General features: G+C 70.4%; 365 protein-coding genes, 4 tRNA genes, 3 rRNA genes and 13 pseudogenes (2 of these 385 running past the window's edge). 135 read left to right on the plus strand and 250 right to left on the minus strand.

The window, feature by feature from the left end:
• Nucleotides 1-782: the 5' portion of an IS5 family transposase gene (locus FRANCCI3_RS17050; protein WP_023842153.1), read on the minus strand. The gene continues 64 nt to the left of window position 1, outside the view; only the first 782 of its 846 coding nucleotides appear in the window; its start codon is at nt 780-782; its stop codon lies off the left edge, out of view.
• A gap of 270 nt (nt 783-1052) precedes the next feature.
• Here FRANCCI3_RS17050 and FRANCCI3_RS17055 point away from each other — a divergent pair.
• Together FRANCCI3_RS17055 and xerC are read left to right on the plus strand one after the other, a co-directional pair.
• Nucleotides 1053-1376, plus strand: a pseudogene (locus FRANCCI3_RS17055) (transposase); the annotation flags it as partial.
• Nucleotides 1377-2428: 1052 nt separating this feature from the next.
• Nucleotides 2429-3862: a site-specific integrase gene (gene xerC, locus FRANCCI3_RS17060; RefSeq protein WP_235186949.1), complete on the plus strand. Its 1434-nt coding sequence runs from the start codon at nt 2429-2431 to the stop codon at nt 3860-3862.
• 33 nt (nt 3863-3895) lie between these two features.
• Here the strand turns inward: xerC and FRANCCI3_RS27140 are convergent, their stop codons facing one another.
• Nucleotides 3896-4054, minus strand: coding sequence for a hypothetical protein (locus FRANCCI3_RS27140; RefSeq protein ID WP_160172373.1), 159 nt, complete (start codon nt 4052-4054; stop codon nt 3896-3898).
• A 383-nt stretch (nt 4055-4437) separates the two neighbouring features.
• Between FRANCCI3_RS27140 and FRANCCI3_RS17070 the strand changes: the two genes are divergently transcribed.
• Both FRANCCI3_RS17070 and FRANCCI3_RS17075 read left to right on the plus strand, forming a co-directional pair.
• Nucleotides 4438-5580 (plus strand): tyrosine-type recombinase/integrase, encoded by a 1143-nt coding sequence (locus tag FRANCCI3_RS17070; RefSeq protein ID WP_011437769.1) that lies wholly within the window; start codon nt 4438-4440, stop codon nt 5578-5580.
• A gap of 241 nt (nt 5581-5821) precedes the next feature.
• Nucleotides 5822-6532 (plus strand): hypothetical protein, encoded by a 711-nt coding sequence (locus FRANCCI3_RS17075; RefSeq protein WP_011437770.1) that lies wholly within the window; start codon nt 5822-5824, stop codon nt 6530-6532.
• A gap of 478 nt (nt 6533-7010) precedes the next feature.
• Here FRANCCI3_RS17075 and FRANCCI3_RS17080 read toward each other — a convergent pair whose 3' ends face one another.
• Nucleotides 7011-8450, minus strand: a complete 1440-nt coding sequence (locus FRANCCI3_RS17080) for a helix-turn-helix domain-containing protein (protein ID WP_011437771.1) — start codon at nt 8448-8450, stop codon at nt 7011-7013.
• 397 nt (nt 8451-8847) lie between these two features.
• Here FRANCCI3_RS17080 and FRANCCI3_RS17085 point away from each other — a divergent pair, with 397 nt between their 5' ends.
• From FRANCCI3_RS17085 to FRANCCI3_RS17105, 5 genes are read left to right on the plus strand one after another with little or no spacing between them, the layout of a single operon-like run.
• Entirely contained in the window at nt 8848-9174 is a 327-nt protein-coding gene (locus FRANCCI3_RS17085) for a DUF397 domain-containing protein (protein ID WP_023841973.1), read from the plus strand.
• On the plus strand, nt 9167-9439 hold the full coding sequence (locus FRANCCI3_RS17090) for a hypothetical protein (protein WP_041257976.1): 273 nt from the start codon (nt 9167-9169) through the stop codon (nt 9437-9439). The genes FRANCCI3_RS17085 and FRANCCI3_RS17090 overlap by 8 nt, the downstream gene beginning before the upstream one ends.
• Nucleotides 9436-9720: a hypothetical protein gene (locus FRANCCI3_RS28275; RefSeq protein ID WP_041257978.1), complete on the plus strand. Its 285-nt coding sequence runs from the start codon at nt 9436-9438 to the stop codon at nt 9718-9720. The genes FRANCCI3_RS17090 and FRANCCI3_RS28275 overlap by 4 nt, the downstream gene beginning before the upstream one ends.
• Entirely contained in the window at nt 9717-10190 is a 474-nt protein-coding gene (locus tag FRANCCI3_RS17100) for a hypothetical protein (protein ID WP_041257980.1), read from the plus strand. Before FRANCCI3_RS28275 ends, FRANCCI3_RS17100 begins: the two co-directional genes overlap by 4 nt.
• Nucleotides 10187-10615, plus strand: coding sequence for a hypothetical protein (locus FRANCCI3_RS17105; protein WP_023841509.1), 429 nt, complete (start codon nt 10187-10189; stop codon nt 10613-10615). The genes FRANCCI3_RS17100 and FRANCCI3_RS17105 overlap by 4 nt, the downstream gene beginning before the upstream one ends.
• A 308-nt stretch (nt 10616-10923) precedes the next feature.
• On the opposite strand, the gene FRANCCI3_RS17110 is transcribed toward FRANCCI3_RS17105, so the two are convergent.
• Together FRANCCI3_RS17110 and FRANCCI3_RS17115 are read right to left on the minus strand one after the other, a co-directional pair.
• Nucleotides 10924-13113 carry a WD40 repeat domain-containing serine/threonine protein kinase gene (locus FRANCCI3_RS17110; protein WP_011437774.1) on the minus strand — a complete coding sequence of 730 codons (2190 nt, stop codon included), beginning with the start codon at nt 13111-13113 and terminating at the stop codon, nt 10924-10926.
• Nucleotides 13114-13115: 2 nt separating this feature from the next.
• Nucleotides 13116-13646: a hypothetical protein gene (locus FRANCCI3_RS17115; RefSeq protein WP_011437775.1), complete on the minus strand. Its 531-nt coding sequence runs from the start codon at nt 13644-13646 to the stop codon at nt 13116-13118.
• Between the two features lie 401 nt (nt 13647-14047).
• Between FRANCCI3_RS17115 and FRANCCI3_RS27145 the strand changes: the two genes are divergently transcribed.
• The 6 genes from FRANCCI3_RS27145 to FRANCCI3_RS17140 all read left to right on the plus strand — a co-directional run bounded on the left by FRANCCI3_RS27145 (nt 14048) and on the right by FRANCCI3_RS17140 (nt 18311).
• Entirely contained in the window at nt 14048-14221 is a 174-nt protein-coding gene (locus tag FRANCCI3_RS27145; RefSeq protein ID WP_023841510.1) for a hypothetical protein, read from the plus strand.
• Complete coding sequence (locus FRANCCI3_RS17120) at nt 14221-14478, plus strand: hypothetical protein (protein WP_023841511.1); 258 nt, start codon at nt 14221-14223, stop codon at nt 14476-14478. The genes FRANCCI3_RS27145 and FRANCCI3_RS17120 overlap by 1 nt, the downstream gene beginning before the upstream one ends.
• On the plus strand, nt 14460-14795 hold the full coding sequence (locus FRANCCI3_RS17125) for a hypothetical protein (RefSeq protein ID WP_011437776.1): 336 nt from the start codon (nt 14460-14462) through the stop codon (nt 14793-14795). Before FRANCCI3_RS17120 ends, FRANCCI3_RS17125 begins: the two co-directional genes overlap by 19 nt.
• Before the next feature lie 84 nt (nt 14796-14879).
• On the plus strand, nt 14880-16562 hold the full coding sequence (locus tag FRANCCI3_RS17130; protein ID WP_011437777.1) for an FtsK/SpoIIIE domain-containing protein: 1683 nt from the start codon (nt 14880-14882) through the stop codon (nt 16560-16562).
• A 143-nt stretch (nt 16563-16705) separates the two neighbouring features.
• The gene (locus FRANCCI3_RS17135; RefSeq protein WP_237704544.1) at nt 16706-18115 is read left to right on the plus strand and encodes a replication initiator; all 1410 of its coding nucleotides are present in this window, start codon (nt 16706-16708) and stop codon (nt 18113-18115) included.
• The gene (locus FRANCCI3_RS17140; protein WP_011437779.1) at nt 18108-18311 is read left to right on the plus strand and encodes a helix-turn-helix transcriptional regulator; all 204 of its coding nucleotides are present in this window, start codon (nt 18108-18110) and stop codon (nt 18309-18311) included. The genes FRANCCI3_RS17135 and FRANCCI3_RS17140 overlap by 8 nt, the downstream gene beginning before the upstream one ends.
• A 254-nt stretch (nt 18312-18565) precedes the next feature.
• On the opposite strand, the gene FRANCCI3_RS17145 is transcribed toward FRANCCI3_RS17140, so the two are convergent.
• A tRNA-Ile gene (locus FRANCCI3_RS17145) sits at nt 18566-18642 on the minus strand.
• Between the two features lie 393 nt (nt 18643-19035).
• Here FRANCCI3_RS17145 and FRANCCI3_RS17150 point away from each other — a divergent pair.
• From FRANCCI3_RS17150 to efeB, 4 genes are all read left to right on the plus strand, one after another.
• Nucleotides 19036-19398, plus strand: coding sequence for a hypothetical protein (locus FRANCCI3_RS17150; protein ID WP_011437780.1), 363 nt, complete (start codon nt 19036-19038; stop codon nt 19396-19398).
• Between the two features lie 665 nt (nt 19399-20063).
• Nucleotides 20064-20552 carry a YbaK/prolyl-tRNA synthetase associated domain-containing protein gene (locus FRANCCI3_RS17155; protein WP_011437781.1) on the plus strand — a complete coding sequence of 163 codons (489 nt, stop codon included), beginning with the start codon at nt 20064-20066 and terminating at the stop codon, nt 20550-20552.
• 468 nt (nt 20553-21020) lie between these two features.
• A complete protein-coding gene (gene efeU, locus FRANCCI3_RS17160) occupies nt 21021-23129 on the plus strand; it encodes an iron uptake transporter permease EfeU (protein ID WP_011437782.1) in 2109 nt (702 codons plus the stop codon).
• Nucleotides 23126-24394, plus strand: a complete 1269-nt coding sequence (efeB, locus tag FRANCCI3_RS17165; protein ID WP_011437783.1) for an iron uptake transporter deferrochelatase/peroxidase subunit — start codon at nt 23126-23128, stop codon at nt 24392-24394. Before efeU ends, efeB begins: the two co-directional genes overlap by 4 nt.
• A gap of 189 nt (nt 24395-24583) precedes the next feature.
• Here the strand turns inward: efeB and FRANCCI3_RS17170 are convergent, their stop codons facing one another.
• The gene (locus FRANCCI3_RS17170) at nt 24584-26098 is read right to left on the minus strand and encodes an alkaline phosphatase PhoX (RefSeq protein ID WP_011437784.1); all 1515 of its coding nucleotides are present in this window, start codon (nt 26096-26098) and stop codon (nt 24584-24586) included.
• A gap of 414 nt (nt 26099-26512) precedes the next feature.
• Here FRANCCI3_RS17170 and FRANCCI3_RS17175 point away from each other — a divergent pair, with 414 nt between their 5' ends.
• Together FRANCCI3_RS17175 and FRANCCI3_RS24880 are read left to right on the plus strand one after the other, a co-directional pair.
• A complete protein-coding gene (locus FRANCCI3_RS17175) occupies nt 26513-27850 on the plus strand; it encodes an ATP-binding protein (protein ID WP_011437785.1) in 1338 nt (445 codons plus the stop codon).
• A 189-nt stretch (nt 27851-28039) separates the two neighbouring features.
• Nucleotides 28040-28216, plus strand: a complete 177-nt coding sequence (locus tag FRANCCI3_RS24880; RefSeq protein ID WP_235186951.1) for a hypothetical protein — start codon at nt 28040-28042, stop codon at nt 28214-28216.
• Here FRANCCI3_RS24880 and FRANCCI3_RS17180 read toward each other — a convergent pair.
• The 7 genes from FRANCCI3_RS17180 to FRANCCI3_RS17210 all read right to left on the minus strand — a co-directional run bounded on the left by FRANCCI3_RS17180 (nt 28201) and on the right by FRANCCI3_RS17210 (nt 43030).
• On the minus strand, nt 28201-29307 hold the full coding sequence (locus FRANCCI3_RS17180; RefSeq protein ID WP_011437786.1) for a Vms1/Ankzf1 family peptidyl-tRNA hydrolase: 1107 nt from the start codon (nt 29305-29307) through the stop codon (nt 28201-28203). The two genes, FRANCCI3_RS24880 and FRANCCI3_RS17180, sit on opposite strands and share 16 nt — an antisense overlap.
• Nucleotides 29308-29582: 275 nt before the next feature.
• On the minus strand, nt 29583-30923 hold the full coding sequence (gene thrS, locus FRANCCI3_RS17185; RefSeq protein ID WP_082456771.1) for a threonine--tRNA ligase: 1341 nt from the start codon (nt 30921-30923) through the stop codon (nt 29583-29585).
• A 246-nt stretch (nt 30924-31169) separates the two neighbouring features.
• Nucleotides 31170-36431 (minus strand): hypothetical protein, encoded by a 5262-nt coding sequence (locus FRANCCI3_RS17190; RefSeq protein ID WP_011437788.1) that lies wholly within the window; start codon nt 36429-36431, stop codon nt 31170-31172.
• Nucleotides 36428-37552, minus strand: coding sequence for a protein kinase domain-containing protein (locus tag FRANCCI3_RS17195; protein WP_011437789.1), 1125 nt, complete (start codon nt 37550-37552; stop codon nt 36428-36430). The genes FRANCCI3_RS17190 and FRANCCI3_RS17195 overlap by 4 nt, the downstream gene beginning before the upstream one ends.
• Complete coding sequence (locus FRANCCI3_RS17200) at nt 37549-39438, minus strand: FHA domain-containing protein (RefSeq protein ID WP_011437790.1); 1890 nt, start codon at nt 39436-39438, stop codon at nt 37549-37551. Before FRANCCI3_RS17200 ends, FRANCCI3_RS17195 begins: the two co-directional genes overlap by 4 nt.
• A gap of 17 nt (nt 39439-39455) precedes the next feature.
• Nucleotides 39456-40826, minus strand: coding sequence for a vWA domain-containing protein (locus tag FRANCCI3_RS17205; protein WP_011437791.1), 1371 nt, complete (start codon nt 40824-40826; stop codon nt 39456-39458).
• Entirely contained in the window at nt 40826-43030 is a 2205-nt protein-coding gene (locus FRANCCI3_RS17210) for a PP2C family protein-serine/threonine phosphatase (RefSeq protein WP_131728931.1), read from the minus strand. Before FRANCCI3_RS17210 ends, FRANCCI3_RS17205 begins: the two co-directional genes overlap by 1 nt.
• A gap of 344 nt (nt 43031-43374) precedes the next feature.
• Here FRANCCI3_RS17210 and FRANCCI3_RS17220 point away from each other — a divergent pair, with 344 nt between their 5' ends.
• The 5 genes from FRANCCI3_RS17220 (at nt 43375) to FRANCCI3_RS28285 (ending at nt 48008) form a co-directional block, all read left to right on the plus strand.
• Nucleotides 43375-43962 carry a hypothetical protein gene (locus FRANCCI3_RS17220; RefSeq protein ID WP_023841517.1) on the plus strand — a complete coding sequence of 196 codons (588 nt, stop codon included), beginning with the start codon at nt 43375-43377 and terminating at the stop codon, nt 43960-43962.
• A gap of 98 nt (nt 43963-44060) precedes the next feature.
• Nucleotides 44061-44768, plus strand: a complete 708-nt coding sequence (locus tag FRANCCI3_RS17225) for a hypothetical protein (RefSeq protein WP_023841518.1) — start codon at nt 44061-44063, stop codon at nt 44766-44768.
• 389 nt (nt 44769-45157) lie between these two features.
• Complete coding sequence (locus FRANCCI3_RS17230; RefSeq protein ID WP_082456772.1) at nt 45158-46171, plus strand: alpha/beta fold hydrolase; 1014 nt, start codon at nt 45158-45160, stop codon at nt 46169-46171.
• 307 nt (nt 46172-46478) lie between these two features.
• Complete coding sequence (locus tag FRANCCI3_RS17235) at nt 46479-47525, plus strand: aldo/keto reductase (protein ID WP_011437795.1); 1047 nt, start codon at nt 46479-46481, stop codon at nt 47523-47525.
• 177 nt (nt 47526-47702) lie between these two features.
• The gene (locus tag FRANCCI3_RS28285; RefSeq protein ID WP_011437796.1) at nt 47703-48008 is read left to right on the plus strand and encodes a hypothetical protein; all 306 of its coding nucleotides are present in this window, start codon (nt 47703-47705) and stop codon (nt 48006-48008) included.
• 131 nt (nt 48009-48139) lie between these two features.
• Here the strand turns inward: FRANCCI3_RS28285 and FRANCCI3_RS17245 are convergent, their stop codons facing one another.
• From FRANCCI3_RS17245 to FRANCCI3_RS28290, 3 genes are all read right to left on the minus strand, one after another.
• Complete coding sequence (locus FRANCCI3_RS17245) at nt 48140-48577, minus strand: SsgA family sporulation/cell division regulator (protein WP_011437797.1); 438 nt, start codon at nt 48575-48577, stop codon at nt 48140-48142.
• Between the two features lie 374 nt (nt 48578-48951).
• On the minus strand, nt 48952-51648 hold the full coding sequence (locus FRANCCI3_RS17250; RefSeq protein WP_011437798.1) for a WD40 repeat domain-containing serine/threonine protein kinase: 2697 nt from the start codon (nt 51646-51648) through the stop codon (nt 48952-48954).
• 112 nt (nt 51649-51760) lie between these two features.
• Nucleotides 51761-52702, minus strand: a complete 942-nt coding sequence (locus FRANCCI3_RS28290; protein WP_023841520.1) for a hypothetical protein — start codon at nt 52700-52702, stop codon at nt 51761-51763.
• A gap of 109 nt (nt 52703-52811) precedes the next feature.
• Between FRANCCI3_RS28290 and FRANCCI3_RS26385 the strand changes: the two genes are divergently transcribed.
• From FRANCCI3_RS26385 to FRANCCI3_RS17280, 5 genes are all read left to right on the plus strand, one after another.
• Entirely contained in the window at nt 52812-53423 is a 612-nt protein-coding gene (locus FRANCCI3_RS26385) for a hypothetical protein (protein ID WP_139140041.1), read from the plus strand.
• Between the two features lie 177 nt (nt 53424-53600).
• Entirely contained in the window at nt 53601-54287 is a 687-nt protein-coding gene (locus FRANCCI3_RS17265) for a hypothetical protein (RefSeq protein ID WP_235186952.1), read from the plus strand.
• Between the two features lie 144 nt (nt 54288-54431).
• Complete coding sequence (locus FRANCCI3_RS17270) at nt 54432-54962, plus strand: hypothetical protein (RefSeq protein WP_011437800.1); 531 nt, start codon at nt 54432-54434, stop codon at nt 54960-54962.
• 351 nt (nt 54963-55313) lie between these two features.
• The gene (locus tag FRANCCI3_RS17275) at nt 55314-56441 is read left to right on the plus strand and encodes a twin-arginine translocation pathway signal protein (RefSeq protein ID WP_085949878.1); all 1128 of its coding nucleotides are present in this window, start codon (nt 55314-55316) and stop codon (nt 56439-56441) included.
• Between the two features lie 296 nt (nt 56442-56737).
• Entirely contained in the window at nt 56738-57520 is a 783-nt protein-coding gene (locus FRANCCI3_RS17280; RefSeq protein ID WP_011437802.1) for an enoyl-CoA hydratase/isomerase family protein, read from the plus strand.
• Between the two features lie 80 nt (nt 57521-57600).
• Here FRANCCI3_RS17280 and FRANCCI3_RS17285 read toward each other — a convergent pair whose 3' ends face one another.
• Nucleotides 57601-58728, minus strand: a complete 1128-nt coding sequence (locus FRANCCI3_RS17285) for a phosphotransferase enzyme family protein (protein WP_011437803.1) — start codon at nt 58726-58728, stop codon at nt 57601-57603.
• Nucleotides 58729-58836: 108 nt separating this feature from the next.
• On the opposite strand from FRANCCI3_RS17285, the gene FRANCCI3_RS28295 reads away from it, so the two are divergent.
• Nucleotides 58837-59154: an NAD(P)H-dependent oxidoreductase gene (locus FRANCCI3_RS28295; RefSeq protein WP_235186954.1), complete on the plus strand. Its 318-nt coding sequence runs from the start codon at nt 58837-58839 to the stop codon at nt 59152-59154.
• Between the two features lie 19 nt (nt 59155-59173).
• Entirely contained in the window at nt 59174-59434 is a 261-nt protein-coding gene (locus FRANCCI3_RS28300) for a hypothetical protein (RefSeq protein ID WP_023841523.1), read from the plus strand.
• Between the two features lie 134 nt (nt 59435-59568).
• Here the strand turns inward: FRANCCI3_RS28300 and FRANCCI3_RS28615 are convergent, their stop codons facing one another.
• Nucleotides 59569-59694 carry a hypothetical protein gene (locus FRANCCI3_RS28615; RefSeq protein ID WP_258165189.1) on the minus strand — a complete coding sequence of 42 codons (126 nt, stop codon included), beginning with the start codon at nt 59692-59694 and terminating at the stop codon, nt 59569-59571.
• Between the two features lie 880 nt (nt 59695-60574).
• Between FRANCCI3_RS28615 and FRANCCI3_RS17295 the strand changes: the two genes are divergently transcribed.
• Together FRANCCI3_RS17295 and FRANCCI3_RS17300 are read left to right on the plus strand one after the other, a co-directional pair.
• Nucleotides 60575-60859 carry a hypothetical protein gene (locus FRANCCI3_RS17295; protein ID WP_131728932.1) on the plus strand — a complete coding sequence of 95 codons (285 nt, stop codon included), beginning with the start codon at nt 60575-60577 and terminating at the stop codon, nt 60857-60859.
• A gap of 207 nt (nt 60860-61066) precedes the next feature.
• Nucleotides 61067-63529, plus strand: coding sequence for a helicase-associated domain-containing protein (locus tag FRANCCI3_RS17300; RefSeq protein ID WP_167534320.1), 2463 nt, complete (start codon nt 61067-61069; stop codon nt 63527-63529).
• A gap of 140 nt (nt 63530-63669) precedes the next feature.
• Here FRANCCI3_RS17300 and FRANCCI3_RS17305 read toward each other — a convergent pair whose 3' ends face one another.
• The 5 genes and pseudogenes from FRANCCI3_RS17305 to FRANCCI3_RS17325 all read right to left on the minus strand — a co-directional run.
• The gene (locus tag FRANCCI3_RS17305) at nt 63670-64089 is read right to left on the minus strand and encodes an ester cyclase (protein ID WP_011437807.1); all 420 of its coding nucleotides are present in this window, start codon (nt 64087-64089) and stop codon (nt 63670-63672) included.
• Between the two features lie 100 nt (nt 64090-64189).
• Nucleotides 64190-64486, minus strand: a complete 297-nt coding sequence (locus tag FRANCCI3_RS17310; protein WP_131728933.1) for a hypothetical protein — start codon at nt 64484-64486, stop codon at nt 64190-64192.
• A 63-nt stretch (nt 64487-64549) separates the two neighbouring features.
• Nucleotides 64550-65878, minus strand: coding sequence for an IS607 family element RNA-guided endonuclease TnpB (tnpB, locus tag FRANCCI3_RS17315; RefSeq protein WP_011437809.1), 1329 nt, complete (start codon nt 65876-65878; stop codon nt 64550-64552).
• Nucleotides 65875-66447 carry an IS607 family transposase gene (locus FRANCCI3_RS17320; protein WP_035959263.1) on the minus strand — a complete coding sequence of 191 codons (573 nt, stop codon included), beginning with the start codon at nt 66445-66447 and terminating at the stop codon, nt 65875-65877. Before FRANCCI3_RS17320 ends, tnpB begins: the two co-directional genes overlap by 4 nt.
• Nucleotides 66448-66517: 70 nt before the next feature.
• Nucleotides 66518-66745: pseudogene (locus FRANCCI3_RS17325) on the minus strand (protease); the annotation flags it as partial.
• 344 nt (nt 66746-67089) lie between these two features.
• Here FRANCCI3_RS17325 and FRANCCI3_RS17330 point away from each other — a divergent pair.
• Complete coding sequence (locus FRANCCI3_RS17330) at nt 67090-67992, plus strand: TerB family tellurite resistance protein (RefSeq protein ID WP_011437812.1); 903 nt, start codon at nt 67090-67092, stop codon at nt 67990-67992.
• Between the two features lie 203 nt (nt 67993-68195).
• On the opposite strand, the gene FRANCCI3_RS17335 is transcribed toward FRANCCI3_RS17330, so the two are convergent.
• A complete protein-coding gene (locus FRANCCI3_RS17335) occupies nt 68196-68669 on the minus strand; it encodes an SCP2 sterol-binding domain-containing protein (RefSeq protein ID WP_011437813.1) in 474 nt (157 codons plus the stop codon).
• A gap of 185 nt (nt 68670-68854) precedes the next feature.
• Between FRANCCI3_RS17335 and FRANCCI3_RS17340 the strand changes: the two genes are divergently transcribed.
• From FRANCCI3_RS17340 to FRANCCI3_RS17355, 4 genes are all read left to right on the plus strand, one after another.
• A complete protein-coding gene (locus FRANCCI3_RS17340; RefSeq protein WP_011437814.1) occupies nt 68855-69700 on the plus strand; it encodes an aminotransferase class IV family protein in 846 nt (281 codons plus the stop codon).
• Between the two features lie 451 nt (nt 69701-70151).
• Nucleotides 70152-71390, plus strand: a complete 1239-nt coding sequence (locus tag FRANCCI3_RS17345) for an IS110 family transposase (RefSeq protein ID WP_011437815.1) — start codon at nt 70152-70154, stop codon at nt 71388-71390.
• Nucleotides 71391-71830: 440 nt separating this feature from the next.
• The gene (locus FRANCCI3_RS17350) at nt 71831-73069 is read left to right on the plus strand and encodes an IS110 family transposase (RefSeq protein WP_011437816.1); all 1239 of its coding nucleotides are present in this window, start codon (nt 71831-71833) and stop codon (nt 73067-73069) included.
• A gap of 337 nt (nt 73070-73406) precedes the next feature.
• Entirely contained in the window at nt 73407-74891 is a 1485-nt protein-coding gene (locus tag FRANCCI3_RS17355) for a hypothetical protein (RefSeq protein WP_011437817.1), read from the plus strand.
• Here FRANCCI3_RS17355 and FRANCCI3_RS17360 read toward each other — a convergent pair.
• From FRANCCI3_RS17360 to FRANCCI3_RS17390, 7 genes are all read right to left on the minus strand, one after another.
• Entirely contained in the window at nt 74812-76206 is a 1395-nt protein-coding gene (locus FRANCCI3_RS17360; RefSeq protein ID WP_011437818.1) for a toll/interleukin-1 receptor domain-containing protein, read from the minus strand. The genes FRANCCI3_RS17355 and FRANCCI3_RS17360 overlap by 80 nt on opposite strands.
• A 55-nt stretch (nt 76207-76261) precedes the next feature.
• Nucleotides 76262-77776 (minus strand): cation:proton antiporter, encoded by a 1515-nt coding sequence (locus tag FRANCCI3_RS17365; protein ID WP_023840335.1) that lies wholly within the window; start codon nt 77774-77776, stop codon nt 76262-76264.
• 416 nt (nt 77777-78192) lie between these two features.
• On the minus strand, nt 78193-79182 hold the full coding sequence (locus FRANCCI3_RS17370; RefSeq protein WP_011437820.1) for a malate dehydrogenase: 990 nt from the start codon (nt 79180-79182) through the stop codon (nt 78193-78195).
• 209 nt (nt 79183-79391) lie between these two features.
• Nucleotides 79392-80669, minus strand: a complete 1278-nt coding sequence (locus tag FRANCCI3_RS17375) for an ABC transporter substrate-binding protein (protein WP_011437821.1) — start codon at nt 80667-80669, stop codon at nt 79392-79394.
• Between the two features lie 188 nt (nt 80670-80857).
• Nucleotides 80858-81328 carry a GlcG/HbpS family heme-binding protein gene (locus FRANCCI3_RS17380; RefSeq protein ID WP_011437822.1) on the minus strand — a complete coding sequence of 157 codons (471 nt, stop codon included), beginning with the start codon at nt 81326-81328 and terminating at the stop codon, nt 80858-80860.
• Between the two features lie 189 nt (nt 81329-81517).
• Complete coding sequence (locus FRANCCI3_RS17385) at nt 81518-82291, minus strand: hypothetical protein (protein ID WP_011437823.1); 774 nt, start codon at nt 82289-82291, stop codon at nt 81518-81520.
• Between the two features lie 185 nt (nt 82292-82476).
• Nucleotides 82477-82713, minus strand: a complete 237-nt coding sequence (locus FRANCCI3_RS17390) for a DUF397 domain-containing protein (RefSeq protein ID WP_011437824.1) — start codon at nt 82711-82713, stop codon at nt 82477-82479.
• A 1261-nt stretch (nt 82714-83974) separates the two neighbouring features.
• On the opposite strand from FRANCCI3_RS17390, the gene FRANCCI3_RS17395 reads away from it, so the two are divergent.
• On the plus strand, nt 83975-84841 hold the full coding sequence (locus tag FRANCCI3_RS17395) for a helix-turn-helix domain-containing protein (RefSeq protein ID WP_011437825.1): 867 nt from the start codon (nt 83975-83977) through the stop codon (nt 84839-84841).
• Nucleotides 84842-84975: 134 nt separating this feature from the next.
• Here the strand turns inward: FRANCCI3_RS17395 and FRANCCI3_RS17400 are convergent, their stop codons facing one another.
• Nucleotides 84976-87573 carry an ATP-binding protein gene (locus FRANCCI3_RS17400; RefSeq protein ID WP_108913833.1) on the minus strand — a complete coding sequence of 866 codons (2598 nt, stop codon included), beginning with the start codon at nt 87571-87573 and terminating at the stop codon, nt 84976-84978.
• 570 nt (nt 87574-88143) lie between these two features.
• Between FRANCCI3_RS17400 and hrpA the strand changes: the two genes are divergently transcribed.
• Both hrpA and FRANCCI3_RS17410 read left to right on the plus strand, forming a co-directional pair.
• Nucleotides 88144-92265: an ATP-dependent RNA helicase HrpA gene (gene hrpA, locus FRANCCI3_RS17405; protein ID WP_035958893.1), complete on the plus strand. Its 4122-nt coding sequence runs from the start codon at nt 88144-88146 to the stop codon at nt 92263-92265.
• A 31-nt stretch (nt 92266-92296) separates the two neighbouring features.
• Complete coding sequence (locus FRANCCI3_RS17410; RefSeq protein WP_011437828.1) at nt 92297-95467, plus strand: tetratricopeptide repeat protein; 3171 nt, start codon at nt 92297-92299, stop codon at nt 95465-95467.
• Between the two features lie 18 nt (nt 95468-95485).
• Here FRANCCI3_RS17410 and FRANCCI3_RS28795 read toward each other — a convergent pair whose 3' ends face one another.
• The 3 genes from FRANCCI3_RS28795 to FRANCCI3_RS17425 all read right to left on the minus strand — a co-directional run bounded on the left by FRANCCI3_RS28795 (nt 95486) and on the right by FRANCCI3_RS17425 (nt 99185).
• Nucleotides 95486-96001 carry a hypothetical protein gene (locus FRANCCI3_RS28795; protein WP_011437829.1) on the minus strand — a complete coding sequence of 172 codons (516 nt, stop codon included), beginning with the start codon at nt 95999-96001 and terminating at the stop codon, nt 95486-95488.
• A 595-nt stretch (nt 96002-96596) separates the two neighbouring features.
• Complete coding sequence (gene galK / locus FRANCCI3_RS17420; RefSeq protein ID WP_011437830.1) at nt 96597-97919, minus strand: galactokinase; 1323 nt, start codon at nt 97917-97919, stop codon at nt 96597-96599.
• 66 nt (nt 97920-97985) lie between these two features.
• Nucleotides 97986-99185 carry a UDP-glucose--hexose-1-phosphate uridylyltransferase gene (locus FRANCCI3_RS17425; RefSeq protein ID WP_235462926.1) on the minus strand — a complete coding sequence of 400 codons (1200 nt, stop codon included), beginning with the start codon at nt 99183-99185 and terminating at the stop codon, nt 97986-97988.
• 252 nt (nt 99186-99437) lie between these two features.
• Between FRANCCI3_RS17425 and soxR the strand changes: the two genes are divergently transcribed.
• The 3 genes from soxR to FRANCCI3_RS17440 all read left to right on the plus strand — a co-directional run bounded on the left by soxR (nt 99438) and on the right by FRANCCI3_RS17440 (nt 102274).
• On the plus strand, nt 99438-99929 hold the full coding sequence (gene soxR / locus FRANCCI3_RS17430) for a redox-sensitive transcriptional activator SoxR (RefSeq protein ID WP_011437832.1): 492 nt from the start codon (nt 99438-99440) through the stop codon (nt 99927-99929).
• Nucleotides 99930-100042: 113 nt separating this feature from the next.
• Nucleotides 100043-100807, plus strand: coding sequence for an NADPH-dependent FMN reductase (locus FRANCCI3_RS17435; protein WP_011437833.1), 765 nt, complete (start codon nt 100043-100045; stop codon nt 100805-100807).
• A gap of 210 nt (nt 100808-101017) precedes the next feature.
• On the plus strand, nt 101018-102274 hold the full coding sequence (locus FRANCCI3_RS17440; RefSeq protein ID WP_011437834.1) for an ABC transporter substrate-binding protein: 1257 nt from the start codon (nt 101018-101020) through the stop codon (nt 102272-102274).
• Between the two features lie 24 nt (nt 102275-102298).
• Here the strand turns inward: FRANCCI3_RS17440 and FRANCCI3_RS17445 are convergent, their stop codons facing one another.
• Nucleotides 102299-106207, minus strand: a complete 3909-nt coding sequence (locus tag FRANCCI3_RS17445; protein WP_011437835.1) for an ATP-binding cassette domain-containing protein — start codon at nt 106205-106207, stop codon at nt 102299-102301.
• A gap of 402 nt (nt 106208-106609) precedes the next feature.
• Here FRANCCI3_RS17445 and FRANCCI3_RS17450 point away from each other — a divergent pair, with 402 nt between their 5' ends.
• Both FRANCCI3_RS17450 and FRANCCI3_RS17455 read left to right on the plus strand, forming a co-directional pair.
• A complete protein-coding gene (locus FRANCCI3_RS17450; protein ID WP_237704545.1) occupies nt 106610-107614 on the plus strand; it encodes a CAP domain-containing protein in 1005 nt (334 codons plus the stop codon).
• Between the two features lie 399 nt (nt 107615-108013).
• Complete coding sequence (locus FRANCCI3_RS17455; RefSeq protein ID WP_011437837.1) at nt 108014-109963, plus strand: glycosyl hydrolase; 1950 nt, start codon at nt 108014-108016, stop codon at nt 109961-109963.
• A 74-nt stretch (nt 109964-110037) separates the two neighbouring features.
• Here the strand turns inward: FRANCCI3_RS17455 and FRANCCI3_RS17460 are convergent, their stop codons facing one another.
• Both FRANCCI3_RS17460 and mshB read right to left on the minus strand, forming a co-directional pair.
• Entirely contained in the window at nt 110038-110262 is a 225-nt protein-coding gene (locus FRANCCI3_RS17460) for a DUF1918 domain-containing protein (RefSeq protein ID WP_232235012.1), read from the minus strand.
• 41 nt (nt 110263-110303) lie between these two features.
• Entirely contained in the window at nt 110304-111227 is a 924-nt protein-coding gene (mshB, locus tag FRANCCI3_RS17465; protein ID WP_011437838.1) for an N-acetyl-1-D-myo-inositol-2-amino-2-deoxy-alpha-D-glucopyranoside deacetylase, read from the minus strand.
• Between the two features lie 188 nt (nt 111228-111415).
• Between mshB and FRANCCI3_RS17470 the strand changes: the two genes are divergently transcribed.
• Together FRANCCI3_RS17470 and FRANCCI3_RS17475 are read left to right on the plus strand one after the other, a co-directional pair.
• Nucleotides 111416-112501, plus strand: coding sequence for a PLP-dependent cysteine synthase family protein (locus tag FRANCCI3_RS17470; protein ID WP_011437839.1), 1086 nt, complete (start codon nt 111416-111418; stop codon nt 112499-112501).
• A gap of 97 nt (nt 112502-112598) precedes the next feature.
• Nucleotides 112599-113033 (plus strand): response regulator, encoded by a 435-nt coding sequence (locus FRANCCI3_RS17475; RefSeq protein ID WP_011437840.1) that lies wholly within the window; start codon nt 112599-112601, stop codon nt 113031-113033.
• A 31-nt stretch (nt 113034-113064) separates the two neighbouring features.
• Here FRANCCI3_RS17475 and FRANCCI3_RS17480 read toward each other — a convergent pair whose 3' ends face one another.
• The 3 genes from FRANCCI3_RS17480 to FRANCCI3_RS17490 all read right to left on the minus strand — a co-directional run bounded on the left by FRANCCI3_RS17480 (nt 113065) and on the right by FRANCCI3_RS17490 (nt 115926).
• Nucleotides 113065-114162: an amidohydrolase family protein gene (locus tag FRANCCI3_RS17480; RefSeq protein ID WP_011437841.1), complete on the minus strand. Its 1098-nt coding sequence runs from the start codon at nt 114160-114162 to the stop codon at nt 113065-113067.
• Between the two features lie 96 nt (nt 114163-114258).
• Entirely contained in the window at nt 114259-114630 is a 372-nt protein-coding gene (locus FRANCCI3_RS17485) for a hypothetical protein (RefSeq protein WP_011437842.1), read from the minus strand.
• 345 nt (nt 114631-114975) lie between these two features.
• Nucleotides 114976-115926, minus strand: coding sequence for a LysR family transcriptional regulator (locus tag FRANCCI3_RS17490; protein ID WP_011437843.1), 951 nt, complete (start codon nt 115924-115926; stop codon nt 114976-114978).
• Between the two features lie 92 nt (nt 115927-116018).
• Here FRANCCI3_RS17490 and FRANCCI3_RS17495 point away from each other — a divergent pair, with 92 nt between their 5' ends.
• From FRANCCI3_RS17495 to FRANCCI3_RS17520, 9 genes and pseudogenes are all read left to right on the plus strand, one after another.
• Nucleotides 116019-116759, plus strand: a complete 741-nt coding sequence (locus tag FRANCCI3_RS17495; protein ID WP_011437844.1) for a succinate dehydrogenase cytochrome b subunit — start codon at nt 116019-116021, stop codon at nt 116757-116759.
• 122 nt (nt 116760-116881) lie between these two features.
• The gene (locus FRANCCI3_RS17500; protein ID WP_011437845.1) at nt 116882-118819 is read left to right on the plus strand and encodes a fumarate reductase/succinate dehydrogenase flavoprotein subunit; all 1938 of its coding nucleotides are present in this window, start codon (nt 116882-116884) and stop codon (nt 118817-118819) included.
• Nucleotides 118820-118862: 43 nt separating this feature from the next.
• Nucleotides 118863-119609, plus strand: coding sequence for a succinate dehydrogenase/fumarate reductase iron-sulfur subunit (locus FRANCCI3_RS17505; RefSeq protein WP_011437846.1), 747 nt, complete (start codon nt 118863-118865; stop codon nt 119607-119609).
• Nucleotides 119610-119780: 171 nt separating this feature from the next.
• Nucleotides 119781-120513: pseudogene (locus FRANCCI3_RS27555) on the plus strand (transposase).
• Nucleotides 120514-120520: 7 nt separating this feature from the next.
• Nucleotides 120521-120619, plus strand: a pseudogene (locus FRANCCI3_RS24900) (transposase); the annotation flags it as partial.
• 22 nt (nt 120620-120641) lie between these two features.
• Nucleotides 120642-121001: an isocitrate lyase/phosphoenolpyruvate mutase family protein gene (locus FRANCCI3_RS29150; RefSeq protein ID WP_023840350.1), complete on the plus strand. Its 360-nt coding sequence runs from the start codon at nt 120642-120644 to the stop codon at nt 120999-121001.
• Nucleotides 120907-121176, plus strand: a pseudogene (locus tag FRANCCI3_RS28620) (isocitrate lyase/phosphoenolpyruvate mutase family protein); the annotation flags it as partial. The gene FRANCCI3_RS29150 and the pseudogene FRANCCI3_RS28620, both read left to right, overlap by 95 nt.
• Nucleotides 121177-121203: 27 nt before the next feature.
• Nucleotides 121204-121405, plus strand: a pseudogene (locus FRANCCI3_RS25715) (transposase family protein); the annotation flags it as partial.
• Nucleotides 121406-121652: 247 nt separating this feature from the next.
• A complete protein-coding gene (locus FRANCCI3_RS17520) occupies nt 121653-123029 on the plus strand; it encodes an NAD(P)/FAD-dependent oxidoreductase (protein ID WP_011437848.1) in 1377 nt (458 codons plus the stop codon).
• A 75-nt stretch (nt 123030-123104) separates the two neighbouring features.
• Here the strand turns inward: FRANCCI3_RS17520 and FRANCCI3_RS17525 are convergent, their stop codons facing one another.
• Nucleotides 123105-125162, minus strand: coding sequence for a DUF4012 domain-containing protein (locus tag FRANCCI3_RS17525; RefSeq protein WP_148214917.1), 2058 nt, complete (start codon nt 125160-125162; stop codon nt 123105-123107).
• A complete protein-coding gene (locus FRANCCI3_RS17530; RefSeq protein ID WP_011437850.1) occupies nt 125159-127006 on the minus strand; it encodes a polysaccharide biosynthesis tyrosine autokinase in 1848 nt (615 codons plus the stop codon). Before FRANCCI3_RS17530 ends, FRANCCI3_RS17525 begins: the two co-directional genes overlap by 4 nt.
• A 117-nt stretch (nt 127007-127123) precedes the next feature.
• On the opposite strand from FRANCCI3_RS17530, the gene FRANCCI3_RS17535 reads away from it, so the two are divergent.
• The gene (locus FRANCCI3_RS17535) at nt 127124-129124 is read left to right on the plus strand and encodes a nucleoside-diphosphate sugar epimerase/dehydratase (protein WP_011437851.1); all 2001 of its coding nucleotides are present in this window, start codon (nt 127124-127126) and stop codon (nt 129122-129124) included.
• Between the two features lie 159 nt (nt 129125-129283).
• Here FRANCCI3_RS17535 and FRANCCI3_RS27150 read toward each other — a convergent pair whose 3' ends face one another.
• Nucleotides 129284-129451, minus strand: a complete 168-nt coding sequence (locus FRANCCI3_RS27150) for a hypothetical protein (RefSeq protein ID WP_023840357.1) — start codon at nt 129449-129451, stop codon at nt 129284-129286.
• A gap of 124 nt (nt 129452-129575) precedes the next feature.
• Here FRANCCI3_RS27150 and FRANCCI3_RS25415 point away from each other — a divergent pair, with 124 nt between their 5' ends.
• A complete protein-coding gene (locus tag FRANCCI3_RS25415) occupies nt 129576-129827 on the plus strand; it encodes a hypothetical protein (protein WP_011437852.1) in 252 nt (83 codons plus the stop codon).
• A gap of 347 nt (nt 129828-130174) precedes the next feature.
• Here FRANCCI3_RS25415 and FRANCCI3_RS17540 read toward each other — a convergent pair whose 3' ends face one another.
• Nucleotides 130175-131218 (minus strand): NAD-dependent epimerase/dehydratase family protein, encoded by a 1044-nt coding sequence (locus tag FRANCCI3_RS17540; RefSeq protein WP_011437853.1) that lies wholly within the window; start codon nt 131216-131218, stop codon nt 130175-130177.
• Between the two features lie 161 nt (nt 131219-131379).
• Here FRANCCI3_RS17540 and FRANCCI3_RS17545 point away from each other — a divergent pair, with 161 nt between their 5' ends.
• The 3 genes from FRANCCI3_RS17545 (at nt 131380) to FRANCCI3_RS17555 (ending at nt 133629) form a co-directional block, all read left to right on the plus strand.
• Nucleotides 131380-132189, plus strand: coding sequence for a NeuD/PglB/VioB family sugar acetyltransferase (locus tag FRANCCI3_RS17545; protein ID WP_011437854.1), 810 nt, complete (start codon nt 131380-131382; stop codon nt 132187-132189).
• A gap of 71 nt (nt 132190-132260) precedes the next feature.
• The gene (locus FRANCCI3_RS17550; protein WP_035731496.1) at nt 132261-133016 is read left to right on the plus strand and encodes a tyrosine-protein phosphatase; all 756 of its coding nucleotides are present in this window, start codon (nt 132261-132263) and stop codon (nt 133014-133016) included.
• Between the two features lie 85 nt (nt 133017-133101).
• Nucleotides 133102-133629: a lytic transglycosylase domain-containing protein gene (locus tag FRANCCI3_RS17555; protein ID WP_011437856.1), complete on the plus strand. Its 528-nt coding sequence runs from the start codon at nt 133102-133104 to the stop codon at nt 133627-133629.
• 50 nt (nt 133630-133679) lie between these two features.
• On the opposite strand, the gene FRANCCI3_RS17560 is transcribed toward FRANCCI3_RS17555, so the two are convergent.
• Entirely contained in the window at nt 133680-133886 is a 207-nt protein-coding gene (locus FRANCCI3_RS17560) for an RNA-binding S4 domain-containing protein (protein WP_173645788.1), read from the minus strand.
• 279 nt (nt 133887-134165) lie between these two features.
• Here FRANCCI3_RS17560 and FRANCCI3_RS17565 point away from each other — a divergent pair, with 279 nt between their 5' ends.
• From FRANCCI3_RS17565 to FRANCCI3_RS17595, 7 genes are all read left to right on the plus strand, one after another.
• A complete protein-coding gene (locus FRANCCI3_RS17565; protein WP_011437858.1) occupies nt 134166-135785 on the plus strand; it encodes a PucR family transcriptional regulator in 1620 nt (539 codons plus the stop codon).
• A gap of 216 nt (nt 135786-136001) precedes the next feature.
• Nucleotides 136002-137033, plus strand: a complete 1032-nt coding sequence (locus FRANCCI3_RS17570) for an ACP S-malonyltransferase (RefSeq protein ID WP_011437859.1) — start codon at nt 136002-136004, stop codon at nt 137031-137033.
• Nucleotides 137030-137977 carry a beta-ketoacyl-ACP synthase III gene (locus tag FRANCCI3_RS17575; RefSeq protein ID WP_011437860.1) on the plus strand — a complete coding sequence of 316 codons (948 nt, stop codon included), beginning with the start codon at nt 137030-137032 and terminating at the stop codon, nt 137975-137977. Before FRANCCI3_RS17570 ends, FRANCCI3_RS17575 begins: the two co-directional genes overlap by 4 nt.
• Before the next feature lie 192 nt (nt 137978-138169).
• Nucleotides 138170-138418: an acyl carrier protein gene (locus FRANCCI3_RS17580; RefSeq protein ID WP_011437861.1), complete on the plus strand. Its 249-nt coding sequence runs from the start codon at nt 138170-138172 to the stop codon at nt 138416-138418.
• Complete coding sequence (gene fabF, locus FRANCCI3_RS17585; protein WP_011437862.1) at nt 138415-139641, plus strand: beta-ketoacyl-ACP synthase II; 1227 nt, start codon at nt 138415-138417, stop codon at nt 139639-139641. The genes FRANCCI3_RS17580 and fabF overlap by 4 nt, the downstream gene beginning before the upstream one ends.
• A gap of 238 nt (nt 139642-139879) precedes the next feature.
• Complete coding sequence (locus tag FRANCCI3_RS17590; RefSeq protein WP_011437863.1) at nt 139880-141289, plus strand: acyl-CoA carboxylase subunit beta; 1410 nt, start codon at nt 139880-139882, stop codon at nt 141287-141289.
• A 118-nt stretch (nt 141290-141407) separates the two neighbouring features.
• A complete protein-coding gene (locus tag FRANCCI3_RS17595) occupies nt 141408-142760 on the plus strand; it encodes an MFS transporter (RefSeq protein ID WP_011437864.1) in 1353 nt (450 codons plus the stop codon).
• On the opposite strand, the gene FRANCCI3_RS17600 is transcribed toward FRANCCI3_RS17595, so the two are convergent.
• Entirely contained in the window at nt 142720-145203 is a 2484-nt protein-coding gene (locus tag FRANCCI3_RS17600; protein WP_011437865.1) for an AAA family ATPase, read from the minus strand. The genes FRANCCI3_RS17595 and FRANCCI3_RS17600 overlap by 41 nt on opposite strands.
• A 2-nt stretch (nt 145204-145205) precedes the next feature.
• Nucleotides 145206-145925, minus strand: a complete 720-nt coding sequence (locus FRANCCI3_RS17605) for a hypothetical protein (RefSeq protein WP_011437866.1) — start codon at nt 145923-145925, stop codon at nt 145206-145208.
• A 506-nt stretch (nt 145926-146431) separates the two neighbouring features.
• On the opposite strand from FRANCCI3_RS17605, the gene FRANCCI3_RS17610 reads away from it, so the two are divergent.
• Nucleotides 146432-146854, plus strand: a complete 423-nt coding sequence (locus tag FRANCCI3_RS17610; protein ID WP_011437867.1) for a hypothetical protein — start codon at nt 146432-146434, stop codon at nt 146852-146854.
• Here FRANCCI3_RS17610 and FRANCCI3_RS28310 read toward each other — a convergent pair.
• Nucleotides 146818-148014 carry an NTP transferase domain-containing protein gene (locus tag FRANCCI3_RS28310; protein WP_023840360.1) on the minus strand — a complete coding sequence of 399 codons (1197 nt, stop codon included), beginning with the start codon at nt 148012-148014 and terminating at the stop codon, nt 146818-146820. The genes FRANCCI3_RS17610 and FRANCCI3_RS28310 overlap by 37 nt on opposite strands.
• Nucleotides 148011-148997, minus strand: a complete 987-nt coding sequence (moaA, locus tag FRANCCI3_RS17620; protein WP_011437869.1) for a GTP 3',8-cyclase MoaA — start codon at nt 148995-148997, stop codon at nt 148011-148013. Before moaA ends, FRANCCI3_RS28310 begins: the two co-directional genes overlap by 4 nt.
• A 272-nt stretch (nt 148998-149269) precedes the next feature.
• On the opposite strand from moaA, the gene ppgK reads away from it, so the two are divergent.
• From ppgK to FRANCCI3_RS17640, 4 genes are all read left to right on the plus strand, one after another.
• On the plus strand, nt 149270-150106 hold the full coding sequence (ppgK, locus tag FRANCCI3_RS17625) for a polyphosphate--glucose phosphotransferase (RefSeq protein ID WP_011437870.1): 837 nt from the start codon (nt 149270-149272) through the stop codon (nt 150104-150106).
• Nucleotides 150107-150370: 264 nt separating this feature from the next.
• Complete coding sequence (gene sepH / locus FRANCCI3_RS17630) at nt 150371-152152, plus strand: septation protein SepH (protein WP_011437871.1); 1782 nt, start codon at nt 150371-150373, stop codon at nt 152150-152152.
• Nucleotides 152153-152310: 158 nt separating this feature from the next.
• Nucleotides 152311-152511: a DUF7455 domain-containing protein gene (locus FRANCCI3_RS17635; protein ID WP_011437872.1), complete on the plus strand. Its 201-nt coding sequence runs from the start codon at nt 152311-152313 to the stop codon at nt 152509-152511.
• A 233-nt stretch (nt 152512-152744) separates the two neighbouring features.
• Nucleotides 152745-153803: a YihY/virulence factor BrkB family protein gene (locus FRANCCI3_RS17640; protein ID WP_235462931.1), complete on the plus strand. Its 1059-nt coding sequence runs from the start codon at nt 152745-152747 to the stop codon at nt 153801-153803.
• On the opposite strand, the gene FRANCCI3_RS17645 is transcribed toward FRANCCI3_RS17640, so the two are convergent.
• On the minus strand, nt 153797-155257 hold the full coding sequence (locus FRANCCI3_RS17645; RefSeq protein WP_011437874.1) for an LCP family protein: 1461 nt from the start codon (nt 155255-155257) through the stop codon (nt 153797-153799). The two genes, FRANCCI3_RS17640 and FRANCCI3_RS17645, sit on opposite strands and share 7 nt — an antisense overlap.
• Before the next feature lie 1126 nt (nt 155258-156383).
• Here FRANCCI3_RS17645 and FRANCCI3_RS17650 point away from each other — a divergent pair.
• Nucleotides 156384-157790, plus strand: coding sequence for an aminopeptidase P family protein (locus tag FRANCCI3_RS17650; RefSeq protein WP_035731599.1), 1407 nt, complete (start codon nt 156384-156386; stop codon nt 157788-157790).
• Nucleotides 157791-158011: 221 nt separating this feature from the next.
• On the opposite strand, the gene FRANCCI3_RS17655 is transcribed toward FRANCCI3_RS17650, so the two are convergent.
• Nucleotides 158012-158353, minus strand: a complete 342-nt coding sequence (locus FRANCCI3_RS17655; protein WP_011437876.1) for a histone-like nucleoid-structuring protein Lsr2 — start codon at nt 158351-158353, stop codon at nt 158012-158014.
• 664 nt (nt 158354-159017) lie between these two features.
• Here FRANCCI3_RS17655 and FRANCCI3_RS28315 point away from each other — a divergent pair.
• The gene (locus tag FRANCCI3_RS28315; RefSeq protein ID WP_049760977.1) at nt 159018-159344 is read left to right on the plus strand and encodes a hypothetical protein; all 327 of its coding nucleotides are present in this window, start codon (nt 159018-159020) and stop codon (nt 159342-159344) included.
• A 403-nt stretch (nt 159345-159747) separates the two neighbouring features.
• Here the strand turns inward: FRANCCI3_RS28315 and FRANCCI3_RS17665 are convergent, their stop codons facing one another.
• The 4 genes from FRANCCI3_RS17665 to FRANCCI3_RS17680 form a co-directional block, all read right to left on the minus strand.
• Nucleotides 159748-160572: an ABC transporter ATP-binding protein gene (locus FRANCCI3_RS17665; RefSeq protein ID WP_011437878.1), complete on the minus strand. Its 825-nt coding sequence runs from the start codon at nt 160570-160572 to the stop codon at nt 159748-159750.
• Nucleotides 160573-160775: 203 nt separating this feature from the next.
• A complete protein-coding gene (locus FRANCCI3_RS17670) occupies nt 160776-164180 on the minus strand; it encodes a SpoIIE family protein phosphatase (RefSeq protein ID WP_236701452.1) in 3405 nt (1134 codons plus the stop codon).
• Nucleotides 164181-164710: 530 nt separating this feature from the next.
• On the minus strand, nt 164711-167329 hold the full coding sequence (locus FRANCCI3_RS17675) for a bifunctional GNAT family N-acetyltransferase/acetate--CoA ligase family protein (RefSeq protein WP_011437880.1): 2619 nt from the start codon (nt 167327-167329) through the stop codon (nt 164711-164713).
• 47 nt (nt 167330-167376) lie between these two features.
• Nucleotides 167377-168657 (minus strand): acetoin utilization protein AcuC, encoded by a 1281-nt coding sequence (locus FRANCCI3_RS17680; protein WP_011437881.1) that lies wholly within the window; start codon nt 168655-168657, stop codon nt 167377-167379.
• Between the two features lie 150 nt (nt 168658-168807).
• On the opposite strand from FRANCCI3_RS17680, the gene FRANCCI3_RS17685 reads away from it, so the two are divergent.
• A complete protein-coding gene (locus tag FRANCCI3_RS17685; RefSeq protein WP_083494761.1) occupies nt 168808-170901 on the plus strand; it encodes an acetoacetate--CoA ligase in 2094 nt (697 codons plus the stop codon).
• Nucleotides 170902-171090: 189 nt separating this feature from the next.
• Here FRANCCI3_RS17685 and FRANCCI3_RS17690 read toward each other — a convergent pair whose 3' ends face one another.
• A complete protein-coding gene (locus FRANCCI3_RS17690; protein ID WP_011437883.1) occupies nt 171091-172359 on the minus strand; it encodes an RNA polymerase sigma factor in 1269 nt (422 codons plus the stop codon).
• A gap of 575 nt (nt 172360-172934) precedes the next feature.
• Between FRANCCI3_RS17690 and FRANCCI3_RS17695 the strand changes: the two genes are divergently transcribed.
• Nucleotides 172935-174272 carry an amylo-alpha-1,6-glucosidase gene (locus FRANCCI3_RS17695; RefSeq protein WP_011437884.1) on the plus strand — a complete coding sequence of 446 codons (1338 nt, stop codon included), beginning with the start codon at nt 172935-172937 and terminating at the stop codon, nt 174270-174272.
• Nucleotides 174273-174385: 113 nt separating this feature from the next.
• Here FRANCCI3_RS17695 and FRANCCI3_RS17700 read toward each other — a convergent pair whose 3' ends face one another.
• The 3 genes from FRANCCI3_RS17700 to FRANCCI3_RS17710 form a co-directional block, all read right to left on the minus strand.
• Nucleotides 174386-178231, minus strand: a complete 3846-nt coding sequence (locus FRANCCI3_RS17700; RefSeq protein WP_011437885.1) for a vitamin B12-dependent ribonucleotide reductase — start codon at nt 178229-178231, stop codon at nt 174386-174388.
• 324 nt (nt 178232-178555) lie between these two features.
• Nucleotides 178556-179101 carry a transcriptional regulator NrdR gene (gene nrdR, locus FRANCCI3_RS17705; protein WP_011437886.1) on the minus strand — a complete coding sequence of 182 codons (546 nt, stop codon included), beginning with the start codon at nt 179099-179101 and terminating at the stop codon, nt 178556-178558.
• 329 nt (nt 179102-179430) lie between these two features.
• Nucleotides 179431-179805, minus strand: coding sequence for a LysM peptidoglycan-binding domain-containing protein (locus FRANCCI3_RS17710; RefSeq protein ID WP_011437887.1), 375 nt, complete (start codon nt 179803-179805; stop codon nt 179431-179433).
• Nucleotides 179806-180109: 304 nt separating this feature from the next.
• On the opposite strand from FRANCCI3_RS17710, the gene lexA reads away from it, so the two are divergent.
• A complete protein-coding gene (gene lexA / locus FRANCCI3_RS17715; RefSeq protein ID WP_011437888.1) occupies nt 180110-180880 on the plus strand; it encodes a transcriptional repressor LexA in 771 nt (256 codons plus the stop codon).
• A 65-nt stretch (nt 180881-180945) separates the two neighbouring features.
• Here the strand turns inward: lexA and hflX are convergent, their stop codons facing one another.
• A complete protein-coding gene (gene hflX / locus FRANCCI3_RS17720) occupies nt 180946-182406 on the minus strand; it encodes a GTPase HflX (protein ID WP_011437889.1) in 1461 nt (486 codons plus the stop codon).
• A 448-nt stretch (nt 182407-182854) separates the two neighbouring features.
• On the opposite strand from hflX, the gene FRANCCI3_RS28320 reads away from it, so the two are divergent.
• On the plus strand, nt 182855-183523 hold the full coding sequence (locus tag FRANCCI3_RS28320; RefSeq protein WP_023840372.1) for a helix-turn-helix domain-containing protein: 669 nt from the start codon (nt 182855-182857) through the stop codon (nt 183521-183523).
• On the opposite strand, the gene FRANCCI3_RS17730 is transcribed toward FRANCCI3_RS28320, so the two are convergent.
• The 6 genes from FRANCCI3_RS17730 to miaB form a co-directional block, all read right to left on the minus strand.
• The gene (locus FRANCCI3_RS17730) at nt 183454-183897 is read right to left on the minus strand and encodes a VOC family protein (RefSeq protein ID WP_049761117.1); all 444 of its coding nucleotides are present in this window, start codon (nt 183895-183897) and stop codon (nt 183454-183456) included. The two genes, FRANCCI3_RS28320 and FRANCCI3_RS17730, sit on opposite strands and share 70 nt — an antisense overlap.
• Nucleotides 183898-183949: 52 nt before the next feature.
• A complete protein-coding gene (gene dapF / locus FRANCCI3_RS17735) occupies nt 183950-184825 on the minus strand; it encodes a diaminopimelate epimerase (protein ID WP_035941213.1) in 876 nt (291 codons plus the stop codon).
• A gap of 59 nt (nt 184826-184884) precedes the next feature.
• Nucleotides 184885-185793: an EAL domain-containing protein gene (locus tag FRANCCI3_RS17740; protein WP_011437893.1), complete on the minus strand. Its 909-nt coding sequence runs from the start codon at nt 185791-185793 to the stop codon at nt 184885-184887.
• A 109-nt stretch (nt 185794-185902) separates the two neighbouring features.
• Nucleotides 185903-186814, minus strand: a complete 912-nt coding sequence (gene miaA / locus FRANCCI3_RS17745; RefSeq protein WP_023840375.1) for a tRNA (adenosine(37)-N6)-dimethylallyltransferase MiaA — start codon at nt 186812-186814, stop codon at nt 185903-185905.
• A complete protein-coding gene (locus FRANCCI3_RS17750) occupies nt 186811-187611 on the minus strand; it encodes a class III extradiol dioxygenase subunit B-like domain-containing protein (protein WP_011437895.1) in 801 nt (266 codons plus the stop codon). The genes miaA and FRANCCI3_RS17750 overlap by 4 nt, the downstream gene beginning before the upstream one ends.
• Nucleotides 187608-189230 carry a tRNA (N6-isopentenyl adenosine(37)-C2)-methylthiotransferase MiaB gene (gene miaB, locus FRANCCI3_RS17755; RefSeq protein WP_011437896.1) on the minus strand — a complete coding sequence of 541 codons (1623 nt, stop codon included), beginning with the start codon at nt 189228-189230 and terminating at the stop codon, nt 187608-187610. The genes FRANCCI3_RS17750 and miaB overlap by 4 nt, the downstream gene beginning before the upstream one ends.
• A gap of 443 nt (nt 189231-189673) precedes the next feature.
• Between miaB and FRANCCI3_RS17760 the strand changes: the two genes are divergently transcribed.
• From FRANCCI3_RS17760 to FRANCCI3_RS17775, 4 genes are all read left to right on the plus strand, one after another.
• A complete protein-coding gene (locus FRANCCI3_RS17760; RefSeq protein ID WP_011437897.1) occupies nt 189674-190408 on the plus strand; it encodes an amino acid ABC transporter ATP-binding protein in 735 nt (244 codons plus the stop codon).
• Between the two features lie 209 nt (nt 190409-190617).
• On the plus strand, nt 190618-191574 hold the full coding sequence (locus tag FRANCCI3_RS17765) for a glutamate ABC transporter substrate-binding protein (RefSeq protein WP_082456635.1): 957 nt from the start codon (nt 190618-190620) through the stop codon (nt 191572-191574).
• A gap of 176 nt (nt 191575-191750) precedes the next feature.
• Nucleotides 191751-192398 carry an amino acid ABC transporter permease gene (locus FRANCCI3_RS17770; protein WP_049760978.1) on the plus strand — a complete coding sequence of 216 codons (648 nt, stop codon included), beginning with the start codon at nt 191751-191753 and terminating at the stop codon, nt 192396-192398.
• On the plus strand, nt 192395-193276 hold the full coding sequence (locus FRANCCI3_RS17775; protein WP_011437900.1) for an amino acid ABC transporter permease: 882 nt from the start codon (nt 192395-192397) through the stop codon (nt 193274-193276). The genes FRANCCI3_RS17770 and FRANCCI3_RS17775 overlap by 4 nt, the downstream gene beginning before the upstream one ends.
• Here the strand turns inward: FRANCCI3_RS17775 and rny are convergent.
• The 4 genes from rny to FRANCCI3_RS17795 all read right to left on the minus strand — a co-directional run bounded on the left by rny (nt 193222) and on the right by FRANCCI3_RS17795 (nt 197516).
• Nucleotides 193222-195162 (minus strand): ribonuclease Y, encoded by a 1941-nt coding sequence (rny, locus tag FRANCCI3_RS17780; protein ID WP_011437901.1) that lies wholly within the window; start codon nt 195160-195162, stop codon nt 193222-193224. The two genes, FRANCCI3_RS17775 and rny, sit on opposite strands and share 55 nt — an antisense overlap.
• Nucleotides 195163-195505: 343 nt before the next feature.
• Entirely contained in the window at nt 195506-196114 is a 609-nt protein-coding gene (gene recX / locus FRANCCI3_RS17785) for a recombination regulator RecX (RefSeq protein ID WP_011437902.1), read from the minus strand.
• A gap of 3 nt (nt 196115-196117) precedes the next feature.
• A complete protein-coding gene (gene recA, locus FRANCCI3_RS17790; protein WP_011437903.1) occupies nt 196118-197155 on the minus strand; it encodes a recombinase RecA in 1038 nt (345 codons plus the stop codon).
• A gap of 166 nt (nt 197156-197321) precedes the next feature.
• Nucleotides 197322-197516, minus strand: a complete 195-nt coding sequence (locus FRANCCI3_RS17795) for a DUF3046 domain-containing protein (RefSeq protein WP_011437904.1) — start codon at nt 197514-197516, stop codon at nt 197322-197324.
• A 157-nt stretch (nt 197517-197673) separates the two neighbouring features.
• On the opposite strand from FRANCCI3_RS17795, the gene FRANCCI3_RS17800 reads away from it, so the two are divergent.
• Complete coding sequence (locus tag FRANCCI3_RS17800; protein ID WP_011437905.1) at nt 197674-202377, plus strand: ATP-dependent helicase; 4704 nt, start codon at nt 197674-197676, stop codon at nt 202375-202377.
• Here FRANCCI3_RS17800 and FRANCCI3_RS17805 read toward each other — a convergent pair.
• Entirely contained in the window at nt 202355-202906 is a 552-nt protein-coding gene (locus FRANCCI3_RS17805) for an RNA polymerase sigma factor (protein WP_011437906.1), read from the minus strand. The genes FRANCCI3_RS17800 and FRANCCI3_RS17805 overlap by 23 nt on opposite strands.
• A 646-nt stretch (nt 202907-203552) precedes the next feature.
• On the opposite strand from FRANCCI3_RS17805, the pseudogene FRANCCI3_RS24915 reads away from it, so the two are divergent.
• The 5 genes and pseudogenes from FRANCCI3_RS24915 to FRANCCI3_RS17820 form a co-directional block, all read left to right on the plus strand.
• Nucleotides 203553-204397: pseudogene (locus FRANCCI3_RS24915) on the plus strand (lantibiotic dehydratase); the annotation flags it as partial.
• Between the two features lie 216 nt (nt 204398-204613).
• Nucleotides 204614-205447 carry a thiopeptide-type bacteriocin biosynthesis protein gene (locus tag FRANCCI3_RS23645; protein WP_157858549.1) on the plus strand — a complete coding sequence of 278 codons (834 nt, stop codon included), beginning with the start codon at nt 204614-204616 and terminating at the stop codon, nt 205445-205447.
• Nucleotides 205444-206214, plus strand: a pseudogene (locus FRANCCI3_RS29155) (lanthionine synthetase LanC family protein); the annotation flags it as partial. The gene FRANCCI3_RS23645 and the pseudogene FRANCCI3_RS29155, both read left to right, overlap by 4 nt.
• A gap of 163 nt (nt 206215-206377) precedes the next feature.
• Nucleotides 206378-206727 (plus strand): annotated as a pseudogene (locus FRANCCI3_RS29160) (protein-L-isoaspartate O-methyltransferase).
• A 76-nt stretch (nt 206728-206803) separates the two neighbouring features.
• Nucleotides 206804-208039 (plus strand): tyrosine-type recombinase/integrase, encoded by a 1236-nt coding sequence (locus FRANCCI3_RS17820; RefSeq protein ID WP_011436566.1) that lies wholly within the window; start codon nt 206804-206806, stop codon nt 208037-208039.
• 406 nt (nt 208040-208445) lie between these two features.
• Here FRANCCI3_RS17820 and FRANCCI3_RS29165 read toward each other — a convergent pair whose 3' ends face one another.
• Complete coding sequence (locus FRANCCI3_RS29165) at nt 208446-208625, minus strand: hypothetical protein (RefSeq protein WP_035731370.1); 180 nt, start codon at nt 208623-208625, stop codon at nt 208446-208448.
• A 128-nt stretch (nt 208626-208753) separates the two neighbouring features.
• Between FRANCCI3_RS29165 and FRANCCI3_RS29170 the strand changes: the two genes are divergently transcribed.
• On the plus strand, nt 208754-209044 hold the full coding sequence (locus FRANCCI3_RS29170; protein WP_035731366.1) for a hypothetical protein: 291 nt from the start codon (nt 208754-208756) through the stop codon (nt 209042-209044).
• Nucleotides 209045-209128: 84 nt separating this feature from the next.
• On the opposite strand, the gene FRANCCI3_RS17830 is transcribed toward FRANCCI3_RS29170, so the two are convergent.
• From FRANCCI3_RS17830 to rimP, 35 genes are all read right to left on the minus strand, one after another.
• Nucleotides 209129-209887: a phage shock envelope stress response protein PspM gene (locus FRANCCI3_RS17830; RefSeq protein ID WP_011437910.1), complete on the minus strand. Its 759-nt coding sequence runs from the start codon at nt 209885-209887 to the stop codon at nt 209129-209131.
• Between the two features lie 19 nt (nt 209888-209906).
• Complete coding sequence (locus FRANCCI3_RS17835; RefSeq protein ID WP_011437911.1) at nt 209907-210746, minus strand: PspA/IM30 family protein; 840 nt, start codon at nt 210744-210746, stop codon at nt 209907-209909.
• A gap of 48 nt (nt 210747-210794) precedes the next feature.
• Nucleotides 210795-210989 (minus strand): hypothetical protein, encoded by a 195-nt coding sequence (locus FRANCCI3_RS17840; RefSeq protein ID WP_023840200.1) that lies wholly within the window; start codon nt 210987-210989, stop codon nt 210795-210797.
• Between the two features lie 185 nt (nt 210990-211174).
• Nucleotides 211175-211642 (minus strand): Dps family protein, encoded by a 468-nt coding sequence (locus tag FRANCCI3_RS17845; RefSeq protein ID WP_011437912.1) that lies wholly within the window; start codon nt 211640-211642, stop codon nt 211175-211177.
• Nucleotides 211643-211915: 273 nt separating this feature from the next.
• A complete protein-coding gene (locus FRANCCI3_RS17850) occupies nt 211916-212227 on the minus strand; it encodes a helix-turn-helix domain-containing protein (RefSeq protein WP_011437913.1) in 312 nt (103 codons plus the stop codon).
• 121 nt (nt 212228-212348) lie between these two features.
• Nucleotides 212349-213650, minus strand: coding sequence for a competence/damage-inducible protein A (locus FRANCCI3_RS17855; RefSeq protein WP_011437914.1), 1302 nt, complete (start codon nt 213648-213650; stop codon nt 212349-212351).
• On the minus strand, nt 213640-214449 hold the full coding sequence (locus FRANCCI3_RS17860) for a CDP-alcohol phosphatidyltransferase family protein (RefSeq protein WP_011437915.1): 810 nt from the start codon (nt 214447-214449) through the stop codon (nt 213640-213642). Before FRANCCI3_RS17860 ends, FRANCCI3_RS17855 begins: the two co-directional genes overlap by 11 nt.
• A complete protein-coding gene (locus FRANCCI3_RS17865; protein WP_011437916.1) occupies nt 214439-216010 on the minus strand; it encodes a 30S ribosomal protein S12 methylthiotransferase RimO in 1572 nt (523 codons plus the stop codon). Before FRANCCI3_RS17865 ends, FRANCCI3_RS17860 begins: the two co-directional genes overlap by 11 nt.
• Nucleotides 216011-216014: 4 nt before the next feature.
• Complete coding sequence (locus FRANCCI3_RS17870) at nt 216015-216884, minus strand: helix-turn-helix domain-containing protein (RefSeq protein ID WP_011437917.1); 870 nt, start codon at nt 216882-216884, stop codon at nt 216015-216017.
• Between the two features lie 106 nt (nt 216885-216990).
• Nucleotides 216991-219534, minus strand: coding sequence for an FtsK/SpoIIIE family DNA translocase (locus tag FRANCCI3_RS17875; protein WP_023840203.1), 2544 nt, complete (start codon nt 219532-219534; stop codon nt 216991-216993).
• Nucleotides 219535-219906: 372 nt separating this feature from the next.
• Nucleotides 219907-221592 (minus strand): ribonuclease J, encoded by a 1686-nt coding sequence (locus FRANCCI3_RS17880; protein WP_011437919.1) that lies wholly within the window; start codon nt 221590-221592, stop codon nt 219907-219909.
• Nucleotides 221589-222647, minus strand: a complete 1059-nt coding sequence (dapA, locus tag FRANCCI3_RS17885) for a 4-hydroxy-tetrahydrodipicolinate synthase (RefSeq protein WP_011437920.1) — start codon at nt 222645-222647, stop codon at nt 221589-221591. The genes FRANCCI3_RS17880 and dapA overlap by 4 nt, the downstream gene beginning before the upstream one ends.
• 522 nt (nt 222648-223169) lie before the next feature.
• A complete protein-coding gene (locus tag FRANCCI3_RS17890) occupies nt 223170-224426 on the minus strand; it encodes an acetate/propionate family kinase (RefSeq protein ID WP_049760980.1) in 1257 nt (418 codons plus the stop codon).
• Nucleotides 224427-224458: 32 nt separating this feature from the next.
• On the minus strand, nt 224459-226867 hold the full coding sequence (locus tag FRANCCI3_RS17895; protein WP_011437922.1) for a phosphoketolase family protein: 2409 nt from the start codon (nt 226865-226867) through the stop codon (nt 224459-224461).
• A gap of 65 nt (nt 226868-226932) precedes the next feature.
• Nucleotides 226933-227730, minus strand: a complete 798-nt coding sequence (thyX, locus tag FRANCCI3_RS17900; protein ID WP_011437923.1) for an FAD-dependent thymidylate synthase — start codon at nt 227728-227730, stop codon at nt 226933-226935.
• A 445-nt stretch (nt 227731-228175) separates the two neighbouring features.
• Nucleotides 228176-229498: a histidine--tRNA ligase gene (gene hisS / locus FRANCCI3_RS17905; RefSeq protein ID WP_011437924.1), complete on the minus strand. Its 1323-nt coding sequence runs from the start codon at nt 229496-229498 to the stop codon at nt 228176-228178.
• 204 nt (nt 229499-229702) lie between these two features.
• Complete coding sequence (locus FRANCCI3_RS17910; RefSeq protein WP_023840209.1) at nt 229703-231331, minus strand: UDP-glucose dehydrogenase family protein; 1629 nt, start codon at nt 231329-231331, stop codon at nt 229703-229705.
• Nucleotides 231309-232376 carry a UDP-glucose 4-epimerase GalE gene (galE, locus tag FRANCCI3_RS17915; RefSeq protein ID WP_011437926.1) on the minus strand — a complete coding sequence of 356 codons (1068 nt, stop codon included), beginning with the start codon at nt 232374-232376 and terminating at the stop codon, nt 231309-231311. Before galE ends, FRANCCI3_RS17910 begins: the two co-directional genes overlap by 23 nt.
• Nucleotides 232377-232402: 26 nt before the next feature.
• Nucleotides 232403-232741, minus strand: a complete 339-nt coding sequence (locus tag FRANCCI3_RS27360; protein WP_035958171.1) for a hypothetical protein — start codon at nt 232739-232741, stop codon at nt 232403-232405.
• 409 nt (nt 232742-233150) lie between these two features.
• Nucleotides 233151-234101, minus strand: a complete 951-nt coding sequence (locus tag FRANCCI3_RS17925; protein WP_011437927.1) for a UDP-glucuronic acid decarboxylase family protein — start codon at nt 234099-234101, stop codon at nt 233151-233153.
• Between the two features lie 498 nt (nt 234102-234599).
• Nucleotides 234600-235100, minus strand: coding sequence for a hypothetical protein (locus FRANCCI3_RS17930; protein WP_011437928.1), 501 nt, complete (start codon nt 235098-235100; stop codon nt 234600-234602).
• Nucleotides 235097-235321 carry a hypothetical protein gene (locus tag FRANCCI3_RS17935; protein WP_023840213.1) on the minus strand — a complete coding sequence of 75 codons (225 nt, stop codon included), beginning with the start codon at nt 235319-235321 and terminating at the stop codon, nt 235097-235099. The genes FRANCCI3_RS17930 and FRANCCI3_RS17935 overlap by 4 nt, the downstream gene beginning before the upstream one ends.
• A gap of 65 nt (nt 235322-235386) precedes the next feature.
• Nucleotides 235387-236121, minus strand: coding sequence for a 4-hydroxy-tetrahydrodipicolinate reductase (gene dapB, locus FRANCCI3_RS17940; protein WP_011437929.1), 735 nt, complete (start codon nt 236119-236121; stop codon nt 235387-235389).
• 119 nt (nt 236122-236240) lie between these two features.
• The gene (locus tag FRANCCI3_RS17945; RefSeq protein ID WP_011437930.1) at nt 236241-237644 is read right to left on the minus strand and encodes a M16 family metallopeptidase; all 1404 of its coding nucleotides are present in this window, start codon (nt 237642-237644) and stop codon (nt 236241-236243) included.
• A 9-nt stretch (nt 237645-237653) separates the two neighbouring features.
• A complete protein-coding gene (locus FRANCCI3_RS17950; protein WP_011437931.1) occupies nt 237654-239843 on the minus strand; it encodes a polyribonucleotide nucleotidyltransferase in 2190 nt (729 codons plus the stop codon).
• A gap of 285 nt (nt 239844-240128) precedes the next feature.
• A complete protein-coding gene (gene rpsO / locus FRANCCI3_RS17955) occupies nt 240129-240398 on the minus strand; it encodes a 30S ribosomal protein S15 (RefSeq protein WP_011437932.1) in 270 nt (89 codons plus the stop codon).
• 184 nt (nt 240399-240582) lie between these two features.
• Complete coding sequence (locus tag FRANCCI3_RS17960; protein WP_011437933.1) at nt 240583-241512, minus strand: bifunctional riboflavin kinase/FAD synthetase; 930 nt, start codon at nt 241510-241512, stop codon at nt 240583-240585.
• Between the two features lie 66 nt (nt 241513-241578).
• Nucleotides 241579-242562: a tRNA pseudouridine(55) synthase TruB gene (gene truB, locus FRANCCI3_RS17965; protein WP_011437934.1), complete on the minus strand. Its 984-nt coding sequence runs from the start codon at nt 242560-242562 to the stop codon at nt 241579-241581.
• Nucleotides 242559-243683, minus strand: coding sequence for a DHH family phosphoesterase (locus tag FRANCCI3_RS17970; protein ID WP_049760984.1), 1125 nt, complete (start codon nt 243681-243683; stop codon nt 242559-242561). The genes truB and FRANCCI3_RS17970 overlap by 4 nt, the downstream gene beginning before the upstream one ends.
• 61 nt (nt 243684-243744) lie before the next feature.
• Nucleotides 243745-244251 (minus strand): 30S ribosome-binding factor RbfA, encoded by a 507-nt coding sequence (gene rbfA / locus FRANCCI3_RS17975; RefSeq protein ID WP_011437936.1) that lies wholly within the window; start codon nt 244249-244251, stop codon nt 243745-243747.
• On the minus strand, nt 244244-244642 hold the full coding sequence (locus tag FRANCCI3_RS17980; RefSeq protein WP_011437937.1) for a DUF503 domain-containing protein: 399 nt from the start codon (nt 244640-244642) through the stop codon (nt 244244-244246). The genes rbfA and FRANCCI3_RS17980 overlap by 8 nt, the downstream gene beginning before the upstream one ends.
• 78 nt (nt 244643-244720) lie before the next feature.
• Entirely contained in the window at nt 244721-247909 is a 3189-nt protein-coding gene (gene infB, locus FRANCCI3_RS17985) for a translation initiation factor IF-2 (protein ID WP_011437938.1), read from the minus strand.
• A gap of 282 nt (nt 247910-248191) precedes the next feature.
• Nucleotides 248192-248461, minus strand: a complete 270-nt coding sequence (locus tag FRANCCI3_RS24920; RefSeq protein WP_011437939.1) for a YlxR family protein — start codon at nt 248459-248461, stop codon at nt 248192-248194.
• A gap of 7 nt (nt 248462-248468) precedes the next feature.
• The gene (gene nusA / locus FRANCCI3_RS17990) at nt 248469-249566 is read right to left on the minus strand and encodes a transcription termination factor NusA (protein ID WP_011437940.1); all 1098 of its coding nucleotides are present in this window, start codon (nt 249564-249566) and stop codon (nt 248469-248471) included.
• Nucleotides 249563-250339, minus strand: a complete 777-nt coding sequence (gene rimP, locus FRANCCI3_RS17995) for a ribosome maturation factor RimP (protein WP_023840219.1) — start codon at nt 250337-250339, stop codon at nt 249563-249565. Before rimP ends, nusA begins: the two co-directional genes overlap by 4 nt.
• 319 nt (nt 250340-250658) lie before the next feature.
• On the opposite strand from rimP, the gene FRANCCI3_RS18000 reads away from it, so the two are divergent.
• Together FRANCCI3_RS18000 and FRANCCI3_RS18005 are read left to right on the plus strand one after the other, a co-directional pair.
• On the plus strand, nt 250659-251372 hold the full coding sequence (locus FRANCCI3_RS18000) for a hypothetical protein (protein ID WP_011437942.1): 714 nt from the start codon (nt 250659-250661) through the stop codon (nt 251370-251372).
• Complete coding sequence (locus FRANCCI3_RS18005) at nt 251369-251893, plus strand: DUF4439 domain-containing protein (RefSeq protein WP_011437943.1); 525 nt, start codon at nt 251369-251371, stop codon at nt 251891-251893. The genes FRANCCI3_RS18000 and FRANCCI3_RS18005 overlap by 4 nt, the downstream gene beginning before the upstream one ends.
• Before the next feature lie 31 nt (nt 251894-251924).
• Here FRANCCI3_RS18005 and FRANCCI3_RS18010 read toward each other — a convergent pair whose 3' ends face one another.
• The 14 genes from FRANCCI3_RS18010 to rpsB form a co-directional block, all read right to left on the minus strand.
• A complete protein-coding gene (locus FRANCCI3_RS18010) occupies nt 251925-252380 on the minus strand; it encodes an RrF2 family transcriptional regulator (protein ID WP_011437944.1) in 456 nt (151 codons plus the stop codon).
• Between the two features lie 153 nt (nt 252381-252533).
• Nucleotides 252534-253571, minus strand: coding sequence for an ABC transporter permease (locus FRANCCI3_RS18015; RefSeq protein WP_011437945.1), 1038 nt, complete (start codon nt 253569-253571; stop codon nt 252534-252536).
• Nucleotides 253561-254358, minus strand: coding sequence for an ABC transporter ATP-binding protein (locus FRANCCI3_RS18020; RefSeq protein ID WP_011437946.1), 798 nt, complete (start codon nt 254356-254358; stop codon nt 253561-253563). Before FRANCCI3_RS18020 ends, FRANCCI3_RS18015 begins: the two co-directional genes overlap by 11 nt.
• A 157-nt stretch (nt 254359-254515) precedes the next feature.
• Nucleotides 254516-255589 (minus strand): ABC transporter substrate-binding protein, encoded by a 1074-nt coding sequence (locus tag FRANCCI3_RS18025; protein WP_011437947.1) that lies wholly within the window; start codon nt 255587-255589, stop codon nt 254516-254518.
• Between the two features lie 275 nt (nt 255590-255864).
• Nucleotides 255865-256716 carry a GNAT family N-acetyltransferase gene (locus tag FRANCCI3_RS18030; RefSeq protein WP_011437948.1) on the minus strand — a complete coding sequence of 284 codons (852 nt, stop codon included), beginning with the start codon at nt 256714-256716 and terminating at the stop codon, nt 255865-255867.
• Between the two features lie 13 nt (nt 256717-256729).
• Nucleotides 256730-257884 (minus strand): flavodoxin-dependent (E)-4-hydroxy-3-methylbut-2-enyl-diphosphate synthase, encoded by a 1155-nt coding sequence (gene ispG / locus FRANCCI3_RS18035; RefSeq protein ID WP_011437949.1) that lies wholly within the window; start codon nt 257882-257884, stop codon nt 256730-256732.
• A 109-nt stretch (nt 257885-257993) separates the two neighbouring features.
• On the minus strand, nt 257994-259178 hold the full coding sequence (locus tag FRANCCI3_RS18040) for a M50 family metallopeptidase (RefSeq protein ID WP_011437950.1): 1185 nt from the start codon (nt 259176-259178) through the stop codon (nt 257994-257996).
• Between the two features lie 31 nt (nt 259179-259209).
• Nucleotides 259210-260490 (minus strand): 1-deoxy-D-xylulose-5-phosphate reductoisomerase, encoded by a 1281-nt coding sequence (dxr, locus tag FRANCCI3_RS18045; RefSeq protein WP_011437951.1) that lies wholly within the window; start codon nt 260488-260490, stop codon nt 259210-259212.
• Between the two features lie 161 nt (nt 260491-260651).
• Nucleotides 260652-261980, minus strand: a complete 1329-nt coding sequence (locus FRANCCI3_RS18050) for an alpha/beta hydrolase family esterase (protein WP_236701432.1) — start codon at nt 261978-261980, stop codon at nt 260652-260654.
• Nucleotides 261961-263226: a 23S rRNA (adenine(2503)-C(2))-methyltransferase RlmN gene (gene rlmN, locus FRANCCI3_RS18055; protein ID WP_011437953.1), complete on the minus strand. Its 1266-nt coding sequence runs from the start codon at nt 263224-263226 to the stop codon at nt 261961-261963. The genes FRANCCI3_RS18050 and rlmN overlap by 20 nt, the downstream gene beginning before the upstream one ends.
• 101 nt (nt 263227-263327) lie before the next feature.
• Complete coding sequence (locus FRANCCI3_RS18060; RefSeq protein WP_011437954.1) at nt 263328-264269, minus strand: phosphatidate cytidylyltransferase; 942 nt, start codon at nt 264267-264269, stop codon at nt 263328-263330.
• A 138-nt stretch (nt 264270-264407) separates the two neighbouring features.
• On the minus strand, nt 264408-264965 hold the full coding sequence (frr, locus tag FRANCCI3_RS18065; protein WP_011437955.1) for a ribosome recycling factor: 558 nt from the start codon (nt 264963-264965) through the stop codon (nt 264408-264410).
• Between the two features lie 276 nt (nt 264966-265241).
• A complete protein-coding gene (gene tsf / locus FRANCCI3_RS18070; protein ID WP_011437956.1) occupies nt 265242-265856 on the minus strand; it encodes a translation elongation factor Ts in 615 nt (204 codons plus the stop codon).
• Between the two features lie 265 nt (nt 265857-266121).
• Nucleotides 266122-266991 carry a 30S ribosomal protein S2 gene (gene rpsB / locus FRANCCI3_RS18075; RefSeq protein ID WP_011437957.1) on the minus strand — a complete coding sequence of 290 codons (870 nt, stop codon included), beginning with the start codon at nt 266989-266991 and terminating at the stop codon, nt 266122-266124.
• A 553-nt stretch (nt 266992-267544) separates the two neighbouring features.
• On the opposite strand from rpsB, the pseudogene FRANCCI3_RS27570 reads away from it, so the two are divergent.
• A pseudogene (locus tag FRANCCI3_RS27570) lies at nt 267545-268483 on the plus strand (M23 family metallopeptidase); the annotation flags it as partial.
• 93 nt (nt 268484-268576) lie between these two features.
• Here FRANCCI3_RS27570 and FRANCCI3_RS18085 read toward each other — a convergent pair.
• The 26 genes from FRANCCI3_RS18085 to recG form a co-directional block, all read right to left on the minus strand.
• Nucleotides 268577-269662: a tyrosine-type recombinase/integrase gene (locus FRANCCI3_RS18085; RefSeq protein WP_023840225.1), complete on the minus strand. Its 1086-nt coding sequence runs from the start codon at nt 269660-269662 to the stop codon at nt 268577-268579.
• Between the two features lie 87 nt (nt 269663-269749).
• The gene (gene dprA, locus FRANCCI3_RS18090; protein ID WP_011437960.1) at nt 269750-271090 is read right to left on the minus strand and encodes a DNA-processing protein DprA; all 1341 of its coding nucleotides are present in this window, start codon (nt 271088-271090) and stop codon (nt 269750-269752) included.
• Between the two features lie 110 nt (nt 271091-271200).
• Complete coding sequence (locus FRANCCI3_RS18095; RefSeq protein ID WP_011437961.1) at nt 271201-272736, minus strand: YifB family Mg chelatase-like AAA ATPase; 1536 nt, start codon at nt 272734-272736, stop codon at nt 271201-271203.
• Entirely contained in the window at nt 272736-273092 is a 357-nt protein-coding gene (locus tag FRANCCI3_RS18100; protein ID WP_011437962.1) for a YraN family protein, read from the minus strand. Before FRANCCI3_RS18100 ends, FRANCCI3_RS18095 begins: the two co-directional genes overlap by 1 nt.
• A gap of 300 nt (nt 273093-273392) precedes the next feature.
• Nucleotides 273393-273689 (minus strand): DUF2469 domain-containing protein, encoded by a 297-nt coding sequence (locus FRANCCI3_RS18105; protein WP_011437963.1) that lies wholly within the window; start codon nt 273687-273689, stop codon nt 273393-273395.
• Nucleotides 273686-274408 carry a ribonuclease HII gene (locus FRANCCI3_RS18110; protein ID WP_011437964.1) on the minus strand — a complete coding sequence of 241 codons (723 nt, stop codon included), beginning with the start codon at nt 274406-274408 and terminating at the stop codon, nt 273686-273688. The genes FRANCCI3_RS18105 and FRANCCI3_RS18110 overlap by 4 nt, the downstream gene beginning before the upstream one ends.
• The gene (gene lepB, locus FRANCCI3_RS18115) at nt 274405-275463 is read right to left on the minus strand and encodes a signal peptidase I (RefSeq protein WP_011437965.1); all 1059 of its coding nucleotides are present in this window, start codon (nt 275461-275463) and stop codon (nt 274405-274407) included. The genes FRANCCI3_RS18110 and lepB overlap by 4 nt, the downstream gene beginning before the upstream one ends.
• A 184-nt stretch (nt 275464-275647) precedes the next feature.
• A complete protein-coding gene (gene rplS, locus FRANCCI3_RS18120) occupies nt 275648-276004 on the minus strand; it encodes a 50S ribosomal protein L19 (RefSeq protein ID WP_011437966.1) in 357 nt (118 codons plus the stop codon).
• Between the two features lie 220 nt (nt 276005-276224).
• Entirely contained in the window at nt 276225-277037 is an 813-nt protein-coding gene (gene trmD, locus FRANCCI3_RS18125) for a tRNA (guanosine(37)-N1)-methyltransferase TrmD (protein WP_011437967.1), read from the minus strand.
• A 122-nt stretch (nt 277038-277159) separates the two neighbouring features.
• Nucleotides 277160-277699: a ribosome maturation factor RimM gene (gene rimM / locus FRANCCI3_RS18130; RefSeq protein ID WP_011437968.1), complete on the minus strand. Its 540-nt coding sequence runs from the start codon at nt 277697-277699 to the stop codon at nt 277160-277162.
• Nucleotides 277700-277746: 47 nt separating this feature from the next.
• Nucleotides 277747-277980 carry an RNA-binding protein gene (locus FRANCCI3_RS18135; protein WP_011437969.1) on the minus strand — a complete coding sequence of 78 codons (234 nt, stop codon included), beginning with the start codon at nt 277978-277980 and terminating at the stop codon, nt 277747-277749.
• Nucleotides 277981-278427 (minus strand): 30S ribosomal protein S16, encoded by a 447-nt coding sequence (rpsP, locus tag FRANCCI3_RS18140; protein ID WP_011437970.1) that lies wholly within the window; start codon nt 278425-278427, stop codon nt 277981-277983.
• Between the two features lie 248 nt (nt 278428-278675).
• Nucleotides 278676-280229, minus strand: coding sequence for a signal recognition particle protein (gene ffh, locus FRANCCI3_RS18145; RefSeq protein ID WP_011437971.1), 1554 nt, complete (start codon nt 280227-280229; stop codon nt 278676-278678).
• Nucleotides 280230-280618: 389 nt separating this feature from the next.
• The gene (gene ftsY / locus FRANCCI3_RS18150) at nt 280619-281863 is read right to left on the minus strand and encodes a signal recognition particle-docking protein FtsY (RefSeq protein ID WP_011437972.1); all 1245 of its coding nucleotides are present in this window, start codon (nt 281861-281863) and stop codon (nt 280619-280621) included.
• A 63-nt stretch (nt 281864-281926) separates the two neighbouring features.
• The gene (gene smc / locus FRANCCI3_RS18155; protein WP_011437973.1) at nt 281927-285595 is read right to left on the minus strand and encodes a chromosome segregation protein SMC; all 3669 of its coding nucleotides are present in this window, start codon (nt 285593-285595) and stop codon (nt 281927-281929) included.
• Between the two features lie 347 nt (nt 285596-285942).
• Entirely contained in the window at nt 285943-286140 is a 198-nt protein-coding gene (locus FRANCCI3_RS18160) for a hypothetical protein (protein ID WP_023840227.1), read from the minus strand.
• A gap of 213 nt (nt 286141-286353) precedes the next feature.
• Nucleotides 286354-286665, minus strand: coding sequence for an acylphosphatase (locus FRANCCI3_RS18165; protein WP_035731396.1), 312 nt, complete (start codon nt 286663-286665; stop codon nt 286354-286356).
• Between the two features lie 407 nt (nt 286666-287072).
• Nucleotides 287073-287843, minus strand: a complete 771-nt coding sequence (locus FRANCCI3_RS18170; RefSeq protein ID WP_011437975.1) for a DUF2786 domain-containing protein — start codon at nt 287841-287843, stop codon at nt 287073-287075.
• A gap of 206 nt (nt 287844-288049) precedes the next feature.
• A complete protein-coding gene (mutM, locus tag FRANCCI3_RS18175) occupies nt 288050-289021 on the minus strand; it encodes a bifunctional DNA-formamidopyrimidine glycosylase/DNA-(apurinic or apyrimidinic site) lyase (RefSeq protein ID WP_011437976.1) in 972 nt (323 codons plus the stop codon).
• 168 nt (nt 289022-289189) lie between these two features.
• The gene (gene rnc, locus FRANCCI3_RS18180; RefSeq protein WP_011437977.1) at nt 289190-290002 is read right to left on the minus strand and encodes a ribonuclease III; all 813 of its coding nucleotides are present in this window, start codon (nt 290000-290002) and stop codon (nt 289190-289192) included.
• A complete protein-coding gene (locus FRANCCI3_RS18185) occupies nt 289999-291060 on the minus strand; it encodes a phosphate starvation protein PhoH (RefSeq protein WP_011437978.1) in 1062 nt (353 codons plus the stop codon). The genes rnc and FRANCCI3_RS18185 overlap by 4 nt, the downstream gene beginning before the upstream one ends.
• A gap of 6 nt (nt 291061-291066) precedes the next feature.
• The gene (rpmF, locus tag FRANCCI3_RS18190) at nt 291067-291237 is read right to left on the minus strand and encodes a 50S ribosomal protein L32 (RefSeq protein ID WP_011437979.1); all 171 of its coding nucleotides are present in this window, start codon (nt 291235-291237) and stop codon (nt 291067-291069) included.
• Nucleotides 291237-291848 carry a YceD family protein gene (locus FRANCCI3_RS18195; RefSeq protein WP_011437980.1) on the minus strand — a complete coding sequence of 204 codons (612 nt, stop codon included), beginning with the start codon at nt 291846-291848 and terminating at the stop codon, nt 291237-291239. The genes rpmF and FRANCCI3_RS18195 overlap by 1 nt, the downstream gene beginning before the upstream one ends.
• Nucleotides 291849-292298: 450 nt before the next feature.
• Nucleotides 292299-292787 carry a pantetheine-phosphate adenylyltransferase gene (gene coaD / locus FRANCCI3_RS18200; RefSeq protein ID WP_011437981.1) on the minus strand — a complete coding sequence of 163 codons (489 nt, stop codon included), beginning with the start codon at nt 292785-292787 and terminating at the stop codon, nt 292299-292301.
• Nucleotides 292784-293341, minus strand: coding sequence for a 16S rRNA (guanine(966)-N(2))-methyltransferase RsmD (rsmD, locus tag FRANCCI3_RS18205; protein WP_011437982.1), 558 nt, complete (start codon nt 293339-293341; stop codon nt 292784-292786). The genes coaD and rsmD overlap by 4 nt, the downstream gene beginning before the upstream one ends.
• Nucleotides 293342-293353: 12 nt before the next feature.
• Nucleotides 293354-295549: an ATP-dependent DNA helicase RecG gene (gene recG, locus FRANCCI3_RS18210; RefSeq protein ID WP_035958175.1), complete on the minus strand. Its 2196-nt coding sequence runs from the start codon at nt 295547-295549 to the stop codon at nt 293354-293356.
• 252 nt (nt 295550-295801) lie between these two features.
• Here recG and rpmB point away from each other — a divergent pair, with 252 nt between their 5' ends.
• Together rpmB and FRANCCI3_RS18215 are read left to right on the plus strand one after the other, a co-directional pair.
• The gene (gene rpmB / locus FRANCCI3_RS24935; protein WP_011437984.1) at nt 295802-295990 is read left to right on the plus strand and encodes a 50S ribosomal protein L28; all 189 of its coding nucleotides are present in this window, start codon (nt 295802-295804) and stop codon (nt 295988-295990) included.
• A gap of 138 nt (nt 295991-296128) precedes the next feature.
• Entirely contained in the window at nt 296129-297280 is a 1152-nt protein-coding gene (locus FRANCCI3_RS18215) for a D-alanine--D-alanine ligase family protein (protein ID WP_011437985.1), read from the plus strand.
• Nucleotides 297281-297357: 77 nt separating this feature from the next.
• Here the strand turns inward: FRANCCI3_RS18215 and FRANCCI3_RS18220 are convergent, their stop codons facing one another.
• Entirely contained in the window at nt 297358-297972 is a 615-nt protein-coding gene (locus tag FRANCCI3_RS18220; protein WP_011437986.1) for a DUF3515 family protein, read from the minus strand.
• Between the two features lie 66 nt (nt 297973-298038).
• Entirely contained in the window at nt 298039-298272 is a 234-nt protein-coding gene (locus tag FRANCCI3_RS18225; RefSeq protein ID WP_011437987.1) for an Lrp/AsnC family transcriptional regulator, read from the minus strand.
• A gap of 247 nt (nt 298273-298519) precedes the next feature.
• On the opposite strand from FRANCCI3_RS18225, the gene thiD reads away from it, so the two are divergent.
• Complete coding sequence (gene thiD / locus FRANCCI3_RS18230) at nt 298520-299353, plus strand: bifunctional hydroxymethylpyrimidine kinase/phosphomethylpyrimidine kinase (RefSeq protein ID WP_011437988.1); 834 nt, start codon at nt 298520-298522, stop codon at nt 299351-299353.
• A gap of 109 nt (nt 299354-299462) precedes the next feature.
• On the plus strand, nt 299463-300884 hold the full coding sequence (murA, locus tag FRANCCI3_RS18235; RefSeq protein WP_011437989.1) for a UDP-N-acetylglucosamine 1-carboxyvinyltransferase: 1422 nt from the start codon (nt 299463-299465) through the stop codon (nt 300882-300884).
• A gap of 42 nt (nt 300885-300926) precedes the next feature.
• Here the strand turns inward: murA (FRANCCI3_RS18235) and FRANCCI3_RS18240 are convergent, their stop codons facing one another.
• Nucleotides 300927-301937, minus strand: coding sequence for an NAD(P)H-dependent glycerol-3-phosphate dehydrogenase (locus FRANCCI3_RS18240; RefSeq protein ID WP_011437990.1), 1011 nt, complete (start codon nt 301935-301937; stop codon nt 300927-300929).
• Nucleotides 301934-302191, minus strand: a complete 258-nt coding sequence (locus FRANCCI3_RS18245; protein ID WP_011437991.1) for a hypothetical protein — start codon at nt 302189-302191, stop codon at nt 301934-301936. Before FRANCCI3_RS18245 ends, FRANCCI3_RS18240 begins: the two co-directional genes overlap by 4 nt.
• Nucleotides 302192-302266: 75 nt before the next feature.
• On the opposite strand from FRANCCI3_RS18245, the gene cofC reads away from it, so the two are divergent.
• Nucleotides 302267-303145 carry a 2-phospho-L-lactate guanylyltransferase gene (gene cofC, locus FRANCCI3_RS18250; RefSeq protein WP_011437992.1) on the plus strand — a complete coding sequence of 293 codons (879 nt, stop codon included), beginning with the start codon at nt 302267-302269 and terminating at the stop codon, nt 303143-303145.
• A gap of 35 nt (nt 303146-303180) precedes the next feature.
• On the opposite strand, the pseudogene FRANCCI3_RS18255 reads toward cofC, so the two are convergent.
• Nucleotides 303181-305445: pseudogene (locus FRANCCI3_RS18255) on the minus strand (putative bifunctional diguanylate cyclase/phosphodiesterase); the annotation flags it as partial.
• 314 nt (nt 305446-305759) lie between these two features.
• Between FRANCCI3_RS18255 and FRANCCI3_RS18260 the strand changes: the two are divergent.
• Entirely contained in the window at nt 305760-307961 is a 2202-nt protein-coding gene (locus FRANCCI3_RS18260; protein WP_035731292.1) for an RNA degradosome polyphosphate kinase, read from the plus strand.
• Nucleotides 307962-307982: 21 nt separating this feature from the next.
• Here FRANCCI3_RS18260 and FRANCCI3_RS18265 read toward each other — a convergent pair whose 3' ends face one another.
• From FRANCCI3_RS18265 to leuC, 3 genes are all read right to left on the minus strand, one after another.
• A complete protein-coding gene (locus tag FRANCCI3_RS18265; protein WP_011437995.1) occupies nt 307983-308267 on the minus strand; it encodes an HU family DNA-binding protein in 285 nt (94 codons plus the stop codon).
• A 517-nt stretch (nt 308268-308784) separates the two neighbouring features.
• Nucleotides 308785-309372, minus strand: a complete 588-nt coding sequence (gene leuD / locus FRANCCI3_RS18270; RefSeq protein ID WP_011437996.1) for a 3-isopropylmalate dehydratase small subunit — start codon at nt 309370-309372, stop codon at nt 308785-308787.
• An 83-nt stretch (nt 309373-309455) separates the two neighbouring features.
• Entirely contained in the window at nt 309456-310853 is a 1398-nt protein-coding gene (gene leuC / locus FRANCCI3_RS18275; protein ID WP_011437997.1) for a 3-isopropylmalate dehydratase large subunit, read from the minus strand.
• 91 nt (nt 310854-310944) lie between these two features.
• On the opposite strand from leuC, the gene FRANCCI3_RS18280 reads away from it, so the two are divergent.
• Nucleotides 310945-311652, plus strand: coding sequence for an IclR family transcriptional regulator (locus FRANCCI3_RS18280; RefSeq protein ID WP_011437998.1), 708 nt, complete (start codon nt 310945-310947; stop codon nt 311650-311652).
• Nucleotides 311653-312141: 489 nt separating this feature from the next.
• Entirely contained in the window at nt 312142-314289 is a 2148-nt protein-coding gene (locus FRANCCI3_RS18285) for a serine/threonine-protein kinase (protein WP_011437999.1), read from the plus strand.
• Between the two features lie 109 nt (nt 314290-314398).
• Here FRANCCI3_RS18285 and FRANCCI3_RS18290 read toward each other — a convergent pair whose 3' ends face one another.
• On the minus strand, nt 314399-315973 hold the full coding sequence (locus FRANCCI3_RS18290; RefSeq protein WP_011438000.1) for a sensor histidine kinase: 1575 nt from the start codon (nt 315971-315973) through the stop codon (nt 314399-314401).
• A gap of 201 nt (nt 315974-316174) precedes the next feature.
• On the opposite strand from FRANCCI3_RS18290, the gene FRANCCI3_RS18295 reads away from it, so the two are divergent.
• On the plus strand, nt 316175-316450 hold the full coding sequence (locus FRANCCI3_RS18295; protein WP_023840241.1) for a hypothetical protein: 276 nt from the start codon (nt 316175-316177) through the stop codon (nt 316448-316450).
• A gap of 119 nt (nt 316451-316569) precedes the next feature.
• Here the strand turns inward: FRANCCI3_RS18295 and FRANCCI3_RS18300 are convergent.
• The 3 genes from FRANCCI3_RS18300 to FRANCCI3_RS18310 form a co-directional block, all read right to left on the minus strand.
• Nucleotides 316570-316642, minus strand: a tRNA-Glu gene (locus tag FRANCCI3_RS18300).
• Between the two features lie 107 nt (nt 316643-316749).
• A tRNA-Gln gene (locus FRANCCI3_RS18305) sits at nt 316750-316821 on the minus strand.
• 168 nt (nt 316822-316989) lie between these two features.
• A complete protein-coding gene (locus FRANCCI3_RS18310) occupies nt 316990-317769 on the minus strand; it encodes a fumarylacetoacetate hydrolase family protein (protein ID WP_035941105.1) in 780 nt (259 codons plus the stop codon).
• Between the two features lie 314 nt (nt 317770-318083).
• Between FRANCCI3_RS18310 and FRANCCI3_RS18315 the strand changes: the two genes are divergently transcribed.
• The gene (locus FRANCCI3_RS18315; RefSeq protein WP_011438003.1) at nt 318084-318347 is read left to right on the plus strand and encodes a hypothetical protein; all 264 of its coding nucleotides are present in this window, start codon (nt 318084-318086) and stop codon (nt 318345-318347) included.
• Between the two features lie 102 nt (nt 318348-318449).
• Here the strand turns inward: FRANCCI3_RS18315 and cimA are convergent, their stop codons facing one another.
• From cimA to FRANCCI3_RS18340, 5 genes are all read right to left on the minus strand, one after another.
• Nucleotides 318450-320054: a citramalate synthase gene (cimA, locus tag FRANCCI3_RS18320; RefSeq protein WP_023840242.1), complete on the minus strand. Its 1605-nt coding sequence runs from the start codon at nt 320052-320054 to the stop codon at nt 318450-318452.
• 235 nt (nt 320055-320289) lie between these two features.
• Nucleotides 320290-320967, minus strand: coding sequence for a Crp/Fnr family transcriptional regulator (locus FRANCCI3_RS18325; protein ID WP_035731281.1), 678 nt, complete (start codon nt 320965-320967; stop codon nt 320290-320292).
• A gap of 110 nt (nt 320968-321077) precedes the next feature.
• Nucleotides 321078-321464 carry a CBS domain-containing protein gene (locus FRANCCI3_RS18330; RefSeq protein WP_023840243.1) on the minus strand — a complete coding sequence of 129 codons (387 nt, stop codon included), beginning with the start codon at nt 321462-321464 and terminating at the stop codon, nt 321078-321080.
• 191 nt (nt 321465-321655) lie between these two features.
• Complete coding sequence (gene ilvE, locus FRANCCI3_RS18335) at nt 321656-322582, minus strand: branched-chain-amino-acid transaminase (protein ID WP_011438007.1); 927 nt, start codon at nt 322580-322582, stop codon at nt 321656-321658.
• 267 nt (nt 322583-322849) lie between these two features.
• Nucleotides 322850-323878 (minus strand): 3-isopropylmalate dehydrogenase, encoded by a 1029-nt coding sequence (locus FRANCCI3_RS18340; RefSeq protein WP_011438008.1) that lies wholly within the window; start codon nt 323876-323878, stop codon nt 322850-322852.
• 621 nt (nt 323879-324499) lie between these two features.
• On the opposite strand from FRANCCI3_RS18340, the gene FRANCCI3_RS18345 reads away from it, so the two are divergent.
• Both FRANCCI3_RS18345 and FRANCCI3_RS18350 read left to right on the plus strand, forming a co-directional pair.
• Entirely contained in the window at nt 324500-325861 is a 1362-nt protein-coding gene (locus FRANCCI3_RS18345) for an EAL domain-containing protein (protein ID WP_011438009.1), read from the plus strand.
• Entirely contained in the window at nt 325858-326154 is a 297-nt protein-coding gene (locus FRANCCI3_RS18350; protein WP_011438010.1) for a DUF1059 domain-containing protein, read from the plus strand. Before FRANCCI3_RS18345 ends, FRANCCI3_RS18350 begins: the two co-directional genes overlap by 4 nt.
• Here the strand turns inward: FRANCCI3_RS18350 and leuA are convergent.
• The 11 genes from leuA to gatC all read right to left on the minus strand — a co-directional run bounded on the left by leuA (nt 326151) and on the right by gatC (nt 340563).
• Nucleotides 326151-327884, minus strand: coding sequence for a 2-isopropylmalate synthase (gene leuA, locus FRANCCI3_RS18355; RefSeq protein WP_011438011.1), 1734 nt, complete (start codon nt 327882-327884; stop codon nt 326151-326153). The two genes, FRANCCI3_RS18350 and leuA, sit on opposite strands and share 4 nt — an antisense overlap.
• 249 nt (nt 327885-328133) lie before the next feature.
• Nucleotides 328134-328751 carry a septum formation family protein gene (locus FRANCCI3_RS18360; protein ID WP_232235001.1) on the minus strand — a complete coding sequence of 206 codons (618 nt, stop codon included), beginning with the start codon at nt 328749-328751 and terminating at the stop codon, nt 328134-328136.
• A gap of 517 nt (nt 328752-329268) precedes the next feature.
• The gene (serA, locus tag FRANCCI3_RS18365; RefSeq protein ID WP_011438013.1) at nt 329269-330858 is read right to left on the minus strand and encodes a phosphoglycerate dehydrogenase; all 1590 of its coding nucleotides are present in this window, start codon (nt 330856-330858) and stop codon (nt 329269-329271) included.
• A 300-nt stretch (nt 330859-331158) separates the two neighbouring features.
• Nucleotides 331159-332148, minus strand: a complete 990-nt coding sequence (ilvC, locus tag FRANCCI3_RS18370; RefSeq protein WP_011438014.1) for a ketol-acid reductoisomerase — start codon at nt 332146-332148, stop codon at nt 331159-331161.
• Nucleotides 332149-332201: 53 nt separating this feature from the next.
• A complete protein-coding gene (ilvN, locus tag FRANCCI3_RS18375; protein WP_011438015.1) occupies nt 332202-332726 on the minus strand; it encodes an acetolactate synthase small subunit in 525 nt (174 codons plus the stop codon).
• A complete protein-coding gene (locus FRANCCI3_RS18380) occupies nt 332726-334552 on the minus strand; it encodes an acetolactate synthase large subunit (protein WP_011438016.1) in 1827 nt (608 codons plus the stop codon). Before FRANCCI3_RS18380 ends, ilvN begins: the two co-directional genes overlap by 1 nt.
• A gap of 357 nt (nt 334553-334909) precedes the next feature.
• Nucleotides 334910-336601 carry a penicillin-binding transpeptidase domain-containing protein gene (locus FRANCCI3_RS18385; protein WP_011438017.1) on the minus strand — a complete coding sequence of 564 codons (1692 nt, stop codon included), beginning with the start codon at nt 336599-336601 and terminating at the stop codon, nt 334910-334912.
• A 306-nt stretch (nt 336602-336907) separates the two neighbouring features.
• Complete coding sequence (gene gatB / locus FRANCCI3_RS18390; RefSeq protein WP_011438018.1) at nt 336908-338425, minus strand: Asp-tRNA(Asn)/Glu-tRNA(Gln) amidotransferase subunit GatB; 1518 nt, start codon at nt 338423-338425, stop codon at nt 336908-336910.
• A 12-nt stretch (nt 338426-338437) separates the two neighbouring features.
• On the minus strand, nt 338438-338632 hold the full coding sequence (locus tag FRANCCI3_RS18395; RefSeq protein WP_011438019.1) for a hypothetical protein: 195 nt from the start codon (nt 338630-338632) through the stop codon (nt 338438-338440).
• A gap of 94 nt (nt 338633-338726) precedes the next feature.
• Nucleotides 338727-340253: an Asp-tRNA(Asn)/Glu-tRNA(Gln) amidotransferase subunit GatA gene (gene gatA, locus FRANCCI3_RS18400; protein WP_011438020.1), complete on the minus strand. Its 1527-nt coding sequence runs from the start codon at nt 340251-340253 to the stop codon at nt 338727-338729.
• Between the two features lie 13 nt (nt 340254-340266).
• Complete coding sequence (gene gatC, locus FRANCCI3_RS18405; protein WP_011438021.1) at nt 340267-340563, minus strand: Asp-tRNA(Asn)/Glu-tRNA(Gln) amidotransferase subunit GatC; 297 nt, start codon at nt 340561-340563, stop codon at nt 340267-340269.
• 353 nt (nt 340564-340916) lie between these two features.
• Here gatC and FRANCCI3_RS18410 point away from each other — a divergent pair, with 353 nt between their 5' ends.
• The gene (locus FRANCCI3_RS18410) at nt 340917-341627 is read left to right on the plus strand and encodes an ACT domain-containing protein (protein WP_011438022.1); all 711 of its coding nucleotides are present in this window, start codon (nt 340917-340919) and stop codon (nt 341625-341627) included.
• A gap of 20 nt (nt 341628-341647) precedes the next feature.
• Here the strand turns inward: FRANCCI3_RS18410 and ligA are convergent, their stop codons facing one another.
• The 10 genes from ligA to FRANCCI3_RS18460 all read right to left on the minus strand — a co-directional run bounded on the left by ligA (nt 341648) and on the right by FRANCCI3_RS18460 (nt 358957).
• A complete protein-coding gene (gene ligA / locus FRANCCI3_RS18415) occupies nt 341648-343768 on the minus strand; it encodes an NAD-dependent DNA ligase LigA (protein ID WP_011438023.1) in 2121 nt (706 codons plus the stop codon).
• On the minus strand, nt 343765-344895 hold the full coding sequence (locus FRANCCI3_RS18420; protein WP_011438024.1) for a methionine synthase: 1131 nt from the start codon (nt 344893-344895) through the stop codon (nt 343765-343767). Before FRANCCI3_RS18420 ends, ligA begins: the two co-directional genes overlap by 4 nt.
• Nucleotides 344896-344985: 90 nt before the next feature.
• Nucleotides 344986-346044: a tRNA 2-thiouridine(34) synthase MnmA gene (mnmA, locus tag FRANCCI3_RS18425; protein ID WP_011438025.1), complete on the minus strand. Its 1059-nt coding sequence runs from the start codon at nt 346042-346044 to the stop codon at nt 344986-344988.
• Between the two features lie 79 nt (nt 346045-346123).
• Nucleotides 346124-347374 carry a cysteine desulfurase family protein gene (locus tag FRANCCI3_RS18430; RefSeq protein WP_011438026.1) on the minus strand — a complete coding sequence of 417 codons (1251 nt, stop codon included), beginning with the start codon at nt 347372-347374 and terminating at the stop codon, nt 346124-346126.
• Between the two features lie 41 nt (nt 347375-347415).
• Complete coding sequence (locus FRANCCI3_RS18435; RefSeq protein WP_023840249.1) at nt 347416-347922, minus strand: MarR family winged helix-turn-helix transcriptional regulator; 507 nt, start codon at nt 347920-347922, stop codon at nt 347416-347418.
• A gap of 202 nt (nt 347923-348124) precedes the next feature.
• Nucleotides 348125-351442 (minus strand): fused isobutyryl-CoA mutase/GTPase IcmF, encoded by a 3318-nt coding sequence (icmF, locus tag FRANCCI3_RS18440; RefSeq protein WP_011438028.1) that lies wholly within the window; start codon nt 351440-351442, stop codon nt 348125-348127.
• Nucleotides 351443-351635: 193 nt separating this feature from the next.
• A 5S ribosomal RNA gene (gene rrf, locus FRANCCI3_RS18445) occupies nt 351636-351752 on the minus strand.
• Nucleotides 351753-351822: 70 nt separating this feature from the next.
• Nucleotides 351823-354927, minus strand: a 23S ribosomal RNA gene (locus FRANCCI3_RS18450).
• Between the two features lie 414 nt (nt 354928-355341).
• Nucleotides 355342-356851: ribosomal RNA gene (locus tag FRANCCI3_RS18455) — 16S ribosomal RNA — on the minus strand.
• Together the 16S, 23S and 5S rRNA genes form the textbook arrangement of a ribosomal RNA operon.
• 981 nt (nt 356852-357832) lie before the next feature.
• Entirely contained in the window at nt 357833-358957 is a 1125-nt protein-coding gene (locus FRANCCI3_RS18460) for an ROK family protein (RefSeq protein WP_011438029.1), read from the minus strand.
• Between the two features lie 565 nt (nt 358958-359522).
• On the opposite strand from FRANCCI3_RS18460, the gene FRANCCI3_RS23650 reads away from it, so the two are divergent.
• The 4 genes from FRANCCI3_RS23650 to FRANCCI3_RS18480 are packed head-to-tail and all read left to right on the plus strand — an operon-like array spanning nt 359523 to nt 363844.
• A complete protein-coding gene (locus FRANCCI3_RS23650) occupies nt 359523-360938 on the plus strand; it encodes a phosphotransferase (RefSeq protein WP_049760986.1) in 1416 nt (471 codons plus the stop codon).
• Between the two features lie 51 nt (nt 360939-360989).
• Entirely contained in the window at nt 360990-362129 is a 1140-nt protein-coding gene (locus FRANCCI3_RS18470) for a hypothetical protein (protein WP_011438031.1), read from the plus strand.
• A gap of 47 nt (nt 362130-362176) precedes the next feature.
• Nucleotides 362177-362995, plus strand: a complete 819-nt coding sequence (locus FRANCCI3_RS18475) for a vWA domain-containing protein (RefSeq protein WP_011438032.1) — start codon at nt 362177-362179, stop codon at nt 362993-362995.
• Nucleotides 362996-363049: 54 nt separating this feature from the next.
• On the plus strand, nt 363050-363844 hold the full coding sequence (locus FRANCCI3_RS18480) for a hypothetical protein (protein ID WP_011438033.1): 795 nt from the start codon (nt 363050-363052) through the stop codon (nt 363842-363844).
• An 87-nt stretch (nt 363845-363931) separates the two neighbouring features.
• On the opposite strand, the gene FRANCCI3_RS18485 is transcribed toward FRANCCI3_RS18480, so the two are convergent.
• The gene (locus FRANCCI3_RS18485; protein ID WP_011438034.1) at nt 363932-364894 is read right to left on the minus strand and encodes an electron transfer flavoprotein subunit alpha/FixB family protein; all 963 of its coding nucleotides are present in this window, start codon (nt 364892-364894) and stop codon (nt 363932-363934) included.
• A gap of 13 nt (nt 364895-364907) precedes the next feature.
• Entirely contained in the window at nt 364908-365693 is a 786-nt protein-coding gene (locus FRANCCI3_RS18490; RefSeq protein WP_011438035.1) for an electron transfer flavoprotein subunit beta/FixA family protein, read from the minus strand.
• 465 nt (nt 365694-366158) lie between these two features.
• Between FRANCCI3_RS18490 and FRANCCI3_RS18495 the strand changes: the two genes are divergently transcribed.
• A complete protein-coding gene (locus FRANCCI3_RS18495; RefSeq protein ID WP_011438036.1) occupies nt 366159-367550 on the plus strand; it encodes a hypothetical protein in 1392 nt (463 codons plus the stop codon).
• A gap of 154 nt (nt 367551-367704) precedes the next feature.
• Nucleotides 367705-368775, plus strand: a complete 1071-nt coding sequence (locus FRANCCI3_RS18500) for an endonuclease/exonuclease/phosphatase family protein (protein WP_011438037.1) — start codon at nt 367705-367707, stop codon at nt 368773-368775.
• 157 nt (nt 368776-368932) lie between these two features.
• Here the strand turns inward: FRANCCI3_RS18500 and FRANCCI3_RS18505 are convergent, their stop codons facing one another.
• Together FRANCCI3_RS18505 and FRANCCI3_RS27155 are read right to left on the minus strand one after the other, a co-directional pair.
• On the minus strand, nt 368933-369709 hold the full coding sequence (locus FRANCCI3_RS18505; RefSeq protein WP_011438038.1) for an enoyl-CoA hydratase/isomerase family protein: 777 nt from the start codon (nt 369707-369709) through the stop codon (nt 368933-368935).
• A complete protein-coding gene (locus FRANCCI3_RS27155) occupies nt 369706-369852 on the minus strand; it encodes a hypothetical protein (RefSeq protein WP_157858550.1) in 147 nt (48 codons plus the stop codon). Before FRANCCI3_RS27155 ends, FRANCCI3_RS18505 begins: the two co-directional genes overlap by 4 nt.
• A 262-nt stretch (nt 369853-370114) precedes the next feature.
• On the opposite strand from FRANCCI3_RS27155, the gene acs reads away from it, so the two are divergent.
• Complete coding sequence (gene acs, locus FRANCCI3_RS18510) at nt 370115-372118, plus strand: acetate--CoA ligase (protein WP_011438039.1); 2004 nt, start codon at nt 370115-370117, stop codon at nt 372116-372118.
• 133 nt (nt 372119-372251) lie between these two features.
• Complete coding sequence (gene glgP, locus FRANCCI3_RS18515) at nt 372252-374810, plus strand: alpha-glucan family phosphorylase (RefSeq protein WP_011438040.1); 2559 nt, start codon at nt 372252-372254, stop codon at nt 374808-374810.
• Here the strand turns inward: glgP and glgX are convergent.
• Entirely contained in the window at nt 374807-377311 is a 2505-nt protein-coding gene (gene glgX / locus FRANCCI3_RS18520; protein WP_049760987.1) for a glycogen debranching protein GlgX, read from the minus strand. The two genes, glgP and glgX, sit on opposite strands and share 4 nt — an antisense overlap.
• A 1066-nt stretch (nt 377312-378377) precedes the next feature.
• Here glgX and FRANCCI3_RS18525 point away from each other — a divergent pair.
• The gene (locus FRANCCI3_RS18525) at nt 378378-378653 is read left to right on the plus strand and encodes a hypothetical protein (protein ID WP_023841106.1); all 276 of its coding nucleotides are present in this window, start codon (nt 378378-378380) and stop codon (nt 378651-378653) included.
• Nucleotides 378654-378680: 27 nt separating this feature from the next.
• Here the strand turns inward: FRANCCI3_RS18525 and FRANCCI3_RS18530 are convergent, their stop codons facing one another.
• The 11 genes from FRANCCI3_RS18530 to FRANCCI3_RS18580 form a co-directional block, all read right to left on the minus strand.
• Entirely contained in the window at nt 378681-379550 is an 870-nt protein-coding gene (locus tag FRANCCI3_RS18530; RefSeq protein ID WP_011438043.1) for a hypothetical protein, read from the minus strand.
• Nucleotides 379547-380695 (minus strand): cysteine protease StiP family protein, encoded by a 1149-nt coding sequence (locus FRANCCI3_RS18535; protein WP_035732866.1) that lies wholly within the window; start codon nt 380693-380695, stop codon nt 379547-379549. The genes FRANCCI3_RS18530 and FRANCCI3_RS18535 overlap by 4 nt, the downstream gene beginning before the upstream one ends.
• A 5-nt stretch (nt 380696-380700) precedes the next feature.
• Entirely contained in the window at nt 380701-382251 is a 1551-nt protein-coding gene (locus FRANCCI3_RS18540) for a phosphoribosyltransferase family protein (protein WP_011438045.1), read from the minus strand.
• Nucleotides 382248-383456, minus strand: coding sequence for an HpcH/HpaI aldolase/citrate lyase family protein (locus tag FRANCCI3_RS18545; protein ID WP_035912044.1), 1209 nt, complete (start codon nt 383454-383456; stop codon nt 382248-382250). The genes FRANCCI3_RS18540 and FRANCCI3_RS18545 overlap by 4 nt, the downstream gene beginning before the upstream one ends.
• Nucleotides 383457-383846: 390 nt before the next feature.
• Complete coding sequence (locus FRANCCI3_RS18550; protein WP_108913735.1) at nt 383847-385616, minus strand: glycoside hydrolase family 26 protein; 1770 nt, start codon at nt 385614-385616, stop codon at nt 383847-383849.
• Between the two features lie 489 nt (nt 385617-386105).
• Complete coding sequence (locus tag FRANCCI3_RS18555; protein WP_011438048.1) at nt 386106-389669, minus strand: hypothetical protein; 3564 nt, start codon at nt 389667-389669, stop codon at nt 386106-386108.
• A gap of 407 nt (nt 389670-390076) precedes the next feature.
• A complete protein-coding gene (locus tag FRANCCI3_RS18560; protein ID WP_011438049.1) occupies nt 390077-391747 on the minus strand; it encodes an Hsp70 family protein in 1671 nt (556 codons plus the stop codon).
• Nucleotides 391748-391787: 40 nt separating this feature from the next.
• Nucleotides 391788-392999 carry a co-chaperone GrpE gene (locus FRANCCI3_RS28335; protein WP_035958447.1) on the minus strand — a complete coding sequence of 404 codons (1212 nt, stop codon included), beginning with the start codon at nt 392997-392999 and terminating at the stop codon, nt 391788-391790.
• A 231-nt stretch (nt 393000-393230) separates the two neighbouring features.
• Nucleotides 393231-393908 carry a TerD family protein gene (locus FRANCCI3_RS18570; RefSeq protein WP_011438051.1) on the minus strand — a complete coding sequence of 226 codons (678 nt, stop codon included), beginning with the start codon at nt 393906-393908 and terminating at the stop codon, nt 393231-393233.
• A 164-nt stretch (nt 393909-394072) separates the two neighbouring features.
• A complete protein-coding gene (locus FRANCCI3_RS18575) occupies nt 394073-395245 on the minus strand; it encodes a DUF475 domain-containing protein (protein ID WP_011438052.1) in 1173 nt (390 codons plus the stop codon).
• A gap of 402 nt (nt 395246-395647) precedes the next feature.
• Nucleotides 395648-396223: a TerD family protein gene (locus FRANCCI3_RS18580; protein WP_011438053.1), complete on the minus strand. Its 576-nt coding sequence runs from the start codon at nt 396221-396223 to the stop codon at nt 395648-395650.
• A gap of 708 nt (nt 396224-396931) precedes the next feature.
• Here FRANCCI3_RS18580 and FRANCCI3_RS18585 point away from each other — a divergent pair.
• From FRANCCI3_RS18585 to glgB, 4 genes are all read left to right on the plus strand, one after another.
• Nucleotides 396932-398950, plus strand: coding sequence for an alpha-1,4-glucan--maltose-1-phosphate maltosyltransferase (locus tag FRANCCI3_RS18585; RefSeq protein ID WP_011438054.1), 2019 nt, complete (start codon nt 396932-396934; stop codon nt 398948-398950).
• The gene (gene treS / locus FRANCCI3_RS18590) at nt 398950-400674 is read left to right on the plus strand and encodes a maltose alpha-D-glucosyltransferase (protein WP_011438055.1); all 1725 of its coding nucleotides are present in this window, start codon (nt 398950-398952) and stop codon (nt 400672-400674) included. Before FRANCCI3_RS18585 ends, treS begins: the two co-directional genes overlap by 1 nt.
• Before the next feature lie 186 nt (nt 400675-400860).
• Complete coding sequence (locus FRANCCI3_RS18595) at nt 400861-402231, plus strand: maltokinase N-terminal cap-like domain-containing protein (protein ID WP_011438056.1); 1371 nt, start codon at nt 400861-400863, stop codon at nt 402229-402231.
• Between the two features lie 123 nt (nt 402232-402354).
• A complete protein-coding gene (glgB, locus tag FRANCCI3_RS18600; protein ID WP_011438057.1) occupies nt 402355-404793 on the plus strand; it encodes a 1,4-alpha-glucan branching protein GlgB in 2439 nt (812 codons plus the stop codon).
• Nucleotides 404794-405168: 375 nt separating this feature from the next.
• On the opposite strand, the gene FRANCCI3_RS18605 is transcribed toward glgB, so the two are convergent.
• Together FRANCCI3_RS18605 and FRANCCI3_RS18610 are read right to left on the minus strand one after the other, a co-directional pair.
• Nucleotides 405169-406158, minus strand: coding sequence for a tetratricopeptide repeat protein (locus tag FRANCCI3_RS18605; RefSeq protein ID WP_011438059.1), 990 nt, complete (start codon nt 406156-406158; stop codon nt 405169-405171).
• A 148-nt stretch (nt 406159-406306) separates the two neighbouring features.
• Nucleotides 406307-406630, minus strand: coding sequence for an MTH1187 family thiamine-binding protein (locus FRANCCI3_RS18610; protein WP_011438060.1), 324 nt, complete (start codon nt 406628-406630; stop codon nt 406307-406309).
• Nucleotides 406631-406857: 227 nt separating this feature from the next.
• Here FRANCCI3_RS18610 and FRANCCI3_RS18615 point away from each other — a divergent pair, with 227 nt between their 5' ends.
• A complete protein-coding gene (locus FRANCCI3_RS18615; RefSeq protein ID WP_011438061.1) occupies nt 406858-408390 on the plus strand; it encodes a sensor histidine kinase in 1533 nt (510 codons plus the stop codon).
• Here the strand turns inward: FRANCCI3_RS18615 and FRANCCI3_RS18620 are convergent.
• The 4 genes from FRANCCI3_RS18620 to FRANCCI3_RS18635 all read right to left on the minus strand — a co-directional run bounded on the left by FRANCCI3_RS18620 (nt 408340) and on the right by FRANCCI3_RS18635 (nt 411872).
• Nucleotides 408340-408870: a cupin domain-containing protein gene (locus FRANCCI3_RS18620; protein ID WP_011438062.1), complete on the minus strand. Its 531-nt coding sequence runs from the start codon at nt 408868-408870 to the stop codon at nt 408340-408342. The genes FRANCCI3_RS18615 and FRANCCI3_RS18620 overlap by 51 nt on opposite strands.
• 26 nt (nt 408871-408896) lie before the next feature.
• A complete protein-coding gene (locus FRANCCI3_RS18625; protein ID WP_011438063.1) occupies nt 408897-410081 on the minus strand; it encodes an acetyl-CoA C-acetyltransferase in 1185 nt (394 codons plus the stop codon).
• A gap of 244 nt (nt 410082-410325) precedes the next feature.
• Nucleotides 410326-411318, minus strand: a complete 993-nt coding sequence (locus FRANCCI3_RS27160; RefSeq protein ID WP_011438064.1) for an FG-GAP repeat domain-containing protein — start codon at nt 411316-411318, stop codon at nt 410326-410328.
• Nucleotides 411315-411872 carry a SigE family RNA polymerase sigma factor gene (locus FRANCCI3_RS18635; protein WP_011438065.1) on the minus strand — a complete coding sequence of 186 codons (558 nt, stop codon included), beginning with the start codon at nt 411870-411872 and terminating at the stop codon, nt 411315-411317. Before FRANCCI3_RS18635 ends, FRANCCI3_RS27160 begins: the two co-directional genes overlap by 4 nt.
• A gap of 172 nt (nt 411873-412044) precedes the next feature.
• Between FRANCCI3_RS18635 and ccrA the strand changes: the two genes are divergently transcribed.
• Together ccrA and FRANCCI3_RS18645 are read left to right on the plus strand one after the other, a co-directional pair.
• Nucleotides 412045-413394: a crotonyl-CoA carboxylase/reductase gene (gene ccrA, locus FRANCCI3_RS18640; protein WP_011438066.1), complete on the plus strand. Its 1350-nt coding sequence runs from the start codon at nt 412045-412047 to the stop codon at nt 413392-413394.
• Between the two features lie 72 nt (nt 413395-413466).
• The gene (locus tag FRANCCI3_RS18645) at nt 413467-414183 is read left to right on the plus strand and encodes a sugar-binding protein (protein WP_011438067.1); all 717 of its coding nucleotides are present in this window, start codon (nt 413467-413469) and stop codon (nt 414181-414183) included.
• A gap of 327 nt (nt 414184-414510) precedes the next feature.
• Here the strand turns inward: FRANCCI3_RS18645 and FRANCCI3_RS18650 are convergent, their stop codons facing one another.
• The 6 genes from FRANCCI3_RS18650 to FRANCCI3_RS18675 form a co-directional block, all read right to left on the minus strand.
• Nucleotides 414511-415146: a YkvA family protein gene (locus FRANCCI3_RS18650; RefSeq protein ID WP_011438069.1), complete on the minus strand. Its 636-nt coding sequence runs from the start codon at nt 415144-415146 to the stop codon at nt 414511-414513.
• A gap of 104 nt (nt 415147-415250) precedes the next feature.
• Nucleotides 415251-417125, minus strand: a complete 1875-nt coding sequence (locus FRANCCI3_RS18655) for a 3-hydroxyacyl-CoA dehydrogenase family protein (protein WP_011438070.1) — start codon at nt 417123-417125, stop codon at nt 415251-415253.
• Between the two features lie 212 nt (nt 417126-417337).
• Nucleotides 417338-418000 carry an endonuclease NucS gene (gene nucS, locus FRANCCI3_RS18660; protein WP_011438071.1) on the minus strand — a complete coding sequence of 221 codons (663 nt, stop codon included), beginning with the start codon at nt 417998-418000 and terminating at the stop codon, nt 417338-417340.
• A gap of 75 nt (nt 418001-418075) precedes the next feature.
• Nucleotides 418076-418624 carry an HD domain-containing protein gene (locus tag FRANCCI3_RS18665; RefSeq protein ID WP_011438072.1) on the minus strand — a complete coding sequence of 183 codons (549 nt, stop codon included), beginning with the start codon at nt 418622-418624 and terminating at the stop codon, nt 418076-418078.
• A gap of 68 nt (nt 418625-418692) precedes the next feature.
• Nucleotides 418693-419343, minus strand: coding sequence for a hypothetical protein (locus FRANCCI3_RS18670; protein WP_011438073.1), 651 nt, complete (start codon nt 419341-419343; stop codon nt 418693-418695).
• A gap of 225 nt (nt 419344-419568) precedes the next feature.
• Entirely contained in the window at nt 419569-419934 is a 366-nt protein-coding gene (locus FRANCCI3_RS18675; RefSeq protein WP_011438074.1) for an STAS domain-containing protein, read from the minus strand.
• Between the two features lie 316 nt (nt 419935-420250).
• On the opposite strand from FRANCCI3_RS18675, the gene FRANCCI3_RS18680 reads away from it, so the two are divergent.
• Nucleotides 420251-420637 (plus strand): hypothetical protein, encoded by a 387-nt coding sequence (locus FRANCCI3_RS18680; protein ID WP_011438075.1) that lies wholly within the window; start codon nt 420251-420253, stop codon nt 420635-420637.
• Between the two features lie 60 nt (nt 420638-420697).
• On the opposite strand, the gene murA (FRANCCI3_RS18685) is transcribed toward FRANCCI3_RS18680, so the two are convergent.
• Both murA (FRANCCI3_RS18685) and FRANCCI3_RS18690 read right to left on the minus strand, forming a co-directional pair.
• Nucleotides 420698-421972 carry a UDP-N-acetylglucosamine 1-carboxyvinyltransferase gene (gene murA / locus FRANCCI3_RS18685; RefSeq protein WP_235463138.1) on the minus strand — a complete coding sequence of 425 codons (1275 nt, stop codon included), beginning with the start codon at nt 421970-421972 and terminating at the stop codon, nt 420698-420700.
• Between the two features lie 79 nt (nt 421973-422051).
• Nucleotides 422052-422486, minus strand: a complete 435-nt coding sequence (locus FRANCCI3_RS18690; protein WP_011438077.1) for an NUDIX hydrolase — start codon at nt 422484-422486, stop codon at nt 422052-422054.
• A 35-nt stretch (nt 422487-422521) separates the two neighbouring features.
• On the opposite strand from FRANCCI3_RS18690, the gene FRANCCI3_RS18695 reads away from it, so the two are divergent.
• The 5 genes from FRANCCI3_RS18695 to FRANCCI3_RS18715 all read left to right on the plus strand — a co-directional run bounded on the left by FRANCCI3_RS18695 (nt 422522) and on the right by FRANCCI3_RS18715 (nt 425428).
• Nucleotides 422522-423508 carry a hypothetical protein gene (locus FRANCCI3_RS18695; RefSeq protein WP_011438078.1) on the plus strand — a complete coding sequence of 329 codons (987 nt, stop codon included), beginning with the start codon at nt 422522-422524 and terminating at the stop codon, nt 423506-423508.
• A gap of 19 nt (nt 423509-423527) precedes the next feature.
• Nucleotides 423528-424352: a protein phosphatase 2C domain-containing protein gene (locus tag FRANCCI3_RS18700; RefSeq protein ID WP_011438079.1), complete on the plus strand. Its 825-nt coding sequence runs from the start codon at nt 423528-423530 to the stop codon at nt 424350-424352.
• A gap of 41 nt (nt 424353-424393) precedes the next feature.
• Nucleotides 424394-424966, plus strand: coding sequence for a cob(I)yrinic acid a,c-diamide adenosyltransferase (locus FRANCCI3_RS18705; protein WP_011438080.1), 573 nt, complete (start codon nt 424394-424396; stop codon nt 424964-424966).
• 76 nt (nt 424967-425042) lie between these two features.
• Nucleotides 425043-425327 carry a hypothetical protein gene (locus tag FRANCCI3_RS18710; RefSeq protein ID WP_235187116.1) on the plus strand — a complete coding sequence of 95 codons (285 nt, stop codon included), beginning with the start codon at nt 425043-425045 and terminating at the stop codon, nt 425325-425327.
• The gene (locus FRANCCI3_RS18715; RefSeq protein WP_232235120.1) at nt 425291-425428 is read left to right on the plus strand and encodes a hypothetical protein; all 138 of its coding nucleotides are present in this window, start codon (nt 425291-425293) and stop codon (nt 425426-425428) included. The genes FRANCCI3_RS18710 and FRANCCI3_RS18715 overlap by 37 nt, the downstream gene beginning before the upstream one ends.
• Before the next feature lie 77 nt (nt 425429-425505).
• Here the strand turns inward: FRANCCI3_RS18715 and FRANCCI3_RS18720 are convergent, their stop codons facing one another.
• From FRANCCI3_RS18720 to FRANCCI3_RS18830, 23 genes are all read right to left on the minus strand, one after another.
• Nucleotides 425506-425763 carry a F0F1 ATP synthase subunit epsilon gene (locus tag FRANCCI3_RS18720; RefSeq protein WP_011438082.1) on the minus strand — a complete coding sequence of 86 codons (258 nt, stop codon included), beginning with the start codon at nt 425761-425763 and terminating at the stop codon, nt 425506-425508.
• Nucleotides 425763-427202: a F0F1 ATP synthase subunit beta gene (gene atpD / locus FRANCCI3_RS18725; RefSeq protein ID WP_011438083.1), complete on the minus strand. Its 1440-nt coding sequence runs from the start codon at nt 427200-427202 to the stop codon at nt 425763-425765. The genes FRANCCI3_RS18720 and atpD overlap by 1 nt, the downstream gene beginning before the upstream one ends.
• Nucleotides 427203-427396: 194 nt before the next feature.
• Nucleotides 427397-428293: a F0F1 ATP synthase subunit gamma gene (locus tag FRANCCI3_RS18730; protein ID WP_011438084.1), complete on the minus strand. Its 897-nt coding sequence runs from the start codon at nt 428291-428293 to the stop codon at nt 427397-427399.
• 3 nt (nt 428294-428296) lie between these two features.
• Nucleotides 428297-429955 (minus strand): F0F1 ATP synthase subunit alpha, encoded by a 1659-nt coding sequence (gene atpA / locus FRANCCI3_RS18735; protein ID WP_011438085.1) that lies wholly within the window; start codon nt 429953-429955, stop codon nt 428297-428299.
• A 116-nt stretch (nt 429956-430071) separates the two neighbouring features.
• Nucleotides 430072-430902, minus strand: coding sequence for a F0F1 ATP synthase subunit delta (locus tag FRANCCI3_RS18740; protein ID WP_011438086.1), 831 nt, complete (start codon nt 430900-430902; stop codon nt 430072-430074).
• 2 nt (nt 430903-430904) lie between these two features.
• The gene (locus tag FRANCCI3_RS18745; RefSeq protein ID WP_011438087.1) at nt 430905-431495 is read right to left on the minus strand and encodes a F0F1 ATP synthase subunit B; all 591 of its coding nucleotides are present in this window, start codon (nt 431493-431495) and stop codon (nt 430905-430907) included.
• A gap of 15 nt (nt 431496-431510) precedes the next feature.
• Complete coding sequence (locus FRANCCI3_RS18750; protein WP_011438088.1) at nt 431511-431747, minus strand: ATP synthase subunit C; 237 nt, start codon at nt 431745-431747, stop codon at nt 431511-431513.
• A gap of 65 nt (nt 431748-431812) precedes the next feature.
• Nucleotides 431813-432682: a F0F1 ATP synthase subunit A gene (atpB, locus tag FRANCCI3_RS18755; protein ID WP_035732856.1), complete on the minus strand. Its 870-nt coding sequence runs from the start codon at nt 432680-432682 to the stop codon at nt 431813-431815.
• Nucleotides 432683-433347: 665 nt separating this feature from the next.
• On the minus strand, nt 433348-433572 hold the full coding sequence (locus FRANCCI3_RS28340) for a hypothetical protein (RefSeq protein WP_011438090.1): 225 nt from the start codon (nt 433570-433572) through the stop codon (nt 433348-433350).
• A complete protein-coding gene (locus tag FRANCCI3_RS18765; RefSeq protein ID WP_011438091.1) occupies nt 433542-433976 on the minus strand; it encodes a hypothetical protein in 435 nt (144 codons plus the stop codon). Before FRANCCI3_RS18765 ends, FRANCCI3_RS28340 begins: the two co-directional genes overlap by 31 nt.
• On the minus strand, nt 433973-435082 hold the full coding sequence (locus FRANCCI3_RS18770; RefSeq protein ID WP_011438092.1) for an MraY family glycosyltransferase: 1110 nt from the start codon (nt 435080-435082) through the stop codon (nt 433973-433975). Before FRANCCI3_RS18770 ends, FRANCCI3_RS18765 begins: the two co-directional genes overlap by 4 nt.
• Nucleotides 435083-435189: 107 nt before the next feature.
• Nucleotides 435190-436446 (minus strand): serine hydroxymethyltransferase, encoded by a 1257-nt coding sequence (gene glyA / locus FRANCCI3_RS18775; protein ID WP_011438093.1) that lies wholly within the window; start codon nt 436444-436446, stop codon nt 435190-435192.
• Nucleotides 436447-436798: 352 nt separating this feature from the next.
• Nucleotides 436799-437449, minus strand: a complete 651-nt coding sequence (locus FRANCCI3_RS18780; RefSeq protein ID WP_011438094.1) for an L-threonylcarbamoyladenylate synthase — start codon at nt 437447-437449, stop codon at nt 436799-436801.
• Between the two features lie 34 nt (nt 437450-437483).
• Nucleotides 437484-438500: a peptide chain release factor N(5)-glutamine methyltransferase gene (gene prmC, locus FRANCCI3_RS18785; RefSeq protein WP_011438095.1), complete on the minus strand. Its 1017-nt coding sequence runs from the start codon at nt 438498-438500 to the stop codon at nt 437484-437486.
• Nucleotides 438497-439570, minus strand: a complete 1074-nt coding sequence (gene prfA / locus FRANCCI3_RS18790) for a peptide chain release factor 1 (RefSeq protein WP_011438096.1) — start codon at nt 439568-439570, stop codon at nt 438497-438499. The genes prmC and prfA overlap by 4 nt, the downstream gene beginning before the upstream one ends.
• A gap of 128 nt (nt 439571-439698) precedes the next feature.
• A complete protein-coding gene (gene rpmE, locus FRANCCI3_RS18795; protein ID WP_011438097.1) occupies nt 439699-439935 on the minus strand; it encodes a 50S ribosomal protein L31 in 237 nt (78 codons plus the stop codon).
• Between the two features lie 433 nt (nt 439936-440368).
• Entirely contained in the window at nt 440369-442693 is a 2325-nt protein-coding gene (gene rho / locus FRANCCI3_RS18800) for a transcription termination factor Rho (RefSeq protein WP_035941632.1), read from the minus strand.
• 434 nt (nt 442694-443127) lie between these two features.
• Nucleotides 443128-444297, minus strand: coding sequence for a homoserine kinase (locus tag FRANCCI3_RS18805; protein WP_011438099.1), 1170 nt, complete (start codon nt 444295-444297; stop codon nt 443128-443130).
• Nucleotides 444294-445427 carry a threonine synthase gene (gene thrC / locus FRANCCI3_RS18810; protein ID WP_011438100.1) on the minus strand — a complete coding sequence of 378 codons (1134 nt, stop codon included), beginning with the start codon at nt 445425-445427 and terminating at the stop codon, nt 444294-444296. The genes FRANCCI3_RS18805 and thrC overlap by 4 nt, the downstream gene beginning before the upstream one ends.
• Complete coding sequence (locus tag FRANCCI3_RS18815) at nt 445424-446707, minus strand: homoserine dehydrogenase (protein WP_011438101.1); 1284 nt, start codon at nt 446705-446707, stop codon at nt 445424-445426. Before FRANCCI3_RS18815 ends, thrC begins: the two co-directional genes overlap by 4 nt.
• Nucleotides 446704-448125: a diaminopimelate decarboxylase gene (lysA, locus tag FRANCCI3_RS18820; RefSeq protein ID WP_049760988.1), complete on the minus strand. Its 1422-nt coding sequence runs from the start codon at nt 448123-448125 to the stop codon at nt 446704-446706. The genes FRANCCI3_RS18815 and lysA overlap by 4 nt, the downstream gene beginning before the upstream one ends.
• 115 nt (nt 448126-448240) lie before the next feature.
• Complete coding sequence (locus FRANCCI3_RS18825; protein ID WP_011438103.1) at nt 448241-449287, minus strand: DALR anticodon-binding domain-containing protein; 1047 nt, start codon at nt 449285-449287, stop codon at nt 448241-448243.
• 24 nt (nt 449288-449311) lie between these two features.
• On the minus strand, nt 449312-449698 hold the full coding sequence (locus tag FRANCCI3_RS18830) for a response regulator transcription factor (protein ID WP_011438104.1): 387 nt from the start codon (nt 449696-449698) through the stop codon (nt 449312-449314).
• 73 nt (nt 449699-449771) lie between these two features.
• On the opposite strand from FRANCCI3_RS18830, the gene FRANCCI3_RS18835 reads away from it, so the two are divergent.
• Nucleotides 449772-449843: transfer RNA gene (locus tag FRANCCI3_RS18835), tRNA-Arg, on the plus strand.
• A 287-nt stretch (nt 449844-450130) separates the two neighbouring features.
• Here the strand turns inward: FRANCCI3_RS18835 and FRANCCI3_RS18840 are convergent.
• The 5 genes and pseudogenes from FRANCCI3_RS18840 to FRANCCI3_RS27575 all read right to left on the minus strand — a co-directional run bounded on the left by FRANCCI3_RS18840 (nt 450131) and on the right by FRANCCI3_RS27575 (nt 455146).
• Nucleotides 450131-450973: a class I SAM-dependent methyltransferase gene (locus FRANCCI3_RS18840; protein ID WP_108913732.1), complete on the minus strand. Its 843-nt coding sequence runs from the start codon at nt 450971-450973 to the stop codon at nt 450131-450133.
• 273 nt (nt 450974-451246) lie between these two features.
• A complete protein-coding gene (ltrA, locus tag FRANCCI3_RS18845) occupies nt 451247-452269 on the minus strand; it encodes a group II intron reverse transcriptase/maturase (protein ID WP_011438106.1) in 1023 nt (340 codons plus the stop codon).
• Nucleotides 452259-453248 (minus strand): helix-turn-helix domain-containing protein, encoded by a 990-nt coding sequence (locus tag FRANCCI3_RS28345; protein WP_049760989.1) that lies wholly within the window; start codon nt 453246-453248, stop codon nt 452259-452261. The genes ltrA and FRANCCI3_RS28345 overlap by 11 nt, the downstream gene beginning before the upstream one ends.
• Nucleotides 453249-453462: 214 nt before the next feature.
• A pseudogene (locus tag FRANCCI3_RS28350) lies at nt 453463-454362 on the minus strand (recombinase family protein); the annotation flags it as partial.
• A gap of 112 nt (nt 454363-454474) precedes the next feature.
• Nucleotides 454475-455146 carry a transposase gene (locus FRANCCI3_RS27575; protein ID WP_235463181.1) on the minus strand — a complete coding sequence of 224 codons (672 nt, stop codon included), beginning with the start codon at nt 455144-455146 and terminating at the stop codon, nt 454475-454477.
• On the opposite strand from FRANCCI3_RS27575, the gene FRANCCI3_RS28355 reads away from it, so the two are divergent.
• Entirely contained in the window at nt 455091-455429 is a 339-nt protein-coding gene (locus FRANCCI3_RS28355; protein WP_035958723.1) for a hypothetical protein, read from the plus strand. The two genes, FRANCCI3_RS27575 and FRANCCI3_RS28355, sit on opposite strands and share 56 nt — an antisense overlap.
• Nucleotides 455430-455513: 84 nt before the next feature.
• On the opposite strand, the pseudogene FRANCCI3_RS29175 reads toward FRANCCI3_RS28355, so the two are convergent.
• The 3 genes and pseudogenes from FRANCCI3_RS29175 to FRANCCI3_RS28800 form a co-directional block, all read right to left on the minus strand.
• A pseudogene (locus tag FRANCCI3_RS29175) lies at nt 455514-455825 on the minus strand (transposase family protein); the annotation flags it as partial.
• A gap of 238 nt (nt 455826-456063) precedes the next feature.
• Nucleotides 456064-457035, minus strand: coding sequence for a tyrosine-type recombinase/integrase (locus FRANCCI3_RS18870; protein WP_011438109.1), 972 nt, complete (start codon nt 457033-457035; stop codon nt 456064-456066).
• On the minus strand, nt 456963-457346 hold the full coding sequence (locus tag FRANCCI3_RS28800) for a hypothetical protein (protein WP_308726829.1): 384 nt from the start codon (nt 457344-457346) through the stop codon (nt 456963-456965). The genes FRANCCI3_RS18870 and FRANCCI3_RS28800 overlap by 73 nt, the downstream gene beginning before the upstream one ends.
• Before the next feature lie 241 nt (nt 457347-457587).
• Between FRANCCI3_RS28800 and FRANCCI3_RS18875 the strand changes: the two genes are divergently transcribed.
• Nucleotides 457588-458406, plus strand: a complete 819-nt coding sequence (locus FRANCCI3_RS18875) for a DUF2127 domain-containing protein (RefSeq protein ID WP_011438110.1) — start codon at nt 457588-457590, stop codon at nt 458404-458406.
• 14 nt (nt 458407-458420) lie between these two features.
• On the opposite strand, the gene FRANCCI3_RS18880 is transcribed toward FRANCCI3_RS18875, so the two are convergent.
• Nucleotides 458421-458954 carry a DUF2231 domain-containing protein gene (locus FRANCCI3_RS18880; protein ID WP_011438111.1) on the minus strand — a complete coding sequence of 178 codons (534 nt, stop codon included), beginning with the start codon at nt 458952-458954 and terminating at the stop codon, nt 458421-458423.
• Nucleotides 458955-459820: 866 nt separating this feature from the next.
• The gene (locus tag FRANCCI3_RS18885) at nt 459821-460705 is read right to left on the minus strand and encodes an LLM class F420-dependent oxidoreductase (protein ID WP_011438113.1); all 885 of its coding nucleotides are present in this window, start codon (nt 460703-460705) and stop codon (nt 459821-459823) included.
• Between the two features lie 618 nt (nt 460706-461323).
• Here FRANCCI3_RS18885 and FRANCCI3_RS18890 point away from each other — a divergent pair.
• A protein-coding gene (locus FRANCCI3_RS18890) for a putative bifunctional diguanylate cyclase/phosphodiesterase (protein WP_011438115.1) crosses the window boundary here: on the plus strand, nt 461324-461373 show its beginning. The gene runs 2332 nt beyond the window's last position; 50 of the gene's 2382 nt are visible here — the first part of the coding sequence; the start codon lies at nt 461324-461326; its stop codon lies off the right edge, out of view.

Raw genomic sequence — 461373 nt, forward strand, 5'->3', positions numbered from 1 at the left:
CGGACCATGGTGGCGATCATGGCCCAGCGGATGAGGGATTCGGCGTGGTCGGGGCGGCGTTCGTAGTCGCGGGCGTGCCGGCGGTAGCCGGTGATCCACGACCACGTTCGTTCGACGACCCAGCGACGTGGCAGGACGGAGAAGCCCTTCTGCCCGGCGGGTTTGCGCACCACCTGCAGGGTGAGGGTCAGGATCCGGGCGGCCCAGTCCATGAAGACACCCGCGAACCCGGCGTCGGCGAATACGAGCCGTAGCCGCCGGCCGGCGAAGAAACTGTCGAGGAGGAGCTGCCGGCCACTGGCGGTGTCATGGGTGCTGGCCGGGACCACGAGCACGGCCAGCAGCAGTCCCATCGTGTCCACAGCGATGAACCGCTTACGACCGTTGACCTTCTTGCCGGCGTCGTAGCCGCGGGAGGAGGCGGGCACGGTGTCGGCGCCCTTCACCGACTGGGAATCGATGATCCCCGCCGACGGTTCGACATCGCGTCCTTCCGCCCGGCGGGCCTGCTCCCGCAGCACGTCGTGAACACGTTCGGTGACACCCAGATCGTGCCAGAGGGCGAAGTAGTAGTACACGGTCTGCCACGGCGGATAGTCCGACGGCAACGCCCGCCACGCACACCCCGAGCGCACCACATACAGGATCGCGTCCACCAGATCACGCCGATCATGCTTCTCCGGCCGGCACACCGCCGCCGGCGGCGGGAGCAACGGCCCGACCAGAGCCCACTGCGAGTCCGACAGATCCGACGGATACCGATGACGGTGAGCATGCGCCATCCGTCCACCGTCAGCCCCCAGCCACCCCCACCCGGCCATGATCCGACGAGTGCACCCCCATCGCGCACCCCGGAAGATCACACACCGTCACCAGCGGGCATTCTCAAACACCTTCTCAGCTTGTCGTTTAACCTTCGGGTGTCACTCTGTGTGATAGTCGCTGGTGGTTTGGGGTGGGCCGGCGTGTCGCCGTGACGTGAAGCGGCCTCCTGTTGATCCTGGTTTCTCACCAAAGACACCGTGATCAGACAGAAGGCCGTGGAGGACAGCTTGGCCCACGATGTCCCCATCGTCGAGCACCTTGGGGTGCTGTGTCGGTTCCGCCAGGAGTTCTATGGCTGTCTGACCCGGCGGGCGGATGCCCTGTTCGAGCTCACCGACGCCGTGCTGTGCGCGGACGGCCCGGTCCGTGACCTGGTCGGCCTGTCGCCGGCAGCGGAGCACCGCCGAGGGCACGGCGCGTTGTACGGCGCGATCAACCACGGCCGGGTCGAGATCAGCCGGCTGCGCCGCGCGCTGGCCGGGCTGCCGCTGCCGCGGGCCGCCGACGGCCGGATCGTGCTGGGTGTGGACGTCAGCCCGTGGCTGCGCCCGGCGAGGTTCCCAACTCCTCACACCAGGTGAGGCCACATGTGAGTCCGCGGGCAGCGCCGGGCGTCCGCGCCCGGCGAGGTTCCCAACTACTCCGGCACCGAGACCGCCGCGAACATCACAGGCAGCGCCGGGCGTCCGCGCCCGGCGAGGTTCCCAACCCCGTGGTGGCGGCATCTGCCGCGATCGCGGCGGCGGGCCGTCGGGGGTCCATTTCCCACCGAGGACGATGCGCAGAAGGCGCTGATGGCCTCGTTAGCGGAGCTTCACGGCGGCGACTGGCTGGAAGAGGCCTGACTCGAACCCACGACCGACGGATTATGAGATCATCGGCAGCCTGTTCGCCGGTCTCCATGGACGTCCGCCGGTCCTGATCACAGGTACACCCGGTCGCCCCGCCGCTTCTTGATGATCGACGCCACAATATGGACAATACATCCTTTGAAGCCATAATCGCACCGATCTGGTCGCGCAACGGTGCAGGTCGACCGGCGTACACCAGATCGTCGATCATAGCCAAAGAGGCATAAGTTATTCGCCAGCTAGGAAACTCAGGCTAGTCCAGAACATCCGCCGCGGCTACGACGAACTCGACGTCGAGGCCGATTCTCACCCGATACTGTCGCCCGTTCTCACCGAGCTCGCCCGCGCCATCTGACCGCCCGGCCGGCCAGAGCCTCGCACGCCCTACCCCTCACAACGCAACAGCCTTGTGTCGAGGCCATGCCAGGGTGACGCGCTCGATGTCAATGTGGATGCCTGCGCCTGCGACGATGTCTCTGCCGAGGGCCGCGACGATGCCGTCTGCGATGGCACCAGCCCGGACCGTCGGTGCGCATGAATCGTATGCCCCGCCCCGTCCCACCAGCCGCGTCCGATGAACTTGGGCGCAGCTGCCCGTCATCCTCGGCCGCGGTAGCCCCCGGGACAGGCTGCCCGGATGGTGTCCAGTGAGGGGATCGGTGTTCAAACGGTGCGGCTGCCGCGATCCCCAGACAGGCAAGGATTACGGCGCCCGGTGTCCGAAACTGCCCCGGTCGGACCACGGTTCCTGGTTGTACATACACGACGTCCCACCCGGTCCCAATGGGCGGCGGCGGCGCACCACCGGCGGACCGTTCGAGACCGAGACGGAGGCCGAGGTCGCGTTGACCGGTTCCCTGGCCGAACTCCATGGCGGTGGGCGGCCCGACGACACCGGGCTCACCGTCGCCCGCTACCTCGACGACTGGCTCGATGGAAAGGCGAGTCTCGCCGCGTCCACCCGCCGCTCGTATGAGGAGCACGTCCGCCTCTATCTCAAACCCGGCCTGGGACACCTCAGACTCGCTGACCTGCGCGACCACCACATCGAACAGCTCTACGCCGCCATGCGGCTCATCGGCCGGGATCTGCACGGCAGGAAACGCTCACCCCTGCTCGTCCGCCTCCTCGAAGTCCGCAAAGACGACCCCAACCACCGCCGGCCCCTCAGCGCCTCCCGGCTACGCCGGGTGCACGCCACCACCATGAGCGCGCTCAACAGCGCCGTGAAACGTAAGAAACTTGGCGTCAATCCGGCCGAACACGTCGAACTACCCAAGGCCCGCAAGCCCCGACCGCTCGTCTGGACCGCACCGCGGATCGCCGCCTGGGAACGCACCGGTAAACGGCCCTCCCCCGTCATGGTCTGGACCCCGCAGCAGGCCGGTGCCTTCCTCGACTTCACCGTCGCCGACCGCCTTTACCCACTGTGGCATCTCATCGCCCACCGCGCCCTACGTCGCGGTGAAGCCGTCGCCCTCGGCTGGACCGAAATCGACATCGACGACGACAGTATCTACATCCTCGACAACCTCCCCGGATCCGTTTCCGGCGCCGACGACAACCTCGACCTGGACGGCGACGAATACACCGAACCCAAAAGCGACGCCGGCTACCGTACTGTCAGCCTGGACCCGGCTACAAAAAACGTCCTCACCACCTGGCAGGCGCGCCAAGACGAGGAACGCGCCGCTTACGGTAAGGCCTGGGTCGACAGCGGACGGATGTTCACTCATCCCGATGGCAGCAGGCTCACCCCCAACGGCGTCTCGCAACGCTTCGAACGGCTCATCACCCGATTCGCCACCATCCGCCATGAGCACGCCGAACACAGCTGGACCGTCGACCAGCTCGCCGCCCGGCATTTCATGCCCGAAGACGCCATTCAGACCGCGCTCGCCTTCGGCCCCCTGCCCCCGATCCGACTGCACGACCTGAGGCACACCGCCGCCAGCCTCACCTACCGGGCCACCAAGGACCTCAAGGTCGTCTCCGAACTCCTCGGACACTCCTCCGTCCACTTCACCGGCGACGTCTACACCTCGGTCTTCGCCGACGCGGATCGCGCCGCGGCCAAAGCCGCCGCCGACATCGTCCCCCGCCGACACCCACCCGGCCAGGTGGAACCCGACAGCTTGGACGACCCCACACCACCCCCCGCCAACGGACCTGGCCTCGACCTGTAGGACACCCCGGGTCAGGTTCGCAGCAAACTCCGGTCACACCGACCGCATCGGCTCTTGATCCACCAGCAGCGCGGGAGACCACACCAACCGCGCACGGTCAAGATCGGTCAAACAGCCGGTAGACCAGGCCATCCCCACGACCGCGGCGGGGCCGCCGAGGGCCACCAAGAGCTCGTCCGCATCGACCGGCACCGAGGCACCCTCACCAGCCACGGCCACTCTCCGCAACCAGCGGAGGAGGCTCGGAAAATGGTTGCGGTCGCAACGTCACCAGCACGTCACCACCAGGGCCCGTTGTTGATCTCCACGGCCACCTGGCCGCTGCAAAAGGCCAGGTCAGGAGGGGTGGGGCGGGTGGGGCTCGAACCCACGACCGACGGATTAGCAATCCCATTGATTCGTTATCCGTCGCTACTCGCGAAAACATGCTGATACCTGCGGATTATGCTTGCAGGCAAGCATCGTCATTTGCCGCCATTCACCCTTATTGATCACTCAAAGTACGGGGTAAGTACGGGACGATCAGGCTAGTATGAGGGCGTTCGTTCCACTCCCGAAGGATGCGGCGGTGTGGCATGGCTCGTCCCAGTCTAGATCTCGGTGTCGGCGGAAAGATCTTCTACAGCGCCACGGCGAAGGGCTCCCGGGCACGCTGCTTCTACCGCGACCATGACGGGGTACGCCGCGAAGTCGAACGCGGCGGCACCTCCAAGGCGGCGGCCACACGGGCACTGAAACTCGCGCTGCGTGACCGGCTGCGGGTCGCGGTCGGCGACGGCGACATCACACCGGAGACGACTATGAAGGTCCTCGGTGAGGCGTGGTTTGCCGAACAGCAGAAGAAAGACCGCTCTCCCAACACCCTCGCGGCCTACCGCACCACCCTCGACCGGCACGTCTACCCCGCACTCGGCGGAGTGAAGGCCCGACAGGTCACGGTCGGAACCGCGGACCGGTTTTTCAGCGCGGTCACGACCAAAAGCGGCCCCGGTGCGGCGCGGATCGCGCGAACAGTGCTGTCCGGCATGTGCGCGATGGCCGCCCGGCTCGACGCAATGGACCGCAACGTGGTCCGCGACGCCGGGCAGATCACCCGACCGGAACCGAAGCCGGTATCCAAGGCGCTCGGCGCAGCCCAACTGCGGCAGTTGCGGGCGCTGCTCACCTACGACGAACGGGCGCGGCGCCGCGACATCCCCGATCTTGTGGACATGCTCATCGCCACCGGCGCGCGCATCGGGGAGGTATGCGGGATCGTCTGGGACGCGGTCGACCTGGACGCGGGCACCGTGGAAATCCGGTCCACCGTGGTGCGGATTACCGGCCAGGGTCTGATCAACAAGCCTCGTCCGAAGTCGAAGGCGGGCCACCGGCTGTTGCTACTCCCGGCCTGGGCCGTGGCCATGCTGCGCACCCGCCACCACGGACAGAACAGTGACGAGGTGGTGTTCCCCGCGCAGATGGGCGGCCTACGCGACCCGAGTAACACTCAGGCCGACATCCGCGACGCCGTGAACGATGCCGGCTTCCCCGGCCTGACGTCCCACCTGTTCGGCCGCAGGTCCGTTGCCACCCTCCTCGATGGGGATGGGCATACCCCCCGCCAGATCGCCGATGTCCTCGGCCACGCCAACCCGTCCATCACCCTGTCCACCTACATGGGCCGGAAGGTCTCGAACCCCGGCGCGGCGGAAACCCTCGCGGTCCTGGCCATATGACCCCAACCGCTAATCTGGAGCCCTTCGGTCTCCGCGGGCCGTCCACCGTCCCGACCGCGTACACCCGCCCGATCCATGCCGTGAAGATGCCAGAGCCCTTTGTGAGGGAATCTTATGTGTTCACAACCTAAAGCGAATTAGCGATGATGTAGGTACACAACAAAGCGGCCCGGAACGGTGCGCCAACACCGCAACCCGGGCCTGAGCCCCGAACCCCTGCGACCACAGGAGTACGTGACCTATGGCCATCATGCCACCACCACATGACGGGTGGACACCCACCATCAACCCGATGATCACAATCGTTCCATCGTACCGTCCGATTGCGGTCGACGTCCACACGTGGGACGGGCACGACGGGATGAAGCTCGAAGCTGTGCTGATGTTGCCGGGCCTCGACCTGCGTCTGATCGACGGTGTGAGCGATGTGAACGCGGCTGCCTACTGGCTGCAAGTGGCTCAAGCCGTGCTACTGGCGGCGGGACGCCTGCTCCGGCGTGCCCAGACCCCGATACCGGACGATGAGCTAGCTGCCCAGACTCACGCGTTGGGTCCGCTGGTGCGTCTACTCGGCCTGTTCCAAACCCCCCGGATGTCACCGGATGACTACGCCCATCTCTACACGCTGCTACGCACGGTAGACGACGCGATGACCGCTCGCCGTGCCGCGCTGCCCACCGAGAACGCCCCGACCGACAATGGAGCGGGGCAGACCTGGGCGACGATCGCCTGTGCGGCGCTCGACGCTGCGATGCGGGCGTACGGGACGACGGAGGATGTATCCGGCGACGAAACCCCGCCCGACCGCGGCCCACGCCGCGACGTGATGCACCTACTGTGGTCTCTGACACACATGGCTAAGGACACAGACACGACCCTCGACGAACTTGACACCATGAATCGTCTACTTCAGACCGTTCAACAAACGGTAATCCTCGGTCAGCAGCCCTAGGCCGCGTCTGTCCTGGGTAGCTGCCACACCCGGCGGCTACCCAGGACCCGGGTCCGTAGTCCTGGCCCCCGGTGAGCTGCGCTGGCTCTCGTCACTCGACCGGTTTCAGTGACCATCCTTGACGCCTGACCCGGGTTGCTCCGTGGGCAAGCCTGCTCGTCCTGCGGGTGCGCTCTGCGCACTCGTGGGGCGAGTGGGCGCGGCAGCACTGCTTCTAACCCACACCCCTCGACCGGTGACATTCCCTGATCTCCTCGACGCTCCGAACGGGTGGCCGGGCCGACGCGCCCGGGTGGGGTGCCGACCGAAGGGAGGCCGGGCCCCGCCCGGCGCGCGGCGGGTCCGGACGGGTCCTGTTCGGCGCGGCGCGTGCGGCACATGTGACACGAACCACCCGGCGCCCCGAAGGGGCGCCCTTGAACCCGTACAGAACATTAGCGACGATCAAACATCGTTGCTGTTTATGCAGGTTATCCGGTTAGACGAGGTCGATGGGCCTGTTGCGGCTGATCCGCCAGGTGTGGGCCTCGTCGGCCAATGATCGAATCGCGGGATAGTCGCGGTCAGTCACGGCGAGGACGACGTTGACCCGGCTTGCGATGTGAGCGGTCTGGAACGGGCCAGCGAGACGCAAACTTTCGCGGGCAAGTGCGGCCACCCTGTCAAGATCCGGTGACTTGCTCCGTGCAACGGCTACTGCCTCATCCGCGCGGAACACGGACGTCCGTGAGCTACTGCCCTGCTCGATGGCGGGTCGGACGTCGGCCGTTACCTCCATGAAGCGGCCTATCTCGCCAAGGCGGGAATACACTCGGCCGACGTCGAGAGAGAAGATCGGCAATCCGATGCTGGTAAGGCTGTCAACGACGGTACGATGATCCTCTCGCGGGCCGCGCTCGTCTGGAGTCAGCCTGCTAACGATGCTTTCGGCCTCGCTGACGGCCGCGTCAACTCCTCGGATGTCGCCATGGGCGGCGCGGGCCCCGGCAAGGCTGCCCACCAGCAAGATAGCCCGTTGTGGTCCGCTGGGTGCGTGGCGCAGGCCGTCGAGCGCGTACTGTTCGGCTCCGGCGGGGTTGCCGGCGTAGTCCTCGATGGTGGCCTGCATGAAGCGCGTCCAGGCGATCAACTGATTGTCTTCGAGGAGTTCGCCTCTGCGGTGGGCTTCCCGCAAGGACAGCCGGGCGTCGGTGGTGTGTCCGGCGTTGTTCTCCAGCCATCCGCGGATGCCGGTGGCGACACCGGATACGCGCCAGACCCGGGCCTGGTCGGCGGGCCGTAGCGGGTATTGGGCGGTGATGGCGTCGGTGAGCTGCTGCAACGCGATGGCCCGGCGCAATGTCTCGGCGGGGGGATGGTGCAGGTAGTCGGCCACCACGGCCTGTAGGGCCCCTTCGGCCGCGGATGCCGCGCCGCTGCCGGCGGTGGCGCGTTCCAGGATGGCCAACCTGTCGGCGGGCGCGATCATCGCTGCGGCTGTGCCGGTGGCGGTGAGTCCTATGGCTGCGGCGGTGAGGCTGAGTAGGTCTCTGCGGTTCGCGGTCTCCACCCCCTCGGTCTGCGGCGTGGGCTGGTGTTGTGAGGGTATCCCGGCTAGCGGTGGTGTAACAGACCCCGCATGATCGTCTTTGTGTTCGTGGGGGTAGGGGTAGCGGAATCCGAGTTCGGGTTCGCTGGCCTGGAAAAAGTGGCAGTAAGCCGCCTGGTAGGACGTGCCGGGGAAGTTGACGCCCCGCTCGTGCTTGCTGATCATCTCGGGGCCGGCGGCCGGTGGGGTGAACCCCGCTTCCTTGGCCACGACAGGGTCAATGTTGGCGATCTTGTCGGCGAGGGCGGCCCGGCTCAGTCCGAGTTGTTCGCGGTGGCGGCGTAGCTGGCCGGGGTTCCATCCCGGGTGTGTGCTGGGCTGAGGGGGCATGACGTCTCGCTTCCCTGGTTACCGGATTTCCCGGGAGAAAGCGTAGCCGGATGCTTACTGCTATCCGGTGATGTCGGTGGGCCTTGTCTGGCGTGTTTCCTGGTGGACCACATGTTTTCTGATCGTTTGCCGGATGAATACCTGATCGTTTGCCGTTCGGCTGCCGGTTCGGGCGCGGGAACGGTCGTCTAGGTGAGCACGGCTGTCCGGCATCGATAACCGTCTGTTTGCTCTCGATGCCTCCGGCTTGACGCGGTGGACTTCTCGGCGGCGGTTCCTGCCGGGTTGGCCTTCGTGTCCTCGGCGGGCGCCGTGAACGGTTCCGGGCGGGCTGTTCCACGCAGGTGGGGCCTGCCCGGGGCCACCTTGTGATCACGAGACGAGGGGGGTCCTGGCCGTGGGCCGGTGGGAGGACGAGCATTTTGCCCGGTTGGAGTGTGAGGTGCCGGTGCGGGGCCGGGATCGTCTGGCCTGGTGGCGGACGGCGCGGGCCGGCCTGGGGGCGGTGGAGGTGGCCGCGGTGCCGGTCGGCGTGCTCGGGCTGCTGGATGCCCCGGGGGTAGCGGTGCGGCACGGCCGGATCCCGGCGGGGGCGGGGTTGCTGTTCGAAGCCGGGGAGTGGGCGGTGTTCCTGGCCGGGGTGGGTCGCGGTGAGTTCGGGTTCGCCCGGTTAGCGGCGTTGCCGGTTCCCCCGGCTGCCGGTGCGGGGGCCGGTGATGGGTGAGCAGGCCTGCGTCGGGGATGGGACGGGGTCGGGCTGGTCGGAGGCATGGTCACGGATCCTGGCCGGCACGGGTGGGCGTGAGGCGGCCACGGTGTGGGTGGTGGCGGTGGTCGACGGGCCGGAGCGGGACGTGGACGGGGTGGTCGGCTACTTCGCCACCCCCCGGGACGCGGACCGGCATGCCTGTGCCCATGGGTATGGGGAGTGGCTGGTGGTGCCGGCGTTGGTGCTGCACCGGCCGGATGATCCGGTGGTGGTCCTGTGACCGGGGGGTGGCCGTTGCTGGTCCTGGACGGCGACGGCGTACTGATCACCAGCTTTCCGCGGGCGGAGTTCGACCGGGCGCACCGGTGGGCGCATGCCCGGGCCGGGGAACCGGTGGTGGAACTGCCCATTCTGGTGGAAGACCTGCTGGTACGGGTGACGTGGACGATCGGGCGGACCTCGTGCACGGCGACCCGCTGGGGGGTGCTGCCGGACGGGCCGGCACCACGGCTGGGTTGCCTGCTCCACGGTGGCGCCCGGCCGGGGCGGGAGACACGGTGACCCGGCTGTGGGAGGTGCAGGCCGGCAACGTTCCAGACGTGGAGCTCCCCGGTGGCGACGGGCTGCTTCTGGCCGGGCCGGTGCTGGAGGTGGACTGTAACCGCGCTGTGCAGGTGAGGGTCCGGCCGGTGGAGGACGGGCCGTTGCTGCCCGCGGCGGTGGCGGCCACGGCACAGGACGGGGTGGCCACGGTGACGGCGCACCCCCGGACCTGCCCGCCGGGCAGTACCCGGCTGGCGTTTCTGCTCGGCCGGTACATCCACGGGGACCGGGTGGCGGCCGGGGTGGACATGCCGGTGGTCACGGTCGGCTGTGCGCTGCGACCCGAAGAGTTCGGGGGGGTCGGCATCATGCCGGTGTCGCATCGGGTTCGCCTGCTGGGCGGCGGTGGCCGGTGGGTGGAACACACGATGTGGGAAGTGATGTCCCTGCCCCGGTACGCGGCCTTGACAGCGGGGGACCGGCTGTGAACGGCACCGACCGGCCTGAGTCCGACAAGGGGTCCGGGCTTGATGAGTCCTTCGTGGCCCGGCTGGAGTTGGCGTTGACCGCCCGTATCCGAGCGGAGCATCCCGGGCGGAACGCGGACCTGATCGGGCTGGTGGTCGGCCGGACGGTGGAACTTCTCGCCGGGTCCGCCGCGCATAACATGCGGCATCCCCTCGCGGACGCCGTAGTGTATCTACTCGCGCACGGTTTGCGGGACGGGCGGTACCATCAGGTGCTGGCGGATACCCGGTTGGACCTGCCGGGTCTCACCCGTGACGTGGATGCTTTCAACCGGGAAGTCGCGCTTCTCGACAGGCTGCATGAACGGCATCGCGCCCCGGGCGGCAGGGGTGACGATGGCTCTGCGGCCACCACCCCAAGGGAGCCAGGCGGCCCGGGCGGGTAGTACCGGCCCGTTGCGGGTTCCCCGCCGGTCTTGATCCTCGTAGGCCTGCTGTGGCTGTCCGCCTGCTTCTCGGCGTGGTCGACCTGCCGCGGGCGTGCTGGTCCCGGTGACCCACAGATCTGTGACGGGTAGAGGTCCGCCTGCCTGTCACTGCGGGGAGGACCCTGCCCTGCCCCCCAACACCGGGCGGGGTCCTCCCATCCTTCGAGCGACCCCGGGCCGCGCGCTGTCGTCCCCGACTGCCGCCGGTCCCGGGGTCTTTCCCTGCCGGGTGGGGTAGGCGGCCTGTTCCGGGCGGGTTGGTGGGGTTAGGGGCAGGGGGGTTGGTAGGGGAAGGTGGGGAGGTAGCGGTGCCATTCGTCTTCGCTGAGTCGGCCGGTGGGGGTGGTGCAGGCGCGGCGGGTGAGGCTGGTGGGGTTGAGATCCCACAGGCGGGCGGTGGTGTCGTCACCGGCGGTGGCGAGCATCGTCCCGTCGAAGGCGAGGGTTTCCACGGGTCCGGTGTGGCCGGTGAGGGTGGCCAGCGGGCGGGGGGTGCGCGGGTTGGTGAGATCCCACAGGTGGGCGGTGCCGTCGGTGCTGGCGGTGGCCAGCGTCGTGCCGTCGGGGGCGAAGACGGCGGTGGTGGTCATGCCGGTTTCGGGGATGGTGGCGGCGGGCTGCGGCTGGGTGGGGGTGGTGAGGGTCCACAGGAGGGTGGTGCCGTCCTGCTGGGCGGTGGCGAGCATCGTGCCGTCGGGGCTGAAGGTGGCGTCGAAGGTGGGGCCGGGGGCGAGGGTGGCCAATGGTCGGGGGGTGCGCGGGTCGGTGACGTCCCATAGGCGGGCGGTGCCGTCAAGGCTGGCCGTCGCAAGGGTGTGGCCGTCGGGGCTGAACGCCACGTTTCCGGCGATGTAGCTGTGGGGGGTGAATGTGGCGAGGGTGGAGGTGGCGCGGGGGTCGGTGATGTCGATTAGGAGCACGGCGCCGGTGGAGGTGCTGATCGCGAGCAGGGTGCCGGCGGGGTTGAACGCGGCGCCGTAGGGGGTTCCGCCCGTGTGCAGGGTGAGGGTGTTGACCTGGTCGGGGTGGTGGGGGTCGGTGATGTTCCACAGGCGGATGGTGGTGTCGTCGCTGGTGGTGGCGAGCAGGGTGCCGGCGGGGTTGAACGCCACGTGGTTCACCCCGTCGTCGTGGCCCAGGGTGGCTACCGGCTGGTCGGGGTGGGTGGGGTTCCACAGGCGTGCGGTGTGGTCGGCGCTGCCGGTGGCGAGGGTGTGCCCGTCCGGGCTGATGGCGACGGACAGGATTTTGCCGCTGTGGCGGAACGTTGCCAGCGGGGGCAGACCTCGGGCGGCGGCGGCCAGCAGGGCGATGCGCGCGGCCGGGTCGGGGTTGAGCCGGTAGGCGGCGACGGCGAGACGGACCGCGAGATCCGGATCATCGGTGGTGGCCTGGTCGGCGAGGATCGCGGCGGCGCCGTGCCGGTCGGGGCGGTTCGCCGTGGTCGGGGTGTGCCGGGGGCGGTCCGTGATGAGCAGGACAGCGGCGGCGAGGACCACGGCGGTCGCGGTGGCGAGGATCGTGATCCGGGTTCGGCGAGCCGGCGGTATGGGCCGGGCGTAGTGCGGGGGGATTGCCGGTGGTGGTGGGGCGGGCTGCGGTCCCTGCCTGCCGTGCCGGGTGGGTGCGGCGGGGGGCGGTGTTGGGGGTTGGGTGCTGGTGAGCATCCGGTATAGCTGCTCGGCGGTCGGCCGCTGCTCGGGGGCTTTGGCCATGGCGGCGGTGACGGTGTCGTGTAGTCGGCCGTGAAGCTGGTTTAGGTGGGTGGGATGGTCGTACCGGATGCGGTGCAGGAGTAGTTCGGATGATCGGTCCCCGAAGGGGGGTTGGCCGGTCGCGGCGTAGAGGACGACACCGCCCCAGGCGAAGATGTCGGCGGCCGGATCGGGTGGGGCGCCGTCGATGTTTTCGGGGGCCGTGTAGGCGGGGGTGCCGATCTGCTCGTCGATGTGGAACATGGTCATGCCGTGGGCGCGGGCGATGCCGAAGTCGATGACGCGAGCGCCCGTGGGCGAGAGTATGACGTTCGACGGTTTGAGGTCGCGGTGGACGACTCCGGCGCCGTGGATGACCGTCAACGCCACTGCGATGTGGACCGCAACCTGTTCCAGCTCGGCGCCGCGTAACGGGCGGCGGGCGGCCTGGGCGAGGGTCGGGCCGGGCACGTAGTCGGTGACCAGGTAGGGCCGTTCGGCGTTGGGGTCGGCGTCGAGGAAGGCGGCGGTGCAGAACCGCGGCACCCGCCGGGCGGCTTCCGCTTCGTGGCGGAACCGGGCGCGAAACTCCGGGTCGGCGGCGAACTCTACGCGGATCACCTTCACGGCGACCGGATGATGGTGCGGGTCCTCGGCGAGGTAGACCACGCCCATCCCCCCGACCCCTAACCGGCCGCGCAGACGGTAGACCCCGATGTGGGTGGGGTCGTCGATACGAAGCGCCGTGGCAGGCTGGGGCATGGTCAGGGCTGGCCGGTCGGGGTCTTCGTCGGTGTCGGGCGAGGCTGGAAGCTGGCGGCGGGTGGGGGTGGGGTCATGGCGCGGCTGCGGCGCTGCGGGTCGGTGCGGGTCGTGCCCTCCTGGCCGCGTAGCTGCTGGTCTAGCTCCATCGCCAGGGCGAGCGTGACGCCTGCTTCGTGGCGGCGTTGGAACCAGTCGGCCGAGATGCCGCCGTAGTGGGCGGCGGCCTCGTCGCGGCGGGCGGTGCGTGTGGCGGCGGTACCGGACCGGCCGGGAACAAGACCGAGTAGGGCGGCGGCGGCGTCACCGCGGGGGCTGCCGAGTGCCTGCACGGCCGTGAGGATCATCCGGTGTGCGGCGAGGGCACGCCGGTGCTCGCTGAGGCCGGGGTGCGGGGGGCTGAGCATGTCCAGCATGGGCCGTGCCTCGGGATAGCTGGCAAGGTCGGCGGGATGGCGGACACCGACCTTGAAGCAGCCATCGAGCAGGGTGCGAAGCAGGTCAACGCGATCCGGTTCGTGGGGGGCCGTCATCGGCGTTCGTTCCTTCCTGTCGATGCCGACTCCGGGTCGGCTCCGCGGATACTCCGGGTTGTGTCCGTGTTTGCTCCGGGCTGAGCCCGTCCCGATGATGGCCCGTGACAGGCCGGTCACGCTGCTGGTTTGCGTGGGTGTTTGGCCGGGCTTGTGATCGCACCTCCGGGGCTGATCCGTGCACAGCGCATCCCGGGCACCGTGGATGATCCGTGTGGACTCCGGTTCCGCTCCGGGCCGGCTCCGTGTCCGCTTCCGGGGATAGTCCGTGCAGATTCCGTGGAAATACCGGGTTCAGTGCCTTTCGCGTGGCCGCTGCGGCGGGCAGAGTGAGGAACACGGAACGCGGTCCGCGTTTCCCGCCCCTCGCCTGATCTTCTCTGTGTGGAGGCTGATTTACTATGCCCCGCTACTACGTCCGCACATCCTACGGGTTTTGGCGGATAGTGGTCTTCTTCTGGGTGCTGTACCTGGGCCTGTTTCTGTTCTCCAACGTGTCTGCCCTGGTGCCTGTCGTCCTGGTCGGGATGATCGTTGCCGCGGTGTTCTGGCTGGCTTCCCGGGTGATCCGCTGATGGCACGTCCTGGCGCGGTCGACCGGCGGCATGGGCGGCTGCTTGTCGCCGCGCTGGTGCTCTGGACGGCGGGACTGTTCTTCCTGTCCCTCGCCACGTCCCTAGCTATCGCATTGATGGACCGGTCCGCGTCTACTCCCACGCCGGTGTTGGTGACCGCGGCTGACCCGTGCACCACGACCATGCAAGCGTCCTATTCCCTGTCCTTCGGCTATTCCCCGTTGCATAAGGAGATGTCATGCGCGCTATCCCGGTGAACGAATCGCTGTTGGAAAACGTCGTCGCGGTCAGCGGCGCGATGCCGGAAACGGATCTGGACGGCAAGCAGAAGGCGAACCGTGACGGCCTGCCGGTCTACGGGGTGCAGGTCGCGGTCACCTACGACGGCACCGCATCTGTGATCAAGGTGAAGGTGGCGGGTGAGGCACCGCGGGTGCAGGTCGGGATGCCGGTCACCCTGGTCGGCCTGATCGGTACGCAGTGGGCGATCGGCGAGCGGCACGGGATCTCCTGGAGCGCACAGGCGATCCGTCCGCTTCCCACCCCGAACCCGGCCCCGGCGTCGAAGAGCTGACGGTCTGCCGGGGGCGGCATCCCTGACCCGGTGCCGCCGTCCCCGGGGCTGCTCCTTGCGCCGGTTCAGTGAGGGACGGTTGTCATGGCAGTGCTGCGGGTCCGGCAGGGCCGAATCAGAAAAGATCAATTTCGGTTGGCGTTACGGCCGTCCGTCCCTGAACTGCTGCTGCGCTACGGGCTGCGCTACGTCGCCTCGTGGTGGCGGGAAGCGCTCGCCGTTGTCCTCGCGCTGCTGATCTACCGGCGGGCGGTCGATGCCCTCGGGCCGGTCGGCGGGCGGGGGCTGCTCGTCGGCCTGGTGCTCGTCGTCGCCGGAGTGCCGCGGCTGCGCGCTGCCGTTCTCGGCTGGCTGCTCGGCGGGCGGCTACGCCGACGGTGGGCGGCGGCCTGCCGGGCCTGCGGCCTGGAAACCACGAGGCACACCGTGCTGCGAACACCACGGATTCGCCGGGCCTGGCGCGGTGCGGCCGGCTGGCATCTGCGGATCACCCTCGCCCCCGGACAGTCCGTGGACGACCTCCAGCAGGCCGCACCCCGGCTGACCGCCACGTTAAAACTCCGGGAACTGCGGATCTCCCCGAACCTTGCCCGCGCCGACCGGGTCGGCGCGGTCCTGGTGCACCGGGAAGTCCTGGGCCGACCGATCCGCGCGGACCTGCTTCCCCCCGGCGATCCTGGTGATCTCGACCGGCTGCCCATCGGCGCCCGGGAAGACGGCACGGCCTGGCTGCTGCCCCTGCGCGGCTCGCATGTCCTCGTCGCCGGTGCGACCGGCGCGGGCAAAGGATCGGTGTTGTGGTCGACGATCCGGGCGTTGGCCCCGGCGATCCGTGGCGGCCTGGTTGAAATCTGGGCCTGTGATCCCAAAGGTGGCATGGAGTTAGCGTTCGGCGAGCCGCTGTTTCACCGCTTCGCGGTCGACACCCCATCGATCGCGGATCTACTCGCGGACGCGGTCCGGGTGATGAACCGGCGCACCGGCCGGCTACGCGGGGTCTCCCGGCTGCACAAACCGTCCACCGATGATCCGCTGATCATCGTCCTGGTCGACGAAATCGCCAGCCTCACCGCATATGTCGCGAACCCGAAGCTGAAAAAGCAGATCGCGGCATCCCTGTCCCTGCTGCTCTCCCAGGGACGCGCCCCCGGGGTCGTCGTGGTCGGCGCGGTCCAAGACCCCCGGAAAGAGGTACTGCCGCTACGAGACCTGTTCCCCGTGCGCATCGCGCTGCGGATGACCGAAGCCGACCAAGCCGACATGGTCCTCGGCAACGGCGCGCATGACCGCGGCGCACGGTGCGAACGCATCCCCCGCGCCCTGCCCGGTGTCGGCTACGTCCTCGTCGACGGCGACCCCACCCCCGTCCGGGTACGGGCCGGCTGGCTGGCTGACGACGACATCCGCACCATGGCCGCGCACCACACCCAACCCGCCGCGCAGCCCCCGACGCACCGCCCGGCAACCCCGCCCGTCCGACCGGCCGCGCTACCGCCCACCACCGCCGGGCAGGGCTGGACCCCCGACCTGACCGCTTTCCCCCCGCCCCCGGTAGGCCGCACCCGACCGGGGGCACCCGGCAGCGTCCAAGGCGGCGGGAAAGCCGGGGAGGAAGACGATCCGACGATCCCGCTCCGCGGCTGGCGGTCACCTCCACCCCCCGCTCTACCCCCCGCACCCCCGTCGATCGACGCGGACGACGGCAGTCCCGAAGCCGAAGCCGCCTGGCGGGCCTGGGAAGCCCACTTCCCCGGCGAACCCGGCTAAATCACCCACCGGCCAGGACCCCGGCCGCCCGGCACCCTTCCCCTTTTTCTCCTTCGTCGTGCCCCCCGGACACCGCTGCCGGCGTCGGGCGGCTCGACCCTGCCCACAAGGAGCCACCCACAGTGACACGCCCTATCGATACCGTGACCAAACCGGGTGAAGGGACGGTGGCCGGGGGCTGCACACACCCCATCCGCCTCGCTGGCCACACCGATCATGTGGACATCACGACCGGGGAGGTACGTCGGGCGTTCTCCTCAGCCGGACAGCCGGGCGGGGTGGTACACGTGCGGTGCAACAACCGGCGCGCTTCCGTCTGCCCCTCCTGCTCCAAGCTCTACCAGCGAGACGCCCGGCGGATCGTGCTGTCCGGGCTGGCCGGTGGCACGAGCGTGCCCGACACGGTCAGCGGTCATCCGGCGCTGTTCGTGACGTTGACCGCCCCGAGTTTCGGCGCGGTGCACTCCCGCCGCAGCAAAGGGAAGCGGGGCGAGGCGCGGGCGTGCCGGCCTCGGCGGGGCGAATGCCCGCATGGACGGCCGGCGGGCTGCCACGCCCGGCACCGGGACGGGGATCGGTTGCTCGGAACACCGCTGTGCCCGGACTGCTTCGACTATCCGGGCGCGGTTACGTGGAACAGTCTCGCGCCGATGCTATGGAAGGTCACCCGGGATCGAATGGAATCGGCGGTCGCGGCGGCGGCGGGGTTGACGGTGGCCGGTCTGCGCCGCGTCATACGGATCACCTGCGTGAAGGCAGCGGAAATGCAGGCCCGCGGCCTGGTCCACCTACACGCCGTCATCCGGATCGACGGGCGCGGCGAGAACCCGAATGACCTCGTGGCACCACCCGCGTGGGCGACAACAAAGCTTGTCGCCCACTGCCTGCGCACAGTCCTCGGGGAAGTGGCCATACCTGCTCCCGACCCGAACCACCCCGGCGGCGTGACCCTCGTGCGCTGGGGTGACCAGCATGACCTACGCCCCATCACCCTGGACGGACCCGCCACAAGCGGGAAGATCGCAAACTACCTCGCCAAGTACCTCACCAAGAGTGTCACCGCCGGCGGCCTGCTCGACCGGCCCGTACGTAGCCTCGGGCATCTCGCCCGCATCCCCCTCAACCCCCACGCCCGGCGGATGGTGGAAACCTGCTGGCAGCTCGGCCAGGACGAGGACTTCACCGCGGCACTCGACGAAGCCACCGGACGGCAACCCGGCCGTCTCCCCGCTCTGATCCGCTGGTCCCACGCGTTCGGCTGGGGCGGACACTGGATTTCCAAGAGCCGCCGGTACTCCACCACCTTCGGCACACTGCGCGCCGCACGCCGCACCTGGGCACGCACCATCGGCGCCGTCCTGGCAGGCCGTCCGGTCGGCGACGCCTTCAGCCGCCCCGACAACGACCCCCGCACCACCATCCTCAGCACCTGGCGCTACGCCGGACGGGGCACAACCCCCGACATCGATGCACACAGCCGGAGCGGACACGGACCCCCATCCCACCGCGCGACCCTAACCCCGACCACCCGCGGCGGAGACGACGATGCCTGAGCAGACACCCGCGCGTGCACCCCTGTGGACCGTGCACGACCTTGCCCGCTACCTCGGTGTCCCCGTCAACACCATCTACAAATGGCGCACCACCGGCGACGGACCGCCGTCCCTCAAGGTCGGGCGGCACGTCCGCTACCGCGAACAGGACGTCACGACCTGGCTGACTACCTGCGGTAACCAGACTCACGAGTAAACCTGTGCGCCCCACGCCGCCCGGCCAGCGTCCCTCGTACCGGGCGACCTGACGGGGAACATGACGTGCATCATGTTCCCCGTCAGGTCGACCCGTCCGGCCGGCGTCCGGAGACCGAGTGGAAGACGGCCGGAAACCAGCAACGACAAAGATCGAAAGACGTCGACTGATCCACTCAAAGTACGGGATAAGTACGGGATGACCTTGCAGGAAAATCGACTGCTGCGCGAGAATCGCCTGTGCTGCAAGGGTTCTGGTGGGGCGGGTGGGGCTCGAACCCACGACCGACGGATTATGAGTCCGCTGCTCTAACCGGCTGAGCTACCGCCCCCTGGATCGATCCCCCCCAGCGTCTCACAGCGTGGAGGACGTCTCACAGCGTGGAGGACATCGACGACGTACAGCCTAACGGCTACCGCCGGGTGGCATGCGTCCGCTCGTCTGGCCGCGGAGAGGAGCCCAAGAACAAGACTCACCGGAAGTGGACGACCACGGAATGCCGAGGCGGCACGGATCGACGGCGGCACGGATCGACGGCGTCCCGGGTCGACGGCATTCCGGCGCCGCCGCCGTCCCGGCGACATGCCCAGGTCAGCGCCTGTCCGGCGCCGCTTGACCGCTCGATCCGGACTTGTGATGCCGAGACGACATCCCCCGGCTATGCTCACCGTGCTGATCCGCTCACGCGGCTTGTCCCGATCTGCCGCCTGCCGAAGAGCGATGAATGACCGCTGATCCCGAATCCGCCTGGCAGCGTTACACCGTCTCCGCCGAGCTTCTGTACCGCGACGACACGGCCGACGCCCTGCGCGGCCGGGACTTCGACGCCGCGTTCCTGCTCATGCGCAAATGGGACCATGTCAGCCAGGACCGCCTAGCCTCCTCCATCGAGGGGTTCAGCCAGTCCCGGATCAGCGGCCGGTCCGCACCCACTACGTCGTCGACAACAGCCGCCACACCCGCAGCAACCCCGCCGACCGGCTACCAGACCGTCGCCATCACCAACGGCTACACCCGCACCCTGCACACAGCAGGGCCCGACCACATCATCGACTCACTCACCGAACTCCTCGACCTCCTCGCCTGACAGCGAGGGCGCGGACCTCAGGCCACCTCCCAGCCGGTCAACCCAGCCGACTGTACTGTAGATGGCACCGAGGACACGAAGGCCGCTCCGGCAGGGACCGCCGGGTGTCACTATTGGTGCCTTCACAAACGGCTCATACCTCATAGTGCCTCTCGGAGAGTACGGCGAGCCGGGCACCGCCCATCACGAGTGGGACTTTCGAGTCGTGTCTCGTCAAGGTTCCCAGGTAAACACCAGGATGTTCGACTGCAGCGGTGGCGCAGTTGAACACGCGTGTTGTCGCCGGAGTCGGGTGTTCGCGCCGCACCGGCCCCGGCGTAAGCTTGAAAACCGCGGATTAGCCCCGGCCAAGCGGTGCTCTGCCTGGCCGGGCTCCCCGGGAATACCCCATCCACTGCTGCTCAACGCCGAGGATTGGCCGGAAGGCGAAGAGTGCGTTCCACCGCACGCCGGCAGCCGGGCGTCCATCAACGAGGTGATCGAGGCAGAACGTTGTGCGTTGAAAGGGCCGTGCGCAATCGTGTACCCGGTCGACCTGGCGCCATGCCATGCGCGCCGTCGGGTAACTGTCGGCTGTCCGTTCACCATCTCTGACCGCGGAGGCGCAATGCTTTGTCGTCCGAGCCACCCCCAACCTGCCGTCACTCGCCCTTGGAGTGGGGCGGATGCGTGACGACCGAGACGTCTTCCGGCGGTTGACCGATCTGTTCGAGTCCGGCTCGGTGTCCTACCGGATGATCCCGCATCCGCCCGAGGGTCACACCGACGTCGCCAGCCGGCTGCGTGGCCACCCCCTCCAGCAGGCCGCCAAGTCCCTCGTGGTGCGGGTGGCAACGGGCAGGCGTTCCCGGCGCTACGTGCTCGCCGTGGTCCCCGGTGACCGTCGGGTCGACCTGAACGCGCTGGCCGACCGGTATGGCGGCCGAGAGGCCTCGTTCGCCGCCCGTGAGGTCGCCGAACGTCTGGCGGGCAGCGTCAGCGGATCCATCACCCCGTTCGTCTTCTCCCCCGAGCTGGACCTCATCGTCGACGAAGGCCTGCTTATCCACGACGAGATCTACTTCAACGCCGGACGGCTCGACCTGTCCGTCGCCCTGTCCGTCTCGGACTACCTGGTGCTGGCCCGGCCGACCGTCGCGCCCATCGCCGCCTGACGCCCTGGGCGGCCAGGAGCCAGCGCCCCGGCCCGTCGCACTCGGCACTCCTTCGTAGACCGCCGGACCTCCGGACCACCGGATCTCCGGACCACCGGACCTCCGGACCACCGGACCTCCGGACCACCGGCGAAGGATGGGTACCGGAGCTGACCGAGATCGATCTCTGCCGCGAAGGGGGCCGAGATCTTGACCATGCCGGTGAACCCCTTTCCAGCTGGGCTCAGCGTGCCCTGGGCTCTCCTGGGCTCTCCGCGCCACGACTGTTTGCGAGGTGCGGACAGAGCCACCCGCAGTGAGCTTCTACCCAGGCGAGCACAACCGATCCCGACGATCATGCCCACCCCGCCGGTTGCCAGTTACTGATCCATAATCCTAAGTAAGGTTCACCTAAAGCAGGTTAGGCTAACCTCCGTCTCTGGTACGTTCCGTGAAGCCGGCTACGCGGCGGACCGAAAGGAATCGGACGTGTGGGGTGATGTGCTCCCGAACCTGCTCATCGGGCTGCGCGAGGGCCTCGAGGCAGGCTTGATCGTCTCGATCCTGGTCGCGACGCTCGTCCGCGCCGACGAACGCTCCCGCCTGCCGCTGGTGTGGACGGGCGTGCTCGCCGCCATCGCCCTGTCGGCGAGCTTCGGCGCCGTGCTGACATTTGCCGCCGCGTCCATGTCCACGGCGGCGCAGGAGGTGTTCAGCGGGAGCCTCAGCCTCGTAGCGGTCGGTTTCGTCACCGTTATGATCTTCTGGATGCGGCGGTCGGCCCGCGCCCTGTCCGGCGAGATCAAGGGCAAGGTCACCGCCGCGCTGGCACTCGGGCCCGGCGTGCTGATCCTGACCGCTTTCCTGGCGGTGGCCCGGGAGGGTGTGGAGACCTCCCTGTTCATCTGGACGACCACCCGCGGCGCCAGCGAGTCGGCCGGTCCGTTGATCGGCGCCGCGGCCGGGCTCCTCATCGCCGCCGGGCTGTGCGTGGGGATGTACTACCGCGCCGTGAAGATCAACCTGACCAAGTTCTTCACGTTCACCGGCATCGGGCTCATCGTCGTCGCGTCGGGTGTCGCCGGGTACGGTCTGCGCGACCTCCAGGAGGCCGGTGCCCTCCCCGGCTTCGACACGGTCCTGTTCGACCTGCGGACCACCTTCGACCCGAGTTCCTGGTACGCCAGGCTCGTCGAGGGCGTCTTCAACATCACTCCGCGGATGACGGCGCTGCAGGTCACCGGCTACCTGGCCTACCTGGTGGTGGTACTGGCCCTGTTCGTCCGCGGCACCCGCGCCCCCCAACCAGCACAGCCAGCACAGCCAGGAGAACCGGCCGCCGTCCCCGCCGCCAAGAGTTCCGATCGCACGCCGGCCCCGACGCCCCTGACGCCCCCGCCGGCCCCGACAGGGGCGTCGGCTGGCCACCGGCTGCCGCGGTGGGCGCTGCCGGCCGCCATCGTCGCGGTGCCGGCCCTCGCCGCCGGCGCCACGATCCTCGCGCTCGGCCCGTCGTCCAGCGGCGGCAGCGGCGGGACGATCGAGGTGACCGGCGGCTCCTGCGCGGCAGGCTGGGCGGCGCCCCGGTCGGGCAGGCAGACGTTCACCGTCCACAACAGCAGCGCCCAAACGGCGGAGGTCCGCCTCATCGACCCGGCGACCGGTGCCATCCATGCGGAGATCGAACTGCTGGCGCCCGGAACCACCCGAACCCTGTCGGCCACCATCGGCGGGGGCACCTATGCCTGGGAATGCCTGCCGGACGGCGGTAAGCGGCTGCTGTCCGCGAGTCAACGGGTGGCGGGCGCGGCCAGCGGGGCCGCCTCCATCCTCCCCGTGACGGCAGAGACCATGAGCGGCCCGCTGCGCGGCTACCGCGCCTTCGTCACCGTCGGCCTGGTGACGTTGCAGGGCAGCGTCGACACGCTGCGCGCGGACGTGGAACACGGCGACCTGGACGCGGCCCGCCGGGACTGGCTGCCCGCCCACCTCGACTACGAGCGCCTGGGCGCCGCCTACGGCACCTTCGGGGACTTCGACTCCAAGATCAACGGACTGCCTGCCGGGCTGCCCGGCGGAGTGCACGACCCAGACTTCACCGGCTTCTACCGGATCGAGTACGGGCTGTGGCACGGTGAGTCGGCCGCCTCGCTGGCCGCGTCGGCGGTCGGGTTGTCCAGCGACGTAGCGGGGCTGCGGGCGGCATTCCCCACCCAGGAATTCGATCCGAACGACCTGGCCCTGCGCACCCACGAAGTGCTGGAGAACACGCTGCAGTTCCAGCTCACCGGCGCCGCCGATCAGGGCAGCGGCACGGCTCTGGCGACCGCGAGCGCAAACGTGGACGGCACCCGGGAACTGCTCACCGTGATCGCGCCGGTGCTGCAGACCCGGTCGCCCGCCGCGCTGACCGCGGCCCGCCAGCAGTTGGGCGCCTTCGGCGCGCTGGTGCGGCGGGTCGGCAACCCACACGGCACCTGGATCCCGCCGGGACGGCTGCCACTCGCCGACCGGCAGAAGCTGAACGGCAGCCTGGGCGCGCTGCTGGAGACCCTCGCGCCGATCCCCGACATCCTCGAGATCAGGAGTACCGGATGAGCCCCGGGTCCGACGGCGGGCGGATGGGACGCCGCTCCTTCCTCGCCGGAGCCTTCGCCGCGGGCGCCGCGGCCGCGGGCAGCGCCACCACCGTCGCGGCCGGAACCGGCGCTGCGGTGCTCACCACCGCCGCGCCGGCCGCCGCGGCCGCCAGCGGAAGCTCCGACGAGGTGGTTCCCTTCCACGGCGTGCATCAGGCCGGGATCCTCACCCCGCAGCCGGCCGCGGCCATGTTCGCGTCCTTCGACGTCATCGCCGACGACCGGGCCGCGCTCACCGACCTGTTCAAGACGATCACCGCCCGGGCCCGGTTCCTCACCGCCGGCGGTGCTCCGGCCGACCTGGGCACCGTCGCCCCACCGTCGGACAGCGGGGTCCTCGGGCCGACCGTGCCCCCGGACGCGCTCACCGTCACGGTCGGGGTCGGCGCCTCCCTGTTCGACGGCCGGTTCGGCCTGGCCGACCGGCGTCCCCGGCGGCTGGCGCCGATGCGTACCTTCCCGAACGACAACCTGAACCCCGCCGACTGCCACGGCGATCTCAGCCTGCAGCTGTGTGCGAACAGCCGGGACACGGTGTTGCACGCGCTGCGCGACATCGCCCGGCACACCCGCGGCGGCATGCAACTGCGGTGGCGGATCGACGGCTTCCACAGCCAGCCCCGGCCAGCCGGCGCGCAGCGAAACCTGCTCGGTTTCAAGGACGGCATCGTCAACCCCGATGTGACCAGCGCCGCCGACATGGACCGGCTGGTCTGGGTGGACGGTGCGGGCGAGCCGCGCTGGACCACCGGCGGCTCCTACCAGGTCGTCCGCATCATCCGGATGCTGGTGGAATTCTGGGACCGGGTTTCCCTCAACGAGCAGGAAACGATGATCGGCCGGCGACGGGACACCGGGGCACCGCTGGACGGCACCGCGGAGACCGACATTCCCAACTACGCCCGCGACCCCAAGGGCACGGCCATCCCGCTCACCGCGCACATCCGGCTCGCCAACCCGCGCACCGCGGCCACCGACAACTCCCGCATCCTGCGCCGCGGCTTCAACTACGACCGGGGAACAGACAGCAACGGCAACCTCGACATGGGCCTGGTCTTCTGCTGCTACCAGCAGGACATCATCCGGCAGTTCGAGGCGACGCAGACCCGGCTCATCGACGAGCCGCTCGTCGACTACATCAGCCCGACCGGTGGCGGCTACTTCTTCGTGCTCCCCGGTGTCCGGGACGCGAGCGACCACCTGGGCCGGTCGCTGCTGGCCTGAGCGCCGTCGCTGCTATGGGCCGCGGCCCGGCGGTGCGTGATCACCTCGATTGGCACCGCCTTGCCCCTTGCCCGGCCCCCGCCTGCCCGGGCCATTGACCGCGAGACCTGGCCGACCGCGAGACCTGGCCGACCGCGCCTGGGGACGGACGGCCGGGCCGCCGCGGGTGAGATCAGGCCTCGGGTGAGATCAGACGGTGTGCCAGGGGCCGGTGACGGCGTAGGCGATGCCCGGGTCCTGGGTGGCGACGAACAGGTAACGGCCGTTGGTGGAGAAGCAGGAGCCGACGAACTCCCGGTAGATCTTGTCGGCACCATCCTGGAACAGGATCTTGTTCTGGGCGAAGGCGAAGGGGCTGCCCTGGCGGTCGAGACCGACGACGTAGTTGAGCCCGTCGCCGTCCTCACACAACAACGCCCCACCATGCGGGGTGATGCACAGGTTGTCGGGCCCGTCGAAGACTCCGGGCGTGTCGTAGTCGTCCGCGGCCTCGTGGGACGGCAGCAGCGCGACGAGAGTCAGGGTTTCGGCGGCGGGCTGGTACTTCCACACCTGGCCATCGTGGACGGTGGGGGGCAGCGCGGGGTAGCTGACGGAGGCGGGCAGGTCGGCCTTCTTGGCATAGCTGGCGTTGATCCAGGCCGCGTCCCGGGCCCAGAAGGCGCCCTCGAACTTCTTCGACCGGGTCACCCGGTCGGGGCTGGCCGCCGCCAGGGTGGCGGGGCGGCCCGGGTAGGCGAACTGCTTGCGGATCGAGGGCGAGGCGTCGGTCCCGTCCGGGTCGGGAGCAAGCACCGGCACCCACTTCACTGTCAGGCTGGTGCCGACCTTGGTGATCTGGGAAAGGTCGTCGATCGGGTTGCCGGCCGCGGTCCAGGCCTGCAGCGCCTCCAGGCAGCCGCCCGCCGCGTAGTCACCGAACTGGCCCGTCGCCCGGGTCGGGCGGAACCGGTAGAGCAGGCCGTTCGGGCCGCTCGCGTCCTCGGTGAGGTAGGCGAAGTTGGTCTTGGGATCGACCGCGACCGCCTCATGCGCGAAGCGGCCCAGCGCCGTCAACGGCGCCCCGGTGGTGCGGCGGCCCAGCGAGTCGACCTCGAAGACATAGCCGTGCCGCTTGCCACCACTGATGATCGACTCTGTTTCCTCGCACGTCAGCCACGCACCCCAGGGGGTGACCCCGCCGGCGCAGTTGCGGATCGTGCCGGCCAGGCTCACGTAGCGACGCTGCACGTTCGCGTTGACGTCCAGCACGATGTTCGTGGTGCCACCGAACGCGTTCGTGGCCGACCCGTCGTACACCGCGGCCCCGGTGGTCTTGGGCACCACCGGCGTGAACTGCGCGCCCGGGTTCACCGCGTCCTGCTCGTGGTTCTGCACCAGAATCGTCCCGCCCTGCGTCCCAGGAAACGAGCCGGTGCCGTCGAACTTGGTCGGGTACGGCGGGCTACCCGGATCGTCGAGCCGGTCAAACGGCTCGTTGTAGGGCGCCTGACCCCAGGTACCGGCCTTCGCGATCACCTTGTAATGGAAGCCGGCGGGAAGATCGAGCTTGCCGGCCGGGTCGGCCACCAGCGGCCCGTAGCCTCCCGTCGCCGCGCCCACCGGGCTCGCCGCCAGCAGGTTGAACGCTTCGGCGGACAGGACCACCACGGCCCCCGCCGCCGTGCCGTGCCGGAACAGATTACGTCGTGTCAACTCGCTCATGACGCGCAACCCTAGGAACGTGATGTTACCGCCCCTTTACGGAGAGGCCAACGTGTCACGGCCGCATCGTGGCCTTGTGATGAGCGAACGGTCCACCGGCCGCGACCGCGCCTCGACCGACACCGCATCGGCCCCTGCCACCCTGTATTCCCGGCGGGGGAACCCGCCTTATGCTCAACCTGATTCTCAGCGCCGGCGATTTCGCGTCACTCGTCGAACAGCTGCCGGCAAGGCTGGAGGAGTAGGGGCTGCCCCGCCCAGGGAGGGCACATACAGGCACGGAGATTGCCTTCGGCCGGGGGTGGCGGTCCCAAGGTCCCGTCAGAAAGCTTCGTCAGTCCCTGCTGATCGGGGCGGAGCAGAAGGGCATTGTCGAGTCGACGATCCGTCGGTGACCGACTTGAAGGAGCCAGCGTGCCCATCTGGCACATCCGTCCCTACGAGACCGTCGACTACGCGGCGACAGTACGCCTGCTGGAGGAAGTGAGGAGCACCCCGGGCGGCCCGCCCATCAACCTCACCGACACCGTGCTGGCGCTGCGGCACGAACTCCCGGAGACCGAGTCCCCCGCGGTGGTCGCCGTCGCGGGCGAGCATCTCGTCGGTGCCGCGGTCGGGCGCAAGGAGGGCGGCCAAGGCCGGGTGCTCACGGTCGCCATCGCGCCCGCCTGGCGTCACCACGGCATTGGTTCCAGCCTGTTGCAGAGCGTGGAAAACCTGCTCCTGCACGCCGGCTGCCGGCGGATCACCACGCTGATCACCCCCGGGCAGCCGGGTGAGGAGGCGTTCCTCAACCGCGGCTTCACCGCTACCGGGCAGGTACTCTATGACAAGCAGATTCCCCTGCGCCCGGCGGACGTCTCCACCGTCGAGCGGTGGGGCGGCGCGCTGCTGAGCGCCTCCGAGTGGTCCAACCTCGCCGGGATGGAGGAGGAGCGCGCGCTCATCGAGAAGCGGCTGCTGCTGCCGGTTCGGGAACGGGAGCTCGCCGAGGCGTACGGAGTCGTCATCCCGACGGCGATGCTGCTGTTCGGGCCGCCCGGCACCGGTAAGACGTCCTTCGCCCGGGCGGTCGCCGCCCGGCTGGAATGGCCGTTCGTCGAGCTGCTGCCCTCACGGCTGGCCTCCGGCGGCAGTGGGCTCGCCGCCGAGCTGCGGTCAGCGATCAACGACCTCATGGGGGTCGAGCGGGTCGTCGTGTTCATCGACGAGGTCGACGAGATCGCCCAGTCGCGGGAGACCCGACCGGAGAACCAGTCCGTCGTCAACGAACTGCTCAAGGCGATCCCGCAGTTCCGCGGGGTGCAGGGCCGGCTGCTGATCTGCGCGACCAACGCGGTCTCGGCGCTGGATCCCGCGTTCATCCGGCCCGGCCGGTTCGATCTCGTCCTCCCCGTCGGACCGCCGGACGCCAAGGGGCGCCGGGTGCTGCTCGATGGGCTGCTCGACCGGGTCGCAAACAAGGAGGACATCGATCTGGACGCCGTCGTCGCGGCCACCGACCTGTTCACGCCGGCCGATCTCTCGGCGGTCGTGCAGCGCTCCGCTGCCGCCGCCTTCCACCGGGCCGCCGACGGGGTGAAGGTCGGCACCGGGGCGGGAGCGGAAAGCGGCGGGGGCGGCCACGGCCCGACGGTGACCCCGTTGAGCACACAGGACCTGCTGGACGCCGCCCGGCTGGCCCGGCCGACGATCAGTCTTACCGAGCTGGACCGCTTCCGTCGTGACGCGGAGGCCTTCACCCGGATCTGACCTGCCCCGCCCCTGCAGGGACGACCCGCACCCGGATCCGCCTCGCACCCGGATCCGGGTGTTGATAACTTTTGATTTTTCGATATAGAAAAGTATTTCCTGCCCCGATGACGAGGCGCGACACGGGAGAGTTCTCGACGAAACGAAAACCGCAGCGATCTTCCAACCCAACCACAATGAGGTTTCGCCATGACCGACGGAAATCGCAATCTCTACGTAGTCGCCTGCGGTGGCGGGTACCCCGCCGGGGACCTTCCCGCCTTCGTCAGGCAGGTGCGGTCCGCCGGCTGGGACGTGCGGGTGGTCGCCACCCCGTCGTCTTTGCAGTTCATCGACGCGCTCGACACAGGTCACGGGGACGGGTAGCGCAGCAGGGCACCAAGACCGTCGGTCGGTGCGCCGGGCAGATCGGCGGGCAGGACCCGCACGGCCGCGCCGGTGCCCCAAGCGGCCCGCACGGCCAGATCCGCCAACCGGCCGGTGGTCGGTGGTGACCCGGCCCGGCGGGCCAGCCGGGCCAGCGCGCCCGGCTCGGTGGCGACGTCCCCGGGCTCCGGCCCGTACCAGGCGGCCCGGTCGTCGCCGGGGTCGTCGACGACGAGCAGCGTGCCCACCTGAGCGCGGACGAGCGCGGCGAGCGTCGCGGGCACCCCGTCGATCGCCCGGCCGTGTGCGCGGTCCTCGGCGAAGCGGTCGAGCACGGCGCGGGTCCGGTCGCGAACCTCGGCCTCGACCAGCTCCCGCACCTCCTGGGAATGGAACCGGTCGCTCCGCCCGGGGTGACGTCCCCCGTGTTCGAGCTGGTGGACCAGCGGGGTCACCCGGGGCGGCAGATGCTTGCGCAGCAGCTGCACGGCCCGGGCGTCTCCCGCGAGAACCACCAGCGCGGCGTCCACCCGCTCGGTCAGCTCGGTCACCGCCTCGGCGACCTGCGCGGCGTTGTGATCCCACGAGTCCTCGGCACGATCCTGGTAGCGGCGCTGCGACCAGCCGCCGGGGGCATTGCGCTCGATCTCGTCGTCGGAGCCGACGACCTCACCGGCGAACCGCAGTCCGTCCCCGGCCACCCGCAGGTCGGCGCCCGTCCGGTCGGTGAGCACGACCACACAGGGCACGCTGCTCTGCCGGTAGGCAAGCATCGGCAACGTGCAGGGCAGCGAGCCCCAGACGGCCCGGTCCGCCACCTGCCGTCGCAGCCGATGACACCAGACCACCCTGCCATCCGCGGCGCACGCCGCGAGAGCGGCGTTCTGCGGGCCGAGGGACGCCACAACCTCGTCCAACGCGCCCAGCGTCGCGCCATCCGCCCCGTCGGCGGCCAGGCTGTCGCGCAGGCGCCGCCACCGGACCGCCCGATCCGCCGCAATCCCGTCCATCTGATCGGACAGGCCCAGGTACAGCGTCGCGCACGGGCTCGGGACGGCGAACAACTCGTTGATCTCCTCATCTGGGATCACGGCACCGCGGCCTCCTGTTCTCCGCTCCCGCCGGTCGGCGAGCCGATCCTCCAGGGTCCAGGATGGGCACCGACCGGCTCTTCGGTCCGGCCTCTTCGGTTGCTCCCAGCCATACCCATCATCGGCGCGACGGACCGTCGGCCACCCGCCAGGACTTCATCCGGGCGCGGCCGGTATATATTGCTGCTGACGGTCCGAATCGGCTCGAGTTCGACTCTTCGCCGGCCTCAATGATCGGCATCGTCGGCAAACATCGTCGGCAAACATCGAATTCCCTACCTGCCCCCGGCCTGTCCCCGGGGATCGGTCCATAGATCAGTGCTGTGCGCGCTTGTCAAGAGGTCGATGCCGGCCAGGACTTCCGCGGCGGGCCGGGCCTCCAGGCGGCGCCCGTCCCGCAACCGCAGGGAGACCCGCTCGTCGGCTGCCTCCCGGGCACCGATGATCGCCTGGTAGGGCACCAGACGAGCGGCCCGGACCCGCGCGCCCAGGGTGCCGCGCTGCGGACCGGCGGCCTCGGCCCGCAGTCCCCGGTCGGCCGCCTGCCGGACCAGCGCGAGGGCGTGGGGTACCTCGGCGTCGGAGATCGGAAGGGCCACCAGCTGCACGGGCGCAAGCCATGGTGGAAACGCACCGCCGTGCGACTCGATGAGGTGGGCCACGGCCCGCTCCACGCTGCCGATAACGCTGCGGTGGACCATGACCGGCCGGCGCATCGCGCCGTCCGGGCCCGCGTAGCGCAGATCGAACCGTTCTGGCTGATGGAAGTCGATCTGCACGGTGGACAGGGTGGCTTCACGGCCGGCACTGTCGACGATCTGAACGTCGATCTTCGGGCCGTAGAAGGCCGCCTCCCCCTCCACGGCCTCGTAGGCCACCCCCGCGGCGTCGAGGACCTCGGTCAGCAGGGCGGCGGACCGCCGCCACATGCCGGGGTCGCCGACGTACTTCCCGCCCGGCCCCGGCAGGGAGAGCCGGTAGCGGGCCGGGCTGACACCCAACGCGCCGTAGGCCTCGCGGATCAGCTCCAGCGCCGCGCGCGCCTCGTCGGCGACCTGCTCCGGAGCGCAGAAGATGTGCGCGTCGTTCAGCTGGATCGCCCGCACCCGGGTCAGCCCGCCCAGTACCCCCGACAGTTCGGAGCGGTACATGCCACCCAGTTCGGCCATCCGGAGTGGGAGATCGCGGTAGCTGTGCGCGCGGGAGCGGTAGATCAACGCGTGGTGCGGGCAGAGGCTCGGCCGCAGCACCATCTGCTCCCCGCCAAGCCGCTCCCCGCCAAGCCGCTCCCCGCCAAGCCGCTCCCCGCCAAGCCGCTCCCCGCCAAGCCGCTCCCCGCTGAGATCCATCGGCGGAAACATGTCGTCCCGGTAATGGGACCAGTGGCCGGAGATCTCGTACAGCTCCCGCTTGCCCAGCACGGGCGAGTACACGTGCCGGTAACCGGCCCGACGCTCCACGCCACGGATGTACTCCTCCAGGGTGTGCCGTACGACGGCACCGGCGGGCAGCCAGTACGGCAGACCCGACCCGATCAGCGGGTCGGTATCGAAAAGTTCCAGCTCGCGACCGAGCTTGCGGTGGTCGTACACCGTGGTCTCCTCACCTCGCGGCAGGTAGGGCGGGTGACCACAAGGCGAAGCCCCGGGGCATCCACCCCGGGGCTTCGACAGAAGAACGGCTGTCAGCGCGCCGGGACACTCTCCGGCGTCGTCGTCAGGCCAGCGCGCTGCATGTCGTCCAGGTTAGCAGTGCCGCCCCCGCCGCGGTGACAATGACGACAGCGGTGACGGCGGCGTGCGTGACGGCGGCATGCGTGACAGCGGGGTGGGCGGGCGGGTAGCGGGCGGGGTGGCCGCGGGTCAGCGCGCGAGGATGCTCAGGATCTCACTGGCCGAACGTCCCCGCGCCGCGAGGGGATAGACGGTGATGGCCAGCCGGATGAGGTTGTCACCCCGGCGGCTGACGCCCGCGGCCGGGACGGGCCAGACCCGGTCCGTCGGGCCGGTCGCCTCCCAGGCGGCCTTGATTGCGGCGAGTGGGCCGGTGACGTCGCCGCGCCGCCAGGCGTCGGCGGCCCGGGCGGCGACGTCGATGACACCGGGACCGGCCGTGGCGACCGCGACCGCCGCCTCGGGACCCGCGGTCAGGATCCACGGCACGAGTCCCGGTGTCGGCTCGATCCGCTGCAGCAGCGAGATCATCGCCTGCGACCGGGGCCCGGTGACAATGGTCGCCGCCGACGCCCCGTGCCGCGCGACCACGTCCACGGCGCCCGGATGTGCCTGTTCGACGTCGGCCAGGGCCCGGCGCACCGCGGGTTCCAGGTCGAGCGAGGCGAGTGTCGCCAGCACGGCCACGGGTATCCGGGCGAGCAGCCCCCCGAGCGGCGCGAGCACCGGCCGGTCGGCCTCGGGTACCCGGCCGAGACACGCGGCCGCGGCAGCGGCCTCGGTCACCGATATGCCGTGCTCCAGAGCCAGGCCGACCACGGCGACCGGGTCGTCCGTGGTGGCGGCGACGGCCAGATCCACCTCGGCCGCGCCCGCGGGCAGCAGGTCGGCGACCGCCAACAACCAGGCCCGGGCGGGCGGGTCCAACGCGCCCAGCGCCGACACCAGGCGCGGCGCCCCGTGCAGCGCGGCGGCCACCCGCACCAGGCGGGCACCGCAGGTCGCGGCGACGGTAGCCGGGTCGAGCGCGACCAGCGACGCGACCTCCGCCGCGAAGGACGCGGACGAACCGGCAACCCGACCGGACGAACCGGATGAACCGGATGAACCCGTGGTGGCCGGCCCCGCCGGACCGGTGGTGAGGGGTCCCGTGGGGTCCGACTCGCCCCGGGCCGCGCGCGCCGCTTCGACGAGCAGCCGGGGCAGCGGCATCGTGCCCCAGTGGGCGGCCAGATAGGGCGCGGAGACACCCTCCAGCGAGGGGGGCGCGGAGGGCGCCCCGCGGCGCAGGACGCCCTCCGCGATCGCGGTGTCGAGCACGTCGGCCACGTCCTGTCCGGACATCCGGGCGAGCCGGACCAGCCAGTCGCGCGCCGCCCCGATCAGGCTGGCCCTGTTCAGGGTCTCGGCGAGCGGATGGATGCCCCAACGCCGGGACAGGTACAGCCCGACGACGTCGTCGTCTAACAGGGCCACCGCCCACGCCGACATGCCCGGCCTGCCGAGCAGGTTCTCCTGGAAGGCGGTCTCAATCACCGTCGACGGGTCCGCCGCGACAAGCTCGGCGAACTGCGTGGTCCAGACGATGTCCTCGACGGCGAGGCATCGGACGATCTTCAGCAGGGTGTCGAGCGGCAGGACGCCCCACCGGGATCGCGCGAACGCGACGACGCGCGGATCGGCCCACCAGACGGGATCGGGCGGCGGGTCGGCCTGGTGCAGGCCCGCCGTGACGGCCTCGTCGACGAGGTCGCCCGGATTCGCGCCGAGCGCGGCGCCGAAGGAGCGCAGCCACTCCAGGTCGCCGTCCACCAGGACCCGGACCGTCGCCATGATGTCCCGCAGCGACCGTTCGTCCCAGCGTGCGGCGACGTAACCGGCGATCAGCGGCGGCAGCGCCGCGTCCGTCGGCGAGGCCTCGCCAAGGACGCCCTCCGCGACGGCCCGGTCGATCGCGCTGGAAACCGGGACCGCGGCGGCGTCGGCTACCGCGCGCAGCCAGCCGACACTCGACCGCGTCAGGTCCCGGGCCACGTCGAGCAACGCCACCAACGGCACCGCGGTCCACCGTTCGGTGAGGTAGGAGGCGACGTCCGCATGGGACCAGTCGGATGGTGACGGTGGCCGCGCCTGGCCGAGCAGGCGCTGGGCGAGTGCCGCGTCGACCACCTCCGACACGGACACCCCGACCGTGACGGCCACCGAGCGGATCCAGAGCAGGTCACCCGCGGCCAGCACCCGCCCGAGCTCGATCAGCTCGGCCAGGCTCGTCGTCTCCCACCGTTCGGCAAGGCACCTGGCGATGTCGGGGTCCCACCGCGACGGCGGCACCGGACCCGGTCCGGCCAGGAGGTTCTCCTCGATCGCCCGGTCCCGCACCTCGTCGGCAGCCAGCCCGCCGGCGGCCGCGAGGGCCGCGCACCAGTCCGGTATCCAGTCCGGGTCACGGGCGACGACCAGGGTGTCGGCGAATGCGGCCCGCGGGTCCGCGACCGGGGCCGACACGTCCTCGGCGGAGGCAGTCGCGCCCTCCTCCACGCCGCCCTCCACGCCGCCGTCCACACCGCCGTCCACACCGCCGTCCACACCGCCGTCGAGCACGAACCGGCGGACCTCGTCCTCGGTGAGTCCGGGCACCGCATCGGCGCCGGCCCGCGCGAGCAGCTCGATCCGGTGGACGATGCCGCTGCCGGGCCGCCCACTCACCGGGCTGGTTCCCCCCCGCAGCACCTCGGGCGTCACCCGGGCACGTTCCGTGAGTTCCCGGATCAGATCGACGGGCAGCAGCGGCGCGCACCGCACCACCGCCGGCGCCGCGCCGGCGACCGCGAGCGAGACGACCGCGTCGCGGTCAAGTCGGGGTGCCCGGGCCAGCACCTGCCCGGTCGCGGCCACCCGTTCGAGGGCCTCGGTCAGCTCGGTCAGGCCGACCGCGGTGATCTGCCAGACGTCACCCCAGCAACCGGTGAGGACACCGATCGCGGGCAGCGTCTCGGCGAGCAGCATCCGGCGGGTCTCCGGCCGGATCCGCTCCCGCCTGACCAGCCGCATCACGTCGATGACGATCCGGCGCTCGGCCGGCAGCGGCCGCAGGACCGCCGCGAGCTCGTCGAGCATCTTCGCGCTGTCCCGGGCCGCCAGGACGCTCTGCTGCTCGGCGAGCTCCGCGGTGACCGTGACAATCAGGTCCGGCCGCCCGGCGAACGCCCGACCGATCTCCTGCAGCATCGTCATGACTGCGCTACGCCCACCGCGTTGCGGGCTGCCGGTGTCGGCCGCGAGGGCACTCTCGTCCGGGTTCACCAGCAGGTGCGCGAAGGCCGCGGCGAACAGCCGCCGGGCCGCGCTCTGCCCCGCCGTCGCTCCGATGCGCCTGCGCAGCCCCTGCAACGAGACGTCATCGACCAGCGGCAGGTCCCGCCAGGCGCGCGGAGCGTGGGCTTGGCCGTCCTCGTCGAGCAGCGGCAGCGCGAACTCCACCGGCTGGCCGGCGCTCGCCAGAACCTTCGGTTCGGTCAGAGCCGCCGGGTCGACACCGAAGGCGATGATCCGGGCCGGATCGGGCACCGCGCCGTCCGGTGCCCGATGCGCGGACCGCAGGCGTCGCAGCGCAACCAGGGTCCGGGCGAGGTCGTCGGGCGGGCAGAGCAGCCAGCCGGAACCGCCGAGCAGGCCGGCCAGCGGGCTGGACAGGTCCGCGGCCTCGAAGGCGGCCACGCCGACCGCCGCCCGCCCGGACTGTAGGCTCGCCGCGAGGCGCACCGGCTCCGGGTTGACCCGGCGCTCGGCTGTCATGACCTCCGTCCCCGTCGGCGCGAACACTCCCCGCAGGCCCTTGGGATCGCCACGCGGGGTGAGCGTCTCGTCGAAACGGCGCACCGTCACCGGGCGCTGCTCACCGGCCTGCAGGACGGTGGTGAGATCGACGTCGAACCCGGTGCCGGAGCGCGGCACGAACACCCGGACGCCGTACCTGAGCTTCATCACGACGAACCGGGGGTCGACCCGGTCGACCGTGCCCAGGTACGTCCCGCCGACCAGGCCCCGCTCGAAGCGGGGGTTGCGGTCGCCGAACCCGCCACGGGCCGCGGTGTCGTGATGGTAGGCGATGATGACGTCGGAGGCGGCGAGATCTTCGGTGATCTTCGCGCGCCGCGCCGCGGCGGCCAGCGTCGTGAGCTCCTCCCGGAGCCGGCCGGGCTGCAGGTCGGCAACCCGGGCGTCGATCCCGCAGCCCCGCAGGTACCGGTCCACCGCCTGCTCGCGCGTCGCCCGCGACCCGCCCGTCACCGCGCCGTAGGCGGTCGGTCGGCGGCCGGTGGACAACCACCCGATCAGCCGGGCCAGCGATCGGGCCTGCGCCGCCCGCCACTCCTCCAGCGGGGCGTCCGGTGCCGGGACGTCGTCGCCGAGCAGTTCCACCGTGTCCTGGCTACGTTCGGACGCGGGCGGGATCACCCCCCGGGCCGGCGCGTACCCGTGGCGGCCATACCCGACCAGCCGCAGCGATCCCCGGCAGTGCACGAGATGATCCGGGCTGAGTTCGACGGGAACGACGCCGAGCTGGGTCGCGGCGTCGTCGAGCAGCGCGCCGAGCGGGGCGAGCATGTCCATGACGTCCGCGGGGGCAACGAACTCGCCGTTCGCGAGCTGCGCGGCCATGCTGTCGTCGCCGCGTTGCCGCTCGAGCGGGTCGGTGAGCGGGCCGGCCGCCCAGCTCGTGATGTAACCCGTGGGCGCCTCGTAGCCCGTGGGCACCCCGTCGGGGCCGTCGACGATGTCGAGCAGCAGGGGGGTCAGCGGGTTGCCGAGCGAGAGCAGCTCCATGCCGACCCGTAGCGTCGACGGGCCGCCCGCGCCGGCCGTACGCAGGGCGCCGAAGCCCAGCCCGGCGAGGCTGACCAGGCGTACCCGGCAGTCGGCCCCGGCGCCGCGGATCCGCCGGGGCATCTCCCGCCAGGTCCGGCCGCTGCGGCCCACGACCGCCGGACGCTGGTCCGCCACTTCCGCCACTTCCGCCACTTCCGCCGGCGGCGCGCCCGGCGCGGACCGCGCGCCTGCGGTCCGCGCCGGGCGGTGTCCCCGCTGCGCCTGCGCGGCACCGTCGGCGGGTCCGGCGGGGAGCGGCTCGGGGTCCGCGAAGTCGTCGAAGTCGTCCGCGCCGGCGGGTCCGGCGGGGAGCGGCTCGGGGTCCGCGAAGTCGTCGAAGTCGTCGAAGTCGTCCGCGCCGGCGGGGCCCGCGGTGCCGCCCGGGTACCCGCCACCACCCGAAGACGCCGCGCTCCCCGAATACCCGCCACCACCCGAAGACGCCGCGCCGGTCGATCCCGTCCGACCGCCCTGGAAGGCCCTGCCGTTCGAGCCCGCTCCGCGGTCCGGGGCCGCCCCCGGGTTCGACTTCGATTCGCCGTCGGGCTGGCTCCCCCACGCGCTCCGGTTCCACCAGCTCACGGTTGCGGCTCCTCATCCGACAGGACCTCGCGGGCGACCAGCGCGGTACGCACCGCGGCGATCTCCGCGCGTAGCACGGTGGCGGTGCCGAGCCGGAAACGCGGATCGGCGGGCAGGCAGTCGGTGATCAAGCGGATCAGCATGGGGTGCACGCGACGGGCCGCGAGCTCACCCCGCAGCTGCCGCAGCTTCTCGTCCCGCGCCTCGGCATCAGCCCGGGAACCGGCGGCGTCCGCGGCCGACCTGGCCTCGGTCGCCCCGCCGAGCCAGTCATCCGGGCGGTCACCGGTCAGCGCGAACAGCAGGGTGGCCGCCAGGCAGTGCAGGTCGTACTGCGGGCTGAGCGGCTCGGCTCCCGGCGGGGCGTAGCCCGGGGTCGCGGTGGTGGGCATGACCTTGGCCGACGGCTCGACGATCGCCGCCGTCGACAGGTCGACGAGCGAGTACCGGGGTGGGTCACCAGCGACGAGGATGTTCTCCGGCTTGACGTCGCCGTGGACCCAGTACCCCCTGATCCGTTCCTCGTGCTGGTAGAGCCGCTGCGGTCGGATCGTGTGCATCGCCTCCAGCGTGGCGCTGATCTGGTCGGCCAGCTCGACGACCTGGCGGGCGCTGAGCGGGCCGGACTCGGTGACCCGGGAGTCAAGCGTGGTGGGCACCATCTGCCCGATGTCACCGATGAACTGCATGACGATGAACGCCTCACGGTTGTACCGCTCGACCTCCCGCTCGTTGCCCCCGGTCACGAGCGCGTTATGGTCGTGCCGGGTCGGCGAGGGCCCGTAGACGACGTCCACCAGGGCCGGCACCCCGTGGGTGATCTCGCCGAGCGCCGCCTGCACGGCGACCGCGTCCTCGACGTCGATCGAGCGCTTCTCGTACTGGGTCCTGGCGTACTCGGGATTGATGTCGTGGTCGCGGCCGCCCCACCATGCGCCCTTGACGACGACCAGGGCGTTGCTCCACTCGTCCCGGGCGAGCTCGACGTAACCTTGGCCGCCCTCGGCGAGATGACGCACGCAGCGGTACCGGCCACGGCCCCAGGTGCGCGGCACCGACGCGAAGGACGCCCCGTAACGCAACCGTTCGACGATCTCCAAATCAGAGGCGACCGTACTCACCGGCCACCTCCGGGTACCCCACCGCCGCCAGGTCCGCCGTTCCCGAGCACCCCGCCGGCCGGCCAGGGTCCCGTCACATGCACTTCCAGACCCACGACGTCGCGGACCAGCCAGACCGGCTCCTCGCCGTCCCACCTCTCGGCGACGCCCGGCGTCAGCCGCCGGGCACCCACCCACGAGCCGTTCGTCGACAGGTCGGTGAGCGTCACCGTCCCGTCGCGCTCGTTGCCCACCATCAGATGGCGCCGCGAGACCCGGCCGGCGGCGTCGATCTGCAGCCGGTCGCAGACGTCGACGACGATCAGGTCGTCCGCCGTCCGCTGCACGGCGTTCGGTTGCCGTCCCAGCACAATGCGTTCACCGGGTCCCACGTTCGGGGTGTCGAACGACGAGCCGTCGCCGCGCCGGACGGTCAGCCGCCAGCCTGTTCCGCCCGGCCGCCCGGCCGCCCTGGTTGCCTCGGCCGCCCTGGTTGCCTCGGCCGCCCCAGCCGTCCCAGCCGCGTTGACCCGGCCGACCCGCACGAGCGACCCGGCCAGGTGGAGCGGGACGTCGAAACGCCACTCCCGGGGCAGGTCACGCACCAGCCGGTCGTCGCCCAGACTGGTGCCGTTGTGGGAGCGGTCGACCACCATCGCCGTGCCGGCAGCCGTGAGGGTGATCTCCACGTGCCGGGTGCTGATGTAGTCGTAACTGCTACCGAGCCCGGCCGTGACGTCGACGAGCTGCTCCGAGCCGAGGTTGTGGTCGGGATGGCGCCCAAGGACGACCGTGGTGCCCACCTCCAACGTCACGAGACGATGGGTGCCGCCACCCTCGATCCTCAGCACGACCGGACCCGCCACCACCCTGGCATCCCACCCGGCGCCGGACGGCACGGGCAGGCCGACGATGGTCGGCGCCCCCACGGTGCCCGAGGGCGGGATGTAGGCGGGAGCATCGAAGATCGTGGCGTCGTCCGCGAGCGCGTCCCCGAGCGCGTCCGCCAGGGTCCTGCGACTTCCCTCCCCGGGTTCGCCATGGCCCGCCTGCCGGTCCGGGGCATCCAGGTCCAGGGGCTCGGTCGCTCCCCGGGGGGCCGGCGCGTCCCGCGGCGCGGGGGGCATGGGCGACGCCGAGGGCACAGGCGACGCCGCGCCCGAGGCGTCCCCGACCGCCTGCCCAGTATCCGTCTCGATCTCCTGGACCGGGCGTCGACACAGCGGACAGACCAGCCGGGCGCCCTGGCCGCGCCCCGCCACGCGCATCGGTGGCGACACGAGCGGCCCCAGCCGGGCGTTCACGCAGTCGGGGGTCACGCAGCGATAGGCGTTGGCGCGGGCAGCGGCGACGACCTCCGGTCGCCCCCGCAGGCCCGACGCCTTCACCTCGTCCTGCCGCGCGGCCCGCTCCCAGGTGACGGTGTCGATCCGGTTCATCGCCCGGCGGACCAGTTTCACGTTCTCGCCCGCCGGGGCGGCGGGTAGCACCTTCCATCCGAAGAAGGTCGAGGCGTCGCCCTGGATCCACGCGTGGGCGTCGATGTTGCGTTTGCCGTAGAAGTTGTCCTTGCTGACGACCTTCCCCCCGACGGCCCTCGCCTCCTCCAGCAGGATGTCGTCGGCCTCGGCCGCCCAGGCCAGAGCGCCGTCACGGTAGTACCGCTGCAGCGGAGCGAGGTCGTCAAGCAGGCCGCGCAGGCTGTTGTCGGCCACATAGCGAAAGGTCGCGTCGGCGCCGAAGGCACGGCGGGCGGCGGCCTCCACGGCGAACAGCCGCGCGGTCACGCCGCACCGGCGCGGGCAGCGTGCGCCGTGCGCGCAGCCGAGACCGATCTGCGCGAAGCTGCCCGGCGAACCGTCCCGGGTGATGTTACTGACGTCGAACAGCACCGTCGTCGAGGACATGGGACTCCTACCGATTGTCAGCTGTTGCCGAGGACGTCGTCGAGACGCCGACGGGACGCCGCCCCGCCGTGTTGCCGGCCGGACACGGGGTCCGCCTCGACGAGATCACGGGTCCGGGTCCTGGTGCGGGTCGCCCGGACCCGGGCTCCCGACACCGCGTCGGCCGGCGCGACACCCTGGCCGAGGGCCCGTAGCGTCGCGTTGTAGTGGTCGGCCAGATCGTCGAATCCGCGGTCCGCCGCCCACAGCGCCGCGTTCCGGAACAGCTCGGTGACGCTCTCCCGGGAATGGGCGAAGCTGGCCCGCTTCGCAATCTCCTCGTCGAACTCCGCGATGCTCTCCTCGTGTTCGAGGGAGGATTCCGCGTCCGGGAAGACATCCGCCTCGACGGTGGCCCGGAAGCGCTGCGCGGCGTGCGGGTCGGCCCGGCTGTCCACAGCCAGCCGCCGTCCACCGGCGACCACCCCGCCGCGGGCCTGAAGAATCGTGTGCGCGCCGAGCGGTGTGTCCGGAGCGCGCAACCGGAGCAGGAAGACCGGACGGTCCTCGCCGGTGCTCACGGCGGGTAGCGGCAGCCGCAGCTCGGTGCCGCGCGAGGTCGGTGGCGGCACCTTCATGAGGTGACGCTGCGGTTTGATCCGCCGCAGCGCCTCCACCGTCCAGCCGGGTCGGATCAGGACCCGCAGCTCACCGCGCCCCGCGGCCGCGCCGACCACCGGTTCGATCAGCGACGAGACGATCGCGTCGATCCGGTCGACGTCCTCGGCCGCCGCCCAGACGTGCTGCGTCTGGCCGCACACCCCGACCATCTCGGCGAGCACCTCGTCCCGGGCGTCGACGCCGATGCCCAGCGCGTCCGTCCCGATGCCCTGGTCGCCGAGCCCGGCGACGATGTGGGCGAGCTGCTCGGGCTGCCAGCGGCCGATGTTGGCCTCACCGTCGGTGATGAGCAGGACCCGGTAGACGTCCGCGTCCGGCGCCTGCGCGAGCAGCTCCCGCCCGGCGACGGCGAGCGCGTCGCCGATGTTGGTGTAGGAGTCCGCGTCGCTGTTCGTGGGGCCGTCAACGGCCGGCAGGCGGTCGGGCCGACGTCCGGCGCTGATCACTCGCGCCTCGCGGGCGAAGCGCACCAGCACGAGCGGGCAGCCGTCGGGCAGCAGGCCGTGCACGCGTTCCAGAACCCGCTGCGCGAGCTCCCACTTGCTGACCGCGTCCGGCGCCGCCGGATGCAGCATCGACAGGGATGCGTCGACCGCGACGGCGACCGCCACCTCCCGCCGGCCCCGCGGCGGATCGGCCACGCTGATCGTCAGCCGGAGCACCCCACCCGGCTTCGTGACACCCCGGTCCATCCGGCCCTCGACGCCGAGCCGGTCCCTGTCGTTCATCAGTTTCCTTTCTCCCCGTGAATGCGCGGCTCCCCGTGAATGCGCGGCTCCCCGTGAATGCGCGGCTCCCCGTGAATGCGCGTGCCGGTGCCGCGGGACTCGCCGACGCCGGTGAGCATCGCCCGCTGGCGCGGTCTGGTCCGGGTGGCGACCACCTTCTCCCGGGCGGAGCGGATCGCGATCACCGCGACGGTGGCGTTGTCGTGCCCACCGAGGTCCTCCGCCCGACGGCAGAGCAACGAGGCCAGTTCGGCGGGGGTGCGGGCGACCGAGGCGAGGTCCTCCAGCACGTCGCAGAACCTCCAGTCGGCCACGCCCGGAATGTCCTCGGCGGTGTCGACGCCCGCCTCGCACGCCCCGTCGGTGGCGAGGATCAGCAGGTCGCCGTCGGCGAGCTGCACCCTTCTGGTCGCCACCGCGGTCGCGCCGCGCTGCGCCGTCCGGACGCTCTCGGTCACGATGCCGCGCTCCTCGGGTGTGGGAGCCTGGCCGGCGACGATCGCCTCGGCGACCACGCTGTGCTCGCTGGACAGCCGGGTGGCCACGAAGCCGTCGCCGCAGCGGCGCAGCAGGTAGGCACGGCAGTCCCCGACGGTCGCGATGTCGGCGCGACCGCGGGAGATCGAGGCGAGCACCGCCACCGCGGCGGCCCGGCGGCTCAGCGGCGCGGGCGGCGGCGGCAGCGCGACGTCCAGCAGCAGCCGCTCCGGTTCGGTCTCGCCGTCCTTCCACCGCCGACGGAATGCCGCGAGCAGCGCCCGCGCCGCCCACCGTCCCGAACCGTCACCGGGACCGGTAATGCCGTCGAGCACCGCGCAGGCGGTGGTCGTGCCGTCCGACGGGTCCTCGACCTTCGCCCAGCCGACCGCGTCCTCGTTGTCGCCTTCCGGGTTGCCGCCCGCCTTGCGCCAGCCCGTCACGCTCTCGCACGCGACGACGGTCGTCAGCCGCTCGTTGCGCGCGGGGAAGACGAAGGGTGCGATCCTCGACGCCAGCGCACCGGCTCCGGTCGCCCGGCGACCATGCTCGGGATGTAGGCAGGCCCGCAGCGCGGCGTCGGCGCCGGGCGGCCACTCGCCGGCGGCAAGCCCGGCCATCGCCAGCATCGAGGCGTCCCGGTTGCTCCACTCGCCGGTCAGCGCCTTGAACAGCACCACGGCGAACAGGCGAAGGTCACGGGCGGGACCACGCTCCCCCGCCGGAGTGACGAACCAGGGGTCGACGGGGTCGTGCCTGCCCGCGTCCAGCAGATCGCAGACGGCCAGAGTGAGGCTCTGCCCGGTCCACCTGAAGCTCCACGGCGCGAGAAGCCCCACGCCCTGCTGATGGAACGGTTCGAGGCTGCGGCCGATCTCGACGAAGGCGCGCAGCAGTGCGGCCGCGGAGATCGCGGGAGCATCGGCGGAATGGCTGTCGAGCAGATCAACCAGCGGCAGTCCCGGAAGTTCCGGCCAGCTCAGCTCGACCCGCACCGGCATGATCAGTCCGGCGCTCGCCGTGGGCAGGGCGACGCGGGGTGGGGCATGGCGTAAGGAGACCGCGCCGGCCCCCGCGTCCGCGGCGGCGTCGAACTCGTCGAAGTCGACCTCGTCGAGACCGGCAGGGTCGTCAAGACCGGCAGGGTCGGGAACGGCGTCTTCAGGACGTGTGTCGTCGAGACCGGCAGGGTCGTCAAGACCGGCAGGGTCGTCGAGACCGACGTCCTCGGGAACCGCGTCGTCAGGAACGGCGTCGTCAGGAACGGCGTCGTCAGGACGTGCGTCGTCGAACGGGAACGGCTGATCCGAGTCACCGGGCTCCACCGACTCGGCGGTCACGTCGAACGGACCCGGGTCCTCCGCCTCGTCCAGCGCGTCCAGCGCGTCTGGCGCGTCTGGCACGTCTGGCACGTCTGGCACGTCCAACTCTTCGGCTTCGCCGAGCAGCTCGGCACCCTCAAGTGCATCCGGACCCGACGACCCGGCCAGACCACCGGATCCGCCCGGGTCGTCGGGTCCGGTGGGGTCTTCCAGCTCGTCGCTGTCGTCCTGCCCGGCCGCCGGCGCGTCCGGGCCTCCGAGCTCGTTCGCCTCCTGCGCTCCGGGTGAACCGGTCACCGCCCCGAAAGGATCGATCCCGGCGACGCCACCATCGCTGGCGCGCGGGCCGTCCAGGACACCGCCCGGGACATCGGAGGAGTCCCCGCCCACGACCCCTGTGATCACCGCCGGAACCGGGTCGCCTGGCGAAACCACAGGTCCGTCCGGGCCGGTCAACGGTGCTTCCCGATCACATCTGCCGGGGCGTGGGATGCGGACATCCCGACGCTACCGTCCGAATCATCCAGATGATCAGCGTCCATGGTCGTGGCAACGGCGACGTGCACGACGGTCCCCCCTTCCTCCCGCAAGATCGCGAAAGATCTGCAGTATGCCTGTCCGCGCGATATGACGGTATCGCTCGGCCTCGTCAGGTAAAGGACAGCCATAACCGACATCTATCGGTCTGGTCGTCATCGGCGGCATCTGCGACGGTCGGTGGCAACGGCCCACTACCTTCCGGAGGCACCGTGTCCGAGTTCAACTCCCGCCGCGCTCAGCGTCAGGTCCCGGCCAGGCGGAGCAACCCACTGCAGAAACTTGCCCGTGACCGGGCCCGGCAGGCCCGCCGACGCACTCGGCGCGATCAGCCGCTGCCGGATTACCTCGCCCGCTACGCGTCCGGACCGGACGGACATCCCCGATCGGCATCGACTACGATGGGCAAGCCGCGACCGAGCGGGAATTCCCTCAAGCACCTGCGGCCGGTTCCGTGGACGTCGCTGGGACCCGCGACGGTCCTCGATGCCCGCGTCGACTTCTCGGACTGTGCCGGCTACAAGCGGCGCCCGGTGGTCGCGGTGCGGGTGGAGAACGGCGTCATCCTGGCCTTCCCGATTACCACTCAGGTACGTCGGCTCAGCTGGGTTTGCGGACGCCTGCTCGCCTTCCCACGGGAGGCCGGTCTGCGCGAAGCCCAATCCGCGATCCTGTGGCGCCCGGTGGCAATCGAACGCTCCGATGTGATCCGGGTTCTCGGTCGTCTCATCGGCTCCGACCTCGAAGAGTTTCAGATTCACGCACGGGCGGTGCGCGGGGTCGACGGCAGCGACGCCTGACCCACGCCGGTATCCGGGCACGGACGAGATCGCCGGGGAAGCAACGACCGGAGGGGCCGGAACGACCCTGCGGAAGGATACCGTTACACTCGCTCGCCATGCGGCTGCGGTTCCTCGTCGACGATCGGGTCGAATTCGACCAGCGGCTGCGCCGTTCCGACCAGCTGTGCGTCGGTGCCGCCCCGGACGACGTCTGCGACGATGCCGCGTCGCACCGGCATCTGTCCGCCAGCCCGCCGGACCGGAAACTCTCCCGCCGGGCCGCCCGCCTGTCCGCCGCGCCGGGCGGCGGCTGGAATGTGGAAATCGCGAACCTGAACCAGGCCGATGTCCGGAACTGGGGACAGCCGACGTATCCCGTCGAGCAGGGCGGGCTGGTGTCGGTGACCGACCGGCCGACCGCGGTCTGGCTGCGCGGCACTCCGCAGCGCAGCTACCTGCTGTTATGCGAGCCGGAGCCGACCGGCGTCCGCCGGATTGCCCGCGATCGTCGAGTGACGGAGAGCAACGAGGTCGATCGCCTCTCCGAGAAGGAGACCGAGGCGATCCGCGTGGTCTTCGAACAGCATCTACGGTGGCCGCCCCTGCGTAACCCGGATCCACGTCCCAAGAAATCCGCCGCCGACCGGCTGGGGATCAAGCAGACCTCGCTCAACGACCGGTTGGCGGGCGCGCTGGAGAAGGCGAGACGGGTCGGCTACCAACCACCGGGCGGGCAGGTCGCCCCGACCCGCGACGCCGACTGGGTGTACTGGCTCGTCGGCATCGGTGCGCTGGACTTCGAGATGCACGCGGGAATCGGCTAACCGTCCCGATCATCGAACGGCGGCTGGCCGATCGAGCGAACCCGAGTCAGACAGACCCGAGCCAGACGGACCCGGGGGCGGCGCCGGACGAACGCGCACCCCGCCGGGTCGTTCCCCCTCGCCCGCGTCCTAACTCTCTACGCCTGCGCCTCTACGCCGGTGTTCTTCCCGTCCGCGCTTTCTCCCGATCCACGTGCTCCGCCGATCGACGCGCCCGTATGACTCGTCACTACCGATCCGGATATTCCTCGTCGGACGCCTCGGCTCCACTCGGCGTTGTCGAGATTTCCCGGGCGCATCGCATGAGCCGAAGATTTGTCTCCTGCTCGGCGAGCCCCCGATCACCCGATCGGGGGCTCGCCGACCCCGCGAGACGCGACCATGGAGATATGGTGATCTCGGTGGAGCGGCGGGTAGCGGTGGCGGCGGGTCCGGAACATCTGGAACTGCACGTCGAAGAGCTACGGCCAGAGGGTTTCCCACTCGACGATCCCCCGCCGGAGATTCCCTGGTCACCGGCTCCCCCGCCCCCGGGCCACCTTCGGGCGGACGGCCGTCCCCCGAACGAGGCACGGGCCCCGAACGAGACGCGGATCGCGGACAGGACACAGATCGCGGACGAGACACGGACCATGACGTCGGACGACAGGCCGGCGACGATCCGCGGCGGGGGTGGCGACATCCCGGTCCTGCTGCTCCACGGGATCGCCGGCAGCACGGCGGACTGGGCCGCGGTGGTTCCGGAGCTCGCCACGTCCCGCCGTGTGATCGCCTACGACCAGCGAGGGCATGGCGCGAGTGGCTGGGCCACGACGGGCCGAGCGGGTTACAGCTTTGATCAGCTGGTGGCGGACCTCGCGACGGTGGTCGACGTGCTCGGGCTGCCCGCCGTCCACCTGATCGGCCACTCGATGGGCGGGGTGGTGGCGCTGCGCTACACGCTCAACCATCCGGGACGGGTGCGGTCCCTGGTTCTCGCTGACACCGCGGCCGCTCCCGCCACGGGCACGGGCGGGATCACGAAGCGGGTCGTGTCCGTCCTGCTGGCAGGGGCGGCGGCGATCGCGACGGCCGTCCACGCCGGCCGGAACCGCGCGGTGGCGGGGCTCGGCCGGATGGATCCGAACGCGATCGTCGCGCTCTGGCGGGACCTGAGCAGCTATCCGTCCCTCACGGACCGGTTGGGCGAGATCTGCGCCCCGACCACCGTCATCGTCGGTGAACGGGACTTCAGTCTTCGTGACGCCGCCGAGACGCTCGCCCGATCCGTGCCGGACGCCCATCTCGCGGTGATCGCCGGTGCCGACCACAATCCACACGCGAGCCGCCCGATCGCCTGGCTGACCGCCGTGGAGGATCACCTCACCCGCGCCGACCAAATAGCCACCGATCTCATCCGCTGATGTCGGGCCATGCCGGCCGACCGGTTGACTTCGAGTGCGCTCCCACCGCTATGGTCGGCGCGAGGCTGGCTTCCTCCCTCGTCCGCAGGTGGGGGATTCCCGGACCTCGCGGGCCGGGTTCCTGCTTCTTTTCCCGACGGGAGGTCCCGACGGATGCGTCACCGACTACCGTCGGTTCGGTCTCCCTCCATCTCCACAGGATCTTCACCGGCGAGTACGGCTCGTCTTCTATCCGGTCTGATGCGAAAGGGGGTGAGCGGCGTTTCCTCCTCCGCGTGGACGCGGAGGTTTCCACGCCGCGCATACCATGAAGTACCGCAAACTCGCCCGGACCGGCGTCGAGGTCAGCACCCAGTGTCTCGGCGCCATGATGTTCGGCGCGTTCGGCAACACCGACCACGACGAATGCGAACGCATCATCCATCGGGCCCTCGACGCCGGCATCAACTTCCTCGACACCGCCGACATCTACTCTCAGGGTGAGAGCGAGGAGATCGTCGGCCGGGCCATCAAGACCCGCCGCGACGACGTTGTCCTTGCCACGAAGTGCTTCAGCCCCATGGGCGACGAGCGCAACTCCCGCGGCGGCTCGCGGCGCTGGATCATCCGCGCCGTCGAGGATAGCCTGCGCCGCCTCGGCACCGACTACATCGACCTCTACCAGGTCCACCGCCACGACTGGGACACCGACCTCGAGGACACCCTCGGCGCCCTGTCCGACCTCGTCCACGCCGGCAAGGTCCGCTACCTCGGCTCCTCCTCCTTCCCCGCCGACTGGATCGTCGAAGCCCAGTGGGCCGCCCGGCGCCGTAACAGCGAACGGTTCGTCTGCGAACAGCCCCAGTACTCCATCTTCGCCCGCTCCATCGAAGAAGCCGTCCTGCCCGCCGCCCAACGCCACACCATCGGCATCATCCCCTGGAGCCCGCTGGCCGGCGGCTGGCTCACCGGCAAGTACCGGCGCGGCGAGCAGGCTCCGGCCGGATCGCGCTACTCGTCACAGGGCTTGCTCGGCCGCCGCCAGGGTCAGGCACTCTCCGAGGACCCGCACGCACCCGCCCGCTTCACCGTGGTGGAGGAGCTGACCACCCTCGCCAAGCAGGCCGGCGTGTCCCTCACCCACCTCGCGCTGGCCTTCGTCGACAGCCACCCCGCCGTCACCTCAACCATCATCGGGCCCAAGACGCTCACTCAGCTCGACGACGTCCTCCTGGCGGCCGAGATCACCCTCGACCAGGCGACACTCGACGCGATCGACGAGATCGTCACCCCCGGCACCGACATCGCCGGCACCAACCACCACAGCGGTAACCCGGCACTGCGGCCGAGTTGCCGGCGTCGGACGGCCCACTGACGGACGAACCACTGACCAGCCTGACCATGCCCACCCCCGACCAGCCACGTTTCTCGACTCACGGCACCGCCAAGCCGGTCGGCGCCGCGGCATCTCCGGAGGCAGACAAGCCGTCTTCCGGATCCTGAGACGATGCGCTACAGTCGCCCGAGTCAGGTAACATAAGGGGGGTTCAACATGAGTGTCATCGTCGCCGTGACCCTGAAAGTCGATCCAGCCGCTCTTCAGCAGCTGTTCGCATCGAAGGCAGACATCTTCACATCCATCGCCGAGCGGGCACAAAAGGTAGGAGCCTTGCACCATCGTTTCCTTGCCGGCCACGGGCAGGTCATCATCCTCGATGAATGGGATTCCACGGAGGCGTTCCAGGAGTTCTTCACCAATCAGCCTGAGATAGCCGCCCTCATGCGGGATGCCGGCGTCGAGGGACCCCCGGAGATTCAGGTCTGGCAGCCGATCGAAGGCGCGCCCGACACCTTCTGAGCGGGCGCGCGGGACACGGGCGGGGGACGGCTACGGCTCCCCGTATCCGCGCCGCGGAACGGACCGGTACCCCCGCCCGGAATCGTCATCACCAGAGTTCATGATGATATCTTTGAGAACACTCGAAGCGGTCAGGTGTTCCGAGTGCGCAGCAGCATGTGAAGTTCGTTGTTCCAGTCGATGCCGTTGCTCTCCCGCCCCGCTGGAACCTGTCCGTGGCAGTCGGCGAGAAAGGCGGTGACCTTCGACTTCGCCAGCTCGAGATCGGCATGCCCCGACGGGCTGGACAGGGACACCGTGATCACCGTCTGCCCCTTGGATCTCGTCGGCCGGATGCGCACGTCGCCGGTCCCGGCGGGAACCTCGATCCCTTCGGCCAGCAGCGCGCGGGCGAAGATCCAGGTGATGGCCTCTTCACCGGGACGTAGGATCAACTCAACGGCGAAGGGATCAGCCGGGTCATAACGGAGTGTGCCGGGGATCGCCTCTCGCTCCCCCTCCTCCGTGACGTAGTCAACGGATAGATCGCGCGCCACGACATGCGCGGGCGTCGAGCTGTGACGGAGCATCGCTGCCTCCCAACACGGTCGGATTCGACACTGTTCAGCATCGCGCCCGGCGACGCCCGGTTTGGCCACCCGACGGGCCTCTCTGGACGGGCGGATCAACCCGGCACGGCTAGGCCGGTCGGCATAGCCGGCGAGTGAACGCAACGTCACGGTTCCATCGCTATTTTGTCGCGGTTTCGGCATGGTTGCGGCGACCCCACGTCGAGAGATTCCGGCCGAGTCCGCCGACGGGTGCGGCGATGACCTCGTCACTGGCCCGACGGGTGTCGACGCTGGCCGTCGTACCGGTGGGAGGGAGTCGGCCCAGACCGTCAGGACCATCCGCCCCCACCGGCCGGCCCGTCGTCAACTCAGCCGCAGGGAGCCCGGTAGCGTCAGCCGCAGGGAGCCCGGTAGCCCATATCCCTGAAGGCAGTGCTCCATTCACCGGCGGTGATCCGGTTCGCCGGATCGGCGCACGCGGTGTCCGCGAGCCGGCCGGGCTCGGCGTCCCACAGCCGCAATGTCCCGTCGTGACCAGCCGAGACGACGACGCCCGTGCCGGAGACGAAGGCGATCGCGCTGATCGGCTGGGTGTGCCCGTGCCACTGGGTCAGCAGGATCGGCGTGTCCAGACGGGAGATGTCGGTCAGCCGGACCGTCTCGTCATCGCCGGCGGAGGCGACGACGTCGGCACCCGGCTCGAAGGCCACGCTCTGGATCCCGCCCAGCGAGCCGGTGGCGACGCCACGGGCGGGATTGTCCGGATACCGCACCTCCCACAGGCGCACCGTGGCGTCGACGCCGCCGGAGACCAGAACGCCTCCGTCGCCGGTGAAGACCACGGACCGCACCCCACGGCTGTGCCCGCGCAGGATTCCACCCGCGGTCGGCCGCGCCGCGTCCCGGATGTTCCACAGATGGACGGTGCCGTCCTCACCAGCGAACGCGAGCAGGGTGCCGTTAGGCGCGAAGGCCATCGAGCGCACTCCCCCGGTCTGACCGTCCGCCCGGACGCGCTGCTTCGGACGCGCCGGGTCCGTGACGTCCCACAGCGCGACGATGCCGTCCGCACTCGCGGACCCGAGAGTGTTGCTGTCCGGGCTGAAGGCCACCGACTGCACCGCGTCGGTGTGGGCCTGGATGGTTGACCATCGGACCATCTGGTCGGGGTCGTGCAGGTTCCACAGTCGGATCGTGCCGTCGGAATGGCCCGCGGCGAGCAGGCCACCGTCCCGGTTGAACGCCAGCGACTCGATCCAGCTGCGGCTCGGCACCGAGACGGAGGTGCGCCGGACCAGCTCGGTCCGACCGACGACTTCCCATAACGTGACCGTTCCGTTGTTGCTCCCCGCCGCGATCCAGTGCCCGTCCGGGCTCACCGCGAGCGCCAGCAGGGCACCGGTCCCGACGGGGATGGTGGTCGGGGTGATCCCGGCACCGAACAGCGCGATCATCGCGCTCCGGGTCCTGGCCGAGTGCGGCTCGGCGCGGTAGGCCGCGAGCGCGAGCCGGCGAGCGAGTCCCGTGTCGCCGTCCTGGAGGAGCAGCGCCCGCTCGGCGACCGCCTCAGGCACGCTCATCTCGGTCCGCGAGCCCCCGCCCCTGGTGGACACGATGGCGACCGTCGTCACGAGCACGGTGACGGCGGCCACCAGGGCAACGATGATCAGCGGACGTCGGTTGCGGGCCCGGTCGCCCGGTGGCGCGGCGGACGAGGACCTCCGCGACGACGAGGACGACCGCTGAGACGAGGACGACCGCTGAGACGAGGACGACGAGGACGACGGGGACGCTCCTCGCCCGGGGTCCTGGCTGTGTTCGTCCTCGGTCCAGACCGTCACCAGAGCATCGGCGAAGTCCCGGGACCGGGACGACGAGCCTGCGCCCGGCAGCCAGCGGGCATCCGGCCCGGACGGTGACGCCTCGCTCCCCGACGAGGACGACCCGAGCCCGGGAGAAGAGGTCGGGCCCGGAACCGACGACGGGCCCGGAACCGACGACGGGCCCGGAACCGACGACGGGCCGGACCGGGCTGGTGCCCCGGGAATGCCCGGCCCCGGGAACGAGATCAGGTTCGCCGGCGGCGGGGGTCCGATCGGCTGATGGCCGGTGACGGGCGTGATCGGACCCGCGAGGTCGGCGTCGCTCGCCGACGTTCCGGAGGCGCCGCCGGGGGACGTGTTCAGCGGCCGGATCAGCGCGGTCACCTCGGACAGGGACAGCCCCTTGACCGCCATCGGGGCTTCGACACGTAGGTCCAGAAGGCGCGCGTAGAGCTTCTCGGCGGTGGGTCGCTCCGCCGCTGCCTTGCGCATCGCATCGGAGACCAGGGGCCGCAGGCTGTCCTCGAAGCCGTCAAGCGTCGGAGGATCGTTGACCGTCCGGTACAGCACGCTGGGAGCGGGGCCGTTACCGAACGGGTAACGACCGGTCCCGGCGAAGATGAGGACACCGCCCCAGGCGAACACGTCCGCCGCCGAGGTGACCTGCTCGCCCAGGGCCTGTTCCGGCGCCATGAACGCCGGCGTCCCGAGCTGGCGATCCCCGCTGAGTACCGTCGCGGAGTCCAGGGCGCGCGCGATACCGAAATCGATCACCTTCGGCCCGAGCCGGGACAGCAGGATGTTGGACGGCTTCAGATCCCGGTGCACGAGTCCGGCCCGGTGGATCGCCATCAGCGCGGTGGTCATGCTCACCGCCAGCTGATGAAGCTCCGCCGGGGTCAACGGGCCGCGCGTGCCAACCGCCTCGGACAGCGTCGGCCCGTCGACGTACTCGGTCACCAGATAAGGCGGATCGGCGGTGATGTCGACGTCGAGGACCGCCGCGGTGCAGAAACGAGCGACCCGCCGGGCGTTGTCGGCCTCCTGCTTGAGCCGGCTGCGGAACTCGGCCAACCGGGCGAGATCCGCCCGGATCAGTTTGACCGCGACCAGACCACCGGCGGCGTTCTCCCCCAGGTAGACGGTCCCCATCCCACCCGCGCCGAGACGCCGCACCAGCCGGTAGGGACCGACCTCGGTCGGTTCGGAGGCAGCACGATCCGCGGGTCCGTCCGCGGGTCCACTCCGGCCGGGTGGGTGGGACATTAGCTGATCACTCCCGCCCGAGGTTGTCGAGGTTGTCGAGGATCCCGAGGTTGTCGGTCAGCAGGCCACCCGCGCCTGGCAACGCCCGGTAATGCCCGGCGGCGCCTGGCACCTAGCGACGCTGCGACCTGGCACGCCGACGTCCACGGGCCGCCATCTGGTAGTGCACGGCCAGGAATGACAGCGCCAGGAAGAGCGGAAGCAGCACCGACGAAGGCGAAGCGCTGGTGTCCGCGGAGACCAGCACCATGTCTATACCGGCGGAGAGGTTAGCTCCGCAGGCGGCGGTGACCGGACGGTAACCCGGCCGGAAGCTGGCGAACTGGACCACGGTCTCGAACGTGCCGTCCTGGTCGGCGACGGTCCGTCCGACCAGCTCGCCGCCCGCGGTGAGCACGGCCTGCGACCCGGGTCTGCAGCCGGCACCCCGGGCGAACAGCGTATCTCCGGCCGTCACGGCGCTCCGGTCGAACAACAGCTCACCGGGACGTGCCTCGCGTGCCACCGGCTCCCCCACATCCGGCTTCCCCACATCCGGCTCGGACACGCCGGGCTCGGACACGGGTGTGCATACGCCCAGCACGCGCACCGTCCCCTTCGGGCAGCGGGACGGGGTGGGTGCCGCGCACTGCTCGTCCAGCGGAACCGCGAGGCCGCCGGGGCAGAGCCGGCGCCCGGCGGGGCAGTCGAGCGTCGCCGCGCGCACGGAACCGTCCCAGCAGACGACCGGGACCGGCGGGGATGGCCGCGGCGGCGGGCAGGCTTCGCCCACGGCGACGCCGACCACCGACCCAGGGCAGGCCTTCTGCGGCAGGGGGCACTGGTCGGCCGATCGGCGCACGGAGCCGTCCGGACAGGTAACCGAGGTCTCCTTCTCCCCCTTGGAGCCCGGCTTGGTGGAGTCGGTGACCGGGGACGAGGTGATGGGAGGTGGCGTGGTCTTCGTGCCCTCCGTGGGGCAGGGCGTCCCATCGACCAGGCCGAGCGGCAACGCGGGGGCGGGCGTCGCGCAGTGCCGGGGATCGCCGTCAGCACATCCCCTGTCTGTCCCCATCCCTGTACCCGTCCCCGGCGTTGACGTCGACGCCGGCCCGGAGGTGCACCGGGGTTGCGGGCAGGCACCGTTCGGCGGTGATGACGCCGCCGCGTCGGCCGATCGAGGCGTGCTCGGTGGGCAGGTCGGACCGTGCTGGTCGCAGGGGCCACCCGCATTGCGCGTGGCTGCGGCCGGGCAGGTCGGCGAACTGGACGTGCAGCGCCCACCAGCGTCCGTCGTCGTCCCCGACGGGCAGCTCGTCGCACTCGGATCGGAGTGGGGAGACGGGGTACCGCTGGGGGTCTCCGGGTTCGGCGCCGGATTCGGGATGGGAGGCCGGGACGGGGAGGTGGACGGCAGCGGAGACGTGGACGGGGGGATGGACCGGGTCGGGGACGGCAGCGGGGACGGGGACGCGGATGGCAGCGGGGACGGGGATGCGGACCGGGTCGGGGCTGGGGACGGGGACGGCAGCGGGGACGGGGGGATGGACCGGGACGGGGAGATGGACTCCGACGACGTGCCGGTCGACGTCCCGGGACTGACCATCGCCGTGGCGACGCCGGCCCCGCTGACCAAGAAAAACACAACGACAAACACCGTCGATACCAGACCGCGCGACGGCCGTGGCACGAATCGACCAGATACTCGCTGGCCAGACACCAGAGCGCCCCCCCGGGTGCGGCTGGCAACACGCCCGTTGCCGGCGGCCTGCCCCGGACCGGCGGAGACAACGTGATGCACGTTAGGCGGAAGTCCCGCCCTACGACGATCGATAGGATAACAGTCGCGTTGCCGGTCATCCGGGCCACGGGGGGAAGCGGTGAATGTCAGATTGCCGACGGAGAAGTCGGCGCGGGAAAGTATTTTCGTCGCCGTTTGCCTGACGGCGTGCCTGAGTTGGCTCATGTTACCCATGGCGTCTCCGGTCCATGCGGCGGACGGCGGCGGGGTGGAACTCGGCGTCACCGTCGACGGTCAGCCCCTCGGTGAGGACAACGTGGTCCTCGAAGCCAGTGCGGTCGCCCGCGTGGTGGTCAGCGTGCAGAACCTGACCCGGTCGAATGTCCCCGTCGACTCGGTACGGCTGAGCGGAACCGTGCTCGGCCTCACCTTCTTCGACTACGACACCCGGGTGCGCACAACCATCCCGGCCCGCGGATCGGCGAACTGGACCGTCGACCTGGATGTGCGCGACCTCGACGGTCGGGCCACCGGATTGATGCCGGTGGAGGTGGCGATCCGGGGCGCGGACCTGCACACAGTGGCCAGGGTAGCGGGAACCGCCGACATCCACGGATCGCTGTTGTCCATCTACGGGCTGTTCGGCCTCGGGCTTGTCGTCCTGATGGGGCTGCTCTGGGCCGTCGCGTTGCTCCCGCTCGGTCGCCATGCGGTGCCGGCCACCTGGTGGCAGCGCGGCCTGCGGTTCGTGCCCGCCGGCTGCGGGGTCGGCCTGTTCGTCATCTTCGCGCTTTCAGCCACCCGGCTGCTGTCGCCCGGCATCCCCAGTGATTTCGGCATCACCATCACGGCGACCGCCGTCTGCTTCGGGCTCGGAGCCCTGCTGCCCCAACTGGTCCCGACGACGAGGCGCGGCTGACCCCACCGGCCGTCCACGGCCTACGCGACCGCCTCGTGGTGCCCTCGGCGTGATGCGACGCGACGCGCCGGAGCCGCTTAGAGGACGACGTCACGACGTCAGGGCACCATCGCAGTCGACCGGCGGACCTTCCGAGGAGACCACGTGACCGATCACCTGCGAACCTCGACCGCGGGCCCCGCCCGCCCCGGCCTTCTCGAGGGTCGACGGGCCGCGCATCGGCGCGGTGGGCGCCGGGCTGCCGCGGTCATGGCGACGGGCACGGTGATCCTCGCCTTCACCGCCGCGTGCGGCGGCACAACCACCCCGACGCCACGGCCCACGCCGACCACGCCCGCTTCGGTGTCGGCCAAGCCGTCCCCGACCGGTCCGTTGACGAGCGCGGGAACCGCGGGCGCGACGAAGGTGACGGTCACCGAGACCGAGTTCGTGATCAAACTTTCCCGGAACACGTTCACCCCGGGCATCTACACCTTCGTCACCCAGAATGCCGGGCACGTGACGCACGCGCTGAGGATCGAGGGGCCCGGCCTGCACGAGGCCACGACGAAAGACCTCGCACCCGGTGAGTCCGAGGACCTCACCGTGACTCTGCAGCCGGGTACCTACGAGCTGGACTGCCCGGTCGACAACCACGAGTCGCTGGGGATGAAACTCGACATCACGGTGTCCTGAGCCGTCCGCACCATCTGGGTGGAGTCGGCTGAGGCCCACGTCAGCGCGCCGCTCACCGGCCCGCGCCCGCGACGTTCCGCGCCTCGCGGCCGCAGGCGGGGCGTGTCATTCATTGACAAGCCGACTACAGATCGACACCATCCGGCTTCAGTTAGTAATCAATTGACGGGGTGCCAGCCGGTCCTCCGTCCAGCCATCCCGACCCGATCCGGCGCCAGGATCCTGGCGACCGAACCCGTGCGACCGAACCCGTGCGACGGCGCCCCGGCGGCCACGACGACGGTCGGGAAGGCCTGACCAGGGAGGTCGGCCGTGCCGAACAACCGGAGAACATTCGTCCACCTAGCGGTCATGGCCGCAGCCGCCGCACCGTTGTCCCTCACCGGGCTTCCCCCGGCCCTGGCGGCGCCGGTTCCAGAACCACGACCTGACCCACGCCAGACGACGCCGGCCGGGGTCGGCATTCCCGGACCGGGCAGTCCCGGCTCGCTGACCAGTGGCAACAGCCGCGGACTCTACGTTGGTCACTGGGACAGCGGCGCGTACAGCACCACGGGCTTCCTTTGGCGCGACGGCACCGTGCATGTCCTCAACGGCAGCACAGAGCCGAAGGCGGTGACCGAGGACGGCTTGGTCATCGGCGATTTCGTCAGCCACTACGACCGGCAGGCGTTCCGGCTGGAACACGGAACCTCCCAGCCCCAGGGTCTGGGCTACCTCGGCGGCACCCACACGGCCGGCGGCTACAGCAGCGCCGCGGTGGCGGTCAACCGCGCCGGGGTCATCGTCGGCACCAGCACCACCAACGCCGGTACGTTCCATGCCTTCCGGTGGGCGGACAACCACCTGCAGGACCTGGGTACGCTCGGCGGCCCGAGCAGCTCCGCCGTCGCGGTCACCAGCGCCGGGGCCATCGCCGGCAGCAGTAACACCGCCGCCGGCCCGTCCCACGCCTTCCGCTGGTGGAGAGGCACCCTGCACGACCTGGGTACCCTCGGCGGCCCGTCAAGCACCGCGGTGGCCGCGAACGACGCCGGGCAGATCGTGGGCTACAGCGACACGGCCGACGGGCACACCCACGCCTTCCTCTGGGAACGCGGTCGTCTGATCGACCTCGGTACGCCGCCCGGCGACACCGAATCCTGGGCGATCGGGATCAACAACGCCGGCCAGGTCCTCGTCCTGAGCCGCGGCTCGTCGAACCATGCATTCGTCTGGTGGCACGGCCAGCGCGCGACCATCAGCGTGCCCAGCGGCGACTTTGGGGTGACCGCCATCAACGACCGGGGAACCGTCGCCGGCACGGCGAACGGGCACGCGTTCCGTTGGCGCGACGGCCGTTTCACCGATCTCGGCACGCTGGGCGGGCCGTACAGCGACGCGAACGCCATCACCCCCGCCGACGTCGTCCTCGGTTCCTCGGACCCGGCCGACTCCCCGATTCCGCTCGCGACCTTCTGGCCGGCCCCCGGCCGCTGACGCGGCGGCTGTCCGGTCAGCACAGCACATTGAACACCGTGAGCATGATCTAGTCGGTAAACAGGAGAGCACCACGTCGAACTCGTCGTCAGGGAACGGGAGGTCAGCCGCGTCCGTCTCCGTTCGCTCCAGGCTCAGTCCGCTCACTCCAGGCCCAGTCCAGGCCCGGTCCAGGCCCAGTCCGTGACGCGACCCGCGAGGCGTTTTCGGTCAGGATGGACGATGTCGGACGGAGGAGACCCCGCCGGCACGGCGGACCGCCGGCACCAGCACGGACGACCCGACGGAGGATCATCATGAGCGAGTCCGGAGACATCGCGGTACAGACCCTGCCCGGCCACGTCGCCGTCGTCGAGGTCTGCCGTCCGCCGCACAACTTCTTCGACGTGCGCCTGATCCAGACCCTCGCCGACATCTACGACAAGCTCGGCGCCGACTCCGACGTCCGTGCCGTCGTGCTGTGCTCCCAGGGCAGGAACTTCTGCGCCGGAGCCGACTTCTCCGGCGCGAGTGCGGCCGAGGCGATCTCGGCGGACGAGGGGGCGCCGGCCCTCTACCGCGAGGCGCTACGGCTGTTCGCCTCCCCGATACCGGTCGTGGCCGCGGTGCAGGGCAGCGCGGTCGGCGGCGGGCTGGGGCTCGCGCTGTCCGCGGACTTCCGGGTCGCAAGCCCGGACAGCCGCTTCGCGGCGAACTTCTCCCGGATCGGGCTGCACCAGGGCTTCGGCATCTCGGTGACCCTGCCGGCGGTCGTCGGCCGGCAGAAGGCGCTCGACCTGCTCTACACCGGTCGCCGGGTTGGTGGGCAGGAGGCGTTCGACATCGGCCTCGCCGACCGGCTCGTGCCGAACGCCGAGCTGCGGGAGGCCGCGGTGGCGCTGGCCGGTGAGGTCACCGCCGCCGCGCCGCTGGCCGTGCGCAGCATCCGGGAGACGATGTGGGCGGATCTCGTCCCCGTCATCCGGGCGGCCACCGAGCGGGAAACCGCCGAGCAGGCCAGACTGCGGGCCACCGAGGACTTCGCCGAGGGGGTGCGCGCCTCGACGGAGCGCCGCGCGCCCCGTTTCACCGGCCGCTGAGTGGTCCGGGCGTGCCGGTCCTCGGGGATTTCGGGCGGGCGGGACGAGCCAGCGGTCAGGCCTGGCCGCGGGCCGCCGCCTCAGCCGGTGAGGAACCGCCCGCCCAGATAGGCCTCGGCCAGCTCGCAACTGTCCCGGGCGTACTCGGAGGCGCTCGGCACCGCGTCCGAGTGCGGATGGGTGCCCAGCCAGGCCACCAGGAGCAGCCGGCGCAACAGGACGAAGGTAGGGATCATCGCTACGTCGTCCGCGGTGAGCGGGCGCTGGCGCTGGTAGGCGGCCAGCCAGGCGGCCACCAGGTCGCCGGCCTCGTCGAGGTGCTCGATGAAGGACAGCGACGCGGCGAGATCCCAGAGGTACCAGCCGAAGCCGCAGTCGTCGAAATCGATCACGCAGACGTCCCCGGTGGACGCATCCCGGGGTACCAGGAGGTTCGCCAGCCGCATGTCGGCGTGGACGAGCCCGAACCGGTCCGGCCCGGTGCCGAAGGCGGCCAGGCGTGCCTCGATGTCGGCCGCGGCCCGGCTCAGCAGGCCCAACGCCGCGCGGCCGTCCCCCCGCGGGCCGTCCCCCGGCGGGCCGGGGCCGTCGGCCAGCGCGGTGACCAAGCCCTCCGACCAGCTCCCCCACCGGCCGGCGTCGCCGAGCATGCTCCGCCAGGTCCACTCGAAGCGGGCGAAGGTAGTCGGGCGGGACCACTCCCGCGCGTGCCGGTGCAGCCGCGCGGTGATGTCCCCGAGCTGCCCGAACGCGCCGCGCAGGGACATGGGGTCCGTCGGTTCCGGTGAACGTCCGTCGACCCATTCGAACAACACGGCGTGCCGCTCGGCACCATCCGGCCCAGCGGGATCCAGCCCAGCGGGATCCGGCGAGGCGGCACTCGGCGGGAGGGTTCCGGTCGCGGCCACGGTCGCCACGGGCCCACCCGCCCTCGTCGGCACGACCGGCGGCGTCACGACCACGCCGTCGGCGCGCAGGGCAGCCACCCACGCCAGCTCCCCGTGAATCTCGACGAGAGTGTGGTACCCGGGCCGGTGCAGCCGCAACGCCCAACGCCGGCCGGTCGCCGGGTCGTCCACGCGGTAAGTGACGTTCTCCGAGACATGCAGCAGGCTCGCCCGCGGCGACGGGCCGAGATCATAGGCGGCGAGGACGTCACCGAGGACGCCATCCAGCCCCACCAGCCCGTCGACGGAGGTCGTGCTCACCGTACGACCACCGGTCCGGGCGAGATGGCGTCCCCGTGGGAGGACGTGACCCCGCGTACCGCTCCGGCCTGCTTGAACCCTTGCCTGAACCCTGTTTCACCAGGGGAAATGGTCCGCATCCATCTTGTTTGCCGGAGTCGGCGGGCCGCCGTCAAGGAACCGGGCCCGGCCGCACCCACCGTCGAAACCCACCATCGAAGAACCACCGCCACGGCAAGAGCACGGCTACGGCAAGAGCACGGCTACGGCAAGAGCGACGACGCGCCCCAGCCTGCCGGGGCCGAACTGCGCGCGCAGCTCACAGCGGCCGACGTCGTGCTGTTCCGCACCCCGCAGTACGCAGGCGCGCTACCTGGAAGCTTCAAGAACTGGAAGCTTCAAGAACCTGATCGACTGGACGATCGGCGGCGGGGAGCTCTACGGTAAGTCCGCTGCCTGGGTCAACGTGGCCGCCCCGAGCCGGGGGAGGGGTGCCCGGGCCGAGCTGGGGACGGTGCTGGACCAGGTGGCTGCCAACGTCAGCGCGTCGGCCTGCGCGTCGTTGCCCGTGGCAAGGGAGGCCATCGGTCCGGACGGCACGGTGAGCGACCCACGGGTGCGTGCCGGACTCGCCGAGGTTCCGCGGGCCGTCGTGCACCACCTCGGCCTGGCAGACACGGCAGACACGGCAGATGTCGCGGACACGGCAGATGTCGCGGCGGGGTGAGCCCATCGCGGCCCACCGGCGACCGACCCGGACGGCCGACCACCGATGGACCCGCGTGTGGGACACCGATCTTCCCTCCCTTGCGCCCTGCGCGGCGTCTCACCCGGACAGGTGACCCGCCGCGGCCGGACACGTCAGTTCGGGATGGGCTGGCAGTTGGGTTGCGGGACGGGTGGGTAGGGAGGGCAGGGTGTGCCGGGCGGCTGGCAGCCCGCGCCGGTGGTGAGCAGACCGAGCGTGACGGCGGCTCCGATGGTCACCAGAATGCGACGGACACCGACAGCTCGCCCGGTTCTTCTCTTAACGGGTCGACGCATATTTGAACCTCTCTCGCGTCTCTCACGTGTTCTCCGATCCGCTATTCCCTACCAGAACTTCCCCACTCAATGACAACGGCGCGCCGAGCCCTTCGATTCCGTTTCACGTTTACGTATTCCCGTCCGGATTATCGGGCCGCGCATCGGGCGGGCAGCCGGGCCGGTGAGAACCCGATGCGGTTGACACCGGAACGCCCCTGCCCGTCCAACCATCGATGACAACATTCACAAGATGGGAGAACCGATACATCTGTGTCGAACCGGCGCAAGTCCGGGCGGCGGTCACGCCTGCCGTTGACCGCTATTGACCGCCGTTGACCGCCGTTGACCGCCGTTGACCGCCGTTGACCGCCGTTGACCGCCATCCGGGAGGACCATTCCAGTTACCGACCATTGCCCGACAGCACGGGCCGGATGACCGACTGCGTCCACATTCACCGGGGGTGCCCGCAAGGGGTATCCGCATACCCCGGATGGGCTCATGCTTCCGGTCCGGTGGAGATGTTCCCGTAGGACCTGACCACTCAGCGTACCGGGCCCCTAGTATCCTCGGGCCGGGATGACAGATTTCTGGAAATACAGCGCGGAGGAAACCATGCTCCCCTCACCGGGCAGGTCGGTGTGCCGCCCGCACCTCGATCTGGTGCCCGTCCTTACCGACGACTCCGGGGCTATGGGGGATGCGGCGCAATCCGTTTCGGCCCGTACCCGGCACCCGTCCCGCCGCGCCGTATCCATCATGGTCACCGCAATACTGCTCATTCTGTTCTCAGCGTTGCCTGCCGGCGCCATGATCCGCCGTTCGACGTATCATCCACTCCCGGTGATCAACGTTTCGTACGAGACCGGCGCGGTGAGCGGCGTCGGGCGGCAGACCGACCTGACAATCACCGACAAAGGACCGGGGATCCTGCACGTCCAGTCAATCTCGGTGGACGGTGAGCGCCTCCTGGATCAGAACTCCCACCTCCGGATCGCGCCGGGGCACAGCTACATGTTCACTTTCGGCTGGGCCGGTGGTCCCGGGGGTGGTCCGGACGGGCCGACGGTCGTCATCGACAGCGATGCGCCTACCAGCCCCACCGTCCTCCACATCGGCTATCAGTGAGGCCGCACCGGCAACGACGGCGAGGCCCGGGGTACCGGCGACCGTCCGCGGTACCGGCGACCGTCCGGAGGGCGCCGATGCCGTTCGCCGGCGCCACCGGTGCGCTCGCAATCCGGACGGATCGGGAACGGGCGACCGTGGTCTCGGATGTCTGCTACCGGCAGACCGGGCGACCGTGCCCGTTCGGCGCGCATAAGAATGGAGGGGATGACACCACGATCGTTCGTTGACCATCTTGCGGATCTGGACTTGCCGGCGCTGGCCGCTCTGCTCCGCTCGCGTCCGGACGTGCTGATCGAGCCGGTACCCCGCGGTTTCGGGCAGCTCGCGCAGCGGCTGGAAAGCCCGGATTCGCTGGCGGCGGCGCTGTGGGAGCTGAACCGCGACACGCTCCGGGTCGGCCAGGCGGCGGCGCTGCTGGGGGAGTCCGCGACGGTGCCCCGGATGGCCGAGCTGTTGGGCGCGTTACCGGACGCGGTGCGCGCCGGGGTGGACGATCTGTGCGCCCGCGGCCTCGCCTGGACCGACACGGTGGTCCGACTCCCGGAGCCGCTGCACAACCACTGGGTCGAGGAGATCAGCTCCGCCCGCCCGGTCGCAAAAATCGCCCGCAACGTCCTGGTCGAGGATCTGCGTAAGGCGGTCACGGCGCTCGGGGCTCCGGCCGAAAACCTGCGCAAGACCGAGCTGGTCGCGCGGCTCACCGAACTCATGTCCGATGCCCGCCGCATCGCGACGATCATCGCTTCCCTGCCCGCCCCGGCGCGGCAGCAACTCGATGACCTGCGCCTGGCCACGGCCGGCGGCTACTTCCCCTACATGTTCCCCTACACGCCCTTCGAGGAGATCCATGACCGCAGGGCAGCCACGCGGTCCATCAGGCAGCTGATCACCGCGGGGCTGGTGCTGGGCGTCGGCAACCGGCCGGAGCTCCCCCGTGAGGTCGCGGTCGCCGCCTGGCTGGCCAGGCAGGACCTGGGGCTCACCGGGCCGCCGGACATTCCCCGGCCGGAGGTGAACGAGGCCGCCGTCCGGTCGAGCTCCCAGGCGGCCGCCCAGGGCGCTATCCGCGCCGTGACCGCCCTGCTCGACGAGGCCGCCGCCGCCCCCGTCGTGGCGCTCAAGCGAGGAGGCGTCGGTGGGCGGGAACGGGCCCGGCTGGCGAAGCGGCTGTCGACACCGTTGGCCGAGCTGCCGCTGTGGATCGACCTGGTCGCGGCCGCCGGCCTGCTGGCCTTCACCGAAGGCGGCTACGCACCGAGCCCGCGGTTCCAGGAGTGGCGGGAGGAGTCGCCAAGCCATCAGTGGGCGACGCTGGCGGCGGCGTGGCACGCTCTGGAGCACGCGCCGACGAGCCGCGAGGGTGCCGACGAGAAGGACGTCCCGCCGCCCCTGCCCATCGGGTCGGGGGCGGGCCAGATTCGCCGGGTGCTGATCCGCGCGGCGGCCGGCGGGCGGTCGGTGCGGCTCACGGCTGAGAACCTCGACTGGTTCTTCCCCCTGCACGGCTACGACGCCGCCACCTGCAAGATCAAGGTGGCGGCGTCGATCCGCGAGGCCGAGCTGCTCGGGGTGTTCGCCCTCGACGTCCTGTCCGAGCCCGGCCAGGCCCTGATCGAGGCCGCGCCGAGCACCACCGACGCGGCGGCTGCCACCGTCGGGCTTATGATCGTCTCGACCGCGGACGAGCTCGCCGCGCAGGTCGCGAGGACGGTGCGGGATCTGGCGGACCGCTGCGCCGAGCTGCTGCCCGCGACGCCGTCCAGCCTGATCCTGCAGTCCGATCTCACCGCGGTCGTGTCCGGCCAGCCCAGCGCGGCGATATCCCAGCTCCTGCGGGCCGCGGCGGTGCCGGAGTCCCGGGGCGCGGCCGGGACCTGGCGGTTCACCTCCGCCAGCGTCCGCGCCGCGATGGACGCCGGATGGTCCGCCACCGAGCTGCTCGAACAGCTACGCGCCATCGCCGACCACGGTCTCCCGCAGCCGCTCGAATACCTCATCGCCGACGTCGCCCGCCGGCACGGACACGTGCGGGTCCGCGGGATGCGCAGCGCCGTCCTCGCCGACGAGCCCACGACCGCCGAGATCCTCCACACCCGGACACTGGCGAAGCTGCACCTCGCCCGGCTCGCCCCCACCGTGCTGGCCAGCCCGGTGGAACTGGACACGGTCCTCGCCGAGCTGCGCCGGACGGGCTTCTACCCCGTCGCCGAGGACGCGACGGGCACCGTCATCGTGACGAGCGGACCGGGGCGGAAGGCGCCGCGGGGGGCCCCGGCACAGCCGTCCCGGGAGTCCCGGGCGTCCCGACCGCACGGAGGGTCCCCCGCCGGTCCGCCGGCGACCCGACGGCGGCTGACGGCCGACGAACTCGCCCAGCGCCTGCGCAGCGGCAATGACGACGGTGTCACCCTGCTGACCGACCTGGCCCAGCGGCTCGGCGAGATGAACGGACGGCTAAACGACGCCGAGCTCGCCGTGCTGGCGGACGCGGTGGAACGCCGCAGCGATGTGGTCATCGCCTACCGGGACAAGCAGGGCACCCGGACGGTCCGCCGCATCCAGCCGAACCAGCTCTTCGGCCGGTGGCTGGACTCCTGGTGCCACCTGCGCAACGCCGAGCGCGAGTTCGCCATCGCCAACATCGAGTCCGTCAGTCCCGTCGGCTGACCGGCACCCCCTTCTCCCCGGGCATGACCGGTCAGCCGGGTTCCGCAGGCAGTAGGTCCATGCCGATCAGCTCTCGAATCTGGACCCGTCGGCTCTCACGCCCGGCCAGCCCGGGGCGGGGCCGCCAGGCCCGGGGCGGCTCAGGCGGGTCGACCGAGCTGGCGAGCGAGCCGCGTCTGGTCGAAGTACAGCCGGTTCTCGGTGATCAGGCCGCGCTCGACCCGGTAGACCTCGACGACACGCAGGTTGATCCGACGCCCGGTGGGCGCGAGCTCCGTACCGTCCGGGTCGCGGTAGACGCCGACGTGCGTCGCGGTCAGCGTGTACTCCTCGACCACGATCTCGCCCTGCTCGGCCAGCACGTGGGTATCGACGTCGATCTCACCGAAGGCCGCCAGGAAGGCGGCGCTGTACTCGGCGCCCGCCGCGCGCCCCTTGATCCGCACCCCGCCCGGTGCCTCGACGACCAGATCCTCGTCAAGTAGCGACAGCACCGAGGCCTCGTCACCGAGGTCGAAGGCGTCCAGCGCGCGCTTCACCGTGTCCAGCGCCTCTCCCACGTGACATCCTCCAGGCTTGCCTGCCGCACACACCGCCCAGAGGGCGATCATCCCACCACCGGGCCGGTTCCCGACGGAAAACCGGATGTCCGGGAGGACGTCAGACGCTCGTGGTCGAGCCGGGGCGGATGATCATCAGAACGGTGACGATGACCCAGAGCAGGCTGAACACACCGGCCGCCATCGCGAGACCGCTCGTGCGGGCGCGCGCCGCGGCCGCGTCCATGGCCACCGCGCCACCATCCATGGCCACCGCGCCACCATCCATGGCCACCGCGCCACCATCCTGCGCACGGTCGGGGACGGCCGGGGATCCGGCGACGATCTCGTCGAGGACGTCACGCTGTCCGGGCAGCACCACGATGAGGAGCACGGCGGCGGCTACGGTCGTCAGCACGATCGCGACGATCAACCAGCTCTGCCCAAGAACCGTTGCATGAAAGCGCTTGATAGCGTCCGCTCATGCCGCCTCGCCTCTCGGCGAGGCACCCCCGGTCTGACCGGCCGTGGCCGTGCCGGGTTCCCGCTTCCCAGCCACCCGCCCGCTTGCGCGGGTCTTACGGTCGGCTCCACGGGCGTTTTCCGTCTCCGGTGTACTGGCGGCGACGAGGTGGTGCAGGTTGATCGCGGCGTTGTGGTCGCGGTCGAGTACCAGCCCGCAGGACTGGCAGGTGAAGGTGCGCTCGGACAGCGTCAGGCTTGGGTTTCGCCAGCCGCAGCCGGAGCAGGTCTTCGAGCTGGGATACCAGCGGTCGGCGACGACGAGCGTCGATCCGTACCAGCGGGTCTTGTAGGCAAGCTGCCGGCGGACCTCGGCCATGCCGGCGTCGGCGACCGCGCGGGCGAGCCGCCGGTTACGGACCATCCCGGCGACGTGCAGATCTTCGACGACGACCGTGTCGTGGGACCGGGCGAGCCGGGTCGTGAGCTTGTGCAGCCCGTTGTGGCGCTGGTTCGCGACCCGGACATGGATCGTCGCGAGCTGGGCGGCGCGCTGCCGCCGCCCAGCGCTGCCCGGCTTCGACCGGGCGTGGGCCCGCGACGCCCGGCGCAGTCGCCGTTCGGCCCGCTGGTAGTGCTTCGGGTTGGGAACGGTCTGCCCGGTCGACAGAACAGCGAGGTGCTTCACGCCGAGGTCGACGCCCACCGGGCCGCCCGCGCGTTGCCGTCGCGACGGCCGCTCGGGAACGTCGCGGTCGACCTCGACGGTGAACGACACGAACCAGCGGTCAGCAGTCCGGGACACGGTCACGCCGAACAGTCGGGCACGTCCGTCGGCCAGCCGGCCGGTCAGGGCGCCCATCGGCTCGTGGACCTTCACCCGCCCGATCCGGGGCAGCTTCACGTAGGTCTCGTCAGCCGGGCCGTAGGCGCCGGTGGTGTACCGGAACGAGTCACGGGCCTTTCCCCGCTTCTTGAACCTGGGAAAGCCGACCCGCCGGCCCTTCCGCTTCCCTTGCCGGGAGTCGGTGAAGTTCTTCAACCCGCGGGCAAGCTGGTCGAGCCCGGCGCGGAACGCCTCCTTCGAGCACTCGTCCCACCATGGGGCGATGTCCCGCTTGACCGCGTTCCACGCGAGGCGCAGCGCGGGGAGCGTCCACGGGACGGGGGTGAGCAGGTCGCCCGTCAGCCCGTAGGACTGCTCGGCGTCACGCTGGGCGTGCGCGGCCTTCACCCGGGCCAGGCCCCAGTTGTAGGCGAACCTCGACGCCCCGGCGTGGCGGCGGATACCGGCGAGCTGGGCCTGGTTCGGGTCGAGGGCGAAGCGGTACGCCTGGAGCGTCGTCACTCGCCAGCCTCGGTGGCGGCGGCGACGGCGCGGGCGGCCCGGTTCGCCGCGGCCCGACGACCGTACAGCCGGGCGCACAGCGACGTCAGGATCTCGGTGACGTCGCCCACCAGGTCGTCGTCGACCTCGCCCGGGTCGACCACCAGCAGCCGCCGGCCCTGCGCCGACAGCGCCGCCTCGACATACTCGGCGCCGAACCGGGCAAACCGGTCCCGGTGCTCGACGACGATCGTCGCCACGGCCGGGTCGCGCAGCAGGCCGAGGAACTTCCGCCGATGACCGTTGAGCGCCGACCCGACCTCGGTCACGACCCTGCCGACAGCCAGGTTCTGGCTGGCCGCCCAGGTGACGATCCTGGCGACCTGCCGGTCAAGGTCCGGCTTCTGGTCAGCGGACGACACCCGGGCGTACACCACCGCGACGGGGCGCCCGGCCGGCACGGTGGATTCGTCGACGAGTACCAGCCCACCGACCTTGCGGGCAGGGACCGGGAGCAGGCCGTCGCGGTACCAGCGCCGCGCCGTGGTGTACCCGACGCCGTTCGCGGCGGCCCACTCCTTAAGGTTCACACGAACATCATACGACGCCATCAGAGGCCATCAGACGCCATCGGACGCTGATTCGGCAGCAGCTTTCATCCCCCAGGCTCTGCGCGGTGAAGAACCCGAAGATCGGTACGACGAGGCCGAGCGCGGAGTAGACGCCACAGATCCGGTGCAGCACGCGGACGATCCCGGCAGCACGCTCGTCGCCCGGGGAGGTCAGCGCCAGGCGCGCAGCCGGGGCGAACATGCTGGCGGCCACGGTGACCGGTCCGATCGCGAGGATCGCGGCCAGGACATGCACGCTGAGCAGAAACTTGGTCACGGTATGCCTCTCAGGATCGGCCTAGGATCGGGCGCGGACGGTCTGGATACGGATCCGGTGGCGCCGCGCCCACGCCTCGGCGCTAAGGTCCGGACGGCTCGACGTCCTAGCCGCCACAGACACCATCATCCTTCCGAGACTGGCCGATCCCACCCCACCACTGGCCGCGGACCTGCGCGACGCCCGGCGGTCTACGGCGGCACGCGGCACCCGGACCGAGCGGTCACGCCGGCAGCGCAGATGAGTAGTTCCGGACCGCCGCGTCCACTCGCTCCGCCATCTGGTGGATGATGGTGCCTGCGCGTAACCCGCCTTGTGCCGTGCGTCTTCAGGAGGCTTTCGGTATGCCTTTGCAGGCTGCTATTCGGCTTGATGTTCGGCTTCTCGTACGGATTGACGACCGCATTCTCCTCGCTCGCCCGCCGGGAGAAGCCTGGCATGTCCTTCCGGGCGGTCCGGTGGCGGCGGGAGAGAGCACGGACGACGCTCTCGAACGGCAGGTAGGCCGCCTCGCCGGCCCTCGGACGATCTCCCGGCAGTTCATCGGGGCGGTCGAGCACGACGGAACCATCACCGGCCACTCACCTGAATCCGCAACCGATCACGTGCTCAGTATCATGTTCGCCGGCTTCTGGCCGTCCGACATCCCGACGCCGTCACGCTGGGGGGAGCACACGCTGGTTCCGGTTAACATCAACGTGCTCCTCGCGACACGCCTGCGCCCGCTATCGATGGCCGAGGTGGTACGTCGCTGGCTCGCCGAAGGCTGGCCGCTCTGGCGCGGCCTCGATCCCGCCGTCGGCAACCGGCGGCTGCCCTCCCTGGCCTCACTGCGCGCGCAGCTGTTCGCCCGTCGGGAGGAGCTGCGCAGCCTCACTTTCCGGGACGCCGCCGTGGCGATCTGTGCCCTCGTCACCGCGGCCGATGGTCGCATCGATCCGGCGGAACGCGAGGGACTACTCGGCTTCATCGCCACGGATCCGGTGATGTCCCAGTTTCCCGAACAGGACGTGGAACGGCTCTTCGATGAACATCTGAGCCGTCTCACCGCAGACTTCGCCGCCGGCAAACAGGCCGCGCTGGCCGACATCGCCAAGGTGCGGGGGCGGGTGACGGAAGCCGCCGCCGTGGTGCGCATCGGGCAGGTGATCGGCCTGGTTGACGGCGAGTTCGTCGCCAGCGAGCGGGCCGTGGTGCGGGAGGCCGCCCTCGCCCTCGGCCTGAACACCGCCGAGTTCGCCCTGTGAGGGGCGGGCCGGCGCCGGTTGAACGACGTCGCCGACCCGTCCGCTCATGGCCTCCTCGGCTGGCCTTCCCAGCTGACCTCCTCGGCGCGACGGCACAGAGCGGCCACGTCGGCCCCGGCGGGCAACTCGTACTCCCGAACGTCCAGCACCGGCCGCACCAGCCGGCACCTCATCGTGGCGGCACCGGTGGGGACCGCCGCCGGTCAGCTCTCCTTCTTGATCTCAAACCAAGACAGGATCCTGCCTCCGAACTTCAGGTCACCATCAATCTTGATCTTTCTGGTGAGGAAGAGCTTGGCCCCGCTGGCCTGACCGGAGACCACCCGAACGAAGCGGACACGATCCGTGATAATGGTCAGCGTCTGCTCCCCCGCGGATTCACTCGGGGTCCCGGTGGCGGGCGGTGTCGCCAGAGTGCAGACACCGTCGGCGACCCGCAGCTCGTAGGTGCGCACGGCGCCGCCCGGTCCACCGTTGAGCACGAATCGGACCAGAGCGTTCTCTTCTTGTGCCTGCTCTGGGCGGAAGGTGTCGCGCATCTGCCGGAAGACCTCGTCCAGCACCGCGTCACCGGCCGGCCCACCCAGCAGGTCGGAGACCTCACGCTCCGACATAGCGGGCAGACCGCTGACGAGTTTCGCCGGGTCGGCCGTGGAATCGACGGCAAGATCGGACATAGCCACACTCCTTTGCGTTCGTGTTGGCGTTCGTGGGCGGCAGCCTGTCGGCAGCACGCACGAGCACGCTAGCGAAGACGACACGGCGGCGGTTCCGTGGGCGACGCAACCGGAACATCGCGCGTGACGGCCCAGCCACGGACGGCCCAGCCCACGGAACCGCCGCCCGCCGGCGGGTCACTATCGTGGCCAAGGTGGTCACTCCCACACTTCGACGCGTCGAAATCGACGGGCACCCCGTTCCCCTCGATGAGCCACACCGCCTAGCCCTGCTCCCCCACGGCCACTTCACAGTGCTGCAGGTGCGAGCCGGTCGGGCCCGGGGCCTGCGGTGGCATCTCGCCCGGCTGAATGAGGCGAACCAGGAGCTCTACGGCGAGCCTCTGGACGGCGAGCTGGTTCGCCACCGCATCCGGCAGGCACTGTACGCCACCGAGACGGCCGCCGCCGGCTCCGAGGCCACGGCGACAGCCGCCACCACGCTGGATGCCACGGTCCGGATTGTCGTCACCGAGCAGCCGGACGGCGCAGGGGTGCGCGTCATTGTCGCGATCGGCGAACCGGCAACCATGCCGACCACCCCACAACGGCTGCGGTCAGTGCCGTACCTGCGCCCGTTCGCCCACCTCAAGCATCTCGGGACGTTCGCGCAGATCCAGCACGGCCGGCTCGTCCGCCGTGACGGCTACGACGACGCCCTGTTGACCGCCCCCGGCGGGCTCGTCGCGGAGGGCGCAATGACCAACATCGGTTTCTTCGATGGCAACATGATCGTCTGGCCGGACGCTCCCGCCCTGCGCGGAGTCACCATGACGCTGTTGGAGCAGGCACCGGCGGACGGCGGCCCGCCCAGCGTACGGGCCCCCGTGCGACTGGCGGATCTGGCGGGCCGAGGCCGCCTTCGTCACCAACTCACGCGGGATCGCGCCCGTCCGGCCATCGACGGCCACCTCTTCGCGGGATCCGAATGGCTCATGACGACGCTTACCCGCCGCTACGACGCGGTGCCATGGGATCCGAATGGCTCATGACGACGCTTACCCGCCGCTACGACGCGGTGCCATGGGATCCGATCTGAGCCAGGTCGACGGCGTCCCACATGCCCGGATGCTCCTGCGGAGGCCTGAGGACCGCGTCCACCCCGACCATACGTCCACCCCGGTCTTCGTATTTCCCGAGAGCAGCCAGGGCGGCGTGGCCGCCACCCTTTCGTATGAGAATTTGAGTCCGGCCGCGGGACGCCTGTGGTCCTGATGTTGGCCGGTGGGCCGTTTCGGCCCGGTATCGCCGAGTCCCGTGCAGCATCTCCGATGCTGTCCGGATCGACGTCGGCGTTCTCTGGTGCTCAGAGCCCGTCCAAGAGTATGGCGGTGGAGGTCCTGGGGTACTCTTTCCTGCTGCTACGAGCGCGTTCCTCAGTTTCCTGTGGTCAGGGCCTCTCCGGACAGCACCTACAGGTTGCTGACCATGGAGGGCTGGCAGATGCAGGTGTTATTCCCACGGTGCGCGGGCCTTGACGTGCACCGGGACACGGTCGCCGCGGCGGTGCGCATCCAAACCGGTTCGGGTAAAGCCGTCACCGAGGTCCGGACGTTCACCACGACCGGGGGCTCGCTCGGACTACTCGCGGACTGGCTCACCGAGTGCCGGGTGACGATCGTCGGGATGGAATCGACAGGCGTCTACTGGAAGCCGGTGTTCCACCTGCTGGAAGACCGGTTCGAGTGCTGGCTCCTCAACGCCACCCACGTCCGCAACGTACCAGGCCGAAAAACAGACGTCGCGGACGCGGCGTGGATCTCGGACCTCGTCGCGCACGGCCTGGTACGCGCCTCGTTCGTGCCGCCGAAACCCCAGCGGGACCTGCGTGACCTGACCCGGGCCCGGCGGATCGTGGTCGAGGAGAAGACCCGGGAGATCCAGCGGCTGGAGAAACTGATGCAGGACGCCGGCGTGAAACTCACCAGCGTCGCCTCCAAGCTACTCGGGGTCTCGGGCCGTGCGATCCTGGAGAAGATGATCGAGGGAGAGCAGTCCCTGGAATATCTCGCTGATCAGGCCCGTGGCCGACTCCGCAGCAAGATCCCACAGTTGCAGGAGGCACTCGCGGGAACGTTCCGCTCCGGGCATCACGGGTTCCTCGCCGCGCAGCTCCTGGCCCGGATCGACCTGTGTGACGAGCAGATCGACGAGCTCGACCACCGGATCGAGGTGATGATCGCCCCTTTTCGGGAGACGGTCGACCGGATCCGCACGATCACCGGGGTCGGTGAGGTCACCGCGACCGTGCTGCTCGCCGAGGTCGGCCTGGACATGAGCCGGTTCCCCACCGCCGGCCATCTCGCGTCCTGGGCGGGTATCTGTCCGGGGAACAACACCTCGGGAGGGAAACGCCTGTCCGGGCGGACCCGACACGGTAACAAGTGGTTACGTACCGCGTTGACCGAGGCCGCGCACGCCGCCGCCCGGAGCAAGGACACCTACCTGGCGTCCCACCACGCCCAGGTCCGTGGCCGCCGCGGTGTCCTGAAAGCGATCGGCGCGACCCGCCACGACATTCTCATCGCCTACTGGCACATCATCGCGAACAAGACCGTCTACCAGGACCTCGGCGGAGACTGGCATGCCCGCCGACGCCGGGACCCTGAACGCCGCCGGAAGAACCTCGTCGGCGAACTGGAGAAACTCGGCTACACCGTCACCATCACACCAGCGGCATAGCCGCTACCCCAGACAGAAAGGAACACCCGCAGCACGCGCACCGAATACCGATAAGACCAGCGTTGGAAGCCCGGCTCCCAGCGCCTTCCCGCATGCCCGGAACCAGCCCCTCCGCGGTCCAGCAATTCACTCCTCAGAGCAGCCAGGGCGGCGTGGCCGCCACCCTTTCGTATGAGAATTTGAGTCCGGCCGCGGGACGCCTGTGGTCCTGATGTTGGCCGGTGGGCCGTTTCGGCCCGGTATCGCCGAGTCCCGTGCAGCATCTCCGATGCTGTCCGGATCGACGTCGGCGTTCTCTGGTGCTCAGAGCCCGTCCAAGAGTATGGCGGTGGAGGTCCTGGGGTACTCTTTCCTGCTGCTACGAGCGCGTTCCTCAGTTTCCTGTGGTCAGGGCCTCTCCGGACAGCACCTACAGGTTGCTGACCATGGAGGGCTGGCAGATGCAGGTGTTATTCCCACGGTGCGCGGGCCTTGACGTGCACCGGGACACGGTCGCCGCGGCGGTGCGCATCCAAACCGGTTCGGGTAAAGCCGTCACCGAGGTCCGGACGTTCACCACGACCGGGGGCTCGCTCGGACTACTCGCGGACTGGCTCACCGAGTGCCGGGTGACGATCGTCGGGATGGAATCGACAGGCGTCTACTGGAAGCCGGTGTTCCACCTGCTGGAAGACCGGTTCGAGTGCTGGCTCCTCAACGCCACCCACGTCCGCAACGTACCAGGCCGAAAAACAGACGTCGCGGACGCGGCGTGGATCTCGGACCTCGTCGCGCACGGCCTGGTACGCGCCTCGTTCGTGCCGCCGAAACCCCAGCGGGACCTGCGTGACCTGACCCGGGCCCGGCGGATCGTGGTCGAGGAGAAGACCCGGGAGATCCAGCGGCTGGAGAAACTGATGCAGGACGCCGGCGTGAAACTCACCAGCGTCGCCTCCAAGCTACTCGGGGTCTCGGGCCGTGCGATCCTGGAGAAGATGATCGAGGGAGAGCAGTCCCTGGAATATCTCGCTGATCAGGCCCGTGGCCGACTCCGCAGCAAGATCCCACAGTTGCAGGAGGCACGCGCGGGAACGTTCCGCTCCGGGCATCACGGGTTCCTCGCCGCGCAGCTCCTGGCCCGGATCGACCTGTGTGACGAGCAGATCGACGAGCTCGACCACCGGATCGAGGTGATGATCGCCCCTTTTCGGGAGACGGTCGACCGGATCCGCACGATCACCGGGGTCGGTGAGGTCACCGCGACCGTGCTGCTCGCCGAGGTCGGCCTGGACATGAGCCGGTTCCCCACCGCCGGCCATCTCGCGTCCTGGGCGGGTATCTGTCCGGGGAACAACACCTCGGGAGGGAAACGCCTGTCCGGGCGGACCCGACACGGTAACAAGTGGTTACGTACCGCGTTGACCGAGGCCGCGCACGCCGCCGCCCGGAGCAAGGACACCTACCTGGCGTCCCACCACGCCCAGGTCCGTGGCCGCCGCGGTGTCCTGAAAGCGATCGGCGCGACCCGCCACGACATTCTCATCGCCTACTGGCACATCATCGCGAACAAGACCGTCTACCAGGACCTCGGCGGAGACTGGCATGCCCGCCGACGCCGGGACCCTGAACGCCGCCGGAAGAACCTCGTCGGCGAACTGGAGAAACTCGGCTACACCGTCACCATCACACCAGCGGCATAGCCGCTACCCCAGACAGAAAGGAACACCCGCAGCACGCGCACCGAATACCGATAAGACCAGCGTTGGAAGCCCGGCTCCCAGCGCCTTCCCGCATGCCCGGAACCAGCCCCTCCGCGGTCCAGCAATTCACTCCTCAGACAATGAATAGCATTTTTCAGAATTATAAAAATATAGCGAGATACCAGAGATACCACGACCTGGCCGCGGCGAGAGCGCCGGAATGGATTTCCGCGCGGCGGGTCGCCGGATACTGTCGGCATGCCCCGCTATTTTTCCTTTCTTCCGATGAAATCTGGCTCCGGACCCATCCCGCTGTCCGTGAAGGAACACCGCAACGATGCCGCTTGCCTCAGCCCGGCTCCTGGTAGCGCTCCTGCTGCACGAACAGCACCGCGTCGAGCCCGCGGGTGTGCCTCTCCGTTACCCCTCCCCGCCTCCCGCGGAACGCCATCTCATCGGCGCGGCGACGGCGCTCGCCGCCGGCCGGGCGAAAGGAGCACTGCGGGAGTTGCGGCAGAGCGAACACGACCCGACCGACCCCGATCACATGGCGGCGCACGAGGCGCTCTACCTCGCCGCGCTGGCTCTCGACCTCAACTGGTCCCCTGATGACGTCGGCGTCGTCCGAGCCTGGGCCACGAGGACGTTCGCTCCGCCTCCGGCCGGCTTGGCCAAACCAGCCGGGCCGTCGCGAACCATGACGGACGCCCCGCTGATCGCCTGGACGACGCAGGTCATCTCCCGTCAACGGCACGCGCTGCTCGAACCGACGACCGCGGTCATCTGCGTGCTCGGCGCCGCGATCATCCCCGGCATTCGGGTGGCGCGGGCACAACTGGCCCTGACCGGTCTCCGCGTCGACCACCGCGAAACCGGCCGGAGGCACGAGCCCGGCCCCCATCACATCCCCCATCGCATGTCCTATCGCCTGCCCCGTCACGTGGTCGTGCACGGTCACGGCGCCGATCCGCCGCGCGCCGCACGGACCGCCGACCCTGCCGGAACACTCGTAATGCAGGCCCTGGCCACGGCTGATCTCTTCGTCACCCATCTCGACGAGCTTCCGGTGCCACAGGCGGCGGCGTACGCGCGGATCCTGCGGGCGGATCTGCTGTTCCGGGCGAACCAGGAGGCCGAGGCCGGCATGGCGTTGGACGCGGTCGAGGCCGGCGCCGGGTCCGACCACGCGACACTGGCCCATGCGGCGCTGGTGCGCGGCGACTGGGCCGGCTTCCCGGACGGCGGGGCGCAGACGCTCGGCCGTCGGCCCGGCGGGAGCCGGGTCATCCGGTCGCGAACGGCCTATCCGGAACGCGCGGAGGAACTGTGGCAGCGGGCCCTGACCGCCTACGGGCGCGCCGGGTCGGAGGGCGGGCGCGCCGCCGGACTGCTCCGGCTGGCCGGGGCGCCGACGGCGGCAGGCCGGCCGATCCTGCGCAGGGCCCGGATCGACGAGGCGGCCCGGCGCGCCCGGACAGCCGGCAACGAGGCGCTGACCTGGCTGGCGAGAGTGCAGAGCCAGGCCGAGCAGGCGGTTGCCGGAGAACCGTCCGCAGCGGGACTGCGGGCCATGATGACGGCGCTGGCCGACTGGTCCAGGCTGGAGGGAAGCACGAGTTACGGCCGCGGGCTCGGCCGACTGCTGATCGACGCCGGCACCGCTGGTGACCCCGATACCGGCACCGCTGGTGACTCCGACGACGTCGAGGCGGCGGACCGCGAGGATCCCGGCCGGCGGCCGGTCAGGATCGCTGCCCGGGGAAGGGTGGCGGAGTCGACGGCCGGGAACCGCGGCCGTTCAGGGACCGGACGATCTGCCTGACCAGTTCAAGCTCCGCCGCCGCACCGTCCTTCTTGTCGACGAGATCGATGTAGCTGATGCCGCGCAACAGCCCGGCCGGGTCACAGGTCTCGACGCGGATCGGAATCAGCGTGCGCTTCACGCCGTTGGGATCCGCCTGCCAGGCCGCCTGCCAGGCCGCCTGCATCTTCTCCGAGGCCAGGTAGCTCTTCGACAGCACGGCGAGGGTACGCCGGGACTGCGAGATCCCTTCATGCAGCAGACCGATCTCGTGCTCACCGGGCAGCGCGTCGAGGGCCGCCAGATGCACCGAATGACCACGGCCTTCCAACACGCGGGCAATCCAGGAGCCCCAGGCCTCATCGGACGGATCCGCGGAGATGAGGAAGTCCCACTTCCCGTCCGCGACCGGCCCCTGATCGGAGCCGTTCGACGGGGTCCGCACCACCGGAAACGGGCGCCCCGGCAGCGTGATCCACGCGAGGCCCTCGTACTTGCCCGCCACCGACACCTCGACTCGGCGGTACTGCGCCGGGTCGAGATCCCGCAGCCGCCCGGCCACCGTACTGTGGTAGAACTCGGACGACAGGACGAGTGCCAGTTCCGCGTCCCTGTCCTGTTCCAGCAACTGCCGGACGGGGTCCGCGTCGACCAGCCGGGCTGCGACCACCGCCGCGTCGCCGACGAAACCACTGCCGCCGATACCCACCTCGCCTTGGTGCAGGGCCAACCGCAACCGGATTCGGCCGGTCTCGTCACGCCCCCGGTTGTAGGTCCGCAGCGCGATCCGCAGTTCCCGGACGAACTCGGTCGCGAGGACAGCCTTGGGAGCGTCGGCGGCCACGGCCGCAAGAAAGCCGTCGCCGCGATCCTGGCGCAGCCGGATCGACCGGGGAGGCAGGCCGGCGCCTCCGACCGCCTCATCGACGATCCGGCGCAGCCCCTCCCGCCAGCTCGCCTGCGTCGCGATGTCCTGACGGCTGTAGTGCCTGGCATCCAGGCAGAAGACGCTGACATGCCGCGGGACGCCGTCCTCCCACGGGGCGCCCTCGCCACGGGAAACACCGTCCTCCCGGACGGCGTCGGCGAAGATCCGGTTGCCCCGATAGTCCCGATGCGCCTCGGTGAGGATGCGCCTCCGGCCGTCCGGCAACAGGCCGTTCTCCAACAGCGACGCGAGTTCGGACCAGAACTCGAACGACGACTCACCCGGGTAGAACTGCGGATGGTGCCGACGCGCCAGCCCGGCACGTTCCAACAGATGAGTCGCCTTCATCTGGTTGGTAAAAGTGGCGGAAAGCGCCTCGATCTCCGCCTCGGTCAGCCGGTCCGTCACGAGTCCCCCGTAGGCATGCCCGCAGAAATCCGGCGACGCGACGGTAGGTGGTCCGTCAGCCGGCGGATTCGTCCTCGAATTCTAACCCGTCCCTACCCGTTGTATTGGATGGGTTCACCGACCTTCGGTATCGTGCGCGGGACCGAGCCGCGGGGAGCGTCCGGGTCTCGCGACGGGTGATGACACCCGCCTCCGCGGCACCGACGCCACCGGCACCGCTCGCATGGTGACCGTCCAGCACAAGGCGACGCTGTTCCTCGGCCGCGGTCTGCTCGACCTGTCGCATGGCGCGGCGCAGGATCGGCGGAGCCATGACCGACGTGACGATCGCGACCAGAACGATGATCGTGTACGTCTCGGTGGAGAGCACCCCCAGCCGCACGCCGACGCTGGCCACCACGATCTCGATGACTCCCCGCGCGTTCATGCCGGCGCCCAGAGCGAGACCCTCCCAGGGGGTCAGCCGACTGGCCCGGGCCCCCGCGTACACACCGGCAAACTTGCCGAAGACCGCGACCGCGAGCACGATCACCGCCGCGAGCAGAACCCGGGTTTCACTCAGAGCAGTGAGATCGACACGCAGGCCCGCCGTCGCGAAGAAGATGGGCGCAAGCACCGCCATCACCACGATTCGCAACGGGGCGACACTGGCATGATCCACCAGGCCGGACGACCCGAGGACGACCCCGCCCAGGAAGGCGCCGAACACCGCCTCCAGCTCCAACGCCTGCGTCCCGGCCGCCGACGCGAGCACCAGCACGGCCACGAAGGCCACGACCGACCCGCTCCTGGCGCCGGGATCGGCGCCAGCCCCGGCCCCGGCACCACTCGTGGCAATGATCCGTCCCAGCACGGCCCGGACGACGACCCGGCCGATCGTCAACGCGAAGATCCCCACCCCGAGGACGTAAAGCACCGACAACGCCGTGTCGCCCGCCCGGACACCGGTGGTCGCCATCGCGGACACGACCGCCAGCATCAGCCAGCCAACGGCGTCATCGATGACCCCGCCGGCCAGCGCGAGCTGCCCGACCTCCCGATGGGTCAGACGCATCTCCATGAGCGTCTTCGCCATCACCGGGATGGCGCTCACGCACATCGCCACCCCGAGGAACAGCGCGAAGACCGTCCGGTCGCCGTCGGGGCCCAGCAGGGAGGACGGCATCAGCACGCCGGTGACGATCCCGAAACCCAACGGCAGGAGCAACCCACCGAGGCTGATCCGGGCGACGGTGAGACTGCGCCGGCGGATGATCCGCGTATCAATCTCGAACCCGCTGAGCGCGACCAGGAAGAGGACACCGAGCTGTCCCACCGCGTCGAGCAGGTGGAACTGCGCGGCGTCACGCGGAAGAAACCAGTCCGAGAAGGTCGGCCACAGCGTTCCGAGCAACGACGGGCCGAGGAGCACGCCGACGCAGAGCTCACCGACGATGGCAGGCATCCGCAGGCGCACGGCGACACGTCCGAGCAGAATTGCCAGACTGAGCAGCATGGCGAGCTGAAGCAGGAACAGCAACAGGGAATGCGGCGGGATCGAGGGGACGGGCCGAGTGGACGTGAGGGACAATGTCTCTCCTCGGACGTCTCGCCACCATTGACGGCGGCGAGGGCTCCAGGCCGACGTCCGACGACCGGCAGGCGCATCGGCGACAGGCCAGCCGAGAGCCGGAATCACGGATACCGGATACCGGATACCGGATTCCTCGTCATCCCCCGTCGCCCCCGTCGCCCGCGCGCCTGCGATTCGGTCGGCTGACGCCGCGGGCACCGGCACTGGTACCGGCGTCCCTCAAGAAGAAACCACAACGGACGCCGGAAAGTCCGCCGTTCGTGTCATCTCCCGCCGCATCCGCCGCCTGACACGGAGCCGTGGAGGGATAATCACGTTTCCGGGCCGGCAACCGTGACCGACCCTCCACACGTCCCTCCGCTCCGCCGGCCTGCGCAGGCTTCACCGGCCTGCGCAGGCGGGGAGAAATCGGCTCAGATGAGGCCGAGCGCGCGGACCGCCTCCCGCTCCTCGGCCAGCTCACGCACCGAGGCGTCGATCTTCTCCCGGGAGAAGGCGTCGAGCTCCAGACCCTGCACGATCTCGAACCGGCCGCCGGACGCGGTGACCGGGAACGAGGAGATGAGCCCCTCGGGCACCCCGTAGGAGCCGTCGGACGGGATCGCCGCCGAGGTCCAGTCGCCCGCCGGGGTGCCGTTGACCCAGGTGAAGATGTGGTCGATGGCCGCGGAGGCGGCCGACGCCGCGGACGAGGCGCCGCGGACCTCAATGATCTCGGCGCCCCGCTTGGCGACCCGCGGGATGAACTCGTCGGCAATCCATGCCTGGTCGCCGACCGCCTCGGCGCCGCTGCGCCCGCCCACCTCGGCGTGGAAGATGTCCGGGTACTGGGTAGCCGAGTGGTTACCCCAGATCGTGATCTTCTTGATCTCGGCGCTGGGCACGCCGAGTTTCTTGGCGAGCTGCGCGATCGCGCGGTTGTGGTCAAGCCGAGTCATCGCGGTGAACCGCTCGGCGGGCACGTCCGGAGCGTGCGTCTGGGCGATGAGCGCATTGGTGTTGGCCGGGTTCCCGACGACGAGGACCCTGATGTCCTCGGCGGCACCACTGTTGATCGCCTCGCCCTGCGGCTTGAAGATCCCGCCGTTGGCGGACAGCAGGTCGCCACGCTCCATGCCCTTGGTCCGCGGGCGTGCGCCGACGAGGAGGGCCACATTAGTGCCCTCGAAGGCCCGCTTGGCGTCGTCGAACACGTCCACCCCCGCCAGTAGCGGGAAGGCGCTGTCCTCGAGCTCCAGCGCCGTGCCCTCCGCCGCCCGCACGGCCTGCGGGATCTCCAACAGACGCAACTTCACCGGCGTGTCCGCACCCAGCAGCTGGCCCGACGCGATGCGGAACAGCAGCGCGTAGCCGATCTGACCGGCAGCGCCGGTTACGGTGACGTTGACGGGCGTTGAGCTCACTGGCTTCTCCTGGTGCAGATCACGGAAGATCGGGGTGCGGCCCGTGTCGTCCTCGTAACGATCCCGAGCCGGCCGGGTAACCGGTCCTGGAGCTGGAACGTCTTCTGCCGCCCCAGCGATGCTAGTCCGAGGCTAGTCCGAAGTTCTTGGTCAGGAGGCACGGGCGGCGCGGACGCGGCTCACATCGCGGCGCCACGATGGGGCACGTGCTACCGGCCGATCTCGGTCCCGCACCGTGGTACGGGCGGGACCAGCGCGAAACGTTTCGCGTCCGCGGTGACCTGAAGGAAGGTGTAGCAACGGTTGATCTGCCCGAAATGGGTGGCGAAGTTGACGGGGACGGGCAGCAACCCGTCCGCGTCATAGCCGCGCACCGCCCGCAGGCCCCTGATGAACGTCTCCCGGCTGGGGCATGGCCCGGCGGCCACCAGACCGCGCAGGAACATGTCCGCCGAGATCCACCCGGACAGGGCCGCCTGCTGGGCCGGCGGGGACACCTGGGGCGCGTACTCCAGCATGGCCTGCAGGAACCGCTGGTGAGCGGGAGTCTCCTGCTCGAACGGCAGGTAGTCGACGAAGCTGTAGACCCCGGCCAGCACTCCGCCGAACAATTGCAGGAGACGCTGGTCGTAGCCGGTGGGCGACAGGATGACCCGCAGATCCGCCCGGGCCGCCCGGGCGCCCAGGACCACCTGGCCGAAGGCGGCGCCGGTGACGGCGCCGACCAGGACGTCCGCGCCGCTGTCGCGCACCTTCCGGCCGATGCCCGGGATGTCGATCGGCCCGGTCGCGTCGATCCGGCCGAGCACCCGCACCCCGGCCGCGGCGAGGCTCAACGCCATCTTGTCGGCGAGGGTCACGGAGGTCGCCGAGAACCCGGACTGGGCGATGATCGCCCGGTGGCCGCCGCGCTCGGCGACGAACTCACCCCAGGTCGTGACGGACGGCCCGTCGAAGATCATATTTGAGTAGCTGAACATGTTGTCGTTATGGGTCCAGGCCGCCTCCAGCGAGGTACCGGTCACCGGTATTCGCCGGCTATTGAGATAACCGGCGGAACCACTGGCCACGGAGGTCGACTCGATGATTCCGAACACCTGGTCGTTCTCCACGAGCCCCCGGGCGGCGGCCTGGTTTCCGGCGGGATTCGAGGCGTCATCCCGCCAGACATAGACCACTTTTCGGCCATACACACCGCCCGCCTTGTCGGCCACCCCGAGCCGGGCGTCCACCCCGGCCCGGAAGGAGCGGAACAGTGACGCCGCGTTTCCGGTGTCCGGATAGAGCAGGCCGAATCTGATCGCGTCCGGAGCGACGCCCGGCGCCGCGCAGGCCGGGGACGCGGTCGGCCCGTCGGTGGAGACCCGGCAGCCGACCGCTCCCAAGCCGATCAGGAGGCTCACGAGCCCGAGCAGCGCGGCCCGGCGGTCCGCACGACGGCGCCGAGGCCGGTGCGGCCCGACTCCCAGAGCCGTGACGCTCCCCACTCCATCAAGCCTGAACCAGAAGAACCACCCTTCGATGCCATTCCGTTGATTTTGTGAGATTCACCGAAGATCGATCGCTCCCGGTTTCAGGATCCGATCCCGCTTCGGGCTCCCCACGCGGTGCCGCGTGGGGAGCGATACCGCGTGGGGGTGGGGCCCGGTCGGCCCGGTCAGTCCGGTCGGCCCGGTCAGAACGCCGCCGCGGCGGCCCGGGCGATGGCCTGGTCAAGGGGGGCGGGACCACCGCTCACCCCGACGGCCCCCACGATCACCCCGTTCCGCCACAGCGGCAGCGCACCGGGCAGACCGGTGACGACCGGTTCCGCCGGCGACGGACGCTCCCGTCCGACGCGGCCGTCACCCGTGGCAGGTGCCTCGCCGCCGGCATGCGCCTCGCCGCCGGCATGCGCCTCGCCGCCAGCGTGTCCCTCGCCACCGGTATGACTGACCAGATGGGCCGGCGGAGCCCAGGCCCGAGCCGCGCACGCCTTGTCGACGGAGATATCCGCGGTCTCGAGCCGGGCATTGTCCATCCGGACGTGGGCAACCAGAATTCCGGCGTGGTCAACGACAGCAATGTTAACCGGTTGACCGAGGTGAACCGCATATTTCTCCCCGGCGGCGATGATCCGACGGGCGTCCTCGAGCGATACGGTCATCCGCGACTCTCCCCATAAAGCGGCGTTCCGGTGCGCTTGACCATAGGCCCTGGCTGACCGTCAGGTGGTGGAAGGCGCGCCGCGTAACCACCGTCGCGCATGGCACTCCCGAGCGGCGAACGGCAGGATAACGGCAGGATACAGGTGGACACCGGGTATCCCCGGGCCCCCGGCCGGGGAACCGGAGGGTCAGGTCGCGGCGACGAGCGGGAGGACGGCCCGGGGGCAGCGGTGGATCAACCTGCTGGAGAGATAGCCGCCGCCCAGCAGGTCCAGCAGAGCACCGGCGCCCGGATGATCCAGCCGGCCGACCCGGTGCAGGCCGCGCAGACGCAACAGACCGGGCAGGTGCGCCTCGATGGCTCGTTGGTCGGGCCGGGGAGCTCCATCGAGCCAGGTGTCGAACCGCGCGCCGGTCATGATTTCCCACACGACCGTGTCCGCGACGGCACCGGTGCCGTCGGTGACGGTCACCAGATGGGGTACCCGGATCAGATCGGCGAAGCCGCTGAGATCCGGCCGCACCCCGGCGGTGACGACGTTGTCACCGACCTCCGGCTCGCTGCCAGACCCGGGGGGGCCGCCGGGGGCGGGCGTACCGCCTGCTCCCGGCCGTCTCAGGGCATTGCGCAGATGAGAGGCGAACGCCAAGGCCAGCGCGCTGCGACCTGGCGGGCTGGCCTGAGCGTGCAGGACGATGGCGTCGACTCCCGGCGCGCGGAGCCGCTCGGCCGCCGCGCGAACCAGCCAGGCCGGCTCGACCAGGACGAAACCGACCTGCGCGCGCCGCCGCTCCTCGATGGCGTCACAGCCGCGGATGGCGTCACAGCCGCGTCCTGACGGGGTCCGCACCCTCATGGACTCGTGAATCCACTGGCAGGTGATGAGCCCGTCGGCACCGGGAAGTGAGAGGAGCGGCAGATCCTCCGAGCTGAAGATCCGTTCAGGGATCGACGTGGGCATACTGTCTCCGTCTCGCCACGCGCCCGCCCGGTCCGGCCGGGCACCGCCCCCCAGGCCACAATCGGCCGCGGTGCCCACACCGTCCACGACCCGGTGTGGGCTCCCTGCATAGGGAGCCCACACGGCGATGGAACGTACCCGCCTCGTCGAGGCTGCCGGAACCGGGAAGGCCATGACGGGCGCGACTACTGGAGCAGGTTGTCGAAGTCGCCGTCTTTGGCCCCGAGTATCAGAGCCTCGATTTCAGCTCGGGTATACACCAGAGCGGGTCCGTTTGGATGCCGAGAGTTACGGACGGCAACTTCGTCACCCGGAAGCTTCGCCATTTCGACGCAGTTTCCCTGCGAGTTGCTCCGACGACTCTTCTGCCATGTCACGCGCTGCAGTGCCGCGGCGGACATACCGCTGTAGATCTTGGTCATGTCGATCTCCTGAAGCCCCGGGAAGCCATGCCGCCACGGCCCCGACCCACGCCGTCCGCTCGCCATACCACCGACGGGCCAACCACCGACCGCCGGCCGACCGCCAGCCAAACCCACGATGGAACACCCCCCCGGAAGACCGTCCCATCATGCCAGCGTGTGCGGCTGCACGAACTTTGGCTCACGATACAGCACGGTCGGGTGCACGTGCATCAAGCGGGTGACAGATGCCCGGCCCGACGCCTCGCGCCGCCGCGGCCTCCACGCCGAACCAGTCCCGGGGCGGCCCCAGGGAAGCCCAAAGAAAGATCAAGAGAAGATCAAGGGAGCATCGACAGCTTCCGACGAAGGCGCCGAGAATGTTGATATAACTACCAAAAGCACTAAAAATCCCATCACAAGAACCATGCAGGCACCACGAATCTGCGCCCAGTCCGCCCGTGAGGCTCCGCAGAAGGACCATGGACGGGCCTCGACCCCACTAGGCGAAACGTCCGAAAAATCCGAAGAGTGACGAATCCGACCCATGCGCCAGGCACCCGTACAAGGCGGCCGCGGACCGAGCCGGGAGAAAAAGATCCCCGGTCTGGGGCGAGACGCGCGCTCACGACGGGGCACTCCGGCTCCCCGGACGACGGGAGGCCGGCCGCGCGCGACCTGACTGTGCACAAGGTCATAGCCTCGGCGTAGCGAAAACCGTGGCCCTTCCGGTCCACTCGTGGTCCCGGGGCCCGCGACATAGCTGTAAAACAACGGGGGACACCTCGACAGCACTCGACGGAGATCGTGCACCAGAACCAGCGCGGCGGCGAAGAGCGCCGGCGTGAACCCGGAGAGATCCGCGGAGGGACCGGACGGCGGAGGGACCGGACGGCGGAGGGACCGGACGGCGGAGGGGAACCCGATGGGGAGAGTGGGGGGAGGAGCGAAGAGGGGTGCAGCCGTGGAGAGTAACACTAGGAAGCACACGATCGCCGTCCGGGGGCCCGAAGTCCTCACGCCCCTGGAATCTGGCACCGTGAGAGTGGAATGTCCGGACATGTCATCGTCCACACCATTGCGCCTGCACCCGACAGCCGGGGGCACCCCTACCCCCCGTTAAACGGAGACCCGTCGTCGGCGCTCCCCGTAAGCGTGTATACAAATAATCCTCACCACGCTAAACACGCGCGTGTCACCCAGACGAGAGAACCAGCCACCCATCCGGAACCAGAAGATCGAGTATCTTACTCTTGCGTTGACCATGGCGAGGGGGCCGACCGTGACGACAGCTCAGCCGGGAAGTGGACCGACCGTACGTCGGATCCTGCTCGGCTCTCAGCTCCGTCGACTTCGCGAGGAGAAGGGCATCAGCCGGGAGACCGCCGGCTACCACATCCGCGCATCAGAGTCGAAGATCAGCCGGATGGAGCTTGGCCGCGTCAGCTTCAAAGAACGCGACGTCGCCGACCTGCTGACCTTCTATCAGGTCACGGACGATGCAGAGCGCGCCCCATTGCTGGCCCTTGTCCGGGAGGCGAACGCCGCTGGCTGGTGGCAGAACTTCAACGACGTTCTCCCGTCCTGGTTCCAGCCGTACATCGGCCTGGAGGAGGCGGCCCAGCTCATCCGGACCTACGAACTCCAGTTCATTCCGGGCCTGTTGCAGACCGAGGACTACGCCCGAGCGATCATCACGCAAGGTAGTGGTGGCCTACCAGTCGACGTCATCGAGCGCCGGGTCAGCGTGCGGCTCAACCGGCAGAAGCTGCTGTGCCGTAAGGACCCGCCACGGCTCTGGATAGTCATCGACGAGGCGGCGCTGCGTCGGCCGATCGGCGGACCGAAGGTGATGCGGGCCCAGCTCGAGCACCTCATCGCCGTGTCCGAGCTGCCGAACCTCACCCTGCAGGTGATGCCGTTCGCCTTTGGCGGCCACGCGGCGGAGGGTGGGGCCTTTACGATCCTCCGCTTCCCCGAAATGGACCTGCCGGACGTGGTCTACCTGGAGCAGCTCACCGGTTCCGCCTACCTCGACAAGCGCGAGGACGTCGACCGGTACATGGAGGTGTATAACCGGCTCAGTGTCGACAGCACGACCCCGGGTGACACTGCCGAGCTGCTACGGCGCATCATCACCGAGCTCTGAACGCGGTTCGCTCCCAGCCCGCCGACCGGCTGCCCCGCCGGCCCGCCGGCCTAACTACTCGGCCAGCCCACCGGCCCGCCGTTCTGCTGGCCTGCCGTCCTACTGCTCCGCCATCCCGCCGTTCCGCCGGCCTACTACTCCGCCAGCCCACCGATCGACTCGACCCGCCCGGTCGGGTCCGTGACCGCGCTCGCCGCCGGCCAGGTCAGCTCCAGGCTGAGACACCGATCGTCCAGCTCCACCGCGACCTCGATCCCGCCCGCGTCCTCTCCCCCGCGGCCGAGCTGCGGGGGCGGCAGGCCCTGCGGCCAGGGCAGCGAGACGAAAACACTGCCGCCGGCCGGCGTCCACAGGACCGTCACAATCGCCCGGCCGCCGGGGACGGCGGCGAGCACCTCCCGCACCTGATCGGCCACCATGGCCCGCACAGGAGCTGGCGCGAGCCGCAGATCGCCGGACAGCTGGATCTGGACGGTCATTCCCGCGGCCTCGGCGTCGGCGACGACCACGTCGAGGTCCGCCAGCGCCGACGACGGACCACCCCCGGTGATCATGCGACGGACAGCGGCCGCCCGCATCGCGCACCTGCTCCGAACGGCGGCTTCCCGCGGGTCCAACCAACCGCCCGCGACCCCGTCGAGTAACGGCAGCACCTCCCACCCCACGGTGCGCAACCACTGCGCCCGCTCCCACCTGATCATGGTGGACGCATCCACCTGGGCGGCGACCTCAGCCTCGGCGGCCAAGGCGCGGGCGGTCGTCTCCGCGGTGCCGCGCAGCAGGGGACCCAGCATCGCGGTCACGATCTGCACCCCGCACGCACCGTAGATCAGTACCCCCAGCCGCGCCAGCACCAGCGATTCGGTGCTACCGCGCAGGAACACCGCAACGATCATCATGGCAATCGCGACCAGCAGCGCACCCACCCATTCCCAGAGTGGCCGGGAGGCGGTGATGAACGCTAGGAGCAGGGGAAGCACGAGCAACGGCCAGTCCGCAATCCGGACGATGTCCGCGCCGACGGTGTTCGCTATGCCGGCGACGGCGACGGCGACGGCCAGGAACAGCAGCACGGCCGCCTCGGGACCGCTGATCGGCCGACTCCGTCCGCGCCGGACGAAGACGACGGTGAGCACGGCCACCAGCAGCCACAGCGCTCCCGCTCCGGCCATCGTCCGCACCCACCCACCCGTGCCGACCAACGGCACGAGCATGATGATCAGCCACAGCCCGGCGATCTGCCCGAGCGCCCGGCGCAGCCCGGCGGCATAGGCGTCGCGTAGCTCGGCGGCGATCGCGGCGACGTCCCGACGATCGGCGACCCGCCCGCCGGCCCTTCCGGCTCCGTGATCATCCCGATCGCCACGATCATCGCGATCATCGCTTGGATGTGGTCGCGTCACGTGCCCCGTCGTCGCGTCCGGGGCGCGCCACTGCAGTTCCACAACGGTGCCCTGCCCCGGGCGCGCGTCGATGCGGGCGGTCCCGGCAACATCCACCAGCCGTCCGACGATGGACTCGCGCAGCCCGAGCCGGGCGGAGTCGACCCGCCGCGGGTCGAAGCCGCACCCGGCGTCGGACACCGTCACGATGAGCAGGCCCGGGCCACCGCCGAGGAGCAGCGAGGCACGCCGGGTGCCGGCGTGCCGTTCCACGTTGACCAGCGCCTCGCCGACCGCTCCGACGAAGGCCTCCACGACCACCGCCGGGGGCTCACCGGGAGGTTCCCCCGCGATGGCTGGGAGACGCTGGTCGTCGAGGCTGACCTGCAGCCCCCGTCGAGTGGCGTCGCGGACGACCTCGGCCAGCCGCTCGCCGATCGGCGGACCGACCTCGTCGTCCCGGTCGAGCAGGCCGCGCACGGCGGTGAGGCTCTGCGCACATCGACGCCGGGTGAGTTCCACGTCCCGTCCCCCGCCCCAGGCGATGCCGGTCAGGGTGTTCAGCACCGTGTCGTGGATGACTCGCTCCCGTTCCCGGCGGTCGCGGGCGACGGCGAGGACGACCGCCTCGCTGCGGTGCCGGGCCGCGACGTTCGCCCAGCGCTGGTCGGCCGTGCGGGCGATCCGGCGCAGTCGACCGATCGCCAGCCCGAGTAGACCGGGAATGATCAGCAGCATGGCGGTCTGAGAGAAGACCTGGGGATTGTGGCCCCAGCCGCCTACGAGAGTGGCGCCGCACAGCGTCAGGAGCAGGACCGACGCGACGGCCGTCGGAAATGTCCAGACCGTCACGATCCCGGCGTTGATGGCGGTCAGGAAGACGAAGTTCCCGCTGTCCCCCACCGAAGCGGGCGGCAACCAGGACGAGGCCGTCAGGGCGAGGACCGCCGACATCGCGACCGTGACGGTGGTCATCGATCGACGGATCCCGCGTCGCAGGCCGACGACGCAGAAGACGAGACCGCCGATGGCCGTCAGCCCCGCGACGGCCATCGCCGCCGGCCTGTGGTCGTACCAGCGCCAGACCGCGACGTAGCACACCGTCAGCAGAACCGCGACCGCCCGCAGGGTGACGAGGACGCGCCCCATGACCTGTTCCAGCGCCTGGTAAGCCCGGCCCAGCTCGACGGAGGCTCGGCCCAGCTCGAGCGCGCCCTCCCCGAAGGCGGTCACCGTGCCCGCGGAGGCGGAGGCGGAGGCGGAGGCGACCGTGGGCACGGTGGCCGGCGCCACGGACGGGACCGCCTCGCGCACCCCGGACGAGGCCGCCTCCCGCCCGTCGGCGGTCACGCCCTGCCCGGCCCGAGGAGGTCGCCCGGACCAGGGTGGGGGCCGACTTCGCACCTCATCATCATGAGGGCTCAGCCCCCTCAACATCGAGGTTCCTGTCGACGACAAGGTTGCGACGGCACAGAGGTTGCGACGGCACAGAGGTTGCGACGGCACAGAGGTTGCGACGGCACAGAGGTTGCGACGGCATAAAGGCCGCGACGGCGTCGAGCGGCGGCCCCCCGCCGACCGGGTGGGCTGTTGGCAGGCTACCGGCCGCACCTCGCCTTGGTCGGCAAAGGACCGCCTCGCCTCTCATCCGTCGAACCTCTCATCCGTCGAAGAGGTAACGGGATGGCCCGACCTCCAGTTCAGGGGAGCAAGACACGGTCCAGGGACCGCAGACCGTGCTCAGGTCCCCAAAATTCGCCGGCCGAAGAGTCGTCGCCGCCGCCCGACGGGCCGGAGGAACGCAACGCCGCCGGGACAGCTGTGCCCTAGGCTTAACGACGTGTGGAAAGGCAGCTCTTGAATCCTCCCGCCACGCCGCCGCCCACGCCGCCGCAGCAGCCGTCACCACCGGCAGGCCCAGTGCCACCGGCAGGCCCAGTGCCACCGGCGGAGCTGTCCGCGCGGCTGACCGGGTTGTCTCCTCGCGACGCCCATCGGCTGGGCCGACGGCTCGCCGAGAGCCGGCGCACCCGCGAGCCCGCCGCGCGCCAGCGGGCCCTACAGGCCATCGCCGCCGAGGTGGACCGGGCATCGCTACGGCTGGAGCGGCGCCGGGCCAGCGTTCCGACGCTCGACTACCCCGACATCCTTCCGGTCACCCAGCGCAAGGACGAGATTCTCGCCGCGATCCGGGATCATCAGGTGGTCGTCGTCGCCGGGGAGACCGGGTCCGGCAAGACCACCCAGCTACCGAAGATCTGCCTGGAGCTCGGCCGCGGGGTCCGGGCGATGATCGGGCACACCCAGCCGCGCCGAATCGCCGCGCGTACCGTCGCCGACCGCATCGCGGAGGAACTGCGCACCCCGGCTCCCCAGATGGGCGGCGTCGTCGGCTACCAGACCCGGTTCACCGACCAGGTGCACGAGAACACGCTGGTCAAGCTCATGACGGACGGCATCCTGCTGGCCGAGATCTCCTCCGATCGCCAGCTGCGCCGCTACGACACGCTCATCATCGACGAGGCGCACGAGCGCAGCCTCAACATCGACTTTATCCTCGGCTACCTGCGGTCGCTGCTCCCCCGCCGGCCGGATCTCAAGATTGTCATCACCTCCGCGACGATCGAGACGGCCCGGTTCTCCGCCCACTTCGCGGGTGCCCCGGTCATCGAGGTGTCCGGGCGCACCTATCCGGTCGAGGTCCGCTACCGCCCGCTCGTCCCGGCGGCCAGCGGCCCAGCCGGCGGACCAGCCAGCGGACCAGCCAGCGGCCCGGCCGACGCGCGGAGGACCGGCAGGGAGAACGGCGAGGCCGAGCGCGACCAGACCCAGGCCATCAGCGAGGCGGTCGACGAGCTGTGCGCGGAGGGCCCGGGCGACATCCTGGTGTTCCTCAGCGGCGAACGGGAGATCCGCGACACCGCCGAGGCACTCACCCGCGAGCAGCGGCCGAACACCGAGATCGTGCCGCTCTACGCCCGCCTGTCCGCCGGCGAGCAGCACCGGGTGTTCCAGCCGCACACCGGACGGCGGGTGGTCCTGGCCACCAACGTCGCCGAGACCTCGCTGACCGTGCCGGGGATCCATTATGTGATCGACCCGGGCACCGCCCGGATCTCCCGCTACAGCCACCGCACCAAGGTGCAGCGGCTGCCCATCGAACCGATCTCGCAGGCCTCCGCCAACCAGCGCAAGGGGCGCTGCGGGCGGACCGCCGACGGCATCTGCATCCGCCTCTACAGCGAGGAGGACTTCGCCGGCCGGCCGGAGTTCACCGATCCGGAGATCCTGCGGACGAACCTGGCCTCGGTCATCCTGCGGATGGCCGACCTTGGCCTCGGCGAGATGGCCACGTTCGGGTTCCTCGATCCACCCGACCCCCGCCAGATCAGCGACGGCGAACTGCTCCTCGCCGAGTTGGGGGCGTTCGACGCCACCGCGTCCGATCCCCGTCACCGGATCACTCCCCTCGGCCGGCGGCTGGCGCAGATCCCGGTGGATCCCCGGCTGGCCCGCATGGTGCTCGCCGCCGACGAGCAGGGCTGCCTGCGCGAGGTGCTCGTCATCGCCGCCGCGCTCGCGATCCAGGATCCCCGGGAGCGCCCGGTCGAGCACCAGCAGGCGGCCGACGCCCGCCACGCCCGGTTCGCGGACCCGACCTCGGACTTCCTGGCGTACCTGAACCTGTGGAACTACCTGCGCGACGCCCGCGGCGAGCTGTCGGCCAACCAGTTCCGGCGGATGTGCCGCACGGAGTTCCTCAACTACCTGCGCATCCGGGAATGGCAGGACGTGCACGGCCAGCTCGCCGCGGTGGTCCGCGGCCTGGGGCTCACCCCCCGGGACGACAGCTCCGGCGCGGCCGATCCACGAACCGTGCACCGGGCCCTGCTGACCGGGCTGCTGTCGCACATCGGTCGTTACGACCCGGAGCGCCGGGAGTACGCCGGCGCCCGCGGCGGCCGCTTCGCGCTCTGGCCGGGCTCCGTCCTGGCCCGGCGGTCGAACCGTGCCGAGCGCACCGGGCCGACAGCCACGTCGGCGAACCCGGCAGCCGCGCTGGCGGACCCGGGGGACCCGGCGGGCGAGGACGCGCCGAAGCGGCCGTCCGGACCACCCGCCTGGGTGATGGCCGCCGAGCTGGTGGAGACCTCCCGGCTGTGGGGCCGCACCGCCGCGCGGATCGACCCGGACTGGATCGAGCCGCTCGCCGCCCACCTGGTGCATCGCACGTACAGCGAACCGCGCTGGTCGCGCCGGCAGGGCGCGGTGCTCGCCGACGAGAAGGTGACTCTGTACGGGGTGACGATCGTCGCCTCCCGGCCGGTCCAGTACAGCCGGATCGACCCGGTCCTGTGCCGGGAGCTGTTTCTCCGGCACGCACTGGTCGAGGGTGACTGGCAGACCCGCCACACTTTCTTCCACGCCAACCGGGAGCTGCTCGCCGACGTCGAGGAGCTGGAGCACCGGGCCCGGCGGCGCGACATCGTCGTCGACGACGAGACGCTGTTCCATTTCTACGACGAGCGCGTCCCCGCGGACATCGTGTCCGCCCGGCACTTCGACGCCTGGTGGCGCAAGGCGCGCCGGACGACCCCGGACCTGCTCGACTTCCCGCGCTCGATGCTCGTCACCGCGGACGCCACGGGAATCACCGAGGCCGACTACCCCGACGTCTGGCAGGCGGGCGACCTCGCGCTGCCGCTGAGCTACCAGTTCGAACCGGGCTCGGCGGCCGACGGGGTCACCGTGCACATCCCGCTGGCCGTGCTGAACCAGGTCGGCGCCGAGGGCTTTGAATGGCAGGTGCCGGGGCTGCGCGAGGAGCTCGTCACCGCCCTCATCCGGGCGCTGCCGAAGGCGGTGCGGCGCAGCTTCGTCCCGGCGCCGAACTACGCCAAGGCGGTCCTGGCGAACATCACGCCACGCCAGGCGCCCCTGCTCACCGCGGTGGAACACGAGCTGCGCCGGATGGGCGGGCCGGAGATCCCGCGCGATTCCTGGTCGCTGGCGGGTGTGCCGGATCACCTGCGGTTCACCTTCCGGGTGGAGGACGCCGGCGGGCGGGTACTGGCCGAGGGCAAGGACCTCGACGCCATCAAGGAGCGGCTGCGCCCGAGGACCCGGGAGGCCGTCGCTGCCGCGGCGGACGGCCTCGAGCGGGCCGGCCTGCGGGCGTGGGGGGACCTCGGCACCCTGCCGAAGGTCGTCGAGCTGCGCCGCGGCGGCAACGTGGCGGGCGGCCACGTGGTGAAGGCGTTCCCGGCGCTGGTCGACGAGGGCGGTTCGGTCGCGGTGCGAGCCGCCGACACCGAGGCCGAACAGCGCCAGCTGATGTGGGCCGGCACCCGGCGCCTGGTGCTGCTGGGCGTCCCCTCCCCGGTGCGCGGCCTCAACGCCCGGCTGTCGAACGCCGCGAAGCTGGCCCTGAGCCACAACCCGCACCGCGACGCCGCCGACCTGCTGGACGACTGTGTGCGGGCCGCCGCCGACCGGTTGATCGCCGCGGCCGGCGGGCCCGCCTGGGACGAAGCGGGCTTCACCGCGCTGCTCGCCGCGGTACGCGCGGGACTGCCCGAGGCCGCCTTCGAGGTGGTCCGCGAGGTTCAGCAGGTGCTCGGCCTCGCCCACGCGGTCGATCTGGCGCTGCGCGAGCTGCGTGCCCCGGCGGTGGCGGCGTCGGTGGCCGACGCGCGTGACCAGCTCATCTCGTTGATCTACCGGGGATTCGTCACCGACACCGGGGCCGACCGGCTGGCGGACCTCGTCCGCTACCTGACCGCGCTGGAACGGCGACTGGAGCGGCTGCCCCGCGATCCCGGGCGGGACAGGCTCAACACCGCGACCGTCGGGCGCGTCCAGGACGCCTATCGGGAGCTGCTCGCCACCGTCCCCGCCGGCCGGGAGCCGGCGCCCGAGATCCGGCGCCTCCGCTGGATGATCGAGGAGCTGCGGGTGAGCCTGTTCGCGCAGAGCCTGCGCACCCCGTACCCGGTTTCCGAGGAACGCGTCTACCGGGCGATCGACGCCATCCTCGGTTAATCCGTTTCGGTGACTATGCCATGCTGGGACGGTGACCGGCGGGGGCGATGGGCACGGCGCTCCCGACTGTTTCGTGTCGTACGCGGACGACGGGCGGGCCTGGGCCGAATGGATCGCCGGGACGTTGGAGGATGCCGGCTACCAGGTCCTGCTTGAGTCCTGGGCGCCGGCGGGGACGCATCGGGTGGGGTGGCTGGACCGGGCGGTGAGCCAGGCCCGGCACACGATCGCGGTGGTCTCCGACGGCTACCTGCGCTCCTCGCCCGCGGTCGCCGAATGGGCGGCGGCGTGGTCGGCCGACCCGACCGGAGGCGAACGCCGGCTGCTGGTGACCAGGGTGGCGGACCGGCCGCTGCCCGGTCTGCTAGGCCAACTCGTCCCGGTCGACCTGTTCGACCGCAGCGAGATCGCCGTCCGGGCCAGCCTGCTCGCGGCCCTGCGCGGCGACCGGCCACAACCGGAACAGCCGCCGGGCTTCCCGGGCCGGCGGGGGATCTTCCCGCCGGAGCTGCCGGCGGTGTGGAACGTGCCGGATCAGCCGGCCCGGTTCGTCGGCCGGACGGCCGCGCTCGCCCGGCTCGACGAGGCGCTGTCCCGCTCGCCGCTGGTCACCGTGACGGGAATCGCGGGGATCGGGAAGACCAGCCTGGTCACCGAGTACGTCCGCCAGCACCGGGCGGATCTCGACGCCGTGTGGTGGGTGCCGGCGGAACGCCCCGAGCTGATCGGCGAGCGGGTGCGCGAGCTCGCCCCGGCGGTGGGCCTGCCCGGCCACGCGGAACCGGCCGCCGTGATCGCGAACCTCGGCCGGGCCGACGGCCGCTGGCTGATCGTCCTCGACGACGCCGCCGACGCCGACACGCTGCCGGACTGGCTGCGGCCCACCGAACCCGGCCGGCTGCTACTGACCTCCCGCAACCCCGGCTGGGACCATCTCGGCCCGGTCGTGCCGGTCGGACCGATGGACCGGGCCGAGTCCGTCACCCTGCTCGCCGGCCGGCTGCCCGCCGTCGAACGGACGGTCGCCGACCGGATCGCCGAGCGGCTCGGGGACCACCCGCTCGCCCTCGACCAGGCCGCCCACCGCATCAGCACCGGCCGCACCCCCGCCGAGACCTACCTTCAGGTGTTAATCGACCGGCCGGAGGTCCTCCTGGCGCAGGGGGAGGTGAGCGGGCGGCCCGGGGCCACCGCCGCCACCCTCTGGGACGAGCCGATCCGCCGGCTCGACGCCGAGGCACCGGCCGCCGGCCACCTGCTGCGGATCGTCGCGCACGGCGACAACGAACCGATCCCGATCCGGCTGTTCACCGCCGAGCCGGACGTGATCCCCGATTCCGGGCTGCGGGCGGCGGCCGGCGACCCGCTCGCCCTCGCCGACACCGTCGGCGTCCTGGAGCGGTACGGCCTGGCCCACCGCGACGCGGACACCGTGACGATGCACCGGCTGGTGCGGGCCGCCGTGCACACCCACACCGGCCCCGACCAGGCCGACGAGATCGTCGCGACCATGGCCCGGATGCTGCGCGCGTCGCTGCCCGACGCCGTCACGGCCAACCCGGAAGCCTGGCCCGCCTGGCGGGAGCTGCTCCCGCACACGCTCGCCGTGCTCGACGCCACCGCCACCGACTCCACCGACGCCGACTCCACCGACGCCGACGGGCCGGAGGCCGACGGGCCGGAGGCCGACGGTCCGGAGGCCGCCTGGCTGGCGGAACGCTCGGCGGCCTACCTGCTCGGGCAGGGCCGAGCCGATCAGGCCCTCCCCCTCGCGGCCCGCGCCCTGGCCGCCCGCGAGCGGCTCGACGGCCCGGTGCACGTCGACACCCTGGCCTGCCGGGAGACCCTCGCGCGGGTCGCCCTCGGCGCCGGACGGATCGACGCCGCCGGCCGCCTGGCCGAACACACCGTCGCCGACCGCGAACGCATCCTCGGCCCCGAGCACCCCGACACCCTGGTCAGCCGGGACACCCTAGCCCAGCTATTCCAGAAGGTCGGCCAGACCGACCGCGCGGTCGAGATGTTCCAGCGCACCCTCGCCACCCGGGAACGCATCCTCGGCCCCGAGCACCCCGACACCCTGGAAGGCCGGCACAGCCTCGGCCGCGCCTACGACGCCGCCGGCCGCGACGACGAGGCGGCCCGGCTGCTGCGGGACACCCTCGCCGACCAGCGGCGGATCCTCGGCCCGGAGCACCCCGCCACCCTCGACACCCGCCACAGCCTCGCCGTCGCCTACCGCCGGATCGGCGCGGTGGGCGACGCCGTGCCGCTGTTCGAGCAGACCCTCGCCGCTCGCGAACGGGTCCTCGGCCCCGAGCATCCCGCCGCCCTCGGCACCCGCCACCAGCTCGCCGTCACCCATCACCAGGCCGGACGGCTCGACGACGCCACGCGCGAGTTCGGCCGCGCGCTGACCGGCCGCGAGCGCACCCTCGGCCCCGACCACCCCGACACCCTCGAAACGGTCGACGGACTCGCCCGCGCCCACCTGTACGCCGGACGGCTCGACGACGCCGCACGCGAGTTCGGCCGCGCGCTGACCGGCCGGGAACGCGCCCTCGGCCCCGACCACCCCGAGACCACCGAGACCCGCGAGAGCCTCGCCACCGCCCACCTCAGGCTGGGCCGGCCCGGCGAGGCCGTCCCCCATCTCGAACGCGCCCTCGACCGCCACGAGCACGTCCTCGGCCGCGCGCACCCTTACACTGTCGAGGCCCGGAACGCCCTCGCGACGACCTACCGGCGCACCGGGCAGCTTGAGGCGGCCGTGCCGCTGCTCGAACGGCTGCTCGCCGACCGGAGCCGGGCGCACGGCGTCGGCGACGCGCGCACCCTGCGCACCGCCGACGGGCTCGCCGAGGTCTACCGGACCACCGGCCGGCTTCCGCAGGCCGTCGGCCTGAACGAACGTGTCCTCGCCGTCCGCGAGCGGCTCCTCGGCCCCGGCCACCCCGACACCCGCGCCACCCGGGGCGCCCTCGCCGACACCTACCGCCAGGCCGGCCGGCCCGCCGACGCCGTCCCCCTCTACCGCGCCGCGCTCACCGACGCGCTGCGCGAGCACGGCCCGTTCCATCCGGACAGCACCCGGGCCCGCCGCACCCTCGCCGACACTGTCGGCGAGACCCGCCACGATCAGCCGCCGCCCCTCGAACGGCCGATCCCGGTGGAGCCGAGATTCCGCCACCGCGACCCCTGACTGGCGCCGGCACGCCGGTCACCGCGGGTCGGCCGGCCCGGCCGGCTCGTCGGGGTCACCGGGGTCGACGGGCGGAAATCGATCAAGCAGCTCCAGCTTGCGGAGCAGCGCCTCGTCCGCCGCCCCCCGCGCCGGCCGCCCGCCCTCCGCCACCGCCCGCTCGCGGTCCTCCGCCCGGCGCCGTGCCGCCTCCCGGGCGGACTCCGCATCCATCCGGTCCAGCAGCTCCTGCCTATACCGCTCGAACCACTTCCGGTTCTCCCGCCGCTCCTGTTCGGCGGCAAGCTCATTCGTCAGCTCCTGGCCATGCCGCGCCCTCCACACCCTGCTGAACGAGCCGTCCCAGTCGACCGGACGGAAGTCGAACCTGCCCGCAAACGTCGCCCCAGCCTCATCCGCCCCCGCGTCGGCGTCCGGCCCCGGCTCGGCATCGGGCGCCGGCTGCCCGGACGGTTCCCGACCGGCTGGCGACCGCGCCCCCGGTTCACGCTCGGCCGCGGGCTCACCTGACGGATCGGCGGTTTCCTCGGACATCACAGTCTTCTCCCGTCCCTGAGGCTCACCGTCATGATCCCACCATCACCGGCCCGCCGTGCCCCCCACCACGGTCCCTCCAGGGATGATCAGCGACATCTTGATGTGCCGGACCGGCCGCGGTGGTACCGGTGTTGCGATCCCTCCAGGGATGATCAGCGACCCGCTGGTAAAGCTGCAGGTCAACGCCATGATCTACGATGGTCCAGGGGCTACTTTTGCAGCGGTCCGGCGGTAGTGCAACAGCCCAGGCCAGAGCCATGATCGACAGCCATGAGCATCGAGCTCCGGCTGCCCATTGCGACGCCGAGCCACTCCGTCTCGACAAAATCCGGGATGCGGCAGACGTGGACGCTGTCAACGGCCTGAGGATCGGGTGGGACTTGGGGATCGGACGGGACTTGGGGATCGGACGGGACGAGTGGCCCGCGGGACATGAGAAGGGCCGCACGAGTGCGACCAGGTGTGACGCGGGCCTGGGCCGTGCGGCCTGCTGTTCCCATCCCGCCCTGACCATGATCTTCCGTGCGCCCCTCGCCGATCTGGCCGCGGAGCTCGCCCCCACCATGGGCCGCCGACTTCCGCCCCCCGGTCACTACCCGAGGTCCAGGACGGACGTGCCGGCGACCGCCGAGCAGACGTGCAGCACGGCCCACCGGCCGGTGAGTGCGGCATACGCCGGTTCGAACGCCTCGGTGAAGGCGGTCAGCCGGGACCGGTCGACGAGGGCCACCGCACAGCCCGCGAAACCACCGCCGGTCATCCGGGCGCCGAAGCACCCCGGAGCCGCCGAAGCCGCCTGGACCGCCGCATCGAGTTCCGGACCCGACACCTCGAAGTCCTCCCGGATCCCGCGATGCCCCGCCAGCAACAGCCGCCCGGCCGTTGGGGCGTCGCCCGCGCGCAGTGCCGCGGCGACGGCGTCGACCCGGGCGTTCTCGGCGACGACGAACCGGGCCCGGCGCAGCGCGACCGGGTCCAGACCGGTCCCGCCGGCCGCTCCGCCCGGCCGGGTTGTCCCATCCGACCGGGCGGACCTGCCGAGCCGGGCCACCGCCTCGTCCATCGACCGGGGCGTGAGGTCCCGCAGCGCGGCGACGCCCAGCGCCCGCGCCGCCCGCTCACACTCCGCCCGTCGGGTGGCGTACTCGCTGGTCACCACCTGTCGGCGCGAGCCGGTGTCGATGACCACCACGGCCAGCCCGCCCGGCAGCGGCACCGGCTCGGTCGTCAGCGTGCGGCAGTCGATCCGCAGCGCGTGGCCGGCCACGCCCGCGGCGCAGGCGAGCTGGTCGAGCAGGCCCGTCGCCGCCCCCACCCAGAGGTTCTCCGCCCGCTGGGCGAGCAGCGCGAGCTCCGTCGGCGCGGGCGTCAACCCGGCGAGATGCGCACCGGCCAGGGCGACGGCTAGCTCCAGCGCGGCCGAGGAGGACAGTCCCGCGCCGACGGGGATGTCGCTGGCCAGCGTGCCACGCCAGGGCACCGGGCCCCCTCCGGCCGGGAAGCCTGACCCGGCGGCGGCACGGGAGCCCCCCGATCCGGCGGCGGCACGGGAGGCCGACTCGGCGGCCAGCATCACCGCGATGCCTTCGACATACCGGACCCATCCGGGTGCCCGGGCGGACACCGGCGTGTCGAAGCCCGGCGGCGGCAGCGGGATCACGGCGGGCACCGCGTCCTGCTCGGACACCAGCCGGAGCTCGGGTGCCTCGTTACGGCGCAGGGCGATGCACAGCTCCCGGTCGATGGCCACCGGAAGACAGAAGCCGTCGTTGTAGTCGGTGTGCTCGCCGATGAGGTTCACCCGGGCGGGCGCGCGGACGAGGTGGGTGGGCCGCTCTCCGTAGGTCTCGACGAACGCGCGCACCGCACGCTCGGTGGCCGGATGCTCGGTGGCCGGATACTCGGCGGCTCTCATGACGCCAGTGTCGGGGAGTCGCGGGCCCTGCGGCACGCGGGATGACCACGGCCGCGCGGGCTCGGCTCAGGTCCGGTTCGCGGCGACGGGAGCCATGACGGCGCGCAGCCGGTCCGCGGCTGCCTCCGGGGTGAGGTCGCGCTGCACGTCGGCGAGCATCTCGTAGCCGACCTGATGCTTGCGAATGGTCGGGGAGCGCAGCAACGGCGGATAGAAGTGGGCGTGCAGCTGCCAGAACGCCGCGGGTGGATCGCCGGGTCCCCAACCAGGATCAAGGTCCGGCCCCAGCCCCGACTCCGGCTCCGGCTCCGACCCCAGCTCCGGCCCCGGCCGGGGTCCGGGCGCGGGATGCGGCCCGGGAGCCCCGTGCCAGCCCATCGAGAACGGGAAAGGATGGTCGAACAGGGCGTCGTAGCCGGTGAGGAGGCGGCCGAGCAGGCGGGACAGCCCGTCCCGCTGGTCGTCGGAGAGCGCGGCGAGGCGGTCGACCGGATGCCGGGGCAGGAGCAGGGTCTCGAACGGCCACAGCGCCCAGAACGGCACGACGACGAGCCAGTGCTCCTCCGCCAGGATCACCCGCTCCCCCGCCGCCGTCTCGATCTCGGCGTAGTCCATCAGCAGGGAGCTGCCAGAGCGGGCGAAGTGCTCCCGCTGCCGCGCGTCCTCGGCGGCTGGCTCGTCGGGCAACGCGTCGCAGGCCCAGATCTGACCGTGGGGGTGCGGGTTCGACGCGCCCATCGCGGTGCCGCGGTTCTCGAAGACCTGCACCCAGCGCCAGGTGCGGGAGAGTTCCTCCTCCTGCGCCGCCCAGGTGTCCACGACCGCCCGGACCTCGGCCGGAGTCATGTCGACGAGCCCGCGATCATGACGAGGGCCGAAGCACACGACCCGGCAGGTCCCCCGGGCCGGTTCGCTGCGCAGCAGGCCCGATCCGGGACCCGCCGGCCACACCGGGGCCGGGTCGGCGGACGGGGCGACAGGCGGGTCGGCGGGCGGGGCGACGAGCAGGGCTGCGGGCCGAACCGGGTCGGGACGCAGCGCCGGGAAGTCGTTGGTGAACACGTAGGTACCGGAGTAGGAGGGGTTACGTTCACCGCCGGCCCGGAGGTTACCCGGGCAGAGGTCGCATAGAGGATCATGGGCGACCGCGGCCGGCACCGGCGGTGGTTCCTGACCGCCGTGCCACGGTCGCCGCGTCCGCCCCGGCGAGACCAGAACCCAACGGCCGGTGAGCGGGTTGAACCGCCGATGCGTGATGTCGTCCATTGCGACGAAGCCTGCCATGGGCGGCGACCGCGGCAAACGCGCTGCCGGGACGGCCCGGGGTGATCCCCGTTACCACGAAGCCGAGGCGTGACGAGGGGCGACGCGGGGCAACGAGGGGCGGCGAAGCATGACGATGCGTGACGGGACATGACGGGACGAGGCGTGACGAGGCGTGACGACCAGCCCGTCGCGGCGCCGCCGGGTTCCGGGAACCTCATGTTGAGTTCAACTTCAACGCCATAGTCTGCGGGCATGCTTCCTACCGATATGATGACTGTGGGTGAGCTCTCGCAGCGAAGTGGCTTCGCCGCGTCGGCGCTGCGCTTCTACGAACAGCAGGGCCTGCTCACCGCCACCCGGACCTCGGGTGGGCAGCGCCGGTACGAGCGCCATGTCCTGCGGCGGCTGGCGTTCATCCGCGCCGCCACCGCGGTCGGGCTCAGTCTCGACGAGGTGCGGGAGACCCTGTCGACGCTGCCCGAGTCGCGCACGCCGACCAAGGCGGACTGGTCCGCGATCTCGCGGCGGTGGCGCGGCCGGCTGGACGACGAGATCGCGGCCCTGGTCGCTCTGCGTGACGGACTCAACTCGTGCATCGGCTGCGGCTGCTTGTCGCTGCGAAGCTGCCGCATCTCGAATCCGCACGACCGGATCGCCGAGCTGGGGCCGGGCGCTCGCGCGCTGCCGGCTGCGCTGCGCCGGACCCGCAACCCCCTCGATCGGTGTGGTCAGCCCGTCCGATAGGACATCGGACAGGACATCCGCGATAGGACAGACGCGACGGTACGCGGGTGGCGGTCCATCGCCGGACCGACATGAGCCAGATCCGGGACGCCGGACCGGGATGCCGGACCGGGATGCCGGATCCGGGACGAGGAGGGGTAGTGGGAGACACATTCGGCATGTTCCAACCGGGTGCCAGCAACGGCGAACCGAGGAGCGGGCGCAGCCAGACGGTCGGTACGGATCCCGTCTCCGGGCTGCCCAGCCGGGTCTCGGCGCACCGTTCGCCCGACATGCCGCCGGACGGTCCCGGTCCGGTGCGGGCCCGTCGCCGCCGCCCGTTAATCGTCGGCATCGGTGGCAGCAGCCGGGCGAACTCCACCACCCACCAGGCCCTGGCGACGGTGCTGGCGATGATGGGGCAGGCCGGCGCGGAGACGATGCTGCTCGGTGCGGCGGACCTGGACCTGCCGATGTACGCGCCGGAACGCCAGGAACGTCCCGCCGCCGCGCTGCGCCTCCTCGCCGCCGTCGAACGGGCCGACGGCCTCGTGATCGCGACTCCCGGCTACCACGGCGGGATATCGGGCCAGGTCAAGAACGCCCTGGACTATCTGGAGGACCTGCGCGGCGCGCCCCGGCCCTACCTGGACGGCCGGGCGGTCGCACTGATCGTCGGCGCCCGGGGCACGCAGGCGGCCGGGACGACGCTGACGGCCCTGCGCTCGACGGTGCACGCCCTGCGCGGCTGGCCGACCCCGCTGGGCGTCACCCTGAACACCGCGGTGCCGCTCTTCGACCCGCACGGGCGAGTGCTCGACCGGACCGTCGCGGCCCGCCTGGACACCCTCGCCGACCAGATCATGGGGTTCACCTACGCCTGGTCCCAGGTGCTCTGAGGTGACCTCAGGTGACCTCAGGTGCTCTGAGGTGCTCTGACGCCGGGACGCGATCCCACGCCGAGGCTCCCGCGGGTCCCAGCCAACCCGGGCGTATCCGTCCTGAGCAGGCAGGTCTACCGTGGCGGGGCCCGGCAGGGGACAGCGGGGCCCGGCAGGGGACCGGAACACGGAACGCGGACGAGGCACGCTCGACGAGGAGGCGGCACGGTGGGACGACGGTACGGGCTCCGGTGGCTCGCCGCGGCGGTTCTGGGCGCCGTGCTGGCGGGAACGCTCGCCGCGTGCGGTGGCGACTCGGACGGCGAAGCCACCGGCACGTCCTCGGCCGGATCAACGGTCAAACTGATGATCATCGCCCCGGTGGGCACGTCCGGAACGAACTACCCGGAGATGGTGGCCGCCGCCCGGGCCGCCGTGCGCGGGGTCAACGCCCGGGGTGGGATCGCCGGCCACCGGGTCGAGCTCGTGCACTGCAACGAGAAGAACGACGCCGCCGTGGCCAGGAAGTGCGCCCAGCAGGCGGTGGATCAGCACGTGCTCGCGGTCGTCGGCGAGGTCAGCGGCTCGGGTGGGATCATGCCCATCCTGGAGAACGCGGGGATCCCGTCCATCGGTTCGGCCGGGATCTCGGCCGACGGATCCGAGCTCAGCTCTCCGATCAGCTACGTCATCAGCCCGCTGGCGCTCTACCCCGCGGTCTGCCCGTCGTTGCTCGCCAAGGCGGGAGCCACCCGCCTCGGGCTGGTCGGCTACGACCTCAGCGCCAGCGACCGGCTCATCATCATGGCCGAGGGCGGCGCGAAGGCGGTGAACCGTCCGATCAATCCGAAGATCCGTATTCCGATCACGACGAGCGACTTCACCCCGGCGATCTCCCAGCTCACCCGGTCCGGTGCCGACGGAGCCGTGCTCGTCGTGTTCGACCAGGCCGCCTACGCGGTGATCTCCCAGGCCGGCCAGCGGGTCCGGACCTGCCACGCGGCCGGAACCCTCTCGCCGAAGTACCTGTCGACGCTCGGTCCGGCCGCGGACAACCTCGTGGTCGCGACCGCGTTCCCCGAGCTGAGCCAGGCCGGCCAGTTCCCCGAGGTGGCCCGGATGATCTCCGAACTGGACGCCGAGCAGGCCGGCGGGGACGCGGACGCGGCCCCCGCGCTACGCACCACGACGACCACCACCGGCGCGTGGCTGTCCGTGCAGATCGCCGAGAAGGTGGGCAACAAGGTGTCCGGCCCGCTCACCGCCCGCACCCTGCTCGACCAGCTCAACCGGACCACCGACCTGGACCTGGGCGGCATCGTCCCGCGGCTGAACCTCACGGCGACGACGCCGATCCCCGGGGCGGAACGGATCTTCAACACCACGCTGCGGGGAGCCCGCTGGGACAGCGCGTCGAAGAGCTTCGTGCCACTCGGCCCGGAGACCTACTCCGGCCTGGACATCCTGCGCCGGGCCGCCTCCTGACTCTGAGGCACGCGCTGACCCGGGTCAGGCACGCGGGCCGCTGAGGGCGCCATTGCCGGATGGGGCGCCATTGCCGGAGTCCGCCGGCCGTCCGGGTGACAGATAGGCGCCGAGCAGGGTCTCCCGGTCGGCACGGGCCTGGGCGGCGGTGCCCGACCAGGCGAGGGCCCCATGCCGCAGGACGTGCACCCGATCGGCGATCGACAGGGCGCTGCGGACGTGCTGCTCGACGAGGATCACGGCGAGCCCATCGTCCGCGGCGGCGCGCACCGCCGCCAGCAGACGGTCCACGACGCGCGGCGCGAGGCCCAGCGAGAGCTCGTCGGCGAGCAGAACCGTGGGCCGGCGCGCCAAGGCGCGCGCGAGGGTCACCATCTGCTGCTGCCCCCCGGAGAGCAGCCCCGCCCGCCGATCGAGGTGCTCGGCAAGCTCGGGGAAGACCGCGAGGGCGAGGTCCGGGTCGCATCGACCGACCCGGAGATTCTCCCGGACGGTGAGGTCCATGATGACCGAGCGTTCCTCGGGAACCAGGCTCAGGCCACGTCGGCACCGTTCGTGCAGCGCGGCGGTCGTCACGGCCCCGGCGAGCAGGACCTCGCCTCCCGCCGACGGGATCGCGCCGGCCAGCGCCAGCAGTGTCGTCGTCTTGCCGGCGCCGTTCGGGCCGAGCAGGGTCACGACCTCGCCGGCGTGAACCTCCAGGTTGAGGTCGCGGACCACCGGGCCGTTGCCGTAGCCGGCGGACAGGCCCCGCGCCGCCAGCACCGCGGGGCCGGCCGCGAACCGGGCCGGGTCCGTCCTGTCGGCGACGCGGTCCCCGGTCCCGCCCGCGGACGGGCCGGCCGGCCGGGTCCAGGAGACGGCCCGCCGGGTCCAGGAGACGGCCCGCCGGGTCCAGGAGACGGCCGGCCGAGTCCAGGAGACGGCCGGCCGGGCCGGGACCGCCGCCTCCCCCAGGCAGGCGACCCGCACCCGGGGGTCGTCGCGCACCCGCTCCGGCGTCCCCTCGGCGATGCGCTCCCCGGCGTCCAGCACGACCACCCGGTCGCAGACCCCCATGACCACGTCCATGTCGTGTTCGTTGAGCAGGATGCCCAGTCCCCAGTCGTCGGCGAGCCGACGCAGCAGGCCCGCGACCTCCGCGCTCTCCGATTCGTCCAGCCCGGCGCACGGCTCGTCGAGCAGCAGCACGGCGGGGCGCGCCGCGACGGCCCGGGCGATGGCCAGCAGCCGACGACGACCGTAGGGAAGCTCCGCCACGGTGCGCAGGAGATCGTCGCGCAGCCCGAAGGCGTCGACCGCGGCGACCGCGGCCGGCTCAAGCGGACGTCCCCGGGGGAACAGCAGGTCGGTGAGATAGGCGCGGGTGTCCCGGCGGTCGCTGGCCGCCTGGATGTTCTCGATGACCGTCAGATCGTCGAACAGCTCCAGGTTCTGGAACGACCGGCTGATGCCGGCGCGGGCCCGCCGGTGCGCCGGCAGACGGTCCAGCCGGACGCCGCCCAACGTCATCGACGTGACCGACGTGACCGAGGACGGGGTGTAACCAGTGATCGCGTCGATGACCGTCGTCTTGCCCGCGCCGTTCGGGCCGATCATCCCGACGATCTGACCGGGTTCCACCCGCAGGTCGACCGAGCGCACCGCGGTGACCGCGCCGAACCGGACCGTCAGACCCCAGACCGACAGGACGGCGGGCACGGCGGGCAGCGCGGCGGGCGGCGCGCCGAGCAGGCGGGCCAGGCGGGCGGCATCGCGGCGACGGCGGCGGGCGGCCGCCGCCGGGACCCGGTCGTGGAGCAGCCTGGCGGTGCGGGCGTTCTCCGGCGCCATGCCCCCACCCGACCGGGACAGCACGACGACGAGGACGATCCCGCCGATCAGCGGCACGTAGCGGTCGAGCTCGGCCAGCCAGTCCCGCACCCAGCCGCCGAAGACCGCTGCGACCAGGGCGGCGACGGCGGCGACGGCCCAGGGGGCGTACCGGGCGGCGGCGCCGAGCCGGCGGCGCGGGCGCGGCGCGCTGACGAGCGAGGCACCGGCGGCGAGGCCGAGCAGCCCGGCGAGGGCCGCCACGACGACCCGCAGCAGCACGCCGAGCCGGGCGAGCAGGTCGCCGACCCAGCCGCCGAGCCGGGTCGCGAGCGCCCCGGCGGCCATCGTCGCCCCGGCGAACGCCCCGCTGACCCAGCCGACCCCGCCGAGCACCGCGTAGGCGATGAGCATGATCGACGAGAACGGCGCGAAGGCGCCACCGCCATAGTCGATGTTCCCGCGCTCCCCGTAGACGTAGAACGCATAGAGCACCCCGCCGAATCCGGCGATGGCCGCCGACAGCGCGAAGGCGTAGAGCTTCGCGCCGACCACGCTGATGCCGAGCGCGGCGGCGGCCCGCTCGTTGGTCCGCACCGCGATCAGTCGCCGGCCCGCGCGCCCGCGCCGCAGGTTGGCGACGGCCAGCGCGACGAGGACGAAGGCGAGGACGGAGACGGTCGCGAACCCGCGGGGGTTGGCAACCTTGTCCAACTCGATGCCGAGGAATGTCTGACGGCCGACGACCGTGCCCTCCGGGGAGGCCAGATCGCCGAACAGCGAACCGATGGAGCCCGCGCTCCTCGGTGCCGGGGAGTGGTAGCCGCGCTGGAACAGCAGAGCGTCGACGGCGGTGCCCAGGCCCAGGGTCACCACCGCGAGCTGCAGGCCCCGGGTCCGCAGCGCCGGCAGGGCGAACAACAGTCCGACCGCGGCCGTGCCGGCGACCCCGACGAGCATGGCCGCCTCCAACGGCCAGCCGCGGGTCGCGACGAGCCGTCCGGCGATCAACGCCGCGATGCCGGAAAAGGCGAGCTGCGCCAGGGACAACTGCCCGGTGAACCCGACGAGCACGACGACGGACAGGATGACCAGCGCCCACAGGGCGTTCGCGTCGATCGCGTCGACCCAGTCAACCGGCAGCAGCCACCAGATCGCCGCCAGGGTGGCCGCCACGGTGACCGCGAGGGCGCGCGGATGCACCCGGCCGCTACCGAGGGCAGGCTGACGTTCGGCGAGGTGGCCGCGTTCGGGTATTCCCTGCCCGCGGATCGCGAGGTAGAAGACGATGACCGCCAGCGGCACAGCCCGGTCGACCCCGCGCCACCAGGGGTGCTCGGCGACCAGCTGGAACTGGGTCTCCACCTCGACGACCCCGAGGGCGAGCCCGCCCGCCAGCACCATCGGGAAGGAGCGAAACCGCGCGACCAGCGCGACCGCCAGCGCCGGGACGATGAGCAGGAGCAGGTTCGCCGAGGACAACGGGTTCTGCAGCGGCGCGAGCAGGACCCCGCCGAGACCGGCCAGCGCGCTGCCGGCGCCCCAGGCAGCGGCGGCGACGGTGTCCGCCGACCAGCCGAAGGTCGCGGCGGCCCTGAGGTTCTCCGCCGCCACCGTCGCGGCGAGGCCCACCGTGGTGAACCGGAACACCGCCCAGAGCCCCGCGACCAGCACGGCGACCACAGCCAGCCGGACGAACACGGACACGCCGACGGGCTCGTCGAACAGCGTTATCCTGCCGGTCGGCAGCACCGTCGGGGAGGTACGCACGGCACCGGCGAACATCAGCGTCAGCAACGACTGCAAGATGATCAGCAGGCCGAGCGTCGCCATCAGCCGCAGCAGCGAGGTCGCCTCGCGCAGTGGCCGCATCACCAGCAGGTGGAACACGACCCCGATGACGGTCGTCGACAGCACGGCCAGCGGCGCCGCGAGGCCGAGCGGCAGCCCCCACCCGGCGTGCAGCCCATGGAAGGCATAGGCCGCCCAGGCCAGCAGCGCGCCCTGGGCCAGGTTGAGCACGCCGGCCCCGCGGGCGATGACCACCACACCCGAGGCCACGAGGGCGTAGAGCGCGCCCGTGCCCAGACTGAGCAGGGCGTAGCCCATGACGTCATTCAACGGCGGTCCACCCTGCTCCGGGCACCGCGGAACGGTGCCTCGATCATCCCTCAGCGGCCCCCCACCAATGGTCGCCGGCTCTCCTCGATCGCGATGAGCGGCGTGAGCCCACCGGAAAATCCGCAGGCCAGACCATTGATCATATGATCACGGCAACCGAGGTGACGGTACGACCGGACAGACCGACAAGGCAATCAAACCAGCCACAACAGCCACCGAACCCCACGAGAGCCACCGAATAGCATAAGAGCCACAGAACCTCGCGAAAGCTACCTAACCCCACGGATTGGTCGGGGGTGACGGAACGTGGGCACACCGCGAAACGTCCGGGATGGCACCATCGGACGAACGCTCGATGGCGGACGACCACGGCTACAGGGGTGGAAACGGATGAGGGACCTGGTGCCTGGCGCGAACGGGCCGTTGCCTGCCGGCCCCGTCTCGGTCCGGCTCGCCGGTCCCTTCGACGTCTGTGCGCTCGTCACCGGCGCGAACGGCAAGGTCGCCGCGGACAGCGACTTCGTGTTCTACAACCAGCCCAGGGCGCCGGGCGTGGCACTCTCGGGCGGCGCGGTGACCGTCGATCCGGGCCGGCTGCGCCTGGGCGCCGAACGTGTCGTGATCGCCGCCAGCCCCGAGGACGGTACGACGCCCTTCGGACGGCTGCCAGCTCTCGCCGTCACCATCCATAATGATCATGATGACCTCATCGCCCGCTTCGCACCACCGCCGTTGTCCCGCGAGACCGTGGTCACGCTGGTGGAGATCTACCGGCGCGGCCCCGCGTGGAAGATCCGGGCGGTGGGGCAGGGCTACGCGGACGGCCTCGCCGGTCTCGCCCGGGACTTCGGAGTCGACATCGACGACGGCGACCAGGGCGACCAGGGCCACCAGGGCCACCAGGGCCACCAGGGCCACCAGGGCCACCAGGGCCACCAGGGCCACCAGGGCCAGGGTCAACGCCGTGACCCTCCCGGGTACCCCGATTCCACGGGTCGGGGTACCCGGGAGGGTGATCTGACCCTCGTGCTCGCGCGGGTCGTCACGCTCACCAATGCCGAGCGCGCCCGGGAGGGTCTCGCGCCGCTGACCGTCGACGACCGCTTGGCCGCCGCCGCGGAGGCGCACAGCGTGGACATGGCGACCCGTGGCTTCTTCGCGCACACCAGCCCGGAGGGACGCACGGTGTCCGACCGGGTGAGCGCTCTGGGCTACCGCTACGCCCAGGTCGCCGAGAACATCGCCGCCGGCCAGAGCAGCGCGGACGAGGTGGTGACGGGATGGATGAACAGCCCCGGCCACCGGGCGAACATCCTCATCCCGCGGCTGCGCCAGATCGGCGTCGGGCAGGCCACCGGCGGCGAGTATGGTCGCTACTGGACGCAGGTCTTCGGCACCCTGCTCTGACCGCTGGCACTCTGACCGCAGGCACTCAGACCGCAGGCGTACCGGAGGTAGGTCGCACCTTCGGCTACAAAGGTATCGGCATTCCCGCGCGGGCGTTGACCGACCGGGCCGAACGGATCACGATTTTCCTGCGCCGACCCCAAGGAACCGCCAGAACCGGTGACACCGCCGCCGCGAGCGGAGAATCTGCGCAATCCGGCTGTGCACGTTCCACCCGAACCGCCGGGAAGGACGACGTCACAAGTCTTCGCCCACGCCTGGAGAAGTGCGCGTCGAATCTCCGGACAACGACGTTCGACCATGCCCGCGAACCATTGATCTAGCTTCCTTCCTGGTTGATGAGTCAGCTTTCATCGACAAGCTCGACACGCGTTCCACAACCCAGGACAGGACTGGAGAATGCGCACAGAGAACAAACGGGACGGGACAGCGTCCCAGCCCAGGAGATATTCGAACGGCCGTCACGCGCGGACTCGAGCACGTCGCCACCGGATCGGCGGGCTGCTACTCACCCTCACCGTGGCCCTGATGACCGGGGCATTGACCGGACCTGCCCGCGCGCAGGCCCCGACGATCATCGAGGACAGCGCCATCGGCACCGGGCTCAACCAGGTCTCCTACACGGGGACGTGGACCCGGTGCACCGGGTGCATAGCCGGGCCCCTCGACGACGGCTTCCGGTACTCGTCGACCTACGGCAGCGTCGCCTCGTTCCAGTTCATCGGCACGCGGGTGACCATCTTCGGGGTCAAGGGGCCGTGGAGCGGCCAGGCCGCGATCAGCATCGACGGCAGCACCCCGCAGCTCGTCGACACCTTCGCTACGGTCGCGGTCGCGAGCTCGATCTTCACCTCGAACACGCTCACCGCGGGCACCCACACAGTGCAGATCACCAACCTGCACCAGCGCAATGCCGCGTCCCGGGGCTACGACGTCGCCTTCGACCGCGCCGAGGCGATCAACGAGGTGGCGCCGCCCCCGCCGACACCGCCGGTGCCCACGGCGCTCACCATCGAGGACACGACGATCGGCACCGGCACCAACCAGGTCTCTTACTCGACCGGGTGGACGAAGTGCACCGGCTGCATTACCTCCCCGAACAACAGCTTCTACTACTCGGCGACCGCCGGCGCGGTCGCCACGATCCGTTTCAGCGGAACGCAGATCAACATCTACGGCGCCAAGGGCCCGATCGGGGGATTCAGCACGATCCGCCTGGACGGCGGCCAGCCGGTCAACGTCGACACCTACGCGCCGACCTCGAGCATCACCCTGTTCTACAGCTCGGACAAGCTCGCCGCCGGCACGCACACCCTGACCCTGACGAATACCGGGCAGCGCAACACCTCCTCGCAGGGCAACAACGTCGGTTTCGACCGGGCGGAGGTCACCACCGGAGCGAACCCGCCGCCGGCCCCGCCGTCCTACGCCGGGCCCCGCTCGGGCAAAGGGTGGCTGACCGGAACCTATCCCGATCCGGTGATGAACCAGCAGAACCTGGAGGCGTTCTGCACCTGGCGCGGGGCGCCCTGTGACTTCACCCTGCTTTACACCACCCGGAACAGCTGGGCGAACGTCAGCCAGCCGGTGGATCTGCTGCGCACCTTCGCCAACTGGCCCGGCCGGTTGATCATCTCCATCCCCCCCTTCCCGGAGCACATCGGTGCCAGCAACGCGACCTGCGCCACCGGGGCCTACGACGAGTACTGGAAGACCTTCGGCCGCGTACTGAACGCCTACGGCCGGCAGAACTCCTACCTGCGAATCGCCTGGGAGGGCAACGGCGACTGGTACGAATGGTCCGCCACCAACCCCAAGGACTACGTCAACTGCTGGCGCCACGTCGCGGACGCCATCAACTCGACCGCGGAGCCGGACCCCACCCTGTGCTGGTGCCTCAACGCTCACTACTCGCAGAACCCGCCGAGCCACAACCCGATGGACATGTATCCGGGCGACGCCTGGGTGGACGGGGTCGGCCTCGACGCGTACGACCACTGGCCGCCGTCCCGGACAAAGGCCGAGTTCGACGCCCAGGCCAACGCCCCCGGTGGGCTGAACTACTGGTTCAACTTCGCCCGCGCGCACAACAAGCTCTTCGGCGTCGGCGAATGGGGGGTGGTGAGTACCAGCGGCAACAACGGTGGCGGTGACAACGCCAATTACATCCAGTGGATGTACGACTGGTTCGTGGCCCATGCCGGCAAGGGGCTGGCCTACGAGTATTACTTCAACAACTGCGACCCGAACAACGTCGGTTCGAACCTGTACCGACCGCTCAGCGCCACGTGTCTCTACCTGAACCGGCAGGCGGGCGCCCGCTATAAACAGCTCTACTCCGGGCAGTAGGCTCCGGAGGTGACGCCGGGTGCCGCCCGCCGGCAATGATTCAGTGGGCGGCACCCCTCCACCCGAGGGGGTCCTCAGCCGGGCCGCCGGTCGCGGCTGGGACGTAGCTCGACCGATTCATAGGCGGCCGGGATGTACCACGATTCGCGGCCGTCGTCCCACCGGACGATGAACGGCGCTCGGCCGCTCTCGCCGCGAATCTTGAGTATCACACCGTGGCGCTCGGTACGACCTGTTGCCGAATTACGCACGACGAGGCGGTCCCCGACCCTGGCGTACATGATGTTCCCGGTGTACATCAGGATTCCCTCCCGCGGTCCGTTCGCGGTCCGTTCCGGCATCAGCGCGTCGCCACTCCGTCGAACAGGTCGGTTTCCACGCCGGAACCCGAGCCCGGGCCCACCGCCCCCCGGGCCAGCACGAAGTTCTCGGTGGCCTTCGCCGACCGGCCGTTCCCGTCGACCAGAGCGAAGAAGAATCCGTCCACGGTCATCTGGCTGCGGTGGGCCCGCATTGCCGCGATCTTCGCGGCGAAGAAGCCCGGCGCCTCGATCGTCGTGGTGACCTTGGTATCGGGAACCGACAGCAGCATGTCCGAGGGCATCGTGATCCCCTCGGGGACCGTCTTCGCCAGGTCGGACCGCCAGATGCGGTCCACCGCGGACTCGACCGCGGAGTGGGACAGCGCCGTCTCGTACAACTTCGAGACCTGCCAGGTCGGACCCGCGTCGGGAGCGAAGTCCGGATCGGCCGCGTCGGCGAAGGCCCGGACGGTGACGTCGTGCGCCCTGATGTGATCGGGATGACCGTAGTCCCCGATCGCGTCGTAGGTCACGATCACCTGCGGCCGGACCTCCCGCACGATCCGCACGAGCGCCTCGGACGCGTCGTCCATGTTCGCCCGCCAGAAGCAGCGCGGGTCGTCGTTCGCGGGGCTGTCCAACATGCCGCTGTCCCGCCAACGACCGGCGCCCCCGAGGAAGCGGTAGTCGGTGACGCCGAGCTCGGTACACGCCTGTTCCAGCTCCCCGATCCGGTATCCGCCGAGCTGGTCCGCGCGGTCCGCCCGCAGGTTGGTCAGCTCGGGGACCAGCACCTCGCCCATCTCGCCCAGCGTGCACGTGACAAGGACCACCTGGGTGTCGGGATCGGCGGCGTAGCAGGCCATCGTCGCCCCGGTCGCGATCGTCTCGTCGTCGGGATGAGCATGGACGAACACGATCCGACGGGCCGGCAGCGCACCGGAACCTTGAGTAACCGGCATAGCTTGACGGTAGGGGCGACCCACGGACGGCGCATCTCGACCATCGAACCGGTAACTTGCGGATACAGAGCCCGCAACCGCATCGATAACCCATAAGAGACAAACAGCTCACAGATCAACGAATCGACGAAGGCGGGCGGAAAGAACAAAGATCTTCATCCAAGCATGATCCGGGGAACGGGAAGGGCATGAGTGATGCACCCACCAGACAGGACGTCCGATGGACTCGGGAGGCCATTCGCCGAGTCGAGGCCGACACCAACAGGTCGGCGGACACCCACCTGTTCCCCCTGCACCTGTGGCCGGCGGAACGGGGCGTGGACATCTATCTGAAGGACGAGTCGACGCATCCCACCGGCTCGTTGAAGCACCGCCTGGCCCGGTCGCTGTTCCTCTACGGGCTGTGCAACGGCTGGATCCGGGAGGGGACGACGATCGTCGAGGCCTCCTCCGGGTCGACGGCGGTCTCGGAGGCCTACTTCGCCCGCATGCTCGGGCTCCCCTTCATCGCCGTCATGCCCGCCTCGACCAGCACGCAGAAGATCGCCCTGATCGAACGTGAGCGGGGTCGCTGCCACCTGGTGGCGGACGCCACCACGGTGTACGCGGAGGCCAGGCGGCTGGCCGAGGCCACGAACGGTCACTACATGGACCAGTTCACCTACGCGGAACGAGCGACGGACTGGCGCGGCAACAACAACATCGCCGAATCGATCTTCAATCAGATGGCGCTGGAGCGCCATCCCATCCCCACCTGGATCGTCGTCGGCGCCGGCACCGGGGGCACCAGCGCCACGATCGGGCGTTATCTGCGGTACCGGCAGCACAACTGCGCGCTGTGCGTCGTCGATCCCGAGGGCTCGGTGTTCCACCGCGCCTGGTCCACCGGCGACCCGCACGTCACCGGCGGGCACTCCCGCATCGAGGGCATCGGCCGCCCACAGGTGGAGCCGAGTTTCCTCCCCGACATCGTCGACCGAATGATCACTGTGCCCGACGCGGCGTCCGTCGCGGCCATGTTGTTCCTGGAGACGCTGACGGGCCGCCGGACGGGTGCCTCCACCGGGACGAACCTCTGGGGCGCGGTACGGCTCGCCTGCGAGCTGGTGTCCTCCGGTCACCGCGGCAGCGTGGTCACTTTGATCTGCGACGGCGGCGAACGGTACGCCGACACGTATTACTCCGGTTCCTGGCTCGACGCGGCCGGCCTCGACCCGCGGCCGTTCACCGAGATCCTGTGCCAGGCCGTGACCTCCGCGGCCTGGCCGGGCTGAAGCGGCCTGGCCGGCGCGGTGGCGACTCACCGAAAGCGATGCTACGGTTCCTCTGGCCACTAAATGCCACCGGTAAATTACCTACTGCGGTGATTTTATGCGGAACCTGTCGCAGGATCCGGCCGGGCAACGACCGGCCGACTCCGAGCCCGCCCGGCACGGCGAGACGGTCCTGATCGCCGAGGACGATGCCGCGTTGCTCGAGGTCGCCCGGCGGATCCTGAGCCGCAACGGCTACGAGGTGCTGGCGGCTTCCACCGCCCTCGACGCGTGCTCGATCGCGATCGAGCACCGGGGCGACATCCACCTGCTGCTCACGGACGTGATCATGCCGCGCATGCAGGGCAGGGAGCTCGCGAACCGCATCCGGGCCCAGCAACCCGGCATCCGGGTGCTCTACATGTCGGGATACGCCGATCCCGTCCTCACCGCGCAGGGGAAGCTGGACCCGGGGGTATCGCTGTTGACCAAACCCTTCTCCGAACGCACCCTGCTGGACAAGGTCCGGCAGGTCCTCGATGCTCCCCGCTGACCAGCCGCATACCCGGGGGACGCGGGGACGTTCAGGCAGAGACCGGCCGTCCGCGCAGAACGATGAGGTCCGGGGCGCCGAGCACCGCGACGTCGGCCCGCGGGTCGCTCGGATACACCACCAGATCGGCCCAGGCGCCCTCGGACAGGCCCGGATAACCGAGCCAGGAGCGGGCCCCCCAGGTCGCCGCGTCGAGCGCGGCCGCCGCCGGCAGCCCGGCCAGGCGAAGCTCGGCCACCTCGGCGGCGACCAGCCCGTGCGGGAGGCTTCCCCCGGCGTCGGTACCGACGAAGATCGGGATGCCGGCGTCGTAGGCCGCCCGCACCGTGTCATGGCGCCGGGCGTACAGGGCACGCATGTGCCGGGCGTAGGCGGGGAACTTCGCCTCGGCGCCCGCGGCGATGTCCTCGAAGGTCGCGATGTTCACCAGGGTTGGCACGATGGCGACCCCCCGCTCGGCGAACAGCGGGATCGTGCGCTCGGTGAGACCGGTGGCGTGCTCGATGCAGTCGATCCCTGCCTCGACCAGATCCGCGAGGGAGTCCTCGGCGAAGCAGTGGGCGGTGACCCGGGCTCCGGCGGCGTGCGCCGCGTCGATCGCGGCCTTCGCCACGTCCGCGGGCCAGCACGGCGCCAGGTCGCCCAGCCCGCGGTCGATCCAGTCGCCGACGAGCTTCACCCACCCGTCGCCCCGGCCGGCCTGCGCGAGGACCTCGGCGACGAGGTCGGCCGGCTCGACCTCCGCCGCGTAGTTGCGGAGGTATCGCCGGGGCCGGGCGATGTGCCGGCCGGCCCGCACCAGCCGGGGCAGGTCGTCACGGGCATCGATCCACCGGGTGTCGGCCGGGGAACCGGCGTCGCGCAGCAGCAGCGCGCCCGCCGCCCGGTCGGTGATGATCTGCTGCTCGGCGGTGGGCCTGTCGACGGCGCCGTGCGCGGCGAGGCCGACATGGCAGTGAGCGTCGACGAGGCCGGGCAACACCCATCCGGAGACCGTCCGTACGTCCCGGGCCGCCGGGCCGGTGGGGGCGGAGAAGGTGATCCGGCCATCGACGACCCAGACCTCGTCACGGACCTCCGTCGGACTGACCAGCACGCCGCCACGGATCCGCAGCGCCGGCACGTTCATATTCACGTCATATCCCTATCACCGTCGTCCGGTCACCGGCGCGCCGGCACCAGGCCCGTGGCGAGGACGCGCCGCCCGATCGGGCCCCGGAAGCACTCAGACGTCGAGCTGCGACTCGACGGCGCGCAGCCGATGACGGGCCAGCGCGAGGTTCGCGCGCGGCTTGTCGAGCACCAGATAGAGGAACAGGCCACGGCCGGAATGGCTCTGCAACAACCGGATCAGATGGTACTGGCGACCCAGCGTAATCAGGATGTCCTCGATGGTGTCCTGAAGCCCGAGACTCTCCATCGTCCGAATCTTCGCCCGGATAACCTCGGTGTTTCCGGCCGCGGCGATCTCAAGGTCGATCACATGCGTGTTACCGGCCGTTCCGAGGGTCATTCCACTGGTGAAGTCGACGAGGGCAACCCCAAGCGCCCCGCTTATCTCGAGCGATTCCTTCAGGGCAATGTCGACGCTGTTCATATCGCCTCCCGTGTGTTCGAGGTCGACGGCAGCTCCGACGCTGCCCCCGTTGTGCACTGGCGCCAGTTCACGCGAACCGCGCGTTGACAGTCGTCCCCGCAGCCAGTCATCCCCGCAGCCAGTCCCCGTAGACCGGAAACCGCCCGATCTACGACCGCTCGCACAACTTTAAGCCCACCCGACCGGATCGCGTGCGGGTGGGCGGAAAAAATGGGCTCGGTGGACAGGCGGACCACACGCCGAACCAGAAAAAGCGATGGCGATTCACGCGAAAAGAACCTGATCGTCACGCCATGAAAAGTCTGCCTCATCGAATACGTTGCACGAGAGCCCGAAGATGACAGATCACGTGCCGGCGGAGGTCGGTCCGGCGAGGAGCCGGGTGCCGTCGGGAAGGTTGCCCGAGGCCGCGGCGTCGCGGAGGTACTCCCACAGGACCCGTTGCAGCTCGACGGCGGCACGGGTCGGCTCGACGTCGCGGCGACGCGCCAGCCCGATGGTGCGTTGCAGCCCCGGGAGCACGAACGGGGTGACCCGCATGCCGAGCCGGTGGGCGACCGTGCTCGGAATCACCGCGCTGCCCAGACCCGCCGCGACGAAACCGAGCACGGCGTCCATCTCCCCGCCCTCGATCGCGAAAATCGGCTCGAATCCGGCCTCCCGGCAGGCCGTCACGGTGGCCTCCCGCAGGTCGTAGCCGCGGCGGAACATCACCATCGGGTGGTTACGCAGATCGGCCACGGTCAGCGGGCGTCCGGCGACGATCGGTGGCTCGTCCAGCGACGAGACGAGGACCAGGCTCTCGCGGATCAGCGGCGAGGTCGCCAGGGCCGGGTCGCTGCTCTGCAGCGGAAGGATGATCAACGCCAGGTCCAGGCTGCCCGCGGCCAGATCGCGGACGAGGTCGCGTGATCCCCCTTCCTCGACCAGCAGGCGGATGCCCGGGTACCGCTGGTGGAACAGTCGCAGCACGTCGGGCAGGAAGCCGGTGCACAGGCTCGGGGTGGCACCGAGGCGCACCGTGCCGTGGCGTAGGTCGAGCAGCTCGGTGACCCGCTGGCGGGCGGTCTCGGTATCGGTGAGGATGCGCCGGGCGAGCGGCAGGAGCGTCTCCCCCGCCGGGGTCAGGCTGATGTTCCCCCGCGCGCGGTTAAACAAAGGTGTGCCCAGCTCCTGTTCCAAGGCGCGGATCTGCTGGGACAGGGACGGCTGGGCGACATGCACCCGCTGGGCGGCCCGGGTGAAGTGCCGGGTCTCCGCGACGGCGACGAAATAGGCGAGCTGGTGGAGCTGCACGCCGCCAGCGTAGACGTCGATAGGACGGCACTATCGAGTCCAGGTTTATCATGTCTTGGACCACTGGAGGGAGTGCGCTCTAGGGTGCGCTCGTGGCTGTGACAACCCCGGCGCGGTCGGCGTCCCCTGCGCCCACCCCGCGGCCCCCGCGATCTTCGTCCGTCCTGCGCAACCTGTGGCGGTCAACCATCGGCAAAAAGACCGTGATGGCCGTCACCGGGCTGCTGATGCTCCTGTTCCTGATCGCTCACATGCTCGGGAACCTGAAGATTTTCTTTGGCCGCGACGACTTCGACCACTACGCCGGCTGGCTCCGGACGATCGGCGAGCCGGTCCTGCACGATACGTGGTACCTATGGATCCAACGCGTCGTGCTGGTGCTGGCCGTGGGCCTGCACACGGTGTCCGCGTACCAGCTCAGCCGGCGTGACCTGCGGGCCCGGCCGACAAAGTACGTCCACCGCCAACGAGCCCGGGCCAGTTATGCCACGCATGTGATGCGCTACGGTGGAATCACCCTCGCGTTGTTCATCGTGTACCACATCCTCGATTTCACGACGCTGACCCTCAACCGACACGGGGTCGAAGGTGCCGCCTACGACAACGTCGTGTCGAGTTTCAGCGTGTGGTGGGTCACGCTCATCTACATCGCCGCCATGATCTCCCTCGGGCTCCACATCCAGCACGGCTTCTGGAGTGCGGCCCAGACCCTCGGTGTCAACAACCCGAAACGGGACCGAGTTTTCAAGGCCACCGCCAATGTCCTCGCGGTTCTCCTCACGGTGGGATTCGTGATCGTCCCGGTGTCGGTTCTCGCCGGCCTGGTGGATTGACGGCACGGCACTGGACCGATGGGTCACTGCACCGATGGGTCACTGCACTGGTGGATTGAACAGCCGACGGCTCCGCGGCCGACCTTGCGTGGCGCGGTGCCGGAAGCATGGGAAGGGCTGACATGTCGTTTTACAACCTCGGTGCCGACATCGCCGACACCGCGGCGCCGGACGTGCCGATCGAGCAACGCTGGGACAAGCGACGCTTCACCGCCAAGCTGGTCAACCCGGCCAACCGGCGCCGCCACACCGTGATCGTCGTCGGCACGGGGCTCGCCGGTGGCGCCGCCGGCGCCACCCTCGCCGAGCAGGGCTACCGGGTCATCCAGTTCTGCTACCAGGACTCGCCGCGCCGGGCGCACTCCATCGCCGCGCAGGGCGGCATCAACGCGGCGAAGAACTACCGCAACGACGGCGACTCGGTCCACCGGCTGTTCTACGACACGGTGAAGGGTGGCGACTTCCGCTCCCGGGAGTCCAACGTCTACCGTCTCGCGCAGACGTCCACCCAGATCATCGACCAGTGCGTGGCGCAGGGTGTGCCCTTCGCCCGGGAGTACGGCGGCCTGCTCGACACCCGCTCGTTCGGCGGCGTGCAGGTCTCGCGGACCTTCTACGCCCGGGGCCAGACGGGTCAGCAGCTGCTGATCGGCGCCTACCAGGCGCTGTCCCGGCAGATCGATGCCGGCGGCGTGGAGATACACCCGCGCACCGAGATGCTCGACCTGATCGTCATCGACGGGCACGCCCGCGGCATCGTCGCCCGCGACCTGGTCACTGGCCAGGTCTCCACCTACCTCGCCGACGCCGTCGTGCTCGCCACCGGCGGGTACGGCAACGTGTTCTACCTGTCGACGAACGCCAAGAACTCCAATGCCAGCGCGATCTGGCGGGCGCACCGGCGCGGGGCGTACTTCGCCAACCCGTGCTACACCCAGATCCACCCGACCTGCATCCCCCGCTCCGGCGACTACCAGGGCAAGCTCACGCTGATGAGCGAGTCGCTGCGCAACGACGGCCGCATCTGGGTGCCGAAGAAGGCGGGCGACACCCGCTCGCCCGACACCATCCCGGAGAACGAGCGCGACTACTACCTCGAGCGGATCTACCCGGGATTCGGCAACCTGGTCCCCCGTGACATCGCGTCGCGGGCGGCGAAGTACCAGTGCGACGCCGGTCGCGGCGTGGGTCCGGGCGGGCTCGGCGTCTACCTCGACTTCGCCGACGCCATCAAGCGGATGGGCGAGGACAAGGTCCGCGAGAAGTACGGCAACCTGTTCGAGATGTACGAGCGGATCACCGCCGAGGACCCCTACAAGGTGCCGATGCGGATCTACCCGGCCGTCCACTACACCATGGGTGGGCTGTGGGTGGGCTACGATCTACAGAGCAGTATTCCGGGGCTCTTCGTGATCGGGGAGGCGAACTTCTCCGACCACGGCGCCAACCGTCTCGGCGCGAGCGCGCTGATGCAGGGTCTCGCCGACGGCTACTTCGTGCTGCCGCCCATGCTGGGTGACTACATCGCCTCGACGAAGCTGGGCGCGGTCGACGCGAGCCATCCCGCGGTCGCGGAGACGGCGGCCGAGGCGACGGGCCGGCTGACCCGCCTGCTCGCCGTGAACGGTGACCGCACCGTCGACTCGTTCCACCGTGAGCTCGGCGAGATCATGTGGGACGAGTGCGGGATGGCGCGCAGCGAGGACGGCCTGCGCAAGGCGCTGGGGCGCCTTCCGGAGCTGCGCGAGGAGTTCTGGCGCCAGGTCAAGGTGCCGGGCGACGCGGGTAGTGTCAACCAGAGCCTGGAGCGGGCGAACCGGGTGTCGGACTTCCTCGAACTCGGCGAGCTGATGTGTGTCGACGCCCTGCACCGCGAGGAGTCCTGCGGAGGGCACTTCCGGGTCGAGAGCCAGACCCCGGACGGCGAGGCCCTTCGCGACGACGACCGGTTCGCCTACGTCGGAGCCTGGGAGTTCGCCGGCACGGAAACCCCGCCGGTGCTGCACCGCGAGGTTCTGGAGTTCGAGCACGTCCACCTCGCCCAGCGTAACTACGCGTGAGGCGGTACCGGTCAATGGATCACGACTGTACGAGGAGCCGACCGTGAAGCTCACCCTTCGGATCTGGCGCCAGGCCGGACCGGACGAACCGGGCCGCATGGTCACCTACGAGGTGCCCGACGCGAACCCGGACATGTCCTTCCTCGAACTGCTCGACGTGCTCAACGAGCGGCTGACCCTGCGGGGCGAGGAGCCGGTCAGCTTCGACCACGACTGCCGCGAGGGCATCTGCGGCGCCTGCGGAGTGGTCATCAACGGCCAGGCCCACGGCCCCCGGGAACGGACCACCACCTGCCAGCTGCATGTGCGGGAGTTCTCCGACGGGGACGTCATCGACGTCGAGCCGTGGCGCTCGGTCGCGTTCGGCGTCGTCCGCGACCTGATGGTGGACCGCTCCGGCCTCGACCGGATCATCCAGGCCGGCGGCTACATCAGCGCCCCGACGGGCAGCGCCCCCGAGGCGCACTCCACCCCGGTGCCCAAGGCCGTCGCGGACACCGCGTTCGACAACGCCACCTGCATCGGCTGCGGCGCCTGTGTCGCGGCCTGCCCCAACGGCTCGGCCATGCTGTTCACCTCGGCGAAGGTCGTGCACCTCAACAGCCTGCCCCAGGGCGCCCCGGAGCGGGCGAGCCGCACGCTCAACCTGGTCGAGGCCATGGACGCCGAGGGCTTCGGCGGGTGCACCAACACCGGGGAGTGCACCGTCGCCTGCCCGAAGGGCATCCCACTGGACAGCATCGCCACGCTCAACCGCGAGGTCCTGCGGGCCTCGATCGGCCTCCGGTAGATCCGGTAGGCATCCCCCGACCTGAAGATCGGCGCTTTCCGTCCATAGGTGTCCACCCGACGTCCGTAGGTTTGACTGGACGAATGGCTGTACGCGCAGCACGGGTGGAAGATCACTGAAAATCTTGCGGGTCCGGGTTCTGGTGTGGTGGTCGACGCCAGTGTTGGGATCATGCAGGGTGAGTGGGTGGGCGAGCCGGTCGGGCCGGATGCGTGGGAGACCTGCCGGGAGTTGATCCCGGCAGGCAGTGTGTTCGCGTTCCTGGCGGAGCACCGGGAGGTGCTGTTCCCGGCGGGGATGTTCACCGACATGTACCCGTCGTCGAACGGGCGGCCGAGTATGCCACCGCAGGTGCTGGCGGCCACGGTGGTGCCGCGGAGCCTGCACGGGTTGTCGGAGTCGAGACGGTGCGGGCGTTGCGCTGTGATCTGCGGTGGAAGGCCGCGGGCGGGCTGGGGCTGCTCGACGCCGCCGCCACGGTCACCTGCCCGGCCGGACACACCACCCCTCTGGGGCGTCCCCAGGCCCACGGTCACCGCCAGGACCAGTTCAGGACCCTGTGCCGCACCTGCCCGCGTGACCGTTGCGCCACCTCCCAAACCGGGCGAACCCTCACCATCCACCCCAAACACGCCCTGCTGGCCGCCGCCCGCCACGAGGCCACCGACCCGGCCTGGCCGGACGAGTACCGCCGCTGGCGCCCCCGGTCGAACGCGGGATCGCCTGGCTGACAGCCCACGGCAACCGCCGGGTGCCCTACCGCGGCGTGGCCCGCAACGACAGCTGGCTCCACCACCGCGCGGCCGCTCCCAACCTCCGCCGGCTGGTCAACCTCGGGCTCACCCGCACCAGCGACAACAGCTGGATCCCGACCACAGCAGCCGCGGAACAAGATTTCCCGTGATCTTCTAGACGAAATCATGCGGGCCGTGTGCGTCGACGTCGAGACCGAACTGGTCGAGTTCAACGGCGAGCGCGACCACGTCCATCTTCTGGTCAACTTCCCGCCGAATCATTTGACAGGGCACTGACATGACACTCGACTGGTTCTCGACCGATACTCCTGTACGTCTCGGGTTGGGGGTGCATGATGGCCTGTCCGCTTGTGTGACTGACAAGCAGAACATCGACTTCGTCTGGGTGAGCAGTTTCTGTGTGTCCGCCGTGCTGGGCCTTCCCGATCTCGGACTAGTGGATTCCTCCGAGATGGCCAGTGTGGTACGGACCGTGGTGAGGGCGACGCGTTATCCGGTGGTTGTGGACATGGATTCCGGGTACGGGGGGCCCGCGCAAGGTAGACCTGGCGGCGCGGACAATCTCCCAGGCCGGCGCGAGCGCGGTGTGCATCGAGGACAACACGCTGGACAAGCGGTCGAGCCTGTACCCCGGTGAGCGGGACCTGGCCAGCGTGGAAGAACAGGAGAAACGCCTCCGCGCCACGCGCCGCGGGCTGGAGCCCAGCTGTTTCTTGATCACCCGAACCGGAGCGTTGGTGGCCGGGCACGGCGTGGCCGAGGCCTTGAACCGCGCGAACCGCTATGTGGATGCCGGCGCGGACGCGGTGTTTGTGCAAGCCACGCGACCCGACGGGGCGCCGAGGGGCGGTGTCCTGACCGGCGAGCACAAGGGGCACAACATGATTCACAATGCGCTGCGCCGTCGGTGAACGAGGGAACGGGCTGCTCAAGGGCACCTTCAGCGTCCTGCGCAACGTCACGATCGACCCCTGGAAGATTGGATCCGTCGTGAAGGCCTGCCTCGTGCTGCTCCACATGGAACACCAGCGCACCACCTAGAGATCAACCCGCTCCCATGGCATTGTCGCTACGGAACGCGACGAAAGGTTGGGTGATGTCCCCGAGCTCGGCGAGGAACACCGCGGCCTGGGTCCGGCCGATTCCGTGCCCGGTGAGCAGGGCCTGGTGGCCCCGGTCGCGGGCGAGGCTGCCGGTGAGGGGACTCGACGACGGACTATAAGTCGGAAGGCCGGTGAGGTGGTGCTGTAGACAGCGGATCCGGCGTCGCGGGAGGATAATGGCGGCGGTGGGAAATCACCCGATTGAGGCGGACGTGACGGAATCGACGGACACGACCCGACTGGCCGGGAACGCCGCGGGGCTGAGCGCGCCGCACGGGTCACGCCCGCGGCCGGGGCACGCCGTTCCCGACCAGGTCGCGGTGATCGGCGGCGGGATGGTCGGGCTGTGCGTGGCGTGGTTCCTCCAGGACCGCGGCAGGCGGGTGACGGTCTTCGACCGCGACCACCTCACCGCCGGACCCACCTGGGCCGGGGCCGGATCCTCCTGGGGCAATGCCGGCTGGCTCACCCCGGGGCTCGCGACGCCCCTGCCGGAGCCCGCGGTCCTGCGCTACGGGCTGCGGGTGCTCCTGCGCCCGGACTCACCGGTGTACGTGCCGCCGGTCGCCGATCTGGGGCTCGCCCGTTTCATCGCCGGATTCGTCCGGCACAGCACGACCGCGCGGTGGCGAACCGCCATGCGCGCGCTGGTGCCGTTGACCCGCGCTGCTCTCGGTGCCTTTGACGAGCTCGCGGCGGGCGGCGTGACTGCGCCGACCCGCGCCGCCGCCCCGTTCCTGGCCGGCTATCGCGACCGGTCCGGCCTCGACGCCCTCCTGACGGAGCTCGCCGAGATCCGGGCGACCGGCCAGCCCGTCGATGCCGAGGTGCTGGACCCGGTGGCCGCCCGCGACCTCGAACCTCTGCTGTCCGAGCAGGTCCGGTACGTCGTATCCGTGCAGGGGCAGCGGTTCTGCGATCCCGGCCGCTTCGTCGCAGCCCTCGCCGACAGCGTCCGGGAACGCGGCGGCCTCGTGCACGAGGCGATGGCCATCGACGAGGTGCGCGAGGCAGGTGGCCGGGTGGAGTTGCTCGGACCAGGGGGGCCCGCTGGGCCTTACGACGCGGCAGTGATCGCCACCGGCGCCTGGCTTCCCCGGCTGGCCCGTCCGTTCGGGGTCCGCCTTCCCGTCCAGGCCGGTCGCGGATACAGCTTCCTGGTCGCGACCGAACAGCCGCCGAGCGGTCCGATCTACTTCCCCGCCTCCCGGGTGGCCTGCACGCCCCTGAGGGACGGCCTGCGGGTCGCCGGCATGATGGAGTTCCGCCATCCGGACGCGGCGGCCGACCCGCGGCGCATCCGGGCGGTGGTCGAGGCGACCCGCGGCCTGCTGCGCGGGGTGGACCTGGACACCCGCGCCGCCGAATGGGTGGGACCACGCCCGTGCACCCCGGACGGTCTGCCGCTGATCGGCCCGACCATCTCGCCGCGGGTCTTCATCGCCGGCGGGCACGGCATGTGGGGCATCACCCTCGGCCCGGTCACCGGCCGCCTCCTCGCCGACGCCATCGCCACCGGTGCGCCCGCGGCCGAGCTGTCCCCGTTCGATCCGCTGCGTTGAGGACGAAGCGGATCAGGCCCCGATGCGGGCGACTCGATGCGGGCGAAGGTCAAGAACTCTCTGTAGTCAGAGTAGTCAGTTCTGGGTTTGGGACGACCCTTGGGATGACCAGGGAGGGACGACCGGTAGCCCCTGCACCTCCAGGCGCTCCGCGACGGGCAACGGCTGTGGACGCACGGTGAGTGCCGGGCCGCCTACCGGCTCCCGGACCTTGATTTCCAGGGTCCGGGTCTGGCCGCGATCGACGGTGAGATAGGTGGAGAGCACGGGATGCCCGGACTCGGAACCGCCGGCGAGGCCGATGGGCACACCGTCGAGCCGGGCAGCGACGAGCCAGCTGCCTCGGCCCGTGTACACCGAGAGCCAGAGATTGTTCTGCGCCCGGAGATTCCCAGCGGCATCCTTGAGATCCTGCCGGTGGCGCACATAGGCCGGCAGCCCGCCGGGGGCGGCGTTGGTGAGCCGGATCGTGATCGTCGCCAGGCCGGCGCCGTTCGGCTGCCGCTGCATGCGGTAGGTGGTCTGCCGCCGTAGCCAGTAGTCCAGCTTGCTCGCCGTCGCGTTCTGGGTGACGACCCCGAGAAACGGCCCAGGCGCGTCCGGCAGCGCACCACCCAGCGCCGTGGACGAAAGAATCCGCTGCTCCTCGGCGTGGTTGCTGGATATTTCCAGCCGACCCTCGCGAGCGGCCCGTCCCAGCGCGGTCACCAGCTTCGTCGTGTCGCCGGCTCCCGACTCCACGGCCGCATAGACGGCCTGACCGACCTGGGCGAAGAAGCGGTCGCGGGCGGCCGCGTCCATGATCTCGCCATAGACGCGCGACTCGACGAGATCGACCAGGTGCCCCGCGGCCACCGACGTGCCGTCGGGGAGCACCGCGGGCCGGCTCGCGGCGAGAAGATACGACAACGTCGTGGGGTCGAGGCTGATCGTGCCGTCGACGTCGAGGCCCGTGCCGGCCCGGTAGAACGCGCTGTAGAGCCTGCCGGCCATCGGATAGTCGGGGGTCAGGTTGATATTCGCCCAGATACGGTCGGGCCAGAAGGCGCCGTAACGGGCCGCGAACGGGACCGGCAGCCCCGTCGCCGGTCGCTGCTGGGTGGGGCCTCCCGGCAGAGCACCGTTGCCCGAGATGCCGTCGATGGACAGCCGCCCGTGCTCCGCGGTCAGCAGGCCGAACCCACCGATGATCCCCCCGTTGGCGCGGGACTCGGCCGGGTTCTGGACGATCAGCAGGTAGCGACGGACACCGCCCCCGCCGAGCATCTCGGGACCGACCCGGGCGGCCAGAACAACGGTGTCCAGCGCACCGGCCAGGCGCCGGCTCCGATCGATCATCTCGGCGCGGGCGTCGGCGATGCCGCTGACCCGCCCGGCCCATCCGCAGTCCGGTACGTTCTCCGCCGCCGCCCGCAACGCGGAGAGGGCGTTGAAGGATCGCTCGGCCGGGCGGCGGACCGCGGCGAGCGCCCGGACATTGATCGTCATACGCTGGCGCAGCACCCGCGGATCGAGGGAGGGACCCAGGTCGGCCACGGCCGGCAGGCTGGTGCCGGCGGCCGCGTCCACCTCTCGGATCAGCGTCGCCGCCGAGCGCATCGGGCAGCCAGCGACGGGCAGCCGCCCGAACGCCGACCACACCGGATCCGAGGTCAGGGCCCGCGCAGCGGTGGCCCGCCGCCGGATCTGCTCGATCTGCGATCGCAGCTCGGCCTCGCGGGGAAAGTCTCCGCTCAGAACCTGCCGCTGCAGGACGGCGATCCGCTGCCTGGCCTCGTCGAGACGGGACTTGGCCAGCACTCCGCGCACGACCACCCAGGCGGTCATCGCCACCAGCACAACGAGGGCCGTCGCGACCCCGGCGGCCAGCCGGCGGTACCGGGCTCGGCGACCACGGTGACGCCGGCGACCACGGCCGACGCGGTGCTGCCCCGCCCTGGCCTCAGCACCTCCACCCACGTCCCGCCCACCCACGTCCCGCCCACCCACGTCCCGCCCACCCACGTCCCGCCCACCCACGGGCGCCCGCGTGAGCAGGTCCGGAACCCGGTCCAGGTCCGGAACCGGATCCAGGACCACCGGATCCAGGCCCGGAGCGGACCCGGTTCTCTCCCCCGGTGGCGAATCCGTCATGGGGAGGACGGCGGCCGGGTCGCGCCGTTGTCATCCGGCGTCGTCCCGCCAGCCGGGTCCGTACCGCGCGGTGTCCTTCCACCGACGGAGATGATCTCCTCGGCCGATCCGCGTGCCGCCGGCACCCTGACGTGCGGTCCGCCGCTCGGGACAGTCGTGGCGCTCGGGACAGTCATGGCGCTCGGGACAGTCGTGGCGCTCGGGACAGTCGTGGCGCTCGGGACAGTCGTGGCGCCGTCGGGCAGCGGGTCCCGCGCCGAGCTCGACTCGTCGCCACCGTCGGCTATCCCGAGACGCGCCGTGGCGGCGGGAACCGGCGTCACGGCCGAAGCCGGAGAAGCAGGAGCCGGAGAAGAAGGAGCCGGTGACGGCAGCGACGGAGGCGAGGTGACCGGCCAAGCAGGCCGGACCCCGGAATCGGGCGCCGGGATCTCCAGGGTTCGGGGCGAGGAGGTCCTGGCGTGCCGGCCGCGTGACACGTAACCGTCGCCCGGGCCGTAGTCGTAGGCGTCGGGTCCCTTGACCGGCACCATGTTCAGCACGGTGCCGATCATCCGGGCGTCGACCGCCCGCAGCGCCTCGACGGCCCGCCGGAGGTGCTCGCGGCGGGTCCGCCCGGCCCGCGTCACCAGCAGAACCCCCTCGACCCGGGTGGCGAGCACGGCCGCGTCAGTCACCGGTAGCAGGGGCGGGGCGTCGACCAGGAGGATGTCGAAGCGGGCGGACAGCAGGTTGATGAGTCCGGCCATGCCCTTGGAGCCGAGCAGCTCGCTGGGATTCGGCGGGATGGGGCCGCTGGCGAGGACCTCTACGCGCCCCTCCCCGACCCGACCCTCCCCCCAGGGCTGCAGGACGTCGTCGAGGTCCGCGGCGCCGATGAGGACCGAGGTGAGCCCGGCGGCGGACTCGACCCCGAGGTACTCGCCGAACGACGGCCGTCGCAGGTCCCCCTCGATCAGGCAGACCCGCGCACCGCCCTGCGCCAGGGTGATCGCGAGGTTGCAGGCCACGGTGGTCTTGCCCTCGCCGGGGACCGCACTGCTCACCAGGATCGATCGAGGTCCGGTGTCCACCTCGACGAACTGCAGGTTGGTCCGCAGCTGGCGGAACGCCTCCGCCCGGGCCGAGCGGGGCTTGGCGTTGATGATGAGGGGATGCCGGTCGGCGGCACCGTCGTAGCCGATGACGGCGAGGTTGGGCAGCTCGGTCGTCTCACGGGCGTCGTCCTCACTGGACACGCTCGTGTCGAGGCGGTATCGGACGATCCCGGCGGCGCTGCCGACGATCAGCCCGAGCAGCGCTCCGAGCGCGAGGTTGCGGATCGGCTGGGGCGAGACGGGCGAGACGGGCAGCTTCGCGTGTTCCCAGACAGTCACCCGCACGGAGGGTGGTTCGTCGGCCGACGGCGTCTCGATCTTCGCAATGGTGGTGGAGAACGTCTCACCGACAGCATCTGCGATGATCATGGCTCGTCTCGGGTCGGAATCGCGCACGACGGCCTGGAGCAGCACGGTGTCCGGGACGGCGTGCGCGCTGATCTGGGCCCGCAGGGCCTCCGGAGTCGCGTGCAGGTGCAGGCGTGCGATCACGGCCGTCGCCACCCGCTCGCTGGCCACCAGGTCGGCATAGGACTTGACGCGTTGCTGGGAGAGCAGGCCTCCCTGGTAGGCCGAGGCGGCTCCGGCGCCCCTGTCCGGCGAGGAGACGACCATCGTCACCGAGGCGGCGTACTCTTTCGTCGTTCGCCAGGTCGCCATGGCGGCCAGCAGCCCGCCGAGGACCACGCCGGCGATCATGATCGTCCAGCTTCGGCGCAGAACACGGACGTAGTCGCGCAGCTCCACCCGTCGACCACCCTCCCAGGACCTAGGTCCCGACCACTCACCGTCATCGAAGACCGACTCAACATACTCGATGAGTAGTCATTCTTTTACTCTTAGACACGCTTACTCTATGGCCTCATGTGGAGACGTAGAGTAGACGGAGTGGGTCATGGTCGGTGGACAGCGCACATCGCACGGCGCGTCTCCCGGCTCAACCTCCGTCAGCGGGTCGGCCTGCAGATCACTCTGGACAGTGCGGCGCTGGTCCTGGGCCTCATCTCGGCCCAGATCGGCCGCCTGGACTTCACGCTCGGCGCGCTGAGCGATCTCGGCTTCTGGGTCATCTGCACGCTCGCCGTCTGCGTGCTCCACTTCCTGGGCACCGCCCTGCACCTCTACCTGGGGCGCTACCGCTTCGGCGGCTTCGAGGAGGTCCTCGGCCTGCTCGTGTCGGTCCTGCTCACGGTCGTCAGCGTGGCCGTCGTCATCGCCGCGTTCGGCTCCCCGAGACCCGTCCCGCTGAGCGTGCCGCCACTGGGCGGCGCGGTGGCCCTGGTCGTGATGTTCGGCATCCGCTACCTCTGGCGGCTGACCGAGGAACACCTCCGTCGGCCGAGCAGGGAGCACGCCGAACCGCTCCTCGTGTTCGGCGCCGGTGACGGGGCTGAACGGGTACTGGCGGCCATGCTGCGCACCCGGAACAGTCCTTACTACCCGGTCGCGCTGCTCGACGACGACCCGAGCACACACAACCTCCAGCTACTCGGGGTCCGGGTACGTGGTGGCCGGGAGCGAATCGGCGCCGTCGCCGAGTCGACCGGGGCCAGGACCCTGCTCGTGGCGATCCCCAGCGCTGACGGCCCACTGCTGCGGGAGATCAGCGCAATCGCCGAGGGCGCCGGGCTGACCGTGAAGGTGCTTCCCCGCGTCGCGGACCTGATCGACGGGCGGGTCGGCGTCGGGGACATCCGCGACCTCGACCTCGCCGACCTCCTCGGCCGGCGGCAGATCCGCACCGACATGTCCGCCGCCGCGAGCTACCTCGCGGGCCGACGGGTGCTCGTGACGGGGGCGGGCGGATCGATCGGTTCGGAGCTGTGCCGTCAGATCTCCGGCTACGGGCCGGCCGAACTGATCATGCTGGACCGGGACGAGTCGGCACTGCGCGCGGTGCAGCTGTCGATCTCCGGCCGGGCGATGCTCGACGACGACGCCATCGTGCTGGGCGACATCCGCGACATCGACCTGATGACCACGCTGTTCACGGAGCGCCGGCCCGAGGTCGTCTTCCACGCCGCCGCGCTCAAACACCTCCCGCTGCTCGAACGCTTCCCCGGCGAGTCGGTGAAGACCAACGTCTGGGGCACTCTGACGATCCTGGAGACGGCCGTGGCCTGCGGCGTCGACCGGCTGGTCAACATCTCCACGGACAAGGCGGCGAACCCGACGAGCGCCCTCGGCTACTCGAAGCGGATCACCGAGCGGCTCACCGCGTGCCTCGCCCGCCGGGCCCGCGGAACGCTGGTCAGCGTCCGGTTCGGCAACGTCCTGGGCAGCAACGGCTCCGTCCTGACCGTCTTCGCCGGCCAGCTGGCCGCCGGCGGGCCGATCACCGTCACCCACCCCGAGGTCACCCGGTACTTCATGACCATCCACGAGGCGGTGCAACTGGTCCTGCAGGCCGGGGCGCTGGGATCACCCGGCGAGGCCCTCGTGCTCGACATGGGCGAGCCGGTGCGCATCGCGGACGTGGCCGCCCGGCTCGTGGCTCGGGAGAACCGGCCGATCGAGATCGTCTACACCGGGCTCGGCCCCGGCGAGAAGCTCCATGAGGAGCTCCTCGGTGCGGGCGAGGACGACCATCGACCACACCACCCGCTGATCTCGCACGTGGACGTGCCCGCCCTGGACCCGACCCACGCCCTCGCCCTCGATCCCTGGGCCCCGCCGGAGGAGGTGCTGGCCGAACTCGCGGCCCTCGCCGGCGCGGACGCCGCGGCGGACGAGGTCCCGGCAGGCGCGGACCGACCCGGGGACGGGGGCGCGACCGCAGGCGGACCCCTGGCCGCCGCGGACGTGACCGGGCGGATTCCCGTCCAGCCCACGGCGTCCAACCATCAACCGCATCCGGCCCGGTGACGTTTGGGATCATCGGGTCCTGGCGGGCGACCACACATCCGGCGCAGCCTTGAGCCGTCGCCAGATCAGCGGCGGCCGGGCAGTCCTCATCATTCCTCCGGTGGAAGCAACTGGGCCAGATCCAGTCCGCGGAGGCCAGACAGATCTGGGCCTGGATTGTCATCGGTCGAGGCCGTCGACCGCACGGGACCGGATCGCGGCGAGGATCTGATCCCAGATCGTGGCGGGCAGGCGGATCTCCCGAAGGCCCAGATAGCCGTAGCGCAGGTCAACGTGACCGTCCGCGTGGCGGACCAGGCCGCCGGCTTTAGCCGGCGGAGGAGTCACGGCCGTCGGAGCCGCTGATGCAGGAACTCGGCCGCCGGGTTGCCGCCGTCTGAGCCCGCGCCGAGTGGTTACAGATCCGGTACGTCTGGTTCCGTCCAGACCGTGCCAAGGCTAGCCTCCCAGCATGGTCTGGAACAAGCGCGGGAACACCGGTGGCGGCGCCTCGTCCGGCAGCGGGGGCACGAAGCGTGGCGGGTCGGGAAGGACTCCGCTCAACGACGGCGAAAGATCAACAACCCTCACCTGCCCCCGCTGCCAGGGCGAGGGGCAGATCGGCAACCCGGCCGCGGAAAAGGATGAAGACGGCACGTTCACCGGCCGTGACCTGATCAAGTGCCCCCGCTGCGGCGGCAGTGGGACGGTGAAATCCAAATGAGTGAGCCGGTGCCGTTCATCCGCATCCGGTGCAACGCGTGCCGCCGACGGGTGAGTCGGGAGATGGAGAACGCGCGTAAGGGTGGTGCGGGCCTGCCGAGGCTGGAGCGTGATCTCGGACCGTGCCCTCACTACCGAACGGTGTGGCGGGAGGGGATGGGTCCGGGGACGGAGCCGCCGCCGGACCCATCGACGCCGGAGGAACGTCGCCAGGGCCCAGTCTGACCCCGGGCACGCCAAACGACGGCCCAGGCACCCGCGAGGGACGGCCAAGACATCTTGGTGGTGCGGGAGTGCCTGGACGGCCGAGAGTTTGTCGGATGCCGGCGGATGATCCGCCATCCAGGCTCAATCCCGGTCACCGTGGACGGCGGACGCGGGCAGCATCGCGTCCGGCGGCCCGGCGGCTGGCGGCCCGGCGCGGTCCGCCCCCAGCCGGTCGGCGTACCAGGTCACGGTTGCCGCCAACGCGGTGGTGAGATCCGCCCCGGTCACGTCCGGGAACAGCGAACGCATCGTCGTCGTGTCCGCCTGGGAGTCCCAGATCTCCCCGGGCCGGGGCGCAGCGTGCTCGACGACCAGCCGCCGGCCGAGAATCTCCTCCAGCCGGGCGATCAGGGTGAGCAGATCGGTACGGGTCCCGGACCCGATGTCGACCGGGTGTGGATGGGTCAGCCGGCGGCACACCGCATCGCACAGCATCCCGGTGACCAGCTCGACAGGGATGAAATCGCGCGTCTGCCGGCCGTCCCCGCGCACCGTCAGCGGCCGGCCGGCCAACGCGGCCTCGATGAAGGTCGGCACCACGGCCGCGTACGCGTGCCCGGCGGACTGGTACGGGCCGAACACGTCGAACAGCCTGACCGTGAGCACCGGCAGACCGAAACTGGCCTGGTAGGACAGCGCATATCCCTCGGCGGCGAGCTTCGAGGCCGCGAAGGGACTGCGCGGAAGGCACGGGGTGCCCGCCGAGGGCGACAGCGGACCCGCGCCAGCGGCGGCCGACCGATCGCCAGCGGCCGACCGGTCACCATAAACCGATGAGGAGGACACGACGACGACGTGCGTCTCGGCCCGGTGGGCGACGCCGAGCACCGTCAGGGTGCCGGTCGCGTTCACCGCGTGGGTGGCCATCGGGTCGAGCAACGACCGTTCGACCGACGGCCGGGCAGCCAGATGCACGATGCTCGACGCCCCGGTGCACGCCTGTTCGACGAGCGTCCGGTCGGTCACGCTGCCGACGACGAGCTCGGCCGGCAGCCCCGCGAGATTCGACAGCGCCCCGGTACTGAGATCGTCGATCACGACGACCTCCGTGCCTGCCGCGAGGAGCGCTCTGGTCAGGTGGGCCCCGATGAAGCCGGCCCCACCCGTCACGACTACCTTCACCATTCATCACCCTTCGAGATCACGATGATACAGATAGTAGTATGATCGGTCGCCTACACCGGCCATCTCTTCACGAAGAGCGACACCACGCCAGCCAGGATGGCTCATCCAACTACTCTGAGTGTCAGATTGAACTCGCCTAGATCGGGGTCTACGGTCGCCGCGTGCCCGCTCACCTGCGCTCGCTGGTCATCGTGGGCGCGGGAGGGCACGGCCGGGAGCTGCTCGATCTGGTGGAGGCGGTCAACGCGGCCACCGAGGGTCCCCGCTACGACATCCTCGGCTTCGTCGATGACGACCGTGTGGACCCGGATCCACTCGCCCGGCGCGGAGCCGTGCTCCTCGGTGGACTCGACCTACTCGATCGACTTGACGCCGACTACCTGATCGGCTTCGCCGACGCGGCCACCCGGTCCCGCGTCGACCGGTACGCCAGCGCCCGCGGCCGACGACCGGCGACCCTCGTCCACCCCCGGGCCAGCGTCGGAGGTGACGTGAAGCTCGGGCCGGGTACCGTCGTCTGTGCTCTCGCCAGCATCACCACCAACGTCGAAACCGGTCGGCACGTAGTGGTGAACATCGGCGCCAGCGTGGCGCACGACTGCCGCCTGGGTGACTACGTCACGGTCGCGCCGGGGGCCCGGCTCTCCGGTGCGGTGGCCGTCGGCGCGCGGGCGTGGATCGGCGCGCAGGCGAGCATCGTCGGCCTGCGCAGCATCGGCGACGGGGCGGTTGTGGGAGCTGGGTCCGTCGTCACCGATGACATCCGGGCCGCGCAGGTCGTCGCCGGGGTGCCCGCCCGGCCGATCCACGTCGCACCCGAGCACGTCGCACCCGAGCACGTCGCACCCGAGCACGTCGCACCCGAGCACGTCGCACCCGACCAGCCGCAACCCGAGTCGGGTGGGGCACGCACGACGGCGAGGCTCGCCAAACCTCCGCCCAGTCAGCGGGGCGCCCCACCGTGCGGCTGATCCGGCTGCGCCCCTGACCCAGCTGCGTCCAACGGGCCCAGCGGCACCGTCTCGGGCTCTACGATCAGCGTGTGGAGCGATGGTTCAACATGTCGGGTTGCGACAACGCGCGAGATCTGGGTGGGCTGCCCACCCTGGACGGTGCAACCACCCGATGGGGGGTATTCCTGCGCACCGACTCCGTCCAGGCCCTGACAGACGGTGACGTGCTCACGCTGCGGGAGACATTCGGGCTACGCATGGTCATCGACCTACGGGCCAAGGAGGAGGCGGAGCGGGAGGGCCGCGGGCCGCTCGCCTACGAACCGGTCACTTACCACAATCTGTCCTTTCTCCCCGGTGAATGGGTGATGCCGGACGATCCGCGCTACCCTGCCATCGTCAAGGACCGCGACTCAGCCGACCGGATCGAGCACTACCTGGACTACCTGCGCCTGGCCGGGGACTCGGTGGCCAGGGCGCTGCGCCTGCTGGCCCAGCCGACGGCGGGCCCGGCCCTGTTCCACTGCGCGGCGGGAAAGGACCGTACCGGCGTGCTCGCGGCCCTGCTCCTCAGTCTCGTCGGCGTGCACCCCGAGGCGATCGTCGCCGACTACGTCCAGACGAACGAGCGCATCGACCGGGTCAACGCCCGCCTGGCCGACCGACCGTCCTATAACCACTCGGTGACCTTGCTCACCTCGGGCCACCTGGCTTGCCGGCCCGAGGTCATGCGGGGCTTCCTGGCCGGTGTCGACGCCGGTTGGGGCGGTCCCGCGGCCTGGGCTCGGCACGCCGGTCTCACCGAGACCGACCTGCGGTCACTGCGCACGGCCCTGGTTGGATAGCTTCGCGTTGACGAAGGCCCCCGGGACATGGCATGACGACGTGGGCAACGAGACATCCCCGATCCCGGGGACGGACAATGTGCGGATGATCAATGGGGTGCCCGCACGTTCTACCCTGGCCGCGTTCATCGTCATCACCCTGATGAGCGGCTGCGGCGTACTGCGGTACCCCCACGTCGACGTGCCCGACGACCTGGTCCCGGTCTTCCGGTCCGCGGCGGCGACCTACGGTGTCCTGACCGCCGCGCAGCTCGCGGCGCAGGCCCGGGTGGAGAGCAAGTTCGACGCGCAGGCGGTCTCGCGCGCCGGCGCCCGGGGCATCATGCAGTTCCTCCCCACCACCTGGGCCGAGTTCGGGATCGACGGTAACCACGACGGGATCACCGACCCACTCGACCCGCTCGACGCCATCCCGTCCGCGGCCTTCTACGAGGCCCGGCTCGCCCAGGAGGTCGGGTATCTACCCGGTGACCGGGTCTCGCTGATCCTCGCCGCTTACAACGCCGGCCCGGCCGCCGTGCGAACCGCCGGGGGCATCCCCGACTTCCAGGAGACCAGGGCCTACGTGACAAAGGTCCACGACTGGGCGGCCACCTACTCCGACCGGCTCTGATGTCCGGCGACCGGCAGACGCCCGGCGACCGGCAGAGTCGTGGCGATGGCTCACAGGACCCGAAGTGCCTCGCCGGCCACGGCAACCTCGTCCCCCGGCGCGAGCTGCCGGCCCCGCCGGGTCTCGACCTCCCCGTTGACCCGCACCATCCCGCCCGCGAGCAGCTCCTTCACCTCGGATCCGGCCTCGACCACATCCGCGAGCTTGAGGAACTGCCCCAGCCGTATCCCGTCTCCACGAATGCTCACCTCGCGCATACCCGCAGCATCCCGCATCGCCTCCGCTCCCGCCCCACTCCCACTCCCACTCCCACGCCCACGCCTACGACTCCTGCTCCTGCTCCTGCTCCTGTGGCCTTTCCCGCCTCGACACCATCCCCCGTTCGGTGAATTCCACGCCCGGGACCAGGCCCGACCGACCGGGGCATCCCGACCGATCAGGATCGGGCCCCCATCCGCACCACCCGTCGGAGCCACATGACAGGACCGGCAATATGACGGGACCGGCAATACACAGGGGTGCGGGACGGCTGAGGCATGCTGACGGACGTGGCAGCCTCTTCCTCGGATTCCTCCTCGGACACAGTGACTGGGACAGCCCGCCTTGAACCGGGGGCGCCCCCCGTCCCGACACCGGCAGGCGAGATCGAGCCGAGCCCCGAAACCGAGCCGAGCCCCGAAACCGAGCCGAGCCCCGAAACCGAGCCGAGCCCCGAAACCGAGCCGAGCCCCGAAACCGGGCCGGTGCCGGAGCAATCCGTCGACTACCCGGAGCCGCGTATCCCCGATCTGGGCAACCCGTGGTCGGCCGGCGGGGCCAGCCCCAGACCCGCCGGCGACCAGGCCCGACCCACATCGACCGGGAGCACATCCGGCGGAGAAAGCACCAGCGAGGTGATCCGCCGGGTGGAACGGTCGAGCGGGATGCTCGCATCCCGGGCGGCGGCCCGGATGGCGGAGGCGCTGCCCTGGTTCCCGGCCATGTCGGCGAGTCACCGCGCCGGAATTCAGCTCGTGGTGCAGGCCGGCATCTCGTCGTTCGTGGAGTGGTGCCGGCGGCCCGAACACGCCCGGGATCTGTCCGAGGACGTCTTCCGGGTCGCCCCGCGGGAACTCGTCCGCGCCGTGACCTTCCGCCGACTCGTCGATCTGGTCCGGGTCGCGGTGGAGGCGATCGAGGCCGAGGTGCCGAACCTGGCCGGCCCGGAGCACGAACAACGGCTGCTCGCCGATGTCCTGCGTTACTCCCGTGACATCGCGTTCGCCGGCGCGGTCGTCTACGCCCGCGCCGCTGAGGAACGCGGTGCCTGGGACGCCCGGCTGGAGGCGCTGGTCGTCGACCACGTGGTCCGGGGCGAGGTCGACCGGGCGCTGCCGTCACGGGCGGCCGCGGTGGGCTGGCGTAACCCGCCGTCCGTCACCGTCATCGTCGGCACGGCCGGGAGCAACTCGCCGGAGGTGGTGGTCGATGAGGTGCACCGGCTCGCCCGCATGGCCCAACTGGAGGTTCTCGCCGGGGTCCACCACGATCGCCTGGTGATGGTGGTCGGCGGGAATTTCACTGCCGGCAGGGACGGCATCGGCCGTCCCGAGATGACCCTCCAGCCGGAGAACAGCGTCGAACCTCCCGCCACCGCGGGTACCCGTCCGGCCGGCGGCACCGCGCCGGTGAACACTGTCCTGGACGCGGCCCGGGCACTGCTTCCCGCCTGCGGGCCGGGCCCGGTGGTGGTCGGCCCGGTGGTCGGTGACCTGACCGGGGCACCGCACGCGGCGCGGGTCGCCCTCGCCGCCACGGACGTGGTCGCCGCCTGGCCAGCCGCACCCCGGCCGGTCATGGCCCGCGCTCTGCTCCCGGAACTCGCCCTCGCGGGGAACGTCGACGCCCGGCGGGCGCTCATCGACGAGGTGTACGCCCCGCTGCGCGACGCCGGTACCCCACTACTGGAGACCACCGGGGCCTATCTCGACTTCGGCTCGTCGCTGGAGGCGACGGCCCGGGCGCTGTATCTCCACACCAACACGGTCCGCTACCGACTCCGTAAGGCCGCCGAGGTGTGCGGGCTGGATCCGGCGGACCACCGCGAACGCTTCATCCTGCATATTGCGCTCGTTCTGGGACGCCTCGACGGTGTGTTACCTACAGGCAAAACATGATCATTCAAGTCGTCCCACGACCCTCTCACCCCCGCGCGAGAATGGTCACATCGAACTACTTTGCAGGTCCGTCATGCCATTCCAGGCCGATGTCGGCGTCGCGCAGTAACGTCCGATCCAAACAGATCGGTTTGTAGGACACCTACAACAGCCGGTCGACACATCGGTGAGTGGCCGCCAGCGACAACCGGTCCTCGTGAGGGGTTAGGTGAACAGGTGCTCGCGATCCTCGCGCCCGGCCAGGGTGCACAGACCCCCGGACAGCTCCGCGCCTGGCGCGGTCTCGAGGGGGCGGAAGAACGGCTGCGCTGGTGGTCCGCCGCAGTCGGGATCGACCTGCTCGAAGCCGGGTGCGAGGCGCCCGCCGAGACGATCCGGGATACGGCGATCGCCCAGCCGTTGATCGTCGCGAGCGGGCTGATCGCGGCCGAACATCTCGGGCTGCCGGTCACCTCCCCGGTCGGACCGGACACCCTGGTGCTGGCCGGTCACAGCGTCGGCGAGATCACCGCCGCGGCCCTCACCGGCACCCTCACTGCCGAGGAGGCCCTCGTCTTGGTGGCCCTGCGGGGACGCGCGATGGCCGAGGCGTCCGCCCGGGTCGAGACCGGCATGACGGCGCTGCTCGGCGGTGATCCCGAGGCGGTGGCCGCCCGGTTGAGTGAACTCGGCCTGACCGCAGCCAACCGCAACGGTGCCGGGCAGATCGTCGCCGCCGGCACCGCCCGCGACCTCGCCCGGCTCGCCGCGGAGCCGCCCGCGGGTGTCCGGCTGCGTCCCCTGTCCGTCGCCGGCGCCTTCCACACCCGGCACATGTCCTGCGCGCGCGACGCGCTGGCCGCGGTCGCGGGTGGCCTCCGGCCCGGGGTACCGCGGGCCGCCGCGCTGTCCAACGCCGACGGGGCGATCGTCACCGACCCGGCCGAGCTGATCAGCCGGCTGGTGGCCCAGGTCGCGGCGCCGGTCCGGTGGGACCTGTGCCTCGCGACGCTGCGCGATCTCGGGGTCGGTGCGGTCATCGAACTCCCCCCGGCCGGCGCTCTCGCCGGGATCGCCCGCCGGGAACTGCCCGGTGTCACGATCCACGCGGTGAAGAGCCCCGACGACCTGCCCGCGGCCCGCGAGCTGGTCGCCGAGTACCTCGGCGCCGAACTCCTGAGCGCGGTCCCGGCAAGCCTGGCGGACCCAACCCCCGGAACTCCACCGGGCTCGACGACGGACGACGCCCTGGTGGGAGCGCAGGCATGACCGAGCTGACCGGTGCCCGCATGCTCGGCCTCGGCGTCTACCGTCCGGCCCGGGTGGTGACCAACGACGAGATCGCCCAACGGGTCGACACCTCCGACGCCTGGATCCAGGCCCGTACCGGCATCGCCAGCCGGCGCATCGCCGACGACGAGGAAACCATCGTCGCGATGGGCGCCGCGGCCGCGGAGAAGGCGCTCGCCGCCGCCGGCCTCACCGCCGACTCGATCGATCTGGTGATCGGGGCGACCTGTACCTCTCCCTCCCAGATCCCGGGTGCCGGTCCGCAGATCGCCCATCGCATCGGGGCCGGCCGGGCCGGGGCGTTCGACATCAACGGCGCCTGCGCCGGTTTCAGCTACGCGGTGTCGACGGCCGCCGACATGGTGCGCGCTGGCACCCTGCGCAACGTGCTCGTGGTGGCCACCGAAAGGCTGTCGGACTACACCGACTGGGACGATCGCAGCACCTGCATCCTGCTCGCCGACGGTGCCGGAGCAGCCGTGATCGGCCCGGCGGAGACCAACGAGATCGGCCCGGCGGTCTGGGGGCACGACGGATCCCGGCCCGAGACGATCCAGGTTCCCGGCTACGGCGACAACTCCTTCCGCATGGAGGGCCAGGCGGTGTTCCGCTGGGCGATCTCCCTGGTCCCGGTCCTCCGCCAGATCTGCGAGCAGGCCGGCGTGGCACCCGAGGACCTCGCGGGTATCGTTCCGCATCAGGCTAACCTGCGGATCGTCGAAGCGTTGGTGACGGGTATCGGCGCCACGAACGCTGCCGTTGCCCGCGATGTGGTCGATGCCGGCAACACCTCCGCCGCAAGCATTCCGCTGGGACTCAGCCGGTTGCTGGAGAGCGGCGAGATCCGCCGGGGAGACCCGGTGCTGCTGTTCGGCTTCGGTGCCGGCCTGACCTACTGCGGGCAGCTCGTGCGCTGCCCCTGACAACCTCGACCAACCCTCGACCAACCCTCGACACCGCACCGCGACCGTCCCGCACCGCACTGCGGCGAGGCGTCCGATGACCATCAGCCCGACCGCGCCCCTGATCCAGGCGCCCACGCTTCCGCGCTGGTACGCGGCAGCCCCGCGCACCACTCGCCACCGACCGACAACATCCCATCAGGAGGAACGATCATGTCCCAAGCTGACATCCTCGCCGGTCTCGCCGTCATCCTCGAAGAGGTCGCCGGTGTCGACCCGGCCGACGTGACGGCCGACAAGACCTTCATCGACGACTTGGACGTGGACTCGCTGTCCATGGTCGAGGTGGTCGTCGCCGCGGAGGAGAAGTTCGGGGTGAAGATCCCGGACGACGACGTGAAGACCCTCAAGACCGTCGGTGACGCGGTCTCCTACATCCAGCGGGCAGGTGTCGCGGCGTGACCACGCCCCCCAGGCAGGTCGTCGTCACCGGCCTCGGGGCTACTACTCCCCTCGGTGGCGATGTCGCCTCGACGTGGGAGGGTCTGCTCTCGGGCCGCTCCGGCGTCCGGCGTCTCACCGAGGGCTGGGTCGAGCAGCTCCCGGTCCATATCGCCGCGCCGCTGGCGGTCGAGCCGCCGCTGGGTCGGGTCGAGGCTCGTACCCTCGACCGCAGCCAGCAGATGGCTCTGACCGCCGCGCGTGAGGCGTGGGCTGACGCGGGCTCACCCGAGGTCGACCAGGAACGCCTCGCCGCGTGTGTGGCCTCGGGGATCGGGGGCGTGCTCACCCTGCTCCACCAGCATGACGTGATCCGGGAGAAGGGCCCCCGGCGGGTATCCCCGCACCTGGTGCCGATGCTCATGCCGAACGGCCCGGCCAGCACCGTGGGCCTGGCGTTCGGCGCGAAGGCGGGGGTGCACGCCCCGGTCAGCGCGTGCGCCTCCGGCTCGGAGGCCATCGCGCTGGCGCTGGACATCATCCGGGCCGGGCGCGCCGACGTCGTGATCGCCGGCGGTACCGAGGCGGCGATCTCGGCGCTGACCATGGCCGGCTTCGCGCAGATGCAGGCGCTGTCCCGCCGCAACGACGCACCCGAGGCCGCCTCCCGTCCGTTCGACAAGGCGCGGGACGGCTTCGTGCTCGGCGAGGGCGCGGCAATCCTCATCCTCGAGGCGGCCGAGCACGCGGCCGCCCGCGGTGCCCGGGTCCACGGCACCCTGGCCGGCGCCGGCATCAGCTCGGACGCCTACCACATCGCCGCGCCGGAGCCGACCGGCGCCGGCGCGGCCCGGGCGATCCGGGCGGCGCTGCGGTCCGGCTCGTTGGAACCCCGTGACGTCGTCCACGTCAACGCCCACGCCACGTCCACCCCCGCCGGTGACGCGGCGGAGGCGCTGGCGTTGCGCAGCGCCTTCGGTGACCACATCGACGAGATCGCGGTGACGTCGACCAAGTCGACCACCGGGCACCTGCTCGGTGCCGCCGGCGCGGTAGAGGCCGTGTTCAGCGTCCTGGCGCTGCGGGAGCACCTGGTTCCCGCGACGCGCAACCTCGACGCTCTCGACGACGAGATCGCGCTCGACGTCGTGCGGATCGACAACCGGACCATCCGCCCGGGCGCCGCGCTGTCGAACTCGTTCGGGTTCGGCGGTCACGACATCTGCCTGGCCTTCACCGCCTGACCGTCGGCAGGCTGGTCGGCTGGTCGGCTGGTCAGACGTCCACCGCCCGCACCACCACCAACCGATGTCACCCGCGGCGGCGCCGGCCACCCCACCGCCGCCGCGGCACCGCCCGCCGTTTCGGCGAGCGTCATGGTCGCCGGACCGAGTGCCCAGCGGAAGCCGGCGCATACCACAGGTGGTCGCGTATCGGCCTCCTGCGAAGCAGTCCGACGCCGCTCAGGCAAGGAGACGCACGGTGAGTCTGTCCACGATCGACCGAGTCGACCCCCGCACACCTCAGGCTCGGCTCGCCCGGTTTTTCGATCCAGACACCCTGTCGCTGTTCGCGGTCGGCGACCCGTCCGGAGTCGTTGCCGGGCAAGGGCTTGTCGGCGGGAACGAGGTTGTCGCCTTCGCGACAGATCCGACGGTACAGGGTGGCGCGATGGGGCGCGACGGCTGTGCCCGCATCGTTCATGCCATCGAGTCCGCCGTCCGGATGAACTGCCCGGTCGTCGGGATTTGGCACTCGGGAGGCGCCCGGCTTCAGGAGGGTGTCGCCTCGCTTGACGGAGTCGGCCGGATCTTCGCCGCCACGGTGCGGGCCTCCGGCCGGATCCCGCAGCTCTCGCTCGTGCTCGGGGCCGCCGCCGGCGGAGCCGCCTACGGGCCGGCCCTGACCGACATCGTCATCATGGGCCCAGGGGCGAAGGTGTTCGTCACCGGCCCGGACGTGGTGCGTTCGGTGACCGGTGAGGAATGCACCGCCGACAGCCTGGGTGGGCCGGACGTGCACTCCAGGCGCAGCGGCGTCGTGCACGTGACCTGCGACTCCGAGGACGAGGCCGTGGAGCGGACCCGGGCGGTCGCGGTGCTGCTGGCCGATCAGCGCGACATCGGCCCCGTCACCGGACGCGAGCTCGGGGAACTGCTGCCCGACAATCCTCGGCGGGCCTACGACGTGCGCCCGCTCGTGAAGGCGGTGCTCGACGACGAGGACGAGGCCGTCGAGCTCCACCCGAGGTGGGCGCCGAACATCGTGACGGTGCTGGGGCGCCTCGGCGGACGTACCATCGGGGTGGTCGCGAACAACCCGCTGCGCCGTGGTGGATGCCTCGACGCGACCTCGGCCGAGAAGGCCTCCCGGTTCGTCCGGATGTGCGACTCCTTCGGTGTTCCGTTGGTCGTGCTCGTTGACGTGCCCGGTTACCTGCCGGGTGTGGGCCAGGAATGGGAAGGCGTGGTCCGGCGGGGAGCGAAGCTGCTCTACGCCTTCTCCGAGTGCACCGTGCCGCGCGTCACCGTCGTGACCCGCAAGGCGTACGGCGGAGCGTACATCGCGATGAACGCCAGCAGCCTGGGCGCGACCGCCGTGTATGCCTGGCCGACCGCCCAGGTCGCCGTCATGGGCGCCGAGGCCGCCGTCGGCATTCTGCACCGCCGCAAGCTCGCCGAGGTCCCGGCCCAGCGCCGCCCCAGCGTCCTGGCGGAGCTGACCGAGGAGCACATCCGCACCGTCGGTGGCATCGACCGCGCCGTGGAACTCGGCGTCGTCGACGCGGTCGTCACCCCCGCCGCCACCCGGGGCGCGGTTGCCTCCGCCCTCGCCGACGCACTGACCCGTTCCCGCCCCGACAAGAACGTGCACGGCAACATCCCCCTGTAACATCCGGATCCCTGTTATCAGAGCCATTCTGTTACGAGAGTCCACCCTGGAGGAAAATGTTTACCTGATGCGAAATAACGATCTGCCGGCCGGCGTTGCCCTCCCTGGAGGTGCACGTATGACCCTGCAGATGGAGAAGGTAGCCGGTTCGGCATCGAAGGCGACAGGTGGCACGTTCGCTGCCCTGCGGGTGCCGAACTTCCGGCTCTTCCTCGGCGGCCAGATCGTTTCACTCTGCGGGACATGGATGCAGACCATCGCCCTCGGCTGGCTGGTCCTCTCGCTCGGCGCCTCCGGCACGGCGCTCGGCCTGGTCACCGCCGCCCAGTTCCTGCCGGTGCTGTTCTTCGGGCCCTACGGCGGTCTGCTCGCCGACCGGACGGACCGGCGCCGCCTGCTGATCTGCACGCAGGTGGGCTCCGGACTCGCCGCGCTGGCACTGGGCATCCTCGACCTCACCGGTACGGCCCAACTCTGGATGGTCGGGGTGGCCGCCGCGCTCATCGGCCTGTGCAACGCCATTGACAACCCGGCCCGGCAGAGCTTCGTCCAGGAGATGGTCGGGCCGGAGCACCTTCCGAACGCGGTCACCCTGAACTCGGTCGCGATAAACGCGGCGCGCATCGTCGGCCCGGCGATCGCCGGCGTCGTCATCGTGCTCGCGGGCACCGCCGGCTGTTTCCTCATCAACGCGGCCTCCTTCGGCGCGGTCCTGTTCGCCCTGCACCGCATGGACATCTCAGCGCTGTATGATCATCCGCCGATACACCGGGCGCCGGGGCAGCTGCGGGCCGGCTTCGCCTACGTGCGCCGCACGCCGGCGCTGCGCGTACCGTTGGTCATGATGGTGATGATCGGCACGCTGTCCTACGAGTTCCAGGTCGTGCTGCCGCTCCTGGCCCGGGAGACCTTCGGGGGCACCGCGGCCACGTACAGCCTGATGACCTCGGCCATGGGGGCGGGCGCGGTCGTCGGCGGCCTGCTGGTCGCCCGCCGCCGCCGGATCGGGCCCCGAGCGCTGAGCCTGACCGCGATGACCTTCGGTGTCATCCTGCTGCTCGCCGCCGCCGCGCCGACGCTGCCACTCGAGATCGCGACGATGGTGCTGCTGGGCGCGACGAGCGTCGCCTTCATCTCGACCGGGAACGCCACGGTCCAGCTCTCGGCCGACCCGGCGATGCGTGGGCGGGTGATGGCGCTGTGGTCGGTCGCGTTCCTCGGCACAACGCCGGTCGGCGGCCCGATCGCCGGCTGGGTCGCCCAGGCCTTCGGCGCGCGCGCCGGGTTGCTCCTGGCCGCGGGTGCGGCCATCGGCGCGGCGTTGTACGCCTTCGGCTCCCTTCGGGCCACGGCCGTGAAAGGCATGGCCGTGAAAGGCATGGCCATGAAGGGCACGGCCATGAAGGGCACGCGCCCGGACCCGGGTCGGCTCAGTCCGATCCGGCCCCGGGTGCCGCCTCGGCGGGGCTGACGGCCGCCCGGCCGAGGTCGGGGAGCGTGTGCAGCTCATGGGTCTGCCCGCGATGAGCCTGGACCGCGTTGGAATGATAGCTCTCGGCGACAGCAAGGAAGTCGGGCTCGTGGTAACGGCGGCCGTCGACGGTGGGGCCCAGGTACCCCTCCATGATGGCCTCCACATCCTCACCAGTGATCGTCTTGTGGGTCTCCAGCGCGTGGGTGAGGGCCAGGATCTCCCGCCGGTTCGCGGCGAGCACCTCCTCGGTACGGGCATAGAGCTCCCGAAGTTTGCCCTCGACCTGCTCGCCGAACGGCCGGTCGGCGTCGATGGAGGCGTTACCCATCTCCTGTTCCAGCATGGACAGGCGCGAGGCCAGGGTCTCCCCCATCGCCGCCGAGGAGATGAAGTTGGCCACGAGCAGGGTCGCGCTGCGCAGGTCGCCGCCGACACCGACGGTGTTGTCCCCCTCGAAGAACATTCGTTCGCCGACGAGCGAGGCGAGGGAGACCATCACCTGCACCTCGATCTCGGACTTCCACATGAACATGCGGTCCTCGACCGCGACGTGCGCCACGAACCCGCCGACGCCACCGCGGCGTTCGATGGTGGCGAGGTCGATCACCCGCCCACGCTGCATCCGGTAGGCGACGACGGCGTGGCACGCCTCGTGCAGGGCGATGCTGTGCCGTTCCCGGTCGATGTGCTCGTGGTCGTCGGCGAGGCCGTATTCCTTGATCACCCTGGCCCGGAGCATGTCCTGCCAGGTGATGACCTCCCGGCCGTCCTTCACCGCCTGGACCAGGGCCTCGTTGACGGTGTCCTTGATGGTCGCCCCGGTGGCCTCCGGGCTCATGATGGCCAGCCGGTCGATCTGATCCGGCGTGAGCTCGTGGCGCACCTTCGACAGATAGCCCTCGAAAGTGCGGATCCGCCCCTCCTTGCTGGGATAGCCCACCTTGTACTGCCGGTCGATGCGGCCGGGGCGCAGCAGTGCCTCGTCAAGCGACTGCGGCATGTTCGTCGCCATCATGACGAGGATGCGGTATTTGGGCGGTGGCTTGGGCCGCATGCCCAACGTCCGGCGCACCACCCGGTTGAGGAAGCCCCGCGGCTTCTTCAGGCCGGACATCTCGGTGAGCAGCGCCTGCAGGGTGCCGTCGAAACCGCCGCCGCCCCCGCCCATCACGAACTGCTCACGGGTGATCTCCGCGCGGGCCGCCTCGCTCAGGTAGGACAGGCCGTTGCACAGGTCCCCCGGACCGCCCTCGCCCACCGATCCGGGCCGGCCGGCGAACCGGCGCCCGGCGCCGGTCGGGAACGCACTCGCCGAGACCCGTCCCGCCGGGGCCGCGCTCACCGGGACGAATGCGGGCGACCCGGAACGGGCAAACCACGACCGGGCACCGGTTCCGGCCCCGCGGCCGAATCCCCCGGCGAGCTGACCCCGGCTCCCCAGCGTGTCGGCCTCGTCAAAGAAGACGATCACCCCGCCATAACGCAGGGAGAGCTTGCGCAGCTTGCGGAACAGCGATTTCACCTTGAGGATGCCGACCCCGATGAACATCGCTTGGAAGGCACCCGGGTCGACGAACACGAAGGGCTTCCCGGTCTCTCCCGCGACCGCCTCGGCGATGAGGGTCTTGCCGGTGCCCGGTGGCCCCCAGAGCAGGATACCGCCGGGAACATGACCACCCCGGCTCTCGATCTCCTCCGGCCGCTCCAGGTAGAAAACGTTCTCCTTCACCCGGCTGACAACGTGGTCCTGCCCCCACACGTCGGCGAAGCGGGTAGTGATGTCCTCGGGGAAGTAGACGTCGACGCCGCCCTTGGACAGGAACCAGAACATCACGACGAACTGGCCGACGACGAGGGCCATGAGCAGGACGATCTGCAGGACCGCCGGGATGGCCTTCCAGACGGCGCCGGGGACGTTCACCATCGCGTCGAAGACCGAGGTATCGGCCAGGCGGGCGTAGACGAACAGGGCGAGCGCGGCCCCGACGATCCACTTCAGCGCACGGCTGACCCGGTACCGGTTCCAGTCGTTGAGCCGCAGCAACCGACGCTCGGCCTGCCCGAAGACCCGATCGGTCCAGAAGACGTAGTAGCCCGACCACCGTTCGCCCAGGAACATGTGGAGCTGGTGCACCAGTTCCACGCCCAGCAGGGCCAGGACCCACCAGCTGTTCCTGGCCTGGATGCGGATCGAGTCGGCCCACGTCATCAACGGGTTGCCGGACACGTCGGCCGCCACGACGAAGACGAAGACCGCCCCGAGCAGGAGCAGGAACTTCACCCGGTCCCAGAAGGCGAGGGGACGGCGGCGTGGCTTGCCGGCGGTCGCGCTCGCCGGCTTCGCATCCGTGCCACCGGGGTCGGGACCAGCCAGACCGGCGGCATTCGGCTTCGGGTCCCCGCCGTCGGCGGTCCCACCTGCCTGGTCTCTCACGCCCATGACTACTGACCTCGGTCCGTCGGCTCGATCGTGAAGGACTTGGCGACATCGCCGATCTGCTGACCATGCGTGGCGTAACACAGCGACGAACACGCGAGGATCAGCTGGTAGAGCACTCGCTGCCCGTTGTCGAGCAGGCTCGTCTGGTCAATGGTGACCAGCCCGGCCTGGGTCTGCACCTGGTAAACGAGGTGCACCCCGTGCACACCATCCTTCTTGTGCACAACCTCGTCCGCGAGTAGCAGGAAGTTCGGCGTCAGCCGCGCACCGTAGGGGTTCTGCCGCACGGCCTGCTCCTGCGCGGCCACCGCGTCGTCGACGGAGAGGACGAAGTTGCGCAGATCGTTGGTGGAGACCGCGTTGGCCTCCTCCGGGAGCAGGTGGCGAACCTGGACGAACCCCTTCGGCTGCGTTGCGTCCGGCACGAGGAGCCGGGTGTTGTCGAACCGCTGGGCCGCGTCGATGCCGACGACCCATTCCCGCGACATGAGACCGCGCAGCATCTCGGGGCTGACATTGCGGGCGTCGATCCCGAAAAGCGCAGGTCCGGGCATCTCCTGGTGATTCCACCCGGTCGGGACACGCACAAACGCGCCGTCCTTCTTGTTGGTTACGTATTCGTAACTCGGCGAGCCGCAGGCAGCGGCGGCGAGGAACACCGAGACGATTACGCTGAGCAGCAGCAGGGTGCCAGGGGCGGACTTTCGGCGCGGACGTGTCATCCGACGTCGAGCCTCCACGGCGAACCTCCAGCTTCGCGAGGTTGAACACATGGTGCGGCGCCGGGCCATGGTCCTTTGCTTTCCTTCGAAAAGTGTGACTCAGGACGGGGTCGACCTACGCAACCTTCGCCAAAAAGAGAGGAAGTACATACCCTCCGCTGTCGGATGCTCCGGGTGCCCGACGCCACTCCGGCACGCCGAACCCCGATTCGGTGACCGCAGGAGTCAAGGAGATCACAATAAGTCATGATCTTCCTGCGGGGCAACACGAACGCCAACCTGGAGGTGGACGCCGCTGCCCGGGCCTCGGATCGGCGTGTGCGGCATACCCCGATCCCCCCGTGGTCGAACCAACGTCCCCGGGCATACCGCACGCCTCCTCCAGATCGGGCGCCGGATCGGGCGCCGGGCCGGGCGAAACGCCATCCCGGGTGAGGCACCGTGGCCGCACTCGGACGGTGCGGCCACGGTCGGGCCGAACGCGGCATCCCAGGCACACTGTCGGTATGGCGCACTATCGGCATGGTCGTAAGGTTCCCGCGCTTCGTCCCGCGCGGCGGCACCTCATCGGCGGACTGACGGTGGTCGCGGTGTTCGTCCTGGTGGGGCTGGCCGCCTGGAACCCGATCGCGGCCCTGCCAGCACTCGCCGCGATCCTCATACTCGGCGTGATCGACTGGGTCGTCGTGACGGCCTCCCCCACCTCCGGCGACCTGCCCTCCGGACCTGCCGCGTTCACCGGGGACGAACCCGGCTGGGAGGGCGGGATGGACACACCGACGCAGGTGCTGCCGCGACTGACCTTCGGATACGCGCGGGCGTCGGCGCGTGGCGAGGAGTACGCGGAGCCGGACCAGGACGCGGTGCGCACCATGGCGATCGACATGCGCGGCTACCTCGACGAGGCGGGTCCGGGCCGGATGGGCTGAGCGGGTCCGGTCCCCGCCCGCGCCCGCGCCAGGAGGCCGAGCACGGCCGACGTCGCCGCGCGCGCAGCCGCGGCCTCCCGCTCACCATCCGTACCCCCCTCGCCTCCGCCCTCCTCACCGTGGGCACCGCCCGCGTTCCGGCCGGCGGCCAGACCAACCAGGAACGCGGTGAGTGGCGCCGCGGGACGCGCGACCCCGTGGGCGACGTCGCGCGCGAGATCGAGGACGGCGCCCACGTCGATCCGTGCCGCGTCGAGGCCGAGCTCGGCGCAGACGTCCGACACCCACTGCGCCAGGACGTCCCGCTCCAGGAGGTTCTTGTCCCGAACGTTCTTGTCCCGAACGTTGCCGGCACCCGAGCCGACGGCCGCGGCGGGCGGCGGGCGATGACGTCCGGCCTCCGGGGGCGGCGGGCGATGACGTCCGGCCTCCGGGGGCGGCGGATCCGCCGAAGCCCGATGATCGGACCACGACTGGTGATCAGGCTGCTGGTCATCGGCGGAGGTCATAGGCCTATCGTGCCGGGCCGGGCCACGCTCGCCCACCGCGGCCCAGCTGCGGGCCCGCGCCACATCCGCCGGTTCGTCGCAGTCGAGGCAGGTCCGGGCGTGCGCCCGGACCGCGGTCACCGGACGGTCTGCGAACAGGCCGCGCACCGGGCGCCCGATCGGATCGGCGGGTAGCGCCGCCCACAGCGAGGCCGTCCGCCACACCGCGGCCAGAAACTGCCGGCGGCCGTCCGGGTCGACCAGCAGCGCGGCCTGCGCCGCGGGGTCCGCGACCCCGCGGCGCAGCAGCGCGATCTCCCGGCCGGTCAGGAACGGCAGGTCGGCGGCGAGGACGGCGACGAACGGTGTGGTGATCTCGACAAGGCCGGCGGCGATCGCCGCGACCGGTCCCCCGCCGGGCGGATCCTCCCGACACCAGCGCACCCGACCAGGCGGAATCGGATCGACGGCCAGGTCGCGCCGGGGACCGACGATGACCACCCGTTCGGCGTCCAACACCGCGGACAGCACCCGCTCGAGCAGGGTGGAACCGCCGACCATCACCGCCGGCTTGTCCCGGCCGCCGAGCCGGCGCGCCCCACCCCCGGCCAGCACCAGGGCACTCCAACCCGCGGGGACACCGGCATACGACCCGGACCGGGCCACCGTCATCCGCCGATCGCGGACATCGGCCGGTCCGGCTGCCGAAAGGTCGGTTCGTCGATGCCGTGCCCCGCCTTCTTGCCCCGCACGGCCGCCCGCCACAGAGCCGCGAGCCGCTCGTCGTCCGCGCCGGCACGCATGGGGGTCCGCAGATCGCTCTCCCGCCGGGCGAACAGACAGTCACGTACCTGGCCGTCGGCGGTCAGCCGGACCCGGTCACAGGCCGCGCAGAACGGCGCCGACACCGAGGCGATCACCCCCACCCGCCCGGGCCCACCGTTCACCTCGAACAACTCGGCGGGCGCACTGCCGCGGCCCGGCAGCGGCGTGAGGGTGAACTCCGCCCGCAGGCAGGCAAGGATCTCGCCGGCCGTCACCATCGTGTCCCGACGCCACGCGTGCTGCGCATCCAGCGGCATCTGCTCGATGAACCGCAGCTCGTAGCCCTCCCGCAGACACCAGCGCAGTAACCGGGGGGCTTCGTCGTCGTTGACGCCCCGAACGAGGACGCTGTTGACCTTGACCGGGGTGAACCCGCTCGCGGCGGCGGCGGACAGTCCTGCCAGCACGTCACCGAGCCGCTCCCGGCGGGTGATCCGGACGAACCGGTCCGCGTCCAGCGTGTCCAGGGAGACGTTGATCCGGTCCAGACCGGCGGCCCGCAGCGGGCCCGCCAGGCGGGCCAGGATCAGACCGTTCGTGGTGACGGACAGTTCGGGCCGCGGCCGCAGGGCCGCAAGCCGCGCCACCAGCTCCACCAGACCCGGACGCAGCATGGGCTCACCGCCGGTGAGGCGAACCTCGGTCACGCCGAGCCGCCCAACCGCGACGCCAACCAGCCGGACTACCTCGTCGTCGGTCAGCATCCGCTCGCCAGGGAGCCACGCGAGTCCCTCGGCCGGCATGCAATAGGTACACCGGAGGTTGCAGCGGTCCGTCAACGACACCCGCAGGTCCGTCGCGATGCGACCATGGGTGTCGGTGAGGCTCATTCCTCCAGGGTAAGAGCCGTTCGTCTGAGTCGCGGCTCGTCCCGAGTCGGGCCACGCGGCGGCGGACTCACCGGCGGGACGCGATCGGGACGGAGAGGCCACGACGTGGGCAGTCGGACCGTGGCCGCCCCGATCGCCTGCGAGACTACAACTCGTGCGGTTGACGGACGTCCGCGGTCACTGGGCGGCGGTTCGGCCCACGGCACCGCGGCAGGGTCGGCGGGGTCGGCGGGGTCGGCAAGGTCAGAACATCGGTAGGGGAGGGCTCGGCGATGCAGGTCTTCGGGGTTGACGTCGGCGGAAGCGGAATCAAGGGCGCTCCGGTCAACGTCGAGGACGGGTCGCTGGCCGCGCCCAGGTTCCGGCTGGCGACTCCGCAGCCGGCCGAGCCCACCGCGGTGGCCGCGACCGTGGCGGAGGTGGTTGGCCGCTTCGGCTGGTCGGGACCGGTGGGAGCCACCCTGCCCGCAGTGGTCAAGAACGGGGTGGCGCTCACGGCGGCGAACATCGCCCCGTCCTGGATCGGCACCGACGTGGTGTCCCTGTTCGCCGAGGCGCTGGGCGGGTCGGCCGCCGCCACGGGCCCGGTGGACATCACCGTGATGAACGACGCGGACGCGGCGGGCATCGCCGAGATGACCTTCGGCGCCGGACGCGACACCACCGGCCTGGTCGTCGTGACGACGTTCGGAACCGGGATCGGTACCGCGCTGTTCCTCCACGGCCAGCTCGTGCCCAACACCGAACTCGGCCACTTGGAGATCTCCGGGCACGACGCGGAGACCAGGGCGTCCGATGCGGCCCGGGAACGCGAGGGCCTCTCCTGGGAGAAGTGGGCCAAACGGGTGACCAGGTACCTCAACACCATCGAGGCGCTGCTCTGGCCCGACCTCATCATCATCGGTGGTGGGGTGAGCAAGAGAGCGGACAAATACCTCGACCAGCTCGAGGTGCGTACCCGAGTGATCCCCGCGCAACTCCAGAACGAGGCAGGCATCGTCGGCGCCGCCATCTCCGGCCTGGTCGACCAGAACCGGCCCCGACCGGCTGCCCGGCCCGCCCGCCGCCGAGGTCCCGCGACCCGCCCCCCGGGCGGCAGGCGACCATAATCCACCGGTCGCGAGTCCACTCGTCCCGGATCCGGACGTTCCGGGACTGCCCGAACAGGCCCAACACGGTCAGACTGTGCGTGTCGCCCGCCGCCACGCCCGCGACCGACGCCATCGATGGCAGGCTGTCAGCTACCGGGACGCACAGGCCGAAGGCGGGTTGACGCATCATGCTGACATCCGCTCCCATGCGCGTCCGGCGCAACGGTCCGCCCGCCGCGGCACGGCGACAAGCGGTACGGCTTCGACGGAGGAGGAGGCGCCATGCGCGAGCTGCGGGCGGTCGCACTCAGCGAGGACGGCGGCTACCTCGTGCTCACCGACGCGAACGGCAGGACGGACGGCGAGCAGTTCCGGGTGCCCGTGGACGACCGGCTGCGCGCGGCCCTGCGCGGTGTGCGTCGCAGCGAGGTGCGTACCGAGAGCGCGCTCACCCCACGGGAGATCCAGGCCAGGCTGCGCGCCGGGGAGACCGCGGCGGAGGTGGCCAGGGCCGCCGGGATCCCGGTGGAACGGGTGGAGCGCTATGAGGGTCCCGTCCTCGCCGAACGTGCCAGGGTCGTGCAGGAGGCGCGGGCCGCGCTGCTCCCCAAGGATCCGGGGGGCGTGCCGGGACGGCCGTTGGGCGAGGTCGTCGACGCGCGGCTGATGGGAGCCCAGGACAATCCGGCCGCGGCGCAGTGGGACGCGTGGCGCCGCGTCGACGGCATCTGGCTCGTCCAGCTCACCTCGGAAAGCCGCTGCGCCCGCTGGACGTGGGATCCGGTGGTGCGCCGGGTGCGCCCACATGACGACGCGGCCCGCACTCTTGTGGCGCCGGAGACGGCAGAGCAGCCGGCGCCGGTGCCCGCACCGTCATCCGTACCATCATCGTCGGCGGCGCTGCGGGCGGCGGGGCCAGCGCTCACCCTTGTGCACGACCAGGGCATCCCCGCCACCCCGGCCACCCCGGTCCAGCCGATGGTCGCTGCGATGGCGGAATCGGGCCTGCCGCCGGGAACACCGGCCCCGCAGCACGGCCTCCCCGAGCGACAGTACCCTCCGCCCGCGGCCCTGCCCTCCCACCCGGCCGCGTCGTATCCCGGGGATAACGCATATCCCGGGGATAACGCGTATCCCGGGGACACCGCGGGCGGTGGGATCGCGCCCGGGTCGCCCGGGTCGCCCGGGTCGCCCACCCGTCCGGAGACGATCCAGGCGGCCGAACCGCAACCCGTGGTCGCGGACACCCGATCCGCGGACACCCGAGCCGTGACCCCCTGGTCCGTACCTGCCCGGTCCGCAGACCCAGCGGCCCCGGGAGACCCGCGCGCGGTGGAGCGGAAGGCCGCCCGGGCCGAGGAAGCCGAGTCCCTGGATCGTCCCGTCCGGCCCGAACCGATCCGCGGCGAGGTCGCTCGCCGGACGGCCGCGACGGGGCGAGGCGTTCCCGGCAGCCGCCCCAGGGTGGGGTCCGCGTCCGGGACCGGACGATCAGGAGTGCATTCCCGACCGGCCGTCGCGCCGGCCGGTCCGCAGCCCGTGACATCCGCCACGTCTCCCACCGGGGCAGCCGCCAAGCTGCCGGTCCCGGGCTCGGCGCAGGTGCCTCCCGTCGCCGGCGGGGAGCGGGGCGGGACAGCCGCCGCGGCCCCGGCCGGACCGGAGCCGTCGGCCCCAGACGTCGGTACGGCAGCGCGATCCGCTCCCGCCGAACCGGCCGCGCTAGCGGGCACCGATGCCGCCGCAGCCGCCGCGGCCGCCGTGACCTCGGCACCAGCCGCCCGAGCCGCCGGATCCGGCACAGATTCCACGCCCGGGGCGCGCCGCACGGCAGCCCGGCGGGAAGCCCGGCGGGAAGCCCCCGCCAAGGCTCCCTCCGCGCAGACGGAGGATGCGCCGGACGGGACCGACGAGATGACCGTAGACACATCGAGCGCCTCCGCTGCGTCACGGGCACGCCCGAGTAACACCGCCCGTGGGAACGAACGTCCGGCAGGCGGTCGACGCGGACGCAAGTCAGTGCCAGCATGGGACGACATCGTCTTCGGTGCCCGACGTCCCTGATCAGACGACCGGGCGTCCGAGACGGGTACCCGTTCGTGGTATGGAGGACCACGGACACCACGCCGCTCTGGATGCAACGACGCCACGAGAGCCGGCTGTGAGTAAACCGTCACATGGTCAGTTGGAACGTCTGACCGCCTAACACAGTTGGAGTAGATGTGACAGGGACTATCACGAAGCCGACGCTGACCAATCTTGATCGTTGCGACCGGTGCGGTGCCCAGGCCTACGTGCGGGTCGTGCTGCCCGGGGGCGGCGATCTCCTGTTCTGCCGGCACCACGCGAAGTCGCACGACTCGAAGCTGCGTGAGATGGCTGTTGAGTATCACGACGAGACCGACAAACTCAGCGTGTCCTGAACTCGGCCGCCCAGGCACCCTGAAGGGGCACATCACGATCTAGCGATGTGTCCCTTTTGGCGTATCCAGGATCCCTGACCACTTCCCTCGCCGCTGGCCGGCGGCCCATCCGTTACTCCGGGCGGCCTCCGCCGCGATCATCCACTCCGTTCCCGGGTGCCCTTCGGCACCCGGGAACGCCAGGCCATACGGTGGGGGCCGTGTCCGCCGCGGGAAACAAAACACCGGCTCCCGTGGCATCGTCCCCGGTGAGCGGCCGCTGGATGGTGTTGCTGCGCAGGGTGGTCGTCGAGGTGAATCCCGGGCTGCTAACGCGGGCCAGAAACCGTCACGCCGCGACCTGGACCGCCATCCGGCGCAGCACGCTGTTCCACCGGCTGGATCGCCAGCGCCGCCGGCTGCCCCGAGGACCCCTGCGACTGGCCCATCGGACCATCACCAATGCCTGGCGGCACCGGGTCCTGGGGCTTGCGGCCGAGGCGGGATTCTGGCAGCTGCTGTCCCTGCCCCCACTCCTGCTGTCGTTGTTGGGAACGCTCGGCTACGTCGGTGACGCCATCGGAGCCGACGCCCTCGACAGCGCCCGGCAGAGCATCCTTCACGGCGCCGGCGGCCTGCTGACCGAATCGGTGGTCGACGACGCGGTGCGCCCGACCATCGACCAGATCCTCTCCCGTGGCCGACCGGATGTGATCTCCATCGGTTTCGTGCTGTCCCTGTGGACCGGGTCGACCGCGATGGCGACCTTCGTCAACACCATCACCATCGCCTACGGCCAGCGCGAGCTGCGCTCGGCGGTACGCAGCCGGCTCCTGGCGCTGTGGCTGTTTCTCGCCCAAGTGGCCAGCGGGGTCATCCTCCTGCCGGCGCTGGTCCTGGGGCCCGAACTGATCTCGCGGATCTTCGACGCCAGTCGCCATCCCCTCGTCAGTACCCTGATCACACTGCTTTACTGGCCGGTCGTGGGACTCGTGGCCCTGGCGATGCTGACCTCGCTGTACCACCTCTCGCTGCCGGTACGCCGACCCTGGTGGCGGGCGCTGCCCGGAGCGATCCTCGCGCTCGTCTGCTGGCTCGTGGGCAGCGGCGTGCTGCGGTACTACCTGGAGATCGTGTTCAGTCACGAACTGGTCTACGGCTCGCTCGGATCACCGGTGGCGGCGCTGCTGTTCTTCTACATCACCGCGCTGGCCGTGTTGTTGGGCGCGGAGCTCAACGCGGCGCTGGACGAGCAGCCACCGCGCCGCCGGGGCAGCCACTCGGCGCTGAACGCCTTGAGGCCGCCTCAATAGGTGCAGGACACCCCGCCCGCGTCACCCGGGACGGACCTTCCCGCCGCGCTGGTCGGGGACCAGACCACCGGTACCGCGGCGGACACCGGTACCGCGGCGAAGGAGCCACCCCCCGCGCCGGCCGGGAGTGCGCCGGTGGAGCTCCCGTCGGCGACACGACCGCCGAAGGGCTTGAGGAAGGTGCCCAGCTGGGCTGGATCAGGAACTAGGACGCTCTGCCCCCCGCGGGTGCCAGCTGCCGCCGGCACCGTCGTGAACGCGACGCCGCCCGATCCGATCGACTGCATCCGCACCGCGAGAAACCGGAGGTCGGCGAGGGAGGTGGCCTCGTCGAGCGTCAGCGCCGAGGTGGCGGAGTCGACCACCCCGAGCAGCTTCGCCGGGTTGAGCAGGGTGTCCGTCGACGCGATCCGCTGGAAGACGGCACCGAGGAACTGCTGCTGGCGGCGGATGCGGTCGATGTCGCTCTCGGGTAGGCCATACCGCTGCCGGACGAAGGAGAGGGCCTGCGCCCCGTTCAGCGTGTTCTCGCCGACCTGACCGGAAAACCCGGAGTAATGGTCGTGCAGGTTGTCGAAACCCCGTGCCTTCAGCTCGGGGGGAAGCTCCTTGATGCAGACGGTGACCCCGCCGAGGGCGTCCGTCATCCCCTGGAAGCCGATGAAGTCGATCTGAACGTAGTGGTCGACCCGGATCCCGGTGAGGTTCTCGATCGTGGCCACGAGCAGGGACGGCCCGCCGTAGGAGAAGGCGGCGTTCAGCTTGGACCGCTGCGCCGCGTGCTGCGTGCCCGCCGCGTCGGTGTACGCGGGAATCCGCACCCACAGATCCCGGGGGAAGGAGATGAGAGTCGTCGAACCGTCGCCGTCGAGGTGGGCGAGGATGGTCGTGTCCGACCGCTGCCCCTCGACCTGGCCGAACTCGCCGTTGGTCCCCGTCCGAGTGTCCGACCCCACGAGCAGGATGTTCTGCGTTCCGCCCGATGCGGACGCCGGCCGGTCCGCGCTGGCGGAGAAGGCCAGCGGGATGTGATGCACCCTACCGTCGTAGTGCTTCAGCACGGCCCAGCCACCGGTCGCCAGGATCAGGACGAGGGTCGCCAACACCGCGGCCATGGCGGTGAGACCGCGCCGTAAGCCGCCCTGCCCGGGTGCCACGGGACCCTCCGGGGCCGGCCGGTCATACCGGGGCTCGGCCGCCGGGTGATCGATGGGGTACCGGCCGTAGGGATCGGGGTAGGCGCCGGGGGGTACGCGCGGCTCGTCATCATCGTGACCCCGCGGAGCGGGCCGGTGCTCCCGGCGCGGCCACTGCCCGACGGGCCAGTCCTCCTCAGGGGCCCGGCGTGGGTCCCGCGGGTCACGGACGGACCGGCCAGGCCGCTCGCCGTCCCGGCGTCCCGCCGTCGGCCCGTACCGTTCCGGACGATCCGGACGATCCGGAGGCCAGGTCATGGCCGCGTCCTCCTCCCTCATCCACCGGGATGAGATCATCCGCGCCAGTGGCGCCGCCCGGGGTCGGCACCGTCCACCACCGGCGCGAACCCGCCGGACCACCTTGGCACGACGTGGGCGCGGACGGACCGGAACCCTCCCGGACAGTCTTTTCGATGGTGACGGGTGACGGGCGTCATGGCATTCCCGAGGGGTTGTCGGATGTACGACCTCGCAGGCCCCCGGCCGGCCCGCGGACCGTGCGGACTCCGACGGTGCCGCCCGGACCGTCCCGGCCGAGCCGAGCGGCGGCGGACCCCGGCTGACGCCGAGCATCGAGACCGGTCGCGGGCCCGATCCCGATCCTGCGATCCCGACGACAGCCACCGGTATCGGGATGCGCAACAATGATGCCGGTACCCGATGGTGTTCGCGACACGCAGTGCAGTACCCGAATCGAGTGCAGTACCCGAATCGAGCACAGCACCCGAATCGAGCACAGCACCCGAATCGCACGATGCCGGTGGCTATCGGACCGGCATTACGGCACACCGAGGACGTCCGCCCCCGGACCGACTCGATCCGTGCAACGTGGACCCGCCTTCCCCGCCGACCGGCAGATGAGTTAACAGTCCACGACGGAAGGTCACAACCGATCGGATCCCCCAGATCTCCCACAACCGATTGCGTGCCCTCGTTAACTCACCCGAGGTGGGAGGAACAGTCTTCATGGAAGGGTCCGAAGGCGGCGAAGTGGGTAGCGGCGTTCGGGCCCAGGTCGCGACGCGACCGCCCACATCGGCCCGGCATCACCGCGGCGGCGCGATGCACCAAATGCCCGGCGGACCAACGACGAGAAGTCCGGCCAACGCGCCGGGCATGGCGGTGCGCCTCGCGCTACCCGCCGTCCGCAACGGGGCCTACCGTTAACGGTATGAGTGCCCAGTCCCACCAAAGCTCACCTCCACCGACCGGCACGGGGGTGCCCGAGAGCGCGCCGGCCGGGCGTGATCCGAACCTCATCACGACCGACGAGCCGGGCGTTGTCCCCACCGGGGCCAGTGAACCTCCGGCATCGGATGATTCCGTGCGCGAACCCGGACAGGCCAACCACGACGAGGAACCACACGCGGCGTTCCGGCGATTTATGTCGACCGGGTGGGCGCCGATTGACGACGCTGTGCCATCCCGCGATGACTGCGCACCCTACACCACGAAACGTCGCGCCTTGTTGGGTTCGCGGTTCCCGGCGGACGCGCTTGTGGTGCCGAGCGGCGGTCTGCGGGTACGGGCAAACGACACAGATTTTCCGTTCCGTCCCGGAAGTGACTTCTTCTGGCTGACCGGCTGCCATGAACCCGATGCCGTGTTGGTTCTGCTACCCAACGCGGCCGGTGAGCATGATGCGGTGCTCTATGTCGCCGGGCGGTCCGACCGGTCGAGCTCCGCCTTCTACACCGACCGGCGATACGGGGAACTGTGGGTCGGTCCCAGACCGGGGGTTCGGGAGACCACGGCACAGCTGGAGATCGAATGCCGGCCGCTCACGGAGCTCGCGGACGCGCTCGCGCGGTTGGCACCGGGAAACACCCGGGTACTACGCGGAGTCGATCCGGTCGTGGACGGTTCGGTGCTGCGCTGGTCCGGCCGGGGTGGACCAGGAACCGACCGCGATCTGGCCCTCGCACAGGCCCTTTCCGAGCTGCGGCTGCTCAAGGACGACTTCGAGATCGCCCGATTGGACGAGGCGATCGCCGCGACCGTGCGTGGCTTCACCGAGTGCGTGGGAGAAATCGGTCGGGCGATGGACCTGCCCAACGGAGAACGATGGTTGGAGGGGACGTTCTGGCGGCGGGCCCGGGTGGACGGCAACGACGTGGGATACGGTTCCATCGTCGCCTGTGGCCACCACGCCACGACGCTGCACTGGGTCCGCGACGACGGGCCGGTACGCGCCGGTGATCTCGCCCTGCTCGACATGGGGGTCGAGGGACGGTCCCTCTACACGGCCGACGTCACCCGCACGCTTCCGATCAACGGACGGTTCACCGAGGTGCAACGCCAGGTCTATGACGTGGTTCTTCGCGCCCAGCAGGCCGGGATCGACGCGGTCCGGCCGGGAGCGTCCTTCCTGGAGCCGCACCGGGCCGCCATGCGGGTCATCGCCACGGCGCTCGACGACTGGGGGCTCCTGCCGGTCAGTGCGCAGGAGTCGCTGACCGAGGACCCACGCTCCCCGGGAGCGGGCGTCCATCGCCGCTATACCCTGCACTCCACGTCGCACATGCTCGGATTGGACGTGCACGACTGCGCGCAGGCGCGCGACCAGACCTATCGCGACGCGGCGCTGGAACCGGGCATGGTATTGACGGTCGAACCGGGCCTGTACTTCCAGCCGGACGACCTGATGGTTCCGCCGGAACTGCGAGGCATCGGCGTCCGGATAGAAGACGACATCCTGGTCACCAGGGATGGAAGGCGGAACATGTCCGCCGCACTTCCGCGAACCGCGGAAGACGTCGAAAACTGGATGGCCCGGCAGCTGCCGAACTGACGGAACGAACAGATCTGGCGACGGACTGCGTCAGCGGCAACGCCAATAGTTCCTGCCACACCGGCCCGGTCGGTGTGGCAGGAACCTGACCATGCAAAACCTGATCACACGATCTTCGGTCCGCCGGATCGCGCGGCCCGTCGTCCAATACCACGGGCACTACCGCTACAAGGGGTTCCACTGCTCCGGTCCCTACCCCGGAAAAGCAGTCAAGACCAGGATCAGTGGGCCTTGTCGTACGCCTCGACGATGTTGGAAGCGATACGCCCCCGGTCACTCACCGTGTAACCGTTGCTGCGCGCCCACTCACGAATGTCGGCGGTACGGTCGGTTCCGCCGGTACGGCGCGAAGCGGCACGCACACCACGCCGGCCACCCGCCGCCCGACCGCCGGAACGGCGAGCCGCGGTGACGAACGGAGCCAACGACTCACGCAACTTCGTGGCGTTCTTCTCCGACAGGTCGATCTCATACTGCGCACCGTCGAGTCCGAACCGGACGGTCTCGTCGGCCTCTTCTCCACTGAGATCGTCAATCAACGAGACGATGGTCTTCTGGGCCATGCCACTCTCCTTCAGGTCAGCGGACCGCAGAACTCACGCGTCTATTATTACCACGAGAACGCGGGGAACTGTCACGCCTGGTTCGTCGGGCTCGCAGGCTTGGGTCGCCGAAGACGAAGTCAGCGCTCAACGCACGCCGCCCTGGCAGTCGGAGTGCGGAACCCAAAGACAGGGAGCAAGCTCCACATGATAGAGGGATGATCATGTTCTGCGAATCACACCTTCCCAGTCGAAAGGCCGACCGCAAGCGGACAGTTGGGCAGGCGTGGACCGAGCGGCGTCCATGTCCTCCGACCTTGGGACACCGATCGTGTTCGTCTACCGACTCCCGTGGACGATTGCCCGGCAAACGGCGGGCAACAGCCGCCGGCGCCTTTGGGGTGGTGGTGCCGCGAGCGGAACCGACCGGTACGAATGCCAAAGGGGATCGCCGCGCCGGATGAGTACCCCTGATTCCGGCGCCGCCGGTATGAGCCGACCCACGGACGAGTACCCGCGCACGTGGGTGGTAGACGGTGCCAACGTGATTGGCTCCCGGCCCGACGGGTGGTGGCGGGACCGCCCAGGAGCGGCCGGACGGCTGGTCGACGCTATTTCGGCGCGGATCACCCGTCCCGGCACGCACCCGCGGCCATCATCGAGGCCGGAATGGCCTGAGCGGATCGTGGTCGTTCTCGAGGGTGCGGCACGGGCCGGAGTTCCCGAGGGAACCGTACGGCCCGGAAAGATCACACCCGAAAAGGTCCGGCCCGCGGACGTCGCGCCAGAGAAGGGCCGCCACGTTCCAGCGAGGGCGGACCGCGCGGCACCGACCATCGTCGTCGTGCACGCCCCCGGGCACGGCGACGACGCCATCGTGGCGGCGGCGCGCGACGCGGTCGCGCCCGTGGTCGTCATCACCTCGGATCGGCAACTTGCCGGCCGGCTGAGGTCGCTCGGCGCGGGTGTGCGACGGTCGGGATGGTTGTGGGAGCTGCTCGACGAACGATGAACGACGGCCAACCAGCGACGGGTCCGGGGGCAACCGGCGGTCAGCGTCCGTCCGGGTCGCCGGCCGGCCCACGAACGGACGAGCCTCGGAGAGGGAGCACGACGGCCGCCGCGAAAAAATACACCGGCGATACCGGAAAAGGCGCGCTACGACGGGCTGAGGCCGCTTGACGGGGATGGACGGCCCACCGGACCGTACGCGAAACGCCGGGACCGAGCGGTGACTCGGGACCGGATCACGTCGGGACGGTCACCGCACCCCGCCGATCGTGGTCATCCGACCATCGACCGACCCCGTCCGACCATCGACCGACCCCGGTCACGGCCGATCGGCCCCTGAACGGACAAACACCCCGCGGCACAGACTCAGCCCCGCGGCACAGACTCAGCCCCGCGGCACAGACTCAGACCGAGGCGGATACCGGATGCCGGGGAGGCGGTCCAGCGGCAAGCCGGGCGGTGTAGCGACCGGCCGCCACGCCGACCTCCAACGGAATCCCGAAGCAGGAGGACAGCGCCTGCGCGGTGAGGACCTGCGCGACCGGACCGGCCGCAAGCGCCTGGCCGCCGCGCACCAGCAACGCGTGGGTCACCCCGACCGGGATCTCCTCCACGTGGTGGCTGACGAGGACGAGGACAGGAGCGATGGGGTCGGCCGCGAAGCGGGTGAGCCGCCGCATCAACGCCTCCCGCGCACCCAGATCGAGCCCGGAGGCGGGCTCGTCGAGCAGGAGGAGTTCCGGGTCGGTCATGAGGGCCCGGGCAATGAGCACGCGCTTGCGCTCTCCCTCGGAGAGGGTTCCGAACCGACGGTCGACCAGTCCACGGCACCCGAACTGGGTCAGCAGGCCGGCCGCGCGGGTGAGATCGACCTCGTCGTACTCCTCGTCGGCGCGGCCCAGCACGGACCAGCCGGCGGTCACCACCGCGTCGAGTACCCGCTCGTCGGCGGGTGGCGTCTCCACCAGCGCCGGGCTGACGACACCCACCCGGTATCGTAGATCGAGAAGGTTGACCTTGCCGAGACGGGCGCCGAGCAGGTCGACCGTGCCCCTGGTGGGAAACAGCCGGCCCGAGGCCACCTGCAGCAGGGTCGTCTTCCCGGCGCCGTTGGGACCGAGGACCACCCAGCGCTGGCCAGGGAACACCGCCCACGACACGTTCCTGAGCAGGTATGACCCATCTCGCACGACATTGACATTGTCGAGGCGCAGCACCGCGTCCGGCATGCAGCTCACGTTACGCGACACCAGACTTCCTGATGCCGCCGGGACGGCCGGTCCACCCGTATCAGGCCGTCTCGTGCCGTAGCCGGCAGGTCAGCCCGTCACCCGGGCAGCCCCGCCCCGGCCGTCCGGACGGATTCACCCGCCGGACTGAGGTAAATCGGACAGATATAACAGACCACGCAATTGACCCTCTGGCCATGGCGTCAGTCCGGTTCGGGCGGGGTCGTCCCGGTCAGGTCGATCTCGGCCCACACGGCCTTCCCGTCGGGGACCGGACGGACGCCATGCCGAACGGCGAGCTGGGAGACCAGGCCGAGCCCGCGGCCGGCCTCATCCTCGGCCGCGGCGTGGCGCCGCCGCAGCACCCGGCCGCCACCGTCGGCGACCTCGACGACGGCCCGGTCGCCCAGCAGCCGCAGCCGCACCGACAGTGGTGGGCGACCGTGCCGCACCGCGTTGCTCGCCAGCTCCGACAGCACCAGAACGATGGTGTCGACGACTTCCGAGGCCAGCGGCGCGTTCTCCAGCGCGAGCCTGGCCTGAGCCCGCACGGCGCGCAGGCTCGCCGCACCGTCGAAGGTGACGTCCAGGAGGGCCGCCGCGGCCGTCGGTTCAACGGGCAACCGGGCGAACAGAAGCGCGACGTCATCGGCCGCCACCTCGTCGGCCGCCCCGTCGGCCGCCCCGGAACCCACTGGGCCGGGGGCGACGGCGGGACCGAGACCGGCACACGCCGTGGTGACCAGGTCGTCCAGATTCGCGGTGAACCTGTCGCTGGCGCGGGCGAGCGCGGCCGCGAGCTGCGAGACCCCGGCGTCGAGGTCGCGCGCACGTCCCCGGACGAGCCCGTCGGTGAACAGGGCGATCAGATATCCCCGTCCCAGTCGCACCGTGTACTCGGTCACGTCCGACCGGGCCACCCCGAGTGGAGATCCCACCGCCATGTAGAGCCTGGAGACCAACCCGTCCGGCGCGACGACCAGGGGCGGCGGGTGCCCGGCACTCGCCAGCGTCAGCACCCCACTGTCGATCTCAACGACCGCGTAGATGCAGGTGGCGATCTCCTCCCCGGGCAGGTCCGCGACGATGCCGTCCAGCAGCGTCAGCACCTCGGCCGGGGGAAGATCGAGACGGGCGCAGGTGCGGGCCGCCGCGCGCAGCTGCCCCATCACCGCGGTCGCCCGGATCCCTCGGCCCATCACGTTGCCGATCATCAGGGCGACTCGCCCGGCTCCCAGGTCAATCACGTCGAACCAGTCGCTACCGGCGTCGTCATCGACCCCGCCGGGCAGGTAACGGGTGGCCACCTCGAGCCCGGACGGGACGGCGGGTGGAGAACCGCGCAACGCCTCGCGCAGTGCCAGCGCATTGCTGCGCTCGGCGGCCCCCCGATCGATCCGGTCCAGGACGACCCCCACCCGGGCGGCGAGTTCGGTCAGCAAGAGCAGATCCGCTTCGGTGAACGGAGGTCGATCCGCAACGGCGGTCACACTCAGTACGGCGACGACGTGGCCGACCCGTACCACGGGTACGACAGCCATCGTGTGGGCCCCCACCTGGCGGATCCACCGCTCGGCGTCGGCCGGCGGATCCCACTCGCCCGCTGTCAGTGCGACGATCAGCCGTTCGCCCCGGCGGGCGGCCCGGGCGAACGGACTCGCCGGCGACGTCGCCGCGCCGGCCCCCGAGGCGAACGGAGGCACCGTGCCAAGCCCGTCACGGGCCAGGACGACGAGTGGACGCAGCTCGGGCACCGGCTCTGCCGCCCGGTCCCCCGCCGTCTCCTCGGCCCCGGCCTTATCCCCGGCCGCGTCCCCGGCCTTATCCCCGGCCGCGTCCCCGGCCCGGACGGACACCGCGGCAGCGCTCCAGGACGCCGGGACGGGAGCGGGTGTGCCAGTGACGAGCTGGACAACACACAGGTCGGCGACCTCCGAGACGATCAACTCGGCCAGGGAGCGCAGGGCGACGGGAGGCTCCACGGCCGCGGCCACGATCCCGGTAGCTCGCCCCAGCAGCTGAAGGCGTCGATCGGCGAGTGCCAGGGCGGCCTGCGCCTCGCGCGTCGCAGCCAGGGTCCGATGACCGCGCGCGGCGTCGGCGGCGAGCTGTTCGTAGCCGGTGGCCCGTTCCAGGGCCTGCGCGCAGGCGTCGGCGATCGCGATGAGGGACGCCTGATCAGCGGCGGTGAACTCCCGCGCCTGGCGGAACCCGAAGGTCACCACGCCGAAGGGGGCGCCGCCCCCGACGGCCAGCGGCAGCATCGCCCAGGCATGCTCACCCGCCGCGGCGGCGACGTCGGCGACCTCCGGCACCGGCCAGCGGGCGAGCAGCTCGTCGCGGTCGACGAGAAACAGCGCACGACCGCCCCGCATGACCTCCGCCACCGGATGTACCGCCCCCAGCGCCACCTCCGACCAGCGGGCGAGGCCGTCGGCGGGACCCGGCGGGGCGTGGAAGAGCAGCCGGTCGTGCGCCTCGTCCACGAGCGCGACGCCCCGGCCGGCGGCCCCGGCCATCCGCCCCCCGACGTCGAGGACGGTGGCGACGACGTCGTCCACGGTCAGGGTCCGGGCGAGCGCCACGGCCAACGTCGCGGTCTGTTCGGCCCGTTCCGTCGCGATCCGGGCCCGCTGGTCGGCCGTGGCCCGGTCGGCCTCGGCGGCGCGTACCTCGGTGAGGTCGCGGATCACCCCGAGCCACTCGCTGGGCCGGCTGTTCGGCCGGCCGGCCGCCGGCATGGGAACGATGCGGGCCTCGACCACCCGCATGGCGGTGCGGTCGCCTCCGCCACCGGAGATCCGGAACTCGGCCTCGAAGGTCTCACCGTGCTCGATCGCCCCGTGCCAGGCGCGCCCGACCCGCTCCCGGTCGTCGGGGTGGACCACGCCGAGCCAGCCGAACCCGGCCAGCTCCGCCGGATGCCGCCCGGTGAAGGCCCGCAGGCGGGGCAGATCGGCATCGAGTGCCCCGTCGCCTTCGGCGTGGAACACGTCCACCGCGGCGGCGTCCACGAGGCCGAGGTAACGTGCGTCGGCCCGCGCCCGCTCCCCCTCGACCGCCCGCGTCCCGCTGGCGTCGATCGCGACGAACGCCACGCCCACCAGCCCGACCTGAGGGTCGTTCACCGGATACCAGCTGGCGAGCCACGTCTGCGGCGGCCCGGAACCATCGGTGGCGACCATGACCTCCAAGTCCACCACCGGCTCGCCGGTGCGCAGTACCCGTGCCAGCAGAGCGTCGAGTTCCTGGCCGGTGTCGCCGAGGAGCTCGGAGACGGTACGGCCGAGGTGCTCGTGGACCGGCCGGCGGTCGAACCGGGCAAGTGTGTCGTTGACCCGCAGGAACCGCCCGGCCCGGTCGAGCAGGGCGAGACCGACCGGGGCCCACGCGAACAGCGCGTCCAGCATCACGAACGTGGCCGCGGGGTCGGTTCCCGGGGCGTGTCCGGGCAGGGGGAAAGCGGACCGGACACGCCCCGGCAGCCCCGCCGGATCGGACCGGCGCATCCCTGGCGCCTCCGGCGCGCGGCGCGGCTCGGTGCCGTCGATGACGTCCCGCGTGACCGGCTCGGCGGTCACGGCCGAAGCGGCCGGCCGGGCGACCATGGGCCAGCCCTCGGGTAGTCCGGGTAGCTCGGGGTCGGCTCCCCGGTCTTGACCGGGGCCGGTCTCCGGGCCGGGAGCGTGCTTCGGGCCGGGGACCTGGTTCGGGCCGGGATGCGCGCGTGGGGCGGGGTTGGTGTGTGGGGCGGGGTTGGTGTGTGGGCCAGCCGACGGTCCCCCTTGGGATCGGGTGACCGGATTCGGTCCCGGGGAGACATCCCCCTGGCCGGACGGAACAACGCCCGATGACGGGGAGGCGGATCCCGGGGGGCTCACGGAGAAGCGCGCACCCGCGGGCCCCGCGGCCACCGACCCCAGATCCACCGACCCCAGATCCACCGACCCGAGGTCCCCCGGCAGCGCCTCCGACAGCCCAACGTTCGCCGGCCGGTACATCGGCACGAGAGACGCCTGCCCAGGCATCCCCTCTACGGGGGTACCAGGCGCCCCGGCAACTCCCGCAGAATCAGGGGAGAGCATCGGGAATGCGCCGGAAGCGGGCCGGACAGGCGGCTGCGCGGAGTGCGGCGACGTCATGGGAGACGATTGTGGACGGCGTGCGCATGTTGTGCTGAACCACCCCGGATAGTCGCCCCGTCCGGAGTCGGGTGGTTCGGTGTCCAGAACCGCCGAGGTCCGACGTCCGCGCGGGGCGCCGACGGTCCAGCAACGATCTCCACGGACAGCACGGTCACCCGCCCGGTCGACACGATCACTGGATCCAACGTGAGATGAACCACCTCCGGCACGTCGTCGGCGAGCCGGGCGATCTTGAGGAGCAGGTCCTCCAGCGCGGCGATGTCGACCGGCGTCGAGCCGAGGTATCCCAGCAGCAGCGGCGCCGCCCGCACCGAGCGCACGAGGCGCGCCGCGTCAACGTCGGTGAGGGGAAGGATGTGATGTGCGCGGTCCTCCAGCAGCTCGGTCGCGGGGCCCGAGAGGCCGAACGAGACCAGGGGACCGTACCGGGGATGCTCCTCGGAACCGACAACCACCGACACGCCGACCGGGGCCATCCGCTGGACGACAATCGGCACCTCCGCCCCGAGCTGGGAGCGCAGCGACGCCCATGCCGCCCGCACGGCTGCCGCGTCGGGCAGGTCGAGACGCTGACCGCGCAGGTCCGGACGATGCCGGTAGGGCCGCGACCGCGCCTTGAGCGCCACCGGATAGCCGCGCTGGCCCGCCGCCTCGACGGCCCGGCGCGGGGACGTCACCAGGACGGCCGGCTCCACCGTGACGCCGTAGCAGTCCAGCAGGGCGGCAGCCCGATCCTCCGGAAGGCGACCGGTGAGTCCGGCGACGAGCGAACGCGCCTCGTCTGCTCGCACCGTCGTCGTCGGCACGGTGCCGATCGGGCGCGCCCACCACTGGGCGTAGCCCACCACCCGGCGCAGCGCGGCGACGGCAGCCTCCGGCGACGAATAGGCCGGGATGCCAGCGAGCTCGCCGGGCATCTCGACCCCCTGCACGGCGGCGAGAACCGGGATCTCGATGGTCGCGGCAGCCGCGACGGCGTCCACCGCGATCGGCCCGGCCGGGGAGGGCGGCAGCCGGACCAGCGTGGCGATCAGCGCATCCGCCCGGTCCGCGGCGGAGGTCAACGCCCGGGTGAGGTCCCCGGGGGAGCTGCCAACCGGGAGGAGCACCTCCTCGACTCTGAGCCCGGCCGCGTCGGCGGCGCGGGCCGTCAGCCGGACCAGGGCCCGGGAGTCGCCGACGACGGCGACCCGACCGCCCGCGGGCAGCGGCTGCGTGGTGAGCAGCAGCGCGACGTCGAACGCCTGGGAGACCTGGTCGACGCCGATCACCCCGGCCTGCCGCAGAAGCGCGTCGTCAAGGGTCGAACGGCCGGAGTACACGACGATCACTGGTTTACGCCGACCCACCCGCCGGGCCAGCCGGGCGAACTTGCGGGGGTTACCGAAGGTCTCCAGATGCATGATCACCGCGTCGGTCTCGGGGTCCTCCTCCCAGTACTGGAGCAGGTCGTTGCCGCTCACGTCGGCCCGGTCCCCGGCGGAGACGAAGACCGACAGACCGACCCCGCGCGCGGCCGCCGCCGCCAGGATGGCCCCGCCGAACGGACCCGACTGGGAGTAGCAGCCGATGCGGCCGGCCGGGGGCATCCGGGGCACCATCGAGGCGTTCAACCCCGCCGCCGGATTCTGGATGCCCATGCTCGCCGGGCCGACCACCCGCATGCCATCCGCCCGGGCCTCAGCCACCAGGGCCGCGTCTGCGGCGGCGTCGCGCTGGTCGGTGAGGACGACCAGCCCCCAGACTCCCGCCCGCCCGCAGGCGGCGACGACGTCGGGCACCTGCGCGGGCGGCACGCACACCACGGCCAGGTCGACCGGACGCGGCACGTCCTCGATGCCGGCGTAGGCCTGGATCGACGCCACCGCGCCGCCGGCCGCGGCCGCCGCCGGGTTCACCGGGTAGACGGGGCCGTCGAAACCGCCGGCGAGCAGGTGACGCAGGACCGCGTTGCCCACGGACGCGGCAGACCGCCCCGCACCGATGACGGCGATCGCGCGCGGATGCAGCAGCCGACCGATCGAGGCGGCCTCGGCATGGTGCTCCCGGGCCCGCATCACCCCGACCGACTTCTGGGTGGGGGTGATCTCGAAGGACAGCCGGACCGCGCCCGAGTCCCAGGTCCTCGAGACCGTGTAACCGGCATCGAGGAAGACCCGGATCATCTGCTGGTTCTCCCCGAGCACGTCGGCGTCGAAGCGGCGGATCCCACGGTCCCAGGCCGCGGCGGCAAGATGCTCCAGCAGCACCGAACCCAGCCCTCGTCCCTGCTGGGCGTCCTCCACCAGGAAGGCGACCTCCGCCTCGGTCGGCCGTGCGGCGGTGCTCTCCCAGTGGGAGACCGCGACCAGGTCGTCGCCGATCATCGCGACGATGGCGCCGCGCAGCCGCTGGTCCACGGTCGTCATCCGGTGGATGTCGGCGTCGCTCAGGGCACGGCGCACGGCGAAGAACCGGAAGTAGATCGACTGGGTCGACAGCCGGGTCCAGAAGGTCCGCAACAGCGGGCCGTCCGTCGGCAGGATCGGGCGGATGTGGGCGGTGCCGCCGTCACTGAGGATGACGTCGGCCTCCCACTCGGCCGGATAGACGACCGGAGGCTCGGTGCTCACGCGGCGCTCACCCGGTTCTCACGCAGTGCTCAGCTCTCACGCAGGGCTCAGCGGTCGACGGTGGGGTCGAGGCCGTGCAACGGCAGCACCTGACGCCGGGTCGCCGCCACCGTCCGGTCCAACGGATCGTCGGGGTCTCCCTCTCCCGCGTCCCAGGGACGATACCGGACACTCACCCCGTCCCCGAGCGTCCGGGGCATGGCGGCGGCTCCGACGGACTTCTGCCCGGTCGCCGCCCGCACCCGTCCCGGCGCCGCGGAGCGCCAGTCCTCCGGCAGGGCGCGGCCGGCATCCAGGGGCACGTGGCCGGCGATCGCCAGCAGCTGCGTCCAGGCCCGCGGCACGACCGTGTCCAGCGCGTACCCGCCACCGCCGCAGGCCAGCCAGCGTCCGTCGCAGACCTCGTGGGCCAGCGCGTGCAGCAGGTCGTAGGAGGCCCGTTGGCCGTCCACCGACAGCGCCAGATCGGCCAGCGGGTCGAAGGCGTGCGTGTCGCAGCCGTGCTGGGTCACCAGCACCTGCGGCCGGAAGGACCGCAGGAGCACCGGCACCACCCCGGAGAAGGCGCGCAGCCAGCCGGCATCGCCGGTGGCGGGGGGCAACGCCACGTTCACCGCGGTGCCCTCCGCGGCGGGAGCACCCACCTCGGTCGGGAATCCGGTGCCCGGGAAGAGGGTACTCCCCGTCTGGTGTAGGGAGATGGTGAGCACCCGCGGATCGTCGTAGAACGCCGTCTGCACGCCGTCGCCGTGATGCACGTCCACGTCGACGTACGCCACTCTGGCGGCTCCGGCGGAGAGCAACCAGGCGATCGCGATCGCCGGGTCGTTGTAGATGCAGAATCCGCTCGCCATTCCCGGCATCGCGTGATGCAGCCCGCCGGCGATCGACACGGCGTGCCGCGGCGGCCCGCTCCACACCGCCCGTGCCGCCTCGATCGTGCCACCGGTGATGAGTGCGGCGGCCTCGTGCATCCGTTCGAAGATGGGGTTGTCGGCCGTGCCCAGGCCGAACAGGGCCGCGAACCTGGCCTGCGCCGGGTCGGGCGCGGCGCGGACCGCGCTCAGGTAGACCGGATCGTGGATCAGGCCGATGAGGTCGTCGGAGGCGAGGGTCGGCCTGGAGATCCGGATGCCCGGCGCGTCGAGAACACCGAGACTCATGGCGAGGTCCATGGTGAGCTCGAGCCGCACGGGATGCAGCGGATGCGTCGGCCCGAAGTCGTAGCCGGCCATGACCGGATCCCAGGCCACGACCGTCGGCTCGACCTGCGGCTCGACCTGCGGACGGCCGTCGGTCCGCCGCTCGGAATCGCCCGGGACACCCATCTGTCGACCGTAGCCCGATCACGCTCCCAGAGATAGCGGTGGTGTCGATGACGAGGATCCGGGGCCATCGGTGAGGCACGTAGATCTGCCCGGAATGGCCTAGGGTCAGTGCCCGTGGCAGCAGACCGAGTGACACCGGACCATGCGGCGATGGAAGACGGGCGGCAGCCGGCCGGCCGTGATGGTGGGTCGGTGGCTGCCGGCACGCCACTGTGGGAACCGCCTCCCCGTCGGATCAGCCAGGCCGCGGTGACCAACTACCGCGCCTGGCTCGCCGCCGAGCGGGGGGTTGAGCTCGCCGACGACACGCGCCTGTGGGAGTGGTCTGTCACCGACCTGGACACGTTCTGGGAGTCGATCTGGGATTTCTGCGCGGTCGAGGGGGACCGCGGCACCGGTCCGGCGCTCGCCGACGCGGCGATGCCCGGCGCGGTCTGGTTTCCCGGTGCCCGGGTGAACTACGCGGAGAACGCGCTCACCCGGCGCGGGCCGGCCCCGGCCGTCATCGCCGTGCGCGAGGACGGTGCCACGGCCGTGGTGTCCTGGGACGAGCTGCGCCGGCAGGTGGCGAAGGCGGCGGCGGGACTGCGGAGCCTGGGTGTCGCCGAGGGTGACCGGGTCTGCGCCGTGCTGCCGAACACCGTCTACGCGATGGTGGGGATGCTGGCCACCGCCAGCATCGGCGCGGTGTGGTCGTCGTGCTCGCCGGAGCTCGGCCCGACGGCCCTGCGCGCGCGGTTCGGCCAGATCGACCCGAAGGTCCTGATCGGCGTTGACGGCTACAGCTACGGCGGGAAGAGCTACGACGCCCTCGACACCCTCGCCGCGCTCGCGGGCGACCTGCCGGGACTCGGGGCAAGCGTGATCGTGCCGTACCTGTGGCCGGACGCGCTCTCCCGGGCCCGGGCCGCGGGGCTGCCGGGGCTGCTCACCTGGGACGAGCTGATGGCTTCGGAGACCTCCGAGCCCGAGTTCACCCGGGTCGCCTTCGACGCGCCGCTGTGGATCCTCTACTCGTCCGGCACGACCGGCCCCCCCAAGGCGATCGTGCACGGCCACGGCGGTATCCTGCTGGAGCATCTGAAGTCGCTGGCGTTGCACCTCGATCTCGGTCCGGACGACCGGTTCTGCTGGTTCACCACGACCGGCTGGATGATGTGGAACTATCTGGTCTCCGGTCTGCTCGTCGGCGCGACCGTCGTGCTCTACGACGGAGCGCCCGGCTATCCGGCGCTCGGCACCCTGTTCGGTCTGGCGGAGGCCCTGGAGCTCACGTGCCTGGGCACGTCCGTGGGCTACCTGCAGGCCTGCGAGGACGCCGGGCTGGTCCCGCGCGAGTTCGCCGATCTGTCCAGGCTGCGCACCGTCGGATCGACCGGATCGCCACTGTCCGCAGCCGGCTATGCCTGGGTGTACGAAGCGGTGAGCCCGACCGTGATGCTGTCGTCGATCAGCGGTGGCACCGACGTCTGCACGGCGCTGGTGGCGGGCCTGCCGACGATGCCGGTGCGGGCCGGGGAGATCGGATCACGCGCGCTGGGCTGCGCGGTGCGCGTCTTCGACGAGGCCGGCGAGGAGGTCGTCGACGAGGTCGGTGAGCTTGTCGTGACCGCGCCGATGCCGTCCATGCCGCTGTGCTTCTGGGCTGACCCGGACGGCGGCCGGCTGCGGGAGAGCTACTTCTCCGTCTACCCCGGCGTCTGGCGCCACGGGGACTGGGCGAGGATCACACCTACCGGTGCCGTCGTCATCCAGGGACGTTCGGACGCGACGTTGAACCGCGGCGGCGTCCGGATCGGTACCAGCGAGCTCTACAGCGTGGTCGAGCGGGTCCCCGGGATCGCCGACAGCCTCGCGGTCGACACCGCGGACGAGCGCGGGCACGGCGAGCTGCTCCTTTTCGTCGTCCTCACCGAGCCCGGCCTGACCGAGGCGGTGGCCGCTCGGCTGCGCGAGGTTCTGCGCGCCGAACTCAGCCCACGCCACGTTCCCGACCGGATCATCGAGATCACCGAGGTCCCTCGGACCCACACCGGCAAGAAGCTCGAGGTACCGGTGAAGCGCCTGCTCGCCGGGACCGCCCTGGACGAGGCCGTGAGCCTCGACTCGGTCGCCAACCCCGATGCCCTGCTGCCCTTCGCCGCCGCCTCGGCCCGGTCGCGGCGGTCGGCGTCGGAGCCGATGACGGGAAGCGCACTGGAACCCGGCACCGGATCCGACGGAGAAGCCGAACCCGGAGCTTGATACAGCAAAGTCGGATCTTCACCCGGCAAAAACGAAGATCCGACTTTCATCGATCCCGCGATCATGACGTGACCGCCATGATCGCGGTACTCCTGTCTTCCACCCGTGCCGCACCGTGCACCCGTACCGCACCGTGCACCCGTGGACGTGCCCCCGCGGACTCGACCGCAGGTGCGCTCGCCCGATCGATCAGTCGAGGAACTCGCGCAGCCGACCGGCGACGGCGGGCTTGCGCAACTCCCGAAGCGTGTCCCGCTCGATCTGACGGATGCGCTCACGGGTCAGGCCGAGCCGGTTGCCCACCTCGGCGAGGGTGTGCTGCTTGCCGTCGGCGAGACCGAAGCGCAGCCGCATCACCTCGCGCTCCCGCGGGCTCAGGCCACCGAGGACGTTCTCGATCTCGTCCTGCATGGCGCCGTAGGAGGCGGCGTCCGCCGGGGAGGTCGCGTCGGAGTCCTCGATGAAGTCACCGAGCACGGAGTCACCATCGTCACCGACCGAGGTCTCCAGGCTGACGGTGTCCTGCGCATACCGGCGCAGCTCCACCACCTGCTCGATCGGCATGTCCAGCTCGAGGGCGAGCTCCTCGTCGGTCGGCTCACGGCCGAGCGTGGAGACAAGCTGGCGCTGCAACCGGGTGATCTTGTTAATCTGCTCGACCACGTGGACCGGGATGCGGATCGTCCGCGCCTGATCGGCGAGCGCCCGGCCGATGGCCTGGCGGATCCACCAGGTCGCATAGGTCGAGAACTTGTAGCCCTTGGCGTAGTCGAACTTCTCCACCGCGCGGATAAGACCGAGGTTGCCCTCCTGGACCAGATCCAGCAGGGTCATCCCGCGACCGCTGTACTTCTTGGCGACGGAGACCACCAGCCGCAGGTTCGCCGAGACGAGCTGCTGCTTGGCGGCATGGCCGTCCTTGACCAGCAGACCGAGATCACGACGAAGGTCGGCGGGCAGGTCGGGGACGCTCTCGAGCTTGTACTCAGCGAACAGGCCCGCCTCGACCCGCTTGGAGAGTTCGACCTCCTGGGCGGCGTTGAGCAGCGGCACCTTGCCGATCTCGCGCAGGTACATGCGCACGAGGTCGGCGGTACCCGCGTGTTCGGCGGTGGACCGGCTGGCGGCGGTGGCGTCGTCGCTCGCTTCCTCCTCGTCGAGGAGTTCGATGCCAACGGCGTTGAGGCGCGCGATGAGAGCGGGCAACAGTTCAATACCGATGTCCGCGGACTCGAGCACATCACGCAACTCGGAGCGGCTGATCTCGCCGGCCTCGCGACCACGGGCGATGACCTCGGCCACCGCGCTCACATCGAGCTCGTCGGTATCGTCGGGAACAGCGGCCAGCGAACGGCTGGGAGCGGTGCGGACAGGAGGAGCGGCCCGACGAGCACGCCGCGGGCTACGCGGGCGGTTGTCGTCGGTGCGCTCGGCAAGTTCCAGAGCAGGCAGCGTCATCAGTGGCAAATCCGATGGTCGGTGCGGGTGGGTCGTCTCGTTCTGTGCACGTGGGAGGTAACGAACGAAGACGCGGAACCATTCCCCGTGCAGGCACACCCGGACATCAGCGATCGCCGGGCCTACCAAGCAGTGTAGACCCTAGCCCTCGAGACGCTGCACTCGCTGCCGCGAAGACTACCTGGCAGATTCCACCCTGTGGCGCGAACCGCGAACTCTCCTGAGCTTCTCTGGTGGCCGAGCAGCCTGCGGATCAGGCCAACGGCAACTTTAAGTAACAGATCCACTACTCACCGTAGAAGTTTTTTGCGTTCCACCATCCGTGCCATATTTTCTGACGATCACCAGTCGGTGCTAACCCGTAACGGTAGTCGGCAAGCCGACACCCGCGACCCGGCCCGGACCCGGGCTCTCCACCGGGACGGAAGGACCGGCGGGCCGACGCGGGCGCCGCCGCCGACGCCACCCCGACGCCACCCCGACGCCGAGGCGCTCGAGAACGGCGATTCCGTTAGGCGGGCCACACCCGACGGACCCTGCCTCTGTGCACAGCGTGTAACCGCTACTCTCACACGATGTCCGTCCCCAGCCTTCCCGCAGACCTGGCGGCACTACGGGAAACCGCGATCGACGTGCTACGAGACAACGACCTCGGCGACATCACCCGGCCCTCCCCGACGCTCTACCCGCACCAGTGGCTCTGGGACAGCTGCTTCATCGCGATCGGACTGCGCCGTCTCGACCCGGGACGGGCCGCCAAGGAGGTCCTCTCGCTGCTGCGAGGCCAGTGGCCGAACGGCATGATCCCCCACGTGATCTTCGCGGAGACCTCGGACTTCTACCACGCCGGTCCGCAGCGCTGGCGCTGCGACCAGGTGACCACGACCGCCGGCGGAGTGCAGAGCACGGGGGTCACCCAGCCGCCGATGATCGCCGAAGCCGCCGTCCGGATCGCAGCCATGATGACGCCATCCGCCCGCGACGCCTTCTACCGCGCGTTGTTCCCCGGCCTGCTGCGCTTCCACACGTGGCTCTACCTCGAACGCGACCCCGACGACGACGGTCTCGTCACCCTGGTCCACTCCTGGGAGTCGGGGATGGACAACACGCCGGCCTGGATGGAGATCACCAGGCCGGCGGCTCCGCTGGGAGTGCGGGCACTGCGCCGGATCAACGGCGGCGACGCCCTGGACGCGCTGCGGCGCGATTCCAAGGAGGTTCCCCCCGACGAGCGGCTCACCTCGGGAGACCTGTTCACGCTCTACCGGATCGTGCGTGAGCTGCGGCGGGCGCACTACAACTTCCGCGAGATCCGTCGGAGCATCGTCCCCCTCGTCCAGGACGTCGCCTTCAACGCGATCCTCATCCGGGCCAACGAGCACCTCACCGCCATCGCCGCCGAGATCGGCCAGACCATCCCCGCCTGGCTGTGGCGGTCCATGCACAGGACGCGCGAGGCGATCGAGCGGCTCCACGCCGACGGCACCTACTACAGCCGCGACTTCCGGACGGGAACGCTGCTGCGCCACGAGACGATCTCGGGGTTCCTGCCGCTCTATGCCGGGGTCGTGCCCGAGGACCGGGTCGACGAGATGGTCAAGACGCTCACCTCACCGCGCTACTGGTCCCGGTTCGGCATCGCGAGCGTGCCGCTCGACGACCCGGGCTTCCTTCCCCGGTGTTACTGGCAGGGTCCCGTCTGGGTCAACATGAACTGGCTGATTGCCGACGGGCTGGAGCGTTACGGTCGGCTCGACGCCGCGGAGAACCTGCGCCAGAACACGATCGACATGATCGCATCGTCCGGGGCGATGTTCGAGTACTACTCACCCCTCGACGGTTCCGGCGCGGGCAGCAACCGGTTCTCCTGGACCGCGGCGCTCCTGGTCGACCTCCTCGCCGCCGAGCACTGAGCCACACCGCCGAGCACTGTCTCGGAGCAGGGACCCGATGCGGAGCAGGCACCCGATGCGGACCGCGTGCCCGATGCGCATCGGGCACCCGGTCGGACCGGCCGCCGCGACGCCTAGCTGCAGCCGCTGGTCGAACCGCACTGCTCACAGACGTAGCAGCTACCAGCTGGCCGCATGGTCACCCCGCAGGTGAAGCAGAGCGGAGCATCGACCACGGTCTGCGCGACGAGCGACTCGCCGGGCGGTGCCAGCCGCAACTCCCGTGCCACGTACGCCGGGCCGTTCCCTACCGCCGGACCGGGCGGGACGCCCGGGTCACCCCGATCGGCGACGGAAGCCGAGGATCCGGTCACCGCGGCCCCCTGGGATCCGGCCGGGCCGTCGATCCCGGCGGGCTGCGCCGATCGCGCGGCCTCCACCGCCGGCGCTGGACCGTACTGACCCGCGACCCGACGGGCCCGGTCGGCCGCGGTCGAGATGCCGAGTTCGGCCCGCTGATCGGCGTCGAGATAGTCGAGCGCGAGGCGACGGAACAGATAATCCATGATTGACTGGGCGATCCGCACGTCCGGGTCGTCGGTCATCCCAGCCGGCTCGAACCGCATGTTGATGAACTTGCTGACGTACGCCTCCAGCGGCACGCCGTACTGCAGGCCGATCGAGATGGCGATCGCGAACGCGTCCATCACGCCCGCCAGGGTGGACCCCTGCTTCGACATCTTGATGAAGACCTCACCGAGACCGTCGTCCGGGTAGGAACCGGCGGTCAGATAACCCTCGGCCCCGCCGACGGAGAAGGACACCGTCCGCGACGGGCGGGTCTTCGGCAGCCGGCGGCGCACCGGTCGGTACTCGACCTCCACCGGGGCGGGTCCGACGGAGCCGGCGGTCCCGACCGCGTCTCCCGTGCCGACCCCGACTCCCGTGCCGGTCCGGGTGGCGGCCAGCTCGGCGGCCTGCTTCGCCCCCTTGACGTCGGTCAGCGGCTGGCCGACCTTGCAGTTGTCCCGGTAGATGGCGAGGGCCTTCAGGCCCAGCCGCCACCCCTCCAGGTAGATCTGCTCGACCTCGGCGACCGTGGCGGTCGACGGCATGTTCACCGTCTTCGAGATCGCGCCGGAGAGGAACGGCTGTACCGCGGCCATCATGCGGACATGGCCCATCGGGGAGATCGCGCGCTCCCCGATGGCGCAGTCGAACACCTCGTAGTGCTCCGGACGCAGGCCGGGAGCGTCGATGACGTGCCCGTACTCGGCGATGTACTCGACGATCGCCTCGATGGTCTCCTCGGGGTAGCCGAGCGCCTGCAGGGCCGCCGGGACCGTCTGGTTCACGATCCTCATGCTGGCGCCGCCGACCAGCTTCTTCATCTTCACCAGGGCGAGGTCCGGCTCGATGCCGGTGGTGTCGCAGTCCATCGCCAGACCGATCGTGCCCGTCGGGGCGAGCAGGCTGGCCTGCGCGTTGCGCCATCCGTGCTTCTCGCCGACGGTCTGCGCCCGGGCCCATTCCCGGGACGCGACGGCGAGGATCCGGGAGTCCTCGGCGTGCACGCTGCGCACCGCGTCGTTCGCGGCGGCATGCTTGCGCATCACCCGCCGGTGCGCGTCCGCGTTGCGGGCGAAGCCGTCGTAGGCGCCGACGATCCCGGCGAGTTCGGCGGAGCGCCGGTAGGCGGTGGCCGTCATCAGCGAGGTGATCGATGCGGCCAGCGCCCGGCCGCCGTCCGAGTCGTAGGCCCGGGCGCTGGCCATCAGCAGGGCACCGAGGTTGGCGTAGCCGATGCCGAGCTGCCGGTAGGCCCGGCTGACCCTGGTGATCTCCGGCGTCGGGAAGTCGGCGAAGCAGATCGAGATGTCCATCGCGGTAATGATCAACTCGACCGCCGCGACGAACGCCTCGGCGTCGAAGCTGCGGTCCGGGCGCAGGAACTTCAGCAGGTTCAGCGAGGCCAGGTTGCAGCTGGAGTTGTCCAGGTGCACGTACTCGCTGCACGGGTTGGAGGCGCTGATCCGGCCGCTCTCGGGGCAGGTGTGCCAGTCGTTGATCGTTCCGTCGTACTGGATGCCGGGATCGGCGCAGGCCCACGCGGCCTCGGCGATCGTGTGGAACAGCCCGCGGGCGTCCACCGTCTCCAGGACACGGCCGTCGAGGCGGGCCCGCAGGTCGAAGCCGCCGCCGTCGACGACCGCCCGCATGAACTCGTCGGTCACCCGGACGGAGTTGTTGGCGTTCTGGTATTGCACGGAGGCGATGTCGCGCCCGCCGAGGTCCATGTCGAAGCCGGCGTCCCGCAACGCCCGGATCTTGTCTTCTTCCCGGGCCTTCGTCTCCACGAACTCGACGATGTCGGGATGATCGACGTCGAGCACGACCATCTTCGCCGCCCGCCGGGTCGCGCCACCGGACTTGATCGTACCCGCCGAGGCGTCGGCGCCGCGCATGAAGCTCACCGGCCCGGAGGCGGTGCCCCCGGAGGACAGCAGCTCCTTCGAGGACCGGATGCGGGACAGGTTGAGCCCGGCCCCGGAACCCCCCTTGAAGATCAGCCCCTCTTCCCGGTACCAGTTCAGGATCGACTCCATGGTGTCGTCCACGGAGAGGATGAAGCAGTTGTGCACACGGAGGCCGGCGGAGAGGTACTCGCCGCTGTCGGTCTGGATGTCGTAGACCGGCATCGGCCCGCGCGGCTCAATGCGCTCGATCTGCAACCGCTTCACCGGCTTCGCGGCCTGGCCGGGCTGATCGAACGACGCCTCCAGCTTCGCGGCCTTCACCGGATCGAGGAAGCCGATCTCGTCCGCGAACGTCCGCCGGTCACCGGCGTTCTGAATGCCCAGGCTCCAGAGGTCGTGGCGGTCGGGTCGCGGATCCGCCTCGCGGCGTACCCGCGCGAAGATGCCGAACCGGGCGAGCAAACCCTGCACCCCGCGAATGAGGCCCTCGCTGATCATGTCCAGCCCGATCAGCGTCGAGCGCTCCCGGCGGGACACGTAGCCATCGGCCTGGAACAGGCTGCGCAGATAAGCCGCGACAACGGGTAGCGGAGCATCATACAGCCGGGTCGGCACAGTCATCGCCTCGATGGTCAGCGAGGCGTTCGTACCGGCGTACCGACCAACAAAACCGTCCGCCTGCAGCCGGCCCGCGAGCGCCGCCTCGGCGATCTCCCGTGAAGTGATCTCACCCTCGCCCGGGGCGATGGTGCGATGCCACTCGAGGGTGTCCCCGGCCCGCAGCGCGCCGGCGGGGACGAAGGCCCCGGCACCCGCGGAGGTGCTCCGCCACACCAGATGATCGGCGGTGACGTCGAGCGCGTGACCGGCCCTCGTCCAGATCCGCAGGACGTCCTTGACGCCGTTGGACTTGGTCGCGATCACCTGGGTCAGACCGTGCGCGTCGAAGACCTTCATCCCCACCGCGTCCGTCTCCACCAAGGCGCCGATGGGAACCAGACCGGATGGCGTGCTGACGAGGGCGTCATAGGGCTGGCACGCCGAGACCTGCTGCGGCGCGGGGGTTCCCACGTTGAACCAGACCGGCGAGTTGAAGCTGAAGACCTGGTGGAGCAGCATCCAGGTCAGTTCGTGCTCGAAGATCTCGGCGTCGGTGTCCGAGGCGAAGTAGCCGTGCTCGCGGCCGGCCGCGCCGTAGGCGTGCACGACCCGATCGATCAACTGCCGCAGCGACCACTCCCGCCCCGGCGTGCCGGGCGCCCCACGGAAGTACTTGCTGGTAACGATGTTGGAGGCGTTCACCGACCAGAACTGCGGGAATTCCACTCCCCGCTGCTCGAAGTTGACCGAGCCGTCCCGCCAGTTGGTCATGACGACGTCCCGGGACTCCCAGGTGACCTCGTCGTACGGGTGGACGCCGGCGGTGGTACGTGACCGCTGGATCTTCAACCCACTCGCTTTCGCCGCTGACCTGCTCGGCTTCGTGCCGCGGCTGTCGGTCATGACGCTCCTCGTCTTCACTCGTCAGCTTCAACCTTCAACAATGTGTTGTGGGCATCCCCGCCCCAGGCCGCAGCCAGTGGACGTCGGGACGGTGCGGGGCCGGACCTCGACGCACGGCGGTGCCCGCGGGGACGAGCACGCGCACGGCAAACACACGCACGGCGAACGGCACCAGCCAGGTCGAGCCGGGCCGCATGCGTGCCGTCCGGGAGGTCCGCGGTCCTCGCACGGCCGCGACGCGGGATGTCACCCGTCGCCGGCGGGACCGGGCCGGCACGGCGAGCCAGGGCGATGTATGACGCTTTCGGTCGAGCGGTCCCGGCCCTACCTGCTATGCACCTGCTGGGTGCCGATCACCGGCGAGACATCGACGGCGCCACGCGGGACCGGTCGTGCTGGTCCATCCCGCGTGGTGGGAGGTCCGGCGGCCTCGGAGCGCAACGCGGCGATCGCGGACTCGAAGTCAGTCAACGACTCGAAGGCCAGGTACACCGAGGCGAAGCGGAGATAAGCCACCTCGTCGAGCTCACGGAGCGGACCGAGGATCGCCCGGCCGATCGCCTCCGCGGGCACCTCCGCCGACCCCGACGAGCGGACGGCGTCCTCTACCCGCTGCGCCAGAAGCGCGAGATCATCATCCCGCACCGGCCGGCCCTGGCAGGCCTTGCGGACACCGGCGATGACCTTGGCCCGGCTGAACGGCTCGGCCGCCCCACTGCGCTTGCGAACCTGAAGGGACGCCTCCTCCATCGTAGTGAACCGGCGACCGCAGGACAGGCAGGACCGCCTGCGGCGGATCGCCGAACCCTCCTCGGCCTCCCGACTGTCAACGACGCGACTGTCCGGATGCCGGCAGAACGGGCACCGCACGCGCTACGCCTCCTTCGCCCGCGCCGGAGCCGACCGCCCCGGACCGGGGATGAGGGACACCGTTGAGGACCCGGCATCCACGCCGGACAGACCACCTTGTGGATGGACCGCCAGCTCCCCGCGGAAGACCTGTGGAACAACCTGTGGATGACTTACACCCCGGTAAGCACCAGATGTTGTGTCCAAGGTAGCGCACGGCCCCAGAGATGAGGACAGCACCCCCGTATGGTCCGTGTGGTCCGCATCGCACGTGGCACCGCACGTGGACGAAAGACGACGGTGCGCGAGAACCCTGCGCCGAGACACTCGTGGACCCGGGAAGCCGGGCGTCAGGGAAGGAGTAACGACTGGCCCGGGGCGATCAGTGGTGACCGCAGGTGGTTCAGCCGCATCAGCCGGTCCACCATGACCCGGGTGTCGGCGCTCTCGTCGAGCGCCACTGCCACCTCCCACAGCGTCTCCCCCGGCATGACCAGATGGTGCCGCGGCGCCTCCGCGGTATCCGGCCCGGCAATCGACACCCCAGGCATGATCATGATTGCTACCGCCACGACGACCGCCACGACGATCGATACCACCACCACCCGACCCCGCCGGGTCAGCCGGAGCGGCGGGGGTGCGGGCGGGCGACCCGGCGGCCGATGACCCACCCGGTCCCTGGCCATCGACAGGTCGACGACCCGCGCCCTGTGTGCGGATCCCACGGCACCCTCCCGTTCCGACGACACCGAACACCGAAGATCGAACCTTCGTTCGATCGAACGCGTGGTCGATTGTCGCATCGGGAACCGGAAACCGCCAGGGACACGCTCGAACAGACGTTTGAGATTCTGCGACCCGCCGGTTACCGTCGAGTCGGTCGGGTGTGAACCGGGCGGTTTCCCCCGGTCACGGACGGCGGCGAGTCGGTGGGTGACCGCTTCCGGAGCGGGACGGTCCGCCGTGCGGTCGCCGGCCGGCCGGTGGCCGCACGGCGGAAGAAAAACGCGACGAGGAGAGCGGTAAGCGATGACTAGCCAAGGCAGGGGTACGCGCCGGGGCGGAACCCGCGGCAACGTGCGAGCCTTTCCCGAAGGCCCCACGGACGCGGGCCTGACCCCCCGGCAGCGCAGGGTGCTGGAGGTCATCCGGGCCGCGGTGGAGCGGCGCGGATATCCGCCCAGCGTGCGGGAGATCGGTGAGGCGGTCGGCCTCACCAGCACCAGTAGTGTGGCTCACCAGCTCAAGGTGCTCGAGGAGAAGGGCTACCTGCGGCGGGACCCGAACCGCCCGAGAGCGATGGAGGTGCTGACCGTCGAGCACCCCCGGCAACGCGCGGATGTGGGCGCGGGCGCGACGACGGTGGCGGGCACGATTCCCATCGTCGGTGAGGCGGCGCCGGGCACCACCGAAGGAAGCAAGTCGGACGCGGCCTACGTGCCGGTGCTGGGCCGGATCGCCGCCGGTGGCCCGATCCTGGCCGAGCAGGCGGTCGAGGACGTCTTCCCGCTACCCAGGGAGATCGTCGGCGAGGGCACTCTGTTCCTGCTCCGGGTCGTCGGCGACTCGATGATCAACGCGGCGATCTGCGACGGTGACTGGGTGGTCGTCCGCCAGCAGCCGGTCGCGGACAACGGGGAGATCGTCGCCGCAATGATCGACGGGGAGGCGACGGTCAAGCGTCTGCGGGTTCGGGACGGCAAGATCTGGCTACATCCGGAGAACTCGGCCTTCGCCGACATCCCCGGTGAGGATGCGACCATCCTCGGCCGGATCGTGGCTGTGCTCCGCAGGGTTTGATGTGGATCGGCCGGCCGCCCGGCGGGCGGCCGGCCGGGTTGCCTCGCGTCTGATCGCTCCTGGGCTCAGGCCCGGTAGGCGTGCAGCTCCGCCGCGAGTCCCGAGGAAACCCGGGCGGACAGCCGGGTACCGGTCTCGGTGTGCTCCATCGTGAGCACCTCGCCGTTCGCGTGCACCCGGGAGACCAAGTCGCCCCGGGTGTAGGGCACGAGCACGCGCATCTCCACGTCGGGATGCGGCACCCGGGCACAGAGCGCGTCGACCAGCGCGGCCAGCCCCTCGCCCGTGCGTGCCGAGACGAACACGGCGTCCGGGGCGAGCTGGCGCAACCCCGCGACGACCGTCGGCTCCACGGCGTCCACCTTGTTGACGACGATCAGCTCGGGAACGCCGCCCGCGTCGATGTCGTTGAGAACCTCGCGCACGGCGGAGATCTGCGCGGCCGGCTCCGGCGATGATCCGTCCACAACGTGCAGGATGAGATCGGCATCGGCGACCTCTTCCAGCGTCGAGCGGAACGCCTCGACGATCTGATGCGGCAGATGCCGGACGAATCCGACGGTGTCGGTCAGGGTGAAGGCCCGGCCGTCCGGCAGGGTCGCCCGCCGCACGGTCGGATCAAGGGTGGCGAACAGCGCGTCCTCGACCAGGACACCCGCGCCGGTCAGCCGGTTGAGCAGCGACGACTTACCGGCGTTGGTGTAACCGGCGATCGCCACGCTGGGGACCTCACCCCGCCGCCGGGCGGAACGCTTGGTCTCCCGCACGGTCGTCATCGCGGCGAGCTCGCGGCGCAACCGCGCCATCCTGGCCCGCAGCCGCCGACGATCGGTCTCGATCTTCGTCTCACCGGGACCACGGGTACCGATGGGCGCCCGGCCGCCGCCACTGGCCGCGGCCCGCGACATCGACTCACCCCACCCACGCAGCCGGGGCAGCATGTACTGCAACTGCGCGAGCTCGACCTGGGCCTTGCCCTCGCGAGAGGTCGCGTGCTGGGCGAAGATGTCCAGGATGAGGGCCGTCCGGTCGATGACCTTTACTTTGACGACCTCCTCCAGCTGCCGCAGCTGACCCGGGGTGAGCTCGCCATCGCAGACCACCGTGTCCGCGCCGGTCGCCGCGACGACCTCGGCGAGCTCGCGGGCCTTGCCCGAACCGACGTAAGTCGCGGCATCCGGCCGGTCGCGACGCTGCACGAGCGCGTCGAGCACCACCGAACCGGCGGTCGTGGCGAGCGCCGCGAGCTCCGCCATGGAGCTCTCGGCCGACCGCGGGGAACCCGACGTCCATACGCCGATGAGGACGACACGCTCCAGCCGCAGCTGCCGGTACTCGACCTCGGTGACGTCGTCGAGCTCGGTGGCGAGACCGGGAACCCGCCGCAACGCGGCGCGATCCTCCAGGTCGAAACCGTCCCCAGAATCGTCGAAGAAGTTCGGCAGGTAAGACGAATCGGCTTCGGTCAGCTTGATGAGGGATCTGTCGAGAGTGGACGCATCGAAGGCGTCAGCAGGAAGTGTCATACCATCCGTTCTCAACGCGGCCCGCTACCGCACCATTCCGCGATCATTCCGTGCCGCTTGCTCCGGCCGGGCCCCACGACCCGGTGGCCCGAGGAGGATCCGCCGGACCGGAAGACCCTGCCGCACTCGTGGCGCGCCTCCCCCTCGTTTCCCGGCGAATCCCGTCGCCAACCAGGGTCCCACGTCACCACGTCGATCGCGAACCGTTTTGCCGCCCCGCCGACGTAGCCTCTGCGACGTGTACCACGAGTACCACGAAAGACGGGCCCACCGCCTCGCCGCGACGATCTGGGACAGCTCGGGCCGCCCGACTCCCCCTGGACACCCCCCGGACACCACGCGGACGACGGCGGACCGGCATCCGGACCGCACCGGACCCTCGGACCGCACCGAGCGCACCGAGCGCACAGGTGTGGTGGGCAGTCGGCGAGTGTTGCCGGACGGATGCATGGACATCATCTGGAGTTCCGACGCCAATCTGATCGTCGCGGGGCCGGACACGGCGGCGAAGCTGGTGCGCTGGGCACCAGGCGTGCGGCACGTCGGGCTCCGCTTCGACTCGGGCTCTGGACCATCCCACCTCGGAGTGGCCGCGGACGAACTGCGCGACCAACGCGTCCCGCTCGCCGACCTGTGGGGCGACGGACCGGCGCAGCGACTCGCCGAGCGGCTCGCCATGGCCGCTGATCCCCTGGTCGCATTCGAGTCGTCGATCGCCGCCCGGCCCGTTCACCCGGCGCTCGTGGACCGGTTGGTTCCCGCCGTTCTGGCGGGTGCCCGCGCCCGGGCGCCTGTGGACGACCTCGCGCGCACAGTCGGGCTGAGCGAACGCCAGCTGCTGCGTCGCTGCCGGCGTGTCTTCGGATATGGCCCGAAGACGCTCGCCAGGATCCTCCGGATGCAGGACGCCCTGCACGCGGCGCGGGCCGGCATCCCGTTCGCGGTCGTGGCGGCCGAGGCCGGCTACGCCGACCAGGCGCACCTCGCCCGGGAGGTACGCGCGCTCGCCGGAGTTCCGCCGACTCACCTCATCCGAAATGTCAACGTTCAGGACGAGCTGGACGTCTCGGTGTCGGATGTCGCGGATGTCGCGGCCGCTACGGGCAGTGGGGCGTAGAGGTCGACGTGGTTGCCGTCTGGATCGAGCACGACCGCGTACCGCTGGCCCCAGAAGGCGTCCCAGGGCGGAAGGTGGCCGGCGTGACCGGCGCCGACGAGGTCGGCGTAGACCTCGTCGACCTCGTCCGGCGTGTCGCAGGCGAAGGCCAGCCCGACCCGCGGCGAGCCGGTACCCGCCGACCAGCGCGGATCAAAGGATCGGATGGTCGCCTCGCTGTCGAACGCGAGGCGCGGACCGCCGGGCAGCTGCACCTCGACGTGCGGCTGGGCGTCGGCCCCGGCGGGCAGGTCGAGGCCGAGCCGGCGGTAGAACGCCAGGGACCGGGCCATATCAGCGACGATCACACCGGTCAGGGTGAACGATGGTGGCATGAGGGCACCGTAGGGCAGGCAGGCGGGCCGGGTCTTGCAGGAAACGGACACCTCACCCGACCGGGTCGTGGGCCTCCGCACGGCGCAGCACGCCGTCGAAGACCAGCTCGGCGGGCCCTCGCAACAGCACGGTCTCCGGCTGCCAGATCACGACCAGGCCGCCGCCGGGCACATCCACCTCGACCTCGACCGGCGCACCCGCCGGCCGGGCACCTCGCCGGGCCGCCCAGGCCACCGCGACCGCGCAGGCACCGGTGCCGCAGGACGCGGTCTCCCCGACCCCACGTTCGAACACCCGCATCGCCACCCCAGCCGGCCGGTCGACGACGATCTCCACATTCACCCCGTCCGGGAAGTCAACCGGGGAGAAGGACGGTGGTCGGGTCAGGTCGAGCCGACGCAGCCCGGCGACGTCCAGGTCGCCGGCGAAGCAGACCGCGTGCGGATTACCCATCGAGACCGCGGTCGCGGTGAAGTCACGATCGGCGACGGTGACCGGGGCCCCGGGTCCGTCGATGATCCGCGGCGGTCCCATGTCGACCGTGACGTCACCGTCCACCGCGGCCTCGACGAGCCGCAACCCGGCGCGGGTCGCGACGTGGAACCGTCCGGGCTGGGCGTATCCGGCGTCGACGAGGTAGCGGGCGAACACCCGGGCGCCGTTACCGCACATCTCGGCAACCGAACCGTCAGCATTGCGGTAGTCCATGAACCAGCGCGCCCGGCCGGCCAGACCGGCCGCCTCGGGAACCGCGGCGCAGAGCACCACCCGCAGCACCCCGTCGCCCCCGATGCCGGTCCGTCGGTCGCACAGCGCGCGCACCAGGTCCGCGGTGAGGTCGAGGTCCCCGTCGGGATCCGGCAGCAGGACGAAGTCGTTGCCCGTCCCGTGGCCCTTGACGAATCGCAGTTCCAGCTCGTCCCGCACGTCGCCGATCGTACGGGGGATGCCGCTCGGCACCTGACGACCGGGCTCCCGCGGCGGCGTCAGCCGGCTGCGGCCCGCGCCCACTCCCGCATCCGGTCGTCGGAATGCGACGGCTTGTACCAGCGGTCGGGCCGGCCTCGCCCGAGAGCGATCATCCGAGCGTCCTCCACCGGCACCGGCGGACAGAACACCGGTCCGATGGCGCGATCGCAGTCGAGATCCACCACCCGGGACGCCAGGCGCGCGGTGTCGACATCGTCGGCGACGACGGGCAGGCCGCGTTGGTGGGCAAGCCGGACGATGGCCGCGAGCACGGCCTCACCCTCGAGGTCCTTCATCGTCGCCCGCAGGAACAGACCGTCGATCTTGACGAGGTTCAACGGCAGCTGGTCGAGCACGGCCAACGAGCCCAGCCACGTGCCGAAGGACCCGACGGCGATCGCCACCCCGAGGGCACGCAGCCGGGTCAGCAACCGGGGCACCATCGGCGCGGCGAGTCCGAGGGTCTGCTCGCTGAACTCAAGGCCGATCGCCCCGGCCGGCAGCACCCGGCCCGAGACGAGCCGGTCGACCTCGGCCGCGAAGGCGAGGCTGGCAAGCTGGCGGCCATCGATGTTCACCCACAACCGGGGCGGGCGGATCGGCGTCCCGACCGCCATCCGATGCCAGGTGCGCGCCTCGGTCACGGCCATCCGCAGCACCCACTGGTCCACCTGATGGACGAGGCCCGCGGCCGCGGCGATCGGCATGAAATCCGCCGGACCCAGCACCCCGCGTTCCGGGTGCAGCCACCGCGGATGGGCCTCCATCCCCGGCACCGACCCGTTGCGCAGGTCGACCTCCGGTTGGAAGTGCAGCCGCAGAGAACCATCGTCGAAGGCGGCATAGAGCGCGGGGACGAGAGTCAGGTCGGGTGGGGTACCAGCATCGTCGGGTGGGGTACCAGCATCAGAGGTGGGCGCGGTCACATCGATCTCTCCAGACGCCGTGCGGGACCGGCCGCCGCGCACCGGTCACCGGCGACGCCGCGCATTGGCGGCGGCCCGATCGACCCCGACCCGGTCGGCCGATCACCCGTCAGAGCGAACCCACCAGCCGTCGCACCTGGGTGACATCTGGTTGGTCCAACCAGGCTATCCGGTTATCCCGCCGGAACCAGGATCTTTGTCGACGGGCAAAGCGCCGCGTCGCCGTAATTGTGGCGAGCTTGGCCTGTTCGGCGGAGTCCATTGCGCCGTCGAACCAGGCCAGAACCTGGGCATATCCCAGTGCGCGAGACGCGGTTCGGCCTTCCCGCAGGCCGCATTCCACCAACCTTCGCACTTCGTCAGGAAAACCAGCACCCCACATTTTCTCCACCCGGTCCGCAATCCGTTGGTCGAGATCGGGGCGATCCACGCCGATCTGCACGACCTCATAGACCGAGCGGTGCTCCGGCAGGGTGGCCGTGAAGGTTCCGGTGAGCTCGACGACCTCCAGGGCACGCACGATCCGCCGGCCGTTGCTGGGCAGGATCGCCGCGGCGGCCTGCGGCGCCCGCGCGGCCAGCCGGTCGTGCAGCGCCGGGGCGCCGACGCGGGCCAGTTCCTCCTCCCACCGCGCCCGGACGCCCGGATCGGTCCCCGGGAAGGCAAGATTGTCAAGAACCGCGCGGACGTAGAGCCCGGAACCGCCGACCAGCACCGGAATGCGCCCGGCGGCGAGCAGGCCGTCGATTATCCGGCGGGCGTCCGCCTGGAAGCTCGCGACGTCCGCGGGATGCGTCACGTCCCACACGTCGAGCAGATGGTGGGGCACCCCGCGACGCTCCGCCTCGGGAACCTTGGCGGTACCGATGTCCATCCCACGGTAGAGCTGCATCGAGTCCGCGTTCACCACCTCGCCGCCGAGGGCGAGCGCGATCTCGATGCCGAGGTCACTCTTGCCGCCGGCGGTCGGCCCCACGACCGCCACCACCGGTCCCCGGCGCGGTTCCTCCTGCCCGTTCATCCTCGCTCGGCAACATCCCGTGTCCAGAGGGCAACCAGATAGCCGACACCATACGGCGCGTCGTCATACCGGAGGTCACTGTTCCATGACCCCGGGCCCAGGGACCCCGGGCCCGGGGACGCCGGGCCCGGGCCGTCCCGGGTCGCGGCGAGCAGGGCGCCGGCCAGGACCTGCCAGGACGCCCGGCCCGCGGCGAGCAGCTCCCGGGCCAACCCCGGGTCCAAGGCGAGCAGGCCGGCCGGATCCCCTGCGGCCAGCGCCGCGGCGGCGGTCGCGTCGAACGCCGCGGCCCGTGGGTCCAACCCGCCGGGAGCCTTCAGCGTGCGACAGGCCGAGCCGTCGCCCATCACGAGCAGGGCGAGGCGCTCCTGCGGAGCGGAGCCCGCGACCAGCCGCGATCCGAGTGCGACGGCCCCGTCCGGGGAGATCTCCGCGGGCACCCCGACGGCGGTGCGGGCGCCGGGCCAACCGACGACGCCCAGCAGCCAGGCGCCGATCGTGATCGACAACGGTAGAGCGGGCGACGACAGGACGGACGACGGCTCGGGGGCCGGCGCGGTCGGGCCAAGATCCACCCGGAGATCCACCCCGAAGCCGGCCAGCGACCCGGACGCGGCGGGGCCGTAGGACACCTCGGTCGCCGCGTCACCCACCACCACGATCGTGTCCGGCTCGGCGGCACACAGCAGGCGCACCGCGTCCACCGCGACGGCCCGCGCCTCGACCGGCTCACCACGGCCGACCTCGGGAACCAGCAACGGAGGATGAGGACAGACCGCGGCGGCGACGAGGGTCATCGACGTACCGGAGTACAGCAGGCGTCCGCGCCGGCCGACGCCGCGTCGGCCGACGCCGGGCCGACGGGATCGGGCGAGGACGGCCGCAGGGACGGGATGCCCAGGGTGACGATCGGCCGTCCGTCTGCCGGCTGCTGCGCGGCTGCCGCACCGCCACCGTCACCGTCACGCCCGAGCGCCCACGCGTCCCCCGCACGGGTCGCCCGGTGGGACCGCAGGGGGCCGTCGGCGGTGAGGTGATGGGGTGCTGCCCGCGTCACCACCGTCTCGACGACGTCGCCCGGGCGCACCGTAGGCGCGACCGCCACCGCGACCGCGGGCGCGGCGCCGCCCGCCCTCGGGCCCGAGCCGGTGGACGAGCTCGCGGCCTCGTCCGCGCGGAAGTGCACGAGCCGTCCGTCCCGAGCCCGGCCGGACATCCGGCCGGTGGCGCCGTCCTTGCGCCCCTCCCCCTCCGAGACCAGCACCTCGACCCGCCGGCCGACCAGGGCCCGGTTCTCCGCCCAGGAGATCTCGTCCTGCAGGGCCACCAGCCGGGTATACCGGTCGGCCACGGTCGCCCGGTCCACCTGGGCGTCCATGGTCGCTGCCGGGGTGCCCGGGCGAGGCGAGTACTGGAAGGTGAAGGCGCCGGAGAACCGGGCCGCCCGCACCACGTCGAGGGTATCGGCGAAGTCCGCCTCGGTCTCGCCAGGGAAGCCGACGATGATGTCGGTGGTGATGGCCGCGTCGGGCATGGCCGCCCGCACCCGCTCGACAATGCCGAGGAAACGGTCCCGACGGTACGAGCGGCGCATGCGGCGCAGCACGGTGTCCGACCCGGACTGCAACGGCATGTGCAGCTGGTGGCACACGTTCGAGGTGGTCGCCATGGCCTCGATGACGTCGTCGGTGAAGTCGCGCGGATGCGGTGAGGTGAATCGGACACGTTCGAGACCGTCGACGCGACCGCAGGCGGCCAGCAGCTTCGCGAAGGCACCGGGATCGCCCAGCGAGCGCCCGTAGGAGTTGACGTTCTGTCCCAGCAGTGTGATCTCCAGGGCGCCCTCCGCGACCAGGGCCTCGACCTCGGCGAGCACGTCGCCCGGCCGGCGGTCACGCTCGCGGCCACGCAGGCTGGGGACGATGCAGAAGGTGCAGGTGTTGTCACATCCCACGCTGATGCTGACCCAGGCCGAGTGATGGCTGGCCCGCCGGGTCGGCAGGGAGCTCGGGAAGACCTCCAGGGCCTCGGCGATCTCGACCTGGGCCGCCGCGTTGTGCCGCGCGCGCTCCAGCAGCACGGGCAGTCGGTGCAGGTTGTGCGTGCCGAAGACCACGTCAACCCAGGGCGCCCGGTCGAGGATCGCGGCCCGGTCCTTCTGGGCGAGGCAGCCCCCGACCGCGATCTGCATGCCCGGATGGCCCTTCTTCACCGGGACTAGCTGGCCGAGGTTGCCGTACAGGCGGTTGTCGGCGTTCTCCCGCACCGCGCAGGTGTTGAACACGACCACATCCGCCTCGCCGCCGGGATCGACCGGGGAGTAGCCGGCGGATTCCAGCAGCCCACAGAGCCGTTCGGAGTCGTGGACGTTCATCTGGCACCCGAACGTGCGGACCTCGTAGCTGCGGCCGTTCACCCGACCAGCCTACGGCGCGTGCACCGGGCCGTAGCCGGGTCCGGGGTCGAGTCTGGGGTCTGGGCTGGGTTGGGGTCTGGGCTGGGTTGGGGTCTGGGCTGGGTTGGGGTCTGGGCTGGGTTGGGGTCTGGGCTGGGTCCGGCGGGGACGGGATCGCGTCGCGGGCCGCCTCTCCTGCGGGGCCGGGACCCTCCCCGTCGGGAGCTGAGGCGCCCCACCCCGGCCTGGACACCGCCCGAGATATCAGGCAACACCCCGCTCGATATATTTGCATAGCTGCAGGGATACTATTCTCGAATGTTCCCGTCAGTGCGCCGAAATCCGCGCGAGACGACCGCTCCAGCTGTCGGCTCCACGACTGATCCGCGCGCCTGGCCGTTCCATCATGAGGCCGCCGGGACGCTCGGCCCAACACCACACCGCCATTGTGTCGGGAGGTCGACATGCCTTTGGTGACTCTGGAAGGCGTCGGGAAGTCGTTCGGCGACAACCGGGTCCTGGCCGACGTCGACCTGTCCGTCGAGGCGGGCGAGGTCGTCATCATCATCGGGCCCTCGGGGTCGGGGAAGTCGACCCTGTGCCGCTGCGTCAACCGGTTGGAAACGATCGACGAGGGCCGGATCCTCTTCGAGGGCCGTCCCCTGCCCACGGAGAGCCGTGAGCTCGCCCGGATGCGATCACGGGTTGGAATGGTGTTCCAATCGTTCAACCTCTTCGCGCACAAGACGGTGCTCGAGAACGTCACCCTGGGACCGGTCAAGGTCCTGGGGCACAACCGCTTGCAGGCCCGCGCCCGGGCCCAGGAACTACTGGAACGCGTGGGGATCGCCGACAAGGCGGACCGGTTGCCCCGCCAGCTCTCCGGCGGCCAGCAGCAGCGCGCCGCCATCGCCAGGGCGCTGGCGATGGATCCCGTGCTCATGCTCTTCGACGAACCGACCTCGGCGCTCGACCCAGAGATGATCTCCGAGGTGCTGGACGTGATGAGGTCGCTGGCCACCAGCGGCATGACCATGATCGTCGTCACCCACGAAATGGGATTCGCGCGCTCCGCCGCGGACCGGGTGGCCTTCATGGCGGACGGTCGCATCCTCGAGATCGCCCCGCCGGAGAGTTTCTTCGCCGCGCCGCGGACCGAGCGCGCCCGGGACTTCCTGGCCCGGGTCCTGCAGCACTGAACCTCCACCGACCCGACCCGGTCACGCCCACCGCCCACCGCGCCGCCGGCACCCGGAGGCACACCACCAGGCACGCACCACCAGCAGGCACGCACCACCAGCAGGCACGCACCACCAGAGGGACGCAGTTCCTCAGGGGGACACACACCACCCGACGCCAGATCACCTGCTCCGGACCCGCGGTCCGGAGCACTGCGAGAGGATCGGTCATGCGTACACCGTTCAGCCGGACGCGACGCCCCGCCGCCGGGCATCCCAACGGGAGCTCCGGCGGGATGTCACGCGAACGCCGCCGCAGGCGCGGCGGCGCGCTCCTCGCCGGCGCGACGCTGCTCGCCGCCCTCGGACTGAGTGCCTGTGGGAGCAGCGGCGATGACACCTCGACACCCACCCCCTCGGTGACCTTCACCGCCGGCACCACCATGGCCCGGCTGCACGACGCCGGAAAGATCATCATCGGGACGAAGTTCGACCAGAACCTGTTCGGGCTGAAGAACCTCAGCGGCCAGCCCGAGGGCTTCGACGTCGAGATCTCGAAGATCGTCACGGATGCCCTGGGCATCCCGCGCGACAAGGTCTCCTACGTGGAGACAGTGTCGGCCAACCGTGAACCCTTCATCCAGCAGGGCCGGGTCGACCTCGTGGTGGCCACCTACACAATCAACGACAAACGAAAGAAGGTCGTCGACTTCGCGGGGCCGTACTACGTCTCCGGCCAGTCCATCATGGTCTCGAAGAACAACACCGACATCACCGGCAAGGACACCCTTGCCGGCAAGAAGGTGTGCTCGGTCAGCGGATCCACGCCGGCCGAGAACATCCGCCGGGTGGCGCCCACCGCCCAGCTCGTGCTGTTCGATGTGTACAGCAAGTGCGCCGACGCGTTGAAGAACGGTCAGGTCGACGCGGTCACCACGGACAAGGGCATCCTGCTGGGTCTCGTCGACAAGGACCCTGACGCCTTCAAGGTGGTGGGTGGCACCTTCACGAAGGAGCCCTACGGCATCGGCCTCAAGAAGGGTGACGACGCGTTCCGGAACTTCATCAACGACACGCTCGAGGCCGCTTACAAGGACGGGCGCTGGGAGAAGGCGTACACCTCGACCCTCGGCAAGGTGGAGCCGACCGTGCCCACTCCCCCGGCCGTCGACCGGTACACGTCCTGATCCGCTCCGCGGGTCGAGGGCCGTTGAGCGGCGGCCGTTGACCGGTAGCAGGTGATCGATATCAGGTGACCGGCACCGGCTGAACGGCATCCGCCGATCATCGCTCGGGGCACGACCGGTCGGCCTCACCCGCGCCGACCGGTCGTCCACCCGCCACCGCATGAGGGAGGACAGCGATCGACGCCGTCATCGACAACCTCGACATCTTCGCCGAGGGCTTCCGCCGGACGGTCGGGCTAAGCCTGTTCGCGTCCGTGGCTGCGCTGATCCTCGGTACCGTCCTCGCGGCGATGCGGGTCTCCCCCGTGCCCCCGCTGCGCTGGACCGGCACCGCCTACGTGCAGACGGTCCGCAACACCCCGCTGACCGTCGTGTTCTTCTTCGTGGTGTTCGTCCTGCCACAGCTGGACATCGTCTTCTCGTATTTCACGTTCGCGGTGGTCGCGCTCTCGATCTATCACGCCGCGCTGGTCTGCGAGGCGGTGCGTTCCGGGATCAATGGGGTCGACCTCGGTCAGGCCGAAGCGGCTCGTGCGCTGGGCCTGACCTTCTCCCAGACACTACGAATGATCATTCTTCCGCAGGCGTTCCGCAACGTGCTGCAACCGCTGGGCAGCGTGGTGAGCGCACTGATCCGCAACACCTCGATCGCCGCGGCGTTCGGCGTCCAAGAGCTGACCGGCATGGTCCAACGGCTCACGACCGCCAATCCGGACGCGGTGATCGCCGTGCTGCTCGGCGGCGTGGTGGCATACTTGATCCTCACCGTGGTGCTGGCAGCCGGGCTGTCCCTGGCCGAACGACGGGTGGCGAGGGCGCAATGAGCACCGAGATCATCCTGGCCGATCCACCGGGTCCGCGTGGTCGGCGTCGCATCCTGATCGCGAGCGTGGTGGCCGCCGCTGTCCTCGTCGGGCTGGTCACGCTGGCGGTGCTCCGCCTCGCCGACTCTGGCCAGCTCGACGGCAAGCGCTGGAGTGTCTTCGTCGATCAGCCGGCGCTACGCACCCTGCTGTGGAACGGGCTGCTCGACACGCTGCGCGCCGCGCTGACCGCGATGCTGTTCGCCTCGGCGGTGGGGACCCTGCTTGCCCTGGCCCGGCTGTCCCGGCGCCGGGCGGTACGCATCCCGGCCACGCTGCTGGTGGAGCTGTTCCGCAGCCTGCCCGTCCTGATGCTCATCCTGTTCGCCTACCTCGGTCTGCCGGCGCTCGGCTGGCGGCTCTCGGCGTTCTGGGCCCTGGTCATCGGGCTGACCGCCTACAACGGGGCGGTGCTCAGCGAGATCTTCCGCGCCGGGATCCAGTCGGTCGACCGGGGGCAGACGGAGGCCGCGGCGGCGGTCGGGCTGCGGCCGGTCCAGATCTTCCGCCTCATCCAGTTTCCCCAGGCGATCCGGCGGATGAGCCCGACGCTGGTGAGCCAGCTGGTGACGTTGCTCAAGGACACCTCGCTGGGCTACGTCATCGCCTACAGCGAGCTGCTGCGGTCGGGGCGCGGGGCGGTCGAGTATCTGGGCAGCAGGTACGCCCTGCCCATTTACACCGTCATGGCGGTGATGTACATCGTCACCAACGGGTTGCTGTCGCTGCTGGCCCGATGGCTGGACCGCAGCCAGGACCGCCGCCTCGGCGGCCGCGTTCCGGCTCAGCGGGCGGTGCCCACCGCACGGGTCTCGCGCACGACGGTCACCCGGATCTGACCCGGATAGGTGAGCTCCTCCTCGATCTGCCTGGCGACGTCCCGGGCGAGCAGATGGGCGGCGAGATCGTCGATCTCCTCGGGCACGACCATGACACGCACCTCCCGGCCGGCCTGCATGGCGAACACCTTGTCGACACCCGGACGGTCACCGGCGATCTGCTCGATGCGCTCGAGCCGTTTCACATACGACTCCAGGCTGTCGCGGCGGGCGCCAGGCCGGCCACCGGAGATCTGGTCGGCGGCCTGGGTCAGCACCGCGCAGATCGAGCGGGGTGCGACCTCGTTGTGATGGGCCTCGATCGCGTGCACGACCTGCTCGTCCTCACCGTAGCGACGGGCCACATCCGCCCCGATCAACGCGTGAGAGCCCTCGATCTCGTGGGTGAGCGCCTTGCCGAGGTCGTGCAGCAGAGCCGCTCGTTTCGCGAGTGGAAGCGGCATGCGCAGCTCGGCGGCCATGATTCCGGCGAGGTGGGCGCTTTCGATCAGGTGCGCGAGCACGTTCTGGCCGTAGCTGGTTCGGTAACGCAACTGGCCCAGCAGGTTAACCAGCTCGGGGTGCATCTCGGAGATGCCGGTCTCAAGCAGGGCGTCCTCGCCCGCCCGCACGCACCGCTCGGCCACCTCGAGCTGGGCGCGGGCGTACTCCTCCTCGATGCGGTGCGGATGGATCCGGCCGTCGGACACCAGAGCCGCCAGCGTGATGCGACCGACCTCGCGACGCACCGGATCGAAGCAGCTCAGCAGCACCGCCTCGGGCGTGTCGTCGATGAGCACGTTGACCCCGGTGACGGACTCGAAAGCCCGAATGTTGCGCCCCTCCCGCCCGATGATCCTGCCCTTCATCTCATCGCCGGGAAGATGCAGGACCGTCACGACGGACTCGGTGGTCTGGTCGGACGCGACCCGTTGGATGGCGGTGGTCACGATCCTGCGGGCGCGTTCCTCACCCTCCTCCTCGGCCCGGGCCTCGATCTCGCGGACCGTCAGCGCCGCCTCCCGCCGGGCCTCCTGCTCGATGACGGCGATCAGCTCTCCCCTGGCCTGCCCGGCGGTGAGCCCGGCCACCTGCTCCAGCGCGGCATGACGGGCACGTTCGAGGTCGGCCACCTCGGCCGTCCGACGGGTCAGGTCGTTCTCCCGGTCGAGCAGGTCGCGGTCGCGGTCCGCCAGCCGGCGACCATGATCGTCGAGGCTGGCCATCCGGTCCTCGACGCGCTGTTCCCGGGCGGCTATCGCAACCTCCCGGCTCTGCAGTTCCGTCCGCCAGGCCTGCTGCTCACCGTCGAACGCCGCCCGAGTCGCGGCGATCTCGGTCCGGGCGGCCTCCTGCTCGGCGCGGACGGACTCTCTCGCCGCGGCCTGGACTCGCGAGGTTTCGACCGCCGCCTCGGCGAGCATCCGCTCGCGCAGTAGGGCGACATCCTCCTCGCCGCGCCGCCGGATCTCGGCGGCATCCCGCTCAGCCCGCGCCAACCGTTCCGCCGCCTCCCGTTCGGCTCGGGCCACAATCTGCGCCGCCTCCTCCGCGCTACCACCATGAGCCGCGCGGAGGCCGCCGTCGGAGCGACCGGCGGTCACCGCCGAATCCCCGGTCCGCGCGGCGGTGCCGTCCCGATCGGCGGGTGAGTCGGCGTCCGTCGTGGCCGGAGCACCGGAACCCTCCCAAGGGGCGGGCAGGACCCGGACCGTCGGCTCCTCGTCAAAGTCCGCCGGACCCGTCACGTCCCCGACGCCCCGGGCGGCCGGGGTTCGGGGCACCACCGGAGCGGGGTCGGGTACCTTGTCGACCCGGGTCGCCCGGACCAACCGCGCCACGGCGAGGATCAGAACGCTCAGGACAACAAGTACGAGTGACAACAGGACGACGAGGACGCCCTCCATCGCTGCTCCCTCCGCTTCCGTCGGACCCGCACAGGCGGGCTGGAGCGGCGAAGGACCCTCGTCTCGGCACGATCACAGCCGTAGAGGGGCAGCACGCGGATTACGCCATTGCGATATGGAGCCCGGACGGCCTCCCGAACCGGCCAATCCAACGTCGACCGGCCGGCGGGCATACCGCCTTCGAGCACCCACGCGCAGCGGCTGCCTCCGTGTGAGTTGGACGAGCTATCAAGACCGCGTCGCCGCGGGAGTCCTGTCACCTTTCAAGAAAGACTAGGTCTCGCACAATCCCTGGTCAAGAAATAAGGGCACATTGACGGCCCAGGCTCAATCTCCCCACCACTCACACCGAGCCGTCGTCTTCGTCGCCATCGACCACCCAGCCCATCCGACCTCCGCCGTCGGGCCCCTGAGCGACCTGCTCGCTCACGACCCGGACCGCCAGTTCGACCGGATAGCCCTTTCGGGTCAGCATGGCGAGGAGCCTTCGGGTACGAACCTGCTCGGGCAGGCGGTCCATCGACCGCAGCCGACGAAGGACGAGCTCGCGGGCGCTCTCCTCCTCGTCGTCCGCTCCGACCAGCGCCATGGCGGCCTCGACGGTGTCCGGATCCACTCCCCGCTTACGCAGCTCTGTGGCCAGGGCCTGCCTACCCAGCCCACGACGGGCCCGAGCGGAGGAGACGAAGGCGGCAGCGAAGGCCTCGTCGTCGATTAGACCGACGGCGGCCAACCGGTCGAGGACCACAGCGGCGATCTCATCGGTGACCCCCCGTCGCCGCATGGTCGCCGCAAGCTCCGCTCGGCTCCTCGCTCTGGTCGCCAGCTGATGCAGACAGATCTCCCGCGCGACCGAGATCGGATCCTTCGGCCGCGGCCCCCCGTCCACCACGACCACCGTCCGGGCGAATGACGGACCGGCCGCGGCATTCCCCGGATCTGCTCCTGCCATCGGCTACAGATCGACCGGAACGGGCGCCACGGCATCGGATTCGAGACTGGGCAGGATGCCGAGCTTCTCCTTGATCTTCTTTTCGATCTCGTTGGCCAGATCGGGGTTGTCCCGCAGAAAAGACCGGGCGTTCTCCTTGCCCTGGCCGAGCTGATCGCCGTCGTAGGTGTACCAGGCACCGGACTTACGAATAATGCCGTGCTCGACACCCATGTCGATCAGGGAACCCTCCCGACTGATACCGCCTCCGTAGACGATGTCGAATTCGGCGGTCCGAAACGGCGGCGCCACCTTGTTCTTCACCACCTTGACGCGGGTCCGGTTACCCACGGCCTCCGTGCCGTCCTTGAGAGTTTCGATACGACGGACATCGAGGCGCACCGACGCATAGAACTTCAGTGCCTTACCACCGGTCGTGGTCTCCGGGGAGCCGAACATCACCCCGATCTTCTCGCGCAACTGGTTGATGAAGATCGCGGTCGTACCGGAGTTCGCCAGCGCCGCGGTCATCTTGCGCAGGGCCTGGGACATCAGGCGGGCCTGGAGGCCGACGTGACTGTCCCCCATCTCGCCCTCGATCTCGGCCCTCGGGACCAGCGCGGCCACCGAGTCGATGACGATGATGTCCAGCGCGCCAGACCGGACGAGCATGTCCGCGATCTCCAACGCCTGCTCGCCGGTATCAGGCTGGGAGACCAGCAGACCGTCGGTGTCGACGCCGAGCTTTCCCGCGTACTCGGGGTCGAGCGCGTGCTCGGCGTCGATGAACGCCGCGATACCACCAGCCGCCTGCGCGTTCGCCACCGCGTGCAGGGCGACGGTCGTCTTCCCGGACGACTCCGGGCCGTAGATCTCAATGATGCGCCCCCGCGGCAGCCCGCCGATGCCGAGCGCGACATCCAGAGCAATCGAACCGGTGGGGATGGCCTGGACCGGCGGCCTGGTGTCGTCCCCCAACCGCATGACCGATCCCTTGCCGAACTGCTTGTCGATCTGCGCCAAGGCGTTATCCAACGCCTTCTCACGGTCGAGTCCTGCCATTGGAGTTACTCCATGCTGAGGTCGTCGAGTCTTGGCCACGAGGATGACGTTAGGCCGTGGGTCCGACAGTTTCGAGAGTCGAGGATGATCTGTGGACAAGTAGCCGCACGAGGACGACTCTAGACGAACATGCGTTCGACGACCCGACGACACGCCGGACGGTGGCTCAGCGCTCCCGCGCCGGCACATCGAACTCCTCGCACACGGCCCGCCAGACGGTCTTGGCATCGTCACCACGGGCCAGGGCCACCTCGACCGTCGCGCCACCGAGACCGGGCAGCACATGATCACGCGCAAACGACTCCGCGTACGCGGAACCGAACCGTGTGTTCATCTTCGCCCAGAACTCGGTCAACCGCACTTCGCCAGTGTGCACCGTCCGGACGGGACGGGACCACCCAAGGGGGTCCTGGTCGGGGATCCCCACCGGGGGTCCCCACCGGCGGAACCGCGGCCACGGGAAGCACGACCGCGGGAAGCACGACCGGGTCGAGGCCGGGCCCCACGGCGGGCCCGTCATGAACCACACCGGCGGAAGGTTGTCGGTCCCTCGACGCAGACTGGTCAACGTGCCCAGCTTCGCTTCCCCCGATCCGCCGGATCCGCTCACGGCGTTCTCCGCCCCGACCCGGAGCTGGTTCGGCGCGGCCTTCACCGCCGCGACCCCCGCCCAGCGGGGCGCGTGGGAGGCGATTCGCACCGGCGGCAACGCGCTGGTCGTCGCACCCACGGGTTCGGGGAAGACACTGGCCGCCTTCCTGTGGTCGCTGGACACCCTGGCCCGCTCGGCGCCGCCGGCCGAGCCCACCCGGCGCTGCCGGGTGCTGTACGTCAGCCCACTCAAGGCGCTGGCCGTCGACGTCGAACGGAACCTGCGGGCACCGCTCGCGGGGATACGCTCCGCCGCGCAACGGCTCGGTCTGCCCCAGCCGGACGTGACCGTGGGTCTGCGGTCGGGCGACACCCCCGCCGCCGAACGACGCGGTTTCGGCACCCGGCCCCCCGACGTCCTGATCACCACCCCGGAGTCGCTCTTCCTCATCCTCACCAGTGCCGCGCGGGAGTCGCTGCGCGGCGTCCGGACAGTGATCGTCGACGAGGTCCACGCGGTGGCGGGCACCAAGCGCGGCGCCCACCTCGCGCTGAGCCTGGAGCGTCTGGACGCCCTGCTGGACACCCCGGCCCAGCGGATCGGCCTGTCCGCCACGGTGCGGCCGGTCGAGGAGGCCGCCCGATTCCTGGGCGGAACGGCCCCGGTGGCGGTAGTCCGCCCGCCCGCGGCCAAGACCCTCCAGATCGACGTCGTGGTGCCGGTCGAGGACATGACCCAGCTCGGCGGACAGCTCCTCGACGGGTCCCCGGACGGCTCGGCGGCCTCCGCCCCGCACCGAGCGTCGATCTGGCCGGCGGTCGAGCAGCGTGTCCTCGACCTCGTGTTGGCTCATTCCGCCAGCATCGTCTTCGCCAACTCGCGCCGGCTCGCGGAGCGACTCTGCGCCCGGCTGAACGAGCTGTACGCCGAGCGGCTCGCCGCGGCCACCGCCGCGGACGAATCCGTGGCCGGGGACGGGCCGGGGGAAGCCGGCCGGACGTCCCCCGCGGCGCTGATGGGCGCCTCGGGCCAAGGCGGCGGCACGGCGGGCTGGCCGGAGATCGCGCGGGCCCACCACGGCAGCGTGAGCCGCGAGCAACGGGCCGGAATCGAGGAGGATCTCAAGGCTGGCCGGCTGCCCGCGGTCGTCGCGACCTCCAGCCTGGAACTCGGCATCGACATGGGAGCCGTCGACCTGGTCGTGCAGATCGGGTCCCCGCCGAGCGTCGCCGCCGGGATGCAGCGCACCGGCCGCGCGGGCCACCAGGTCGGCGCCGCCAGTCGCGGCGTCATCATCCCGAAGCATCGCAGCGACCTGCTCGAATGTGCCGTGGTCGCCGAGCGGATGCGCTCGGGGGCGATCGAGCGGCTGCGGTACCCGCGCAACCCCCTCGACGTGCTGGCGCAGCAGATCGTGGCAATGACGGCGATGGAGGACTGGCACGTTGACGAGCTCGGCGCGCTGGTCCGGCGCACCGCGACGTTCGCGACGCTGCCGACCTCCGCCTTCGAGGCGGTCCTGGACATGCTCGCCGGCCGCTACCCCTCCGACACGTTCGCCGAGCTGCGCCCCCGCATCACCTGGGACCGCGTCACCGGGATCCTCACCGCCCGCCCGGGCGCCCAGCGGCTCGCCGTGACCAGCGGAGGCACCATTCCCGACCGGGGCATGTTCGGCGTCTTCCTCGTCGGGGAGCGCTCCAGCCGGGTCGGGGAACTCGACGAGGAGATGGTCTACGAGTCGCGGGTCGGCGACGTGGTGCTCCTCGGCTCATCCAGCTGGCGCATCGAGGAGATCACCGCCGACCGGGTCCTGGTGACGCCGGCTCCGGGACGGCCCGGCCGGCTCCCCTTCTGGCATGGCGACGCCCCAGGCCGACCCGCCGAACTCGGCCGCGCGCTCGGCGCGTTCCTGCGCGAGATCACCAGGTTGCCGGCGCAGGCGGCGGCCGACCGCGTCCGGGCCGCCGGCCTCGACGATCGGGCCACCGCCAACCTGCTGCGCTACCTCGACGAGCAGAAGGCTGCCGTCGGCCGTCTCCACGACGATCGGACGATCGTCGTGGAGCGTTTCCGGGACGAGATCGGCGACTGGCGCCTGGCGGTGCACTCCCCGTTCGGTGCTCCGGTGAACGCGCCCTGGGCGCTCGCCCTGGGCGCCCGGCTGCGCGAGCGGTACGGGGTCGACGTCCAGATCATGCACACCGACGACGGCATCGTCGCCCGGATCCCGGATGCCGCCGAGCCGCCCGGCGCCGATCTCGCGCTGTTCGAGCCGGACGAGATCGACGCGATCGTACGGGCGGAGATCGGGAGCAGCGCCCTGTTCGCCAGCCGGTTCCGCGAGTGCGCCGGGCGGGCCCTGCTGCTGCCCCGCCGGACCCCGGGGCGGCGGACCCCGCTGTGGCAGCAGCGCCAGCGCAGCGCAGCGCTGCTGTCCGTCGCCGCGACGTTCGCCAGCTTCCCCGTCGTGCTGGAGACCATGCGAGAGTGCCTGCAGGACGTGTTCGACGTTCCGGCGCTCGCGGAGCTGATGCGCGAGGTGTCGGCCCGCACGCTGCGGGTGGTGGAGGTGGAGACGCCGTCCCCGTCTCCGTTCGCCTCCGCCCTGCTGTTCGGCTACGTCGCCGCCTTCATGTACGACGGGGACGTACCGTTGGCCGAACGCCGGGCGCAGGTGCTGTCGCTGGACAGCTCCCTGCTGGCCGAGCTCCTCGGCGAGGCGGACCTGCGGGAGCTGATCGATCCAGCGGCGCTCGCGCAGGTCGCCGCCCAGCTCACGCGGCTCGCCCCGGACCGCCACGCCCGCGATGTCGAGGGAGTGGCCGACCTGCTGCGAATGCTCGGTGACCTCACGACCGAGGAGGCGGTCGCCCGGGGTGCCACCCCGGGCTGGCTCGCCGAGCTCGAACAGACCCGCCGGGCCCTGCGGGTCCGTATCGCCGGCGAGGAGCGGTGGGTCGCGATCGAGGACGCCGGCCGGCTGCGCGACGCCCTGGGCGTACCGCTGCCGGTGGGAGTTCCCGACGCCTTCACCGAACCGGTGCGTGACCCTCTCGGCGACCTGATCTCCCGCTATGCCCGTACCCACGGACCGTTCGACACCGAGGAACCGGCCGCCCGGCTGGGGCTGGGCACGGCGGTGGTCGCCGGTGTCCTGGACGGGCTGGTCCGCAGCGGCCGCCTCGTCCGCGGTGAGCTGCATCCCGACCGCGGCGGTGAGCAGTGGTGCGACGCGGGCGTGCTGCGGGCGCTGCGACGACGCAGCCTTGCCGCCCTGCGCAAGGAGGTCGAGGCGGTGCCGCCCCGGACCCTCGGTGCCTTCCTGCCGGCCTGGCAGTCGGTCACCAGCGGACGTGGCCGGGGGGTGGACGGTGTGCTGCGCGCCGTCGAGCAGCTGCAGGGCGCGCTGATCCCGGCGAGCGCATGGGAACAGCTCGTCCTCCCGGCCCGCGTCGCCGACTACTCACCGACGATGCTCGACGAGCTGTGCTCCGCCGGCGAGGTGCACTGGGCTGGCGCCGGCGGGCTGCCCGGGGACGACGGCTGGTTGACCCTGGTCCTCGCCGACACCGCGCCCCTGCTGCTGCCTCCGCCCGACCCGGAGATCGCCTCGGGTCCGCTGCACACCGCGATTCTCGACGCGCTCACCGGCGGGGCGGCCCTGTTCTTCCGGGCGCTGTCCGACCGGATGGGCTCGCTCGACGACACGGCGCTCGCTACCGCGCTCTGGGATCTCGTCTGGGCGGGGCGGGTAACCAACGACACCCTCGCCCCGCTGCGTGCCCTGCTGGGTTCCGCCGGCCGTCCGTACCGTGCCCCCCGTCCCCGGGCGGCACGGTACGGACGGCCGGCGATGCCGCGGCGGGCCGGCCCCCCGACGGCCGCCGGCCGCTGGTCGCTGCTGCCCGAGCGGGACACCGACCCGACCCGGCGCGCCCACGCGCTGGCCGAGGCGCTGCTCGAGCGCCACGGCATCGTCACCCGCGGCGCGGTGACCGGCGAGCGGCACCCGGGCGGGTTCGCCGGGGTCTACCGGGTCCTCAGCGCCTTCGAGGACGCCGGCCGCGCCCGCCGGGGCTACTTCGTCGAGTCCCTGGGCGCGGCCCAGTTCGCCGTCCCGGGAGCGGTCGATCGGCTGCGCTCCATCGCCGCGGCACAGCGGGACGCCGAGGCGGCCCCGGCCTGGGCGCAGCCGGCGGCCGGCCCACCGAGCTCATCGTCCGCGCAGGCCGTCGTCCTGGCCGCGGCCGATCCGGCCAACCCGTTCGGTGCCGCGCTGCCCTGGCCGACCCGACCGGGGGATGACGCGGACGGCGCCGCCGGCCACCGGCCGGGGCGCAAGGCGGGCGCGATGGTCGTCATCATCGACGGGGAACTCATCCTCTACGTGGAACGCGGGGGCCGTTCCCTGCTGTCATGGACCGAGGACGACCATCGGGTGGCCCCGGCGGTGGAGGCGTTGGCCCGCGCCGTGCGGGACGGCCTGCTCGGCAGGCTCACGGTGGAGAAGGCGGACGGCCAGACGATCGTCGGCAGCACCCTGGGTGCCGCCCTGGAGCGCGCCGGTTTCCACCCGACCCCGCGGGGCCTGCGGCTGCGGAGCATCAGTTCCGAGAGAAGGAAATAAGACGGGCACGTCCGCGGGTGAACGCTCCCTCGGCCGCCTTGAGACTGATCTCCAGATCCGCGGCCGCCTCCCGGGTACTCTTCCCGGCCGCCCGAGCCATGATCACCTCACGCTCCCGGCCCTGCAGTCCCCCGGCCCGGGCCAGCAGCCAGCGGGCTTCCGCACGGTCACAGACGGCGTCGTCCGGGGCCGGCTCCCACGGCTGCAGATAGCCGCGCACGACCGCCCGCTCCGCACGCTGACGAGCTCTATGGTGATCAACGCAGAGACGTAGCACCGTCGTCGTCAGAAACTGCCCGACCCGGCTCGCGTCGAGATCCCGAAATCCGGCGGCGCGGATGAATGCCTCGTGTACGCAGTCCTCCGCGTCGGCCTTGCTCGGCAACCGCCTACGGGCTATGTGGATGAGCCGATCACGGTGCGGGAGCATCAGCGACCAGCGCTGCTGGCTGTATGGCCGGTCCAGCTCGACCACGGGCGCAGCGGATACAAAATCAACCGAGGGCGTGTCCCCGGCAGGGCATGTCACGGTTTGCTCCACCTGTCATGCTCAGACCGCGCCACCCCCCAGCACGATCGCCTACCTTCCCGGAACGCGCCAGCACCGAGAACCGCGATGTGCCTTGGTCAGTTGGACCCGCTGCTTGCCAGAACAGCGGACTAGGACAAGGCGGACATTACCATCCGCTCCCGGGTAGGCCAGCAGCGGCATATCCCGGTGGGCGACGTACCCGCCCGATCGATACGCACCGTGTTATCGCCTGGCCGTGACCCGAGCTTATCGAGAGCCGCATTGGCGCCATCAACCGGTCAGTACACCGCCAAAACGGGCGAGATAATGACGTTCTGCTTCGTAAGCTCTTATGGAGTCACTCGCCCTCGGTCACTGTGGGTACACGAAGGAACTGGGCGGAACGTCTCGACGACCTACCCGATGGCGCTACCCGGTCTGGTACACGACGCCTGATACACGACACGAGGTACGACAGCCCGTCCCCGCTGTCGGGTGTCATCGAAGATTTTAGTATGACATCCTATTTTCGGCCTAGATTTCAATAGGAAGCCAAAGGTTTTAGTAGCTGACCCGGTTTGGTGACGGCACGGCGCGGTGCAGGCCCGGAGCGGGAGCCGTTCAGGTGCGACTGCGTGGGTATCCGGTGGGGTATCGCGGGAGCGTGCTGCCCACGCCGCCACCGGGGATCTCCGAGCGCGACGAGCGGCTGCTGGTGCTGACCTGGCAGGCGATGGCCGACGGCACCCGCGAGATCATCCTGACCGACGACGTGATCGGCGAGCTGACCGGCGAAACGTTTGACGACCGGTACATCCCGCCACACGTAGAGTTGTCCGCCCGCATCCACGCCGCCACCACCCAAGCACTGGATCGGGGCGACTTCCTGCTCACCGTCGCGCCCGCCCGCTCCGCCGGCACCCTCACCAGCCGGTTCACCCCGACGGCCACCGGGTCCGGCCTGGCGCGGGCGTACCGGGCACTGCCCGCCGCCACCGCCGGGGCGCTGCGGGTGCAGATGTCCTTCGGGCCGCTGTACCCGCACGCGGAGAACGTCTGCCGCGTCCCGGCCTACCTCGACCACGTGCTCCCGCTGGGCGAACACCGCCAGCCCGGCGACGACAGCCTGCTCACGATGGACGACCTGGCCATCACCGCGACCCGCGACCGGCTGCACCTGGTCAGCATCTCGCGTCGTCAAGTGGTTGAGCCGCAGGTGTTCCACGCGCTCGCACGGGACAAACAGCCCCCGCCGCTGGCCCGGTTCCTGGCACACCTGCCAGGGCGTTCTCCGCCGCCTGGTACCAGTTCGATTGGGGACCGCGCGTCCGGCTGCCGTTCCTGCCACGGGTGCGCTACCGGCGCACCGTCCTGTCCCCGGCCCAGGGGCGGCTTGCCCCCCGACGACCTCCCACCCGGCCAGGACGGTCCCGGCCAGTGGAGGCAGGTACTCGACCGGTGGCGGCGCCGCTGGGACTGCGCTGGGACTGCCCTGACGTGGTCGAGCTCCGCGACGCGGACCGCACGCTGCGCCTCACCCTCAACGAGCCCGCCCACGCCACCCTCCTGCACGCCCACCTCAAACGGCACGGCCAGGCGATCCTGTACGCGGCCACCCCGGCGGCCGACTACGGGTGGATCGACGGCCACGCCCACGAAATCGCGCTGCCCCCGGTCACCATCTGCCCCGCTGCACCCGGCCCGCTGCACGGCCTCCTACCCGTCGTGACGAACACACACGGGCACCTGCCCGGCGCCCCGGACGCCACCTGGCTCTCGGCGAAGCTGTTCACCCATCCCGAACGGATCGGCGAGATCGTCGCCGAGGCGCTTCCCGGCCTGCTGGCCACGCTCGACACACCCGCGTGCTGGTGGCTGCGATACCGCAGCCGACAGGAGACAGACCACCTGCGCCTGCGGCTGCGCACTACCCCCGACTGTTATGCGCAGTACTCGAACGCGGTCGGGGAGTGGGCGCAGCGGATGCGCCAAGCAGGACTGGCCGGGCGGCTGGTGATCGACACCTACTCCCCGGAAGTCGGCCGCTACGGGCATGGCGAGGCACTGGACGCCGCGGAGAACGTCTTCGCCGCCGACTCCGCCACCATGGCCGCCCTGCTGCGGCACCAGCCCACCACCGAGGTCGACCTCGGGCTGGTGGTGGCGAACATGGTAGGCATCGTCAGCGGGTTCTTCGGCGATCCCAACGAGGCGATGGACTGGCTGGCCGCCCGGCCGGCCCCGGCTGCCGCTGCGGCCCTCGACCGGGCGGTGGCCGAGCGAGCGACCCAGCTCGCCACCGACCCGGCCGGGCTGTGGTCGCTGTCCGGCTGGACCATCGACATCGGGCCGGCGTGGGACAACCGCGCCGACGCGCTGGCCAGCTACCACAAGGCGCTGCCACCGGAGGCGAACACCGACGTGGTGCCGGAGTCGCTGCTGCACATGCACCACAACCGGGCCGTCGGCATCAACCGGGACAGCGAACGCACCTGCCGCCGCCTGGCCCGGCAAGCCGCGCTCACCTGGCGAGCCCGCCGTAGCAGTGGTGCCCGGTGACCTACACCGACCCGTACACGCCACCGCCCGAGCACCATCCCGCACCCGGCGGGGGTCAATCCCTGGCAGACGGGGCCGCCGGGCTGGCGCTGCTGCACATCGCCTATGCCCGCGCCGGGATCGGAGACTGGGCCACCGCCCACCAATGGGTCAAGGCCATGACCGCCGAACCCGTGGCCGCGGACACGGGCGCCGGCCTGTACCGGGGCGCCCCGGCGGTCGCATTCGTGCTGCGCACCGCCGGCCAGCCCGTCTACACCGGCGCACTGCACACCCTCGACGAGCACATCGCCGCGATCACTTGCACCCGCCTGGAGGCAGCGCACGAGCGGATCGACCGCGGCGAACTGCCCGCGCTGCGGGAGTTCGACCTGATCAACGGGCTGACCGGACTCGAATGGGTCAACGCCGCCGCCGACCAGCCGGGTCCGCAACGCCCGTCCTGGTGCTACGGCGCCCCCGGCCTGGCCCGCGCCCGCCACCTGACCGCCCAGGCACTGGACACCCCGAACAGGGTGGCCGACGCCAAGGCCACGCTCGTCGCGTGTCTCACCGACGAGGCTCAACTCGCCCAACTCGGCGACGACTCGCTGTGCCACGGCTGGGCCGGGCTGGTGCACGTCTCCCGCCGGATACTCGCCGACACCGAACCCGGCGGCGAATTCGCCGAGGTCCTGTCCCGGTTGGAACACCGCTGGCGTCACCGCCGCGCCCAGGCGGCCCGAAAACTATCGGAGGTGAGGGGGATGCTGGAAGGCGACGCCGGAATCGCGCTCACCGATCTGCCGCCGGGCACCGGATGGGACGCCTGCCTGCTCACCGTCCCGCCCACGGCCGGACCAACGCACTCGCCCGTATCCGCAAGTACACACACGAAGGAACCGGATGACCAACGCCACCAGCACCCGCCCCGAGGACCTGCGCGAGCAGATGATCAGCAACATCCGCACCGCTGGTCACCTGCGCTCCGAGCGCATCGAGCAGGCGTTTCGGGCCGTTCCCCGGCACCGGTTCGTTCCCGCGGCCTCGGTCGAGGAGGCGTACGCCAACAAGGCGATCACCATCAAGCCCGGCGCAGACCGGCCCGCCAGTTGCATCTCCGTGCCGACCGTGGTGGCGATGATGCTCGGTCAGCTCGAACTGACCACGCCCGCCGCGCCCTGGCCGAGACCAGCTACGACCGAGTGCGGGTGGTCACCGGCGACGGCGCCATCGGCGACGCGGACCACGCCCCCTACGACAAGATCATCGTTACGGAACTGTTGACCGGACTTTCCTGAGGTCGAACGGCGTGTCGTAGGGCAGGGTCGGACAGGTCGGAACAGTCTGCATCTCTCTGATCTTGGAGGGTGCTGGGTGTTTGAGGACAGCGATCATCGGGTGATCGAGGCGATCCGGCTTCCGCTGTGGGGAAGCGTGGTCGCGTCCGACGGCGTGGTGCCGTGGAGGCTGGTCGACGGCCTCGGTGAGCCGGTCGAGCCGGTCGAGGTCTTCCTACGGGACTTCGTCGCGCAGGGCCGGTCGGCGAACTCGGTGCGCAGCTATGCGCTGGCGTTGCTGCGGTGGTGGCGGTTTCTGGTCGCGGTTGGAGTGGCCTGGGACCGGGTGAGTCCGGCGGAGGTCCGGGACTTCGTGCTGTGGCTCGGGCAGGCGACCAAGCCGGTCGCGGCGGCGCGGGTCGGGTCGCGGGCGACCGTGGGGCAGGTCAACCCGGTGACCCGTAAGCGCCACCTCGGGGACGGCTACGGGCCGGCGACGGTGCGGCACAGCAACGCCGTGCTGCGGACCTTCTATGAGTTCTGGCTGGAGCGTGGTGAGGGGCCGCTGGTGAATCCGGTTGTGCTTGCTCGGGCGGGCCGGGGCCGGGCGCACGCGCACCACAACCCGCTGGAGGCATTCCGTCCGGAGGGGCGGCTGCGTTATAACCCTCGGCTGCCGAAGCGGAAGCCGAGGGCGATGCCGGACGAGCGGTGGGACGCGCTGTTTGCGGCGATGGGCCGTAACCGGGACCGGGCGATCCTGGCGCTGGGCGTGTCCACCGGTGCCCGCGCGGCCGAGCTGCTCGGCATGCGCGGCGCGGACCTGGACTGGGGTGGCCAGCTGGTGCGGGTGGTCCGCAAGGGGACGCGGGCCGAGCAGTGGCTGCCGGCGAGCCCGGAGGCGTTCGTCTGGCTGCGTCTCTACCTGGCCGACGTCGGCGGCGGTGTGCTGGGCGCGGGTGATCCGGTCTGGCGGACGGTCTATCGGCGCGGCGGGGTCCACGAGCCGTTGAACTACGAGGCGCTGCGGGCGGTCTTCCGTCGGGCGAACCGCCGGTTGGGCGCGAACTGGACGATGCACGATTTGAGGCACACCTGTGCGATTCGGATGGTGCGCGACGGCCGGCTGTCGCTGCGCGACGCGCAGACGATCCTCGGCCACGCCCACCTGTCGACGACCCAGCTCTACCTGGAGCAGGACGACGAGGAGGTCTTCGCTCGGGTCCGGGAGCATTTGGCTGCGCGGGAAAGACCTCGCCCCGCGCCCCCAGCGCCGGCGGCCCTCGGCTACGACCCCGCTGACCTCGCGGTCCTGTTCGGGAACCCGAGGTGATGCCTACCGCGGTCGCGGCCCCAGCCACCAAGCAGGCCATCGGCCCAGGGGCGTCGGGCTGGGAGCCGGCCGCGCGGCCGGTCGGCCCGTGGGATACGGCGTCGTTGGACGACGTGCTCGCGGCTGTGCCGACCTTGTCGTGGTGGAACGCGAAGCGGCAGCAGGCGCAGCGGTCGGTTGCCGGTGTCGAACTGCTGCTGGACTGGCTGGGCCGGGTGCCCGGCGGCTGGCAGGACCGGTGGGAGCATGCCGAGGCGATGCTCGGTCCCAGGTGGGCGACCTGGTCAGCCGCCATTCCCGAGCCCGACAGGCCCTGCGGCGAACGCCATCGCGTGGTGCTGACCCGAGGGCTGGCCTGTCTGCTGCGGATGAGGCTCGTCCGGCCGAGCTACCCGTTCCTGACCACCTACGGGCCGACGACGACGTTCGCGGTCGTCCGCGACCTGGTGAGCCCGGAGTTGTTCGCCTGCGCGGCCGACGCCGCGCGGGCGTGTGGCGGCCATTCCGAGAACGTGCTCAGGAAGGCGCTGAACGTCCTGACCGCGATCGTGATCCATACCGGTGGCAGCCTGAACGAGGTGACCACAGGCGACCTCCTCGCGTTCCAGTCAGCCACGGCGCCCAGCCGTGGCAGCAAGATCAAAATCCGGATAAGTCGGGCCGTGGGACCTGCCCCCGGCCTGGTTCGACCAACTCGCCCCCGGCGGTACGCTCGTGGTCCCGCTGCACTGGCGGGGCCAGGCCCGCAGTGTCGCCTTCGCCCGTCAGGACACCCATCTCCGGGCGGAAAGCAGCCAGCTCTGCGGGTTCATTCCCATGATCGGTATCGTGTCGACCGGCGAGCAGACCGGCACGATCACTGACAACGTGGACCTGTGCTGGGATGCCGACCAGAACATCGCCCCGGCCGCCCTGCACGAGATGTTCACTGGACCGAGACCACCGCGTGGTCCGGCGCCTCCGTCGTCGCCAACGAGCCGTTTGACCACATCTGGCTGTGGCTGACCGCCACCTCACCCGGCACCTGCCGCATCGCAACTGAAATCTTCGCTGGCAACCGACACCCGGGATCACCGTCGACATCCGCGATCAACCGGAAAGTTCACGCAGTGCGGCAGCGTAGCCACGCAGAGCCTCGATCTGCTGGGTCAGTCGGGCCAGGTCCGGCGAAGACGCGACCACCGTGCCCACGACCTCGCTGGCCGCTGCCAGCAGGTCGTCCAGAGTGGCCACCGACGCCGACATTTCGGCCACCAGGTCCTTCCTCGTCGCCAGGATCTCGGCTCGTCGAGCGGGATACGTCACCGCTCGGGCCGCCCTTTCACACGCGACGACCCGCATGGCGGTGACCCGCAGCCCGTCCACCAGATCGGCGGCGCCGGCCACGGCCGCCCGCACCGGGCCGCGGGCGGCGCCGGGAGCAAGCGTCCGGGCCATCGCGACGAGCGCCGCCAGACCCGCCTCGCCACGGCGCAACGGCTCGGCGGCCGCCGAGTGCCGCAACGCCCAGGGAGGCGGAGCGGGAGCGCTCGGCAGGGCGAACCCGCGGTCCTCCCGCCGGATCACGGCCGTCTCCCAGCCCGCGAGACCCGCCCTGATGATCGCCGCAGCGCCCACGACCAGCCAACCCCAACCGTCCACGACGGCGGCGACCGGCGTCACCGAGGCCACGGCGATCCATCCGAAGGCGGTCACCGCCGCCCGACGACGCGCCCACCGGACGCCACGCCCGGCGCGCCGTTCGGTCCGCAGCAACGACCGGCGTTCGACATCGGCACGCACCCAGTCCGGCAACGCCGGCCGCAGTGCCCCGCCCGGCGCCCCGTCCCAACCCGGCCAGCCGGTCACGGCCGGTCCGCCATCCGACTCACGGCGTCCCACCGCCGGTGGGCTTGGCCGCGGAACCAGGCGACGCCGCGGAACCAGGCGACGCCGCGGAATCGGGCGATGCGGCGGAACCGCCCGCGCCAGCGGGAAGCTGGCCCCCGGCCGCCATGTCACCGCGCAACTCGGCGAGGCGGGAGGAGGCCCGGGCGTCCATGGTCGCGCGCCGCACCTCGATCATCCGCGCCTCCATCCCCTGGGAGGCGAGCTCGTGACGCCCAAGAGCGACCGCGTAGCGCTGCTCGACCTTGTCGCGGATCTCCCCGAGGGTGGGCGTGTCCCCCGCCGGGGCGAGCGAGGACATCCCCTCCATCGCCTTGGTCATCTGCTCCTGCATGGCGGCGTGCTCGATCTGTGTCAGCAGGCGGGCACGCTCGGCGAGATGGCGTTGCATCCGCACGGTGTTGTCCTCGACCGCGGTTCGGGCCTGCTGGGCGGACGCGGCGGCCTGGCGGTGCAGGTTCTTCAGGTCCTCCAGCGATGCTTCCGCCGAGACCAGCTGGCTGGCGAATGCCTGGGCCGTCTCCTCGTACCCGGCCGCGGTGACCAGGTCACCGGCCGCTCGCGCGTTGTCAGCCAGCAGCAACGAGGACCGGGCGGACTCGGTGAGGTTCGCGACCTCGTCCACCTGGCGTGCCATGCGCATCTCCAGCTGACGCTGGTTACCCACGACGAGCGCCGCCTGCTGGACCAGCGCCTCGTGCTGCTGCCGGGCCTCCATGATGGCCTGGTCGATCTGCACCCGCGGGTCGGCCTTCTCGTCGAACTTCCGGTTCGCCGAGGCCGACAGATAGCGGTAGATCTTGCGGACGACATTCGCCATACATCGATCGTCGCACGCCGGAGCCGCGGCGGTTACCCCGCGGCGGACTCAGACGGGCGGCTGCAGCGCCGTGCGGCCGCGTCCCGCGCAGACCAGACACGTCCGGCAGGCCGGCACAAAGCCGCCGCGCATGGTGGCGAAGACCACCAGCAGCTCGCCCAATCCGTTGCAGCTCTTGCACACCTGGACCAGCCGGCACTCCGACCAGCCGTCGTCGTCCTCCGGCCACGCGGGGGTATTCACGTGATCTTCTTTCCCTGCGGGCCATGCCCGGGAGTCCGCCCGGGAACGACGATCGGCACCAACCTGCGCCACGAGAACTATCTCGGGATAGTCGCGGAGGGGTCCGCCACCCGCCACCCGCCACCAGACAACCCTTTTCGGGGGAGGGCCCTTTCGGGGAGGGCAAACCGCCACCGGCGCGGGACTCACACCATCGCCTGGAACATCCAGTGCTGCTCCTCCAGGTCGTGGACGATCTCGATGATCAGGTTCTGGGTGACCGGGTCGGCCTTCTCGGTCGCGTCCATGCGGGTACGCATCCTCGTGACCACCCCGGCGAGGACCTCGGTTGTCTGCCGGATCACCTTCTCATCCGGGATGTACCCCACCTCCACTCCCGGCAGGTGGGTGCTTCGGGCGACCGTCGAGGACTGACCGTCCGGGTTGACCCCGATCGCGACGGCACGTTCGGCGGTGGCGTCCGCGTAACGACGCGCCAGATCGACAACCTCGTCGAGTTGGCGATGCACACTACGGAAGGTGCGCCCGGTGACGTTCCAGTGCAGCTGCTTGGCGGACAGGGACAGGTCGATCAGGTCGATCAACGTGCCCTGGAGGGCCTCACCGGTGACACTTCGTGCCCCGTCGGACAGCGGGCTGCGGATGGCACTCATACTCGACCTCTCTCACGCCGGAGACATCTGCTCCCTGCGGCGTGCCCCGTGAAGAGATCCGTATGCGACCAGAACACCCGACGTCCAGAACGCCCCGACGTCCAGCACAGCCCGACGTCCAGCACAGCCCGACATCGCGAACGAGACACACATCGAGACCTACCTCATCGGGACCTACATCACGAACGGAGCGCACGTCATGAACGGAGCAGACCCCGAACGTGAACGGGACAGCCGACGTGGCAGGACACCGGAAGACGCCGGACGCGCAACTCAGGCCGCCCGGTCGACGACCGCGGCGCGGGCGGGAACCACCACGGTGGGCGCGCCGACCCGCGCGGCGACCGCCAGTTCGGCGAGTTCGAGATCCTCACTCACCTCGCGCAGCAGGTCCGCGAGCCGTACTCCCAGTGCGTCACAGATGGCGGCGAGCAACTCGGAGCTGGCCTCCTTCTGCCCACGCTCGACTTCCGAGAGGTAGCCGAGCGACACCCGTGCCGCCGACGACACCTCCCGAAGCGTGCGGTGCTGATCCTGACGGCGGCGGCGCAACGCCTCGCCGAGCATGCGTCGGAGCAGGACCATCGAGCCTCCTCCTTCGTCCGCGGGATGCGTTCACCGTATACCCACCGCCGCGACCATCGGGCCCTCGTTGACGGGACTGTAACTGTGTAAGCACCTCAGATCCGGTGATTGGTCTCGCGCATCAGGGTGCGCCGTCTCCGGTTGTGGTCATCTCGCTGTTCGGCAGCCCGGCGAGCATCCGACGCACCAGGTCCAGCGCGGACACCACCGCGTAGGTGCGGATGCGCGGCCGGTCCCCGGGCAGCCGTACCGACCGGGTGACGGTGCCGTCCGGTCCGGCCAGGCCGATATGCAGCGTTCCGACCGGTTTGTCCTCCTGCGGCTGCGGGCCCGCGACTCCCGTGGTGGCCAACCCGTAGGTGGCGCCCAGCCGGGACCGGACCCCCGCCGCCATCGCGGCGGCCGTCCTCGACGACACCGCGCCCTCGGCGGCCAACAGCCCCTCGTCGACACCGAGCGCCGACGCCTTGACCTCCGTGGCGTAGGAGACGATGCCGCCACGGAACGCGGCGCTCGCACCGGGGACGTCGGTCAGCCGCCCGGCGAGCAGCCCCCCGGTGATGGACTCCGCGACGGCCAGCGTCGCCGACCGCTGGACGAGCAGCCCCAGGACCACGCCTTCGAGGGAGTCGTCCGCACCGCCGTACACCCCGGCGCCCAGTGCGGTCCGGGCCGCGGTCTCCACCGGTGCGATCAGCATCTCGGCCTCGGCCCGATCCCGGGCCCGGGCCGTGATACGCACCCGGGTCTGGCCACCGCTGGCCAGGAACGCGATGCGCGGATTGCCGATCCGGGCAAGCCGGTCGACCTCGTCCGCGAGGGCCTCGGCGACGGCCGACTCCCACATGCCCGCCGTGCGCAGCACCCGGTGGACGACCACCGCGGGCTGCCCGGCCCGGCGCAGGATGTCGGGCAGCACGCTGGCGGTGAACATGCCGTTCATCTCGAACGGCACACCGGGCATCGCGTAGACGACGCCAGTCCCGATCTCCATCCGTATCCCCGGGGCTGTTCCGGTGCCGTTCGGCAGCGGTTGTGCCCCCTCGGGCAGGTCCGCCTGCCGGTAGTTCATCTGGGGCACGCGCCGGCCACCGTCACCGCGGCCCATGTCCCGGAACCGTCGCCGCAGCATCGACTCCAGGAAGTCGTCCCGGCGCAGGCCGACGCCGGCCGCGGCGGCGATGCCCTCGCGGGTCAGGTCGTCCTGGGTGGGACCGAGCCCTCCGGTCATGATGACGACGTCAGCCCGGTCCAGTGCCACCCGGATCGCCGTGGCGATCATGTCGATGTCGTCACCGACGACCGTTGACGTCGTGACGGTCACTCCGACGTCGGCCAGCTGCCGACCCAACCAGGCCGCGTTGCCGTTGACGATGTCGCCGTAGAGAAGTTCGTCCCCCACCGCCAGCAGCTCAGCGCGCATCGGTCCGCCCCTCCGTCTTCCTGATGGTCGGTCCGGCCGCCGTCGACGGGTCGGACCCGGCCGGCCCCGCCATCCGGTGGCGCACCGAGGGGCCGGTGCCGGGCGAGAGGCCGGTGGATGGTGCGCCCCTCGGCGGGGTGACACCGCCGGAATCCCGCGAGGCCCGCCGCCGCAGCGTGAGAGCTCGACAGACGTAATCGATCCCGGTGACCATGGCGACCACCACGCCGGCCGCGAGAATCACGGCCCGGCTCGTGGCGGCAACGCCCGCCAGCGGAAGCACGTAGAGACCGATCGCGACGTTCAGCAGCAGGGTCTTGGCCTTGCCCCCACGGCTCGCCGCGATCACCCCGAAGCGGATCACCCACAAGCGCAGGAGGGTGACACCGACCTCCCGCAGGAGGATCAGTGCGGTGACCGGCCAGGGCAGCTCGCCGAGCACGGACAGCGAGATCAACGCGGCACCGGTCAGCGCCTTGTCGGCGATCGGATCGACCAGGATGCCGAAGTCGGTGACGAGGTGCCAGCGGCGGGCGATGGAGCCGTCGATCTGGTCGGTCATCGCGGCCACCGCATAGGCGCCGAAGGCGGCGTACCGCCAGGTGTGACCGTCGGGCCCGGCGAACAGGAAGACCACGAAGACCGGCACCAACACCAGCCGCGTGATCGTCAGCAGGTTGGCGACGTTGACCACCGGGGCCGCGGGGACCACCGGGGCAGAAACGGGCTCCGCGGGGAGCGGCGACGGCCCTTCGCCGCGCTCCCCCTGGCGTCGGCGCCCGACGCCGTCACGTCCCATCCGCGACGCCCCGGCCCACGAGGGCCGCCGCCCGGTCCGGCGTCGGCCGCGCGACCGCAGCCGTGGGACGGGCCCGATCGAGCACCGCGATGAACTCCGCGATCAGATCGACACCCTCGGTGGCGACCACCCGGGCCTCGACGAGATCCCCCACCCCGACGAGATCCCCCACCCCGAGGCGCTCCGGCCCGTCATCCGCCGCGCCGCCCGGGGACAGTCGCACGACGCACCCGCCGTCGACCTCCGCCTGCTGGTGGGCGGCGCAGCCGGTGGCCAGACCACCGGCGACCTCCTCCACCAGGACCTGTACCCGGGAGCCGATCCGCGCGTCCGCCCGGGCGGCGGTCAGCTGCTCGACGAGGTCGGTGACGCGTACCCGGCGGCGCTCGATCAGCTCATCGGGGATCTTGTCTGTCAGCCCGGCGGCCTCGGTACCCTCCTCGTCGGAGTAGCCGAACACGCCGACGGCGTCGAGCTCGGCGGCCTCGAGGAACTCCGCGAGGATGTCGACATCCTCGGGGGTCTCCCCCGGGAACCCGACGATGACGTTGGATCGCGCCCCCAGCTCGGGCGCCAGCGCGCGGGCGCGGGCGAGCAGGTCGAGGAAGTGCCCACTGCCACCGAAGCGGCGCATCCGGCGCAGCACCGGCGGGCTCGCGTGCTGGAAGGACAGATCGAGATAGGGCGCGAGGCCCGGAGTGGTCAGCAGCACCTCGAGCAGCGACGGACGCATCTCGGCGGGCTGCAGGTAGACCGTGCGCACCCGGACGATGCCCGACACCGCCGCGAGTTGCGGCAGCAGCTTCTCCAGCGCGCGCAGATCCCCGAGGTCCTTGCCGTAGGAGGTGGAGTTCTCGCTGACCAGGACCAGCTCGCGGGCACCCTGACCGGCCAGCCATTCGGCCTCGGCGAGCACGTCGTCGGGTGACCGCGAGACGTGGGAGCCGCGGAACGACGGGATCGCGCAGAAGGCGCAGCGCCGGTCACACCCGCTGGAGATCTTCAGGACGGCGACCGGCCCGGCCGTCAACCGCCGGCGCAGCGGAACGGCTCCGGTGGACACCGCGGCCGGCGGGAGAGCGGGGGCGGCCCGGTCCACCGGGGTGATCGGCAGCATCGTCCGCCGGTCACGCGGGGAGTGCGCGGGCACCGGGGTACCGGCCAGCACGGCCGCGAGGTGCGTGGCGATGTTCGGATAGGCATCGAATCCGAGGACCGCGTCCGCCTCGGGCAGGCTCTCGGCGAGCTCGGTTCCGTAACGCTCGGCCAGGCAGCCCACGGCCACCACCGCGCGCGGACCCGGGCCGGCGCCGTCCGCGGGACCGGACGGACCGCCACCGGCCCGCAGGCCGTCCGCCGCAAGCAGAGCGTCGATGGAGTCCTTCTTCGCCGCGTCGACGAATCCGCAGGTGTTGACGAGCACGGCGTCGGCGTCGGCGGCGTCGGAGACGAGCTCCCACCCGTCCGCGCCGAGCCGGGCGGCCAGCTCCTCCGAATCCACCTCGTTCCGGGAACAACCGAGCGTGATCAGAGCTACCCGGCGATGGAGGCGTGTGGACACCAGGTCAGGCTACCGGGACCGGCGCGGGCGGTGGCGCGGCCACGAGACCGCTACGCTGTTCGTCGCCGACCTCGCAGGCGCCGGAGGCTGCGGCGCTCACCCGGATCGTCACGACCTGCCCGAGCCCGCCCGGCGCCCCGAGGCTCCTGCCGTTGCACGACACATCGACCGCACCGGCATTGCCCACCCTGATGTGCAGGGCCCCCGACGCCGTCACCGTCCGGCTGTCGCCGGACTGCAGGAGCTGGGAGAGCAGGACATGCTCGGCGTCGTCGCGCACCTCCAGCCAGCTCTGCGCGTCGCGTACCGTCAGGACGACGTTCACCCCTGTCGGCGCGGGCGTGGTCACGCTGGGAGCGGCCGGGCTCGTCGAGACCGGCGGGACGCTCACGGTCGGAGTGAGCCCCACGGCCCCGCCCGGCCCCGGCGCGGCCCTGTCGTCCGAGGAACCGGAGGAACCTGGCAGCAGCAACGCGAGAGCCACGATGACGCACACCACGACCAGCGAAACGATCATTGCCGGACCCCACCGGAACCCGCCGCGCCGCCGGCGGGACCCCCCGCGCAGCGGATCGAACTCGGCCGAGGGGATAATCATCAATGGGCCGGTGTGGTGCTCGTGCGAGGCGTCGTAAGCCGCCAGCACCCGCCCGGGATCGAGCCCGAGGGTGGTGGCGATGCTGCGCAGATGCCCGCGGGCATACACCGTGCCGCCGCACTGCGAGAAGTCGTCCCGCTCGATCTGATCGATCAGACCCGCCCTGACCCGGGTGCGCTCGCTGACCTGGGAGACCGTGAGACCGCGGTCACGCCGCGCCGCGGCCAGGATGGACCCGACGCTGTCCCGCGGCTGCGGATCGTCCGCGGACTGCATGAGCGAACCTCCGCAACCGTCTTTTCCGCCTACCGTGGGCGCGAGGCCTTCAGTTTACGGTGCGTCCCCCGGCGCTGAAAGCGGGGACATTCCACCGGAGGCTTCCTCATCCGTTACGCAGGGTTGTGAGCAAACCCTCCAACTCGTCCGGCATGACCAGCACGTCACGCGCCTTCGATCCCTCACTTGCGCCGACGATGCCCCGGCTCTCCATCAGGTCCATCAGCCGCCCGGCCTTCGCGAACCCGACCCGCAGCTTGCGCTGCAACATCGAGGTGGAGCCGAACTGCGTGCTCACCACGAGCTCGACGGCCTGCAGGAAGAGCTGCAGATCGTCTCCGATCTCCTCGTCGATCTCCTTCCTGGCCTCGCCGCCGGCGTCGAACACGTCCTCCCGGAACGCCGCCGGCGCCTGTTCCTTCGTGTGGTCGACGATGGCCGCGATCTCGTCCTCGGAAACGAAGGCACCCTGGATACGGGCGGGTTTACCCGCTCCCATCGGCAGGAAGAGCGCGTCCCCCAGGCCGACGAGCTTCTCCGCGCCGGCCTGGTCGAGGATCGTCCGGCTGTCCGCCAACGACGCCGTCGCGAAGGCGAGCCGGGACGGCACGTTCGCCTTGATCAGACCGGTCACCACGTCGACGGAGGGCCGCTGGGTGGCGAGCACCAGGTGGATGCCCACCGCCCGGGCCATGGCGGTGATCCGGCAGATGGCGTCCTCGACGTCGCGCGGCGCCACCATCATCAGGTCGGCGAGCTCGTCGACGATGGCCAGGATGTAGGGGTAGGGCACGTAGACACGTTCGGATCCCGGCGGGGCGGCGATCTCGCCGTTGCGCACTTTGCGGTTGAAGTCGTCGACGTGACGCACCCCGCACGCGGCCAGGTCCTCGTACCGGTTCTCCATCTCCTTCACGACCCATTGCAGCGCATCGGCCGCCTTTTTGGGATTCGTGATGATCGGCGTGATCAGATGGGGAATACCCTGATAGTTCGTCAGCTCGACCCGCTTGGGGTCCACCAGCACCATGCGCACCTGGTCAGGGGTGGCCCGGGCCAGCACCGAGGTGATGAGGGTGTTGATACACGTCGACTTGCCGGCTCCGGTCGCCCCGGCGATGAGGATGTGCGGCATCTTGGCCAGGTTGGCGAGCACGTAGCCGCCCTCGATGTCCTTGCCGAGACCGACAACCAGCGGATGCGGGTTACCGATCGCCTCCCCGCTGCGCAGGACGTCGCCGAGCGACACCAACTCCCGGTCGGTGTTGGGAATCTCGATACCGACCGCGCTCTTGCCCGGGATCGGACTGATGATCCGCACGTCCGGGCTCTTCACCGCGTACGCGATGTTCTTCGTGAGCTGGATGATCCGCTCGACCTTGACCGCGGCACCGAGCTCGACCTCGTAGCGGGTCACCGTCGGTCCCCGGGTGAAGCCGGTGACCTGGGCGTCCACTTTGAACTGGGCGAACACGTCGGTCAGCGAGGCAATCACCCCGTCGGTCGCGGCCGAGCGGACCTTGGGCGGCGTACCGGAACGCAGCAGGGTCGGCGACGGCAGCCGGTAGTCACCGTCGGTCGGGGGGACCAGATGCTCGATCTCGCCGCCGAAGTCCGCGGAACCCGGACCGGGGACGCCGGTCGCGGTGTCCGCCGCACCCGCGGTCACCCGGGCTGTCCGGGCCCGGGCCCTGCGCTGCGACCCGGGCGGTGCGGCCCCCGCTACCGGTTCCCCGCCACCGGCGGCCGCACCGCCCGGGTCGGGGGCCGTGGTCACGTAGCCGGTGTCCGCCTCCGGGCCGGCGAGCTCGCCGAACAGGTCGAGGGCGAGATCCCCGGCGGGCGGCCCGGCGGGCGGCCCGGCGGCATCGGCGGCATCGGCGGCATCGGCGGCATCGCCATCACCCGGGGACGTTCCCCCAGGCGGGGTCGCCCGACCACCACGCCGACGCCGACCCCTACCCGCCCCGGCCGCCCCGGCTGCGAGCAGGCCGTCGGACAGCTCCGAATCGTCCTCGGGGTCGTCGCGGAAGTCCGCGTCCGCGTCGTACTCGCCGGCATCCCGGGCGGGACCGCGCACCCCGATGGTGAGCCGATCAACGAGTTCACCGAGCCGCTCGGGCACCTGGCGGACAGGGGTCGCCGTGATGACGAGAACGCCGAAGAACGTCAGCAGCAGCAACAGCGGAACGGCGACGTACGGCGTCACCGCGCTCGCCAGCGGGAGGCCACCGAGCAGCCCGACGACGCCACCGGCCGCCCGCATCCGGGCGACGCCGTCCGAGAAGTCGGGCAGGCCACGGGCGATGTGCACCATGCCGAGCAGACCGACGGCGACCGCCGTCCACCCGATCACCACCCGGCCCCGGCTATCCGGATCGGTCGGGGACCGGACCAGCCGCCACGCGGCGCCCAGGCCGAACAGCGGCAGTACCCAGGCGCCGGCGCCGACCAGCAGCTCCAGGATCGCGGCCACATACCTCCCCAGCGGCCCGGCGGCGGAGAACCACACCGAGGCGCCGGCCAGGATCGCCCCGCCGAACGCGGTCAGGCCGAGCCCGTCACGCCGGTGCCCTGGATCGATGTGCAGCTCACGGGCGCCCCGACCGGCCCGGCGCAGCACGGTGCCCAGCGCCGTCGCCGCGCCCATCCACAGCCGGTAGACGCTCTTGACGACTGTCTGGCCGATCAGCAGCGACAGCGGGGGGCGACTCGCCCGCGCCGGTGGACGGGCCGGTGTCCTACCGCGGCCGGCCGCGCGGGAGCTGCCCGACCGGCCAGAGCCGCCCGACCGGCCAGCCGCCGTCGATGCGCGTGCCTTGCCGCCCTGACCGCCGCCTCGCGAGGTACCTTCACCCCGCGAGGTGCCTTGACGCCCACCACCGCCCCTCGGCCGGGACGTGGCCGTCTCCGTCTGCGCACGCGTCCGCGCGCCACTGGTCCGTGTGGCCACCGTCGAAACGGTACACACGAGCGTGCCCGAGTACTGGCAACCCCGACGAACCGGGCGCGCCGCAACGCCTCAGACCTCGAGAACCACCGGAACGATCATCGGACGGCGCCGGTAGTTCTCGTTGACCCAGCGACCGACCGTACGCCGCACGAGCTGCTGCAGGGCCGTCAGATCGTTCATCCCGGTGCGCATCGCGTCCACCAGCCCGTCGCTGACCAGTTTGGAGACGGAGTCGAAGGCGCCCGGCGCATCGGAGAAGCCGCGGGCGGAGAGATCCGGGCCGACGACGACCTTGCCCGCCGCGGCGTCCACCACGACGGTGATCGTGATGAAACCCTCCTCGCCGAGGATCCGGCGGTCCTTCAGGCTCGGCTCACCGACGTCCCCGACCGCGGCGCCGTCAACGTAGACATAGCCGCAGGGAACAACGCCGGTGATCCGCGCCCGGCCGTCAAGCAGGTCGATGACCATGCCGTCCTCGGCGAGCACTACGTGGTCCGGGGGCACCCCGGTCGCCTCGGCGAGCTTGGCATGGGCCCGCAGGTGCCGCCATTCGCCGTGGACCGGCATGACGTTGGACGGCCTGGTGGCGTTCAGAACGTAGAGCAACTCGCCCGCCGGGGCGTGACCCGAGGTGTGCACCTTCGCCACGCCCTTGTGAACGACCTTGGCGCCGTAGCGGGTCAGCCCGTTGATCACCCGGAACACCGCGTTCTCGTTGCCGGGGATGAGGCTGGAAGCGAGCACGACCGTGTCGCCGGCCTGGATGCGGATCTGGTGATCCCGGTTGGCCATCCGGGACAGGGCCGAGAGCGGCTCCCCCTGGGAGCCCGTGGAGATCAGGCAGATGTTGCGGTCCGGCAGCGCGTCCACGTCCCGGGCGTCGACGATCAGACCCGGTGGCACCCGCAGCAACCCGAGGTCGCGGGCCACTCCCATGTTGCGGACCATCGACCTGCCCACGAAGCAGACCGACCGGCCGTGCTCCTCGGCCGCGTCGAGCACCTGCTGCACCCGGTGCACATGGCTGGCGAAGCAGGCGATGATGATCCGGCGGGTCGCCTCGCGGAAGACTCCGTCGAGCACCGGGGCGATCTCCCGCTCGGAGGTGACGAACCCGGGCACCTCGGCGTTGGTCGAGTCGGACAGCAGCAGGTCCACACCCTCGCGGCCGAGCCGCGCGAAGCCCCCCAGGTCGGTCAGCCGGCCGTCGAGCGGCAGCTGGTCCATCTTGAAGTCGCCGGTGTGCAGGACGAGCCCGGCCTCGGTGCGGATGGCCACGGCCACGGCGTCCGGGATGGAGTGGTTGACCGCGAAGAACTCGCACTCGAACGGCCCGAAGGCGTGCCGCTCCTCCTCCCGGATCTCCTGAGTGACCGCCTTGACGCGGTGCTCGGCGAGCTTCGCGTTCATCAGCGCCAGGGTGAGCCGGGTGCCGATCAGCGGGATGTCACGCCGTTCCCGCAGCAGGTAGGGCACCGCCCCGATGTGATCCTCGTGTGCGTGGGTGAGGATCACCGCCTCGATGTCGTCGAGGCGATCCCGGATGGCGGTGAAGTCGGGCAGGATCAGGTCGATCCCCGGCTGGACGTCCTCCGGGAACAACACCCCGCAGTCCACGATCAGCAGCCGGCCGGCGTGTTCGAAGACGGTCATGTTGCGACCGATCTCCCCAACCCCACCGAGCGGGATGATCCGAAGGCCGTCCGCGCGCAGCGGCGGCGGCGGGCCGAGGTCGGGATGCGGATGGCTCATGAGACCTCACCCGCCGCGGCGACGGCCAGCCCGACGGACGACCCGGACCCGGACGACCCGGACCCGGACGAGGCGCCGGCCGGCGCGCCCCGCCCCCCGGCCTCGACGCCGCCAGGCGCGCCCGGCGGCCCGGCGGCGTCGAGGAGCGCCTCGGCGAGGTCCGCCCGCAGCCGCGCGACCTCGGCGGGAGTGGCGTCCACCAACGGTGGCCGGACCGGCCCCGCGGGCAGCCCGGCCAGCCGCAGCGCGGCCTTGGCCAGGATCACGCCCTGGGTGCGGAACATTCCTTCGTACGCGGGCAGCAAGCCCTGATGCAGCGCGATCGCCCGACCCACCTCACCGGCCCCGAAGGCCTCGATCATGGCACGGATCGCGGGTGCGGCCACGTGCCCGACAACACTGATGACTCCGCATGCCCCGATGGACAGCAACGGCAGATTGAGCGCGTCGGTGCCGGAGTAATACGCCAGACCGGTCCGCGCCAGCACCCAGGAGGATGCGGGCAGATCGTCCTTAGCGTCCTTGACCGCGACGATACGCGGGTGTTCGGCCAACCGCACCAAAGTCTCCGACGCCACCGGAACCCCGGTCCGGCCGGGGATGTCGTAGACGACGACCGGTAGCCCGGTCGCCTCGGCGACGGTGACGAAATGCCGCAGCAACCCGGCCTGCGGTGGCTTGTTGTAGTAGGGCGTCACGACGAGCAGGCCGTGCGCGCCCGCGGCTTCGGCGGCCCGCGCCAGTTCCACGCTGTGCGCGGTGTCACTCGTCCCGACACCGGAGATCACGCGGGCACGGCTTCCCACGGCCTCGACGACGACCCGCACCAGGCGGTCCTTCTCCTCGTCGGTGGTCGTCGGAGACTCCCCGGTGGTGCCGTTGACCACGAGCCCGTCGTTGCCGGCGTCCACCAGACGGCTCGCGAGCTGCGCGGCACCCGCCTCATCGAGACCGCCGTCCGCCCGGAACGGCGTGACCATCGCTGTGATCACGCGCCCGAACGGCGCCGGCGGCAACATTGACATACCGGTCACGCTAGACGGCACCTCCGACATCACCTCGGCGACCGACGTCACCCGCCGGACCGCCGAACCTCCACGTTCACTCCTCCGACACCGCCGGGCCGGCACCGGTCCATCCTCCGCCCACGCCGCCTTTCCCGCTCCGCCGGCCCGAGCCGGGTCTGCTCCCCGGACCCGCCCACAAGCACCACCGGCGACCGGCGCGAGACCCGCGGGGGCCGCCGGGCCACCACACGCGGATACCATCCGGCCCAGCCCGGGGACGGCGCACCGCGCGGTGTCGGGCACCGCGACCGGGTCGGACGCCGATCGGACCCTGCCGTCACCGGATGGAGACGGATCGCGACCGGCCGGGCCCCGCTCGGGGACGACGGGACGACCGGCGAAGACAACACCGCACCGCACCGGACCGGACCGCGCAGCACCGTCCCACTCGCCGCGACAGAGCCTCCAGAGTACCGCCACCGGATCGTCCGGGCGGTGCCATCCGGCGGCGCGCGGGTCCGCCAGGATCGCACCCGCCACCCGGGACATTACCGTAATGCCGGACTACCATCACCCATTGCCACCAGCGAGGGCCGCCCGGGTCCCGCGGGCGATCTCCAGGTCCTCGCGTGCCTCGATCACGAGCGTGCGCACGGCGGCCCCCGGCACGCCGATCTCGCGCTCCGTGCCACCAGATGGGCCCGTACCACCAGATGGGCCCGTACCACCAGATGGGCCCGTACCACCAGATGGGCCCGTACCACCAGATGGGCCCGTACCACCAGATGGGCCCGTACCACCAGATGGGCCCGTGCCGCCCGGCAGACCCGTACCACCGGCCCGGGCCGGATCGTTACGCTCGGGATCCACCGCCACGCCCAGGTAGCCGAGTCCGGCCGCGGCCCCGGCCCGCACGGAGGCGGAGTTCTCCCCGACGCCGCCGGTGAACACCAGGGCGTCCAGCCCGCCCAGCGCGGCGGTCATCGCGGCGATCCCGGCGCGCAGCCGGTGCAGGTAGACCGCCAGCGCCAGCGCGGCGGCAGGCTCACCCGCGGCGACGCCGGACTCGACATCCCGCATGTCCGCCGTCCCCGCGAGCGCGCGCAGCCCCGCCGAGGTGAACAGGCGATCGGTGAGCTCGTGCGCGCTCAGTCCCGCCTCCGTCTGCAGCCACAGCAGCGCGCCGGGATCCACGGTGCCGGACCGGGTGGCCATCACCAGGCCCTCCAGCGGGGTGAAGCCCATCGTGGTGTCCACCCCCACCCCGTCGAGAACGGCGGCGAGCGACGCGCCCGAGCCGAGATGACAGGTCACGATGCGCCGCGCCCCGGTGAGCGCGGCCGCCCGCCGGGAGACGTGGGCGTGGGACAGGCCGTGGAAGCCGTACCGGCGGATGCCATACCGCTCCCGCCACTCGGCCGGGATGGCGTAGGTGATGGCCTCCGCCGGCATCCGGCTGTGGAACGCCGTGTCGAAGCAAGCGACCTGCGCCACCTCGGGCACGGCCGCCCCGACCTCGTCGAGGGCGGCAAGTGCCGCAGGCTGGTGCAGGGGGGCGAGGGCGGTCAGCCTCCGCAGCCGCTCGGCCACGGCCCGGTCGACGACCACGGGTGCGGTGAAATCCGTCCCGCCGTGCACGATGCGGTGCCCGACCGCGCCCGGCTGGCCACCCTCGTGGGTGAGCTCGCGCAACGCGGCGATGACCCCGGCCGGGTCCACCCGACCGGCTGGCGCGGTGAGATCGCGCGCGGCGAGCAGGACGTCGTCCGGGCCGATCAGCCGCAGCTTGAGGCTGGCCGATCCGGCGTTGACCACCAGGACGTTCATCGCGACGGGGCGGGGCTCGGTAGGGGCGAGGCTCAGTAGGGCCAAGTCCAGTTCCGGATCTCCGGGGCGTCCTCGCCGTGGTCCCGGGTGTAGGTCCGGGCCGCGAGCCGCGCGTCGATCATCTGCTGCCGGACGTGCGCGGCGCGGGCGCCCAGGCTCGGTACCCGGTCGATGACGTCCGCCACCAGGTGGAACCGGTCGAGGTTGTTCAGCATGACCATGTCGAACGGGGTGGTGGTCGTCCCCTCCTCGATGTAGCCACGGACATGCAGGTTGTGATGGTTGTGCCGCCGGTAGGTCAGCCGGTGGATCAGCCAGGGATAGCCGTGGTAGGCGAAGATGATCGGCCGGTCGGTGGTGAACAGCGCGTCGAAGCGGGCGTGCGAGATGCCGTGCGGATGTTCCGCCTCGTCCTGCAGGGACATCAGGTCGACGACGTTGACGACGCGCACCTTCAGATCGGGGAAGTGCTGGCGCAGGAGGTCCACCGCGGCGAGGGTCTCCAGGGTCGGGATGTCCCCGGCACAGGCCATCACCACATCCGGCAGCCCGTCGCCGGGCGCGTCGTGGTCGTTGCTGGCCCAGTCCCAGATGCCCAGGCCACGGGTGCAGTGGGCGATCGCCGCCGGCATCGACAGGTAGTTCAACGCCGGCTGCTTGCCGGCCACGATCACGTTGATGTAGTGCCGGCTGCGCAGGCAGTGGTTGCCGACGGAGAGCAGGGTGTTCGCGTCCGGGGGCAGGTACACCCGGACGACCTCGGCCTTCTTGTTCACGACGTGGTCGATGAATCCGGGGTCCTGATGGGAGAAGCCGTTGTGGTCCTGCCGCCACACGTGGCTGGTCAACAGGTAGTTCAACGATGCGATCGGGCGCCGCCACGGGATGTGCCGGGTGGTCTTCAGCCATTTCGCGTGCTGATTGACCATCGAGTCGACGATGTGGATGAACGCCTCGTAGCAGGAGAAGAACCCGTGCCGGCCGGTGAGCAGATAGCCCTCCAGCCAGCCCTGGCACAGATGCTCGGAAAGCACCTCCATGACCCGACCGTCCACGGCCAGGTGCTCGTCCGTCGGTTCCGTCCCGGCGTTCCAGACGCGGTCGGTCACCTCGAAGAGCGCACCCAGCCGATTGGAGGCGGTCTCATCCGGGCCCATCACCCGGAAGGTGCTCGGATTGGCGGCCACCACGTCCCGTAGGAACGCGCCCAGGATCCGGGTCGGCTCGGCGAGGGTGGTCCCGGGGGCGGTGACGTCGACCGCGTAGTCACGGAAGTCGGGAAGAGTCAGATCACGCAGCAGCTCGCCCCCGTTGGCATGCGGGTTCGCACTCATCCGCCGGGGACCGCGGGGGGCGAGCGCGGCGAGTTCGGCCCGCGGGGCGCCGCCGGCATCGAAGAGCTCCTCCGGCCGGTAGGAGCGCAGCCACGCCTCCAGCTGGGCCAAGTGCCCGGGGTTGTCGTGCAACTGCGCGACGGGCACCTGGTGGGACCGCCACGTGCCCTCGACCGGCAGGCCGTCAACAGTGGCCGGCCCGGTCCACCCCTTGGGGGTCCGCAGCACGATCATCGGCCAGGTGGGGCGCTCGGTGCGGCCGTGGCGGCGGGCCCGGTCCTGGATCTCGTGGATCTCGCCGACGGCGGCGTCCAGGACGCCCGCCATCCGCTGGTGCACCGCGGCCGGGTCGTCCCCGACCACGAAGTACGGATGGTACCCGTAGCCACGCAGGAGCGCGGTCAGCTCCTGCTCGGGGATGCGGGCCAGGATCGTCGGATTGGCGATCTTGTAGCCGTTGAGGTGCAGGACCGGCAGCACCGCGCCGTCGCGACCCGGGTCGAGGAACTTGTTGGAGTGCCAGCTCGCCGCGAGCGGGCCCGTCTCGGCCTCCCCGTCCCCCACGACGGCGCAGACCACCAGGTCGGGATTGTCGAAGGCCGCGCCGTAGGCGTGGGTCAGCGCGTAACCGAGCTCGCCGCCCTCATGAATGGACCCGGGAGTCTCCGGCGCGACGTGGCTGGGAATTCCGCCGGGGAAGGAAAACTGCCGGAACAGCCGCCGCATCCCCGCCACATCCCGGCCGATCGAGGGGTAGACCTCGCTGTAGGTGCCTTCCAGGTAGGCGTTCGCCACGATGCCGGGACCGCCGTGACCCGGACCGATGATGTAGATGGCGTTCAGGTCCTTTGCCCGGATCACGCGGTTCAGATGGGCGTAGATGAGGTTCAGGCCGGGAGTCGTGCCCCAGTGCCCGAGCAGGCGCGGTTTGACGTGCTCCGGACGCAGCGGCTCGGTGAGCAGGGGATTGTCGAGCAGGTAGATCTGTCCGACGGACAGATAGTTCGCCGCTCGCCAGTAGGCGTGGATGAGGTCAAGCTCCGCCGGGGACAACGGCCCCGCGGCCGGATCCGCCCCGCTCCGCTCGGCGTCGACGACGCTCGTCATCGGCTGTACTCTTTCTCTTTCTCCCAGTAAATCAATAGACGGCCGGCGGCGGGAAGGTCCGGCGCTCAGCCCTCCCCCACCAGCGGGCTGGAGGCGACCTCGGTGCCGTCATCCAGCGTCGAGATCCGGAAGTCGGCGAACACGTTGGGCGCCACCCGGAGCAGTTCCCGCAGGACGGCGACGGCAAGCCCGCGGATCTCCACGTCGGCATGCTCACTCGCCCGCATCCCGATGAAGTGCCGCCACGCCCGGTAGTTCCCGGTGACCACGATCCGGGTCTCGGTCGCGTTCATCAGCACCGACCGGGCCGCCTGGCGCGCCTGCTTGCGCCGTGAGATGGGCGCGGAAACGTCGGCGAACCGCTTCTCCAGACCTTCCAACAGGCGCCCGTAGGCCTCCAGCGAGGCCGCCGCGGCCTGTTGGAACAGGGCGTGCAGCTCCGGATCGGCCGCGATGACCTCCGGTTCCACCACGGCGGCGTCCCGCTCGGGGACGTAGCGCTGGGAGAGCTGGCTGTAGGAGAAGTGCCGGTGCCGGACCAGCTCATGGGTGAGGCTGCGCGACACCCCGGTGAGATAGAGCGATACGGTCCCGTGCTCGAGCACGGACAGATGCCCGACGTCGAGAATGTGCCGTAGGTAGCCGGCGTTGGTCGCGGTCGCCGGATTCGGCTTGTTCCAGCTCTGGTAGCAGGCCCGCCCGGCGAACTCGGCGAGGGCCTGACCGCCGTCGGCGTCGGTGCTCCAGGCCACGTCGTCCGGGGGGATGAACTCGGTCTTGGCGATCACCTGGACCCGAAGCCGCACGGACGTCGGTTCGGACGTCGGTTCGGACGTCGGCTGCGACACTGCCACCTCCATCATCCATCATCTGGACGCGGGACCCGTTGCCCGGTCGCTGGCGGACTCCGCCCACGATAGACGGCGCCCATCCGCCGGGGCGCGGGGACCTCACCCGGCGGCGGCATGCACCCGGACGCCAGGCCTGCAATCACCCGACCGGGCCAGCAATCGCCCAACCGGGATCGTGTCGGCATCCACTTACCCGTCCGGTCACCCGATCGACGCGCGGGGATTGGCAGTCACGACCCGCGTGGTACACCGGAGGTGGACGCCTCGTCAGTCCCCAGCGACGAGGAGTCGCAGTGCCCGCCCTCACGGCGTGGCATGGCGCGGCCGGGGATCTCCGCCCCCGTCAATCCCCGGCCGCCCGGCCACGTCACGACGGACAGCCTCCCGGCGATGGCGCGGCGGCACGCCCGCCGCGCGCATCGGACCGCGGGCTGCGCACGACCCCCGGGCCCGCCGGTCAGCCCGCGGACGGGGTCCAGGTCGCCGGGTCCGCCGCGGACTGGTCCCCGGTGGCCATGTTCTTCACCTCGTGCGCCCGGCCATCGTCGAAGGGCGGGAACCAGACGAATCCGATGCCCTTGCGGGAGGCGTAGCGGACCTGCCTGGCCACCTTGTCCGGCTGGTGGTAGGTCTCCACCCGCAGCCCCCGGGTGCGCAGCTCGGCGGCCGTCGCGAGGGCGGCGGCGCGGCGCGGCGCGGCGGGGATCACGACCAGCACGTCGGCGGGGCTGGACGGCCCGGTGGTGAGCAGGCCCTCGGCCAGGAGCTTGGCGAAGATGCGGGTGAGGCCGATCGAGATCCCGACGCCGGGGAGGTTGCGGCGGATGAAGGAGCCGGCAAGGTTGTCGTACCGCCCCCCCGAGCAGATGCTGCCGAAGTCCGGCCAGTCGACGAACTTCGCCTCGTAGACGGTCCCGGTGTAGTAGTCGAGACCGCGGGCGATCGAGAGGTCCGCGACCACGTCGCCGGCGGGCAGGTCGGCGAGATCGCCGAGAACCGCGGCGAGCTCGTCGAGCCCCTCGGAGAGCAGGTCCGATTTCACCCCGAGCCGGCGTACCTCCTCGACGACGCCGGGATCGCAGCCCCGAATGCCCGTGAGCTCCAGGCAGGCGCGCACCTGGTCCGGGTCGAGCCCGACCGCGGTGGTCAGCAGCCCCTCCACCCCCGCGAGGCCGATCTTGTCGAGCTTGTCGGCGACCCGGATGACGGCCAGCGGATCGCCGATGCCCAGACCCTCGTAGAAGCCCTGGAGCACCTTGCGATTGTTGATGTTGAGGGTCCAGGGCGGAACGCCGAGGGTGCCCAGGACCTCGTGCACGATGCGGGGAAGTTCCGCGTCGAAGTGCAGGGGCACCTGATCAACGTTGATCACGTCGATGTCGCACTGGGTGAACTCGCGGAAGCGGCCCTCCTGAGGACGCTCCCCCCGCCACACCCGCTGGATCTGGTAGCGCTTGAACGGGAACACGAGGTCGTTGAAGTGGGCGGCCACGTACCGCGCGAAAGGCACTGTGAGGTCGAAGTGCAGGCCGAGGCGGGCGCTGTCGTCGTCGGCGTCGGCCTGCAGGCGGCGTAGCATGTAGACCTCCTGGGAGGTCTCCCCCTTCGCGGTCAGCACCTCGAGCGCCTCGACCGAGGGGGTCTCCACCGAGCAGAAGCCGTACCGCTCGAACGTCGCTCGGATGGTGTCGAGCCAGCGCTGCTCGACGAGACGGACCTCGGGCAGCCACTCGGGAAATCCGCTCACGGGCAGGGGACGGACGATCGGCGCGTCACTCATCGCCGCGGAATCTCCTCATCATCTCGAACGGACGGGCACCTGCCGCCCCGGGCACGGTCAACCGCGAAGCCGGGTGGCAGTCACCGATGTCGAGCGAGGAGACGCATAAGCAGCAGCCTATCGCGTGGGGCTCGTTGACCTCACAGCCGGAGAGCGATTCCACGGCGGGGATGGGGCCCGTTCCACCGGGCCCCATCCCGTCGATCACACCGGGTGCCCCGCGCGCGCCTCGACCTCCGCGAGCCGCGCACCCGTCTCGCCGCACTGCTCGACCGGCGCCGGCGGCGCTCCGTCCCCCCGGTGCCGCTGCTCCGGCAACGAGCTCGGGATGACGCCGGTCGGCCGGCCGGGGGCCAGGTAGACCCATCCGGCCTGGCGCCACTGGTCGGCGTCGAGCGCGTGCCGGGCGTCCACCACGACCTTGCGCCGGACCACGGCCCCGAGCCGGGCCGGGTCCAGGTCGGCGAACTGGCGCCACTCGGTGAGCAGGACCAGCGCGTCGGCCCCCTCGACCACGGCCTCGACGGAGTCGCTGTAGGCGAGGCCGGGCAGGGCCTGCCGGGCGTTGTGCGTCGCGACCGGATCCACGACCGTCACCCCGGCGCCGGTCTCGGCCAGTAGCCCCGCGACCGCGAGCGCCGGGGAGTCCCGCACGTCGTCGGAGTTGGGCTTGAACGCGGCGCCCAGCACGACGAGGCGCCGGCCGACCAGCGTGCCGTCGAGGGCCGCGGTGACCAGGTCCACCACACGGTCCCGGCGACGATTGTTGATCTCGTCGATCTCACGCAGGAAACGCAGCGCCGCACCGACCCCGAGCTCGTCTGCGCGGGCCTGGAAGGCCCGGATGTCCTTGGGTAGGCAGCCGCCCCCGAACCCCACCCCCGGACGCAGGAAGTTCCCGCCGATGCGCACGTCGTGGGACAGCGCCTCGGCCAGCGTCAGGACATCGGCATCGACCGCCTCGCACACCTCCGCCATCGCGTTGATGAAGGAGATCTTCGTCGCGAGAAAGGAGTTGGCCGCCGTCTTCACCAGCTCGGCCGTCGCGTAGTCGGTCACGATGACCGGCACCCCCTGGGCGATCACCGGCGCGAAAGCGGCCCGCAGCGCTCCCTCCGCAGCCGGGGAGGCGACACCGAAGACGAGCCGGTCCGGTCGCAGGGTGTCGGCCACCGCGAAGCCCTCCCGGAGGAACTCCGGGTTCCAGGCCAGCTGGACGCCGGCGAGATCGCTGGAGATGTCGGCGGCGGGCTCGTCCACCTCGTCATGGCCCAACCCGTCATGACCCACCTCGACGCGGCCCAACCCGTCGGCCCCCGCCGCGCCGGGCGCCGTCTCGCCCGCGACCGGGCGGTTCGCCGGGGCGAGCTGCGCGATCGTCCGGGCGAGCCCCGCAGCCGTGCCGGCCGGCACCGTCGACTTGCCGACCACGAGGCACGGCCGGGTCAGCAGCGGCGCGAGGCGCTCGATGGCGGCGTGCAGGTGGCTCAGGTCCGCCCCGTAACCGTCGGCACGCTGGGGGGTGCCCACACAGACGAAGTGCACGTCGCCGAACTCGGCAATCTCCTCGAAGGAGGTGGTGAAACGCAGCCGTCCGGTCCGGAGGTTCGCGCGCAGGAGGTCGGCGAGGTCGGGCTCGAAGAACGGGATCTCCCCCGCGGACAACCGCTCGATCTTCGAATGGTCGACGTCCACGGCGAGCACCTCGAAGCCAAGCTCCGCCATGCACACCGCGTGGGTGGCCCCCAGGTACCCGGTGCCGATGACGGTCAGGCGTGGACGAGGCCCGGTTCCGGGCGCCGCCGCATCATCAAGGCTGTCCGACGAGCTCATCAGGCTCCTCCTCATCGTCGTACCCCCCTGGATTGAGACGCTGAAACTCCCAGGCGTCCCGGCACATGTCCGCGACATCCCGGCGGGCTGACCAGCCGAGTGCCGTACGGGCGAGCGCCGCGTCGGCGACCAGGGCGGCGACGTCCCCCGGCCGCCTCGCCACGACGCGACTGGGGAGATCACGAGCGCAGGCCGCGGAGAAGGCCGCGAGCAGTTCCCGCACGGAGGTGCCAGCGCCGGTCCCGAGGTTGATGACCCGATGTCCCGCCTGGTCATCGAGATGATCGAGAGCGAGTCGATGGCCCTCCGCCAGGTCGACCACGTGGATGTAGTCGCGTACGCCCGTGCCGTCGGGCGTGGGGTAGTCGTCGCCGAAGATGGACAGCTCCGGGCGCCGGGCGACCGCCACCTGGGCCAGGTAGGGCATGACGTTGTTCGGCACCCCACGGGGATCCTCGCCGAGCAGGCCCGACTCGTGCGCCCCGGCGGGGTTGAAGTATCGCAGGGACGTCACGTGCCAGGACGGATCCCGGGCGCAGAGGTCGGCGAGGATCTGCTCGCACATCCATTTGGTGCGCGCGTAGGGATTGGTCGGGCGGGCCGGCGTGTCCTCGGCGATCGGTACCTTGTCCGCCGCTCCGTAGATTGCGCACGAGGACGAGAAGACCAGCCGGCGCACGCCGTGCTCCGCCATCACGCGGACCAGACCCAACGTCGCGTTGACGTTCGTGTCGTAGTACTCCAGCGGGATGTCGACCGACTCGCCGACGGCTTTGAGAGCGGCGAAGTGAATAACGGAATCGATCTTCCATCGGCGGAACACGTCACCGAGCGCCGCCCGGTCACGGACATCGAGCCGCACGAAGTCGATGTCGCCGTCCACCACCTTACGCAGCCTGTCCAGCACCCGCGGTGAGCTGTTGACGAAGTTGTCCACTCCCACTACCCGATGACCCGCGGCGAGCAGGTCCACCCAGGTATGAGAGCCGATGAACCCCGTCGCCCCGGTCACCAGGACCGTCTCGGCTCGACTCGTCGACGTCATAGCTCGGTTATCCACTTCTTCGGTGATCAACTGAAACAACTCGTCACCGGTGCTCCACACCGGCCCGGAACAACCGATCCCGGCAGCAGGATCAACCCGACGGCGGCTAGGATCCGTACCACGGCCACGGCCACGGCCACGGCCACGGCCACGGCCACGGCCACCGCCACCGCCCTTCGGCTGGACCGCGCGGTCCCGACCGTTCGGGCAGCGAACACCGCGATGGGCACGGGCACACCCGGGGCGACGGACATCGGGCACAGCAGAACATAACCCCCAGGTCGGTGCATCGCCGACCTGGTAGCGGCCGCGGCGATCCCGGTGAACCAGACGATCGGCGCGAGCAGGAGCCCCGGTCCGGTCACAGCGCCAGCGTCGGGTAGTGCACGGCCGGTGGCAAGAACCGCGCGCACGGCACCCGGGACCGGCGGCCCACGTCCCGGAAGAAGATGTCCGGGAGGTGGCGTGGCCACGGGAACTCTCGGGTCACCATTGCCGCGGACGTCCCGGGCCCGTCGCCGTTCGCCCACGCATCGGCGGCGAGGGCCCCGCCTCGGCCTGAGCGCGCACGGCAGGTAGGTGGCGCTGACATCCTCGGCGGGTTGCGGACCAATGCCACCGATCTCACGTAACGCGGCGGTGCACACGGCGTGGCGCCGGCCATCACGAACCCTCCCCCCGCAAACAGAAAGTCACGTTCCCCGCGCGGCCACGTTCCTGGAAAGCCACGTCCCCGGAAAGCTCGGTGGCGGGGCGGGACACCTGTGACGCCGGTCAAGCGACCTGACGGCTCTGCGCGAGCTGGCCGGCGAACCAGGAGATCGTCCGGGTGAGCCCGTCGTGCAGGCTCGTCTTCGGTTCCCAGCCCAGGAGGGTCCGGGCGAGGGTGATGTCGGGTTGACGCACCGAGGGGTCGTCCTGGGGCCGCGGGACGAAGGTGATCGGCGCCGTCGATCCGCACAGGTCACGGACGAGCACCGCGGTGTCGAGGATCGACATCTCGTGCGGGTTCCCAATGTTCACGGGCCCGGGCAGGTCCGAGTGCAGAAGTCGGACGATGCCGTCGATCAGGTCGTCGACGTAACAGATGGACCGGGTCTGGGTTCCGTCACCGGCGACCGTGATGGGCTCGCCCCGCAGCGCCTGGGAGATGAAGGCGGGAATGGCGCGACCGTCATCGACCCGCATCCGCGGGCCGTAGGTGTTGAAGATGCGGACAATACCGGTGTCGACACCGTGCTTGCGCCGATAGGCCATGGTCACCGCCTCGGAGAAGCGCTTGGCCTCGTCGTACACACTGCGCGGGCCGACCGGGTTCACGTTGCCCCAGTAGCCTTCCGGCTGGGGATTGACCTGTGGATCGCCGTAGGACTCCGAGGTCGAGGCGAGCAGGAACCGAGCATTCTTCTGCCGCGCCAGGCCAAGGGCGTGGAAGGTACCGAGCGAGCCGACCTTGAGCGTTTCGATCGGCAGCTCGTAGTAATCCACCGGAGATGCCGGGGACGCAAAGTGCAACACGGCGTCGACCGGACCAGAAACATAAATGAAATCATTCACATCCCGGTTGACCAGGCGGAAACGTGGGTCGGCGAGCAGATGCTCCACATTCTCCGGCCGGCCGGTGATGAAGTTGTCGAAACAGATGACCTCGTAGCCGCCGCCCAGTAGGCGTTCACAGAGATGACTGCCCAGAAAACCGGCGCCGCCGGTCACTATCGCACGCACGTCGTGTGCTCCCGGATCTGGAATACAGAGGACCCCGGAGAGTGCCCGTCGATCGCTGTCCGGAGTCCGGCGACGACGGGCGTCCTCCCTTGAGCCATGCGAAGGAGGCGGCGCATCCGATCAGATCGCGCCGCGAGGCCAGGTTGGAGGATCGGGGGAAACGGACATCAAATGATCGGAGATCAGAGGATCAGTAGCTGCTCACCCGCCGGAGCACTCAGCATGGACACTGCCGGACCGATCTCGAATGGCCGCAGGACACGAACACCGCACTACCCCCCAGTAGTCTGATGGCCGACAACGCCGACCCTCTGCGGCATCGTACACAGGTCATCGACGCGTTAAGTACGCGGCCCGGCCCAGTCTCCCTCCTAGCCACGTCGATACGATATAACCACCCGTCACCGATGGCGCCCGACTCCCTACGGGAGATGTCAATGGCCGTCCCGGAGCCGCCTGCATTGGATGAGCAATTCACCGCCAGGGGACGGAGCACGGTCACCCGCGGGAGTGCCGCTCAAGGACGATCGCGTGACGCATCGCGGCGCGTCCCCGGCGGGTGTCCCCGGCATCTCCATAGGAGACCGCGAGCCGGTACCAGCGACGCCATTCACCCGGCGCCGCCTCGACCTCCGCCCGACGCTGGGCGAACGCGGCGTCGGCCGAGGCGCGGTCGATCCGGCCCGACGGCCGGCGCACGAGAACCGGCTCGTCGGCACGGGCGCCGGGGTCGAAGCCGCGGGCGGTGCCGGACTCGACGTCAGCCGTCGCATCCGCGGCTACGTCGAACATCCGGGCAAGCCGCTCGGTGTCGCGGCCGAAACGCAGCTCACGCAGGATGACGACGGCGCCGATCATCGGAAGCAGCACGACACCGAGACCGAGTCCACGGGCCGCCCAGCGATCGTCGCCGAGCAACTGGATTCCCCGCCACCCGATCAGCCCGAGGTAGAAGCCACACGCCGCGACGAGCACGGCCACCAGCCACCGGGCCCTCACCTGGACGCCCCACCGGATGCCGACGCCACCGGGCCGTCCGGATCCAGCCGGATCCGCGCCCCGGGTGCCGCCAAGGTCGCCACGACCGGCATCCGCCGCTTGACCAGGGAGCACACGTCGTCGGGGCGCGCCCGGGCCAGGCAGCTGAACGTCGTACCAAGATCGATACCAAAGACGCTACGGGTACCCGCCGGGAAACGACGGTCAACGTGTCCGACCACATCCGGAAACCTATCTTTCGCGGCCCGTGGTGGCAGCAGACACCTGCCCCAAGATGCCCGCGGCGCTAGTCCAGGTCGAGCAGCGACTCCAGACCGACCGTGAGTCCCGGTCGCTCGCCGACCTTCCGCACGCTTAGCAGCACCCCCGGCATGAACGAGGTGCGGTCGTAGGAATCGTGTCGCAGGGTGAGGGTCTCCCCGGCGCCCCCGAGCAGGACCTCCTGATGCGCGACGAGCCCGGCGAGGCGGACGGCATGCACCGGCACGCCGTCGACCCGGGCGCCGCGGGCACCGTCGAGGGCGGCGGTTGTCGCGTCCGGGCCGGCCACCGGCAACCCGGCGGTGGTACGCGCCGCGGCGACCAGCTGCGCGGTACGCCGGGCGGTGCCGCTCGGCGCGTCGGCCTTGCCGGGATGGTGCAACTCGATGATCTCCACCGAGTCGAAGAACCGGGCGGCCCGGGCGGCGAACGTCATCATCAGCACGGCGGCTACCCCGAAGTTCGGCGCGACGAGCACCCCGACCCCCGGTGCCGCGGCCAGCCAGCCACGCAGGGTCGCGAGCCGCGGCTCGTCGAAGCCGGTGGTGCCGACGACGACGTGCTTGCCGGCCTGGACGCACCAGCGGAGGTTGTCCATCACCGCGTCGGGGGTGGTGAAGTCGACGACGACGTCGGCCGCGGCGAGCGCACCACGGTCATCGCCGGTGCCGAGGGCCGCGACCAGCGCCAGGTCGGCGGCGGCCTCGACGGCGGCACACACCGTCGACCCCATCCGTCCCCGTGCACCGAGCACCCCCACCGCTGTCCCGGTTACCGGGACAGCGCCGGTTACCGGGACAGCGCCGGTTACCGGGACAGCGCCGGTTACCGGGCGGGACTCGGAGTCGGACATCGGTGAACCTCTCGGGACGAGAGTCGCTAACGGGCGACGGCGGCGCTGAAGTCGTGGTCGTCGAAGGGTCCGATGACGCCCAGGGCCCAGGACTGGTCCAGCAGCTCCCGCGCGATCGCGGTGACATCGTCGAGGGTGACCGCGTCCACCCGGGCGATGATCTCGTCGACCGACAGGACCTCACCGTGGACGAGCTCGCTCTTGCCGAGGCGGCTCATCCGGGATCCGGTGTCCTCCAAGCCGAGGATCATCGAGCCGCGGTTCTGCCCACGGGCCCGGTCGAGTTCCTCGGCACTGATCCCGTGCTCGGCGATCTGGCGTACCTGCTCACGGGCGAGCTCGAGGACCACGTCGGCACGCTTGGGGGCGCATCCGGCATAGACGCCGAACAGGCCCGCGTCGGCGAAGTGGGAGGCGAACGAGCCCACCGAGTACGCCAGCCCCCGCTTCTCCCGGATCTCCTGGAACAGCCGCGAGCTCATCCCACCGCCCAGCGCCGTCGACAGCACGCCGAGCGTGTAACGGCGCGGATCGTGCCGGGACAGTCCCCTGGTGCCGAGCACGAGATGCGCCTGCTCGGTCGGCCGGTCGGTCACGACGATGCCGGGCGGCGGCGGGTAGTCGTACGATCCGCCACGCACCTCGAACGGCTCGGCGCTCACCGTCAGACGGTCGGCGAACGCCTCGGCGACCAGCGCCAGCGCCCGGTCGTGCGCCAGGTTGCCGGCGATGGAGACCACCATCGCCGGCGGGACGTACCGGGAGCGGTAGTAGTCCGCGATGGTCTCCCGGCCCAGCCCCTCGATCGACTCGGTCGTCCCGAGCACCGGGCGGCCGAGTACCGACGACCCGAGCATCGCCGCCGCGAATACGTCATGGACGAGGTCACCCGGGTCGTCCTCGTACATGGCGATCTCCTCCAGGATCACGCCACGCTCGGCCTCGACGTCGTCGGCTGTCACCAGCGAGTTGGTGACCATGTCGGCGATGACGTTGACGGCCATCGCGAGATCGGAGTCGAGCACCCGCACGTAGTAGCAGGTGTACTCCTTGCCGGTGAAGGCGTTGATGTCCCCGCCGACCGCCTCGACCGACGCGCTGATAGTCAACGCGTCCCGGCTGGGCGTGCCCTTGAACAGCAGGTGCTCCAGGTAGTGGGAGCATCCGGCGGTCACCGGCGTCTCGTCGCGCGAGCCCACCGCGACCCAGACGCCGATCGCGACCGAGCGCACCCCGGGGACCCGCTCGGTGATGACCCGCAGACCGCCGGGGAGCACGGTGCGGCGCGCCGTGCCGTCCAGCAACGATTCGCCACTGACTCCGCCAGCAGCGAGCAGGTGCGCGGCCCGGGCGCCGGGAACCGGCTTGTTCCGCGGCGCGCCGGCGGTCCCCGCTGAGCAGGTCAGGTCGGGCGTGGGAGTGTCGGACACGACGGGCCGTCAGGAGGCGGCGGCCGCCGCGTCGGCGGCTTCGGCGCTCGGGGACAGGCTGATCTTCCCGCGGCTGTCGATCTCGGTGATCTCGACCTGGAGCTTCTGGCCCACCGTCAGGACGTCCTCCACCTTCTCTACCCGCTTACCGCCGGAGAGTGTCTTGAGCTTGCTGACGTGGAGCAGGCCGTCCCGGCCCGGGGTGAGCGAGACGAAGGCCCCAAAATTGGTGATCTTCACAATCGTCCCCAGATAACGCTCGCCGACCTCGGGCATCTGCGGGTTGGCGATCGCGTTGATCGCCGACCGGGCGGACTCCGCCGACGGACCGTCCACCGCGCCGATGTAGATCGTCCCGTCGTCCTCGACGGTGATCTCGGCACCGCTGTCCGCCTGGATCTGGTTGATCATCTTACCCTTGGGTCCGATGACCTCCCCGATCTTGTCCACCGGGATCTTGACGGAGATGACCCGCGGGGCGTGAGCGGACATCTCGTCCGGGCTGCCGATGGCCTCGGCCATCACGTCGAGGATCGCGAGCCGCGCCCCGCGCGCCTGCTGGAGCGCCGCGGCGAGGACCGAGGCCGGGATGCCGTCGAGCTTGGTGTCGAGCTGGAGCGCGGTGACGAAGTCCCGGGTGCCGGCGACCTTGAAGTCCATGTCCCCGTAGGCGTCCTCGGCCCCGAGGATGTCGGTCAGGGTGACGTAGGAGTCGTCGGCGTGGATGAGGCCCATCGCGATCCCGGCGACCGGCGCCTTGAGCGGTACCCCGGCGTTGAGCAGCGACAGGGTGCTCGCGCACACCGAGCCCATGCTCGTTGACCCGTTCGAACCCAGCGCCTCGGATACCTGCCGGATCGCGTAGGGGAACTCCTCGCGGCTGGGCAGCACCGGGAGCAGGGCCCGCTCGGCGAGTGCCCCGTGGCCGATCTCTCGGCGCTTCGGCGAACCGACGCGGCCGGTCTCGCCGGTGGAGTACGGCGGGAAGTTGTAGTTGTGCATGTACCGCTTGGTGCGGTCGGGGTTGAGCGTGTCGACCGTCTGCTCCATGCGCAGCATGGCCAAGGTCGTGACGCCGAGGATCTGCGTCTCGCCCCGCTCGAACAGCGCCGAGCCGTGTACCCGCGGGATGTAGTCGACCTCGGCCGACAGCGCGCGGATCTCGGTTGTCGAGCGACCGTCGATGCGCACGCTCTCGGTCACGATGCGGGAGCGGACGAGCTTCTTGGTCAGCGCCCGGTAGGCGGCGCCGATCTCTTTCTCTCGCCCCTCGAACTGGGAGGCCACCTTCTCGGCCGCGAGCTGGCGGACCCGGTCGAGCTCGTTCTCGCGCTCAGCCTTGCCGGGGATGCGCAGCGCGGCGGACAGCTCGTCGCCGATTGCCGCGGACAGCGCGTCCAGCACGTCGTCGTGATAGTCGATGAAGACGGGGAACTCCCGGGCAGGCTTCGCGGCGAGCGCGGCCAGCTCGCTCTGGGCCCGGCAGAGCTCACGGATGGCGGGCTTCGCCGCCTCGAGGCCCGCGGCCACGACCTCCTCGGTGGGAGCCGGCGCGCCGTGCGCGAGCAGCTCGACCGTGCCCGGGGTCGCCTCGGCCTCCACCATCATGATCGCGACGTCCGAGCCGTCCTCGATCACCCGACCGGCCACGACCATGTCGAAGGTCGCCCGAGCGAGCTCCGCATGGGTCGGGAAGGCGATCCACTCGCCGTCGACGAACCCGACCCGGGTCGCACCGATCGGCCCGGTGAAGGGCAGGCCGGACAGCGTCGTCGACGCGCTGGCCGCGTTGATGGCGACCACGTCGTAAAGGGTGTCGGGATCCAGGGCGAGCACGGTGGCCACGACCTGGATCTCGTTGCGCAGCCCCTTGGCGAACGACGGCCGCAGCGGCCGGTCGATGAGCCGGCAGGTGAGGATCGCGTCCTCGCTGGGGCGGCCCTCCCGCCGGAAGAACGAACCGGGGATGCGCCCGGCCGCGTACATCCGCTCCTCGACATCCACCGTCAGCGGGAAGAAGTCGAGCTGTTCCTTGGGCTGCTTGCTGACCGTCGTCGCCGAGAGCACCATCGTGTCGCCCAGGTAGGCGACGGCGGAGCCGGCGGCCTGCTTGGCGAGACGTCCGGTCTCGAACCGAACCGTCCGGTCTCCGGCCGGGGTCGCGATGACCGCTTCGGCCGCATGTGTCGAGTCGTCCACTCGAACCACTCCATCCTCTTCCTCGGCCGGATCCACGCGGCCGAGCCTCTTCTACGGCCGGGTCCACGCCAACGAGGATGCCGGTGCTCAGTCGAAGTCCCCGGGTCCGGTGCCCGTACCCATCCCGGCGACCACGACCGAGGACCGGCGGCTCGCACCACCACGGACCCGGCCAGGTCCTCCACACCGCCGAGCGGACGACTCCGCCGACGGCTCGACGCATTCGGTACCTACCCCCGATGCGTCAGAGGGAGCGTCCCACCCGGGCCGCTCCCCCTCTTCGCGCTACCGCCGTAGCCCGAGTCGCTCGATCAGAGCGCGGTATCGGTTGATATCCGTCTTCGCCAGGTAGTTCAGCAGCCGTCGGCGACGGCCGACGAGCAGCAGCAGACCGCGGCGGCTGTGGTGATCGTGCTTATGCACCTTGAGATGCTCGGTCAGGTCACTGATCCGACGGGTCAGCATCGCGACCTGCACCTCGGGCGAGCCCGTGTCCCGCTCGACGGTGGCGTAATCGGACATGATCTTCTGCTTGACGTCGCTCGCGAGCGGCACGCTCCACCTTCTCCTTCTGTTTCGGGACGGCGCGCGTCCGGGGTCTTCCCCACCCGGATCGATCACCGGACCTCGGCATCATCGCCGTCCGGTCCGGACACACCGCACCCGCCTGACCGGGAAGCCTATCAACCCGAGGAGAGCCGCTCGGCCACCGGCGGAGTTCAGCCGAGTTCAGCCGAGTTCAGACGAGCAGGGTTGCCGCGCGGGTGGCCTCCACATCCGCGGCCATCTGGGTGACGAGCTCGGCCACCGAGTCGAAGCGCAGGGTCGGACGCAGCCGATGGGTGAACTCGTAGGCCATGTACTCGCCGTAGAGATCCTCGTCGAAGTCCAGGAGAAACGCTTCGACGCGCCGGTCGCGTCCCTCGAACGTCGGATTCGTACCGATCGAGATGGCGGCGGGCTGGCGGCGGCCGGACCAGCAGGCGAAGCCCGCGTACACGCCGTCCGCCGGAACGGCGGCCCACGGCGTCACCTGGATGTTCGCCGTAGGATAGCCGATGGTGCGGCCACGCGCGTCGCCGTGCACGACGACACCCTCGACCCGATGCGGCCGGTCCAGCGCGGCCGCCGCAGCCGCCACGTCGCCCTCGGCCACCCGGGCACGGATCGCCGTCGAGGAGAGCACCTGCTCGCCGGAGCGGACGAGACGGACCCCGTCAACCTCGAATCCCTCCCGGGCGCCCGCCTCCGACAGCGTCGCGAGCGTCCCGGCGGCCCGGTGACCGTAGGTGAAGTTCTCCCCCACCACGACCACGCTCGCCCGCAGCCGCTCGACCAGTATCCCGTGCACGAAGTCAGCCGGGGAGACCCGACTGAACTCCAGCGTGAACGGCTCGACGCAGAGCGCGTCCACCCCGGTCCCGGCCAACAGCTCGGCCTTGAAACGCAGCGTCGTGAGCAGGGCGGGATGGCTGCCGGGTCGCAGCACCTCACCGGGATGCGGGTCGAAGGTCAACACCAGCGAACGCTCACCGCGTTCCCGCGCCAGCCGGACCGCCCGGCCGATGATCTGCCGGTGCCCGAGGTGCACCCCGTCGAAGAAGCCAATCGTGACGACCCCGCCCCGCCACTGGACAGGCGTGTTCTCCGCCCCTCGCCACGTTTGCACGTGCGAAGCCTAGGACATTCTCGTGGGGCGCTGTCGGGCCACCGAACCCCGGCCGGGGCCGCCGGACTAGACCGGGGCGAAGACGACGAGCGACCGGACCGCATGCTCGGTCTCCTCGACCAGGGCCAGCACGGTCCCGTCGGGACCGAAGACGCCGTACGTACCCGGCCGTCCCACCGGGGGCAACCGTCGGCCATGGGACACGTCCGCTGCCGCCTCCGCCGTCACGTCGCGGCGCAGGAAGCCGGCCGCGACCGCGTCGGTCAGCGATGTGACCGCCCGCGGCCCCAGCTCGGCGAACGTGTCGAGAGTCACTGCGCCCGCCAGGTCGAAGGGACCAACGGCGGTGCGCCGCAGGGCGGTCAGATGCGCCCCGCAGTCCAACGCCGCCCCGAGATCACGGGCGAGCGCCCGCACGTATGTTCCACTGGAGCAACCGACCGTGACCTCCAAATCGGTTCCGGCCGGGTCCACCGCCCCGTCGCCCGCGGCCCGCCGCGCCAGCAGGTCGAAGCGGTGGACCGTCACCCGGCGTGGGGCGAGATCGACCACCTCGCCGGCCCGGACCCTGGCGTACGCGCGTACCCCGCCCACCTTGACCGCGCTCACGCTGGCAGGAACCTGGTCGAGCACCCCGGTAAGGGCGGCCATGGCCCGCGTGAGCCGGTCGGCGTCGACGTCCACCGGACGGTCCTCGACCGGCGCGCCCTCGGCGTCGTCGGTCGTGGTAGTCCGGCCGAGCCGGATCGTGGCGTCGTACACCTTGTCGGTGAGGGCGAGATGTCCGAGCAGGCGGGTTCCCCGGCCGGCTCCCAGCACCAGCACGCCCGTCGCCATCGGATCGAGGGTGCCCGCGTGGCCGATCCGACGCTGCCCGAGAATGCGCCGCGCCCTGGCGACGACATCGTGCGACGTCCAGCCGGCCGGCTTGTCCACGACGACGAGCCCGTCGACCTGTGGCCCGGGACTGGGACCGGGACCGGATCCCCGGCGGGATGCGGCTCCCCCCGGCCGCGCGGATCCCCGGGTGGATCCCCCCCGGGTGCTCACCGCGGGCTCCGGACCGCGTTCCTCGGGCCACCCGGGCCGCGCGGATTCTCCGGAGTCCCCGGGCCCCCCAGGCGCGGAGCCCGCGCCAGCGCGTCCCGAAGCACGTCCATCAACTCGTCGAGCGTCGTCCCGCAGGAGAATCCGGCGGCGAAGCGATGGCCGCCACCACCGAGAGCCGTACAGACCGCGCCGACGTCAACGTCCCCCTTGGAACGGACCGAGACCTTCCAGACGTCACCATCCTGCTTGCAGACAAGGGCGACCTCTGCCTCCGACACGGTGCGCACCGTGTCGATGAGCCCCTCGATCTCGTCGTACTCCAGTCCCGCGGCGCGCAGATCGGCCTGGCTGCACCAGGACCAGACGAGGTCGTACTCGGGCTCCAGCCGGACGCGGCCGAGAACCTCCCCGAGTAGCTTGAGATAGCCGAAGCGGTGGGTGTCCCACAGGGCACGGCTGATCAGGTCGGGACGGATGCCCGTGGCCACCAGCCGGGCGGCCAGCTGGTGCACCGCCGGTGTCGTCGCGGCGAAACGGAACGATCCCGTGTCGGTTACCAGACCGGTGTAGATCGCTGTCGCGATGTCCCGGTCGAGCCGCACGCCCAGGGCATCGACGAGGTCGATGACCATGGCGCTGGTCGAGGCCGCCTCGGGGTCGACCAGATTGAGATCGCCGAACCGGGTGTTGGAGGCATGGTGGTCGACGACCAGGACCCGGCAACCGGCCGTGGTGCTGGCGAGCCTGCCCAGCCGGGACCGGCTGCCGGCGTCCAGGGTCACCACGAGACCCGGCCGGCCGGTGACGGCCTCGGGGGCCACCAACAGATCCTGACCGGCGAGGAAACGAAGCACCCGGGGAACGACGAAGGGATCCGCGTCGAAGGACACCCGCGGCCTTCCGCCCAGCGACCGCAGCGCGAGCCCCAGCGCCAACGCCGATCCGAGACTGTCCCCGTCGGGGTTCACGTGGGCGATCAGCAGGATGTCGTCACCGGCGTCGATCGCGCCGGTCAGTGCGGTCACCGCGGCCTGGAAATCACCGGTCGGACCGGCACCGTCCGGGCGGGAGCGGTTGACCGACGCCGCCGGCGGGCCCGCGAGATCGGTCGCATCGCTCATCGTCAGTTCCCATCGCAGCTGTCTCGTGCCTGTCACCGCGGTGTCCCGGGCCCGTACCCCGTCATCCCTCCTGCCGGGCCGTCCCGCCGTACTCGTCCACCTCGCTCAGCTCATCCACCTCGCTCAGCTCATCCACCTCGCCGGCGGCGGGGCGCGGCCGGCGGTAGGGATCGTCGTCGCCCGCCGGGCGAGCATCCCGACGGACCTCGGCCAGATACGCGTCGCGTTCCCGGGCAACGCTGATCAACTTCTCCAGATGCTGGGCGTCGTCGGGAAGTCGGTCATGAACGAAGGTGAGCGTCGGGGTCACCTTCACCCCCGTGGCCCGGCCGACCTGGCTGCGCAGCAGCCCCCGGGCGGATTCGAGCGCCTGGGCCGACGCCTGCCGCGCCGTCTCATCGCCGTAGACGGTGTAGAAGACCGTCGCGTCGACCAGATCCGGCGTCAGCCGCACATCCGTGACGGTCACCATGCCGAGTCGAGGATCCTTGACGCCACGCTCCAGCGTGGACGCCACAACCTCGCGGATACGCACGGCCAGCCGCCGTGCCCGGGCCGGATCAGCCACCGTCCACCTCCTCGTTCGCCGGTCCCGCCGGCGGCACGCTCACCGCGGCAGATGCACCGGGTGCGTGCGGTTCACCGGGTGCATGCGGTTCGTCGTCCGCGTCGTCCGCCGAAAAGTAGCGCGCCCGCGCGGCGAGGACCTCGACGTCCGGTCGCTGGGCCACCAGATGCTCGCAGGAACAGAGGACCTCGACGCAGTGCGCCCGGTCCGCGGCGACGACCGCCATCCCGATCTCGGCTCGCCGGTGCAGATCATGATGGCCGGTCTCGGCCACGCTGAGGGCGAAACGGCGACGCAGCTCCGCCACGATCGGCCGCACCACCGACCGTTTCTCCTTCAACGAGTGCACGTCACCGAGCAGCAGATCAAGGCTGAGGGTTCCGATCCACATGGTCGTCTCCCGCCGCCGGGCACACACCGCCGGTGACGATCGGGCAGACAGCTCGATCGTCACCGGCCGCGGACGTGCTCAGGCGCGGGGAACCTCCCGTTGCTCGAACGTCTCGATCACGTCATCGATCTTGATGTCGTTGAACGACCCGAGACCGATACCGCACTCGTAGCCCTCGCGGACCTCCGTCGCGTCGTCCTTGAAACGCTTGAGCGACTCGACCGTGAGGTTGTCGGCCACGACGACGCCGTCGCGGATGAGCCTGGCCTTGGTGTTCCGCCGGATGACGCCGGAACGGACCAGAGAGCCGGCCACGTTGCCGATCCGCGGCACGCGGAAGACCTCGCGGACCTCGGCGGTACCGAGCTGCGCTTCCTCGTAGACGGGCTTGAGCATGCCCTTCAGGGCGTTCTCGATGTCCTCGATAGCCTGGTAGATCACCGAGTAGTACCGGACCTCGACGCCCTCACGGTCGGCCAGCTCCGTCGCCTTGCCCTGCGGCCGGACGTTGAAGCCGATGATGATCGCGTCGGACGCCGACGCCAGCATCACGTTGGTCTCAGTGATCGCGCCGACCCCACGGTCGATGATCCGCAGACCGACCTCGTCACCGACATCGATCTTGAGCAAGGCGTCCTCGAGCGCCTCGACCGAACCGGACACATCGCCCTTGAGGATGAGGTTGAGCTGGGTCTTCTCGCCCTCCTTCATCCGCTCGAGGATCGTCTCCAGCGTCGGACGGCCCCGGCTCAGCGCCAGCTCCGCGTTACGCTCGCGGGCCTGACGCCGTTCGGCGATCTGACGGGCCACCCGGTCCTCGGGCACCACCAGGAAGTTGTCACCCGCGTCGGGAACGCTGGTGAACCCCAGGACCTGGACGGGTCGGGCCGGGCCCGCCTCGACCACCTGACCACCGTGTTCGTCGAGCATCGCCCGAACCCGACCGAACGCCTCGCCGGCGACGACCGAGTCACCGACCCTCAGCGTGCCGCGCTGGACCAGCACGGTCGCCACCGGACCCCGGCCCCGGTCGAGCCGACCTTCGATGGCGACACCCTGCGCCTCGACCTCGGTCGGAGCCCGCAGGTCCAGGGATGCGTCGGCGGTCAGGACGATCGCCTCGAGCAGGCCGTCGATGTTCGTCCGGTTGCGGGCGGAGACGTCAACGAACATCGTGTCGCCGCCGTACTCCTCCGCCACCAGGCCGTACTCGGTGAGCTGACCCCGCACCTTGGCCGGGTCGGCGCCCTCCTTGTCGACCTTGTTGACCGCCACCACGACCGGGACGCCGGCCGCCTGGGCGTGGTTCAGCGCCTCGATGGTCTGCGGCTTCACCCCGTCGTCGGCGGCCACGACCAGGACCACGATGTCCGTCACCTGCGCACCGCGGGCCCGCATGGCCGTGAAGGTCTCGTGGCCCGGAGTGTCGATGAAGGTGATCGGACGCTCGTCGCCGTCGACCTTGGCCCGCACCTGGTAGGCACCGATGTGCTGGGTGATACCACCGGCCTCGCCCCCGACCACGTCGGTGGAGCGGATGGCGTCCAGCAGTTTCGTCTTACCATGATCGACGTGACCCATGACGGTCACGACCGGCGGCCGGGAGCTGAGCTCGACGTCGTCGCCGTACTCCCCGCCGAAGGAGAGGTCGAAGCTCTCGAGAAGCTCCTTGTCCTCGTCCTCCGGGCTGACGATCTGGACCTCGTAGCCGAGCGTGACACCCAACAGCTGCAGCGTCTCGTCGGTGCAGGACTGGGTCGCGGTCACCATCTCGCCGAGCTGGGTGAACACGACCTGGACCAGAGCGCCCGGGTTCGCGTCGATCTTGTCGGCGAAATCGGCCAGCGAGGCGCCACGGGGAAGCCGGATGGCCTGCCCGTTGCCGCGGGGCACCATCGCGCCCATGCGCGGCGCTTCGAGCCCGCTCTCCCATTCCTGCCGCTTCGCGCGCTTGGACTTGCGCTGGCGACCGGGGCGACCACGGCCACCGGGGCCGAAGGCGCCCGCCGTGGTCCCACCGCGGCCACGGCCGCCGGCCGCGGGACGACCGGGCGCACCGCCACCGCCGCCACCACCACCGGGACGACCGGGCGCACCACCACCGCCGCCACCACCACCGGGACGACCGGGCGCACCACCCCGCCCGGCGAATCCGCCGGGACGCGGACCGCCGCCACCGCCGGGACGACCGGGCGCGCCACCACCGCCGGGACGACCGGGCGCGCCACCACCGCCCGGGCGTCCGGGAGGGCCACCGGCGGGCCGAGGCTGGAACATGTTCGCGTTGGGGCGCGGCCCCCCGGTGCCACCTGGGCGGGGCGGCATGCCGCCCCCCGCTCCTGACCGTGGACCGCCGGGACGTGGTGGCATCCCGCCGGGAGTGGGCCGTGGACCACCGGCACCGGTGCCACCGGGGCGCGGTCCACCCGGCCGGGGGGTACCTGGCCGGGGGGTACCCGACCGCGGGGCGCTGGGCCGGGGAGTGGGCGTCGATGGCGGACCCGACTGCCCGGCCGACGGACGCGGCCCAGCGGACGGACGCGGCCCAGCGGACGGCGTCGTGTAGGGGTTGTTACCGGGCGCAGCCGACCGGGGTCCGGGACGCGGCCCGGGCCGGGGGCCGCCTGCGGTCGGACCGCCAGCGGTCGGACCGCCAGCGGTCGGACCGCCAGCGGTGGGACCCGAGGGAGGAACCGGGGTGCCGGGACGCGGACGGCCACCGCCCTGCGGGGCACCGGGACGCGGAGCGTTCGGCCCGGGTCGCGGCCCGGAGGGAGCGGACGGCACGGACGGCATCGGCGGCGCGGGCACGGCGGAGGCCGCGGCCGGACGGGGAGCGGCGGGTGCAGACGTCGGCGAAGCCTGCACCGGGGAGGCCTGCACCGGCGAAGCCTGCACCGGGGAGGCCGGTAGCGGCGGGGACGCGGGCGAGGGGGACGGCGCCGGGGTCGCCGGACCGGGCCGGCCGAGGGGACCAGGCCGCCCGGGAACCGGGCGCGGACCGGGCCGAGGCGCCAGACCAGGACGGGACGGCGGGGTCGGACGAGCGCCGCCACCCGGCGGTCCCGGACGGCTGGTGGCCCGGCCCGGGGAAGTGGGTGCGCCGTCGGCGGGGAACGCTTCCTTCAATTTGCGGACGACGGGTGCCTCGACAGTGGACGAAGCGGACTTCACGAACTCGCCGAGATCCTTGAGCTTGGCGAGCACGGTCTTACTGTCGACACCAAGCTCCTTGGCGAGCTCGTGTACGCGGGCCTTTCCTGCCACGGTGCTCCTTCGTTCGGCCCGCGGTCCGTGCCCGCGTGACCTCGTTACCTGCCGGTCGTGATCATGGCTGGGTGCTCATTGAGCGGTCATCGCTGTCTCGACCTGCTTCCCTGTCGACGTCTGTTGGCGCCGCCTGTGGGAGCGGATGCCGCTGGCGCGGGTACCCACTCCGTCTGACCCGGCCGGCCCGCTGCCGCGGTCCGCCCGTTCCATCCATCCATCTTTACCTGGTATCTCCCTGTGCCTGGCGCGACTACGGCGGACCGCTCCCGGAGGGACCGGCTACCGCGGGCGAAACCGCTCCAGATACAGCCTGACCTGCTTCGACCCGAGCGGGCCTGACACCCGCAGTGCTCGTGAGAACGCCTTGCGACGCTCCGCGAGATCGAGGCACGCAAGATCAGGATGCACGTGCGCACCCCGACCACGCATCCGACGACGAGCATCCGGCAGAAGCTCGCCGCCTTCTACGACGATACGCAGTAGGTCAGAACTCGACGCACGGCTTCGGCATCCGACACAGGTACGGACGGGCTCCGCACGACGCGCCATCGTAAGTCTATCCCGCCTGGCCCCGAGAATGGCCACCCGCGGCAGGTGATCGCCGCGGCACCGTAGCTGGTCCCGATCGTCGAGGCGCTCCAGCGGAGTCCCGTTCGGATCCGCTCCCACCGCCCTCGCCGGAGTCCTCGGTGTCAGAGTGGATGTCGATGCGCCACCCCGTCAGCCGGGCGGCGAGGCGGGCGTTCTGCCCCTCACGCCCGATGGCCAACGACAGCTGGTAATCGGGCACCACCACCCGCGCCGAGCGGCTCGCCGGATCCGTCACCTCGACCCGGGCCACCCGGGCCGGAGACAGCGCGCTCCCGACGAAGGTTGCCGGGTCGGCCGACCAGTCAACGATATCGATCTTCTCGCCCCGCAGTTCGGCCATGACGGCACGCACCCGGCTGCCCATCGGCCCGATGCACGCGCCCTTGGGGTTGACCCCGGCCACCCGGGACCGCACCGCTATCTTGCTGCGATGCCCGGCCTCGCGGGCGATCGCGGCGAGTTCCACGGTGCCGTCGGCGACCTCGGGCACCTCCAGCCGGAACAGCCCCTTCACCAGCTCGGGATGGGTGCGGGACAACGTCACCGTGGGTCCGTGCGGCCCCCGCGCGACGTGCACCACATAACACTTGATTCGGTCGCCGTGCTCAAGCCGCTCGCCGGGGACCTGCTCGGCCGGCGGCAGGACACCCTCGACGGTGCCGAGATTGACGAGCACGACCCTGGAGCCGGCCCGCTGTTCGTGATGTTGCACCACACCGGAAACGATCTCGTGCTCCCGGTCGGCGTACTGGCCGTAGGTGACCTCCTGCTGGGCCTCGCGCAGCCGCTGCATGATCACCTGTTTGGCGGTCATGGTCGCGATCCGCCCGAAGTCCGCCGGGGTGTCGTCGTACTCCCGGCTGGTGCCGTCCGGGCCCTGTTCCCGGGCAAGGACGGAGACATCTCCGGTCGTCCGGTCGATCACCACCCGGGCGTCCTGCGCGGACCCGGCCGTGTGGTGATAAGCCGTCAGCAGGGCCGTCTCCATCGCCTGCACCAAGGTGTCAAAGGCAATGTCCTTCTCCCGCTCGATTCCGCGCAGCGCGGCCACGTCGAGCTTCACCGGGTCATCTCCTTACCGGCCGCGCCCCGGGGGCCGGCCTCCCGGCCGTCGTCATTGGATTCCCTCCCCGGCGCCGCCGGAAGATCGTCGTCCGGCTCTCCGTACCCGAGATCGGCTGTCTCGCCGGGTTCCACCAACACGGCGGACAAAGACGGCGTCTCCACCGACTCGATAGAAAGATCATCATACGCCTCGGCCGAGAACTCGACCTCGACGGTAGCCCGGGCCACCTGTGCGAAGGTCACCCGCGCGAGCCGCCGACGCGGGGGGCGTCCGGGCCGCGCGGGATCCGTCGCCACCGCCAGATCCGCCCCCGATTCGTCGGCGGACAGGACACGCCCGGCGAGGACGATGCCGTCTCGATCACGTACCGTGACAAGCCTGCCGATCGCGCGGCGCCAGTGCCGAGGCTCGGTCAGCGGCCGTTCGACGCCCGGTGAGGTGACCTCGAGAACATAAGGCCCGGCGACCAGGCCCTGGCCGTCGGTCTCGGCGGCGTCAAGCAGCTCGGAGGCGAGCCGGCTGGCGTCCGCGACCGCGTCCAGGTCGACTCCTCCGTCGCGGTCCACCACCACCCGCACCACGCTGCGCGATCCGGCCCGTGTGACCGTCACATCCTCGAGATCGAAGCCCGCGTCGGCGAGGCCAGCCGCCAGCCGAGCCCGCAGCGCCGTCCGAACGCCGCCGCGCCCGCGGGCCGATCCGGATGGGCTCCGGTCACGCGCGCGGCCGGCCTCCCCCGCCCCTACCACTTCGACCGTCCCTTCCCGCATCCGCGATGCCTGATCATCCGCCGAACCCACGACGTCGCTCCCCACGCCGTAGGCCGGCCGCTACGTTGTCATCCCCCGGGGGCGATACCCAGGTTCGGCCGGCGCCATCAAGCCGTGCGACCCTCGTCGACCCGACCCGCGGCACCGTCGAACAGCGAGGACCGACCGCCGACGGTCCCGCCGGGCTGGGCCGCCCCGGGGCGACGGCATCCCGGGTGAGATCCATAGCCTACGTCCGCCCCGACCGGGGTCCGTCGCGACCCGGGGGTAACCGGATCAGGCCGCGCGGACCACACGGCGCTCCGGACGACAGCAGGGGATGTGCAAAGCTGCGACGGTGGATCCGGCGAACCTCACCCACGCCTCCCGACGACGGCTCCTCACCGGGCTGACCAGCCTTGCCCTTACCGGATTCGCCGGATTTGCCGGATTCGAGGCCGCCGGCTGCAGCACCACGGTCACGACGAATCGGACCGGTCCCGCGGTGGGTCCGGACGGCGACGACCGCCGGGCGGCGAGGGCCGCCGCCGTCCGGGCGGCCGCGCTGGCCGCGGCGTACCGGACGGCGGCCGAGCGCCACCCGTCCCTGCGTCCCCTGTTCGACACGCTGCGGGCCCATCACGAGGTCCAGCTCCGGACCTTGGCCGAACAGTTCCCGGGCTCCGCACCGGCCACCCCGACCCAGGCGACCACCCCGACCCAGGCAGCCACCCCGACCCAGGCGACCACCCCGACCCAGGCAGCCACCCCGACCCAGGCAGCCACCCCGACCCAGGCAGCCACCCCGACCCAGGCGATCGGGCGTGACGGCGCCGGGACGGCGGGAACGGCGCAGCTCGTCAACGAGTCACCCACGGCCCGCGCCGCCACCCTCGCCTCCCTGACCGGGATGGAGGGTGCGGCGACGAACGCCGCCCGCACCGACTGCCTGCGCGCGGGCGGTCCGCTCGCGTCCCTGCTGGCGAGCATGTGCGCCGCCGGGACCGCGCATGCGGAGCTGCTGGCCCTCGCTGCGAGCCGGGTGTCCGGATGACCGCCGACACACCATCGGGCGATCCGGCGTCGGCGACCCCCACGGAATCGACCGCCGCAACCGAGCACCCGGATCCCGCGGGCGTCGCGGCACTGGTCACGATGCTCACGGCCACGCATGCCGCGGTCTACGCCACCGCGGCGGCGGGAGGTGCCGTCGCGCCGCTCGGCCCGGCCGCGGCTCAGGCGCGCGAGCTCGCGCGACTGAGCTGTCTGGCGCACCAGGCGCTGCGCGACGACCTCATCACCGCGATCCGGGCCCGCGGCGGGGATGCGCCACCGGCACTGCCCGCCTATCGGCTCCCCGTCGCGCCGGAGGGCATCGGGGCGGCACTGGCCCTCCTGGCCAGGATCGAGGACGCCTGCGCCATGGCGGCCCACGACGCTGTCGCTGTGCTCGTCGGGGACGTCCGTGCGCTGGCTCTGGACGCGCTGACCGGCACCGCCGTACGCGCGCAGCGGGCCCGCATCGCGGCCGGCATGCCGCTGGCAGCCGCGAGCCGCGCGCTACCGGGGACATGACCTGGCGTCCAGGGAGGCCGGGCCGCTCCCGTCAGCGGGTGACCCACGCGTCGGGATCGCAGCCGAGGGTGGTCACGATGTCCGGAAGCTGACCACTCGCCACGTCGGCGAGGGTCACGGCCTCCAGCACCCGCCGCAGGTTCACTCGAACCGCGATCCACACATCCTGCAGGTGCTTGGCCGCGCCGTCGTAATTCGTGTCCTCAGGACGCCGGCCCCGCACGCTGGCGAGCGGACCGTCGGTCGCCCGGATCACCGTGGCGATGGTGATCCGCTCGGGGGGAAGGCTCAGCTGGTATCCCCCGTCCGCGCCCCGGCGGCTCTGGACCAGCCCCGCCCGGCGTAGATCGGTGAGGATGTTCTCGAGGAAGCGCAGCGGCAGATCCTGCGCCGCGGCAAGCGCCTCGCCCTTGACGAGCCGACCGTTGCTCGCGGCCAACGTCAGGAGTGCGCGCAATGCGTAGTCGGCGCGAGCGGAGATCTGCATGCATCCATTTTGCCGCCGGTCCTCGCCGAATGGGTGGGCCGGGTCGGCACCGGGCGAGGCACGGCCCCGCGCCGACGGGCGCTGTTCCCGCCGCCGGCTCGGCCAACGAACCTGCCGGCCAACGAACCTGCCGGCCGGGGAATCGGGACTTCCTCAGCCAGCCCTCTCGGGACGGGGGGCGTCCGTGCCGCCTCCGGCGGAGGAGGTGGCCGTGGTGGCGGCCGCGGCGGACCCGTCGGCGCTGCCGCTCCGGCGACGCCGAGCTGCCCGGACCGCCGTCGTACCCTCCGCAACCAGCCCACGGCGCTGCCGCATCCGCTGGTCCGCCGCGTTGAACCCGGCGTCGATGAGCACCCCGATCACGAAAATCGTGATCATCGAGGCCAGTACCCCGACCGTGTCGAGTAGTTCGCGGGCATTCTGCAGGTCAGCTCCGACGGACGGATGCCCCGGAACGATGACCAGCAATTCGCCGGCCATCAGGCTGCGCCAAGCGAACGCCCAGCCCTGCTTCAGGCCCGCGAGCACCGAGGGCAGGGCCGCCGGTACCACGACGTACCGGTAGAGGGACAGGCTACGCGCGCCCATGCTGCGGCCGACCTGGACCAGCAGAGGCGGCACGTAGTCCACGCCGTAGATGACGCCGTTGGCCACCGAGGGCGCCGCCCCGAGCACCACCACGAACATGATTGCGGACTCGCTGAGCTTGAACAGCAGGACGGCGAGCGGGAACCAGACGATCGAGGGCATCGTCTGCACCGCGGTGATGAACGATCCCACCGCGGTACGCAGGACTCCGAAGCGGGACACCGCGATCCCGACCACGGTGCCGATGAGCACGGCGAGAGCGTATCCCTCCAGGGCCCGGACCAGGGTGCGGGCGAGGGCGTCCCAGAAGTGTCCGCTGCCCAGCTGGTCGACGAACTCGCCCAGTGCCTCGCCCGGGCCGGGCAACACATAGCTGGGCTTCCAGCCACTCCAGACGACGATCTGCCAGAGCAGCAGGAACAGGAGCAGAGCGCCGAGCTTCGGCCAGCTGGCCGCCCAGACGCGGACCGCGAACGGCCGCCGTTGCGCGGTCGGGATGTCCAGCGCGTCGAGGCCGGCGAGGGCCGTGTCGACGTCGAAGGACTTACCCGCCTCGCCGAGCAGGACACTCTTATCGCTGGAGACGCTGACGTCAGTGGCCATGGCGGCCGACCTCCTCGCGTAGCCGCGCGGTCACCTTGGTGGCGAGCTCCGAGACGTGGGTGGAGTCGATCCGGCGGGGGCGGTCGAGGTCGACGTCGAAGATCTCCGCGACCCGGCCAGGCCGGGAGGACAGCAGCACGATGCGGTCACCGAGCCGGACCGCCTCACGCACATCGTGGGTGACGAAGATGACGGTGACCCCCGTCTCCCGCCAGATCCGTTCAAGTTCGTCGTGGAGCAGATCGCGGGTCATCGCGTCGAGCGCACCGAACGGCTCATCCATGCACAGGATGTCGGCCTCCTGCGCGAAGGCCCGGGCCAGGCTCACCCGCTGGCGCATGCCGCCGGACAGCTCATGGGGGCGCTTCGCGGACATACCGGCGAGCCGGACCATCGCGAGCAGACTCTCGACCCGGTCCCGCCGCTCGGCCTTGCCGATCCCCCGCAGCCGCAGCGGCACCTCGACGTTGCCGCCCGCGGTCAGCCAGGGCAGCAACGCCGAGTCCTGGAACATCATCCCAACCCGCCGGCCGGTGGTGTCGACGACGCCCACAGACGGCTGGTCGAGACCGGCGACCAAGCCGAGCAGGGTCGATTTCCCACAGCCGGACGCGCCGAGGAGACAGACGAACTCGCCCGCCCGGACGTCCAGGGAGACGTCGTCGAGCGCCTTGACGCTGGCGGGCCCGGATCCGAAGACCCGACTGACGCGGTGGATGCGCAGCGCGGTGTCGGCGGGTACAGCGGTGTCGGCGAGTACAGCGGTGTCGGCGAGTACAGCGGTCATGGTTCATTCCCCCGTCGCGGTGTATGCGGCCGGTGTGCATGGACGGATGGACGGACGGACCAGGCCGGGGCATCGATGATCGACACCCCGGCCTGGTCGTCGCCCTGTGGTCTCGGACCGAGGTTCAGCCGGCCCGGCTACCGCCGGGTGCCGCGGGTCAGGAGTCGGCGACCGTCGGTTTGCCCTGCTTGGCGAGGATCTCGTTGAGGACCGTCAGATCGAACAGACCGTCGAGCTTCGGGTTCTTGATGAGGCCGAGCTCCTCCTGGTGCTTTGCCGAGGTGAACAGGGACGCCGCGATCGGGTCCGGAGTGAAGGTCAGCCCCTTCCAGGCCAAGGTGAGGATCTTGTCGGACAGCGGCTTGCCGCTCAGCTTGCCCAGCGCCGTGTTGGTGACCTTCGCGCCGGCGTCACGGTCGGCGTTGAGCGCGTTGATCGATTCCACATTCGCCGTGATGAGCCGGCGGACGATCTCCGGGTTCTTCTTCAGATAGTCCGTGCTCACCAGAAGCACCGTCGTGACGAACTGGCCCTTGGTCTCCGGCCACTCGTCGGCCTCGTCGACGAGCACCTTGCCCCCCGCTGCGACGAGCCGGGAGGCCGTCGGCTCGGGCACCCAGGCCCCGTCGATGGCCCTGTTGGCGAAGGCGTCCACCGTCACGGTGTTGTCCTGGGGCTTGATGGAGACATCACCCCCACCCTGGGTGTCGGTCTTCAGCCCGTTCTTCTTGAGGAAGTACCGCAGCGCCACGTCCTGGGTGTTGCCCAGGCTCGGGGTGGCGAGCGTGGTGCCCTTGAGCTGCGCGACGGAGGTGATCTCAGGCTTGACCACCAGCGACGCACCACCCGAGGTAGCGCCGGAGACGATCCGCACCGCCTCCCCGTGCGACTTGATGAAGCTGTTGACCGCCGGGTTGGGACCGATATAACCGGCATCGATGGCGCCGGACAGAATCGCCTCCGCCTCCTGCACGCCGGAGTTGAAGGTCGATGTCTTGAGCGTGACTCCAGAGCCGAGGTCCTTGGCGAAGATCCCCTTCTCGGCGCCGTAGAGAGCTGGCGCGTGGGTGAGGTTCGGGAAGTACCCGAGCCGTAGGGTGCCGGTGATCTGGCCGTTCGAGGCGACCGTCTGGGAGTCCCCGTCGTCACTCGAGCAGCCCACCACCGCCAGTACAAGCGCCCCCGCGGCGATGAGTGGCGTCGCTGCACGCCACAGTCTGCTCGGCCTCATAGATACCCCCTCACGCGGGCTGACACCCGCGCCATGCAAGTCGATCGAAGTCATCGGGATGGTAAGCATGCCAGATGGTGCCCATCCTGGCCAGGTGGCTTCATCACGATGACATCGATCTGCAATATCTTTGACCAGACAGGAGCACATATCCGACAAAACAGACATTTTTTTCGCTGGAGCGCAGAGGCCCCGGACACCATAGGAGCGGGTCCGGGACGCTCTCAGACCGGGATCGACCTCAGAACAGGATCGACCTCAGACCGGGATCGACCTCAGAACAGGATCGACGCGAAGGTCCCGACCCGCTGAAAGCCCACCCGGTCGTAGACTCGGCGGGCGGCATGGTTGAAGTCGTTGACGTACAGGCTGACCCGCGGGGCGAAGGCGGCCCGCGCCAGCGCGACCACGCTCGCGGTTCCCGCGGCGCCGAGGCCGCGCCCACGCAGCGCCGGGTCGACCCAGACGCCCTGGATCTGGCAGACGTCGCCCGCGACGGCGCCGATCTCGGCCTTGAACAGCACCCGGCCGTCGGCGATGTGGGCGAAGGAACGCCGCTGACCGACAAACTCGGCGACGCGGGCGCGGTAAAGGGCGCCGCCGTCGGCGAGCACCGGGGACACCCCGATCTCCTCGGTAAACATGGCGATGCAGGCCGGCAGGATGACGTCCAGCTCGTCCGGGCGCACCGGACGCACCGCCGGATCGGGGGCGACCCGCGGCGGGCGGTCGATCACCAGCAGGGGCTGGTCGGCCCGTACCTCTCGGGCCCGCCCCCAGGTCGGCTCCAGATGCTTCCACATCGCCGTCACCGAGGAGGAGACGCCGACGATGGACGAGCAGCGCCGTCCCTGCCGGCGGGCCCGCTCGGCGAACAGTCTCGCCGAGGTGGGGCCCGCCGCCACGGGCCAGAGGTTGGCGCCGGAATAACACAGGGCGACCAGGCGGCCGTCCACGGTGTGCCCCCACATCTCGGCGCCGAGACGCCACGGGTCGAGCCCCGCCGCCTCGACCCGAGATGCGACGAACACATCGGCGACCGGGTTGCGGGCCAAGAGCTCGCGGACGGCCGGAAGATCCCTGTCGTCAAGCAGACGGGTCGGCGCGGACCGCAGAGGTAGGCCCATCCGGTCGAACCGGTTAACCCACGGAAACCGAGGGTTCGCCGGACGGGGTGCCGTCCGCCGCCATCTCCTCGGCCAGCCGCATGGCTTCCTCAATGAGGGTTTCCACGATCTGCGCCTCCGGAACGGTCTTCACGACCTCACCTCGGACGAAGATCTGACCCTTGCCGTTCCCGGATGCGACGCCGAGATCGGCCTCCCTGGCCTCGCCCGGCCCGTTCACGACGCAGCCCATGACGGCGACGCGCAACGGGACCTCCATGCCCTCGAGACCGGCGCTGACCTGATTGGCAAGGGTGTAGACATCGACCTGAGCCCGACCGCAGGAAGGGCAGGATACGATTTCGAGCTTACGCTGCCGAAGTCCCAGGGACTCCAGGATCGCGGTGCCGACCTTCACCTCCTCGACCGGCGGTGCCGACAGCGACACCCTGATCGTGTCACCGATTCCCTCGGCGAGCAGGGCCCCGAAGGCGACCGCGGACTTGACCGTGCCCTGGAAGGACGGTCCGGCCTCGGTGACACCGAGGTGCAGCGGGTAGTCGCAGGCCTGGGCGAGCAGCCGGTACGCCTGGATCATGACGACCGGGTCGTGGTGCTTCACCGAGATCTTGATGTCACGGAAGTCGTGCTCCTCGAACAGCGAGCATTCCCACAAGGCCGACTCCGTCAGCGCCTCCGGCGTGGCCTTGCCGTACTTCGCCAACAGCCGCTTGTCGAGTGAACCCGCGTTGACCCCGATCCGGATCGGAACGCCGGCGGCCTTCGCCGCGCGAGCAATCTCCCCGACCTTGTCGTCAAAAGCCTTGATGTTGCCGGGGTTGACCCGGACCGCGGCGCAGCCCGCGTCGATCGCGGCGAAGACGTACTTGGGCTGGAAGTGGATATCGGCAATCACCGGGATCGGGGACTTGCGGGCGATCGCGGCGAGGGCGTCGGCGTCGTCCTGGCTTGGCACCGCGACCCGGACGATCTGGCATCCCGACGCTGTCAGCTGTGCGATCTGCTGCAGCGTGGCGTTGACGTCCGACGTCAACGTGGTGCACATCGACTGAACGGAGACCGGAGCGTCACCCCCGACCAGGACGTTGCCCACGTGGATCTGCCGGCTGTGCCGCCGCGTGCCGAGCGGACGGGCCGGAGCGGTTGGCATGCCCAGAGTTACGGTCACGTTGTCCTCACTGGCGAATCGGAGACGAAGATCGACGTGCGACTGACTCGGCCTGTCGGCTGCAGGAGGCAGGGCAGAATGGCACACCGTCGCGCATGTTCATACGAAATTACTGATTCAGGCGAATGGGATTGACGATGTCGGCGGACAGGACAAGCAGACTGAACCCGAGCAATACGACGACCGTGGCGTACGTGGCTGGTAACAGTTTGGCGAAATCCACCTTCTGCACCGGACCGCGATAACCCCGGAGCCTGCGTAGACCGTGCCGGGCCTGCTCGAAGCCCAGCACGGCAATATGACCGCCGTCCAACGGGAGTAGGGGCAACAGGTTAAAAATTCCGACCGCGAGATTGATCGCGGCGACCAGAATGAGAAGGTTCCGCACCCGGTCCACGGCCGAACTGCCCTCGGCCGAGACCACGTCACCGCCGATACGCGCCGCTCCCACCACGCTGATGAAACCCTGGGGGTCGCGGTTGTCGCTGAAGATATTACCGATATCACCGATCCGGCGGGTCAGCGTTTCGTACATGCCGGTGAACCCGGACCCGATGACATCGAAGGTGCGGGGCACCGCTTCGATCGGGTTGTAGTGCACTGTCTCGGTTCCCGGTTTGACGCCCAAGGCGCCGACCCGGTCGTCGCCCGCCTGCCCGGTCTCCCGATCGCGCCGGACCTCCACCAGGTTCGGCGTGAGAGTGAGGGTGCGGCCGTCCCGTTCGACGACCATCACCGCAGGCCCCGCTCCGTGCGCACGCACCTGCCGGGTGAACTGCGTCCAGGTCGTGACCGGAACTCCGCCGAAGCTGACGATCCGGTCACCCGGCCGCAGACCGGCCGCCGCGGCCGGCCCCGGTCCGGAACAAGTCGCGGTCGTGGCGATGCAACTCGTCGCGCCGACCCTCGACTCGCTGATCGTGGTCGTGCCCAGGACAACGAGCACTCCGTAGACCAGCACGATGGCGATGACGAAATGCACGAAGGAACCGGCCGACATGACCACGAGCCGGGCCCGCGCCCGCGCATTGTGGAAGGCGCGGGGTTCATCGGCCGGATCGATCTCCTCGAGCGGAGTCATCCCCTCGATCTTGACGAAACCGCCGGCCGGAATGGCCTTGACACCGTACTCGGTCTCCCCCCGCCGCCGGGACCAGATGGTCGGCCCGAAACCGACGAAGAACTTGGAGGCCTTCATGCCGTAGTGCCGGGCCGTCACGAAATGCCCGGCCTCGTGCGCGACGACCGACACCAGCAGGGCCAGTGCGAACGCCGCAATGCCGAGAAGCTCCATCAGACCGCCCCCTCGGCGCCGGGGGGGCGGCTCATACCGTGTCCCGTTCGGTCTCGCGCCGGATCAGCCGCCCTGCCGCCGCCCGCGCGGCTCGTTCGGTGGCGAACACCTCCTCCACCGTGGGATGATCGATCACTTCGTGCTCGGCGATGACCTCGGCCACCAGGTCGACGATACGGATGAAGGGCAGCCGCCCGGCGAGGAAGGCCGCCACCGCCTCCTCGTTCGCGGCGTTGAAGACCGCGGGGGCGGTGCCGCCGCGCCGCCCGGCTGTGCGCGCGAGCTCCACCGCCGGGAACGCCACCTCGTCCAGCGGTTCGAAGGTAAGCGCCTGCGCCCGCGACCAGTCCATCGGCGGCTGTGCCTGCGCCACCCGGTCCGGCCAGCCGAGCGCCAGCGCGATGGGCAGTCGCATGTCCGGTGGGGAGACCTGAGCGATCGTCGAGCCGTCGGTGAACTCGACCATCGAGTGCACCAACGACTGGGGGTGCACGACGACCTCGATGTCGTCGTAGGGAACCCCGAAGAACAGGTGCGCCTCGATCAGCTCAAGCCCCTTGTTCATCAGGGTCGCCGAGTTGATCGTCACCAGGGGTCCCATGTCCCAGGTGGGATGGGCCAACGCCTGCTCCGGGGTAACGGCGGCAAGCTCGTCGCGGCGGCGCCCGCGGAAGGGACCTCCGCTGGCGGTCAACACCAGTTTGCGTACCTCGTCCCGCCGCCCGCCACGCAGGCACTGCGCCAGTGCGGAGTGCTCGGAATCCACCGGCACCAGGCGGTCGGGGTCGCCACCGAGCGCGTCGAGCACCAACGGCCCCCCGGCGACCAACGATTCCTTGTTCGCCAACGCCACAGTCCGGCCGGCGGCCAGCGCCGCGAGCGTCGGGGCCAACCCGACCGAGCCGGTGATGCCGTTGAGGACGATGTCGCATGGCCACGCCGCGATCTCGCTCGCGGCGTCGGGACCGGCGAGAATCTTTGGCACGGGGAACTCACCCCGACGGTAGCCACGCCGCGACGCCTCGGCGAAGAAGGCCAGCTGGAGGTCCTGAGCGGCCGAGGCCGCCGCCACTCCCACGGCCTGGACGCCGAGGTCCAGTGCCTGAGCGGCGAGCAGGTCCACCCGGGACCCGCCGCCCATCAACGCCACCACCCGGAACCGCTGCGGGTTGCGGCGTACGACATCTATTGCCTGGGTTCCGATCGAACCGGTGGACCCGAGCAGGACAACCTCACGCAGGATCGAAGCCTCCACCACGTCACCTATTCTCTCAGGCCCACCGACCGCTCGACGCCGCCCTGTTCGGTTCATGACAGGTGCCACCCGAAGATGCGCAATGGGTCCAGTGACAACTACGTTTCGTCAGGTCTGGTGGGCAGGACTTTGCGGTCGCCGCCCACCCCGATCGGCCACCCCGATCGGGGTGGCACGTCGGCCCGGTCGGTCACGTCGACGACGGCTCCGACGTCTACTCATCCCCGGCCGGGTGAGGAAGAAGGTGTGGCGCCGGCTGCCGGCTGCCCGGACGGTTCGGCACGGGGGGCGGCATCCGGGGCGGCGGGCGACGCGGGCGTGGTGGCAGGTCCGGAGGATGCGGCGGGTCCGGAGGATTCAGCCGACGGTGCCGCGGGAGTCGGACTGGTGGCGACGCCCGGGCCGGCGGGACCGGCGGAGACGGCGGGAGCGGGCAGGCCACTTGTCGCGGGCGTAGGCGTGTAACCGAAATAGGTCAACGCCACAATGGTGGCACTCAGGCTGACGGAGGTCGGACCCAGCGCCGGGCGTGCCTGCGCCCCCGGCCAGGTGTGCCCCGCGCCCTGCATGGCTAACAGTCCGACATCGTGGCCGGCTGGGCAGCCGCTCCACACGGTGCGCTGCCAGGCGGCCGTGTCCCGGGAGGTCTGGCGGGCTCCGCCGCAGCCCAGAGCGGAGGCGTACCGGGCGAGCCGGTCTTCCACGGGCTGCGCGACGACCCCGGTGAAGGGGACCGGTCGCGGAGCACCTCCGCCGGCATACGGTGCGATCTGGTCCGAGGTCCCATGGATCTCCAGGACGTTGGTGGCGGGCTTGGCGCAGGAGCCGGGCAGCACGCTCGACCCGACGGTCACCGCCGCCGCAAGACGGCCCGGCAGCGCGCAGGCCAGCGTGAGCACCATGTTCGCGCCGTCCCCGTAGCCCACGGCGAAGACGCGTCCCGCGTCCAGGCACATCTGACCAACGAGGTCGTTGAGCAGCGCGCCGACGAAGAGTACGTCGTCGGGTCCCACCGCCTTCGATCTGGTGAAGTTCCACCGCATCTGCGTCCCGATCGGGGCGGCGACCACGAAGCCCGCCTTCGTCCCCTGATCGGCGAGCCGCGTGTACGCTTCCAGATCTTCCGGCGTCTGATTCAGATCATGGAAATTGAAGATCAGTGGTAGTGGCCTGGCCCGTGGACCCGCGGTCGGTACGGCGAGGACGTAGCCGCGCTCGGTTCCTCCCACCCGCAGCGCGCGGGTACCGATCCCGGACGGCAGGGTCTTCCCGGTGACGCAGCCGCTCTCGGGGGGCGGTGGGACCGTGGGCAACGGTATGGCCGACGCCACGGCGGCACCGGCGGCACGACCGCCGGATGCTCCGAGAGCGGCCTGGGTCGCCGAGGTCTTCGCCGGCCCCGGCTCCTGGGACATCGCGTACCACAGGAGCAGCAGCAACACTCCGGCGGCGGCCGTGATCGGCAGCCATACGGTGTTCGTCGCCCGGATACCCGGCCGGGAGGCCCCCCGGCGTCGACTCGTCGGACTACCGAAGGACACGGTCACCGTCAGGCGTCGTGCTCCCCACGGCACCGAACTCGACGAGACGGTCGGATCCGACCTGCTCCGGCCGGTCCGTCCGCTCCGGCTTCCCGGCCGGCTCGGCCGCGAGCTGTCCGCAGGCTGCCGCGATCTCCCGGCCCCGGGTGTCGCGCACCGTCGTCACGATGCCGCGGTCCCGGAGCCTGCGGACGAACGCGCGCTGGCCGGCCGGGGCGCTGGCGCGCCACGAGGATCCACCGGTCGGATTCAACGGAATGAGGTTCACATGCGCGAGCCGGCCGACGAGCAGGTCCGCGAGGGCGTCGGCGCGTCCCACGTCATCGTTGACCCCGTCGATCAGCGCGTACTCGACGCTTACCCGTCTGCCGGTCACCTCGGCGTACTCCCAGGCGGCCGCGAGCACCTCGACCACCGGCCAACGGGTGTTGATGGGGACGAGTTCGTTCCGCAGAACGTCGTCCGGGGCGTGCAGGGACACCGCCAGAGTCACCGGCAGGCCCTCTCCGGCGAGACGACGAATCGCCGGAACAAGGCCGACGGTGCTGACCGTCAGGCCGCGAGCCGACAGGCCCAGGCCCTCGGGGGGGTGAGCGGTGAGGCGGCGTAGCGCGGCGATCACCGCGGCATAGTTCGCCAGCGGCTCGCCCATCCCCATGAAGACCACGTTCGACAACCTGGTCTCGCCGCCCGCGAGCTCACGGCGCCGGAGAACCCGGGCGGCGTGCACGACCTGTTCGACGATCTCCGCGGTCGACAGGTTTCGGGTCAGCCCCCCCTGACCGGTGGCACAGAACGGGCAGCCCATGCCGCAGCCCGCCTGGCTCGACACACAGACCGTCGCGCGATCCGGATATCTCATGATCACAGACTCGAGAGAAGCGCCGTCCACGGTCCGCCATGCCGTCTTGCGGGTCAGACCGTCGTCGCAGCTCAGCGTCCGCACCGGGACGAGCAGCCTCGGCAGCAGGGCGTCGAGGAGCGGCTGGCGGTCCCGCTCCGGCAGGTCGGTCATCGCCTCGGGCTCATCGGCGGCGATCAACCGCGCATAGTAGTGCCGGGCCACCTGATCGGCGCGGAAGGCCGGCTGCCCCAGCGACACCGCGACGTCACGCCGTTCCTGCCGGGTCAGGTCGGCGAGGTGACGCGGCGCTCGGCCCGCTCGCCGGGTGAGCGTCAGCCGCACGGGCCGGCCCGCCTCGGCGGTCGGGGGCTGGTCCGGACGTCCGGATTCGGCGGTCGTGGCAGTCATCGCGGATCCAGTCTGCCAGGTGACCGCGACCGAGACGAATGCACGGATCTGTCCGAAGGGGCCTACGAGAGGCGAGACCGGTCGACTGGACCCGGTTTCGATCAGTTCAGGAAGGAAGTGATCAGAAGCCAGGCGACCGGGGCGGTGCACAACAACGAGTCCAGACGGTCCATCAGGCCACCATGGCCGGGCAGCAGGCTGCTCATATCCTTGATGCCGATGTCGCGCTTGAGCAGAGACTCACCCAGGTCGCCGATCGTCGCGGTACACGCGACCGCCAGCCCCAGCAGAACGCCCTGCCAGGCCTCGGCCTCCAGCGGCCAGGCCAGCACGATCCCGGCGACGATCACACAGGTCACCGCCGAACCGGCGAATCCCTCCCACGACTTCCCCGGGGAGACGGTGGGGGCCATCTTGTGCCGACCGCCGGAGAGGACACCGGCCGTGTAACCACCGACGTCGCTGGCCACCACCGTTCCCAGAAAGGCGACGACTCGCCAGCGACCATCGGAGGGTTCGGTGAGCAGCGCGGCGAAGCCGGCCGGAAAGCCGATGTAGCCGGCCACGAACGCGGCGCCGGCGACGTCGCGGAGCAGACCCGTGGACGGCCCGAAAGCACGGACCAGCGCCGCCACGCCGATGGTGCCGGCGAGAGTCAGCAGCAGGCCGGTGGTCCCGTCGGCGTACGCGACGACCGGCATGGCCGCCGCCCCGGCAACCAGGGGAAGCAGGGGAACCCGTACCTGCGTCAGTCGGATCGCGCGGACCACCTCGTGGGTGCCCAGGGCCATCGCGGCACTGATCACCCCGACAAAGATCACCCGCAGGGTGAACAGCGGAACGAGGATGACGGCACCGAGAAGGATGCCGACACCGATGGCGGCCGGCAGATTGCGGCCGGCACGTGAGGGCCGGGACGCCGTCCCGGCGGGCCGGCCGTGATTACCGGACCCAGGCGAGGATCCCGGCGGCGAGGATCCCGGCGGCGCGGATGACCCGGACGGCCCGGACTCAGCCACCGCGCGGCCGTCGACAGTCGTCATGGCTGCCCGGCCGTGGGCAGCGACCGCCGCATCGCGTATGCGTCATGCGCGGATCCGGGGACCGTCCAGGCGATTCCGAGACCATGGGAACCGAACATCGGAGCGAGCGGCCGGTATCGAGAACGGACGCGGGAGTGATCAAACCGAGAGAAGATCCGATTCCTTGAGCCGAAGAAGTTCATCCACCTGTCCGACGTATCGGTGGGTTGCCTCGTCGAGATCCTTCTCACCCCGCCGGCCCTCGTCCTCGCCGGCATCGCCGTCCCGCACGATCCGATCGATCGTGTCCTTGGCGTGACGTCGGACGTTGCGGATACTCACCCGGGCTTCCTCGGCCTTGGTCCGAGCCACCTTGACAAGATCGCGACGCCGTTGCTCGGACAGCTCCGGAAAAACACACCGGATGATGGTGCCGTCATTGCTCGGGTTGACCCCGAGATCGGAATCACGCACGGCCTTCTCGATCGCCCCCAGGGACGACTTGTCGTAAGGCGTGATGATCACCATACGTGGCTCCGGGATGTGGAACGACGCGAGCTGCTGCACCGGTGTCGGAGCGCCGTAGTAGTCCACCAGGATCTTGGAGAAGACCGCGGGAGTGATACGCCCCGTGCGGATGTTCGCGAAGTCCTCCCTGGCGACCGAGACCGCCTTCTCCATCTTCTCCTCGGCCTCGAGAAGCGTGTCGTCGATCACCGCATTTCCTTCCGTCTGTTCCTGGTCCGCCGGCGTCCACCGGGCGCCGGTCCTGTCATCACCGCGGTTCGGCCGAGCGCAGCCGAGTTCGTCGTCCCAGGGGCGAAGCCGTCCCGCCCGGTCCCGGATTCGCCTGACCGATGATCGCACAGCCGCCGCCTGCAGTGTGCCCTACCACGACGTCCCCGCCGACCTGGGCCGACACCGCACCCACCGAGAAGCCTCGGAGCCGACGGCCGCCGGCCACCCGACAGGGAGCCGGCGGTCCGACGACGCTCAGGCCTGGCGGATGTTGAACCGGGAGAACCGACCGACCTCGATCTTCTCACCCAGTGACGCGCCGGCCTGGTCGAGCAGAGCTCGGATGGTCACCTTGCCGTCCTTCACCCATGGCTGGTCAAGCAGCACGCTGCTCTTCACATACCCGTTGACGCGCCCTTCAACGATCTTCGCGATCGCCTGCTCGGGCTTGCCCTCCTCGCGGGCCGCGGCCTCGTAGATCTTTCGCTCCGCCTCGAGGACCTCGTTCGGGATCTGCTCGGCGGTGACGTACAGCGGGTCCGCCGCGGCGATGTGCTGCGCGAGATCGCGGGCGAGTTGCTTGAAGTCCTCGGTCTTGGCCACGAAGTCCGTCTCGCAGCGAAGCTCGACGAGCACGCCGAGGGTGGGCGGGAGCTGCGGGTCGGTCCGGTGCAGATAGGACTCGACCAGGCCGTTGGCGGCGCTGCGTGCCGCACGCTTGGCGACCTGCGCCTTGCCCTTCTCCCGCAGCCAGGACTTCGCCTTCTCGAAGTCCCCGGCGTTGTCGACCAACGCCTTCTTGACGTCGCTCATCCCAGCGCCGGTGAGCTCCCGGAGCTTCCGGATGTCAGCGACTGAAATCTCTGCCATGGTGCTCTTCTCGTCGGTGTGGGTCTGGATGCTGTCGTAGTTCTATCGGCCCCGGTCCCGCGGTGCCCGCCGGGCGCCGCGGGAGCGCCCGCCCGAGCGGCCCTGGCTGCGCGCCCGATCCGGTGCACGGGTCCGACCACCGGAACCAGGCCTGACATTCGGGAGCGGTGGTCCCCGACCCGACTCGGGGAACCACCGTCATCCTCACACAATGTCACCGTTGGTCGATCGCCACCACCGCAGGCGAATGAGACGCGGTAGCGGGTCAGACCGCGGTGCCGACCGCGGCGTCCGGCCGTGTCCCGTCCGCGGGCTCCGCCGTCGCCGGCTCCACCGCACCCGGGGCCTCGGCAGGTGCCTCACCACGCAGCAGGGCCTGCTCCCACTCGGCGAGCGGCTCCTCACCCGCGGACTGCTCGGGCTTGGCATCGGCAGAGCTCGAGGCGCCCGCACGGGCCATCAGACCGTCCGCGACCGCATCGGCGACCACCCGGGTGAGCAGGGCAGCGCTGCGGATCGCGTCGTCGTTGCCGGGGATCGGGTAGTCGACCTCGTCCGGGTCGCAGTTCGTGTCGAGAATCGCCACGACGGGAATGCCGAGCTTGCGGGCCTCACCGACGGCGATGTGCTCCTTCTTGGTGTCGACGACCCACACCGCGCTCGGCACCCGGCTCATGTCGCGGATACCGCCGAGGGTGCGCTCCAGCTTGACCTTCTCCCGGGTCAGCACGAGCTGCTCCTTCTTCGTGCGCACCTCGGTACCACCGGTCACCTCGATCTCCTCGAGCTCCTTGAGCCGCTGAAGACGCTTGTAGACCGTGGAGAAGTTGGTCAACATGCCACCGAGCCACCGCTCCTTGACGTACGGCATTCCGACCCGGGCCGCGTGTTCCTCGATTGCCTCCTGGGCCTGCTTCTTCGTCCCGATGAACAGGACCGTCCCACCGTGCGCCACGGTCTCCTTGACGAAGTCGTAGGCGCGGTCGATGTAGGACAGTGTCTGCTGCAGGTCGATGATGTAAATGCCGTTACGTTCGGTGAAGATGTACCGCTTCATCTTCGGATTCCAGCGCTTGGTCTGGTGCCCGAAGTGCACACCGCTCTCCAGCAGCTGCTTCATGGTGACGACGGCCATCGGACGTCGCTCCTTCCCGCCCGGCCTGGGCCGGGACGCCTCGGTTGTGACGGCGCCATCTGACGACGGCAGCCCCTGACGCCCGATTGGTCGTGGCCGCCGCTGTGCGGCGGACCGAGGAGACCCTTCCGATGATCAGATCCGGATCATCGACAGTGGGCGTGCGAACTGGGCCCGGTGGACGGGCCCTGCGATCGATGATACCCGCCGGGCACGAGGATCCATCGGACTACCACATCGGATCGGATCAACGGACCGGCCGGCGATGTCCACAGAGCGCGGGCATCGACAGCACGCGGCGGGAGTTATCCACAGATCACACGGCCGGTCTACCCAACGGCGTCAAAACGCCGCACCGTGGACGAGGCCGGTCCGCTCCCCCTTCGGACCGGCACAGCGGCGGCCGGACGAGCGGACCTGGACCGGATCCGGCCGCCGCGCCTCCCCCGGACCCGGAGGTGTCACCGTCATGCCCCCTTTGCCACGCTTCGACCCGCTCTGGCTCGTCATCCCGGCGGTCGCCATCCTGATCGCCCTGGGACGGCCCGTCACGATGCCGATCAAGCCACACGCCGACGGGCCACGCCTCGTCCTGGCGGCACGTGATCCGCAACGGAGCACCACCGCCTTGCCCGAGTCCTTGTCCGAGCCTGGGCGGTCTGCCCCGTCCGGTGCGACCGACTCCGCCGGTGGGCTCGGCCCCGGTGACGGATTCCGTACCGAGCCCCGCCACGACGTCATCGAGCAGGCTCTGGGGGTCAGCCAGGTTCGGGCTGTGGTGAGGACCGCGGGCCCACCTCCTCTCAGGCTCACCCCCGGCACGTCGGCGGAACCCTCGACGACACCTGCTCCGTCCACGGCGCGGTCAACGCCGGCGGCACATCCGGCCCCCTCGCCCCCGGCCCCCGCGCCGAAGGCGACCTCGTCACCTCGACGACCGGCGACTCCCGCCGTCCGGCCTCCCTCCGCCCCACGATCCCTCCGGCCGGCGGCCCGCCGGGCCGGGGAACGAACGCGGCCGGCCGTGACCCCGCCGGCCGCTGGCCCGCTGGGCGGCGGAGAAGGGGACGAGCACCCGGACCCGCCACCCGGCGACGTCGGACCGGAGAACTCCGCGGCACCGCCGGCCCACGGCGGCGGGGTCCGGGCTCTGCGATGGCCGTTGTCGGGGGCCGTCACGGTGAGCCGCGGTTTCAAACGCCCGCCTTCGCCCTACGGACCCGGTCATCGCGGAGTCGACCTCAAGGCCTCTCCGGCCGCCCCGGTTCTCGCCGCGGCCGACGGGGTGGTGAGTTTCGCCGGGTCCGTGGCGAACCGCGGCATCGTCACCGTCACGCATGGCGACCTCCGCACGACCTACGAACCACTGACGCCGGCGATCAGCCCCGGAACCGCGGTCCGAGCCGGAGACCTGCTCGGCTGGATGAGCGATGGCCATCCAGGCTGTCCGGTGGCCGCATGCCTGCACTGGGGGCTTCTGCGCGGGATAGACTACCTCGATCCCCTGCTGTTCTTCCGCAGAACTCCGCCCCGCCTCCTGCCCCTCCTCCCAGCAGATCGCTCCCCTGGGTCCCCCGGCCTTGTCTCAGGCTCGGGGGTGAGCCTGCTCGAAGGCCGCGCGCAACCGTTCCGGTGTCACATGGGTGTAGATCTGCGTGGTCGCGAGACTCGCATGGCCGAGAAATTCCTGGACGGAGCGCAGATCGGCCCCGCCTTCCAGCATGTGCGTCGCCGCCGAATGCCGCAGACCATGCGGAGTCAGGCCGGCCGGAGCGACACCGGCCGCCACCCTCGTCGTCAGAATCCGCCGTACCGTGCGCGGATCGAGGCGACCTCCGCGCAGGCCGAGGAGCAGCGCACGCCCGCTACGAGCGGTCATCAGCCGCGGCCGTCCCGTTGATCTCCAGGACCGTAGGGCGGCCACCGCCGGCACACCGAACGGCACGCTGCGTTCCTTGCCGCCCTTACCGAGGACCCGCAGCAACCTTCGGTCGTCATCAATGTGCCCCAGGTCAAGACCGCACAGCTCGGACACCCGGATTCCGCTGCCATACAGAAGCTCGAGAACGAGTGCGTCCCGCAGCTCCACCGCCCGCCGTACGACCCGCTCGGAGTCTGCCGTCGAGTCCGGCAGCCCGGACGGCTGCGACGTGCCCGGGGGCGACACATCAGGCGAAGGGTTCTCAAGGAGCTGACGCGCGGCCGCGGCGGTGAGCACCTCAGGCACCCTTCTGACCGTACGGTTACCCACGAGCCGTGCGGCGACGTCGGTGTCGAGGAAGCCATGGCGCGCCGCATAGGAAGAGAAGACCCGGGCCATCGAGGCGCGCCGGGCCAGGCTTGCCGGCGCCGCCCCGGCGGCGCGCATCGAAGCGAGCCAGCTCCGCAAAAGCGCCAGATCGAGGTCGGCGAGGACCGAACAGCCCATCCGCTCCGCATGAGCGCGCAGGTTAGCGAGGTCGGCGGCGTAGGCACGCACGGTCTCAGGAGATCGGGCCAGCTCCGCGATGAGGTGGCGGAGAAAACCCGCGACCGCCGTGTCCCAGTCGGACTCGGGTGTCTCGACGATCTCGACTGGCCGGGCGTCTGATCCACACGTCGCTCGGGAGCGCTGCCGCGGCAGAAGCCGACCGTCGGCGGGCTCCTCGGCGCTCTCGCCTCGCAGGACCATGAGACGACCGTGGCAACATCGATGGTTCTCGTCAAGACGCCGCGGCGTCCGTGACACTGCACCCGGGGACATTGCATCCGGGCTGACTCAGGTCTCCCCGTCGGGGTTTTCGCCGTCGGGGTTTTCCCCGTCGAGTCCCGGATCCGCGGTACTGCGCGTCGGGGAACGATCCGCCCCGCCGTGGGCGGCACCCGGTTGGGTACCGGACCTCCTGCCGGACGTTGCGGGATGGGACGGGTTCGACGGCGCTCGGCCCAGATCCGTGAGGCGGTAACCGCCCGCCACGTTCTCGACCAGCCCCTCCACCGCGAGTGGGCCCAGCATCGCCAGCACCGCCTCGGGGCGCAGGCCGGTGCGGCGCGCCAGCACGGACACCCCGACGGCAGCGCGGGCCGGCATCGCGTCGAGAAGCTCGCGCACCGCCTCGGACAATCCGTCCCGCGGGCCATTCCCGCTCGCCGGCCGCTGTACGAGCGATCCGATACTCGCGATTTCCTCCCTGATGTCCTCGGCCCCGGTGACCAGAACCGTCTGTTCACGGAAGTCCCGGAGCAGCCGGTGACAGCCTGCGCTCATGGCGCTGGTCACCGGTCCCGGAACGACCATGACGGGACGACCGAGCCGACGGGTGTGGGCGACCGTGTTCAGCGCGCCGCTACGGTGGCCCGCCTCGACCAGGACCGTCCCCCGGGACAGAGCCGCGATGATGCGATTACGGGTGAGGAATCGGCGTCGGTACGGCGGCGTGCCCGGCGACACCTCGCTGACTACCGCCCCGGTACGGGCGATCTCCTCCAGCAGTTCCACATGGGCGGTCGGGTAGGGAACGTCAACACCCCCGGCGAGCACCGCCACCGTCGGTCCGGCTGCGGCCAACGCCCCCCGATGTGCCGCTGCGTCAATGCCGAACGCGGCTCCCGACACCACGGCCCATCCCTGTTCCGCCATCGCAAACGCGATCTCTCCGGCGAGATGCAGCCCGTAGCTGGTCGCGGTCCGGCAGCCCACGACTGTGACCGCCCGGGGTGGGAGCTCGCTCAGGTTGAGCGGACCGCGAACCCACAGAGCCAGTGGAGTGCCGATCATCGAACCATCCCCCGCGTCCCGAAGGCGGTCCAGGGCATCCAGTTCGAGGGGCCACTCGGCGTCCTGGGGACAGACCAGCCGGGCGCCGGCGCGCCATGCCGCGTCCAGGTCCCGAACCGGATCGACACTCGGATGCGCCGCCCGGAGCGCATTCCACACCTCGAACGCACCCCGACGCCTGACCTCGACGGCCACGCGACGATGTTCCGGGCCGAAGACGCGAGCCAGGGCGACACGGGCCAACCGCTCGGGATCCGACCAGTCGCTGTCACCCGGTGCCACCCTCCCGGGCGCGGAAGCGGGATCCGCCCCCCGGGCATCCGGCGGAGTCGTCGAGCTCATGTCCCACTCCCTGAAGACGGCACCGGATGCGGCTTCTTCTGCGGCTTCTTCCTGCTGGGCGACACGGTTCACGTCACGGTCAGGAGCGTCCCCATGGGGGTCTCCCACGCTCATGCCGACCACCCGGGCAATCTCAGATCCAGCGCGGCACCGAACTGCTCGGGACCGGGCGTGCCCCGGCCGGCGAGATCGGCGAAGGTCCACGCCAACCTCAGGACACGGTCGAGACCGCGCGCGGTGAGCAGGCCTCTTTCGAATGCCCGCTCGGCCACGGCCGTCGCCCTCGCCGGCAGCGGCCACAGGCGGCGCATCGCCGGCCCCGGCACCTCCGCGTTGAGCCGCCACGGCGTTCCGGCCAGTCGGACCCGGGTCGCATCCTGGGCCGCGGCGACCCGCGCCGCGACAACCGCGGACGAATCACCCTGGCCACGGTCCGCCCGTAGCTCCGCCCGGCTGGGAGCGCTCAACGCCACCTGGATGTCGATCCGATCCAGGAGCGGCCCGGACAGACGGGCCAGATAGCGCCGACGGACCAGGCTCGGACATTCGCAGCCCACCGCGCGCGGGCCACGGGCCTTCGAACACGGGCAGGGATTCGCCGCCAGAACCAGCTGAAAGCGGGCGGGAAACCGGGTCGTCGCGCGAGCGCGGGCGATCTCGATCTCTCCGCTCTCCAACGGTTGACGTAGCGCATCGAGACTTTGACGGGTAAACTCCGGAGCCTCGTCCAAAAATAGGATGCCCCGGTGCGCCTGACTGGCCAGCCCGGGCCGGATCACCGTCGAGCCTGCCCCGACGAGTGCCGCCGGGGTCGCGCTGTGGTGCGGGCTGCGATACGGCGGTCGGGTGACGAGCGGGCAGTCCGCGGGCAGCAGGCCGGCGACCGAATGGACCGCGGTCACCTCGAGAGCGGCCTCGGTACCGAGGTTCGGCAGCAACCCGGGCAGTCTGTCGGCCAGCATGGTCTTGCCACTGCCGGGCGGCCCCTGCATGAACAGGTGGTGGCCACCGGCCGCCGCGACCTCGACGGCCAGCCGGCCCCTGCTCTGCCCCGCCACGTCCGCCAGATCCCCGGCCTGACCGTCGGTGGAGGCAGCTTCGGTCGTGGGGGCCGCCACGGGCTCGGCGGCGATCTCTCCCCGCAGGAGCGCCAGCACACTGATGAGATCGACAGCGGGCTCCACCACCGCGCCCGGTACCAGCGCCGCCTCGGCGGCGTTGCCCGCCGGCACCACGACCCGTTCGACACCGGCAGCCACCGCCCGAAGTACCGCCGGGAGCACCCCGCGGACACCGCGCACCCGGCCATCCAGCGCCAACTCGCCGATGAGTACCCGACGGAGCAGGGCGGCGCGCGGCACCACGCCGGCCGCGGTGAGGATCGCCACCGCCATGGCCAGGTCGAAACCACTGCCCGATTTCGGGAGGGTGGCGGGGAACAACCCGAGCGTGATGCGCCGATCAGGCCACCGTTGGCCCGAGTTCACGATCGCGGCGCGAATCCGATCCCGCGACTCATGCAACGCGGCATCGGGCAGACCGATGAGAGTCAGCCGCGGAAGACCATCGGCGAGATCCGCCTCCACCTCGACGATGTGACCTTCGACCCCGACGACCGCCACCGCCCGGGCCCGCGCGAGAGCCATCAGAACGCTCCCCGGATGTGCTCGACACGAACCGGACCCGTCGAAGGACGGGACACCAGGAGGACGTCGAAACGCACCAATGACGAGGCGTGGGGGTGCTCGGCGAGCCACCGGGCGGCCAGGCGTCTGATCCGAGCCGCCTTGCGACCTACGACGGCCTCGGCGGCCGATCCGTAACGCGTCCCGGATCGGGTCTTGACCTCGCAGAACACCAGGCTCTCACCGTCCTGCACAACAAGGTCGAGCTCGCCCTCGCGGCAGCGCCAGTTACGGTCGAGGATCTCGGCGCCGACCGCCGCCAGATGGCGGGCGGCGACATCTTCGCCGAACCTGCCCAGTGCGTCCTTTGCCCGCATCGCCGCTCCCGTTCGCCGGGGGACGGGTGCCCGCCGGTCGTGACCAGCGTGGACGTGGGCGGGCCGGAGAGCCATCCACATGATCGACATGTGGATGACGAGGGTTTCTCCACAGGAGCGAGCTGGGCGGACATCTCAGCGGGTCATCACGGACTTCGGTGACGGGTCGAATCGCACCGTCGATCCAGGCGACAGCCGACCGGAATGAGGTGCCGATCCGCCGAACATACCGCCGAGACGATCAAGATGCCGAGGCGATCAGGCAGCCGGGCCGGGAAAGCGTGACGCCGAGAGTCGGCGTCAGAGCTCGGCCTTGGTCAACTCCTCGACGTTGATATCTTTAAAGGTGACTACTCGGACATTCTTAACAAAACGCGCAGGCCGGAACATGTCCCACACCCAGGCGTCCCGCAAGATCAACTCGAAGAAGACCTCGCCGTCCGTGCTGTTCCTGACCTCGATCTGGTAGTCGTTCGCGAGGTAGAAGCGGCGCTCGGTTTCGATCACATACGAGAACAGCCCCACCACGTCGCGGTACTCGCGATAGAGCTGCAGCTCCATCTCGGTCTCATACTTCTCGAGGTCTTCCGCGCTCATACAGTCTCCGTGACGCCATGCCGGCTGGTCACAAGCACCCTGTCCTCCAGCCGCAACGATCGTGCTTCCCTCGTCGTCGCCGCATGCGCAGCCACGTTGACGTACGACATCCGATGCTCGTCACACGGTCCGCAGCGCGCCAGCGCCGCCGCGTGGGCCGCGGTGACGTATCCCTTGTGCTGCGCGAAATCGTACTCGGCATAGCGCGTGTGCAACGCACGCATGATCCGGTCCCTCGTCACCTTCGCCACGACCGAAGCTGCCGCCACGCACGCGACCACCCGGTCTCCCTTCACCACCGCCAACGACTCCACTCCGAAACCGGCGACCGCGAATCCATCCGTGAGCACGTAACCCGGGCGCGCAGACAGGCGCGCCACCGCGCGTCGCATTCCGGTGATGTTGGCCACGTGCAAGCCGACCCGATCGATCTCGGCCGCGGAGATGACGACGGTCGACCACGCCGCGGCGGCGGCCATCACGTCCTCGAAAACGCTCTCACGGATCTGCTCGGTCAGGAGCTTGGAGTCAGCCAACCGCGCCAGCCGCTGACGAGCCTCCGGAGCCAGAATCACCGCGGCGATGACCAGGGGTCCGGCGCATGCCCCACGACCCGCCTCATCGACCCCTGCGACCGGGCCGAGACCATGCCTGTTCAGGGCGCGCTCGTAACCGAACAGCCCGGCATCCCGGCGAAGAGCGACACCGTAGTGTCTCATGACGGACCGCGGCGGCGAGCCGTCCCTGGTGCGCGCGTGCGCGTGGATCCTCGTGGCATCCGGCGAGGCCGACGGGTGGCGGTCCACGCCGGAGGGATCAGCACGGCAAGGGCGAACAGGGATACGTCATCCGTGGCCGGGTAGCCCGGCAGCGGCACCACGGCGTCGCCGGTAGAAGACAGCGCGGCGGATGTGGTCGACCCGGCCGACGCACGAGGAGCCGGAGGCAGCACCGACGCGGCGGGAATCCCGGCGAAATCGTTCGGAACGCCCAGGAATCCGAACCGGCCAAGTGGCCAGACACGGACGAAGGCCCGTCCCACCACCGCATGCTTCGGGATCGGTCCGTTCTGCCGGGCATCCGAGGAGGCCCCGCGATGGTCACCCATCACCCACAGGTAGCCAGCCGGGACGGTCAGCGGACCGAACCGCTGATAGTCGTTCTGGTAGACGTACGGCTCGTCGAGCGGATGGCCGTTGACCGAGACTCTGCCCGCGGTATCGCAACACGCGACCGTGTCGCCGCCGACCGCTATGACGCGTTTGATGAAGTCGGTCTCGCTCGGGGCCCCGAGACCCAACAGGTTCTGCGCGCCACGAACGAACCTGCTGAACGCGTTGCTCGGCGGCGGGACGACGGACTCGGCATGATCGAATCCGGTTCCCTTGCCATTGAAGACGACGATCTCACCCCGGTGCACGTCGCGGAAGTGGTAGACGACCTTGTTGACGAGAACCCGGTCGTCAACCAGCAGCGTCCGCTCCATCGACTCCGAGGGGATCCAGAACGCCTGGACCAGAAAAGCCTTGATGAGCAGGGCGAGCAGAAAGGCGATCAGCACAAGGACCGGGAGCTCGCGGAGGAACGAGCCACGGCCACGGGTCCGCGCCGCCTCGGGCCGGGAAACCCGACGACCGGTGGCTTCCGGACCGTCGGGCTGTGCCTGGTCCTTCGGGCCGTCAGGCTCGGCCGCAGGGCTCGGCCACGCACCGTCCGGCTGACCGCCATCGGTTCTTCCCGGTACCCGAGGCCCACTGGGATCGGATGCATTCACGCCGCCACCTCGCAGAATCGACCGTCAAACCTCATCGGACCGGTCGACGTGCCACCAGCCGCACCTTGCGACAGCGTTGCGGACCGTGCCGCCTATCTTCGTCCATCAACGGCGGCGCCACCTGCACGGGCAACCGGCAAGTCGCGGATGGAGAATCCGGACGCGTCACGGGGTGGCGGTGGCCTCAGCGCGCGACCGGCTCACGCTTCTCCTTGATCTTGGCGGCCTTACCGCGCAGCTGACGCAGGTAGTACAGCTTGGCCCGTCGGACGTCACCACGGCTCACGATCTCGATCTTCGAGACGATCGGGCTGTGGAGGGGAAAGGTCCGCTCCACGCCTACGCCGAAGCTGACCTTACGGACGGTGAAGGTCTCCCGCACCCCGCCACCCTGGCGGCGGATGACGGCACCCTGGAAGACCTGGATGCGCTGACGGTTTCCTTCGACGACCCGCACGTGGACCTTGAGGGTGTCGCCCGGCCAGAACTCGGGCACGTCGGTCCTCAGCGACTCGGCGTCGAGGCTGTCCAGGGTGTGCATGGCAGTCGCTTCCTGAAGAGTTGAGATGGATGGTCCGCGGCCCCGGAACGCACCGAGGTGGACAATCCGTGGTCGAGGCCGACCCGGCCGGCATGGGTGGACGCAATCACCGCGAGGTGTCCCGCGGGAAAGACATGCGACCCGAGGCCGCCCGAACCGGTCACGAACCGACGGACACTGCATCCTACTGTGCCACACCCGGGAGAGAGAGCGGACCGCCCTACCCCTCGCCCGGCCCCTCGACGTCACGATGATGGATCAGGCCCGTCCCCTCGGTGGGGGCCGGCAGCATCCGCCCGGCCGCCTCGGCCGCGGCGGCAGCGAGTACGACTCGGTCCGCTTCGGCGAACTCGCGGTGTTCCAGGAGGTCCGGGCGCCGCAACAGGGTACGACGAAGCGCCTGGGAACGACGCCAGCGGGCGATCGCCTCATGATCGCCTGAGCGGAGAACGGGCGGCACCTCGGTCCCCCGCCATACCGGCGGACGGGTGTAGACCGGGCCCTCCAGCAAGCCGTCGGAGAAAGAGTCATCGGCGACTGAGGCGCTGTTACCGAGTACTCCGGGCAGCAGCCGCGTAACCGCTTCGAGAATCACCAGGGTCGCGGCCTCGCCCCCGGCCAGCACATAGTCTCCAATGGAGATCTCGTCATCGGCCCAGGTCTCGATCACTCTGGCGTCGATGCCCTCGTAGCGCCCGCAGCAGAACACCAGCCAGGGCTCGCGCGCCAGTTCTTCGGCGTGGCGCTGAGTGAACGGAGTCCCCGCCGGGGTCGGCACGACGACCCGGGGCCGGCTATCGGCCACTCGTGCGGTGATCTGCGACAACGCCGCGTCCCAGGGCTCGGGCCGCATGACCATCCCCGGGCCTCCCCCGTAGGGGGCGTCATCCACGGTGCGATGAACATCCGTGGTCCACATCCGCAGATCATGTGTATGGATCTGCAGGGTTCCGTGCTCCTGAGCCCGGCCCACGAGCGACAGACGCAGGGGCTCGAGATAGGCCGGGAAGATGGTGACGATGTCGGCGCGCATCGGCTGCTTTCAGAGATATCGGCTCTTTCAGAGATATCGGCTGCCTGCCCAGAAACCCGATCTACCCGCCAGCCGAAGACCGGGCCGAGGGCGCGCAGCCGACTTCCCGCCCAGGACCCGGGTTAATCGAGATCGAGCAGGCCGGGCGGCGGATCCACGACGATCCGGCCGGCGGGGGGGTCGACGGTCGGCACGATGTCACGGACGAAGGGGACGAGATGCTCGCCACCGTCCGGGCCGCCGATCGCGAGCAGGTCTCCCGCAGGGGAGTGAATGATGTCGGTGACGTGCCCCAACAACATGCCCGCCGTGGTCACCGCCCGCAGGCCGACCAGGTCCCGATCCCACCACATCTCCACGGCTTCGCCGTCACCGTCGGCGTCGTCGAGCGGCGATCCCGCCTGATCCGCGTCGATGGTCAGGAGCACGCCGCGCAGCGCCTCCGCGGCGCCACGATCGTCCACCCCGCGAAAGTGAAGCAACAGGCGGCCCGAGTGCCAATGAGCGCCGGAGACGGTGAGCGCAGTCCCCCCCCCCTCGCGACCGAGGACCGCCCCTACGACAAACCTGCGGTGGGGCACGTCGGTACGAATCTCGATCGTGACCTCACCGCGGATGCCATGCGGACGGCCGATCCGCCCGACGACGATCTCCTCAGCCACGACTTCTCGGGCAATCAGGACGAAGCTCGCGACAACGCCGACAGATCCTAACGATCCACATCGACGACGTCGATCCGAAGGCCCCGGCCTCCGACACCACCCATCACCGTGCGCAGCGCACGAGCGGTACGACCTCGCCGACCGATGACCTTCCCGAGATCTTCGGGGTGCACCCGAACCTCCAGGGTGCGTCCACGCCGACCGTTGTTCAGGTCCACCCGGACGTCGTCGGGGTGATCGACGATGCCTCGCACGAGATGTTCGAGGGCCGCCTCCAGCACCTACTGCCCCGCGGCCGGTGCGTCCGTGGCCGGGGCGGCTTCCGCTTCCTCTGCCGACCCGGACTTCTTGGCCTTCTTCGGCGTGGTCGCCGGCCGGTCCTCGGCGCCCGCGGCGGCCCGCGCGGCCGCCTGGAAGATCTCCCGCTTGTCCGCCTTTGGCTCGGCGACCTTCATCGGCGGGGGCGCCGGCAGGTTCTTGAACTTCTGCCAGTCCCCGGTGACCTTGAGGATCGCGAGGACGGGCTCGGTGGGCTGTGCACCGACCGAGAGCCAGTGCCCCACCCGCTCGGCGTCGACCTTGATGATGCTCGGGTCAGACTTGGGGTGGTACTGCCCGATGGACTCGATGACCCGACCATCCCGCTTGGTACGGGCATCGGCCACGACGATGCGGTAGTGCGGCTCGCGCATCTTGCCGAGACGCTGCAGTTTAATCTTGGTTGCCACGGTGGTCGAACGGCTCCAGACATGTCGATGACCACTGGTTTTCCATGGCTGCGCATGGAGCCCCGGTGGTGGGAAGCACCCGCGCCGGACAGCCACTCACACATCTCCCGCGCGACACCGCGAGGAATGAGGGCAGCCACACCGACGCTGGCAGGCAGGGCCTGTATTGAGCTTACAGTCTGCCAGATCGTGACCGCCGCACACGAGCGGGGAGCCCGTGCACCCGCCCCACGGCCGCATCGCGCGGGTCAACGGCCCCCGCGGGGGCCGCGCGGCGGCATCCCACCGAAGCCGTCCTGCTGCCGCATCAGCGCCGAGAGATCCGGCATGCCGTCCGGAAGCGCGGGGCCCTTCGCCGCCCGCTCCTGCGCAGTGGACTTCTGCGCCTTGGCCTGGGCCGCCCGTGCCGCCGGATTACCCTTGCGACTGGCTCCCTTGCCCTTCTTCGCGGCCTTGCGAGCCGAGGCGGCCTTCGCTCGACCCATCCCCCCCGGCATCCCCATGCCGCCAGCCATCTGTCGCATCATCTTGCGGGCCTCGGCGAACCGGTCCAGCAACTGGTTGACCTCGGTGACCGTGACCCCGGATCCACGCGCGACCCGAGCCTTGCGGGACGCCTGCAGGATCCTGGGATCACGCCGTTCCGTCGGCGTCATGGACCGAATGATCGCAACCACCCGATCGACGTCCCGATCGTCGACCTGCGCCAGTTGATCCTTCATCTGGCCCATCCCCGGCAGCATGCCGAGCAGGTTGCCGATCGGGCCCATCTTGCGGACCGCGAGCATCTGCTCGAGGAAATCCTCGAGAGTGAACTCGGAGGCGACCATCTTCGCCGCCATGGCCTCGGCCTGCTCGGCCTCGAACGCCTTCTCGGCCTGCTCGATGAGGGTGAGGACGTCACCCATGCCGAGGATCCGCGACGCCATGCGTTCCGGGTGGAAGACGTCGAAGTCGTCCAGGGCCTCACCGGTGGAGGCGAACATGATCGGCCGACCGGTCACCTGGGCGACCGAAAGGGCCGCACCACCGCGCGCGTCGCCATCGAGCTTGGTCAGGACCACGCCGCTGAATCCCACGCCATCGGCGAAGGCGCTCGCGGTCGCGACCGCGTCCTGACCGATCATCGCGTCCAGGACGAAGAGAATCTCATCCGGTGAGACGGCGTCGCGGATGTCGGCCGCCTGCCGCATCATCTCCTCGTCGACGCCGAGCCGCCCGGCCGTGTCGACGACGACCACATCGAAGACCTGCCGGTGCGCGTGCGCGAGCGCGTCGCGCGCGACGCGCACCGGATCCCCGACCCCGTTGCCGGGCTCGGGCGCGAAGACCTCCACCCCGGCCCGCGCCCCGACCACCTGCAGTTGGTTGACCGCGTTCGGACGCTGCAGGTCGGCCGCGACCAGCAGCGGGGTGTGACCCTGAGCCTTGAGCCAGCGCCCGAGCTTGCCGGCCAGGGTGGTCTTACCCGTTCCCTGCAGGCCGGCGAGCAGGATCACCGTCGGCGGGGTCTTGGCGTACCGCAGCGTCGTCGTGCCGCCGCCGAGGATCGCGACGAGCTCCTCATTGACAATCTTGATTACCTGCTGGGCAGGGTTCAACGACGCACTGACCTCGGCGCCGCGGGCACGCTCCTTCACCGCGGCCACGAAGCCACGGACGACCGGGAGCGCGACGTCCGCCTCGAGCAGAGCCACCCGGATCTCCCGCGCGGTGGCGTCGATGTCGGCATCGGTAAGGCGCCCTCTGCCACGCAGCGACGCGAAGACCTTGTCGAGGCGGCTGGAAAGGGTGTCGAACACGCGCACACACTCCGAGATCGCAGACGGACCGCAGGGACCAGCGTACGCACCCGACGACGAAGGCAGCACACCCCCGTGTCCGATCAACCGACGGCGTCACGCATCGGCCGATCGACGCGGACGCGACGTGCGCGGCCCGGCGAGGCATGCCCGCACGGACGCCGGCCTGGTCATTCACCTGCCGGGTCCGCCCTCTGCGCTGAGGAGGGCGAGACGCCTCGCCGGACGCTCACCCCCCAGCCAGGAGAACACCGAGGAACATGTCGCGGCTGACCGCGGAGCCCCACAGCTCCGCTCAGTGATGAAGCTTAGGTCACATGCCGAACGACCGGAAGGTCTTGACGCTGAGCACGTTGTGGTCTTCGTCGATCCGGCGGCCACTCGATCGATCAGCCGGCTTCGCCCAACAGCGCGTCGACGAACGCCTCCGGCTCGAAGGGAGCAAGATCGTCTGGACCCTCTCCCAAGCCGATCAGTTTCACCGGCATACCGAGCTCGCGCTGCACGGCGATGACGATCCCGCCCTTGGCCGTACCGTCCAGCTTGGTCAGCACGACTCCGGTGAGATCAACCGCCTGCGTGAACACCTGCGCCTGGACAAGCGCGTTCTGACCGGTCGTGGCGTCAAGCACGAGCAGCACCTCGTCGACCGGACCGTGCTTGCCCACCACTCTTTTAATCTTCGCCAGCTCGTCCATCAGACCTGCCTTGGTGTGCAGCCGGCCGGCGGTGTCGATCAACACGGTGTCCACGCCGCTCTGCGTGCCCTGTCGGACCGCATCGAACGCCACCGACGCCGGGTCACCCCCCTCGGCCCCGCGGACCGTGATCGCGCCGACCCGTTCACCCCAGGTCTGAAGCTGATCCGCGGCCGCGGCACGGAACGTGTCCGCCGCGCCCAGCACGACCGTACGCCCGTCCGCGACCAGCAGCCGCGCGATTTTTCCACAGGTCGTGGTCTTGCCCGTGCCGTTGACACCGACGACGAGCACGACGGCGGGACGATCCGGGGCCGTCGTGCGCAGCGATCGGTCGGTCGTCGTACCGATCTGGGCGAGCAGCTCGTCGCGCAGCATCTCCCGCACATCCGCGGGCGTGCGGGCACCGAGCACCTTCGTGCGTTCCCGCAGCGCGGCGACCAGCTCGGTGGTCGCCGTGACCCCGACGTCGGCGAGGAGCAGGGTCGCCTCCACGTCTTCCCACGCGTCCTCGTCGAGATTGTCGCCGGACAGCAGGGAGAGCAGTCCGCGACCGAGCGCGTTCTGCGAACGAGCCAGCCGCAGGCGCAGCCGGACGAGGCGGCCGGCTGCCGGCGGCGGTGCCTCCGGTGGGATCCGCTCCTGGACCGGGATCCCCGGCGCGGCCGGTATCTCGGCGAGCGGGGCGCCGACGCCATCGCTCTCCGTCGGGGATGGCGGCAGCACATCGGGAAGACCGATGTCGTCGACCGTCCTGGTCGCCGAATCGCGGGGTACCTCGGCGTCGTCACCGACCCCGGGACGGTAGTCGGCGCCCGGGCGCGGGCCTTCCTCGATGGATCGGCGGGGGCGTCGACGCAGGGCCGTGCCGGCCACCAGGCCCACGGTGGCCAGTACGACGACGGTGATGACGACGATCAGGATGAGGAGCTCCACGTACCGATCCTGACAGATGACGCCACAAGGCCGTGGCGCTCGCCCGGCGGGAGGGCGGCGGCGTCAGAGCGCCGCCCGCTCCCGCAGCCGCTGACTGATCACTGTCGTCACCCCGTCGCCCCGCATGGCCACGCCGTACAGGGCGTCAGCGATCTCCATCGTCCGCTTCTGGTGGGTGATGATGATCAGCTGCGACTTCTCACGCAGACCCTCGACGGCCTCGAGCAGTCGGCCGAGATTGCGGTCGTCCAGAGCTGCCTCGACCTCGTCGAGCACGTAGAAGGGCGAAGGGCGGGCCCGGAATATCGCGAGCAGGAGAGCGAGTGCGGTCAGTGAACGCTCCCCGCCGGACAACAGCGACAGACGCTTCACCTTTTTTCCCGGCGGCCTCGCCTCGACCTCGATGCCCGTGGTGAGCATGTCATCAGGATCGGTGAGCACCAGCCGGCCCTCACCGCCCGGGAACAGCGTCGAGAAGACGATCTCGAACTCACGGGCGGTGTCCGCGAACGCGACGGCGAAGACCTCACGCACCCGCAGATCAACCTCCTCGACGACCAGCAGAAGATCCCGGCGGGTGCTCTTGATGTCTTCGAGCTGCGCGGACAGGAACGCGGCCCGCTCCTGAAGCGCGGCGAACTCCTCGAGGGCCAGGGGATTCACCCGCCCCAGCCGGGCCAGCTGCTTCTCCGCGGTGGCGGCCCGGGCGCTCTGCTCGGCTCGATCGAACGGCGCCGCGGTGCCGTCGGGCTCATCCGGCGGGACCAGCGTGTCCGGGCCGAACTCGGCCACCAGGTCATCGGCGTCGATACCGTGCTCCTCCAGAGCCTTGGCTTCCAGGGTCTCCACCCGCAGCCGCTTCTCCGCTCGGGCCAGCTCGTCGCGATGGGCGGCGTCGCGCAGCGCCGCGAGTTCGGTGGCCAGAGCGCGCCCCTGGTCACGCACCCCGACCAGCTCCGTCTCGGCGGCCTTGCGCAGTGCGTCGGCCTCCTCCCGCCCCGCCGCGGCGCGAGCCAGCGAATGGTCCAGTCGGTCGAGAGCGACCTGAGCCGCATCCCCCATCGCCGTCGCGACGGCCGCCTGCCGCTCGCGGACCTCGTGCCGACGGGCCGCCGCGGCCCGTGCCGCCCGCTCGTTCGCCGCCGCGCGGATCAGTCCGTCGGCGCGTCCCTGCAGGCCTCGCACCCGCTCCTCGCTGGTACGGACGGCCAACCGGGCCTCGACCTCGGCGGCGCGCACGGCGGAGGTAGCCGCGACGAGCCGGTCTCGTTCATCCGGAGCCCGCTCCCCCGCCTCCGGCTGCTCCGATGTCGCGGCGAGCGACGCCTCGAGCTCGGTCAACGCTCCGTATGCCCGATCACGGGCTGTTTCGGCCCGTGATCGGGCGCCCTCCAACCGGGCGATCTCGGATGCCGCGGCCCCTCCCGAACGATCGAGCCGCGCCATCTGCTCGGACAGCGCCCGGTGCCGGGCATCGGTCCCGTGCAGCGCCGCCAGTGCCGCGTCGATGGCGGTACGGGCCCGGGTCACCTCGGCACGCGCGGGCTCGAACGCCTCGTGGGCGGACTCGACGCGACGGGTCGCCTCCGCCACGCCGGCCTCGGCCTCGTCCGCCGCGGCCTGCAGTTCGATCGCGGACGGCGGGTTCGCGCTGCCACCGATAGAGAGGGGGGCACCGATGACGTCGCCGGCGCGGGTGACCACCCGCAGGTCGGGGCGCAACGCCGTGGCCCGCTCGGCCGCCGCCAGATCCTCGACCACGACAGTCCGGGCGAGCAGGGACGACACGGCGGTACGGAACCGATCGTCACCGATCTCCACCAGGTCCAGCGCGGCAACGGCACCGGCCGGGAGCGGACCGTCGGCGCTGGCCGCCCCCGGGACGATCGCCGCGCTGCCGTCAGGGCCGGCGCAGGCGTCAGGGCCGGCGCAGGCGTCAGGCTCATCCGCGACGGTGACGGCGGCCACCAGCGCTGCTCGGCCGGCATCCGTTTCCCGCAGCCACGCAAAGGCCGCCATGGCATCCCCCGACGTGCCGACGAGCAGGGCGTCCGCCGCCGGGCCCAGCGCCGCGGCGATGGCCGCCTCCGCGCCGGCGGTCACGCTCAGGACGCCGGCCAGCCGGCCGATCACCTCGAGGGTCGGATCCAGTGCCGGAGCCGAGTCCTCCGCCGTGTTCGAGGCGGTCTGCCCGGTCTGCGCGCCGGTAGCAGCCCTCAACAGTGCCGCGGCTCCGTCGGCCGGCGAGAGGGAGAGGTGCAGCGCGTCGCATCGCGCGGCCCAGGATGCGCGGTCACGTTCGGCGCTACGCTCCTCACCGCGCAGGACCTCGAGCCGCTCGGCGGCAGCGGCATGCACTGCCACGGCCGCGCTGTGCTGCTCGGCGAGATCCTCCCGTGCGCTCTCCATCCGAGAGAGTTCGATCTCGAGGGCCGAACGTGACGCCGAGGTCTCGGTCTCCCGCTCCCGCGCGGCGTCGAGTGCCTCGGTCGTCCGTGCTATCTCGTTCTCGGCACTGGTGGCACGGGACCTGGCGGCCTCCACCTGGCCGGCAAGGCGCGCGATCTCCTCACGGCGAAAAGACGCCGCGCGTGCCGCGGCGATCAGTTCCTTCTCCTCCTGAGCGAGCGCGGCCTCGAGATCGGCACGCCTGGTGACCACCTCGGCGAGCAGATCCCGATCACGCTCCAGCCGCTCGGTGAGGGCGATTTCCTGCTCCCGGACCGCCGTGGCCTCCTGTTCCAGTTCCTCGGGGTCGCGGCGCCCACGTACGTCGTCGGTCGCGGCACGCAACAGGCGACCCCGTTCGACGGCGAGGGAACGGGTGCCCCGCAGCCGTTCCCGCAGGGATGCCAGGGCGTACCAGGTCTCCTGGGCGCCGGTGGCGCGCGGAATGATCGCCGTCAGGTCGGCCTGCAGCTGCTCCTCACGGCGGGCGGCCGCGGCGTGAGCGGCCTCGGTGGTCGTCAGCCGCGCCCGCAATGCCTCCTCGTCCGCGAGGTCGGAGGTGATCGCGACCTGGGCACGATGGAGATCGTCGGCGAGAAGGCGCAGGCGGGCGTCCCGTAGCGAAGCCTGAATCACACCGGCCTTACGGGCGATCTCCGCCTGCCGACCGAGCGGCCCTAACTGCCGACGCAGTTCGGCGGACAGATCGGTGAGGCGGGTGAGGTTCGCCGACATCGCCTCGAGCTTGCGGAGTGCCTTCTCCTTGCGTTTACGGTGTTTGAGGACGCCGGCGGCCTCCTCGATGAACGCACGGCGATCCTCCGGGCGCGCGTGCAGGACCGCGTCGAGCTGGCCCTGGCCGACGATCACGTGCAACTCTCGGCCGATACCCGAGTCGCTCATCAGTTCCTGGATATCCAGCAGGCGACAACCGGTACCGTTGATCGTGTATTCGCTCTCGCCGCTGCGGAACATCAGTCGCCCGATGGTCACCTCGGTGTACTCGATGGGGAGCGCGCCGTCCGAGTTGTCGATCGTCAGGAGTACTTCGGCGCGCCCCAAGGCCGGGCGAGCGGGCGTGCCCGCGAAGATGACATCGGACATAGTGCCGCCACGCAGGGCCTTGGCACCCTGCTCCCCCAGTACCCAGGCGATGGCGTCAACGACGTTACTCTTGCCCGACCCGTTGGGCCCGACCACGCAGGTTATTCCCGGCTCGAGATGCAGGGAGGTCGAGCTCGCAAAGGACTTGAAGCCCCGCAGGGTCAGGTTCTTGAGATGCACCAGTCTCCGGAGCGCTGGAAGGGTTCACCGGCTCGACCCGGGATGGCCGGACTCAGCCGACGTTCGACAGAGCCATCCTAGTCGGCCACCCGAAGCACCCAGCAGGCTACGCTCCGAAAAAAGTACGAAGAAGGCGGGGAGTGAGGTTGCCCGGCTCTTCCTGGACATAGAGCCGCCAAAGTGATCCGAGACACACGGGCAACATCACTGGGCAGGGACGAGCCAGCCGGGAAAACGACCGATTCGACGATCTCAGCGATCATGACGCCCGTAGAAACGGAGTCTTGCCCACGTAACCGGGCATACCCACTACGAGGGGGCGCCTCCCCGAGGAACGCCCCGCCAGCTCAGCTGAACGCCGGTTCGGCGTCGAGCGCCCGGACATCCTCCGGCACGTCGACACCACCCACCAACGCCTCGTTAACCTCACGTACTCGAGCCAGTTCTGCCTCGAGCTCCGCTACTCGGGCACGAAGCCGACGCACCTCGCAAGAGAGACGCAAGTCGCCGCCGGAACCGACGTGGCCAAAAAGGGCCTTCGCCATAGTGATGGTCCTCCACGATGAGTGACCTAGTGGGTGTCAGACAGCACAAGATCCGAACAGATCAGAGTGCGCCCCAAACAATGACTCCAGGCTCCCATGTCGAGTGACCGAAAGTCAAGAGCATGCCACATGCTCCCGAGCCGGTCCGGTGAACATGCAAAAAGCGGACGGTCATACCCACGACAGTTCCGACAACGCAGCGTCTGCAACCAGTCACTTTCGTCGAAAGTCGGTCAGATCACTCTGCGCCACCTGCCACACAGCCTCCACCCTGTCCGTCCGCCCAGGGGTGTGACCCGTCATCAACAAGTGCAGAAGGTCACGACAGGCCGGCTCCGGCCCCTCCGCGACCACCTCGACCGCCCCGTCCGGGAGGTTGGTGGCGGATCCGACCAGGCCCAGGCGCCGGCCCCGGGTACGCACGTAGTCACGAAAGCCGACGCCCTGGACAAGGCCGGCGACCCGGGCAGTGAATCGGACCACGGCGTGTCCGGACTCCCTCTGCTCCGCGGATACATCGCTCATCAGCACGGTAGGGTACTGGCCATTGTGGATACCACATACTTCCCAGACATGGCAGGCCGGCCGAAAGAGACACGGCGGCAGGGTGATCATCGGCTGGAACGGCCGGACCGGCCACGTTTCCGCCGCCGGTCCGCTGCCGTGCTACTCGCGTGTGGAGCTCTCGGCTCGGCACTCCTTCTCAGCGGTTGCGGCCAGAACTTCTCTCAGGACGGCGGCACACTACCCGTCCCACGCGCGAGCACCGATGGTGACCGCCAGGTCACCCCGGAGCCGGTCGACAGCGCAGACAAGATTATTGGTCCTGGCTACGCCCCGCCGCGTACCGCAGGGCCTACCCAGACAGCGGTGCCCAATCTGCCGGGCGGCAAGCAGTAGTCAGTACCACGCGTAACTACTACCCATACGATTTACCTCATGCCGATCGCCGGTGAGACGCGGCTGGACACCCGGCTACCCAGGCCAAGATCAGCCCGCTCGCCGGCCTGGTAGCCCGCACGACCGCCGCTCCCAGAGAGCTGGCGTGTCCTTGGCGCTCGCAACCTGGGATAGGCTCTTGCCAGGTGCGCGTCCACCCGCTGGCTTCGATTCGCCAGGACGACGGCCACCGACGGCGTCGTCGAGGGCCGGTCCGATCCGTTCTCCCGGGTCTGCGTCTGCTGGGTCTGCGCCCGCTCCCGGGCCATCCGCTCCGTCCTGGTCAGTCTCTCCGCCACCGCCACCGCGAAGCCTGCCATCCACGACCGACGAAACGCCCGCGGGTCCTCCTGGCGTGGTGGACGGGCGAGGGCCAATCCCTGTGCCTGCTGGACCAGCAACGAGGTGAACAACATCTGCACGCGGTGGATATCCGCATCCATCCCGAACAGATGAGCGGAGTGCCCCGTCCCCACTGCACGCTGCTCGGTCCGGTACACGAGCCGGCAACCAAGCGGTGCGGCAATGCCCGCGAGCAACGAGATCTTGTCCCGGGCATAGGGCGGATCGACGGCCACCACCAGGTCAGCCGCCTCGACGCGGTGCGGCGACGCCTCCTCGACCAGCGCGCGGTCGATCCCGTACTGGGCGATCAACTCGGCCGCCTTGCTGTTATAGGTTTCGCGGGCGGCCTCGCTCAGCCCCTCCGCCTCCGCCATCGCCAACAGCTTCCGTATACGACCGAGCAGGGCATCCGGATTCATCGCGTCTCCGTCCATGTCGCGTCGGGGGCAGGCCAGCCAACCGACGTGCCGGATGATGCCTCACCGATCCCGGCAGCCCGGTCTCGGTCCTGGACGAGGCGATAACTGTGAACGCCGCGGCAGGTCTGGCTCCCCACCCGACTATCGCGGACGCCACGCCCGGCACCCCACCCGAGAGCCGCGGGATTCGAACGTGTGATCGAACCTTACCACCTGGCCCGTCTTGGGTGCGGCTGGCAGGTGGGGCAAGTGAAGCTCGACCGGTTCATGAAAGCGTCCCGGCGCACCGCGTCTCCGCATCGTGTGCACGGCCGACCCGCGCGGCCATACACCTGTAGCGACCGTTCGAACAGCCCGCTGACTCCGTCCGCCGACACGTACAGGCGGTCGAAGGACGTACCGCCCACCTCAAGAGCCGCGATCATCACCGTCCGCACGCAACCCAGCAGCCTGCCGACCTCCGCCCGGGTGAGGGTCTCGGTCGGCCGCGCGTAGTGCAGCTTCGCGGCCCACAGGGCCTCATCCGCGTAGATGTTCCCGACCCCGCTGACAAGTGTCTGATCGAGCAGGGCCCGCTTCACGCCGGTACGGCGTCGACGCATCCTCTCCGTGACGAGCCGCTCGTCGAAGGCGGGATCCAGAGGATCCCTGGCGATGTGCGCGACGGGAGCAGGCAGATCCGCTTCCCCCGTTGCGACCGCCAGGCCACCGAAGGTGCGTTGATCCACAAATCGCAGTTCGCGTCCTCCGTCCGTGAAGACGAACCGGATCCGCAGATGCTTCTGGTCGGGGGTGGCGGGTGGAACGACGAGCAACTGTCCGCTCATCCCGAGATGGGCGATCAGTGCATCCCCCTGAGCCGGATGACCTGGGGGCAGGGCGGGCGGAGACATCTCGGCCAGCACGGCAGCTGATTCCTCCTCCGGTGGTTCTTCTGGAACCACCGGAGCGCACGCCGCATGGTCTACCGGCGGCTGAAGTACCAGCCACAGATACTTGCCGCGGCGTCGTGCCGCCGTTATCCGGCGGCCGACGAGCAGCGCCGAGAAGTCGGCGGCACCGGCCAGATGACGGCGCACCGCACGAGGATGGTGGACGTCAACCGATGCGATGACGCGACCGACGACACCACGTTCCAGACCGCGGCGAACAACCTCTACTTCGGGGAGTTCTGGCATGATCTCCGGTCGTCGGGTCGGGTCAGTGGGATGACACCGGACCCTCGACGTGGCTCGATGAAGCTGTTGCCACCCCTGAAGCTGTTGCCACCACTGAAGCTGTTGCCACCACCGAGCCTGTCGCCAGCGCCCAGGAAGCGAATCGGGGCAGCTGATGATCAGCCACTCTCACAGACCCGAGACCTGATCGTGATCAAGGCTGCCGACGGCGGACTTCTCGTGATTTCCGCCGGCGACGTCCGCGCCCGAACCGTCCTCCCGCCCCAAGGCTGACCGTTCCTCGAGAACCGCGAAAGCCGCGGCGGCCGCCCGCTGCTCGGCCTCCTTCTTGCTTCCCCCTTCGCCCTCGCCCAGTGGCTCTCCCGCGATCCTCGCGTAGGCGGTGAATCGCTTCGCGTGGTCCGGACCGGCCTCCTCGACGATGTATTCGGGCGGCCCGAGAGCCAGCACCGCCGTCTGTTCCTGCAGTGAGGTCTTCCAGTCAAGCCCTGCGCCTCGGCCGGCGGCCTCGTCCAGCAAGGGATCGAAGAGACGGTGCACGAAACCGGAGGCCACGTCGAGGCCTGAGGACAGATAGACCGCCCCGATGATGGCCTCGAGGGTGTCGGCGAGAATGCTCGCCTTGTCGCGCCCCCCGGTGGTCTCCTCGCCCCGGCCCAGCAGCAGGTACGGACCGAGCCCGGTGGGTCCGATCCCCCGTGCCACGTCCGCGAGAGCCCGCATGTTCACAACCGAGGCCCGCTGCTTGGCGAGCTGCCCCTCGGGAAGATCCGGGTGGCGGATGAACAGTGCCGCCGTCACCACCAGACCGAGCACCGCATCGCCCAGGAACTCCAGGCGTTCATTGGTGGGCAGGCCGCCCTTCTCATAGGCATAGGAGCGGTGTGTGAGGGCGCGGTCGAGCAGCTCGGGGTCGATGGCGACCTCGAGTACCTCGATCAGGCCGTCCCGCGGCGGCGGGGGTGGCAGCTGGCGGGTCATCCGACCAGCCCGGCCAGGGCCCGGCGACGCGCCACCAAGATCGCCATCGCCGCTCTGGTCCGAGAGGCCAGGTCCGCATGGACCGCGACCGACGCCGCCCTCAGCGCCGCGAGCAGCCCGACTGCCTGGCTGTCGCCGGCTTCATCCGGTGCCCGCTCCGCGTGGACCGCGACACCATCGACCCCCAGCACGATCGTTCCCCCCCGCACATCAGGATCTTCCAACGTTCCCCATCCCGGATCCAGACCGGCCCTGGACAGGTGCCCCGTACCCCGATGAGATTCCCACCATCGCATCCCGCGGATGACGGACATCAGGACATCTCCGGTGAATCCGTCGGTGACCGCCACGTCAACTCCACGGCGATGATCGATCTTCTGGCCGTCGCCCGGCTCGCCCGTCCACGAAGGCGCGAGGAGCCGATCAGCCGTCAGCGGGCCGACATAGTGCAGATCGAGCGATCGGAGCAGCTCGTCGACGGCTCGTCGCAAGGTGTCGGGAAGCGCTGGACGCGCCGTCAGAAGCCCGACTCGGGGAGCGTTGACGGCGAAGCGAACCGCGGCGTATGCACTGCCCGCGACCGCGAACTGGGCGAGTTCGTCCGCCGTCACATCAACCGTCGCCCCCGCGTCGCACAGCACGACGGGGGCGTTCGCCCCGCCGACAATCGAGGCGAGAGTGGCCCGTGTCGCCCCGGGGAGCAGACCGTAGGTGAACTGAGCCGAGGCGACCACGGCTTCGGCCGGGGCTATCGAGACCATCGCATCGGCATGTCCGTCACGGACCAGGCGCGCCGCCACCCGGACGCCGGAGTCCCGACGTGCTCGCACTTCACGCAATGCCTCCGGGCCCGCCGAAACGCTGCGAGCGGCCGTGGCGAGCAGGACGCGCTCGCCTGGCACAATTCCCAGCCGAGCAAGGTCATCCCGGACGGTATCACCGGATGTCACCAGAGTGAGCACCAGATGCGGATCGGCGCCGAGCGCACTGGGCAATGCCTCGAGGAGAGGCCCGGAAGGCAACCCCTCCCCCACCAGGTCAACGGCGATACGTGTCACACCGGGTCAGACGTCAAGCACCTGACGGTCGTTGTACCGGCCGCACGTGCCACAGACGGTGTGCGGCCGGATCACGTGCCCCCGCGAGCACTTTGCGAGGGTCGGCACCTTGGCCTTCCACTGCGAACGCCGGGACCGGGTGTTGCTGCGCGAGGTGCGCCGCTTCGGGACGGCCACTATTCCTTCTCCTTGCTCTCATGAGGGTCGGTGCGACCCTTCTCGGTTCCCGTCGCTCCGCTGCCGGCCAGCGCGGACAGCGCCGCCCATCTCGGGTCGGATCGCGCATGGGAATGTCCAGGCTCGACATCGTCGAGACGCACCCCGCAGTCCACGCAGAGTCCCGCACAGTCCGGACGGCAGATGGGTGACAGCGGAAGGTTGAGTACCAGGGCATCCCGCACCACGGGCTCGATGTCCGCATGATCATCGATCAGTACCCGAGCATCTTCGTCGTCACCCAGGTCCACGGCTCGGTCAGGGTAGTAGAACAGCTCGCGAAACTCGACCATGCTGACCTCGGACACGTCGTCCAGGCAGCGCGCACATTCACCCCGAAGCGGCGCCACGACGCTCCCGCTGACCAGGACACCCTCGATCACCGATTCGAGACGCAGGTCCAGGGTGACGCTTGCGCCGGCCGGCACCCACATCATCTCGGTTCCGAGATCGGCGGGAAGTTCCGCCTGCGCCCGGACAAGCCGCATCGACCCGGGCCGACGACCGAGCTCACGGGTGTCCAGTACAAGGGGACCCCTCGGGGTCCGACGGCGAAAGTGGGATCCAGTCATGGCGGCAGTCGAATTCACATCTACGTCAATGTCAGGAAGGCCAGCCGAAACAGGGCCTTCGTGGTGGTGTAGCTACCCGGCGTCGCTGACGACTGAGGCAGCCCGACGTCAGCGGCACCCTGGACCCTCCCAGCGGCACCCCGGACCCTCCCAGCGGCCCGGACCCTCCCAGAGGATCGACGAACAGACTCCAGCCGGTCAACTACCAAGCCGGTCAGCTACCAACGCCGGTCAGCTACTACGGTCTCCTAGCCTATCCGATCGGTGCCGCGGACGATCCGATCAGGCTGCCGGGATCTCCGGACACCCGAGCCCGGCGGGCGGCGGACCTCCGCCTAGGAAGCCGCTCGGGTGCCGCTCGCCCCCCGCGACCGGCCCCGGAGCCCGGACAGTCCGGAACGGCGGGAGAGCCCGGCGGAAGTCGGTCGGCGGCTACCCACCCGGCGGGGGTTACTGAGCGAGGCGCTCACGGAGCTGTTTGAGTACCACATCCGGTACCAGCCCCGACACGTCACCTCCGTAACGCGCGACCTCCTTCACCAGACTGGAGGACAGAAAGGCATATTGCGGGTTCGTACTCATGAAAAGAGTCTCCACGCCCGCAAGCGAATTGTTCATCTGCGCCATCTGAAGCTCATAGTCGAAGTCGCTGACCGCACGCAGTCCTTTGACGATCGACTGGATACCCCTACTCCGACAAAAATCGACGATCAGCCCGTGGGACGCATCTACCAGGACGTTGGACGGCGCCATCGGATGATCACGCAGGGCCTCTCTGATGAGCTCCATCCGCTCGTCGACGGTGAACAAGGTGACCTTGTTCTTGTTGATCGATACGGCGACCACGACCTCGTCGAAGAGTCTGCTCGCTCGGACGATGATGTCGAGATGACCGTTGGTGATCGGATCAAATGAACCGGGACAGGCTGCCCTCCTCATGATCGAATACCGTACCAGAGAGCACCCTCCCCGTACCTCCGGTCGCGCAGCGCACACAACCCGTCAGGCCAGGCGACCGGGCCCGAGCGGTGCGATCTTTCGACAACGCAGACACCGTCCGCAGTCAACCAGGCGGCCGCCAGCAGCTTTGACAGCACTTCGCCGAGTTCCGAATCGCGCATCGCGTACGGCGGATCGAGGAAAACCACGTCGTAGGGATTATCCGAGGTGTTCTGCACCACACGCTCTACCGCGGCTTGCGCGATCTTCGCGCCCGACAGTCCCAGCGCTGTCACGTTCCGCCGCAGAGTGCGTATCACGACCGGATCGCGGTCGACGAGAAGAGCATGAGTGGCACCCCGAGACAGCGCTTCCAGACCGACCGCACCAGACCCGGCATAAAGATCGGCAATCCGAGCACCCCGCAGATCCAGACAGGTCGACAAGGTGTTGAACAACCCCTCACGGGCACGTTCCGAGGTCGGACGGGTGGTCGTTCCGGGTGGAACCACGAGCCGCCGACCACCCGCGGTTCCACTGATGATGCGCGTCATCGGGCCACCCGGTCATCCCTTCTCGAGGAAGGCGACACTGGTGTCGTCGAGAACCGCGTCGAGCAGCCGGCGCAGTGCGGGATGCCGGTCCAACCCGGGGTCGTCGTCAACCAGGCGACCGGCCTCCTCGCGTGCGTCGCGGATCAGGTCCTCATCACGAAGAAGTTCCAGGAGCTTCAGGGATCGTCGTCCGCCGGACTGGGCGGCCCCGAGCACATCGCCCTCTCGACGCTGCGCGAGGTCGAGACGGGCCAGCTTCGCCCCGTCGCTGGTGGCGGCGACCGCGCTGAGCCGCTCCCAGGCGGGGGATCCCGGCTCGGCCGCTGTATGCAGAAGACACCAGCCGGGCGCGGTGCCCCGGCCGACCCTCCCGCGCAGCTGGTGCAGCTGGGACACGCCGAACCTGTCCGCGTCCAGGACGACCATCACTGTCGCGTTCGGTACGTTCACTCCCACCTCGATGACGGTGGTGGCGACCAGCACGTCGACCTCGCCGGCCGCGAATCGGTTCATGGTGGCCTCCCGTTGCCCGGGTGCGAGACGACCGTGCAGCGGTTCAACCCTGAGGTCCGCAAACTCGCCATCCACCAACAGGGGCAGCACCTCACACACTGTCGCAGCTGGTCGGGACGCTCGCGAATCCGGACCGGCAGCCGAGGATTCGGCGGGATCATCCTCCCCGCCCCCGTCCTCCCCGCCCGCACCGATCCGGGGACACACGACATAGGCCTGATGCCCGGCGGCCACCTCGTCGCGGATTCGTCCCCACATTCGATCCGTCCAGGATCTCTGGCTCGCCGGCACCACGAACGTCCCGATGGGAGAGCGTCCCGCTGGCAGTTCGGTGAGCTCGGAGACTTCGAGATCACCGAACACGGTCATCGCGACCGTCCGGGGAATCGGTGTCGCGGTCATCACAAGAAGGTGGGGAGGACGTCGTCCACGCGCTCGCAGTGCGTCCCGCTGTTCGACGCCGAAACGATGCTGTTCGTCGACGACGATCAGACCAAGATCGTTAAAAATCACCTCATCGTGCAGCAGGGCATGAGTACCGACCACCAGACCGGTGGAACCGTCCGCGATCTCCGCCAGAGCCTCCCGCCGCGCACGCCCTCCCATCGATCCGGTGACCAGCGTCACCCGCGTGGCCCGATGATCGGCTCCTAGTTCCCCTGCCCGGGCCAGATCGCCGAGCATCTCCCGGAGGCTTCGGCTGTGCTGAGCGGCAAGAGTTTCGGTGGGCGCCAGGAGTACCGCCTGGCCGCCCGTGTCGACCACAGTGAGCATCGCCCGCAGGGCGACCAGTGTCTTGCCCGAACCCACCTCTCCCTGTAGCAGTCGATGCATCGGAACGGGCCGACCGATCTCGGCTGCGATCGTCTTCCCCACCTCGCGCTGGCCCGTCGTGAGGGGGAAGGGCAGATCGGCATCGAACGCCGCCAGCAGACCATCCGGACGCTGCGGCCGGGGTGTTGTCGCCAGCGCCTCCACCTCACGACGCCGCTGGGCCAACGCCACCTGCAACACCAGAGCCTCATCCCAGGTGAGGCGCCGACGACCGGAGGCGATCTCACCACGGTTCGCGGGCTGGTGAACCAGCCGGAAGGCCTCGGCCAGAGCGGGCAGGCGGTACCGGCTGCGGAGATCGTCCGGCAACGGATCCTCGACGGGATCGAGAGAGTCCAACGCCAGCCGGACGCACCTCGCCAGCGTCCAGCTCGGCACCTTGGCGGAGGCGGGGTAGATCGGAACCAGCGCGTTCGCGAACGGCGCACCGCTGACGGCTTCCCCGCTCTCCTCGGGTTCGAGGAGCTGGACCTCCGGGTTGGTCAGCTGACGCTGCCCGCGGAACTCGTCGACCTTGCCGGCGAACAGCGCGGTCGTCCCGGGACGTAGGTCACGCTCCCGCCAGCTCTGATTGAAGAAGGTCAGCGACAGTGAATGCCGGCCGTCCGTCACCGTCACGCGCACCATCGACTTCCGGGTGCCGCGCATCGGGCGGCGTTCCGTCTTCTCGACCCGGGCCTGGACCGTAACCGTCTCACCGACGACGAGGTCCGCGAGGTCCGTCAGCTCGCCTCTCTCATGGTACCGGCGGGGCAGGTGCCCCAGCAGATCACCGACCAGCCTCAACTCCAGACCATCGGCCAGGAGGGCGGCGGCACGCGCGCCGACGAGGGCCTTCAGGGGCGTGTCGAGGTCGACCACATCACCGATAGTGCACCGGAGCACCGACAGTACCGAGACCCACCGGCTCCCGCCGCATCATCTGGACCACAGAACTGGACCACAGAAGGTGGGGTAACCTCAAGCGGGCCGCCACTGCGCGCGTCCCCCGGCGGCGCCGTCAGGGTCGCGGGTTGCGTACGATTCTGGTTCTGACTCCCCTGACGTCCCGGGCACGCCTACCGGGACCAGTACTACTTCGACTTCGGCTACTACTTCGACGGAGTGTTTCTCGTGTCTTCGGTGTGTGACGTCTGCGGCAAGGGGCCGGGCTTCGGTATGTCGGTCTCCCACTCCCACCGACGCACGCGCCGTCGGTGGAACCCCAACATCCAGACCGTGCGCACGGTCGTGGGCGGGACCCCCAAGCGGCTGAACGTCTGCGCTTCCTGCATCAAGGCGGGCAAGGTCTCTCGCGCCTGAGCCCTCCGGGCCGGACGTTACTCCGGCCGGACGGGGCGTCACCGGACACAGGCCTCCCGTGGAGGTCGAGGCGGAGCGCGGCCACATCCACGTCGGGTACGCTGCCGGTCACCGACGCCGATCCGTTAGTGTCCCGGCATGGCAGGCTCCAGGCGTCGGATTCGGCTCGCCCTCCTGTTCGGTGGCCGCAGCACCGAGCACGCGATCTCCTGTATATCGGCCAGCGGTGTACTGCGAGCCCTGGATCGTGACGTCTACGACGTCGTCCCCGTCGGCATCGACACACATGGCCGCTGGGTCGTGCTGCCGGACGACCCGACCGCCCTCGCGGTGACGGGAGACCGACTGCCCGCCGTCGTCGCGGCCCACGGTGAGAGCGTCGTCCTGGCCGCGGATCCGACGACGCCCGGTCTGTTGCCGTGCCGCCCCCGCGGCGGCCTCGACTCTGTCAGGAACACCCTCGGGAGCAGCGACGCTCTCGGGAGCAGCGACATTCCCGGGGACATCGATGTGGTCTTCCCGCTGCTCCACGGCCCCTTTGGGGAGGATGGGACGGTCCAGGGTCTCCTGGAGATGGCCGGCCTGCCCTACGTCGGCTCCGGGGTGTTCGCCAGCGCGGCCGCCATGGACAAGCAACACATGAAGGCACTGCTGCGGGCCGCCGGCCTTCCCGTCGGCTCCTACGCCGTCCTGCGAGCCGGTGACACACTCACCGGGGCCGACCAGGAACGGCTGGGGCTGCCCGTCTTCGTGAAGCCCGCGCGCGGCGGGTCGAGTATCGGGATCAGCCGGGTCGAGGCCTGGGCGGACCTGGACACCGCGATCAAGGCAGCCCGCGCCAGCGACCCCAAGGTCCTGGTGGAGTCGGCGATCGTCGGCCGCGAGATCGAGTGCGGGGTCCTCGGAATTCTAGACGGCCCCGGTGCCGAGGCGAGTGTGCCCGCCGAGATCACCGTCACGTCTTCGGCCGGCTTCTACGACTTCGAGGCCAAGTACATGTCCGACGCCACCCACTTCGACGTCCCGGCCAACCTGTCCCACGCGGTACGGGAGGAGGTCCGGGGAGCGGCGATCGCGGCGTTCGAGGCCCTGGACTGCGCCGGGCTCGCGCGGGTTGACATGTTTGTCACGGCCGACGACCATGTGATCATCAACGAGGTCAACACGATGCCCGGTTTCACCCCTACCTCGATGTTCCCGCGGATGTGGGAGGCGAGCGGGGTCACCTATCCGCAGTTGGTGGACCGGCTCGTCAGGCTGGCCCTGCGCGACGGAGCGGGGCTGCGCTGACCGCCCGGCACCTGCGCCACCCGGGCCCGTGACGGCGTGGAGGCGTTCCGCCGGGCGGGAATGGCCGGGAGCTCGTCTCAGGATGTCGTCGACCTGCTGTGCGCCCGCACGGCGGGGGCGACCGAGACGAGTACCTCGAACGCCTGCACGTCGGCGGGCAGGGTGAGAACCACCTGGGGCTGCCGCGTGGGGGTGGAATAGCGCACCGTCGTGCCGCCCAGGTTCTCGGCGAACCACCCCACATCGTCCACGACGGACAGCATCGCATCGGGACGGTAGCTTGCCGGAAGACCGGGCGCGCCGCAGGTGAGCACCACCGGCGCCGCGCCGTAGGCCGCCGCCGTGGCCTGTGGGGGGTCCAGTGTCCGGCGGTCGAGGTCGTCCCCGAGCGACGGGGGAAGATCGTGGACCAGGTCCACGCACGACGAACGGACCGACTCCGCGGGAATCGGCACGTTGGTCAGCCGAATCGATCCGGGACCGCCGCATCCGACCAGCGCGAGCAGGACCCACGAGGCGACGAACACCGGATACCGACATGACCGCCCCGGCCGGCGCCCGCCCCGTGCCGGGCGTCGGCCCCGCTCGGCTTGCTCACCACCGGTGGCCATGTCCCGATTCTGGCGCGCCACCGACGTCACCGGTGGCCCGGCCCCGGCGGTGGGCGCGAGCCGGGAGCCGGGAGCGCCCACCGGGTCCCCCGTCCCGGAGCCGACCTGACCCACGTCGGGACGGAGGAGCTTCAGCGGCGGAGAAGCTCAGAAGTGAACGACCGGGCAGGTCAGCGTGCGGGTGATGCCGTCGACCGACTGCACTCTCGCCATGACCATCTTCCCGAGGTCATCGACGGTGGCCGCCTCCGCCCGGACGATGACGTCATAGGGGCCGGTGACGTCCTCGGCCTGGGTGACCCCGGGGATCTGCTCGATCTCCTTGGCAACCGAGGAGGACTTGCCGACCTCGGTCTGGATAAGGATGTACGCGTGGACCACAGACGCTCCCTCGTCGGACGTCGACAGCCCGTCGAGCAGAACTACGGGCCGACAGAAGGTAACAGGCAAACGGCCCGGATGAGAGCCTCCGAGGTCGAGGAATTTGCTCAGATCGGCCGACAGGGACCGACCGAGGGGTCGCCCGGCCTCATCCGGAACCCCAATCGTGGGGGTCAGCTGGCCGGCTCGGTACCCGGTTGTGATGGCAACCACGACGCAGCTACCCAGAGCGAAGAATAGGAGACACGTGAACGCTCGGAGCATCCGGAGCGAGCCGCCGCCGGAACCGAGCTCCGCCCCGCCCCGCGTACTGACGATCGCCGGATCGGATTCTGGCGGCGGCGCGGGCATTCAGGCAGATCTCAAGACGATGCTCGCCCTCGGCGTCCACGGCATGAGTGCGATCGTCGCGGTGACGGCACAGAATTCCCTGGGCGTCCATGGTGTGTGGGATCTCCCTCCGGAAGCGGTCCGAGCCCAGATCAGAGCGGTCGTGGCGGACATCGGGGTCGACGCGGTGAAGACGGGGATGCTCTCCTCCGCGGCTCTGGTCTCGCTGGTCGCCGCCGAACTCTCGCGGCTCGACGTACCCGTCGTGGTCGATCCGGTCAGCGTCTCCAAGCACGGCGACCCCCTGCTGTCCCCGGAGGCGGTCGAGGTGGTCCGTACGGAGCTCATGCCCCGCGCCACCATCGCCACACCGAACCTCGACGAGGTACGTCTGCTGACCGGGGTGGAGGTGCTGGACGTCGCCGACCTGCCCAGAGCCGCCGAGGCGATGCTCGCCCTGGGCCCGCGCTGGGTGCTGGTGAAGGGCGGGCATCTTCCCGGCGACGCGGTCGACCTGCTCACCGACGGGACCACCGAGGTCGTCCTCCGAAGCCCCCGCCTGGACCGGCGGCACACCCATGGCACCGGATGCACGCTGGCCTCCGCGATCGCCGCGCACCTGGCGCAGGGGCGTGGTCACGTCGAGGCCGCACAGGCCGCCAAGGCCTACGTCAGTGGCGCCCTGGCCAGCGGCTTTCCGCTCGGCGCGGGGATCGGCCCGGTAGACCACGGCTATCGTCACCGTAGGTAGCAGCCTGAGAGCCGGGCTCGGGCCGCGCCGGCGGCGTCTGGTTCAATCGCCCCGCCGCACGTGACCTGACGCACGTCACGCATCCGCATCATCACCGTGGAGGTAGCCCGTGGGGGCGCACAGCTCGGGAGTGGTACCATCCACCAGCACGGACCGACGGTGGTATCGCATCGTCGGCGGCGCTCCGCTCACCGGCTCGGTCGAAGCGTCCGGGGCCAAGAACTCGGTCACCAAGCTGCTCGTCGCCACCCTCCTCACGCCAGAGCCGTGCACCCTGACCCGGGTGCCTCGGATCGCCGAGGTCGACGTGGTCCTGGGCATGCTCGCCGAACTCGGCACCCAGGTGGAGTGGCTGGACGAGCACACTGTGCGACTCGCCACCGAAAAGATCATCGACGCGTCGCTGTCCGAGGCCTACTCCGGGGTCAACCGGATACCGATCCTGATGATGGGCCCGCTCCTGCACCGCGTCGGCGAAGCCGTGATCCCGCTGCCCGGCGGTTGCCGGATCGGCAAGCGTCCCGTCGACTTCCACCTCGCCGGCCTGCGTGCCATGGGTGCGGAGATCGTCGAGCAGCTGCGTTCCGTCCAGGTCAAGACGCTGGGTCTGCACGGCACCCATGTCGCGCTGCCGTTCCCGAGTGTCGGCGCGACCGAGAACCTGCTCCTGGCCGCGGTCCGGGCGCAGGGTACGACCGTCATCTCGAATGCGGCGGTGGAACCGGAGGTCATCGACCTCATCATGTTCCTGCAGCAGATGGGCGCCCTCGTCGACGTGGAAGTCGACCGCACGATCGTGGTGCAGGGGGTCGACGCACTGCGGGGAGCCACCCATGCCCCGATCCACGACCGCATCGAAGCCGCGTCCTTCGCCTCGGCCGCGGTGGCCACCAACGGCAGGGTGGAGGTGGTCGGTGCCCGCCAGGAACATCTGGCGACCTTCCTCAACCACCTCCGCCGGCTCGGTGGCGAGTTCGAGGTCACCCCGCGGGGCATGACCTTCTTCCGGGCCCAGCCGTTGACCGCGTCACATGTGCAGACCGACGTACACCCCGGGTTCATGACCGACTGGCAGCAGCCCCTGGTCGTCCTGCTCACCCAGGCCAAGGGTGCCTCCGTGATCCACGAGACGATCTACGAGGACCGGTTCGGATACACCAGACAACTGGCCGAGATGGGCGCCGACATCGCCCTGTCGACCCTGTGCCTCGGTGGGAAGGCCTGCCGGTTCGCGTCCCGGGACTTCGAGCATTCGGCGGTCGTGAGCGGGCCGACCTCCCTCACCGGCGGTGATCTGGCGATCCCCGACCTGCGCGCCGGCTTTGCCTACGTGCTGGCCGCGCTGGTGGCCGACGGCACCAGCATCATCCGCGGGACCCGTTTCCTCGAACGCGGTTACGAGGACCCGGTGGGTAAGCTGCGCTCGATCGGAGCGTTCATTGACACGCAGGCCGTGGGTTCGCCCCCGGCACCGACCACGCCCCGACCTGACCGGAACGACGGTGCTGCCGGGCCAGGCGCATGCAGGTGAGGCGCGTGCAGGCCAGGCGCATGCAGGTCAGGGACACGCAGGTCAGGGACGGAGCCGGTACTCCGGGCCCGGCTCCCGACTCATCAGATCCTTGACGGCCTCCATCGGGGGAAGACCCTCATAGAGGACCCGTTCGACCTGGCGGGTGATCGGCATGGCGACGCCCAGGTCATCGGCCATGGCGAGCAGGGGGCGGCAGGAGCGCACCCCCTCGGCGACCTGCTGCTGTTCGGCCTCCACCTGCGCGAGCGTGAGGCCACGCCCGAGTTTCTCGCCGAAGGTGCGGTTGCGCGAGAGCGGGGAGCCGCAGGTCGCCACGAGATCCCCCAGTCCCGCCAGTCCCGCGAATGTCATCGGATCGGCACCCAGCGCGACCCCGAGTCGGAGGGTCTCGGCCAGGCCGCGCGTCATCAACGAGGCGAGGCTGTTGGTGCCGAAGCCCATTCCCTCCAGCATGCCGGCAGCCAGTGCGATGACGTTCTTGATCGCTCCGCCCAGCTCGCAGCCGATCACGTCGGTGTTGGTGTAGGGGCGGAAATAGGGCGTCCAGCACGCCGCCTGGACGGCCTCCGCCGTGCTCGTCGAGGTACTGGCGACCACAGTCGCCGCCGGCTGCTCGGCGGCGATCTCGGGCGCCAGATTCGGACCGCTCACCACCGCGATCCGGTCCGGCGACACGCCTGTGACCTGCGTGATGACCTCGCTCATCCGCAACTGGCTGCCCACCTCCACCCCCTTCATCAGGCTGACGTAGACGGCGTCGGGCCCAATCAGGGGCGCCCATCCGGCGAGGACGGAGCGCAGCGCCTGAGACGGTACGGCCAGCACCACGAACTCCGCGCCGGCCAGCGCCTCCCCCGCGTCGGACATCGCGCGCACCCGGTCCGGCAGCTGGATCGCCGGCAGATAGCGCGGATTGACCTGGCGGGTGTTGACCGCCCGGACGATCTCAGGGTCACGGGCGACCAGGTTGACCCGTGCTCCGGCATCCGCGAGGACCTTCGCGAACACACTTCCCCAGGACCCGGCCGTAAGCACCGCGGCCCGTCTCACCTGGTTCCCCAGGAAACGTCCGGCCGAGCGGGGGGAGTGATCGCGACCCCGACGATGGGTACGAGGAAGGCGCCACCGATCGAGGCGTTTTCTACCTTGTGGCGGGAATCGACAATAATTGTGCCCTCCGGATGGATCGCGTGCCTGGTATCGACGCCCGGCCGGCTGGACACCTCGCATCGCGCCGCGTCCGCCGCGTCCTCACTCTGACCGTAGACGCCGATCTGGCGGGTACCACGCAGGATGCGCCGCATGCCGGGGACGCGCCACGGCTCCGGCGTTCAGCCCGCGCACGCAGGACCCGGCGCACCGCGGGGTCGGCATGGCCTATGGTCGCCTTCGTGTGGCTCCCACGAAACGGAGTGTCCTGGACGGTCGTGCTGCCGCTGAAGAACCTCACCCGGGCGAAGACCCGGCTGGACCGCCCCGACCGGAGCCGGCTGGCCCTTGCGATGGCCTTGGACACGGTGATGGCGGTACTTGAGTCCGAGACCGATCTGGTCGGCGCCGTGATGATCGTAACGAACGATCGGACGGCCGACCACGCCCTGTCGACTCTCCTCAATTCCCACTATATTGGCGCAGATCAACCGAATCTTTCCCCGGCTGCGAGGAGTGCTCGGCTCGTCGTGATTCCGGACGAACCCGACCGAGGTCTCAATCCCGCTCTGGTGCACGGCGCCGCGCTGGCCTCGGCCCGCTGGCCCACCCGTGCGGTGGCTGCCCTCTCCGCCGACCTTCCCGCGCTGCGCCCCCCCGAGCTGCATCAGGCGCTGTCCGAGGCGAGCCAGCACCGTCGAGCGGTTCTCGCCGACGCGACCGGAACGGGAACCGTTCTGCTGACCGCGTCGGCCGGCGCCACCCTGCAGCCCGCATTCGGACCACACAGTCACGCCACGCACCGTCGCTCCGGAGCGGTGGATCTGACGGGAACCCTCGGTGGCTCGGTACCGGGACTGCGACGTGACGTCGACACGCTGGCGGATCTGGCGCAGGCCCGGGACCTGGGGGTAGGCCGGGCCACCAGGGCGGCGCTGACCGCCGGGTATCACTCCCCGCTCGTGGCGGAGGACTCCGGCGGATCCGGCGGCGAATCGGGCACCTCGGCGGAGTCAGGGCTGTCCGTACCACCGGGGATCGTAGGCGGAACCCAGCGCCGGATCGTGAGCGACGCGAGCGGACCAGGTCGGGCGAAGAAGTATCCCTGACCCAGCTCGCAACCCAGCTCCTCGAGCTCGGCGATCTGTCCTTCCCGCTCGATGCCCTCGGCCACGACGACGGCACCGAGGGCGTGCGCGAGACTGATCATCGATCGACGCATCGTCGCCACCCGGTGTCCGTCCCTGGGCGGTGGTTCGAGCAGCGTCCGATCGAGCTTCACGACGTCCACCGGCAGTTGATGGAGGGCGGCCAATGTGCTGTGGCCGGCACCGACATCGTCGAGCGCGACCGCCACCCCCAGCGCACGAACCTCGTTCAACACCTCGCGTGCGCCGCGCAGATCGTCAATCCGGCTCGTTTCGGTGATCTCGACCACCAGCCTGCCCGGGTCGAACCGACTGGCCGCCAGCGCCTGGGCGACGCTGTCGAGCAGCGTGGTGTCGGCGATCCTGCTGGCTGAGACGTTCACGTGCAGCCGCAGTGCCGAGGCCGGGTACGCCACGGCGACCTCCGCGCAGGCCTGGGTGAGGACCATGTCGTCGAGGGCGCCGACGATGCCGCCGTCCTCCGCGGCCGCGACAAAGGTGCCCGGTGGCACCGGTCCACGCCCCGGCTCCGTCCATCGGGCGAGGGCCTCCAGGGCGACCGGACTGCGATCGCGCAGCCGCACGATGGGCTGGTAGTGCACGTCGAAGCCGGCCGACCGTCCTCCCCTGCGCAGGGCGGTGGCCAAGGCGTCGGCGAGGTGCGTGCCGGCGCTGGGCGGGCACAGTCCGGGCCGGTAGACCACCAGACGGTTCTTTCCCGTTCGTTTTGCCGTGTGGACGGCCGTGTCGGCCCGCCGGAGCAGCGCCTCGGTGGTCTCCTGGGTCCGGCACGCGACGACCAGCCCCACACTCCCGCGGACCGGCCAGAGGTGACCGGCGGCCTGCGCCGGCTGGCGCAGCGCGGCCAGGACCCGTTCGGCGACGGTCTCGGGCAGTTCCCGCCCACCGTCCAACAGCACGGCGAACTCGTCGGAGCCGAGCCTCGCCACGGTGTCCGACGTGCCTACGCAGTGTCGTAGCCGTTGCCCGACCGCGCGCAGCAGATGATCACCTGCGGCGTGCCCGAGGCTGTCGTTGACGACCCGGAAGTCGTCGAGGTCGCAGTACAGGACGGCCACGTCACGGCCGTCGTGGCGGCTCGCGGCGAGGGCGTCGGTGAGCCGCTGGTGGAACAGGGTGCGGTTGGCCAGCTCGGTCAACGGGTCATGGGATGTCCAGTGCCGCACCTCGTGCTCGGCCTCGCCGACCCGGCTCGCCAACCGCTGACTCACCCGCAGGGTCGTCAGCTGCCGGACGAGGACGGTGAGGACGAGCGTCGCACCCCCGATAATCTCGACCGGATCGAGAATGACTCCGCCGTGGGCCCGCCCCAGCAGAAGCGCCGCGACCACGGCCGCGGCGACATAGGGGACCGCCGGCCACAGCCATCCGAGCAGTTCGCCGTGAACGGGCCACCGGCGAGACCGGCGGCCGTCCTCCCAGCCGTTCTCCCGGCCGTCCCCCCGGCCGGCACGCGATGCCGCAAGGACGATCAACAGGGCACCGGCGACCGAGCAGGAACCCGTCATCGTGGGATCCCTGCCGTCGAGCTGAACGATCCATACGCCGGCGACCGCGAGGCACACCAGTCCGGTTCCGGCGATCGCGACGGCGGGCAGGTCCACCGGTTGCCGGAAGCCTGCCACGTGCAGGAATGCGATGATCAATAGCAGCACGACGATCGGATGCGCAACCGCGAGGAGATGCTCCACCGGCTGCGGCGGGCGGGAGGAGTCCACTTCGTCGATCCCGGCGAGCACCCCGGACCAGGCGAGCAGGAACAGGGAGTTGCCGAGTATGACCTCGTCGAACGCGGTGGCCGGACTGGCGCGCGGGTAGGCGGCGGCCACCCCCTCGCCGCCCGCCCCGGCGACGCGGGTGAGCCGCGAGGAACTCGGCGGCCAGCGGTGGGTGCCCCCGGCGAGGCCGGCCATCCCTGCCGGCGCCAGCACGCCCGCGCGCGGTCGTGATCGACGCGCCCGACCCGCGGGAACAGCCGCGAAGGCGGCGAGTGCGAGGACCGGCATGGCGAGTTGGCCGGCGTCGGTGAGATACCCGGCATCCGTCGCCGTCCGCCCTCCGACCGATGCCCCGTCCCAGCGGTGCAGCATCCATCCGGCCTGTCCAACCGTCCAGGTCGCCAGCGCGAAGGACAGCCACACCAACCAGCGGCCCCGTACTCGACCGAGACGGCGACCGGCCCGGGCACAACTCAGTGTCGCGGTCAGGCCCGCGGCGATCGCGGCGGCGTCGACGAGCATCCCTCGTCCCGCCCTCCTCCCCCTGTGCTGGCCGCCTGGGGCAGTCGGCCGCCTGGGGCAGAGGGATCCGACCGGACCACGGAAACGGCCCGCTACATCACGATAAGGTACAAACGAGCGCGACGGCGCTTCTCGGCACCGTAGCGCGTGATCGCTATATCACAAAGAGTAGGCGAATACTTCGCGTGCCGCGCGGTCTCTGCCAGTGTCCGGATCGGGGTCAGACCGGCGATGCGGGTCCCGCCCGGCCCCCGCTGCCAGAGATGCCACATCGATGCTGCCGAGTCCATCGGGGACTGGCACCATCTACAGGCATGAGCGAGCTGATGGCGACCCGTCCTGAACAGCCTCAGCGCAAGGCCCGCAGTGGCCTGCTCGAGCCCCTGGAGGCGCCGCGTCAGCCGGCGCCGTCCGACCTGCCCGCCGGCCGCTTCATCAACCGGGAGGCGTCCTGGCTCGACTTCAACGCCCGGGTCCTCGCGCTCGCCGAGGACGTGTCCACGCCCCTGCTGGAGCGCGCGAAGTTCCTAGCGATCTTCGCCAGCAACCTGGACGAGTTCTACATGGTCCGGGTCGCGGGGCTGATGCGACGCGAGGCGACGGGACTGGCCGTCCGCTCCGCCGACGGGCTGACCGCCCGGGAACAACTCGATCTCATCAGCACGATGACGGCCGAGGTCACCCGGCGGCATTCGCGATGCTTCACCGACGAGGTGGGGCCGTCGCTGGCCCATGCCGGGATCAGCATCCGGTTCTGGCCCCAGCTGACCGAGACCCAGCGTGATCAGCTGCACCACTACTTCCACGAACAGATCTTCCCGGTGCTCACTCCCCTCGCCGTCGATCCGGCGCACCCCTTCCCCTACATCAGCGGGCTGTCGCTCAATCTGGCCGTCCAGGTCCGTGACCCGGGCGGGGAGGTCGACCGCTTCGCCCGGGTGAAGGTGCCCCAGAACGTTCCTCGGCTGGTCCCCGTAGCGGTGGAGCCTACCGACACGGCCGGTGTCCCGGGGGGTCTGGCCCCCCAGGCGAGCGCATGCTTCGTCCCGCTGGAGGAAGTGATCGCTGCCCATCTCTCCCAGCTGTTCCCGGGCATGGAAGTGATCGACTCCCATCTGTTCCGGGTCACCCGCAACGCCGACCTCGAAGTCGAGGAGGACGAGGCGGAGGATCTGCTCCAGGCTCTGGAGCGCGAGCTCGCCCGGCGCCGGTTCGGTCCCGCCGTCCGCCTGGAAGTGGACGCCGACATCGATGATGATCTGCTCACCCTGCTGATGCGGGAGCTGGAGATCACCGAGCGCGAGGTACATCGGGTCGCCGGCCTGCTCGACCTGTCGACCCTGTGGGCTCTCTACGACCTCGACCGCCCGGAGCTGAAAGATACGCCGCGGGTCCCAATCACACATCGGCGGCTGACGACCGATGACGGCGAGACACCGGACTTCTTCAGCGTGCTCCGGGAGGGCGACATCCTCGTCCACCACCCGTACGACTCGTTCACCACGTCCGTTCAGCGGTTCATCGAGCAGGCGGCGGCCGATCCGCATGTTCTCGCCATCAAGCAGACGCTCTATCGCACGTCCGGGGACTCCCCCATCGTGGATGCCCTCATCGGCGCGGCCGAGGCGGGAAAGCAGGTCGTCGTCCTCGTCGAGATCAAGGCCCGGTTCGACGAGAGCGCCAACATCCGCTGGGCCCGCGAGCTGGAACGGGCCGGCTGCCACGTGGTCTACGGTCTCATCGGCCTGAAGACCCACTGCAAGACCTGCCTCGTGGTACGCCAGGAACGCGGCGGCCTGCGCCGCTACTGCCATGTGGGTACCGGCAACTACAACCCCAAGACCGCTCGGCTCTACGAGGACCTCGGGCTGCTGACCGCCGACCCGGGCGTGGGCGCGGATCTCACCGACCTGTTCAACGTCCTCACCGGCTACAGCCGACAGACGGAGTACCGCTCGCTGTTGGTCGCCCCGCAGCACATGCGGGACGGCATCCTGCAGCGGATCGAAGCCGAGGCCCAGGCTGCCCGGGGGGGCGGGGAGTCCGGGATCCGCATCAAGGTCAACAGCCTTGTCGACGAACAGGTGATCGACGCGCTGTATCACGCCTCCATCGCCGGGGTACCCGTGCACTGCCTGGTCCGCGGGATCTGCGCCCTACGTCCCGGAGTGCCGGGCCTGTCGGAGACGGTCCACGTGCGCTCGATCCTGGGGCGGTTCCTGGAGCACAGCCGGGTCCTCGAGTTCACCTCGTCTGGCGAGTTCTGGATCGGCAGCGCGGACATGATGCACCGCAATCTCGACCGCCGTATCGAGGCACTCGTGCGCGTCCCGCACCCGGACCGGCGAGACACCCTGCGGCAGATGCTCGACCATGCGTTCTCCGACGAGGTGTCCGCCTGGGTGCTGCAGTCCGACGGCCGCTGGGAACGACGCACGACCGGGCCGGACGACGTTCGCCTGTCGGACTACCAGCACGACCTGATGGCCGACGCCATGCGGCGCGGGCACCGGTAAGCCCGGCGCCCGCACCGATGGTCAGTCGTTGCTCGCCGAGACGCTCGACTTGAACTCGGAGCCGGGCCGGAACTTCGGCACGACCGAGGCAGCGACGTGCACGGGCTCACCCGTCGCCGGGTTACGACCTGTGCGGGCGGCCCGTTCCACCCGCTCGAACACGCCGAAGCCGGTGATGGTCACCTTCTCTCCGCTCGCGACGGCCTCCTGAATGGCGTCGAACACCGCGTCGACGGCCTTGGTGGCGTTCGACCGCCCGCCCTCGATCTGCTGGGCGATGCGGTCAACCAACTGGGACTTGTTCACAACAACCTCCGGACGCCCCCCGCGGGCGCGGGGTGGGGAGCAGATCGGGCATCACACTGCGCTGCACCGTAGGCATCTCCACTGTCGAGGGCAATTCCCGTGAGCGTGTCGCGTCACACAAACCCGCACGTCAACGGGTTCGCTCCGGTGGGCGACGGGATGCGTAGGGTCCGGGCGACATAGCCCGTTCGGCAGATTAATTACGTTCAGTAGCGAGAATTGCCTTCTGGTTTGGGCGCAATGTCACCCTTTGGTAGCCGGATGCCCCCGACATCGCTGATGCCACTCCGATGGGTAGCTACCCGGAAGCCGGCCGCGACAGTCGCTTCATCCCCACAGAGATGGGGAACGCCCCCCCGGCGCACCCGCCACCCATCCCACCTTCCTGAATGTGAGATCCGACACGCACCACCGTGAACCCCCGACCGAGACCGGATCCGACTCCGTCCCCGCGGATGGTGCGGTGCTCGGGAACCGGCGCATCCGGACGCCGGTGGCCGGGTGACAGCCCCGGGCGTTAGGCGGTGGTCGGCGACCAGGCGGGCCGACCGGCCTCGAAAGAGGTGATCATATCTTCGTGGCGAAGGGTCAGCCCGACGTCGTCGAGCCCCTCCATCAACCGCCAGCGGGTGAAGTCGTCGAGGTCGAAGGTGGCCACCAGCCCCGCGCCCCGGACCTCGCGCGCGACGAGATCGACAGTGATCTCGATCGTGGGATCGGCCTCGACCGCGGACGTGAGTGCCTCGACCGTCTCAGCCGACAGCTGCACCGGCAACAGGCCGTTGCCGAGGGCGTTGCCGCGGAAGATGTCCGCGAACCGGGGCGAGAGCACGGCACGGAACCCGTAGTCCTGCAGCGCCCAGACGGCGTGCTCCCGCGAGGAACCGGTGCCGAAGTCCGAGCCGGCCAGTAGGATCGACGCCGCGGCGTACGCTGGTTCGTTCAGCACGAAGCCGTCGTCGGCGCGCCACTGCGCGAACAGGCCGGCGCCAAATCCCGTCCGCTCGATCCGCTTGAGCCACTCACTTGGAATGATCTGATCGGTGTCGACGTCGCTGCGGCGCAGCGGCACCGCGCGCCCGGTGTGAATCGTGAACGCCTCCATCGCGGAAACGCTCCCCTCTCAAAGAAGTCGTGGATGAACGACGGTCGCCGTCGTGCGTGGACCGACGATCCACGCCGGGCGCGCTACAGATCCGCCGGAGCGGTCAGCCGACCGGTCACGGCGGTGGCCGCGGCGACCGCGGGCGAGACGAGATGGGTGCGCCCACCCGGCCCCTGCCGGCCCTCGAAGTTGCGGTTCGACGTCGAGGCACTGCGCTCGCCGGGCCGAAGCGTGTCGGGGTTCATGCCGAGGCACATCGAACAGCCGGCGCTGCGCCACTGCGCTCCCGCCGCTCGGAAGACCTCGTCGAGCCCCTCCGCCTCGGCCTGCGCCTTCACCGCCATGGAGCCGGGAACGATCAGGACCCGGACCCCCTCGCTCACCCGCCGGCCGCGCAGCACGTCGGCGGCGGCGCGCAGGTCACTCAGGCGCCCGTTGGTGCACGATCCGATGAACACCGTGTCGACGGTGACGTCGGACAACGGGGTGCCGGGGGTGAGGCCCATGTAGGTCAGCGCTCGTTCGACCGAGGCCCGCGCGGCCGCGTCCGGGTAGTCGGCGGGCGCGGGAACCAGCGATCCGAGCGGTGCGGCCTGGCCCGGGTTGGTTCCCCAGGTGACGTAGGGCGTGAGGCTCGCGGCATCGATCACGACCTCCCGGTCGAAGACCGCGTCGGAGTCGGAGGCGAGGGTGCGCCAGTAGGCCACCGCTTCCTCCCAGGCAGCACCGGTGGCGACACGCGGCCGCCCGGCGAGATACTCGAACGTGACGTCGTCGGGCGCAATCATCCCGGCGCGCGCGCCGGCCTCGATGGACATGTTGCAGACCGTCATCCGGCCCTCCATCGACAGGGCCCGGATCGCCGCACCGCGGTACTCGATGACGTGGCCGGCACCACCGCCGGTACCGATCCGCGCAATGATCGCCAGGATGAGATCCTTCGCGCTGACCCCGACGGGCAGGTCGCCCGCCACGGTGATCGCCATCGTCTTCGGCCTGCGCTGCGGCAGCGTCTGGGTCGCGAGGACGTGCTCGACCTGGCTGGTGCCGATCCCGAAGGCCAGCGCCCCGAACGCGCCATGGGTGGAGGTGTGGCTGTCACCGCAGACGATCGTCATGCCGGGCTGGGACAGCCCGAGCTGGGGGCCGACGACGTGCACGATGCCCTGGCCCGGGTCGTTCATCGGGTACAGCCGCACGCCGAACTCGGCGCAGTTCTTCCGCAGCGCCTCCACCTGGGCCGCCGAGATCGGATCGGCGATCGGCGCCAGCGTGTCGGTGGTGGGGACGTTGTGATCCTCGGTAGCGAGGGTCAGCTCCGGACGCCGCACGGGCCGCCCGGCCAGCCGCAGGGCCTCGAACGCCTGCGGCGAGGTGACCTCGTGAACCAGGTGCAGATCGATGTACAGCAGATCCGGTTCACCGTCGGCGCGCCGCACCACGTGGGCGTCCCAGACCTTTTCCGCAAGTGTGCGCCCCATGGGCAACCCATTCTCCCCTCTTCTGGCGTGGTGATGAGTTTCCCTCTCCCACAGCTTGTTGTCTCATGATGTGGGATGACAGTATCAATGTGTGAAACAGCTTAGCGGAGTCGGAGTCCTGGACAAAGCAGCCCTCGTGCTGACCGCCGTCGAGGCGGGACCGGCGTCACTGGCTGATCTGGTGGCCCGAACCGGGCTCACCCGCGCGACGGCGCATCGGCTGGCACAGGCTCTCGAGGTCCACCGCCTGCTCGGCCGGACCGCCGACGGCCGCTTCGTCTCCGGGCCGCGGCTCGCCGCGGGGACCCCGACCCCCTTGCCGTGGGACCTGCTGGATCGGGCCGGCCGGGTTCTCGCCGAGCTTCGTGAGGTGACCGGAGAAAGTGCCCAGCTCTATGTGCGGCGCGGGGCCCTGCGCCACTGCGTCGCCGCCTCCGAACGCGCCAGCGGCCTGCGCGACACCGTGCCCGTCGGCGCCGCACTCCCGATGACCGCGGGGTCCGGTGCTCAGGTCCTCCTCGCCTTCGCGGCGCATCCCGAGCCGGAACTGCTCGCCGGAGCCCTGTTCGACGAAGCTGTCCTCCGCCGGGTGCGCGATCGTGGCTGGGCGGAGAGCATCGGGGAACGCGAGAGGGGGTTGGCGTCCGTGTCCGCCCCGGTGCACGATGGCACGGGAACGGTGATCGCGGCAGTGTCCCTGTCGGGACCGGTGGAGCGGCTCACCCGGTCGCCGGGGCGCCGGCACCGCGCGGCGGTCCTCGCCGCGGCGGCCCGGCTCTCGACACCGGCCGTCGGCTGACACACCACTCGTCTATATCCACTCGCCTGCATCCACCCGCCACCAACCGCCGGCCACCGGACGTCGGCCACCAACCGGTGGACCACCGCAACTTTTCCCCGGCCACAAAACACGCGACCGGACCTTTTCGTCGGCCGTTCTTGCCATTCGCCATTTTGAATCCCCCATTCGGACCCCACGCCCGCGACTGCCCGGGCTACATCTGCCGGTGGCGGGCGGCGGCTCCACCGCGCAGGGGTATCCCCCGCCGCGCGGCTTCGCCGCCCTACGTCGTAGCCTGTTCGAGTCGTCCGTCTCGGATGATCGGAACAGTAGGCCGGATGACCCATGCGGGTATTGGCATCTAGTGCAAGCGATACAGCTCGCCCGCGCACTGGTGCGCTCGTCCGGATGACGCTGCGGGCTCCGCCCACGGGCCGCCGCCGCCCGCAGCGGCGCCGTCGTAGGTTCGGCCGCCCCGGGCGGCGCCAAAGAAGGGGACAACGCGCGGTGCGCAAACTGGGTTCGCGGTACGTGCTGCACGAGATACTCGGGCAGGGTACGACCGGCCAGGTCTGGCGGGGCGCCGCCGTCTCGGACGGTGCTCCCGTGGCCATCAAGGTGCTGCGCCCCGAGCTCGCCGACGATCCCGAGATCGTGGAGCGCTTCCTGCGTGAATGGGACCTTCTGATCGACCTCGACAGCCCGGATCTCGTCGCCGTACGCGATCTGGTGAACGAACCCGACGTGCTCGCCATAGTCATGGATCTGGTTGACGGTCCCGACCTGCGGACCCATCTGCGCGAGTTCGGGCCTCGACCGGTGGAGGAGGCGGTCCGGCTCGTCGTCGGCACCCTGTGGGCGCTCGACAGCGTGCACGCCGCCGGCGTCGTCCACCGGGACGTCAAACCCGAGAACATACTCATCGACACTTCCGATCCGGCTCATCCGATCGTGCGCCTGACCGACTTCGGGATCGCCCAGATGATCAATGGTTCGTCCCGGACCAGCGTCACCGGGCCGATCGGGACCCCGCTCTACATGGCTCCCGAGCTGAGCACGGGCGCGCCACCCACCCCGGCAGCGGACGTGTACTCGGCGGGAGTCGTGCTGTACGAGCTTCTCGCGGGTTCGCCGCCGTTCGACTCCCCCAACCCGGCCGAGCTCCTGCAGGCGCACCGCGAAAAACAGCCCCAGCCCATCCAGGGTGTGCCGGCGCCGGTGTGGGGTGTGCTGGCCGGAATGCTCGCCAAGTCCCCGAGGGGGCGGCCCGTGAGCGCCGCCGACGCGGCCGAGGACCTGGTCGAGGCGCTCGAGGCCAGCCGTTGGGGGGGCGGCTACGCGTCCAGGCCAGGCAGCCATGCCGAGCATGACAACCGAATCCAGCTCTCCGCACTCGCCGGCGCGTCCGCGGCCCGAAGCGCGGATCATTCCCCCGCCACGGGAACGCAGCGCGTGGTGCGCTCCGCCGCCGTGGCCGCGGCGGGGGGCGCGGGATGCGTGGTCGGGGCGGGCGGCGCGGTCGGCGCAGCCGCCTGGTCCGACCTGGAGCACACGCAGATCGCGGGCAGTCCGCTGACCACCACCACGCAGGCCGGTGGCACGCAGGCCGGTGGACGGGAGGGCGGCGTCGAGCGCACCCGGATGGCCCCGGCCACCGGCGGCCGGGGAGGGTGGGACGGTGACGCCCCGACCGGCATGCAGCCGGCGCTGCGGGTCCCGGCCCGCTCCGACGCCCCGGCCGCGGACACGAACACAGTCATGTCGGCGATCCCGGCGAACCACCAACCCGGCCCCCCGATCGGTGGGGCCGCGGCCGCCTCGCGGGCGGCTGCCGACCGGCGGCGGCGTAGCCGGATCGCGGCGGGTGCGGGCCTTGTCGTCGCCCTCGTCGCCGGTGCCGGCGGCTGGGCGCTCGCCTCCAGCGGGGGCACCGGCGCGGAACTGAGCGCGGACGGTCCCGGCGGGGTGTCCGCTGCGGCGGCCTCGGGCGGTTCCGGCTTCGGAACCAGCGGAGCCGCTCCGGGCGTGGCCGTTGGGGTCAACCCGACGAGCCTCTCCGGGGGCGGGGCGACCCCGCGGCCCAGCGCGAAGGGATCTCCCTCTCCCGGCGCCGGCACGGCGCCTGCGGCCAGCCCCACGGGGGCCACGCCGACGAACAGCCCGACGGCGCGGAGCAGCCCGTCCCCGTCACCCACCGACGACGGCACGGCGACCGTTCCCAACACCGAGGGCAGCTCGTTCACCACGGCGGAGAACACCCTGAAATCGGCGGGCTTCACGAACCTCAGTAAGGCCTTCGGGTGCTACGGCGCCGGTGCGGTCGACACCGTCGCGCACCAGTCCCCGAAGTCGGGGAAGATTGCCAAAACAGCCACGATTAACCTGCAGGTTGAGGATTGCGCGCAGGTACCCGGCGTCATCGGAATGACCGAGTCGGACGCCAAGTGGCAGCTCACCCTCGCCGGTTTCACCTCCACCGCGGTCAACGGGTCATGCAGCAACAGCGAGACCAGCAAGGTGTCGGCGTACTCCCCCACCGGACAGCGTCCACGCCATTCCACGACGGTGACGTTGACCCTGGCCTGCACCAAGCCCCCAGCGTCCGCCCCGGCCCCGACCCCCACATCGACATCGACATCGACGGCCAGGACCTGAACGCCTGACCATCGGGCCGCCGGCGGGGCAGGTCCCGGCGCCTTCCCGGCACGGGGATCAGCCCAGCGCGGGGATCAGCCCGGCGCGGGGAACGGTCTTCCCGCCCCGCTCAGCCGAAACGGTCCATGGGCAACGAGCGGATGTCGTCCCGGGAACCAGCGAGTGGCCCGCCGGTAAGCCGTGGCTTACCCGGCTCCTCGTCAACCCGGATACTGCGCGGCAGGGGCATCGGAACCGGCAGTTCCGCCTCAGGCTCCGGCGCGAGCGCCGCCAGGCTGGTCGCCGCCCACAGGTCCACCTCGACGATGATCTCGCCGTTCTCCGAGGACATCCGCAGCCGTCCCCCGTGTACCTCGACGAGGCGTCGCACGACATAGAGCCCCATGCCGGCCCCGTCCGTGGGGCGGGTCGCCGTGCTGTCCCGCTGGGTGAACGGTTCGAAGAGCTGGCGGATGGTGTCGGGGTCGAGATCGGGCCCGGGATTGCGGACGCGCAGGACGACCTCGTCGCCCACCCGGCCGGCGATGAGCCGTACCGGCGCTCCCGGCCAGGAGTGCACCAGCGCGTTGTCGACGAGGTTCGCGACCACCTGGATGAGGGCCTGCCGGGCCATCCGCACCGGCAGCTCTGGCGGAAGATCCACCGTCACGCTGCTTGGCGACCCGGCGTACGAGAGCGTGGCGAGCACGTGCCGGACGACCTCCGGCAGATCGGCGATGGTGGTCTCGTCCGTGCCGGTGGCCGTGGCGGCCGTGAGCATGTTCTCCAGCAGGCGGGAGAGGCGATCGGAGTAGTTCACCGCCGCATCGAGCAGATCGTCGAGCTGGGTGTCCGAGAGCCGGTCGCGACGGCGCTTGATGGTCAGCAGGTTTCCGCGGATACCGGTCAGTGGCGTGCGGAACTCGTGCGACACCGTCGCAACCAGGTCGCTGCGGATCCTGTCGGTCTCCTCCAACCGGGCCATCAGGCTCTGCTGACCCTCGTAGAGCTGCTGCCGGTAGTGCTCCACCCGGCGGCGGGACTGCTCGTTGTAGTGCCAGAAGACCATCTGTGCGCAGGCAAGGGCGAAGATGAAGCCGGCGTGCAGGCCGGCCACCAGCCAGGCGTTGTCCAGCAACTCCCCGTCGGCCGAGATGATGTTGCCGATCGTCAGATTGGCGACGAACACGAAGGCGATCGCCAGCAGGTAGACGGTCCACTCCTCGTAGAGCGCGATCAATGCGACGACCACGAAGAAGTGAAAGTACATCGGGGTGAGGCCGCCCGAGAGATGGACGAGGACGACCGAACAGCACAACAGCCCGAGGCTGGCGGCCAGGGCACGGACCCGACGGCGGCCGGGCACCACCGCGGAGGCGAACAGCAGCGCCGGCAGACTGGCCGCCAGAAAGCCGTGCACGAGGCTCAGGTCGCGCCAGATCGCGTAACAGACGATGACCGGCGGGTGCATCGCCAGCACCAGGCACATCAACGTGTGACGGGCTGTCCAGTCCTCGATGGGCAGACCGCGGCCCTGGGGAAGCAGCGAGGTGATGCGCCGGGCAACTCCCGGCAGGACGTCCACCTGCTCCGGTGCCGATCCCGGCGGACGCAGCCGACCAGCATGGCGGGCGGCGCGCCCCACATGCGCACTACCATGCCGACGCCGTGCGCGTTCGGGTGTCGATGGACTGACGGTGGACATCCGCGCAAGTTTGTACCGATCCGGTGCTGGAGCACCATGGTTGTCAAGGGTGGTGTCGCATGGCGACAGTGCCCAGGTTTGACTAGGCCATCTGCACCACCTGGTACCGGGCTCAACGGAGCATGGCGCGGACCTCGCTCTCCCCGCCAGGCTGTGGTCCGCGGGGTGGCCCCGAGACGGCCCCCCATGGAGGAGGACACCGTGCCCTCAGTGGCCCTGACAGCCTCGACCGCTTCCGCGATCGCCCCGTCGACCGCGGGTCGGATCGGCCCGCCGCAGCCGGGTGCCACCGACGATCCCGCGCTGACCGCCGTCATGGCCCGAGCCGCGCGCCCCCAGCTGCGCCTGGTGGCCTCGACCCCGGACACCGAGATCGAAGTGGTCCACGGCCGCGGAGGCCCGGCGTCCTGCGGCTGCCGCGCGTGCACGATGGCCCGCCACCCCGCGGCCATGCTGCGGTTCGAGGTTGTGCGGTAGGCCCGGATCGCGCCCGACATGACGATGGCCCCCGGAGAGGAATCCGGGGGCCATCGATGGTCTTGGTGCGAGGGCGCATCTCTCACCCTCTGCGAAGAATCAAAGATAAAATCACTGTGTAGCCCCGACCGGATTCGAACCGGCGCTACCGCCTTGAGAGGGCGGCGTCCTGGGCCGCTAGACGACGGGGCCAAGACTCTGGTTCTTACTTACGCGCTTACGCGCGTATCACACCATACAGCCGTGTCACACTATACAGCATAGCGGCCAGTTTCAACCGAGCGGTAGATCTGGTGCAGCTGGGGTACCAGGACTCGAACCTAGACTAACGGAGCCAGAATCCGTTGGGCTGCCAATTACCCCATACCCCATGGGCCCTGTCCGGGCGCTGCCTACTGTACCTCATGCAGAGGGCACATCAGCGCGCCGGGGTGCCGATGTACGCCGGTCATCCCCGTCACGTCCCGTGGCTGGGGCATCGGGAACGACCGGCAGCCACCCGATCCACGGCCACCCGGCGGAGGATCGCACCGCGGGCGCTAGCGAGCCGTCACCGGGTTAGTGAGCGTCCCGATGCCCTCGACTGTCACCGCCACCGTCTGCCCCGGTGACATCGGCCCCACGCCCGCGGGCGTTCCGGTCAGCAGCACGTCGCCGGGTAGCAGCGTCATGGCCGACGACAGGTAGGCGATCAACGAGGGGACGTCGCGCAGCAGCAGGCCGGTTCGGGAGCTCTGGCGCAGTTCGCCGTCCAGGGTGGTGCGGATGGGCAGATCCGCCGGGTCGAGATCCGTCTCGATCCAGGGACCGAGGGGGCAGAAGGCGTCATGGCCCTTGGCCCGGGTCCACTGGCCGTCCGCCTTCTGCTGATCGCGAGCGGTCACGTCATTGGCGCAGGTGTAGCCGAGCACCACCTCGAAGGCCCGTTCCACCGGGACGTCACGGCACAGCCGGCCGATGACGATCGCCAGCTCGCCCTCGAAGTCGACCCGCTCGCTGTCCGACGGAAGGATGATCGGATCGCCCGGGCCGGCGACACTGGTGGAGGGCTTGAGGAAGAGGATCGGACGCTGCGGCGGGGTGTCACCGCCCATCTCCTGGACATGGTCGGCATAGTTCTTGCCCACGCAGAGCACCTTGCTCGGCAGCACGGGAGCGAGCAGCCGCACGTCGCCGAGCCCCCGGCGGACGCCGGTGAAGGAGAACGGACCGAACGGATGCGGGGTGATGCCGCGGATCACGGCCGTACCCGCCTCGATCGACCCCTCCACGACCCCGAACCCAGGCTCCGAACCATCGGTAAACCTCGCGATACGCACCCCCAAACCGTACCGAGCCCGCGGAAGGCGCTGACACGACCGGCCGGTGGGCGGCCCCGCCACGCCGCGGGTATGACTTGTATGACCGACATGACCACGGCCGGGGCCTGATCAGGTTCGCCAGAACGGTGACGAGTGACCGAGAATCAGGCCAGAATCCGCGCCTGGTCCACCGCCTGGTCCACCAGCGGATGGCGGCCACCCGGTCCCGCTGTCCTGTACTGACCAGAGCCGACGCGGACGGCCGACATCACCGCGGAGCTACCCGGCAAGCTACCCGGCAGAGGACCGGCAGAAGAAAGGAAAGGAAGACGGTGAGCGAGACCGACACCACCCCCGTCTACGACGTCGGCGCACCCGAGCCGAAGCCGATCGACGAGGAGCTGAGCGTCAAACTGGGCCACCTGGCCGAAGACGCGATCCTGCGGGGTAAACCCAACGGCGACGAGCGGTGCGACAACTGCCTGTACTACCTGGACACCGACAAGGACATCGCCTACTGCTGGCACCCGAAGCTGCGCGTTCTGGTCGGCGGCGACTGGTGGTGCCAGTGGTGGGAGGAGATCCCGCAGGACTGACCGCACGTAGCCGGCGGACCGGCCCGCGGCGGCGGGCTGCTCCGCGGGCGATACGCCGGGCCCCACCCCCGGGCGCGGCCCGCCCGGGGGTGGGGCCCGGCGTCAGGGCGCGACCGGGTCCGGGCTCTCCCCCTGCCGCCGCAGTCCGTAGTCGACAGCGTCCTCCAGGGCCGCCCAGGAGGCTGCGATGATGTTCTCGTCCACGCCGATCGTGTCCCAGCGCTCGCGGCCGTCGCTGGTTCCCAGCAGGACCCGGGTCACCGCGCCGGTCCCCTGCTTGCCGTCGAGGATCCGAACCTTGTAGTCCACCAGGTCCAGATCGGCCAACCCCGGATACGCCTTCTCCAGCGCGTTGCGCAGTGCCGTGTCGAGAGCGTTGACCGGTCCGTTCCCCTCCGCCGTCGCGACGTGGCGTTCGCCGTGCGAGGTGAGCTTCACCGTCGCCTCGCTGGCCACCTCGCCGCCCGGACGCTGCTCGACGATGACGCGCCAGGATTCGAGGGTGTAGAACCGCTGCCGGCCGGTCACCTCGTCGCGCAGCAGGAGTTCGAAGGAGGCCTCCGCGGCCTCGTAGACGTATCCGGCTGCCTCCCGCTCCTTGACCAGGTCCACCACCCGTCCGAGCGCCTCACGCTGGTTCGACAGGTCGAGGCCGAGCTCACGGCCCTTCAGTTCGATGGTCGCCCGACCGGCGAGTTCCGAGACCAGCATCCTCATGTCACTGCCCACGACCGCCGGGTCGATGTGCTGGTACAGGTCCGGATCGACCTTGACGGCACTGGCGTGCAGGCCGGCCTTGTGCGCGAAGGCGCTGGCCCCGACGTACGGCCGGTGCGGGTCGGGCACGGAGTTGGTGACCTCGTCGATCGCGTGAGAGACCCGGACGAGCTCACGCAGCCGCCCGGGCGGCAGCACGGCCCGGTCCAACTTGGTCTCCAGGCCCGCGATGACGCTCAGCAGGTTGGCGTTCCCGCACCGCTCGCCGTAGCCGTTTGCGGTGCCCTGCACGTGGGTGACGCCGGCCTCCACCGCCACCAGGGTGTTCGCGACCGCGCAGTCGGCGTCGTCGTGGCAGTGGATACCGAGCCGGGCGCCGGTTGCGGCGAGGACATCGGCGACGACCGCGCCGATCCGCGTCGGGAGCATGCCACCGTTCGTGTCGCACAGCACGACGACCTCGGCACCGGCCTCGGCCGCAACGGAGACGACCTCAAGAGCGTAGTCGGGATACACCCGATGGCCGTCGAAGAAGTGCTCGGCGTCAACGAACACCCGCTTTCCCTCCGCGCGCAGATGCGCGACGGTGTCCCGGATCATCGCGAGGTTCTCGGCCGGGGTGGTGCGCAGGGCACGTTCGACATGGCGCAGATCCGACTTGGCGACCAGGCAGACCACCGAGGTCCCCGCGTCCCGAAGCGCCGCCACCTGGGGGTCGTCCGCGGCGGCGCGGCCCGCCCGCCGGGTGGCCCCGAAGGCGGTCAGCACGGCGGTCGTCAGGTTCAGTTCGCCGCGCGCCCGGGTGAAGAACTCCGCGTCCTTCGGGTTCGATCCCGGCCAGCCGCCCTCGATGAAACCGACGCCGAGATCGTCCAGGTGACGGGCCACCGCGAGTTTGTCGCCGACCGAGAGCGACAGCCCCTCCTGCTGGGTACCGTCCCGCAATGTCGTGTCATAGACGTGCAGGGAATCGGGATCGTATGGCCGCACGGGGCGCCCCTCCGCAAGGATCTTGGGTCGTTCCGCCCCGGCCAAGCCGAGCGGTCCGGACAACCTCCGGCACGCCGAACCGAGCAGAGTTCGGGAACCTGGGGCCGCCACGCGCCCGGTCCCAGGGGTCAGCGACCGAAGCGCGCGACGGAGACGGGTTCGCCGCCGGGTGACAAGCCTACGATGTAACAGGCCCGACATGTGACGGGTGTGGCGTGCGCCATAGCGGAGGATCTCAGTCCCCCGCGAACCGACGTAGCCGGTCGACCTGCAGGATCGTGATGGTCTGACCTTCCGAGAGGATCCAGGTCCTCCGCTCGAACTCGCGCAACGCCTGGTTCACCGACTGGCGGGAACCGCCGAGCAGCGAGGCGATCTCGGTCTGTGTGAGGCCGAGTTCGATCACTGGACGCCCTGCCTCCCGCATCCGCAGCAGGAGCAACTTGGCCACGCGTCGCGGCAGATCGAGGAAGACGAGGTCGGCATTCGCTCCGGTGAGGCGTCGCACGTGCGCCACCAGTGCTCGGATGAGCTGCTCGGCGACGGCCGGTCGTTCCCGCACGAGTTCCCACACCGCGGTGCGGTCGAGAACCAGCGCGGTACTCGGTTCGAGCGCCTCGACGCCGGCGGACCGGGTCCCCCCTTCGACGATGTTGAGTTCTCCCAGGGTTTCCCGTGGCCCGACAATGTTCAAAACGTGATCACGGCCGTCATCGGCCTTCGTGAGCACCTTCAACCGTCCGGAGGCGACCACCAGAAGGGTGTCGGCGGGTTCGCCTTCCGTGAAGACAACCTGTCCACGCCGGAAACGTCGCGTGACGGCTCGTGTGGCGAGCCGCAACAGGTCCTCCTCCTGCAGTTCCTTCAGCAGCGTGGTCGCTCGGAGCAGGGCGACCGCCTCGTTGTCGTGCATGCGGTGACCGTAGCGCCGTCCGCCTGCCTCATGTTCCCCAACTACCCCGGACGACGGGATCGGATGCGGCGGCAGACCGCAAGCATTCCCGGCGTACGACACAGTCGACATCATACCGTAACATGATGACTACTCCAGCAACGTACCACGTCGCGCATGGAGAGGATTCCGGCTACGCCACCACCCGAGGTAACGATAAGGTGCCGAAAACCACCTCGCAGCATCGCGGCAGCCGCCTCGTCCAAGGACCACTCCGGATCCGCGAAGACGACATCGCGGGTGAGATGGTCACCCGCGATCTCGACATCCGGATCCTGAGCCGCGGCGATCGACCGCAGAACGTCCCGTTCGGTCAGGATCCCGTAGCCCTCGCTGTCCGCATCGTGGACGACCGCGGCACCGACCTTGCGCGCCGCCATCAGCCTCGCCGCCTGGCGAAGCGTGTGCCCCGGGCCGATCATGAGAACAAGGGAACTCATACCCTCCGAAACCCGCACGACGCCCTCCCGACGCTTGTGCATTCGTGAAAACTGCTACTCGCGACGGTAGGCCCTGCCTGCCGTGTTGACCAGAGCACACGATGCTTCGGCATGGGCATTATGTGAGCCCGGCCACGCGGGGCCGGGCTCACGGCCCTGGCCGGGACGCGGGGCAACGTGGAACGCCCGCGACGACGCCGGCCACGGCGTTATTGCTGGACGAACTCGTTCCACTCCTGGTATCGGTCCAGTTCCCCTCGGGTCGCGCGGTGGAAGATCTCCAGCAGCTCCCGGGTGACGGGGCCCGGCTTCCCGCTCCCGACCTGCCGGTCGTCCACCTCGACGATCGGCACGATCTCGGCCGCCGTGCCGGTGAAGAACGCCTCGTCAGCCAGATAGAGGTCGGTGCGCACGATGTGCTGCTCGATCACCTCGTACCCCTGGTCGGCGGCGATCCTCATGATCGAGGCGCGGGTGATGCCACCGAGCGGACCGTCCGTGAGGAGCGGAGTGATGACCTTGCGTCCGGAGACGATGAAGACGTTTTCCCCGGTGCCGTCGGCGATGTGGCCGTTGGGGCTGGTCAGAATTGCCTCGTCGTAACCGGCCTTGACCGCCGCGACCTTCGCCAGGGACGAGTTGAGGTACTGCCCGGACGCCTTGGCCGCCGGCGGCGTGATGTTCGGGTCGTTCCGCTTCCAGGAGGAGATCATCGCGCGGACGCCGTTCTCCTCCGCCTCCTCGCCAAGGTAGGCACCCCACGGCCACACCGCGATCATGACCTCGACAGGAGAGGGCAACGGATTGAGCCCCATCTCACCGTAACCGAGGTGGATCAGCGGCCGGATGTAGCAGGAGGCGATGTCGTTCACCGCGATGGTCTCCTTCGTCGCCGCGACGACCTGCTCCGGCGTGAAGGACGGCTCCATCACATAAATCTTGGCACTGCGGTAGAGACGGGCGATGTGGTCCGTCAGCCGGAACACGGCGGGCCCCTGGGCCGTCTCGTAGCAGCGGATGCCTTCGAACACACCCCACCCGTAGTGCAGGGTCGGGTTGAGCACGTGGATGCGGGCGTCGTCCCAGTCGACGAACTCTCCACTCATCCAGATCTTCGAGGTTGGGGTGATAGGCACGGCGACTCCAGGCCAAAGTGCGACGAAGCGAACAGGAGATGACGAATCCGCCGATCTTCGCCGTGGTGGGGCCCTGTCGGCTGCCGTCTTACCGGATCTACGGCTCCCGTAGAGAATAACCACGACGCACCTGGACCGGAAGGGCCCCGCGGCGATCAACCATCCGGCCTCCACCGGCGGCGTGGCGGGGTGACGAGAAGACCGGCGTGGCGGGGTGACGAGAAGACCGGCGTGGCGGGGTGACGAGAAGACCGGCGTGACGAGAACTCAGCCCGCAGCCCGCGCGGCAAGGTCCTCGCCACGTTCCCGGGTCGACGGCTGGGCCGCTCCCGCGGCGGCACGATCCGCCAGGGAGGAGGCGACGGCGGCCTCGACCTTCGCCGCCTCCTCGGCGTGGCCGAGATGATCGAGTAGCATCGCCACCGAGGCGACGGTGGCCGTCGGGTCGGCGAGTTGCCTGCCGGCGATATCCGGGGCGCTGCCGTGCACGGGCTCGAACATGCTCGGGTGGACACCGGAGGGATCGAGGTTGCCACTGGCGGCCAGGCCGATCCCGCCGGTGATGGCCGCGCCGATGTCGGTGAGGATGTCACCGAACATGTTGTCCGTCACGACGACGTCGAACCGACCCGGATCGGTCACGAAGAACATCGAGGCCGCGTCCACGTGCTGGTAGTCGACGCGCACGTCGGGGAACTCGGGCGCCACCTCGGCCACGGTGCGCGACCACAGGTCGCCGGCCTTGGTCAGCACGTTGTTCTTGTGCACGAGAGTCAGGTGGCGACGCTCGCGTCGATCGGCCCGCCGGAACGCGTCGCGCACGACGCGCTCGACGCCGTACCGGGTGTTGAGGCTCTCCTCGGTCGCCACCTCATGGGGCGTCCCCTTCCGGAGCACACCCCCCGCGCCCGCGTACGGCCCCTCCGTGCCCTCCCGCACCACGATCATGTCGATGGCCGGATCTCCGGCCAGCGGCGAGCGGACTCCCGGATAGAGCCGCACCGGCCGGAGATTGACGTGATGGTCGAACTCGAACCGCAGCCGCAGCAGCAGGCCACGCTCGAGGACACCGCTGGGCACGCCGGGATCACCGACCGCCCCGAGCAGGATCGCGTCGTGACCGCGCAGTTCCTCCAGCACCGAGTCGGGCAGCGTCTCCCCGGTCTCGTGCCAGCGCCGGGCACCCAGGTCGTATTCGGTCGTGTCGACCTTGGGATGTACCGCGCGCAGCACCCGCAACCCCTCCGCCACCACCTCGGGGCCGATCCCGTCACCGCCAATCACCGCAAGCCTCATAGGCCGACTGTAGCGGCCGACCGCGGCCCCGCAGCGGTCCCACCCGGCCTGGCCCACCCGACCGGCGCCGATCCGGCACGGGGCCGCACGGGGCCGCACGGGGCCGCTCACGACGGGCCGCCGCCCCGACGGCCGTCATCGTGCTCCCGAACGGCCGCGAACCACCCCCGAATGGCTGCTAACAGTAGCCATTCCATTACCTCAGTCCAACCTCAGCGCCGGAACGGCGCCTCACACCTCCGCATTCGATCACCTTGAGTAATCGTAGTGCACCACCTCGCCAAATAAAGTTCACCCTCGTTGTCGCTGGATTGATTTCCATCGGCCGACTCGGACTACTCGCACGCCTCGCGTCGGCACCCGAAAATCCTGGCGAGCAATGACCGTTTTGGCAACGGATCAACGATGAACGACGCCTCCGGCGCCCAGAAATCGCCGATCTTGCGTCGGGGACACGGGAAGGACGATGAACGGCAATCTGACCGCTACCCGCCGGTCACACAAAAGAGCGCAGAATTCACAACTCCGGACGGTACTCGCACCCGGCATCGCGGCCGGATGGTAAGAAACTCACTTACAGGACAGGTGCGACGTGCTTCGATGCGAGGGGGTGCACGGCGCATGATTACTCGGCAGCGGACTCCCGCGGGACCTCCGTCCAGCGACCGCCCCGATGTCGGCGACGCGGCTGTTTCGTCCGGTGGCGTGGCCGAGGGCAGGACGCTGCCCGCGGCCGATGGGGCGGGTCCCCTCGGCCGGTTGAAGAACGGCGACGGCGGTGGGACGCGTGGCGACGACCGGCCCGACCTGCGCCGAATTCTCGCCGACCCCGACGAACCCATGCTGTTCTTCCAGCCGATCGTGGATCTGCAACGGGGGGTCATCGCGGGGTATGAGGCGCTCGCCCGCTTCCACAGCCACCCGGCCCACCCGCCCGACCTCGTCTTCGCCGAGGCGGACCGGCTCGGGCTCGCGGCCCAGTTGGAGGCCCGTGTCCTCGCCGCCGCGCTGGAGGCGCGTGACCGGCTTCCCGACCGCTGCTTCCTCGCGGTCAACGTCCTGCCCCATCTGCTCACCGCACCAGAAGTCACGGCAATCTGGCAGCGCGCGGACCTGCGGCGCCTGGTCCTAGAACTCAACGAGGCAGTCGACCTCGACGCCACCACCGGCCTGACGACCACCGCGGGCGCACTGCGCAACCTCGGTGCGTTCGTGGCGATGGACGACGTCGGCTCGGGCTATGCCGGGTTGCGGCAGCTGGCGCGGATCCGCCCCGACTTCGTCAAGCTGGACCGCTCGCTCGTAGTCAACGTGGACGACGACCAGGTCAAGATCGCCCTCACCGAGCTGGTCGGCACCTTCGCCAGCCGGCTCAACGCCTGGGTCATCGCGGAGGGGGTCGAGCGGTTCGACGAGCTCGGAATGCTGGTCGCGCTGGGGGTTCCGCTCGGCCAGGGATTCCTGCTCGGGCGTCCCTCCCGGGCCTGGCAGCAGCTCGACCCAACCGTGGCTAGGCGTATCCGCCAGTTCTCGGAACGCAGCAACCACGCCGCGAGCATCGAGAGCCTGATGGAACAGGTCACGATCAGCATAGGTGACTCCGGTCGGTGCGCCATGTCCGCGGACTGTCCGTCCTGTCCCATGAGCGCCGCCCGGAACCGGGACGGTCTCGCGGCCGGCGATGATCCGGCCGGACCGGACGGTGACCGGACGCCTCGAGCGACCGTCATCGTCTCCAACCGATGCCGACCGGTCGCCCTGCATCTGTCCGGCGGCCCGGGCGGCGGCACGGAACCGCGCCGTGTTCCCACGACGCTCTTCGCGCGGCCCGAGGAGCCGGTGACCGAGGTCGCGCGTCGCGCCATGACGCGGGCCCGGGCCAGCCGATTCGATCCCGTGATAATCGTGACCGAGATGGGGCGCCCACTCGGCCTGGTACGGATGGAGCGTCTGATGCTACGGCTCGCGGAAATGTCCACATGAGGCGAAACCGCTATTGGACCGCGCAGGCGCTCATGTCGCCGAGCCCAGCGGCCAGGAGCCATTCCGCGTCGGCAGAGATCATCGTCCGGCACCCGAGCATGAAGCAATTCTACTGTGGTGCGATCATGCACGACTGCGAGACGCGCATGATCGCCCCCACCGAAGACGATCTTCTCCGTTCCGTCGACACCCACGCGAGAGTTGATCATGGTATGACGGATATCCCGGAGTCGATGCTGGACGAGGTCCGCCAGAATATCCACGACGTGGAACCGGCGGACCACCACGACTAACCAGCGCCACCACCACGACCAGCCCGCGCGGGCACCGAACGGTCCCGGGCAGCCCGGTTCACGGCACTCACCACGGCCCGCAGGGACGCCGTCACGATGTTGGCGTCGATCCCGACTCCCCAGAAGATCCGGTCGTCGACGGCCACCTCGAGGTACGCGGCCGCTCGCGCATCCGCTCCCGAGCCCAGGGCGTGCTCGTTGTAGTCCAGAATCCGCACGGTCAGATCGCGGCTGGCGAGCGCCGTGACGAATGCGTCAATGGGGCCGTTGCCGGTTCCCGTGATCACCGTGTCGGCCCCCTGGAAACGGACCGAGACGGAGACCTCGTCCCGATCGCCCGACGCCGCCGTCGTCCGGGAGCCCAGCAGTTCGAGCGGGCCGGACCCCTCCGCGCCGTCCAGGAAGTACTCGCTGCGGAAAATCGTCCAGAGTTCCTCGGCCGTCACCTCGCCGCCCGCGGAGTCGGTGTGGCGCTGTACGACACCGGAGAACTCGATCTGCAGCCGGCGCGGCAGGTCCAGGGAGTGCTCGGACTTCAGCAGGTATGCCACCCCTCCCTTGCCGGACTGACTGTTCACCCGGATCACCGCCTCGTAGGAGCGGCCGACGTCCTTCGGGTCGATCGGCAGGTAGGGCACCTCCCAGCGGGTCTGGCCGGTGCGCTCCATGGCCTCGAAACCCTTCTTGATGGCGTCCTGATGGGAGCCGGAGAAGGCGGTGTAGACGAGGTCGCCGCCGTAGGGATGACGGGGATGGACGGGCAGTTGGTTGCAGTACTCCACCGCGCGTCGGATCCCGTCGATGTCCGAGAAATCGATCATCGGGTCGATCCCCTGCGAGAACAGGTTCATCCCCAGCGTGACCAGGCAGACGTTTCCGGTCCGTTCCCCATTGCCGAACAGGCAGCCCTCGACCCGGTCGGCGCCGGCCAGCACACCCAGTTCCGCCGCGGCGACCGCGCAGCCCCGGTCGTTGTGCGGGTGCAGGGACAGCACGACGGCATCCCGGCGGGTCAGGTTCCGCCCGACCCATTCGATCTGGTCGGCGTAGACGTTCGGGGTCGACATCTCGACCGTCGCCGGCAGGTTCAGCACGACCGGACGCTGCGGGGTCGGCGCCCACACGTCCATGACTGCCTCGCACACCTCCACCGCGTAGTCGAGTTCGGTGCCGGTGAACGACTCCGGGCTGTACTGCCAGCGCACATCGGTGCCGTCCAGTAGTTTCTCGGCGTACTGGGCACACCACCGAGCGCCCTGCACCGCGATCTCGGTCACCCCCGCCCGATCAAGACCGAACACCACCCGCCGCTGCAACGTGGATGTCGAGTTGTACAGGTGGATCAGCGCCCGGTCCGCGCCGACCAGCGACGCGGCCGTGCGCTCGATCAGGTCCTCCCGCGCCTGCGTCAGGACCTGGATGACGACGTCGTCCGGGATGCGATCTGATTCGATCAGCTGCCGGATGAAGTCGAAGTCGGTCTGGCTGGCCGCCGGGAACCCGACCTCGATCTCCTTGTACCCCATCGCCACCAGCAGCTCGAACATCTGCATCTTGCGGGCGGGGGTCATCGGGTCGATCAGTGCCTGGTTACCGTCGCGCAGATCGACACTGCACCATTGCGGGGCGCGAGTGATCGTCCGCTCGGGCCAGGCCCGGTCGGGAAGTGAGACGGGGACGAACGGACGGTACTTCTCGACCGGCATGCCGGACGGCTGCTGCGTGGTCATTCCTGCTCCTGCTTCCTCGAAGGAGTCCCCCGCGACCGTGATCACACGGTTCGCGACGTGGGTGACTGGATGCCGGAGGATCCGCGGAGAATCAGCAGAGGAGCGTCAGGTCGCACCTGGACGCTGGACCGCCGGATGGCGAGGATCCCGACGCTGACACACGAAAACACCGCGACGGGGAAGCCAGCTCAGGTATCAGGCCCCGCCGCGGCGGCTAAGGAGAAGCAGCGCACGCATCGCGCACCAACATTACCGGATGTTCGGCCGACCGCGAGGAAACTCCGGTGCCGCGACGGCGCCGGGGACACGGAACTGACCGCTGCGGGGCCGCAGGTCGTCGGTGCGCACGGTGCACACGGCCGCGTGCGCACCGAGCTGCCAGCTGGGTTCGGACGGGTAGATCGTGCCAACGGTGCGGTGCGGAGTGCTGTCGACGGTTCCGGGGAACTCGCGCAGTGCTCCGGCACAGCGCTCGTCCGTCACCTCGGCGACCACCGACGCGCCAGGCCAGCGATGGAAGAGCACCGCCAGGTCGACCATCCGGGTGACCTCGTCGATATGGGGCTCCCGGCAGCTCACCCGGACGGGCACCACCGGATCGACCGAGGCGGGCGAGCCCGCCGGATACGGGGTCCAGTTCAGGCAGTCACCCGGCCGCAGGGCCGCGAGCAGGTCCGGCCTGATCCCAAAGCCGGCGGGGGGACCGGTCAGCGTGCCGGTGGCAGCCGGTACGGCGGTCTGCTTGGTGGCCGCGGAGGACCCCGACGACGTGGTCGGCACCAGCCGTGCGGCGGTCGGGCTGGTCCGGTTCGCCGTCTGCCGCAGGGCGACGACGGTGATGGTGATCATCCCGACGATGATGGCCATGAACGTGACCATTCGCGCGATCTGGCGGGGGCGGCCCGGTGGTCTGGGCGGCGCCACCAGCCGATGGAAAAAGCCGGGCAGACCCCGGGAAGCTGGGACGACCTGACAGCGACTGGAAGCCGGCCGGCCGTGCTGCCGGCTGCGCTCGGCCGCGGACGGTTCGAGAAACCGGGCTCCGCGGACGAATCGCTCATCCAGGCGAAGCCCCTCGAACGGGTCCTGATGCCGCGACGCCATGCTAGCCACGGTAAACCCGGCACCACGACTACGGCGCGCGTTCCACGGAAAGATCACCTGGATCACGTCCCCACGCCACCGCTACCCGTACCCAATCGATCGCCTACCGTTGAGATCGCCCGCAGCTACCCCTGGTAAACCCCATCCAGCCCAGGTAATCCACGGCAACCCGAGGAACACCCCGGACCACCGAAGGCCCCCACGACTCCCCCCGCAAAATCGCCGAAGGTGCCTTTGCGGAGACCCCACACGGTGGCGAAGCCACCGTGTGGGGAAGGGGTCAGTCGCTGCTGATGCTTACGGCCCTGGCGTAGGAAGCGCCGATGATCTTCGCGATCTCGGCCAGGATGTCGGGGGCGACCGCGTCGTCGAGCGACAGCGACATCAACGCCTCGCCGCCGGCCTGCAGGCGGCTGACCTGCGCACTGGCGATGTTGATGTGCGCCTCGCCGAGCAGGGCACCGACCGCGCCGACGATCCCCGGCCGGTCCTCGTAGCGGAAGAACGCCAGATGCGCCTCGGGCCGGATGTCGACCTCGAACCCGTCGATCGCGGTGATCTTCTCGACCTGCCGCGAGCCGACAAGCGTGCCGCTCACCGACACGGGCGTGCCGTCGGCGAGGACTCCTCGCACAGTCACGAGGTTGTGATAGTCGGGGCTGTCCTCGGCGGTCTCCAAGGCCACGTCGACCCCGCGCTCCTTGGCCAGCAGCGGCGCGTTGACGTAGGTGACCTGCTCCTCGGTCACGTCGGTGAACACACCCTTGAGCACCGCGAGCTGCAACACCGAGACGTCGTGCACGGCGATCTCGCCACGCACCTCGACAGTGATCGCGGCGGCCAGGCTGCCCGCGAGGCCGGAGAAGAGCTGCCCGAGTTTCTCCGCGAGCGGAAGACCCGGCCGGAGGTCCTCGGCCACGACGCCACCGGCCTGCACGTTGACCGCGTCGGGCACGAACTCGCCCTGCAGCGCCAGCCGCACCGAGCGGGCGACGGCGAGCCCGGCCTTGTCCTGCGCCTCCTGGGTGGACGCGCCAAGGTGGGGGGTGACGACGACGTTGTCGAGCCCGAACAGCGGGGAGGCCGTCGTGGGCTCCTTGGCGAAGACGTCGATGCCCGCACCGCCGACCTGACCGGAGCGGACCGCCTCGGCGAGCGCCGCCTCGTCAACGAGGCCGCCGCGCGCCGCGTTGACGATGATGACACCGGGCCTGGTCCGGGCCAGCTCGTCGGTGCCGATCAGACCGAGCGTCTCCGGCGTCTTGGGCAGATGGATCGTGATCACGTCACTCTGCCGAAGCAGCTCGTCGAGGTCGACGAGGGTCACGCCGTGCTGCGCGGCACGGGCCACCGACACGTACGGGTCGTAGGCGATGACCTTCATCCCGAAGCCGGCGAGCCGCTGCGCCACGAGCACGCCGATCCGCCCGAGGCCGACGACGCCGGCCGTCTTCTCCACGAGTTCGACACCGACGTACTTCGAGCGCTTCCACTCGCCGCCGCGCAGTGCCTCGCTGGCCGCGGGAACCCGCCGGGCGACGGCGAGCAGCAGCGCGATCGCATGCTCGGCCGCACTGACGATGTTCGACTGCGGCGCGTTGACCACCATGACACCGCGCTGGGTGGCGGCGGCGACGTCGACGTTGTCCAGCCCGATGCCGGCCCGGGCGACGACCTTGAGCTTTCCCGCGGTGGCGAGCACCTCGGCGTCGATCTTGGTGGCCGACCGGACGATCACGGCATCGACGTCGGCGATGGCGGGCAGCAACGCGGACCGGTCGGCACCGTCAACGTGACGAACCTCGAAGTCCCCGGACAGCACCTCCAGCCCGGCCGGTGAGAGCTCCTCGGCAACGAGTACGACAGGCACTGGACCTCTCCTAGCGACCTCGGGTCAGACCGGGAGGCGACGCGGAACGAGGCGTGATCACGTGGCCTTCGGCCTGGCGATGATGAACGTGGATACTGCGGACACCGCACGAGGCGGCGGGCCCAGCCTACCGACGCCCGCCGTGGACTCCGAGCCCTTTCCGCCGACCGACGGCGACGGCGTGCCCGGCACCCGGACGGGGACGGCCCGCACCCGGGGACGGCGGCAGCGCACCACGGCCGCCCCCGAGAGGGCACGATCCGCCCGACGACCCGCGGGACCTACCTGGCGATCCAGAAATCAGGCGATCCAAGACATCATCGGCCGGAGCTTCGCGCCGACCTGCTCGATCGGGTGCTGCTTGCCCTCCGCCACGAGCTTGGTGAAATTCGGCCGACCGTTGTCGTCTTCGGCCACCCACTCGCGAGCGAACGCGCCGTCACGGATCTCGTCGAGGATCTTGCGCATCTCGGCCTTCACGGCGGGGGTGATGACGCGCGGGCCACGCGTGACATCGCCGTACTCCGCGGTGTCCGAGATCGAGTACCGCATCTGGGAGATGCCGCCCTCGTACATCAGGTCGACGATGAGCTTGAGCTCGTGCAGGCACTCGAAGTAGGCGACCTCCGGGGTGTAGCCCGCCTCGACGAGGGTCTCGAAGCCGGCCTGCACGAGCGCGCTGGCGCCGCCGCAGAGCACGGCCTGCTCGCCGAACAGGTCGGTCTCGGTCTCCTCGGTGAAGGTGGTCCTCAGCGCACCGGCCCGGGTGCCACCGATGCCCTTGGCGTAGGCCAGCGCGACGGCCAGCGCGTTGCCGCTCGCGTCGGCCTCCACCGCGACGAGGACGGGAACGCCCTTGCCCTCCTCGAACACCCGCCGCACCAGGTGACCCGGCCCCTTCGGAGCGACCATGAACACGTCGACGCCGGCCGGCGGCTCGATGAGCCCGTAGCGGATGTTGAAACCGTGCCCGAACGCCAGCGCCTTGCCCGCGGTGAGGTGCGGGGCGATGGACTCCGCGTAGATCGTGCGATGGGTGGTGTCCGGAGTGAGCAGCATGATGATGTCGGCCTCGGCGGACGCCTCCGCCGGAGTGAGGACCCGCAGGCCCTCTTCCTCGGCCCTGGCCCGGCTGCGGCTGTCCGCCGGCAGGCCGACCCGCACGTCGACGCCACTGTCGCGCAGGTTCAGCGCGTGCGCGTGGCCCTGGCTGCCGTAGCCGATGACGGCGACCTTACGGTCGGCCAGGACGTCCAGCGAGGCGTCGTCGTCGTAGTAGATCTCGACCATCGTGGGGAATCTCCTCGTTGAGTGGATGGGAAAAAGACGCGCGACGGTCCCGGTCAGGCCGGACGGTCGACTGCTCGCAGGCTGCGATCGGTGATCGAACGCGATCCGCGGCCGAGTGCCACCAGGCCGGACTGGACCAGTTCCCGGATTCCGAACGGCTCCAGCATGCGGATGAGGGCGTCCAGCTTGTCGCGGGTTCCCGTCGCCTCGATGGTGACGGCGTCCTGGGCGACGTCGACCACCTTGGCACGGAACAGGGCGACCGTCTCGAGGACCTGGGATCGCACCGACAGGTCGGCGCGCACCTTCACGAGCATCAGCTCACGTTGCACCGAGGCGGAGGTGTCCATCTCGACGATCTTCAAAACATTGATCAGCTTGTTGAGCTGCTTGGTCACCTGTTCCAGCGGCAGGTCCTCCACGACGACGACGATCGTCATCCGGGAGATGTCAAGCTGCTCGGTCGGCCCGACCGCGAGTGACTCGATGTTGAACCCGCGCCGGGAGAACAGGCCCGAGACCCGGGCCAGCACCCCGGGCTTGTTCTCCACCAGCACGGACAGGGTATGGCGGGTCATCAGATGTTCACCTCGGCGTCGCCGGAGTAGTCGAAGTCCGGCGCGGTGTCGCGCGCGATGCGGATGTCGTCGTTGCTGGCGCCGGCGGCGACCATCGGCCACACCATGGCGTCGGGATGCACGACGAAGTCCACCACGACCGGGGCGTCGTCGATCGCCATCGCCTTCTCGATCGTCGCGTCGACATCCGCCGCCGTCTCGCAGCGCAGCCCGACGCAGCCCAACGCCTCGGCCAGCCGGACGAAGTCGGGCACCCGCACCCTCCTGGACGCCCCTGAGCCCCGCCCAGACGCCCCTGCGCCGCCGGTCCGCGGGGAGTCCGGGTGCGTCCCGAGCTCCGTGTTGGAGTACCGCTTGTCGTAGAAGAGGGTCTGCCACTGGCGGACCATGCCGAGCGACCCGTTGTTGATGACGGCAACCTTGATCGGGATTCCCTCCAGCGCGCAGGTCGCAAGCTCCTGGTTGGTCATCTGGAAGCAGCCGTCACCGTCGACGGCCCACACCGTGGCGTCGGGGCGGCCGACCCTGGCGCCCATCGCGGCCGGCACGGCGTAGCCCATCGTGCCGGCGCCGCCGGAGTTCAGCCAGGTGTAGGGGTTCTCGTAGGAGATGAACTGCGCGGCCCACATCTGGTGCTGCCCGACGCCGGCGGCGAAGATGGTCTCCGGTCCCGCGATCTTCCCGAGCCGCTCGATGACGTACTGCGGGGCCAGCGAGCCGTCAGCCGGCTGGTCGTAGCCCAGCGGGTAGGTCCGGCGCCAGCCGTCCAGCGTCCGCCACCAGGCGGCGAGGTCCGGCCGCTCCTCCAGGACGAGCGCGGCGACGAGCTCGTTGATCACATCACGGCAGTCACCGACGATCGGTACGTCCGCGGTCCGGTTCTTGCCGATCTCGGCCGGGTCGATGTCGGCGTGAATGACCGCGGCACCGGGCGCGAAGGAGGACAGCCTGCCGGTCACCCGGTCATCGAAGCGGGCCCCGAGAGTGATCAGCAGATCCGCCTTCTGCAACGCGGTCACCGCGGCGACCGACCCGTGCATGCCGGGCATGCCCAGGTGCTGGGGATGGGAGTCGGGGAAGGCGCCGCGGGCCATGAGGGTGGTGACCACCGGGATGCCGGTGAGCTCCGCCAGTGTCCGCAGCTCCGCGGCAGCGCGGGCCCTGAGCACTCCCCCACCGATATAGAGCACCGGACGCCGGGCAGCACTGATCATCTTCGCCGCCTCCCGCACCTGCTTGCCGTGCGGGCGGGTGACCGGACGATAACCGGGCAGGTCGAGAGCCGGCGGCCAGACATCGTGCGGCAGCACGGAGGTGGCCGACTGCAGGATGTCCTTGGGCAGGTCGACGAGCACCGGTCCGGGCCGGCCCGTCGCCGCCAGGTGGAACGCCTCCGCGATGATCCGCGGGATGTCGTCGGCGGACTGGACCAGGAAGTTGTGCTTGGTGATCGGCAGGGTGATGCCGCAGATGTCCGCCTCCTGGAAGGCGTCGGTCCCGATCGAGGGACTGGGGACCTGCCCGGTGACGGCCACGATCGGCACCGAGTCCATGTAGGCGTCGGCGATCGGAGTCACCAGGTTGGTCGCCCCCGGCCCCGACGTCGCCATGCACACCCCGACCCGCCCGGTGGCCTGCGCGTACCCCTCGGCCGCATGACCCGCGCCCTGCTCGTGCCGGACAAGGACATGTCGCACCCGGGTGGAGTCGAACAGTGGATCATATGCGGGCAGGATCGCGCCGCCGGGGATGCCGAAGACCACATCGGCTCCGACCGCTTCAAGGGAGTGGACGAGCGACTGGGCTCCGGTGATCTCTCGTGTCATCTGGTCGTCTTCCTTGACAGGCCGGGGATGTACGTGGCACGTGGCAATCTCGGCTGGCACTGCGGGACCGGCGGGACCGGGCCCGCCGGGCACGGCTCTGCCAGCTGAGCACGACCACGCAGGCTTGGCACGAGGCAGTGCTCACTGCACGAAAAAGCCCCTCGTGCCGAGGCACTGAGGGGCGGCGCACAGGTCGACGTCGTCGACTATGCACGCTCTGAGCGTACGAGAATCCCGAGATGCACGGTTCTACCCTGCCGGAGTTCCAGCCCCACGTCAAGCATCGCCGGGCACCGGGTCCAGCCAGGCACCGGGTCCAGCCAGGACCGGGTCCAGCCAGGACCGGGTCCAGCCAGGTCATTGCCCGCCGGAGCCGGGCGCACCGATCTGGCCACCGTCCAACGCGGTGAGGAACCTGGCCGCGACCGGCGCGGCCGTCTCCGCGCCGAAGCCGCCGTCCTCGACGACCACCGCGAAGGCCACGTCGCCCCGGTAGCCGACGAACCACGCATGGGTCGGCGGCGGGTTGCCGTCCTTGTACTCGGCGGTGCCGGTCTTCCCGAAGACCTCGCCGGGCATCGGGACCTTCGCGGCGGTGCCCTCGGTGACGACCGCCCGCATGAAGTCCCGCAGCGGGGGCAGCACCACGGGCGGGATGGGGTTGCTGCGCGCCGACTGGCCGACGACGAACGGCTGGTGCCAGGTACCGCTCGCGACCGCCGCGGCGACGCTCGCCATCTGCAGCGGGGAGACCTCGATGCGGGCCTGGCCGATCGACGCCGACGCCGACTCGACCGCGTCACGCGGGGTCGGGAAGGTCCCCCCGACGCTGGCGATATCCAGCGGTGGTCGGCCGTCGAAGCCGTAAAGCTGGGCGGCCTTCTCCAGCGCGCCGTCCGGGAGTGACTCCTCCAGCCGGATGAACGCGGTGTTGCAGCTCCTGGCGAACGCGGTCCGCAGCGGGATGGGGCCGAACTGCTCGGACTCGGCGTTCTGGAAGGTCCGACCGCCGACGCTGACCGTCTGGGTGCAGTCCAGGGGCATGTCCGGCGCCTTGCCGTTCATCAGCGCGGCGGTGGCCGTCACGATCTTGAAGGTGGAACCCGGTGGGTACTTGCCCCGGACAGCCCGGCTCGACCCGCTGGGCGGATGGTTGGCCAGGGCCAGGATGGCGCCGGTACGAGTGTCGATCGCGACCATCGCCCCGGTCGGGCGGGCCGCGGTGGCCAGGGCCGCCTCGGCGGCCTGCTGGACCCGCAGGTCGATCGTGGTACGGATCGCCTCGCCGTCGGTCATCGGATAGGTGTGCAGCGTCTGCACGGTCGCGTTCTTCGCATCCCGCACGACGACCGCGCCGCCCTGCGCCCGCAGCCGGTCGTCGTACACCCGCTGCAACCCGGACAGCGGCGCCGTCCGACCGACGAGGTTGCCCGCCAGGTCGGAGGAGTCCCGTAGGGGCTGGCCCGCCACGTCGAGCAGGTCCCCCCGCTTACCGGTGGAGGCGGTCCGGTCCAGGTGCAGCCCTGGGCGCAGGGCCGGATGCACCGAGACCGGATCAGCCTTCACCCGCCACCCGCCGCCGGTCGAGACGAGATGCAGCGCCCCGGTGTACTCCAGCGGCGTCGGCAGACCAGAGAGCGTGAGCCTGGCCAGGTACGGCACGGTCGCCGTCTCGCCGCTGCGGCTGATCGCGCCCGGGGTAAACGTAGCCGCTGTGACGAGCAGGCGGTCACGCACCTCGGCCATCGTGCCCACCAGGCGCGCGACGTCGATGCTCCCGGGCGTGGAGACGGCGGCGACAGCCGCGGAGCCGGGGGTCGCCGTCCCACCGGAAGTCGTCAGCGTCCGCCAGCCGGCCAGGTAGGAGTCGGCCGCAGCCTGGACCTTCCGGTCGGCGGCGCGGTCGGCGGCGCGGTTGTTCAGGACGTAGCCGACGCCGCCGGCGACGGCCAGCAGGACGACGACGACCGCGACGATGATCGCCGTCCGGCGGCCCCGACCCCGACGGCGGGAGGTTGACGCGGTGAAGCCGGAAGGTGTAAGGGGCACGGCGGCACGCTCTCCCCTCGATCGTGACACCCCGATGGGAGACCCACCCTATGGAGGCCTCCGGCCCTTCGCATCCGACGCGCCGTACGACGTCGGCAACCCGACACGCGGGTCCGACACGGCGGGAGAACGTGGTCCTCCCGAGCTCGGATCACGGAGAGGCAACCCACGGCGCGGGGGACGGCGGCGACCGGTCGGACGTTTCTTGAACGAATGGCGCTAAAATCTGCGAATCATCTTGAATACGACAAATCGGGGATCGGCCGGGAAACCGAAGGCCGGGAAGCCGAAGGCCGGGAAGCGATGTCAGGAGACGCCGAGGCGCTCCAGCAGCAGTCGCCGCACGGCCGCCGCGTCCGCCTGGCCCTTCATCGCCTTCATCACCGCGCCCACCAGCGGACCGACGGCGTTCACCTTGCCACCGCGGACCTTCTCGGCGATGTCGGGGGCACCGAGGAGCGCCGCGTCGACGGCCGCGGTGAGCGCGCTGTCGTCCGCGACGATCGCCAGCCCACGGCCGGCGATCACCTCGTCGGGCGTGCCCTCACCGGCGAGCACCCCGTCGATGACCTTGCGGGCCAGCGCGTCGGTGAGCTCGCCCGCGGCCACCAGCGCGGTGATCCGGGCGACGTCGGTCGGGGTGATCTTAAGATCGCGAGGCTGGAGACCGGCGTCCGAGGCGCGCCTGGCCAGCTCGTTGAGCCACCACTTGCGGGCGGTCGCCGGGGCCGCGCCGGCGGCGATGGTCTCCTCGACCAGGTCGAGGACCGCGGCATTGCGCAGGTCCTGCAGGTCCCGCGCGGTGTAGCCGTGCTCGGCGATCAGCCGGGCCCGGCGCGCCGCGGGCAACTCCGGCAGGCCGGCCCGCAGCCGCTCGACGTATTCCGCGGGCAGGGCCAACGGGGTGAGGTCAGGCTCCGGGAAGTACCGGTAGTCGGTGGCCTCCTCCTTGGAGCGACCCGACGAGGTGCGGCCCGACGCCTCGTCGAAGTGGCGGGTCTCCTGGATGATGCGCTGGCCGTCGTCGAGCAACGCGGCCTGCCGGGTGGTCTCGTAACGCACCGCGCGTTCCACCGACCGCAGCGAGTTGAGGTTCTTCGTCTCGCTGCGGGTGCCGAAGGGAGCGTCCGGGTCGCCGGGCGCCGGCCGCGGGCGCAGCGAGACGTTGGCGTCGCAGCGCAGCGATCCCTGCTCCATCCGGACGTCGGAGACCCCGAGCGCCCGGATCAGCTCCCGCAACTCGTCCACGTAGGCCCGGGCCACCTCGGGGGAACGCACGTCCGGTTCAGTCACGATCTCCACGAGCGGGATGCCGGCCCGGTTGTAGTCGACCAGCGAGTGGGTGGCGCCGTGGATGCGGCCGGTGGCGCCGCCGACGTGCAGCGACTTGCCGGTGTCCTCCTCCATGTGCACCCGGGTGATGCCCACCCGGTGCACCTCGCCCTCGACCTCCACGTCGAGCCAGCCGTTCGTGCACAGCGGCTCGTCGTACTGGCTGATCTGGAAGTTCTTCGGCATGTCGGGATAGAAGTAGTTCTTGCGCGCGAACCGGCACCACGACGCGATCTCACAGTGCAACGCGAGTCCGATCATGACCGCGAAGCGCACCGCCGCCTCGTTCACCACCGGCAGGGAACCCGGCAGCCCGAGGCACACCGGGCAGACCTGCGTGTTGGGCTCGGCACCGAAGGCCGTCGCGCAGCCGCAGAACATCTTGGAAGCGGTGCCGAGTTCGACGTGCGTCTCCAATCCGATCACCGGCTCGTAGCGGGCCAGAACGTCGGAGTAGGACGGCAGCGCGCCGGCGGGAGCCACTGTGCTCACCGGATGAACTCCTCATGGGTCGCTGGGTGGGCGGGTGTCGCGGACGTGCACGTAGGTGAGGAACACCGCGGCCGGTAGGCCGAGCACTCCCCAGACGAGCAGGACCGGGTTGAGCGTGGCGATGCCGAGACCCAGCACCAGCACGGTGAGCAGCCACACCACGCCCACCAGGAACCGGTCCTGCCGGCCGCTGCGCAGACTCACCATCGCCGTTTCCTTCCCTTCCCTCGCGGTCGGCGGCCCGTCACCGCGGCCGCCACACCCGGAACACGGATGACCCGCGAGAGCGCCGGGCGCCCGCTCACAGCGCCGGGACCTCGTCGAGCAGCGGATGGCCGCGTCCGACGTCCAACGCCTCCTCCAGCGCCCCGCCGACCCGGTAGAGCCGGTCATCGGCGAACGGCGGCGCCATGATCTGGATACCCACCGGCAGCCCGTCCACGAGCCCGGACGGCAGGCTCATCGCCGGGCCGCCCGCGAGGTTGGACGGGATCGTGCACAGGTCCGACAGGTACATGGCCACCGGATCGTCGACCTTCGCGCCCAGCGGGAAGGCCGGTGTCGGGGTGGTGGGCGAGACCAGGACGTCGACCTGCTCGAACGCGGCGGTGAAGTCGCGGCTGATCAGCGTACGGACCTTCTGCGCCTGGCCATAGTAGGCGTCGTAGTACCCCGAGGACAGGGCATAGGTGCCCAGGATGATCCGCCGCTTCACCTCCGGGCCGAAGCCGGCTTCGCGGGTGCGGCTCATGACCTCCTCGGCCCCGGCCCGACCGTCGTCGCCGATCCGCAGCCCGAAGCGCATCGCGTCGAAGCGAGCCAGGTTCGACGAGCACTCGCTGGGCGCGATCAGGTAATAGGCGGGCAGCGCGTAGCTGAAGTGCGGGCAGCTCACCTCGACGACCTGGGCGCCCAGGCCCGTCAGCGCCTCGACCGCGGCGGCGAAGGCGGCCTCGACCCCCGGGTCGTATCCGTCGCCGGCGAACTCGCGGACCACACCGACCCGCATACCGCGGATGTCGCGCTGCCGTGCCGCCGCCACGACCGCGGGAACCGGCGCGTCGACGCTCGTGGAGTCCAGGGGATCGTGGCCGGCGATCGCGGCGTGCAGCAACGCCGCGTCGGTCACCGTGCGGGCCAGCGGGCCGGCCTGGTCCAGCGAGCTGGAGAAGGCGACCAGCCCGTAGCGGCTGACCCCGCCGTAGGTGGGCTTGACCCCGACCAGACCGCAGAGGGCGGCCGGCTGACGGATGGAACCGCCCGTGTCGGTGCCGAGGGCAAGCGGCGCCTCGAAGGCGGCGACGGCCGCGGCGCTGCCGCCGCTGCTGCCGCCGGGGATGCGGGTGACGTCCCAGGGGTTGCGGGTCGGCCCGAACGCCGAGTTCTCGGTCGACGAGCCCATGGCGAACTCGTCCATGTTGGCCTTACCCAGCAGGACGACGTCCGCGGCCCGCAGCCGGCTCACCACCGTGGCGTCGTACGGGGGGTGCCAGCCCTCGAGGATGCGGCTGCCGCAGGTGGTGGGCATCCCTCGGGTGGTGAAGACGTCCTTGAGCGCCAACGGCACCCCGGCGAGCGGCCCGAGGCGCTCCCCGGCCGCGCGCCGGTCGTCGACCGACCGGGCCGCGGCGAGCGCGCCGTCGGCGTCCACGTGCAGGAAGGCGTGGACGGTCTCGTCGACCTTGGCGATGCGGTCCAACGCCGCCCGGGTCGCCTCGACGGCACTCAGCCTGCCGACGGCGATCGCGGCCGCCGTCGCGGCGGCGGACAGGCGCACGACGTCAGTCGTGCCGGGAGGTGTCGGGTTCTCCGTCATGTTCTCCGTCATGCGGGCGGCGACCTCATTCGTCCGGATCGAGGATGCGGGGCACCCGGAACCGCCCGTCCTCGGTGGCGGGGGCACCGGCCAGGGCCTCGGTGACGGGCAGCGACGGGCAGATGGTGTCCGGCCGGAAGACGTTGGTCAACGGCACGGCGTGGCTGGTCGGCGGGATGTCCCCGGCGGCGATCTCGGAGACCCGGGCGACCGCGGACAGGATCGCCTCGAGCTGCGGTGCCAGCGCGTCGAGCTCGTCGTCGGTCACCGACATCCGCGCCAAGCGGGCGAGGTGAGCCACCTCGTCCCGAGTGATCGCCATGGCGTGTGGCCCCTTCGTGGGCGGTGGGCGCGGGGCCCGTGACTGGTCCTGGGCGCCGCGACGGATGCGGGAACCGGAACCGGGAGAGGCCGGATGCACCCCTGGGGCGCCCCGGGCGGACGGTCCCGGACCGGACGCATCGCCGCGTCGACGTGATGTCATCGTACGGGCCGCGGCGGGACCCCCGCGGACGCCGCCCCCCGCTGCTCTCCTGGCCCAGGCTGCCCTTCGGGGTTTCCGTCACCTCACCTTCGGCGAGGTTCCTGTGCTGTGGTCCTGGGGGAGCCGCCGGCCGGGCGGGGACGTTATCTTCGCGTGACCGGCCGGCCATCCCGCCGACATGCTCTTTGCGCATGCTCAGCTACATGTCGTATCTGCTTCGCCTCGTGCTGCCGGACCGCCCGGGAGCGCTCGGCGCGGTGGCCACGGCCCTGGGCAGGGCGAGCATCGACATCGTCAGCATCACCGTCATCGAGCGCACCGCCGACGGAGCCGTGGACGATCTGCTCGTGCTTCTGCCACCGGGCGGCCTCGCCGATCGCGTCCTCACCGCCGCTCATTCGGTTCCAGGCGTGATCGTCGAGTCGCTTCGGCCGTTTCTCGCCGACGGGGGCGGTATCGGCAACGACCTCGACCTGGTGGACGCCATGACCGATCGGCCGCACGACGCCGTGGCGACCCTGACGGACCTCGCGCCCGGCGTCTTCCACGCCGACTGGGCGATGCTGCTGGAGCACGTCGGGCCGGACGACGTCCGGGTCCGGGAGACCTCGGTGGGCGCTCCGGCCCTCGGCGGGGACGATCTCGGTGTCCCCGAACGGGTCCGGTTACCCCTGCCCTGGCTGCCGCTGGAACGGGCGCGGCGGATCGGGGCCGAGGATGGCGCCTTCCCGCCTCGCTGGCGGGCGGTCAGCATGGAACTCGCCGCGGCCCCGGTCGGCGGCGACCGGTTGGTGATCCTGGTCGGGCGGCCCGGCGGCCCCCGGTTCCGCTCCTCCGAGATCGACCGACTGGCCCATCTGGCGGGCATCGCCGCGAGCCTGACCAGGACGGACCGTTTCTGAGCGGGGGATCCTCCCCCGGGTTATTCCACCGGGGTCTCGGCCTTCTCGGGACCGTCGGCGGGAACGGCGAGCTTGCTGGCCGCGTCGACCCCCTGCGCCAGCAGAACGGCGAATCCGGCCTCGTCCAGCATGGGGATCCTGAGACTGCGCGCCTTGTCGTACTTCGAGGCCCCCGGATCCGCGCCGACGACGACGGCGGTGGTCTTCCTGCTCACCGAGCCGGTGACCTTGCCGCCGCGCGCCTCGACCGCCTCCTTGGCCGAGTCGCGGCTCCAGTCGGTGAGCGTGCCGGTGATGACGACGGTGACGCCGTCGAGGGGACGTGGGCCCTCCTCCGCGCCGACGTCGGCGAGCCGTGCCCCGCCGGCGGCGATCCTGGCGAGGATGTCGCGGTGCCGTTCATCGGCGAACCAGTCGAGCACCGCGCCGGCGATCTTCGGACCGACCCCTTCGACCGCGGCGAGGTCCTCGGCCGACGTGGCGGCGATCGCTTCCAGCGACCGCAGTTCCCGGGCCAGCGCCCGCGCCGCCGTGGGCCCGACGTGGCGGATCGACAGGCCGACCAGCAGCCGCCAAAGCGGCCGGTGCCGCGCGGCCTCGACCCCCCGCAGAATCTGGTCGATTTTCTTCTGCGCGAACCCGCGCAGCCCCTCGAAGGACTCGGGCGTCAGGTGGAAGATGTCGCCGATGTCACGCACCCGGCCCGCCTCGAGCAGGGCGGTCGCCGTCTCGTACCCGAGCCCGTCGATGTCCATCGCCCCCCGGGATGCGAAATGGAAGATCGACTCCCGCAACTGCGCGGGACAGGAGACGGTGTTCGGGCAACGGATGTCGACCTCGCCCTCGGGCCGCACCAACTCGGTGCCGCACTCCGGGCAGCGCGTGGGCATCACGAAGGCCCGCTCGGAACCCTCTCGCAGGTCGACGACCGGGCCGACGATCTCCGGGATGACGTCCCCGGCCTTGCGCAGGACGACCGTGTCCCCGATGAGCACCCCCTTGCGACCGACCTCGTCGATGTTGTGCAGGGTCGCGAGGCCCACCGTGGACCCGGCGACCAGGACCGGCTCCAGCTCCCCGAAGGGGGTCACCCGGCCGGTGCGGCCCACGTTCACCCGGATATCGCGCAGCTTGGTCGTGACCTCCTCCGGCGGATACTTGTAGGCCACCGCCCAGCGGGGGGACTTCGAGGTGGAGCCCAACCGGCGTTGCAGGGCGAACGAGTCGACCTTGACGACCACTCCGTCGATCTCGTGCACCACGTCGTGGCGCGCGTCGCCCCACCGGTGCACGTAGTCGAGCACGCCGGGCACCGTCGCCAGGACCTCGAAGTGGGTGGCGACGGGCAGCCCGAGCTCCGCGAAGCGGGCATAGGCCGCCGACTGGGACGTGACCTCGAAGCCGCGCTGCGCGCCCAGGCCATGGACAATCATCTCCAGCGGCCGGGTGGCGGTGACCCGGGGATCCTTCTGCCGCAGGGATCCGGCCGCGGCGTTACGCGGGTTCGCGAACGGTTTGCCCCCCACGGCCACCAGCCCGGCGTTGAGCTCGGCGAACTTCGCGGTCGGGAAGAAGACCTCGCCCCGCACCTCCAGCAGCCCGGGCACCCGCGGCCCGCGCAGCCGTACCGGCACGCTCGCCAGGGTGCGGATGTTGGGGGTGATGTCCTCCCCCGTCCGGCCGTCGCCGCGCGTCGCGGCACGCACCAGGTAACCATCCTCGTAGACGAGGTCCACGGCAAGCCCGTCGATCTTCAGCTCGCAGAGCCAGGCGTCGACCTCGCTTTCCCGGGCCACGCGCGCCGCCCACTGGTGGAACTCGTCGTCGTCGAAGACGTTTTCCAGGGACAGCATCCGTTCGAGATGCTCGACCGGGGTGAACAGGGTCGAGTAGGAGCCGGCCACCTTCTGCGTCGGCGAGTCCGGTGTGCGCAGGTCGGGATGCCGCTCCTCCAGCGCGGCGAGCTCCGCCATCAACCGGTCGTACTCGGCATCGGAGATCGTCGGGGAATCGAGCACGTAGTAGCGGTACGCGTGCTCGTCGAGCTCGCGGGCGAGGCTGGCGGCGCGGGCCCGCTCGTCCGCCGAAGCCGCCGCCGAAGCCACGCCGGATTCGTCGGCCGTACCGGCCGTCGCGCTCACGACGGTGCGTCGACCAGGACCCGCCCCGCCTTCCGGCAGTGGCGCATCACCGTCCTGGCATCGTCCGTTCCCAGGCCCGCCAGGCCACATGTCGGCGTCACGGCGACCACCTCTCCGAGCTGCTCGGGCCGGAATCCCAACCGGCGCCACAGTGCGATGACGGGTTCGACCGTACGGCGGACATCCGACAACTTCGGTGCGGCCAAGACAGCCCGTCCGGCTGCACCAGCAGGTGCGGTCGGTCCAGTCGGTCCTGTCGGTCCTGTCGGTCCTGTCGGTGAAATCGGCGCGGCCGGTGAAATCGGCCTGGTGGGGACGAGGCCCGCCATCAGCCGCACTCCGGCCTCCACGATCTCGCCGACGGCGTCGTCCTCGGCCCGGGTAAGCGCGGTGACGTCGAGACCGACGAAGTCCACACCCGCCGCGCGCAACGCCGCCAGCGGCACCGCGGGAGCGCAGCAGTGCACCCCGACTCCGACGGTCGCCGGCAGCGCCCGCAGGCCACCGAGCAGGATCCGCAGCCGCTCCACAACCAAGCCCTCCTCGACGGCGGGCAGCACCGAGAACCCACTCGGAGTGCGGATCCGGCCCGCGAGCACCGCCGGCAGCGACGGCTCGTCGAGCTGGACCAGGATCCGCGCCCCCGGGACCCGCTGGGCGATCTGTTCGACCTGTCCGACGAGCCCCGCGGTCAGTGCGTCGGCGATGTCACGGGTGGCGCCGGTATCCGACAACGCCTTGTGCCCGCGGGGAAGCTCCAGCTCGGCAGCCAGCGTCCACGGGCCGGTCACGGCAATCTTGAAGGATCCCGCGTAGTCGGCGGCGACCTCCGTCAGCGCGTCCAGGTCGCGTTCGAGCAGATCCCGTGACCGGCGCAGGTCCAGGCCGGGTCGGGGAACCAGCCGCCAGCCAGCCGGCTGAAGGTCCACCGGCATGTCGACGAGGATCGCCGCCGCCCGCCCGACCATCGCACCCCCGGCTCCCCTGGCCGGCAGTTCTGGCAGATGCGGCAGGTCCGGCAGCTCGTCGAAGACCAGCTTGACGGCCTGGGCCGCATCCGTTCCCGGCAGCGAGCCCACCCCGGTGGCCGCGCCGGGCGGCCACATCCGTGCAGCGTCAGTACTCATGTCTTGACATCCTCCGGGAGTCCGCGGGAGATCCCCGGCCACGCCCGCTCCACGCCCGCTCCGTCAACGGCCCGCCGACCGGGCGCCCAGCTAACCACCGGTGGTGCGGATGTGCCCTCCGCCAAGCACCCGGTCACCGTCGTACAGCACCACTGCCTGGCCTGCGGCCGTGCCGCGGACCGGCGTCGTCAGCGTCACGACGAGCTCCTCGTCGCGCGCCTGCGCCACCGCCGGTACCACCCCGCCGTGCGCCCGCACCTGGGCCAGGCATGACACGGCCCCCTCGTGCGGCCAGACGGCCCGGTCCGCCACGAGCCGGCGCACGTCGAGCGCCTCGGCCGGTCCGACGGTGACCGTCGACGTCACCGGGGAGATGTCCAGCACATAGCGCGGCCGGCCGTCCGCGGCCGGCCGCCCGAGCTTCAGCCCGCGACGCTGACCCACGGTGAAGGCGTAGGCGCCGTCATGGTGCCCGAGCGTCTGCCCGGTCGTCGCATCGATGACCGGACCCGGCCGCGGGCCGAGCCGCTCGCGCAACCAGCCACCGGTGTCCCCGTGCGAGATGAAACAGATGTCGTGGCTGTCCGGCTTGTCCGCAACGGCAAGGCGACGCTCGGCCGCCTCTACCCGCACCTGGGCCTTGGTGGAATCCCCGAGCGGGAACCGCGCGGCGGCGAGCTGCTCGGGACGCAGCGTTCCCAGGACGTAGGACTGGTCCTTGTCCGGATCCACCGAGCGGCGCAGGGTGCCGTCCGGATCGAGCCGGGCGTGGTGCCCGGTGACGACGGCCTCGAAGCCGAGCGCGAGGGCCTTGTCGAGTACGGCCGCGAACTTGATGCGCTCGTTGCAGCGCACGCAGGGGTTGGGCGTGCGACCGGCCGCGTAGGACTCGACGAACTCCTCGATGACGTCGGTCTCGAACCGGTCCGCGAGATCCCAGACGTAGAACGGGATGCCGAGGATATCGGCGGCCCGCCGGGCGTCCCGGGCGTCCTCGATGGTGCAGCAGCCGCGGGCTCCGGTCCGGTCCGACTCCGGCGAGCGCGACAACGCCAGATGCACCCCGGTGACGTCGTGACCGGCGTCAACCGCCCGGGCGGCGGCGACGGCGGAGTCGACCCCGCCGGACATCGCGGCGAGCACCCGCATCAGACCATCACCTCCCCGAATCTCCGCCGAACCTCAGGGAACCACGTGGACGGGAGCAAGGCATCATGGGCATCGCCTCTCAGGTGCCGCTCATGCTGCCGCTCGTGCCGGCCAGCGCCCCCGCGCGGCTCGCCCGCTCGACGACCGGCCCGATCGCCGCGACCAGCGCGTCGATGTCGCAGGCCCGTGAGGTGTGCCCGAGGGAGAACCGCAGCGATCCGCGGGCGTGTGCCTCATCCACTCCCATCGCGAGCAACACGTGCGACGGCCTCGCCACTCCAGCGGAGCAGGCCGAGCCGGTGGAACACTCGATCCCCCGGGCATCGAGCAGCATCAGCAGCGAGTCTCCCTCGCAGCCGGGGAAGGTCAGATGGGCGTTTCCCGGCAGCCGGTGCGGTCCCGGACCGCCGCCGTCCCCACCGCCGCCGTCCCCACCGCCGCCGTCCCCGAGCAGCGGGGCACCGTTGAGCACCGCCTCCGGGACCTCCGCCCGGACCCGGCGCACCAAGTCGTCACGCAGGGCCGCCAGCCGGACGCTCTCCTGCGGCGCCTCGGCGCATGCCCTCGCCGCGGCCGCCGCGAACGCCGCCACCCCGGCCGTGTTCAACGTTCCGGACCGGATGTCGCGCTCCTGACCGCCGCCGTGGGTCAGCGGCTCCATCGCCAATCCCCGGCGCACCACCAGGGCACCGACACCGATCGGCCCCCCGATCTTGTGCGCGCTGACCGTGATGGCGTCGGGGCCCTCGTCGGTGACGGCGATCGGGATCTGGCCGAACGCCTGCACCGCATCGGTGTGGAAGGGCACGCCGTGACGGTGCGCGATCGTCGCGAGCTCGGCGATCGGCTGAACGGTGCCGACCTCGTTGTTCGCCCACATCACCGACACGACGGCCACCGAGTCCGGATCCCGTTCGAGGGCGGCGGCGAGGGTGTCCGGCCGCACGGTTCCCGCGGCATCGACCGCGAGCAGCTCGACCTCGGCATCCTGCGCCCGGCCGAGCCAGTCGACGGTGTCCAGGACCGCCCGGTGCTCGACGGCGCTGACCAGCACCCGCCGCCGGCCCGGTTCGGCCCGGCGGCGTGACCAGTACAGACCCTTCAGGGCGAGGTTGTCACTTTCGGTACCGCCTCCGGTGAACACCACGTCGGACGGACGGGCGCCCAGCACTCCGGCGAGTGTCTCGCGGGACTCCTCGACGATGCGGCGGGCACGGCGGCCACTGGCATGCAGCGACGAGGCATTGCCGGTATCGGCGAGCACCGCGGTGTACGCGGCGAGCGCTTCCGGTCGCATCGGCGTCGTCGCCCCGTGGTCGAGGTAGGTCACAGCTCTAGAGGGTAGTCGCGGACGGGCCGAACACCGCGCGATCAGAAGTCGCCGGCGGCCCGGCGCAGATCGGTCAGCAGGTCGATGAGTCTGCGCACCCCGCCGTCACCCAGCCCGGGATCGGCGAAGACGGTGTCGTTGAGCTTCTCGGTCGCGGCCATGGCAGTGACCCGACCCTCCTCGGTGATCTTCGCGAGAATCGCCCGCCGGTCCGTAGGATGCGGGGTACGCCGCACCTGCCCCCTCGCCTCCAACCGGTCGACCGCGCTGGTGACGCTGGTCGGATGGACCTGCAGCCGACTTCCGATCTTGTTGAGGGGCAGCGCTCCGGACCGACTGAACATCAACAGCATCAGCAGCTCATAGCGCGCGAAGGTCAGATCGAGGGGGCGCAGGACCTCGTCAACCCGGGCGAGGACGATCTGCTGCGCCCGCATCAGGGAGGTGACCGCTGCCATGCCGTCCGCTGCCGCCCCCCAGCCGTGGGCGGTCCAGTGCCGATGGGCCTCCGCTATGGGGTCGGTTGGCAACGGTTTCGGGGTGGCCACGACTTGTCGACGCTCCTGCACTTCATGGGACGGTTCCCGCCCAACCTGGCAGCCGGGGACCGTCGCGGCGGGCAGCGTCCATTGCACCCCAGGACGGACGCGCTGGCAAAGATTCATGCGTACCCGGAGATTGCCGCGGCGCCCAGCGTACCGACCAGCGTAACGCCGATCGACGTAACGGCGGGCGCCACCCGGGGCATAATCAGACGTTACGTCGATACTGCCCACCCACGTCGAAGAATGCCTGGGAGATCTGCCCGAGGGAGCAGACGCGGACCGCCTCCATCAGCGCCGCGAACGTGTTCCCCCCGCTCCTGGCGACCTCCCGCAGATGTTCCAGGGCGGCGCCCGCCTCGGCGCCGTGCCGGCGGTGGAACTCCTCCAGCCGAGTGAGCTGAGATTGCTTCTCCTCCTCCGTGGCCCGCGCGAGCTCCATCGGGCCTCCCTCGGCGTCGGGATCGGTGCCGGCCGACTCCGGCCGCAGGAACGTGTTCACCCCGATGATCGGCAGGGTGCCGTCGTGCTTGCGCCGCTCGTACAGCATCGACTCGTCCTGGATGCGTCCCCGCTGATAGCCGGTCTCCATCGCGCCGAGTACACCGCCGCGGTCGCTGATCCGCTCGAACTCGGCGAGCACCGCCTCCTCGACCAGGTCGGTCAGTTCATCGACGATGAACGATCCCTGCAGGGGATTCTCGTTGGCGGCGAGTCCCCATTCCTGATCTATGATCATCTGAATGGCCAACGCGCGGCGGACGGAGTTCTCCGTAGGAGTCGTCACAGCCTCGTCGTACGCATTGGTGTGCAGGCTGTTGCAGTTGTCGTAGATCGCGCACAGCGCCTGCAACGTGGTCCGGATGTCGTTGTAGGCCATCTCCTGTGCGTGCAGCGACCGACCCGAGGTCTGTACGTGATACTTCAGCATCTGCGACCGGGGGGCGGCACCGTAGCGCTCCCGCATGGCCACCGCCCAGATCCGGCGGGCCACCCGCCCGATGACGGTGTACTCCGCATCCATCCCGTTGGAGAAGAAGAACGACAGGTTCGGGGCGAAATCGTCGATGCGCATCCCTCTGGCCAGATAGGCCTCGACGTAGGTGAAGCCGTTGGCCAGGGTGAACGCGAGCTGACTGATGGGATTGGCGCCGGCCTCGGCGATGTGATAGCCGGAGATCGATACCGAGTAGAAGTTCCGGACCGCGTGTTCGATGAACCACTCCTGCACGTCCGCCATCGCCCGCAACGCGAACTCGGTGGAGAAGATGCAGGTGTTCTGCCCCTGGTCCTCCTTGAGGATGTCCGCCTGCACGGTGCCACGGACCGTGGCCAGCGTGCGGGCCCGGACCTCGGCGGCCTCGTCCGTGCTCGGCTCCCGGCCGTGCTCGGCGCGGAAAGCGTCCAAGCGCTGGTCGATCGCGGCGTTCAGGAACATCGCCAGGATCGTCGGCGCCGGGCCGTTGATGGTCATCGAGACGCTGGTCGACGGATCACACAGATCGAACCCGGCGAACAGGACCTTCATGTCGTCCAACGTCGCTATCGACACGCCCGACGTGCCGATCTTGCCATAGATGTCAGGCTGAGACGCGGGATCGCGGCCGTAGAGGGTCACCGAGTCGAAGGCGGTGGACAGCCGGGTCGCAGGCGAGCCGGCGGAGAGGAAGTGGAACCGGCGGTTGGTCCGGAAGGGGTCACCTTCACCGGCGAACATTCGCGCCGGGGCCTCCCCGGCGCGTTTGAACGGAAAGACGCCGGCGGTGAAGGGGAAGTACCCTGGCAGGTTCTCACGCCGCAGGAAGCGGATCAGGCGAGCGTCGTCGTCGATGGCGGGTACCGCCACCCGCCGGATCAGAGTCCCGCTGAGTGTGGTGCGCACCAGCGGGGTGTGGATCTCGGTTCCCCGGACGAGATAGGTCATCTTCTCGCCCTGACGTTCCTCGACGATCGCCGGCCATTGCGCCAGGAGCTCCCTCGTCCAGGGGGCCAGGGCGGCTTCGGCCTCGTCGCGCAGCACGGCGAGGGTGGTGGGTTCCGCCGGCGCCGGGCCCGCGCTGGGGTTGGCGCCGGCCAGTGCCGCAAGGGCCGTCGTCAGATGCTCACGACGGCGGGCCAGCAGCGCCTGACGCTCGGTCTCGGCGTGATAGCCCCGCACCGTCTCGGTGATCTCGGCCAGATAGCGTATCCGGGCGGACGGAATGACCGTGGTCAGACCGGTAGAGGTCCGCCCGCGCACCAGGTGCAACGAGCCGGACACGGTGTGCAGATCGTGTTTGCGTAGCAGCCCGACGAGGTGCTGATACAGGGCGGTCACCCCGTCGTCGTGGAACCGGGCGGCCGAGGTGCCGAAGACGGGCATATCCTCCCAGGACTGGTCGAACGCCTGCCGGTTGCGCACCAGTTGCCGGGCGACGTCACGCCGGGCATCCTCGGCGCCGCGCCGCTCGAACTTGTTCACCGCCACCACGTCGGCGAAGTCCAGCATGTCGATCTTCTCAAGCTGTGAGGCCGCACCGTACTCGGGTGTCATCACGTACAGCGAAACATCGCAGAACGGAACGATCGCCGCGTCACCCTGCCCGATGCCCGGCGTCTCGACGATCACCAGATCGAAACCGGCCGCCTGGCAGGCTTTGATCACATCCGCCAGGGGAGCCGGAACCTCACTGCCCCCCGTGCGCGTCGCCAGGGACCGGAAGAACACGTTCCCTGCCGTGCCATCACCCAGGGAGTTCATCCGGATGCGGTCACCGAGCAGTGCACCGCCGCCCCGCCGACGGCTGGGGTCGATGGCGAGCACCGCGATCCGCAGGCTGTCGCCCTGGTCGAGGCGGAAGCGCCGGATCAGCTCGTCGGTGAGCGAGGACTTTCCCGAACCACCCGTGCCGGTGATACCGAGGACCGGAACCCGCGGGTGGCGGGCGGCCTCGTCCTGCAGCGCCGCCGCGAGCCGCGGGTCCCGGCCCGCCTCGAGCACGGTGATCGCCCGGGCGAGCGCGCCGTGCTCACCAGCCGCCACCGCATCGAGCTTCGGCCCGTCCTCCGTCAGATCGACGTCACAGGCCTCGATGATCATATTGATCATCTTTGCGAGACCGAGCCGCTGCCCGTCCTGCGGGGAGAAGATGCGCGCGACCCCGCGCGCGTGCAGCAGGTCGATCTCCGCCGGCAGGATCACCCCGCCGCCGCCGCCGTAGACCCGGACGTTGCCGGCTCCGCGCGCACGGAGGCGCTCGATGAGGTAGCTGAAGTACTCGACATGCCCGCCCTGATAGGACGACAGGGCGATCCCCTGGGCGTCCTCCTGGATCGCGGCGGTGACGACCTCCTCGACGCTGCGGTCATGCCCGAGATGGATCACTTCGGCGCCCTGCGCCTGCAACAGGCGACGCATGATGTTGATCGCCGCGTCATGCCCATCGAAGAGTGAGGCCGCCGTCACGATCCGGACCGGATGAGCTGGTGTGTGCAGCGTGGCGGCCGGCTCGTGCCGGTTGTCGGAGGACATCGCGTCGGAGGACATCGAAGCGGCTCCCGGGGACGATGTGGCGGGCGGAGATACCTAGAACACTTGGCTTCCCGATAGTAGGACATCCATGTAATAGATGCCACCACGGCCAAGGTGCTGAAGCGGGTGCTGCCAGCCAGTAGTCGGAAAATACGCGTATACGAGTGTGGGGCTGTCTCCCTAGGGAGACAGCCCCACACTCGTATACGTCCGGCGGCGTCCTACTCTCCCACACAGTCCCCCATGCAGTACCATCGGCGCTGAAGAGCTTAGCTTCCGGGTTCGGAATGAGACCGGGCGTTTCCCCTTCGCCAAAACCACCGAAACACTATCCAGATATACCAGCCGAACCGGCCGTACACCCGAGAACCGCACAGTGGACGCGTAGCACCTTCGAAGACAAGCCCTCGGCCTATTAGTACCGGTCAGCTCCATGCGTCACCGCACTTCCACCTCCGGCCTATCAACCCGATCATCTAGTCGGGGGCCTTACCAGGCTACCCTGTGGGAGACCTCATCTCGAAGCAGGCTTCCCGCTTAGATGCTTTCAGCGGTTATCCCTTCCGAACGTAGCCAACCAGCCATGCCCTTGGCAGAACAACTGGCACACCAGAGGTTCGTCCGTCCCGGTCCTCTCGTACTAGGGACAGCCCTTCTCAAGTCTCCTGCGCGCGCGGCGGATAGGGACCGAACTGTCTCACGACGTTCTAAACCCAGCTCGCGTACCGCTTTAATGGGCGAACAGCCCAACCCTTGGGACCTACTCCAGCCCCAGGATGCGACGAGCCGACATCGAGGTGCCAAACCTTGCCGTCGATATGGACTCTTGGGCAAGATCAGCCTGTTATCCCCGGGGTACCTTTTATCCGTTGAGCGACGGCGCTTCCACAAGCCACCGCCGGATCACTAGTCCCTGCTTTCGCACCTGCTCGACATGTCTGTCTCACAGTCAAGCTCCCTTGTGCACTTGCACTCAACACCTGATTGCCAACCAGGCTGAGGGAACCTTTGGGCGCCTCCGTTACCCTTTAGGAGGCAACCGCCCCAGTTAAACTACCCACCTGACACTGTCCCTGATCCGGATCACGGACCCAGGTTAGACATCCAGTACGACCAGAGTGGTATTTCAACAACAACTCCACCAGAACTGGCGTCCCAGCTTCACAGTCTCCCACCTATCCTACACAAGCCGAACCGAACACCAATATCAAGCTATAGTAAAGGTCCCGGGGTCTTTCCGTCCTGCCGCGCGTAACGAGCATCTTTACTCGTAATGCAATTTCGCCGAGTCTGTGGTTGAGACAGTGGGAAAGTCGTTACGCCATTCGTGCAGGTCGGAACTTACCCGACAAGGAATTTCGCTACCTTAGGATGGTTATAGTTACCACCGCCGTTTACTGGCGCTTAAGTTCTGAGCTTCGCCCCGAAGAGCTAACCCGTCCCCTTAACGTTCCAGCACCGGGCAGGCGTCACTCCGTATACATCGTCTTACGACTTAGCACGGAGCTGTGTTTTTAGTAAACAGTCGCTTTCCCCTGGTCTCTGCGGCCACTCCCCGCTTCGGAGGTAAACCCCTACACGGAGAACGGCCCCCCTTCTCCCGAAGTTACGGGGGCATTTTGCCGAGTTCCTTAACCACAGTTCACTCGAACGCCTCGGTATTCTCTACCTGACCACCTGTGTCGGTTTAGGGTACGGGCGGCCCTGACACTCGCTAGAGGCTTTTCTCGGCAGCATAGGATCACCCACTTCGCCGCAATCGGCTCGGCATCAGGTCTCAGACACACAAGACGCGGATTTACCTACGCCTCGTCCTACACCCTTGCCCCAGGACAACCACCGCCTGGGCTGGACTACCTTCCTGCGTCACCCCATCGCTTGCCTACTACCAGCCGGGATCCCACCCTCCCGAACACACCTCCGAAGAGACACATCCGATCAGATGGTTAGCACAAACCAGGTTCAGCATGGCCGCGTCAACGCCGGTACGGGAATATCAACCCGTTATCCATCGACTACGCCTGTCGGCCTCGCCTTAGGTCCCGACTCACCCTGGGCGGATTAGCCTGCCCCAGGAACCCTTGGTCATCCGGCGGACGGGTTTCTCACCCGTCATTCGCTACTCATGCCTGCATTCTCACTCGTATGGCATCCACGGCTGGGTCACCCCGCCGCTTCACACGCCACACGACGCTCCCCTACCCACACACAAACCTGGACACCAAAGTGCCGGGAAATTTTGTGCATGCCGCAGCTTCGGCGGTGCGCTTGAGCCCCGCTACATTGTCGGCGCGGAATCACTTGACCAGTGAGCTATTACGCACTCTTTCAAGGGTGGCTGCTTCTAAGCCAACCTCCTGGTTGTCTATGCGACTCCACATCCTTTTCCACTTAGCGCACGCTTAGGGGCCTTAGCTGGCGATCTGGGCTGTTTCCCTCTCGACTACGAAGCTTATCCCCCGCAGTCTCACTGCCGCACTTCACTTACCGGCATTCGGAGTTTGGCTGACTTCAGTAAGCTTGTGGGCCCCCTAGGCCATCCAGTGCTCTACCTCCGGCAAGAAACATACGACGCTGCACCTAAATGCATTTCGGGGAGAACCAGCTATCACCGAGTTTGATTGGCCTTTCACCCCTACCCACAGCTCATCCCCCAGGTTTTCAACCCTGGTGGGTTCGGTCCTCCACACGGTCTTACCCGCGCTTCAACCTGGCCATGGGTAGATCACTCGGCTTCGGGTCTTGGACATGCGACTCAACGCCCTCTTCGGACTCGCTTTCGCTACGGCTACCCCACACGGGTTAACCTCGCCACACACCGCAAACTCGCAGGCTCATTCTTCAAAAGGCACGCGGTCACCAGACCACAGTCCAGCTCCCACGGATTGTAGGCACACGGTTTCAGGTACTATTTCACTCCCCTCCCGGGGTACTTTTCACCTTTCCCTCACGGTACTAGTCCGCTATCGGTCACCAGGGAGTATTTAGGCTTAGCGGGTGGTCCCGCCAGATTCACACGGAATTACACGGGCTCCGTGCTACTTGGGAACACGTCCGGGAGGAACACTGCTTTCGGCTACAGGGCTATTACCCTCTATGGCGGCCCATTCGCATGACCTTCGCCTAACAATGCTCTTTCTGACTCCCCGATGGAACGGCAGCTCCACCTGGACGATCCCACAACCCCAGCATCGCAACACCTGCCGGCTCTCACACGACACTGGTTTAGCCTGTTCCGCTTTCGCTCACCACTACTCGCGGAATCACGGTTGTTTTCTCCTCCTGCGGGTAATGAGATGTTTCACTTCCCCGCGTTCCCTCCACATGCCCTATGTGTTCAGGCACGGGTGACAGGATTTAAAGCCCTGCCGGGTTTCCCCATTCGGAAATCCTCGGATCACAGCTCGGTTGACAGCTCCCCGAGGCATATCGCAGCCTCCCACGTCCTTCATCGGCTCCTGGTGCCAAGGCATCCACCGTGCGCCCTTAATAACTTGGCCACAAAGATGCTCGCGTCCACTGTGCAGTTCTCAACGTACGGACGGCCCCAGCCGACCCGGCGAAACCCACCCCCACCCAACGGGAAGGCAGTCCTCCACCACGACCGGTCCGTTCCACCAGCAGACCCCCCCACCACGATCCCCACCAGGACCACAGCACAGGAACCCACCAGCCGAGAGAGCCTCACTCCCTCAGGACCCAACAGCGTGCCACGGACCCCAGCCACCCACCCGGACCGTTCCACCCCCCACCCCACCCGAAGATAAGGACAGAGGAGTACTAGACCCCGGACAACCAGCCGAAACCCCATCGTCAGCGTTCCACCCACGAGCAACCAGACCGGCATCCACAGCCGGCCCTGGCTCTGCACCAGCCCACCCCACTACAGGACAGACCAGCCAGACGCTCCTTAGAAAGGAGGTGATCCAGCCGCACCTTCCGGTACGGCTACCTTGTTACGACTTCGTCCCAATCGCCGGTCCCACCTTCGACGGCTCCCCCCACAAGGGTTAGGCCACCGGCTTCGGGTGTTACCGACTTTCGTGACGTGACGGGCGGTGTGTACAAGGCCCGGGAACGTATTCACCGCAGCATTGCTGATCTGCGATTACTAGCGACTCCGACTTCACGGGGTCGAGTTGCAGACCCCGATCCGAACTGAGACCGGCTTTTTGGGATTCGCTCCACCTCACGGCATCGCAGCCCTTTGTACCGGCCATTGTAGCATGTGTGCAGCCCAGGACGTAAGGGGCATGATGACTTGACGTCATCCCCACCTTCCTCCGAGTTGACCCCGGCAGTCTCCTATGAGTCCCCGACACGACTCGCTGGCAACATAGGACGAGGGTTGCGCTCGTTGCGGGACTTAACCCAACATCTCACGACACGAGCTGACGACAGCCATGCACCACCTGTGCAGGACCCTTACGGACCCCGTATCTCTACGAGATTTCCCTGCATGTCAAGCCCTGGTAAGGTTCTTCGCGTTGCATCGAATTAAGCCACATGCTCCGCCGCTTGTGCGGGCCCCCGTCAATTCCTTTGAGTTTTAGCCTTGCGGCCGTACTCCCCAGGCGGGGCGCTTAATGCGTTAGCTGCGGCACGGAGGCCGTGGAAGGTCCCCCACACCTAGCGCCCAACGTTTACGGCGTGGACTACCAGGGTATCTAATCCTGTTCGCTCCCCACGCTTTCGCTCCTTAGCGTCAGTTCCGGCCCAGAGACCCGCCTTCGCCACCGGTGTTCCTCCTGATATCTGCGCATTTCACCGCTACACCAGGAATTCCAGTCTCCCCTGCCGGACTCTAGCCTGCCCGTATCGACTGCAGGCCCGGAGTTGAGCCCCGGGTTTTCACAGCCGACGCAACAGGCCGCCTACGAGCTCTTTACGCCCAATAATTCCGGACAACGCTTGCATCCTACGTATTACCGCGGCTGCTGGCACGTAGTTGGCCGGTGCTTCTTCTGCAGGTACCGTCACTCTCGCTTCGTCCCTGCTGAAAGAGGTTTACAACCCGAAGGCCGTCATCCCCCACGCGGCGTCGCTGCGTCAGGCTTCCGCCCATTGCGCAATATTCCCCACTGCTGCCTCCCGTAGGAGTCTGGGCCGTGTCTCAGTCCCAGTGTGGCCGGTCGCCCTCTCAGGCCGGCTACCCGTCGTCGCCTTGGTAGGCCATCACCCCACCAACAAGCTGATAGGCCGCGGGCCCATCCCGAGCCGATAAATCTTTCCACACCACCAGATGCCCGGCAATGTCATATCCGGCATTAGCCCCGGTTTCCCGAGGTTATTCCAGAGCTCGGGGCAGGTTGCCCACGTGTTACTCACCCGTTCGCCGCTGAGAGCCGAAGCTCCCCGCTCGACTTGCATGTGTTAAGCACGCCGCCAGCGTTCGTCCTGAGCCAGGATCAAACTCTCCATCAATGCATTGAGAGCGCCGATGCAAAAACATCGACAGACCCCGACATCGACAGCAGACCCTCACAGGCCCACCACCGTGTCCAAAGGAATCCCTCACAACCCAACCAGACAGCCACCCCACCACGTGGGACACCACCCAGCCAGGCCATGAACGGGGTAAAACAATTGGCACTGACAATCGGCACGCTGTTGAGTTCTCAAGGAGCAGGCGCTACCAGACCTCCACCCTCAGGGCTTCGTTCTGGTGCTTCTTTAAGTTACTCGGCTTGCCCGGCGGTGTCAAATCGCTTCTTTTTGTGCGAAATGTTCACATCCGAACAGATCTTACCTTCTTGCACACTCCGGACGTTCGCGTTCAAAGCGATCAACCGGAACGTTTTTCCTAGATTATGAGCTTTGGCTTGATTGTGTCAAATCACTCCGGCCCGGTAGTTAACCTACCCACGTACCGGTGTTTGCCACTCTCGTACCTTATCGCACCGTCCGCGGCCCGTTTCCTCGGGGGGTCTACGCCCCCTCGGAGGAGATCTGGTCCTGCGCGACGCCCGGCTCCCGGAGGAGCTCGGTGGGCGACGAAGAGGAACTATACACGAGTCCGGGCATGGTGAGCGGACGCGAGGACATAACTTTCTGGCACCGACGGTTGACAGTGCGCAATCCCTGCAGCTGACAACCTCCGGGCCCCCGCGCCGATTCCCTCCCTCGCCGAACCGCTGCCGAGGCCCGCCTCGTCCCTCGTTCACCGGTGCCGTCCGCCCGCCGGCGCAGACACCGGGTCCGATGCGGGGGTACCCCGGTCAGCGATCCCCAAACCACCCGAACCTCCGATCCGCACGCTCCCTACACCTGCCCCTCCCGCGTCTACCCAGCCGCGAGGCTGTGAGGCCGGGCAGACGCGCCAGCGAGGCATGTTTGAGGAGGAGGGGACACCAGGCGAGACCGACACACCAGGCGACGTCTTAGAAAACGTCGTACCGGCCGGTACTAGCCCTCCCAGGCGTACCGCTCCGGCGCGAGGATGAAGGCGCCGGCCCCCCGAAGCGCGATCCGGCTGGGATCGGAGCTCCGTCTGATCTGCATCCGCCGGGTGAACGCCAACCCCGTGTGACGATCGAAACTGGCCGACAGCGCGTCCCAGAAGATCGGGCCGGACTGCGCAAACCCGCCAGCCACCACGGCGGCCTCCAGGTCGAGCAGGCTCGCGCAGGAGGCCAGTCCGGCTCCCACCGCAGCACCCGCGCGGGCGAGGGCCCGCCGGGCGACGCCGTCGCCGGCCCGTGCCGAGGCTGCAAGCACGCGACCGTTGGCCGGCTGATCCCCCGAAGGCACCCAGCCCTCGCCGATCGCCCAGGCCACCGTCCGCGGACCCGACGCGAGCGCCTCCAGACATCCACGTCCCCCACACGGACAAGGAGGTCCGTCGGCCTCCACCACCATGTGACCGATATGGCCGGCATTGCCGGATGTGCCGTGCAGCAACCGGCCCCCGAGAACCAGGCCGCCTCCGACGCCGGTGGAGACGGTGACGGCGAGCATGTTGCGCACGCCACGGCCCTCACCCATCCAGTGCTCGCCGGCGGCGAGGGCGACGGCGTCGTTGTGGATCAAAACCGGGCCGCCCGGGTATGCGTCCCGCAGCCGCGCCCGCAACGGGAATCCCCGCCAGGCCGGAATGTTCAACGGGGAGACCTCACCGACCGGCCAGTCCATCGGACCGCTGCACCCGCAGCCGAGTCCCGTCATCTCGTCCGGACGCATCCGCGCCGCGGCGAGCGCCTCGTCGAGGCAGTCCTGGACGACGGCGAAGACCTCCTCGGCATCGACCCCTGCCGCCCGGGCCGACGCCGGCCCAGCGCCGTCCGGATCAGGTGAAGCCGGTGAAGCCGGACGCGGGACCGGCATGGAGCGACGGGCCTGAGCGGCGATCGTGCCGTCCCCCGCGACGACACCGGCGGCGATCTTGGTTCCCCCGATGTCGAGGGCGAGTGCGAAGGTCTTCCGGCCGTCCGCACGCGCCGGCTCCGCACCCGCGGGCTCCTTGCCCGACGCGCGGACGTCCCGCGGCCCGCCCGCCTCCCATGGCTGGAACGCCTCCTGCGACTGGGACATCGTCCTGGCGCCTCTCTGCTCGCCGATCGACCGTCGGTACCTGCGGTACCTCGTGAAACCCGGCCGTAACTGAAACCCGGCTGTGACCCGTCCGCCCTCGGCAACCCTTCCGACCACCGGAAACCGGCCTGGAGGCCGACATCCACCACCGGTACCAACCTGGTCTCTCCCGACCTGGAGCGACGGAAGAGGTGGAGCGTACCCGCGATCGGCCCGCACCGACCTCGGCCCCGCGGAACGCGCAACCCGGCGCACGAAACCCGGCAGGCCGCCACGGCCCAGTCCCGACCCGCCGCGAACCCGACCCGCCGCGAACCCGACCCGCCGCGAACCCGACCCGCCGCGAACCCGACCCGCCGCGAACCCGACCCCGTGAAATTGTGGGATTGAATGGTTGGGGCGGCCGGCGACAGGCCGATCCCCGATCGCGGTCGCCTCCACGAAGAAACCATCCTGAGGCGGGCTCACGGCGATCACCTGAGGTCCACGGGCTTCTCGGCCGCCGAGCACATGGACAAGCCGATCCGCGGTCGGCTAATGTCCGACGGGCAAGGACGATCACCGGTTGAACGACGGTGGCGGTTACTTCCGACGGTCCGTCCCAGGGGGAAGCGGCGTGCTCGGCGCGGGAGTTTGGCCGAATGGTGGTCAGTTCGAGGCTGCGGTCTCCACTGGCGCGGAGGTATTCACGGATCCACGGCTGCGGACCGCCCGGTTCGAACGGGACGCTTTCGGTGCCCCGGTGCAGGTCACCGGCGAGTCGGCGGTCGTTTTCTTCGGAGCGGCGACGGGCAGTGCCTTCGCGCTGCGCTGTCCGACCCGGCCGCTGACCGGCGGAGCCGAACGCTATGCGGCGGTAACGAATCATCTACGTCGTCATCGGGTGCTGTCAGCCTTCCCGAAAGCCGAGTGGGTCGCGCAGGGAGTGCGGGTCGGCGAGAAATGGTGGCCGGTGGTCGTCATGGACCAGGTCCAGGGCACCACCCTGCGGACCTACGTCCGCCAGCACCTCGCATCTCCGGAAGCACTGCGTGACCTCGCCGCCGGATGGAAGCTTCTACTCGGTGAGATGAGCAAGGCCGAGATCGCCCATGGCGATCTGCAGCACGGCAACGTGTTCGTCACCGAACAAGGTTCAGTACGCCTCGTGGACCTGGACTCGGTTTGGGTCCCGGCGGTCGCGCACCTGCCGCCGGACGAGCATGGACATCGCCACTACCAGCACCCCCGCCGGCAGTCGACGGGCTACTGGGACCGCCGCGTCGACACCTTCCCGGGTCTCGTCATCTACCTCTCGGTGCTGGCGGTCGCCGCCGACCCGGCCCTGTGGGAAGAGTTCCACCGCGACGAGAACCTCATCCTGAGCGCGTCCGACCTCGCCCAGCCCGACCACACGCCGATCTGGTCACGACTCGCCGCAAGCCGGGACGGCGAGGTCCGTCGGCTCGTCCCGCTGCTGAGGCGCTTCTGTCTCGGGCCGCCGGCGGTTGACGTCGATTTGCCGACGCTGCTGCGCGACGCCGACAGCGCCCTGCCGGACGCGCCTGTCAGCGAGGCGGTCGCGCCGTCCCTCGGCGCGGGGAGTTCCTGGTGGGAACCGAGCCAGGCGTCCGTCCCGACGAAGCCGATCGATCCCAGCCAGGGCTGGGCGACCCCGCCGACCCCGCCCTCTCCGTCGGGAGCTCCAGCCACCCCAGGCACCCCGGCCACCCCAGCCGCGGGACGGAATCTCTGGGACGCGACGACCAGGACATCGCCGAACACCGGTCCCTCGGCGGGTCAGGGCGGCACGGCCGCGGGCGCCGGTGACGCCTCGGGTTCCAGCCGGGCCGGCGCGACCTCCGCGGCCGGCGACGGGGCGCGGCGGGCGTCGCCCTCCGGATCCGTGCCGAACCGCGGCTCCGGGTCGCGCACGGCGGCTCTCGTCCTCGCGGCCCTGGCCATCCTCGCACTCATCCTGATCATCCTCACCGTGGGATGACACCAGACGACCGAAGGCTCGAGACACTCGAGACAACCGATGGGAGGCGGCATGGCGCCGTCAGGCGGGCCGGACGACACCGCGTGGCCGAGCCGCCACCGGCGGATCATCGGGGTCTGCATCCTCGTGGCCGCGGTCACGATCGCCGTCGTCGGCCTGATCTCGGGCGGAGGCGGAACGGCTCCGTCGCCGATCAGGATCCTGGTGACGACCTCCGCCGACCAGGCCCTGCGGGCGGCCGGCGGCAACGACGTCAACCAGGTGATACTCGTGGCGTCGTCGGCGCCGCAGCCGGACGAGCCCGAGCTGTTCATCCAGTACAAGGTGCGGGCCGGGGAGACCCGGGAGCAGATCGCCGCGGCACTCGGGATCAACCCGGACGCCGTGGCCGATCATCCGTTCAAGGACGGTGAGCTGCTCCACGTCCCGCTCCCGCCCCGATTCACCCGCGGCACGGGAAAGGACGGCCCGGTCTTCACCGCCTACACCCCACCTGCGGCATCGTCCACGGCCGGCGTTTCGTTGCTCGGGGTGCCGGCCGCCGACGTCCCCCGGCTCGCCGAGGTCGGCGCCCGGCTGCTCGTCGCCGTCGGTCCGGGTGCCCGCCCGGACGTCCACAAGGTGGCCGAGGCACTTCCGGACACGGTCGAGGCGATCGGTGACGACGACAAGGTCCTGGTGCCGGCCTCGGTGCACGACGGCACCCACGGCCCCGGCCGGATCGGCACCGCGCTGCGCTGGCTTCTGATCTTCGCGGTCGGCCTTGCCGTGGTTCCGCTGGCCGGCTTCATCCACGCCGTGACCGGTCGCGGCACCTACCCGGAACCGACGTCGCCCCGGGACTTCCGGCCGGCCGACTTCCGGCCGGCTAGGTACCCGCGGCCGGCACCGCCGGCCGACTTCCCGCCGGCCGCCTCCCAGCGTCCGCTCCCGCCTCGGCGCCCGGCCCCCCCGGGACCGGGCGCCGCCGTCCATCCGATCGGAGTCGAGGTGATCGATCGACGGACGCTGCTGGAGGACCCGCAGTGCTCGTGCGGGAGCGTCCAGGTCGACGCGTCCTACGCCTGCCGCGCATGTCCGAACTCATGGCGGGTGGGCGCCGGCGAGCCCTGGCCGGACATCCTCCCGACGAACCCGGCGGACGATCCCCCGGGCGCTCTCTCCGCCGACGACCACCTCCCCCCGTACTGATCCGACTCCCCCGGTACTGATCCGATTCCTGAGGAAGCGCGACGCCCATGCCCTACACCAAGCAGATCGACCGGCGTGCCCCGGGCTGCTTCATCTTTCTGCTGGACCAGTCCGACTCGATGAACTACCCGATCGCCGGGCGTCCCGGCATCTCCAAGGCGCAGGCCCTCGCCGACATCGTCAACGACACCCTCGCGATGATCATCCGTCGGTGCAGCAAGGAGCGCGGCGAGGGTCCGCGTCCCTACTACGACATCGCCGTGCTCGGCTACAGCGGCCAGGAGGCCCGCTCACTGTTCACCGGAGCGCTCGCCGGCCAGTGGCTGGTCTCGGTACCGGACCTCTTCTCCTGCGTACTGCGCCGGGAGGAGCGGCACGGCTCCTCGATGCCAGTGTGGTTCGAACCGTTCGGGGCGGGCCTCACCCCGATGTGCGCCGCCCTCGACATGGCCGGGAGCCTCGCCTCCGGCTGGGCCCAGAGCCACCAGGACTCCTTCCCCCCGATCATCATCAACATCACCGATGGAGCCGCCACCGACGGCGAGCCCGAGAAGGTGCAGATGTGGGCCGACCGGCTACGGTCACTGCGCACCGCGGACGGCAACCTGCTGCTGTTCAACATCAGTATCTCCGCGGTCGCGCAGACCACCACCACCTTCCCCGCGGCCGAGTCCGAGCTGTCCGACGAGTGGGCTCGCGGGCTGTTCCGGATGTCGAGCGAGCTGCCGCCGCTGATGCGCACCGCGGCGGAGCGCCTGGGCGTGCAGACCCGGCCCGGCGCCCGGGGATTCGTCTCCAACGCGACACCCGACGCGATCGTCCTCGCCCTCACCGTCGGCACCCAGGTGGCTCAGGTCGACGCCTGAGTGGGGCGGTGGGCCGACGGCTGCGGTGGGTCCCGAGGAAGGAGAGGTGCGGGAGTGCGGGTCACGGGCCGTGTGCAGGTGTGGCTGCCGAAAAACAGCGGCTATGCCTCCGAAGACGCGACGATGGTGAGCACGGCGCGCCGGCGGGCGGCCGTCGCGGATGGCGCGTCGGAGGGGGTCGACGTGCGGCGGTGGGCAAACCTGCTGGTCACGCGATACGTCAACGCGCCGCCGCCGATCGGGGCCTCGGCCGAGGGCATCTACGAATGGTTCCGCGAGACGATCAGGATCTGGAACCTGAGCCCGCCGACGGTCGATCCCGACGACTGGCGGTTCCAGGGCGTCGGTGCGACGGAAGCGGCGTTCGCCACGTTTCTTGGGCTGCAGTTCAGGAGCGAGGAGAACGAACACGACGGCCGGCTGGAGTGGGAGGCGATCGCGGTCGGCGACTCCTGCCTGGTCCGGGTGCCCTCGCCGAAGGCCATCCTGGCGGGCGCGCAACCCGAGTTCTTCCCGTACTCCGCATCGGCAGCCTTCACGAGCACCCCCGACCTGGTGCCCAGCGACCTCGGGCGGGCCCGTCGGCTCGCGCCGACCGGGGAGGGCTGGCCGGTGCGGGTGCGGCGAGGCTTCGCCGAGGCGGGGGAGGTCTTCCTGCTCGGCAGCGACGCGATCAGCAAGTGGCTCTACACCCTGCCGTGGACTGATCCGGAGGTTTGGCGGCGACTTCCCGACCTACGCAAGCCGAACCTGGAGGGGCTCGCCCACCAGCTCAAGGACGTGGGCGAGATCGACCACGACGACCTCACGCTGGTGGTGCTCCGGGTGCGCGAGGACCCGCGGAGGTGACGCACGGGCGTGGATCCTAAACGACGGCCGGGCGCCACCCTCGCCGAGACGGATGGACGCCCGGCCGTGGCCGGTCCGCGGGATCGATCAGCCGGCCCTGCGCTTCTCGATCGCCTCGATGAGCTGCGGGACGACGTTGAACAGATCGCCGACCAGCCCGTAGTCCGCGAACTCGAAGATCGGCGCTTCCGGGTCCTTGTTGATCGCGACGATCGTCTTGGACGTCTGCATCCCGGCCCGGTGCTGGATCGCGCCGGAGATGCCGACCGCGATGTAGAGCTGCGGGGACACCGTCTTGCCGGTCTGCCCGACCTGGTTCTGGTGCGGGTACCACCCGGCGTCGGTAGCGGCACGCGACGCGCCGACCGCGGCGCCGAGGGTGTCGGCCAGCTTCTCCACCAGGGTGAAGTGCTCGGCGGCGCCCAGACCGCGACCACCGGAGACGACGACCTGGGCCTCGGTGAGGTCCGGGCGGCCGGACTTCGCCTCGACGACGCGGTCGACGATCTTGGCTCCCTTCGCGGCGTCGGAGATCGCGATGTCCACCGTCTGCTCGGACGGCGTCACCGGGGCGGCCTCGGGCGCCGTCGAGTTCGGCCGGACGACGACCACCGGAACACCCTTGACGACCTTCGACGTGACGATCGTCGAGCCGCCGAAGATACCCTGGGTGGCGACCAGGTCGGGGGTCAGCGCGACAGCGTCCCAGATCAGGCCCGAGTCGGTCTTCGCGGCGACGCGGGCCGCGATCTCCCGCGAGTCCGCGGTGGCGGCGACCAGAACGGCGGCCGGCGACGCGTCCGCGACCAGCTTGGCCAGCACCTCGGCCGCCGGCGCGCCCACGTAGCCGACGACGTCCTCCGACTCGACGACGTAGACCCTGGCGGCGCCATACTGCGCGAGGTACTCCTTGGCCTTCGCATAGGTGCCCGGCGCTCCGAGGAACACCGCGGCGGCCTCGCCGAGCGAACGGGCGAGCGTCAGCAGTTCCGCGGTGACCTTCTTGGGTTCACCATCGGCGTGCTCGACGAGCACGAGAACTTCAGCCATCGGACAAAACCCCTCAGATAAGCTTCTGCGCCGCGAGGAACTCCGCGACCTTCGTGCCGCCGTCGCCCTCGTCCTTGACGATCGTGCCACTCGACCGCGGCGGCGCGGGCTCCGAGGCAACGACCGTCGACGTGGCGCCGGCCAGCCCGACCGCACCGGCGTCCAGACCCGCGTCCGCGGCGGACAACGTCGTCAGCGGCTTCTTCTTGGCCGCCATGATGCCCTTGAACGAAGGGTAACGCGGCTGGTTGATCTTCTCGACCACGGCGACCACGGCCGGCAGGCTTGCCTCGACCAGGGCGTAGCCGTTGTCGGCGAGACGCTCGATCGTGACCTTACCCGCGGCCGGATCCACCGTGACCTTGCGGGCCTGGGTGAGCTGGGGAAGGGCCAGCCGCTCCGCCAACAGGGCACCGATGACGCCGCCACGGGCATCGGAAGCCTCGCTGGAGGTGATGACGATGTCGGGTGACAGCGTGGAGATCACCTTCGCCAGCGCGGCGGACGTCGCCAGCGCGTCCGACCCGTGCAGCAAGTCGTCCGTCAGGTGCACGGCCTTGTCCGCGCCCATCGACAGGGCCTTGCGGATCGTCTCGGCCGCCTTGGCCGGTCCCATCGTGACGACGGTGACCTCGCCCCCGTGCGCTTCCTTGATCTTCAGGGCCTCTTCGACCCCGTACTCGTCCATCTCGTTCATGACGCTGTCGACACTCTTACGGTCGACGGTCTTGTCCGCGGCGTCGAGCTTCTTCTCCGCCCAGGTGTCAGGAACCTGCTTGACGGTAACGACGATGTTCACGCGTTGGGGCCTCCGTAGCCAACATCCGATGTCAGTCCCTTGACATCGTCGCATCTGGGGCGCTCACGCGCTCAATGATCGACGACGTGACGCGGACCGCAGTACGCCCCTGACCTGGACAGCCGGGCCGAAACCGGGCGGCAACTACGCTCCGTTATGGAGCCTAGTCCGTCCGCGCCCATCTCCGGCCCTCCAGCGCTCTCGGGGCGCGCGGAGACACGCCATGCAGATGTATGTGCAGAAAATGGATCCGCCACTTTCCGTAATGATTGAGATATTCCGCACGTTCTTTTACCGACCATCCGGGGATCCGCTAGAGGCATCGGCCCCGACTGGTCGTGCATTCCGGCCGGGTTATGCACACCCTCTTCCTTGCAACGTGACTTCTCGGCTACTTTCTGCCCAAGAGGTGCGCAAGGCACCGACATTATGGATTTAAGCCATCTTTACCTCGACGGGGGACACATGTCGAATACGTCGTCCGGAGATCCCTCTCCCACGACCCAGTTCGAGCGTCTGCTGCGGGAGGCCGGGGTATCCGACACCCGGTTCGCCCGGCAGGTGAACGCCCGCGCCCGCCATCAGCGCCGGATCGAGCTGGGCCTGGCCAGGACCACCGTCGGTCACTGGCGTCGCGGGATGCGGCCGCGTGACCCGATGGTCGCCGAACTTGCGGCGGCCGAGATATCCGCGGCCCTGGGATACCCGGTCCGGCCGGTGGATCTGGGCTGGCGCGGGGAGTCCTATGAACGCGACGACCTCGGGCTGTCGAGCTCGAACGCACCCACCGAGACCCTAAGCACCCTTGCCGGACTATCGGGACGAGACATGCGGCGACGCGACCTGTTGCACGACGGAACGGCCTTTATCGCATCGGCCTTCGCCGATCCGGTCCTCTCCAGCCTCACCGGAGTGGTTGACCGGGTCGCCAGGCCGGAATCAACGGGAGCCTCCGCCGGCGCCGTGATCCGGGATATGACCGAGACCTTCCGCCGGCTGGACGCAAAGTTCGGCGGCGACGAGATCCGGCCTCAGGTCGTCGCCTTTCTGCACGACCGGACCCGGGCCGCCCGGGAGGGGCGGCCGAGCCCCGACCTGTTCAGTGCGCTGGCCGAGCTGACCCAGTTCAGCGGGTGGCTCGCCCAGGACAGCAACCGGCAGGCCCTCGCGCAGCGCTACTACATCCAGGCCCTCAGCCTCGCCGAGCACGCCGACGACGCCATGCTCGCCGGCCGGGTGCTGTCCGCGATGAGCGACCAGGCCGCCCGGCTGGGCCATCCCCGGCAGAGCCTCGCCCTGGCCCGGGCGGCCCTCGGCCGCGCGGTGCGGCACTCCTCGTATGCCGTGCAGGCCATGCTGCACGACAAGCATGCCTGGGCACTGGCACGCAACCGTGACGAGGCCGGTTGCATGGAGGCCCTGGACAAGATGGACCGGGCGATCGCGCGCAGCGACGGGGACGACGGACCGTCCTGGGCCGGCCACTACAACGCCGGCGACGTCGCCGAGTGCCATGGTCACTGCCTGTTACTGCTGGGCCGCGCCCGACCGGCCGAGACGAAACTGCTCGAGGCCCGGAGCCTGCAGGGCGCGGCGCGCGCCCGAACCCGCAGCTACGCCGAGGCCGACCTCGCCTTGGCCTACCTGCGCCGACCGACTCCGGACCTGGAGGCCGCCCTGGAGGCGGGCTACCGAGCCGTCGCCGTCGCCGGGCAGCTGTCATCCTCTCGGGTCACCGAGAAGCTGCGGGAGCTGGACCGTGAGCTCGACACGCACCCGACGGTGGCGGTCCGCGAATGGCACGAACGGGCGCGCCCGCTGGTCGGCGCCGCGGCCGGCGCCACAGCCGCCACCTGACCAGTCACCGATAGCCGCCGCACGGGCGCCGACGGCTCCCGGCCCCGGCAAGCTACGGCCATCGGCCCCACCGTTACCGACCTCTCACCACCGAACGGGCCGTCCGGGAGCACCCGCCTCCCGGACGGCCCTGTCAGCCGGGCACTCTGGTGAAGTGAGTTCCGCGCAGGAGTCCGGTTCCGCCGTGCCGGATACCGACCCCACCTCCCGGCACAAGGACATCCCGGTCGCCGCCCCGGAGCCCCGGCCGCACCCGACCTTCCCGGTCCGCCCCCTGGTCGTGATCGTCGCGTGGGTCGCGGCGGCCGGACTCGGGGGGATCGCCCTCGGCCGGTTGGCCCATCTCGACGATGCGGTGGGCTGGCCCTACTCCGCGATCAACGCCGGGACCGAACTGCTCTACCTCCCGGCCTACGCCACCGTGGCGGTGGCCTTCGCGCTCCGTCGCAACCTGCTGATGATCATCTCCATGGCCCTGATCGCCATCCATCTGTTCTGGACCCTGCCCGAGGTTTTCCCCGGCGGCGCCGAGGAGGCCCCGCAGGGTGCCGCGCGCCTGCGGGTGATGTCGGCGAACCTGCTCTACTACAACGACCACGCCGACCGGCTGGGCGCGCAGATCCGCGCCGCGAACCCGGACGTGCTCGTCCTCGTGGAGCTCTCCCCGCTCACCCTGGCGCGGGTCACCTCGTCCGGAGCGCTGGCGAGCTACCGGTACCGCGAGGTGCACCCGGAGCCGGGTGCGTTCGGCGCCGCCGTGTTCTCCCGCTTCCCGCTGCACGACGCCGCGGCCCCGATCGTCGGCGGAGCAATGTCATTGCGGGCCACCGTGGAGGTGGATGAGCGTCGACGCTTCGTCGTGTACGCGGTGCACACGATCTCACCGACGACCAGCGCCTACACCGACCGCTGGCGGACCCAGCTCGACACGCTGCGCGCGCAGCTCGAGCACGCCACGCTGCCGGTCGTCATGGCCGGCGACTTCAATGCCACCCGGGACCACCGGCCGTTCCGTCGGCTGGTGAACTCGGGGGTACGCGACGCGCACGACGTCGTCGGCGGCGGATGGCAACCGACCTGGAACTCCAAGAGCCTGATCCTGCCGCCCGTGCTGCGCATCGACCACGTGCTGGCCTCACCCGCGTTCGCGGTGACGGGTTTCGAGGTCGGCGGCGACTTCGGCAGTGACCATCGGCCGGTCATCGCCGACCTGGCCATGCGGTAACCCCCGGATGGCGCCTTCGGCGCAATCCGGGGACCCCTACCACAGACACCGCACGGGGTCTCCGTCGAATCGCCTCCGGCGATCCTCCTGGGACAACCATCGCGCGCCTTCGGCGCAATCCGGGGACCCCTACCACAGACACCGCACGGGGTCTCCGTCAGCGGCCGATGAAGTCGGCCTTGCCGGGCCCGCTCTCGAGGAAGGACTCCATTCCGATCCGCCGGTCCTCGGTGGCGAACAGCCCGGCGAACAGCGCCGCCTCCAGACGTAGCGCCTCGGCCAACGCGATCTCCGCGCCGTCGTCAACCGCCTGCTTCGCCGCCGCGAGCGCCATCGCCGGGCCGTTCGTGTACCGGCCCGCGATCCGCTTCGCCTGCACGTACACCTCACCCGCGGGAACGACGGCGTCGGCCAGACCGATCTCCGCTGCCTCGGCCGCCCGGACCTGCCGGCCGCTGAAGATGAGGTCCTTGGCGCGGGACGGGCCGATCAGGCGCGGCAGCCGCTGGGTGCCCCCCGCGCCGGGGATCACTCCGAGCAGGATCTCGGGCTGGCCGACCCGGGCGTCCTCGGCCAAGACCCGCACGTCCGCGCACAGGGCAAGCTCCAACCCGCCGCCCAGGGCATAGCCCGTCACCGCGGCGACCACGGGCTTCGGGATCCGGGCCACGACCTCGAAGGTGGAGTTCAGATCGCCCACCCAGGTGGATACCTCGGCGTAACCCATCGGCGCCATCTGCCGGATGTCGGCCCCGGCGGCGAACACCTTTTCCCCGCCATAGAGCACCACCGCGCGGACGTCCGACCGCCGGGTCGCCTCGACCGCGGCGGTCCGCAGCTCCGCGGCGACCGTGGAGTCCAGCGCGTTCATCGGCGGCCGGTCTAACCGGATGGTGCCGATCCCGCCGTCAACCTCGAGCCGCACCACACTCATCCGCGTTCCTCCCGCTTCAGGCCCTCGATGACCGGCGAGGCGTCCGGCGCCCCGGCGTTCCCCACCCCGTCCGACCCGCCGAGATCGTCGACGGTGCCGGCTTTGAGGATGGTTTCGATGTCGCTGTAGATGTCGGTCGCCACGATAGGCCGACACCCGCTGATCTTCATCAATCATCTCCAGATCGGGTTCGGGGATCGCTCGGTTCCACCCGGCGCACTAGCCCATAGCAGGAAATAGCGGACATTGCCAACGGTCGGCCGCCGGCCGGTCCCCTCTCACGCCCGGAACCTGCCGACCGCCGGAACCTGCCGCGCAACTCCTGAGAGTTGACGGGCCTTCGTGGTAGACCGGGGGGGCAGCGTGTGACCGTGCTGTTCGTCCCGAGCCGACCCAGGAGGAGCCGTGACCGACACAGGTGTCAGCGTCTCGACCGGTCTCGAGAACGTCGCCGATCTCGAGGCGACCCTGGAGAGTCTGCTGTCGGTGGAGCGTTTCGACCCATCGGCGGCCTTCACCCGGCGCCTGCCGATGGACGCCGACCGGGCCGCCGCCGAGGCGGACCCGAACGCGTTCTGGGCTCGCAAGGCCGAGGAGCTGCTGACCTGGCACACGCCGTTCACGCAGGTACTCGACGACTCGAACCCGCCCTTCTACACCTGGTTCGCGGACGGGATGCTGAACCTGTCGGAGAACTGCCTGGACCGGCACGTGGCGGCCGGGCGCGGCGAGCGGGTGGCCTTCCACTGGCACGGGGAGGAGGGGGAGCGGCGCACCGTCACCTATGCGGACCTGCTCGCCGACACCCAGCGGCTGGCGAACGGGCTGCGTTCGCTCGGCGTGCGCGCCGGCGACGTGGTCGGGATCTTCCTGCCGATGATTCCCGAGGTGGCCGTCGCGATGCTGGCCTGCGCCCGGATCGGCGCGGTCCACAACGTGGTCTTCGGCGGTTTCGCGCCGTCCGCGGTCCGGGAGCGGATGGAGGTCTCCGACGCCAAGGTGCTGATCACCGTGGACGGCGCGCGGCGCAAGGGACGGACGGCGCCGGTGAAGGCCGCCGTCGACGCGGAGCTCGGTGACCTCCCGGCGCTGGGGCACATTGTGGTCGTGTCCGGGCCGGGCGGTACCGGGGCGCCGATGACCGCGGGCCGGGACGTCTGGTACCACGAGCTGCTGGCCACGGCGGCGCCCGACTGCCCGCCGGAACCGCTGTCCGCGGAGCATCCCCTGTTCATCCTCTACAGCTCCGGGTCGACCGCGAAGCCGAAGGGGATCCTGCACACGACCGCGGGTTACCTGCTCGGCGCCACCTACACTCACCGGGCGGTCTTCGACATCGACCCGGACACCGACGTCTACTGGTGTTCCGCGGACGTCGGCTGGATCACTGGGCACTCCTACATCGTCTACGGCCCGCTATCGAACGGCGTGACCAGCGTGATGTACGAGGGGGCGCCGGACTACCCCGACTACGACATCTGGTGGCGGCTCATCGAGGAGTACAAGGTCACCGTGTTCTACACGGCGCCGACGGCGATCCGTACGTGCATCAAGTGGGGCGCGCGGTATCCCGGTCGGCACGACCTGTCCTCGCTGCGGGTACTCGGCACGGTCGGGGAACCGATCAACCCGAAGGCGTGGTTGTGGTACCACGTGGTCATCGGCGGTGGTCGCTGCCCGATCGTCGACACGTGGTGGCAGACCGAGACCGGCTCCGCGCTCATCTCGCCGCTGGCCGGCGTCACGTCGACCAAACCGGGTTCGGCGACCCTGCCGCTGCCCGGTATCAGCCCGGCGCTGCTCTCGGAGGACGGCGAGCCGGTCACTGAGGGCACCGGAATCCTGGTGATCACCAAGCCGTGGCCGTCCATGCTGCGCACCCTTTACAAGGACGACGAGCGATTCGTCAAGACGTACTTCTCCCGCTTCGGCCCGTCAACCTACGTCGTCGGCGACGCCGCACGCCTCGACGCCGACGGCTACTTCTGGATCATCGGGCGGATCGACGACGTCATCAACGTGTCCGGGCACCGGCTGTCCACCGCGGAGGTGGAGTCGGCGATCGTCGCCCATGAGGCCGTCGCCGAGGCGGCGGTGGTCGCACAGTACGACGAGCAGACCGGCCAGGCGATCGTCGCGTTCGTGACGCTCGCCGGTGACCGCTCGGGCGACGAGGCCACCGAGGCCGAGCTGCGCGAGCACGTGGCCAGGCGGATCGGCAAGCTCGCCCGGCCGCGGCGGATCATCTGGGCCGACGACCTGCCGAAGACCCGGTCCGGCAAGATCATGCGCCGGTTGCTGCGTGACATTGCCGAAGGCCGGGAACTCGGCGACGTCACGACCTTGCGCGACCCCGCGGTGATGGCCGCGCTCACGGCCAAGGTGGGCACCGCCCGAGACAACGAGTAAGGGCGGTTCCGGTCCCCGATTCCGGACAATTCTGGCTGTCATCGGGTCGACATGACAGTTGTTTCCCGGCCGGGACCAGCTGGCCGCACCCGGGTGTGTCGACGTCGCCGGCACTGTCTAGGCTCACGTCTTCGTGAGAGCCCTCCGACGGTTCACCGTCCGTGCGCAGCTCCCCGGGCAGCTTGCTCCACTGGGGGAACTAGTCCTGAATCTTCGCTGGTCCTGGCATCCCGAGACGCTGGACCTGTTCGAGTCTGTTGATCCGGAGCTCTGGCGGGCGACGAAGGGAGACCCGGTCCGCCTGCTCGGCGAGGTGGATCATAACCGGCTGCTCGCGCTGGCCGCCGACCGCCGGTTCGTGCGCCGACTCACCGACGTCGCGGACGACCTCCAGGAGTACCTGACGGCCGATCTGTGGTATCAGCAGCGGAAGGCCGAGGGCGCCCCGTCGGCGATCGCCTACTTCTCCCCGGAGTTCGGTATCACCGAGGTGCTGCCGCAGTACTCCGGCGGCCTCGGCATCCTCGCCGGGGACCATCTCAAGACCGCGAGCGACCTCGGCGTGCCGATCATCGGCGTCGGCCTGCTCTACCGGGCCGGGTACTTCGTGCAGTCGCTGTCCCGGGACGGCTGGCAGCAGGAACGGTACCCGGGCATCGATCCGCACGGGCTCCCCCTGACCCAGCTGACCGATACGGCGGGGATGCCGGTGAAGGTGGCCGTCGGGCTGCCCGAGGGTCGCACGCTGCACGCGCAGATCTGGAAGGCGCAGGTCGGACGGGTCCCGCTGCTGCTGCTCGACTCGGACGTCGAGGACAACCAGCCGGCCGAGCGGGGGGTGACCGACCGGCTCTACGGCGGCGGAACCGACCACCGGCTGCTCCAGGAGATGCTGCTGGGCATCGGGGGTGTCCGCGCGCTGCGCGCCTACGCCGCGGTGACCGGGACTCCGGAGCCCGAGGTGTACCACACCAACGAGGGGCACGCGGGCTTCCTCGGCCTGGAGCGGATCCGGGAACTCGTCGAGAACGGGCTCAGCTTCGACGAGGCGCTCCAGGCCGCCCGCGCCGGCACACTGTTCACCACCCACACCCCTGTCCCCGCCGGCATCGACCGGTTCCCTCGCAGCCTGGTCGCCCGCCATTTCGGCGGGGACAACGGCTGGCCCGGCGTGCCGGTCGAGCGGATCATGCAGCTCGGGGTGGAGGCCGACCCCAACGTCTTCAACATGGCCCACATGGGCCTACGGCTCGCACAGCGTTCGAACGGCGTCAGCAAGCTGCACGGCATCGTCAGCCGGGAGATGTTCGCGGGGCTGTGGCCCGGCTTCGACACCGCCGAGGTCCCGATCGGCTCGGTGACCAACGGGGTGCACGCCCCGACCTGGGTGTCCCGGCCCATTATCGAGCTTGCTGACCGCGAGCCCGACCCGGGCCTGCTTTCCGACGACGCGGCCGGATTCGAGAAGATCTCCACGTTGCCCGACGAGGTCGTGTGGGCCGCCCGGCGGCAACTGCGGGAGCGCCTCGTCACCGAGGTCCGCCGCCGGCTGCGGGCCTCCTGGCTCGAGCGCGGCGCGGCACCCGGTGAGCTGGAGTGGGTGGAGTCGGTTTTCGACCCGGACATCCTCACGATCGGTTTCGCCCGGCGTGTGCCGTCCTACAAGCGGCTGACCCTCATGCTGCGGGACCGTGACCGGCTGCGCCGGCTGCTGCTGCACCCGCAGCGGCCGATCCAGATGGTCATCGCCGGCAAGGCGCACCCCGCCGACGACGGCGGCAAGCAACTCGTCCAGCAGATTGTCCAGTTCTCCGACGACCCGGCCGTGCGGTCGCGCATCGTCTTTCTCCCCGACTACGACATCGGGATGGCGCGCTTCCTGTACTCCGGATCGGACGTTTGGCTGAACAACCCGCTGCGTCCGCTGGAGGCGTGCGGCACGTCGGGGATGAAGGCCGCGCTGAACGGCTGCCTGAACCTGTCCATCCGGGACGGCTGGTGGGACGAGATGTTCGACGGCCAGAACGGCTGGGCGATCCCGACCGCGGACGGGGTCGAGGACCCCGACCGGCGCGACGACATCGAGTCCGCCGCCCTGTACGACCTGTTGGAGAACACTGTCGCCCCCCGCTTCTACGACTCGGAGCCCGGCGACGGCATCCCGCGGCGCTGGGCCGCGATGGTCAAGCACACCCTGTCGGCCCTCGGTCCTCAGGTCCTGGCCAGCCGCATGGTCCAGGAGTACGTCGAGCGCTACTACGTGCCGGCCGGTGTCTCGGCCCGGGCCGCCGCCGCCAACGGCTTCGCCGGAGCCCGGGACCTGGCCGCCTGGAAGAGCCGGGTGCATGCCGCGTGGCCCGGGGTCCGCGTGCTCAACGTCGACTCCGCTGGTCTCGGTGACACCCCTCAGGTGGGCCAGTCGCTGGTGGTGCGGGCCACGGTCGACCTCGGTGAGCTGGCACTCGGGGACATCGACGTCCTCGCCTCCTACGGCCGGATCGACCAGACCGACCGGATCCTGGATCCTTCGACGCTGTTCCTGCAGCCGGTTGGCGAAGGGGAGGGCGGTTACCGCTACGAGGGCACCATCCCGCTCGGGCGCACCGGACCCTTCGGTTACACGGTGCGGGTGCTGCCCCGGCACGCACTCACCGCGAGCATCGCCGAACTGGGCCTGGTCACCAATCCTTAGGGGTCCCCACACCGCGGGGAAGCCGCCGTGCCGGGGGGATGGGCTCGTAGGACGAGCACGCTGTGGCCCAGCACGGTCAGGGACTCGCCGCCGACGTAGCTGGTTCCCGGTACCGCGACGGTCGCCGGGAATCCGGCAAGATCGTCGTCGGCGGTATTGAGCAGCAGGTCGTGGCGGGCCGCCCAGGGAGCACCGGGCAGGGTGACGACGGTGTCGCCGCGATCCGGGTGGAACACGTACACCAGGCCAGCGCCGTGGGCCGGTAGATCGTGCGTTCCCCGCCCGCCGGCAGGATCCTCATCGACGGGGCTGCCGGCGACGGGGCTGCCGGCGACATGGGCCACGAGCGTCTCGACCTGCGGGGCGTTCCAGTCCGCCACCGACATCACCGCCCCGTCCGCACGGAACCAGGTGATGTCCGCGAGTCGCCCGGGTGCCGACTGGCCGCCGTGGAAGAACCGCCCGCGGCGCAGCACGGGTTCGGCGGAACGCAGTGCCGCCAACCCGCCCACCAGCCGACACAGCGCCGGGTCGGGGCCGGCCGGGTCGGGGTAGGCGTGGTCCGGCTCCGCGACGTCCTCCGGTCCGGTGACGCCTTCCGGTCCGGTGACGTCCTCCGGTCCGGTGACGCCTTCCGGTCCGGTGACGCCTTCCGGTCCGGTGACGTCCTCCGGTCCCACGAGGTCGGTCGGCCAGTCGAGCCAGGACACCGCGTTGTCCTGGCAGTAGGCGTTGTTGTTGCCGCCCTGCGAGCGACCGAACTCGTCGCCGGCGAGCAGCATCGGGACGCCCGTGGACAGCAGCAGCGTCGTGATCAGTCCCCGGCGCACCCGGCGGCGGATGGCCAGGATCGCCGGGTCGTCGGTCGCACCCTCCATCCCGTGGTTCGCCGAGCGGTTGTCCGCCTCGCCGTCCCGGTTGCCCTCGCCGTTGTCCTCGTTGTGCTTCTCGTTGTAGGAGACCAGATCGGCCAGGGGAAAGCCGTCGTGGGCGGTGACGAAGTTGATCGATGCCCAGGGGCGTCGGCCGCCGTGCTCGAACAGGTCCGACGAGCCGGACACCCGATAGCCCAGATCGGCGACGCCGCTGGTGTACCTGTTCCACACGTCGCGCACGGTGTCACGGAACCGCCCGTTCCACTCCGCCCAGGGTGCCGGGAACCCCCCCACCTGGTATCCGCCCCAGCCGACGTCCCACGGCTCGGCGATCAGCTTCACCGTGGCGAGGATCGGGTCGGCGTGGATGGCGGTCAGCAGGCTTGCCGCGGGGTCGAAGGCGTCGGGATTGCGGGCGAGCGCGGTGGCGAGATCGAACCGGAACCCGTCGACGCCCATCTCCGTCACCCAGTACCGCAGCGAGTCGCAGATCAGCCGCACGACGTGCGGTGAGGACGTGTTGAGGGTGTTGCCGCAGCCGGTCACGTCACGGTAGCGCCGGGGATCCATCGGCTCTACCCGGTAATAGGTCGTGTTGTCCAGGCCACGCAGGGACAGCGTCGGGCCCCGCTCGCTGCCCTCGGCGCTGTGGTTGTAGACGACGTCGAGTATCACCTCAATGCCGACGGCGTGCAGGGCTGCGACCATCGCCTGGAATTCGCCGATCGGATCGTCAGTGGCCGCGTACCCGGCATGAGGGGCGAAGAAGGCCAGGGTGTTGTAAGCCCAGTAGTTGATTTTTCCGCGCTCGAGCAGGGCCGGTTCGGAGACCGAGGTGTGCACCGGCAGCAGTTCGATCGCGGTGACGCCGAGCCGGCGCAGGTGCGCCAGGACGCTCGGGTGGCCGAGCCCGGCGTATGTCCCGCGTAACCGTGGCGGCAGGTCCGGGTGACGTTTCGTGAGCCCGCGTACGTGCGCCTCGTAGATGATCGTGTCCGACCAGGGGATGGTGGGCCGGTTGTCCGCCGGGTGTACGCCGTGACCCGTCAAACCGCCACTCCCGGATCCGGGGTCCCCGATCCCGGGGTCCCCGAATCCGGACTCCCTGGTCCCGGCGGAGCCCCGCTGCGCCCGCCCGGGCCCGGTCACGACGCAGCGGGGCACGAAAGGTGCGGAGTCCCGCGGGTCCGGTTCGAAGCCGTAGGGGTCGCCGCCACCGAACCCGTAGATCGCCGGGTCCGTGCGCAGCGTCCCGGCTACCGATCGGGTGTAGGGGTCGACCAGCAGCTTCGCCGGGTTGTACCGCTGGCCCCGCTCCGGGTCATAGGGACCGTGTGCCCGCAGGCCGTAACGCTGACCGGGGCGGACGCCAGCCAGATAGCCGTGCCACACCCCGCCGTCACGCTCCGGAAGTCGATGGCGTGTCTCGCGGCCGTCGGCATCGAACAGGCAGAAGTCGACCGCCTCGGCCCCGGGGGCGACGACGGCGATGTTCACCCCGGACCCGTCCCAGGTCACGCCCAGTGGCACCGCGCACCCCGGCGCGAGCCCGGAGGCGGTCGGCGCCGGTACGCCCGGGGATGCCGCTATGTCCGGTGAGACGGTGGTCTTCACGGTGTCGGACACCTTGGCGACGCTAACCGATCCCCTTCTCCGGAGCACGGGAAACACGGTGGCCGTGGAACAGGCCGGGGATGACGTCAAAAGAAGGGGGACGGCTGCGCGGACGGGGACGGCTGCTAGGGCGCAGGGGTGGCGTGGACCCCCCCTACGTCCGGCCTCGACTGGCCGCGTACAAGGCTGTGGCCCACGTCGCACTCAACCAGGCAGATGAAGCCCGGTCAGCCCTGACGTGAAGCCCGGTCAGCCCTGACGGTGATGCAAACGAGCCGGACAACCCTGCCGCCCTATCCCGCCGCCGCGGCCTGGGAGGAGAGCGAGGAACTGATCTGGGCGGCTATGGCCCTGGCTGAACTTGGCGATTCCTCCGAAGTTCAGCCTCGCGTCACCGAAGCCCTGTCGGGCCTACCGACTCTCTCTCACCAGGCTCGCGCGAATGCCCTGTTCGCGGGGGCGCACGCCCAAGTAGACGATCCGGCGGCAGCGGCAGCGGGAGGACTCGCCGCGCTCGACGCGAACGCGGCGTGGCCATCCGCATCGGTCGTCGGCAGGGTGCGTCGGCTATCTGTGGCACTTCCGTCCGGGCCGGGCGCGCCTGCCGAGGTAGTCAAGTTGCGCCGAGCTCTCAGCACCGCACCCCCGCACGTTGCGGATAACGCCGCCGTCTGACCTTCCCGAGCCTGGTGTGCTACGCCGGACGCACGGTTACAGTTCCGGCGGTCCTGGTACCGACGTGGGTGTTCCGCCGCTACCGTTGATGCGGGTAGGGATCGATGGGAGACGGAGAGCAACAGGAGGCGGCGTGGTGCAAAGACCTAAGCACCGGGATAAACGGGGTAACACGTCCGGCGGATCAAGCACCGGGCGTTCCGGGACGAAGCGCGGCGGGACAAAAAACACCGCCGACCCGGACGACATGGTCAACCAAGGCCCACTCACCTGCCCGACGTGCGGCGGCTCCGGGCGGGCCGGCCGCCCGACCGCTGAACTCGACGCGGACGGCATGTTCGACGGTCAAGGTAAGGACAAGTGCACCAGCTGCGACGGCACCGGGAAGCAGAAAAGGTGAGTGATGAGCCGTGATGAGCCGTCAGCCCAGGACAACACCCCCGAGGGGCCAGACGTGATCATTCTGGAGTGTCCGAAGTGCCGGCGCGCCCAGGCACAGGCCCGCGCGAACGCCCGGAAGGGCAATCGGGACCGGGACGGCCTCCCGAATCTCAACCTCCAGGCGGTCCCTGACCGCTGCCCCCACTACCGGGACGTCTGGACGCCTGGGATGGGCCCCGGTTCCGATCCGCTGCCGCCGCCGGGCACGCCGGAGGAGCGCCGCCAAGGCCCGGTCTGACCGGGCCCGGAAGTCGCGCGAGGAGGTTCAGCGACTCCCGGCGGCGATCTCGGCCCGGACCCGCGCGACGAACGCCGCCAGCACCTGTTCGCCCGCGAGCACCCCGGCCGCGGCGGTGACGGTGACATTCGGGCCCGACCAGCCCAGCTCGTGCAGCTCACCGTGGGCCGGACGGATGGCGTGGTCGGCCGCCGCGAGCATCGGGACGTCGAGCACAGAGTCCCCCGCGGCCAGCAGCCGGGCGGTACCGGCACGGCGGGCGACCTCGACCACCGCGCGCTGCTTGGTCAGGACCGATGGGACGAAGTACACCTTCCGCCCCTGCACCGACATCGCCCAGCCCGCGGCCCGCGCCGTCTCGGCCTCCCCGGTCAGGTCGGGAATGCCAGCGCGGTCGTGGGCGACGAGGTAGACGAACAACCCGTCGGCGACCCGCACGAGCCGGGCCCAGCCGCCGGCGGCGGACCGCTCGGCGAGCGCCACCATCTCCGCCAGGGGGGCGCAGGCGGCGGCGGCCTCGGCAGCCACGTCCGCCGCCCAGGCCGGATCGGGAACCCCGTCGACCAGCAGGTGCCCGCCGTTGGCCGCGATCGCGTAGCGCGGCCGGACCCCGAGCTCGACCCGCGCGTACTGGGCGAGGGTGCGGGTGGTGACCGGGACGAGGACGGCGAGGTCGTGCAACTCGGCGAGCAGGGCCAGCGACCGCGCCGTCGCGAACGAGATCGGCGCTCCGTCGAGGCGTTCGACCTCGACGAGCTCCGGTGCGGGCCGGTCGTCGGCCAGCAGCAGCGAGTGCCGGGAAAAGATCAGCGTCTTGTCCAGGTCGCAGGCCAGCAGATGACGCGGCCCGGACGCGGCGGACGGACCGGCCGTCACGGGGGACGAGTCGGCCGTCACAGGACGTCCGGGCGCCAGCGCGCGTTCGGGGTGTGGAAGACCGGTGCCGCGCCGACCGGGCGGACCAGCCCCACACAGGAGAATGGCAGGTCCGCCAGCTCCTGGACCTCGACGTCGCGGTCGGCGGCCAGGGCCAGCACGTGCGTCAGCTCGTCGAGCCGGTCGGGGGCGACGAGGATGCGCCAGGGCACCCGGCGCAGCAGGACCCGGGTCGTCTCCCCCACCCCCGGCTTCACCATGACCACGTCGGGGATGTCGAACGCGGCCGCGATGCGCTCCACCGCCGCCCAGCCCGCCCAGGTCGGACTGCGGTCGGCGGCCCACAGCCGCGGCCAGGTCTCGGCGACCTCGTCGGCCACCTCGGGGAAGTGGGCCGCCACCGTCTCGACGAAGTGCCGGGACAGATCGTGCGCCGCGAGTTCGGCGTAGTACTTCGCACCGTGGAAGTCATCAGGACCGATGTGCTCGGCGTTGAGGACGGTCCGGCTGACCAGCCCGCTCACCGTCGAGTTCAAGCAGGCGCTCGGGATGAGGAAGTCGTCGCGGGTCCCGTAGAGCGGCACGCACCGAGCCGGGTCGGCCAGCACGGCGAGGGTGTCGTCCAGCCCGAGCCGGGCCACCGCGTCGGTCAGCACCCGGGTCATCACCCCCTTGCCGGTCCAGCCGTCGACGAACTGGATCACCTTCCGGTCGTGCCGGGAGGTGAGGTAGCGGATCGCGTTCAGGTCCACGCCGCGATCCTTGATCACCGAGATCGCGTAGTGCGGGGTGTCGAGCCCGTGGCGCCAGCCGTACCAGCGCCGCATCAGGATCCCCACCGGGGTACCGGCCCGGGCGATCGAGGCCAGGACCGGCTCGGGCTTGGTGACCCGTACGAGCTCCGCCACGAGGCCGGTGGCGAGCGCGACCCGGCGGGCCGACCGGTCCAGCGCCCGGTGGTAGAGCTCCAGGTAACCGGCGTCGGGTTGGTACTCGACCGGCAGGTCCTCGGAGTAGTGCCGGCCGGCCTGCATGGCCTCCTCACGGTCCTCGGTGGGCCGCTCCAGGGCGACCGCGCTGAGGTCGGTCAGCAGGAAGGTCACGTCCGCCGGATCGTATGAACCCGAGCCGACGGTGCCGGTGAGCGCGGGATCCACCGCGCCGATCCCGCTCACCGGGCATCCCCGGGCGCACCGGTGAGCGGTCCGGCGGCGGGCGGCGCACCGGTCGGTCGAGGGGACGGCCGGTAGGAGGGCTGGTAGGAGGGCAGTGTCAGCACCGTGACCGGAGCGCATCGGCGTAGCTGAGTAAGCATGCCGTGGAGGCCGGTATCCGCACGGGGAGAGCTCCGGTCCGCCCCCGGGGCGACGTCCGGGACAGAGTCGACGACCCGGACAGAGTCGACGACCACCACGATGTCGTCGTACATCCCGGGCCGGACGTTGTAGACGTGGCTGGCCCGGCCCGGGTCGTCCGGCGCGGGAAAGGTGAGGGCGGCGCGGATGGCGTAGCCGTCGACGTCGACGGGGTGGACCGGCGAACGCGTCGTGGACTGGTAGCGGATCTCACCCGGACTCGTCCGGGCCAGCGCGTCCGCTATCCGCATCGGCGTGTACATCAGTTCCTCCGTCCCGAGCACGAGCGTGCGACCCGCGGGCCGGGTCAGCGCGGCCAGTACCGTCGCGGCGACCGGCGGCACGACCTCGTCGAGGCGGTGGCGGTCGGTCGGCGACCAGCGATGACGGCCACCGTCAGGCAGGTCGGACGGCCAGTCGGCCACCAGCCGGCGGACCGGGTGGGCCACCAGCGCCCCCGTCGCCCGCGCCGCGTCCCGACCGCCCGCGCCCCCGGCGAACCGGGCGCGGATCCGCGCGGCCCGGTCCGCGATCTCGGCCGGCACGGTGACGGTGGCCGTGAGCGGGGCGACGACATCCAGCCGGACCCCGAGCTCGTCGGCGAGATCGGCGAACGCGGCCCGGGCCGCGGGCGGACGGGCGTCGAGCAGCGTGGCAACCACGTAGTGCTCGCGCGGGGCGTGGGCCTGCAGGATCCGGATCGTGCCGAGGGCGGTACGCCCGGTCGACAGCTCGTCGTCGACGAGCACGATCGGCGCGCCGCACCGCAGGATCTCGCGGTCCTCGGGCATCAGCCAGTGGTGGGTCGCGTGGGAATGGGACTCCACGAACTCGAGGATCGGCGTGACACCGGGCAGCGGCCGCCGGGTGGTGTGCAGGTAGTGGCTCGCCGGGAGACCGTCGGCGACCGCGTGCCCCAAGGCCGTCGCGGTCTCGCAGTAACCGATCACGATCGGGCCGGTCCGCGGGCCCCCGGGCTGCTCGGCCGACGAACCCTGCACCGGCGGGTCCGCAACCCGCGGGTCCGCAACCCGCTTTCCGGCCTCCTCGAAGCCGGGCAGTGCCCGGACCAGCGCGGCAACCCCGGCCCCGGCCGCGAGCGCCTCGGCCGGTGCCACCGGCAGATGCTTGCCGAGCACCCGGCTGACCAACAGGTGCGCCCGGCGTGGGTTGCGGCGCAGGGCGAGTCCCACCAGGGCGTGCAACCCCTGGCCCGCCACGTCCGCGGTGACCTGGACATCAAGGCCCAGCTCGGTCCACAGCCACATCCCCGCGGGGGCGGCCGCTGGGCCGCGGGCGGGCGCGGGCGCGGGCGGGTGAGGGATGGGCGCGCCGGTGGGGGCGTCCGTCCCCGCCGTCGCCGTCATCGGGCATTCCACTGGTCGAAACGACCGTGCGTCGCCGCCAGCACCTCGACGAAGGTGTCGCCCTCGCGCAGGACACCGAACGCGCGCGCCCGGCGGATCACCACCTCGGCCCAGGCCCGGTGCGGACGCAGCTCGTTCATCTTGTTCGCGTAGCTGCTCGGCCGTACCCCGCCGGCATCCCCGTCAAGGACGGTCTCGGCATCGGTGTACTCCTCCTGGGTGACGACGTGCAGCGCGTGCACGGCGGGCACGTGGCTGGGGTGGATCACCGTCTTGCCGATCAGGCCGTTGGCCTTGTCCAGAACAACCTCCCGGATCAGCCGGTCGAGGTCCGCGGAGACCAGTTCGCTGCGCATCCGGATCGCTTCCTCCCCGCCGTCGACGCGGTCCGCCTGCGCGAACGGGGTCACCCGCAGCGAGCTGACGAAGAGCCGTTCCGGCTGGGCGAAGTACTCCCACACCGGTCCGGTCACGACGTGGTCACCGCCCCGCGCGCAGATGTTCACGATGTCGGCGATGCAGTCCCGGACGACGGCGATGTCGTAGATCGTCAGGTCGCGGTCACGGCGCAGCCCGAACAGCCCGCACAGGTCCGTCGCACCGAGCCGGATCGCCAGCACCTGGTCGGCGTGCTTGTCGACCAGCCGCCGGACCGCCGACAACGCCTCCACCCGGGTCTCCCGGTTGATGATCTGCGGGCTCTCCAGCACCGGCATAGTCCACAGCGGACGACCAACCGTCTCGGAGGCCCGCAGCACCGCCTCCATCGCCGCCTCGCCACCCTCCTCGGCGAACTTGGGCAGCACGAACCCGGCGAGACACCCGACTCCGGCCGGCCCGAGCCGGTCGACAAGATCCGGGATCTGCCCGACCGCGCGGACCCGGACGAACAGCAGCGGCATCGCGCCCGCGGCCCAGGGGGGCTCCGCCGCGAGCGCGCGCAACGCGGCGACGACGTTGGCCTCGGCTGCGGCCACCTCGGTGTCGGCGATGGAGTCCTCCAGACAGAGAACCATCGAGGTCACCCCCGCCGCGGTCTGTCTGCACACGTCCGATGCCAACCGGGGGCGCGTCCCCGGGGCGTAGAGGGTCGCGCCGAGCGCGGTGGCCAGCAGATGACGATCATCATTCACGGTGATGTCCTCCGGCGGCCGGAGGAACAGCGCGTCAACCGTCTCGGGGCCTAGAAAGGCGAAGTGGCGCAAGCAGCGTTCTCCTCGTCGAAGGCAGGGGCGTCGTTCGACGAGCATCCCGAAACGGTGCGCGCCGACCGAAGCCGGCAAGATCGTGAAACGTTGCCTCTCGGTGACGGTACCTGGCGAAAGGCATCCGACGACAGCCCGCGGGAACTGACAGCCAGCCGACACACGGCGGCCATCTCGGCGCCATCTACGGGGCGCCGATCTGCGGCGCAGCGTCCGCGAGCGGCCAGCCACCAGCCGGCAGCGGGCGGCAGCGGGCGGCGCCCGCCGGCCTGATCGGGAACGGGTGGTCCGGGAACGGATGACCCGGGAACGGGTGGTGGGCCGCGGAAGGCTGTGTCGCCCGCGGCCCACCACTCCCGGCCGACCCTCGATCGACCCCCACTAATGCGACTAACTGGCGCCGGATCCGAAGAGCTTCTTGTACATGGCGGCCGCCTTCGGGTTCTGACCGCCGTTCGTGATGGTCGAGCAGACGTTTCCGGGAGTGGGGTCGCTGAAGTAGGCGTCGTATCCCATCACGTCGCTGGCCGCCTTGAAGGTGTCGAACATCTTCTGGATGTAGAAGGGATTGTCGCCACCGCCGTCACCGCTGCAGGAGGCCACCCCCCATTCCCCGACGCCGACCTTCTTCCCGTGTTCCCGGGCGAACCTGATCACGTAGCACAGGCCGTTGACGTCCTCGCACTGCTTGTTCCACGTCGCCTCGTCCTTCGACGGGGGGAAGTGGTCGTAGGCGTCGATGCCGACATAGTCCACGTACTCGTCGCCGGGGTAGGCGCCCCAGGGACTGTTGCCGCTGGGTACCGGGGAGGCGTGCGCGTTGAAGGTCCAGTCGATCTTGACTTCGGAGTCGGTGGACCGGATGGCGGTCGCGATTTTCCGGAAACAGTCCCGGAACACCGTCGGGTCGGCGTCCGTATGCCAGTACATGAACGTTCCGTTGAACTCCCAGCCGATCCGGATGATGGAGTCCGCCCGGCCGTGCGCCACGAGGAAGCTGCCGAGCTTCTTCCATTCGGAGTCGTACTCGCCTCGGGCACAGGCGGCGTTGTCGCCCTGGCCCTTGGGGAATGTCGGCTGGCTGATCAGCAGCTTGCCCTGGAAACCCTTGAAGAGATCCACCGGCCAGGCCGGCTCCACCAGCCCGCCCCAACCCTGGTCGCGGCTCGTGTAGACGTGGACGATGTCGTTCGGCCGGCCGCGCCAGTCACCGAACTCGACGAGCTGCGCGAGCTGATGCGACTGGAACCCCGACAGCCACGGCAGGCCCGACCTCGTCCCACCGGCGCCGGTGCCCGTCGATCCCGTACCGGGGGTCGGTCTCGACCCGGACGGGGTCGCGGTCGGCGTTGCGGTCGGCGTTGCGGTTCTCCTGGTGAGGGCGGTCGAGCTGGCGCTCGCGGACGGCGCGGGGGACGGCGACGCGGACGCCGAACCGGCGGCGGACGGGGACGGCGCGGGCGAGACGGCCGGGCTCGGCGAGGTGCCCGCGGACGTGTCCTGCTGCCTGGGAGACGGCGATGTCGAGGGCGCCGTCTTCACCACCGGTTCATCGGGAAGAGCCGGAGCGGCCTGGAACGCCCGGGCGGCCGCCTCCGGTCCGGTCACATCAAGAGCGTCGGTCGCCGTGGCCGTGCCCTGGGTGGCCTTGACGTTGACGGTTCCCGCGAAGTCCGCCGGCACCCGGAAGCCGAGGATGAAACGGCCGTCGGCGTCCGCCCGGGTGAGCGCGCTGCCGCCCAGCTTGGCCGTCTCCGCCACGACGGTGACATCATCACCCGCGGTAAAACTGCGGCCACCGACGAGCACGATGTCCTGGTCGAAAAGGACGAGGGTGATCCGGCTGCGCGCCTGCGGGCTCAGCGTGGTGAGTGGAACGCCCTGCGCGCGGCCACTGCCCGCGTCGCCCCCCGCCCGGCTGGATCCGCTCGTCGCGGATGGCGACACGGCCGGAGTCGGCGACGGTGACTTTCCCGCGGCGCGGGCCAGCGGGGTGACCGCCTGGAGGAGACCCACCACGAACACGGCTATCAGGCCGATCCGGGCTCCGGTCCGGACCCGGCGCTGGGTGTGGATCCGGCCGCTGCGGGGTCGTCGATGGGCTGAGGGAATCGGCTGGCCGACCGGAGGGGCGGGTCGGCCGCGGATGATCGAGGCCATGCTCGCGCGCTGCCTTTCGGTGTTGGCGTGACATGCTCCCGTCGGATCACCCGGCGCGCGACGGCGGAGCATGGCCGGACCACGACCCACGATGGGGCGTCCCCTCCGAGCGGACCGCTCGCACGGCAACCGCTCAGCGCTCCACCGGACTCGACCCGTGCCTCACCAGGCGAGTCGACCGGGCACCGTCAGGTGCCCGTCCGTGAACCCAACCGTCTCCGACCTCGCAGCCGGAACGATTCGACAGGTGCTCCACCCAGGTAACCGATACACACCTGGGCGGTACTGGGACTAGGAGTGATGAGGCCAATCGTAAACGGCGCATCCCAGCCAAGGAACAGCACCCTCATGAATACTTTCCGTAGTAGCGCATATGTTGTAGATCTGGTGCCACAAAACCCGAGGTAACCGCCATAAATCAACGGAAGAACAAGAAGAAATGAGCCGAAGCGGACCACGGAGAGCACATCCACCTGGGATCGCTCCGGATCATCGAATGACCAGTGCGTCGTCCGGTGGTTGGGTGATGGTCCATCCAGTCGGGTGCACCAGCGCAGGCAACAGCCGGACTCCCCAGGGCAGCTGGGCGCCGTCCAGGGTGACGTCGATGGTCCGGGTGCCGGCCTGGTCCACAGCGGCGAGCCGAGACAGCTCGTGGGCCTCCGCGGCAGCCCGCGGCGGTACGGTTCCCGGCCGCGCGAACAGAATCAGATCTCCGGCCGGACCGGTGGTGTGCACCTGTACCCGTAGGGTGCGCCGCCGCCAGCCGGACCTGCTCACGGTGTAGGTGACGGTCGGCTGGACGGCCGGAGCCTGCGGCGGCGTGGGGCCGGTGGACGAACCCGCCGTCGGGCCCGACGGCGGGTTCGTCTGCGCCTCCGACGCGTGCTCCGGCACCGGGCGGAGGGGGCCGGTGGCCAGGGGCTGCGGGTAGGTGCCCGTCGCCGCGGGCAACGGCACAGCACCCGTCGCCGCAGGCAACGGATAGCCCCCGGTGCGGGGCTGGGTCGGCCCACCCGGCGGCTGCATCGTGATCGGGTCGGCGACGGTACCAACCACCGGCCGGCCCGAGACCACGCCAGCCGAGACCACGCCAGCCGAGACCACGCCAGCCGAGCCTCCCGGGCTGCTCCCGGACGCCGCCGGCATCGGGGGTGGATCAGGACGCGTCGCGGGGCGCGCCAGCACCGAGACGCCGGCCGCGACCACCCGGGCCACGCCCCCCGACCGGTACACCGGGTAGCAGGCCACGTGGTAAGCCCACCCGTCCCGCGGCGCGGCGAGATGCCAGCCGCCCTTGATCTCCAGACTGGTATTGGTGACCTTGGCGCTCGCGGCGTAGGGATCATCCGGTCCGGTCGGCGGTTGGTCACGGCGCCACAGCACCCGCGCCTCGGTGACCCCCGGTGGCAGCTGGAAGGACAGCACGATCGAGTCGCCTCGATCGTCGGCGCGCAGATCCCGCACGGGTTCGATGGCGAGGTGACACACGGCCCGGCCGACGACGGCCGTCCCGCCATGGACCGTCAGCGGCGTGTAGATGACCTCGCCGACCTGTGCCACCTCGCTGACCTGCCCGGAACGGCTCAGCCCCACAAGACGTGACGAATCGGGGATGGCGGCGAGCGACACGTCGCAGCCTTCCGGCCCGATGCCGATCATCGGCAGGGGCCCCGACCCCGGGTAGGGCCACGGGCCGGTGCTGGTCGCGTGAGCGGTGCTGGTCACGTGGGTGATGGCGGCGGGGACGGCCGGCGGCTGCGGCACCGGGGTCGCGTAGATCCGCACCTCCCAGCCGGGCGGCGGCGTCCAGCGCAACGTGGTCCGCCCGGCGGCGGTGGCCGCCGTGAGGTCATGGACGGGCCGCGGGCGGGCGGCCACCTCCAGCGTCACCTCGGCTCCGGGGGTCCGGGCCGGGTGTCCCCGCGCGTCCTGGTACTCGACGAAGACGTGGTAACGATAGGTCACGCCGACGACGACATCGGTGTCGTGGAAGAGGCCGCCGGTGCCCCGCGCCCGCCGGGGCGGCTGGCTGACCGCGGCGGGCGGTGCCACCGTCCGCTCCACTGTCACGGCGGCCAGCGCCCCGCCGAGGCTCCAGTCCAGGCGGATCCCGGCGGCGGTGCGCTCGGCCCGCAGGTCGGTGATGTCCCGGGTGAAGACGAGCGGGGCGGTCTCCACCGGCGTGGAACGGCGCTCACCGCAGAGGGCAGTCACCTCGTATCGCACCGGAGTCCAGGCGGGAGCGCCGGCATCGCACAGCTCCGTCGAGCGGGTGGTACCGAGGCTGCTCCGCCCCGGGGCCACCCCCTGGCCGTCGCCAGCTTCCACGGGCACGACGCGTTCCACCCGGTAGGAGACCGGGCCCCCGACCGAGGGCGAAGCGCGCCACCACAGCTGCACCGAACCGTCGGGGCCCGGCACCGCGGTCAGGTCGGACGGCGGGGAGAGCGGCAGAGCCGCCATCGCCGCGAGCGCCTCCCGGTTGTCCGCCGCCGTCGCGAGGACCGCGGCGAGGGCGGCCTCCTGGTCCTCGGGTGGTAGCGCGCGCGCCGCCTCGACCCGCCGGCGGATCACCGCCTGGGCGGCAATGAGCTCGGCCAGCACCTCGGCCGGTTTCCGGCCGTCGGGGCCGGGGACGTCGGCGGCCTGTGCCGCGAGCCACCGGGCATCGGCAAGCGCCGCATCCGCCCGGCACGCCGCGCGGGCCTCGGTGAGTGCCCGCCAACCGGCGTCCGCGGCGCCCAGCGCGGCGGAGACCCGGGCTCCCAGTTCCTCCGCCGTCCCGGCGACCGGTCCACCGACGGCGGCCAGCACCGGATGGGCGGTCGTGAGGATCTCGCCGGCCTGGCGGGGATGACCGCCCTCCAGGGCGCGACGCACCGCGACGAGCGCATCGGCCGCCTCCCTGGCCTGGCGCAGGCTGTGCCCGCAGTGCCGGCAGACGACCGCCGCCGCCTCGGTCATCGATCCGCAGGACGGGCAGGTGGTGTAGAGGTCGGTGTCGCAGTACCGGCAGTGCCGCACGGACCCGGCCGCCTCCGGCCGGCCGCATCCCGGGCATACCACGTAGTCGACGACCCCGCCGACGTTCACCGCGGCGCCGAGCTCCCGAGCCGCCTCCAGGACGACGGACTTCGCCTGAGCCGCGGTCAGTCCGCGCCCGGTCGCGAGCGCCGCCCGGACGAGACCCTCGAAGGCGACCGCGGTGAGCTCGCCGTCGAGCACGACGTGTTCCTCGACCGCGGGCCGCAGCTCGTCCACGGCGTCCGCCATCAGCCCAACGGTGTACGCGGCGGGGTCGCCCTCGATCAACCGGGCGGAGACGAGGGCGAGCAGGTCCGCGGTGACCGTCTTCTCCCGGTCATGGGGACGGTGGTGGTTGCCCGCCACCATCGCGGCGTACGCGGCCCGCAGCCGCTCCGGTGAGGCGTCCGGGGCCAGCCCCAGGAAGGCCCACAGCGACGCCGTCGAGACCCGGTCCCCGCCGCGCAGGGCGCGCAGCTCGCCGAGCCGTTCGGAGATCTGCCGGCGGACCTCGGCCGGCAGCGGTTCGACGCCCCCGCCGACGGCGTCGATGATGATCTGCTCCCGGCTCAGGCGGGCGTCGAACTCCTCGACCGTCACCCCCGCGGCGACGGCGAGGCGGCGCAGGCCGTCCACCCGGGATGCCGGGATGCCGCCGAAACGCTCCCGGACGGTGGCGAGATAGCCGTCGACCTTGGCGAGACGCTCGGCGTCACCGCTACGCCGGGCTGCCAGCACCCGGGCGCGGACCCGTTCCCGGGAGTCCGCGTCCCGCAGCGGCTCCTCCCATTCCGCCCGCCGACGGACAAGCTCGGCGGCGAGGGTCGCGTACTTCGCCGAGTTGCGTTCCCGCTGCAGGAAGGCGAGCACCCGCACCAGGTGCGCCCCGACGTCGGAGTCGGTGTACGCCACCGTCGGATCGAGACCCGCGAGGAGGAACGGGTCGGCGGTGTCCAGGGAGGCGCGGGCCCGCAGCGGCGCCAGCACCCGCTGGCGATAGCCGCTGCCGTCGAACGCCGCGCTCACCGATCCACCTTCGTCCCACGTGCCCACCGTGCCCACCGTGCCCGCCATGCCCGCCGGGAACCGGCCGGCGGCCCGTCGTCAGGCGCCGATCGTGGAGCGGCCGTCGACCACTCCACACCTGAGAGTACGAAGCCGCGCCTCGGCGCGGGCCGCGGACGCCAGGTTGGCGCCGCCCGCACGCACTGCGCGCACCCACGTCCCCGCGAGGCCTGGAGGGTGCTCCACCGGACGCGGTGCCTGGTCAGGCTGAACCCTATCCACTCCGGCGTCGGCCGCCGCGGGCCGGAACACTCGTGCGGGAACACTCGTGGGGGAGGCCGAATGGCCCGGCACCGGCATCGATCCACGGCGAGGTCCGATCCGCCGCGGGGTCCGATCCGCCGCGGGGTCCGATCCGCCGCGGGGTCTCAGTCCCGCTGCTTGAGCAGGCTGACCTTCGCCGACTCGACGGCCCGCATCTCCTCCGAGCCGACCCCGGCGCGCACCTCGAGCACCAAGGGGGTGGCCGCGCCCTCGTGCGAGGCGGTGACCTGGATCGTCTGGTCCCCGCCCATCGTGAAGGTCACCTCAACGGGGGTGCCCAACGGGTGGCCAGGCGGAATCCCGCTGATGGAGCCGGCGACGATCACCTTGTTGTCGTCGATCGCCGTGGACTCGGCGGTGGTGCCCTGCTCGAAGACCCGGATGTCCACCTCGGCCTGATCGTCGACGACGGTGTAGAAGGTCCGGGTGACGGCGATAGGCAGCGGGTCGTTCTGGTGGGCGAGGAAGGCCGCGACCGGTGTGCCCCGGTCCTCGGCGAAGATCCCGAAGCCACGTGACGTGACGTTCGTCACTTTCGTGCGGACGAGATCGACCACGGAGGCGGTCGAGAGTCCCGCCTCCTCGGCGCTGGCTGCGGCCGCCTTCTCCACGTCCACGGCGTCGGCTGCGGCGAGTTCCTGGTCGGGACGTAGATGCCCGCTGGCGACCAGGTCCGCGTGGACCTCGCGCTCCAGTGCCTTCTTCTGCCCGTACACCGCGGCGCCCTTGGCGACGGCGAGATCGGGATCGGCAAGCCGAGAGGTGAGCCCGAAGGACTCCTGCAGCCGGCGGGCCACCGCCGGTGTCTTGCTCATGCCCCCCACCAGCAGGCACAAGTCGATCTTCTCGACACCCTTCTCCCGGGCTCGCGCCAGCACCGAGCCGGTCAGGTCGATGGTGCGCCGCAGCAGCGGGCCGGTGATCTCCTCGAAGACGGTCCGGGTCACCGGCACGCTTGTGCGCCTGCCGTTGTGCACGACCAGCACGTCGACGCTGTCCCGGCCGGACAACGCCAGCTTCGCGTCCTCGGCCGCGGCCAGCAGCTCCTGCTCGTCGTAGACGTCGTCGAGCGGGTCGCCCGCGTCGGGCTGCGCCTCGGTGAACTTCTGCGCCAGGTAGCGGACGAGTTCGTTGTCCCAGTCCGCACCGCCCAGCTCGTGGTCGCCATCCGTGGCGACCACGGTGATCGCGCCCTCGCTCAGCCTGATGACCGTGGTGTCGAATGTGCCACCGCCGAGGTCGTAGACCAGCACGGTCGACTCCTCGGCCCCGTCCTGGCCGAATCCGTAGGCGAAGGCGGCGGCGGTCGGCTCGTTGATGATGTCGACCACGTTGAGGCCGGCGAGCTCGCCGGCCAGCTTCGTCGCCTTGCGCTCCTCGTCACCGAAGTACGCGGGCACGGTGATCACTACATCGGTGACCGGGACACTGGTCGCGCGTTCGGCGTCCGCAGCGAGCGCCTTGAGCACCAGGCTCGACACCGCGGCGGCGCTGTACTCCTCGTCATGCGCCACGAACCGCCAGTCCGACGCGCCCATGTGCCGCTTGACCAGCCGGGCGACATCGTCGGGACGGATGCGAGCCTGGCGCTTGGCCTGGGTTCCCACCACGAAAGAGGTTGGGCCCTCCGCCCCAGTGTCGAACAGGACGACCGAAGGCGTCGTCGGCTGGGACTCGATGTTGCGGATCACTTCCGGTCGGCCGTACTCGTCGACCTGGGCAATGCAGGAGTAGGTCGTGCCCAGGTCGATCCCGAACACCTTGGTGCCTGCCACCGTCTAATTCTTCCCTTCACAAGCCTCGTACCTCCGCGGCTCAGCGCGATCGGTAGACCTCGGTCTCCGCCGGTCGGACGACCGTGGTCTCGCCGCGGACGAAACCCGGACGAACGGTACGAGCGATCGTCCCGTCCCGTCCCGGGTCGTCCGTCGGCACCCGACGCACCCCCAGGTGCCGCGCCGGGTCGAAGGTCCCGCCCGGCACCGCCGTGTACGGGCGGACGTCCACAGCGACATCGAGCACCTGGAGCAGCTGCTTACGCAGGATGCCGGCGACACTCTGCGGATCGTCGGCCCCCAGGCTACCCATTTGATCATGAAGTCGAATCAACCCCCGCAGAAGGGGGGCCATGGCTTCGGTAAGCTCACCACTACGTAGCCGGGCATTCTCGGCATGCAATCGGTCCACGAGTTGGGTATCGTGACGCCGTAGCCGGGCCAGCTCGTCAACGCGGCTCGCGAGGCGTTCCAGCGCCACCGCCTGGACAGCACCGATCGAACCCACCAGATCCGTCCCGCCGCCGTCAGGGCCCGGACGGTCCACGGGGCAGTCCTGATCCGCCGAACCGTCCTGAGGAACCTGATCATCCTGAGCCGCGGTGCCGCCATGGTCGACCGGGCCGCGCTCCGCATCCCGTTGATCCGGGCCCGTCGGAGACCGTGTCGGCGTCGCCGGTCCGGCGTGCTCGGCGCGCTCGGATGCCACGGCCGACTCCGGCTCGTCGGGCCGGACCTCGTCGGGCCGGACCTCGTCGGGCCGGACCTCGTCGGGCCGGACCTCGTCGGGCCGGACCTCATCAGGCCAGACCTCATCAGGCCGGACCTCATCAGGCCGGACCTCATCAGGCCGGACCTCATCAGGCCGGACCTCATCAGGCCGGATGTCCTCAGGGCCACCCGCCCCGCGGTCCCCGGCCTCGGGACCGGTCTCGCGCCACTCAGCCTCCGGCAGGTCATCGGCCTCGCGCGGATCGGTCGCCTCGTACGCGGGCGCGCCCCGAGAGCCCGCGACGGAGCGGTGCTCCTCCCGCGCCCCATACCCCGATCCGGCATGGTCCCCGTAGCCACTCGACCCGCCGTGGCTTGGCTGCGAGGGGGACCATGCCGGGGCGTTCCGTCCCGGGAACCGGTCCTCTCTCGGCGGATGGGCGTCCACCGGAACCTGCCCTCTCCGGCCCTGTTCCCAGCCGGCCGCCCGCGAAGGACCGGCGTACGCCGGGTCGGCCTGGCCCGGATCGGCGCCGGTCACCGGCCCGCCGCGATCATCGGCGGAGTATCGTCCGGGCCGCTCCCGGCCTCGCCCGGAAGCCGGGTCACGATCAGGATGAGATCGGTGCCCGGGGTGGGCCCGCTGGTCGCAGCTCGCACGGTCGGCGCGCGCCTGCTCGGGCGAGGGCTCGCGACGTGGCTGGAACATCGAGTATCGATCCTCCTCGCCGACGGGCGGCGGGACCGGATGGCTCATCGCGGACTACCGGCGTCACTTGCGGCCGGCAGTCCAGTTCAGGCCCCAGCCGTAGGCCTCGTCGAGCTCGCGGTGACCGCTGACGTAGCGGACCTCCCGGCTGACCTTGAAGTCGTTGCCGGTGTTGGTCAGCAGGGCGATGGCGCACATCCGGGCGCCACCGGCCTGCTCGTCCAGCCGGACCTCGATCGGGGCACCCTGCGCCGGAGTCAGGGTGACCACCGCGTCGGCCTGGTCGAACGAGGCCACCCCCTCGTAGATGAAGGCGAACACGAGGATGCGGCGGATCTGGGAGATGGCGGCGAGGTTCACGTACAGGTTCTCGCCACCGACCGCGGCGCCCGTGCGGTCGTCCGCGTCGAGGTTGATGAAGGGGGGATCCGTGAAGGAGCCGAACGCATCACCCAAGGCCTGGACCACACCCGCACGGCCGTCGGAGAGCTCGAACAACGCGGCGAGGTCGAGATCAATGCCGCCGCCCGCGGCGCCCAGCACCCGCTTGAGGAAGCCGCCCTTCTGCTGGCCGCCGCCCGGCTGCTGGTTCCAGTTGAGGTTCACGTGCAGCCGCCCGCCACCACCCTGCTTGCTCAGCGAGACGGTCGGCGCGGATTTCGTCAGTGTCACCTTGCTCAGCGAGACCGGGCCGGAACCGGCCGCCGGTGTGGCGGGACGTTTGCTGTAGTCGATGCCCATGATCCGCTCCCTCGCGGTAGCTGGGTGTCATCCATGATCAGGTGATCATCGCCTGGCAGGATCGGACGCCAGTACCCGACGATGTCACATCCGCGGCGGCGCTCTCCAGACCGGCCACCCAGGCCCGGTGCGCCGGCCGGCTGTCGCCGCCCGGCGCACGGCCGCTACATCGGGGCGCCGACGGCCTCTCGTGGCTGCCCCGGGCCGCCCTCGTCCTCGCCCGGGACGGACCCGGCACCCGCCAAACCGCGCTCGGCGGACCGGTGGCGGATGGAGGACAGCAGCGACAGACCGATGAAGGCCACCCCGATGAGACCGGTGACGATCTCCGGAACCTCGGTCTCGATCGAGATGGCCAGGATGATGGCCAGCGCCCCGATCGCATAGTGGGCACCGTGCTCGAGGTAGATGTACTCGCCGAGAGTGCCCCGCCGGACCAGGTAGACGGTCAGGGACCGGATGTACATCGCGCCGATCCCGAGACCGGCCGCGATGACGAAGATGTTCTGGGAGATCGCGAAGGCGCCGACGACTCCGTCGAACGAGAACGACGCGTCGATGACCTCGAGGTAGAGGAAGAGGAACGCGGCGGCCTTGCCGGTGGCGAGCACCAACTTCGGCGGGCCGCCGGTACCGTTCGACCGGACCGGGGCCAAGCCTGCCGACTCGGCGACGGAATCGTCGTCATCGTCCTCGGCGCCCACACCGCGGGCCTCGAAGAACTCGCCGAGTCCCCGCACGCCCAGATAGGTCGCGAGCCCCGCCACCCCGGAGAGCAGCACCTGCTGCTGGTGGTCGCCGGCGAAGGCCTGGCCGACCACCAGCAGGGCGATGAGCCCAAGCACGATCGGAACCACATCGAGCTGGCCCGCCCTGCGCAGCGGCTCCTCCAGCTTCTTGATCCACTGGATCTCCCGTTCGGGGTCGAACAGGAAGTCCAGGAACAGCATGAACAGGAAGATCCCGCCGAACGCGGCGATGGCCGGATGCGCGTCACCCAGTTTCTCCGCGTACCGGGCACCGTCGTTCAGCGCCAGGTCGAAGACCTCGAGCGGACCGAGATGCGCGGTCAGCGCCACGATGGCGATCGGGAAGATCAGACGCATGCCAAACACCGCGATCAGGATGCCGAGCGTCAGGAAGATCCTCTGCCAGAACTGGCTCATCCGGCCGAGGATCGTCGCGTTGATGACGGCGTTGTCGAAGGACAAACTGATCTCGAGCACCGCGAGGATCGCGACGAGCGCCGCGTTCCTGGGGCCACCGATCACCCCCGCCGCGGCCACCCCGATAACGGTGATCGCCAAGGACCATCCGAAGATTCGCAAGGCGTGCACGCCTACCAACACCCTCCCGGACCGGTCGCCAGACCCCGGCCGCGCCGCGCGGGCGGATCCGCGGTCCGTCGGATCCCGCATCGCTCAAGCATCGCCGGAGACCGCGTCGTCCCGCGGCCTGCTGGCCCGGTGCGGCGGTCGTCGGCATCGTAACTGCTCGTCTGGTGGGCACGACCTGACAAAAGTGCTACACCCGATGTGTATCGCTCTACCTGTACATGTCACCCACACACGACCGGACCCATAGCATCTGGTCATTACCGCGCCGGCCGGCGCGGTCGGACCCAGTGACCCGGTCGGACCCGGTCGGACCCAGTGACCCGGTCAGACCCAGTGACCCGGTCGGACCCGGTCGCCTGACCGAGCCCGACTGCGCATCCGGGGTTCAGACGTATCCGGGGTTCAGACGTTGACGCCGAAGTCGCGCGCGATCCCGGCCAGACCCGAGGCGTAGCCCTGTCCGACGGCTCGGAACTTCCAGTCCGCGCCGTGCCGGTAGACCTCGCCGAACACCATGGCCGTCTCGGTGGAGGCGTCCTCGGTGAGGTCATAGCGGGCGATCTCGCTGCCGCCGGCGCCGTTGACGATCCGGATGAAGGCGTTGCGGACCTGGCCGAAGTTCTGCTGCCGCGAGTCCGCGTCATAGATCGAAACCGGGAAGACGATCTTGTCAATCTCCGCCGGCAGGGATGTGAGGTTCACCGTGATGGCCTCGTCGTCGCCCTCACCCTCGCCGGTCAGGTTGTCGCCCTGGTGCTCGATCGCACCGTCGGGGCTCTTGAGGTTGTTGAAGAAGACGAAGTGCCCGTCCGACACGACCTTGCCGTCGGCCCGGCACGCGATGGCGCTCGCGTCCAGGTCGAAGTCCGCGCCGGTTGTGCTCCGAACGTCCCAGCCGAGCCCGACCAGGATGTTGGTGAGTCCGGGCGCCTCCTTGGTCAGCGACACGTTGCCGCCCTTGCTGAGGCTGACTCCCACTGCTCCTCCTGCTGTGCGTTGTTCGAAAGGGCTGCCGTTCAGATGTTGCTGCCGTTCAGATGTTGCTGCCGTTCAGATGTTTCGGGGGCCGCTCGAGCGGCCCCCGCGGAAGCCGGCGACCCGGGGCGAGGTGCGCCCCGGGTGTCCCCGGGTGTCCCCGGGCGCCGGCAGCCTACTGCGCGGCGTGAACGCCACAGTGACTCTCCGCCCACGAAGGCCACGTGGCCGGAGTACTGTGCCCTGCGGGACGAACGAGTGGGCCACGAGGTTCCCGCAGCCGGTGCCACACCGCCCCGTAGCCGCGCCGGCTGCGCCCGAATCGTCCCGGTGCCGCCCGCCCGCCACGATCGGGCCACCCCTTTACGCGCCGGCAACCGCGGCGGAACACCACCCGAGCCACCCCGACCCCATCACACAACATCACCACAATGATTCCGGAATGCGCCGGGCGTCCGCCGCCGGGACCCCGGTGACGCTCCGACCTCGACCCCGCACCCGGAGCACCGCAACAGAGGAGGTTCGGACGTTCGACAGGGCCGCAACTGGGGAACATTGCCTTCAGCGCGGGCCATCCGGGCGGGACGGACCGACCCATCCCAACGACAACAATCGCCCATGCGATGGTCGCGGGCAGTTCACACAGAGGTGTCGCCAATCGCCACGTACAGGGCGGACCATTGAGGTGTGGTTCGTCTGGATAAGGTCGTCATGATGATCGGACGTTCAGTAGGCCGGGTTGTCGTCTCCGATGTGACACCGACCGTCTCGTGTGGCCAGTGGCCGGCGCGGGCGGTCGCGGGCGAAATTCTCACCGTCGGTGCAACGGTGTTCCGCGAGGGTCATGACCTCATCGGCGCGAACGTCGTGCTGTCAGGTCCCGACGGGCAGGGAACTCCGTTCATCCGGATGCGCTCCGCCGGCCCCGGTACCGACCGTTATGAGGCGGAGATCACCGCCGGGACCGAAGGCCTGTGGGGATATCGGGTCGAGGCGTGGGCCGATCCGGTCGCCACCTGGCGGCACGGTATTGCCCTCAAGGTCGGCGCGGGCCAGAGCACGGACGAACTCGCGGTGGACTTCGAGGACGGTGCGCGCCTGCTGCTGCGGGCCCTGCCCGCAGTCCCCGAACCGCGCCGGGCGGAGATCGCTCTCGCCGTGGCCGCGCTGCGCGACGACGACTGCACCGACCCCCGCGACCGGATCGCCGCGGCCCTCGATCCCCAGCTGGTGAGCCTGCTGGACGCCTGTCCGCTGCGCGAACTGGTGACCCGCTCACCGCTGTACCGGCTGTGGGTGGATCGTCGGCGCGCCCTCTACGGCAGCTGGTACGAGATGTTCCCGCGCTCGGAGGGCGCGAGCCTCGACCCGCCCCGGTCCGGGACCTTCCTCACCGCGGCCGAACGCCTGCCCGCGGTCGCGGCGATGGGCTTCGACGTGGTGTACCTGCCGCCGATCCATCCGATCGGCGAGGTCAACCGCAAGGGTCCCAACAACACCCTCACCCCCGGTCCGACGGACCCCGGCTCGCCGTGGGCCATCGGCAGCGAACACGGCGGCCACGACGCCGTGCATCCCGACCTCGGCACGATCGACGACTTCGACCTGTTCGTCGCCCGGGCACGCTCGCTGGGCATGGAGATCGCGCTGGACCTCGCCCTGCAGTGCGCGCCGGACCATCCATGGGCGAAGCATCACCCGGAGTGGTTCGTCGTGCGTAGTGACGGCTCCATCGCCTACGCGGAGAATCCGCCGAAGAAGTACCAGGACATCTATCCGCTGAACTTCGACGCCGACCCGACCGGGCTCTATCAGGAGATCCTGCGCGTCGTCCGGTACTGGACTGCACACGGAGTACGAATCTTCCGTGTCGATAATCCGCATACAAAGCCCGTCGAGTTCTGGGAATGGCTCATCGCCCAGGTGAAGTCGACCGAACCAGATGTGCTCTTCCTCGCGGAGGCATTCACCCGGCCGGCGATGATGCACACGCTCGCCAAGGTCGGTTTCACCCAGTCATATACCTATTTCACCTGGCGCAACACGAAGTGGGAGCTCGAGAAGTACGCGCGCGAACTGGTGTCGGCCGCGCACTACATGCGGCCGAACTTCTTCGTCAACACCCCGGACATCCTGCCGGAGTACCTGCAGCACGGCGGCCCGGCGGCGTTCCGGATCCGGGCGGTGCTCGCTGCGACGCTGTCACCGACCTGGGGCGTCTACTCCGGGTACGAGTTGCGCGAGAACACCCCGGTCCGACCGGGCAGCGAGGAGTACCTGGACTCCGAGAAGTACCAGTACCGGCCACGCGACTGGGCCGCGGCGGAGCGTGCGGGCCAGTCGCTCGCGCCGTACCTGACCAGACTCAACCAGATCCGCCGTGCCCACCCCGCCCTGCAGTGGTTGCGCAACCTGCACTTCCACCATGCCGACGGGGACGAGATCATGGTCTTCTCCAAGCGGGTGGACTCCCTGCGGGCGGACGGCACGGATCCCGGGGACACGGCCGCCGCCGACACCGTGCTCATCGTCGTCAACCTCGACCCGCACGCTCCCCGGGAGACCACCGTGCGGCTCGACATGCCGGCCCTCGGCCTCGGCTGGGAAGACTCCTTCGAGGTCACCGATGAGATCACTGGTGCCACCTACGCGTGGGGCAAGCAGAACTACGTGCGGCTGGACCCGGCGGTCGAGCCCGCGCACGTCTTCGCTGTGCGGGCCCGGTCGTGATGGATTCTGAGCCTCTCAGCGAACCGATCGGCGACCACACCCCCGGCCCGGCCCCCGCCATGCCGGTCGGGGGGACTTTACGCGACCCACACTGGTTCAAGCGAGCCGTGTTCTACGAGGTGCTCATCCGCGGCTTCGCGGACTCCAACGGCGACGGCACGGGGGACATTCGCGGCCTGATCTCCAGGCTCGACTACCTGGAGTGGCTCGGTGTCGACTGTCTGTGGCTGCTACCGATCTACTCCTCGCCGTTGCGTGACGGCGGCTACGACATCAGTGACTACTTTCAGATCCTGCCGGAATTCGGTGACCTCGGCGACTTCGTTAGCCTGGTTGACGAGGCCCACCGCCGGGGCATCCGGATCATCGCGGATCTGGTGATGAACCACACCTCGGACGCCCATCCCTGGTTCCAGGCGTCCCGCTCCGACCCCGACGGGCCGTTCGGGGACTTCTACGTCTGGTCCGACAGCGACGAGCTGTACCCGGACGCCCGGATCATCTTCGTGGACACCGAGAAGTCGAACTGGTCGTGGGATCCGGTCCGCGGTCAGTACTACTGGCACCGTTTCTTCTCCCACCAGCCCGACCTGAACTATGACAACCCCGAGGTCCAGGAGGCGATGCTGGAGGTTCTGCGCTTCTGGCTCGATCTCGGCATCGACGGGTTCCGGCTCGACGCGGTCCCCTACCTCTATGTCCGGGAGAACACCAACGGCGAGAACCTGCCGGAGACCCACGAGTACCTCAAGCGGGTCCGCAAGGAGGTCGACGCCAAGTACGCCGACCGGGTGCTGCTCGCCGAGGCAAACCAGTGGCCCTCCGACGTCGTCGAGTACTTCGGCAACGACGACGAGTGCCACATGGCGTTCCACTTCCCGTTGATGCCGCGCATCTTCATGGCGGTCCGGCGGGAGTCCCGCTACCCAATCTCGGAAATTCTTGCTCAGACACCCCAGATCCCGCCGAACTGCCAGTGGGGCATCTTCCTGCGCAACCACGACGAGCTGACGCTCGAAATGGTGACCGACGAGGAACGGGACTACATGTGGGCCGAATACGCGAAAGATCCGCGTATGAAAGCCAACATCGGCATTCGTCGCCGGCTGGCGCCGCTGCTGGACAACAGCCGTGACCAGATGGAGCTGTTCACCGCGCTCCTGCTCTCGCTGCCCGGCTCGCCAGTGCTGTACTACGGCGACGAGATCGGGATGGGCGACAACATCTACCTGGGCGACCGGGACAGCGTCCGGACTCCGATGCAGTGGTCACCGGATCGTAACGCCGGTTTCTCCACCGCGGACCCGGCCCGACTGTACCTTCCCCTGATCATGGATCCGGTCTACGGTTATCAGGCCCTGAACGTCGAGGCCGGACAGCGCATGCCGACCTCGTTCCTGGCCTGGACCAAGCGGATGATCGAGGTACGCAAGCGTCATCCGGTCTTCGGGCTCGGCGACTACACCGAGCTCGGCGCGTCCAATCCCTCGATCTTCGCCTTCGTCCGCGAGTTCGGCGACGACCGGGTCCTGTGCGTCGCGAATCTGTCCCGCTTCGCCCAGCCGGTGGAGCTCGATCTGCGTCGTTTCGAGGGAATGGTTCCGGTGGAGCTGCTCGGCCGGGTGCACTTCCCGCCGATCGGCGAGCTTCCCTACCTGCTGACACTGCCAGGTCACGGACATTACTGGTTCGCGGTGACCAGACCGGGGGAATTCACCCCCTAGCCGCGTTGGGCGGACCGGGGCAACGGAGGCCGTCGGGGCGGTCGGGCAAGGAACAGCCAAGGAGCACTGGAACCGCCTGAACGACGTGCGGCCCGGCCCGGGTCGGGCAAAAGGCTGCTATGGAGGCAGTGGACGTTAGGTTAGCTGGCATAATGATCGTTGAGGACGGGCACCGGGAGGTCGATGATGGGTGACCACCACGCGGAACTGACCGGCCTGTTGCGCGAGTGGCTCCCCCGGCAGCGCTGGTTCGCCGGGAAGGGCAGATCCGGGGGCGGCCTGCGGATCCGTCACGACGTCATGGTCTTCGAACCGCTACGGCTGCTCGTCGTTGACGTCGACTACGACCACGGTCCGTCGGACCATTACCAGGTTCCGGTGGTCATCCGCTCGGACGCGCCCTTCGGCCACGAGGGCTTCCTGATCGGCGAGAGTGCCGGCGGCCTGGTCTACGACGGCCTGCACGACCCCGATGGCAGCTCGGCCCTGCTGAGTTTCCTCCGCCGGTCGACACACCGCGACGGCCTCGTCGCCGAGGCGCTGGAACCACTGGACATCCTGCCCGCCCACGCCGTCGGCGCCGAGCAGTCCAACACCTCGATCGTCTACGGCGACGCCTACATCCTCAAGGTGTTCCGGCGGCTCTGGCCGGGCGTCAACCCCGATCTGGAGGTGACCCGGGCGCTGGCGGAGGCGGGCAGCACACACGTGGCCCGCCCCGTCGCCTGGTACTCCGGCCGTGTCGACGGGACACCGACCACCTTCGGATTCCTCCAGGAGTACCTGCGCAGCGGTACCGAGGGCTGGCGACTGGCGCTGGCCAGCGTGCGCGACCTGTACGCCGAGGCCGACCTGCACGCCGACGAGGTCGGCGGCGACTTCGCCGCGGAGGCCGAGCGGCTGGGTACCGCCACCGCCGAGGTGCACGCCGACCTCGCCCGGACGCTGCCGACGAGGCCCGCGACCGCCGATGCCCTGCGCTCCCTGGTGACCTACCTGCATGGCCGGCTGGATGCGGCGGTCGAGGCCGTCGCCGAGCTGCGTCCCTTCGAGGCGGCGATCCGCAAGAGCTACGACGAGGTGACGGGGGCGTCGGCGCAGGCCGTCCATCCCCGGCCCTTCCAACGGCTACACGGCGATCTGCACCTGGGTCAGGTCCTGCGGGTCGACTCGGGCTGGGTGCTGTTCGACTTCGAGGGGGAGCCAGTCCGCCCGGTCGCCGACCGTGTGGGGCTGGAATCGCCGCTGCGCGACGTCGCCGGGATGCTGCGCTCGTTCGACTACGCGGCCCGGTCGATGCTGCTCGAACGCGGTGACGAGCCGTCGTTGGCCTACCGCGCCCAGGAGTGGGCAGATCGCAACCGGGAGGCGTTCTGCCGGGGCTACGGTGCCGCGGCCGGCCGCGATCCTCGTGCGGATGCCGTGGTGCTGCGTGCGTTCGAGCTCGACAAGGCCGTGTACGAGATCCTGTACGAGGCCCGCCACCGACCGGGGTGGATCGGGATCCCGCTGTCCTCGGTGGAACGACTGACCCGGTCCAGCCCGTCGGCGGGGTAAGCCACGGCCCGGCCCGGGCCGTGGCGGCCGCCCGGCAGCGGTGCCGGCACCCGGACGCGGATCAGCCAGAAGACCCGACAGAAGACCCGAAAAATCACCGCGCAGAGAGGCAGGGGTGTCCCAGTGAACAACGGCGACGTCAACAACGGCACGGCGCGGACGGGACGCCTGGCCACCGGGCTCGCCCCCGACCGACCGAACCCCCGAGGGGCGGCCACCGCCGTCCGCAACGGCGGTGGCCGGGTGGCGCTGGCGGACCGCGACGCATCGTCCGCCAGCGCCCAGCCTGGACAGACCGCCGACGATCCCGCCGTGCCATCGGCCCCACCATCGGCCCCACCATCGGCCCTGCCCGCAGACCCGCCCGCGGTTGCGCCCGCGGTCTCGGTCGACCTGCCCTACGACGACCTGGAGCGGTTGGTCAGCGGGGCGCATCACGACCCGCACGCGCTGCTCGGGGCGCACCCGCATCCCGGGAGCGACGCCACGGTCGTCCGGGTGCTGCGCCCCGATGCGAGGGCCGTGACCGTCCTCGTCGGGCCGGCCCGCTACCCGGCCACCCGGCTGCACAGCGGCGGGGTGTTCGGAGTGGCCGTGCCGGGAATGCTGCCCGACTACCGCATCGAGGTGACCTACCCGGACGGCCCGTACCTCATCGACGACCCCTACCGGCACCTGCCCACCCTCGGTGAGATGGACCTCCATCTGATCATCGAGGGCCGGCACGAACAGCTCTGGAAGGTGCTCGGGGCGCATCCGCGCGCGCTGACGACGCCGGGCGGCGCCACAGTCACCGGGGTCAGCTTCGCCGTGTGGGCCCCCTCCGCGCGGGGAGTGCGGCTCGTCGGCGATTTCGACTTCTGGGACGGGCGTGCCTTCCCGATGCGCTCGCTCGGCCGCTCCGGGATCTGGGAGCTGTTCGTCCCCGGCGCCGGCACCGGCGCCCGGTACAAGTACGAGATCCTCGGCTTCGACGGGATCTGGCGGCAGAAGGCGGATCCGCTGGCGTTCCACACCGAGGTGCCGCCGGCCACCGCGAGCGTGGTGTTCGCCTCCGACTTCACCTGGAACGACGGCGCGTGGCTCGACCGGCGGGCCCGGACGGCCTGGCGCACCGAGCCGGTGAGCGTCTACGAGGTCCACCTGGGCTCCTGGCGGCGCGGGTTGTCCTATCGGGAGCTCGCTGAGGAACTGACCGCGTACGTCGTCGAGAACGGCTTCACCCACGTGGAGATGCTGCCCGTGGCCGAGCATCCCTTCGGCGGCTCCTGGGGCTACCAGGTGTCGGCCTACTACGCCCCGACGGCCCGCTTCGGCAGCCCCGACGAGTTCCGCCACCTTGTGGACACGCTGCACCGCGCCGGCATCGGGGTGATCGTCGACTGGGTGCCGGCGCACTTCCCCCGGGACACCTGGGCGCTGGGCCGCTTCGACGGCACCCCCCTGTACGAACATCCCGATCCACGCCGCGGTGAACAGCCCGACTGGGGTACCTACGTCTTCGATCTGGGCCGCCCCGAGGTACGCAACTTCCTCGTGGCAAACGCCCTGTACTGGTTCGAGGAATTCCACATCGACGGGCTACGCGTCGACGCGGTCGCCTCGATGCTGTACCTCGACTACTCCCGGCCGGAGGGCGGCTGGCTGCCCAACATCCACGGCGGCCGGGAAAACCTCGACGCCGTCTCGTTCCTGCAGGAGACCAACGCCACCGTCTACCGCCGTTTCCCGGGCGCAATGATGATCGCGGAGGAGTCGACCGCGTGGCCCGGGGTCACCCGCCCCACCCACCTCGGCGGCCTGGGCTTCGGCTTCAAATGGAACATGGGGTGGATGCACGACACCCTCGACTACAACTCCCGGCTGCCGATCCACCGCATGTACCACCACCATCAGATGACCTTTTCGATGGTGTACGCCTACTCGGAGAACTTCATCCTGCCGTTCAGCCACGACGAGGTGGTCCACGGCAAAGGTTCACTGCTACGCAAGATGCCCGGCGACCGCTGGGCACAGCTCGCGAACCTGCGGGCGCTGCTCGCCTACATGTGGGCGCATCCCGGCAAGAAGCTGCTCTTCATGGGCTGCGAGTTCGCCCAGGACAACGAGTGGAACGAGTCCGCGTCCCTCGAATGGCCCCTGCTGGACGATCCCGCCCACGCCGGTGTCGCGGACCTCGTGCGCGACCTGAACGGTCTCTACCGGACGGTCCCGGCCCTGTACCAACACGACGCCGACCCGGCGGGCTTCTCCTGGATCGACGCGAACGACGCGGAGAACAACGTCTTCTCGTTCCTGCGGTGGTCGGGCGAGGACCCGGCGGGCGGCGTGCTGGCCTGCGTCACCAACTTCGCCGGCATCGGGCACGAGGGCTACCGCATCGGGCTGCCGTTCCCCGGCCGCTGGCGCGAGATACTCAACACCGACGGGTACCGCTACGGCGGCGGCAACATCGGCAATCTCGGCTCGGTCCAGGCTGTCGAGGAGCCGCATCACGGTCTCGACGCCTCAGCAACCCTGACGCTGCCGCCTCTCGGGGCCATCTGGCTCTCCCCCGCCTAGTGCCTTCCCCCGCACGGCGGCTTCGCCGCAGTGCGGGGACCCCTGGCCCAGGGCGCCGTACGGGGCCTCCGTCAGCTCGCCTTCGGCGACCCTCCTGGGATAGCCTCCTGGGATAGCCATCGGGGCTTCGCCGCAGTGCGGGGACCCCTGGCCCAGGGCGCCGTACGGGGCCTCCGTCAGCTCGCCTTCGGCGACCCTCCTGGGATAGCCTCCTGGGATAGCCATCGGGGCTTCGCCGCAGTGCGGGGACCCCTGGCCCAGGGCGCCGTACGGGGCCTCCGTCAGCTCGCCTTCAGCCGGTGAATGTGGGGATCTGAGCACGGTCCGCGGTCCCTGGACCGTGCACTGGCTCCCCACAACTCGACTGCCGCGTCCTCAGAAGAGAGCGGCTGCCAGGGAGCGTCGAGCCGGGGCCACCGCGGGCTCCTCGTCACCCAACGCCTGGAACAGCCCGACGAGGTGCGCTCGGACCCTTTCCCGCTCCGGTCCCGCCGTCCGGCGGACGACCTCGACGAGACCAGCGAGGGCCCCGGCCACGTCTCCCTGCGCGATGCCCAGGTCGGCCGCGGCAACCGCGGCCTCGACGTCGTCCGGATTCGCCACCAGCCGGTTGCGGACGTCCACCGGATCGTACCCATGCACCCGGCGCAGCAGTTCGGCCCGCGCGAGCCCGGTCAGGGCCTCGGGATCCGCGGGCGCCTCGGTGAGCCGGATGCGGTAGGACTCGACCGCGGTGTCGAAGTCGCCACGGGCAAGCGCCGCCTCGGCCGCCGCCACATGTGGGTCACGGGCGGGGCCGCCCGCGGCTGCCGCGCCCGGGACTGCGCCCATCGCCTCGCCGACCAGGGAGAGCAGCTGATCGAGCCAGCTCCGCACCTCCCGTTCGGGCACGGCGCCGGTGAACTCTCCGATGATCCGCCCGCCGATCACCGCCTTCACCGCGGGGATGCCCTGCACGTCGGCGGCCTGCGCGAGGCCCGGGTTCGCGTCGACGTCGATCTTGGCGAGGATCCACCGGCCGCCGTCCGCCGCGGCGAGCTTCTCCAGGATCGGGCTGAGCTGCTTGCACGGGCCGCACCAGGAGGCCCAGAAGTCCAGCACTACGGGAACCTGCATCGACCGGCTGACCACGTCGGTGGCGAAGCTCGCCTCGGTGACGTCGATGACCACGGGCCCGGCTGGCGCGCCGGGACGGGCGTCCGGCGCGGCCGTGGCGGCGCTGCTGGCGGGGGGAGGCGGGGTCGCCGGCTTGGGGTCGAGCGGGACGGCGCCGGCGAGGCGCAGACCGCCGAGGCTTTCGGGCAGACGTCCCGCGCCTCCCGCACCGCGCGGCGATCTGGATGGGACTGGTGGCCTACGTTGCATGCCTCCATCGTGGCATCTGGTCGCGGTCAGTGGGCTCGGCACCGGACGACTTTTCCGGTCCTCATGTCCGCCTCGCCCGGGGTCGGACACAGACGCCCAATCCGGGCCGGCGGGCCGCGGGCCGCGTGCCGTTGCCCGCCGGCCGCGGTCAACGATCAGTGGCGTCCGCGCCGGTCTCGCCCCCGGCCAGCAACCGGTCGATCGCGGCGACCTTCGTGTGCAGAGCGTCGGTGACTCCCGGGCGAAGATCGGCCTTCAGCACCAGACTCACCCGGCCAGCACGGGCCGAGACCGCCTCGGTGGCCCGGCGGACGACGTCCATCACCTCGTCCCACTCGCCTTCGATCGTGGTGAACATGGCGGTCGTCTCATGGGGCAGCCCACTGGCCCGCACTATCCGGACCGCCTCGGCGACCAGATCCGCGACCCCCTCGCCCTGACCGATGGGCGTGACACTGAAGGCAACAAGCATGCGGTCAGACTTATCACGACAGTCCGCTCACCGCGCATCGAACAACGCAGGGCCACTACCCTGCTACGCCGACGCACCGAGGTCGTCGGTAAGCTATTTGCATGTCACGAAACGTCGCCAGAAAACCGGCCGGCGATCCAGTTGAGCAAACCCGGAACAACGGTCTCTGACGGTACGCCCTACCATTGCCCGCCGTGGGGTGGAAGAAGACGGATAATGAGGCGTAGGTGGGGTCACGCATCTTGCTCGACGCGCTGACGGACCTGGCTGTGGTCGTCGGCACGGATGGTCGTGTCACCGACATGGGTGCCGCCGCCCGCGCCTTCCTCGGTGACCGGGTTCCCCGCGTCCCCCATCTGCGCGATCTTGTCGACGTCGTCGATCCCGCGTTCCGCCTCGCTCTCGGTGAGGCGGTGACGGCCGCGCTGGGGCGGACCGGGCAGTGGCGTGGCTCGGTGGGACTCGTCGACCTGGCCGGGGCCACCGTGCCCCATCACGTGACGGTCCGGGTCGACCCGGAGGGCGGGCTGGTCGTCGTCGCTCGGGACACCAGCGACCAGCGCGCCCGCGAGGTCGCCGAGAACGAGTCACGGGCCAAGGACGAACTGATCGCCCGGCTCGGCCACGAACTGCGGACCCCGCTGAACGCCATGCTGGGCTTCGCGCAGCTGCTGGAACTCGAACCGCTCACCCCCGACCTCCACGACGACGTCGAGCGGATCATCACCGGTGGCCGCCACATGCAGGCGTTGATCGATGACGTGCTGGACCTGGCCAGGCTCCGCGCGGGCCGGGGGGACATCAACAAGGGGCCGGTCAACGTCCTCGACATCGTCCAGGGCGTGGTGGAGCTCGTCGAACCGCTCGCGGCGCAGCGCAGCATCCGGCGGGTGATCCATCCGGCGCTGCCGCTCGTCGCCGACGCGGACCGCCGCCGCCTGTGGCAGGTCCTGCTCAACCTTGTCGGTAACGCGCTGAAGTACGGCCGGGAGGGCGGCAGCGTGCGCGTCGGCATCGTGCCCATCACCGGCTCGCGGATCCGTATCGAGGTCGAGGACGACGGCGCGGGGCTCTCCCCCCGGGCGATCGACCGACTGTTCCGGCCCTTCGAGCGCCTCGGCGCCGAGCGCAGCGGAATCGAGGGCAGCGGGCTGGGCCTCGCGCTGTCCCACGCCCTGGTCACGGCGATGGGCGGGGTGCTTACCGTCGCCAGCCGGTACGGCGTGGGAAGCGTGTTCGCCGTCGTGCTCGACGCGGTCGACCTGCGTTTCGAGGATCTCGATGATGACAGCGGGTTCGTGGGCAGTTACGGTGGCCTCCCAGGTCGCTCCGGCGAGTCCGGCACGGTCACCCTCGGCCGTCCTCCCACACCCGGCGGCCTGCGGGTCGTGCACGTCAGTGGCGATCCCGCCCTGCGTTCCCTGGTCGCCGAGACCCTCACCGATTTCCTGGCTGCGGACACCGTGACCGTTCCCCGCGCCGGTCTCGCCCTCGACGCGGTGCGGGGGGCCCGGCCGGCGTTCATCCTGCTCGACCGGGACCTGCCCGACACGACCGCGGCCGAGCTGCTCGCCCAGCTCGCGGCGGACCCGACCGCCGGCGTCATCCCGGCCCTGGTCCTCAGCGAGGACACCGACCCCCGCGAGCGGGCGTACCTGCGCCGAGCCGGCGCCGTGGACGTCCTGAAGATCCCGCTGGATCCCGGCGCCCTAGTCGCCGCGGCAGCCGCGCTCACCACCGCGATGACCGCCCCGAGCTGACCTGACCGGGCCGCCCCGAACGGCGCCTGATGCGGGGAAGAGCTCGAAGTCCAGAAAGTCGAAGCCAGGCGCCACCACGCAGCCGACCAGGACGTGCTGTCCATCGCGCGGGACCGCGGTCTGCCATTCGCCGGCCGGCACGACGAGCTGCGGCGCTTGGCCCGCGGCCAGATCGGGCCCGAGGATCCGCCGGTCGGCGGCGACCGGCGCCCGGCCCGGCCCGCCGAGAGTGAGATCGAGGGCCCCGCCGCCCTGCCAGAGCCAGATCTCGGCCGAGGCCACCCGATGCCAGCCGGACACCTCTCCCGGACGCAGCAGGAACAGGATGGACGTCATGACGGGGCGCCTGCCGCCATGTGCGTCGATCTGGTCGGGACTGGCCCAGGTCCGGCGGTACCAGCCGCCCTCGGGATGTTCTTCGAGACCAAGCTCCCGCACCAGGTCGTCGGCCAGCGTCGCGGGGTCGTCGATGCGGGTCATCGCGGGAGCCTCCCCGAGGCCTGCCGTCACGCCGGAACGCGCAGCACCAAGGCGTCTCCCTGGCCGCCGCCGCCGCAGAGACCGGCGGCCCCGATCCCGCCGCCGCGGCGCTTCAGCTCGTTGGCCAGGGTCAGGGCGATCCGGGCACCGGAGGCTCCGACGGGGTGACCGATCGCGATCGCGCCGCCGTTGACGTTGGTGATCTCCGGGCCGATCCCGAGGTCGCGCATGGACTGGATCGCGACCGCGGCGAAGGCCTCGTTGATCTCGACGAGGTCGAGATCGGCCGGGGTGAGCCGCTCCTTGGCCAGCGCCGCGAGGATGGCGCGCGAGGGCTGGGACTGCAGGGAGGTGTCCGGACCGGCCACGAAGCCGTGGTGACCGACCTCCGCGAGGATCGGCAGGCCGAGCTGTTCGGCCTTCGCCCGGCTCGCCACGATGACGGCGGCGGCGCCGTCGGAGATCGGCGACGACGAACCCGCGGTGATCGTGCCGTTGCCGTCGAAGGCCGGCCGCAGCTTCGCGAGCACCTCGACGGTGGTGTCGGGACGCACGCTCTCGTCCTGGTTGACGACCAGCGGCTCGCCGCGGCGCTGCGGCACCGCGACCGGGACGATCTCGTCGTCGAACAGCCCGTTCTTGGTGGCGGCGGCGGCCCGCTGATGCGACTGGGCGCCGAACTCGTCCTGCTCGGCCCGGCCGATGCCAAGCCCCGCGTTGTACCGCTCGGTGCTCGCCCCCATCGCGATCTGGTCGAAGGCGCAGAACAGCGCGTCGTGCTCGGTGGCGTCGAGCAGCTCGGCCCGGCCGTACTTCACCCCGGAGCGCAGCGAGCGCAGCAGGTGCGGGCCGCCGGTCATGGACTCCATCCCACCGGCGACGACGAGGTCGAACTCCCCGCTGGAGATGTACGTGTCGGCCAGGGCGATCGCGTCGAGGCCGGACAGGCAGACCTTGTTGATCGTGATGGCGGGCACCGACAGCGGGATGCCGGCGGCGACCGCCGCCTGCCGGGCGGTGATCTGACCCGCACCGGCCTGGATCACATGCCCCATGATCACATAATCGACCGCGTCGCCGGACAGGCCGGCCCGCGCGAGGGCACCCGAGATCGCGATGCCACCGAGATCCGTCGCGGTGAAGCTCTTCAGCCCGCCCGACAGTTTCCCGAACGGTGTCCGCACTCCGGCCACGATCACGGAACCAGGCATGGATGCCTCCTCATCTCCAGGAAGATCTTCGGACCGGGACGGCGCCGGCACACGGCATGCGGCATGCGGCATGCGGCATGCGGTGACGTCGTCTCGTGGCGACGGCCTCGAGAACGGCCGTTGCTGATATAATAGCCTGGTCACGTCTGAGATTCCCGGCCGCGATTCTGGCCTCTCAGGGACAAGCGCACCCAGCCGGACCGGCGGGACGGCCAGGAGAAGCGGACCGTCCTGACAGGGACCGTCAGGACAGCTGGCCGCAGGCTGCCACGAACGGCGAGGTGGCCGGGTCCGCCGGCAGGCGTACCTGGTCGGACCGGCTGTCTTGGGCGGCCAGGCCCTCCGGGGTCAGCGCCAGGATGGTCGTGGCCACGGTGAACAGCGAACCGTCGGTCGAGGTCCCGCTGTTGATCCGCAGGGCCCGGTCCATGCAGCGGAACCCGGCGCCGACGTTGCCCTGAACTCCGGCGGCGAGGGTGAGCTGAGCCGGCAGGGAGACGGAGGCCAGCGTGTCGAGACTGGCGTAGCGCACCAGCGCGTAGTTGTCCATCCCGCTCCTCGACGTGGTCTGCACCAGGATCTCGCCGAACCCGTTGGCGTCGATGTCGACGACCGTGTAGTGCAGGGGCACCACGATCGCGCCCAGGTCGACCTGCCCGACAGTTCCGTCCCGGGAGAACACGACCTCGAGTTTGCTCCCGGTCGCCCGCACCTGGTCGGAACGGCCGTCGCCGTCGACGTCGCCCGCCACCGCCGGCTTCACGACGGCCGTCGGCAGCTGAGGGCTGTCCTGGGTCACCGTCGTCGGACTGGCTGACGAACCGGCCGTGACGGGCGGGGAGGACACGCTGGTGCTCGGGAGGGCGGTCGGCGGGGTAGTCGCCGACCAGGTCGCCGCTCCCCCTCCGGACCCACCGCCGGCCCTGGCAGAACGGCCGGTGCCGCCGGTCGAGGGCGCGACGGGTGTCCGGCTCGGCCCCGTCACGGGTGCGGTCACGAGCGGCGGGACGGCTGGCTCGACGAGCTCGTTGCTCGACGGAGGGGGCCGCAGCGCCACCACGGCGAGCCCGATGAGCGCGGCCATGACCATCCCGCCCGCCGTCATCAGCGGCAGACGCCACCGGCGCCGACGGTCGATCCCGGCACGGATCTGCCGGTAAGCGTCCGGCGAGGGCCGGATGGGCTCCACCGCCTCGGTGAGCAGGCGGGCGAGCTCCTCCGGTTCCAGACCACTCACCGCAGGCCCTCCAGCTTGCCGCTCAACGCCGACAGCCCCCGGGAGGTGTACGCCTTGACGGAACCGACACTGCAGCCCATCACCGCCGCGGCGTCCGCCTCGGACATGTCGGCGTAGTACCGCAGCACCACCGCCTCCCGCTGCCGGCGGGGCAGCTCGCGCAGCGCCTGGATGACCGCCGCCCGTTCGACGAGGGAGTAGGCGCCCTCCTCGGCGCTCGCGGCGTCGGGCATCGGCTTGGGAGCGTGTTTGAGAGCGACGAGTCGACGACGCAGTGTCGAACGTGCGAGGTTGACGACGGTCTGCCTGAGGTAGGCCAAGGCCTTGTCCCGGTCCTGGAGCCGCCCCCAGGCCGCGTGGACGCGGATGTAGGCGTCCTGCACAACCTCCTCGCAGAGGCCGAGATCGTCAAGTAGTAACGCTGCAAGACGAACCAATGACCGATAGTGTTCGGAATACAACGCGGTCAGGGCGGCATCGGCGTCCCGCGCGACATCGCTACGGGCGGCGTCGCTCCGTGCAGGCACGGGCCGCCACCCTTCCACGACAGTCATGGGCGCGATCACACCCAGTTGGACGCGTACCGAGCACTCGAAGTTGTCCCAAAAGTTCTATCGCGTCGCGCACGAAACAGACAGCCTCCACATCCCGCGACCCCGCCTCCCACCTATGGGTAACATCTGCCGTCTATCCGCCACCAGCACCAGCGTCCTACGGAGGCCGACCGTGAAGGACATTCTCGAAGCGATCATTGCCCAGAGCCCTCCGTCGCCCGCCCGGCGGGCGGAGTTCGCATCCCTCCCGGTCCCCGAGTCCTACCGCGCCGTGGTCGTGCGCCGGGACGAAATCGGGATGTTCGAGGGCATGCCGTCCCGGGACAAGGACCCCCGCCGCTCCCTGCACGTAGACGACGTGCCGACCCCCGAGCTCGGTCCCGGCGAAGCCCTCATCGCGGTCATGGCCTCCTCCGTGAACTACAACACGGTCTGGACGTCGATCTTCGAGCCGATCCACACCTTCAACTTCCTCGAGCGCTACGGCCGAACCTCTCCGCTTGCATCCCGTCACAACCAGCCTTACCACGTTGTCGGCTCGGATCTGGCCGGAGTTGTGCTACGGACAGGGCCTGGCGTACAGGCCTGGTCCCCCGGGGACGAGGTCGTCGCCCACTGTCTGTCCGTGGAACTTGAGCGTCCCGACGGCCACAACGACACGATGCTGGATCCCGAGCAACGAATCTGGGGATTTGAGACGAATTTTGGCGGACTCGCCGAGCTCGCCCTGGTCAAGACCAACCAGCTCATGCCGAAACCCGCGCACCTGACCTGGGAGGAGGCGGCCGCACCCGGTCTGGTCAACTCGACCGCGTACCGCCAGCTGGTCTCGGTCAACGGCGCGAACATGAAGCAGGGCGACGTCGTTCTCGTCTGGGGCGCGTCCGGGGGCCTGGGCTCCTACGCCACCCAACTCGTGCTACGCGGCGGGGCCATCCCGGTCTGCATCGTCTCCTCGCCGGAAAAAGCCGACATATGCCGCTCCCTCGGCGCAGAGCTGATCATCGACCGCGCCGCCGAGGCCTATCAGTTCTGGAGTGACGAACACACCCAGAACCCCCGGGAATGGCAGCGGTTCGGCAAGCGCATCCGCGAGCTCACCGGCGGCGACGACCCCGACATCGTCCTCGAACACCCGGGCCGGGAAACCTTCGGCGCCTCCGTCTATGTGACCCGCCGCGGCGGAACTATCGCCACCTGCGCCTCCACCAGCGGTTTCCAGCACGAGTACGACAACCGGTACCTGTGGATGAATCTCAAGCGCATCGTCGGCTCGCACTTCGCCAACTACCGGGAGGCCTGGGAAGCCAACCGACTCATCATGCGCGGGATGATCCATCCGACCCTGTCCCGGGTCTACCCGCTTACCGAAACGGGGCAGGCCGCCTACGACGTGCACCGCAACCTCCACCAAGGGAAGGTGGGCGTGCTGTGTCTCGCCCCGGCCGAGGGGCTGGGTGTCCGCGACGAGGCACTCCGCTCCCGCCACCTGACCGCAATCAACCGGTTCCGCGGCGTATAAACCCGGAAATCGGCCAGGTCGACAGCCGGCTCCCCTCACGCTCGCATTGACCGTCTGAGATGCTGAGGTCCTATGACCGAACACACTGATCTCATCCCAATGGCCGGCGAGACCGACGGGCCCCCCGCCTTTGATCTGGTGCGCCGTGGCTACGACCCCAATCAGGTCACCCATCACGTGAACTGGCTCGTCGAGCAGCTACGCGAGGCCGAGGCGCACCGGGCGGCGGCGGAGGCGGCCGCGTCGGAGGCTGCGACCGAGGCGGCCCGGGTACGCGACGATCTGGCCGCCAACCGTCCCGCCTGGGAGGAGTTCGGTGGCCGCGTTACCCAGATCCTCCAGCTCGCCGAGGAGGAGGCGGCCACCGTTCGGGCTGAACGCACCCGGGAGGCCGATGCCCAACTCGAGGAGGCCCGCCGGATCGTCACCGAGGCCGAGCAGACCCGGGAGAAAACCCTGCGCGACGCCGACGAGCAGGCCGCGGCCATCGTCTCGACGGCCCGCGCGGAGGCCGAACGGATCGTCGAGGTCGCTCGGGCCGCGGCCGCGCAGGCCGAGGACGACTCGAAGCGTCGGCTGGCCGACCTCGAACGCCAACGCGAACAGGTGACCTCGCAGCTTGCCACCCTGCGTGACCAGGTGACGGCCCAGCTGGGCGCGCTGCGCGACAAGCTGACCGCCGCCTCCGCGTCGATCGCCTCCATCGAGGCACCGCCGCCTGAGGAGCGTAAGGCGCTCGGCAGCGAGCCGAACGCGTTGCCCGCGTCGGCGGCCTCCCGCGGGGTCTAGCCCGCACGGGAGACCGTCGTCTCGTGGGGTCAGCCGTCACGGACGCGCGGCCGGGCCGCTCGGCATCGGCGTTCCCAACACGGCCGGTGCCAGTGTCGACGGTCCTCGATCCGCTCGGGCGGCCAGACCACCACGTGAGCGGCGCCCGGAGTGATCTCATAATCACAACCGGGACACCGGTAGACCTTGGTGGTCGCCGCGCCGCTCGTCGGTCGCACACCCACTCACCGTCCCGCAGGACGACGACCGGATCCGGCATCCACCAGCCGACCGGGTGCCCGCGCTGCGCATCCGACGGCCGGGCCCGGCGTCGGCGCGCCTTCCTCGTCACCGCCCGCGAGCGGGTCTGCCCGATGCCCGGAACCGATCCCGCCGGGTGCGGGAACCCGAACCCGGGGTATCGCCGGCCGGCGGGCCCGCGACCCACTCGCCCCGGTCCACCACCTCGCCGTCAACGATCCGAGGCCGGTCATCCGCCGCCGGTCCGGCCGAGGAGGCCGTCGTGCGCCCGCCCGTCCCCGCCCCGAACCTCTCGCCCGTCCACCGCACCCGCCCGCCGACCCGCTCGAAGCCGGCCATCACGAGCGAGCGGGCGAGCTTGGCCTTGCGCACGGCCCCCGCCGGACTCGCCAGGGCGGACGACGCACCGATGAGCAGCTGGAAGCCGCGATCGCTGCCACGCCAGTGCTCACGCAGGATCGGCTCCCCGGCTCCGACGGCCAGCCGCCGGAAGGCGAACGCGATGACCGCGACGTCGTCGAGCTGACCCACCACCGGAATCGCGTTGGTCAGCCGGTTCTTCGGCGACACGAGGTACGCGAGCGCCGCGGCGGCCTCCACCTTCGCGGACTGCGGGACCCGCGGATCGGCGACGACCCGCCGCAGCAGCTGGACCAGATCGGGAAGGAACATCGTGACTTCCCGACTGAACGCTCGCACGGCGTCCCTGTCGAGCACGACCATCGCCGCTCCAGCCTCCTCCCGCGCGAATCGGGATTTCCCGCCGACCGTCGACATCCTAGTCCGCGCGGACAGAAGCGATCTTGTTCTCGGCGTGACGGGTGGGCTCAGCGCGGCGGGTGGTCGAGGAACCCCCGGCCGGTCTTGCGTCCCAGGAACCCAGCCCGGACCAGCTGTTCGAGCAGGGGTGCCGGGGCGTAGCCGGGCTCGCGGAACTGCGCGTACAACGAGCGCGTGATCGCGAGCGTGACATCGAGGCCGACGACGTCGGCGAGCGCGAAGGGGCCCAGCGGATGGCCGCAACCGACCGTCATCGCCGTGTCAACGTCCTCGATCGTCGCATAGTGCGCCTGGAGCATCTTCACTGCGTCGTTGAGATAGGGAAACAGCAGCGCGTTGACGATGAACCCCGCCCGGTCGGCGCAGAGCACCGGATGCCGCCCGGCCGCTCGGGACAGCGCCAGGACCGTGGCTGTCACGTCGTCGCCGGTGAGAACCGTGGGCACCACCTCGATCAGCTTCATCGCCGGGGCCGGGTTGAACCAGTGCATACCGATGACGTCCCGCGGCCGGCTGGTGGCCATGGCGCACTCGATGACCGGCAACGAGGACGTGGTGGTCGCCAGCACGGCGCCGGGCGCCGCGATCTTGTCCAGGTCGGCGAACAGCTCCCGCTTCACCGCCAGGTCCTCCACCACCGCCTCAAGCAGCAGCTCGCAGTGGCCGAGCTCACCCAGATCGGTCGTGCCGCGCACCCGGGCCAGAGCCGCCAGCCGGTCGGCGTCGGACAGCCGCCCCCTGGCCACCGACGCCGCCAACGACGACTCGATCTTCGCGAGGGTGGCGGCGAGGGTGCGCTCGCTCCGGGCCCGCAGGAGGACGTCGTGCCCGGACCGGGCCAGCACCTCCGCGATGCCACCCGCCATCGTGCCGCTCCCCACGACGCCGACCGAGCGCACCGGGCGGCCCCGCCCCAGGCGGTCGGCGAGCGGATCGACCGCGTCGACCACCTCGGAGGAGTCCGGTGCCGCGTAGGTGTAGAAACCACGACCGGTCTTGCGGCCGAGCAGGCCCGCGCGCACGAGCTGGCTCAGCAGCGGTGCCGGAGCGTGCAGGTGGTCACGGGACTGCCGGTACATCGAGTTGAGAATCTCGTGGGCGGCGTCCAGACCGATCAGATCGAGCAGGGCGAGCGGGCCCATCGGATGCCCGCACCCGAGCCGCATGGCCGCGTCAATGTCCTCCCGGGCCGCATACCGGGCCTCGAGCATGCGCACGGCGTTGTTGAGATAACCGAACAGCAGCGCGTTGACGATGAAGCCCGCCCGGTCCTCCGCGACGACCGCGGTCTTCCCCACGTCGTTGACCAGGCCGATCACCCCGGCCAGCACGGTCGGGTCGGTGACGACCGTGCGTACGACCTCCACCAGGCGCATCACCGGCGCCGGATTGAACCAGTGGGTGCCGAGCACCCGTTCCGGGCGGGCGGTGCCCGCCGCGAGTTCCGTTACCGACAGGGAGCTGGTGTTCGTCAGGAAGACGGTGGCCGGGGGGCAGATCTCGTCGAGTCGGGCGAAAAGCGCCTGTTTGGCGCTCATTCGTTCGTCGATCGCCTCGATCACCAGCTCGCAGTCGGCGACCGCCGCGAGCTCGGTGCCGAGACGCATGCGGGCCAGCACGGCCTCCCTGGTCGCGTCGTCGAGCTTGCCGTGGCGGCCCGCGCGGTCGAGGGAGTGCTCGACCCGGGCCCGGCTGCGGGCGAGCGCGTCGGCGTCACGCGCGATGCCGACGACCTCCAGACCGGCCTTCGCCAGCACCTCGGCGATGCCCGCGCCCATGGTGCCGAGCCCCACCACCCCGACCCGGCGGTGTCTCACCGCCTCGTCCCGGCTGTTCTCCGGCTTCTTCTCCTGGTTCGCGTTCTCCTGGTTCGCGGCCGGCCCCGTTCCCGATGTGGTTCCCGATACGGGCCTCTCGATCATGCCCAGGCTCCTCTACTTCGGCGCACGGGCCCCGGGCGACGGGTGGGCGTCGCGGGCCGGGCGGTGTCAGACGGCGAACGCCGCGATCCTCCCATATTCTCGAGACGCCGGCCCATGATCGCACTACGGGAACGGACCGGCCGCCGGACGGGGAAGCCGGACGGGCGGCCGTCGCAGGTTCGGCGGACCGGGCAGGCTCGGCGGAATCGCTTTCAGAAAAGCGTCGGAATGGACGGTTCGAGGCCCCGCAGCTCGTCATAGTCGACGACGGCGCAGCCCAGCCCCCGGTCCGCCGCCAGCAGCCGCGCCTGCGGGGTGATGGACTGCGCCGCGAGGATGCCGCGCACGGGATGCGGCAACGCCGGGTCGGCCTCCAGGCGGACAAGGTAACGGGTCAGCTGCTCCACCCCGTCGATCTCACCCCTGCGTTTGATCTCGACGGCGACCGTCGAGCCGTCCGCGTCGCGGCACAGCAGGTCGACCGGCCCGATGCCGGTCTCGTACTCGCGGCGCACCAGGGTGAGTCCGGGCGCGATCGCGTCGGGCCGGTCGGCGAGCAGCACCTGCAGATGCGCCTCCACCCCGTCCTTGCGCAGACCCGGGTCGACGCCGAGGTCGTGCGTGGAATCGTGCAGCACCTGTTCGAGGGTGATGACGAGCTGCTCGGCCGCGCGGTTGGTGACCCGCCAGACCCCGTCCGCCTCGGCGATGACGCACGGGGGACTCATCCAGTTGAGCGGCTTGTACGCTCGCCCGTCGGCGTGGATGGAGACGGATCCGTCCGCCTTGACGAGTACCAACCGGACGGCGCTCGGCAGATGTGCGGTGAGCCGACCGACGTAGTCCACGCTGCAGCGAGCGATGACGAGCCGCATGACGTCACGCTATCGCGGCCGTTTCCGGCGCCCGGCGGCGGTGGGACCGCCGCGCACCGGGCGATCGCCTGACGATCACCCGACATCGCCGCCGCGAGCCGCCACGAGGTCGTCCAGAATCCGGCATCGATCCACGTACCGGGCCGACAACCGGGCGGCGTCCTCGGGCGGCAACCGCCTCAGCCTGGCCGGATCGGCGTTGTCCTGTATGTCGGCCCGTTTCACGACGACGGCAAGCGGATCGGCGGCCACCCGGGCGAGATAGTCGGGCACCGGCTCGCCCTCCCGATGGGACAGCGCGTCGACCGCCGCGACGACCGGGGCCGGATAGCCCGCGGCCACGAGATCCGCGAGGGTGGTCTCGCTGTCCTCGACGACGTCGTGCAACACCGCCGCGAGCTGGGCGGCGTGGGCGTCCACCCCGGCGGTGGGAGCCGTGCGCGCGACTGCCGCCATCACGCGCAGCGGATGGCCGATGTACTCCTCACCGACCTTGTCCAGCTGACCGGCGTGCGCCCGGGTGGCCAGGGCGACGGCGTCGTGCAGGGTGGGCGTCGCGGCGCGGTGCGGACCGTCCGCCTCGCCATGACCGGGCCGCGCGTCGTCAATCCTGGTTGAGGGCACAGACCGACCGTACGACGTCGAGGGTGCCCCGGGCTGTCAAGGGTACCCCGGGCCCATGGCGGTGCAGGTCACCCGGTGCAGGGCGGCGGGGAGACCTTCCACAGGGTGATCAGAGCGCTCGGAAGCACATCACAGGCCCGCGGGCCGTTGCGGACGATCGTCCAGGGCCCGGCTCCGATCCGCCGCCACACGTGCGGGTCGACCGGCGGCGTGGCCGGCCCTTGGACCTCGATGCGACCGATCGCCCAGTACTCGTCGTGCGCCGCGTCAACGCCCTCGACGGCGCCGAAGTACATCCCGTTCACGATCGTCACCTGCCGGGCGGAGATGGTGGAAGCACCCCCGGCCGCCTTGATCGAGTCGGCGACCGTCCACGACAGCGCGAGCCGCAGGGCATCCGGATCAGGCTCGTCGAGGACCCGCATCTGATGGGCCGTGCCCGGTCGGCGGGCGCCCTCCCACGGGGCGGTCCGCAGCGCGGGGGTCAGCTCCGGGGCGGGCGAGGTGGCGGTCCGAGGCGCATGCACGGTGCCGGACTGCCGGTCCGCGGTCACGTAGCCGATGGCCACGCCGAGCAGGACCGCGACCACGAACGCCACCGGGACCAGGACCGACCGGTACTCGCGCACCCCGGCCAGCCCGGCGGATCGCGCGCTCCGATCGCCGACGGCATTCACCCGCGCGGGCACCTCCACGTCCTGCACGCCTCCGTCCGGCATCACACCCTGCCAAGAGCCGGGCCCGTCACCCGAAAGCAGTACCCGATCAGCAGGTACCCGGCAAGCATGCCGCATCGCGTGTCCGCCCGGCACACGGGCGCGCCTGACATGACGGTGCGCAGCCACCCTGGTTCGTTCCGCTCCGGGCTCCGTCCCGATCGGGACGGAGCCCCTCCTGGCGGGCCTAGGTGGTGGTCGAACGGATGAGCCGCCCGGGCAACCCGCTCAGGCGTGGCCGACGTGCACCAGGTCGGCGGCCTCCTCGAACCGCAGCAACCCACCCAGCCGGTCCGCGACGAGCAGGCGTTCAAGCGGGCTCGGCACATCGACCAGCACCATCGAGCGGCCAGCGGCACGGGCTCGGCGAGCGCCGCCAAGCAGCACCCCCAGCGCGGCATGATCGCCGAGCTCCAGGCCCGCGACGTCAACGCGCAGCGGCCCGCTCCCATTGTCGATCGCCGCGTGCAGCAGGCTGCGTAGTGTCCCCACCGTCCGCACATCCACCCGGCCAACCACGCGGGCCGTCTGCGCGCAGCCGGCCCGCGTGTCCCCGGAGCACTCCAGACTCAACACGTTCACGCCGATGTTCATGTGATCTCCCGTCCCGGCCGTCCGGCGCCCCCGCTGTCGTGACGCCGTTGCTACCAGCTATCCGCGCCGATCGCGGGTAGCACTCAGGTGCGGCTCGCCCCGGGCGGACCGCGACGTACCCCCTCGTCTCCATCGAACTGTCGTCGTTCGGCCACAGAGAGGTCGGGCCGGTTACCTCAATGGTGGCAGCGGTTGACGGGCGATGTTTCCTCTGTCGGATTCCGTGGAGGTGTCGAGGCCCGGATCCAGGTCCGTCGCGAGGATGTCTGGGACGATGCAAGGTGGCGTCGAAGAGCGGCACGATCGGAGGTGCGGGATGCCCGCAACGGCCGGGGCACTTCTCCTCGAGCCGCTGATCGCGCTGCTGGCCGTCGGCCTGCTGATGGCGATCGGGCGCTGGGCCCATGCTCCGGCACGGCCGCGGCCGGCCGGTTCCGTCCCCGGCCACGACTTCGGTCTGCTCGTCCCGGTGGCCACCGTGGACACCCCCGCCGAGATCACTCGGCTCCGCGCGGCGCTGTGGGCGCGGGGTATCCGCTCGACCTGGGCCACGGCACCGGCCGGTCCGATTCGCATCGACGCCGCCGGGAACATCATCGCCCGGCCGCGGGACCGCCGCCACGTGCTCGTGTTCGGCACGGACGCGAACCGAGCCGCCCGTGCCCTCGTGAACCTGCTCGGCTCGCGCCAGTCGCCCACCTGACCCCGCCGGCCGGGCCGGCGGGGTCACGATGCCAGCGGGATCAGGCCGATGCCGGTGAAATCAGGCTACGGCGCGGTCGGAGACCCGGCGGATGTCGGCGCCGAGGTCCGTCATGTTCTCGACAAACCGGGCGTATCCCCGGTCGATGTGGTGGACGTCGCTTACCTCGGTGACGCCGTCCGCAACCAGGCCGGCGAGCACGAGACCCGCGCCGGCCCGCACGTCGGAGGCCGTCACCCGGGTGCCGGACAGCCGCGCGGTGGGCCGGACGATGACGTGGTGGCCGTCCGTACGCAGGTCGGCGCCGAGTTTGTGCAGCTCGCGGCAGAAGGCGAACCGGCTGTCGAAGATGTTCTCGGTGATCAGGGAGGTACCCCGGCTAACCGACTCCAACGCGATGATCTGCGGCAGCAGATCAGTCGGAAAGCCGGGGTACGGCAGCGTCACCACGTCGATCGACCGGGGTTGTCCCCGTCCGACGACCCGGAATCCGTCGTCCCGGACGTCGACCTCGGCACCGGCCTGCACCAGCTTCTCTAGGACGATGCTGAGGTGGGCGGCCTGACCGTGCCGGATCAGCACGTCGCCACCGGTCATCAGGGCGCCGATGGCGTACGTGCCGGCGACGATGCGGTCCGCCACCGTCCGGTGTTCCACCGAGGTGAGCTGGTCGACCCCGTCGATGATCAGTGTCGACGATCCCGCGCCGTCGATACGCCCGCCCATCGCCGTCAGCATCGCGCACAGGTCGGCAATCTCGGGTTCCTGGGCGGCATTGTCGATCACCGTCGTCCCCTTGGCGAGAACCCCGGCCATCAACAGGTTCTCGGTGGCGCCCACGCTGGGGAAGTCGAGCCAGATCGAGGCTCCCTGCAGCCTGCCGGAGCAGCGCGCGACGAGGACTCCGGACTCGACGTCAACCAGCGCACCGAGTTTGGTCAGGCCGTTGACATGAATGTCGAGCGCGCGCGATCCGATCGCGTCCCCACCGGGCAGGGCGACCCGCGCCTCCCCACGGCGGGCGACCAGCGGACCGAGCACCGCCACCGACGCCCTGATCTGCCGCACCAGCTCACCATCGGCCGCGACGCCCGGAGCCTGGGGCACCTCAATGCTCAGCCGCCCGCCGGCGGCGTCCCGCTCGACGGTCGCACCGAGCCCCGCCAGCACCTTGGACATCACCGACACGTCCAGGATGTCAGGAACGGCGGACAGCATCGTCCGGCCCGCGGCCAGCAGGCTCGCGGCCATCAGCTTCAATACCGAGTTCTTCGCGCCCGGGACGGCGACCTCGCCGGCCAGCCGGGTACCGCCTGTCACAACGAAGCGCTCCACGAACCTCGATGCTAGGTCCTGGCCTGAAGATCTTCACCGCCACCCGCCGGACCGACCGGCGCAACCCTGCGCGGTCGCCTCATTCCGCTGCGTCGGACGGAAGGACGGACACCCCGTCGTGGGTGCGGATAAACGGCTCGAGCCGTCCGGCCACCGCGTCCGCCACCCGGATTGCGAAAGCCGGCACAAACCGCGTACGGACCTCGTCGATCGACAACCAGCTGACCTCCGTCGCCTCCGCGGTGTCGGAAGCGATGACGCCGGTCGGATGGTGGCAGAGAAACACCATGGCAACCACGCCTAGGGGCATGTTGAGGTACACCCCGGTCAGGCGGACGGGTTCGACGACCGCACCCGTCTCCTCCTCGACCTCACGGCGCAGCCCGGTGTGCAGGGTCTCACCGCGTTCGAGCACCCCACCCGGGATCTGCCAGGCGCCGATGTCCCGGCGGCGGATGCATAGAATCAACCCTTTTTCGTTGAGTGTCACTCCGGCTACGCTCACCGAATGCATATGCGAAACGTACCAATTGCCACGCGGAAGTCCAAGTGAACGGCGGCCTTTCTCAGCGGCTGGCGGAACTGCCCCCAGAGACCGACCCGGGGTTCGGCTCGGCCGCGCGGGCGTTGTTGACCGGGCCCGACGCGACCGACGAGGCCCTCACCGCGGCAGTCGAGAACCCCAATCTAGCGGAGCAGACGCGCTTCAACGCGTTCTACTGCCTGCAGGCTCGGGCCTGGCGCCGCAAGGACCATCGCCGCCATCGGGCCAACACCGATCGATACCAGGCCCGGTTCGGTCGGCATCCGATGTTCTTCTTCATGCAGGCCGAGTATTACGCCTCTCTCGACGGCGATCCGGCAAATCTCGACGCGGCGCTCACGTTCGCGCTCGAGGCGGTGGACCGGCTCGGCGGCGTGCCTGGCGTGCTGCATCTCGCCGCCGAGATTATCGCGGACCGCCACGAACGGGACCCCGACAACGATCCACGCCTACTGCTCGACGCTGAGCGGCACGTCCGGCAGGCCATCGCGCTCAGCGACGGGCATTATGCGCGCTATCATGCCACCCACGCGCGCATCGCGACCCTGCGAGGGGCGTTCGCGTCCGCGCGGGCCAGCATCGCCCGCGCGATCGAGGACGAGGACAGTACGGGCGCCGAATACGCGCTTCGCATCGGCGACTACCAGCTCATCCGGTCCAGGATCCAATACGCGCAGGAGGCTGAGCGGCTGAGCGCACGCCAAGAGGAGGCTTCCCGCGAGCTGCAGCAGATCCGGAGTCAGGTCCTGGAGATCATGGGGTTACTCGCGGCAGTGATCGCCTTCATCACCACCGCCGCGAACGTCGCTGCGGGGCAGCCGGCCCGACCGGCCGCCGGCCTTCTCACGCTCGCTGGCGGCGTGACGTTGCTCGTCTTCTGGGGCTTTCACGTCCTGCTCGTGGGGACCGAACCGGCCCGGCGTCGGGTCGTCGCGGCGGTCGTCGGGACGATACTCGTGGTGGCGGGGTTTCTCATGACGGAGTTCTCATGACCACGGTGGGGGCCAACGGGTGCGTGTGCTGCGGTCCATCAGCCGGTCGGACAAGCTCCACAATGAGGATGCCGCCGGTTCCCGCGCCGATGGCCTGTGGGTGATCGACGGAGCGACGCCGCTGCACGACGATCCGACGATCAGCGGCCGGTCCTCGGCGGCCTGGCTGAGCGGCGCGGCCGACGCCTTCCTCGCCACGGTCCCCTGGCGGGATAGATCCCTGCCCGAGGTGGTGCGGGAGCTGATCGCACATGTCCGCGCCGAGGGACGGCGCCTGGGGCTCGCCGCGGGTCGGTTCCCGACCGCCACGATCGCCCTCGCCCGGCAACGGGGCCCGCTACTCGATCTGTACCTCCTCGGGGACAGCCCGGTGCTGCTCCGTCATCCCGGCGGGGAGGTGGTCAGTTTCACCGATCCCCAGTTCGATGGGGTCGAAGAGGCGCTGCTCGAACCGGTCCGCGCCGAGCTGGCACGCGGCATCGATGTCGCGCAGGCCTACGGACGGGCACACACGATGACCCGCGAACGCCGCCGGCAGCGCAACACCGCGGCCGGGTCCTGGATCCTCGGTGACGTCACCGCTGCCGCCGACCACGCGTTCGTCACCACCATGCCGGTGGAACCCGGCACGGAGCTGGTGGCGCTGTCCGACGGCTACGCCCGGGCCGTCCGTCCCTTCAGCCTGGTCGCCGACGACGCGGCCCTTGTCGACGTGCTCGCCCGCGGCGAACAGGCCATACTGCTGGAACGGCTGCGGGCGGCGGAACGGGCCGACCCGGACTGCTCGCGGTTCCCCCGGTTCGGGATGAGCGACGACGCGACCGCGCTCTACGCCCGGATCTGACAACCCGGCCGCGCGGTCAACGACTGCCTAGAGTGGTCCCCATGGCAGTGCACCTGACTCGGATCTACACCCGCACCGGGGATGACGGTACGACGGCGCTGGGCGACATGTCGCGGGTGGCGAAGACCGATCCGCGGCTGGCCGCCTATGCCGACGTGGATGAGGCGAACGCCGCGATCGGCGTGGCCCTCGCCCTCGGCGGGCTTCCCGACGAGCTGCGGGCGGTGCTCGGCCAGGTCCAGAACGACCTCTTCGACGTCGGCGCGGATCTGTGCACCCCGGTCGACCCGGCGCCGGCCTACCCACCCCTGCGGATCACCGAGGCCTACGTGGAACGGCTCGAGGAGGCGTGTGACCGTTTCAACGCCGGCCTGCCGAAGCTGGCCTCCTTCATTCTTCCGGGAGGGACTGCCGGGGCGGCGCTGCTGCATGTCGCCCGCACGGTCGCCCGCCGGGCGGAACGGTCCGTCTGGGCCCTCCTCGAGGCCGAGCCGGACCGCACCGGCCCGCTGCCGGCCCGCTATCTCAACCGACTGTCGGACCTGCTGTTCATCCTCGCCCGGGTGGCGAACCCCGAGGGGGACGTGCTCTGGCGCCCGGGGGCGCACGCCTGAGACCCGCTCGATACCCGAGGGTCGCCAAGCCAGTCAACCGAATTGATGACTGACGATCATGAGTACCACGGTGCGCGTGAGGTACAGGACGCGGCAACGGGTCGCGGCCATGGCCGCGACCACCGGCCAGCAGATGCAGACGATCATCGGCCAGGCCGGCGAGGCCTACGAGCGCGAGCTGTTCTGGCGCGGCTTCGAGGAGGGGTACGACCGCCTCGCGACCGACTCGCTCGCCTGGGACGAGCTCGGTGCCGAGCGCTCCGCCGAGGCGGGGGGCGCTGCGGGCTGCCCTCCCACGTCGAGCTCGCGCCCGGCGGCACCGGTCTGCGCGAGACAAGCTACGCGAAGGTCGAGGACGTGAAATCGGTGTCCCAGCAGCGCTTTGGTCGCCGGCTCGGCGTCGTGGGTCCCGATCATCTGCTGCGGATGACCGAGGCCCTGCAGTTTCTGATGGGCCTGTAGGGCCCTGTCGCGACCTGTGACGTGACGCGAAAGACGCGTCCCCCGATGCGGAGAACGCGCCCTTGGCCGCGGGAAACTCAGGTCAGCTTCGCGGTCTCGGCGAGGATGCTGACACCCTGGTGTGTCACCGAGATGAAGCCGCCGTCCACCGAGGCCGAGATCTCCCGGCCACCGGTCTTGACCCGGACCGTTCCGCCCGGCGCCAGCAGACCCAGCAGCGGCACATGGCCGGGCAGCACGCCGAGATCACCGTCGGTGGTCCGGGCGACGACCATGTCGGCGTCGCCGGACCACACCTCCTGCTCGGGCGAGACAATCGCCACCCGGATCGGCATTACAGGTTCTCCGCGTTCTTCTCCGCGTCCTCGATGCCACCGCACATGAAGAACGCCTGCTCCGGCAGGTGGTCGAAGTCGCCCTGGGTGAGCCGCTTGAACGAGTCGATCGTCTCGTCGAGCGGGACGAACTTGCCGGGGATGCCGGTGAACTGCTCGGCCACGAAGAACGGCTGCGACAGGAACCGCTGGATCCGCCGCGCCCGGTTGACGAGAATCTTGTCCTCTTCGGAGAGCTCATCGATACCGAGGATGGCGATGATGTCCTGCAGGTCCTTGTAGCGCTGCAGGATCCGCTGCACCTCACGGGCCGTGTCGTAGTGCTCCTGCCCGAGATAGCGCGCGTCCAGGATCCGGGAGTTGGAGTCGAGCGGGCTCACCGCCGGGTAGATACCCAGGTCGGAGATGGCCCGGTCGAGCACGGTGGTGGCGTCGAGGTGGGTGAACGTCGTCGCCGGCGCCGGGTCGGTCAGGTCGTCCGCGGGCACGTAGATGGCCTGCAGCGAGGTGATCGAGTGGCCCCGGGTCGAGGTGATGCGCTCCTGGAGCACACCCATCTCGTCGGCCAGCGTCGGCTGGTAGCCGACGGCGCTGGGCATCCGGCCGAGCAGCGTGGAGACCTCGGATCCGGCCTGGGTGAACCGGAAGATGTTGTCGATGAACAGCAGCACGTCCTGCTTCTGGACGTCCCGGAAGTACTCGGCCATCGTGAGCGCGCCGAGCGCGACCCGCAGCCGGGTACCCGGCGGCTCGTCCATCTGGCCGAACACCAGCGCGGTGTCCTCGATGACGCCGGCCTCGGTCATCTCCAGGAACAGGTCGTTGCCCTCACGGGTACGCTCGCCGACCCCGGCGAACACCGAGACGCCACCGAACTCCTTGGCGACCCGGCGGATCATCTCCTGGATGATGACGGTCTTGCCGACGCCGGCACCGCCGAACAGGCCGATCTTCCCGCCGCGCACGTACGGCGCGAGCAGGTCGATGACCTTGATGCCGGTGGTGAACATCTCGGTCTTCGACTCGAGCTGGTCGAACGCCGGCGCCGACCGGTGGATCGGCCAGTACGTCTCGGCCTCGATCTGCTTCACGTCGAGCGGCGTGCCAAGCACGTTGAACACGTGGCCCTTGGTGGCGTCGCCGACCGGGACCGAGATCGGCGCGCCGGTGTCGTGGACGGGCGCGCCCCGGACGAGACCGTCGGTCTGCTGCATGGAGATGGCCCGCACGGTGTTGTCACCGATGTGCTGGGCGACCTCGAGCGTCAGCGTCAGCGTCTCGTCGCCGATGGTCCGGTCGACCTGCAGTGCCTGGTAGATCTCGGGGAGTTCGTCGGGAGCGAACTCCACGTCGACAACCGGTCCGATGACTCGGGCGACCCGGCCGATCCCCGGGGTCCGGCCCGGTGCCGTGGCCGGCGAGCTGGTGGTGACGGTCATGGCGTCCTCAGTTTCCGATCAATGCCCGCCGCCGCAGCCTCGGGCTCGCGTTCGCTGGCACCTGGGACGGAACGGCCCGCGTCGCGCGCGCTCCGCCTTCGGCGTCGTCCTTCACGTTCTGTTGTCGTCGCTGTCCTCATCGGTTCCGGTCACACGAGTCCGGCCACACGAGTGTGAACCGCCGCCCACCCATATCAGGTTCCCGAAGCCAGAGCGTTGGCGCCACCGACGATCTCGGAGATCTCCTGAGTAATGGCGTCCTGTCGGGCCCGGTTGGCCTGCCGGGTGTATCTCTTGATGAGGTCCTCGGCGTTGTCCGTAGCCGACTTCATGGCCCGCTGTCGCGCCGCCGACTCCGACGCCGCCGACTCGAGCAGCGCCGCATAGAGCCGGCTTTCCACGTAGCGCGGCAGCAACGCGTCGAGCACCCCCTCGGCGGAGGGCTCGAACTCATACTGGGGCAGCGGACCGCCACGCGGCGGTTCGTCGGTCTCGGTGAGCACCATCGGCAGCAACCGGCGGGCGACCGGCGTCTGGGTGATGGCGCTGACGTACTCCGTGTGGACCACGTGGATCTCGTCCACCCCGCCGTTCTCGCTCGTGGCGATGAAGGCCGCGATGAGCGCGTCCGCGACCGACTTGGCGTCCGCGTACGACGGCTGTTCGGAGAAACCGGTGTACTCGCCGCTCATCGCACGTCCCCGGAAGCGGTAGTAGCCCGTTCCCTTGCGGCCCACGACGTGCAGGTCGGTCTCCTTGCCCTCCGAATGCAGCAGCTCGATGAGCTCCCCGGTGCGCCGCAGCGCGTTCGAGCTGTACCCGCCGGCCAACCCCCGGTCGCTGGTGATCACCACGACCGCGGCCCGGGCCGCCCCGGGCCGCTCGGTGGTGAGCGGATGGTCGATCGTGGTCTGCGCCGCGACCGCCTCGATCACCCGGGTGATCTCCTCGGCATAGGGGCGGGCCGCGGCGACCCGCGCCCGCGCCTTGGCGATGCGGGAAGCCGCGATCAGCTCCATCGCTCGGGTGATCTTCTTCGTCGACTGCACCGACCGGATGCGCCGCCGGTACTCACGAAGCTGGCCCGCCATGGATCAGCCCTCGTCGTCTTTGCGCGCCGCGGGCCGGTGCACCGGGATCGACTCCTGCCGCACCAGCCCCGGGTCGAGCGGGCTCGGCGCCGGCTCGTTGACCAACGGCTTGCCGTCGGACAGCGTGAACTGCTTCTTGAACTCCGCGACGGCCGACTCCAGCATGGCGATCGTGTCGTCGCTGAGCTTGCCGGTGGTCACGATCGCGTCGTACACCCCCGGGTAAGACCGGCCGACGAAGTCCAGGAACTCCGACTCGAAGCGACGGATGTCCGCCACGGGCACATCGTCGAGCTTGCCGGTGGTTCCGGCCCAGATCGACACGACCTGGCGCTCGACCGGGAAGGGCTGGCCCTGCGGCTGCTTGAGCAGCTCGACCAGGCGGGCGCCGCGCGCGAGCTGGTCCCGCGAGGCCTTGTCCAGGTCGGAACCGAAGGCCGAGAACGCCTCGAGCTCGCGGTACTGGGCGAGGTCCAGCCGCAGGCGGCCGGCGACCGACTTCATCGCCTTAACCTGCGCGCTACCGCCGACCCGGGACACCGAGGTGCCGACGTTGATGGCCGGGCGGACACCCTGGTTGAACAGGTCGGACTCCAGGAAGACCTGCCCGTCGGTGATCGAGATGACGTTCGTCGGGATGTAGGCCGAGATGTCGTTGGCCTTCGTCTCGATGATCGGCAGTCCGGTCAGCGAGCCGCCGCCGAGCTCGTCGGAGAGCTTGGCGCAGCGCTCCAGCAGGCGGGAGTGCAGGTAGAAGACGTCACCCGGGTAGGCCTCGCGGCCCGGCGGACGGCGCAGCAGCAGCGAGATCGCGCGGTAGGCCTCGGCCTGCTTGGTCAGGTCGTCAAAGACGATCAGCGCGTGCTGGCCGTTGTACATCCAGTGCTGGGCGATCGCCGAGCCGGTGTAGGGCGCGATGTACTTGAAGCCCGCCGGCTCGTCAGCCGGCGCCGCCACGATCGTGGTGTAGGCCAGCGCGCCGGCCTCCTCCAGAGAGTTCACCACCTCGCGGATTGTCGACTTCTTCTGGCCGATCGCCACGTAGACGCACTTGACCTGCTTCGACGGATCACCAGAGGTCCAGTTGTCCCGCTGGTTGATGATCGCGTCGATGGCCACCGTCGTCTTGCCGGTCTGCCGGTCGCCGATGATCAGCTGGCGCTGACCACGGCCGATGGCCGTCATCGCGTCGATCGCCTTGATACCGGTCTGCAGGGGTTCCTTCACCGGCTGGCGCTGGACGACCGTCGGCGCCTGCAGCTCCAGCTCCCGGGATCCCTCGGCCACGATCTCCCCGAGGCCGTCGATCGGCCGCCCGAGCGGGTCGACGACCCGGCCGAGGAAGCCGTCACCGACGGGAGCGGAGAGGATCTGGCCGGTGCGGCGGACCTCCTGCCCCTCCTCGATGTTCTCGGATTCACCCAGGATGACGGTTCCGATCTCGCCGACCTCGAGGTTCAGCGCGAGACCCAGCACACCGCCGTGGAACTCCAGCAGCTCGTTGGTCATCGTGTGCGGGAGACCCTCGACCCGGGCGATGCCGTCACCGGTGACGACGACCCGGCCGACCTCCTCACGGCCGGCTGAGGTGGCCTGGAAAGAGTCGACGTACTCCCGCAGGGCGTCGCGGATCTCCTCCGGCCGGATGGAGAGCTCAGTCATCGCTTACGTCCTTCGTCCTTCATTGCGGGCAGGGCAGGTCGCCCCGGGTCGGGATGCGGGTCCGCGGTGGTCGCGGCGACGGGGACCGTCACGATCATCGTGGTCACGGTCGCCGCCTATCGGAGCAGGGCCCGGCGGGCGGCGACGAACCGGCGCAGCACGCTGCCGTCCACCACCTCGCCGCCGACCTGGACCACGACACCACCCAGGATGTCGGGGTCGAGATCGACCTGCAGCTGGATCTGGCGGCCAAAGTACCGGCTGATCGCCGCACCCAGACGGGCGACGACTTCGCTACTCAGCGGAACCGCCGTACGGACGATCGCCACCACCCGACCCCGGCGGGCCGCGGCGATCCGGCTGAACTCGGCCAGCCGGCGCTCGACGTCGCCGTGGATCCGGTCGGCCGCCGCCTGCTGGACCAGGCGCACGGTGACCGGGTGCGCCCGGCCGGCGAGCAGCCGGGTGAGCAGCCTGTCCTTGACTGCCGCCGGCGCGGCCGGGTCGGTCAGCGCGAGCGCGAGCGGAGCGTTCTGGTCGAGGATCCGGCCGAACCGGAACAGCTCGTCCTCGACCTCCTCCAGCGCCCCGTCCCGCTCCGCCTCGACGAGCAGCGCCTCGACGCTCAGTTCGAGCAGCGCGTACTGCAGATCGAACGGCCGCGACCAGCGCGCCCCGACCGCCGTGTGCACGATCCGCAGGCTCGCCGGGGCGAGCTGAGTTCCGAACAGCCGGGTGACCAGCTCCGTGCGCGCGGCCACGGGTGCCCCCGGGTCGGTGAGGGCGCGGCGCACGGCCGGCTCCCGGGCGAGGAGCTCGGCGACGGCCCGGAGGTCCTCGGCGATCCGCCCGGCGTCCACCGGGCGGGGCGCGCCCGGTGCCGTCGCGGTTGCCTCGTCGAGCGTCGCCCGCGCGGCCGCCAAGCCGTGCCTGCTGGCTCCCTCCACCGTCAGCCTCCCGGCCTGACCGGTGCGGCCACGGTACCGACGCCCTCGGCCGAGTTGTCAAGCGCTGCGATGAAGTCGTCGATCAGCCGGTTCTGCGTGGCGCTGCTCTCCAGCTGGAATCCGACGATCTTCGAGGCCAGATCGACCGCGATCTCACCGACCTCCCGGCGGACCTGGGCGACGATCTGCGCCCGGTCGGCCGCGAGCTGGGCGTCCGCCCGGGCCTTGATCTCGGCGATCTCGCGCTGCGCCGCGGCGCGGAGTTCCTCGGTGATCTGCCGGCCCTCGCTGTGCGCCTCCTCGCGGATGCGCGCGGCCTCGGTCCGAGCCTCGGCCAGCTGGGCGCGGTACTGCTCCAGCAGGGCCTGCGCCTCGCGTTGCGCCGCCTCGGCGCGGGCGAGCCCGCCCTCGATCCGCTCGGTGCGCTGCGCGTAGGTCCTGGCGATCTGCGGCCTGATCTTCCAGAAGAAGAAGGCCACGAGCAAGGCGAACGACAACGTTCCGATGAGCAGTTCACTCAGCGGCGGGATCAGAACGTTCTCGTCGGAGTGCCCGCTCTCGGCGGCGGCGATAAGGATGGATGTCGCGCTCATGATTGCCCCGCCGGTTTACGGGAAGACGAAGGGAACGACGAAGCCGATGAGCGCGAGGGCTTCGGCGAGGGCGAAGCCGATGAGCATGTACCGGAAGGCGACCTGCTCGGCCTCGGGCTGGCGGGCGATCGCCTGGACGCCCAGGCCGAAGATGAGACCGATACCGATACCGGGACCGATGGCGGCGAGGCCGTAGGCGACGGCGCCCAGGCTTCCGCTCACAGCGTCCTTGGCGGCGAGAATGTCTGCCATTGCGGTGCTTTTCCTATTCAGTCGGGCACCGGGACTCGCCGGTGCTGGAAGGGTGTGTCGGGAATCTAGGCCCGGGCCGATACCGGCACGCCCGCCGGAGCAGGCGAGGCGAGTTCCTCGGACGGAGCTACCTCGTGCTCTCCGTGCACCATCGCACCGCCGATGTAGGCGGCTGTGAGGATCGTGATGATGTACGCCTGGAGAGCGTCGATGACAAGCTCGAACGCCGTGAGGATGATCGCCACCAGCAGTGAGGCGGCGCCGAACACATAGGGGGGCTTGGGCAGCAGGTAGTCCGCGCCCAGCGAGAAGACCAGCAGCAGGATGTGCCCGGCGAACATGTTCGCGAAGAGCCGGACCGCCAGCGTGAAGGGCCGAACGATCAAGGTCGAGAGAATCTCGATCGGCGCCAGGAGCACGCGGATCCACAGCGGCGCGGTGGGAGCCGGGTCAATCATCTCCTTGAAGTACGGACCGGCGCCGTTGGCCTTGATGCCCGCGTAGTTGAACAACACGTACGTGACGAGCGCCAGAACCATCGGGACGGCGATGCGCGAGGTCGCCGGGAACTGGGCCCCGGGCACCACCGCGAGCACGTTGCAGATCAACACGAAGCTGAACAGGACGAGCAGGTAGGGCGTGTACCTCGTGCCCTTCTCGCCGATGACACCCCGGGCGATCTGCAGATCGATGAAGTCGTAGGCCGACTCGCACAGGTTCTGGAGGCCGCGAGGTATGATTTTAGCTCGGCGGAATCCCAACCAGAAGATCACACCGACAAACAGTGCAGCAAAGATCGTGAGCGCGGTGGCCTTGTTGAGGTAGAGATTGACCGAGCCGATCCCGACATCGAACCAGTGCGGAGTCTGGAAGACCTCCTTGGTGGGGCCTTCGAAGCCCTCGTCGGCGAGGACCGGCACGACAAACACCTCCATGATCGATTAGGTAGCGCGTTCACGGCCCGGCAAGGTTGCCGTGCTCGGCGGCAGATTGCCTCCACCCTACCGGGTTCGCACGACACGCTCACACCGAAGAACGACCCGTCGCCAACCGGGTACAGCGCTCCGAAGGACACCTCGACAAGCCCAGGCCCTGATGGGTGTCGGCAGGCCGACGTCCTGTTGCCCGCGATACTATCCACACCGGCACCCCACAAGCACGGACTCGCTTCGACGTTCGCGCTGGTTCATCCGCGCGTTGTCTATGGGTTTCACTCCGTTGCTACCCATTCCACACAGCGCGACGAGTTGATGACACGCGGCTTCCAGCTGCACCCATCTCCCGCCGTCGGCTACGCCCAGTAGCGTCACAACGTCTGCCAGATGAGCACAATTCGGCTCTCCCTTCCCCGTCTCGGCGACCTGGGTCCACTCTGACCGGAATCGGTTGCGCCGTCGATGACCTTCGAGGTCATCGACGGCGAGGACCGGCCCGATTCAATGGAACAGCCGGGGCGGTCGGTACAGCCAGGTCCAGCAGGACGGAACTACCAGGACAAGCGGGACAGAACGGTCAGGCCGAACGAACTGGGCGAACAGGACCAACGGAGCGTATTTCGCCAAGACCGCCGAGCTGGCCGGAAGCCTGGCTATCCGCCCTCTCACCGGGTAAGTCGATAGATCACGAGGTACATCGCGGCGGCGAGGCCGACGGTCAGTCCGATCGGCAGGAACAGCACGTGAAAGCCGAGAAGGCGATCCGCTCCAAAACCGACCAGTCCCCAGAAGAGCATTCCGGCGATCAACGTGCCGAAGACGTTCCACGCCTCGCCGGGACCGTTTCCCCCCGAGGTCATCAGACCGGCGGACGGCGCGAGGCGTCCCACGCGCCGGGACGCTCCGGGTCGTAGAAGGGCATCCGGGTGTGGGTCGCGACCCAGAGCTCGGCACCCATCCACCCGAAGACCCCGGCGAAAATCGACCAGGCGAAGGCCGGCAGGTCAAGGGCCTCCGTGTCCTGGATCACCACGAGCAGGACACCCAGCAGTGCTACCTTCGCCGCGTAGGTGCCGAGGGCCGCCGGCAGGAGCAGATGCGGCGCCCGGCGCGCGACGGCCCCGACCGCCACCTTGCTGATGCCGAAGAACGCCATGACGATCATCAGGCCGACCGCGGCGCTCAGGGCGCCCGTCCCGCCGCGCAGGACCGCCGCGAGCCCCACCGCCGGGACCGCCAGCACCCCGGTCAGCGCCGCTCCCAGCCGGATCACCCGGGCCGCCGGCACGATCATGCGCGCCGCGCCGATCGCTGGGTCCTGATCAGCAGCGCGATCAGGGCCGCGAGGCCCACTCCGACGGTGGCGACCAGGATCGGCAACGGGGAGTTGGAGAACGACGCGGCGACACCTCCGAACCCGACCAGAGCCGCCCAGAAATACATGAAGAGAACCGCCCTCACGTGCGAATTACCGATTTCCAGCATGCGGTGGTGGAGATGCATCTTGTCCGCCGCGAACGGCGAGCGCCCCGCCCTCGTCCGCCGGACGACCGCGAGCCCGAGATCGAGAAACGGAACGGCGAGCACGGCCAGGGGTATCGCCAACGGGATCAGCGACGGGTACGACCGTGAGGGTCCAGCGTAACCCCCGTAGGCCACCTGACCGGTCACGGAGATCATCGATGCGGCCGACAGCAGGCCTATGAGCATCGAGCCCGAGTCCCCCATGAACAGCCGGGCCGGATTGAAATTGTGCGGCAGGAACCCGATGCAGACCCCGGCGGTCACGGCGGCCAGGAGCGCCGCCGGGGAGGCCCGGTAGAAGCCGTTGATCACTGCGATCTGATAGGCGAAGTAGAAGGTCGCGCCGGCGGCGATCGCCGCGACGCCCGCCGCGAGGCCGTCCAGGCCGTCGATGAAGTTCATCGCGTTGATAAGCACCACCGTGGCGAGGATGGACAGCGGGACCGCGGTCTCCGGTCCCAGGCTCAGCGTCGTCTCGCTGTCCCGATTGATCGCAAACGTCCATTGGACGCCGAGGAGCACCATGATGCCGGCCGTGGCGACCTGCCCGGCCAGTTTGGTCAGGGAGTCCAGTTCCCATCGGTCGTCGGCGACGCCGAGCAGGCAGATCAAGGTGCCGGCGACGAGCACCGCCCGGATCTCCGACCAGTCCTGGGAGACCACCGAGAGGAACGGCAGGCGGTCCGCCACCCCGAACCCGGCGTAGAGCCCGGCAAGCATGGCCAGGCCCCCCAGCCGGGGCGTCGGGGTGGAGTGGACGTCGCGGGCACGTACCCCGGCGACGGCACCGATGCGCATGGCGAAGACGCGTGCCACCGGCGTGGCGAGAAAGGTCACCGCCGCCGAGACCACGAAGACGAGCAGGTACTCGCGCACCGTCGGGCATCTCCCGCCTGCCGGACCCGGATCCGGCTACTGCCGCCTACTGCCGCCTACTGCCGCGGCCGTGCGGAACCGCCTGATCCCCTACCGCGGATCGACCCCTACCGCGGATAGGCCGGATGCCGGGCGACGAGCGCGGACACCGCCGCAGCGACGTCGGCGGCGGCTTCCGGCTCACGCACCGCGTGGGCGATCAGCCCCGCGATCTCCTTCATCTCCCCCTCGCCCATCCCCTGGGTGGTGACCGCCGGGGTTCCCACCCGGATGCCGGAGGAGATCGCGGGCGGCTGCGGGTCATAGGGAATGGCGTTCTTGTTCAGGGTGATGCCGGCCGCGTCGCAACGCGCCTCGGCTTCCTTGCCGCTGACCCCGAGTTCCCGCAGGTCGAGCAGGGCGAGATGGGTGTCGGTGCCACCGGCGACGGGCCGGATGCCCTCGGCGGCAAGCTCGTCGGCGAGCCGCTGCGCGTTGGCCACCACCTGGCGAGCGTACTGCGCGTAAGCGGGCGAGGCCGCCTCCCGCAACGCGACGGCCTTCGCCGCGACCGCGTGCATCAGCGGGCCACCCTGGCTGAACGGGAACACGGCCTTGTCGATGCGGGAAGCCAGCTCCTCACGCGCGAGGATCATGCCCCCTCGCGGGCCGCGCAACACCTTGTGGGTGGTGAAGCTGACAACGTCGGCGTAGGGAACGGGGCTCGGGATCGCGCCCCCGGCGACCAGACCGATGAAGTGCGCCGCGTCCACCATCAGCCACGAACCGACCTCGTCGGCGATCGAGCGGAACGCGGCGAAGTCGATCAGACGTGGGTAGGCCGTCGCCCCACAGATGATCATCTTGGGCCGGTGCTGGCGGGCGAGCTCCCGCACCTGGTCGTAGTCGATCAGCTCGGTGTCCTCCCGCACGCCGTAGGCCACCACGTTGAACCACTTACCGGAGAAGCTCACCTTGCTGCCGTGGGTGAGGTGACCGCCATGCGGCAACGACATCGCCAGGACCGTGTCACCTGGCGTGAGTAGCGCCGCGTACACGGCGAAGTTCGCCGACGAGCCCGAATGCGGTTGCAGGTTGGCGTGCTCCGCGCCGAAGAGCTGCTTCGCCCGGGCGATGCCGATCTCCTCGGCCCGGTCGACCACCTGGCAACCGCCGTAGTAACGCCGACCCGGATACCCTTCGGCATACTTGTTCGACAACGTCGAGCCCAGCGCCGCCAGCACCGCCGGGGACGTGAAGTTCTCGCTCGCGATGAGTTGCAGGCCGCCGCGCAGCCGGTCCAGCTCATCGAGGACCACCTCCGCGATCTGCGGATCCGTCGCGCTCAGCTGGTCGAAGTCCGGGCCCCAGAACGGGGTGCTCATGACGTTTCTAACCTCCTGCGTTAGAACGGCGACCGCGCTGGAACGGCGACCGCGCCACAACCGGCAACCGCGCCACAACCGGCAGCCGATGACCGGTGCCGCCGCGCGGGCGACCCGGTCACCCCATGCTCCTCTGGCCCGGGAACACCATCCACCCGGATCTACCCGAAGCCACCCGCTGTGACCATCGCCCCGCGACCCGGTTCAGGATCGTACGGGACTCTCCCGCCGGGACGATCAGCGGCGTCATGCCCACCCCACCCCGGCCCGGACCGTATCCCGGCCCGGACCGTCCGGACCGGCTCCGGCACGCGGGGTCGCCTGCGAGCTACGGGCTCATCGGTTCACGGGCTCATCGGTTCACGGGCTCCCGGATCAGCGGCAGCACCGCACGCAGCGCGGTGAGGCCAATCGCGCCGCTGCGCAGTACAACGGGCACCTCCCCGGTGCAGTCGACGATGGTCGAGGGGACGGCGGCCGGGCACGGTCCCCCGTCGAGATAGACATCCGCGGCACCGCCGAGCTGGTGCAGCGCCTCGTCGATCGTCGTCGCCGGAGGCTGGCCACTGATGTTCGCGCTGGAGACGGCCATCGGCCCGGTCCGACCCAGCAGCTCGATCGCCACCGGGTGCAGGGGCATGCGCACCGCCACCGTGCCCCGGCTCTCCCCGAGATCCCAGCGCAGCGACGGGGTGTGCCGGGCCACCAGCGTCAGCCCGCCCGGCCAGAATGCGGTGATCAACTCCCGGACCTGGGGGGTCATCCGCTCGATCAGCCCGTCGAGGGTGCGCCAGGAGCCGACCAGGACCGGAACCGGCATGTTCCGGCCACGCCCCTTTGCCGCCAGCAGCGAGGCCACCGCGTCCCGATCGAAGGCGTCGGCGCCCAGCCCGTAGAGCGTGTCGGTGGGGAGCACAACCAGCCCGCCCCGGGCGACGGTGCTGACCGCCGCGTCGAGACCGCGGGCCCGCTCCCGTTCGTCAGAGCAGTCGAAACGTTCCATTGCCCGTCCTCTTCTCAAGGATCAGGGTTCGTCCTCAGGATCGGGGCTCACGGGACGCCCCGCGCCGGCCGGCGACGAACCGGTCCCGGCCGGCCAGGTCCCGATAATCCGCCACGTGCGACCAGCGACCGTCGGCGCGAAGCAGCTCGGGCGCCGACACCCCGTGGCCGTCGGCGTGTTCGATGACGAGGAGACCGCCTGGCCGCAGGAGCCGCGCAGCCACCCCGACAACCGTACGCACCACGTCGAGCCCGTCGGGCCCCCCCCACAGGGCGCGGGCCGGATCATGCTCGCCCACCTCGGGCTCCACCGTGTGGCGGTCGGCGTCGGGGAGGTACGGCGGATTGCTGATGATCAGGTCGACCGTCCCGGCGAGTCGGGTGAGCGACTCGGGCAGCGCCGCGGCGATGTCGGCTGCGTGCGCCGTCACGGGAAGACCGGTGCCGGCGATGTTGCGTCGCAGCCAGACCACCGCCGCCGGGTCGACCTCCACGGCGTGCACCGTCGCGCCGGGCAGCTCCGCCGCCAGGGACAGCGCGATCGCCCCCGAGCCCGCGCACAGATCGACGCACAACGGTCCCGGCCGCCGGGCCCCGGCGGAGCCGGTGAGCTCTGTAAGCGCCCATTCGACGACGGACTCCGTCTCGGGCCTCGGGATGAAGACCCCGGGGCCGACGGTGAGATCGAGGTGGCGGAAGCCGGCGACACCGGTCAGGTGCTGCAGCGGCACCCGCTGCGCGCGCCTGGCCACAAGCTCGTCCAGCCGCCGCGCCGCCGCCGCCGTGACGTCGTCGAGCAGTGCCAGCCGGCCGCGGGGCACCGCGAGCACGAAGGCGGCGAGCTGCTCGGCGTCGGCGCGGGGGCTCGCCACCCCGGCCGCACGCAACCGGTCGGTCGCCGCCGCCAACCACGCGCCCAGCGGTGTCAGGTCGGCCGCGTGGCGCACCGGGCTCAGGGGATCCGTGGAGCCCGGATGCGGGGACGCACCCCGGCCCGGCTGCTCCTGCTCCGTGCCCCGTGAGCGCCCCTGCGCGGCCGGCGGGCCGGTCATGACGCCTGAGCCGCCAGCCGCGCGTCGAGGTCCGCGGCGGCCAGCGCGTCGAGGACCTCGTCGAGCTCCCCGTCGAGCACCTGGTCGAGGTTGTGTGCCTTGTAGCCGACCCGATGGTCGCTGATCCGGTTCTCGGCGAAGTTGTAGGTCCGGACCCGCTCCGACCGGTCCACCGTGCGGACCTGGCTGGCACGCGCCAGCGACGCCTCCGACTCGGCCTTCTCCCGGGCCGCCCCGAGCAGACGGGCCCGCAGGATCCGCAGCGCGGACTCCTTGTTCTGTAGCTGGCTCTTCTCGTTCTGACAGGAGACCACCACACCGGTCGGGATATGGGTGATCCGGACCGCGGAGTCCGTGGTGTTGACACTCTGCCCACCGGGGCCGGACGAGCGGAACACGTCGATGCGCAGGTCGTTCGGGTCGATCTCGACATCAACCTCCTCGGCCTCCGGAAGCACCAGGACCCCGGCCGCCGAGGTGTGGATACGTCCGGCGGACTCGGTGACGGGCACCCGCTGGACGCGGTGCACCCCGCCCTCGAAGCGCAGCCGGCCATAGACACCGTCCCCGGGGCCCGCGGGTCCCCGGGCCTTCACCGCCACGCTGACATCACGGTAACCGCCGAGGTCGGAGGGGTTGGCGTCGAGGATCTCGGTCTTCCAGCCGCGCCGTTCGGCATAGCGCAGATACATCCGGAGCAGGTCTCCGGCGAACAGCGCCGATTCTTCGCCACCGGCGCCGGCCTTGACCTCGAGGATGGCGTCCCGGGCGTCGTCGGGGTCGATCGGGACGAGGTAGGCCCGCAGTCGGTCGTTGAGCCGGGCCAGCTCCTCGCCGAGATCCTGGACCTCGTCCCGGAACGACGGGTCCAGCAGCGCGAGCTCGCGGGCGGCAGCGAGGTCTCCCTCCACCCGGTCGAGCTCGCGCGCAAGATCCACGACCGGGGCGAGCTGCGCGTAGCGACGGCTCAGGGCGCGCGCCTTCGCGGGGTCGTTGTGCACCGCCGGGTCGGCGAGCTGCCCCTCGATCTCGGCGTGCTCGGCGATCAGGCCGTCGAGCGGGGACGTCATCGTGGTTCCTTCGCACGTCATGGTCCTGGAACGCGTCACGGTTCCGGGAGGGGGTCGGTGGGACGGGTATCGTCCGTCCCAGACGCGAACGGCGCCCGTCCGGAGTCCGGACGGGCGCCGCGGCCGAGCTACTTCGCGCCGCCGACCTTCTCGCCGGGGCGCCGCCGGCCGAACCGGCGCTCGAACTTCTCGACCCGGCCGCCGACATCGAGGATCTTCTGCTTGCCGGTGTAGAACGGGTGGCACTGCGAGCAGACCTCGGCGTTGACGACGCCGTTCTCCTTGGTGCTGCGGGTGGTGAAGGTGTTCCCGCAGGTACAGGTGACCGTCGTCTCGTGGTAGGTCGGGTGGACGTCAGGCTTCATGATCCCTCTTTCAAAGTGGCCGCCGGGTCGTCGTCTCGCGTGGACGACGTGAACCGGAGCCGGTCTGCTGCCAGTCTGCCAGAGGCCGGATGCACCGACCGCCAGCCGATGCAAGGGTCCCCACACTGCGGCGAAGCCCCCCGACGACCCCCCAGCAAGATCGCCGAAGGCGATCGCGCGGAAACCCCGAACGGCGCCCTGGGCCAGGGGCCCCCACACTGCGGCGAAGCCCCCCGACGACCCCCCAGCAAGATCGCCGAAGGCGATCGCGCGGAAACCCCGAACGGCGCCCTGGGCCAGGGGTCCCCACACTGCGGCGAAGCCCCCCGACGACCCCCCAGCAAGATCGCCGAAGGCGATCGCGCGGAAACCCCGAACGGCGCCCTGGGCCAGGGGTCCCCACACTGCGGCGAAGCCGCCGTGTGGGGGAAGGCTAATCCTGAGGCGGTGCGGTCTTGGCGATCTGCATCAGGAACTCGTAATTCGTCCTGGTCTGCTTGAGCCGATCGAGCAGGAGCTCGAGGGCCTGCTGGGTCTCCCTGGTATGGAGCACGCGACGCAGCTTGTGCATGATCACGAGCTCGTCCGGGGCAAGCAGGATCTCCTCCTTGCGGGTACCGGAGGCGTCGACATCCACCGCGGGGAAGATCCGCTTGTCGGCAATCTTGCGATCGAGCTTGAGCTCGGCGTTGCCGGTTCCCTTGAACTCCTCAAAGATCACGGTGTCCATCGTCGAACCGGTCTCCACCAGCGCCGTCGCAATGATCGTCAGAGACCCGCCGTTCTCGATGTTGCGGGCCGCGCCGAGGAACCGCTTCGGCGGGTAGAGCGCCGTCGAGTCGACACCGCCGGACAGGATACGACCGGAGGCCGGGGCCGCCAGGTTGTAGGCACGGCCCAACCGGGTGATCGAGTCGAGCAGCACGACGACGTCGTGGCCCAACTCGACCAGACGCTTGGCCCGCTCGATGGACAGCTCGGCGACATTGGTGTGGTCGGCCGGTGGACGGTCGAAGGTGGACGCGATGACCTCGCCCTTGACCGACCGCTGCATATCGGTGACCTCCTCCGGCCGCTCATCGATGAGCACGACCATGAGGTGGACTTCCGGGTTATTCGTCGTGATCGCGTTCGCGATGGACTGCAGCACCATCGTCTTACCCGCCTTGGGCGGGCTGACGATCAGGGCCCGCTGCCCCTTGCCGATCGGCATCACGAGGTCGATGACCCGCGTGGTCAGCATGTGGGGCTCGGTCTCCAGCCGCAGCCGCTCCTGGGGGTAGAGCGGAGTCAGCTTGGTGAACTCCGGCCGGCCGCGTGCCTCCTCGGGCTCCATCCCGTTGATGGTGTCGAGCCGGACCAGCGCGTTGTACTTGTCCCGGCGCTGCTCGCCCTCTTGCGGGGCGCGGACGACACCGGTGATGGCGTCACCGCGGCGCAGCCCGTTGCGACGCACCTGGGCGAGGCTGACATAGACGTCGGTCGGGCCGGTCAGGTACCCGCTGGTCCGCACGAAGGCGTAGTTATCCAGAACGTCGAGAATGCCGGCGACGGGGACCAGGACGTCGTCCTCGCGCAGGACCGGCTCGTTCTCGCTCGGGCCGGCCTGCCCGCCGCGACCGCGGTTACGACCGCGTTCCCGGAAGCGGCCCCGCCGGCCACGGGCGGCGAAGTCGTCCTCGCCTTGCCCCCCTTGCCCTCCCTGCCCGGGCCGGTCGCCGCCGGAACGCTCTGCCCCGGACCGGTCACCCTGCTGGGTGCGATCCACGCGGCTGGGACGATCAGCGGACTGACGGTCCGTACCGGAGCGACGGTCCGCGCCCTGGCGGTCCGCCGTGGCACGCTCGCCGCCGGCCTCACCGCCCTGACGGTCACTCGCGCTCACCCGGCCGTTGTCGGCGGAACGATCCCGGCGGTCCTCCCGACTCCGGGGACCGGCATCGGTCTGGCGGTGGGACGCGGCGGCCGGCGGAGCCGACGCGGGCGCCCCGGTCGGCTGGGCGGACACGGTCGGCTGGGCCGAAGCCACGGCGGAGGCGGCCGATCCGGCCCGGGCGTCCACAACCGATCCGGCCCGGGTCTCCACGACCGTGTCCCCAGCCGCCGTTTCGGGCAGGGTCGGCTGCTCGGCGGCGGGGCTCGCCGCCGCCCGAGAGGCTCCACGGCGGGAACGGGTGCGGGTAGCGGTGCCGTCCGAGCCGGCAGCCTGCCGGGACACCCGCGGCGCGGGGGATGTCTCGCTCGCGGCCGGAACCGGTCCGGCGGGCGAGGCCGGCCCCGACTCCGCCGGGGGCGGCGGTGCAAGGGCCGTGGAGGCCGTGGAGGCTGCGGAGGCCGAAGAAGTCGCTGGGGCCGCCGCGACGGGCGTCACGGCCGCGGACTCGTTGTTCTGCACGTTCTGGATCGCGGCGATGAGCTGGCCCTTGCGCAGCCGACCCACGCCCTGGATCCCCAGGGACGAGGCCATGGCCTGCAGCTCGGGGAGCAGCATCGCGGACAGACCGGTGCCCTGCCGGCGGCGTCGGGTCACGGCCGCACCTTCTCCGGCCGGAGAAGGTGCGGCGAGAGCGGTCCGGGTGATACGGCCTGCGCGCGAGTCACCGTTCCCGGTGGACTCAGCCGAGATGGCGTCTGCGGACGAGGTGCTCGCCGCCGGGTCACTCTCCCGGGGCGATGCAGGCGTCACGGGCGGCGCAGGCGTCACGGGCGGCGCAGACTCACGTGCGCTCTGCGGCAGCACGTTGGTGGTGTCGCTCAAGGTTTTCCTTCCCTGAAGGAACTGGCTCCTGGTGAGCCGGGCGTTGCTTGTGGACCTTCTTCGCCTGCACACATGCCGGATGAAGGGGTATACAGCCCCGAATGGGCGAGCATCGCGCCCGTGTACGGCGCCAGCGGCCGACTGCCGCGAGCGAACTCGCCGATCCCGCCTGGGAGTGCCGGTGTGGAGCCGAGGCAACGACGACGAAGCTTATACACCGGAGTCCCGAACCATGTTCCACCTGGCGAGACCAGAGCGGCATGGCGGGAGCGAGCACGCGCCGCGGTGGCAGCGGGTGCAGTCACCAGACTATCCAGCGGCAGACGCCTCGGCAACAACCTTGAGACGTCAGGACTTCCCGATGTGACACACAACCGCGCATCGGGAGCTCACAGCGCCAGCCGTCGCAGCGGATCCCACCGCGGGCAACGGGGTCATGGCGCTGCGGATCGACATCGGGTGACGCGTGCACCGTGTCTGTCCACCGGCAGCGGGGCGACGGAGAACCCGGCACCCGCCACGTCCACCGCCGCCGCGGCCTGTTCACCACCGACGGCGAGGGCGATGACGGATGGCCCCGAACCGGACAGGGCCGCCGCGATCCCCCCGCCGCGCAGCCGACCGACGAGGTCCGCCGACGCCGGGACGCCGGGGAACCGGTAGGGCTGATGCACCAGATCCTCGGTGGCACGCAGGAGTGCCTCGGCACGTCGGGACGGCTGCCCGGCGGCCGGCTCGGCGGCCGACATCGTCAACGCCAGCAGCGCGGCCCGACCGAGGTTGCGGGCGGCGTCGGCGAACGGAACGCCGCTCGGCAGCGCCCCGCGCGACTGCTCGGTCGACTGCCGTATCGCGGGGATGAAGATCACGGGTCTCAGCTCGGCGAAGGGATCGACGCGCAGGGACCGGGCACCGTCGCCGTCCTGCCACGCAACGGTGAAGCCCCCGCTCAGCGCCGCGGCGACGTTGTCCGGGTGCCCCTCGATGGCGCTGGCGAGCCGCAGCATGCCCGCGGGCCCGAAGAAGCCGGCTCCGGACGCCGCTCTGGACACCGGGTCCGGCTCGGGTGCGTCATCGGACGCGGACACGGAGTCCGCGCCGGCGTCAAAGGCGGTATCGGCGTCAAAGGCGGCATCGGCGTCAAAGGCGGCATCGGTCTCGAAGGCGGGCCCGAGGTCCGGCTGCGCGAGCGCGGCGGCGGCGACGACCCCGGCGACGATCGCCGCGGCCGATGATCCCAGCCCGCGGCCGTGCGGGATCCGGTTGACGCAGTGCAACGCGAGACCGGGCTGCGCCCGGCCGAGGGTGTCGAAGGTCGCCCGGATCGCCCGGACCACGAGGTGCGTCTCGTCCCGGGCGACGACGTCCGTGCCGACGACGTCAACGGTGAGACCGGATCGGGTCGTCTCGACATCGACCTCGTCGTACAGGCCCAATGCCAGGCCGAACGTGTCAAAGCCGGGGCCGAGATTCGCGCTGGTCGCCGGCACCCGGACCCGGACCCGCCGCGACACGCCGTCGGCGGCGGTGACCGGCCCGGACCGGCCGACCCGCTCGGCGAAGGCCGCCGTCCCGCCTGGGCGCGGGGAGGACCGAGTGGTCACGAGCGCTGCAGCCCCAGCGCCTCGGCGGCGCCCGCGACGGTCGGGCGGATCGTTTCCGGCCGGGCCGCGCCGCTGATCGCCCAGTCGGGGTCCTTGAGCCCGTTGCCCGTGACGGTGCACACGACCTGCTCGCCGGGTTCAATCCGGCCGGCCGCCCGTGCCTTCAGCAGGCCCGCGACGCTGGCGGCGCTGGAAGGCTCCACGAAGACGCCCTCCCTGCGGGCCAGCAGGCGGTAGGCGGCGAGGATCTCCCGGTCGTTCACGGCGTCGATCAGACCACCGGAGGCCTCTCTCGCCTCGACAGCGAGATCCCACGACGCCGGGTTGCCGATGCGGATCGCCGTGGCGATCGTCTGCGGCGAGGTCACCACCTCGCCCCGCACGATGGGCGCGGCACCCGCTGCCTGGAAACCGCACATCCGCGGGCGGCCGCTGGCGATCCGGTTGTTCTCCTCGAGGTAGCCCCGCCAGTAAGCGGTGATGTTGCCGGCGTTGCCGACCGGCAGGCAGTGGACGTCCGGGGCCCGGCCGAGCGCCTCCACGATCTCGAAGGACGCCGTCTTCTGCCCCTCGAGACGGAAGGGGTTCACCGAGTTGACCAGGGTCACCGGCGAGGTGTCGGCGAGTTCGCGCGCCACCCGCAGGCAGTCGTCGAAGGAGCCGTCGAGCTGCAGCAGCCGGGCCCCGTGGACAAGCGCCTGGGCGAGCTTGCCCAGGGCAATTTTTCCGCTGGGCACCAGCACCGCGCAGGTGATGCCGGCGCGGGCCGCGTAGGCGGCGGCCGACGCCGAGGTGTTGCCGGTGGACGCGCAGATGACAGCCTGGGAACCGGCGCCGACAGCCCGGCTGATGGCCACCGTCATCCCGCGGTCCTTGAAGGAGCCAGTCGGATTCGCCCCTTCGATTTTGAGATGAACCTCACATTCGGTGAGGTCGGAGAGGTGTGCCGCGGGCAGCAGGGGCGTCCCACCCTCACGCAACGTGATGACGGGCGTGTCGTGTGCGATCGGCAGACGGTCCCGGTACTCCTCGATGATTCCCTGCCACGGCCGGTGCGGCCGATCGGGCGCCGCGGACAGCACCGGCACGGCCGGCTCGTCCGCGAGCGGTGTGGATGACGTCGTGGTCACGGCTCACCTCCCTCAACCCGCATCACGCCGGACACCGCCCGGACACCGGCGAGGCCGCGGAGCTCCTCGACGGTGGCGGACAGTGCCGCGTCCGGGGCGGCATGCGTCACCAGGACGAGGCTCGCGTCGTCGCCGCGGCCGTCCTGACGAACGCTCCTGATAGACACATCGTGACGCGCGAACGCCCCAGCGACCGTCGCGAGCACGCCGGTCTTGTCGGTGACGTCGAGATTCACGTGATACCTCGTCACGGTACGGCCCATCGGCAGCACAGGCAGCGCGGCGTAGGACGATTCACCAGGGCCGCGACGGCCAGCGATACGGTTGCGCGCGACCGCGACCACATCCCCGAGCACCGCCGAGGCGGTCGGCGCCCCGCCGGCGCCCTGGCCGTAGAACATCAGCTGGCCCGCCGCCTCGGACTCGACGAACACCGCGTTGAAGGCCTCCCGCACCCCGGCCAGCGGGTGGGTGCGCGGGATCATCGCCGGGTGGACCCGCACGCTGATCCCCTCGGTCTCGGCCGAGCGTTCCGCCACCACGAGCGCCTTCACAGTGCAACCGAGCTCCCGGGCGCTGGCGATGTCGGCGGTGGTGACCTCACCGATGCCGACCCGGTAGACGTCGTCGATCGTTACCCGGGAGTGGAAGGCCAGCTGGGCCATGATGGCCGCCTTCGCGGCCGCGTCGAACCCATCGATGTCGGCGGAGGGATCGGCCTCGGCGTATCCGAGCGCCCCGGCCTCGGCGAGTGCCTCGGTGAACGACGCGCCGATCTCGTCCATCCGGGTCAGCACGAAGTTGGTCGTCCCGTTGACAATGCCGAGCACCCGGTGCACACGATCCCCGGCCATGCTCTCACGCAGCGGGCGGATCAGCGGGATGGCCCCGGCCACGGCGGCCTCGTAGTAGAGATCGGTGCCGGCCGCGGCGGCCGCGTCGTGCAGCGTCGCGCCGTCCGAGGCCAACAGGGCCTTGTTCGCGGTGACCACCGACTTACCCCCCCGCAGGGCGGACAGCAGCCAGGAGCGGGCCGGCTCGATGCCGCCGACAAGCTCGATCACGATGTCGACGTCGTCCCGGGCGACGAGGCCCGCCGCATCCCCGGTGAACAGCGCCGGATCCACGTCGAGGGCGCGGGCGCGGCCCGGCCTGCGCACCGCGATCCCGGCGAGCTCCAGGGGAGCCCCGACCCGGGCGGCGAGATCGGCGGCGTTGGCCTGCAACAGCCGGACGGTCTCGCTGCCGACGACCCCACAGCCGAGCAACGCGATCCTCACCGCGCCACCTCCGGGGAGGCCGGGTCGGCGCCCGGCTCGACCTTCACGCCCGGATCGACCTTCACGCCCGGATCGACGTCCAGGCGCAGCAGGTCGTCCTCGGTCTCCCGCCGGACGATGATCCGGGCCGCGCCGTCGCGCACGGCGATCACCGGTGGCCGCGCCACGTGGTTGTAGTTGCTGGCCATCGACCGGTGGTAGGCGCCGCTGGCGGGAATGGCCAGCAGGTCACCGGGCCGGACGTCGTCGGGCAGCGGCACGTCGTGGGCGACGACGTCCCCGGACTCGCAGTGCCGGCCGACGATCGTGACGACGTGCGTCGTGGCCAAACCGGTCCGGGAGACCAGCCGGGCGGTGTAGCGGGCGTCGTAGAGCGCCGTGCGGATGTTGTCGCTCATGCCGCCGTCCACGCTGACGAAGGTGCGCAGCCCGGGCAGCTCCTTGACAGTGCCGACCTCGTAGAGGGTCACCGTCGTCGATCCGACGATGGCCCGTCCCGGTTCCACCGCGAGGCGCGGGACGGTCAGGCCCGCGGCGGCGCACTCCTTGCCGACCACGGCGGTCAGCCGCTCGGCGACGTCGGTGACCTCCAGCGGGGCGTCCTCGCCGGTGTAGGCGATGCCGAGGCCACCGCCGAGGTCGAGCTCGGGCAGTTCGAGGTCGTGGGTGTCGCGGATGCGCGCGAGCAGGCCCACCAGGCGGTGCGCCGCCAGGCCGAACCCGGCCGTGTCGAAGATCTGCGAGCCGATGTGCGCGTGCAGGCCGACGAGTTCGAGGGAGCCGGCGGCCGCGAGCACGCGTTCCACCGCCTCGGCCGCCGACCCGCCGGCCAGCGAGAACCCGAACTTCTGGTCCTCCTGCCCGGTGGAGACGTAGTGATGTGTGTGCGCCTCCACGCCCGGGGTGACGCGGATCAGCACGCGCTGGCGCACGCCCGCCTCGGCGGCGACGGCTGCCAGGCGGGTGATCTCGGCGAAGGAGTCGACGACGATCCGCCCGACGCCATAGCCGACGGCTGCCCGCAGTTCCGCGACGGACTTGTTGTTGCCGTGGAAGAGCAGTCGATCCGCCGGGAAACCGACCGAGCGGGCCACCGCGAGCTCCCCGCCCGTACAGACGTCGAGATTCAGACCCCCCTCATCCACCCAGCGAGCGATCGTGCGGCACAAAAAGGCCTTGCCCGCGTAGTAGACGTCACATTCGGCGAACGCCCGCCGCCAAGCCGCGCACCGGGCCCGGAAGTCGGCCTCGTCGAGAACGAAGGCCGGCGTGCCGAACTCGGCGGCCAGCTCGTTAACCCGGATCCCACCGATTCGCAGCACACCGTCGGCGTCCAGCCGGGCCGTGGCCGGCCACAGATTCTCCTCCAACGGCTTCTCCTCCAACGGCACCACCGCCGGGCTGTCGATCTCGCTCATCTCGCCTCTGCCTGCCTCATGCCGCCTGGCCTGCCTCATGCCGCCTGTTTCACGCTTTCCAACCGGCTCGTTCCCGAACCCGCCAGGATGCCCGGACGCCCGGACCGACCGCTCGTCACATCCGCTCGGGGGCGCTGACCCCGAGCAGTCCCAGGCCGTTCGCGAACACCACCCGGGTCGCTGCCACGAGCAGCAGCCGCGCGCCGGTGGCCGGACCGGGCTCGGCGTCGCCCTGCGGAAGCACCCGGCAGGAGTCGTAGAACCGGTAGTAGACCCCGGCAAGTTCCTCGAGATAGCGGGCGAGCCGATGGGGGCCACGCAGCCTCGCGGCGGACTCGATCACTCGGGGGAACTCGCCGAGCGCGCGCAGCAGCTCACCCTCCCGCGGCTGGGTCAGCAGGGCGACGTCGACCGGCTCGGTCGCGGCCGTGAGGCCCAGGGAGCCGGCGTCGCGCAGCAGCGAGCTGATCCGCGCGTGGGCATACTGCACGTAGAAGACCGGGTTGTCACTGGTCTGGCGGGCCATCAGGTCCAGATCCAGATCGAGCGCCGAATCCGGCGAAGACCGGACCAGCCAGTACCGCGCCGCGTCGGCCCCGACCGCGTCGACCAGGTCGTCCAGGGCCTGCTCGGACGCCCCGCGGTCGTAGTAGTACTCCGTGCCCACGTGGTACTCCGTGCCCACCTCGAACCCGGCCGCGGGCAGGATGCGCCCCAGGGCGTCCCCGACGGCCGCCCGGCGCGCCGAGGCCAGCGTCACCGGGCCGGTCGGGTTCGCGCTGACGAACTCCAGGTTGACCCGGACACCTCGTGGCCTGACCGCCCGGCCGTACCGGTCACCGGCCGACACCACCGTGCGGGCGATCTCTCCGAGGGCGGCGTCGGCCAGCCGGAAGTTGAGGAACCCCGGGCCGGCGACGTCCACGGCGGCGAGCTCGCTGTCGGTAGCGAGCCGCCGGGCCAACGTCTCCGCGACGGCGCGCGGCGGACGACGGGCGGCCCTGGCAAGCTGGAGCGCGACCGGGGAGGCGTAGTCCCCGTGCTCGGGCGTCTTCGGCCGCTCCACCGTGACGGCGGTCGGCACAGTCACGTCCAAGTCGCCGTCCGCGACCGCGCGGCCGATGGCCGTCACGATGGCGTCAGCGAGATCGGCGGGGGTCATGACGGCGATGTTATCGGCGCCGGGTCAGACCGGCTGGCCGGCAGCCAGCCGCTGGACCACACCGATGAGTTCGTCCGGGTCGAACGGCTTGGTCAGGTAGTAGTCCACCCCGACCCGCATCCCACGCTTGACGTCGGCCTCCTGGGCCCGGGCGGTCAGCATAATCATTTTGATGGCGGCGGTGTCCGGCTCCTCCCGCAGCCGGGCGGCCACGTCCCAGCCGTTCATCCTCGGCATCATGATGTCCAACGTGATCACCTGTGGGGCGATCTCGCGCACCATCTCCAGGCAGTCCACGCCGTCTACGGCGGTATGGACCTCAAAGCCCTCCAACTCAAGGTTGACGACCACGAGCTGACGTATCACCGCGTCGTCGTCGACGACGAGGACTCGGGGGGTGGCAGGGTACACACCGGAAGCTTACGGCGACCCGGATTCCCGATCCGGCGTTCCGTCCTGGTAACGTATGCCGCGTTGACCCGGGGCCCCCGTAGCTCAGGGGATAGAGCACCGCCCTCCGGAGGCGGGTGCGCAGGTTCGAATCCTGCCGGGGGCACGTACAGCATCCACGCGGCGACGAGTTCGCGGGATCGCTGCACGTGGGGCAGCGCCGACTCGGCCCGGCCGATCTGACGGATGACCAGGATCGATCACGCTGCCTCCTCATCCGATGTGTTGTCCGATGTGTCGCCATCAGCTGCCCCTTCCCCGGCAGCCCAGATCAGAAGATCGTGGGTGGCGTCCGCCAACCCCACCCACGGCCCATATCCACCATCGGACAGCAACCCGAGGGTGAGGCCGTTGAGCTTGCAGGGGCCGTCCTCGGGGTCGAAGGCTGGGCGTCTAGGAGTTCTGTGTGGCACGCAGTGCGTATTGCACCGGGACGGGCTGGCCGGTGAGGATCAGCCGCCAGCGGCCGTCCTGCCCGCACCTCATCTGGTCTGAGCGTCCTTCCGGGCCGTCGGAGTCGAGGTATTCGGTAAGCGCGTCCACGTGCAGTCCAGCGGTAGCCGCCGCGGTCACGATCTCGCCCAGGCCGTGGGGATACTGCACGGTCTCCGTGGTCGTCAGCTGGGTGGCACTGCCCGCGTAGAAGCTGGCGGATCGGATGTGGTGAGCGGTGCTGCCCTGGTACGGAAAACCGAACCTGACAGGGTCGACGGTGTCGATCATCTGGGTGAGCGGGTGCCCGTCCACCAGCACCAGGACGCCGCCGGGACGCAGCGCCGTGGCCGCCGCGGTCATCCACGCCGTCACGTCGGCGATCCAGGGCAGCACACCGTAGGAGGCGAACACGACGTCGAACGCGCCGGCCAGGTCCGCCGGCAGCCGCTGGGCGTCCGCCTGGACGAACCGCGCGTCGATTCCCGCCGCGGTGGCCAGCGAGCGGGCTCGTTCCACCGCGACGGGGGAGAAGTCCAGGCCGGTGACCTGCGCGCCGAGCCGGGCCCACGACAGCGTCCCCAACCCGAAATGGCACTGCACATGTAGGAGATCGAGGCCCGAGACGGACCCGACGGCCGCGACCATCTCCTCCCGCTCCCGCCCACTCAGCATGATCTGCCCGGCGAGAAAACCCTCGACGTCGTAGTAGTCGTCCTGCCCGTGCAGGCGCGCCAGCTCATCCCAGCGCGCCCGGTTCAACTCCGTCGCGTCATCCACGAAGCAGACAGCGTAGTGCGGCACATGCCATACGTCCGGGATGCGGGCCCGTGCCGCCGCACCCGAGCCAGCGGGAACGGGCCGTGCCACGGAGTGTGACTACCGACTGCGATCACCCACATGCATCCGACCATCGGGCACTGGCCGCAAGATCATGTCACTTTGACCCGGGAATGCTGTAGTGAGCACGCTCCGGATCACCGCATGCCCTAGGGTCGGGTGGCCCAGGGGAATTGCACCCCTGGGCTCCAACAGAACGGAGCGTGACAGTCTCCCGTCACTCCGCTCTTGTCATCCTCATCGCCAGGCGTTGGACGTCCATGCCCAGTGGGCGAAGAGCCCGGGGCGTTGGCGGGTGATGCGTTGCCAGCAGGCCAGGGCCTTATGGAACGGTCTCAGCCGTTTGTACTTCTTGCGGAGCCAACGCACCAGGTAGGCGTTGATGCGCTGTAGGAGGGGAAGCAGCGCGGAGCGGTAGAACGCCCCGTAGTACTGCGCCCAGCCGCGCACGATCGGGTTGATCTTTCGTGCCAGCTCGTCGAGGGTGTGGCCGGTCCGCAGGTGTAGCCGCCATCGGCGGACCTGCCCGCTGACCTTCTTCTGGGCTTCCTTGCTGATCGCGGGCAGGAAGTTCGTGAAGAACTTCCCGTGCCTGCTGCGTGCCTTGCGGGCGCGGAAGGTGTAGCCGAGGAACGTGAACGACGTGTGCTCATGGGAGCCGCGCCGGTTGCTGTCCTTGCAGTACACGATCCTGGTCTTGGTCGGGTGCGGTCGCAGTCCGACCTGTCCCATCCTGTCGTCGAGCGCGGCCAGCACGTGGCGAGCCCGACTCCTGCTGTCGCAGTGCACGATCGCGTCGTCGGCGTAGCGCTCGAACGCGACGCCCGGGTAGGTCCGGGCCAGCCACGCGTCGAACGCGTAGTGCATGAACAGGTTCGCCAGCACGGGTGAGATCGAAGAGCCCTGCGGGGTCCCCCGGTCTCGTGCACGCAAGGTCCCGTCGGGCAGCTGCAACGGTGCTTTCAGCCACCGCTGCACATACAGCACCACCCAACGGTCGCTGGTGTGTGCCTCCACGGCTTTGACCACGAGATCCCACGGCACGCTGTCGAAGAACTCCTGGATGTCGAGGTCGATCACCCAGTCTGTCTTCCAGCACCGTTGCCGGCACGCCGCCACCGCATCCAGGGCTGATCTTCCCGGCCGGTAGCCGTAGGAGCCCGGATGGAAGATCGGTTCGACCGTCGCCTCCAGCCTCACGGCCGCCACCGTCTGGGCGATCCTGTCCGCGACGGTTGGCGTGGTGACTTCATACTGCACCTTCTGCTGTGGCTGTTTGGGTTGTGAAGTTGGCTGTCACGGTGCGGGCGGCGCGGTGGAGGCAGACGGTCTGGACCTGCTGGTTCCACGGGATGGCGACCCGTTCACGGATGCGGCGGGCGGTCAGGTAGCCGCGGCGGATCCAGTAGTAGACCTGTGTGGTGGGAATCCCGAGCCTCGCGACGGCGTCCGGCACGTCGAGTTGGGCGGCGGCTTCCTGGACGGTGATCTCGCCGGGCAGGACCTCGCACGGGCCGGGGGTGCGGGGGATGAGGTGGCCGGAGGCGTCGATCTGGCGGCGGCAGGCGGCCTCGACCTGGGCGTTCCAGGGGATGCACCAGCGTCCGGAGGTGTCCTTGCGGCCGGCCAGCCGGTCGTGGGTGAGCCAGTAGTAGACGGCGTTGGCGGTGATCCCGAGGGTCGCCGCGGCCCGGTCGACGGAGATCTCCCCGTCCCGGAACGGACACCGGCCGGGGATGTGGAAGGCGTGGCGGACCCAGCCGACGGCCGCTTCGTCGTAGGGACGGCCGGTTGCGGTGGTCAGCCCGGCATCGGCGAGTGCGGTGACGATCTCGGCGTCGGAATGGTCCGGGCCGAGCCGGGCGATCAGCTGGCGGGCCGCGGCCGAGGTCCTGCGCACCTGTGGCGACGTGCGGGGTCTGTGCAGGGCGAGTTCGTCGGTGGCGCCGGTGTGCCAGCGCACCCCAAGCCGGGCGCGGGCCCGGTCGGTCTCGGGCAGCAGGGTGACATCCGAGATGAGGGTGCGTAGCAGCCGCTTGCGGTCCCGGTCCCGGGTGTCCGGGCAGTGCCAGAGTCCAGGCAGGTCCGCGGCCAGCGCGCGCAGGCCGTCCCGGTCCGGCAGCGCCGGCCTGCGCTCCCGGACAGCGGCCAGGGCGGCCTCGGCTTCGGCCAAGGCGGACAGTCTGGCTTCCCAGCGGGTCTCCAGGGTGCGGGCGACCAGCCGGTTCTCCGGCTCCACCGCGCCCAACGCCAGCGGCGCGGTCGGCGTCGTAGCGGGCGCGTCCCACGGCCAGCTCGGCCGCGCGGTGGGAACGGGACTGTCGGGCGGTGACCTCGTCCGCGGCGGCCAGGGCTTGTTCGATCTGCCCCGGCGACACCGTGGCCAGTAGCAGGCCGGCCACCGCGTCGTCGACGACGTCGGCGCGGATCGACCGGCAGGTGGGGGTGGCCTCGTGGTCGGCGCGCGACGACGAGCAGCCGTAGGCCGCCCGCCCCTGTGGGTAGTAGCGGGTCGTCATCGGCCGCCCGCACGACCCGCAGAACATGATCCCCTGGCACAGGGCCAGGCCCTCCCGCACCAGGCGGGCCCCCTGGTGGGTGCAGTTGGCCGAAAGCCTCGCCTCGATGGCCACATACTCCTCCCAGCTGATGTAACCCTCGTGGTGGCCGTGGCGCACCACGGGCCACTGCTCGCGCGGGCGCAGCCGCACCCCGGTGTGCACGGTGCCGTCCGGGCGCACCGTCCGGCAGGTGGCGTACCGGCCGTAGACGTAGGTGCCCGCATAGCACGGGTTGGACAACACCCCCAGCGCCCAGGAGTGCGTCAGCCGGCCCCATCGCAACTGCCCGGCCCAGATCCCCCCATAGGCCCGCAGCGGGAACCGCCGCCGAACGAACGCGGCCACCACCTGGAACGCCGAGCCGCCCGCGGCGAACGCGGCGAAGACGTCCCGGATGGCCCCCTGCACCTCCTGATCCGGGTCGATCACGCAGACACCCTCGTCGTCGTAGCCGTAGCCGACCGGCAGCGGGAAACGCAGCTCGCCGCGTTCGGCCGCGGCCCGTTTCGCGCCCTGCAGCCGGCCCGTCAGCAGGTGCAGCTCACACTCGGACATACTGCCCTTCAGCCCGAGCAGGAGGCGGTCGTTGATGTCCGCGAGATCGTAGACACCGTCGGCGTCCACCAGCAGCGCATCCGTCAGACGGGCCAACTCCAGCAGGCGGGCGAAGTCCGCCGACGAGCGGGCCAGCCCGGACACCTCCAACCCGAAGATCGCCCCGATCTCGCCCAGACACACCTGGGCCACCAGGTCGCGGAAGCCCTCGCGGTCGGCACCGAACCTCCCGGACACCCCCAGGAACGACCGGAACCAGTGCCCGTTCAATTCGTCAATTGGCGATCCTCAACGGCCGAAAGAATCAGACAAACAGAGATTGAAAAGGCTCTATGCTGGCTCTTCGAAGTTAAGCGGGGTTGAGGCATCTGCGGGTTCGGCGGGTGGTTGCGCAGCGTGTTCGTAGCCGCTGGTTTTCGGGGTTGCGGTAGCCGAAGGCGTTGCGGGCGTCGAGCTTGACGACCCGGTTGTGGCCTTCGCTGGCGGCGTTGGTGATGCCGCTGTGCGGGAACGCCTCGATGCAGGTCCACCAGGTGCTGATCGTGGTGGCGAGGCGTTCGAGTTCGGGGACGGCGGCGTCGGCGCACCAGGTGTAGAACCTGGTGAGCCGGTAGGCGATCACGGTGCGGGCGGGGTGGGTGCGGGCGAGTGCGAGCAGCGCGCGTAGTTCTTCCTTGGCGATCCAGGCGGTCAGGATCGTCTGGCCGGGTTCGCCGAGGTCGATGAGGGTGTTCCACAGTTTCGTCAGCTGGCGGTCGGTGAGGTTCTCGCGGTTGCGGGTCAGCAGGTTACGGATCTTCCATTCGGGGTCGGTGTCGCGGCCGCGGCGGCCCCGTAGCTGGGTGGTGACCCGGCGGCGGGCCTCTGTGACGGCGTCGTTCGCGAGTTTCACGACGTGGAAGTGGTCGACGACCAGGGTGGCGCCCGGCAGGTAGCGGCGGACCGCGGCGACGAACACCGTGCACATGTCGATCGCCACGTGGGTGATCCGGTCGCGCCAGGACGGTGTCTGGCTGGCCAGCCAGTACGCGACGTCGTCGGCGGTGCGGCCCTCCGACCTGGCCGAGCATGCCCTGCCCGCCGGCCAGGTCGGTGAATCCGACATGCCACCGGTCGGCGAGCACCCGGGTCTTCGCCGGCTCGCCACCCGCCGGGTCGGGCTCGACGGTCTCGGCGGGCGCAGGGACGGCGGGCCCGCCGCCAGCAGGTTCGGGGGACGCCGGTGTGGGAACGCGGTCCGCGGGCCGCCAGCGCGGCCGGCCTCGGCGGGTCTCGTCGATCCCGAGCACGTCCACCGGCGGTGAGGCGGTGTCGGTCAACGGCGCGGCCACGTCGCGCGCCGCGTCCATGACCGTCGGCCAGGACAGCGCAAGGTGCCGCGCGCTGGCTACCACCGTCGCGCAGATCCCGTCGACCACGAGTCGGCCGGCCTGCTCGCGTAGCCGGGTCGTCAACCGTGCCCGCGCCGGCACCGCCGGCAGCGACTCGGTGAACGACCGCTTCGCGCACAGCGGCTCCTGGCAGTACCAGCGGCGTTTGACCCACACCAGTCGCAGGGGGGACGGGCCGTAGCGCAGGTCACGCGGCCGAGTGGTCACGACGCCCTTGACCCTGCGCGCGAACACCCCGCAACCCGGGCACGCCCGCGCTGTCTCGTCCGCGGTCGCAAGCCACACCTGCCGTGTCCTGTCCGCGAGCATCTCGACGCGCGACACCGTCAGACCGTCGATGTCGAGCAACCGCGTCGCGTCATTCGTATGATCGTCCAAGCCCGTAGCTCCGTGGCCTCTCGGTTGCGTCAGGAACAACCAAGATCGCCAGGGGTTGCGGGCGATTCATGTCACGACACGAGGCATGCCACATCAGGTCACAGCAGGCCACGTCGAGCCAACATTACGCACAGTTACCAAACTGGCTGGGGCCTCACGCCCACCCCGGTTAACTTCGAAGACCCAGTAAAGTGGACACCACTTCGAGAGGCACCCCGTCGCGCAGCAGCCGGGTGGCATAGGTATGCCGGTACCAGTGTGGGTCGAAATCGATCCTGGTGCGTTTCCGTAGCCTTTTCACCAGATCGTAGGAAGCCGGGTAGGACAACGCCTGCCCACGCGGTTCGGCGAACAGGTTGACGAACACATAGTCGGAGTCCAGGTCCCCGTACTCGCCATGCAGGTAGTCCGCGTAAAGGCGGACGAGGCCGGCGCTCACCGGGACCATCCGCCGCCCCCGGGATTTCGACCGAGCCCCGTTGTCGTTGTCCCGCGCCACGACAGTGACCTCGCAGGCGGCCGCGTCGATATCATCATGCCGCAGGCCCAGCGCCTCGCCGACCCGCATCCCGGTGTCGTAGAGAACAGCGAACAGGAAACGGTCCCGCAGCCGGGTGCAGGAATCCAGCACAGCCTGCACCTCGGCCGCCGCCAGGACCCGAGGCAGCTTCTTCGCGGTCTTCAACGCGATCACGCGCCGCGGCTGCGGCCTGCCTTTGCCGACGTGATGCAGGAACGGCTTCCACCCACCGCGGCGGCCCGGCGACCCCCACGTCGTCAGCAACTCGCCCAGCTCCACGCCATGACGCACCTGGTAGGCGTAGAACGCGGCCAACGCCGACAGCTTCCGGTTCACCGTCGACGCCGACACCGCCGGCTCCACCGACGACAGCACCGCCACCCGCCCGTCCCGGCCTGCCGCCGGCAGCCGCAACCAGGCCACGAACTCGCCGATGTCCTCCAGCCGCACCTCCCGCCAGTCCAGCCCCCGCCACCCCAGAAAGACCCAGTGGTCCTTCAGATCGTGGGCGTAGGCCTTGACCGTGTTCGGAGACCGCTCGATATCGCTCAGATAAGCCAGATACCGCTCGACCGGTTCGACCGGGGCGTCGTCGACACCCAGAACAGTCCACGAATCCACCCGCGACCCGGGCAAGGACACCCCGCGAACACCAGCAACCGACGCGCCGGCCGGATCTCCGCACGAGGCGCACCACGCACCGCAAGCTCACGAATCGCGATCAACAGACCAAGAACCGACAGATCCACCGCCGGCGCCACCAACGGCGCCACATACACCGGCACGCCCAGCCTCAGGGCGAGCAGCCAGACGTTCCCGAACCCGAACAAAAACGTCAGACCAACCACCAGCGCCATGATCACAGTCACCGATGTGAATGCCACGCCGCGCCCACGTGCGCTCGACGCCGCCAGCGGCGATGATGCGCTCATCGTCGACCCTGTCGGACCTCGAAACTGGCCTCCAAGACCAGCTGCCCGACAGAAACGCCCAGATCAGCGCCTCCCCCTTCTGCGACGTGCCCCGCCGGGGACACGCGACCCGCCATGCCCGTCGGTTGCAACCCGGGTGCTCACGGGTCGGCCGCCCGCCACGGACCGGGTTCTCGCGCCAAGCTGTGTCAGCCTAGGTTGGGAAGAAGCGCGGCGGGCTGGAGACACGGGTGGGACGTGGATGGCGCGGATGAACTGGGAGCTGCGGACGTGTGCCCGCAAGGGCCACGTCACCTACCGTCCGGACGAGACATCGCTGGCCGAGCGGCTGACCGCCCGGACCGCCGTCGGTGTCAGCTGGCGGTGCCTACGGTGCGGCGACTTCGTCGTCGGGGAGCCGGCCCTGTCCGGACCGGCTGAGGACGCACCGCTGCTCCTGCGCGGACGGGCGCTGCGCGACGCGACGGTCCTGCGGCTGCTCGCCGTGGAACGGATACTCCGGGCGCTGCTCATGGTCCTGATCGGCTACGCCATCCTCCGGTTCCGCCGATCGGAGGGGCAGCTCCAGCAGCTGTTCGACCGGGCCGTGCCCGCGGCGCGCCCGCTGGCCGACGTCCTGCGTCTCGATCTCGACCATTCCCCTACAATCGATCGCCTGCACCACCTCCTGCACACCCGTCCCCACACCCTGCTCCTCGTCGCGCTGCTGCTGTTCGGCTACGCCGCCGTACAGGTCGTCGAGGGGATCGGGCTATGGCTACTCAAGCGCTGGGGCGAGTACTTCGCCGCCGTCGCCACGTCGGCGTTCCTGCCGTTGGAGATCTACGAACTCACCGAGCGGATCACGGTCCTGCGCATCGGAGCGCTTGTCATCAACGTCGGTGCCGTCGTCTACCTCATCGTGAGCAAACGGCTGTTCAGAGTCCGGGGTGGGGCCGCCGCGTTCGAGGCCGAACGGCACGCGGAGTCCCTGCTCGAGGTGGAGCACTCCGCCCAGGCCGATCCGGCCCGTCCCGATCCTGCGGTACCGCAGGATCCTCGTCCGCAGGCCTTCACCTGAACCGGGCAGGCCCATCACCGGGCAGGCCCATCACCGGGCAGGGGAGTCCGGCTGAAGCTGCCGTGCCAGACGGCCTGGGCACCACTGTCGCCGATCCGGTAGACCTGCACGACCGAACCGGCGGCGACGACCAGGCTGAGCACGGCGAGAACCGCCACGAGCACCGTCCGGCCGGGACCGGTCGCGGTGCGCGCCGGAGCCGTTTCCGTTCCGGTGGCGGCCGAGCGGCGTGCGAGCACCCACGACGCCGCGGCCGCGACGAACAGCCCGGCGGCCCAGGGCAGCAGGGTGTCGCCGAGTTCGGCGTGCCGGCGGACCAGCTCGTTCGAGGGCACGCGTGCCTCGAGCCACTCCCCCGCATGGGTGGTGAGCGGCACGCTCACCAGCGCGACCAGAGCGACCAGCGGGGTGATGACGCCCAGCCGGCGCCGCGCCGCCGGCCACACCGCGGACAGCACCACCAGCATCGCTGCCAGCGGCACGAGGATGACAACCACATGCACGAGCAAGACGTGCGCCGGCAGTCCGTTGATCTCCGTTGGCCCCACGGTCGCTCCGATCGTCATCTCGTGATGTCCGCACCACGAGCCGTCACAGACAGGAGAAATCCCGCCCCGCATTACTACAGTAGTAGTAGTACTAATACTACTACTACCGCCTCTGTCGTAGATGAAGCGGGGCGACTAGGGACGCACCGTGCCCAGGGCGAGGCGGAAACGCCGGGGGCCGGGACGGTCTCCCTCGGGGTGCACCAGATCTCGTCGAACTCGCGTACCGCCCGGACATACCGGTGCGGCGCGAGCAGCCGCAGCCGCTCGGCCGGCCGAAACCCCAGCTCCGGCTCGGTGACCGCGAATAGCAGGCAGTAGGCACGCCGATAGGCGACTCCCGGGAATACTTTCCCGAGCTCGTGCCGACGGACCATTTCCGCGGTCGCCGCGGGCGGTGTGAAGCTTTCTCCCCCCAGCGAGACCACGCACCTGCTCGGCGAGCCGTCCTGCGTCAGGCCCCGGGCCTCACGGAAGCGACGAAGAGTACTCGGAGTCCAGCCCGGGTGCTTCTCGTTCGACATCGACGACCTAGTTCCAACGACATCGTTCCAACGACCTCGTTCCGCTGCCCCGCCAGTTCTCCCACCAGCAGAGTAGTCAGACGGATACCGCGGACGGGCGACAATGTCGGAATCGAGCGCTGGACATCCCTCAAGGTCCGTTTCCTGTCCGGTCACCGGACTGCCCGGGTAATCGCCTGCCGGCTGCCCTGGTCAGTGCGGCCGACACGCGTTGGACTCATGACCAGCGGCTCCGCTCGGGCTGACGGGAGGTCCCCGGGTCCGGCGCCGCGCACGGGCCTGGCCGAGAACGAGCTGCCCCCCTTCGGGACCGGCCTGGAGATCTGGGTCGGGAGATCTGGGTCAGGAGATCTCGGCGAGCCCGGCGACCCGCGGAATCACCTCTTCACCGAGTATGTGCAGAGGCTCGACGTGCCAGACGTCGCGCACGCCACCGAGAACCGCCTGGACACCGAGTTCGGCCAGGTCGTTCAGCTCGTCGAGAATCCTCGCCACATTCTCCCCCCTCGGTCCGACGTCAAAGGAGAAGACCACGGTCTTGAGGATGTCGTCGTAGTTCCGACCCTCGCGTTCGCAGTGTTCACGCAGCACCTGGAGCTTGCGCGCCAGATCGGGACCGGGGAAGAGGTTGCACGCCTGTGCGTACCGGGCCACGAGGCGCAGCGTCTTCCTTTCGCCACCCCCACCGATCAGGATGGGTGGATGCGGCCGCGTCAGCGGCCGCGGCGAATTCAGTGGACGGGCCAACTGGTAGTACCGGCCAGAGAAGGGGCTCTCGTCACCGCTCCACATCCGCAGGCAGATCTGCAGCGTCTCCTCCAGCCGTTCGAACCGCTCGGCCAGCGGCGGGAACGGCAGACCGAGACCGACCGCCTCCTGTTCGTACCAGGCGGCGCCGATGCCCAGCCAGGCCCGCCCGCCGGAGAGCACGTCCAGCGTCGTGACGATCTTTGCCAGGGCGCCGGGCGCCCGGTAGACCGTCCCGGTGACCAGGGTCAGCAGCTTCGCGCGGCGGCTGTGGGCGGCCAGGAAACCCAGCGTCGTGTACGCCTCCAGCATCTCGTTCTCGGCCGGACCGACCATCGCGATCTGGAAGAAGTGGTCCATGACGGCCAGGTAGTCGAATCCGACCGTGTCCGCCACGCGGACCACCTCGGCCAGATCTTCCCCGAGCCGCCCGGAACCGTGCGGGGAGGTGAAGTCGGGTAGTTGCAGACCGATCCGCATGTGCGCTCCTCCCCCGCCTCCAGCGCGGAAAGCGGGACATAGCCGATATTTTCCCATCTGTCGCGCGGCGACAGCCTCCAGCCGCGGTGACCATGATCGGGACTCCCTGACGTGATGAGTCGACGACACGACCACGCCTGCGCGCGGTCACCCCACCCGAACCCAACGCCACGCCCGCAAATCGCAACAAATTTCGATATATAAATGACAAGAGGCTGAGATGCACGAGAATGTAGGCATGCCCGGCCAAGCCTCCGTCATGATGGTCACATGAGGCCCGGGTGGCGGGACCTCCGGGGTGTCCGTACCCTTTCCCTCGACGGAGGTAGCCCTACTCCTCCCGCAGGACCGGTCGCCATCGGCGCCGGTCGATTACTGGATCTGCGGAGTCGGCACCATGGCGGCACCGGAGAGGGGCCGGAGGGGGAGTCGCCACCATCGCCCGCCCACGGCGCACCCATAAAAGATCATATTTTTCGGCGAACCGGCCTTCGGCGAACCGGCAGGCAAGACGGCCGTCGGTGCCGCTGGTGTCGTCGCCGCGGCACCGGGCGATGGCCGTCGGCACGATGCCGGGCACGTGCACAGGTTTCCACCACTCTGCGGGGGGATGACCGGTTGACCGCCTCTCTCCCTCCCCCGTGCCGGTTCCGTCTGATCCGGATTGC

The sequence above is a fragment of the Frankia casuarinae genome, from assembly GCF_000013345.1.
Taxonomy (GTDB): Bacteria; Actinomycetota; Actinomycetes; order Frankiales; family Frankiaceae; genus Frankia; species Frankia casuarinae.

Bases quoted from the DNA above. Each gene is read 5' to 3' on its own strand.
- FRANCCI3_RS17070 (WP_011437769.1), top strand. From the start codon at position 4,438: ATGGCTCGTCCCAGTCTAGATCTCGGTGTCGGCGGAAAGATCTTCTAC.
- FRANCCI3_RS17075 (WP_011437770.1), top strand. From the start codon at position 5,822: ATGGCCATCATGCCACCACCACATGACGGGTGGACACCCACCATCAAC.
- FRANCCI3_RS17080 (WP_011437771.1), bottom strand. From the start codon at position 8,450: ATGCCCCCTCAGCCCAGCACACACCCGGGATGGAACCCCGGCCAGCTA.
- FRANCCI3_RS17090 (WP_041257976.1), top strand. From the start codon at position 9,167: ATGGGTGAGCAGGCCTGCGTCGGGGATGGGACGGGGTCGGGCTGGTCG.
- FRANCCI3_RS17110 (WP_011437774.1), bottom strand. From the start codon at position 13,113: ATGCCCCAGCCTGCCACGGCGCTTCGTATCGACGACCCCACCCACATC.
- FRANCCI3_RS17115 (WP_011437775.1), bottom strand. From the start codon at position 13,646: ATGACGGCCCCCCACGAACCGGATCGCGTTGACCTGCTTCGCACCCTG.
- FRANCCI3_RS27145 (WP_023841510.1), top strand. From the start codon at position 14,048: ATGCCCCGCTACTACGTCCGCACATCCTACGGGTTTTGGCGGATAGTG.
- FRANCCI3_RS17120 (WP_023841511.1), top strand. From the start codon at position 14,221: ATGGCACGTCCTGGCGCGGTCGACCGGCGGCATGGGCGGCTGCTTGTC.
- FRANCCI3_RS17125 (WP_011437776.1), top strand. From the start codon at position 14,460: ATGCGCGCTATCCCGGTGAACGAATCGCTGTTGGAAAACGTCGTCGCG.
- FRANCCI3_RS17130 (WP_011437777.1), top strand. From the start codon at position 14,880: ATGGCAGTGCTGCGGGTCCGGCAGGGCCGAATCAGAAAAGATCAATTT.
- FRANCCI3_RS17140 (WP_011437779.1), top strand. From the start codon at position 18,108: ATGCCTGAGCAGACACCCGCGCGTGCACCCCTGTGGACCGTGCACGAC.
- FRANCCI3_RS17150 (WP_011437780.1), top strand. From the start codon at position 19,036: ATGACCGCTGATCCCGAATCCGCCTGGCAGCGTTACACCGTCTCCGCC.
- FRANCCI3_RS17155 (WP_011437781.1), top strand. From the start codon at position 20,064: ATGCGTGACGACCGAGACGTCTTCCGGCGGTTGACCGATCTGTTCGAG.
- efeB (WP_011437783.1), top strand. From the start codon at position 23,126: ATGAGCCCCGGGTCCGACGGCGGGCGGATGGGACGCCGCTCCTTCCTC.
- FRANCCI3_RS17170 (WP_011437784.1), bottom strand. From the start codon at position 26,098: ATGAGCGAGTTGACACGACGTAATCTGTTCCGGCACGGCACGGCGGCG.
- FRANCCI3_RS24880 (WP_235186951.1), top strand. From the start codon at position 28,040: ATGACCGACGGAAATCGCAATCTCTACGTAGTCGCCTGCGGTGGCGGG.
- FRANCCI3_RS17200 (WP_011437790.1), bottom strand. From the start codon at position 39,438: ATGTCCTCGACGACGGTGCTGTTCGACGTCAGTAACATCACCCGGGAC.
- FRANCCI3_RS17205 (WP_011437791.1), bottom strand. From the start codon at position 40,826: ATGAACGACAGGGACCGGCTCGGCGTCGAGGGCCGGATGGACCGGGGT.
- FRANCCI3_RS17225 (WP_023841518.1), top strand. From the start codon at position 44,061: ATGCGGCTGCGGTTCCTCGTCGACGATCGGGTCGAATTCGACCAGCGG.
- FRANCCI3_RS17230 (WP_082456772.1), top strand. From the start codon at position 45,158: ATGGTGATCTCGGTGGAGCGGCGGGTAGCGGTGGCGGCGGGTCCGGAA.
- FRANCCI3_RS17235 (WP_011437795.1), top strand. From the start codon at position 46,479: ATGAAGTACCGCAAACTCGCCCGGACCGGCGTCGAGGTCAGCACCCAG.
- FRANCCI3_RS28285 (WP_011437796.1), top strand. From the start codon at position 47,703: ATGAGTGTCATCGTCGCCGTGACCCTGAAAGTCGATCCAGCCGCTCTT.
- FRANCCI3_RS17245 (WP_011437797.1), bottom strand. From the start codon at position 48,577: ATGCTCCGTCACAGCTCGACGCCCGCGCATGTCGTGGCGCGCGATCTA.
- FRANCCI3_RS17250 (WP_011437798.1), bottom strand. From the start codon at position 51,648: ATGTCCCACCCACCCGGCCGGAGTGGACCCGCGGACGGACCCGCGGAT.
- FRANCCI3_RS28290 (WP_023841520.1), bottom strand. From the start codon at position 52,702: ATGGGGACAGACAGGGGATGTGCTGACGGCGATCCCCGGCACTGCGCG.
- FRANCCI3_RS17265 (WP_235186952.1), top strand. From the start codon at position 53,601: ATGGCGTCTCCGGTCCATGCGGCGGACGGCGGCGGGGTGGAACTCGGC.
- FRANCCI3_RS17275 (WP_085949878.1), top strand. From the start codon at position 55,314: ATGGCCGCAGCCGCCGCACCGTTGTCCCTCACCGGGCTTCCCCCGGCC.
- FRANCCI3_RS17280 (WP_011437802.1), top strand. From the start codon at position 56,738: ATGAGCGAGTCCGGAGACATCGCGGTACAGACCCTGCCCGGCCACGTC.
- FRANCCI3_RS28295 (WP_235186954.1), top strand. From the start codon at position 58,837: ATGGTCCGCATCCATCTTGTTTGCCGGAGTCGGCGGGCCGCCGTCAAG.
- FRANCCI3_RS17300 (WP_167534320.1), top strand. From the start codon at position 61,067: ATGACACCACGATCGTTCGTTGACCATCTTGCGGATCTGGACTTGCCG.
- FRANCCI3_RS17330 (WP_011437812.1), top strand. From the start codon at position 67,090: ATGCCTTTGCAGGCTGCTATTCGGCTTGATGTTCGGCTTCTCGTACGG.
- FRANCCI3_RS17335 (WP_011437813.1), bottom strand. From the start codon at position 68,669: ATGTCCGATCTTGCCGTCGATTCCACGGCCGACCCGGCGAAACTCGTC.
- FRANCCI3_RS17345 (WP_011437815.1), top strand. From the start codon at position 70,152: ATGCAGGTGTTATTCCCACGGTGCGCGGGCCTTGACGTGCACCGGGAC.
- FRANCCI3_RS17350 (WP_011437816.1), top strand. From the start codon at position 71,831: ATGCAGGTGTTATTCCCACGGTGCGCGGGCCTTGACGTGCACCGGGAC.
- FRANCCI3_RS17355 (WP_011437817.1), top strand. From the start codon at position 73,407: ATGCCGCTTGCCTCAGCCCGGCTCCTGGTAGCGCTCCTGCTGCACGAA.
- FRANCCI3_RS17380 (WP_011437822.1), bottom strand. From the start codon at position 81,328: ATGACCGTATCGCTCGAGGACGCCCGTCGGATCATCGCCGCCGGGGAG.
- FRANCCI3_RS17385 (WP_011437823.1), bottom strand. From the start codon at position 82,291: ATGCCCACGTCGATCCCTGAACGGATCTTCAGCTCGGAGGATCTGCCG.
- FRANCCI3_RS17390 (WP_011437824.1), bottom strand. From the start codon at position 82,713: ATGACCAAGATCTACAGCGGTATGTCCGCCGCGGCACTGCAGCGCGTG.
- FRANCCI3_RS28795 (WP_011437829.1), bottom strand. From the start codon at position 96,001: ATGTCCGAGGAAACCGCCGATCCGTCAGGTGAGCCCGCGGCCGAGCGT.
- galK (WP_011437830.1), bottom strand. From the start codon at position 97,919: ATGAGAGCCGCCGAGTATCCGGCCACCGAGCATCCGGCCACCGAGCGT.
- FRANCCI3_RS17425 (WP_235462926.1), bottom strand. From the start codon at position 99,185: ATGGACGACATCACGCATCGGCGGTTCAACCCGCTCACCGGCCGTTGG.
- soxR (WP_011437832.1), top strand. From the start codon at position 99,438: ATGCTTCCTACCGATATGATGACTGTGGGTGAGCTCTCGCAGCGAAGT.
- FRANCCI3_RS17435 (WP_011437833.1), top strand. From the start codon at position 100,043: ATGCCGGATCCGGGACGAGGAGGGGTAGTGGGAGACACATTCGGCATG.
- FRANCCI3_RS17455 (WP_011437837.1), top strand. From the start codon at position 108,014: ATGCGCACAGAGAACAAACGGGACGGGACAGCGTCCCAGCCCAGGAGA.
- FRANCCI3_RS17460 (WP_232235012.1), bottom strand. From the start codon at position 110,262: ATGTACACCGGGAACATCATGTACGCCAGGGTCGGGGACCGCCTCGTC.
- mshB (WP_011437838.1), bottom strand. From the start codon at position 111,227: ATGCCGGTTACTCAAGGTTCCGGTGCGCTGCCGGCCCGTCGGATCGTG.
- FRANCCI3_RS17470 (WP_011437839.1), top strand. From the start codon at position 111,416: ATGAGTGATGCACCCACCAGACAGGACGTCCGATGGACTCGGGAGGCC.
- FRANCCI3_RS17475 (WP_011437840.1), top strand. From the start codon at position 112,599: ATGCGGAACCTGTCGCAGGATCCGGCCGGGCAACGACCGGCCGACTCC.
- FRANCCI3_RS17480 (WP_011437841.1), bottom strand. From the start codon at position 114,162: ATGAACGTGCCGGCGCTGCGGATCCGTGGCGGCGTGCTGGTCAGTCCG.
- FRANCCI3_RS17485 (WP_011437842.1), bottom strand. From the start codon at position 114,630: ATGAACAGCGTCGACATTGCCCTGAAGGAATCGCTCGAGATAAGCGGG.
- FRANCCI3_RS17500 (WP_011437845.1), top strand. From the start codon at position 116,882: ATGTCGTTTTACAACCTCGGTGCCGACATCGCCGACACCGCGGCGCCG.
- FRANCCI3_RS29150 (WP_023840350.1), top strand. From the start codon at position 120,642: ATGACACTCGACTGGTTCTCGACCGATACTCCTGTACGTCTCGGGTTG.
- FRANCCI3_RS17525 (WP_148214917.1), bottom strand. From the start codon at position 125,162: ATGACGGATTCGCCACCGGGGGAGAGAACCGGGTCCGCTCCGGGCCTG.
- FRANCCI3_RS17535 (WP_011437851.1), top strand. From the start codon at position 127,124: ATGTGGAGACGTAGAGTAGACGGAGTGGGTCATGGTCGGTGGACAGCG.
- FRANCCI3_RS25415 (WP_011437852.1), top strand. From the start codon at position 129,576: ATGGTCTGGAACAAGCGCGGGAACACCGGTGGCGGCGCCTCGTCCGGC.
- FRANCCI3_RS17540 (WP_011437853.1), bottom strand. From the start codon at position 131,218: ATGGTGAAGGTAGTCGTGACGGGTGGGGCCGGCTTCATCGGGGCCCAC.
- FRANCCI3_RS17555 (WP_011437856.1), top strand. From the start codon at position 133,102: ATGATCAATGGGGTGCCCGCACGTTCTACCCTGGCCGCGTTCATCGTC.
- FRANCCI3_RS17560 (WP_173645788.1), bottom strand. From the start codon at position 133,886: ATGCGCGAGGTGAGCATTCGTGGAGACGGGATACGGCTGGGGCAGTTC.
- FRANCCI3_RS17565 (WP_011437858.1), top strand. From the start codon at position 134,166: ATGCTGACGGACGTGGCAGCCTCTTCCTCGGATTCCTCCTCGGACACA.
- FRANCCI3_RS17575 (WP_011437860.1), top strand. From the start codon at position 137,030: ATGACCGAGCTGACCGGTGCCCGCATGCTCGGCCTCGGCGTCTACCGT.
- FRANCCI3_RS17580 (WP_011437861.1), top strand. From the start codon at position 138,170: ATGTCCCAAGCTGACATCCTCGCCGGTCTCGCCGTCATCCTCGAAGAG.
- FRANCCI3_RS17595 (WP_011437864.1), top strand. From the start codon at position 141,408: ATGACCCTGCAGATGGAGAAGGTAGCCGGTTCGGCATCGAAGGCGACA.
- FRANCCI3_RS17600 (WP_011437865.1), bottom strand. From the start codon at position 145,203: ATGGGCGTGAGAGACCAGGCAGGTGGGACCGCCGACGGCGGGGACCCG.
- FRANCCI3_RS17605 (WP_011437866.1), bottom strand. From the start codon at position 145,925: ATGACACGTCCGCGCCGAAAGTCCGCCCCTGGCACCCTGCTGCTGCTC.
- FRANCCI3_RS17610 (WP_011437867.1), top strand. From the start codon at position 146,432: ATGGCGCACTATCGGCATGGTCGTAAGGTTCCCGCGCTTCGTCCCGCG.
- FRANCCI3_RS28310 (WP_023840360.1), bottom strand. From the start codon at position 148,014: ATGACGGTGGCCCGGTCCGGGTCGTATGCCGGTGTCCCCGCGGGTTGG.
- moaA (WP_011437869.1), bottom strand. From the start codon at position 148,997: ATGAGCCTCACCGACACCCATGGTCGCATCGCGACGGACCTGCGGGTG.
- ppgK (WP_011437870.1), top strand. From the start codon at position 149,270: ATGCAGGTCTTCGGGGTTGACGTCGGCGGAAGCGGAATCAAGGGCGCT.
- sepH (WP_011437871.1), top strand. From the start codon at position 150,371: ATGCGCGAGCTGCGGGCGGTCGCACTCAGCGAGGACGGCGGCTACCTC.
- FRANCCI3_RS17645 (WP_011437874.1), bottom strand. From the start codon at position 155,257: ATGACCTGGCCTCCGGATCGTCCGGATCGTCCGGAACGGTACGGGCCG.
- FRANCCI3_RS17650 (WP_035731599.1), top strand. From the start codon at position 156,384: ATGTCGACCGGGTGGGCGCCGATTGACGACGCTGTGCCATCCCGCGAT.
- FRANCCI3_RS17655 (WP_011437876.1), bottom strand. From the start codon at position 158,353: ATGGCCCAGAAGACCATCGTCTCGTTGATTGACGATCTCAGTGGAGAA.
- FRANCCI3_RS17665 (WP_011437878.1), bottom strand. From the start codon at position 160,572: ATGCCGGACGCGGTGCTGCGCCTCGACAATGTCAATGTCGTGCGAGAT.
- FRANCCI3_RS17670 (WP_236701452.1), bottom strand. From the start codon at position 164,180: ATGGTCGCCCGGCCGGCCGCTTCGGCCGTGACCGCCGAGCCGGTCACG.
- FRANCCI3_RS17680 (WP_011437881.1), bottom strand. From the start codon at position 168,657: ATGGGTGTCCCGGGCGATTCCGAGCGGCGGACCGACGGCCGTCCGCAG.
- FRANCCI3_RS17685 (WP_083494761.1), top strand. From the start codon at position 168,808: ATGGAAGACGGGCGGCAGCCGGCCGGCCGTGATGGTGGGTCGGTGGCT.
- FRANCCI3_RS17690 (WP_011437883.1), bottom strand. From the start codon at position 172,359: ATGACGCTGCCTGCTCTGGAACTTGCCGAGCGCACCGACGACAACCGC.
- FRANCCI3_RS17695 (WP_011437884.1), top strand. From the start codon at position 172,935: ATGTCCGTCCCCAGCCTTCCCGCAGACCTGGCGGCACTACGGGAAACC.
- FRANCCI3_RS17700 (WP_011437885.1), bottom strand. From the start codon at position 178,231: ATGACCGACAGCCGCGGCACGAAGCCGAGCAGGTCAGCGGCGAAAGCG.
- lexA (WP_011437888.1), top strand. From the start codon at position 180,110: ATGACTAGCCAAGGCAGGGGTACGCGCCGGGGCGGAACCCGCGGCAAC.
- hflX (WP_011437889.1), bottom strand. From the start codon at position 182,406: ATGACACTTCCTGCTGACGCCTTCGATGCGTCCACTCTCGACAGATCC.
- FRANCCI3_RS28320 (WP_023840372.1), top strand. From the start codon at position 182,855: ATGGACATCATCTGGAGTTCCGACGCCAATCTGATCGTCGCGGGGCCG.
- FRANCCI3_RS17730 (WP_049761117.1), bottom strand. From the start codon at position 183,897: ATGCCACCATCGTTCACCCTGACCGGTGTGATCGTCGCTGATATGGCC.
- miaA (WP_023840375.1), bottom strand. From the start codon at position 186,814: ATGAACGGGCAGGAGGAACCGCGCCGGGGACCGGTGGTGGCGGTCGTG.
- FRANCCI3_RS17750 (WP_011437895.1), bottom strand. From the start codon at position 187,611: ATGACCCTCGTCGCCGCCGCGGTCTGTCCTCATCCTCCGTTGCTGGTT.
- FRANCCI3_RS17760 (WP_011437897.1), top strand. From the start codon at position 189,674: ATGCCTTTGGTGACTCTGGAAGGCGTCGGGAAGTCGTTCGGCGACAAC.
- FRANCCI3_RS17765 (WP_082456635.1), top strand. From the start codon at position 190,618: ATGCGTACACCGTTCAGCCGGACGCGACGCCCCGCCGCCGGGCATCCC.
- FRANCCI3_RS17775 (WP_011437900.1), top strand. From the start codon at position 192,395: ATGAGCACCGAGATCATCCTGGCCGATCCACCGGGTCCGCGTGGTCGG.
- rny (WP_011437901.1), bottom strand. From the start codon at position 195,162: ATGGAGGGCGTCCTCGTCGTCCTGTTGTCACTCGTACTTGTTGTCCTG.
- recX (WP_011437902.1), bottom strand. From the start codon at position 196,114: ATGGCAGGAGCAGATCCGGGGAATGCCGCGGCCGGTCCGTCATTCGCC.
- recA (WP_011437903.1), bottom strand. From the start codon at position 197,155: ATGGCAGGACTCGACCGTGAGAAGGCGTTGGATAACGCCTTGGCGCAG.
- FRANCCI3_RS17800 (WP_011437905.1), top strand. From the start codon at position 197,674: ATGAACCACACCGGCGGAAGGTTGTCGGTCCCTCGACGCAGACTGGTC.
- FRANCCI3_RS17835 (WP_011437911.1), bottom strand. From the start codon at position 210,746: ATGGCGAATGTCGTCCGCAAGATCTACCGCTATCTGTCGGCCTCGGCG.
- FRANCCI3_RS17845 (WP_011437912.1), bottom strand. From the start codon at position 211,642: ATGAGTGCCATCCGCAGCCCGCTGTCCGACGGGGCACGAAGTGTCACC.
- FRANCCI3_RS17850 (WP_011437913.1), bottom strand. From the start codon at position 212,227: ATGGTCCTGCTCCGACGCATGCTCGGCGAGGCGTTGCGCCGCCGCCGT.
- FRANCCI3_RS17855 (WP_011437914.1), bottom strand. From the start codon at position 213,650: ATGCGCGCTGAGCTGCTGGCGGTGGGGGACGAACTTCTCTACGGCGAC.
- FRANCCI3_RS17860 (WP_011437915.1), bottom strand. From the start codon at position 214,449: ATGGGACGTGACGGCGTCGGGCGCCGACGCCAGGGGGAGCGCGGCGAA.
- FRANCCI3_RS17870 (WP_011437917.1), bottom strand. From the start codon at position 216,884: ATGCAGTCCGCGGACGATCCGCAGCCGCGGGACAGCGTCGGGTCCATC.
- FRANCCI3_RS17875 (WP_023840203.1), bottom strand. From the start codon at position 219,534: ATGGGCGCGGCGACGGCGCTGGGCACCGTGCTGCGCCGGGCCGGTCGG.
- FRANCCI3_RS17880 (WP_011437919.1), bottom strand. From the start codon at position 221,592: ATGAGCCATCCGCATCCCGACCTCGGCCCGCCGCCGCCGCTGCGCGCG.
- dapA (WP_011437920.1), bottom strand. From the start codon at position 222,647: ATGTCGGAGGTGCCGTCTAGCGTGACCGGTATGTCAATGTTGCCGCCG.
- FRANCCI3_RS17890 (WP_049760980.1), bottom strand. From the start codon at position 224,426: ATGAACGTCCTGGTGGTCAACGCCGGATCGGCCAGCCTCAAGCTGCGG.
- FRANCCI3_RS17895 (WP_011437922.1), bottom strand. From the start codon at position 226,867: ATGACGAGCGTCGTCGACGCCGAGCGGAGCGGGGCGGATCCGGCCGCG.
- thyX (WP_011437923.1), bottom strand. From the start codon at position 227,730: ATGATGGAGGTGGCAGTGTCGCAGCCGACGTCCGAACCGACGTCCGAA.
- hisS (WP_011437924.1), bottom strand. From the start codon at position 229,498: ATGAGTGACGCGCCGATCGTCCGTCCCCTGCCCGTGAGCGGATTTCCC.
- FRANCCI3_RS17910 (WP_023840209.1), bottom strand. From the start codon at position 231,331: ATGAGCTCGTCGGACAGCCTTGATGATGCGGCGGCGCCCGGAACCGGG.
- galE (WP_011437926.1), bottom strand. From the start codon at position 232,376: ATGACGTCGACGAGTCGAGCCGAGACGGTCCTGGTGACCGGGGCGACG.
- FRANCCI3_RS17970 (WP_049760984.1), bottom strand. From the start codon at position 243,683: ATGAGCGATGCGACCGATCTCGCGGGCCCGCCGGCGGCGTCGGTCAAC.
- FRANCCI3_RS17980 (WP_011437937.1), bottom strand. From the start codon at position 244,642: ATGTGGATCGGAACCCTCAGCCTTGATCTGCTGCTCGGTGACGTGCAC.
- FRANCCI3_RS24920 (WP_011437939.1), bottom strand. From the start codon at position 248,461: ATGGCGCGTCGTGCGGAGCCCGTCCGTACCTGTGTCGGATGCCGAAGC.
- rimP (WP_023840219.1), bottom strand. From the start codon at position 250,339: ATGCGGGAAGGGACGGTCGAAGTGGTAGGGGCGGGGGAGGCCGGCCGC.
- FRANCCI3_RS18000 (WP_011437942.1), top strand. From the start codon at position 250,659: ATGTGCAAAGCTGCGACGGTGGATCCGGCGAACCTCACCCACGCCTCC.
- FRANCCI3_RS18005 (WP_011437943.1), top strand. From the start codon at position 251,369: ATGACCGCCGACACACCATCGGGCGATCCGGCGTCGGCGACCCCCACG.
- FRANCCI3_RS18010 (WP_011437944.1), bottom strand. From the start codon at position 252,380: ATGCAGATCTCCGCTCGCGCCGACTACGCATTGCGCGCACTCCTGACG.
- FRANCCI3_RS18015 (WP_011437945.1), bottom strand. From the start codon at position 253,571: ATGGCCACTGACGTCAGCGTCTCCAGCGATAAGAGTGTCCTGCTCGGC.
- FRANCCI3_RS18020 (WP_011437946.1), bottom strand. From the start codon at position 254,358: ATGACCGCTGTACTCGCCGACACCGCTGTACTCGCCGACACCGCTGTA.
- FRANCCI3_RS18025 (WP_011437947.1), bottom strand. From the start codon at position 255,589: ATGAGGCCGAGCAGACTGTGGCGTGCAGCGACGCCACTCATCGCCGCG.
- FRANCCI3_RS18030 (WP_011437948.1), bottom strand. From the start codon at position 256,716: ATGGGCCTACCTCTGCGGTCCGCGCCGACCCGTCTGCTTGACGACAGG.
- FRANCCI3_RS18040 (WP_011437950.1), bottom strand. From the start codon at position 259,178: ATGGAGCTTCTCGGCATTGCGGCGTTCGCACTGGCCCTGCTGGTGTCG.
- dxr (WP_011437951.1), bottom strand. From the start codon at position 260,490: ATGAACCGAACAGGGCGGCGTCGAGCGGTCGGTGGGCCTGAGAGAATA.
- rlmN (WP_011437953.1), bottom strand. From the start codon at position 263,226: ATGACTGCCACGACCGCCGAATCCGGACGTCCGGACCAGCCCCCGACC.
- FRANCCI3_RS18060 (WP_011437954.1), bottom strand. From the start codon at position 264,269: ATGACGACTGTCGACGGCCGCGCGGTGGCTGAGTCCGGGCCGTCCGGG.
- tsf (WP_011437956.1), bottom strand. From the start codon at position 265,856: ATGGCAGAGATTTCAGTCGCTGACATCCGGAAGCTCCGGGAGCTCACC.
- rpsB (WP_011437957.1), bottom strand. From the start codon at position 266,991: ATGGCCGTCGTCACCATGAAGCAGCTGCTGGAGAGCGGTGTGCACTTC.
- FRANCCI3_RS18085 (WP_023840225.1), bottom strand. From the start codon at position 269,662: ATGGTCCTGCGAGGCGAGAGCGCCGAGGAGCCCGCCGACGGTCGGCTT.
- dprA (WP_011437960.1), bottom strand. From the start codon at position 271,090: ATGAGCTCGACGACTCCGCCGGATGCCCGGGGGGCGGATCCCGCTTCC.
- FRANCCI3_RS18095 (WP_011437961.1), bottom strand. From the start codon at position 272,736: ATGGCTCTCGCGCGGGCCCGGGCGGTGGCGGTCGTCGGGGTCGAAGGT.
- FRANCCI3_RS18100 (WP_011437962.1), bottom strand. From the start codon at position 273,092: ATGCGGGCAAAGGACGCACTGGGCAGGTTCGGCGAAGATGTCGCCGCC.
- FRANCCI3_RS18105 (WP_011437963.1), bottom strand. From the start codon at position 273,689: ATGAGCGCGGAAGACCTCGAGAAGTATGAGACCGAGATGGAGCTGCAG.
- FRANCCI3_RS18110 (WP_011437964.1), bottom strand. From the start codon at position 274,408: ATGAGACACTACGGTGTCGCTCTTCGCCGGGATGCCGGGCTGTTCGGT.
- rplS (WP_011437966.1), bottom strand. From the start codon at position 276,004: ATGCACACCCTGGACAGCCTCGACGCCGAGTCGCTGAGGACCGACGTG.
- trmD (WP_011437967.1), bottom strand. From the start codon at position 277,037: ATGCGCGCCGACATCGTCACCATCTTCCCGGCCTATCTCGAGCCCCTG.
- FRANCCI3_RS18160 (WP_023840227.1), bottom strand. From the start codon at position 286,140: ATGGCGAAGGCCCTTTTTGGCCACGTCGGTTCCGGCGGCGACTTGCGT.
- FRANCCI3_RS18165 (WP_035731396.1), bottom strand. From the start codon at position 286,665: ATGAGCGATGTATCCGCGGAGCAGAGGGAGTCCGGACACGCCGTGGTC.
- FRANCCI3_RS18170 (WP_011437975.1), bottom strand. From the start codon at position 287,843: ATGAATCCGGATGCCCTGCTCGGTCGTATACGGAAGCTGTTGGCGATG.
- mutM (WP_011437976.1), bottom strand. From the start codon at position 289,021: ATGCCAGAACTCCCCGAAGTAGAGGTTGTTCGCCGCGGTCTGGAACGT.
- rnc (WP_011437977.1), bottom strand. From the start codon at position 290,002: ATGACCCGCCAGCTGCCACCCCCGCCGCCGCGGGACGGCCTGATCGAG.
- FRANCCI3_RS18195 (WP_011437980.1), bottom strand. From the start codon at position 291,848: ATGACTGGATCCCACTTTCGCCGTCGGACCCCGAGGGGTCCCCTTGTA.
- coaD (WP_011437981.1), bottom strand. From the start codon at position 292,787: ATGAGGAGGGCAGCCTGTCCCGGTTCATTTGATCCGATCACCAACGGT.
- rsmD (WP_011437982.1), bottom strand. From the start codon at position 293,341: ATGACGCGCATCATCAGTGGAACCGCGGGTGGTCGGCGGCTCGTGGTT.
- FRANCCI3_RS18215 (WP_011437985.1), top strand. From the start codon at position 296,129: ATGGCAGGCTCCAGGCGTCGGATTCGGCTCGCCCTCCTGTTCGGTGGC.
- FRANCCI3_RS18245 (WP_011437991.1), bottom strand. From the start codon at position 302,191: ATGCGGCGCATCCTGCGTGGTACCCGCCAGATCGGCGTCTACGGTCAG.
- cofC (WP_011437992.1), top strand. From the start codon at position 302,267: ATGGTCGCCTTCGTGTGGCTCCCACGAAACGGAGTGTCCTGGACGGTC.
- FRANCCI3_RS18260 (WP_035731292.1), top strand. From the start codon at position 305,760: ATGAGCGAGCTGATGGCGACCCGTCCTGAACAGCCTCAGCGCAAGGCC.
- leuD (WP_011437996.1), bottom strand. From the start codon at position 309,372: ATGGAGGCGTTCACGATTCACACCGGGCGCGCGGTGCCGCTGCGCCGC.
- leuC (WP_011437997.1), bottom strand. From the start codon at position 310,853: ATGGGGCGCACACTTGCGGAAAAGGTCTGGGACGCCCACGTGGTGCGG.
- FRANCCI3_RS18290 (WP_011438000.1), bottom strand. From the start codon at position 315,973: ATGTCCACCGTCAGTCCATCGACACCCGAACGCGCACGGCGTCGGCAT.
- FRANCCI3_RS18325 (WP_035731281.1), bottom strand. From the start codon at position 320,967: ATGCACGACAACGAGGCGGTCGCCCTGCTCCGAGCGACCACGCTGCTG.
- FRANCCI3_RS18340 (WP_011438008.1), bottom strand. From the start codon at position 323,878: ATGAGGCTTGCGGTGATTGGCGGTGACGGGATCGGCCCCGAGGTGGTG.
- FRANCCI3_RS18345 (WP_011438009.1), top strand. From the start codon at position 324,500: ATGATTACTCGGCAGCGGACTCCCGCGGGACCTCCGTCCAGCGACCGC.
- FRANCCI3_RS18350 (WP_011438010.1), top strand. From the start codon at position 325,858: ATGAGGCGAAACCGCTATTGGACCGCGCAGGCGCTCATGTCGCCGAGC.
- leuA (WP_011438011.1), bottom strand. From the start codon at position 327,884: ATGACCACGCAGCAGCCGTCCGGCATGCCGGTCGAGAAGTACCGTCCG.
- FRANCCI3_RS18360 (WP_232235001.1), bottom strand. From the start codon at position 328,751: ATGGCCATCATCGTCGGGATGATCACCATCACCGTCGTCGCCCTGCGG.
- ilvC (WP_011438014.1), bottom strand. From the start codon at position 332,148: ATGGTCGAGATCTACTACGACGACGACGCCTCGCTGGACGTCCTGGCC.
- ilvN (WP_011438015.1), bottom strand. From the start codon at position 332,726: ATGACCCGCCATACCCTGTCCGTGCTGGTGGAGAACAAGCCCGGGGTG.
- FRANCCI3_RS18380 (WP_011438016.1), bottom strand. From the start codon at position 334,552: ATGACACGAGAGATCACCGGAGCCCAGTCGCTCGTCCACTCCCTTGAA.
- FRANCCI3_RS18395 (WP_011438019.1), bottom strand. From the start codon at position 338,632: ATGGTGAGTCTGCGCAGCGGCCGGCAGGACCGGTTCCTGGTGGGCGTG.
- gatA (WP_011438020.1), bottom strand. From the start codon at position 340,253: ATGACGGAGAACATGACGGAGAACCCGACACCTCCCGGCACGACTGAC.
- gatC (WP_011438021.1), bottom strand. From the start codon at position 340,563: ATGGCGATCACTCGGGACGAGGTGGCTCACCTCGCCCGCTTGGCGCGG.
- FRANCCI3_RS18410 (WP_011438022.1), top strand. From the start codon at position 340,917: ATGCTCAGCTACATGTCGTATCTGCTTCGCCTCGTGCTGCCGGACCGC.
- FRANCCI3_RS18420 (WP_011438024.1), bottom strand. From the start codon at position 344,895: ATGAGTACTGACGCTGCACGGATGTGGCCGCCCGGCGCGGCCACCGGG.
- mnmA (WP_011438025.1), bottom strand. From the start codon at position 346,044: ATGCGGGTGCTCGCCGCGATGTCCGGCGGGGTCGACTCCGCCGTCGCC.
- icmF (WP_011438028.1), bottom strand. From the start codon at position 351,442: ATGTCCTCCGACGCGATGTCCTCCGACAACCGGCACGAGCCGGCCGCC.
- FRANCCI3_RS18460 (WP_011438029.1), bottom strand. From the start codon at position 358,957: ATGTCCCAGTCGCAGGAGGCGTTCCAGCCATGGGAGGCGGGCGGGCCG.
- FRANCCI3_RS18470 (WP_011438031.1), top strand. From the start codon at position 360,990: ATGGCGCCGTCAGGCGGGCCGGACGACACCGCGTGGCCGAGCCGCCAC.
- FRANCCI3_RS18475 (WP_011438032.1), top strand. From the start codon at position 362,177: ATGCCCTACACCAAGCAGATCGACCGGCGTGCCCCGGGCTGCTTCATC.
- FRANCCI3_RS18485 (WP_011438034.1), bottom strand. From the start codon at position 364,894: ATGGCTGAAGTTCTCGTGCTCGTCGAGCACGCCGATGGTGAACCCAAG.
- FRANCCI3_RS18495 (WP_011438036.1), top strand. From the start codon at position 366,159: ATGTCGAATACGTCGTCCGGAGATCCCTCTCCCACGACCCAGTTCGAG.
- FRANCCI3_RS18505 (WP_011438038.1), bottom strand. From the start codon at position 369,709: ATGAGTGTGGTGCGGCTCGAGGTTGACGGCGGGATCGGCACCATCCGG.
- FRANCCI3_RS18525 (WP_023841106.1), top strand. From the start codon at position 378,378: ATGAGCCGTGATGAGCCGTCAGCCCAGGACAACACCCCCGAGGGGCCA.
- FRANCCI3_RS18540 (WP_011438045.1), bottom strand. From the start codon at position 382,251: ATGACGGCGACGGCGGGGACGGACGCCCCCACCGGCGCGCCCATCCCT.
- FRANCCI3_RS18550 (WP_108913735.1), bottom strand. From the start codon at position 385,616: ATGGCCTCGATCATCCGCGGCCGACCCGCCCCTCCGGTCGGCCAGCCG.
- FRANCCI3_RS18570 (WP_011438051.1), bottom strand. From the start codon at position 393,908: ATGGGCATCGACTACAGCAAACGTCCCGCCACACCGGCGGCCGGTTCC.
- FRANCCI3_RS18585 (WP_011438054.1), top strand. From the start codon at position 396,932: ATGATGATCGGACGTTCAGTAGGCCGGGTTGTCGTCTCCGATGTGACA.
- treS (WP_011438055.1), top strand. From the start codon at position 398,950: ATGGATTCTGAGCCTCTCAGCGAACCGATCGGCGACCACACCCCCGGC.
- FRANCCI3_RS18595 (WP_011438056.1), top strand. From the start codon at position 400,861: ATGGGTGACCACCACGCGGAACTGACCGGCCTGTTGCGCGAGTGGCTC.
- FRANCCI3_RS18605 (WP_011438059.1), bottom strand. From the start codon at position 406,158: ATGCAACGTAGGCCACCAGTCCCATCCAGATCGCCGCGCGGTGCGGGA.
- FRANCCI3_RS18610 (WP_011438060.1), bottom strand. From the start codon at position 406,630: ATGCTTGTTGCCTTCAGTGTCACGCCCATCGGTCAGGGCGAGGGGGTC.
- FRANCCI3_RS18620 (WP_011438062.1), bottom strand. From the start codon at position 408,870: ATGACCCGCATCGACGACCCCGCGACGCTGGCCGACGACCTGGTGCGG.
- FRANCCI3_RS18625 (WP_011438063.1), bottom strand. From the start codon at position 410,081: ATGCCTGGTTCCGTGATCGTGGCCGGAGTGCGGACACCGTTCGGGAAA.
- FRANCCI3_RS18635 (WP_011438065.1), bottom strand. From the start codon at position 411,872: ATGACTGTCGTGGAAGGGTGGCGGCCCGTGCCTGCACGGAGCGACGCC.
- FRANCCI3_RS18645 (WP_011438067.1), top strand. From the start codon at position 413,467: ATGACCGAACACACTGATCTCATCCCAATGGCCGGCGAGACCGACGGG.
- FRANCCI3_RS18650 (WP_011438069.1), bottom strand. From the start codon at position 415,146: ATGGTCGTGCTCGACAGGGACGCCGTGCGAGCGTTCAGTCGGGAAGTC.
- FRANCCI3_RS18655 (WP_011438070.1), bottom strand. From the start codon at position 417,125: ATGATCGAGAGGCCCGTATCGGGAACCACATCGGGAACGGGGCCGGCC.
- nucS (WP_011438071.1), bottom strand. From the start codon at position 418,000: ATGCGGCTCGTCATCGCTCGCTGCAGCGTGGACTACGTCGGTCGGCTC.
- FRANCCI3_RS18670 (WP_011438073.1), bottom strand. From the start codon at position 419,343: ATGCCGGACGGAGGCGTGCAGGACGTGGAGGTGCCCGCGCGGGTGAAT.
- FRANCCI3_RS18675 (WP_011438074.1), bottom strand. From the start codon at position 419,934: ATGAACATCGGCGTGAACGTGTTGAGTCTGGAGTGCTCCGGGGACACG.
- FRANCCI3_RS18680 (WP_011438075.1), top strand. From the start codon at position 420,251: ATGCCCGCAACGGCCGGGGCACTTCTCCTCGAGCCGCTGATCGCGCTG.
- FRANCCI3_RS18690 (WP_011438077.1), bottom strand. From the start codon at position 422,486: ATGCATTCGGTGAGCGTAGCCGGAGTGACACTCAACGAAAAAGGGTTG.
- FRANCCI3_RS18705 (WP_011438080.1), top strand. From the start codon at position 424,394: ATGGCAGTGCACCTGACTCGGATCTACACCCGCACCGGGGATGACGGT.
- FRANCCI3_RS18720 (WP_011438082.1), bottom strand. From the start codon at position 425,763: ATGCCGATCCGGGTGGCGATTGTCTCGCCCGAGCAGGAGGTGTGGTCC.
- atpD (WP_011438083.1), bottom strand. From the start codon at position 427,202: ATGACCGTCACCACCAGCTCGCCGGCCACGGCACCGGGCCGGACCCCG.
- FRANCCI3_RS18730 (WP_011438084.1), bottom strand. From the start codon at position 428,293: ATGGCGGGCCAGCTTCGTGAGTACCGGCGGCGCATCCGGTCGGTGCAG.
- atpA (WP_011438085.1), bottom strand. From the start codon at position 429,955: ATGACTGAGCTCTCCATCCGGCCGGAGGAGATCCGCGACGCCCTGCGG.
- FRANCCI3_RS18745 (WP_011438087.1), bottom strand. From the start codon at position 431,495: ATGAGCGCGACATCCATCCTTATCGCCGCCGCCGAGAGCGGGCACTCC.
- FRANCCI3_RS18750 (WP_011438088.1), bottom strand. From the start codon at position 431,747: ATGGCAGACATTCTCGCCGCCAAGGACGCTGTGAGCGGAAGCCTGGGC.
- atpB (WP_035732856.1), bottom strand. From the start codon at position 432,682: ATGGAGGTGTTTGTCGTGCCGGTCCTCGCCGACGAGGGCTTCGAAGGC.
- FRANCCI3_RS18765 (WP_011438091.1), bottom strand. From the start codon at position 433,976: ATGATCGTGCCGGCGGCCCGGGTGATCCGGCTGGGAGCGGCGCTGACC.
- glyA (WP_011438093.1), bottom strand. From the start codon at position 436,446: ATGAGCACCCCGTTCTGGGGCCCGGACTTCGACCAGCTGAGCGCGACG.
- FRANCCI3_RS18780 (WP_011438094.1), bottom strand. From the start codon at position 437,449: ATGGAACGTTTCGACTGCTCTGACGAACGGGAGCGGGCCCGCGGTCTC.
- prmC (WP_011438095.1), bottom strand. From the start codon at position 438,500: ATGACCGGCCCGCCGGCCGCGCAGGGGCGCTCACGGGGCACGGAGCAG.
- prfA (WP_011438096.1), bottom strand. From the start codon at position 439,570: ATGACGTCCCCGCTCGACGGCCTGATCGCCGAGCACGCCGAGATCGAG.
- rpmE (WP_011438097.1), bottom strand. From the start codon at position 439,935: ATGAAGCCTGACGTCCACCCGACCTACCACGAGACGACGGTCACCTGT.
- lysA (WP_049760988.1), bottom strand. From the start codon at position 448,125: ATGAGCGAGATCGACAGCCCGGCGGTGGTGCCGTTGGAGGAGAAGCCG.
- FRANCCI3_RS18825 (WP_011438103.1), bottom strand. From the start codon at position 449,287: ATGACCCCCGCCGATCTCGCTGACGCCATCGTGACGGCCATCGGCCGC.
- FRANCCI3_RS28355 (WP_035958723.1), top strand. From the start codon at position 455,091: ATGTCGATCGCCACGTGGGTGATCCGGTCGCGCCAGGACGGTGTCTGG.
- FRANCCI3_RS28800 (WP_308726829.1), bottom strand. From the start codon at position 457,346: ATGAGCGCATCATCGCCGCTGGCGGCGTCGAGCGCACGTGGGCGCGGC.
- FRANCCI3_RS18875 (WP_011438110.1), top strand. From the start codon at position 457,588: ATGGCGCGGATGAACTGGGAGCTGCGGACGTGTGCCCGCAAGGGCCAC.
- FRANCCI3_RS18885 (WP_011438113.1), bottom strand. From the start codon at position 460,705: ATGCGGATCGGTCTGCAACTACCCGACTTCACCTCCCCGCACGGTTCC.